Raw genomic sequence first — 461,373 nt, 5'->3', positions numbered from 1 at the left:
ATCTTACTAGTTATAATCCCTTGCTGATAGGCTTCTAAGGTTGCTTTATATGAATCCCCTAAACTTTTTTCCTCTGATTTCACTACCAGCGCTTCAACAGCTGTTTTACTAGCTGCAACAGCAGTGGTTGCTTGTTTTTTAGCTGTGAATAACTTAGTTTTAGCTACTGCAGCACAACCTATTACAGCTATAACAATTACAGCATATATAACTATTTTTTTTACATTTTTCATGTTTCACACTCCTAATCTGTAAACATATAGTTTATTTTGTTAATTTATATATTATAAATTTAATTTTTCTTTGTACCAATTCCACCCATAATAAAACTTATCAGCTTTTCATTTTCCTCTCTTCTTTGTTCTACTGAATAATAATTTTCATGACAAGTCCGATGACAATGTAATGCCACCATTCCTCCTATAACATTTGTAGCAAAATCAATGTCTATGCCTGTATCCATTACCTCCCCCTCTTCGATACCTTGCTTTAGAATATTGTATGTAATATTTTTTCCATTTCTTTTTATATCTTTTATAAAATTTTCAAGATCACGTTTTGCTTCAGGATTTAATTCTGAAATCTCATTTGTTATATAATAACTTATCCTTCCAGCCCTTTCTATAATAGCATGCTCAGTTAATTCTATAAGCTTTCCTAGCTTTTTAAGAAATGATTCTTCTTGTGATATCTTCTGATTTGCATTTATAGTGAAATTTCTATGGTCGTACTTTAAAGCTTGTACAAATAAATCATCTTTACTTCTAAAGTATTCATATATTGTACCCTTACCTATCTGTGCCTTGTCTGCAATATCCTGCATATTAGTTCCCGAAAAACCTTTTTTAAAAAATATGTCTATTGCAGCGGCAAGAATTTCATTTTCCTTATTTTTCAATCTTGCCAAAAAAATCACCTCACTTATAAAAATACTGTATTACAATAAATTACTGACTCATTATATTCACACTTTATTTAAATGACCGACCAGACAGTCAATGATTCACATGCAAATAAATCATTGAAACATTTTATATGTACATGAAAATAATACCATACTTTTAATTTTTATACTTTGTTTGTAACCTAAAAAATATCTTAATTTTTATGATTTACAAAACATATCAGCCTAAAATTGTTTGGATTATTATTTATCTATAGCTATCATTTGCTACTTATGTTATTTTAATATGGAGTGTATCATAGAATTATTAACTGAATTTAAACTTTTCTATTTATTTCAAATTTAATTATTACAGTAAATATTTTATATATAATTAAATACTTGAATTGATATATAAATATGATACTTTTAAACATAGATAAAAAAAAGTATAATTAGTGCATACGAGGGAGGTATCCAAATGTTTCATATTTTGATTGTAGAAGACGACAAAGAGTTAAGAGAATTATTTTCAACTGTTTTACTTAAAAATGGCTATAAAACTACTAGTGCGAAAGATGGAATCGAAGCGCTTAATGTTTTGGATAAGGAATATATTGATTTAATTATTTCTGATATCATGATGCCAAATATGGATGGTTTTGAACTAATAAAATCTATTCGTGATGCTCAATTTAATCTACCTATATTAATGATTACAGCTAAGGAAAGCTTTCAGGATAAGCAACGTGGTTTTCTTCTTGGAATTGATGACTACATGGTTAAACCAATTGATGTTAACGAAATGGTGTTAAGAGTAGGTGCATTACTTAGAAGAGCTCAGATTATTAGTGAAAGAAAGCAAATCGTTGGTGATACCATGCTTGAATATGATTCCTTATCAGTATATCAAAATGGTGAGGCAACAGTCCTTCCACAAAAGGAATTTTATATTCTATATAAGCTTATTTCATATCCTAATCGCATATTCACAAGACAAGAACTTATGGATGAATTTTGGGGACTTGATTCTGAAACTGATATAAGAACAGTAGATGTACATATTAACCGTTTGCGTGATCGCTTTAAAAATAACATAGATTTTGATATCTTGACTGTAAGAGGACTCGGATATAAGGTGGTAAAAAATTATGAATGATAAACCAAATTTAAAATTAGGCTTAGTCTTTTCATTTATTATTTTTTCAATAATGTTTGTATCATCAGTGCTTACTGCAATTTTAGCCATAATCTTTCATCCAAATTTCTCTTCGGAAGCTAATAAGTTTCTTTGGCCAATTATCGATCTATCTATAATTAGTATAATAGTTGGGACAACCATATCAGCTATAATAGGCAAAAAAATATTAGCTCCACTAGTAAAATTTAGCGAAGCAATTATGGAAGTCGGAAAAGGTAATTTTAATATCAAATTAGATGAAGATAAGTATTACTACGTTGAAGAGCTAAAAAAAATGTCTCAGAACTTTAATATTATGGTAGACGAGCTAAACAACATAGAAACCTTTCGAAGTGACTTTATTGCTAATGTATCGCATGAATTCAAGACTCCCCTTGCATCTATTGAAGGTTACACAACTTTGCTACAGGATAACAATCTAAGTAAAGAAGAAAAGTCTAAATATACAGATAAAATATTAAATAATACAAAAAGGCTAACAAGCTTAGTTGGCAGCATATTACAGATTTCAAGATTAGAGAATCAAGATATAATAGCAGAAAGAAGTAAATTCAAATTAGATGAGCAGCTAAGACAAACTCTATTGCTTTTAGAATCCAAATGGTCCAACAAAAATATTGACTTAGATATAGATTTAGACTCAATTACTTTTCATGGAAATGAAGAACTGTTGATGCAAGTATGGATAAACATACTTAGTAATGCAATAAAATTCACACCTGAATATGGTACTATTAGATGCACTTTAAAGAAAGATAAAAACTGGATTACAACAAACATTTCAGATAATGGTATAGGTATGAACGAAGATACACAAAAGCATATCTTTGATAAGTTTTATCAAGGCGATAAATCACATTCTTCTGAAGGCAATGGTTTGGGATTAGCACTAGTAAAAAGAATTGTTGACTTATGTGGTGGAGAAATAGAGGTATATAGTGAATGTAAAAAGGGATCTACTTTTATAATCAAGTTACCATGTTAATTTTTAATTTCTATAAACATAAAAAGGCTATCTTAATGAATAGATAGCCTTAAATTATATCTGCTTAGTTTTTAAAAAAATCCAATTTAGTTTTATACAGTTAGTCTAATTTTGCTTGACGATTTTTATTTTTCAACTTTCATCCGTATCATAAAAAGTATTACATGCAATTAATACTATGCAAACCAAAATAACTACCGCCAACATACTTATCCCCTTCTAACTAAATATATAATCTTTTGTATTATTATATATTAATTATGTATATCTTGTGCTTGTAATCGTTTGTTGTTATAAATTAAATTTATAAACCCTGTTGTAGTGTAATTATTTCATAATCACTCATTTATTTGTCAAGCAATATACTCTTAATAACTGCAATGGATTCCCTAGCATATGTTGAAGGTACAAAATACCAAGGCATAGTGCTGGAATAATTATCAAAATTTTTATAACCATTCTTCTTTGCTAAAACACTGCTTCTAAAAGCATGAAAGTCTGTTGTCACTATTTTTACTTTAATGTCACTTATTGATTTGCTGCTAGATTCTTCAATCTTTTCTTTAGAATATTTTAGATTTTCATTAGTATCTCTTGATTTATCCTCTAATATTATCTTGTTTTTTTCTATCCCTTTAGCCTGTAAATATTCACTCATGGCCTGTGCCTCTGATGTACTTTCATCTGTACCTTGTCCTCCGGATAAAACGATATACTGAGCTAAATTTTCTTTCATACATTTTATAGCAATATCAAGTCTTTCCCGAAGTATTAAATTAGGAACTCCTCCATTATCAAGTCCTGCGCCAAGTACAATAATATAATCGTCACTATTTCGATTATACTTTGGATAATTTATTATTAAAGCTTCTATTATTATAAAACAAATAAATATGATGCAAGATGATATTTTTATGTATCTAAATATCTTATAAAAAAACATATTCTTTTTCATTATCTTTTTAGAAAAGTAATATACTAAAATTATAATTCCTAAAACTATAATTGGAAAACCAAACGCAATCCATAATTCCGATAACATATATCTAATTTTCATTAAACTCATCTCCTCCAGGTTAATCATCTATACATAATTTAATTAATCTTAAACTTCTTATAAATATTATATCTGTAACTGAGAAAGATGAAATACGCTTATATAAATCTTATAAAATATATAATAATATTGTAATATTGTTGTCATATATATAAATAATTTCATATTCAGAAATTATCTTCCTAAGCAAATTTATAATTACTTTATGATGAAAAATCCTCATATACTTTTTATTAGTAGTTTATAGAGGTAATAAGTTCATGAAAAAATAGCCTTAGATTCTACTAAAGCTATTCATTGATGAATTTTATAAATTTTTCCTTTTTCATAAAAATTGACGCATATATACTTGAAACTGCAAAAAATATATTAATTATTGGTACAATGCTAATGACAAGTATGGTTATCAGTAGACCTCTTTTTTCCTTGTTAGCAAAAATATTAATATTATTCTTGTTTATAATAAGCCTAAATAATAGCAATATTAAGGATAAACAACTTAACTTTATTGATATAGTATATAAATATAACATATTATTCAACTCCTTTGAGTATATGTTTAATCGCCTTCTTTTACATTTTATACCATATTGTAAAGTAATTCCATATAAATTTTCTGCCATTTATCTCATTTTATTTTTATTATTTTTCAGAATCTCATCTATGCTTCCTATTTCTTTTATTCTCTTTTATTTTCCATAGATTTCATTTGAATATAGATTCATATACAATAAAAAAGCTAGTAGAATAAATAGTAATTAACTATATTCTACTAGCTTTCATTTAGGATGGATGGTAATTGAAGAACTGAGTTAAAACATTAAGTATCTATTTCTAGAGACTTTGTTCGTAACTCTCTATCATTCTCTTAACCATTTCTCCGCCAACACTACCATTTTGTCTTGAAGAAAGGTTCCCTTTATCAATGTTTTCATAGTCATTTAACCCAATTTCTGAAGCTACCTCAGTTTTTAATCTGTTTAAACCTACTTTTGCCTCTGGAACTAAAGTTTTATTTCTTGAAGCCATCTTAATCTACCTCCCTTAATCTATGATTTTGTTTGGCATTAATATATTAACCACTCTTACAAATTTTAATCTATGCAAATACTTGTAAAAAAATTATTAAAATTCTCCTTTGTATTAATTTTCCAGAATATCCCTTCAGTTAAATTCAATAATTTATTAAGTATATTTTACTATAAATTTATAAAACTAATACTGATATGGAGGTGTTAAATTATGAGCAGAAGGCCTTTAGTTCCAGAAGCAAGAGCAAAACTAGATAAGTTAAAAATAGAATTTGAGAATGAGCTTGGCATAGAACTTAATGATAATTATAAAGGAAATAAGTCATCAAGGTTAAATGGTCGTGTAGGTGGACCAATTGGAGGATTGATGACAAAAAAAATGATAGAGGAATATGAGAAAAATTTAATTGACAAGTAATCTCCTCTTCAAAACCATAAATGACTAGTTACTAAAATTGTGTAACTAGTCAAAATAGCATATCTATTTTCTTTTTTATTTAAGCTTGTATTAATACTTATATATACATTACTCAATTCTTCTATTTGAGTTTATATTTTAATGTAATATTCTATATATACTAAACATAACAATTATAAAAATATTAACCTTACATATTAGTGTAGAAAATTATTCAGTAACTATTACATCGAACGAAGTCTTGATTCCATTAACATTTATTGTAATAGTAGTTTTTCCTGCTTTGTATGCAATAACTGTTGGATGAATCTCTTTGAAAAATCCATCCTCCAAACTTAAATTTATTCCTGAAACGGCAATATTATCATCTTCACTATTAGACATTACTATTAAATTAGGAAATGATGAACTTTTGTCATCTACACTACTTACTTTTATCATTCCTAAATCTATAGCTTGATTAGTTCTACAATATAAAGTGTTTTCCTTAATAGTTGCCTTTGGTTTAGTATTGTCTAATTTATAACCTGTTCCATCTTCAATTCTTACTCCATCCTTTTCTGGTTCATCCGAATTGACATCAGTTATAGTAAGCATATTGCTATCATCTAATTTAACCTCATAGTTTTCTGTAGTTGATTTAGTAGTCAGTGCATATTCTGTACATAAATTATAATTTTTATCACTAAGACATTCTATAACTCTGCCATCCTCTCCCAAGCTATATTTTCTGCCACTTTCTGACGTATATTCGCCTTTTTGCAACACACCATTTTCATCAAAAATATATATATTACCATCTATATTCCATACACCTTTTAGATAATAGCTATCTTGAATTTTAAAATACTCATTTCCATTTTCCTCAAACAAGCTAAAATCTGTGATTGTAGTCATTTTTTCCTCTGAAGGAGGCCTGCTAATGTTCATATTAACATTTCTATTAGGAAGAGCATTATTTATCCATTTCCCACTATTATCAAGCTTATACTCCTTTCCTTTAATTGATGTTTTTCCAGATGCCATAGCACCATTATCCTGTAAATAATACCACCAAACCTTATCTAAAATCCATCCGGTCTTCATATAACCATCATTACCAAAATAGTACCACGACCCATTTATTTGTTTCCAACCAGTACTATAAGATTTTCCTTCCTCATACCACCAACCAGTATTATTATGCTTCCATTCTGCTGAAACTTCTTTTGGTATTGCAGAAACTACCGCTGCTACAATAAGTAAGCTGTAAATTATTTTTTTAGTCATCTAATTCCCCCTCATTCCCAAATCTTATAGTGTATATAGCTTCTCCATTTGTTTTATATAAAACATTCCATATTTTGTTTATTATCTATAAATATACTTTACCTTCATCGGAAATTATTTTTTATATAGCCAATTTTATGCAATTAATAGTTCATATGAAAATTATACCACAACTTAAATATCTTAATCCTATATTTCCAACTTACATTAGTTAAAAGCATATAAATTTGAATTTCGATACAATAATTTAAGTAATAATTAAATAATTATTTCATTTATCGATTAAAAGCATATGCATCCTAATATAATAAAACTAAGAGGGTCCTAATAATATTAAGGAGGAAAATATATTATGGATACTTCTAAATTTTCAATTGCTGAGAATATAGAACTAGATATAAATACCTTAAAAAATACTGTAAATTTCGATGAATTTGTAAAAACACTCCAGAAAAATTTAATCCCCACGGACGAATTTGAGGGATTTAAAATTCGCCCTGGATTTTATCTAGAAAATGGTGCAGTAGTTATACCGGGAGGTGTTAACTTCACTATCCACTCTCAGAACGCAACATCATGTAAACTACTCTTATTTAAGCCTGCTATGTGCGAACCTTATGCTGTCATTCCTTTTCCTGAATACTATCGAATAGGTAATGTATACTCTATGATAGTACTTGGATTAGATATTGAAGAATTCGAATATGCATATAGTGTGGACGGCCCATATATACCTGAAAGAGGATTAGTTTTTGATAGTAGTAAATATTTACTTGATCCCTACTCAAAAGCGATTGCTGGACAAAGCGTATGGGGAACAAAAACAATATGTGGAAATCAATATAAATCAAGAGTTGTCTCTAATGATTTTGATTGGGGAAACAGTAAAAGACCTTTAATTCCTATGAAAGATTTGATTATTTACGAGTTGCATGTAAGGGGCTTTACTAAGCATCCATCGTCAGAAGTTAATTATCCTGGAACATTTGCTGGATTAGCCGAAAAGATTCCTTATTTAAAAGAACTTGGAATCAATGCTGTAGAACTTATGCCAATTTTTGAATTTGATGAAATGCTTGATGCACGATATGTTAGAGGTAATTTGCTTTGTGATTATTGGGGTTATAATCCTGTATGTTTCTTTGCTCCAAACACCAGTTACGCTGCTGGAATTGAACGTAATAAAGAAGGGGATGAACTGAAGTCTTCGATAAAGAAATTTCATGAAGATGGAATAGAGGTTATTTTAGATGTTGTTTTTAACCATACTGCTGAAGGCAATGAGTATGGCCCATATATATCTTTTAAGGGGTTTGATAATAATGTTTATTACATGCTTACACCAGATGGGAAATATTATAATTTCAGCGGATGTGGAAATACTTTAAATTGCAATCACCCAATAGTCCATAGAATGATTTTAGATTGCCTTCGCTACTGGGTTACAGAATATCGTGTTGACGGATTCAGATTTGATTTAGCTTCAATCCTTGGCCGAAACGAAGATGGATCACCAATGAATAATCCGCCACTATTGCAAAGCCTGGCATTTGATCCTATTCTTGCAAATACAAAATTGATAGCTGAAGCATGGGATGCAGGGGGATTATATCAAGTCGGCAGTTTTCCCTCTTGGAAAAGATGGTGTGAATGGAATGGAAAATATAGAGATGATATTCGCAGGTTTCTAAAGGGCGATTCAGGATTAGCTGATACTGTTGCTGAAAGAATTACCGGATCTTATGATCTCTATAATCCGGATATAAGAGGAAAAAATGCTTCAGTAAACTTTATTACTTGCCATGATGGATTCACTTTATATGACTTATATTCTTATAATGATAAACACAATGAAGAAAATGGTTGGAATAATACAGATGGTGAAAACAACAATAATAGTTGGAATTGTGGTACTGAAGGAGAAACTGACGATGAAAATATAATAAAATTGCGAAGAAAGCTAATAAAAAATGCTTGTGCTGTTCTTCTTTCAAGTCAGGGAGCCCCAATGCTTTTATCTGGAGATGAATTTGGAAATACACAGTTTGGAAATAATAATCCATATTGTCAGGATAATGAAATTTCATGGTTAAACTGGAGTCTCCTATATAAGAATCATGATTTATTTACTTTCTTTAAAAATATGATAAATTTTCGAAAACGGCATCCTGCTATTAAGGACAGGATTGAAGAATCACGATGTGGCTTACCTCCTGTTAGTAAGCACGGTATAGAACCTTGGTATTTAGATCCGTCAGATAGTACTAGAACAGTTGGGATAATGTTTGCAGGATGGAATAAAAAAGAAAAAGAAGATGACATTGTGTACCTTTGCATCAATGCGCATTGGGAAACGCAATATGTGAGATTACCTGAGCTCCCTATATACTTAGAATGGCGAATTGCTGTAAATACAGCCATGCCTTCTGGAGAAGACATTAGCGATTCAATTGATCAGATGCTCCAAGTTGGAGAGACACTTGAGATAGAACCTAGATCTGTTATGATTCTTGTTGGTATAAGCAAAATATAAATTTATAAGATAATAAGAGCTTGATTTACTTTAAGCTCTTATTTTATTAATATTATTGTTTATTATTAAACCTTCTTCTATAATTTAATTAGTTATAGAAGATATTATCTTAATAGCAACAAAGGAGATGTAACAATGAAAAAATACGGTCTATCAACTGATGAAATATCTGACAACTTGCGATATTTAGAGTTGCTTTCTAAACAATATCCAACAATCAATGAAGCTTCTACTGAAATAATAAATCTTCAGGCAATTTTAAATTTACCAAAAGGAACCGAACATTTTCTAACTGATATCCACGGAGAGTATGAGCCTTTTATTCATGTATTAAAAAACGCATCAGGAGTAATAAAAAGAAAAATTGAAGATCTTTTTGGAAATAGTTTGATGCAAAGTGAGAAAAAAAGTTTAGCAACCCTTATATATTATCCTGAGCAAAAACTAGAGATAGTATTAAAGCAAGAAGAAAACATAGATGATTGGTACAAAATAAATTTATATAGATTAATCGAAATATGCAGATATGTTTCTTCTAAATATACACGTTCAAAAGTAAGAAAGGCTCTCCCAAAAGATTTTACTTACATAATAGAAGAGCTCTTACATGAACAGCCTAAAGGAATAGATAAATATGAATATTATGAACAAATTATTAGAACTATTATAGACACAGATAGATCAAAGGAGTTTATAGTTGCTCTTTCTAAATTGATACAAAGACTTGTTATAGACAGACTTCATATTTTAGGGGATATATTCGATAGAGGCCCTGGTGCCGATATTATTATGGATACTTTAGTTGAATATCATTCTGTTGACATCCAATGGGGAAATCATGATATCTTATGGATGGGTGCTGCCTGTGGTTCAGACGTATGTATTGCTAACGTTATAAAAAATTCTCTAAAGTATGCTAACTTGGATACTTTAGAAAATGGATACGGAATTAACCTTCTCCCTCTAGCAACTTTTTCTATGGATTTTTATAAGGATTATCCCTGTAATATCTTCTTACCTAAGATGGATTGTGATAAAAAATACAGCATTAATGAAATTAATTTAATAGCTCAAATGCACAAAGCCATAGCTATAATATTATTTAAACTTGAAGGTCAGGTGATTTTAAGGCATCCTGAATTTAATATGAATCATCGGCTTTTATTAAATAAAATTAATTATGACGAAGGAACTATTAGCTTAAACGGTAAAACGTATAAACTGAAAGATTCATTTTTTCCTACTATAGATCCTAAAAATCCATATGAACTTACTCATGATGAGAAAGAATTAATTGATAAGTTAAAAACCTCTTTTATTAATAGCGATAAATATAATAAGCATGTTCGATTCCTATATTCAAATGGCAGTTTATATTTAAAATTTAATTCCAATTTACTATATCATGGATTTATACCATTAAATGAAGATGGAAGCTTTAAAAAAGTCAAAATAGCTGATAAAGAATATAAAGGTAAAGAACTTTTAAACAAATTGGATATGCTAGCAAGAGAAGCCTATTTTTCAAAAGACAAGGATGATTCTGATAATAAAGAAGATATAATGTGGTATTTGTGGTGTGGTGCCTCTTCGCCATTATTTGGTAAGGATAGAATGACAATATTTGAACAATATTTTATTGAAGAAAAAGAAACTCATTATGAGAAGAAAGATCCCTATTTTAGCTTAAGAGATAATGAGGATATCTGCAAAAAAATACTAAAGGAATTTGGGCTTAGCTCACCTGAATCTCATATAATAAATGGCCACATGCCCGTTGAAGAAAAAAAGGGAGAAAGCCCTATAAAAGCAAACGGAACTCTACTAGTTATAGATGGAGGTTTTTCAAAAGCATATCAACCCAAAACCGGACTAGCTGGATATACGTTAATATATAACTCTTTTGGGCTTCAGTTAGTATCTCATCAGCCATTCGAATCCACCGAAGCAGCCATAAAAGAAGAGACTGACATCTTATCTACAACTCTCTTACTAGAGCAAGTTGTAAATAGGAAAAGAGTTGAAGATACTGATGTAGGTGTAAATCTCAAGCAGCAAATAGATGACTTAAAGATGCTTCTTAATGCTTATAGAAAAGGACTAATAAAGCAGCAAAATAAAATTTAATTAAGTCAAATGAGAATAAATTGCGTAAATAATTTATTCTCATTTTTTATAAGATCACACTATTTCAATAACAGTTCCTGAGTCTTTCATTCTTTTTTCTATATTCTCAGGCGGCTCTTTTGTAGTTATTAATAAATCTATTCTATCAAAGGAAATGGCTTTAAACGTGCTGGAATTAAAAAACTTTTCACCATCAGCTATAACACATACAAAAGTACTTCTTTCTGCTACCTTTCTCTTTATATAGGAATCCTCAAAATCAACTACATAAATCCCATCTTCACTAATTGCTGCAGCACCTAAAAATGCTATATCAAAATGTATATCTTCGATTTGATTTATTGTACCACTGCCATATAAAAAACGATTTTTACGTTGCAGTTTTCCACCCAATAAATGAACGTCACAATTTTTTTCAGCAAGTATTTCCATATTGTCTAAAGAATGCGTATATATAGAAATATCATCTGCAACACACTGACATAATGCTTCAACAGTGGTAGACACATCAAAAAAACATACTTGATTAGTTGATATATATTTAGCTGCATATCTACCCAATTTTATTTTTTCTTCTGAATTTATAGCTAGGCGACTCTTATAATCCTTAATTTCAGTTCTTATAGATGGCACTGCAATTCCTCCATGAGTCCGAATAGCAACTCCTTCGTCTACTAATCTAACAATGTCTCTTCTAGCAGTATCCCTTGATATATTAAATGTGTCCATTATTTCTTTATTGGATAACACAGTTTTTTCTCTAAGTATATTTAATATTTCATATAATCTTTCTTCTTGATACATAAAATGTCCTTTCACTTCTAACTATCTTTTAATTACATACTATAATAAATTATATTTTAAAATAGTCATTTGTCAATTTTTCCATGAATGTCAGTATTCATTAACTTTAATGTATTTATATATCCTGCTTTTCCTTGAATTGACAGCTTTCTTATGCTAAACTCACAATATATAAATTACTGTAATATAAATTCTCTTAATACTTATTTTACAGAAATATTCTATCTTATATAAAGGGGTGCAATAAATGAATAAAAGAATATTATATGTAACAGATTTAGATGGTACCTTATTAAATTCTAATGGAGAAGTTTCACAAACATCATTAAAAATTTTAAAGAACCAAATAGAAAAAGGTACATTGTTTAGTATTGCAACTGCACGAAACCTTCAGGCTGCAAAAAGATTGATAAGTGAAATCCCCATTAACATTCCTATCATATTAAATAACGGTATAGGATTTTATGATTTAAATAAAGAGCAATATCTAAAAATTAATGAATTTCCAACATCTCAGTTAAATCATCTAATAAAAATATTTGATAAATATAAAAGCTACGGATTTATGTACGCATTGAAAGATGGAGATATCCACTTCATATACAACAATCTTGATGACCCATATGATCTTGAGTATTTTACAGAAAGGCATTTATTATACAAAGGTCGTTGTCATCAATATGATGATTTTGCACAAGTTCCAAATGATGGGTATACAATTTTATATTTTGTTTTGTATGGTTCTTTTGATCGTATAAAAAATGTTGAAAATTGCATTTTAGATAACCCTATATTAAAATGTGTTCCTAACAAAAATGTATATAAAGATAATTACTTTTTAGATATATTTAGTTCTAAAGCATCTAAGGCTATTGCTATAAAAGAATTAAAGGAACTGATTGGCGCAGATGAAGTAATTGCTTTTGGGGATAATTTTAATGACATTGAAATGTTACAATCTGCAGATCGTTCGTATGTTCCTGAAAATGGAGTTCCTGAAGCAAAAGCAGCTGCAACAAGTGTCATCTCAAGCTTCGATGATGATGGAGTTGCAAAGTTTATAGAAAAAGATACCTTAATTAGTTAAAAATTAATTAAAAACTTTCAACAAATTTATAAATTCAACAAACAGAAAAAGCAGGTATATTAAGAAATTTTCCAATATACCTGCTTTTATATATTGACTTTATGTCAATGACTAATCTACTAAAAATAAACTAATTCTTCCTCAAGCTTATCTATTTTTTTATAATCTTTAACAACTATATATGGAATCTCCCTTTGTTCTTGCTGTATATATTTTTTATGAATTATACCTTCTAGCTCGATCCATTCCTTATCTTTAAAATTAAATGCCTTACTTGTTTGACACAGAATACCTAAAAATGATATATCATCTTCACAGCAAGTCATTGCATTTCTACCAAATGCAAAAACACCTTTAGGATACTTCGGATTGCTATAAGCAAGACCTTTCACTCTTATATTTTTACCTTCGTACTTTTCTGGATATTCTGTTGCATCTAAGTACCAAACTCCATAATCGTAGTCTTTAAATTCTATTACTTTATTATGTATATCAAATGGTAATTCTAAGGGACTATCATCAATCTCACCATTTTCTAATTCAAACATCATATTTGCTCTTGAATTAATAGCTTTTACACTATTTCTAAATTTCAATTTATTTGTTTTATCGTTGCAACGGTTAAATATAATCAAATCTGAATTCCTAAATTGTTCTATTAATAAAGACTTCATATTACTCATATAACTTTCAAATGTTGATGCATCAATAGTTGTTATAATTTGAGCAATCTCCCCTCTATCAGGAAACTTCAGATTATCAAAAATGTCAAATTGCCACATTCCATTGTATTCTAAAACAACCTTGGTTGGTTTATATTTCTGATTGAATTCTTTTAAAGCTAACTCTGTAAATTCTTCTATATTGCTGATGCTAACAATATTTGCATTGTGTTTTTTCAAAAATTCAACTTCATATTCTTCTACACCATTCTCGCAAACAATTAAAAGAATTTTTTCCCCATCATAAAACTCTGGATCATTAAATATTTCTTTTATAAAAGTAGTCTTACCACTCTCTAAAAAACCAGTAATAAGAAAAACTGGTACATCCGTCATAAATCAATTCCTTCTTTCACTTATTTTTCTAATTAAATGTAACATAATTCTATCTATAAATTACATTTATAATTTAAGTTTTTTAATATTTCAAAACTCAAATTGTTTTTTCTTATGAATTTCTATTGCTAATTCTAAATTTCTTTCCTCATAATTATAAATACTTTATCTTAAAATTTCATTTAATGTATATTTTATTTATATTAGTATAACCTACTACATATTAAATTCTATGAAAAGAGGTAATGTCCATGAATAGGAAATTACTACAGGACTATCAAAAAAGAATCTTATGGATAATTAAAGCCTTAGGTGAGAAAAATTCTCTAAATATCCCTGAAATCCAAATTGATGAAAGTCCTTCTTCAGATATAAGTCAAAAAAATGTCATAATATCACTAAATAAACTCAAATGAATTTAAATTATTTGAATTCATTAAAGAGAGGAGTTTTATTATAGATAACACACTCATAAACTATACTTAGATTATGAAATATCACCTATACAGAAATGAGTAATATGCTTTTGTAACCACAAGGGTCATAATATGGAATGTTTCATTGGTAATTTTGATGGCTGTGATTCTTTGGCTATAAGTTGTTCCAAATGTGCTAGTTCAAAAAGTGAGAATCGAAAAGCGATGCTGCAAATTTTATATTTGGTTAGCAGAACTTTCTCTATGAACATTTTATATTTCGTTCTTCGAACTTTCTCTGTGAGCGCTTGTTCTTTGATGCTAGCACTTTGGGTGCAACTTTATAGCCTTAGAATCACACATCAGAATTACCTGGAAACTGGAACAAAAGTATGTTATTCATTTCGGGGAGTTATATGCATAAGTTCAGGTCTTAGTTGGGTTATCTATATTATCAGTAATGTTCACTCCTCTTCCTTAATCACAATTTTTATATAACTCCAAAATATTTAGCTTGTATCTATACATCAAATAATTCTTCTATTTCATTTTTATTTAAATTTGTACCTATAACGCATAGCCTTCCAGTATAATCTGCTATTCCTTCACGCACTTCATACTCGCCTGGAACTAAATCAAAGTTTATCCATCCTCCATCTGAGCAAGGGATTATCCCTTTAGCACGCAATATAATTCCATAATCAGAAGATTCCGATAAAGTTTTTAATATATTATTTATTTCTGCTTTAGAAAACTTTTTTGGTGTTTCCATTCCCCAGCTCGTAAATACTTCATCTGCATGATGATGATCATGTGAATGATGATCGTGTCCACATCCACACTCATGATCATGAGTATGATGAGCATGGTTATGATCATTACAATTACAATCTATATGATGTTCATGATTATCACATTCACATTCTTCCTTAGTATGGTTCTTATGATTATTGCAACAGCACTCTTCGCTGTGTTGATGATTTTCAGACTTATTATTCTTTACTTCTACTAAAAGCTCTTTTTCAAGGGACTCTTCCCTTTCCATTGCAGATAGAATTTGCTTTCCATTAATCTCATCCCAGTTTGTTGTTATTATTGTTGCAAAACTGTTGTGTTCTCTTATTTGGGATACACATACTTCTAATTTTTCTTCTGAAATCTTTTGAGTTCGGCTTAAGACAATAGTATTTGCATTTTCAATTTGATTATTAAAGAATTCTCCAAAGTTATCCATATACATTTTGCATTTTACAGCATCAACAACTGCCGTAAAACTATTAAGTTTAATATCTACTTCGCTTTTTATATTTTCTATTGCCTTAATTACATCTGATAATTTACCAACTCCCGATGGTTCTATTATTATACGTTCTGGCGAATATTTATCTAATGCTTCTTTAAGTGCAACTCCAAAATCTCCAACTAAAGAACAACAAATACATCCCGAATTCATTTCTGTTATTTCAATTCCTGAATTATTTAAAAATCCTCCATCAATTCCTATCTCGCCAAATTCATTTTCAATTATCATGAGCTTTTCACCCTGAAATGCTTCTTCTATTAATTTTTTAATCAAAGTAGTCTTTCCTGCCCCAAGAAACCCTGAAATAATATCTATTTTAGTCATATAAAAAATCCTTTCTATGTAAATATTAATTATATATTTAAAAGTTATTCCTTCTGGAAATATTTAAAGTCGTTTCCAGAAATATTTCATTTTTATCCTACCCTTAAAATCTAATACTGTCAATAATGATAAATCGATGATTTCTATATTATTGACATTTTTAATGAATTACTTACTTATAAAATGATAATATTATAAGTAAATTGAAAAAAGGAGTGTTTTCATGGGTGATTTTTTAAAGCCAAATGTCTTTTTTAGTAAATGTTTAGGTTTCGAAGCCTGTCGTTACAATGGCCAAATGATAACTGATGCATTCGTTGAAAAATTGAAACCTTTTGTTAATATTATAAATGTTTGTCCAGAAACTTCTATAGGACTTAAAGTTCCAAGACCAACAATTAGAGTTGTCTCTGAAAATAATGAATTAAAATTATATGAGCCAAAAGAAGGAAAAGAATTCACAAAAGAAATGGTTGAGTTTTCAGAGTCATATTTGAAAGATTTAAATAATATAGACGGTTTTCTCTTAAAAAGCGGTTCACCTTCCTGTGGACATAAAAATGTAAAAATTTATACTGGCACAGCTAAGGTTACAGGAAGCACAAGAGGTGCTGGAATATTTGGAAATAAGATTAAAGAGAAATTTCCTTATGCACCAATAGAAGATGAAGGCAGATTACATAATTATAGAATTCGAGATAATTTTCTTACAAGAATTTTTATTAATGCAGATTTTAGAAAAGTCAAGGAATTTAATTCACTTAATGAATTAATACATTTTCAACGCAGAAATAAATTACTACTCATGGCAAATAGCCAAAAGTATACTAAAATCTTAGGTAGAATCGCAGCAAATGGTGAAAATAATGATATAAAAAGTATTATATCTGAATATGAGAAGAATTTGAATCTGGCATTTGAAAAACTTCCTAAGTATACAAATAATATAAATGTTCTAATGCATGCCATGGGATATTTTTCAAAATACATAACTAATGAAGAAACACAATTATTAATGGATTCCTTAGAAAAATACAAAATGAAAAAACTTACAATAATGTCTCCTATGCTCTTAGTTAAATCGTATATATTAAGATTTAATATTGAGTACCTTTTAGAACAAACTTATTTTAATCCTTACCCAGAAGATTTGATTATATTAGAAGATTCAGAAAAGATAGAAATATAATTCGATTTTTGATTAAATTTTAACGGCGATATCTTTACCGCCGTTAAGAAATATTAGCTTTATTTATTCTCTTAAAGTTACTTATAATTAATATCATGATAATAATGCTACTATTATAGTATCTTATCTAAATATTCTTCATAACCTTCTTCTTTCATCTTTTCTTTTGGGATAAACTTAAGTGCTGCTGAGTTTATACAGTATCTTAATCCTCCCATATCTTCAGGTCCATCAGTAAATACATGCCCTAGATGTGCATCACCAGTACTGCTTCGGACCTCCGTTCTTACCATGCCATGGCTTTTATCTATTTTTTCTTTTATTACCTTTCTATCTATTGGCTTGGAAAATGCAGGCCAGCCACACCCAGAGTTGAATTTATCGGTTGATACAAACAATGGCTCACCTGAAGTTATATCTACATAAATCCCTTTTTCAAACAGATTATCATATTTATTAGAAAATGGAGCTTCTGTACCATTTTCTTGTGTAATTCTATATTGTTCATCTGTCAGACTCCTCTTTAATTCTTCATTGGATTTTTTTACATACTTTTGACTCATTTGTTTCCTCCCTGTTCTCTTTTGAAATTATTTATTTCTGTATACTTATTAATATTATGTGACAAATGAATAACACTAATTCATTTATAGTAATCTTACACCTATATGTGACCCTTATATTTTAACACCTTAAATCCAAGCATACTTAATTTTCTATCTTTCCAGTAACTCTTCAAGTTGATTAGCAGGAAGAGGTTTGCTAAAATAATACCCTTGAATATAATCACATTCCATTCTTTTAAGTATCGAAAGCTGATCTTCAGTCTCAACTCCTTCAGCTATAACTTTTAATTCCATACTATGTGCCATTTGAATAATATTTTTGATAATCGCTTCTTCTTTCTTATTTGAGGAAATATTGTCTATAAATGATTTATCGATCTTTAATGTAGTTATAGGAATTCTTCTAAGATAGCTTAATGATGAATATCCCGTGCCAAAGTCATCAAGCGCAATTCTAATTCCCATGTCCATTAATTTCTTTAATATTTCAATACTAGAATCAAAGGATTTCATAAGAACAGTTTCAGTAATCTCAAGTTCAATCATATTCGGATTAACAGATGAACTTTCAATAATTTCTTTAACATTATCTAAGAAATTTATCTCTTGTAAATCAACTGATGAGATGTTAACGCTTATGCTATTAAATTTATAGCCTGCTTCAAACCACTTAGCACTTTGTTTGCAAGATTCCTTAAGCACCCATAAAGTTAATTGTGTGATATATCCAGATTCCTCTGCTATTGGAATAAACTCTGCAGGAGATATAAAACCAAGTTCCCTACTATTTAATCTAAGTAATGCTTCAAAACCAAATATTTTATTTGCCTGTAAATCATACTGAGGTTGATAGTTAATGATAAGTTCATTATTATCAACTACTGTTCTTAATATTCTTTCTATGTTAGTCTTTCGTTCAAGGCTTAGATACATTTCTGGATCGAAAAGGGAAAATCTATTTTTACCTAATTCCTTTGCCCTGTACATAGCAGCATCTGCATTTCTTAAAATTGTACTACTATCCCTTCCATCTTTAGGATACAAAGCTATTCCAACACTGGCGGTTATATACATATGCTTGTTATCAATTTTGAATACTTTATCGAACAAACCTAATAGCTTGTTTGCATAAGTTTGTATTTCATCTTCTTTTGAATCAGGATGAAGCAATATAAATTCATCTCCACCAAGTCTAGATATTGTATCTTTTTCTTCAATTAAATTTTCAAACTGTTTTGCTAAACTTATTAGCAATTTATCTCCATACTCGTGTCCCATAGTATCATTTATATTCTTAAAATTATCTAGATCTATAAAAAATACAATTCCTTGTTTATTTGCGTAATTAGATAATTTTAATTGTTCATTTAGCCTATTCATAAACAATGTTCTATTAGGAAGTTTTGTTAAAGAATCATAAAACGCCATGAATTTTATTCTATCCTCCGAAATCTTTCTTTCAGAAATATCTCTAATAGAACCAGTTATTTTTATAGCTTTTCCTTCAGAATCTCTTAACGCTTTACCACAAGAGAGAATCCAAACGTACGAACTGCTCTTAGTTCTTATTCTAAATTCAGAGCTATAAACATCTGTAAGCTGATTAATATGATCTTTGAAATCTTTTTTCACTTTATCAAGATCATCTAAATGAACATTCTCATACACAAAGTTTCTCAAATTATTTATCTCATCCAACTTGTATCCAGTAATATCAATTAATTTATCAGAAGCAAAGAATGTATCTGTAACTAAATTCCATTCCCAAATCGAGTCATTTGCACATTCTAGTGCAAGTTTGTATTTTTCTTCACTCACTCTAAGTGCTTCCTCATTTTGTTGTAGTTCCTTATATTGTACTCTTAATTCTTCTTCTGTCGCTAGCAATTCCTCATAAACTGATGATAATTCCTCATAGCTTGAACATAACTTACCAATCATCAAGTTGAAAGATCTTCCTAACTTTCCAAACTCGTCATTTGAATTAATACTAGCTTTTACTGATAAATCTCCATTTCCAGCCGCTTGCATTAAAGGAACTAATTCTGTAATAGGTTTTGTTACCTTCTTAGTAACAATGAGAGTAACGAAAATAGCAAGAAATAAAACACCCACTGTTATCATAATTATTAAATATCCCATCTTACTAGCTTTGCTTTCCAATTCACTTTTTGGTATAACTGAAGCCATCTTCCAACCAGTATCCTTACATGTATAAATATTAACTAAAACAGGATTTCCATTTATATAAGTTTCAAAACTTCCATTATCCAAATCTATAAATTTATCATAGTTATCAAATGAAAATTTTGAAGCTTCATTTGTTTGAGAATATGTATAACCTAACTGATTTAAATGTAATATATTTTTAAATTTTAAATCTATATCTGGGTGAGCTAACATCGTTCCATCTTTTAAATAAAGAAAAACATAACCTGTATCTCCAATCTTAATATTTCTTATTATTTCAGATAACTTTTCCAAACTTAAATCTATGCCCATAGCTCCGACAATGCTTCCATCTTCATTTTTTACTGTTGTTGACGCACTTATAATTACATTTTTGGAATTATCAACTGCCGAAACGTAGGGATCTGAAATTACCACTTCATCGGGATTTGATAATGCTAAAGAATACCATGGTCTTGTCCTTGGATCAAATGTATTAGTACTTAATCCATCAGGCCATTGAATATAACCTCCCCATTTAGTACCAATGTACACATAAGTTGTTTCTGGATGAGATGTTCCATAAGCCTCGAGCACATTATATATAGTACCCTCTATCCCAGGTATTTGTTTTGAGTATTTTTTATTTATTAAAATATCAGGAATATTAAATAGAGCTGAAATAGATTGGTCTGCTTTTTTTGCATCTGAATAAGTTGCAAGAAACTTAGCATTGTACTTTATTTGCCCTAACATGTTAGAAAAGTTGTTATCAACCTGCACCATTTGGGCTTTAGCGCTTGAAAATAGATGCTCTTTAAGGGATTTATACATATAATTATAAGTTATTAGTGCAATCGGAATAGATATAGACAATATAATTCCTACAAAATAAAAGAATAATTTTAATCTAAAAGTAAGCTTCATAGCAATGCTCCTTGATTATTTAATTTGTATATTTTTTAATTTAGGACCTTTTCACTAATATAAAAATCAATGGTAGATAATGATATTAATATATATTTTACCATTTATACTGAATCATTTCAATTCTTTAGCTGCCTATCTTCACCCTGATAAATTATAGGTTACTTAATTGAAATATATATGCTGCAAAAAACTTCTATGTTTTCTCTTAATGAGCATTTATCTCACTAAAATTTTAAATTCAAGTTTATTATTACAATATATGTAATTTTTCTGGGTTAAATACTTTAAAATGCATTATAAAAAGCTGCAGGCCAAATATATGCCTACAGCTTTTTATAAATTTATTTAACATATTTTATACAGAAATTTCACTTAAACTACTCTCAGCTTTTATGTTTTTATTATACTTAGATGGCTTAATTGGTAGTCCCTTAGCCCGTGCTCTTTTTTCAAACCACATAGTTACAATAGGAGTTAATATTGATGTCACTAATACACTTGTAGCTATAATTGCTGTAGCTGAAGCTGCAACTGGTTCAAATTGTGCATTTGCTTGCGCTATAGCATAAGGAACCGCAACAGCAGCACCAGCAGTTGATGATGCTGCCCAACCTGCAACACCATCAGATCCAGTTAAATATCTATCAATAAGAGATAATAGTCCACCTGAAAGTGCTACCACTGCAACACCCATTATAATTCCCATAAATCCTGATTGAATAATCATTCCAAAATCCAAACTAAATCCTAAAGTAAATGCAAAAAATGGAATCAAAGCTGGAACAACTGGAGCAAACATTTTACGAAAATCATGATCTAAAGTTCCGAGAGCAATACCCAATGCAAATGGAATTAATGTAGAAACTAATGTTTGCCAAGGAAATGAGGCAATTCCTGCAATGCCCATAGCTACCATTGTCATGAAAGGTCCAGATTCTATACTTATAAACGGAAATCCAGCGGCATCTTCTTTTCTACCAAGAGTCGTCATTAATGCTAGATAAAGTCCACCATTTGTCTCATTAAATGCAGCAATAACTGCTAAAACCGAAAGTCCAGATAAAATTCCTGTTTGTATTCCATTAGCTGGAAGTATGTGTGACATTAGGACTCCTAATAATGAAGCAAATAAAACTTTTCCTATCAATAATGAAATGCCTTTCTTTGCAATATAACCTGATGTACGTAGATCAATAGTTGTTCCTATGCAGAAAAAAAATATAAATAGAATTACAGATGTTCCAGTTAAAAAATTCCCCGTAAATCCTCCAAAAAACTTATTAACATCTGGTGAAAGCGTTTTTAGTAATGTTCCAAGAAATAAAGGCACTATCATTAAACCTCCAGGAACTTTCTCAATATTTTGTTTAATTTTCATAATAACAACTCCTTAAATACTATAGTTTAACTCTCATAACTGTTTACATTTGTATTGATATACTCATAACACAACATTGTTCATACTAATATTTTTTGCAAAAAACTACCAAAGTAAATTCCCATTAGATTTAACTTATCATAACGTTTTCAATGGCTATATAAGTAATTACTTATAAATTTCTATATTTTCATTCCTCCTTTAACTTACTGTATTTTAAACTTATTTCTACATTAAAAATGCCAACCTATCATTTGTATTTAAATTTTTATATTATCGTATGTACGATAGTTTTAAGGTAATCATACATGTACTATGGTATTTTTCTTAAAACTATCCTTCTATAATAAAGTTTCTGCATTAAGCTCTTACCATATTAATCAGAACTATGTCTTATCATTTTGAAACTATATGATTATCAATATAAGTTAGAAATTAGTATGCAGAAACTTATTCTTTTGATTATTTTAAGTCTTGTATTCTTATGGTATCCATATCATCGAATGTTATATTTTCCCCACACATTCCCCATATAAATGAATAATTCTGAGTTCCAATGCCTGAATGAATTGACCAGCTTGGTGAAATTACTGCCTGCTCATTCTTCATTACTATATGCCTTGTTTCTTGTCCTTCACCCATAAAATGAATTACTGCTTGATCTTCAGGTACATCAAGATATAAATATACTTCCATACGTCTTTCATGAGTATGACATGGCATTGTATTCCATCCACTTCCTGGCTCAAGTATTGTTAATCCCATTACTAATTGACAGCTTTCACATACTGCAGGATGAATATATTGGTTTATTGTTCTTTTATTCATGTTTATTTCATCGCCACATTTTATCTTATTAGCTTTTTCTAAATCTATTTTTACTGTTGGATATGATTTAAGCGCTGGTGCAGAATTTATATAAAACTTAGCTGGATTTTTTCCATCAGATGATTTAAATTCTATATTTTTAGTGCCTTGTCCAACATATAATCCATCTCTATAATTTAGATTATATTCTACTCCATCTGCTATAACTGTTCCTTCCCCACCTACATTAATAACTCCAAGTTCTCTTCTTTCTAAAAAGTAATCTGTTCCTAATTCTTTAGATGCTCCAAGCTTTAATGTTTCTTTTATAGGTGTAACTCCACCAAATATGATTCTATCATTATGGCTATAAACTAAATTTACTTCTCCATTTACAAATACTTTTTCAACTAAATAATGTCTTCTTAAAGTTTCTGTATCATAGTGCTTAGAGTCTTCTGGATGATTTGAGTATCTAATTTCCATTTGCATAATAATCTCTCCTTACAATTTCTAGGCACACGTGTTCCTCATTGAGTAAAAAAATATTCAAAGTTTATATATACACTTTATCAAGAAGGTTTTACTAAAATTCCTAGCCTTAATATTATATAATCTTTTAGGCACACGTGTTCCTCATTTCTTAATACAAGTATATACGCTTATGTAAATATTTGCAATAGTTTTTTGTTCTCATTTTGAATTAAATTTAAAAGCTATAGCGAAGAAAACTTTTGCTTCACTATAGCTTTATATAATTTATTCTAATTTAAATCTTTAATTGAATTACCTAGTTCCAATTCTGATTCTATATATATTTTCTTAGTTGTTATATCTTGTTCATTATTTAGCAATCTTAAAAGTAGATCAGTAGCAATTCTTGCTATTTCTCCTATAGGCCTTTTAATTGTGGTAATACTTGGAGTAATAAATCTGCCAATTTCATTCCCATCAAATCCTAGTATTGAAATATCTTCTGGGACCTTTAATCCATGCTCTGTAATAGCTTTAATTGCCCCGGTTGCCATTTCATCATTAAAAGCAAATATGGCTGAAAACTGTTCATTCATTTCTATTAATTCATTAGCTTTTTCATATCCACTTTTTACAGTAAAGTTTCCATTTAACACTAGATTTTTGTTTAATTTAATATTATAGTTATTAAAAGCTTTTAAGTATCCATCTCGCCTCATTTTAGTTGAATCGAAATTCATTGCTCCTTCTATTATTGCAATATCCTTATGACCATTTTTTATCAATTCCTCTACTCCTTTATACACCCCAACACTCTCATCTGTATATACATTTATAACATCATGATCTACCTTTCTATTTATGACTACAGTAGGTATCTCTTTCTCTAATATTTCTTTAATAAAATCATCATCATCTATTTTTTGACTTACTACTAGTATTCCATCATAATTCTTAGGATTTATAGTATTTTCTTCATACATATCTATTCCTTTAACAATGACATTATACTTTTTGTCTATATTCTTGTACACATTATTTATAACAGTTTGAAATACAAATGGTGAGGTTCCATTACTTATAGTTGAAAAAAATACACCAATATTATAAGCTTTATCTATCTTTAAACTCCTCGCACTCATATTAGGAATATAGTTTAGCTCCTTAACTGCATTGAGTACCGCCTCTTTGGTCTTTTCATTTACAGATTTAGATCCAGTCAGTACCCTTGAAACAGTTGAATGTGATATTCCTAGTGCTTTTGCTATATCTTTAATCGTAGTAGCCATATTAATCCTCCAAAATCTTAATAAATAAAGCGCTTTTATCTCTAAGCAAAGAATTACTTTTTAGTACGCAAATCTAGCTAGATGTTATAAATAATTTCTTTTACTCTCAATAATTACACACGTGTTCACAATCTTGTTTATTATTTTATAGCAGTAATTAGTAAATTACAAGCTTTGTGAATATTTTTAATATAAGGATACGTTATATTGTTTAAAACTTATATGATTAACTTCTTGATTTAAAAATTAACTTAATATACAATATTAACCATAATATATTTTAGAATTTTTGGCAAAAATGTATAATAAATTTATAGATTAAAGAAGGAAATAATATGTTTAAAAAATGGGATATAATTATAATAGTTATTCTACTATGTATATCACTTATTCCTGAACTTGTTTTTGGGGTAATAATGGGCAAACATTACAATGGAACATATGCTGAGATAACTATAGATGGTAAATTTTATAAGAAAATCAACTTATCTGAGCATAGAGGTGAGGACCAAATAGATATTAAAACTTCATACGGTGATAATATAATAGACGTCAAAGATAAATCTATTAAAGTAATAGATGCAGATTGCAAGGATAAAATATGCGTTAGATCTGGCTTTATATCAGAGCCAGGCCAGATTATAGTTTGCCTTCCACATAAACTTATGATTGAAATAAAAAGCAGTGATATAATGGCAAACAGTTTGAGGTGTTTAAATGAATAAAACTTTTCGTATAGTATTTATAGGTATTCTAGTATCACAAGCTTTGGCTTTGTATACAATTGAAAGTATGATTCCTGTTCCATTTATTGCACCTGGTGCAAAACTTGGTTTAACTAATTTAATTACTGTTATAGCTTTATACATATTGAATAATAAAAAAGATGTTTTTTTAATCATAATATTAAGGCTTCTTCTTTCAACTATGTTTGGTGGAAATCTTTCTACACTTATGTATGGTGCAGTTGGAGCCTTGCTTAGTTATTATGCAATGATTTTCGTAAAAAATATTGGGAAAGATAAAGTTAGTATAATAGGTGTAAGTGCTGCTGGAGCATTTTTCCACAACGTAGGACAATTAATTGTAGCTGCAACTATAGTTCAAAATATTGCAGTTACACTTTATTTACCAATTTTATCTATAGCCGGAATTGGTACAGGTATTTTTATTGGTATAACTTCTAATTTTATAGTCAAACATATGTCCAAGCTTCCTTTCTTTAATGATTTAAATATTAGTCAATGAATTTTATCACTTTCATTAATAATAAAAATTTCCTCATACGTTTACTACAATGCCCCACTAATTACAAAATGTATAGCCAGCAGAAATATGCATTTTTTTATTTCTACTGGCTATACATTTAATAAATATTTTATATTAAATCTTAATTTAATATAAAATACTGTAAATTTTAAATTGTCACTTTTACTGTGTCTGAATTTTTATTAGCAATTAATTCATTCGCAACTTTTATTGCTCCTGTTGGACATTTTGCCAAACATGTTGCTTCACTACATTTTTCAGCACATATTTTCTGATCCACCACTGCGAGATTATTTTGAACTTGAATAGCTCCATAGCTACAATTCTTTGCACAAAGTCCACAGCCTATACAAGCAGCACTACATAACTTTCTAGCAATAGCTCCCTTATCTTTTGAATTACAATCAACTTTTACTCTAGCATTCATTGATATCATTTGAATGACATTTTTAGGACATGATTCTTCACACTTACCACAACCAGTACATTTTTTTCTATTCACAACTGGAAGTCCATTTTCTCCCATTGTCATGGCTCCAAAAGGACAACTGCTTACGCAAGTCCCAAATCCAATGCATCCATGCTTACATCCTTTTGGTCCTCCTTGTATTAGGCTTGCTGCCTTACAATCATGAACTCCTTTGTATTTATAACTTAATGCTGCTTTTTCACTTGTTCCTTTGCATCTAACATGCGCTATTCTTGGTTCCACTTCTTCTGCTTTTTTACCTGTAATTTCTGCTACAAGTTTTGCTACAGCATCCTTTCCTGGAACGCATAAATTAGGAGGAACATCATCTTTCATAACTACTGCTTCTGCATATGCTGCACATCCTGCATAGCCGCATGCACCACATTGTCCTTTAGGAAGAATATCTTCTACTTCATGAATTAGTGGATTCACCTCCATAGCAAATTTTCTATTTGCAAATGCTAAGATAAAACCAAAAACTGCACCTATTCCTCCAAGGACCACTAAAACCATTATAACAGTAAACATAATCTTTACTCATCTCCTTTATATCATTCCTGAAAATCCCAAGAATGCCAATGCCAACATACCTGCTAATATAAAAGCAACTCCTGTTCCTTCTAGTGGTTTTGGCACATCTGCATAAACCAGCTTTTCTCTTAAACTTGCCATAAGTACTAAGGCCAGTGCAAATCCCATTCCTGATCCAATTGAGAACACTACACTTTTTACAAACGAGTAGTTTGATTCAACACTTAATAATGGAACTGATAATACAATACAGTTTGTTGCTATTAAAAGAAGATATATTCCCCACATGCTGTATAATGTAGGTGCTTGTTTCTTTATAATTAATTCTAATAATTGCACAAAACTTGCTATAAGTATTACGAAAACAATAGTTGTTAAGAATGTCAAATGATATGGCAAAAGTACAAAATTATATACAACCCATGCTAACATTGAACTTAGAGTTATAACAGAGGTAACCGCCATTCCCATACCTATTGATGCATCTAAACTTTTAGAAACTCCAAAAAATATACAAAGCCCAACAAATTTTGTTAAAACAAAATTATTTACAAGTAACGCACCTATAAACAATGTAAAATACTCTCTCATTATGCTTCACTTCCTTCTATTTTTTTAGCTTCTTTATGTGCATTGTGGAGCTTTATTGCTCCTATCATGTAACCTATTAGTATAAATGCACCAGCTGGTAGTATCATAATTAAAGGCGCGTTGTACCATGAGCCTAGTATTTTAAACCCAAGAATTGATCCACTTCCTAAAAGCTCTCTTATTACAGATATTGAAAGCATAGCTAATGTAAAACCACATCCCATTCCAAATCCATCTAAGAATGATGGAAACACTTTATTTTTTGATGCGAATACCTCTGCTCTTGCAAGTATTATAGCAAAAACAACTACTAAGTCTAAATAAATACCAAGAGCACTATATAATTCAGGTGATATTGCCTGCAATGCAAGTTCTACAACAGTAACTATAGTAGCTATAAATGTAATATAAACCGGTACTCTAACCTTTGGGTTTACAAATTTTCTTGTAAGCGATACAACTACATTATTGCTTGTAATAACAAAGGTTACACATAAGCCCATAGTTAACCCATTGATCACTGATGATGTAACAGCTAATGCAGGACAAAGACTTAAGCATAACATAAATATTGGATTTTCATCGTACAAACCCTTACTAAAAATTTTCCACTTTTCCTTCATATTATTTACCTCCTGCAAACTCTGTTACTTCATGCACAGCATTTTTGACAGCTAATGTTACAGCTCTAGATGAAATAGTTGCGCCTGTCATAGCTTGAATATCATCTTTATCAGAAGCATCTTTTGTAACTGTTAAATTTGCTTCTTTTTTTCCTTTAAATTGACTTCTAAAAGGTTCTTTTGAAGCATTATCTCCTAGACCTGGAGTTTCATTATGTGCTAGTATCTTATAATCTATTACTTCTCCAGCTGGTGTAATAGCTACAAGCATTTTAATTTCTCCACCATATCCTCTGCTTTCTCCTGGAACTACATATGCAATTACTTTACCGCCTTTTTCGGCTGTAAACCAATCAGCCTTATCTGGGACAGCCTTGAAGCTATCGGCATCACTAACTAATGCTCTCATAGATTCTTGTTTTGATATTTCTCTCTTTTCAGATGCAATTGGTGCCGTAACATAATATACTAGTCCTATTATTAAACCAGATGCCAAGCAAGTTATTATTAAATTTATTGCTATCTGAAAAATAGAATACTCCTTATTAATAGCATGTTCATTGGACATTTTACTACCCCCTTGCTCCAAATTGTTTTGGCTTTACAAAACGATCTATTAGTGGTGTTACAGCATTCATAAGTAAAAGCGAATAGCAAACGCCTTCTGGATAACCACCTATTAATCTAATTAATGACGTTATTACTCCAGCTCCTACAGCAAAAATTATTTGCCCTTTTAAAGTTATAGGTGCTGTAACCATATCTGTTGCCATAAAAAATGCACCTATAATTAATCCTCCAGCCATCATATGGAAAATAGGATCACCACTAAATAAACCTGAAGGTCCAAAAATCCAAGTTATTATTCCTACTGTTCCTATCATGCATACAGGAACTTGCCACTTTATATATCCCTTATATATAAGATAAATACCTCCAATTATAAGAAGTATTGTTGAAGTTTCTCCTGCACTTCCATTTCTTGTTCCAATAAACATAGCTTTATACAATTCTGTATTGCCACCAAAAGTTTCAATCAATTTAGAATATCCTTGTTGTTTTAATATGTTCAATGGTGTAGCAGAGCTAACAACATCTACTGAAGTTGTCATCTTTGTCCATGTTGTCATTGCAACTGGCCAAGATACCATTAATGCTGCTCTTCCAATATGAGCCGGATTAAAAATATTATATCCAAGCCCACCCATAGAATGTTTGGCTATTACAATGGCTACAAACGAACCCGCTATTATCATATAAACAGGTAACGTTGGAGACACACACATAGCTAGCAATAAGCCAGTTAAAAATGCACTTCCATCAAATGCTGTGATCTTCTTTTTGCGGAATTTTTGAACCAAATATTCAAAAGCAACTGCTGAAGCTGCACCAACAACTAAGTTTATTAATGCAGGAATACCAAAATAATATATAGAAAAAATAGCAGCTGGTGCTAATGCTATGTTTACATTCCACATTATCTTTGAGATTGATTCATCACAACGAATATGTGGAGATGCTGATACAGTAAAACTATTTTCCTGTGTGTCAGCTTCTTTTGCTTTAATTCCTTGCATTTTACTTTCTTGTACTCCAATTTCGGAACTCATTTTACCCCTTCTTCCTTTACTTTTTTTGTGCCATTGCTAAATTTTGTGATTTTGAATATTTTATATACTGAACTATGTTACGTTTTGCAGGACATGTATAAACACAACTTCCGCATTCAATACAATTTAGCAAATTATATTCCTCTTTGGCCTCTTTAAATTTATGACGTTCACCTAATATGCTTAGCATACTTGGGATTAGACCCATAGGACACGCCTCAACACATCTTCCACATCTTATACAAGGGGACTCCTCACCAGAATTTATTGCATCTTTACTTAATGCTAGAATTCCAGATACACCTTTAATTACAGGAACATCTAATGAAAATTGAGCCATTCCCATCATAGGCCCTCCCATAATTAACTTTTCTGGAGTTTTGCTAAATCCACCACAATAACTTATGGCTTCTTTAAAACTTGTTCCTATTCTTAGTAATAGATTTTTAGGTTCCTTAATTGCATCTCCTGAAACAGTAGTTACTCTTTGAATTATTGGAATTCCATTTACTACTGCATCATAAATAGCTATAACTGTACCAACATTTTGTACCACAACTCCAACATCCATAGGCAATCCACCCGATGGAACTTCTCGACTTGTAAGTACTTTTATAAGCATCTTTTCTGCACCCTGAGGATACTTTGTAGGAAGAGCTACAATGTCAACTGACGTACCCTTAAAGGCTTCTTTCATAACTTTTACTGCTTCTGGTTTATTATCTTCTATTCCTATAATTCCTTTGCTAACCCCTAGTGTTTTCATAACTATCTTAACTCCAGTTACTATACGGTCAGCATATTCAATCATCATTCTATAGTCTGCTGTCAGATATGGTTCACATTCAGCAGCATTTACGATAAATGTATCAACTTCCTTGTTTGGAGAAAGTTTAACGTGTGTAGGGAATGTAGCACCACCCATTCCAACTATTCCAGCATTTTTTATAATGTCAAGAACTTCTTTCTTCTCAAGCTTTTCCCAATCACGTTCTAATGGTATTCCATCGGCCCATTCGTCTAATCCATCACTTTTAATAACAACTGATAAGCATTTTACTAACGATGTATGTGGCATTTCTGCAATACTTGTAACTTTTCCTGATATTGATGCATGTATTGGACTATGCATAAATGCTTCACTAGTTGCTATGACCTGTCCTTTTTTTACTATATCTCCAACTTTAACTATAGGTGTACATGGTGCTCCAATATGTTGGCTCATAGGAATAGTTACTGTTTCAGGTAATGGTGGTAACTCAATGGCTTTATAAGAAGTATACTTTTTACTGTCCTTCGGATGAATTCCTCCGAGAAAACTTTTTAACATTAATAATCGCCTCACAAACCTCTTAAGAATAAATTATTTACAATTAAATTTACATAACTACAATAATTCGTAAGATAATATTTAGAATACAAGTAAATAATATTTACAATATAAGTAATATATACTTGAATAAATAATAGTTCATCAATTTTTTATTTAAATATCGAGAAATAAATCTATCATAAAATGCGAATAATTACTGGCTTGGACTTTTCATTTGCAGCACTTGCCTTATCGAAATGTTTTACAATAACAATAGATAAAGCAAATATAACTACCCCACCAATCACTTGGAACATAAATTTATTAACTCCTATATATTGACCTATAAAACCTCCTAACATCACACCAATAAATAAAGCAATTAACGGCAGAATAAATACAATAAAAGCTGCTCTCAGAACATTGGTTTCTTTTATTTCAAGAATCACTCTTTGCCCTGGCTTTGCTCCTATTTTATTATTCGCTTCTAAGATTAGGCTTTCGCTTCCCGGGCAAGCACCACAGTTTTTGCAATCACTATGTCTGCCAACTTTAATTCTTGCGGAATTTCCAACCACCTCAATTACTAGGCCTTGTTCTGTTTTCATCGTTATCAAACTCCTTAAAATTGCTTATAACTTATTACACGAATACGTTTCTATTAACTTTCATCCAGTTAAAAAATATAGCATAAATAGATCACCTCACAAATATACGTTTTCATAACATTCAATATAATACATAAAATGTAATACCTTATTAATTAATGAATTATTTGGTATTTGTTTTATTATAAACCTTTATATTTTTAATTTAAAGAATAGTTTTTAAATTAACATTTTTAAGCCGTTAATTCTTTAACATTCAAATTGCTGATTAATGTTTAAATAAGTTATTACTTAAACATTAATTAGCAATTGACTATCTTTACTGTGTAAGAAATACTCATTTAACTTCAATGTCTTTATTAAATTTTAGGCATATGATTGATATTTTTTTAACATAGTTTAACATTTAATAGATCTTTTACTAAATAATAAAACTCGCTCTTTAATTTGAAATATGTATTCTGAGTTTCTCTATTAGTTAATTGAGTTGACATATAGATGATAAATAAAATCTTTAATGTTTAAATTTTGTGGATTATTTTTAGCTTTTGGATAAACTATTAAAGTATAATAGTTTTAATAAATAAATTTGAACTTTACTTAGAAGTAGAAAGGAGAATTATTTTGGTTGAGATTAAGGAAGGTAATCATAAATTTTACATCGGGGATAACGAAGATAATATAAAAGCTGTAGTAACATATATAGATAGTGGAGAAAATAATATTATACTTGATCATACTTTTGTATCACCAGAACTTAGAGGGAAAAATATCGGTCAGCAACTTGTTAAAATGGTCGTGGATTTTGCTAGACAACATAACAAAAAGATAATACCACAATGTTGGTTTGCAGAAGAGGAGTTTGTTTCGCATAAAGAATATGAAGATGTTTGGTTCAAATAAAATTTTAACTTTTCATGAGTATCTTTGCTTATTTAGAAATAGATAAAAATTAATTAGAGAGAGTTGCTATAGAAAACTCTCTCTAATTTGGTGCATAATTTTTGTATAATTAAGTTGTATGTTTCTTAACATTCTAAGTTTTTTTCCAAATCTTCACCGCCGAGTTTTTTTACTCTTATATAATATGCAATCATCAAAATCAATTCAGCTCCAAGCCAAGCAGCCACTTCTGCAAAATAGATCCCTGTTTCTCCTATTAATAATGGCAAAAAGAGTGCTACTGAAATGCGCATGCAGAGTTCAACGATTCCAGAAATCATTGGTATAATAGTGTCGCCCATCCCTTGCAATGCATTTCTATAAATATGAAGCATATATAATATAAATAACATACTACTCATGACCTTCAAATATTTATGTGCCACATCTGTTACTGACTCAACTTCTGCTGGACTTCCAGATATAAACATCATTACAAAATAACGTCCAAAGAAAAATATAATTAGAGAAAGAGCAATGGACGTTCCAACAGTCATTTTTAAAGCTGAATTCATTCCTTTACGTATACGGTCATATTTTTTTGCTCCTAAATTTTGACCTGTGAATGTGGACATTGCATAGCCTAATGCAACTGCTACTAATTCCAGTATTCCATAAAGTTTATTTGTCGCTGTAAATCCTGCTACAAATATAAATCCAAAACCGTTTATAACGTATTGAACAACAAGACCACCAAATCCTATAATTCCATTTTGAAATGATATTGGAGTACCTAAAAAAATTAATTTTCTTATCATAAACATATCGATTTTAAATTCTTCAGCAGTAATTTTTAGTATTGATAACTTCCGCACACTATTTACACAATATAAAACCGAAAATATTTGTGCTATTACAGTTGCTATAGCAGGTCCCTTAATTCCCCACTTGAATACAACTACAAACAAAATATCTAATAATACATTAATTGCTGATGCTATAACCATAGCAATAAGTGGCGTACGACTGTTTCCTAAAGCTCTTAATATGGCTGAACACGTATTATATGCTAAAATTGCAGGTATTCCACAAAAAGCAACTAGTAGAAAAGAAAGTGAATCGTTAATAATATTTTCTGGAGTATTTAGCATTATCAATATAGGTCTAACAGCAAGTAATGATATTGTTGTCATAAGAATTCCTAGAATAATTGCAAGTATTATGGCCATTGTAACAGTTTTACGTAATTTTTTTATGTTATTTTCCCCAAAATATTGTGAAATCAGTATAGAAAAGCCCTGTGTAAAACCAATTATCATATCTATTACCATCCAATTAAGCCACGCGCCTGAACCTACAGCCGCTAAGGCTTCAACACCTATAAACTTACCTATAACTATAGTGTCCACGATTGTATATAGTTGCTGAAATATATTACCAAATATTAATGGTAATGCAAAAATAAAAATAAGCTTTGAAGGTTTTCCTTCTGTCATATCTTTTATCTTACAACCCATTTTGCCATTTCCCCCTTACGTCAATTAATTACATTAATTATTCCATTTATCTATTATCTCATATTCTAATATGAAAAAAAGATATTACATCATTCTTTGTGATTTTTACCAAATTTAATCATAACTTTTAATACGATAAAAAACAAAAAACCTTATCCATAAGAAAAATAATACATTATCATTTTTCTTATGAAAAAGGTCTTCTACTTCTCATTAACTTTGGTTAATTTATGCACCAATTGTTGCTAACATTATCGCTTTTATAGAATGCATTCTATTTTCTGCTTCGTCAAATACCACAGATTGTTTTCCTTCGAATACTTCATCAGTAACTTCCAATGCAGTCATGCCAAATTTTTCTCCTACATCTTTTCCTACCTTAGTTTTTAGATCATGGTAAGCTGGTAAACAATGCATAAATATTGCGTTTTCATTTGCATTATTCATAACATCTTTGTTTACTTGATATGGGCTCAACAATTTTAGTCTGCTCTCCCAAACTTCATCTGGTTCACCCATTGATACCCATACATCAGTATAGATCACATCTGCATTTTTAGTTCCTTTATTAACATCTTCTGTTAAAGTTATCGTACCTCCAACTTCCTGAGCTATTTCCTTGCATTTTTCCACTAACTTTTCTGATGGAAATAACTCTTTAGGTGCACAAGCAGTGAAATTTAAGCCCATCTTTGCACAAGCTACCATGAGAGAGTTTCCCATATTATTTCTTGCATCACCCATATATACAAAATTAACGCCTTTTAATCTTCCAAGTTTTTCTTCTATTGTTAGAAGGTCTGCAATCATTTGAGTTGGATGAAATTCATCAGTTAATCCATTCCATACTGGAACTCCTGCATACTTAGCCAATTCTTCAACTATTTCCTGACTAAAACCTCTATACTCTATTCCATCATACATTCTCCCAAGAACTCTTGCTGTATCTGCAATACTTTCTTTTTTCCCCATTTGAGATCCTGCTGAATCTAGGTATGTAACCCCCATCCCTAAATCTCTTCCAGCCACTTCAAATGAACATCTTGTTCTTGTAGATGTCTTCTCAAATAATAGTACTATGTTCTTACCTTTCAACTTATCATGTAAAATTCCAGTTCTTTTTAACATTTTTAATTCCTTAGACAAATCTAATAAATATCTAATCTCTTCTGGTTTAAAATCCAATAACTTCAAAAAACTTCTTCCCCTTAAATTTACTGCCATGCTCATTCTCCTTCTATTTATAATATTTTTATAAATAAAAAATCTATTTTATTTAGTATATATACTGTAAATAAGTTTATACATAATATAGATGTCCAACTTTAAAACTAGACTTATGTGATAACTTACCGAAATCATAAATATTTTGATTCCGAAAAGCTATGAAAATATCGCTGAAGGTTCTAAGCAGCAGGTTGTATCCACTTTAGCATGCTCCAACTTTCAGTTTGACAAGCTAAAATGGAACAACCTACAGCTAAGAACCTTTAACAGCTCATTTTCAAATGTTTTCTTCACAAATATATTTATGATTTCTTGTGAAGATATGAGCTTAAAGTTTTAGCAACTTTGTAAATATGTTCATCTAATAAGTCTAATTCTTAAATTGTTTATCTATTTATAAACAATATATAACTTAAATTTACGTAATAATTTTTTATTTAATCCATATATTTTTTATTATATGAATAATTATACAATAAATAGTATTATTATTCAATATTTTAATACTATTTATTTATACTCCATATTTAAATAACACTTTTTCATTTAGGATTCTAACAAGTCAAGTCGTGAACGAAAAGGAGCATCGTTCATGATTAAAATATAACCATTTTGCGATACTCCCTTCTTTAATTATTATTTTTTATAACCGTATACGATATTTGTTAAATATTATAACATATTAATATTAATTCAACTTTATTTAGAAGGTGTAAGAGCTTCTATTATAGTTGTTTCTTGATCAGTTGTTATTGTTCCTGCTGTTACTAATCCATCTAATTTAGTGTTTATCATCTCTTTATATTTTTCAATTCCTTTAGATTTATCTTTTTCTCCTAATTGCTTTTCTTGTGGTTTTAACGCATTCTCTATTGCTGTTTCTTTGTCTGAAGTTAATGTTCCAGCTGTTACCAAATTATCTAAAACTGTTTTGAAATTTCCTTTTGCATCTTTAAATGCTGTTTCTATTGCTGTCTGATCATCTGCTGTTATCACTCCAGATGTTACCAGATCTGATAGTTTAGTATTAAAGAAATCTTTATGTCCTGCATTTTTAGCTTCTGGCTTTAATGCATTTTCTATTGCTGTTTCTTTGTCTGAAGTTAGTGTGCCATTTGTTACTAGATTATTTAAAACTGTTTTAAAGTTTCCTTTAGTATTTTCAAGCGCTGTTTCTATCGCCGCCTGTTCATCTGCTGTTATTGTTCCAGCTGTCACTAAATCTGATAGCTTAGTCTTAAAGAAATCTTTATGTCCTCCATTTCTAGCTTCTGGCTTTAATGCATTTTCTATTGCTGTCTCTTTGTCTGAAGTTAGTGTGCCATTTGTTACTAGATTATCTAAAACTGTTTTAAAGTTTCCCTTAGTATTTTCAAGTGCTGTTTCTATCGCTGTCTGTTCATCTGCTGTTATTGTTCCAGCTGTCACTAAATCTGATAATTTAGTTTTAAAGAAATCCTTATATACTCCATTTTTAAATCCACCTTGTGGCATTAGTGCTTCTTTTATAGCAGTTTCTTGATCTGAAGTTATAGATCCTGCTGCTACTAAAGAATCTAATTTTGTTTGGAAACCATTCTCTCTACCTTGATGTTGAACTGCTGACTTATTGTTTGAAACATTTAAAGAATCTGCTGCAAATACTCCTGTACTTGCAGATATTACCATACTCGCTAAAATAACGCCTGTCATAACTTTACTCTTAATACTTTTATTTTTCATTTAAATTACATCCTTTCAAATATGTTATTCTATAGTCCAATTATTTTTGTATTAACTTATGTTTTCTTAAATTATATAAGATAATTTTTACAGTTTTGTCACAGAATTTAGTCAAAAATGTTACAAGAATAAAAAAATTCCATAATTACTTATCTTATTATGTAAAATCAAATAATTAGTAACTTTATATTTTTTGATCATAATATGATTGATTACACAACTTTATAAGAGTATAATTTTTTAGAATGTAAATTTACAATTTGTTATAATTATGTATTTTAAGGGAGCTACAGGTGTATGACTAAGAATTTATTAAATAAGTACTTATTTAAATTAGATGCAAATATAGGTAAACAACCTAATAAAAAGACTGTTTTAATTATATTAATTTTAATTGTTGTATCTTTAGCTAGTTTGTTTTTTATTTCTACTAATGAAAATTTATATGGAAATCCAATAGCTAAAATAACATCAATAACCGAAAATGAATCCAAAGAAGAAAATTCTACTGGAAAAATAGAACCTATGAAAAATCAAAAAATTGAAGCTATTATTATGAATGGTACGTTTAAAGGAAATTCCATTGAACTTAATAATACAACATCATTTTCTCAAGTTAACGACTTAGATTTAAAAGTAAATGATGAAATTTTTATATCTCTGCAAAGTAACGATAATAATGAAATAACTTCTGCAAAAATTCTAGATCTAAAGAGGGACAAATATGTTATTTATATGATAAACATTTTTATAGCTCTGATATTGCTCGTTGGAGGAATAAAAGGTTTTAAATCTTTAGTAAGTGTTGTTGTTAATATTTTAATTGTATTTTCAATAATTGGTCTATTTTCCAAAGGTTATGACTTAGCTATACTTTCTATAATAGGAAGTATACTTTTTATAATTGCTTCTTTATTTATAGTATCAGGAAAAAATAAAAAAACAGCTTCAGCCATAATTTGAACTTTAGTAGGTACTTTAACCTCCATGCTAATAGCTGGTATTGTGATTAAGTTAAATAATTGGAGTGGAATTCACTTTGAAGAAATGGAGTTTCTAACTCATCCTCCAGAAAAGATATTTTTCATTGAACTTATTATAGGTACACTAGGTGGAATAATGGATATTGCAATTTCTATATCTTCTGCCATAGATGAGCTTTATGATAAAAATCCCAATATTGATAGTAAGTCCATAATTAAATCTGCTCGAGAAATTGGACAAGATATTATGGGAACAATGTCAAATACACTAGTTTTTGCTTATCTAAGTGGTAGTATGCCAATAATATTACTTCTGCTTAGAAACGGGTTACCTATAACTTATATTATAAATATAAATCTTTCTCTAGAATTTATGAGAGCGCTTATTGGAAGTATAGGAATAGTTTTAAGTATTCCGATAACAATTTTTACATCTATTGCTATTCTAAAAAAACATAAGATTGGAGAAGTTTAAGATCATGAATATAATACTAATATTATTAATTATTTTATTTATCCTTATGACAATTGTTGGAGGCACAAGAGGAATTAAATCATTTTTTACTTTAATCTTAAATTTCTTTACTTTTTTCTTTATGCTTATTCTAATTGGTGCAAAAATTGATCCTATTAAAGTTACTTTTGTTTGTGCAATTTTCATTAGCTTTTTTAGCTTATTTTTTATTAACGGATTTAATAAAAAAACATTATCTTCTTTATTATCTGTTATAATAGTTATTTTCCTAGTTATGTTTATAACATATAATATGAGTATGAATGCCCAAATACAGGGTTTTAGCAATGAACAGGCTGAAACTGTTGCCTTCCTATCTCTATATGTTCAATTGAACTTTTCAAAGATTGTAATATGTGAAATTCTAATTGGATTATTGGGAGCAATTATAGATGTATCTATATCAATATCATCATCAATGAATGAAATTTATAAGAATGATCCTATGTCAAGTAAGAATAGCTTATTTAAATCTGGAATGAATATTGGCAAAGATATCTTAGGAACTATGACTAATACCCTTCTCTTTGCATACATAAGCGGATTTATGACATTAATAATATATTTTAATGAACTTAATTACCCTATCTCTACTATTATAAATGAAAAAGTTTTTTGCTCTGAAGTATTTCAAGTTTTAAGCTGTGGCATAGGTATTATTCTTATCATTCCTATCACTGCATTAATATCTTCAAGACTTTTAGTTTTAAACATGCACTCAACGAAAAATATGACCGTATAAATATTATTTTAAAAAATAAAAAACTATTTTGTTGTCTATCTATCCTTTTAAATAGTTAAACAACAAAATAGTTTTTTATCTCTATATCCTTCAATTGTAGTTAAATTAACTTAATCTAAATTCCTTATATAATTTCCAAGTTCCTTCTTCCCATTTATAAATAGTTATATTATCGAAGCTACACTTAAACTCGCAATTATATCGATGAATGTAATCCCAAACTTTATCATAAATAAATTTTAAATTCTTTGATGCCAAGGTCACATGGAAAGTTTTATTTTTGCCATCTTTTTTATCAAATTTAATATATGGTATCTCATTCATTTTATCGATTAGTCTATCATGAACTTCTTTTGCCTCCTTAGACATATTTACCTTCATAAAAATTACCCTATCATTAAAATGATCATATCCATCAATTGTAAATGGCTCTGCTTTTTCCACTTTAATAAATTCATCGAGAGCATTATTTAAATCTGCAATTCCATCATCATATTCAAAAGGTGCCTTAATTGTAAAATGTGCAGGAAGTTTAGATGATTTTGCTTTAAAATTTCTAAAAAGTTCTTTTCTTAAATTATTATTAAAATCTCCTGCTTCACCGTGTACTACAGAAACTATTACATATCTCATATCTATTTCTCCTTACATAATCAAACTTACTGTAATTAAGTTTATAGCTTATAATCAAATTCTCATTCACAATTCTATTTTTTCATTACAATAAAATATTATGTAAATATTTATCGTTATTATTATCCTATCAAATTTATGTGCCGAAGGCATTTCCATGCATATCTCAATAACTATAAATTCTTTATCTTAAAAACTATTTTATCATAAACTTTTTTCATGTGTTGTTCATTAGAAAATAAATTTATTTCATCAATAGGTATCCATTTAACAGCACTATTTTCATCTGGCTTAACAATAAGCTTCTCAGTTTCATCAGCTTCAATAATATATGCTAGAGAAGCATGTAAATGCGGAGAAACAAATATTCCTTTTTTTACATGTCCAAAGACAGGTAAAATATCTATTGAGGCTATTTCATTATTAACAGGTATTAAATTTTTTACCCCCGTCTCCTCTCCTGCTTCTTTAATAGCAACAGACAATAAATCTTTCTCTCCATCAGCATGGCCACCAGTCCATGCCCATGAATTATATATATTATGATGAACCATTAAAACCTTGCTTCTAGCTTTATTAATCACAAATGCTGAACTTGTCATATGTATAATTTCATTATCTCTAGTTAAAATATCATCAAATATGCTAGAATACTTTAATATAATTTCCTTATCCTTCATTTCCTGCTCATTACAAGGATTATAATCCTTTACTGCATCAATCCACTCCATAATTTATCTCACTCTCACTAATTTTATATATTCTATAAACTACTATACCATATATTTGAAGTGTTTCAAGTTAATACTTAGTAGGTTTCAAAACTGGGTATTATTTCATATTTGACATACTATTGACACAATAATGATATATATTATATTTGAGATAGTAATTTAATTATTATTATTTCTCCCCATAATTAATAATTATATAAATGCTAACAAAGGTGTAAATAATGACTTATTCCCCTAAATAGGTCATTATTTATATTTTGTGCTCTAATGAATAAATTTTTTTTAAATATTAATAATATTATTAACATCAATAATCTATATTAATATAAATTCAAGAGGTGAAAAAAATGCTTAAAGCATTGAGTTATATAGGAAATAAGCTTAATAATTTAAATATCGTTTGGGGTGTAGGAGGATCAGTCTTACTAAGTAACTTTGGACTTTTAGATAGCCTAAATGATATATATATTTTTATTGATATAAACGATATTGAAAAAATTGATGAAATGCTTAAAGGTATAAACAATGAAAAACCAAACAAAGAAAGCAAATTATATTCACCAAAATATTTTTATAGATCTATTATAGAAGGCTCTGAGATTAACATAATAGCTGGATTAAAGATTAATCATAGAGATGGTACGTTCAAATATATTTTTCATTCTGATTCAATCTCAGAATCAACGAAAATTAATGGGATAGATATTCCTTTAATGTCCTTGGAAGATTGGTATGTACTCTATCAATTAGATCCTAACAGAAAAAAAGAAGCAGCGCTAATAGAAAAATTTCTATTAACAAATGACATAAAAAATCCAAATTTGCTAGAAAGATCATTAAGAGGTGATTTACCTATGGAATTAATCAACAAAATTGAAAGAATGTTAGTTTAATCATAAGTAAAATCTATATTGTAAATTAATATACTAAACAAACTTATCTTTATGCTCAAAAAGGATATGAATAATATCACATCCTTTATGCTTTTAATATTTAATCTAATCAAAAAAAAGTCTATTTCTTACTATTGATTCACCTCTAGTGGTGCCTCCAGTTCCTGCGCCACCGCCTGTTGTTCCTCCGGTTCCCATGCCACCGCCTGTTGTTCCTCCAGTTCCCATGCCACCGCCTGTTGTTCCTCCAGTTCCGATGCCGCCGCCTGTTGTTCCTCCAGTTCCCATGCCGCCGCCTGTTGTTCCTCCAGTTCCCATGCCGCCGCCTGTTGTTCCTCCAGTTCCCATGCCGCCGCCTGTTGTTCCTCCAGTTCCCATGCCGCCGCCTGTTGTTCCTCCAGTTCCCATGCCACCGCCTGTTGTTCCTCCGGTTCCCATGCCACCGCCTGTTGTTCCTCCAGTTCCCATGCCACCGCCTGTTGTTCCTCCAGTTCCCATGCCACCGCCTGTTGTTCCTCCAGTTCCTGTGCCACCGCTTGTTGTTCCTCCGGTACTTGGTCCTCCTAATAAAGTAGTTGCTCCTGTATTCTGCCACTGTTGAACTTGTGTAATTGCTTCCTGAGGAGTTCTTCCTAAGCCAACAAGCACTCCTAGTAAAATAGCTTTTTGATATGAGCGTCGTGCTCCAGCACCTTGCAATCCAGTTCCCTGATTATTGTCACTCAAAGAATAACTCACTATTGGCTCAACATATCTAATCCAATCATCTGGTCTAAAATTCGATGTATTTTGCTTAACTTGCCTCTTCATATTTTCATTGATATCAAAATTCATGTTACTCATGTTATTATCATCTACTAATATGCCAACTTTAGGTGCATTATTAAGAATTTGCATCATTCCATGACAAGAATTAAATTGGTCTGTTAAATCTTGACCTGCATTAAGACCATAGTGTGTCCCTCCGCTCCAATTTGATTCATTGCTTACATCATAAACGACACCTTCTATAGCTACATACGCAGGTTTTCCTCCTCTTCCATCATATTGTGATAAATCATCTAATGTAAGTTCTTTAGGCTGCCTATACGAATTGCTTCCTGTAAGTTCATTAATAGTTTTTAAATCAAAATAAATAGACATAAATACCTCTCAAATATTTTTACCTATAAAATATATGCTGTTTCCTTGAAATAAATTCCTAAAAAGTACTTAGATTGTAAATAATAAAAATGTTCCATTTATTTATCTCTTTTTCGTTCATAAACCAAACGATTATATTATCTACTTTGATTACTATTTCGTAAATTTTCTTAATATATCCATAAAAAAATCAAAATATTTTTGCTAAATTCTAAACTTTACTAGATTTTTCAGCAATTATATAGTAATATGGATATACTAAATTTGAATTTTTTACAAATGATATATACTTATTTTTAAAATAATATAGCATTATATTATTTATAGTATACAACATATTTAATTCATTTTTAGATATATATAATTTTATACAAGGGGGCTTTACAATGAGTTTTGTAAATGTAAGAAAAATACCATCTCCAGAGGAAATAAAAGAAATTACTCCTCTAGCTGACAATCTAAAAAGGATTAAAGCAGAAAGAGATGAAGAAATTAAGAAAATATTTTCAGGCAATAGTGATAAGTTTGTAGTCATAATAGGACCTTGCTCGGCAGATGATGAAAATTCTGTTTGCGACTATGTTAGCAGACTTGCAAAAGTAAATGAAAAAGTTAAGGATAAGCTTTTTATTGTTCCTAGAATTTATACAAATAAGCCTAGAACTACTGGCGAAGGATATAAAGGAATGTTTCATCAACCAGATCCTGAAAAATCACCTAATATTCTTGAAGGATTGATTTCAATCAGAAAAATGTTTATTCGTGCTATAGAAGAATCTGGTTTAACTCCTGCAGATGAAATGCTTTATCCTTCGAATTATATGTACTGCGATGATTTACTTACTTACGTGGCTATTGGAGCAAGAAGTGTTGAAAATCAACAGCATAGACTTACAGCTAGTGGGATTGATGTCCCTGTTGGTATGAAAAATCCAACAAGTGGAGACTTATCAGTAATGTTTAACTCAATCCAAGCAGCTCATGCAAAACATAACTTTTTATATAGGCATAATGAAGTAAATACTACTGGTAATCCTTATGCGCATGCAATTATGCGTGGTTCAGTTAATAAGCATGGTAATAATATTCCTAATTATCACTACGAAGATTTAATGAGAGTTTCTGAACTATATGGAGAATGTAACTTTCCATATCCAGCAGTAATTGTCGATGCAAATCATGCTAACTCTATGAAGAAATTTGCTGAGCAACCCCGCATAGTTAAAGAAATACTCTACAGCAGAGGATATAACAATGATTTAAAAAAATTAGTTAAAGGTGTTATGATAGAAAGTTACATAGAAGAAGGATGTCAAAAAATTGATGAACACATTTATGGAAAATCAATTACTGATCCTTGCTTAGGTTGGGATGCTACTGAGCAATTGCTTTACTATATTGCAGAACAAGTTTAATAAAATATATTAATTAAATAACCAAGTCAGTATGAAAAATTTATCGTATTGACTTGGTATCCTTTAGCACTACTTACACAATTTATTAAAAAGTATCGGATTTAAATTTGTATTTTTATATATAGAATCTAAAATTATTGCTCTATGACACATCCCTCAAACACTTATATTTATGTGTCTCTATCTTTACACTCTAATATCCTCTCTTTGTATATCTATTATTTCTGCATCTGTATTATTTTCTATAAAGGTTATAATGTTCTCCATAGTAGAATCAGCTTGAGCTGAATTCGAACACATTCCTGCAATACCTATAACTATTGTTTTATGAACATCCTGTTCATAAGCCTCAGATACAGATATATTAAACTTATTTTTTAATTTTTGTATTATACTTTTTACAATCATTCTTTTCTCTTTTAATGAGTGAACCCACGATGCTCTTAGTGTTACTTTCATAAATAAAATATTCATATAATTAATCGCATCCCTTTTCTTTAACTATAAATATAATTTAGTTTCAATTCTTCTATCGTATTCTGACCAATTTCCTGGCTCTGTTTTATCTTTTATTTGAGAAATTTTATTCATTGTCGCATCTATTGAATCTGCATAATTTATTATAAAAGATTCTTCCATTCTCATTTCTCTAGGCGAACCATATTCAAGTTTTCCATGATGTTGAATTACGCAGCCTTTTATTCTCATGATAAAATCCTCACTATAATATGAAGGATTTTTCATAATTGCCTTATCTATCATTTCTACACCAATAACAATATGCCCTTCCATTTCACCCCTAAGTGTATATTTAAATGGACCGTCATAAGATAACTCATAAATCTTCCCTATATCATGTAATTTTGCAGCAAGTATGGCAATTTCTGTTCTTCTACAACCATATCTTTCGCAAAGCATTAAAGTTAAATGCATAACATTTAATGTATGTTCTGCAAGTCCTCCTATGTAATTATGATGCATCGATACTCCGCCTATACCTCTTTTAAATTTATCTAGAAACTCTTCGTCTTTAAAGAAATAATCGTTCAAAGCTTTGGCCTCTTTTGAAATTATATATTTACTTGTATAAAGCTCTATTTCCTGCATAATATCCCCAACAGGCCTATTTACTGTTGGAAGATAATCTGAAATGTTGTAGTTTGTAATAATTTCATATGTTTTTACATCTAGAATCCCATCTTTAATTCCTTCAATTTCTACTACTCTTCCTTCAGCAATATCATCCTTTTTGTTTGGAAGATTTGCCTTTATTTCGCCACTTTTATCAGCCAATATACATACTATTTTTGCAGGATCCCTAAATAATATTCTCATGACCATTAATGATATCTTTATGTTTTCACCACTTTTCACGTTGCTTAAAAAATTCTCTTTTGTATTCATTATTACCTCCAAAATTTATTAGCTTATTTTATATCTTGCTTTTAAGTTAAACATAGTATATGCAAAACAGTAACTTTATAATATGAAAAATTATATCTGTATCAGTTTCTATTATCTTGTCCCCTCATTTTTAATTTAGCTTGCTCTTAATATTGCATACTATCTACATTTTATAATATCAAATAAACTGTAAAAATGGGTAATTTTATAGAATTTTAGAAAAAAAAGGGGTATAATATTAATGCATTTGTTTAATCAACTTTTGATGCTAAAACAAATTTCTGATAAATTATAAATTTAATATATATTTAGCAAAGCCTATATACATAGCTAATTATTTAAACATATGGAATAGTCACTTTTACTTACAAAATCACTATTGAATAATAAACGGTCTATTAGTAAAAATCAGCTATTAGGTAAATTAATCTTTTAGCTAAAATGGGAGGATAACATGAAAACTAATTTGGGTATAGTAATTTGTGAAAATTTTATTGAAGAGATTGAATTTGCAGTAAAGACTTATAATATAAAAAATGTTATGATTATACCATTTGCATCTACATGTTCAAAAGCAACAAACAAAAAAAATCAATGTTTAATAGAAGCTATTAATTTATGTGAAGAAAGATGTAATAAAACTTTTATTATTATTGAGGATAATTGTTGCTGCTCTAACTTGGAAGATCTTATTAATAACAAAGAAAAATGCACACTCTATAAAATGGAACACTGCCTTAACTTATTTATTAATAAAGATGTAGTTAATAATCTTTTAAATACAAATTCATATGTTATAACATCAGGCTGGCTTAAAAACATGGATAAAGATAATACTTCAGTTATATTAGATAGGAAACCCAATAAGCTTCTCCTATTAGACACAGGAATTTATGAGGACAGTATAAAAGAAATTCAAATGCTAGCTAACAACTTAAACTTACCTTACGATTCTTTTTTTGTCGGTTTAGATTTTTTCCATATGTTTATTGAAAAGATTATACTTGATTGGAAGCTCGAATTAAAAAATAAGAAAAAAATTAGCAATATAAAATTTCTCAGAGAAGAGAAATATAAAAAACTAAAAGATACTTATAAATTAATTGAAAAGAAAAAGGGGCAACTCTTATACATATTAGACAGTATTTATGAGGGAGTCTTTATTTTAGACACAAATTATAAAATACTTTTTGTGAATAAAGGCGTGGAAAAATTACTAAACATTAACAATTTTAAAAGTGTTCTAGGTAGAGACTTATTTGAAATTGGCATCGTTCATAAGGATTATCGAGATATTATACTTAATAGATTTGAAAAAGTGCTTAAGCATAATATATCAGTACCTATAATCGAAGAAAAAATGGTTCAATTCGATGGAAATATTATTCCAGTAAATATATACTCTGGAGCTATTGAATATGAAGGCAATCCATGTATACTAAGTGTTATTCGAGATATTTCTGAACACAAAAAATCTGAAAATCTTAAATTAAAAATCCAAGAGCAAAGCAGATTATTAGATAAAGCAGCAGAATATGATAAACTTAAAACAGAATTTTTTGCAAATTTGTCTCATGAATTTAGAACTCCACTTAACGTAATGCTTAGCACTCTTCAGCTTCTAAATTTAATCGGAGCAAACAAAACTAATACAGATAGCAAAGACAAAATAAGCAAATACTATAATATTATGAAGCAAAACTGCTATAGGTTGTTGAGGCTGGTAAATAATTTAATAGATATTACTAAAATTGATGCTGAGTACTTTAAACTCAACTTAAAAAATGAAAATATCATATCCACTATAGAAGATATAACTTTATCTGTAACTGATTATGCTAAAAACAAAGGTTTAGATATTATTTTTGATACAAACGTTGAAGAAAAGACAATGGCTTGTGATGCAGATAAAATCGAAAGAATAATGCTTAATCTTCTTTCAAATGCCATAAAGTTTACTTCCTCTGGAGGAAGTATATTTGTAAATATATTAGATAAAGATTCAAGCATTATGGTCTCAGTAAAAGATACTGGTGTTGGTATCCCTAAAGATAAACAATTATCTATTTTCAAGAGATTTGTTCAAGTAGATAAATCTCTTTCGCGAAAAAGAGAAGGCAGTGGCATCGGGCTTTCTCTCGTAAAATCTCTTATTGAACTTCACAATGGTACAATTAAAATCAATAGTGAATATGGCAAAGGCAGTGAGTTCATAATAGAGCTTCCCGTTAAAGTTTTGCCAGAAAGCGAAAATATTACTTCAGATGAGGATTTAGCAAAAGAAAGTAATATTCAAAGAATAAAAATAGAATTTTCTGACATATATGATTAAACATTTTTAACATCAGTACATAAGGCATATATTAAAATTTGAAATGCCTTATGCACTGTAATTTTTAATATGACTCTAATCTAAAACTCTCCCTACATACTTCATATTAGACCTGCTTAATCTGCTTATTTTAACTACATCTCCAGTACGAGGTGCTTGAATATACATATCATCCCCTATATACATCCCTACGTGTGTAGATTCTGAGGGTTTATTAAATACCAAATCTCCTGGTTTAATTTCAGATATACTAATTGCTTTTGCAAAACGCTGCTGATCTTGTGATATTCTAGGTATATATATCCCTTGCGACTTAAATACATATTGAATCAAACCCGAGCAATCAAAGCCTGCTGGTGACTCTCCTCCCCATAAATAAGGAACTTTCAAATATTTTTCAGCTTCTTCTATTAGAGACCTTTTCTGACCAGTAATATCAGATGATAATGTAACCGGAACAGTTATGCCTGTATTGGTGCTCAATAATATATTATTTTCTTTAATATATTTTAATAATTTATCTTTTTGATCCTCTAATTCTACAACTTGATTTCTAATATCGTTTTCATTTTTTTGCAAATCAGCTTTTCCTTTTTCTATCTCTTCATTTACTTCTACGATTCTTTTTTCTGACTCTTTTGCTTGTAAAATCATATTTTTATCATTTTCACATATTTTATATATTAATGATGCCTTATTCATTGCTTCTAAAACATTGCCCGAAGAAATTAAAGCATCTAAGTATTGAAGTGTTGTTGATTCAACACCTCCACTTAACTGTATACCTTTTAATCTATCAGCTAATTTCTTATCTTTCTCTTCTACATCCTCCTTAGCTATCTTTAATTGTTCTTCATTATCCTTTATTTGCTTTTCCTTTTGAAAAACTTCCTCTTTAATCTTATTTAGCTTGTCTATATTATTATCAATTTTGCTATCACATTCTTGAATGTTCTGTATAGCTTGTTCGAGTGATAGTTCAGGTTCTGCAAAAGCTGGCAATTCATTACTCATCATTGTCATAAAAAATAGTAAGGTTACTATTAATGCAAATTTACACCTAATTTTCATCTTATCCTCCCCTGGCATCTACTAAATATAAATCTCAACATTCTAAAAACAAAATCCTAATATATGAGTCTTCTCTACTAAAATAACAACATAATTTATCTGATGTCTAGTCACATTTGTCACTCACTTTTTTAAGCGTCTGATAACAGTGGCTGGACCATAGATAAGTTAGACTAAGATTTAACTGAGGATAAGACCCCACTTGAATCAAGTTTCACTTGATATTATGTAGTTATATAAACAATTATTTTACTTAATTCTCTTTCACATTATATATATTAACTATTCATAACTTTTATTACTGATATTGTTACTAAAATATATTAATTTTTTGATCCATTTTAGAAGAAATTTGTATTAAATTTATTAATTATTAACATTTGACAAACCTTTATTAATATAAAGATAATATTAAATTTATTTTTATAAATATCTTCAGAAAATTGCCTGCTATTTTACCAAATGGGAATTTATATGAGGATGCAGTTTTAATATAAATGATTTATATTATTAGTATAGAAGTAATTAAAAATTAAATATCATTAAAAGAATACAAATTATTTTTTTAAACTGGAGGGATTATTATGAATGGTAAAGCTATTAATAAATCTAATTTGAAATTGGTAACCTATACAACTAATAAAAATATTTCCCTTAATAAAGTTTCAAAAGGTATATCTAAAATTCTAACTTATGCATTTAAACTATGTAAATCTGTTTTAAATTCACTTTTCAGTAATTCAGAATATATTTATAATAAAAATTCAGCATATTCTAGAGGTAGTGAGTATAATTATGATATAACAGATGCTACTGAGCTTAGATTAATAGCATCAAGAAGAACATTTTTATAATTAACATTATTGTAGTATGTACACTGCTTTATTATATAAATTTACTTTCACTACTATAACTATCAAAAAAGCTACTTAAGTACTTAAATGAAATTGTTATTTCACTTAAAAACCTAAGTAGCTCTTTTCTCATAAAATAAATATAAATAATTACTTATTTAATAAGCTATGTATTATTCTTGTTGCATCCATGTATTTAGCAATTGATCTTCCATAATTTAATCTATTGATAATTCTAGCACAAAGCTCTGACATATCAACGCTCTTAAACCAAGCTGAGTCTTTTAACTCTTCTGGTATGTATGTTAAATTAGTAGAATATATTCTTGTCAATAAACCTTCCTCATGAGCCTTATTAAACTTTTCAAATCCTTCTGTAAAGAAAGCAAAAGTTGCTGCAACATATATATTCTTAACATTTCTTTTCTTTAATTCTTTAGCTATATCAAGAACAGATTCTCCTGATGCTATCATATCATCAACTATTAAAACATCTTTATCTTCAACAGCTCTTCCCATATATTCATGCTGAACAATAGGGTTTTTTCCATTAACAATTGTAGAATGATCTCTTCTCTTGTAGAATAAGCCAACATCTACTCCTAAAGCACTTGAGTAATATATAGCCCTATCCATCGCTCCAGTATCAGGACTTATTACAAGTAGCTTTTCTTTATCTAATTCTAGTGATTCCTCATTTGATAGGATTCCTTTTACAATATCATATGTTGGATACACATTTTCAAAAGATAGTAAAGGAATAGCATTTTGAATATTAGGGTCATGTACATCAAAAGTGATAATTTCATCAACACCTAATCTTTCAAGTTCTTGAAGTGCTAAAGCACAATCCAAAGACTCTCTGCCTTTACGCCTATGTTGTCTTGATTCATATAAAAGAGGCATAATTACAGTTATTCTCGCTGCCTTACCTCTAATTGCTGCAACAGTTCTCTTTATATCTTGAAAATGTTCATCAGGACCTTTGTGATTTTCAATCCCGAACATCTTATATGTACAGCTATAGTTTCCAACATCGCATAAAATATAAATATCCTTTCCTCTGATAGATTCAGAAATTTTAACTTTTCCTTCACCATTAGAAAATCGTATTTCATCAAGTGGCACTAAGAATGACTCAGTACAATTTCTGTTTTTTTGGATATACTTGTCTATAGCATTACCTAACTCTGAACAACTTTCTAATGCTATAATTCCAAGTTCATGATTTAATTCACTCATTTGCGTTCCCCTTTTTTAATTATTTTGTAAATCGGCTTATTATTATAAAAAAACTCAAACAATTAAAGTATACCTCAAAATTGGATATATATAAATATATTATTACAATTTTCAAGAAAATTTTATGATAATTTTAAAGTTAACCTTTTCAATTCCTTATAAAATTCCATTTTAATATAATCATTGAGATAAATTTTCAAATTCGTAGATTACTTTAACAATGTTATTGATATTTGTAAACAACATTTCATAAATGTGCTATACTATTTCAATGATATAATATTGATTAATATTCAATGAAAATAAATAGTTTGATAATATCAGAATCATTTACTAATGCATGAGCAATTACAACTCTTTGTTTTTCTCTTCTTGACAGCTAATTAAGCAAGTATATAATAATTTGTTATTAATTTTGAAACTTACTTGCACTGCTAATTTTATAATTCTTATTTTGAAATATGTTTTACGAGATAATAGGTAATAACAAATTTAAGTAAGCTTATAGATAACCCAACTTTAAGTTAGATTTATACTATGAAATATATCCCAACTAGAAATAAGAATTATGCTTTTGTGAAATGTTTCATTAGGAATTTGATGGCTTTGATTCTTAGATTAAAAGTTGTTCCAAGTATGCTAGTTCAAAGCTTGCCTTTGAGGCTAGCATCTTGGGTGCAACTTGTGAGCTTAGAATCATCCATCATAATTTCCTTAGAAACTGGAACAACAGCATAATTCTCATTTCGGCGAGATATATGCATAAGTCTAGGTCTTAGTTGGTTTATCTATATAATACTTAATTTATTATTACCTATTACATTATTAATTATTGATATTATTAAAGTCTTAATAATATATCATTTATTTCTTCACTTACTTTTAATCTTTCATCATAAACCCATTGAACGTCTAGTTTTAAATTAAATATTTTAGAAAATGAGTAATACATATTTATCTTCTGATAATAAATTTCTAAATCATCCAAACCACCATTAAAGTTTTGGGGTTTAAATAACTCTTTCTGTTTATTCACAAATAGTTCATCTACATAATTTAAAAATGCATCCATAAGTTCATCTCTAGACACATCAAATGGAACTTTCAATAAATCCCATTGAATTTCCTCATTAAGCTTGTATTTCCTTAGTCTATCCAAGATCAAAATATATTCACTTACATCCATCTTAGTATAATAATCTAATTTTTCTGTTCTTGTGCTCCAAAGAGCTAATTTTTCATTTAAAGGCAGACTTCTAATCTTAAGTATTGCTTCTGATGGCCCTATAACAGCTTGTTTTATAACCTCGTCTTCTGTTTCTAATTTAGATTTAATTATATCTGCATTGCCGCCAACACTGGCAATATAACCAACATCATAAATACCAAGTCTACCAGCACGCCCTCCTACTTGTTTTATTTCCTGCGAAGTTAACTCTCTTACTTCTTCTCCATCAAATTTCCTTATACTCATAAATATAATTCTTCTGATAGGCAAATTAACTCCCATCCCTATCGCATCAGTAGTCACAAGAATTTTTGTTTCTTTATTAATGAACTGTTCGTATTGCATTTTCCTAACTTCAGGTGGTAAATCACCGTAAATTATACTTGCCTTAATGTTTCTACTTGAATATTCCTCTGCTATTTCTAATACTCTTTTTTTAGAAAAGACTACAATAGCATCACCTTCCTGAACATCATTATAACTAAAATTCTTATATTCAACTTCTAATGGTATAGCTCTTGTATATTCTCTTATTTCATATTCATCTTTACAATCACTTATAATTGTTTCTAATATATATTTAGCATTTGCAGCTCCACATATATGTATTTCATCACATTGGAGCCCTAGTAGAGCTTTGCTCCATGCCATTCCACGAAAAGGATCACTTATCATCTGAATCTCATCAATTACAGCTATATCATAATGTTCTTTTAAATTAACTTTTTCTATTGTACATGATGTGTGAGTAGATCCCACATTTATTATTTCCTCTTCACCAGTTAAAAGATCACAAATTACTCCTTCTCTATTTAACTTTTCAAAATTTTCTAAGGCTAGAATTCTAAGTGGCGATAAATAAACACCTTTTTTTGCACTTTTAAGACGTTCTAAAGCATTATACGTTTTACCTGTATTTGTATCTCCTAAATGTATGTAGAACTTTCTTTTCATGCTTCGTGCTTGACGATACTCATCTTTAGGATTACTTGGGAAATTTTCTTCAAATTCTTTTGCAACTAATTTAGGAATATGTTGTTTGGTTAATATTGTCATTAATCCTTGATTTAAAAAACTATTATAATTTCCACGCACTACTTCATAAAAATCAAAACTTGTATTATTACTTTTATTATAGTAGTCAAGCATTTTCTTTGAAACAGTTTCTAATAGCTCTTCATATCTCTCATAAACCTCATTAAAATCTCTTAAACTCTGATTTTCTAATTCCTTAAGATGTCTAAGTTTCTTTCTTATTGAGCTCTCATGCTCTAATAATGCTCCTGGCTTTGAATGCTCAACTATTTCTTCTATTTGATTTATCTGACCCTTATACTTTTTAAATTCTCTTTGTGCTGCATTATTTTTCATTTATCCCACTCCATATACTAATATAATATTTAACTGCAAAAATATTTTCTATTAATAATATAACTATGATTAAATATATTTATTCCTTTATAAGATTATATGAAAATTATACCATAACTCATATCGCTGAGAAAAATTACTTTAATATTATTATGTAATATTTCATAAGCTAGACTCATATACTTAGTTATCAGTAAATTTATTTAATACTTTTATTTTAATTAATAAGTATAAGGCGGTGCGTTCATGGAATTAATGTATGTAAAATATATAAATGGCGAAAGACATTCTATAATAAAGAACGGAGATGATATTATAATGAGCAATTCAAAAATAATAAAATTCGATTCAGCTAAAAAACAAAAAACAAATGAACATACTCCTTGTTTAAAAAAGAAAAATAATCAAGTTCATAATAATTCTAATGATAAAATTAATGAAGAAATTACCGATTTTTTCTTTAATGCTATTCACAAGAACTACCTATCTAATAGAAATAAATAGAATAGCTCGAACAAACTGTATTAGTAATTTTTATAAGATTATAAGAATAATAACTTAAATCTATTATTTATAGTAATTTCTGTATATTCTACAAACCCTGCTGTTTCCTATAAATTATTAACTTTTTAAGTTTTTTTATTGTTAAAAATTTAAATTCTTATATTTATCTCATATTTCGCTGAATGCTATGCATTTCAGTGAAATATCTTTTCTTTATTTAAAGTTTGGAATAATATATATCTATATGTGAATTATTCCATAGTAAATTTCTAAACTATCCCTAATGGAATCATTATTAAATTTTTTGAAATATATACTTGTTAAATAGCATGTCCAACAAAAATACTTTCATCCAAACCTAAATAATTCAATATCTGCCGTTGATTATCTTTTAGTGGTTTTTGAAACTTTCTTATACAATTGTTATTAACTTTAATTACTTGTATAGGCACATACTCAAAGATACCCATTATAGCTTTTAAACTCGGCTTGGACATTTTTATTTTTCCAGGTCCAAGTATAATCGTATTATCTTTCTTCATCTCACGTCTGACTACATGTTCCATTACTGATAAAATCATTAAACCAATAAGTATCATGTATGTTAAGGCTTCAACTCTTTTGGGAGTTTTTACAAAAAGGTCATCTATAAACTCTGGTGCTTTTAGCTGCTGAAACTTTTTCTCTACGCTGCTTTGAGTTTTGTATTCTTTCAGCATTTCTTCACATGAAATATCAGAATCATTACTTGCTAAGATGAAAGTACACTCTCTTTCAATTGCTGCTTCAATTTTTGAATCTTCACGGTTAATTTCTAAATTAATAGTATATTCATATTCCTTTTGTGAATCCTTATTATCAGCTTTTTTACGCTTACGTTTTTCATTCATTTCAATATTCAAATTAACAGAATGGTATTTTAATTTTTTCCCTTTAGTCTTTAAAAACTCTTCTATTTCTTTTTGTGAATCTGCTTCGCACGCGAAGCTACGCTTGGAAAATACTTTGATTTTTTTCTCTAATTCGGCATATTCTTTTTCTGCATGCCTAGAAATAGTTTTCCTTTTGGTTTCTTCAAGAGTGAAGGAATAACAGACTGCCAGTTTAACTGGAATCCCCTTATATTCTGATTTATAATCTAATACTTGATATTTAACTTTTTTACCTTGGGCATTTTCAAAAATAACATCTTTTGTTAACTGTCTTTCACTAAAAAATTTACCAATATAGATTTTAGACATATTTGTTGTTTCAGGAGCTCTTGTTATAAATTTTATATCTCTACCATTTGCTTTATTAATATTTTCTTCTGTAAAAAATGCACTATCTGCAACATAGTAGAATGAATCTTTACTAGTTTTGGATTTTTTTAAAATTTCATCAACATCATCTATAGCGTCATTATTATAAGTTTTATCATCTGTATTACCCGAAAGAACTTTTGCGTCTACAACTATACCGTTAGCTGTTCCAATTCCAATTTTTATTTGTTTCTTATCATTTCTTTTATCTTTACTATATCCATAATCAATTGATATTTCATCTATTTTACCTTCTTCTGTTTCATACTGGCCCCACATTACCTTTGAGGTAGTATCGTAATTAATATTCTTTATACTCAATCCATACGTAGCGAAAGCAGTCATACTTATTTCAGAAAAAATTTTTCTTGGACCAGCTTCATGAAAATTATCAAGAAAACAGCCAAATCTATCATCTGTAAGATTATGAGGCTTCGCATCGCTGTTAAATGTCCCTTCAATATCAATATGTTCAAAATACTCATCCATAAGATATAATGGTCGTCTTGAATGACAAAGATTTGCTAACATCATTTGAGCCATTATCCCATAAGCTATATCAGGCTTTCTCCCATTTTGTTTAGTCAAATATTGATCAAAGATGTTGATAACTCCTAGTTTCTTACACATACCTGCTACAAGCGTCGCTTTTCCATGGCTATATGCTTCCATTTCAATATTTTCCAATAACAACTCTTTATCCATTCCAATCCCCCCATTAAATATTATTTGCATACCGTAATCATAATAATTTTTAGTCAAATAATATAGTGAATAGTTGAGGTTAAATAGGAAAAATTAGTTAGGCGGAATATGAGATTTATTTATTCTTAAATTCTTAAATTCTTTAATTTTTAACTTTTTAAAAAGTTTCATTTAAATACATCTTCCATTAAAAAAGTATTTATTGGTAAGAACTTATATATTTTCTGCATTTTATAAAATAATATAATAATACCTCAGGCTCTTAATGTAATTAAAAACCTGAGGTATCATATTTAATTTAATAATTCATTTTTTATGATCTCATATTTTTGCTTATAATATAATCTAAAATAATTTTTTCAAATTAATATCCCATTTATTAATTTGCATATCTCTTTAGAATTTCTATTATAATTTCAGTACAGATGTCCATACTCTCAACTGCAATATGTTCGAATTCGCCATGGAAAGCATGGCCTCCTGTTCCAAGGTTAGGGCATGGAAGTCCCATATAACTTAAAGTAGCACCATCAGTACCGCCCCTAATAGGCTCTATTATTGGGGTAACACCTAAACCTTTCATAGCATCTGTAGCGTTATCTATTAAATGCATACAAGGTTTTATAAGTTCAACCATATTTTTATATTGATCCTTTAATGTAACCCTAACTGTTCCTTCACCATATTTTTCATTCAATAATTTTTCTATTAATTGCATTGTTGATTTTCTATTTTCAAACTTTTCCTTATTATGATCTCTCAAGATATACTTTAGCGATGCATGTTCAGTATTTCCATTAAAACTATCTAAATAATAAAAACCTTCATATCCTTCTGTATGCTCAGGTCTTTCACATGATGGCAGCATAGAATTAAATTCAATAGCTACATTTGTTGCATTAATCATTGTATTCTTCGCAGACCCTGGATGAACTGATACCCCATGAATATTAACTTCAGCTGCTGCAGCATTGAAATTTTCATATGAAATTTCACCTTCCTCGCCTCCATCAATTGTGTATGCAAAATCTGCCCCGAAATTTTTTACATCAAATAAATGCGCTCCAAGTCCAACTTCTTCATCTGGAGTAAATCCCACACATATTTTCCCATGAGGAATATTTTCATTTATTATAGTTTCACATGCAGTAAGTATTTCTGCAATACCTGCTTTATCATCAGCTCCAAGCAACGATGTTCCATCTGTAGTAATTATAGTCTTACCTTTTAAGTTTTTTAAATGTGGAAATTTTTTAGGTGACAAAATGCTATTATTTCCTTTTAAAACAATATCGCCGCCATCGTAATTTTCTATGATTTGTGGTTTTACATTTTTTCCATTAGCCGCTGGTGCTGTATCCATATGAGCTATAAGCCCTATACTTGCTTTATTTTCATATCCTTTTGTTGCAGGGATAACTCCATATACATAACAATGTTCATCAACTTTACAATCTTGAAGTCCAATTTCCTTCATTTCTTCAACTAATATATTAGCTAGATCAAATTGTCTTTTAGTTGTTGGATGTGTTTCTGAAGATTCATCTGAGGTAGTATATACCTTAACGTATTTTAATAAACGTTCATAAGCTTTCATATTTTTGTCTCCTTCTTATTTTATATAGCTTTCCAATAAAGAATTTCATATATTGGAAATTAATTATATATCTATTTTACTTTTTAGAATGACATAAATCAATAATTGATTTAAGAAAGTATTATACTCCCTTTATCCTAATAAAGTATTTTATTTTATATCTCGTGTATATTAAACACAAAAAAATGAATTCTATTGTAAAAAAGTTACTTAAAAAATAATTTTTTTATAGCTTTTTAATAACTAATAGATAAATTAAATACTCTATAAAATATTAAAAGTTGTTCAACTTTGCTTGTATTATGCAAAATTGAACAACTCAATTTATAAGACCTTTATTAAACACTCTTTAAAATGCTAATAAGAATAATTTAATTTTTACTTTGTAATGAAAATATAGATATCACAATCATAAACTATACTTAAACTATGAAATATCTTCCAACTAGAAATGAGTAATATACTTTTGTGGAATGTTTCATTGGTAATTTTGATGGATGTGATTCTTTGGCTATAAGTTGTTCCAAATGTGCTAGTTCAAAAAGTGAGAATCGAAATTTTATATTTCGTTCTTCGAACTTTCTCTGTGAGCGCTTGTTCTTTGAGGCTAGCACTTTGAGTACAACTTTATAGCCTTAGAATCACCCATCATAATTACCTAGAAACTGGAATAAAAGTATATTATTCATTTCGGTGAGATATACGCATAAGTATAGATTATAGTTGGGTTATCTATACTTTATTTAACAAATTCTATTATGCCTTTTGATAGTTTCGCTATTCTTGCCAAAGAGTATACATCATATCCTTTATCCTTAAGCATTTGAGCACCTTTTTGGAATGACTTTTCTATTACTATTCCTATTCCAGCAACTTTTGCTCCAGCTTCCTCTATCAAACGTGCAGCTCCAAGTGCCGCTTCGCCATTTGCTAAAAAATCATCTATAACTAATATATTATCTTCATCATTTATATATTTTTTAGATAATGTCAACTCATAATCTAAGCTTTTAGTAAATGAATGTACAGTTGTTTGATAAACATCACCATTCAGTATTTTTGAGTTTTGCTTTTTTAGAGTAACCATAGGCAAATTCATTTGCATTGCAGTCATCACAGCAGGTGCTATACCAGAACTTTCAATTGTAAACACCTTTGTTATTTTATGATTCTCAAAGTAATTTTTAAAGTATGTACCCATTTCGTACATTAATTCCGGATCCACTTGATGATTTAAAAACGAATCAACTTTCAGTACATTTTCTGATAATGCTTGTCCTTCTTCTAAAATTCTTTTATGTAAGCTTTCCATTCTATTCTACTCCACTCTTTTCTTGTTTTAATAATAAATTTAATATTAGCGCTGCAATGGTTCCAGTCGAAATACCTGATGAGAAAATCATTTTAAGACCTTCTGGTAATTGACTTATAAAATCAGGACGGAATGTAATCCCAACACCAAGTCCAATTGCTGTTGCTATTATTAATAAATTACGATTATTCAATTCAACTCTGCTCAAGGTCTTAATTCCAGATGCCGCAACTGTACCAAACATTACAATACCTACTCCACCCAAAACTGGTTGAGGCATTATATTTATTAGTGCTGCAAACTTTGGTAAAAACCCTAATATTACTAATATTATCCCAGCCATCATAGCGACATATTTACTTGCCACTTTTGTTAACGGAATTAAACCTACATTTTGGCTAAAACATGTATTAGGGAAAGTTCCAAGAATACCTGCAAGCATGCTTCCAAGTCCATCAGATAATACTCCTGCTCCAATTCTCTTATCGCCCATTTCAACCTTTGAAACTTCTCCGATAGCTTTTAAACATCCTACTGTTCCAATTGTTGTAACAAAATAAGCAGGAATGAATGGAAGTACTAATTTAGGATCAAAGTTAACTCCATGCTCAAATATCTTTGGAAATGATACAAAACTTGCTGAACTTACTGATGAAAAATCAACCATTCCAAGAGGAATACAAACAATGTATCCAATTGCCATTCCAATTAATATTGAGGCGCTACTTACTAATCCCTTTCCATATCTGTTTAACAATAAAGTTATAATCATTACAATCATAGCAATTGAAATATTAGTTAAGTTTCCATAATTAGGCGAACCACTACCACCAGCAGCCCAATCCATAGATACAGGTAATAGAGTTAGTCCTATCAATGTTATCACTGTTCCTGTAACAAGCGGTGGAAATAATTTCATCATAGGTCGTATTACAAAGCTTAAACCTATTCCAACTAATGACCCAAGTATTGTTCCACCTAATATGCCTGGAAGTCCGTAAATACTACCAATTGCAATTGATGGAGCTACAAATGTAAAATCTGTCCCCATTATACATGCAACTCTTGCACCAACAGGACCAATACCCCTAGATTGAATAAAAGTTGCTATCCCGGCTGACAATATAGTTGCACTCATAAGTGCTGTTGACGTAACTATATCAAATCCCAATGCACTTGAAATAACTAATGGAACTACTATAATTCCTCCAAACGCAGCAAATATATGCTGAAATCCTAGCAAAATTTGTGTAGATAAATTAGGCTTGTCTTCAACTCCATATAGAAGTTCGCTAATTTCTTCATTTTTACAGTCCAAATCTTCGATTAAAATCTCTTTGTTACTTAATTCCATTTTCTTTCAATCTCCCTATGTAAAATTTAATCATACATAGACACGCAAATTCTTTATACATATATTCAGAAAAGTTTTCAAAAAAATACAACACCCCATCTTAAAGTTGAGGTGTTGTATTTATATGCGAATATAATAATACTTAGCACTAAAACACTACCTCGTAGTCTGCTAATTTACGGATAGCAGGTAGAGACTTTCCAACCATAATATCGGAAATATACGAGTCTTTTGTATGAACTGTTGACTTATTATATCACATATATATTTTTTAGACAAATACTTACTTATTATTTTTATAATTCTTTAATTTTCTCCAAAAATTCTTTTAAAACAAGCATTTTTTTAACTTACCATGCTCTGTATCTTTTTACATTTTTAGAGTCATTAGTTTTACAGTGCCGTTTTACCAAATTCAATTGCCCTTTTCTCACTATTAAAATATACATTAATATTTTTCAAATCTTCATCCAATGTAACCTTTGTCCTACCAAAGCAAAATACTGTGTTTGCATATGCTTTAGCAGCAGTTATTCTTCCATACTGTGGTACCATTAGCGTTGTAGGTATATATGCTCTGCTTCCTACTACTCCTAAACTTATATTTTGCCCGGCAGATAAGACACCGCCTCTGGCCACCGAATCAGATCTTGTAAAAATTATATCCTTCATTGCAGTTAACTTTGAAGTATATTCACCTTTACCGCCTATGATAATATTTCCTGTAGATTTTATCTCGCACTCTTGGCAATAACCTATCCTAATATCTAGCGGGACTATTATATTCTTATCATAATAATCTATTTCATTGTCTAATATATTAAGTAATGTTTTTAGATCAAAGATTGATTTTATTTCCAATATATTAAGTCCTAATATCTTTCCTTTTATAAAATCTACAAGTTTACTGCGTTTTGTTTTATTTTTTATATTTAAAGAAATTATATTTAATGCTACTTTTTGAAAACTCCCAAAATTCTTTTCAGTCAATGTCTTTACAAAGTCTTTTCTTTCAAAATTTTGTAGATTCAATCCGTTAATATACTCTATCATACTAACTAAAATATTTTTAAATTCAGTAAGCACATCCGAGTATTCTTTTTTTCTTATATCTACTTGTCCTGATAATATCTTTGAATTAATTGTGTTCCCTAAGATTGTTATTTCTCCACCTGTCACAACATTCGCCATATTAACATTTTGGCTTACATCTAATGATCCTCCAGCACTAACAAACATATTATCCTGTACACTATCATAAACCTCTACATCTCCATAAAATTTAATATTGCAAGTTTCCATATTTACTGATTCTACGGTGTAAATAGGATTTACGCTAACGCTTCTATTAGCAATATGTGCTTTTCCATCAATAAGCGCTATAATATCATTATTCTCAATCTTACATCCTTTTGATGCATCAATTGGTAAGCTTCGAATATATTCGCGCTCTATAACTTTACCAAAAATATTCATTCCATTTTTTCCTAGAACCTCAGGGATTATTTCTGCGATTTTATCTCCAGCATTAACATTGGAAATTCTAAATAAATTTTTAAAGTCTACTTTCTCATTAGAATCTGGTTCCGGAAAAACCATTTGAGTTGGTGTAAAAAACAACTTCACCTCGCTTGGTGTATCCTTAACTGGCTCCAATCCTTCTGCGACTAAAACTTCACTAGAACACCCTTTTAAGATCAACTCTAAAGATTCTTCTTTGATTCCAAAAACTATTCCTTTTTCTTTTAGTTTTTTATATAACTCTTGAACAGTAAAGTATTCAGGTTCTTCTGCCGACAGAACTTCAGTAGATACAGCTAAATTTATGTAAAATTCTCTGTCTTTTATTTTATATTCAGTCTTAGGTGTATACTCTACTGTCATATAAGCTTTCATTTTATCTTCAGATATAGTTATATTTACTTCTCTCTTTGCAGGAGTTGCCTCACAATTATAAGTAATCTTATCTTTCGAACTTACTTCATATGGTTTAAACCTTTCACATTCTACATCATTAATAAATAAATTTACATTTTCTTTAGCTTTTATAGTTATAATTTCCCCATTTATCCCATCAGCTATTATTATTTTCCCGTTAACAACTTTAGCGCCTACTTCTTTTTCCATTCGTATCTATCCCCCAAAATATGACTTGGTTTTATTTTGTGTTAAATTCTTTATTGATTTCCAGAATATCCATAACTAAGTCTTTACTTATCTCAGGTGGAGTAAATTCTGGTTTGCTAAAATAATATCCTTGGAGATAGTCAACTCCAAACTCTATAAGTTTCGTTAATTCTTCTCTTGTTTCAACCCCTTCAGCTACAACTTTAATTTTTCTTTGTTTAGCATAAGATATGAGGTTTTTTGAAATCTGCTGCCTATTTAAATCTTTATCAATTCCTCTTACAATTTCCATATCTATTTTAACATAATCCGGTGTAATTGCTAACAATACTGCTTCATTATTATATCCTGAACCAAAATCATCAATAGCAAGTTTGGCGTTCCACTTTTCAATTACTTTTCTTTTTATAGAAATGTTATCTCCATTAGAGCGTTCATTTTCAAGTAGTTCTATTACTAATCTATCAAGATGTTCTCCATACAATTCTTCAAACCGCTTTGTATCTTCATATGATAAGACATAGTTCGGCAAAGAATTTATAAAAAGTTTAGCATCCTTGAATTCCTCTTTATTCCTTACAAAACTCTCAAGAGCTTTAAAAAATGTAATTTTTTCTATTTCGTATAATCGTGAATCGGCTGTTGCAAGCTTTATTATATGAAGAGGATTTCTAAGGGACTCTAACTGTGACCGCATAAGAGCTTCATACGCAAATACTTTTCCTGTTCTTGCATCTATTATTGGCTGAAATGCATACTTAATAAGTTTTTCATCAAGTAATTTATTTAAATCTTCTTGACTGCTAAACAGGAAAGAATCCTCAGTATATTCTTCTTTGTTAAACTCACTTATATTTCCTTTTACTGTTTTCTTAATTTTATACATTGCGAAATCTGAATACTTAGCTAAATCATTAAAAGTTACAGCATCATACGGATACCATGCTATACCTGTTGATATTCTTATTTTCAGCTCTCTGTTATTAGGTAGCTTAAGTACTGAATTCTCTATACCAGAGTGAATACTTTTTACAATTTTCCTAATTTCGTACTTATCTTCATATCCGTATAAAAATGTATAGAATTCATCTCCTGATCTTCTTCCAACAATTCCTCCATATTTCTCAAATTCCTTTAATATTTCGGATGCTTTTCTTATGTATTCATCTCCATAATCATGTCCATAAGTATCATTTACATATTTTAAGTTATCTAAATCCCACATTATAAATGCTCCAACTTTAAGATCATCGCTTTCTAATATTTCTTTTACTGTATTGTGAAATGCTCTTCTATTTAACATATTAGTAAGTATATCATAGTCTCTCTCATACTCTATTTTTTGCTTTTCTAAAATTTCTTGTGTAATATCACTTACTACTCCTAATGTTCTAGACTCTTCCTCTAAAATTTTTAATTTAATCCACTTAGTTTCTTTATTCGCTCCTTTAATCCTATAAGTTTCTTCTTGAAAACTTTCTTTCTCCTCTGTTATCTTCTTTATAATTTTACTGAAATATCTTTTATCTACATATGAATCAAATCGCTTTGATTTTTCAATTCCTATTACATCGAAAAATGTGTCGGTACATAGCACCACTTCATGTCCTATTTTATATTCAAAAGCCCCTATTGGCATATTAAATAATTTTATAATTTGAGACATTTTCGAAGCGGAGTCTGCTACGTTAGAACTTAAAGTCATTATTGCTGATGACAACTCATCGATTTCTGAGATACTTATTTTCCCAAGTTCTATTGGTTTACTAGGATTACTTTCTCTAACATCCTGAGCTAAATTTCTTATTGGCTTCGTAACCCTTTGACCTACAATAACAATTACTATTATTCCACCCAGAGTCGAAATAATTAATGATACCACTAGAAGCCTTTCAAATCTCTCTGAATAATATAGAAGATTATCCTTTTCTATTATTCCAATAATTGCCCAAGTATCTTTTTCAAATGGTGTATTTGTATTGTATAAATTAATATATTTTGTTGATGCATAGGCTATATTTTTTGAATCTGGTTCTTTTATCTTATATATTGAATCATATATTTCTTTTTTATTAAACTGAATGTTTTTTTCTTCTCCAAGTATTTTTCCTGCTAATGGTCCTGTCGTTGTAATCTTTTCAAAGTTCATATTCTTGTTATCGTCAACGCCTACTAGATAAACACCTTTACCATTAGAATCTATTTCATCATATGAAAGTAATGAATTTAGGTAATTCAATGAAATAGCAATTCCAAGAACTCCATATGGTTTGCCATTTTCGTCTAACAATGGAACAGAATAAGTAACAATCTGTATATCTTTATCATTTAATGAAAATGGTTTACTCCAATATCCTAAATCCTTATAAGATAATCCTTTATTATCTGCAGCTGCATTAATAGGCTTTGAGAAAAAGTCTTCTGGAGATGAATTCTTATTTTGACTAAATATAAACCTATTATTCCACCATGTATCTAAAGGAATCCCCAAATTTTGTGCAATAGAAGCAGGACCTCTTTCCATCAATAAATCTGAATTATCACTTGGATTTGAATTAGGGTCTAAATCTCTAAAATATAATCCTACTTTTTCTTCAGAATCATTATCAAGTATTAAAAATGCTCCTGTTACATAATTCTTTCTAAGCATAAATATCAAATTACTCGAAACATCTTCTAACAACTCCTTAGTGAATTGTGTGTTGTTGTCCAAATCCTTTACCGTAATACCCTTACTATGAAGCTTGTGCAAAATATTAGCATTAATCAAGCTTTCAGATTCACTAACATTACTCCAATGTTGAATCATCTCGTTTTGAACGTAACTACCTCTTGATTGAATTTTCTGGTTTAACAAATTAAATGAATTATTTTTAAGAATCCCAACAATTCCACTTAATAAAACCACACTTACAAAAAGCACTACCTGTGCTAATACAACAATTACCATTGGAATAAGTAACTTTCTAATTATAGAGTTCTTATTTTTTATTAAGAACATTATTTCACCCCGCTCGCAGTGACTTTGAACCATTTTAATTTTATTGATTACAAATAAAATTAAGTAACTGCATTAATGCTTTTCCTTAAATCTTCAAGCCAATTATTAAAATTATCATCTGTATTAAAACTCTTTATAGCTTGTCCTCTAGAAATTCCCTTTTTCAATAAAGCTTTTACCTTTTCTCTATCTATTTTTGCTTTTTCCAGCATAGATTTTTCTAAAATATCTCTTGCTTCATCTGCGCCATTAAAAGCTTTACTTGTATAAAACTTATATGTTCTTTCCTGATCTATAGCTTGTAAAACAGCTTCTTGTGAATTTTTTGGGGCATCCAAAACATCGTTATTATTAATTTTCCCCTCAATAAATTCACTATGATTTGCTTCTTTCTTAACAGGTAAATATCCAGCTGCTATTGAAAACTTAGCATTTCTATCAGAATCTGTAAACCACTTTAAAAATTCTGTAACTGCATATTCATGTCTAGAGTCAGATTTAATCATGACCATACCTGCACCTTGTTGTGGCATATACGCAACTTTTGAATCTTTAAACTTAGGAAGCGGTAAAATCATCGATTCAATTTTATAGTTTTGATCGTCATTTGTTATAACTGAATCTGGAAAGTATCCTGCTCCAGACGTAGATCCTACTAATGCGATTATATTTCCTACCTTTGCATCATCAGAACGAAATCTGCCATATGCTCCGTAATATCCATTTATATATGGCACATAAAAATTATCCCATAGCTTTCTCATAACCTTTTCATTAATATTAACCTCTAGCTTGCCATTAGTAACCTTAAATATCTCCTCACCTAATTCTTTACTTCCAATTATCATGTAATTTGCCATAGCATCTCTGCCGAAAAAAGTTTTCCCGTCATCTTTAGCTTCTGTTTTTCTATCAGTCCAATCATAGTATTTTTTAGCTAAATTTGCTATTCCTTCCCAAGTATTAAACTCACTTATATCTGCATTTGTCTCCTCAGAAAACGTTTCCCAATCTGTTTTGTTTACCATTAAAATTTCTGTAGATTTAGCTAATGGAAATATAGTTAGCTTGTCTTCACTATCCAATTTTCCTTCATTCATGTAACTGTCTATATATTTATTTATTTCATTCTCTGACATATATTTGCCAAAGTCTGATAAAAGTCCTAACTTCTCTATCTCATAAGCTGTATCCGGATATGCCATAAAAGCATCTGGCATTTTTTCTGCTCCAACTTTTTTCTTTGTGATATCAATAACCTTATCCGTAAGTTCACTTACGCTTCCTTGATTAAATGCTTCAACAATTATTCCTTTGTCTTTACCTACGCTTTTATTAAATTCCTCTACCATTTTATCAAACTCTATTTTTTGTATTCCATTATAATAATGCCATACTTCTACTGCAACAGGATTGTCCTTATCCAGACCATAATTGTCTCTTGTATCAATTTTACATCCGGTAAAAGCAATAGAATTTATTAATAACATAACTATTGTTATAGATAATCTCCTAAAGTTTTTTAACATTTTCTCCTCCCATTATAATATATTCATTATGTACTATATAATTATAGGTTAAAATTCATATAAATTCCATAAAATAATAGAAAAAACCATGTATATAAAAGAATCACTTATACTCACACATGGTTTTTCATATAAACTATAATTTTATTTTCCCTCCAATTATTATGCATTTTGAACTTTTGTTATGACCAATTTCACTAGTTTTTACAATTGGAATATTAGAATTCCCTACTATTTCTTTAGTAATTTCCAAAATATTTGGAAATTGTTTTTCTCTTTCCATTTCACTAAATTCACCAAGAATTATTCCTTTAACTTGCTCAAATACTCCCAGTTGTTTATATTGTGTCAAATACGTGAACATTTTTGGAACGTCACCACCTAAACTTTCTAAGAAAATAATTTTATCTTTAAAACTCGGCATATATTTTGTACCTGCCAGTTTTAATAAACATCTGAGATTTCCGCCTACCACAATTCCTTCCATAGAACTTCCTTGCACCCATTCATAATTAAATGTTAAAAGTTTACTTCCATTATCCATAAATGTATTTTTAAATTCTTCCACTTGAACTTCTCTTCTAGCATCAATTAAATTCCTTATTTGATATAAATAAGTCTGCATATTCGTTTGAGAATATATGGCATTAATAACTACGGACAAATCACTATATCCAAAAAATGGTTTAACATTATTTTTTATCGTTTCAAAATTTAAATAATCTAAAATACCATTAGCCAAGTCACCACCAGATACATCAAAAATCCCCTTAATATCATTATCTATAAAAAAATTCATTAATATTTCAGCTTTTTCTTTATTACTTCCATTAAATACAGAATAATTTTTATATAAATTATCGCTAAATACAGGTATAAGTCCTAATTCTTCTAATGTTTCTCTTAACTCGTTCATCTTTAATTCATTACTTTTATCTAAGCCATTTGAACAAGCAACAATTCCTACTTTATCACCCTTACTAAATAACTTCATAAATATTATCTCCCTCTAAATTTATATAGTATTAACGGCAGTAAATGTACTGCCGTCAATATTTTAGTATATAATTTTAATAAAATTTGTACGCTATTTTTCTAGTATATTTAGACTTTTCTTATACAAGCGTACACTCTGGTATCTGCTAAAGTGCTGCTTTAAAAATATTTAATATATCATTTTCATCTAATGGCTTAAAAGCGTACTTAAAATATGGATTCATAGCCTTTTTTGCCATTAGTTCTAACTTATCTTCTTCAATACCAACTTCTCTTAAAGTGCTTGGTATACCCAATTCCTTAAAGAATTCAGATGTCTTTTCTATTGCTTTATTTGCTATTTCAAACTTATCTAAGTTTTTATCTATTCCCCAAACATTTATTCCATATTGAGCAAACTTAAAGACAGTAGTATCGTCTAAAGAATATTTCATCCAATGAGGTGTTAATATAGCCAAACCAACCCCATGTGTTATATCATAAAAAGCACTTAATTCATGTTCCATTGGATGTACCACCCAAGGTGAATTTGTTCCATATGAAATCAAGCCATTAATAGCCCAGCTTGAAGCCCACATCAAGTTTGCTCTTGCATCGTAATCCTTTGGATTCTCTATTGCAATCTTACCATATTTTATACAAGCTCTGAGCAATCCTTCGGCTGTACTATCTTGGATATCCACACCCTTTGTATGGTTAAAATAAGTTTCAAATATATGACTCATAATATCAGCAGTTCCAGCCGCAGTTTGATTTTTAGGAACTGAATAAGTGTACTCAGGATCTAAAATTGAAGCTTTTGGTTTCATATTTTCATGACCTGTACCTAATTTTTGATTAGTTGTCATATCAGAAATCACAGCATGTGGATCCATCTCAGAACCAGTCGCTGATAGTGTTAATATTGTTACTATAGGCAATACTTCATTAATTTTTTGTGGAGTAGTTACTAAATCCCAAGGATCTCCTTCATATTTTACTCCTGCTGCAATAACTTTCGCACAATCTATTGTACTTCCGCCTCCTACAGCAAGAACTACTTCAACATTATTTTCCTTACAAATTTTAATTCCTTTTCTTACTGTTTCAATTCTTGGATTTGGCTCTATTCCTGAAAGCTCAACATATGATATTGAATTATCATTTAATATTTTAATCATTTCATCGTATAACCCAATTTTCTTAATACTTCCTCCACCATATGCTATAAGTATTTTATTACCATATTCTTTAATTATGGCAGCAAGATTTTTAATTTGACCTTTTCCAAAATAAACTTTAGTAGGTATTGAATAATTAAAATTTTCCATAAACACTCTCTCCTTATAATATATAATTTAATCTATAATTATTAAAAACAGTAATCCATGAATCTTGTTTCTAACTCCTCAATCTATATTATTTTTTTAATTTCATAATATAAGAATATAAGGTAATAAATCCATGAATATGAACCTTTCCTATAAATTTTACACCTTAGAGTTAACTTTATGTCAAGCATATATTTATTATGTTTTCTAAAATGAAAAGTTAATTTCTTGTTTGAAAGGGTAAATTCATCATTAAACAATTTACTATTGAACTTAACGATACTTATTATGTTTAAAATTTTAAATATCATTATCTTTTATCATCTTATAAATAATAATTTTATCATCTTTCATTTTTCCATTTAAGATAAATTATTATACCTTGCTTGTTAAATATGAAGATCAATCCCTTTCTATTCAAAATAAAAAAGACAAAACTCATAGCTTGATTGATTAAATCAAACATAAGTTTTGCCTAAAAATTACTTATAACAATCTATTTTTCAATAGACTATTGCATAACACCGTTCCAATCAAGATAATAGCCGCCTACATACGTATTATATGCCATAGATCCATCTGAATTTAAATAATACCAGTTGTTCCCATCGTTTATCCATCCAGTCTGCATTACTCCATTAGAATCCATGTAATACCATTGTCCTCTTACCATTTTCCAACCACTTACCGGAACACCTTGTTCAATCAATATCCATTTTCCATCTGAAGTCTTTCCCCAAAAATCTCCTCTGTTTCCTGTGCTCGGTGAACTGCTTACGATAGCATTTCCTACACTTGTGTCTACAGCAGTTGTTGTACTCGAAGTATTATCTTTGCTTTTTGTATCGCTAGTATCATCATCCTTTGTATCTGGTGTCTGCGTACTTGAAAATGAGTTTTTATAGGAATCAACTTTATAGTTACTTTTGTCTATGTCTTTTGCATCCCATCCCGGAGTTAAATTGTTTAATTCATCTTTAGTATAATCACTCTTATCTGAACTTGCTGCATAAGTACAAGATCCTTGAGCCAGGAATGCTAATAAGGCTAAAGATAAAATTCTTAATTTGTTATTCTTCATTTTGCTCATCTCCTAGAATATTTAATGTAATTTAATATTTATGTCTCAATTATATTCTTATAATTAATTATCGATTATAGCTATTAACACTTTAGCCTTTTTTATCTCTATTTAACACTACTTAAGCTAATTTCCATTTTCAAGAATCCTAATAATTAAATTCTACCGAATTTTATTTGCCTATATCACTTCTGCTCAACATATGACATATTTCTTTAAATCATATACTTATCTAACTTTTCTGATTAAACTTTTTACAAATCTCTATCATATCCTTCTGTGCATTAACTATTTTACCTTCACTTTTAATTTTTGTATAAGAACCGTCTTCTAGCAATATCCTACTTTTAACATTATCTTTTATATATAATTCGAGCATTTCTTTAAGTTCCTTTTTTATAAGATGATCTTCTATTACTGTCATTGTTTCAACTCTTTTGTCTAAATTCCTATACATCCAATCAGCGCTTGATATATATATGTCTTCTTTTCCATTATTATAAAAGTAATATATTCTGCTGTGTTCCAAATATCTTCCTACAATGCTTCTCACTGTTATATTTTCACTTAAGCCTTTAACTCCAGGTCTTAATGAGCAAATTCCTCTAACTATAAGTTCTACTTTAACTCCAGCTTGTGATGCCTTATATAAAGCTATCATAAGTTTTCTATCAACTAACGAATTCATTTTTGCAATTATTTTTGCTTTCTTTCCATTTTTAGCATGCTCAGTTTCTCTTTCAACTAGATGCTCCAACTTTTTTCGTAATCCGTACGGTGCAATAGTTATTTTGCTCATATTTTCAGGTTTAAAATATCCTGAAAGCATATTAAATATAACTGATGCATCTTCGCCATATTCAGACTTTGATGTTATTATCCCAATATCTGTATAGAATTTAGCCGTTACATCATTATAATTTCCAGTTCCTAAATGAACATATCTTTTAATACCCTTTTTTTCTTTTCGAACAATCAATAATATTTTACTATGAGTTTTTAACCCAATCACTCCATATATAACATGACATCCTGCTTTTTCAAGCTGCCTTGCCCAATGAATGTTATTTTCTTCGTCAAACCTAGCTTTAAGTTCAACTAATACTGTTACCTGCTTTCCATTTTCCGCCGCTTTTGAAAGTGCAGCTATTATAGGCGAATTTCCACTTACTCTGTATAGGGTTTGCTTTATAGCTAGTACTTTTTCGTCCTGAGCAGCAGTTTCTACTAATTTTACTACTAATGAAAAACTTTCATATGGGTGGTGTAGAAAAATATCCTTCTTGCTTATTTCTTGAAATATATCGTCTTCTTGTAATTCCTTGACTTGCAGACTCTTTATTTGTTCAAACTTAAGTTCACTATATCCCTTAATACTATATAATTTATTTATAAATGTTAAATCTATTGGCCCTTTTATAGAGAATATTTGATCCTCCGAAATTTCAAATTCTTGTTCTAATTTATTTATAATCCTACTATCATTTGTCTCTTCGATTTCTAATCTTACGGCAAGCCCCCACCTTCTCTGTTTAAGAGATTCTTCTATTGTTTCAAGCAAATCTTCTGCGCCTTCTTCATTTAAACTCAAATCTGCATTTTTAGTTATTCTATAGCACGCTGTTGTTAATACTTTAAATCCAAACAATTCCTTTATATGTTTTTTTATGACATCTTCCAATAATACAAAGTTTTCACCTACACTCCCTGGTATAGGAACTAGTCTTCCTAAAACTGATGGTACTTGAATTGTAGCAAATAGTTCTTGTTCACTCTTGCTTTCTTTTAATATAACCCCTATATTTAGTGTTTTATTTAACAACAAAGGAAATGGTCTGCCTGAATCAATTACCATAGGTGTTAAAACTGGATATAATATATTTTTATAATAGTCATTTATAAATTCTAATTATTCTTCATTTAACATATCATACGTGAAAATTCTTATATTTTTAGAACCTAAGTGGTCATATAAATGCTCATATGTATGATATTGGTCCTTAACCATCTCCCTAACTCTATAAAGTATTTTGCTAATTTGTTCACTTGGTGTTAATCCAGAAACTTCTCTTTCCTCAAATCCTGCTTGAATTTGACTATATAATGATCCAATTCTAACCATAAAAAATTCGTCGAGATTGGAACTCGATATGGATAAAAATTTTAATCGTTCCAATAAGGGGTTTGTATTATCCTTAGCTTCATCTAAAACTCGTTGGTTAAATTCCAGCCAGCTAAGTTCACGATTAAAAAAATTTTCGTAATTATCATATGTATAATTTTCATCCATAATTATTCTCCTCATCCTATAAACTAATCATTTTCAACTTAATTTAATTATTTGTAAATATAGTATTTTAAATACACATTGAATAATGTAATATATTAAAATGTATACTAATATAATCTAATATTTTTGTTAACTTTAAGTTAAAATGTTATTATATGCAAGTTAACTTTTTATCACATTATTTATATAGAGGAGGAGTGCACAATGAAAAATATCGCAGTTATTGATATAGGTTCCAATTCAATGAGAGTTCTAGTATATGAGATATATGAGAATAATTCATTTAAAATAATTGATGAAGAAAAAAGAATGACAAGACTTGGTCAGTTTATTGATGAAAATGACAATTTGTCAAATGAAGGAATAGGCAAATTATTAATTACTTTAGAATTCTTCAAGATTTTATGCGAGAAAAATGATGTAGTCGAAATAATTGTAGTCGCTACTGAGGCAATCAGACGTGCAAAAAATAGAGATCATATTTTATCTTTGGTAAAGGAGAAGACTAACTTAGACATTAGAGTTCTTAGTGGAATTGAAGAATCAGCTTATGGATATATAACAATCAAAGCTACCATGGATATAAAAGATGCCTTACTTATTGATATTGGTGGTTCAAGCATGGAAATCACTTTAATGAAAGATAAAAAAATACTTAATGGGGTAAGCTTACCTCTTGGATCCATACCACTAACTAAGCTATTTCCTTTTGATGTGCCAGCAGATAAAAATACTATTTCAGCATTTAAGAAATTTATATTCAATGAATTTGATAAGTTACCTTGGCTAAAGCTCGCTCAAAATTTGCCTTTAATTGGAATTGGTGGAACAGCTCGTTCGATTGGTAAAATTCATAAGAAATTTATTAAATATCCACTTGACCTGCTCCATAATTATACTATGCTCTTTGATGAAGTTAAAATAATTCATGAATATGTTCTCAATCTTAATATGAACCAAAAGGCAAAATTAAAGGGATTACCTAGAGAAAGATCTGACATATTTACCGCACCTTTCTCGGCACTTGTAATGCTTATGAACTATTGCAATTGTCCTGCTTTAAAAATTAGTCAATATGGAATCCGTGAAGGTGTTTTATACGAAAAACTATTGAATAAAGATCTTGATAATATTGATATTTTAGATTACTCATTAAACAATATCTTAACAAATAATGACTTAAATATTTCACATGCTGAGAAAATACGTGATTTATCTCTTGTATTTTTTAAATACCTTGAAAAACCAAATTATGAATTTTTAGAATTAGAATATAAACTTCTTGGTGCAGCAGCTAAATTGCATGATTTAGGGGTAAGTATTTCTATAAAACATGCTTATAAACATAGCTTATATATCATAATTAACTCCTTAATTTCAGGACTTACACATAAACAAATATTAATGCTTGGTTACGCCATAGCACTAAGCGGTAAATTTGATTACAAATTATCAGATGAATATAAAAATATCCTTAAAAAAGAGGAAATTCTAATATGCAAAAAAATTTCAATAATATTATGTCTTGCTCATAAAATTGATAAGTATTTTTATAATAGCTTATCCGAAGTCACAATTATTAATCAGAAAGATACTTTTAAATTAACACTTCCTAAGAGTAGTGTTAAATACATGCAAGATAGTTTACCTGTAGAAATGGATGAAAGCTTTAAGAAATGTTTCAATAAAAAGTTATCCATTATCCCATTATAAGTTTTGCTTAAATATTTATGTGATATATTTGCTTTAAAATATGATATAATTCATATAATAGTAAATTAAGATAAAGTAAAATAAGGAGATAATACCGTTATATGAAAATTGAATTTGATAAAAAATTATTCAAGTATTCCATATATATAGTTATTACAGCCGTTATACTATATATAGCATTTTTAATTATTTTAAATATGGGATTATTATTTAGATCTGCATTTGACTTTCTAGGATATTTAACTAATTTAATTAAGCCACTGCTTTTCGGTATCATAATAGCATATCTTTTATATCCTATAACTAGAGGCCTTGAAACTTTTCTAAAGCAGAACAAATTATATAAATTAGAGAAGGCATCTACTCGAAGAATTATAGCAATTATGATTACATATATCTTAATTATTGGTATATTTTCAGGATTAATCTTAGGAATCTATTTTATGATAGGCGGTCAGATATCAAATAATACTACTATTATAAATATTACTCAACATATTTCCCTATACTTAAAGAGCAATTCCTTTTCAACCGAATCAATAAAAGGAACTTTAGATAAGCTGGATAATTCTTTTATAGATAATATAAAACCTTATATTATTAGCGGAATTATATATTTACAAAGATATGTTGAAAGCAACTTAGGAAATATGACCTCATATATAATGTCAATTGGAAGTGGTGTTGCAACATTTTTTATTGCACTTGTAATCAGTATATACCTTCTAAAGGATTCTGAATATTTTATAGGACTATGGAATAAGCTTTATTATTTAGTATTTGGTAAAAGTATTTTAGGCAATAAAATTATTTACGTTTTTAGAGTTGTTCATGAAGTCTTTGCTAAGTACCTGCGCGGTCAATTGCTGGAAGCTTTTTTCGTTGGGGTATTATCAGCGATAGCACTTTCAATTGTTGGAATAGATTACGCTTTTGTAATTGGTATAATCGCAGGAATAAGCAATATGATTCCATATGTAGGCCCAATTATTGGTACTATTCTTGCTGCCATTATGGGACTTTTAAGTGGTACTCCTATAAAAATACTTTACTCCATAGTTGCTATGCTAGTTGTACAACAAATTGATAATAATCTTCTAGCCCCTAAAATTGTTGGAAATAGCGTAGGTTTGCATGCGGTATTTACAATGATGGCTATACTAATCGGGGGAAATGTAGGCGGGTTATTAGGCATGCTCCTTGCAGTACCAGTTGCTGCTTCATGTAAAGTTCTATTTAATAATTGGTACGAAAATTACATAGAAAAGCAAAAGCAGTCATAATTCTTTATGAATTAATTTATTAAAAGAGGCAGTTCAATTGACTGCCTCTTTTAATATAGTATATATTCTTTCACTTAATTCTTTTTAATACACTTTTAGCTACTTTACTATTTTATAAAACTTCTTCTTACCTAACTTTATTATATCTCCATTTTTAATTGTTGTATTATTAAAATCAGTTACTTTTTGCATATTTATATACACTCCACCCTGACTTACAAGTCTTTTAAATTCGTTATACGATTTTACTAAGTTACTTTTAACAAGAACTTTTCCAACATCGTCTAATAAGCTACATTCAGGAGATATATTTATCTCAGGCACTTCATCAGGCATACTTTTATTTTTAAATACATTTTCAAAATATTCAAGTGCGAATTTACTTTCTTCTTCTGTGTGATATAATTTTGTTATAATTTTTGCAAGTTCAAATTTTACATCTCTTGGATTTTTGCCATTATCCAACTCTTCCTTAATTTCTCTAATTTTATCTGGATGCTCATCCGTAGCAAGTTCGTAATATTTTATAATTAGATTATCAGGAACCTCCATTACTTTCTTAAACATTATTTCTGCTGGTTCTTGTATTCCTATATAATTTCCTAAGCTCTTACTCATTTTTTCCTTCCCATCCAGACCTTCTAATATAGGCATAAATATCGCTATTTGCTGCTCCATTCCAGCATTTTTTTGCAATGTCCTCCCCATAAGAATATTAAATGTCTGATCAGTTCCTCCTAATTCTATATCAGCCTCTAATGCTATAGAATCATAACCTTGCATTAGAGGATAAAAAAATTCATGGATTCCAATAGCCGTGTTAGAATTATATCTCTTTTTAAAATCTTCTCTTTCTAGCATTCTTGCAACTGTTGTAGTCGCAGCCAGTTTTAAAACTTCTTCAAATGATAGTTTAGATAACCATTCACTATTAAATTTAATTTCTGTTTTATCTCTATCTAAAATTTTGAAAATTTGCTTTTGATACGTTAATGCATTTTCTACTACTTCTTCTTTGGTCAGTGGCTTCCTAGTTTTAGATTTTCCGGTTGGATCCCCTATTTTACCCGTAAAATCCCCAATTATTATAACTGCTCGATGCCCTAAATCTTGCATTTGCTTAATCTTTCTTAATACAACCGCATGACCTAAATGGATGTCTGGCGCAGTTGGATCTAACCCTAACTTAATTATTAAAGGTTTATCTTCTTTTGCCGATTTAATAATTTTTTTCTCCAAATCATCAATGCTAATTATGTCTGTAGCTCCTTTCCTTATAATTTTAATTTGTTCTTCAGCATTCTTTTTCATCTTCTTAACTCCTAAATATTTCTTATTTTTAATATAAGTAAGCGTTACAAGATTCAATATTTACAACAAAAAAACTCTTGTCCTTTAAAATATAAAGGACAAGAGTCTAGCTCTCGTGTTACCACCTTAATTCATTAATCGCTCACACGATTAACCTCTTCAAGTACGCCAAAATTTTGGTTATACTTTAGCACTATAACGGGTGCAGGGTTCCGTCATCACCTACTCAAAAGAAATTTTTTTTCAGCTTGAAGCTCTAAGATGTATTCAAAACCAGCTTCCATGCACCTCTCATCAACCGGTAACTTTCTGTATGGCATCACTAATTTCTACTTATTCTTTTCATTGCTTTTATTGAAAATCTAGAATAAAGAAATATAATAAATTACTTTCTTTATTATGCGATATATTAAATTGTTTAAATTGTACAAAAAACTTAAGCTTTTGTCAATATAAACTTTATTGTTTATTTGCTACAGCTATGATATCCATGCTCCATTTGAATCAACTCTATATTTTCCATCAATAACAGAATTAAGAGCCATAGCCCCACTTCCAGGATAGCAATAATACCATTTTCCATTAGAGTATATCCATCCGGTTTTCATTATGCCATCATTGCCTAAGTAATACCAATTATTATCTATTACATTCCATCCAGTTGCATAACGTCCTGTATTTTCTAAAAAATACCACGCAGAATTAACTAAATTCCACTTACCATCTTTATTTGACTTAAGCTCAGATAATAATCCAGTATAACTGCTTGCCTTATTATTCTCATAATTATAATCCTCAGAGCATTCTGGATAATCACTTTCTTTCCATGTAAATCCATCATTTTTTAGAACCTTATCTTGTCTTAGAAAATATTTATTATTTCCTAATGCATCATTATTTGTGACATCTAAATGATACCACTTATTATTTAATTTAACTAAGTTCCATCCATGAGGAACGCCATCTAAATTTCCAATAATAATTTTATTCTCTACACCTGCTAATTTAAGCATTTTATAAGCAGTCATGGCATAACCTTGACATGTAGTTTTTCCAGTTGTCAATGCAGAATAGGCATTATTAGATACAAGACTATCATCATATTCAAATCTATTTATTAAATATTCATTTATTGCCTTGACCTTATCAAAATCGCTCATTCCATTGGTAGTTATAGAATTAACTATTTTAGTTAGCTCTTGATTAATATATAACTCTTGATCTTTAGTTGTTCTATAAGTAACCTTTAATGTTGCTTTATCTCCAACTCTTTCATAGACCATTTTCTCTAGTGATCTCATTAAGTAATCATCGTCTTTTGCAATATTTTGTACTACTTCTAATACATCAGATTTATAATAATCAATTTGAAACTCTGTGTCCCAGTTTTCTAAATGGTTATATACATATGAGTTTAAATCATTATCTGCTGCAAAAACAGGTTGTCCCATTATTGCTGATATTATTATTAATCCAAGTAATAGATTTCTAATAATGTTTCTCATCAATAAATCCCTTCTTTCTTCATATGAATCCCATTGGAATAAATTTTTGTTAAAATTATGTTATAAAGCAGCACAATTCAGTACTTTCCTCCTTCCCAGATTATTATTTACCTCCAAAAACATATATATCTATTATATCAGAATATTATTAATGATGCTAAATTCAAATATATATTCATAAAAATAACTACCTAAAATATTAAAATTTCTAGGTAGTTAAGACTATTTTATAATTCAAAAGTGCTGTTATCAATCCATTTATATTGTGGTCTTATGACTTTTATATCTTTTACTAATTTATACAGTGCCTCATCTTTCTGCTTACATTCTAGCATTATATCAAAATCCCTATCTAAAACCTTAGCTTTTTCTAAGAATTCAACAAGATCCTCTGCATTTATATAATCAGCATGTTTTCTATCTTTATCGTGGTCTTTAGGCGTTGAAAAATGTATTTTAGGCGGAAAAAATTCATTATCCCATGTATTAAAAATCTCCTCGAGTAAGTCCTCTATATTTTCACCATTATTATTGCAATTGTGATGATGAACATCTAATACCATCGGAAGATTTAAAGTTCTGCATATATCTAAAACTTCCTTTGCAGTATATATTTTATCATCATTTTCAAGAATTAATTTAGATCCTATTTCTTCTGGGATTAGAGAAAAATTATCAATGAATCTGCTTATCCCTGACTCTTTTCCACCAGTTGCTCCTCCCACATGCAAAACCATTTTTCCATGTAAATACCCAAGATCTTCAAACCATTCTACTTGGCGCATTAAATTGCTGATAGAGTTTTTAACAATCTCATTACTTGCACTATTTAAAACATTAAATTGATCTGGATGTGTATCGACTCTCATATTATTTTCCCTAATTATTCTACCAATAAATTCAAAATCCTTTTTAAAAATCTCTCTATGTCCCCAATACCCAACATCAGGATGGGTAACTAGAGGAATTAAAGCAGATGTTATTCTATAAAAGTGTATTTGATTCTCCACATTATACTTAAGTATTTTCTCTAGATCATTTAAGTTAGATAGTGTTATACTCTTTAGTTTATCTAATTTATTCATTTCAGAAATAATTTTATTATAATTTGTAAATGTAACTGTGCTAGAACTAGAAATCTTTTTACCCAACCTCATTGAAATTGCTACATAGCCAAACCTTATTCTCATAATTCTTCTCCTATGTACTTAATATTTCTTGAACATAATAAAAGAACTCCAAAGTGGAGTCCAATTATATGTAAAGAGATTAATGAGTATTAGAGGTTATGTTAAAAGTTACATTAATATTTAATGCTTTAAACTTTTAAACACTCTATTACTTATTATAATCTCATCCGTTATTATTGTAAACATTTTCTTTTAAATTATAACTATTTTTTTAATATCTTTGCAAATTTCTTATAACTATACAAAAGAAGTTATCTAAAAATAATAAAAATTAATGTTAATCATCCATTATTATTTTCCTATTCTTAGATAACTTCTTTTAACTATTTTAATCAGAAATTCTATGCTTAAGCCAGTTATTTCCCCTAAGCCTAAAGCAGTACATAAGTCCACGTACAATCCAATCAATATACATAGCTATCCAAATTCCTAAAACTCCAATTCCTAGAACAATACCTAAAATATAGCCTGCAAATATTCTAAATATCCACATACCTATAAATGCAGTTAACATAGTATATCTGGTATCACCAGCTCCTTTAAGGCCGGATGAAAGTATGAAAGATATCCCCCAAGCAATTAATGCTATACTGTTACTTCTAGTTAATGTTGATGATATATTTATTACCTCCGGAACATTTGTATAAAGAGATGCTAACCATTTTGATATAGGTATAAAAATCAATCCCAAAGATACTAAGCAAATAGTACCAAACTTAGTCAAGTATATTAATGTACTTTTTGCACCTTTAATATCATTTCTCCCTACATACTGTCCCACAAAAGTTGTTGCTGCTAAACAAAGCGAATTTCCTGGAACATTTATCATTATAGCAATAGATGATGAAATTGCATTGGCAGCAATAGATGCTGTTCCCATTGTTACTATAAACATCTGAACTATTAATTTTCCTGCATTAAATATCACTTGTTCCATACCTGCTGGAATTCCTATATTAAATATATTTTTCTGTATTTCCATATCAAATTTAAATGGAAATATATTTTTTAATTTTATAATTTTACTTCCTCTAAATAAAACTAACATTATAATTAAAGTACCAATAAGTCTAGCAATTGCAATTGCTACTGCTGCACCAGCTATTCCAAATGATGGTATGTTCAGTGTATTAATTCCAAATATCAATGTATATCCTAAAGCAATATTTATAAGATTCATAAATATTGTTATTTGCATAGGAGTTTTTGTATCTCCACATCCTCTGAGTATACCATTAGCAATTTGTTCTATTGCTATAAATGGATACGTAAGCAAAGTAAACTCCAAATATAGTTTTGCATCGATTTTAACTAATTCTTCTGCTGAACCATAAAGTACATTAATTAATTTAATCCTGAAAATCCACAAAAGCAATGTTATAATTAATGATACTAAAATACCTGATACAATAGCTTGTTTAGCTGTTTCATTTGCTTTCTTAGGTTTATTTCTTCCTATCTGCTGCGCAACCACTACCGTTGCACCAACTGATAAAGCTGCAAAAAATGATATGAACATATTGTTTATAGAATCAACCATTCCTATTGCTGATACAGCTTGTTCACCAATATGTCCTGCCATCATTGTATTACATGTACCTAATAACATAACAAATGTTTGCTCTATCATTATAGGTATTGCTAACTTTAAAACATCTTTTCTTATTAACACACAATATCCTTCTTCCTTCTAGTAAAACACCCAAGTTACTAGTTTTTTCTGTTAACGTTAAACAAAAATTAAAGCTATATATTTATAGCTATTACCCTTGTCCATTTTCAATTCACATTATATATCTTCATATTCGTCTTTATATCACTCCTCGCTACTCCAACAATTTAATGCTCATATATTCAATAATAAATTCCATCTTCCATAATGTATTCTAATACACGCTATCCCAAAATCAATAATTTATAATACATTTTTTATAAAAACACACAAATAGAATGACATATCGTTAATATTTCATAAACATATATCATTCTTTCTTTGATATAAAATTTTTATAACTATTTATAATCTTATCACTTATTACTAAAAATCACCACCTTACTCTACATACTTTATCACTAAAATAAGGTATTTAGATTATTCTTCTTTTGACTAACACTTGTTTTTATTAATATTCTGTGCAATATGAATTAATTCATAAAGTTTCTTACATTTCTTTCGAGCCTTTTTAATATATATTCTTTAATTAAATTTCTACATTTAAATTGCGTATGAGTATTTCACTTACTAAAACTTTAAATATAAATTTATTACAGCAATATATACGCATTAATTATTATGTTATTTTATTAAATCTATTTATATAATCTTTTATCACTTTTAGCACATAAGTTTCTCTAAAAATCCAGTTTGGAATTGTTTCTACTCCTGATGATATTATTTTTTCATTATTATTAATAGCATCTTCTATTTGTATCCACTCTGGCCTAAATTTTAATTTAGCCTCATATGGATCCAATTTTTGAGCTTTCCTTACATTTGATACTTCTGCTAAGTAATAGTAAGAGATCATCTTAAAAACTCTATTATTAACATATTTATCTTTGCTTCTTTCTGTTATAATTCCAAGTTGATCACCAATTTTACTGCAAACATATCCAGTTTCTTCTTCCACTTCTCTTTTCAGAGCATCTATATGCCCCTCATCCTTTTTCATTCCTCCTCCTGGAAACTTATAATCCTTATTCTTGGAATGTACCATTAGAATCTTTTTATCCTTTATTATTATTCCTCTTACTGCTTCCCTAAAATTGATTTTTTCAATTGAATCACTTACTTTATCTATTTCAAAAAGTTTGTTGAACATAATATTCATTTTCTCACATCCTTATTCTTCAAAATTCCCTATACCATAAATAATTTATCTATTAATCTTTGATTTCGCCTAGATATTGTTAAAATAATAATTAATTTAATTAGCCACTAATGATGTTTTTTATATTTTTTACTATTTTACAGAAAAATATCCTTAAACAAATTATACTTTAATTATCTATCATTGTAAAAATTTATTAAAATAAATTTAACCTTGATACTAAAATATTTCTATTGGTTGATAAGAATTAATAATTATTAAAATTTTAGACCCACAAAGTTTTTGTAAACCTTGTGGGTCATATTTGAATTTTATGAAATGTATCTACTTTATTATATTAAATAGAAATTATTCGTTTGTACTATTTGTGAAGATATTTATAATGGTGTGTGGACATTATAAAATATCGTTTAATCATAATACTTAGTGGTGTGTGGTCACTAAATATTAAACTTTTGGTGGTTAATTACTCACATTCATGGTAGTGTGCGTTACCAAGAATATTTTATTTTGTATTCAAAATTTTGATAAAACTTTTTTAATTATATTAATCAATTTTAATAATCTAAATCATCTATTTGCTAAATACAATTTTTATAATCAAATGTATAAAGCGTTTTTATAAAAGGAGTTTTTTATACTTAAAGCGAGGTCACGCGATAAACTTCCCTCAAGCATATTATTTATTGTATATTCTTTAACTGTGTCATATGTGTTAAAAATCATCTTTGCTTTCTTACTATCGTTATATACCTTCCAGTACCCACATAGTAAACATTTTTTAGTAGTACATTCCATAAAATCTTTAACATCTTCAAATGGTATTCCTAGGAATAATCCAAGCTCATGAGGGCAGTGATATTTATTATATCTAAATTTTAATGTATCAATATATCTATCTATTTTTATTTGAGAAGGATACCCTATGTTTACTAAAAAATCTATATGTGATTTTTTATTTAATTCTTTTTCTAATATATTTTCATCATAAATCATTATTATCATACAATCATTATTTTCTCTTAACTCTATGAACTTTAGATTTATATTCTTTATAAATTTTTTTCCGAAGTCATTCCAACCAATATACATCTTTTCATTACTTTTTTTCAAATTTATAGTTACAGCTGGTTTAACCCCTGCGATTACTAATGATGAATTATATACCAAGAAATTTTCTATATATTCCTTCTCGTCCATCAAATCTAATCTTTTGTAAAAATCTAGATATCTCATATCATATCACCACCAAATTTAATTATATATTAGCAATCTTCTTACCAAAGTCTATACAATCTTGTTCAGCTTCATCTGGTTCATTTTGAACTATTAATGGTGTTTCTACTACAATACAACCATATCCGTTCATTCTTTCCTCAAAGTCTCTCATCCATTTTCCATCGCCCCAACCATAAGAACCGAAAAGTGCAACTTTCTTACCCGATACCTTAGTTGAAATTTCCTCTATAAATGGCTCAAACTCTGACTCTTCTAATACTTCATCTCCCATTGCTGAACAACCTAGAATAAGTATATCCTCATTTAATAATTCGTCTATATTTACATCTGAGACATTTATAGTATTAACATCTTTCCCACTTTCTATGATTCCTTTTGCAATTAATTCTGCCATTTTTTCTGTGTTTCCAGTTCCTGACCAATATACTATTTTCATTACTTGTACCACTCCCTATTTAATTAAATAATTTTGAAAATCATTCTCAATTAGATAATATTATATCTATCCACTTTTGTCAAGTTTTATTAATAAATTTTATATTTTTTTCCTTAACTAATATTTTTTATATTACTTATAGTCAATCTTTATTGTATAAAAACATATATAAAGATGCACTGAAGATAATAATATATCCTATAAAACTCATGTAATCAGGAAGAATTCCAAATAAACATAAACTTATTATTGCTGAAAAAATTATATTTGTATAATCAAATATTGATATTTCCTTTGCTGGTGCGTACTTATATGCTAAAGTTATTCCAAATTGTCCAAGACTTGCAAAGATACCAGCTAAAAGCAAATAGATAAGTTGCATTATATTCATATTTTCATAGTATATTATCATTAATGGAAAAGTAATTACACTAGAAATAAAAGAAAAATAGAATACAATAGTTTCTGGATGTTCTTTTCCACTTAAAGCTCTAACACATGTATAAGCTGCTGCTGCAGTGACACCACCTAAAATTCCAGCTATTGCAGGCATTATTTCTAAGTTTAATGAAGGCTTTATTATGAATAAAGTTCCTATAAATGCTATAATTATTGCTATAATTTGTTTTATATTCACTTTCTCTTTTAAAAATATTCCCGAAAAAATAATTACGAAGAAAGGGCTCAATTTATTTAACATATTAGCATCTGATAGAACTAGTTTATCTATAGAGTAGAAATTAAATAAAATGCCTAAAGTTCCAAATATCGACCTGAGCAACAATGTCTTCTGATTATTTTTTTGACCAAAAAAGTTTCCTCTATGTTTTGATATTAGTGCGAATGCCACCATGAGTGATACTATATTTCTAAAAAAAGTTTTTTGAAACGATGGCAAATCACCAGAAATCTTAACAAATGCTGACATCATTGCAAATCCAAATGCAGATGCAGTTATAAATATTATTCCTTTCTTTCTGTTACTTAAATTTGTTAATTTCATTTTTCCTCCTATTATTATCTATTTATTAATATAAAAGCGCATAAGCTACTATAAATAAGTGCCCATACGCTTATATTTTATTCAATCAATTCTAAAACCGGTCTATACCCTACAGTTTCATATTTTAAGTCTTTAACTGACTGCTTAGAATATGTTGTTGAATAATATCCTCTTATTATACAGAATTTTTCACTTCTTAAGCCTTCGCTTTGAGTAAAAGATGAGAAATTATACAAATGCCATAAAGCATTATTATTTCCATTAATCTTCTCATCATCAAATTTCTTTATATTATTATCTACATCATAATCTTCACTTGGTGGAAGTCCATCAATTTTGTTGGAATTTACTATATACTTATCCCATTCATTATTCTTATAATTTTTCTTTTCACTATATCCAGTTAAGAGCCTTAAGATGTATTTTTCCCCTTCTACTATTACTACTTTACCAAAAACTAAATTTTGATCATTTAGTTCATTCCATGAAATATTTTTCAAAATATTTCTATCACAAATCAATAATTTCTTACCTGCATCATTTATCTCTATCCAAGATAATTTATAATCATCATCTTTATCAGTATCTTTAATTTCTATTTTTTGACCTGCAAATGAAGCAATGTCTTTGAACTGCACGAAATCTCCTGGCACCTTCTGCTTTTCATCATTTAAATATAAAGTACCAAAACTTCTAATTACACCTGTAGAATATGTCTTAATATCGATGATCTTTTTTATTTTTTTATTTCTAAACCTCTTCCCCATTGCTATGGCACCACTTAATGCTGCCATGGATCCAACAATGACTCCTGTTCCAATTAATTTATTTTTTTTACTTTTATCCATAAATTCCACCCCTTTTACCATTGATTTTATATTTACATAAATTTAATTATATGACTTTTTTTATATTTTATTCTTTTAAAACTTATATGAATTATTATATCTTATTATGATAGATCCTTAAATACAAAAATTTCTTATATTTTTGTATTATCAAAATCATGATTATTTGGCAAAGTAGTTTTTATTAAGCATATTATTGCTTAATGGAAATTCTGTTTTCTCCAATCTCGTACTTTGTTAACTTATTTCCATTTATAGAAATAATCCCTTTAGAATAAGATTGCAGAAGATCTCCTTCATACTTAATTGTCTTCTTACTAATAAGCTCTAAAACACTTCCTGCAGATTTATCATTGATATAAACTTTTCCTGAATAATCCACAATTATATCTTCTTTACTTACTGGCTTAGGCAAAATCAACATATTCCATTTTATTTTCCCTTCGTTTAATGCTGAATAATATATTTTAGTAATATTTCCGCTAACTTCTTCACCAAAATATACATTATCATTAATATCATTTCCTAATATTTTTATAACTTTTGCATTTGGTATTTCTATATTGTTTGGGCTATTTAATATGGTTGCACCATTTCCCATTTCCATTACCGCATTTGTACTTGTAGTAGGTACTATTATATTCCCAATTTCTTTATTTGATCTGACTTTCTCTAATTGATTCATTACATTAGCATAATATAAATCACTTTTTCCATTGGCTTTATTAATTTTTATGTAAAGACTATGTGTTGCAGTAGAAAATACTACATTGTCTACTTTATCGCTTGCATTCTTTGTATCTATTTTCAGCTCATTTAAATTAAAGTCTGCAAGTTGTCGTGTTTCACCTTTCTTCGCATCAAAAGATACTGGCTCAAAATAAGCTCCTCCTTTTTTTTGCACTTTTTGTATAACGATTATATTGTTCTCATTTGTTAACCATTTATAGAACACTACATCTCCGCCGTCTTCACATTGGAATTCTTTTTCACTATTATCATTACTATCTAATACCTTAAGTTTACTATTTTCTATATAGGCAACAAATCTGCCATCTGAGGATACTGATGCTTTAGAAACTCCATCCTTAATGTTAATTTCATTTTGCTTATTATCTTTTGGCATTTCCTTTTCTTCAACTTTTTCAGCTTGTATTTTTACATCTGAAGCTAAATATATATTTTCCACATATAAAAATATACCTTGTTGAATTACTATTGCTACAAGTGTCCATACTACTATTCTTATCAGGTTTTTCATTAACTATCCTCTCCTACAAAGATACTTCAAAATTACTTCTACTTTTGTGTTATATGTACTATTTATTATAATAATTTTTCACAAACTTTATTTTACTCAACGTAAAAAGCTGTGGCAACAGATCTTTCACCATCCCAAGCATTTGGAGAATTTATAACTTCTCCCTTATAGTACATTGTAGAAGAATAACCACCATCAAGAGCACCCGCATTAATCGCACCTCTATCTAACATTATTTCTTGAACATCATACAAACTTGCTCCAGGTGCTGTGATTTTTCGCCCATCAATAACCAAAAATATAACTGTACCATCCTCTTTTTGACCCACTGCAGTTCTAGGATTAAGCCCATCAGATGTCTTATCTTTAACCTGAGGCTTACCATTTATAATAATATTAGGCCTTCTAAAGCACATTGCTTCCTGCACTCCTAGTTTTTGAAGCTCATTAAGAGTATGATCTCCCACAATAAGCTGACCACCTTTAGTAAAAGCTATAACATTTTCAACATTATTTCTATTTACATTGTTTTTAGGATATACAACTTTTCCACCTGATATAACAAATCCCCCTGGCTCTGCCCCAGTTCCCGCATAAAGGGTTCCATCAGAAGATTTATCTACAAATGACCCACCATTAATCGCTGCAATAGCATTATTCTCTTCTGCCATTTCACTAGTTTTCTGTCCCATTTTTCCTAGATATTTTGTCATTGCAACTTTAACTCCTAATGGATTTTTTATTTCAAGTATATATCCATTATATCTGTCTGTATGTATATCATATCTAGTTATCTCATTTCCACTAGTATATTTCACCTTTACCTTATTTAAATCTGTTTCTGTATTTTGAGTACTATCATCCTTCAATTCTTCTGTATTTTTGTTAACTCCTAGGATCTTATTTATTTCTTCCTGGGACATAAAATCTGTTAATAGATACGCATGTCTTGTTCCAAGTAATGTTGAAACAAATACTTTTCTTGTATTTTCATACGGTCCAAAAAATAACACTAGAGGCGTACTTATACATAGAAAAACAATTATGTATACTATCCCTAAAAAGAATACAAGCGGTTTAAATTTTTTATTTTTAATTTTCTCTTTTTCTTGATGATTACTTTGCGTATCCATCGATTACCTCCTAATAAATTGCACATTATTTTAATAGCCTATAAAACTGTACAATAACCATTGTATAAACTAAAAGTAACATAAAACAATAATTGTAATAAAAACAATTACATGTAAATTCCTTCAAAAGCTTTAATGCATAATGTACGTTAATTATAAATTATGTACATTATGCATTATAAATACATGATTATGCTAACTAAAACATTAAATTTAACACAATTTAATTAAATATTGTCTTCAAGTGTTAAACCTGCCTCATTATGAAATTGCTGCTCCACAATACTTTCATTTTGTTTTTTATGATATTTAAGTTCATCACCTAAATTTTTAAAGGCAACTGATAACATTAGCTTAATTCTATTTAACTGGTTTACGTTTGAGGCACCAGGATCATAATCTATTGCCACTATATTTGATTTTGGATATCTTTCTTTTAGTGCTTTTATCATACCTTTTCCAGTAACATGATTAGGCAAACATGCAAAAGGTTGAAGACACACTATATTACTTGTGCCAGACTCAATAAGCTCTATCATTTCTGCTGTTAAGAACCAACCTTCTCCAGTCTGATTTCCAAGAGAAAGTATAGGTGATGCCATGTCAGCTAATTCTTTTATGTGTTTTGGCTTAGAAAATCTAGTACTTTTTTCTAATTGTTTTTTCATAGTTTTTCTATATGTTTCAATATAAGAGATAGCCATATTACATAAATTTTTTGAAAGTTTACTTCCTGCCAAATATTTTGCTTTAAAGTCTGCGTCAAATGCTGAGTAGAAAAAGAAATCTAGAAGATCTGGAACGACTGCTTCTGCCCCTTCATTTTCTAAAATACCCACAATATCATTGTTTGCTGTTGGATGGAACTTAACTAATATTTCTCCAACAACACCAACTTTAGGTTTTTTTACATTTAGTAGTGGTAATTCATCAAACTCTTGAATGATTTCTTTTATGTTGTTATTAAACTCTCTCTTGCTTCCGTTTACTAAATTTAATTTTACCTTTTCATTCCATTTCTTATAAATATCATTGGCAGATCCTTTAACTTTTTCGTAAGGCCTTGTCTTATACAACACTCTCATGAATAAGTCTCCGTATACTAATGCCATAATAGCTTTATGAAGCAATTTTGGAGTAATCTTAAAACCTGGTTGTTTTTCAAGTCCTACTGCATTTAATGATATAACAGGTACTTGTTCAAATCCAGCATGCTTTAAAGCCATCTTTAAGAATCCAATATAATTTGTTGCTCTACAGCCACCGCCAGTTTGAGATATTATAACTGAAGTATTATTCAAATCATATTTTCCAGATTTTAAGGCCTCAATTATTTGACCAATTACTATAATTGATGGATAACAAGCATCATTATTAACATATTTTAATCCTTCATCAACAGCTTTCATGTCCATTGATGGTAAAACTTCTAAGTTATAGCCTGATGCATTCACAGCTGTCTCAATTAAATCAAAATGAATAGGTGACATTTGAGGACATAAAATTGTATGTTTCTTTCTCATCTCAGGTGTAAATACTGGATTTTTGTATACTATTTGTTCTTCAACTGGTTTATAATTTTTTCGTTCTCTTTCGCCCATTGCAGCTTTTAATGATCTAATTCTAATTTTAGCAGCCCCTAAATTATTTCCTTCATCTATTTTTAAAACTGTATATATCTTTCCTTTTGAGGATATAATTTCAGAAACTTGATCTGTAGTAACTGCATCTAATCCACAACCAAAAGAATTTAACTGAATCATATCTACACAAGGCTCATCAGCAACAAAAGCAGCTGCTCTGTATAATCTTGAGTGATACATCCACTGATCTACAACTCTAAGCTTATCTTTTAATACTCCTAAATGAGACACGCTATCTTCTGTTAATACAGCCATATCAAAAGAATTTATCATATCAGGAATTCCATGATTTATTTCAGGATCTACATGGTAAGGTCTTCCACTTAATACTATTCCTTTTTTATTATTCTGTCTTAGATATGAAATAACTTCCTCACCTTTTTTTTGAATATCCTTTTTGAAATTCTCTCTTTCTTTACTTGCTTCTTCCACAGCTGTTTTAGCCTCTTGTATACTTACATTAAATGCCTTGAATTCATCTACAATTCTTTTTGCAAGCTCCTTTTCATTATCTAAAGATAAAAATGGTTCCATGAAATTAATGTTATTTTCCTTTAATTCATCCATATTATTTTTTATCGCTTCTGGATAAGAAGTTACCATAGGACAATTGTAATGATTTTGAGCATCCATGAACTCTTTTTTCTCATATGATATACAAGGATAAAATATATTTTTAATTCCTCTATTTATCAAATTCATTATATGACCATGAGCCAATTTTGCTGGATAACAAGCTGATTCTGATGGAATTGTTTCAATTCCAAGTTCATATATCTTCTTACTTGAAGGTGCTGATAATTTAACGCTAAAGCCTAAGTTAGTTAAAAGTGTAAACCAAAATGGATAATTCTCATACATGTTAAGAACTCTTGGAATTCCTATAACTCCACGTTTAGCTTCTTCTTCTTTTAAAGGCTTATAACCAAATGTTCTCTTGTACTTATAATCGAATAAATTTGGTAGTTTGCTTTCCTTAGACTTCTCTATTCCAAGCCCTCTTTCGCACCTATTTCCTGAAATGAACTCCTCATCTGTAGAGAATTTATTTACAGTAAGCAAACAATTATTTCCACACTTTCCGCATCTTCTAAATGATGCTGTCATTTCAAATTTATTTATTCCATCTCTAGGTAATAAAGTTGACTTTTCTCCTTCAATATATCTTTCCTTTGCAATAAGAGCACACCCAAAGGCTCCCATTAGCCCTGAGATATCTGGTCTTACTGCTTCTCTTCCTGATATAAGTTCAAAACTCCTAAGTACAGCTTCATTGTAAAATGTTCCACCTTGTACTATAACTTTTTCACCTATGTCTTTTTCATCTCTTAACTTTATTACTTTAAACAAAGCATTCTTTATAACTGAATATGAAAGGCCAGCTGATATATCCGAAATCTCAGCTCCCTCTTTTTGAGACTGTTTAACTCTCGAGTTCATAAATACTGTGCACCTAGAACCTAAGTCCACTGGAGCTTTAGATTTTAAAGCTTCCTTTGCGAAATCCTCTACCTTCATATCAAGAGACTTAGCAAAACTCTCAATAAAAGATCCGCATCCTGATGAACAAGCTTCATTTAAAAGTATTCCATCAATTGCATCATTTTTTATCTTTATGCACTTCATATCCTGCCCGCCTATGTCCAAGATAAAATCTACACCTGGCAAGAAATGATCTGCAGCCTTATAATGTGCAATTGTTTCAATTTCTCCTATATCTATATGAAGCGCTGCTTTAATAAGAGCTTCTCCATAACCAGTAACAGAAGAGTTTACAATCTCTATTGTTTCTGGAAGTTTTTCATATAAATCTTTCATGATTTCTACAACTTTGTTTAGTGGGTTTCCTTCATTGCTTCCATAGTAAGAATACAAAAGTTCAGAATTTTCACCTATAAGTGCTACTTTAGTAGTTGTTGAACCAGCGTCTATTCCTAAAAATGCTTGTCCTTTATATTCCCTTAACTCTCCCCTTTTTACAACATTTTTATCATGTCTCTCTTTAAACTTATCGTAATCTTCTTTATCTTTAAATAACGGTTCAAGTCTTGGCTCAGTATCATCCTTTATATTAGAAATATCAGAAATTTTATCTACTATATTTTTTAAAGATGTTGATTTTTCCTTTGTTGACAATAGAGCTGCTCCCATCGCAACAAAAAGTTGAGAATTTTCTGGCGCAATAATTTGTTCATCCTTTAAATTCAATGTTTCAATAAATCTGTTCCTTAATTCTGAAAGGAAAAATAAAGGACCTCCTAAAAATGCCACATTGCCTCTTATCGGCTTACCACACGCGAGCCCTCCTATAGTTTGGTTAACTACAGCTTGAAATATTGATGCAGCTATATCACTTTTTTTAGCGCCTTCATTTATCAATGGCTGAACATCTGTTTTCGCAAAGACACCACATCTTGATGCTATAGGATATATTACTTTATATTCTTTAGCATACTCGTTTAACCCCATTGCATCAGTATTCAATAATATGGCCATTTGATCAATGAAAGCTCCAGTACCGCCGGCACAACTTCCATTCATTCTTTGCTCTATTCCACCTCTAAAATATGTAATTTTTGCATCTTCCCCGCCTAATTCTATTACAACGTCAGTCTCAGGAATAATTGTTTCAACTGTTTTTGAACATGCAATTACTTCCTGTACAAAACCAAGATTAAGCCATTTTGATACTGACAATCCTCCTGAACCTGTTATATTAATTTTGCAGTTAATATTCCCTAATTCTTCATAGCATTCCTTTATTAAATCAATTATTGTACTTCTTATATCTGAAAAATGCCTTTTATATTTACTATATATTAAAATGTTCTCATTATTAAGAACCACTAATTTTACTGTTGTCGATCCTATATCTAAACCAATTTTATAATTTATCATATTTATTTCACCTACTCTGTTTTTTCAATGTACATATTGGTTATATAATTTTAAAGCTTAGGTACATGAAAGAAAATAATTCCTCATGTATACTGGTCTGTTATTTTTTTAATTATGCCTTAATAAATACTTCCATATGTATACTAATATAAAGTATTGTCTATAATTATAAAGAATTTAAGTTAATATTTACAATTTTGCTATTGGAGGTCACAAATGAATTATTTTACTGAAGGAAACAAATTTTACAATATGAAGGATTACGAAAAAGCCATGGATTTTTATAAAAAGTCTGCATCAGAAAATTTAAACACGGCTTGTTCATACTATAATTGTGGAGTTTGTTTAATTAAACTCAAAAAATTTGATGATGCAATAATTATGCTTAACAAAGCAATTTCTCTTAAGCATGAAAGTAAATACTTTTTTAATCTTGGATATTGCTATGTCATGAAAGAAAACTTTAATACAGCTTTACGTTTCTTTAATTTAGCATGGTCAATAGATCCTAATGACAAAGATTGTGAAAAGGCCATAGACCTTATTATTTCAAAATTTAAAAAAGCAAACTAATTTACCATTCACCAGCAATTTCTTCTACATTATGCTTATTAAATAAATTGGAATCAAAATAATTTCCTCCATCATAGAAGGTTGTATCTACATTGATCCATTTATTTTCATCCTCTAAATAAACTTGGTTCCATGCATGGCCAACATATTGTTCTCCATCATAGGCTTGGCCTCCTAAAAGCCTAACTTTAAGATTAGCAGCTCTAGACATCGCTACATAAAGACATGCCTTATCAAAACAAATACCTGTTCTACTACTGAACGCTGGTATTGCACCGCTTTCTGGCATTTTTTCAGTGTCGCCTCCACTTAAAACTTCTTGAGCCTTTTCATTATCGTACTTTATATTACTTCCAATCCAACTATATAATATTTTTGCTCGTTCCCTATCAGTTTTAGCACCCTGAGTTAATTTTAGCGCTTTATTATCAATTTCTTCATTTGATTTAATACCGTCTTCTATAGTAACTCCATTATAAATAATAATTTCTTTTGATGATGCATTTTTAATTGACTGTATGTTCTTAAATAATTTACTATTTACAATCTTGCTATTTTCACTTGGTGAATATTCTTGTTTAAGAACATTTTCTGTAAATGAGTGAACTGACGTGGAATTAAATATTATACTAGGAAAGACTAATAGTGCAATTATGATACTTACTTGAATGCATCCTGAGATGATTCCATTAACTACTAACATAGCTTTATTTTCATTCATAATTTTTCCTCCACAAATAATATTTTCACCCTATTATAATGTATATTCTAATTATATCAAAAATGAGAACATAAGCATATTAAAAATACATCTAAAATATGCGCCTTAAATTTCAACGAGCGAAATATAAAAACACTATTAAAAATCATCCACGTCTACAGCCATAACTTTTTTGATTACTTGACTAGTAATCTCTGTATTATATCCCTTTGAAATTAAATACCTATATAATTTTCCTGAAATCTTATAAGTATCGGTCTCTTTATTCTTTATTAAATTATATTTTTTTTGTGCTATATCAAATGCAACATCTTTTTCATTTTCTTTATCTAGATTTAATAATTCCTCATCAATGATTTCTTTGCAAATTCCTTTGCGAAGCAATGTATATTTTATTTTCTGACTTCCCATTGATCGTAATTTATCTCTTATAAAAATTTTTGTATAATTGCCATCATTTATAAAATTATATTCTTTAAGAAATTCAATAGCTTTGTCAATAGATAATTCGTCATACTCTTTAAGCCTTAGCTTATCTCTAACCTCTTTTTCGGTTTTATATGTTTTTTCTATTATCCTCAAAGCAGATTCCTTACACCTCATAAAGTTTTCACTTTCTGCTAGTGCCCTCAATTTCTCAGGATTTATTTCACTATTTACTTTAAGACTTTCTTTATAAACTAGTTCTGCTGAAATAGAAAATGCATACTCACCATCTAAAAATAAGTTAACTCTTTCTTTGTTTCTCTTTTGAATTTCTATTTTCGTTATTTTTGCCATAGTTAAAACTTTCACCTTTTTTATTATTTAATTTACTAGTTAGACTTTAATATGTGTATGGTCGGTTCTTTTAAAACTTTTTTTCCAACTTCATTAATCTTTAATATATCCAACATATTTAATCTGTCCATATCTTTAACAAATTCAAATATATCCTCGCCCTCTAATGCTTGATGAAGCATGTAATTACATAACTCAGACGAATCCTCTAAAGTTGATATTACAGCCGTCTTATGGACTTTTTTCATTATATTTAAATCTCTATCTCCTATTTGAATCTTTCCTTCAACTACGTTTTTTATTGTTTCATCAATAGCCGCTTTAGCTTCATCAATGTTTTCCTCACTAACTGCTGTGTATACATAGAGGGTTTTTATATTATTGGTTATTTCTAAGTGAGTATAAATATCGTAAGCTAATCCCCTATTCTCTCTAATTTCTCTAAAAAGAAGTGAATTCGAACTTTCCCCAAGTCTGTGATTCAGAATTCTTAGCGGAAGTTCATTTGATTTTTCTAAATCATTGAAGGTATATAAATAGACTATAGTGCTTTGCTCTATATCTTTCTTATAACTTATTCCTGTTGTTTCTTTATTTTTTTCTATTATGATATTTATAGGTTCAGGCTTTTGTCCTTCCCATTGACTGAAATAATTTTTCACTAAGTTTATAGCTTCATCATGCTCTAAGGGCGATACCATAGTTATAAGAGAATTTTGAGGTGCATAATACCTTTTATAAAAAGATATCAATTTCTTTCTGGTGAATCCAGAAACATTCTCTTCAAGTCCAGTAACCTCATATTTTAGAGCACTTTTATTAAATGCAAGTTTATTTACATTTTTAAAACTGAAATCCTCTATATCATCTTTGCTCATCCTTATTTCTGATAAAATTACACCTCGTTCTTTTTCTATTTCATTTTTATCAAATGTTGGATTTACAATCATATCAGCCAAAAGCTCTGTTGCTTTCTTAAATTCTTCCATCAAGCAGCTGATCGTATAAACAGTAACATCATAATCTGTATAAGCATTATATTCTCCGCCTAAAGCCTCTAATTCATCATTTAGCTCTTCACCAGTTCTATTGATGGTTCCTTTAAACAAAGTATGTTCAATAAAGTGACTTATACCTTTTTCTTTCATATTCTCATATAGAGCACCGACCTTAACTCCTATATTAATAGATGCAATTTGAGTATCCTTCTTAATAGTTATTACTTCCAAGCCATTTTCAAGTGTATGTCTCTTCACATCAAAATTTAATTTTATCATTCACTATTCTCCTAATTACATATCAAATATCCTGATACTTTGCGATCTTTTCATTTAAAATAACACTAGTAATGCTAATCACGTTTTAAAGTATAAATATGCCATTCATAATCATATCACAAAACAAAAGTAAATTTCTATAATCAAAAATAATCTATACACCTATATAATAACACAAATATATGTTCCAATTCAAAATTAGTATTATTATCCATGCGATATGTCTGACGTATATTCTTAAAAATCTTTTTTATTTCTTCCAAATTCATGATAATCATTATAAATTTATTATTTATAGATAATTATTATCCAATATAATATATGAGAGCATTTAAGTTATTATACTATAATGAATTTAATATATACCTTGTAATTGAGCTTGCAGATTTTAGTCTTGCTTAGATCTTGTTTTATTGCAATCTTAAATGTAGATTTACTATTATAACATACATATTGATCTTTATATGCTAAACTTAATATAATATGTATATTGCAATTCACAATTACACCCAAAATTCTTGTAGTATTTTTAGAATTATGATAAAGGATTATTTTTGCAATATTATATTGCGCTTAGAACACAAAAAATTGTACAATGTGATATATAATTGTAATAGAATTGCCTTATTTGTAAGGTATTATGTTATTATAAGCATTGTATGAATTTACACGTTCACATATAAGGAGATGAAAAGTTATGAGAAAGTCTATTTTAATTGTTGAAGATGAACTAAGAATTAGGTTTTTACTTAGAGATTATTTAATAAAAGAAGATTTTAATGTTTTTGAAGCCTCAAATGGCGAAGAAGGATTATTTGTATTTAGTACACAAAAAATTGATTTAGTACTTTTAGATATTATGATGCCTGTTATGGATGGATTAACTATGTTGGAAAAATTGAGAGAAGTCTCCACCGTTCCTGTAGTTTTACTCACTGCAAAAGGTGAAGAAGAGGATAAACTTCAAGGTTATGATTACGGAGCTGATGATTATATCACAAAACCATTTAGCCCTAAAGTTTTAATTGCTAAAGTTAAGGCTCTTCTAAAAAGGACTAGGGAGGATCTAGATTCTAGCTTTCAAGATTTTAACGGTTTAACTATAAACAAACTTTCACATGAAGTAAAAATTGATGGCAAAGAAATAATATTATCGCCAAAAGAGTACGAACTTTTGATGTACTTAGTTACTAATGAAGGAATTGCTTTAAGTAGAGATAATATATTGGATAATGTTTGGGGGATTGACTACTATGGAGATATACGTACAGTTGACACTAACGTTAAAAGACTTCGTGAAAAGCTGTTAGATAAATCTAATTATATAATTACAGTTCGTGGCAGCGGCTATAAATTTGAGGTTAAATAAATGAGGCGTAGTTTATCTAAAAGGCTATTTAGCATAACATTAGGCCTTGTTCTTGCATTAATGTTCATAACTTACTTTGCACAAGCCTTTTTCTTTGAAAGTTTTTATTCTTACAAAAAAACAATTTCATTAGTTAAAGAAGTTAATAAGTTTCATGATTTATATTCACTTCATATAGACAATGATGCTGACTTGTATAAGGCCTTGCAAAAATTTGAGAATGATAATAATGCTAAAATTATCATTACATCAACAAATGGAGATATAAAATATTTTTCTAACAACATTTATAGTGATAAGGAGAGTTTTGACACCCTAACTTCTTTTGGTAAAGAATTAATAAATAATAGCGATTTGATTAACGACGTTATTACTCATTCTCAAACCAAGTATACAACTTTTACTAATGAGAGCAGCGGCTTAAGTAAGATTGGTGTAATTAGTCCTATGTCTATAACCACAAAAAATGATAGTCTTATTTTTTGCGTTGCTTCCATTCAGCCAATAAAGGAAGCCTCTGAAGTTATGAGTGAATTTTTTGTATATTTGTTTTTTGGATTGATTGTTATATCAGTAATACTTTCTTCAATTTACTCTAACCTTATATCTAAACCTCTTGTAAACTTAACCAATACAGCAAACAAAATATCTCATATGGATTTCTCTGCAAGAGTTTATGAAACTGACAGAGATGATGAAATAGGAAGCCTTGCCAAATCGCTAAATTTTTTATCTAAAAATCTACAAGCTGCTTTAGTAGATTTACAGCAAAAAAACAAGAAATTAGAAGATGATATTGAAAAAGAAAGACAATTAGAAGATATGAGAAAAGATTTTATATCTAACGTTAGTCATGAACTAAAAACCCCAATAGGAATTATAGAAGGATATGCAGAAGGCATTAAAGATGGTATCGTATCTGGCGAAGACGCTAATTTATATTTAGAAACCATAATTGATGAGTCGAAAAAAATGACTGTATTAGTCACTAATATGCTAGAACTTTCGAAACTTGAATCCGGGATTATAAAACCAAATTTTGAATCTTTTAATATTAATAGATTAATTACTAAAATATTAAAGAAGCATAAGCCAGACTTTGAAGAAAATAAGTTTAATGTAAACTTTAATTCATCAATACCTTATAGCTATGTTTACGCAGATCCATTTCAAATGGAGCAGGTTTTAACTAATCTTATAACAAATGCAATTAAATATACTCCTCCTGGCAATGACATAAACGTAAATATTGAAGAAGGTCTAGACAAGTTTAAAATATCTGTTCAAAATATGGGAGTAGTTATTCCTGAAGCTGAAATAAGCAAACTTTTTGATAAATTCTATAGAATAGATAAATCCAGAGAAAGAACTCAAAAGAATAGTACTGGCATTGGCTTATCAATAGTTAAAAATATACTACGTCTTCATAACAGTGAGTTTAATTTACAAAACATCAATAATGGTGTAGAATTTTATTTTTACTTAGAGAAAATAGTATCACCTGAAGGTGAAGAAGAGTAAGCGGATATACCTTAAATATATCCACCATCTGCTCTTATTATTTGCCCTGTTATATACGATGAATCTTCACTAGATAAAAATACAGCAATTTTACCAATCTCACTTGGAAGCCCAAATCTTCCTAGAGGAATTTCTTCCTCTAGGGATTTTTTTTCATCTCCTTCTAAAAATGAGTTCATTTTTGTATCTATTACTCCTGGAGCTATACAATTTACTCTTACATTAGACGGCGCTACTTCTTTTGCAAGTGCTTTTGTAAATGAATTCAATCCGCCTTTGGTAGCTGAATACAACACTTCACAAGAGGCTCCAACTTCTCCCCACATAGAAGAAATATTTATGACAGTTCCACTTTTTCTAGAAATCATATTATTTAGGACATGCTTTGTTAAATAAATTGCTCCTAAAAGATTTGTATTCAATATCCTGCTTATTTCTTCTTCTGTTGAATCCATAAATAAACCTATATGACTTATGCCTGCATTGTTTACTAGAATATCAATCTTCCCCATTACTTTTAAAACTTCTTCAACTATCATTTGGCATTTATCGAAAGCTGATATATCTCCTTTTACTATAACTCCATAGCCGTTTATACTCTTTATCTCTTCCAAAGTTTCCTTTGCACCTTCGTCATCAGTAGAGTAATTTATTATAACGCTTGCCCCTTCCTTTGCAAGCTCTACTGCTATAGCTCTTCCTATGCCTCTTGATGCACCTGTGATTAGTGCAACTTTACCCCTTAATTTATTCATAACAAACCTTAGTCAGATATTATATAACTGAATATCTGACAAATTCACCACCTTTTAAATTTTCATTGTATTCTACTATATAAGTTATTAACAAAATAATTTATTTTCTATAAAATTATTTAGTTTGTATTGACTGATAATTTAAGATAAAATTTTATAAATTAAAATTTTTTTATAACACATGCATTTCAAGAATTTGGTCTTAATTTTCAATTGCAGCATATATATGAATTTTTATTATTTAAAGTTTTCTTCAAAAACTCTTAGGACATTTTTATAAAATATTTTTTCTATCTCTGATTCCTTAAAATGATTTTGTTTAAGTGCCAAATATAATTTATTAAATTCTGAAGCGTTTTCTATTTCCACCTCATTGTGTATTCCATCAAAATCGCTTCCAAGGGCAAGTACATCAATTCCTCCAATGTTCCTAATATGTTTTATATGACAAATCATTTCTTCTATTGAAGATACACTTTCATTTCCTAAAAAATCAGAACAAAAGTTTATCCCCATTACTCCACCCTTTTCAGCTAATAATTTTATCATATTATCATCTAAATTTCTAGGATGCTCTGTGATCGCACGTGCATTAGAATGTGAAGCTATAAATGGTTTTTTGCAAATTCTAATCAAATCATAAAATCCAGCATCTGATAAATGAGATACATCAGGAATTATGCCTAAGGCTTCACATTCTTCAATAACTTCGACTCCTTTTCTAGTTAATCCTTTATTTCTATAAGTATAACCTGCGTTAGGATACCCTAATGAGTTTTGGTAATTCCAAGTAATTGTTATGATTCTAATTCCCATATCATATACAGTTCTTAGCTTTTGTATATCTCCTTTAATGACTTCTCCTTCTTCTATAGATAAAAAAGCCCCAATCTTACCTGATTTTTCAACATTTTTTAGCTCAGCTGTATTTCTTACAATTTCTATCTCTCCTGTATTTTTACTTATTTCTTGAGTAAAGCTATTATATAATTTTATAAATTCATCATATGGATCTTCAATTGATTCTTTCTCTATGAAAAATGCAAAAACCTGCCCTAAATTTTCGCCTCTTTTTAAATTTTCAATATTAACTTTACACTTCTTATGATTAAGATTTAACTTTTCATAAAAAATTCTACTTGCAGTATCACAATGTAAATCAATAAACTTCATATATAATCTCCTTTTAAATGTTCTTCTATGCTAAAACTGCTTTGCATAATAAAAGTATTTTTCTAAATTTTCAGGACCTCCAATTATAGTTTTATTAATGTATAAAACATCTTTACTATCAACTTCTATAGCCCACTTAATTAATGATATTTTACCATCTGTCAATTCAATACAAGTTACTGCTGATGGAAACACACAGCAGCCATCATTGAAATAAATTCCCTCATCAGCCTCAGGGAATATATCATTGTGAGTATGCCCGCAAATTATAACTTTTTTTTCCTTACGAGCTAAATGTCCAAGTATATGATCTATTTTGGTTCCTTTGTCATAATTACTTGCTGGACTGGTTGGCGGTTTAAATCCTGCAACCCCCTCCATAAATCTCCATACATGCCTTACTAGAAACCTGCTAGTTTTCCACATCTCACAATTAATAAAATCTACTTGATGCCCATGAAATGCAATTATATCCTCTTTTGATGGCATATATCTAAGTATGACGCCTTCATAAAAAGTTATATTAGAATATAAGTTTATCATCTCACGTCCAAATCCATTTCCGGCATTTGCAAAAAGTCTTTCTTGCCGTTTTATGAATTCTGGGTTAGCTTTTACTATATCATGATTTCCGTATACCAAGCACAACCTATTATCATCATAAAAGTCATTAAGCATTGAAAAAACATCTTTATAATTATAGGCGATATCTAAACAATCTTTATTTTTCCATAATTCATCTCCATCACCTAATTCTATTAAAGTATATCCATTTTCATAATAAAATCCAAGAGCAGCTTTATAAATGTTTCTGTTTTGTCTTAAAGAATCAGCATATCCACCGTCACCTCTATGAACATCACTTATAAATACTATTTTAGATTTTTCATCAAATTCAATTAATTTACCAGTTTTATATATTCTCTTAAAAAAATCATTGCTTTCTGTACATTGTTCTTTCATATAAAAAGCCCTATAACATTATATTGATTTCATTTATTATATGAATAAGAACTTTTATTTGATGACTAAAATATTTCTTAATATCCAAATTTAAAACTGCATTTATGTGGTAACTTACCGAAATCATAAATATTTTGATTCCGAAAAGCTATGAAAATATCGCTGAAGGTTCTAAGCAGCAAGTTGTATCCACTTTAGCATGCTCCCACTTTTCTACTGAAGCTCGACTCATTACATTCGCTGAGGAAGTTCGAGAACCCAAAATAAAATTTTGGACTCTCACTTCACAAGCTAAAATGGAACAACTGTTAGCGGAAACTCGACTCACGTTCGTTCACTGAGTAAGCGATTCTCACCAAATCAAAGATTTGGGTTCTCTGCTTAAGAACCTTTAACAGCTCATTTTCAAATGTTTTCTACACAAATATATTTATGATTTCTAATGAAGATATGAACTTAAAATCTTAGCCCCCTATAAGCCAGCACTTTGGGTGCAACTTTATAGCCTTAGAATTACCAATCCGAATTACCCAGAAACTGGAACAAAAGTATATTATTCATTTCACTGAGGTATACGCATAAGTATAGATTATAGTTGGCTTATCTATAAATAAAAGGTAAAGATAGCATTTTTATAAACTATCTTTACCTTAAGTATAACTTTTTCAATTCGTATGAGATCTATGAAACATTTTATGCCAAACTACATGTAGTTGTATTTTTTATAATATTTGAATTAATACTCTGCAAATATTCTCTTTATTTCAGAATAGTCTTTAGTCTTAGTAAGAGCTAGTGTAAGCAATATCCTAGATTTTGGAGGTGATAATGTATAACTAGGAATGCAATTTGAGTATTTATCTATAGTTGAATCTGTTAATATTATTCCGTTTCCTATTCTTGAAGATCTAACAACTGGAATCCCCTTTGTTTCAAGGTTCCTGATTTCTTCCAACCAATTTGAGCTGAAAGTACCACTTCCCGCACCCGCTATTACAATTCCTTCAGAGTTTTGAGCAAAATAGTTAATAATCGAAGGATCAGCGTCAATATGGAAATATGCGATAGAAACCTTAGGCAGCTCAGTTAAGCCTGTAACATCGAATTGTGAATAAATTGTATGTGGTTTTATTGACTTATTAAAAAAGAATGGTATATTGTCTCTCATGTAACCAAGACATCCAAATTCAATTGAGTTAAAAGCATTTGTTTTAAAAGTGTTGATTTTTTGAACATTTCTTCCACTATAAATTCCATCTGAAAAAACAACCATCGCTCCATGCCCTCTTGATAAATCGCTAGCAGCTAATGCTACTGACTGATATAAATTTAAAGGTCCATCTGCACTTGTTGCTGTTGACGGTCTCATTGCTCCTGTCAATACGACTGGTTTATCTGTTTTAACTGTTAAATCTAAAAAGTATGCTGTCTCTTCTAATGTATCAGTACCATGTGTTATTACAAAACCATCCACATCGTCTTGCTTTGAAAGTTCATTTATTCTATTAGCAAGAGTTAACCAATGATTCATAGTTATATCATTACTATCAACATTAGCAATCTGCTCACCATATATATTAGCTATTTTATCAAGGTTTCTGACACTACTAACTAGTACTTCTATATCTATGTTACCTGCTGTATAATTAGTAGTCTTCCCCTCTTCTCCCGTACCAGCTATAGTTCCTCCAGTAGCTAGAATTATTATATTTTTTAATTCAGAATTTTTCGGATTAATTTGTATCATTTTTATCCTCCCCAATTTCTATGTGCCATATTTTCTAAAACAATAAATCGAAAATATATGTATTTCTTTATATATTTTAACGAGTTAGTGTATAGATTTATTATTCTACTTATAATACCTAATAAATATAAATTATAGCATATTAATAAATAAATCAAGTAAAAAACCATGAAAAATATATAAAAAGAACATTGTTTCTCAATATCATTAAATATTGAAATTGAAACAATGCTCTTTATTTCTCATATAATAAATTTTAATTGTTAATTACTTTATCTAAGAACTCTTTACATCTATCGCTAGTAGGTGCAGTGAATATTTCTTCTGGAGGACCTTCTTCAACTATATATCCTTGATCCATAAATATAACTCTATCAGATACATCTCTAGCAAAATTCATTTCATGAGTTACTACAACCATTGTCATTCCTTCTTGAGCTAAATCTTTCATAACCTTAAGCACTTCACCAACCATTTCAGGATCTAGTGCGGAAGTTGGTTCATCAAATAACATTATCTTAGGATTCATTTCAAGAGCTCTGGCAATTGCAACCCTTTGTTTTTGTCCACCAGATAAAGTATCAGGATAAACATCCTTTTTATCTTTTAATCCAACTTTGTCCAATAATGAAAGAGCTTTTTCAGTTGCTTCAGCTTTGTTCATCTTCTTCAATTCTAAAGGTGCTAATAACATATTTTGAAGAACTGTTAGGTGTGGGAATAAATTAAAAGATTGAAACACCATTCCGATTTCTTCTCTTAATTTATTTATGTCCTTATTATTTACAAGCTCTTGGCCTAGTATTGTAATACTACCTGCTTGAATTTCTTCTAAACCATTAAGACATCTTAAGAAAGTACTCTTTCCTGATCCTGAAGGGCCTATAATGCAAAGAACTTCACCTTCTGTAACATTTACTGATATATCTTTAAGAACTTCTAATTGTCCATAACGTTTTTTAAGATTCTTAGCGCTTATTACCATAGCTGATTTTCCTTTCTATATAACTTGATATTAAAGTCAATACTGTTATTACTATAAAATACATACAAGCTACAATTGCATACATCTGAAGTGCCTTAAAGTTTCTTGCAATAATAATTTGTCCTGATGATGTAAGTTCTCTTATACTAATAACTGTTAATATTGATGTATCCTTCAATGTAACAATAAATTGATTTAATATAGATGGAATCATAATCTTAACAGCCTGAGGCAAAATAACCTTTCTCATAGCCTTTGAGTAATTAAGTCCCAAACTTCTTGCAGCTTCCATTTGACCATTATCTACAGCTTGTATTCCTCCTCTAAATATTTCAGCCATATAAGCTGTTGCATTTACAGTAAGAGTTATTACACCTGCAACTATAGGGTCAAATCTTATACCAAACGCTTGTCCAACACCAAAATATAAGAATAAAGCTTGAACCATAAGTGGTGTTCCACGGACAATGTAGATATATATTGTAGATATACCTTTTAAAATTTTTGAAGTACTTATGCTAAATATTCCTAAAATTATCCCGAATATAACTGCTAATATTAATGATATTACTGCAACTTCTATTGTTACTGAAAGCCCGCTTAATAAACTAGGTAGACTATCTTTTAGTAATTGAAAAATCTCCATTTTTAATTCTCCTTACTATTTTCCTATATATTGACCAACAATTTGGTCATACTTTCCATTATCTTTTAATTTCTTCAATCCTTCATTAAATTTCTTTAATAGATCTTGATTTTCACCTTTTTTAACTGCAAATCCATAATTTACAGCATCTAATTTATCTCCAACAATTTTTAATTTTGCTCCACTGTCTACTTTAATCTTGTATGCAATAACTGGGTAGTCTTCCATCAAGAAATCAGTATTTCCATTCTCAACAGCTTGGAACATTGAAGGAGAATCCTCAAAATAATTTAACTTTAATCCGTACTTAGCTTCATTATCTTCAGCAAACTTTGCTCCTGCTGTTCCCTTTTTTATTGAAGCACTTTTTCCATTTAAATCATTAACTCCATTAATTGAAGTGTTATCCTTATTTGTAACTATTGATAATCCTGATACAAAATATCCATCTGAAAAATCTAATGTTTGTTTTCTTTCATCAGTTATAGTAATAGCTGCTATTGCTCCATCCAATTGATTAGCTGTAAGCCCTGGAATTATTCCGTTAAAATCCATTGGTTTTAATTCATATTCAAAATTTTCTTCTTTTGAGATTGCATCTAAAAGTTCTACATCTATTCCTTTATATTTTCCATTATCTTCGAAAGAGAATGGTGCAAATTTTGCATCACATGCAATCACATATTTTTTATTTCCTTCACCTGATCCTGTATCACTCTTTGATGCACCGCATCCAGTCATTAGCCCTATAGACATTACTGATGCTAATAAAATACTTAATAATGATCTTTTGTTCATTTTTCCTTGCCCCTTTGCAATATTTATTTAATTTTAATTAAAAAATCTAATTTATTGCACTCTGGAAAAACTATTCCACACAATAAATCCCAAATGATTTTTCACTTCATTATGAAACTTATTATATAGTTTAATTCAAAAACTGTCAATGCATTAAGTATATGTATAAATATAACAAGACATATAATAAAATAGTTATACCTAATATATATGCGCGTTTATAGGCAATATTTACTGTTTCAAAGCAAAGATTTTATAAAAGCTATGTATTCCTAATTATGAATCAAGTGATGCATTCTCCTTCATTTTTCATATTTAATACTTATTTTATGAATTAAGTTTTTATTTCAGTTTCAAATTCAATTTTAATAGGAAAAAGCTATAAATTAGAAACATCGTTTCCTAAGTTCATAGCTTTTTATTTTAAAATAAACTCATAGCTTATTTTAATCATTAGTAGTTCATATTCTATCTACTATTTATTTAGCAATATATTGATCAACGATCTTGTCATATTGCCCATTTTCTTTTAATTTTTTCAAACCTTCATTGAATTTCTTTAATAAGTCTGCATTTTCACCTTTTTTAACTGCAAATCCATAGTCAACATTTGTTAGCTTATCTCCTGCAATTTTTAACTTTGAATCAGGATCAACCTTAATTTTATATGCAATAACAGGATAATCTTCTAATAAGAAATCGCAATTCTTATTTTCAACAGCTTGGAACATTGATGGAGAATCATCAAAATAGTTTAGCTTCAATCCATATTTTGATTCATTATCTTCAGCAAATTTTGCTCCTGCTGTACCTTTTTTAAGTGATGCATTTTTACCTTTTATATCATCTGCACCTTTTATATCAGTGTTATCTTTATTAACAACTAATGATAGCCCTGAAACAAAATATCCATCTGAGAAATCTAAAGATTGTTTTCTTTCATCTGTAATACTCATCCCTGCAATAGCACCATCTAATTGATTAGATGTAAGTCCAGGAATAATTCCATTAAAGTCCATTGGCTTTAAATCATATTCAAATTTCTCTTCCTTTGCAATTGCATCTAAAAGCTCTACATCTATCCCTTTATATTTTCCATTTTCCTCAAAAGAGAATGGTGCATATTTAGCATCACATGCAATTACATATTTCTTGTTTCCATCACCACTTTTTGCTGAATCATTTTTTGATGACCCACAACCTGCCATTATACCTACTGTCATAACTGATGCTAGTACAATTCCTACTAACGATTTTTTGTTCATTTTTTTTCCCCCTTAATTAATTTAAAAAATCTTTATTAATAATTCTTATTTTTATAATAAGTTAAAATTTTTACACATTCTTTTAAATATAGAAGTTCTTATCATACCTTTACATTCAAAAAGCAAAACTCTTCTTCTAACTGAAAGCTTACCCTAAATTTTACTTCTTATACTATAATACTTTCATTAGTATTTACTCTTGATTCCAGATGCATAAGATGCTCCGTTATAAGTTTTTCTGCCATTTTACTATCTCTCTGAATCAGCGCTCTTGCTATATTTATATGTTCTTCTTTTTCATTCACAAACTCTAAATGTTTGCTGTCTGTCATTAGTATCCGTGATAAATTTTCCATAACTCCTTCACACATTTCAATTAGAAGAGAATTGTGAGTTGCCTTTATAATGGACATATGAAACATATCGTTTAACTCATTAAACCGTGTAATCTCATTTTCCTGCGAGACTTCTGGAAATTTCTCAGCTAATTGCATTATATTTTGCAATTCCGAATCACTAGCCAGTTTAACTGCTAAACTTACAGCTACTTTTTCAAAAATAAATCTCATTTGAAAAGATTCTCTTATATTTTTCTGTGTTATAGGTTTTACTAAATAACCTTTTCTAGGTAAAGATTTAAGATATCCTTGAATTTCTAAGGCTCCTAGCGCATCTCTTACAGGTGTTTTACTCACATTGTACTTATCTGCCAGTTCTGATAATGTAAGAAAATCGCCATCCTTTATTCTTTGGTTCAAAATATCTAACTTAATTTGCTTATATATTTCTTTAGCATACGACTTTTCAGCTTGACACAGATTTATCTCTCCTTTCACTGAAATTCATTGAAATCCCACTGATATATCAGCAATAATAAATAAAAAAAAGCAACAAAACACCTATATAAAATAAATGCTCCATTGCTTTATCTATGTCTAATTATATCTTTAACACTACCATTTGTCAATATTTTATTGATATTTTTTTATATCTAACACAAAACTTATTCATATATTAAGAATTTAACAATTAATAACAAACAAATCTAAAGTCCCCTTTATGTGCGTTCTAAAAAAATACATAAAATAAAAGCTGAAAGCTATAAATATTATACTTTCAGCCTATATCTTTATATAAACAGAATTAATTATATACTAAACATTTTCTCTCTATAGATAACCCAACTATAATCTATACAGGTTTCCATAATAATATTCAAACTTGTGAAAATTCAATATCACTGTTATTTAAGAAATTGAAAAACTAAATATGTATTATCAATACGGAACCCTATAAGCAGACCAATTATAAGTTAAATCTACACTATGAAATATATCCCAACTAGAAAGTAGAAACATTTTTATGCAACAGGCATTGAAAATGAGCTGTTAAAAGTTCTTAATTGTAGTTTGTTCCATTAACGCTTGTCACAATGAAATTGGGAGCAAGCATTAGTGGTGCAACCTGCAATTTAGCACTTTCAGCGAAATTTTCATAGTCCTGTGAAATAACAATGTTTCTTCTTTCGGTGGATTATTGCATAAATTTTAAACTATGCAAATGGATTTTCAGTTTTGTAAAGCATACCTTTTGGTTGATTGAATCCAACTTCTTTAACACCTAAATATCTAAATAAGTTGTAAACAGCTTTTCCAAAGTGTCCAAATGCAACTGCTCCATGATGAGGATATCTGCCTTCTACTAATACGTGACGATAGAATCTTCCCATTTCAGGAATTGCAAATACTCCTATAGCTCCAAATGAACGAGTTGCAACTGGTAATACTTCACCTTCTGCTACATAAGCTGTAAGTTCTGCATCTGCATTACTTTGTAATCTGAAGAATGTAATATCTCCTGGTACTATGTCTCCTTCAAGTGTTCCTCTAGTTATATTTGGTTCTTGATTTGGTTCAAGGGCTCTTGCCATAATCATTTGGTTTTTCATTGTTCCACATGTTAATTTACAAGCTGCTGTATTACCACAGTGGAATGCCATAAATGTATCATTTAATGAATAGTTAAATTTACCTTTAATTTCTGATTCGTACATATCAGCTGGAACTGTATTGTTTATATCAAGTAATGTTACAACATCTTGGCTTATGCAAGTTCCGATGTATTCACTTAATGCACCATAAATATCAACTTCGCATGATACTGGGATTCCCATAGCTGTTAAACGGCTATTTACATAACATGGTACAAATCCAAATTGTGTTTGGAATGAAGGCCAGCATTTATTTGCAAATACGATGTATTCTCTTGAACCTTTATGTTCTTCCATCCAGTCTAATAATGTAATTTCATATTGAGCAAGCTTTGGTAAGATACCAGGCATTTTATTTCCTTCACCTAATTCTTTTTCCATGCTAGCTATAACATCTGGAATTCTTGGATCATCTTTATGAGCATTAAATGCAGCAAATAAATCTAGTTCTGAATTTTCTTCTATTTCAACACCTAAATTGTATAATTGCTTAATTGGTGCATTACAAGCTAAGAAATCTTGAGGTCTTGGACCAAAAGAAATTATCTTTAAGTTCTTTAATCCTAATAATGCAGTAGCAACTGGTACAAATTCAGAAATCATTCCTGCAACTTCTGGTGCTGTTCCTACTGGATATTCTGGAATGTATGCCTTAATGTTTCTTAAAGCTAAATTGTAGCTAGCATTTAACATTCCACAATATGCATCTCCACGTCCGCCTATTAAATTATCTCCGCTTTCTTCTGAAGCAGCTGCAAACATAACTGGTCCATCAAATTCTTTAGCTAGTAAAGTTTCTGAAGTTTCAGGACCAAAGTTTCCTAAATATACAACTAATGCGTTTACTCCAGCTTCTTTAACTTCAGCTAAAGCTTTTCTCATATCTTTTTCATTTTCAACAGTTGTTTGACATTCAAAAATTTCTCCATTAAAAGCTTCTACTACTGCTTTTCTTCTATTTGCTGATAATTCCATTGGGAAACAATCTCTGCTTACTGCAACAATTCCTAATTTTACTTGTGGTATATTATTCATTGTCTAATTCCTCCATTTTACTCTGATCTTTTCATTTCATTTAATTATTTAATTTATAATGTCTTTCTTATTTCTTATAGTTTATTCTTATAGCTTATTCTTATAGTTTATTTAATAATTTTTATGCTTATTAAGTCTTCTTATAGTTTATTTAAATTTATTATTATCAAGTAAATATCAGCTATATTTCTTTGCTGATTTATATAATAAGCAAACATATTTAAATCATAGAGTCCATATGTCTGCTTAGATTCAAAACAAAATTATGGATTTTAATTTCTATTTATAATCTATTTTATTGAGATATTTTCTCCAACTAACCCTATAAATGCTCCTTGTTCACCTAAATCTGTATCCTTGTGACCAATTAGCCATTTATTTCTAGCAAATAATAATGCATCTTCTCCACTTTTTTCAACCTTGTTTTCTAAAGGTAAATTTGTATCCCTTGGTAGAACTACAACGCATCTAAAACCTTCTTCATTTACATTACAAGGTGCATAATGAAGAGTAGTTGCATATACTTCAATTGCAGTTCCAGCTGGAACTTTGAAAGCTTCAATTTTAGATGTATCATATGAGTAATCGTCTTCAATATCTTGTTGACTTCCTATAAGTAATATAAGATCAGTTGCTGCGATATTAATCTCAGATGAACGATGATATTCTACTGCATTTAACATATAGTTGTTACCATTACAGTATCCTATTTGTATTGGTAATTCTCCATATTCTCTATCTTGTAACTCTTTAGCTATAGCTAATTCTTCAAGTTCCTTAATTGATGGTTCATATATTACATCTTCTGGTAGTGGTGTACTTTTCATTTTTTCGATTATTTCTGTACAATCATAGTTTTTTAGTACTTGTCCATACTTTTTAAACTCTTTATCATTAACATTTTTAATAATCATATTAATCTCCCTTTCTTAAATATACATTTATTAAAAATCTATAAATATATTTCTAACCAATAATTTATTATTGTAGTTACATAATTTCACACTAATCTTTTCACACATCTTTATACATATCTTTTAATAATTTTAACTTTTATAATAATGAATAAATTGGCTTTAATATATTTATAGATTAATTAATTTACACACTTTTAATCCAAATCTTTTTATATCTGTTTCGCTATATTTATTAATATTTTAAGGTTAAATCTATTTTTCCAAAGTTTTACTATAATCGCTAAATTTTCTCTACTATAATCGTAGATTTAATTACTGTAACTTCTATTTCTTTGCTACACTAATAGCCTTTTCAACAACATTTTCAACAGTGAATCCAAATTTCTCGAATAGGATTTCAGCTTTACCTGATGCTCCAAAAGTATCTAAAGATATAACATCTCCATCAAGACCTACATATTTGTGCCATCCAAAGCTTGTTAATGCTTCTACTGCAACTCTAGCACGAACTTTATTTGGCATAACTGATTCTTTATAAGCTTCATCTTGAGCATCAAATAATTCAAATGATGGCATACTTATAACTCTTGCATCTATTCCTTTAGATTCTAACTCAGCTGCTGCTTTATAGATTAATTCTACTTCTGAACCTGATGCCATTAAAAGTACATCTGGAGTTTCTTTCTTAGAATCTTTTAGTATATATCCACCCTTTAATGCTCTCTTAGGACATCCATCATATAGTGGTAACTTTTGTCTTGTTAACACTAACGATGTTGGAGTAGTTCCATTAGTCACAGCATAGTACCAAGCTGCTGCAGTTTCTTTTGAGTCTGCAGGTCTAAATACTGTCATGTTTGGCATACTTCTAAGAGCTGCTAATTGTTCTATTGGTTCATGAGTTGGACCATCTTCCCCTACTCCAATACTATCATGTGTTAATACATAAGCTACTGGAAGATTCATAAGAGCTGATAATCTCATAGCACCCTTCATGTAATCACTGAATACAAAGAATGTTGCACAGAATACTTTAAGTCCTCCATGAGCATACATTCCGTTAGCGATAGCTGCCATAGCATGTTCTCTAACTCCAAAGTGAAGGTTTGATCCAATTCTATCTTCTGCTGAGAAATCTCCTCTATCGTTCATATGAGTTTTGTTAGATGGAGCTAAATCTGCTGATCCTCCAATAAAGTTTGGAATTAGTTTAGCCAATCTATTTATCATTATTCCTGAAGATTCTCTTGTAGCCATTTCTTTATCAAAGCTCCAAAGTTCTTCGTTGTTTAATAAAGCTTCTTTATCAAGTTCTCCACTCATCCATTTAGTATATTCTGCTGCAAGTTCTGGATAAGCTTTTGCATATGCTTTGAATAACTCATTCCAAGCTTCTTCAGTCTTTTCACCTTTTGCTATGTGTTCATTCATATTTGTGTACACTTCGTCTGGTACGTAGAATGCAGGCTCAGTCTTCCATCCTAAGTTTTCCTTCATAGCAGTTACATTGTCTGCTCCTAAAGGTTCACCATGTGCTGAAGCTTTTCCTTGTTTTGCTGGACATCCAAAACCAATTTGGTTTTTAACTATTATAATAGATGGCTTTGCTGTTTCTGCTTTAGCTGCTTCTATTGCTTTTTCTATAGTATCTATATCATTTCCATCTGCTACTTTTAGTACTTGCCATCCATAAGCTTCGTATCTCTTAGCTACATCTTCTCTAAATGCTATGTCTGTATTTCCTTCAATTGAAATATTATTTGAATCATATAATACAACTAATTTTCCAAGACCTAAAGTTCCAGCAAGAGATGACGCTTCTCCTGAGATACCTTCCATAAGGCATCCATCTCCAACTATAGCATATGTATAGTGATCAACTACGCTATAATCTGGTTTATTGAATTTTTCTGCAAGATGTGCTTCTGCTATAGCAAAACCTACTGCATTACAAATCCCTTGTCCAAGTGGTCCTGTTGTTATTTCAACACCTTTTGTATGGCCATACTCTGGATGTCCTGGTGTTAAACTTCCGAATTGTCTAAAGTTTTTAATATCTTCAACTGTAAGTCCATATCCAAATAAATGTAGCAATGAATATTCAAGCATTGAACCATGTCCTGCTGATAATACAAATCTATCTCTGTTATCCCATTCAGGGTTCTTTCCATTATGATTCATCTTTGTCCATAATGTATAAGCCATTGTAGCCGATCCAAGCGGTAAACCTGGATGTCCTGATTTTGATTTTTCAATAGCATCTGCTGATAATACTCTTATTGCATTAATAGATAATTTATCTAATTCTCTACTCATCTTTATCCTCATTTCCTAGACATATTTTTTATAATTTCTTAGTTGTGCTAATTAAGTCCCATGCTGCGCTTCGCATTCATTTCAAACCTGAAATAATCTTAGCTATCCTTAATTCACTTTTCAAAAGGCACCTATTTTACTACACCTTTTTAAATTGTTTTATGTTTTCATTTATAAATTCTTATATTGTTAAATTCTTAAATTCCTATATTCTTTTATTCTTAACTTCTTATATTCTTGTATTCTTATATTCTTAAGAATATATATTTTTATCTCTGTCATTTGGAACATGAATGAATCATAAATGATAGTCATACTTTTGCGAAAGCATTGTATCAAAATATTTATCCATAAACATTTATGCTTTCCTAATTTCAGAATCTATCCATCATAGCTCCAAATTACTCTTGTATTTTTAAAATGTATCCCATAGATATTAATCTTTATATTATTACTATACTTTGAAAAATATCTATGCTAGAAGTAAGGAACATGTTTTGTGAAGTGTTTCATTAGAAATTTTGACGGTTGTGCTTCTTGATTATAAGTTGTTCCAAAATGCTTGTTCAAAAAGTGAGAGTCCAAATTTTATATTTGGGTTCTCGAACTTTCTCTGTGAGCACTTGTTTTTGAGACTAGCATTTTGGGTACAACTTATAATCTTAGAAGCACCCGTTAAAATTTCTTAGAAACCGGAACAAAAGCTTGTTCCTTACTTCGGCAATTTATTTTCCAAATGCTGCTGCCCAATCTGCTTTGAATCTTTCTAATCCTTGATCTGTTAATGGGTGTTTTAACATTTGCATTACTAAGCTATAAGGTACTGTTGATATATCTGCACCTGCTTTTGCTGCTTCTATTACATGAATTGGATTTCTTACGCTTGCTGCAATTATTTCTGTTTCTATTCCATGAACTGCAAATATTTCTGCCATATCTCTAACTAAATCCATACCTATCATTGAGATGTCATCTACTCTTCCAAGGAATGGGCTTACATATGTTGCTCCTGCATTTGCTGCAAGTAAAGCTTGTGTTGCTGAGAATATTAATGTTACATTTGTTTTAATTCCTTCACTAGCTAATACTTTAGTTGCCTTTAATCCTTCAGCTGTCATTGGAATCTTTACTATCATATTCTTATGAATTGCTGCAATTTCTCTTCCTTCTTTTATCATTCCTTCAGCATCTTCACTTACAACTTCTCCACTTATTGGTCCATCAACTATTTCTGTTATTTCTTTAATAACTTCATTAAAGTCTCTTCCTTCTTTTGCTATTAATGATGGATTTGTTGTTACACCACATATTACTCCCATTTCATTTGCTTCTTTAATGTGTTCCACATTTGCTGTGTCTAAGAAAAATCTCATTTTATTAACATCTCCTCTTTGTTTAATTGAAAATCATTTAATATATAAGGTTATCTCAAATAAGAAATCTTAATTTCTTATTTAAGACTTACCTTTATGTAAATATTTATTTAGTAACACATAAGAAATTTGCTCTTAATTCGGAGTTCCAATCAAAAATCAAAAACATAAATCTAATATGAAATAAATAGATATTTAGTTTTATATAAAAGGCTTGTCTTAATCTGGAGTTCCAATCAAAGATTAAGACTCCCCTTAATATAGCTATGCTCACATAACTTTAAAAATATATTTTTAAAATTTATTTAATAAGTTTTTTAAATAATAGAGTAGCCTTCACCACTCCATTATTTAATTTCTAAGAATTCTTCTATAGGCATCATAGCAGCTCCTAGTAGATAAGATTCTTTAAAGCTTGCAATACTTATACTGCAATTATTTTCATTTGTAAATAAATTATCTTTATAAACATCTTTTTTTAGCATATCTATCTTATCATTAAGTAAGTTATTTATATCTCCACCTATTACTATGCTGCTAGGATCAAATATCATAACCAAATTCGATAAGCCTAAAGATAATGTTTTTAAATAATCATTTAATACATCATGAGCATCTTTATCATTTTGATTATATCTTTCTTCAAATTCATCAATGTCACTAATATTTGAACTATTAGCTTCGTTATAATCATCAATCAGAGAATTCATAGACGCATATGCTTCTAAGCAGCCTCTAGCTCCACACTTACACTTTTTCCCATCAATTGCTATCTTAGTATGACCTAATTCACCTGATGAGTTATTGTCACCTCTGTAAATTTTTCCATTTATTATTATACCGAGGCCTAACCCCTCTGTTATTGATACGTATAATAGATTTCTTAGTATATCTCTTTTATTTAAAAACTCGTAGTAAGCAGATAAATTTGCTTCATTATCTACATATACTGGAATGTCTAAGTATTCGAACTTTTCCTTTAAATTGAAATCTTTAGCTCCTAACAAATATGAATACTTTATTATGCCTTCTTTAAAATCTACAGTTCCAGGTAATGAAATCCCTATTCCTAATAAATTTGCTGAACATAAATTATATTTCTTCATTAACAAATCTATATTTTCATTAAGTAAATTTACTATGTTCTCTATTCCATCATTATTATGTCTAACTCGCATACTTTCAATAACGTTTTTCTTTATATTTACTAATGATATCTTTATATGATTCGGTGTTAGTGCCACTCCAATTGAATATCTACAGTTTTCATTCAACTTAATAGCAATTGCTTTTCTTCCTCCTGTAGATTCCAAAGACCTTACATCTTCTACAATACCTTCGCTTTTCAATTCTGTAATATTTGTAGAAACTGTTGTTATACTTATATCTAATAATCTAGATATATCTAATTTGGTGATCTCATTTTTCTTTAATAATAATGCTATTATCTTTTTTCTGTTAGTTTCTTTTATTTTACTGTGATTTACTTCTATCAAACTTTAAAATACTCCTCTCGACTATTATCAGTAATAGTAGCTTTTTCTTAAATAATATCACTATTATTATTTTTGTTAAAGTATTTAAAAAACTATATAATTTTTTTGCTAAAATTCGATACTACTACACACCCTTAATTAATTCTATAATTAATTAACTAAGATGATGGATTTCTATCTTTAATATAATTTAAATATCTTTTATTCTTGGATAAGCTGAATTATATGTTTCATATACTTTTGAGTATACTTCTCTTAATTCTTCATTTGGAGAAACTTTCTTGTTTCCTTTTACTATTCTATCACAAGCATCTTCTACAGAATCATAGATTCCTGCTCCAACCCCTGCTAATATTGCAACCCCAAGTGCACCACCTTCAGATGCTTTAACTGTAGTTAATGAATATTGGAAAATATCAGCTAATATTTGTCTCCATACAGCACTTTCTGCTCCACCGCCACTTACTCTTATCTCATCAATGTTTACATTCATGTCTTCGATTAAATCAAGGCAGTTTTTCAAACTAAAGCTAACACCTTCTAATATACTACGTACAAAATCATCATGGTTATTTATTAGTGATACTCCTAAAAATGCACCTTTTACATTAGGGTCTATATGAGGTGTTCTTTCTCCCATAAGATATGGTAAGTAAACAATACCATTAGAACCAGGTTTTGATTTTGCTGCTTTTTCAGTTAATAAATCATAGATATCTCTTCCTAATTTTTCGCTTTCTTCAACTTCTTTAGCGCAGAATGTTCTTTTAAACCAGTTCAATGATAAACCAGCTCCTTGAGTAACACCCATTATATGCCACTTACCTGGTACTGCATGACACAAAGTATGAACTCTTCCTTCTTTATCAAATCTAGGTGTATCAGTTGCTGCAAATACTACTCCTGAAGTACCTATTGTTGTTGATATTATTCCTTCTCTTACTATTCCATTTCCTATTGCTCCTGCTGCTTGGTCTCCAGCACCACCAACAACTGGTGTATCTACTGCTAAGTTTGTTAATTTTGCAACTTCCTCTGTAACCTTTCCACTAACAACTACTGATTCATAAACATCTGCTAATATGTTTTTATCTATATTTAACTCATTAAGTAATTCTTCGCTCCAATTTCTAGTATTTATATCTAACATTTGCATACCACTAGCATCTGAAACTTCTGTTGCAAAAACATTAGTCAATTTAAGTCTAATATAATCTTTTGGAAGAAGTATTTTGTAAATTTTATTATAGTTTTCTGGTTCATTATTTCTAACCCACAATAATTTTGAAAGAGTAAATCCAGTTAATGCAGGATTACCAGTGATCTTAATTAGTCTTTCTTTTCCGATTACTTCTGTCATGTAATCACATTCTTTTTCTGTTCTTTGATCACACCAGATTATAGAATTTCTAATTACATTAAGATCTTTATCTACCATAACAAGCCCATGCATTTGGCCACTTAATCCAATACCTTTAATATCAGAAGCTTGTACACCACTTTTTTCAATAACATCTTTTATTCCTTTTACACATGCCTGCCACCAATCTTCTGGATCTTGTTCTGCCCATCCTACTTGTGGTTGGAATAAATCATATCCATAAGTTGCAGTTTTTATTGTAGTTCCATTTTCATCAAAAAGAGCTGTCTTTGTTCCTGATGTTCCAATATCCAATCCTAATAAATATCTCATTAATAAACCTCCTAAGTTATATATCTTTTCTAAATTAACATAATTACAAACTTTTTACTCGATTTTTTAAATAACTTTTTAAATGTATTTTAATAAGTTTATTATACTTCCCTTTTTCTTTGCGGTCAATAGTTTTTTGAATACATTTTCATTTTTTATTTTACTAGTTATTTTTTGTATTTAGGAAGTTGCACTTATTAGAAAATATCTACCCAAATAGAGTCCTAAATAAAAAGAAACTTCTTGCAACAATAATACTAAAAAATATTACAAGAAGTCCTTTTAACTATAAATTTACAAGTTAGAAGTTATTTCAAATGTATCTACTTAGAGCTTGCCTTTGGGTACAACTTCTAATCTTAGAATCATCCATAAAATCCCACACAAGTCGGAATAAAAGCATGCTTCTTATTTTGGTGAGATGAATAAATCTAGATTACATATTATTTATTTATGATCCTCAAATATATATTGATTAACTATAGATTCTAACAACTCTTGTCTTCCAGATTTATTTATTATAGGGTTGTTGTTTAACGCATATGCTTCTAATTCTTTAAAACCAACTTTTCCTTCAACAATTTCTTTACCGATTCCCTGTGTAAAGCTTGAATATTTTTCTTTTATAAAGTCTTCTAAATCACCATTTTCTAAAAGTTTATAAGCTACTCTCAATCCTTTAGCAAATGTATCCATTCCAGCTATATAAGCCAGGAATAAATCTTCTTTTTCAAATGATGCTCTTCTAACTTTAGAATCAAAGTTAACACCACCTGGTGCAAGTCCTCCATTTTTAAGGATTTCATACATAGCTAATGTAGCATCATATATATTTGTTGGGAACTGATCTGTATCCCATCCAAGTAACGGATCTCCTTGGTTAGCATCTATGCTTCCTAAGAAATTATTGATTCTTGCAAAATGAAGTTCATGTTGGAATGTGTGTTGTGCCAAAGTAGCATGATTTGCTTCGATGTTAACTTTAAAATACTTATCTAGGTTATAATTTTTAAGGAATCCTAAAACTGTTGCTGTATCAAAATCATATTGGTGCTTTGTTGGTTCCTTTGGCTTTGGCTCTATTAAAAATTGTCCTGTAAATCCTATTTCTTTTGCATAATCAACAGCCATTTGAAGTAATCTAGCAAAGTTGTCTAATTCTAAGCCCATATCTGTGTTTAATAGAGTTTCATATCCTTCACGTCCACCCCAAAAAACATAGTTTTCTCCATTTAATTCTTTTGTTATTTCAATTGCTTTTTTAATTTGTGCTGCTGCATAAGCAAATACATCCGCATTGCAGCTAGTACCTGCACCATGAACATACCTTGGATTAGTAAAACAGTTTGCTGTTCCCCATAAAAGTTTCTTATTATACTTTTTCATTAAACTTTTACACAACTCAACTATCTCATCTAAATTTTTATTAGTTTCTTGTAATGTTTTTCCTTCTGGTGCTATATCTCTATCATGGAAGCAAAAATATTCTATGTTTAGCTTATCCATTAATTCAAATGCTGCTTCCATTCTTGCTTTAGCCAAATCCATTTCATTTGTTTCGCTATCCCATGGACGAATCATAGTCCCTACACCAAATGGATCTGCTCCAGTAGCTGTTAATGTGTGCCAATAAGATAAAGCAAATCTTAGATGTTCTTTCATTGCTTTATCCCCAATAATTTCGTCTGGATTATAATATTTAAATGAATATGGATTTTTAGAATTTGCCCCCTCGTAATTTATTTTTGAAACATTTTCAAAGTATTCTCTCATATGATACCCTCCTCATTTTTTCTATATTGAATATAAATTATTCCTAGTAAATAGCGTAATAATTTACTAAGCCATTTATCTATCTATTTATAAAAGGCAACGTTAGTAATAACTAGCCCTTATATATAAATCAAAGTTGTTTGATTTTAATGAATATTCTGAATTTTATTTTGTATAATAAACTTTAATCAAAATAATTATTTAAGCAAGTCAAAGCACTTATTCTTTTGATATTTACTACTTAAAATATATTTTGAAATAACTTTTTAAATGTTGTTTTATAAGCTTATATTACTTTCTTTTTTTTATATAGTCAATAGTTTTCTGAGTACATTTTTATGTAATTTTTTAATAAAATAATTCATGATAATTATGTATGTTTCATACCTTTTTATGTTAAACAAAATATAGAATTAATATACCATATATACAGATAACAGCAGACAATATTAATTATAGCCTGCTGTTATTCAAATGATTTGTCGTCACTAATTTATATAAAGTTTTAATTAAGAGTATATAATCATTTTCAAAGAATTATTTCTTGTTTTTAGATGATATATCCATCCATACTGCTATTAGTAATATTAAACCTTTAACGATGTATTGCCAGAATGTTGGGGTATTCATCATACTCATACCGTTATCTATACTAGCCATTACAAGTGCACCAACTAATGCTCCAGCAACTGTACCACTACCACCTGCTAAACTTGCTCCTCCAATAACGCATGATGCAATTGCATCCATTTCTGCGTTTTGACCTGCTGAAACTGATCCTGCATTTAATCTTGTTGTAAGTAATATTCCGGCAACTGCACAAAGTAATCCAAGTACTGAATATATAACAATAATATGTTTCTTTACGTTTATACCTGATAATCTTGCTGCATCTCTATTTCCACCAATTCCATATATTCTTCTACCAAATATAGTCTTTGTTCCTACAAATGCTAGGATTAAAGCTAAAAGTAGCATTATGAAAACTGGTATAGGAAATCCTTGATAGTCATTAAGAATTAGTACTAGCACTAATGATATAACACCAATTCCTACTATTGTAAGTACATCTAAAGCCATTGGTCTAACTTCAATATTATATTTAATCTTATTTTTTCTATTTCCTAATATTAAATATGCTGAACCTACAATTGCTATCACTACTAATATATAACCTACAACTGTTGGTAAATATGCTTGTCCTATAGCTTTGAAATCTGCTGTTAATGGTGCAACAGTATTACCACCTGTAATTCCTATTAATACACCTCTAAAAACAAGCATACTTGCTAAAGTAACTATAAATGATGGAACATTTCTAAATGCTATCCAATATCCATTCCAAGCTCCCATAATAACTCCAAGTATTAATGTTATTACTACTGTTGGGATAGCTGAAAAACCAAACCAAACATTTAATATCGCTGCAATTCCTCCAAGTAAACCTAAAGTTGATCCTGCCGAAAGATCTATCTCACCTAAAATGATTACAAAAACCATACCTATTGCAAGTACACCAGTAATTGACATTTGTCTAAATAAATTTGATAAATTTCTTGTTGTTAAAAAATTTCCATCTGTTAAAAACGTGAACAAAACCCATATTGCTGCTGTTGCTATTAATATTGCTGCCATCTTAGATTTAAATATAACGCCTAAACCTAATTTCTTTTCTTTTTCTGAACTTGTACTTTTACTTAATTGCATCTTATATTCCTCCTACAGAAGTTTTAGTTTCTTCGCTATAACTCTCACTAACTTCTTCATTTTTCTTTCCTACAGAATAATTCATAATCATTTCCTGAGTTAACCCATTATTCTCAAGACTTGCCTTTATTTCCCCTTCATTCATTACTAGAACCCTATCACTAATTCCAAGTACTTCTGGAAGTTCTGATGAAACCATTATTATAGATATTCCTTGTTTAGCTAGCTTAAATATTAACTTATAAATTTCATACTTAGCTCCAACATCAATTCCTCTAGTAGGTTCATCTAATATTAATATTTTAGGTTCAGCAAGAAGATTTTTTGCTAGTATTACTTTTTGTTGATTTCCACCACTTAGATTTTTTATTGCTAATTCAGTTGATGCAGTCTTTATTTTTATTTCATCAATAAATTTTAAAACATCCATCATTTCCTTATCTTTATCTATTACGTTTAATGGCCTTTTATATTTCACTAAATTACTCATTGTCATATTTTTAGCTACACTCATACCCGCAATTATTCCATCTTTTTTTCTATCCTCTGGAACCATAGCTATTCCTTTGCTTAAAGCATCATTTGGATTTTTTATGTCAATTTTTTTACCCTCAAAATATATTTCACCGCTCTTTTGACCTTGGAAACTTCCATATATGCTTGCAACCATTTCTGTTCTACCTGAACCTACTAAGCCTGAAATTCCAAGTATCTCCCCACGTCTTAAGGTAAAACTCGCATTTTTTACTCTTTTTATGTTCTTATTAAATGGATCTAAAACGTTAAAATTCTTTATCTCAAAAAATTCTTCGCCTATTTTATGTTCTTCTCTAGGAAATAGATTTTTCATTTCTCTTCCAACCATCATTTGTACTAGCTTATCTTGATCTATCTCACTAATAGGAACTTGTCCTATTGTTGAGCCATCTCTAATTACAGTAACATTGTCACATATTCTTGTAACCTCATTAAGTTTGTGAGAAATATAAATACATGTTACTCCATCTCTTCTTAAATCATCTAATATTCCCATTAACACTTCTACTTCACCTTCGCTTAAAGAGGCAGAAGGTTCGTCAAGAATCAATAGTTTTGCATTTTTAGATAGAGCTTTTGCAATTTCAACTAATTGCTGATGTCCAATTCCAAGATCCCCCGCTCTAGTAAGCGGATTAACATTCAGCTTAACCCTATTTAATAATTCATTTGTCTTATTTAACTGTTCACTAAAATTTACTAGTCCACGTGCGCCAATTTCATTTCCTAAAAAAATATTTTCTGCTATAGATAATTGTTTTATAAGTGCTAATTCCTGATGAATAATTGCAATACCAACGCTTTCAGAATCTTTTATACTTGTCTGATTTAATTCTTTTCCTTCAAAAATTATTTTTCCAGAGTAAGACCCAGCAGGATGCTCTCCGCTCAAAACTTTCATCAGTGTGGATTTTCCCGCTCCATTTTCACCACAAAGAGCATGGATTTCTCCTTTTTTAACTTTTAAAGTTACTCCATCTAATGCCTTTACTCCAAAGAATTCTTTGACTATATCTCTCATTTCTAAAATATACTCACTCATGAAATGCTTATCTCCTTTCTATATTGGAGCCTGAAATAATATCTTCAGACTCCAATATTCTTATTTATTTGCTTGGTCTTTTATCTTCTGGTACATTTTTATATACATCATCAAACTTTTGGAAACCATCTTTAATTACAGTATCTTTCATGTTATCTGCTGTAACTGCTATTGGAGTAAGTAATACTGAAGGGACATCTTTTTTACCATTGTTAGTTACAGTACCACCTGTTTCAACATCTTCACCTTTAGCCATCTTTACAGCCATTTCAGCTGCTTTAGCAGCAATATCTTTTATTGGTTTGTATATTGTCATTGTTTGAGTTCCTTCAACAACTCTTTGGCAACCAGCTAAATCTGCATCTTGTCCAGATATTGTGATTTTTCCTGCTAAGCTTTGTGCTTGTAATGCTTGGATAGCACCACCTGCTGTACTATCATTTGATGCAACTACAGCATCAATTTTGTTATTATTTGCTGTTAAAGCATTTTCCATTATCTTTAATGCTTCTTCTGCTGACCAATCTTTTACCCATTGATCACCTACTAGTTTTATATCTCCCTTATCTACATAAGGTTTTATTATGTTCATTTGTCCTTGTCTAAATAATTTTGCATTATTGTCTGTTGGAGATCCTCCCATCATGAAATAATTTCCTTTTGGAGTTTTATCCACGATAGCTTTAGCTTGTAATTCTCCAACCTTTACATTATCAAAAGATACATAGTAATCTAAGTCACTATTTGTAATCAATCTATCGTAAGCCAATACTTTTATTTTATTTTGGTGAGCTTCTTCCACAATTGGTGCTATTGATTCACCGTTATGTGGTATTACAACTAAGACATCTACCCCTTGAGATATAAGATTCTCTGCTTGTGACATTTGTGTTGGATCATCCCCATTTGCAGATTGGAAAACAACATCTGCTCCAAGTTTCTTAGCTTCTTCTTCAAAGATTTCCTTATCGTGCTGCCATCTTTCAAGTCTTAGGTCGTCCATACTTACACCAATTTTTATTTTCTTATTTCCATTGCTAGATGTTTGTGCATCTTTTTTTGCTCCACATCCTGTCAATGCTGAAAATATTAGTACCCCACTTAGTGCCAAACCCAATAATTTAATCATTTTTTTAGATTTCATCTTTTTCTCCCCTTTTTTTTAATATAGATCTCTTTTACAGTCTTAATTATATACGCTGTAGTAAACGTTTCAAATAGACTAGTTTGCTAATTTATAATCTTATATTGCTATCTTTTTACAGCAAATTTTTACTAGTAAATAATTCAAAACATAAAGAAAATCCAGACTAATCTCTAAATATAAGAAATAGTCTGGATTTTTTTATTACTGTGATATGTTATTGGTAATATATTGCTTTTTATAAATTAAAAAATTCCTGAATAATAAGTAACATATCTTTCACTAATTAATTTCAAAAAATCTTTTCTTCCATATTTCCTTTAAAATTTGCAGGACTAACTCCTTCATATTTCTTAAATACTTTGCTGAAATAATTAGGATCATTATATCCTACTTTGTAACAAACCTCTTTCACATTCATTTCTCCAGTTGAAAGTAATTCCTTTGCAACATCTATTCTGCATTTATTTACATATTCCGAAAAATTAATGCCTGTCACTTCTTTAAATGTCCTGCTAAAATAATAGACACTTAATCCAAAATTATTTGCTACCTTCTCTAACTCTAACTCTGTTTCAATATTTTCTCTAATAAATTGTTTTACACTTTCAAATAGTTTCATCTTTATTTTGTTTGAATTTTTATTTTTACCTAACTTTGTATCTCCTGATATTCCACCTGAAAAACTATCATTCATCAATTTTCCTTCTATGTCATCAATATAAATAATATTTACATTGTCTGAGTTGTATACTAAACATTTCATAGCTTGTCTATAAGATTCCACTATTTGCTCTACTGAATCAAATATTTCTCCAAGACCTGCTCTTATTGAAATATTAAATCTCTTTTTTATTTCTCTTCTCAAATTAAATGCAAGATCAATTTCTAAACTTTTAAAATCTTCAGTTTCTTCATTATCTATTTGTATAAAATACGTTAATTCTTCATAAAATACATAATTTCCTATGCATTTATATCTTCTATTAATATATTCCTTAACATATTCTCCTATCTTAATCCTAATTTGATCTCTTTCTACTCTGCTAATATCTTTATACGCATACTTATCTTTTATTGAAATAACCATTGCATAGCTATTCAAAAAACTCATATCTAAACATTGCAGATACATTCCATAATCAACGCCTTTAAGTTTATCATTGATTATTAGATCACTTAATTGATTTTCAAGCACAGGCAATAAAGTATATATTTTCTCTTTATCTTCAATTTCACTTTTTCTTTTCTCTTGTTCTTTTTTCACCCATTTAATTCCCACAGCAATTTTTTCTAAAATCTCCTCCTTGGTAAATGGCTTTAGAAGATATTCTTTCACATTTATTTTTACGGCTTCCAATGCAAAATCAAAATAATCATATGCTGTCAAAATTATGCTATATAAATTTGGTAAAGTTGCTGTCATTTCTTTCAATGCCTGTATTCCATCAATTCCTGGCATTTTTATATCAATAATAACTATATCTGGTCTGATGCTTTCAGATAGTTCAATTGCTTCTCTCCCATTTTTGGCTTCGTATATTTCTAACTCTCCTAAAAAATTCTCTTTTATTATATGTTTAACTGTCTCCCTATCATACTTTTCATCATCAGCAATTAATATTTTCATCATTATTCTCATCCCCCATTATAGGTATTTTCAAATAAACTTTAGTCCCTTTGCCTTCTTCACTTTCTACTTTAAACATATTATTCTTGTTATATAAATATCTAAGCCTCTTTTCCACTATATTTATTCCAAGGCCTGTTGTATGCCCTGTATGTTTTGCATCGTAATTATAATTATTAATCTTATCCAAAACTTCTTTAGAAATTCCAACACCATTATCTTCAATTAAAACATTACACTCACCATTTTCCTCATCAATATATATATTTATATATCCACCATCTTCTTTCCCTTCAATCCCATGTATAAATGCATTTTCTACTAATGGTTGTATTGTCATTCCGGGAACTTTAACTTTTTTCATATCCATATTTGTACTCAGATTAAATTTTACCCTATCATCAAACCTGCATTCCTGAATATAAATATAATCCTTTACAATATTTATTTCATCTTCCAATAGTGCATTTGTACTCATACTTCTTAAAGAATATCTTAAAATATTAGATACTGATTTAATTAATTTACTTGTAGTTATCGCATTTTCCATTATTGCTGTCGCATTTATGCAATTTAGGGTATTAAATAAGAAATGTGGGTTTATTTGAGACTGTAATACCTTTAAATCAAATTCTTTTAAAGCATTTTCATATTTTAGATTTTTCATCTCCTCCTCTTTTAACTTTTTTTCTAATACGATCTTCCCATTAAGCGAGCTAATAAGATTTTTTATATCTGTAATCATAGTATTAAATGTTTTTGTTAGAATATCTAACTCATAAATGTCAGTTTTGTTACCTTCATAATATTCAAATTGACCTTTTGATACTTTGTTTGATATTTCAACCATACCCTTTAATCCCTCAGATATATGTCTTATAAATGTTAATGCATAAACTACACATAAAGCTAAAATTAATATAAGATATGTAGCTAGTCCTATATATATTACGCTGCTATTTCTATTTAGTTCTTTATATGCTATGCTATTAGCCTCTAGGAAATTTTGCATTAAAGTCGATGCATATGCATCACAATATGATGCAATATTCTTGGCCGCTACAAAATCATCATAGTAAAAAATGTATCCCTCCTTATTTTCATAAGCAGATATTGTATTTTTAGAACTTTCTATATAAGAATCTAAAGTATTATCTAGATCTCTTAAAATATATTGATTTACATCATCAGAATTTTTCTTAAGCCTGCCAATTTTTTGTTTTGCAAGAATCACCTCATTATTATAGCTTTCTTTCTTACTTGGAGTTCCATTCAATATATATTGATTAAAATTATCTAAAGAGCTGTCAACATGCTGCTTAATTTCATTAGTAATGAGCATATTGTTAAGCATATTAACATACCCGTCCTCAATTTTTTTGCTCATCGCCAGTGATATAATATTGCATATACATATAGGAATAATTAAGCATATAACAAACATTATAAATTTACTATTTAAGCTTTTAGTTTTCAACTTTATCATCTCCTCGCTTATAGCTATCTACATTGCTCTTATTAATTACATTTACATCGATTAGTGATTTTGAAAACTTATTTGATTTTCCTTCAATTTTGTCCATAATAATATTAACTGCCCTATAACCCATTTCATTACTTTTCTGCACTATTGTTGCTGAAACTAATCCATTTCTAATATTGCTTAAAGTATCATCCAAATCATCAAAACATATAATTTTTACCCTATCTTTATAATTTAAATCTTTTACTGCTCTTGCAGCTCCTATCCCGTCAAGAGCCGAGGTACAAAATAAAGCATTTACGTTATCATTTCTATTTAATATTTTTCTTGTTATAATTTCTGCCTCAAGAAGCATTGCATCCGATGAATCTGTATCTACAATTTTCAAGTTCGAATTCGATTTTATATATTCTGTAAAGCCTTCTACCCTTTCTTTCTGATTCTTTACGTTTTTTCCTCCCATTACTATTGCTACATTTCCAGCCGTTCCTATTTGCTTGACCATTTCCTTCCCGGCAACTTGTCCAGCCAAAACATTATCTGTGCCAACATATGCTATTCTATTGCTATCTTCTTCATCTGAATCTATTGTGACTACTGGAATACCCTTTTCCATTGCGCTATTGATTTTCTTTTTATATTGTCCTTCTTCTTGAACATATGTTATTATGCCACTCACCTTAGCTGATGTAGCCATATCAAAAAGTTTTAGCCCATCTTCAGTGCTTGCAGTTGTAGGTCCTAAAAATTCAACCACTGCACCTCTTTCTTTAGCCGCTCTTTCCGCGCCAGCCTTTATATCAAGCCAATATGGATTAGTCTTTATATGTGAAATCAACACTATTTTAGGTTTTATCGGTTCTTTTTCTACTTTCTTGTCTCTTAATAAATTAATAAAATATAAATTACTCCCTAAAAAAAGAGCAATAAGTATAATGACCAAAACGCTCTTTAAGAATTTCATTACTAAGATCTCCTTTTTAATAAAATTAATGAAATAAATAATATTATAAAACCACTTTTAAAATGTCCTTTAATAATGTTATTCTATATTTGTTCTTTTTCTAAGTCAATATATTTTTGTATAGCTTTTCATAAGAGATAAAATAACAATATCATAAATAAACGTTTATTAAAATTATAAAATGGTTTCTTTAGTAAATTTTCAAATCTTTTATTGCTCACTTTTCACATTTGTAATTTTATGTAGAAAATATAAGATTCTTTAACTAAAGAGAATAAAATAGCTGTGAATGCTTAATTAGCTGAACTTTTACCACTCTATAATTCTCAGATCTATAAACATTTTTGAAGGCTAAACATTTATATTTTTCTAGCTAGAAAAATAATAGGGTTAGAAGTAACAAAGAAAGCCACTTTTAACCCTAGCATCATTTATAGATACAATTAATATTCTATTTATAATATAAGTACTATGCAAAATTAAATGTTAGATAATTTCATCCATTCCATAGTACTTATTACATTACTAAATTTTAAACTTTGAGCAATTAAAGTAGCTTTATGAAGATCTTTACTACTTATAGAACCCACTTCATTATTTACATCTATAGTTCCTGTAGCATCTGACAAGAAATCAACGTGGTAGCCTCTATGGAAAGCTTCCCTTGCTGTCGTGTCACAGCACATTTGAGTCATATATCCTGAAATAACTATCTCAGTTATATTTTCTTTTTTTAATATTTCTTCTAAATTTGTCTCATAAAAACTGCTTGGCTTAGTTTTCTCAACATATAATTGCTTGCATATTGCTCATTTCAATCCTCCCATATATTATTTAATACAAATTAGATTAACAGACATTAGTTATTTTTTATCTATCATTTTCTTATAAATACTAATCTTTTTATCCAAGTGTATTATATTTTCTTCAATTTTTCTTTTTTCAATATTTAACCTGTCCATTTGTTCTTCAAGTAATTCTAATCTTTCCTTAATTGTATCATCGCCATCATATCTCAATTTAGAATAGTATTGTATCTGCTTAATTGGCATATTTATTTCCTTTAATCGAATTATAAATTTTAGCCACTCAATATCTTTTTCAGAATATACCCTTTTATTAGCTTCATCTCTTTCAGGATAAATCAGACCAAGCTTTTCATAATATCTTAAAGTATCAATGCTCAAACCAATTTTTTCAGAAAACTCTCCTATATAATAATTCAAAATAATCACCTACCTCTTGACATGGAGTTAACTCCAGCATATACGATAATATTATCAAAAAATAGGAGGTATTACAATTATGGAAAATAGATATGAAAAAGGACTAAATAAACTCAATGAGGTTGATGGAAATGCTGGAACAGCTGTAATAGAATCACTTAAGGATATAGCTCCAGACCTCGGAAAATACATCATTGAATTTGCTTTTGGAGATATTTATACAAGGCCAACATTTGATTTAAAACAAAGGGAGCTTGTTACTTTATCTGCTCTTACTACACTAGGAGGATGTGAAAATCAATTAAAGGTTCATATTAATGGAGCACTAAACGTTGGGATATCTAAAGAGGAAATAATAGAAGTATTCTTACAATGTATTCCATATATCGGCTTTCCAAAGGTATTAAATGCTGTAGCGGTTGCAAAGGAGATTTTCAATAATTAATTTTATAATTGATTAAGAGCTTAGAATTTTTGTAATTTTAAGGCATATTAAAGAAAATAGCAAGTCCAAAATGCTATGATTATTTCTCATCAGGCAAGGAAGCAAATTAGTCTCATAGCAGGTCTCTATTAGGGTAATTTACTGACGCAGCATGGTAAAAAATAGGCTTGGCAGATGGACTTCTTATTTTTTGATTATGCCTAAATTCTAAAAAAATAAGTTTTATATTATTCTTTATATTGTTTTTAATATTAAATTTATCTACAGTAATAATCATCATATATAATAAATTTTTTGTTAATTGGCTTATAGCCCATCTCCATTAATGCATTTATACGTTCAGTTGCTATTGGAACTGCTTTCGTTAAGATATGCTTAACATCAAAAGCCTCATAAAAGAATTCTTTTGTGATATCTAATATATTTTTTATTATATTCTGGATTTCATACTCACTTTTCAGATCTATTCTTAAAATGCCATAGTGATTAAATTCATCTTCTGCTAACCTGTGAAACATTTCTATAGTCCCAATTTTTTCATTATTATCATTTAAAATTACTGTCCATCTTACAAATTGTTTATTTTCATACGACCATTTCCAAAAATCAATTGCTTGTCTCATTTTTTCAATTGTTTTGTAATTAAAATTATCTCCATGACAATTGTCAGAATTGAATAATGGCACTGCTTTTTCATCCGAATAGCATTTGAGCAACTCTTCTAAATCGTCCTCGCTTGTTTTTCTTAATGTAATTAATTTATTTTTATATTTAGGACACTCTTTGTAGACATCGTTATTCATAAATTAAATTCTCCTTATATTTTTAATTTCTCCTAAAACTAAGCAATGAATCCTGTTCATAAACATATTAGCAACAATATTACCATGGCTATTTTTGTTGAATTATCTTGTTTCAAAATTCATATGTATCTGTCCTTCTTAAGAATAAATTATATAAATACTCGTTATTTCAAGGTTTTATAGCAATACAAAAATTCTAGTTTTTATATTTTTTTGATCCTAAACATTGTTAAATACATATAAGTTAATTTATCTAAGCTTATTAATATAAATAATCTCTTGCTCCGTAGAGCTGAATAATTTAAAATTACAATTATTTAATACTTTAATAGAACCAAAATTCGTTTTCAAAGCTCTGGCTGTTATACCTTTACCCATTTGAAATTTACCCGCCCATCTTATTAATGTTTCTAAGGCCTCTGTCATAAATCTATTTCTTCTATAATTAGATGAGATGCTATACCCAACTTCTAAATAACCATTTGCATCAGGTACCCCTTTAAATCCAATAAATCCTATTCCTTTTTGATTTTCCTTATTAATAATTAGCCAGTATGTGTACCACTCATGGATATTTTCATCAATGTTTTTCATTTTAATTAATTTTTTTGATATTGCTAATTTAACAGAATCTAATAGTGATTCTAATTCAATTTGAGTTTCAATATTATCAAGTTCATTGTTATTTATACATTGTAATTCCTCAAAAGATAAAGGCTTCAAAAATAATCTTTCAGATTCTAAAAATTCCTTATTCACCCTAACACTCCCATCTTTTATTATTTAAACTCTTTTTCATGCATTTTGAAAAAGTCATAATATGTACGTACATTTTCCAATTCTGTCCATCGTTTTACATCAACAGGATTTTCATCTAGATCATATATTTTCGCGCCTTTCATAGCAAGTATAAATGGTGAGTGCGTTGATATAATAAACTGGCATCTTAAAAACCGTGCAGAGTCCTCAATAAAATTCATTAATTCCATTTGACGTTTTGGCGAAAGACTATTTTCAGGTTCATCCAATATATACAGTCCATTCTCATCAATTTTTTCAGTAAAATATATAAATGCACTTTCTCCATTTGAATATTCTCTGAAATTATCCATTAATCTATTTCTAACAAATTTTGATTGTGTTTTACTCCTAGCAGTATTTACTTTTTTTAATTGTTCATAATCTGCCATCGACTTCATTTGGAAGCGAGAATATTTAGACTCCAAATATTCTTCAAAAAGCTTTTCTCTCTTTATGTCAATTCCTTCATTTATACTACGAATATTTAGGATATAATCAAATACATCATCACTAGTAATAATCCTGCTATTTTCAGGAATATCTGTTTCAACATATATATCACACATATTGACATAGTCAGGAAAAAAATTAGATTTATTATAGATAGAATCACGGCTTACTCCTATTTTTTCTGCTATAATATTTAACGCTGTTGATTTTCCAGAACCATTTCCTCCATATAGAATAGTAACTGGTTCAAAATCAATTCTTCTAAGACCATGTTGTGACAATACCTTAAACGGATAAAACGAGTCATAACAGGTTCTTTTTACCCCCATGAAAAAGTTAAATTCCATATCCTCATTAGGGAATGTAAAATAATTTAAATAAACCATCTTTTTTCTCCTTCTCAGATAAATTGAAATTTATATTATATCCATTGTATAAAAGCAGTTTTATCATTTTGATTATATCCTGCTTTTTCATAGAAATTTAGCGTACTTTCTTTTTTGGATCCAGTTAATAACATTAATTTATAACATTTCTCTTTAAGTGCTATTTCTTTTGCGTAGTTCAAGCAAGCTGTTGCTAATCCTTTATTTCTATAATGTTTATCAGTCACTACATTTTCAATAAATGCATATGGTCGTTGATTGTGTGTCAAATTTGGTATTATGACACAAACACACGAAGACACTATCTTTCCTTCTTCCTCTGCAATAATAAGATGATGTTCTTTATCTTCCAAAATTCTATTCCATACTTCCATTATTTCTGGTGTTTTCTCTGGCATAGATTCATCATGAAGTTGCATATATAATTGCATTAATCCATTAAAATCTTCATTTATTATTTCCCTTATCATATCATCATCCCCCTCCGTACATTCTAAAATGAAATAGTCTTTATGTGGATTAATCCACCTTTACATTTTGGCTCTTGATATTATTTATAATCTTGGCGCCGCTATTTGTCCCAATGATAATACGATCACACATATTAATAAATAATCCTGTTTCTAACACTCCAGTTATTCTATTAACTTTATTATAAACATCACTAATGTTCATTGGCTTTCCTATATGCAAATCAACTATATAGTTACCATTATCAGTTACAAAAATCTCTTCTTCCTTCATTCTTATTTTGGGATTTAATGAATAATCCTGTAATTCTTTAATTACATGTTTGTATCCATATGGTAATATTTCAACTGGTAAAGGAAATTCTCCAATACCATCAACTAATTTACTTTCATCCATAATCCATATAACTTCATTGGCCAAACTAGCCACAATTTTTTCTCTAAATAAGGCTCCTCCTCCACCTTTAATGGCATTAAATTCATTATCTATTTCGTCTACGCCATCAATTGCTAAATCAATCCTGTCAACTTCATCAATTGATAATAAAGGAATCTTAAGTTCTCTTGCTAAACTCTCAGTACTTTTTGATGTTGCTACAGCTTTTATCTTGATTCCATTTTTGATCAATTCTCCAACTTTTTTAATCATATAATAAGCTGTTGAACCAGTTCCCAACCCTAATATCATTCCATCTTTTATATATTCTGTTGATTTTTCTCCTGCAACTCTTTTTTGATCCATACTTACCTCCAAAAATTTTATAATTCTATTCCTACTTTAAATTCTCTACCTGTATAAATTTGTTTTTTCTTTAATATTATTTATATAATATTTTTTCCAATACACATTTTTCAATATTCACGACTCATAAATATTGCTTTAAAATAGCTTAGATTCTTTTGACTTATATATTCCACATACATTCTTATCATTTAAATTATGGTCTCAGAGAATTTCATTTACAAACAATTATTAATTCCACCTATCATACAAATTATAATTTCGTTTCACTTTATGTAAATTATATCATTTCCTTACAATTATTTTCATTAAATATAAATAAATTTATCACTATCTAATAATACTTGTTTCTTTCATTATATTTATATTTAATTTTTCTCCTTACTCCCAACCATCATATTAATGCTGTACAATAATATAATTTTTAATTATCATCTTAAAACCCTATCATTCTCCATAATCCATTAATGTATTTGTCTGTAGCTTCCTACTTGATCCAATCTTACTTATCCTCTAACTCTATTTTTAGGTATGAAAAAAGAGCCAAGATTTACTCTCAGCTCTAGACTTCTTTCGTTAATTACTGTTTATACATATTCCCAAGCAATATAGCTATTCCTGCAAGGTTTAGAGTAAAAAAACTAATTTTTATGGGAATTGTTATGAGTTTAATAGAAATGCTTCATTTTTTATGGTTAGTTACAAATTCTCTAAAAAATCTTGCAGCATCTCAGCTGTGATTCCCCATATATTATAAGTTTCATATTTATAAAATAAAGATCTATAATTAGCTTCTCTAAATTTATAGTTTTCCCTATTAACAATTAAATCATATGGAAATTCTTTATCTCTCTCAATATTTATTTTATTATTATATACACGAGGCTTATTATCTAAAAGATAGGATAACGGTACATAAAACACATGATCAACCTCATCTTCACTTATCTTTATTTCATCAAGATCTTTAATAATTCCTACATACGGATGGATTATTATTCCATCATATCTTACTATAGTATCTAATTCATTTACTATATTAATACTTTTTACGCCAAGTTCTTCGGATATTTCTCTAAGTGCAGCTTCCTTAGGAGATTCATTTCCATCTATTTTCCCACCTGGAAAGCATATATCTCCTGGCTGGCTCCTTAATTTTTTAGACCTAACTTCAAATAATACATGTACTTCATTATTAATCTCAACTAGTGGAATAATTATAGCTGACCTTCTCATTCTTTTCCAGCCATTAATATATGGTTTCTCATCTTTCAACTTATTCATAATATATTCTAAATTCATATCCTATAATCTCCTCCTATCTAGTTATGTTATAAAAATATTATATCAAAATCATTATCTTAGCGATATGAAAATTATATTCTTCTAATAATTATTATAAACAAATTGTATATAATTAATTAAGCACATAAAATAAATAATAAGTCCAAAACTATCATGGAATGTTATTATCTACAGTATATCTACTTTTTTATATGGTATATATTTTTCATCAAATAATGAAGTAAGATTCCATTTAAAAATTTCATTTCAAAATATTTTTCAACTAATTTTCTATAATATAGAGTTATTTTAACGCTTGCCTCACTAGAAATTTAAATATGAATATACCGTTTCAATTCGTATAATAGTATTCCTCATAACATTATAAAAAAGCTGCTAAAAACAAAATTTGAATTTCATTCTTAACAGCTTGTAATCCTTGCTTTACTAAAAGTATATTAAAAAGCTAACTTTTCATATAACTCTTTGATTGTACTAAAGCTATATGTTGGTCTAAATTCTGTATCTTTCAAATCTTCCTTTGTTGCTTCTCCAGTGAATACTACAGCTGTATCAACACCACCATTAATACCGCAGGCAATGTCTGTATACAATCTATCTCCAATAACTAAAGTTTGCTCCTTTGTAAATCCAGTTTGTTCTAGACACATTTCCACTATCGTTTTATTAGGCTTTCCAATGTATAAAGGTTGTCTTTTAACTGCATTTTCAATCATTTCACATATTGATCCACAGTCTGGTACAAAACCAAAGCTAGTCGGACAAACAAGATCTGGATTAGTAGCTATATAATCAATATCTCTTGTTGATAGTAATTCACATATATCCTCTATCTTTTTATAATTTAATTCATTGTCAAAGCCTACTACTGCACAAACAATATCTTCATCTTTATCTTCTGTAATATTAAGCTCAAATCTTTTTAGTTCTTTAATAAATGATTTTGTTCCAAGAACAAATATTTTTTTATCTTTATATACTTCTTTTAGATATATTGCGGTTGCATAAGATGATGTTACAAAACTTGTTTTATCAACTTTAATTCCAAAGTCATCAAACCTCATAATATAATCTTCTATACTTTTTGTTGAATTATTTGTTATAAATATATATTTACCGCCTATACTTAAAACATAATCCATAAATTCTAATGTACCATCGATTAATGTTGTATCTAAAGCTATTGTACCATCAATATCTAATAAAAATAATTTTTTATCTTTTAGCATATTATCATTCTCCGTAAAATAAATTCGTTAATTCATTTGCATATTCTTCTAACATATTTTCAGTTTTTGCATATTGCAAAATCGTATATCTAGGTCTGATTTCAAGAGCATGAATTACACTCCTATGAAATAATTCTTTCTCAATTCCTAAAGTCTTTGGATTAGACTTAGCTCCAATAGAATTTAATAAATTTATTATTATTTCTGGCACAGGAGTCTCTATCCCAAACCTTTCTTCAATATTAAATTTTTTATACAACCATGCTGATATTACTGTGCCAACTCCAACTGAATTGCCATGCAAAGGATGTTCTAATTTTCTTGAAAGTTTATCAATTTCCCAATAATGAGAAAGATGGTGTTCTGCTCCTGATGCTGGTCTTGAATTTCCAGAAAGAGTCATTGCTATTCCTGATAGTATAAGTGCTTCTGATATATATTCTATTGCTTTAACCTCTCTCTTAACAGCTCCTTCTATATTTTCAAAACATTTATACATGGCATTCCTTACTAGCTTTTCTGTTGTATCACAAAAATATTCGTCATGAATCGTATTAGATAATCTCCAATCAGAAAGTGCTGTATATTTTCCTAGTATATCACCAAATCCAGCGCATATCATCTCAAATGGAGCATCTTTCATAATATTTGAATCAGCTATAATAGCATATGGATTAGTCCCTGGATATGTTACCTTTGCTCCATCAATAATTAGAGGTGATACTGTTGATGCATATCCATCCATTGATGGAGCTGTCCCCATTATAACATAAGGAATATGAGTTTTTGCACTTATTATTCTACATATATCATTAATACTTCCAGATCCCACAGCAACTATAAGCTCTGTTTCATTATTTACTTCAACCAATACTCGTCCAATTGCTTTTTCATCTGGAATTAAATCTCCATCACTAACTAATATAATATTATTTATCTTATAACCTGATTCAGTAAGTTCATTTTCTACACACTTGCCAAGTGCTTTATAAGTATTATTATCACTGACTAATAAGATTTCTTTTGGTAAAATTTCTTTTGCGACATCTAGAATTCTATTATATGCATTTTCTCCAACATAGATATGTTTTATGTCTATTCTATGTTTTTTGCCGCAGCTACAGTCAAATTCCATATCCGCCATTTCTTCTATTGTTTTAGTCAAAATTTCATTCAAAATTAAGTACCTCCTACGTTTATGCTTTTTGCTTTAGGTTCATTTAAAATTATATACTATATTCATCTGCATAAACAGCGTACAAGTTACTTAATTTTAAGCTTTATTGAACTAAATACATCTTCTTACCCACACTATCATTTCTCCTGGTGTTCTGTTAGCCCATAAATAATACGGAATCCATTTTAACTTCTTTTCATTAAATTCAATTTTATAGTCATATACATATAACTTATCTTTATCACAATCTTGCTCTTTAACTACTAATCCATCACTTTCAAGTACTATTGCGCCACCTAAGAAATGTTTGTCATATTCATAAGTAAATTTAGGATTACTGTTTAAATAAACTCTGTGCAGATCAGGTCCATTGTCTTCTTCCTCTAGGCAATAAACAACTGGTCCCCTCATTACAGCAACTTTTCCCATGTCTTCCCTTACATTTATATTTGCTCTAACTATTTCTACAGGCATCTTAAATAAAATGTTAATTTTATCAGCATCTTTCCATTTTCTATTTATATACGCATACCCATCGATTATACTGAAATTTATCTTTTCTTCATTAACTTTTATTTCATAATTTCTACACCATTCAGGAATTCTTAATGCAAATTCAAAGTCAGCTTCTTCCTTCATGTTTAAATTAATGTCTATAATCTCATCCCATGGGTAGTTTGTTTTAATATCAAATGCTACACTCTTTCCAGCGAAATTAGCTGATATTTCTCCTCCCATGTATAAATGCATAAATATTGTATTATCTCTTAATGTATATGCATAACTTCCTATAGAGGTCAAAAGTCTTGCTAGATTAGGCGGACAGCATGCACATCCAAACCATTTTTGGCGCTCAACTTTTACATGTGCTCTCAAATGATCTTTTTCAGAAGCCTCTGGAACTACCTCTAATGGATTTACATAGAAAAACTTAGTTCCATCAATTGACATTCCACTTATAATTCCGTTGTATAGGGCCTTCTCCATTATATCTGCATATTGTGATTTAGGTTCAATTTCAAGCATTCTTCTTGCAAAAAAAACTAATCCAATAGATGCACAAGTTTCAGCATAAATAGTATCATTAGGTAAATCATAATTATAAGTAAATGCTTCTCCATATTGCGATGATCCAATTCCACCTGTTATATACATTTGCTTTTTAGTCATATTACTCCATAAGCGCTTGCAAGCTTCTAGCAGCTCATCATCATTTGTTTCTCTTGCTACATCAGCCATTCCTGAATATAAATATACAGCTCTTACAGCATGCCCCTCTGCAACTTCCTGCTCTTTTACTGGTTTACCTGCTTGATAATATTGATATTTAAAGTAACTATCTTCCCACCAGAACTTATTATTATACTTTTTCCCCTCTTCTTCAAAATATAATGGTGATTTGCCTCTTTCATCTATAAAATATTTAGCTAAATTTAGATATTTTTTATCTTTTTTTATTTTATAGAGTTTAATTAAGGCCAATTCAATTACTTCATGACCTGGATATCCGTGCAATTTGCCATCTTCTGGCCCAAATATAGTATCCACATAGTCTACATATTTTACGATTGCATTTAATAATTTATCTTTTCCTGTTGCCTCATAATAAGCTACTGCCCCTTCAATTAAATGACCTAAACAATACAATTCATGATTATCACGTAAGTTTGTCCATCTTTTATCTAATCCGTTTATAATATAATAAGTATCTAGGTATCCATCTGGCTGCTGTGCCGCACAGACAATATCAATTGCTCCATCTGCAATTTTTTCAAGACCTTCATCCTTATTCCACATAAGAGAATATCCAACTGCTTCTATCCATTTTGCAAAATCACTATCTTGAAACACAAAACCTTTAAATTCACCTTCCATCATCCCAGCTGCAATCTTAAAATTTTGCATACAATAACTTGGCTCCGCTCCTTCTATTCTATCATTCAATGCTTCCCATTGATAAGGAATCACATGAGTTCTTGCTAACTCCATCATCTTCTTCCAAAAATTATCTTTTACAATTATATGATTTATTTGCAAAGGTTTACTAAAAGTATTTGAGTTCATTATTAATTCCTCCTAAATTTATTTTTATGGTGGTTAATTTATTATAATTATCAAAAACTATTTTATTCATTCCTCTAAAATACAAATGCCATTATTTAAGCATATGACTAGCTTTTATACATATAACTATAGTATATTTATTATATAGAAACAACTTTCATTTTAGTATAATAGGTGGTGAAATCCTATATGTTTTATTTTGTCTCTGATAACAAATATCCCCTTACTCATTGTTCTAGTGGAAAATTGATAAATAATGAAAATTTTATACATTCTAAAAGAAACCTCGATACTTTTGTTATTCTAATTGGTTGTGAGGGAACACTATACATTGCACAAGATGATAAAAGATATGAACTTACTCCAAATAAGTTTATTATATTATTTCCATTCCATACCCACTACGGTTATAAAAAATCTGAAGGAAATCTTTCTTACTATTGGTGTCATTTTAGAATTACTTCTGCTGAATATAAACTTTTAAACGCTGAACAAATTAATGATTATATATTCAATCTTGATAATGAATTAAAAAAAGCCTCTTCAGATGTTTATATTTTACCTGAATATGGTTCAATTTCTTCTGCTGCAAGAACAAGCCTTATTTTTCGTCAACTACTTGATCTATCAAACAAAAAAAGTTATTCAGAATATTTAACAAATTATGCATTAAGCCTGTTGGCAATGGAAATCTCTCAGGATTTTATGGATAATGTAATTCATAAAAACGAAAAATTATCTAATGCTAATTGCAAAATAAATGAAATTGCAAATTGGATAAATATAAATTATAATTCAAATTTAACTGCGCATAAGATCGCCGAAACATTTAACTACAATCAGGATTATCTTTCTTCGGCATTTAAAAAATATACTGGAACATCTCTTTTAAAATATATTAACAAAACAAGAATTTCTGCTTCTAAACAACTTCTATTAAATTCATCTTTCTCAATAAAAGAAATTGCTCTTCAGGTTGGATTTAATGATGATAAGCATTTTATGAAACTTTTTAAAAAATTTGAAGATGTCACACCAACTGAATATAAAAATGCATATTTTAGAAAAAACTTAAACAAAAAATAATTTCTTGTATTGTGACTTTATTTTAAAAATATTTAAAATGATTATTCACATCCAATTCATAAAAGGGTATAATAATCTTAACATAGTATATTATTATTTGATAATTTTATAACGAACTATAACTTAAGCACAATTTTTCTAAAATTAATATTTCAACATTAATTTCAATTCAACGAATATTAACAACACAGAGGAGATTATTATGATTCACATTACAAATCTAAAGGAAAGTTTGCCACTTTTCAAAGCTTTAAGTTCGGATGTAAGAATTAATATATTAGAGATTTTATCACAGTACAAGCAATTAAATATGAATGAGTTATCAGAGAAACTTGATTTAACTAATGGTGCAGTTACTATGCATATAAAAAAATTAGAAGAGTGCGGATTAATAAAAACAACTAATTTAACTGGAAAGCATGGATTACAAAAGATATGTTCTCTTCACGAGGATAAATTTGTAATTGATATTGGTAAACAAGATGTAGAAAATTCATATCATATAGATTTAAATATAGGTCACTATTCTAATTATGATATTGCTCCTACATGCGGCATTGCAACTAAGGATAGTATTATAGGAGAAGTAGACAATCCAAATTACTTTGCTGATCCTGAAAGAATTAATGCAGATATTCTTTGGTTCACTAAAGGAAGTATAGAATATAGAATTCCTAACTATTTAAAACCAAGTGAAGTATTCTCTGAATTGCAAATATCTATGGAAATAAGTTCAGAAGCCCCTGGAGTATGCAGTATATGGCCATCTGATATACATTTCTATTTAAATAATGTCAATGTTGGTAGATGGACCAGTCCTGGAGATTTTGGTGATAGTAAAGGTATTTTGACTCCATCTTGGTGGAATCCTCATTGGAATCAATACGGATTATTAAAACTTTTAACCATAAATTCTTTCGGAACTTTTATTGATGGAATAAAGATTTCAGATGTCACTCTAGAAGATTTAGAATTAAATTATAAAAGTGATATTCTTTTAAAGTTAGCTGTTCCAGAAGAAACAAAACATGTTGGCGGATTAACTATTTTCGGAAAAAACTTTGGCAATTACAATCAAGGCATAAGTGTAAGACTTGTTTATAATACATTAACTCAAGAATCTTGATGTTGATCATTATATCTAATTATATATATTAAAGTATATTGATTGAATTATATCTGTTTTTATAATAAATAAGAAGTGATATTTATAAGGCATAAATATCACTTCTTATTTTATTTATTCTTTCCTAAACGAATTACATTCCAAGACGCTTTTCCTAAAGATGAAGTTATAATTCCATCAACCAGATTGCTTCTATCTACAGATTTTGGAGTAACAGCTTCACCTGTTGGAGAATTCACTATTTTCATATTATCATGCTCTAACACAATATGTTCAATGATTTTAAGTCCTTCAAAACTTCTTACATCACAAGTTAATTCAATATCTTCCTCTAAATTACGATTAACTGCAAATATTGTAACTTCTTCTTTTTCTTCATTATATACAGCTATCGACTCAACGTCTTTTACGTCAGTAAAATCTATAGTATCATGTTTTGGTGAAGAAACTACTGGTTGAAGTGCAATTCCTCTACCGTATTTAGATGCATGCAAATATGGATAGTATATAGTCTGCTTCCAAGCTGGTCCATTTTCTTCTGTCATAATTGGTGCGATAACATTAACCAATTGCGCTAAGCATGCCATTTTAACTCTATCAGAATGTTTCATTAAAACAATTAACATTAATCCAACTAAAAGTGCATCTTCAAAATTATACATATCTTCTAAAAGTGCAGGTGCCTTTTGCCATGGATGATTCTTCATTATATCATCATCTTCATTATTAGAATGGAACCATACATTCCACTCATCGAAGCTTAAGTACATAGTTTTTTTACTACGTTTTTTTGCTTTTATATAATCACAAGTTGAAGTAACTGTTTTAATAAAGTGCTCCATATCATCACTTTGTGCTAAGAAGTTTGCAGTATCATTTAATCTATTACCATAATATTGATGAAGCGATACAAAATCTACGACATCGTAAGTATGATCAAGAGTTGATGCTTCCCATTCAGGGAAAGTAGGCATTGCTGTATTTGAACTTCCGCATGAAACTAATTCAATATCTGGATCTATTAATTTCATAGCTTTACCTGTTTCTAGAGCTAATCTTCCATACTCTTCGGAAGTTTTATGCCCTATCTGCCATGGTCCATCCATTTCATTTCCTAAACACCATGTTTTTATTTTATGTGGTTCCTTAACACCATGCTTTATTCTTAAATCACTATATTTCGTACCACCTTTATGATTACAATATTCTAAAAGATTGCAGGCATCTGCAATTCCTCTTGTTCCAAGATTTATTGCCATCATTATTTCAGATCCTACAGCATTAGTCCACTTTGAGAATTCGTTTAATCCAATTTCATTAGTTTCTAAACTTCTCCAAGCTAATTCTAGTCTCTTTGGCCTTTCTGCTATTGGTCCAACACTATCTTCCCAAACGAAATTTGATACAAAATTACCGCCTGGGTATCTTATAATAGGAACATCTAATTCTTTTACTAATTCCATTACATCGGTGCGGAAGCCATTTTCATCAGCTGACATATGGCCTGGCTGATAAATCCCTCCATATACTGCCCTTCCTAAATGTTCAATGAAAGAACCATAAATTCTTTTATCTATTTCGGATATTTTAAAGTCTTTGTCTACTACCATTTTTGCTTTTTTTGCCATTATAATTCATCTCCTTAAGTATTTAGTTTGGACTTTCTAGTCCTTAGTGAAAATCAAATCATATTAACCCTTTACAGCTCCAGCTGTCATACCTTCAACAAAATATTTTTGGAAGCATGCAAATAAAATAAATACTGGTATTACTGAAATGAAAGAACCTACAAATAATAAATTATAGTTGTTTCCATAAGGAGTTAATAATGTATTTAATCCTATTGGTAGAGTAAATTTTGCACCATCTTTCAACACTAACATTGGCCATAATAAGTTATTCCAACTAAACATTGCATTTAATATTGCCATTGCCGCGAAAGATGGCTTCATAATCGGTAGAATTAATCTGAAGAAAATACCATATTCCGATGCCCCATCTATCCTACCTGCCTCAACAAGGTCTCTTGGTATTCCTGAGAGGTATTGCCTAAAGAAAAATATAGTTGATGCACTTGCTATAGTCGGCAAAATAATTCCAATGTAGGTATTTGTTAAATGCATATCACTTATTTGGTTATATAAAGGTAACATTAAAATTTCAAAAGGTACCATCATAACGAATAAAACACATATAAATAGAAAATTCTTTCCCTTAAAATCGTACATTGCGAAACCATATGCAACAAATGCGCTGATAAATAATTGGCAGACTACTTGTACTATAGTTAAGAATAAACTATTAAAAAACCATGTAAATAAGCTATTTTTTTCTGTGAATAGAATTATATAATTTTTAAACGACATTTTAGCAGTATCTATTGATACATCCATACCATTTGCTATTACTAATGCACCATCCTTGAACGTAGAAACAAACAATGTATAAAAGGGAATTAGTAGTATTACAGCTATGACTGCAAAAAGCATAAAAATTAATATTCTTTTTGGCAAATTTTTTACATGACTCACTGCATTTTTTTGTGTATTTTTTTTATTATTCAAACTAATATTACTTTGCATACTAATCTCCTTTCTTAAATGTTCCATTTAGTTTTAATTGTACTAAATTAATAGCCATTCCTATAATAAACAATACTAATCCTACAGCAGATGCATAGCCCATTGCATTTTTTTCAATACCTTGTCTGTATAAATATCCTACAATTGTAAGACCTATATTATTAGGCGAGTTATTACCATTAAACACCATATAACTTTCTATAAACATTGCAAGACCTGCGTAAATAGATATTGTAAGCACATAAATTGTTGTCGGTTTAAGTTGAGGTATTGTTACATATCTAAACTTTTGCCATGTATTTGCTCCATCAATATCAGCTGATTCATATAATTCCGCAGGAATGTTTTTAAGTCCTGATAAGAAATATAACATATTAACACCAGTCCATCTCCAACATGCCAATACTAGCAATACTATAAATCCTGTAGTTCCATTTTTTAGCCATTTAAATGGATCCATTCCAAATAACGCAACAACCTGATTCATTAACGAAGTAGCTTGTTCTCCAAAGGCAAATCTAAATATTATACCTGCCACAGCAACAGATGTTAAAGCCGGTAAATATAATGCAGATTTAAAGAATTCTTTTCCAACCATTAGTTTGCTGTCTATTATACATGCAAGTATCATTGGAATTGGAATAAGCAATATCAATGTCCATATCATATATTTGAAGCTGTTCCATAACGCAACTAAGAAAACCTTATCCCCTAATAGTTTTGTATAATTTTCAAACCCAACAAATTTTCTTGATCCTGGTAATACATTCTCAAAGCTCATTATTACCGTATTTACCATTGGAGATATGAAAAAAAGTAAAAATACAAGAATAAATGGTAATATGAATACATATGGTGCTGCTTTTTTATTATATATAAATCTCTTTACCATTTCTTAACTTCCTCCTCCCACGCTTAAATAATACAGAGAAGCCATCTTTGTAACTCAATATGCTTATAAAAAGCTTCTCTGTGTGGATGTTTTTTAATTATTTCAATTCATTTTCTACTTGTTGCTGTGCTTCATCTAATGCTTGTTTTATATCTTTCTTATCTTCAAATATGCTATTTAATGTAACTGTATTTAAAACGTTGTTTATACTTGGAATAGCATCATTTGATTTAATTAATTGTATTTCATCTTTGATTTCATTTAATGTATCAAAAGGATTAGTTTTAAAGTATTTTACAAACTTATTTTCTGGATTATGAGTAATATCTTTTTTAGTCCATAAATCCGTATTGCATGGATCGAAGCCTAAATCTTCCCATATTGCTTGTTCACCTTCATCTGAAAGTTTTGCATATGCTAAGAATTCTTTAAGATTTTCTTTATTCTTAGCTGTTTTAGTTACAGCTGTACCTGTACCACCTAAACCTACAGAACGTGGTTGACCTTTTTCAAATACTGGAGCTGGAGCAATTGCCCATTTACCTGCTTGATCAGGCATGTATTGTAAGAATCTTGACATATACCAGAAAGCTTTTATTACAACTGCATAATCTCCATTATTTATTGCACCTTCAGCATCTGTTGTATCAGGTTGTCCACCTGGAATAGTAGCTATTGCATGAGCATCTTGTAAATCTCTTAAAGTAGTAAGCGCTTTAACCATTTGAGGGCTGTTTAATTGTGGCTTACCTTCAGCATCAGTAAAATCTGATTTTTGTTCTGCTAACATAAGACTTTCTTGCCATTGAGCACTTGTATCTGCTGTCCCAAAGTTTTTACCAGTTGCAGCATAATATTTAGCACCTGCTGCTTTAAAATCATCCCAGGTTACTATCGATTTATAATCAATCCCTGCCTTTTCTAATAATTCAGTATTGTAGTATGCAACACATGCTCCAACGTGTGTTGGTAGTCCGTAATTATGTCCATCTTTACTGTAAAGATCTATACGAGATTTAACCAACTTATCTTTATAAGGTGAGATAACATCATCAAGATTCTCTAATTGTGGGTCTCCTTTAAGAAAATTAGGGAATTTGCCAACTTCTATATCACATGCATCAGGAGCTCCTTGTCCGGACAAGAGTGCAGATTGCAATTTATTATGCATATCATCATAAGGAAGAACTGTAAAATTAATATTTAACTTCTTATCAGGATTTTTCTGATTCCATTTTTCTAACATCTTTTCATAAAACGTTTTATGCATCTCAATAAATGTCCACATTTCTAACTGATCTCCTGAAGCAGATGATGCTGAATCCTTTCCTCCACTTGAGCTAGTACTTGAACTACTTCCACCACATCCGATTAACATTGTTGCAGCAATAGATGTTATAGCAGCAATAGCCGCAAGTTTTTTTAATATTTTTACACTTTTCATATTTTTACCTCCCATTATTTTATTGGTACTGTCAAAGTTTTTTATCTAACTAAGGCAGCAACCCTTTAATTTTTCTTATTTTTTATATAAATAACTTGCCACCCCCAAAAAGTTAAGATATTTTATACTTGCAAAACAAAAACACTGAACTAAAAAAGGAGGCAAGCTATTACCATGATTAATAAGTTTCTTCTTGAAACTGTAATTTATCTTATTGAAATTATAAAGTATCTCATGACTTTGCTGGTTGGCAAAAACTTGCTTAAAAGCATTTCGGACGAACCTGTTAAGAAAGAATACCGAAAGCTTCAAGTAGATGATCAACCAATCTTTGATGTTCCCGAAAAACTTAACTATAAGCTTCTAATAGCTGAATATGAGTTTAAGCACGGCAAAGAATTTGCTCCTGTGAAACCTCGCAAAAACAAAGCGTTAGCTCCTAAGGATGTTATCTGTCCTAAGTGTGGTGCTCCACATACCTATCTTTACGATAATAACGGAGGCCGAGGACAATATCTTTGCAAAGTCTGTGATACCACATTCAATCCTAAAAATTACTATCAGAAATCCATAGTGTTAAGATGTCCTCACTGCAGTAAAACACTTGAAAGAATCAAGGCGCGTAAGGATTTCTACGTTTATAAGTGTAAGAATGATAATTGCTCTTTTTACCAAAATAATCTTAAATCAATGACAAAATCTGAAAAACAAGATTTTAAGAAGAATCCTGGTAAGTTCAAAGTTAGATACATATTTAGAGATTTCACTTTTGACTTTAAGCCACTTTCTAAAGAAAGTCCGGTAAAATCAAAGGTTTCTCTTCCAAACATTATGATTTCTTCTTACACCTTAGGACTCATTCTAACTTACTACGTTAACTACGGTTTATCTTCCAGAAAGACAGCTGCATTGCTTAAAGATATTCATGATATTAAAATATCTCATCAAGCAATTTTAAACTATGTTAATGCCGTTTCAATTGTAGTTAAGCCATTTATAGATAACTACGATTATAAACTTTCTGACTCTTTCTGCGGCGATGAAACCTACATAAAAGTTAACGGTAAGTGGAACTATATTTTCTTCTTTTTTGATGCTGTTAAAAAGATTATTCTATCTTACAGAGTATCACCACATAGAGATACCGAAACGGCTGTAAAAGCCATCGATGATGTTCTAAGTAAGTTAAAAGAAATACCTGAAGATCTTAATCTTATAACTGATGGTAACCCTATATATCTTCTTGCACAGCACTTCTTTGCAAGCCATAGTATAAAATTCGATGTTACTCAAGTTATAGGCTTAACCAATAAAGATGAAGTTTCAAAAGAATATAGGCCATTGAAGCAAATTATTGAACGTCTTAACCGAACCTTTAAAGGCAATTATAGAGCTACTACTGGCTTCGGAAGTCCTAACGGGTCGGTTGCATTTGTAACTATGTTTGTGGCATACTTTAACTTTCTAAGACCACATTCTGCCCTTGAAGGCAAAACTCCTGTAATCCTTGAAGAGTTAGAGTCAATGTCCAACATGCCTACTAGATGGTGCAAATTTATTGAACTATCTCAAGACTTTGTTCTAAATAACTGTACAATAACTGCCTAATGATCTAAAGCAGTTGGTGAAACGCACCCTTGACACGCCCACAAAGATAAATGGTAAAATATCTCAATAGGCGGGTCTATTAGTCATGTTCAAAATTATCATTCACCCGTCCTTAACTGCCTAAGACCATTTATCTTTAGGTGTGTCAAGGGCAACTAGCAAACATAATTTAACATTAAATGGTAGTTGGATTGATTTTTCATATATTTTTTACACTACCATTTTATTTGAAGTTAATATATTTAGTGAACACCATTTCATTTTTGTTAATTAAAAATATGTCCTTAAAAACAGTGATCAAAATAACTTTTATAAGCAAAGCCTGTACAAATACGCGCTTTATTTTAATCAATTTTAAAATATATCAATAAACTTGTATTTATTTTAAATTATTTTATGTATATATTTTTTTAGTTTATTTAGACTTTTTGTTAATTCATAGATATTTTGCCACTGGTAATCCTTTTCATACGCATTATTTTTAAGTTGCAACTTATTATCATAAATTTATTATATACTTATATGTATTAAAGTCAATACTTTCAAGTTATAATTCTTTAAATTATTTTAGATTTATTTAAAACATATTTTGACCTTTTTATACAAAACTTTAGATGGTTTATATTATAATGAACCTCCTAATGGTATGTAACTGTTTTTATAATGTTGGACTTTAAATTTTCAAATGATATACTATCTTTAAACTTATCTAAAATAAATACATCAATAATATGAGATAAATTTTATTTGAGGAGATTGATTAATATAAAACTATTAACTATCTTTCATTTCCAGCTTTACAGCTCGGATAGGCATAAAAAGATTTATTGTACAATGAGTAAAAAAACAAAGCATAACCAACTACTCAAATATAGCTGTTATGCTTTGTTTTTTATTTATTATAAATTAATTGTCAACTCAACCGGACAATGATCTGATCCTGTTACTTCCATATGAATTTTTGCATCTTCTAATTTATCCTTAAGACTTTCTGAAACCAAGAAATAATCTATTCTCCATCCAGCATTATTAGCTCTAGCATTAAATCTATATGACCACCATGAATACATTCCTTCTTTATCAGGATAGAAATATCTATATGTATCTATAAATCCTGCTTCTAACAGTTCAGTTATCTTAGATCTTTCCTCATCTGTAAATCCTGCATTTTTTCTATTAGATGTAGGATTTTTTAGATCTATTTCTTTATGTGCAACATTTAAATCTCCACAAATTATTACAGGTTTGTTTTTCTCAAGTTCTTTTAAATATTTTCTAAACACATCTTCCCATACCATTCTATAATCAAGTCTTTCTAATCCTTGCTTAGAATTAGGAGTATAAACATTTACTAAGTAAAAATTACCATACTCTAAAGTAAGCACCCTTCCCTCGTTATCATGTTCTTCTATTCCAATGCCTCTTTTTACGGTCAAAGGCTCCTCTTTTGTAAATACAGCAGTACCTGAATAGCCTTTCTTTTCAGCATAATTCCAGTAACTTGCATACCCATCTAGTTCTAAATCTATTTGACCTTCTTGAAGTTTACTTTCTTGTATGCAAAATATATCAGCATCTATTTCCTTAAAATATTCTAAAAAGCCTTTTTTTACGCAGGCTCTTAACCCATTTACATTCCATGAGATTAATTTTTTCAATTTCATCTCCTCCTTAAAATCTTAAATAATAATTATTATTATATAATATTTTAGAAATATTATCTATATATATCACAATTATCTTTCTACTTTCTATTAGATTTAATTGGACACTTTGGCATGTAGAGTTTTAAATGCAGACTTATTATTAGAGCATACATATTATATTAGTAAATAATTTATTAACATAACAAAAAAACCACATGCTTTTTATGCCTAGTGGTTTAATCTATTTATCAAAATATTACTTTTTCGATTATACTAATTAATGATAAACAACAATAAAGTTATTATGACTATGCTTATAGGTATACATAAAGAATTTACTACCCCCGCTAAGCCTTCATCACATTTACATCTAGCCGTAAAGACTGGTGCAAGAACAGGAACTGGACCAAATACCAAAATAACTAGTACATGCTTAATTTCTATTGAGAATGGTACACAAAAATAAATAATAACTGCAAATATTGCTGCAAACAAGTAACGTATACTTATAATAGAAGCAACTTTAACTAACTGCTCTTTGTGGAATTTGCATTCAAAAACCATTCCAATCATAAGCATGGACAAAAAAGCATTTCCTGCACTTAAATTTGAAGTTATTGTATATATCACCTGCGGCAACTTAATACCTGTAATTGTCACTATAAACATAAGCATATAAGTATCAAAAGGTACAGATGAGAACATTTTTCTAAGAAACGCTCTAATGCTTTGGTCATTTCCTTCACCAACAACACCTGATGCAAGTGCATATGTACCTCCTGTACACATAATCGAATTACCTATATCGAAGAGACTTGTTATCCCAACAGCATATGCTCCCATAAAACTCTGTACATATGGGAGGGTAAAACATCCTATATTATATCCAGCTAAATTTAACATATTAAAGGCTTTTTCTTTATTATCCTTATTTCTAGCTAAAACAAAACCAACGAAAGACATTATAATGTTTCCCAAAAATCCAAGCAAAATAATAAAAAGCATTGATGTATCCATTTTAAAATTTGCAAATCCAGTAATAAGTGCACATGGTAAAGTAATATTCATTATAATTTTAGTTATAATTTTATAGTCTTTAGGCCCAAAAACCCCTATCCTTTTGAAACTGTATCCTATCGCAATAATCAGTATAAAGCTAAATGCTTTTATTAAAATATCCCCCATTTTTACCCCTTTCTCTTAATTATATCGAAATAATAAAAATCCACATCTAGCACTCTAATACGTTAACTACCAAATCAGGACCAAAATGTAGAAATTCAACTTCAGCATGTATGCAAAGACATACTGAAAAATCAATAGCTTATTCTTAACTTCAATATATACTATCGATTAATTTAGTAAATTGCTACAACTCATGAACTAAATTTAAGATCTAACAAAAACATTTCATTCTTTTATTGCAGCAAATTTACAATACTATTTAATATTTTATCTTTTCTTGGCGGTTCTTTTTTTGCCATTTGACAAGTTTTTCTCTTTTGTTTTCTTACCTTTTTCTCTTCTATCAGAAATTCTATTATCCTTCAATCTGTCTGAAGTCTTTTTCCTATTAATTCCTTGGCTTTCATTACCTCTAGAAACGTTGGAATTATAACCTTTCACACTTTTATTCTTGTCTTTTATAAGACATTTCGGACCATTTCCTATCAAATCAGTTCTACCAGCTTGAGTTAATGCTTCATATACTAGTGTATAATACTTTGGATTCTTATATTGAAGCAGAGCCCTTTGCATAGCTTTTTCATGCTTAGTCTTTGGTACATAAACTTCTTTCATTGTCATTGGGTCTAATCCGGTATAATACATTGTTGTAGCCAATGTACCTGGTGTTGGATAAAAATCTTGTACCTGCTCTGGTTGATAGTTAATATCTCTTAGATACTCAGCAAGCTCAATTGCACATTCTAAAGTGCTTCCCGGATGAGATGACATTAAATATGGAATTATATATTGTTTTTTTCCAAGTTTCTTTGTTATTTTTTCAAACTTATTTACAAATTTATCATAAGTTTCACCAGCCGGTTTACCCATATATTTTAGTACATCTTTTGAAATATGTTCAGGTGCAACTTTTAATTTTCCACTTACATGATGTTCTACTAATTCTTTAAAAAACGTATCATCTTTATCAGCCATAATATAATCATACCTAAGACCTGAGCGCACGAATGCCTTTTTGACCTTTGGCACTTTCCTTATAGATCTTAACAAATCAAGGTATTCAGTATGATCTACATCCATATTTCTACAAACATCTGGAGATAAACACTCTTTATTTTTACATGCTCCAAAAGCTAACTGCTTAGAACAAGCTGGTTTTCTAAAGTTTGCAGTCGGTCCTCCTACATCATGAATATATCCCTTAAAATCCGGAAGTTTTGTAATATCTTCAACTTCTTGTAATATTGATTCTTTACTTCTACTTTGAACAACTCTTCCTTGATGAAAAGTTATAGCACAAAATTTACAATCTCCAAAACAGCCCCTTGAGCTTACTGTACTAAATTTAACTTCTTCAATTGCAGCTATTCCGCCTTTCCCCTCATAAACAGGATGGTAATCTCTCATATACGGAAGTCCATATACTTCATCTAATTCCTCTCTATTCAAAGGGGCTTCTGGAATATTTTGTACCACATATTTACTTCCATGCTTTTGTACGATAATATTACCTCGAACAGAATCCTGTTCTTCATATTCTACTTTGCTTGCTTCCGCATATTTATATTTATTTGTAGATACTTCCTTATACGAAGGAATTTCAATATAATCCTGCACATCTTCTAAACTTTCTGTAGCATAGCAAGTGCCTCTAATATAAGTTATATCCTTTGCTCGAACTTTATTCTTTAAACTTTCTGCAACGGCCACTATTTGTTTTTCACCCATACCATAAATTAACAAGTCAGCTGTACTATCAATTAATATTGATTTTCTTACTTTATCACTCCAATAATCGTAATGAGCAAATCTTCTAAGACTTGCTTCTATTCCTCCTATTACAATATCTATATCTTTATAAGCTTCTCTTATCTTATTGCAATAAACAATTGTTGCTCTATCAGGCCTAAGTCCCATTTGTCCACCTGGAGAATAAAAATCTTTTTCTCTTAATCTTTTACTTACAGTATAATGATTGACCATAGGATCCATGTTTCCACCATTAACTAGGAAAGCATATTTAGGCTTCCCAAATCTCTGAAAATCATAAATATTATCCCAATCTGGTTGTGGTATTATCCCAACTTTATATCCATTTGCTTCAAGTACTCTCGAAATAATTGCAGTACCAAAACTATGATGATCAATGTATGCATCAGCTGTAACAATTATGAAATCTAATTGCTCCCAACCTCTTTCTCTCATATCTTTTTTGCTTATGGGCAAAAACTTTCTTTCAGTTGTCATATCTTCACCTACTTATTCTTCTTATGGTTTAATTTTAAAAAATCATACACACCTTATTTTCTCTTTGCCTATTATAACATAAAGACACCAAATTCTAAATCCGTATTATGTTATTTATTAATTTCATGTCTTTTTAAACATTATTTCCAATTATTCTTGTATTAAAATGCTTTATTTAAACTATTCTCCCCCAGTATGTACACCTATAAGATCTTATTTACATAAATTTGTATAATGAAAATATGGCAGGTTAATATCCTTATAGATAATTTTATTTTTAAGTTTAATATGTAACAATTTTTAATTATGTTTAATATATTATTAATATAACAAATGATATAGATTAACAAAGGAGAAATGAACTATGAGCAGATGCTGTTATAACAGATGTTGCAATAATTGCTGTGGATACAATTACGGAAACTTTTATGGATACGGCAATTATGGCGGATATGGTGGTGGATATGGTTTTAATAATGCATGGGCATTATGGCCACTATTATTCTTATTATAAAACAACTAACTAATTTTATCCTGTAAGGCTATTTTTACACCTCGATATTACAAAAGAAAAGATTTCTATAATTGCTTATTTTAGAAATAATATAGAATATGAAATAAGACCTAAAGATATATTAATATCTTTTAGGTCTTATTTGTATGTTTATTAATTTTTAAATGAATGTATAGGTGCAGGAATTCTTCCACCTCTTTGAGCAAATAATTCTGATGATTTACCATTTACCTTCATTACAGGTGCTCTACCCAATAATCCACCGAACTCCACCATATCACCGATTTCACAACCTGGTGCTGGTATAATTCTAACTGCTGTAGTCTTATTATTTATTACTCCAATTGCAGCTTCATCAGCTATCATTCCTGCAATCGTAGATGCTGGAGTATCTCCAGGAATTGCAATCATATCAAGACCAACTGAGCATACACATGTCATTCCTTCTAATTTTTCTAAATTTAATGATCCGCTTATAACTGCATCAATCATACCTGCATCTTCAGATACTGGAATGAAAGCTCCACTTAGGCCTCCAACATGGCTACATGCCATAACTCCACCTTTTTTAACTGCATCGTTAAGCATAGCAAGTGCCGCAATTGTACCATGAGTTCCAACTTGTTCTAGTCCTATTTCTTCTAAAATTTCTGCAACCGAGTCACCAATGGCTGGTGTTGGAGCTAAAGATAAGTCAACTATACCAAAAGGTACATCTAATCTTCTAGATGCTTCGTTAGCAACTAATTCTCCCATCCTTGTAACTTTAAATGCAGTTTGCTTAATTGTTTCAGCAACAACATCAAAAGATGCTCCTCTTACTTTCTCAAGTGCTCTCTTAACAACTCCTGGTCCGCTTACACCAACATTTATGATTCTCTCAGCTTCTCCAACTCCGTGGAAAGCTCCTGCCATAAAAGGATTATCTTCTACTGCATTTGCAAATACAACTAACTTAGCGCAACCAAAGCCTTTTTGATCTTTTGTAAGTTCTGCAGTTCTCTTTATAACATCTGCCATATCTCTTACAGCGTTCATGTTTATTCCTGATTTTGTACATCCTACATTAACTGACGCACAAACTTTTTTTGTTACTGCTAAAGCTTCTGGGATTGAACTTATTAAAATCTTATCACCTTTTGTACAACCTTTTTGAACTAATGCTGAAAATCCACCTAAGAAATCTATTCCAAGAGTCTCTGCTGCTCTATCTAAAGTTCTTGCAAATTCAACATAGCTAGTTTCATTAGTAGCTCCAGCAATTATTGACATAGGAGTTATTGAAACTCTTTTATTTACTATTGGAATACCAAATTCTGTTTCTATTTGCCTTCCAACCTCTACTAAATGCTCTGCAGATTTTGTAATTTTATCATATATCTTAATTCTAGCTTTATCTCCATCTGGATCTATGCAATCAAGCAAGGATATTCCCATTGTTATAGTTCTAACATCAAGTTTTTCTTCCTCAATCATTTTTATCGTTTCAAGTATATTATTAGTATTCATAAGCCCCTCCTATTATAGTGAATGCATTGACTTAAATATTTCTTCTCTTTGAATCTTTACTTCTACCCCAAGTCTTTCACCCTCTGCTGTAAGTCCTGCACGAACTTCTTCAAAAGTCGCATTCATATCTTTGCAGTCTAATACCATTATCATGGTAAAAAAACCTTGCATTATAGTTTGATTAACATCTAATATATTGATACTATATTCTAACATTTTCTGACTAACCCCTGCTATAATACCAACTTTGTCCTGCCCAATTACTGTTAATATTGCTTTCATGCTTATCTACTCCATTCATAAGTTATTTTTAAGATCCTTATTAAAAATATTATCCAATTCTAATTGAATTGGATAATATCTAATAAGCATCTTTATTGCTCTCTTTATTCTATAATTTATATTATATTTTGTCAATTTTAAGAGAACGTTTTGTAAATATTTTTTCTTTTCGTTCGGATTTTTGTTATTCTTATTCAAAAGAAAATCTCACATTACTTTTTCAAGTTTTTTAATACCTTTAGAATGTCTTTAGGCTTATATGTATAATCTACACATATTCTGTTTAATTCTGCAGAATTATCATCTCTGTCAGCATATCCTCTTTCAGTGGTAAATCCCATTGAATAACCAACTTCACTAAAAGCTTTCTTAGTATCATCATTATATTTTCCTTCTGGATAAGCAATCGAAATTATAGGCTTATTAATTAAACTTTCTAACTTTTCCTTAGAATTTTTTAGTTCTTTTAATTGATCTTCATATGACATAGTCGGAAGATCAATATGAGAAATCGTGTGAGACTCTATATCAATTATTCCACTACTACTCAACTCTTTAACTTGGTCAGTAGTTAGATATCCATCTCTATCTAAATAACTTTGTATAACAAAAATTGTTGCATTCATATTAAACTCTTTTAAGATTGGAAATACATTAGTATAATTATCTCTATATCCATCATCAAATGTTAGAACAACACTTTTTTCTGGAATAGCCTTGCCCTTAAAAAGGTAATCATTAAGTTGAGCCATTGTTAATGTCGTATATCCATTATCTTTAATAGCTTGAAGTTGTGTTCTAAATTTATCCTTTGAAATAATAATAGGGCTTTTTACTGAAGGATCATCATTTATAGAATGAAAACAAATTACCGGCACGCCTCTATTATCATTTATTAACGGAACTTCCCCAAACTCTTTTTTCTCATCCTCTGATGGGTTTTCGATAACATCTTTTTTATCACTATTTTGACTAGCAGCCATATTAGCAAAAGAATTTATTCCTTTATTAATCCCAATAAAAGCAATTATCCCAATCACAACTAAAAGTGATACTATTTTAACTAATTTTATAAAATTACTTCTCCTGCTATTATTAAATCTTTTTCTATTCTTTTTTTCTTTCATAATATATCTCCTTATAATATAAAGCATAAATTTATCTTAAACTTTATTTTTTATAGTTACAAATTTAATTTTATTCATATATAATTTCTTTCATATTTAGCCTATATGTATCACAAAGTTCACCCGCTTTTACTTGTAACCTTCACTATTTTCAATATACTTCACAAAAATTACAATTTATAAATAAAAATTCATATAAATTATAGCACACAAGGCAACATTTATAAAATATGTATATATTAAATCCTAAAATATATTATTTTCAAATAACTTAAACCTATAAATAATAGATATTTCAATTATATTTCAATAATAAATTTACGCTTAATATTCCAGTACTCAAAAATTACTCACTTTAAAGATAAAGTACAAATTTCAATTACAGCACATGTTCCTATTTATTTTTATTCTTTTTAAAACACAAAAGTTATTCAATCAACCTTTTTTAAATCATCCGCAATTTTATCAGATTATAAATTACTAAAGCATAAAAAAATTAAGGTGAAATAGTAAATAAATCATAAAATTTACTATCTCACCTTAATTTTTATTTAGGCATATAAATGAAAATAACAAGTACAAAGTACCAGTCTTATTCTTCTTAGACACGTAAGTATATTGATCTAATAGCAAAATTACTATGACAACCTACTTACGCAGAATGCTGTAAAACATACTTAGCAGATGGACTTATTATTTTTCCGATCACGCCTTATCATTATTTTTAGCACTTATTTTCGTAGTACTTAAATGTTCAGCTGATATTCTCTCTGTGTTCTTAGATTTTTTATAATCATTTGAAAAATATATTATTAGACTCTCATCATTACTTTCTGCATTAACTTGATATGCTACATTTTGTACGTAACCATGGATGAAATCATCTTTGCTAAAAAACAAATTGATCTCTGTACCTACTTTGGTAATGACATTTATTATATCCTTCAAATCTTTAGATTCTTTTGTAAAAACAATATCATCACTTTCTACAAGACAAAACTCAACCTTCATAGCTTCCACCCCTTTCTGTTACTAAAATTATATAAATTAAGAATTATTATTTCAATATCTAAAATCTAGGGATTAGACTTATGAATAGCAATTAGCTTATGAAAGTAATATTATACTTACTTATCCGTTCTATAATTTAATATTTATGTATGTATATGTTGCAATTAAATTTCTACATTCTAGTTTTTAATCTAACACGTAATTTACCAGCGTTTTAAATATAAATTTATTATTGCAGCATATACATATCTTACAATTTTGTTTACTAAAAATATCTTAATTTGAAATATGAGCTATCTACACATACCTAAAATTATTTTAAACTAATGCTCTAGACATGCTAACTAATGCTTTAGTTGAATATTTTCTATTAAATTCACTTACTCTAATATTAAAGCCACTATACGGCATACTTTTCTGTTCTAAGACATCATCTCTTAACATTTTAGATAATCTAATATCAAGTTCAACTTGTCTAGTATCTTCTAAAACCCCTGTTCCCGAATTAATAATATATATATTAAGAGAGAAGCCCTCAGTTTCTGTAACTTCTTCTAATTCAACAGAATTTTTACACATATGTATAGAATACGGAACTTCTATCCATTGGTGATTACCGAATCTGAATAGCATGATAATAACATTATCTTCTTTGAAATATCCGTATTTCAGATCACCTTTTATAATAGCTTGTCTAGATTTTTCTGTAAATTTCGTAGTATAAATTAACAAATTGCACCCATTTTTATTTATATCGAAACTTATTCCTTCTGGATACCTTGTAATACCATCCTTAAATGGTTTCCCTACCTCAAATAATTCCACAAATTTCGCCCTCCTTTTTAATACACATTTAATTATACTTTATTTTATTAAAAAAATCAAAAAAAAGAAGTTAACTTAACTATGTGGTTAACAAAACTATGTTGCTTCTCATATATTAATAGGAAAGTTGAATTCCGTTGCCTTAACATATAATCTAATAAGAAGGTGAACTAATGAAAAAATTATTGTTTATAACTTGGAATATAACTTCTGGCTATGGAACAGAAAAATCTTTAGCAGATGTTTTAAATCTATTAGATAAGTATAAATATGATATAAGCATCTTGCCATTATTTAAAACCTCCAATGTTCATGTCTATAATAGTAATATTAAAATATTAGATGCGCTTATTGATTCAACAAAGGAGGGCTATAACGAAAAAGATTCCCTTGATTACTATTATAAATTACTTGTGTCTCCCTTACTTTTCAATAAACTAATTAATGAAAAATATGATTGTGTTATTGCTTGTAATCATAGTGCTCCATCTTACTTTGCCTCATATTTAAATTGTGCAACAAAAATAATTTGGATTAGAGGTGATATGCGTGAGCTTGACTATAATTGGCTAGATAAAAATTCGAATGAATATAGACAAATTAAACAAGAACACGAAATGCAGGCTTCAGTTTTAAAGCAATTTGATTCTATAGTAGTAATTTCAGATGTAGTAGAAAAATCTTTGTCCGAGCTTTTTGGTATAACCGAAAATGTTGTTAAAATTTCGAACTCTGTTAATAGAGAGAAAATCCACATCTTAAGTAACGAAAAAATTAGCATACCGGATAAAATGCTCTTTACATCTGTTGGTAGACTTGATTTCAACAAAAATCAAATTTTGCTATTAAAAGCTGCAAAAGAACTTAAGCTATATCGTGATGATTTTATGATTTATCTTTTAGGAGATGGGGATTACAAATTAATTCTTCAAAAATATATAGAAGACAATGAACTTACGGAAAATGTTAAACTAATAGGATATGTAGAAAACCCATATCCGTATATAAAAAACTCAACAGCAACAATCTTAACTTCTCTTAGCGAAGGTTTTTCTCTTGCTCTAGTTGAAAGCGTAATACTAAATACTCCTATTATTTCAACAGATGTTGGTGTAGCAAGGGAGCTGGTAGAAAAATACAAATGCGGCAATATCATTCACTTTGATGAAAAAGAATTATTTGGAATTTTACTTTGGTATTTGAACAATCCTTATAGATATAACAGAGTTTTCGATATTAACAATGATTATGATCTTATGACAGAAGTTAAAAAAACCGAATTAATAATCGATAACACTATTCAAAGGACAAGCAATGCAAAATATGTAAAACTTCCATACCCTGAAATCACAATAGATTATTCTGAAATTAATAAGTTAAAAATACCAAGCGATTATATATATGTGCTAAGAGTCATTCAGAATGGTGTACCTTATGAATATCTAATAAACAGAAAAAGTGGAAATGATAAACTTATTGTTTTTAACAATGGTGCTGTAGTCGGTGGAAATGTTAATGTCCCAATCTTCCAAAGGCATAGTTGGTCACAGATGTTGAAAACCTCCTCTATTTTCTGCATGGATCCTACACTTTATGTAAATGGATATTTACAAGTTGCTTGGGGCGTCGGAAAAAATGAAAATTATTATCTTGAAAATAGTAGTTTAATATTAAAACAAATCATTGCTAAAATGAATATTAAGCTCGAGAATACAGTTATCTACGGCACATCAGCAGGTGGTTACCTTTCAGTAATTATGGGGATATATCTTAGAGGATCATCAGTAGTTGTCGACAACTCACAATTTGACATCTCCAATTGGATTGTTAAGGAAGCATTCGAAACTGTTGTAACACTTTGCTTTGATGATGATGAACCTTTTGAAAAATATAACGATCGATTTAACGTAGTAGATGCTTTTGAAAAAAACAATTATGTTCCTAAGATATATATCCTCGCTAATTTATGCTCTCATGCAGACAATTCAACCCAGATAGTACCATTATTGAAACGTATGGAACGCATGAATAATATTGATAACTTTAATAATATTGAAATAATTTTACGCTATGAGCCAGAAAAAGGACATGATGGATTAAATCTTCCAGATATTACGAAATTCATATATAAAATTCTAGGAGAAGCTTGATATTCAAAGAGAACATTAAATAAGCAAAGAAAATTGTGTATAGAGCCATTTTCTTCGCTTATTCTTCATTAGAAAATTAACCTATATCGTTTTCTTTTAAGTAATACTTTCCTTGTCTCCAAACAAGTATGCCACTATTCACCATTTGATTTAAAGCTCCAACTAAGAAAATATTTATTTTAGTTAAGGTTCCATTTTTAAAATATACCTCTGGCTGAAATTTTTCATTAGTGTGTATTTCTTCAAATGTCAACCCATCATTTTTATTTTTAAACATTGTTAATATCTCTTTTTTACCGTCTAACATAAGTCTCCCTCCTTTATATATAATTAATTATATATAATCAAACGAAATATATAACCAATTATATGAAAAAGAGGAAATTATTTTTATACTTCATACGTAACATATAATAAAATTCTAAATATATATTAATGTATATGTAAATTTAAAAATTCAATTAAATCACCTTTAAGTTCGTCACTCTTGCCAAAGTTGGAACATCATCTTCTTCTCCGTCTATTACAACAACAGCACTATGTTCTCCCATCAACTTAATCACAGTACCTTTCTTACCTTTATTATCGTTTTCTAAAAATTCAACTCTATCATTTATTTTCATTAATAGTCCCTCCATATTTTTTATAATATTTTTTATAATATTAATTATATCATATTTTATGGTTCATATTGTTTAATTTATAAAGAATGTGATATACCCGAATTTAGTTTATACATTTCTCCTTAATTGATCCTAGGTTTATTAGAATATTAGACATACGTTCATTGTAGCAATATATGTTATTAACTGTTTTTAACATATAAACTAATATACATTTTTATATTAAAAAGGCACTCATACTTCTATGAATGCCTTTTTTGTATAGTTATTTTTTATAACCCTTGTTCGTAGCTTTCTATCATTCTTTTTACCATTTCTCCACCAACGCTACCATTTTGCCTTGAAGATAGGTTCCCTTTATCGATGTTTTCATAGTTTTGTAATCCGATTTCTGATGCAACCTCAGTTTTTAATCTGTTTAAACCTTGCTTTGCTTCAGGTACTAATGTTCTATTGCTTCCACTATTATTTGATGCCATTTGAATCTACCTCCTTTTATTTTAATTTTGTTTGGCAGTAATATATTAACCAATAACACAAAATATAATCTATAAAAATATTAACAAAAATAGTATTGATAGCTTGTATTAGTTAATATTACTTTACGTCCCTAAGTACTTAGTGGATTTACTTACATGTTATTCATTGATATATTCGCCTAAAGCAGCAATATTCTTGTATTAACGCTTTATTTACTATTATTTAATGTTTTTATTATAAACTCATTTAATATCTCATCAAATTTCTGTTCAATTTTTTTATTCCTGTCTACATGTGCCTTATAACCTCTAACTACTTTAAATACTACACCTATAACTATGAATAACAAAAAGAAATTAATTAGCAGTAAAATTAATAAATTATAGTCGAATTTCATATTGCCCTCCATAACGCATCCATATATTAGTCCTATAATATTATCAGACAATATAGATGTATATGAGTAATATTTAATTATATTCCTATCTAGCATATATTTTTTGCTAATTTATTTAACAAAAGCATTTATATTCTTGCTAGTACTCTTTGCTAATTCCAAATAAAAACATACATTTAAATTGGAGTTCTATATTCCATCTTTAATTGAATACTTAACTTTTTTAAAGAACAAAGTGGCTGTGCCACGCTCTCCATTAATCACATTTTTACAAGCTATATCACTATTAAAGGTTGATATAACTGGCTCAAAAAACAAAATTTTTATACTTTCATACACAATAAAAAAGGCACCACAATAAAAAGTAGCACCTTTCATAGAATTATCAATTATTCCTAAGCTTCTTTAACATTATAAAGATTGTATTTCTCGCTGTCCCTTCTATAATAATCGCAAGAAACCTTTGCAGTGCAATAAGCTGATGTACAAATTACGATTTCTTTTATAGCTTCTCTAGTAGCCTCCATTGCCTTTCTTTTATAAAAGCAGTTCGATTCACTTTTGCACCACGAACAACTTTCATCATTATACTCTTTTACTAAACCTTTAAATTCATCTTTAACCATTTAAACCTCTCCCTTATTTAGATTATTAATTTTATAAAGACATATTAAATTTCCTTATTATAGCTCTATAACTTGTCCTTCCGTTTCTACCTAAACACAACTTCTAGTGGTTAAATTTAAGTATATTATTCATTTCGGCGAGACATACGCATAAGTCTAGATTATAGCTGATTTATCTATATATGTATCCACATTAATATATTTATGAAAATTTCTTATACTTATGTCTATATATTTTGTTTTCCTCCATGCCAACCAAATGTAATAAACAAACTAATACTAGAGACGCTAAAGGATAGTAAGTAATATTAATATCACTTACTATCCCCCGTCAGTATTACTGAGCCCGTAAAAATTCCTCATAAGTTTCTATATTATCTTTTCTATTTGTATCCTTTAACCATTTATCATACCTCAAAATGGATTTTTCTACTGTTTCCAATCTTAATTTGCCTTTATTTTTTCTTGTAAATTCTGCATAATATATGTTTATTTTAATTATATTCCCCATTCATTCTCATCCCCTCTAATATTCTATAGAATACAATTAAGTTGGTAAAATTTGTGTAGCAAATTCTGAAGAAAAAATTTAAATTAAGTGTTAATTTTATAAGTATTTCACTTCTTATACTGTAAATGTTATCACAACATTCAAACTTTAAAAATGCTTTTTACTCTAAACGCACAAATCTGACTATAAAACAACAATATTTTTGCATTAATTCTTTTTGTTGTAAAAAAATCGCATTATTTATTCACATAACAAAAAGCACCTATAAGTTTAGGTGCTTAAAACTTTGATATTTATGTTAGTATGTTTAATACTATGCTTTTTATATAGCATATATGTAACCCTCTTATTTTGAGGGTTTGTGCAAATTTCTGTTTTATTCCCATTCAATAGTTAATATCTCGAGTTCTCCTTCTTTAAGCGAAACTTTATATCCATCAGTAATTAGCCATGTAGCCAAATCTGTAACCATGTTTTTTCGGAGCTCATCTCTTTTACTTATGGCAAAAACGGCTGAAACTTTATTAACCCCCGATTTTTTACCTTGCTCAATATTTCTCAATATTATGTTCTTATTTTCGTTTAATTTTTCTTCATATTCACTCACAATATTTCCTCCCTCCAACTCGACATATATATAATTCCCAAATTATTTTCTTATAGAAACTTTCCTTGACATATATTTATACCATTACAATTCTATGATATAGACCTCCAGATTATTCTATATTTTATGTTGTAATAATAAAAACTGTTCTAAATATAAACCATGTTTATATTCAGAACAGTCTTCTTTCTTAAATCTATTTATCACCAATTTCTGATGTCACATCTATTCCTCTATGCTCAACAGCTGTAGAAAACACTATTTGAGTTTCCGTATTTCCAAACTTTTGTAATTCTCCAATAAAGGCATCTAATTCTAAAGTTGTGTGATAAGCAACCTTTATTAACATTGAATACTTGCCTGTTACGCAATTGCACTCAAGTACATTTGGGCAATTTGATATGAAAGGATAAAACTCTGGTTTCTGCTTAGGCGTCATTTCTAAATTAATAAATGCCTTAATATTATATCCTAACTTTAGTGGATCAACGTGTGCAGAATATCCTGTTATAACACCTGCTTGTTCCAATTTTTCAATACGTGCTGATACTGCGGGAGTTGATAAAAACACTTCCTCTGCTAAATGCTTTAGTGGATAACGAGCATTTTCTTGTAGAAGTTCAATAATCTTAAAATCAATCTTGTCCATATACTATACCTCTGTCTCCTTATGAATTAATTATAATAGCAAAATTAAAGAATAAAAAAACATATCAAATAATCCTAATAGTTTCTGATTATTGATACGCCCCTTTGCGCTCTATTATTAAATTTTCAGCAATCTATTCTTATTGCATACTTATTCAAATTGCCTATCTGTTATATTTATATTTTAAGGTGATTATTAGAAATTTACAAGTACTTTTTGAGGTTTTGATTTAAAAAATTAACTTTGTATTTTAGTATAAACTATTACGCTACTTATATATTTCAAACTTTTCCTTATTTATTCACAATTTTTATACTATTTTATTGTCTTTATGAATTTTTTCTTATTATTAAGCAAAACATCATCTAAAATTTTAGCAACATTACGAATTTATAGATATAATTCAATACTTATGTTCGCATTTTGTTTAAAATTTCAGACTTAATAAAATTAAGCATTTTTATATCTACTATAATTTTATTTAAGTGCATTATGCTAATTTTTAGCTTTTATTCACAATTTTGTTTCTAATATTTACATTGATTTTAAAGCGTGATAATCTTCAGTCATAGAGATTAATAAAAAAATAACGGTAGATATATCTTGATTATAAATTTATCTTTTGTTGTTAGAAATTATTTTAAGTAATCTATTATTTTAAATTTTTGAAATGATTTAAGTTATGAAAGCGAGGAATTTTTAAATGAAAACACGTATGGAATCAGACTCAATAGGAACTATGGAGGTACCAGCCAGTGCATATTACGGCATTCAATCATTAAGAGCAAAAAACAACTTTCCTATTACTGAAAGGAAATTAAATAAGGAATTTATAATTAGTCTTGCTGAAGTAAAAAAAGCTGCTGCTATTACAAATAGAGATGCAAATTTCTTAACTTCAACGATTGCCAATGCTATAATAAATGCTTGCGATGAGATTATTTGTGGAAAATTACATGAAGAATTTATAGTAGATTCAATTCAAGGAGGTGCAGGAACTTCTGCTAACATGAATGCTAATGAAGTTATAGCTAATCGTGCAATTGAACTCCTTGGAGAAATTAAAGGCAGTTATAATGTTGTACACCCAAATGATCACGTAAATATGGCCCAATCTACTAATGATGTATTTCCTACAGCCGGAAAACTTACAGTTCTAAAAATGCTTCCAAAAACTATTGCAGAGCTTCAACGTTTATATAATACTCTTAAATTAAAATCCCTAGAATTTAATAATATAATTAAAATGGGACGTACTCAACTTCAAGATGCAGTTCCAATTAGACTAGGACAATCATTCAATGCTTTTGCATCGATGATAAAACGTGATATAGAACGCTTAAAAGAGGCTGAAAAAGATATGCTTGTTCTAAATATAGGGGGCACAGCTATTGGTACAGCAATAAATGTAAGCCCTGAATATTTTCATAATATAACTCCTAATTTAAGAAAAATTTGCGGTCTTAATTTAACTCAATCAAATGATTTAATTGATGCAACTCAAAATCTTGACTGTTTTGTAAGTGTATCAGGACTTCTAAAAACATGTGCAGTCAATTTGTCTAAAATGGCAAATGATTTAAGACTTCTATCTAGCGGTCCAAAAACAGGTTTTGCTGAAATCAATCTGCCTTCAATGCAAAATGGTTCTTCTATTATGCCTGGTAAAGTTAATCCTGTTATTTTAGAAGTAGTCTCACAAGTTGCATTTAACATTATAGGTAATGATTTAACAATAACTATGGCGGCAGAAGCTGGTCAATTAGAGCTTAATGCTTTTGAACCTGTTCTATTCTACAAATTATTTGAGTCAATAGAAACGCTTCAAAATGCTACTGCAACTTTAGTTGATAATTGTATTATAGGTATTACTGCTAATGAAGTAAGATGCAAAGAACTCTTAGACAATAGTGTTGGTATTGTAACAGCACTTTGCCCATACATTGGATACCAAAATTCTGCTGACATTGCAAAAGAGTCATTAAAATCAGGAATTTCTGTAAAGGAACTTGTTCTAGCTAAAGGTATATTAACTTCTGAGGAATTAGAACAAATTCTAGATCCAAATTTAATGACACAATTGAATTCTTCACTAACACTAGAATCAAAGGAAAAAATAAATCAAGCAATATAATTTTTAACTCTTGGTATAATTTTAAAAAATTTGGATTATACTATTATATGAACATGATCTTATGAATCGTGGTATTAACCAAAAAGAGATAGCACATCTTATATGCGCCATCTCTTTTTATATTATTATACATAAACATGACTGATTAAATCTTACTTAAACAATATTCATTGAATATATAAGTAATTGGATACTTTTTAAGTCCATCAAAAGCATCTCTACTTCTAAAATCAGAGGATTCCAAATAAAAAGATTCGCTAGAAGCACTTTCATCATCTTCCTCTTCGAAATTTCTAAAACAATAAAAATCATTTTCTTTATTTGTTTCAATAGAATATACACCCAGCATACACGAAAAATCAGATTCCATAGTATATTCATTAGGCAGTTTTTTCTTCATTTTATATAATAATTCTTGCAAATTATATCCTTCAACAGTATAAGATTTTCCATCTAGATCAAGTGAAAGCATATTATTATAAGAATTTCTATGCCTCTTAATGCATAATATAGATTCTCTCACACATTCCTCACAATCATATGTCATTATTAATGGAATTCTTACATCCATAACATATTCTATTAATTCATCATCCTTTAAATAGAAAAGTTGTTTATGCTCATTAGGTCTCTTAGTATAAAAATCGAAATCAAAATGATCATCATAAAAGACGCAATCTCTTATATTAAATTGAAGTCCCCCTTTTAGAAAGTATAGTTCTGCCTGCTCACAGCCAAAATTATCAGTATATATAGCAGAATATTTTACCTTGACCATATAATATTTAATATCCCTCCCCAATTTATTTTTCTCATATCCCATTATAATTTAAAATAAAAAATTTAAATTATAATAAAAAACCACCTTTCTATATTACCACATTTAACCACAAACAGCAAAGATTATTATCTATGTACCTTTAATTATAAATAAAATTTTTATTTTGAGGCTCGTAGAAAGATAGTTCATGTTTTTGAGCTAATTCCTTTATTAAATCGCTTACATAATCAACCTTGCTAAATACACAAGACATAATAATGTGTCCTTCTGATTTATCAAAAGTTACACTCCATGGGCATAAATCTAAATCCCCAATTTCCTCTTCACTTATATCATCGATTTCAGGATGCCTAGCTGTTAATTCTTCATAAAAATCTTGTATTTTTTGTGTAGGACCGATTAACGAAGTATCTCCTTCGCATAGTCGTTTATATAGAATTTCTGCATCCTCTTTACTTTTTACACTATTGCAGTGCCATACCGCACAATCCCAACTCACATTCTTCCCCCTTTGTAATAAGCTCCAATATCATTTTCACTAATTTGCTTTCATAATAATCTTCCACATAATTATTATAATGTATATCTTTAATTTTCAAAATAATAATTTACTAACAATAAAAAATTATTTTCAAAGTTATTAAATATGGTTTGTTGAATAACTAGTTTTTATATAACCTTTATAATATCCAAGATGATGATTGTCTAAAATTTCATATTTCTTCGTTATTGCAGTTACTCCCACCAATGCTTTATTTCCGCGATACTAACATCCCATACCTTAGCATTTCCAGTAACTATAATTTTAACGTCTTTTATTTCCGAATCAAAAAACGTCTTTAACTTCATCATACGGCTATCTTTGTCTTGATCAGTGAACTGAGTAAACTCTTCCCCATTAATCATAATCGTAACGGAACCCTTATATTCTTCTCCGTCTGGAATACCATAATTGGCATAGAGCCATAGATTTTTCTTGCCTAAATTAAATAAATACTCCTTATCTATTCCATCACTACTTCCAAACAGATTAAATTTAGGCTGTACTGCCTCATCTTCAACCGTAAAAGTTGAAAAACTATTAGTTATTGGCATGGTTGTATTAGCTTCATTTAATGCTTGGACAGGTCCTATTCTTTCATTAACATGTACACCATAATCGATTGTTTCAGAAACCACCATAACCCCGACGATTAGCATAAGAATAGATACTGCAGAAGCAACTAGTTTTTTAAACGTAATCTCAGAAGAAAATCCTACTCTATACCCTACAAATCCCATGATTGCACCTAATGTATTAGATATAATATCCATGATGTCAAATGTGCCCATAAAAGTTAAGGACTGCAACACTTCCAAAAAAGAAATCACTAATATGAACAATGTTAAAAACTTTCTAAAACGTATACGATACAACAATGGAATTACTATTCCAAAAGGTATAAAAGCAGCAATATTTCCAAAATCGTATAACCATGACATCGTTAGTTTCGGAAATCTTAGCGGAACCCCTTCTGGCACAAACATAAATGTATACTGATCATTATTGATTCTATGGTCTAGCCTACTAAATCCCAAGAACATGAAATACAATATTAAAATTGTATATAATAGAGTTCCCATAAGAATAAATCTACGTAATTTAGCATTCATAACCTCAGAATTCCCCATCAAAACTTCATTCCCCTTTGGAATTCTTTCTTGTTCGTTTTTCATTCTTAACATCTCCTTTCATCTTCAAAAATCACATCGGAATCAATAGTAACTTGGTTTAGCTCAAAATAGAACTTAATGCTCTTTTATTAAATGCTGCAATAACTAAATTACCTATTAAAAGCCCAATAACCATCGCTGCAAAAACATCTGATGGATAATGTACATACAAGTATAACCTTGAAAAGCCTATTAATGTACTTAGAGTTAATGCAAGTATCCCAGCTCTCTTATTCATATAATTAATTATAGTTGCTGGTGCAAATGAACACATAGTATGGCCTGACGGAAAAGAAAAATCTGTTGGCAGCTTCATATGAATCATATTTAATATTGGTTCAGCATTAAAAGGACGAGTTCTGGCTACCAAAGGTTTTAAACCTAAATTTCCTACAATAAAACATAATATCAAAGAGCATATGATCATAATACCATACTTCCTATATTTTTTTCCTACTATAAGTATTAAAGCAATAAACGTCCATATAGTAAGTTTGCTTCCAAGTATAGTTATTAGTGGCATAACCTTATCTAAAATGGGAGTCCTCATATGGATTTGTATAAATTCTAAAATATTATTATCTATGTTCTGAATCACTTCCATAAATTCCAATTCCTTTTCTCATTTATTTTTTTATAGTTTTTGCATTGCAATAGCGAGTTTACGTTTAAAATATTAATAAAAAAGAGACCAATTAATCTTAAAATGTAAAAACTTAAGTGCAATATATAGTTTATATTGATAATTGCTGTAAATTTTTCTAATACTACTGTATCATTAATTTAGCAGGATTTATATAGTTTCTTATATATACCAATGTTATTTACTCTTATTGATAGGAATTATCTTTATCCCTTATCTAGAAAATTTTACAAAAGTGATATATAATTATTTTATATGTAATTATACAATTATAAGAAAGAAGGTAACATTTAATGTATGAATTTAAAGAAGAATTTAAGACTGGAATTGATTTTATTGACGAACAGCACAAAGTTCTCTTCGAAATAGCAGACAAAGCTTACAATTTACTAAAAAATGATTTTACAACTGATAAATATGATGACATATTAGAGTTAGTAGATGAGCTACGTGATTATACCTCATTCCATTTTAAAGCAGAAGAAGAATATATGAAGAAAATTAACTATAAAAGAATGTTCACTCAAAAGATAGAACATGACGCTTTTATAAAAAGAATTAATGAAGTAGATTTTAGGAGTATTGATGAAAATCAGAATGAATCGATTTCTACTCTATTACAACTTTTAAATGATTGGTTAATTGAACATATCTTTGAAAACGATAAGTTGATAGGTCAATAAAGCTACAATTTAGCATTTTCTAGGACAAGCTTTTTTCTTTTTAGATATAAAATTATTATAAAAAATACTATCTCTCAATGTTTTTTACCAATACATTTTGAAATAGTATTTTTTCTTTTTTCAAGTTTTTACAGATTGGTAATTTCACTGTATATCTATAAGATAATTTATTTCAAATATCTATCCTTCCTCCCACGCCCCATCTGGTCCTAAATAATAGGTTCCAATATATATGTCCTTAACCATTACTCCAGAGGAATTTAAATAATATAAATTTCCATTATATCTAAGCCATCCTGTCACCATTTCTCCAGAACTATTTAGATAATACCAATTCCCTCTATTTTGAATCCATCCAGTCAGCATTTTTCCTGTAACTGTGTCTAGATAATACCACTTGCCTTCACTTTTAAGCCATCCGGTTTTTGCCATACCGTTTTCATCTAAATAATACCAATTATCTTTGTATTTATACCAACCAGTATTTTGTTCGGGACCACTATAATATCGCCAGCTATTGTTTACATATACCCATTCTCCATTTGCCTTTACATCATAAATTAATTGAAGTGCAAATACAATACTTAATAAAGTTCCTAACATTAATATATATTTAAAACTAATAGTTTTTATCATTTTCTTATCCTCTCCAAATCAAAAATCTATATTTACTATTATTTTTATTAACATAATTTATAAAATAGACTTAAAATTCCTAGAGAATAAAAAAATTCAATTACACTGCTGCATATATGGTTCAATTAAGTTTCTGCATTCTACTTCCAATAAATCATCTGGTTCATTAGAATCTAAAATCTAAGTCTATTATTACAATATAGACTTATAAAATTGTTTATATATTTACATAATTGGTATATTATAATATTATGTAAAAACAATGTTAAGGAGGCTTTATTATGTCAAATTTATTTAAACACTCCCTCGAAATTAAACCTAGACAATCGATGGTTGATATAACTTCTTATATAAGAGAAGATATTAAAAACAGTAATATTAGAAATGGAATCATAGTAGTTTATTGCCCTCATACTACCGCTGGAATAACTATAAATGAAAATGCAGATCCAGATGTAGTTAGCGATTTAATATATGGTTTTGAAAAAATTTACCCAACCACAGATCCGAATTATAAGCATTTTGAAGGGAATTCACATTCTCACCTAAAATCTTCAACAGTAGGTGCTTCACAAACTCTTATTTTAAATAATGGCAATCTAATTTTAGGACGATGGCAAAACGTATATTTCTGTGAGTTTGATGGTCCTAGAGATAGAATGTTTTATGTAAAAATAATAGAAGGCTAATCCTGGTTAAATTTTATATTTACATAAAAACTAAAGAGGAATGTAAACCTAAATACATTCCTCTTTAGCAACAAATCTAAAAAGATATTTTCTTTTATCTAGCATCATGTCCTGTATTCTCTATACAGCTTTTGATTTCTTCTACTGTTGCAGGAGCATTATATACTACTTCAACGCTTCCACGTGCAAGATCTACACAAACCTTATCTACACCTTGGATTTTTTCCAGTGCATTCTTAACTTGTGTTTTCATATTTTCATTTGCTAATCCATCAACATTATAATGTATTCTTTCCATATATACTATTCTCCTTTTTCTACAAAGTAACAAGTATAGTATGTTCAAAATCACACTATTATATCAATATTTTTTAAAGAAAATGAATTCTCATTTGTTCACTGGATACTCACAGAGTAAGCAACCATCATTAAATCATAGATGCTCACAGAGAAAGTTCTTCACCTATAAATTAAACAGCTATTCTGCAATTAAGAACTCTTCACTTATAGCCAAATACAAGATCGGGAGCATCACTTTTGAGCTGTCTGCTTAACCGATTCACATCAAATAATAGATTCGAGTTCACTACTTATAAAATCAAATCACCCAATGTTCTTTTTGGAACATGATGTACTTGGTTGTCATCTCTCCAATACTTCACATCTCCAGATTCATTTATATTTTCTATAACTACTTCTTCTTTAGGATAACCAAGAGCTACTACCAAAGCAATTTCAAATTTTTCATCTAAATTTAGTTCTTCTCTTAAATTCTTTCTATCTATATTTCCTATAATGCATCCGCCCAAATTATTTTCAACAGCTCCAAGTAACATACTTTGTACTGCTATGCCATCATCTTGTGATGCACCTTGGCCAAGACTTGTATCTTTTAGCACTACTATATAAGCACTTGGTTTTTCACCTTCTTTAGGACCATCCCAATCCTTATAGTAACCTGCCCAAAATATGCATTTACTTATTTTTTCATTTTGTTCTTTTTCATTTGATAAAATGTATTTTAACACTTGTTTATTAGCTCCTGATGGTGATAGTCTCGCTAAATCTACCAATTCTCTTAAAGTATTCATTTCAATACTCTTATCCTGATAAAACCTCCTATATGATCTATTTTTCAATACAAGCTCTTTTATCATTTTAACAACCCACCTATCTTAGTTTTTCTACCTCTCTTTGTATATCTTGCATTCTCATATCTGTAGATGCTATAAGCTCTGCACATTCCTTTAGGTCTTGTGTAATATGCAGTGGTCCATCTCCAGATGTCTTATAATATAATTTATGCTCAAGACTAGCCCAAAAGTCCATAGCTATCGTTCTAATTTGAACTTCAACTCTGACTGGCTCTACATGATCCGAAAAAAATATTGGAACCTCTATAACTAAATGAAGACTTCTATAGCCATTTGGCTTAGGACTGTTTATATAATCTTTTTCTTCAATTAGTGTTATATCATCCTGTCTTATTAGCATATTGGCAATATCATATATATCACCTACAAAAGAACAGATAACTCTAATTCCCGCAATATCATTTAAATTCTTTTTAGCAGATTCAATACTCATCTCGAACCCTTTACGTTTAAGTTTATCCATAATACTGCTTGGAGTCTTCACTCTGGATTTCATGTATTCAATCGGATTCCTCTTCCTCTTTATCTTAAGTTCATCATCTAAAATATCTAATTTAGTCTTAACTTCCTTTATTGCTGATCTATAAACAAGTAACGTTTCATTCATCTCTTCTATTCTTTCTTCAACTAATTCTGGTGATATAATGTTTTCTCTACTGTCCCAAAATATTTGATCATTTTCTTTTGATTGACCCATAAGCCTATTGTCCCCCTTAGTCTAAAAAAAGACTCTTCTTAACAAAATATATGTAATATATATTGCAATTCACAATGCACATTTCACAATTCACAATTACAGCTAAAATTCTTGTAATATTTTTTAGAATTATAATGAAGGACTGTTTTTACAATATATATATTCTATTTTTTTCTTGCTTTATTTCCTCATACTAACATAATTTTAATTGAATATTAGAAAAACTTCAAGCTACTATTATTTTATTAAATAAACTGTAGTCTTTTTTCTTCCAAATTCCTTGACTTGCTCATGGGTTGGAAGCCACACATCTATTATATAGGTGCCATCACTTTTAACTTTAACTGCGCCACCTCTATCTTCTGCATCAAAAATACCGTCATCTTTGTAATCTTTTAAATCCGGAATATATATTTTACTTCCTAACGGAATATTTTTAGGTACAGCTATAGTTCCAACTCTAGTATGGGTCTGCATTGCGGTTTCTGAGCCCCAGGCTTCTGAACATATAGCGCAATTGCAGTAGGCTGTTAATTCTGCTTTTATCGGCACTTTGGGTGCGGCAGTTAATACTTTTTCTATATTCTCATTTTTATTAGTAGTATTATCATTTGCATCAGAGGTATCCTTATCTTTTCTAGCTATTAAGCTGCTGTAATTTATTTCACCAAATGTTACTTTATAATAAGCTGCAAGCCCACCTAATACAATTGCTAAACATATGTATGTTACGCATACACATTTCTCTAATTTCGACAATAAATTTATTCTCCTTTATATAGATAATATATTTTTTTATTTTATTTTTAATTTATTTACAATATATACTATTATATAACACTTTTTCTTCAATTTAAAGTTAATTGGGTCATTATGTATTTATATCCAACACGATCAACATAAAGTATAACTTCAACTTCTTAATTTAGTAAAAATCACATAGCAACAAAATCCCATCCGACTGTGTAGCTTGAGATTTCACTGCAATATAAATTTCTAGAGAAGAAAAAAAGTGGCTGCGCCACGCTCATTCTTAATAATATTTTTACAAGCCAACATCCTCTTAACCATTGATATAACCAGCTTTCAAAATTCAAAATTCTTATATTTCCCTAGACAATAAAAAAACTTGGATTCATAATCTTAGAATTCCAAGTTTTTTTTACTAATGCTTTATTTAAATTTTTATATATTCAATTTAAAGATCTGACTTATTAGATAAATATACCTACATTTTTGCTAAAGCTTTAGAATCATCATCGCTAGAAATAATAAATATATTCGTAGCTTTTAGGATTAAAATATTTATAATCTCTGTAAATTATAACATAATTCCAAGCCATATATTCTCTATTTATATACTAAATATACAACTCTTCTATTATTACTTGAATTGATTACGATATAATCTATTTTACTAATATATCTGCCATTAACGGATAATGGTCAGAGGGATACTTCCCATTAACATTATATTTAATTATTTCAGCATTAACTACATCTATTTCCTCCGATACAAATATATAATCTATATGAAGCCCTTTTCCTGACCTTTTGAAATTTCCTATTGTAGATTCATTATATAACCCCATATTTACGTCTTGTACTGGTAATAATTTTTTACTTGATATTTTCCCCTCTTTAAGACTTTTAATCAACTTACTATTAGGTCTATCATTAAAATCCCCCATTAATATAACTGGAAGTTTTTCATCTTCTATGAATTCTAAAATCTTTTTTAAACCATACATTCTTGCCTTTGGAAGCAGATTATCTAAATGAGTATTACAAACCCTAACTCTTCTTCCATTATCCATTTGTAAAATAGCTGTTGTACAAATTCTTGGAAGATATGAGTACCATACGCGGCTTCCTATCTTATCTGGAGTTTCAGATAGCCAGAAAGTTTTATAATCTTCAATTAAATAATTTCTAGAGATTAATAAACTATTTCTTTCTGAAGAAACTTTTTTCCCTCTTGGAGCTCCAATAATATTATATCCTTCAATATTTTCTTTAATATCATTAAGCATATTATCTTTAATTTCCTGAACCCCTATTATATCGCATTTATACTCATTTATTACGTTATAAGCCAAGCTCCTTCTATTATTCCATCTATCATTAAAATCTATAGGAACATCGCGTCTTAAATTAAAGGTCATTACTCTCATTTAAATCCTCCTTCTAATTTGCTTTTTATCTTTCAAATTAGCCTATAAATATAATTATATTATACTCACTTAAGGAAGAAATCATATATTTTTATTTCCAAATTTCTTCTGAAATTTCTCTTACTAGCTTTATCTTATTCCATTGTTCTTCTTCTGTTAGAATATTTCCCTCCTCAGTAGAGGCAAAACCACATTGTGGACTTAAGCAAACTTGGTTAATATCTACGTATTTTGTTGCTTCTCTAATTCTTTCTTTAACTTCTTCTTTATTTTCTAATATTCCTGTCTTGGAACTTATTAACCCTAAAACTACTTGTTGATTTTTAATAAATCTTAATGGTGCAAAATCTCCTGCACGATCTGTATCATACTCTAGATAAAACCCATCTACATTTACAGTTCCAAAAAGAATTTCTGCCACTGGTTCATATCCACCAGACCCTGCCCATGTTGAATTATAATTTCCACGGCAAACATGCATTGTAATAACCAAATCTTCAGGATGGTCTTCAATTGCTAAGTTGTTTACCTTTGCGTATAGTTTAGCAATGTCATTTGTATCTACGCCTTCTTGTTGTCTAGCTTCCCAATATTTTTTATCACAAAGCATACCCCAAGTACAATCGTCAAGTTGAAGATTTCTGCAACCTTCGTTATAAAATGCTTTAATAGCTTTTTTGTAAGCATTTGCAATATCTAAAATTAACTCATCTATGTTTTTATAAATAGATTCTGTAATCTCCTTATTTTCACCACGTTGAAGTTCTGCAAGAAATTGTGCTGGTGCTGGAATCGTCTGTCTAGCCACTATATCATCTCCAGAGATACTTCTTAAAAATTTATAATGTTCAAGCATCGGATGATTACTAAAATCTATTTTTCCTGTTAATGTGGCTGTTTCTGCTCTAGTTTCTAACCCATTAAATTTATAGCCTGCTTCTAGTACACGTTTTTCTACTCCATCTAATCCCCACATAAAATCAAGATGCCACCATGAGCGCCTAAATTCTCCATCTGTTACTGCTTTAAGTCCAAGTTCCTTTTGTTTTTTCACTAATTTTATTATTTCTTCATCTTCTATTCTTCTTAATTCACTACTTAAAATTTCTTGATTTTGAAATTTAGCACGCGCCTCTTTAATTACCTCTGGTCGTAAAAAACTTCCTACAATATCAGCCCTAAATGGTGCAACACTTCTTTGTTTTGCATTTTTAAATTCTATACTCATTTTTTTAATCCCCCTTAATTGCCTTGCTTTATTCTTGAAATCAGTATAGCATGTTTAACCCCAAGTAAGGTAACTTCAAAAAACTATTACTGGCTATAATTTTTTCCTATAACAAACAAATTCACTTCCAAATTTCATTAGCTGTTTCAATAACAAGTTTAATTTTCTCCCATTGTTCTTCTTCGGTAATTATATTTCCTTCTTCTGTTGATGCAAAACCGCACTGTGGACTTAGACAAAGTTTATTAATATCTACATATTGAGAAGCTTCTGCAATACGATTTTTTAATTGCTCTTTACTTTCAAGACCTCCATGCTTTGTTGTTACAAGTCCCAATACAACAAACTGATCATTTATAAATCTTAGTGGCTTAAAATCTCCGCATCTTTCACTATCATATTCAAGAAAAAATCCATCCACCTTAGCATTAGAAAATAATTCTTCTGCAATAGGTTCATATCCACCTGATGCAAATCCTATTGAATGTAGATTTCCACGACAAACATGCAAAGTTATGATCATATCTTCTGGCTTTTCTTTGACGCTCTCATTTATCAATCTTACATAATTCTTCGAAAGAGCTTCTGGGTCAATTCCCTGACTCCTAAAATAACTTCTATGTCTTTCGCTACATAGGGTTCCCCATGCAGTATCATCAAACTGCAAATAACGACAGCCTGCATCGTAAAACTCCTTTATTGCAGATTTGTAAACACTAATAATGTCTTCCATCAGCTCTTCATCACTGCCATATACATTATTTTTATTGTGACTTTGAACAAAATGAAAGAGAGATGGTGATGGAATAGTAAATTTAGCAATATTTTGATCTTTAACAATGCTATTTAAATACTTAAAATGCTCTAACATTGGATGCTTATTAAATCTTATCTTGTCAACAATTTGAAAGCTTTCAGCTTTTGTTCTAGATCCTTGAACACTACCTCCTTGATTTAATGTTATTTTCTTTGTACCTTCTATTCCAACAAAAAAATCAAGATGCCACCATGATCTCCTAAACTCTCCATCAGTAACAGCTATTAACCCTATTTCTTTTTCCTTTTCTATGAGCTTTCTTATTTCTATGTCTTCAATATTTCTTAGCTCTTGAGCATTTATTTCTCCACTATTATATTGTTTCCGTGCAATCTTAATTTCATCAGTTCTAAGAAAACTTCCAACTATATCATATCGAAAAGGTGGACTATTTCTCTTTGTACCTATAATCTCATTACTCATATTTTCCTCCATTTAAACTGCTATAACAGATAATAATTTAAGTCGAAATAACTTGTTGAAATAATTTCGTTTAAAATCTCAATGTAGCGCGTTGTTATTTTATTAAGCTTAATATCCTTATGGGCTATCCATCCAACTGTGAAAATTTCATCACATTCTATTGGTATTGCTTTAAGTTTGCTTTCATCAAAATCAGAGTCTATAAATCCTGTTCCAATCGTATAACTATCTGTACTGGTTAATAAAGTTGAAAGTGTTGCTCTATCAATAACTTTAATGCTTTTAGGTACATTAGCCATATTCATCATTTCTTCTGAAAAATTAAATGAATTATTAATTCCCTGTTCAAATGTTACATAAGTAAATTCTAACATCTCATTAGTAGTAATACTTTCTTTAGTAGAAAGAGGATGATTATTACTGATGATTATATGTGGATTTGCATTAAAAAGTGGAGTAAATTTCAAATTACTATCACTAAAAATTCTATTCATAACTTTAGAGTTTACTTCATTAATATATAAAATTCCAACATCACTACGAAGAGTCTTTACATCATCTATTATTTCATATGTCTTTGTTTCTCTTAAATTAAACTCATACTGATTTGTTTCAATTTCTTTTAAGAGTCTTGTAAATGCATTTACAACAAAAGCATAATGCTGAGTTGACACAGAGAAATGCATAATCTTTTCTTTTCTTCCATGATAGCGGTCCTCAATAAATTCAGCTTGTTCACTTATTTGGCGGGCATACCCTAAGAATTCAATCCCATCTGAAGAAATACTAATTCCTCTATTTGTCCTCTCAAATATTACAATTCCTAGTTCACTTTCAAGTTCTCTTATTGAATTAGATAGACTTGGCTGGGATATAAATAATTTTTTAGCTGCCTCGTTTATTGACCCGCACCTTGCAATTTCAAGAGCATATTTTAATTGTTGCAAAGTCAATGTTTTCCCCCCTTTCAGCTAAAATCCTTTATTTGATATTATAATCTAGATTTTATCATTTATAAATAAAATAATGTTTTGGTACTCTTTCAGTAATTCTTTGGAATTGCTCATCCATATATGAATTCATACTCTGGCAAGCATCTTCCCAACTGATTGATTCATCTCCTTGTTTTCCTATTATGACTGCTTCATCAAATTCTTTTACTTTTTCCTTTATATCTGTAACATCAACAAGTATACCATCCATAAAGTAATTTACTACTGGGACCCTTTTTCCTGCAATTAAAACTTCTTTCCAACCTCTAGATATGCCATCTCCGTAACCTATTCCAACAACTGCAACAACACTATCTCTTTTAGCTATAAAGTTATCACCATATCCTCCAGATGCATTTGCTTTAACCTTATCCAATTTTATGATTTTACTTTTTACAGACATAATAGGACTTACTCCTTCAGGCAGCATTTTTTCATCTGGCTTATGCTCAAGCCCATATAATATCAGTCCACATCTTACCATATCATAATGTGATTCTGGATACATAAGTATTCCTGCTGATCCAGCTGCATGTGCAATTGGAGGTCTTAAATTCACTTCTTCAAGTTTCTTCAAAACCTTATTAAATTTCATCATTTGATCATACGTGAACTGCTCATTATATTCTGGATCTTTGAAATGAGTATATATACCTTTTATATTTATATGAGGATATTTTTCATTGATAATATGAATAAACCTTACGACTTCATCTGTTTCAATTCCATACCTATTCAAGCCTGTATTAACTTTTATATGCACGTCAACCATCTTATCTTTAGATACGGCCTCTTTATCTAACGCAGAAACAATCTTCTCATTATCTACCATTACGCTAATATTATGCTCTACAACCCATTGGCATTGAGATGGCATTAAAGGTGCCAATATTACCACTGGAATTTTAATTTTTCCTTTTCTTAAAGCAATAGCTTCAGTCAGCCTCACAACTCCAATTGCATCACATTTACATTTTTCCAGTTCCTGAGCTATAGGAACTAATCCATGTCCATATGCATCCCCTTTTACAACAGCCATAAATTTCACTCCTGGATTTAAGGTGCTTCTTAAAATATCTACGTTTTTTCTTAGCTGAGTCAAATTAATATCTATCCTGTTAAATTCTTGCAAACATGTTTCAGATGATTTTCCCTCTGCAATAACCACAAACTCTTTTTCAATAGTTTTCATATAAAATCCTCTCGATTATTTAAATTTTAAATAATATCTCAGATAAATCTATGGGCAAGGTGCCCCTTGAAAGCGCGAATTATATAACAGGCTATTTATCTTGATCTGAAGTGAACAAAAATGATAAAAGACAAATCTATTTGCCTGCTAAATTATTTGCGTATTTTCTTAAAAAGATAAATACGCAAAAAAATCCACACATATGAAAAGAGCGCTATGCACAATACGTAACTTATATAAATAGAGTGCTAAGCACAAACGGCACTTAACCATAGTTTACTGCGATTTTTTATTATAGATAATATTATAATCTAACACTTAAATATTATTCTTATAGCATTTAAACTATTGATTTAATAAAATATTGGAAAATCTACTTTACAGAGTATGTGTTTCTGCCACTTACAAGATTTATTTACTGATTTGACTGGATTATATTTTTCTGTACAAAAAAAGACCGCTTAGTTTTAAGCAGCCTTTCTATTAAATATGTTATTTATTTAATTGTTCTAATAATTCTTCTAAATTTATTCCATGAACTTTAACTGCATCTTCAATTGTTTCAGCTTGTGCAGATGGGCATCCAACACATCCCATTCCAAAGCTCATTAAAATTTGTGGTGCATTTTCCTTTATACGAATTACTTCTCCTATTGTTAAATCCTTAGTTATCATGTTGACATTCTCCTCTCATATATCTTAATGAATTATCTTTTAAGTTTTTATTGTTTATCTTTAATCTTATTATAATGTTTATTCCATATTACTTCCGTAACTGATGTTACAATAAAATTAATTTTTATATTTCTTTACTGAGTATTGAAGGTATCAACATAATTATCCTTATATCACTGATTTATAATTTTTTAAAGAAGAATATTCAATAGTTCTTCTGTATCCTTAACTATATATTCTGCTCTGGCTTGGGTTAGTTCAATAACATCTCCAAAACCATAAAGAACCCCCACTGATTTTATATTATTTTCTTTTGCGCCGATAATATCATGTTCTCTATCTCCTACCATGATAACCTTTGATAAGTCTGTAATATTAGCCTCTTGTAAAGCATATTTTATTACATCACCTTTATTTACTCTTGTTTCTTCAAAATCTGCTCCAGCTGCAAAATCAAAATACTTATCAATTTTAAAGTATTGTAAAATTTGTCTTGCATACACTTCTGGTTTTGATGTAGCAAGTACAATTTTTTTATTATTTTTCTTAAGTACCTCTAGAAGCTCTGGTATTCCATCATATAACTTATTTTCATAGATACCTTTTTCAGCAAAATATTCTCTGTATTTTACCAACCCAAGCTGTGCTTTTTCTTCATCGAAGTTATAATATTCTTTAAATGAATCCTTTAAAGGTGGTCCAATAAATTTGTTTAATTCTTTAAGATCATCAACTAAAATTCCAAAAGACTTTAACGCATATTGAACTGATTTAGTTATTCCTTCGCCAGAATCAGTAAGTGTTCCATCTAAATCAAATAATATATATTCAAAATTGTTATTCAAGTAAAAATTCCTCCTTGTTTATCACTCTTAAATCACTCCAATAAATTATAACATATTTAGAAAATTATACGACACCTGAATAATTTAATTAATAAAAATTATATATTAATATTTTTGTTTTAATTGGTAATACTATTTTTAAGGTTGTTTAATACCTAAAAAATACAATAATAGTTTATGGAGGAATTTTAAATGAAAAGATTTGTTTGTACTATTTGTGGTTATATCCATGAAGGTGACACACCACCAGACTTTTGTCCTATCTGTAAAGCAGGTGCTGACAAATTCAAGGAAATGACTGACTCATTAAATTTTGCTGATGAACATAGAATCGGTGTTGCTGGCGGTCTTAATGATGAATTATTAGAAGGTTTAAGAGCTAATTTCATAGGTGAATGTACTGAAGTCGGAATGTACTTAGCAATGTCCCGTCAAGCTGACCGTGAAGGTTATCCTGAAGTAGGTGAAGCATATAAAAGAATTGCTTATGAAGAAGCAGAACATGCTGCTAAATTCGCAGAACTTTTAGGGGAAGTTGTTGTTCCTGATACTAAATCTAATTTAAGTGCTAGAGTTGAAGCTGAATATGGTGCTTGCGAAGGTAAAAAGAAACTTGCAACCTTAGCTAAGGAGCATAATTTAGATGCTATACATGATACTGTTCATGAAATGTGTAAAGATGAAGCAAGACATGGTAAAGCATTTAAAGGCTTACTTGATAGATACTTTAGCAAATAATATTATAACTAGATTAAGATTTAACTTAAAGGAGTGTGTTTTTTGTGGAAAAAATTAATTGTGAAGTAACTAATTGTTCACATAACAATAGTGGAGTTTGCTATTCAAATAGAGTTGATATTGGTGGAATGTCTGCAAGTAGTGAAAGAGGAACTTGCTGCGGTTCATTTTTACAAGAATCTCATTATAGCGATTTAACTAATAATACTAATGCTCAAGGAAGATGCGATGCTCTAACTTGCAACGTTGAAACATGTAATCATAACTATAACAAACTTTGTAGCTTAGATTCTATACAAGTAGCAGGTAATGGAGCCCAATTATATACCGAAACTAAATGTGCTAGTTACGATTCTAGAGAATAATTAGAATATATGATTAAGTGTTCTGTATTCTAATATTCCTTACAATAAATATTCTGAAGAATATTTAAATATCTATTCTTCAGAATATGACTCTAAAATTATCTAATTAATATTTTATCTGTCAATTAAGATTATTTATAATCCATGAAACTTTGACTGCACCACCTTCATCTAAATGGTCCATGTCTACAAAATCTTTATCATCAAATACGCAAAACTCGTCAAGATCAATAAATCTTATTTCTCCACTAATTAAACTTAAAGCTGATGCATAAGATTCCTTATACTCTTTCAAAAGATATTTTTTATAAAATTTAGTTCCCGGAAATACAAGCAAGTAGACTTTAACATTTCTCTCATTGCAAAATGATACAAATGAATTCATAATATTGATATTTTCTTTATACGAATCTATATACTTAATAGCCTTATTGTGTGAATCAGCTCTCTCATATGCTGATTTTTCCTTTAAACTATCATCAAGTTCAAACCATTTAGCATCCTTTTTTTCTCCAAAGACTATTCTCGATTTAAATCTATCTCTTGTCCCAGCAAAATACCTTCCGCCAGATTCTTCAAAAAAATTATTTGAAAAGAAATCCAATATTTGTTCCACGTCAAAAATTTCATATTTAAATGAAATCCATGAATTATTACCAGGTAACTCCTTACAATTATGCTTATCCTTAAAAATTGGGTAGTATACGTCTGTCAAACGCATCAATTCACCACCTTGGCTAAGTGATAAATCATTATAAAATGAATAATAGCCAGTTCCAATAAATATCTTTTTAATACTATTGTTTTGACTAATTGCATATTTTCCAATTACAGATGCGTAATAAATGTCTTGTGATGCTAATGACAAGTTAACACACGGAAAATTTAATACACTCTCTTCAATTCCAAATAAGGCATATGATGAACCTACTGCAATCGCTTCATTATCAGGTTTTAGCGCTTTTTTCAAGGAATATTTTAAATGATAGAAATCATAATTCTTCATATATCTATCTAAGGAATAATCATAAAAATAATTATATAATTCTTCCCAAACAAGAGCATTTGTTAATTTGTTCATCACTTCATTAAAGTTACTATCTTTATTAGATATTACTAATAAATAATCATCCTTTAACTCCGAAATTGAATTAATCCCAATTATATTAATATTACTCTTTACAAATTTTCTTAGTAAATCTATTTGACTAAAACTTTTTATTATATAGCAAAGATTCACAATTATCATTCCCTTAATTGTTTTATTAATAAATTTACTACATAATATGAATATGTCACTCATTTATTGCAACATATTTTATAAACATTTCTCAAATAATTTTCTCTTCAGAATTATTACAAATACAGATTAACTAAGAAATCATTTCCTGCCTTTGTCTTGAAATACTTTTCTTTAATAATTTCAATTTGAGGAGTTTTTATTTCATCTTCATAAATATTAACTAAAAAATCGGCTTCTATTAATATTTGATAGTCAATACCATCAATTTTGCTATATGTATGATGATGCCCAATCAAATAGCATACTCTTTCAATAAATTCTTCACTAAAATTAAATTTTGAAAGCATTTCCTTTGCAACTGGAGGCCCTTCAAGCTCTTGATAATTTCCAGCAGAAGAATTATATTTTTCTTCACTAATTTTTATTCCTATATCATGCATTACTGCAGCTACTTCTAAAATTTCCTGAGTATTCTTATCTATATTTTCAATTTCCCCTATAGATTTAGCAAAAGAAAATACCTTTAAAAAGTGATTAACCCTTCTTGGATCTTTAGCATAGTATTTTATCATTTCATTTATTATAGTGCTAATCTTTTCATTCATAATTACATTTTAGTCTGCAGCATACTTTAATAGTATACCCAGAGCTAATTCACCTTCCTTCTTAATAATATATCTTATTTAATTATTATACTAATTCATAAGATATATTAATATAGCTTTTATATTAATTCCTAGACTTTTCCTTTATTCTATGGGCTTATAGCAGTAATAGCACATAGAATTGTTATAGGTATGTGGCCTGATTTTACTCAATTTCTTATTAGACTTATCTTCTAAAACCACCAGCCTCTTCGTTAAATATTAATATAACTAACTTTAACTTCATATTTTCTCTACCTATATAAGCTGCGCAGATAAAAGAGTATAAACTCACGTATTAACACTGAAAACTCCTATAAATTTCTGTAGAACAAAAGTGGCTGCGCCACACTCTTTCTTTATAACATTTTTTACAGACCAATATCCTTATAACCATTGGTATCACTGGCTTTCAAAATCAAAAAATTCTATACTTTCCTACGAAAATTAAATTCACAGCACTTTCTCTAAATTTGACAATAGGAAACTAAACTAGCCTATTTTAGGCTAGTCCAAGCCTTATATTAAATTATTTGTTTCTTTTACTTATTGATTTTTTCTATATTATAGCCTTTTGACTTTAGAATTTTTATCATACTTTCTTCTCTTTTTTCTCTAAGTTTATCTAAATAAATAGTACCATATTCTATATAGTTTTTTCTTTCCTTTAACAATTGATAGCATATTCTTAACATTAAACTTGCTAATGCTATTGTGGCTTTTTTCTTTCCCATTCTTTTCACCCATCGCTTATAGCATATTGATAATCTAGTATCCTTACTCATGCTTGCTGCCCAAGCACATTCACACATTACACTTTTTAATGCTTTATCTCCATTCATTGTTTTACTTCTTTTTTTTTACCTGCGCTTTCACAATTTCCAGGACTTAGGCCTGCCCATGATGTTAGATGCTTATCTGTTGGGAAATAACTCATATCAGTTCCAATCTCTGCTATTATTACTGATGCTGCATTCTTGTTTATACCTGGTATAGTATCTATTATCTCTACTTCTTCAAAATATGGCTCTATATATTCACCTATTTCTTTTTCTATATGGACTACTTGTTCTTCTAAAAACCTAATGTGATCATAGCTGTATTTTATCATTGTCAAATGATGGTTTCTTATTTTTCCGTTTACAGCCTCTTTTATTTCTCCTAGTTTCTTTCTTATACTTGCTTTACCTCTACCATTTGATATCTCAATTAAGTCTGTCATTCTAATTTCTTCTTGATTAATGATTTTATTTAATATTTTTCGTCCTGTATCTCCAAATATATCTGAAATATAACTTGAAATCTTTATATTACAATCCTCTAGAATTTTATGAATCCTATTCTTCTCTCTATTAAGTTCGTATAGTATTTTCTTCCTATATCTTGTTATATCTCTAAGATCTCTTATATGTGCATCTGGTACAAAACTCTTATTAATTAATCCACTTCTCAATAATTGAGCTATCCATTCTGCGTCTTTCACGTCGGTCTTTCTTCCTGGAAGATTCTTTATATGTCTAGCATTTGCAAGTATAATTTCAAAATCACCTGATTCTAATACATTCCAGACAGGCTTCCAGTATACGCCTGTGCTTTCCATTGCTACTTGCGTACAGCCTCTTTCTTCAATCCAATCTAAAAGTTTTAACAAATCTGTAGTCGTAGTATTAAATGTCTCTATTTCCTTTTCCGGTTTTTTCTTTAAATCACCCTTTAAAACACATACTACTACTGTTCTTTCGTGCACATCTATACCTGCACACCTTTCAATTATTGCTTCCATTCCTACCTTCTCCATAATAAATTCAGTGAGTTCAACAGTAATTACTTATCAAAAAAAAATTTCCTACACGTGCTCTAGACACAATACTTTGTGCTCAAAATTACCGTAGCCAGTTTCCTAAAAGGAGTTCTTGCTACCAGAAAGTACAACGGCTTACTTCCTCACCTTTCTATATTATTGACAAGGTTATCCATTTGTTAACAGAAACCACTTAATTTTCATTATACTTTGTGAAGGCTTTGCCTTCATGGGCGGTTCCTAGACAACAAAAAAGTAACAACCACCCATTTGCTGAGCAGTTGCTACTGTAATTTCTATATATTATATAATTTTAAAGTTCCTGATTTTCTATTGATAAACAATTTAAGAATTAGACTTATCAGATGAACATATTTAAAAAGTTGCTAAAACTTTATGTTCATATCCTAACTAGAAATCATAAATATTTTTGTGGAGAAAACATTTGAAAATGAGCTGTTAAAGGTTCTTAGCTGTAGGTTGTTCCATTTTAGCTTGTCAAACTGAAAGTTGGAGCATGCTAAAGTGGATACAACCTGCTGCTTAGAACCTTCAGCGACATTTTCATAGCTTTTCGGAATCAAAATATTTATGATTTAGGTAAGTTATCACATAAGTCTAGTTTTAAATTTAGATACCTATATATGATATACAATTGATTCAAATGGTCTTAAATTCAACTCTTTATTTAATACACTACTATCTTTATAATTTGATATTAATATTTTACTCTTAGCACTTTTATTTGCATATTCATCTGGAATCTCTACTTTTGCACTTTCCTAGACAACAAAAAAGTAACAACCACCCATTTGCTGAGCAGTTGCTACTGTAATTTCTATATATTATATAATTTTAAAGTTCCTGATTTTCTATTGATAAACAATTTAAGAATTAGACTTATCAGATGAACATATTTAAAAAGTTGCTAAAACTTTATGTTCATATCCTAACTAGAAATCATAAATATTTTTGTGGAGAAAACATTTGAAAATGAGCTGTTAAAGGTTCTTAGCTGTAGGTTGTTCCATTTTAGCTTGTCAAACTGAAAGTTGGAGCATGCTAAAGTGGATACAACCTGCTGCTTAGAACCTTCAGCGACATTTTCATAGCTTTTCGGAATCAAAATATTTATGATTTAGGTAAGTTATCACATAAGTCTAGTTTTAAATTTAGATACCTATATATGATATACAATTGATTCAAATGGTCTTAAATTCAACTCTTTATTTAATACACTACTATCTTTATAATTTGATATTAATATTTTACTCTTAGCACTTTTATTTGCATATTCATCTGGAATCTCTACTTTTGCACTTTCTCCATAAAAATTATTTATGACAAGTACTGTAGCGTCGCCTAAGTTTCTTACATATGAAAGCACTTTATTATTTTCTTCAAGAATAAACTTTATACTTCCATTTGAAATCACTTCATAATCTTTTCTCAACCTTATTAGCTTTTGATAATGATAGAAAATCGAATCTTCATCCTTTAATGCTTGTTCAACATTTATTCTTTTATATTCACTGCTAACAGGTATCCATGGTTCACCTTTAGTAAATCCAGCATTTTCACTATCATCCCATTGTACTGGAGTTCTAGAATTATCACGAGATTTTGCTTTTAAAATCTGTAATATCTCTTCTTCAGATTTTCCCTGCTCTTTTAAAATATTATAATAATTTATAGATTCTACATCTCTATACTTCTCTATCTTATCGAAATAAGGGTTTGTCATTCCAATCTCTTCACCTTGATACACATATGGAGTCCCCCTCATCATGTGTATTGTAGTTGCCAGCATTTTGGCACTTTCTTTTAAATATTCTTTATCATTTCCAAACCGAGAAACTATTCTAGGCTGATCATGATTACACCAAAACAGAGCATTCCACCCATTTTGAATTTCTTCTTGCCAAGTTTTAAATAACGCCTTCAACTTCATAAAGTCAAAATCCATAACAGTCCATTTATCGCCTTTATAGTAATCAACTTTTAAATGATGGAAATTAAATACCATTGATAATTCTTTTTCTTCTGGATTAGAATATCTTATACAATTCTCAAGAGAAGTTGATGACATTTCTCCTACAGTTACAATATTTTCATATTTTCCATAGGTATTTTCATTAAGCTCGTGGAGATAGTCATGAATTTTAGGACCATCTGTATAGAATCTTCTTCCATCACCTTCTGAATCACTTTCAAACTTTTCTGGTTTTGAAATTAAATTTATAACATCAAATCTTAATCCTTTGACACCTTTTTTAAGCCAAAAGTTAACAACACCATAAATCTCATTTCTAACTTCTTCATTATCCCAATTCAAATCTGCCTGAGTTCTATCATAAAGATGTAGGTAATACTCATCAAACTTTTCTACATATTCCCATGCATTCCCACCAAATTTAGATTCCCAATTTGTAGGTGGTTTATCTTTTTCTGATTCTTTAAATATATAGAAATCTTTATATTCTCTATCTCCGCTTATAGCTTTTTTGAACCATTCATGTTCTGTTGATGTATGATTAAGTACCATATCAAGCATTACATATATATCTCTTTTTTCTGCTTCTTGTACTAATTTTTCAAAATCTTCTAATGTACCAAAGCTTGGGTCAATATTATAGTAATCAGAGATATCATATCCGTTATCTACTTGAGGAGAAGGATAAAAAGGAGTAAGCCATATATAATCTATACCTAAATTTTTTAAATAATCTAATTTTTCTATTACTCCGTTTAAATCTCCAATTCCATCACCGTTTGTATCATAAAATGATTTAGGATATATTTGATAAATAGTACTTTTCTTAAAATCCTTCATAATTTCTTCCTTCCTATCCTAGCTTATTGCTTTCTTTTTTCCTACAATTACTGTAAGAACAAATGGTACTACTACTGCTACAAGCATTGCTAATGCAAATATCATCATGAATGCTGGTTTTATTGATAATATACCTGGAAGTCCTCCAACACCGATTGAGTTTGCCATTACGCCACTTCCAACTGAAATTATTGCTGCTATTGCTGATCCTGCCATTCCACAGAAGAATGGGAATCCATGCTTTAAGTTAACACCAAACATTGCCGGTTCAGTAACTCCAAGGTAAGCTGAAATACAAGCTGGTACATTAACTTCTTGAGCTTCTTGATTCTTTCTTTGTAAATATATCATAGCTAAAACTGCTGAACCTTGTGCGATATTAGATAATGCTATCATTGGCCAAAGTGATGTTCCTCCAAATTGTGCCATTAATTGAAGATCTATTGCATTTGTCATATGGTGAAGTCCTGTAATAACAAGTGGTGCATAAAGGAATCCAAAGATTGCTGCAAAAATCATACCAAATGAAGATGTAAGTCCACCATATACTACTTTTGAAATAGCTGCACCAATTGCCCAGCCTATAGGTCCTATAACAATATGAGCTATCAAAACAGCTGGTACTAAAGCAAAGAATGGTACAACTATCATTGATATTGATGCCGGACTTATCTTTCTTGCACCTCTTTCAAGAAATACTAATGCAAAACCTGCAAGTATAGCTGGTATAACTTGTGCTTGATATCCAATCATGTTTACATGTGCAAATCCAAAATCCCAGAATGGAATTTTATCAGCTGGTGTACCTGCAACTGCATATGCATTTAAAAGTTGTGGTGAAACTAATGTAATACCTAAAACTATACCAAGAATTTGGGTTGTCCCCATTTTCTTTGTAATTGACCATGTAATACCTACTGGTAAGAAGTGGAATATAGCTTCTCCAATTAACCATAAGAAACTGTTTGTCCCAGCCCAGAATTGAGATACTTCAACTAAAGATTTTGTTCCGCCTTCTAATAATTTCATATCTCCAATAATATTTCTAAACCCTAAAATCAAACCTCCAACGATGATAGCTGGAATAAGTGGTGAAAATATTTCTGCTATATTTGCCATAAGCTTTTGTATAAAAGTCATATTGTTTTTAGCAACATCTTTTACTGCATCTTTACTTACTCCATCTATTCCTGAAACTGCTATAAAGTCATTATAAAATGTTGATACTTCATTCCCAATTATAACTTGGAACTGTCCTGCTTGTGTAAATGTTCCTTTTACACTTTTTAATTTTTCAATTTCATTTACGCCAGCTTTACTTGGATCGTTTAATACAAATCTCATTCTAGTAACACAATGTGTAACTGCTGAGATGTTTTCTTTTCCACCAACTAGCTTTAATAGTTCTTTTGCATCATTTTGAAATTTCCCCATTATTAAAACCTCCAATTTGATTTTTATTACTTTAAAGAATAAGTTCATGAATATTAATACAATTTTGTTTTGTATTAGTCCAATTGAACAATTAATTAATAAATTTTATATTAAACCTAACATTTAAATGTTTACAATATCATCATAATCTATTTTAAACATATAGTCAATAATATTTTTAACATTTGTTTAAACAAATTTCTTGAAAATGTTTAGTATTCAGCATTTAAGCCATCTTATAGCATTGAACAAATTTAAAATATGTTTAAACATATTTTAAATTTGTTCAAATAACCTATTCAAATTTAAGATTTTCTATCATTTTAATAACTCTTAAATCAAGTTTAAATTTACAGATCTGCTAAAGTTTCAAATTCATATCTTCACTAGAAATCCTAAATATATTTTCATAGCTTTTCATAACCAAAATATTTATAATTTCGGTAAGTTACCATATAAATTCAGTTTTAAAATTGGTCATCTATATAGATAAACAATATATAACCTAGACTTATGCAATAATCCACCGAAAGTAAAAGCATTGTTATTTCACAGGACTATGAAAATTTTGCTGAAAGTGCTAAATTGCAGGTTGCACCACTAATGCTTGCTCCCAATTTCATTGTGACAAGCATCAATGGAACAACCTACAATTAAGACCTTTTAACAGCTCATTTTCAATGCCTGTTGCATAAAAATGTTTCTACTTTCTAGTATGATATTTATTGCAAAGTATAAATCGAATTCTTAAGTTGTTTATCTATATAGTGCAAATTTTTTAGGTGTTGGAGTGACTTACATTATCATACATTAATAAATTACACCAAGTAATTTATCACCTTATTATTTTAATTATTTAGTTAACTTATTAAAAAAAATAAAGTATAATATATTCATTGAAAACTATAAAAGTACAAATATTTTATATATGCTACAATAATAAATTTACATTTAAGATTTTAGTTAGATAAACGCTCAATTAAGTATAAAATGTAGAAATCCAATTGCAGCATATATACCCCAAGATAACTTAAGGGAGTGTTAACTTTGCCTAATGTAAAATTCAAAGATATATATCACATATTAAAAAGTAATATAGATAATGGTAAGTATGATAATTCTATGATGCTTCCTACGGAAATGGAACTAGTTGATAAATTTAAATGTAGTAGAAATACTGTTAGAAGAGCAATTAATGAATTGAGTAAAGATGGATATGTTAAAAGCGTTAAAGGTAAGGGCGTAATAATATTAGAAAGCAGAGAATCAATAGAACTTCCTATTGGTAATCTACTTGGCTTACAAGAATTACATACAAAAAAGAAATTCACTACTAGTGTTGTTCATTTTTCAAAAATAACTATAGATGAATCCTTATCAAGAATAACTGCTTTAAAATTAGATACTGAAGTATATCACCTTCATAGAATAAGATTTTATGATAATGAACCAATTATCCTTGATGTAAATTATTTTAGTGCTGATGTAGCAAAAGATTTGACTATAGAAATTGCTCAAAATTCCGTATATGAATATATTGAAAAAGATTTAAACACAAAAATTCTTGCTTCAAAAAAGATTATTGTTGTTGAACATGCAACAGAATTAGATAAAAGATTTTTAGATTTAGGTACATATGATTGTGTTGCTGTCGTAAAAACATATGCTTATACTGATTCGGGTAAACTTTTTGAATATACAGAATCTCGTCATAGACCTGATAAATTTGTATTTGTTGAATCATCATCTTTAAGAAAAAATATTTAATCATAGTATAATGACATTTTTTATTCTTTTATATTAATCTATTTAACCCTAGTAAAATAGATTAATATAAAAGTTATCTGCTGATTTAATTACATTATAATTTCCTAAATACAAAAAAACTTACTAATTAAATTTTTAGTAAGTTTTTTTGTATATGATATTTATTTAATGAAAATGAATTTATATTATTCTATAAAATTGCAAAGGTATGTATATTGCTTGTTTAATTCTTTTTGATACCATTCTGTTTTTATTAAACTTATATATGCATCAACTATCTTTTTCACTTGGCTTTCTTTTGTAATCTGCATGAATAATGCAAGAATAAAAAAAACTATAATTCCTATTGTAATTGCATTTTTTACATTATTAGTAAAATTGAATATAATTAATAGTACTGCACCAATAGCTCCTGTAGCTATTGAATAATATGTTACGTAATCTATTCTATCTTTAGTTTTTACTATTTTCGCCTTTAATGTATCAACGATATGTACATCCTTAAATAACAAATCCAACTTATCTCTATATAAATCCATGAATTTAGACAACATATAGTTATATCTTTCAACATTACTACTTTCTGAGATTCTCATGCACATAATTAATGGATAAGGGTACTCAGCCACACTTTTATATACATATTCATTTCTTCTTTCAAGACTAGGAATCTTTACACTTAATTCCCTATTTTCATCAAGAGTCAATTCATAATTGTCATTTACTAAACTTGTATAATTGTCTTTAATAATTTCTAATGATTTAGCCATTAATTTATTATTCTCATTCATTTTATTTAGCATGTCCAAAATCGTCATATTCTCTTCTCCCCTACTTTTTAAAATAAATGCTTCATCAGCTATATTATAGCATACTTTTCCAATGCATGAACATGAAGGATTGATTTTAAAACTTATTCCAATATGTTTTTGAGTACCCCTATAGCTAATGTCATACCTTCATGCTTTATTTTGCTTATAATAACCTCTGCACCTGCAAGATCAACAGAAGGCTCACAAACCCCAGTTATTCCAAGTGTTTTAAATACGAATTCACTTTTATCATATTTATCTTGAACTGTTTTTATTTCATCTTTGCTAAAAGTTTTGAATGGACAATTAATTCTTTCTGCTAATTCTATAATACCTTCTTCATTAGCTTTAATATCTACCGAAACAATACATGACACTGCTCTTATATCCAAATTATATTTTATTAAATTTGCATTTACAAAGTCATATAATTTTTCATAAGTTGTGCCTTTCCTACAACCGATACCTAAAACTATATCTTTTTTTATAAGTCTAAGTATCTTAGAATAATCAGTTTTTTCAAGTTCTTCATTATTACTACTTTTTAAACAATGAGTTATCCAAATACAATCCTCCCTTAGGTACTGTATTTTTTCGTATCCATTACTGATTTTAATTATATTATAATCATCTTTAATTCCAATTATTTTTTTATTAATTAGAAGAGCCGCCATATATTTAGCTTTTTTTAAATCTTCAATAATTAAATTATTTTCTTTAGCTAAAATATCTGGGGCAATCAGCCCTAAATTATCACTTGCAGTGGTTATAATAGGCATAGAATTTAATATTTCTGATACCTTATAAGTAAGCTCATTGCCTCCACCTAAATGTCCACTTAATATATTTATTGCATATTTACATGATAGATCAACTACTACAATTCCTGGATCCTTATCCTTGCCTTCAAGAAATGGAGCTATTGCTCTTACTGCAATTCCTGTTGAAGATATAAATATAATACCTTCTGAATTATTCATAGCTTCTTTCGTAATAGTCTTTAAACTGAAATCTTCACCATATGCAAAAGTGTTCATTTCTGACTTACAATTATTAATCTGATCTTGTGATGAATTATTTTCTTTTATATATAATCTTCCATTAAAGCTTTCTTTAAGCTTCAATGCTATCTCTTTTCCCCTAGGCGATGGACAAATTATACTTATATTTTTACTAAGTGAATTTATCGCCTCATTTTGGGACTTTTTAGATAGTTCTTCATTATTTAGATTCATTACTTGTATCCTCAGCGTCTCTGAACATATGCGAAAAGCTCTTATCATATAACAAGCTTTTTTCAAAATCGCTATCAATAAAATCTCCAACTAATATTTGTGCACATTTAGTAATATTATTTTCCTTAACTTTTTCTGCTATATCATCAAGAGTTCCCATAATTACTCTTTGATCAGGCCATGTAGCTCTTTCAACTACAGCTATTGAAACATTCTTTTTATACCCTTTTCTAAGTTTCTCAACAACTTTGTCTATCATTGAAATAGATAAAAATATAGCCATTGATGCTCCAATAGATGCCAATGTTTCAAGATCCTCATTTGCTGGAACAGGAGTTCTTCCCTCAATCCTAGTTAAAATTACAGTTTGTGATACTCCTGGTAAAGTAAATTCTCTATTTATAGCTGCAGCCGCACCTGTAAATGAACTTACACCTGGAACAACTTCATAAGGTATACTAACCCTGTCAAGTTCAACCATTTGCTCTCTTATAGCTCCGTAAATTGATGGATCACCTGTATGTAGCCTTACAACTAATTTCCCCATTTGTTCTTCCATTGTCATTATTTCCATTACATCTTCTAAAGTCATATTAGCAGAATTGTAGATTTGAACGTCTGGTCTGCAATATTCTAAATGTTCTTTTGAAACTAAAGAACCAGCATATATTACTACATCTGCTCTTTCTAATAAATCACGACCTCTAACTGTTATTAAATCAGCTGCTCCAGGACCTGCCCCTATAAAATAAATCATGCTTAAAACACTCCTTTTTTAATATTAAATTAACTAATATTTTATTATATTTATTCCCTGTTTGCTATTATTAAAGACATATAATCTCTAAGTTTTAGTATTTCTTCTCTTTCAGTTAAAACAGTCTCTCCCTCTCTGCCTACTCTACTTGCATAAACATAATCAAAGCCTTTTTCTTCTAATGTATTTATAACTTCTTCTTCATGCTTGTATACTTTCATTATTACAACAAACTTTTCATCTGTTATTTCCTTCACTTTAGTAGCTGGCATAACCACTAGCTTCTCGTCACCTACAACTAAAGTCCTATTAACTAAGCTCCCAGCCGCACAAAAAGACGTTATTCCAGGAATTGTTTGAACATCAAATCCACAATCTCTAACATGCTTTAACATATGACTATATGTACTGTAAATATACGGATCTCCAATAGTTAAAAATGCAACATCCTTTCCTTCTTTAAGCCTTGCTTCTATAAATTCATAAGCCTCCAATGCTTTTATTACTCTATCTTTCTTCCCCATTGGAAAATGCTTTACAATAACTTCGGTACCTGGTTTTATATATTCTCTAGCTGTTTCAAGCGCAATGCTTTCCCCACCTTCAGTAGCAGATGGTGCGACTACAACTTGACACCTTTCTATTGTTCTTACTGCCTTTACAGTTAAAAGTTCAGTATCCCCAGGTCCTACACCTATTCCGTATAATGTTGCCATTTTATAATTCCTCTCTTCCTAAGTAACTACATATGTATATATTATTATTTTAATTCTAGTTACTGATATCATATTATCTTTATTTATACACTTTTATTTATAACAACTATGTATTATTTTATCTTAAAAATCTTTATTAAATTATACTTAATTCCTTATACATTGAATTATATATATTGGATTATTAGCTATCATCATTAAAGTATCTTCACGGTTTTTACTTATATTAACTAATGAAATTTCAATTTTATAATCTAGTTTCTTCATTACCTCAATTGCTCTGTATGCATTGTCTAAGGTAATAAAATTCATAACTATCGTGCCTTTTTTTACTACGATTGCATTTACCTTAAGTAATATTTCCTCTAAATGCCCGCTGCTGCCTCCAATGAATATGGAATCAAATTTTAAACCTTGAAAAATCAAAGTATCCAGTACTCTACTTGCTTCTTTATTTAAAATCTTTACATTATCACATTCAAATTTTTCCACATTAGTTTCTGTAATTTCATATGCTTCATAATTTTTTTCTATTGCAAGCACCTTACCGTTTTTTGCAATTTTAGCAGCTTGAACTGTAATACTCCCTGTACCACTTCCAACATCTAGTACTAAAGAATTATCTGTTAAATTCATTTTCGCAATTGAAAGTATTCTTATGTCTTCCTTTGTCATTGGGCAGTTTCCTCTAATAAACTCGTCATCTTTTATAAAAACCATGAAAATTTCCTCCTCTATTTCAGGTATTAATCAAACGTCAACGTCACACAAAAATCATTATAAGTTCTATCGACTTGTTCTATCTACTATAAACACACTCAGTGAATCATATTTTTTATTCATAAATTCCTCTGGAGTCCCATTAGTTATAATCTCATCTTCATAGGATAAATTTTCTCCTATTGCAACTTTACATCTAACTTTTTCTTTATGCAAAATTTCACATAACATAGCAGGATTATTCTCTTTATCTGTAAGCCAAATGCTTAAGTCGTGATTATTAACTACAGTCAAAAAGTCTTCTTTCCTTCCATGTAAACTTCCTAGGTATGCATTATTCCATGACATATTTAATTTACATGTCAGATATTGAAAAGAACTTATTCCTGGTATTACTTGAAATTCTAAAGTTGCTTTACTTTTTATATAATTTGTTATCCCATAAAAAGTTGGATCACCAGATGCAACAATCGAAATAATCATACTTCTATTTTTCTCATCACATATATATTCGTTAATATCACTTAGCTTATTTATATATAATTTTTTATTATCTACAAACTCTAAGGAATCCAACGCTCTTTTAAAGCCTATTATTATATTAGATTTTTTTAATATTTCCAAGGCCTTAGGCATAATATAATCCCTGTGTCCAGGACCAAGCCCTACAATATAAATCATTTTTGTGTCCCCCTATGAAAGCTTAATTAACTTTTTAATATTAATCCCTAAAATATTTACATAATCCATAATCTAATGAACTATCCTAAAATTTATATTGAACCTTATTATTAATTATCCTTAATGGACTTCCATAATAAAATCGGATTTGATGCGCCATAATACATTACAGCGTCAACTTCTAACTCTCCATAAACATGCTCTTTGATTTTTTGAACTATTTTATTTCCAATGTTCTCATAGAGTTTGTCATATCCATCTCCAAGCATTTTAACTGCACCTTCACATGTCTTTTCCTCAAGCACTCTTTTCACAAGTGACATATCATATCCAAGAAGTGCAAGTTCTAATGCAATAACTTCAAGCCTCACTCCATTGACCTTACTGTGGGTATTAAAGCATCCATAAGCTATTTTACTCATCTTTCCTATATGTCCAACTATTATAATAGACTTAACTTTACATGAAACACAAGTCTCTAATGCAAATCCTATAAAATTTGAACATGTTACCACTTCTTCCTCTTTAAACCCAAGTTCCTTACAATAATTATCGCCTAAATTTCCAAAAGTTAAAACTAATCTTTCATTATTTATTGCTTTTTGGGTAATTTCTATCTTTATGGAAGCTTTAAGCGCATCTTCTGACATAGGATATACAATTCCTGTTGTCCCAAGAATAGAAATCCCACCTTCAATCCCAAGCCTAGGATTAAAAGTCTTTTTTGCTACTTTTTCTCCTTGAGGCACTGAAATTATCACTTCAACTCTTTCTCCAGGAGGTAACACTTTTAATACTTCTTCTTTTATCATCTTTCTAGGAACAGGGTTAATAGCCGCTTGTCCTTTAGGAATAAAAAGCCCATCCTTAGTGACAATTCCAACTCCTGTTCCTCCTTTAAGCACTACGCTTTCTAACTCATCTTCTTTTTCTGCCCTGCTATCTTCAACTAAAGCACTATCAAACTTTTGCAAGTCTTCATTTGGAACTGTTTTATTATCTGTTCGTTTAATCTTTTTAACCATTGCCTTTATTTCTATTCCATGAGTGTTATCAGGATCATCTCCACCATCTTTTAAAATAGTACACTCAACATAATCATCAAATTTTTCTATTAATTCTATAGGCATTGTTACATCAATTCCTTTAGGAGTTGCAATCTCTATTTCATTAAGATTTTTCTCTTTATTAAATAAGATAATTGTTGCTGCTTTTGCTGCCCCAGCACTACAAGAACCTGTTGTATATCCACATCTTAACCTTTTTCCATCTACATCAACGTACATTTCAAACATAAAAATCACCTCCTGACATCATTAACTTTTTAACTATCTTTAATCTAATAAATTTAATTATCTTGAAACCACCATGTACATAAGGGCATTAACTATTGCTGCTGCAACAGTGCTTCCACCTTTTCTTCCTTTAATTCTTATGTAAGGTATATTAAGCTCATCCATATTTTCCTTACTTTCTGCAGCTCCAACAAACCCTACTGGCGCCGCTATTATAAGCTTTGGTTTTGCCTTTCCTTCTTTTATTAACTCTTTAAGCCTAAAAAGTGCTGTTGGTGCATTACCAAAAACGAATATATCTACATTGTCCATGCAAGCTTTTTCAACCGCTGCCATGCTTCTAGTAATATTTTTTTCCTTTGCTTCTTTATGAACTATTTCTTCATTCACATAGCAGATAACTTCACTATTAGTTTTAGCTAAGGCCATTTTATTAATTCCGTTTAAGGCCATATTAGTATCCGTGTAGATCTTTGCACCTTGTTTAAAAATATCTTTTGCAGTTTCAATTGCTGTTTCACTTATTTCTACCAAATCTTTATATTCAAAGTCTGCAGTAGTGTGAATAGTTCTTTTAACTATAAGCAGTTCTTCTTCACTAAATGAATGCGCCCCCATCTCGTTACCAATAATCTCAAAACTTTTTTCTTCAATTCCCATAGGATTTTTTAAATATTCCATATATTTTTAGCGAGGGGTTTAACAAACACCTCACCAAACTCACCTCTTTCCAAGTTTAATAAATCCATTAATAATTTACTTTTCCATTTCATAAGCTATTTTATCGTCTATAATCTGGTCCTTTGTAAAATTATAGTTGCCTTCTTTTTTCCCATTTACTTCTCTTCCTGATAAATCAATACTATAGTTATTGGTATCATCAATAACATCAAGGCCGCATACTGCTATATCTCTATTTTTTAAACTTTCTCTAATTCTCAATACTTTGTCTACAAAAGCTTCTAAAGAAACTTTATCACTTTCCCATCTTATATCTATTTTTAGAGGATATGAATCTCCTGGTATAAAACTTGTGTACTTATCATAACTCTTACTATTTGCATTAGCTCCAGCATCTTCTAATACTGAAATTTGTTTTATCTTTATGCTAGGTTCATTTTCTTCAATTAAGCTTGTGACCATATTTTTAGCCTCAAGATTAACCTTGCTTTCAAAATAATTATCTTCACCACTCTCTTTATTAAGCATTGTCACTCTAAATGTTACTGGGGTATCTTCTTCAGCACTAACATTACATAAATACTTCCCAGATTTTGAATTATAGTAAGCTCTATTAATTTTATACTTTAAATCTGGGTACTTTTTGCTTAAATACGTCTGTGTAAACACTTCTGTTTCCTTGATCTTCCAAGGCAGGCCATTTATATTCATATAAATACAACCGCCAAAAGCTAAAACAATAATAATTATAATGCTTATACTGAGAAGTATACTACGTTTTCTCATTACGCTCCCCCCAACAAATCTACCATATTTTCTTATTGATATTACACCTTCTATAAAAAGTTAACCAACGCTTTTAATAATTTTTCATTTCCAAGAAAGTTTATATGGGCATATCCTCCTAATGTATTATTTTTAAAGTATCCACATTTCCACTTTAATACTTCCCCATTATATAAAGTTTTTTCTACTTCATATACATTGTCCTCATATAAATCTACCTTTGACTTATGAAACTCATGGGCATTAATTTCAAATTCATTATCTTCTATGCTCCTATTATCAAAGCATTTGTTGTCTATCTTAACCTTACAGTAACCAAAATTCTGAAGCTTATTAGTCATTGTGCTATCTCCATGGAAAAAACCAACCATTTCTGATCCATCTATTGATTCTGTAAGATACATAAGTCCACCGCATTCTGCATAACATCTCAAGCCTTCATCTAAGGCTTCTTTAATACTTTTTCTCATAGAATAATTGTTTTCCAATTCCTTTTTGAATACTTCTGGATATCCTCCACCTATATATAAGAAATCTAAGTTTTGTGGCAATTCTTTATCATTGATTGGACTAAAATAAACTACCTCACCCAAGTTTTCTAAAGCTTCCAAATTATCTTTATAATAGAAACTAAACGCCTTATCTAAAGCCACTCCTATTTTAAAATTTCTATTTTTAGATTCTTCTTTTAAACTTTCAAAACTTTTTTGTTTATCATCTTCTTTAAATGAATCATTAAGATCACCATCTGTACTTATTTTATACTCTTGAGTTGCATTTATAATTCCATCTATATCTACATACTTTTCCATTAAATTTGCACATAAATCTAATTTTTCTTCAAGATTAAGAATTTCCATACTCTGAACAAGCCCTAAATGCCTGCTGCTTAATGCTATTTCTGGCGTTTTAGGAATATATCCAAAAACTTTTATATTACAATTTTTTTCTATTGCATACTTTAATAAATTATAATATTTTTCACTTACAGAATTTAATACGACCCCAACAATATTAGCATCCTTATAATTTTTAAAACCGCTAATTTCAGCGCATATACTTGCACTTTGCCCCTTAGGAGACAGCACTAGCACTATTGGCATATTTCCTAAAAGTTTTGAGACATGATAAGTGGAACCTTTTTCACTTGCTCCAATTCCGTCATATAATCCCATAACACCTTCTATTATACCAATATTTCCAGAACCTTTTTGAAAACTTTTTTTCACACCTTCTTCGCCCATTAAGAAAGTATCAAGATTTCTTGAAGCTATCCCTGTGACTGCTTTATGAAATGCTGTATCTATATAATCCGGTCCTACCTTATAACCTTGTACATGAAAATTTCTACTTTTAAGTACTTTCATAAGCCCAAGAGTAAAAGTAGTTTTTCCTCCTCCGCTGCAATTGGAAGATATAATTATAGACCTCATATTATTTTCCTTTCTGTACTAAAAAGACTTTTAAACTCTACCTAACTACCTGCAAAGAATTTTGCAACTGTAAGACTAGATTATCTAAGTTTTTTAGTCCTTCCAGCATTTATATATTTATTCTCAATTGAGTCATAAATTCTATTTATATAAAGTCCATCAAATTTATCAACCTCTCCAAGTCCGTGCATATGTAACTTCACTTCAATTCCCTCTTTTTGAAGCCTAGTCTTTAACGAATGCTCTTCATCTGATGCCATATCATTCTTTACGTGATCACCTGCCACAAGTAATAAAGGAACAAGTTTTGTCTTATTTATTCCCTTTTTCTTTAGCTTCTTTACTACATTTTCAACTGTTGGATATCCTTCTACTGTTGCCACAAAAACATTCTCATAATCTTCATCTACCAAAACAGTTTGCAGCATTCCATAGACTGCATTAGATGGATGTTCTGTACCGTGGCCAAATAATATTACACTTTCTTCACCTTCGAAAACATCTTTAATACTTTCAATAAATAAAGAATAATCTTCTGGTAATCCATTCATTCCTTGATAAAAAAATATTGGTCTTCCAAGCTTAAGATCTTTAAAATCATTTTTCCTTTGCTCCACAACACCTTTGATGTAATCAAATTCTTCTCCTGGAATTATATGAAGCGGCTGCACTATAACTTCTTCAAATCCTCTAGATTTCAAATCTTCTAGGGCTTCTTCTGGTGTTAATATATCCAAATTATCCTTTGCCTTTAATTTCTTTATTATAAAATGAGCTGTAAAAGCTCTAAAAACTTCATAATCTTTGAATTCCTCTTTGATTTTATTTTCAATTTTTTCAATTGAATTCTTAAGCGCATCTAAATGGCTTGTTCCGAAACTAACTACTAAAATAGCTTTTCTCATGTATTTTCCTCCTAAAATTGTCTTAAAAAGACCTTAATTTAATAAATTTATAAATATTTCATAAGATTTATAATTTGGAATATATAAAAATCCTCTTTATCATTAGATAAGGAGGAAATACATAACAAATTAAGAATGTAGAATTTACTCTACTACATCCCGCTATTTGCAAGTTTTCTTCCCTCCGAAGAATAGCATTTTTATAAACTCCTAGGCAGGTCTCCTGACTTTGGCCTCATCCTAATTCTCTTCCTTCCCAAGAAAATTTCTCAGTGGATTTTTCAGTATACTATTTAAAAGCAGCTACTTTTTAATTAATGAGCACTTTTATATATACTTTAGAGATTAGTCTTCCATCACAGTAGCGGGGGCTGTAGTGGATTTTAACCACTTTCCCTTTTAATCATATACACTTAACCTTATATGAACCTAAAAATCATTTCTTATTGTATTTTAAATTATATAGGACTATTGTATTTTATTCAACTAAAATGAGGTCTATTATTGACAGTATTTACTTGTCAGCAATAAACCTCAAAATAATTTTAATATAATAAGGTAACCATAAAATTGTAGTCGTTAAATCTTTACTGGTAAATTAAAATCCTCATTCTTTCTTACAACTTTGTTTTATTAGTTGATTAGTATAGACTGTAGCTCCCGTTACCAGTATGCCTTGAATTACTGATTCTACGCTAGGGCCCATGATTCCAACAGCTCCTAATATTCCTAGAAATAATAATATCAGGGGAATATATTTATCGTTAATTTTTTCTGTATTTTTTATTACCATGCCAACAATATATAGAGCAGGAATCAAAATCAGAGCATTTTGTGTTATATACTGTGCAAAATCCATATACTTGTCCCTCCTTTAACTAAAAGATTTCTCTAACTTAAAATAATTTTAAATATGATATAATATTCTGCTTTATTATGTTATATGCGTTATGTTAAGTTTTGTTTCTGTATTAATAAAATTCATATCAAATTTTCACTTCTCTAGTTGCCATAAAAATAGAATTAATATCTGTTTTCTGCAAGTACCCCACTAATAATTATATTTAAATAAAAGTTCAGTATTCCACTTAATGAAATACTAACCACATTTAACATTTTCAAAGAAATAATTTACAACCATCAATATTACTGTATAATTTAAATATAACTTGTTAACCTAATATAAATAAAAAAAGCTAGAAGGGATTGATATAATAATGTCAGCATATATGATTACATATTTTTTAAGCGATACTCATGGCCATCATCACGAACACGGTGATGATTGTGGATGTGGAGAAGATCATTCTCATGAACATGGTGATGGCTGTGGATGCAGAGAAGATCATTCTCATGAACATGTACACAGTGGCACTAATATACCAGGAAAAATAAAATCTTTAGGTTCATGGGCTCAATTTATGCCTGAAGGATTCTTTGTAAAAACAGATACATTATCTGCACAAGAAATATTTGATGAAGTAAGCGCTGTTGCTAATGGAGGGGATATTATCTTTGTAACAAAGATTGATGCTGAAACTTCAGCATGCGCAAATCCCGCTGTATTAGAGTGGCTTTCAAAATAATAGTTTCAAGTAATATAACTTAAGCTTGTAGTATAAATTAAAAAAGAGGATTATCAAATTTTATTTTGACAATCCTCTTTTTGCCTTTAAAATTATTAGTTAACATAACTTTCAATTGATTTTCTGCATTCTAGCATTAATTAAGCATTTGGTTTACTTAAGCTTTAAATATAAATTTATTATAAAATATAGTAATTTATCATAAAAAATAATACCCATCAAAATTAAACTGTTCACAAACAATAAAATCTCAATGGATATCCCACAAAATATTAAAAAGGAGTCGTAATTCCGTATGATCAAAAAATCATACAAGAGGAGCGATGAGTATATTTTACAATATACACCTCTATTTAAATTACTAACTATATAATAGTTTAACAGATTTTCACCGAAAAACAAGTATGTTTTTTAAATATTTAGAAAATTATGATTTGTATAAAATGTAACAAATCATTTTTACATTTTAAGCACTCTTCTCTAACTCTTTCCTTTTTTACGGATATATTCAAAAAAGTTGTTGACATAATAAATAAATGGGTGTAGAATAATATTTGTTGTGAGGCCCATTGGTCAAGCGGTTAAGACGCCACCCTCTCACGGTGAAATCAGGAGTTCGATTCTCCTATGGGTCACCAAGTTAGAAAACATCAGCATTTAGAGTTCTAAATTGTTGGTGTTTTTTCTATTTTCCCGACTTTTTCCCGACTAAGTTTTTTATTATGTTTTACTATTATTTTTTTAAATTACCTGCAAATATTTTATAAATTAAATATATAATTTAATTTTTCAACTGCATCACTTTTTTGCTTTGGAATAACATGAGTATAAGTATTTGCAGTCATATCTATAGAACTATGTCCCAAAAGTTCTGAAACAGTTTTTAAAGCTACTTCGTTTTCAAATAACTTTGTTGCAAAAGTATGTCTTAATGCATGAAACTTTTTATGTGGTAATTTACATTTCTTTAATAAATGTTCCCATGCATGAGATAGATTTGTTACATCTATTAAGCTTCCAGAAGAGGTTGTAAAGACATGATCAGATACCTCATATGATTCTCCACATTTTAATCTATCTCTTCTTTGTTTTATCCTTATATCTTTAAATATTGACGTTAGATTATCAGGAAAAGATACTTCTCTTATTGACCCTCGAGTTTTTGGTACTTGAATTATTTGCTTTCTTTCCTTTGAACCATCACCTGCTATTATATACACTTTAGCTAAAGATTTATTAACCTTTACGATTTTATTCTTCAAATCAATGTCTTCCCAAGTTAATGCCAGAAGCTCCCCACGTCTTAATCCTGTTCCAAGTGATAATAGTATTAACTCCCTATACCTATTATCTTTTAAGTTGGATACTAAAATCTCTATTTCTTCATCACTAAAATGCTGAACTTCTTTTCTTGGCTTTTTTTCTCCAGGAATAACTATCTTTTTACCAAGACAAGGATTCTTGCTTAAATACCCTTCATCTACTGCATAATTAAAAAATTGTTTCAAGAGTTTATTTAAGTTTTCAATAAGATTTCTGCTTTTTCCAAGGTCTGATAAAACGTTATAATATCTTTGAACTTGGAGTGCTTTTAATTCTGATAATTTAATTGAATACAAAGGGCTGTCTTTTACATAATTCCTGTATAATCCCTCATACTTTTCAAACGTAGTAGGCTTTATTCTATCCGAAACCCTAATAGTCTCAAATAGCCAAGTATGTATTAACTCTCCTAGAAGAACTCTCTTCGTATCTATATTTAATCCATTTTTTATACCTTCCAGATACTCTCTCTTTTTCTCCTCAGCATCAGATTTGCTTTTACCATAAAACTCTTTAAGTATTCTTTTTCCCTTGCTATCTGTTCCTAAAACAGCACTTACTCTAAAATAATTAGTACCATTTTTCTTATAGTTAGTTTTTACTGCCATATTAATCACATCCCTTTTAAATATTCTCAAAAATATACTATTGCTCAAAATAAATTCTACATATTCACTGGATATAAATTTTTGAACTCAGCACAGAGAATAATCTTGTAATATGAAATATTAAAATGTTTATTAATACGGTTGTCTTTTATAGTACATTATTAATTATTTAATTTATCCTACAGATATATTTTCTCATATATTTGAGTAATATATTCTAAAACTCATGATAAAAACTACCAAAAGCACCATCAACACTTCAATTTTTATTAAATTTAAATCATTACACTTTTATAATTCAAAACAAATATAAATTAAATAAATAATTTATTCATACTACAACAATAGATCCACTATATAAACTTCTTATATCCCCTGCATGCTTATCCAATCATCAGTAATTTTATATTTGTAAAACATTTACAAATTAAATATATTATACTTATATTTTACTCAATATGCAACATATTTTACTTACTAAGTAATAAATAATTAATAAATATTGAAGTTATTATTATGCAAAACCAAACATCAGATGCCTTCATTAATTGGCACACTTATTTTATATATTAGGTATCTTTACATCTTTTCTGCCATATAAATAACATTAAAAATAAGTAAATCTCAACATATCTACATATTCTTTTCCAACCAACTGCACCATTTATTTTTCTGAATTGCTGTATTATTAGATTAAGATGCTTTATAGTACAACTCTTTTATTGTTTTGCATCAACACATCATTTTTACTACATCCCTTAATAATTAGTTCCCCAAAATTAATTCTATGAATTTATTTGCCAACACAAAAAAACTGATAATAATATTAAATTACCTAATATCTTTATCAGTATAGTTGTTGAATTTTACTGCTTGTGATAGCCGAGTTCTGTATTAGAAACAGCTTGTACTAAATCATATTTTTATTGTACTTTCACACACTAATGTTTAGCCATTTTAGAGCATTATTATATTTTATCATAATTTACTGTATTTTATTGTGTTTTTTCCCTTAAGGGAAAGTTGAGGGAATTATCACTTACACAAGGTATATTACTATATTTATTTATGTGCAAATTAAATTTATATTATTAAAGTACATAATTCTAAATATTACAACACACGCCTCATATTGAATCACAGTCTCAACGTGAGAAGTGTGTTGAATAGTTTTATTAAATTATAACTTAACATATTCTACTATATCTATTTGTCATTGAAAACAAATCAAACCTTAGATTAAAAATATCATATCTTTACATATTGTATTTTAAAATAATAAAGCATATCTTGGTGATGGTCGGAAGATGGGTAGAAATTTTAGTTCTTCCGACCATTTCTTAAGTTAGATAATATCAATTCTTTATATTATAACTATTATATAAAGAATACTTTAACCAAAACGCTTGTGCCTTAGAATAGTGTTTGATTTGTATGCATCAACTTTATTTTTTGATACTAGCTATAATTCGCCCTTCAACTTACTCCATTTATATGTATATTTGTATTTTTTTTGTGTATAATATATAGATAGCAAGTATCATCAGCGTGGCCATATGACATGCATTTCATTATTTCAATAGTTAGGTCATAATCTATGAAATAAAAATGACCAGTTGGGGCAGGACCAACATGATACTTGTTGTTATTTTAAATTAATTTTTTTATATTGCTCAATTAAAAATTCTTTTTGTTCATCAGCTGAAAAATACTTGTTAAGTAATTTTTGTCTTTTTCCTTGATCAATTTTTATATTATTTACCAATTCCTTTTTGATAATTGTTCTAATCATCCATCTCACATCTTTGTTTTTACTATTATCAAATACCTTTTCTGCTTTTCTAATAACTTCGTCTATGTCATTGCTATTTACTTTAACTAAAAGACTAAATAATTTATAATTTGAATTAGATAAATTATATTTTTCAAGAAATGGAATGCTTTTTTTACTAGTTGAAAGATATGCAAACCTATCATATATACTTAAAACTAAAATAAGTGCAATATTTTTTAGGATAATGTTTATATCTTCTTCTGTTAATTCCTCATCATTTTCATTTGTTGAATTATTTAAATTTGCAAACTCCCTTAATTCTGCTATTAGTTCATCATATTTATCGTCTATTGGTTTTAACATATTATATATTATTTTGTTAGGATATTCATATATACTCTGTACTAGTTTCTCTTTATTACTATTTGTTAAAATTATAGACAATGCTGGCAATGCTTTGCAGATCATTTCTGTATACTTTACTGCACGTATGATTTTATATTGTGGTTCATCTATTTTACTTTCATCATAATCATATATATTTACACATTCTAATATTTGATTTCCTTTTATATTTTCTTCATGTTTTTCTTCTCTTTTATCACTTTTTTCTTTATCTCCAGTTTTAGGAGGAGCTACTTTCCCTAAATCCGGTACTTTAGATAAAAATTCAATATTTCCATCATCTATATCCATTTCATTCCAGACACTCATTAAATCTTCTGCATATTTATGAATGAACATAATAATCTGTGGATTACTAGTTATATAAGATAAAAATAATATCACATTATCATTTATACCAAAACAAATATTCTTTAAAATACTTTTAATATCTTCCATTGTTCCAAATACATTAAATCTTCTATTTAAAGAACGTGCAATAAAAAATGCGAGTTGATTTTTGTTACAGAATCTAATTGCAAAACGTCCATTAGGTTGTTTTACTATTTTTGCCTTACAAGCAACATCAATTAACTCAGTTGGTTTTACCTCTCCTCCAAATTCTTTTTGAAATCTTTTTATAATAGTTTCTACTTCATCTAAACCTATTAATTCTTTTTTATTAAAATGCATATAATATGCAATTTCTTCAAGAAGTATAATCATTTCATCAATTTTTTCATTAGTTGTATTTTCTATTAAAGATGTAGTAATATTGGCTATAAATACTTGATTTAAAAACTGTTCTCCTTTCTGATCTTGATAATTTATATTTTGTAAAATAAATTGTGTATACTGAATTATAAAATCAGGATTTAAATCGAATAATTCTATATTATTTTTTATACTTTTATTAATAATACTATCAATATTGATTGTATTTTCAGTACTATTTTGTTGCGTTGCTTCACAGACTTTTTTAATTAATTCAGATCTCTTATTTAAATAAAAATTATCTATTTTTAATATGTAAAACTTTTCTTTATTATTAATCTCATTACGAACAGCATTTAAAACATCAACTTCTACTTGTTTTGACGTTGATATTATTATATATTCAAATTCTGTTCTAAACAAATCAATTAATTGTTTTTTTCTCCCATCACTTTTTATTAAATCAAAATCATCTATAATAGCAACTTTTTCAGTTTTACTTATTTGCTGATATTTAACATATTCAACATTTTTATCACTATATTGATCTTCAAAAACTCTTTTAACAATCTTATCAATTCTATTTCCATCCATATCAATAACCGAAAAGAATAATGGTATTTTTTTATTAATTAATGATATGTAAATATTCTTTAATACAGTAGTTTTTCCATAAATATCTCCACCTACAATATTAATGCTCTTTTTGTCATATAGTATTTTAAAGAAGTCATCCTCATTATTTATTTCCTTTGTAGTTACATATTCACTTTCATGCTCAACAATCATTTTAGGAAACACAAAATATTTTGTAAAATCATTTTCTCTTATTATCTTTCTTTTCTCATCTTGTTTAAAATTTTCTAAAAACTTCTCATTTGGAACTAGCTTCTTATTCTTCATATCAAGTTTTTCTTCTTCGTACAATTTATTACAATCAAACAAAGTATTTTTCTCATCCCACCAAAATTCATAAATATCAACAGCATTTAAGCACGTATCAAGAATCATCGCATTAAATTGGCATGCATCAGTAATATCATTATTATTAAATATTCCACCTGCACAAATAAATGTCTCACTTTTATTTCCAGAATTTATCCTATCTGTTTTCAAATCATGATCATGTCCAACAAATATAATTGATGAGTTATTGTGTAGTACATTCTCTAATTGCGTTTTACTTTCCCATTGAAACCATTCTGTACTATGATGCATAACTGTTATTGCTATATCTACATTTTCTTCCTTAAAAAGAGAGCTTAATTTTTCTTTCGGAAAATAGTGTAATTGCTTATCATCAGGTTTTAGTGTCGAAAATAAAGCAGTATTTATTAAATTAAATTGTATTTTATAATTTCCAAACCTTTGTACTGATTTATCTAATATCTTATCACTCAAAAAACATCTATTAGTTTTTGAATAATCAAAAAAATTTTCAAACATCTTTATTTCTAATTCTATATTTTCCTGAATTTTATTATCCTTATAGTATTTTTGAATATCTATTCCTGTCCTTGTAATTCCTTCAAAATCAGCATCATGATTTCCAGGTACTAATAACAACTTTATAAATTTATCTTTTAAATAAGACTCTTTTATTCTATGTAAAATACTTCCTAACAACCTCTTTATATTCTTATATTCATTCACCTTGCTCCTATTTGTTAAATCTCCTGAACAAATAATAACGCATTCATCAAAATTCTTAATCATCTCAAGCGCACTAATTATTCCATCAATCTTTTTAGGCTCTATATTAGCTTTATCTGTTATGTGAATATCGCTTAAATGTAAAAATAATATTTTCATATTTTACCTTCTGTCCCTTCTACTTTTCATTCCTATTTTAATGTTACTAATAAATTTACGCTTAATAATATATTAAGTCTATAATTCTAAACAAATCATATTTAGCAGCTATCTAAAATATTATACGTATATTTACCCAACAATCTTAGTAGCATTATCCTTAACCCCATTAACAATTTCAGCAATCTCTCTCTGTTTTTCAACATCAAATAATTTAACAAATTTATCTGGTTTATCAAAAGGTGCTCTTATTAGAGCTGCTACATTTTCTAGATATCCATTTTCAGCTATATAATCAATAATACTTTTTACAAATACTATCTGATTTTGATTAAGAGCTTGTTCATTAATAAACTTAGAAAATGCTTTAGTTGCAGCTTCATAGTCTAATTTTGCAACTTTTCTAACTAGTAAACCAAATGGAGTATTTCCAAATTGTTTTTCATAATCTTCCTTAGTACCAAGTTCACCTGTAAGTATATTCTCTAAAGACTTATAATCTGTAGAAGTCAACGGAATATTATTATGCAATTTATGAATAGCAATATTATTTTTATTTTCTTCTATATAGCGATTTACTTTAAGCTTATAATCTTCAAATTCATAAGCTGCATCCATTTCCTTGCATTCTGTTCTGCTTGTCTCAAAATCAGTTAAATTTGTATAGACTGGCTTTCTTCCGTCTCCATAATCTACAAATTTCATCAAGTCTCTTAGTTCAACTCTAATTTTTTCAAAATTAAGAATGTCGCTGCCATTCCAAAATTCATCATCTATTACTCTTTGCAATAATGGTATTTTAGCTTTAACTTGTGGAATTGTTGTTCTTGTGGTTAAGAGATTCGTAGCTTTCTTTATAACATCCTTCTTTATTCTATTAAAGACTTTTGTTCCTTCTATTTGAGAAACCATTAAGCCATACATTAAATTATCAAAATTAATTGCCTTATCATCAGTCTCATCTGTAACAACTAAATTAGAAATATTATCTATTAAGCTTTTCCTATCACTATCAGATAGAGAAGTAAAAGATTCTCTATTCTTATACTTTTCTACATATCTCAGTCTTAATTTTACATCTACTCTTTCTATACTAAGATTATTTATCTGACTTACAACATCATCTATTAAAGTAGTTCTTAAGTTTTGATAATCATCATCACAAAAAGCACTATCTTGCAGATTAAAGATTAATTTTACTTTCTTAGAAAATATACTTGCTACTGGTGATTGGCTTACACTAGGCTCTATACCATTTTTATTTTGTCTAAAAAATTCAAAATTTCCTAAGTAATCAAATATATAAAATTCTGTTTTATGCTCTCCTTGCCCAAACAAATCCTGTCTTAAACGAGTTCCTCTACCAAGCATTTGCCAAAACTTAGTTTTAGAATAAATTTTTTTAAAGTATATAATATTAACAATTTCAGGGACATCAATGCCTGTATCTAACATATCTACAGATACTGCAATATGAGGTTCTTTTTTGTGATCTTTAAATCTATCAATTATATCTTGAGCATAGTCATCATCACATATAACTCTTTGACAAAATCCTGCTGGTAACTTTGGATATAATTTGTCAAATCTCTCTACTATATAATCTGCGTGTTTTTTATTTTGAGCAAATATTATTGTTTTACCAATACGATTACCATTTGCTTCTTTTATTCCATTGGTCATTAAATCATTAATAACCATATCTACAGTACTTTGATTAAAAATAAATTTATTTATTTCAGGTGCTGGTATTTTATCAGGAATTTCTCCATCCTCATCAGTAAAATCCTCTTCATACCTATCTTTATCATCTTCTGATAGTTCATCATAATTAATGCCTTCTCCTAAAAATTTAGTTCCAACCTCAATATTATGATAAGGAACAAGTACTTTATCTTTGTTAACTGCTGTATCATAATCATAAGCATATGTCGGAACTCCTGGAGCTACTTCAAAGAAATCATAAGTATTAGAATGTACTTCTGTTTTAGGAGTAGCTGTTAATCCAACAATATAAGCATCAAAATACTCAAATATTGCTCTATATTTTTTAAATATGCTTCTGTGAGCTTCATCGATTATGATCAAATCAAAATGAGCAGGGGTAAATAATCTATTCCCATCTTCATTTTTCACAGTATCTATTGAATTTAACATAGTTGGATAAGTTGAAAATACAATTCTTGCATTTTTATCATCTTTGTTTGTTACTAAATTGCAAAGAGACATGTGTGGAAGATAATTTTTAAAATCATTTTTAGCTTGTCTTACTAAAGCTTTTCTATCAGCTAAAAATAATATATTAGTAACGTATCCTCCTCTTGACAATACATCAGTAAGACTGGAAGCAGTTCTTGTTTTTCCTGTACCGGTTGCCATTACTAATAGTGATTTTTGATGCCCCTCATCTATATTATTACAAACTGCACGTATAGCTTCTTTCTGATAATACCGATCTGTAGTCTTATCATCTATTTCAATCTTATCTAAGTTTTTTCTTAAATTTCTTCTATTGTATAATTTTTGCAAATCGTCCTTTGAAAATATTCCACTAACCTGTCTTTGAGGTGAAACACTATCATCCCAAATATAGGTTTCAAAACCATTAGTATTAAATATAATTGGCCTATGTCCTGTCATTTCCTCAATACAATTTGCATAAAGCCAGGCTTGATGTTTTCCTTTATTTGCATCTTTTGTTGTCCGCTTAGCTTCAATTATTGCAAGTGGTGTACCATCTTTTCCATATAAGACATAATCGACAAATCCATTTCCAGATCCCAGCTCTGAAGGCATACCCTTAACAGGAACTTCTCTCTCAACACAATCCCTATACGCGCCTTGTTTGAATTTCCAGCCTAATAATCTTAAATCTACATCAATGTATTTTTTTCGTGTTTCATATTCTGAAATATCTTCAGGTGTAAAATTACGTTCTTCCTTATGTATATCTTTATTCTTAGTTAATTGTCCGCTAATTTTAGAAATCTGTTCAAGAAGTTTATTAATCTTAGAATCTTTCTCTTCTAATATCTTCTCCATTTCATTTGTATCTTTTAATCTCAAATCGCCTACTGATTCACTTAATAAAGTTTCACTAAATTTTCTTTCTTCATAATCAGATCCATAACAATAATCTATCCACTGAACAAATTCAAATAAAAAAGATAAAGATAAAATTGCATCTCCTTTTGTAACAGCCTTATTTGTATGAATTCCAAGGTTACCTATATTAATTATGTAAGGAATTTTACTCCAAGTTTCTCTATTAACTGCAAATCGAAAAGTTGGTTCATGCACTAGAGATTGTAAATTATTTTTATAAGGCATCTTCATAGTATTATCAGCTGAATACACCCATCTTACAGCCAATTCTAATGCCTTTCTGCTACCTGCGACAGACATAGCAGGAGAATAATTCAGAACTTTTTCTGCTTCAATACATGCTGATGCAAAAAGCTTATATTCTTCAATTGATTCAAGGAATCCAAAATTAGTTGACATAAACATCCCCCTCATTTAGGCACATGAAATAAAATAGCAAAGGAATGTGCCTATTAACTAGTCAAAATACTTACTCATTAAACTGTTAAATAAATTCTCACTTTCACTTATCGCTTGTTTTTCTAGGTTCTTTTGTTCTTCTATCTTTGTTACTATTTGTGCAAATTTGTTTTGAAGTTCTATTGGTGGTAAAACAAAGATTATATCTCTAATAGCATCTTTAGTTATTGTTTTTGTTACAGCCCCTCTTACTTTATCATTTATATTTTTAGTACTATATTCTGTTGTTAAATAGTAATATGCGTAAATTTCATTTACATTATCAAATCTTAATAAAAATTGATTCATTGCCAATGATACTGGCCTATTAAGATATGGCATCAAATAAACCTTTCCTGCACTACCAATTTTATTGATTATAATTTCACCACCAAATACCTTTGATTTTTCAAGATGCTCATATGCATGCTTGGAAATGTATTTAACGTCATCTGAAAAATTTTCTTTTTCTAAATCTGTAGTGCGTATCATCAATGCATAATCTGGTGTATCTAATAATTTAACATTATCTCGTAAAGTTTTATAACTCCCATTTGAATGATAATCAGTCAAAACTGATAATGTATCTCCAAGCTTTAAAACCTTCCAATGCTTTTCATTTATATAAGGATCACCAAACATATCATAGAACGTTGTTTTAATTAAATTATCTAATTCTTCTAAGCGCTTCTTATGTAAATCAATTATTTCCGATACTTTATCCAATGTTTCCGTAATATGTTTTTGTATTTCTATAGTTGGCAATGGAATTAATATTTTTTTTAGCTTTACTATAGTTAATGCTTTATATGCACTACCATTTGTCATACTATCTTTTTGATATTTTATATTATATTTTAGAAAATAAGATAAATAATTTGAATCAATTCTTTCGTTTTTCTTTATCCAAATTAAATTTCCATCCTTAAAATAAAACTTATCTTCATTAGGTATTACCCATGTTTCCCCAATAGTTCCAACTGCAGTTATCAATATATCTTCTTTAACTGGAACTCCGAATTTTTTATTTATTTCTTTATATCTATCTTCTGAAATAAATAATTCAGTTGATATTTTATGACCTTTTGACAGTTCTACTACTTCTTTTGTTCTATAAAATGGAATTCCTTGTTCTATATATTCTTTTTCAAAAATACGTTTGCTTGATGTAATCTCACATATCCTACCTAACTCAACCATTTCCCACTTACTCATTATCCATCAACTCCCTTAACTCTTCCATCTTAGAGCTAATGTCCAAAGCAAGTTCGTCTAACCTAGTCATTATTTCTTCTGGAGCATCATACTCCACTTTTTCATACTCAATTTCCTTATAGCGATTGATAGATAGATCATAATCATTTTCTTCAATTTCAGCTTTATTCACTAAGAAACTTTGATCTATTTTCTTTCTATCCAATTCTTTTTCAAGGTTATGAAATCTTTCTATAATGTCACTTATATCTCCACCATCACCAAGGTTATTTCTCTTATCATCTAATGAGAATCCATCTGATTTCATATCATAGAACCATACCTTATCTGTTCCTCCTGCATTTGTTTTAGTAAATACTAATATTGCTGTTGAAACTCCTGCATAAGGCTTAAACACTCCACTTGGCATAGAAATAATTGCTTGTAACTGCTGGTTATCTACTATTTCTTTTCTTAACGCTTTATGAGCTTTTGTTGCACCAAACATTACCCCATCAGGAACTATGCAAGCACATCTTCCTCCAACTTTAAGCATACGAATAAACAATGCTAAAAATAATAATTCTGTTTTTTTAGTGTTACATGCTGATTTTAAATTATCATGAATTCCTTCTTCATCAACAGTTCCAGTAAAAGGTGGATTAGCTAAAATAATACTATATTCATCTTCTATATTATTACTCTTGGATACACTATCTGCATAATTAATATTAGGATTAGATATAGAATGCAGCATTAAGTTCATTGCTGATAAACGTAACATAGTTCTGTCTGTATCGAAGCCTGAAAACAGTTCTCCATTAAATTTTTCCCACTGCTCTGTAGTCATTTTAGTTTCATATTTCTCACGAATAAATTCTGCTGATGATATTAAAAATCCAGCTGTACCACAAGCAGGATCACATATTTTATCATCAGGTGTTGGTTCAAGTAGTCTAACCATAAGATCTCTAATATGCTTTGGTGTTCTAAACTGTCCATTTTGACCTGCTGTTGCAAGTTTTCCAAGCATGTATTCATATAAATCACCCTGCATATCAAGATTTTGTATGTCATGCTCATATAATTCATCTAATCCAGTTATAATCTTTTGAAGAACTTGAGGTGTTGGTATTAGAAACATAGCATCTTCCATATATCTTGAAAATGCTGACTCTTCATTATTATTCATTGCTTTTATGTACGGAAATACCTTTGAGCTTACAATATCATAAATTTCTCTAGAATCCTTATCCTTAAATTTACTCCATCGCATGGATTGACCTTCATCAGTTTGAGGAAAAATCTTAGTAATCCCTTCTTCTCCTAATAATTCTAAACTCTCATTTTCCATTTCTTTTTCATCAAGAGAACGAATGAACATAAGGTATGTTAATTGTTCAATTACTGTAAGAGGCTGTGTAATACCTCCAGCATAAATATCAAGCCATATTTTATCTATTTTATTTTTAATTTCTCCAGTTATCATTTTATCCTCCGTTACAATTTTGATTTTATATTAAGTATATTACTATATTTCATTGTATATCGACTTAATATAATATTACTATACATGTAATATTTTAGCAATTACCAAAAGCATTTTACATATGAAAGTGGCTATGAATCTTATTAAATTCCACTAATATTCATAGCTACTTTTATATCAGTATTTCATCAATCAAATATTAACTTATTATATCTCTGAATTTCAGCTAACTAATTCATTTTTATAAATTAACCCAAGCTCCACTCCCGCCAACTCTATAATTATCAGGCGTAACACAATCACAATACATCTTCCCTTGTTCATCAAAAGCATAACATCCACTATCTATACACTTCCACAAAGGCTTATCCTTACTCCCCCTAAGCATTTTGCAATCAGAATCTAAGTAGTACCAGGACTTATTATTAGTATCATAATACCAGGTATCTTGCAATGCATATCCTTTACCATCAAATATATACCACTCACCATCAATTTCTTTCCAACCATTATATGAGGTATAGTAATATTTATTTTCTATATCCGTGCAATACCACCAGCCAACATCATTACTATTCCAACCAAATTTCCATTCTCCATTGCTAGAACCATCGTCTCTAACTAATCCCTTAACAATAGCTCTTGCAATTACTTCCGGATTATATTTATTTGCATCATCACTATCAGCAAATAAACATTCAACTAAAATTGCAGGCATAATAGTTTCGTTAAGAACAATTAAGTTTCTTGTTTTTACTCCTCTATTAGGTAAGTTCAGAGTACTTGATAATTCATTGCATACTTTAGCAGCATATTGATTAGCTACTTCTGATTTTCCAAATGCTAATACTTCAGGGCCACTACCTCCTCCTGCATTAATATGAATCTCAACATAAAGTTTTATATCTTTTGTCTTTGCTATTTCATTAGCTTGATTTGCTCTTTCATAACAATCTTCACAGTTATAGCTATTGCTCTTATCAATCCTAAGTAAGTTAACACCGTGGCCTTTCTCCTGTAAATACTGTGCAACTAAAGCTCCAATTTCTCTTGTACAATTGCTCTCATCTAACTTATCAATAACTCCACATCCAACATTACCACTAGCGGTATGACCTGCAGCTATTATAAAATTGCTCATTTTACATCTCTCCCTATAATTCTTAATTTTTTAATTACTCATATACGTTATATGAATTTTAACCATATATACTATATGTAGAGGTAAATTTAACATTAGACACAATATATGTAAAATATTTAATTCATAACTCTTAGTTGCAGAAGGAGGCTTATATGGATTTTAATTATATTGAAGTTTTAGTTATCAAGTGTAAAAATAATGATGAAGAAGCAAAAGAAAAATTAGCTGAAGAATTCAGGACTTTAATTTATAATATTTCTAAAAGAACTTTCATTGATGGATATAACGCACATGATATTATGCAGGAATGTTACCAATCACTTTTTAAGTCTGTTTACATGTACAATTTAGAAAAGCATAGATTCGTTGCCTATGCTACTAATGCCATTAAAAATAATATGAGTGATTTAATCAAAAGAATTAAAACTAGAAGATCTACTGAAGGTAGTGATGCATTAAGTTTACATGATAATTTTGAAAGTAATCTTCCTTCAGAAGAAATCTCCACTGAAGTATCATTATGTGAAATGTGTGATTATGAAGATTTAAAATTAGCCCTTAAGAATTTAAATGAAGATGAGCTTGAACTCATAGATTATGTATTCTATAAAAATTATACTGTAAAAGAATATGCTTATTTTAAAAATATGTGCTACTCTACTGCTATCCTAAAAAAGAACACTATTCTAAAGAAAATATTAAACAATATATCGCATTATTATGAAAGCATCAAAGCGTAAAAACTCCAAGGCTAACCTAGGAGTTTTTATTTTATATAACTATATTAATCTATATCCACTTATTCAAAATTAAAATTATTAATAACATCTGTAGTCTTATCAATATAGTTTTGAGCTACTTGATCAATGCTATCACAAATATATTTAAGAGAACATCCTTCACATTTATTAAGTATTCCTTCAGTAATTAAAGAACATTGGAGTTCATCATTAAAAGTAGAATTCCTAATTGCTAAAGCAATCTGCTTTTTATCAAAAATCTCTCCTTCTTCTGAATTAAGTTTAATTTCATCTCTAATCATTTTTACAACACACTCCAATAATTTATTTACAGCTTTAAAATTTATGAGCTGCTATTATGGATATATGTTTTATACTGTAACATAACATTAAAATCATGATTAAATTTGTATATCTAATCTCCTAACCCGCATTTTACAAGCAAATTCTTATATTCTTAAGTTCTAATATTCTTAAATTCCATCATTCTTAAGTTCTTTTATTCTTAAATTCTAAAAAATATATATTCCTAAATTCTTTAGAATTTTAGAATCTCTAATAAATAACCATATATCCTTTACGAGGATACATAAAAATAAGGCTAAGGAGGGTATATAATTTATGGCTAGAAGAAAAACATCAAACGTTCCTAAAAATGATTTTGAATATGATGAAGGTGAAGTATATGGATTTACTAGCGAAACTCCTATAACTGGTGACTGCATATCTTCCTTCTCTTTTGATGATTCTGATACTAACATTATTCAAACTAGCTCTGATAGTAAATCTAATAATAATTCTATTCAAGAAGATCCTAAAAACAATGCTCAAACTAATACAGCTTCAACTAGTAACAGCAATTTTAAAAATAATATAACTAACTCCATAGAAATAAAAAATACTTTAAGCTCTACTAAAGAACTGTTTGATAATAGAAGAACTCCACTACCTAATGGTGCTGCTCCTGCCATTGATGGTGAAACTCCAAATATTAAAAGGAGCTATACCCTTAGAAATTCTACCATAAGAAAGATAAATGAATTAAAGAGCATCCATCCAGATATTAATGTATGTGTCAGTACCATAGTTGATGTTGCTATAAATTATTATTATAATCACATTGCAAACGAAGGCGGCACTCAATAATTTAGTTTATCTTATCTATTTTAATTTTAGATAATTATTTATTAGCTAAATATGAACTAATATATTTTATTTCATATATCTCTTATAGGAGGTGGTGAGTTTATGGAAGTAAATCAATTAATGGATCTTATTGTTAATAATGGCTTTCCCGTGGCAGTGTCTGCATATTTGCTAATACGCTTAGAGAAGCAAATTGTTAGCTTAGCAAGTTCAATTAATAAGTTAAATACCATAATATCAGCTAAACTTGGTGTTGCTATTGATACAGAGAGTCCTACTGATGATTCTCATAAAGTGGCATGAGTAAAAAGGCGATAAACATTGATTATTAGTAAAGTGGTCCCATTGTCAAGGACATTTATAAAAAAAGGCATTAGATTTTAAATCTAAATCATGTATTTTATCCGTAAGGAGGAGATGCAGAAAAGATGAGCCAACATTGAATCCTTTGGATTTGATGTTGGTTCATCTTAATAGCTAACTGTATCTTGTATTATTATGATAAATAGAAAATTTATAGAAAACTTAAATACTTTCAAGGAATCTATGTTAAGTGATGATATTCCCTCTTATGTTATTCGTTATTGCGAACAGCTTAATGAAGTGAAGTGGATATGGTTTTATGTACAAATGATGGAAGCTGTGATAATTACAGAAGAACTTGACTATCTGTTTTATGTGCTGAAATGGATTTTAAAAACCGATTTCCATGACCTCGCATATGAAATGTATTTCTATGACATGATCAATCCAGAGTGTAGTTCTGAATCACTGATTAAGGATGAATACCGGGCTATGTATAGCCAACGTTACCATACCCAGTTCATGGAAGACCTGTCTGTTCATCGTTGAGCGGATGCTTTCCAGTTATTATATATTCTGCATATTGATTTGGTGCCAGCTTCGCTAGTTTCCACTGATAACGTTCATTATTATAATAGTCCATATAATTATCAATTTCATTGCAAAGTTCATCGTAAGTACTGCATCTGTCTAGATGTATTTCATCTTTCATATGCCCAAAGAAAGATTCCTGCGGTGCGTTATCCCAGCAATTTCCCCTTCGTGACATAGACTGCCTCAGCTCTTTGTCTTTCAGCAACTGACGGAAAGAAATGCTGGTATAATGACAGCCTTGATCTGAATGAAGAATAGCATCCATTTGAAGGCTGTCTCCATGTTTATCAATTAAGTTATTAATAGTTTCTAACACAAAATCAACTTCAAGAGACTCGCTTACTACATATGACAGAACCTGTTTTGTATACGCATCTTTAATGACAGAAAGATAAGCTTTACAGCCATGGTTATAAAATAAATATGTGATATCTGTAAGAAGTATTTTCCCTGCACCATGTTCTACAAATTCACGTTTTACAAGGTTATCAGATATGGCATCTGTCTTAAGAGCTTTCGCCATTCTACGGTACGGATTGGCCTTCCTAATTGGACAAAAGAGATTGTATTTCTTCATTAGACGGCTAATCTTTTTCTGATTCATTCGCACGCCCATATGTAGCAGCCGCATATATATTCCACGTCTACCCTTATCATATCCACGATACTTATAGGCTTCTAATATTAGTGTAAAATCAGCTCTATCCTGTTCTTCCTTATTACATCGTTGCCCAAATGAATGAAGCCAGTTATAGTATCCGCTTCGCGACACGCGAGCCATTTTACATAGCCAACTTATATTTAATTCATTATTATCACGCTGAGTCATTTCTTGGATGAGTTTGAATTTTTCTTCTGGCGTTGATTCTGTTTGTTCTTCCATTCGGCTTGTTTGTCTAGAAATTCGATTTTTTTTAAAAATTCATTTTCTTGTTTTAAATATTTAATTTGATGTTCGAGTCTGGCAATTCGTTCAGCATCAGTTAAATCCTTTGCAACTGGACGACCTAAGTTACATTTTCTTATATCTTCAAAGCCATCTGAGCGAAATTCACATCTCTTCACCATTGCAACAAGAGCATCCTTACGTTTTTTACCTAAGAACTTATGATTAATTCCACATTCAGTCAATATTTGAGATGGTATTTTTCCGGCACGGTATTCTTTTGCAAACAGTTCTTTAAATTCAGTTGTATAAGTTATTGATTTATTACTAACTTTTTCGATATATGGATTATTTCGCAATTCTTCTTGTTGTTCTTCTGTAAAATGATTGACGCCCATAAACATCCCTCCAATTATACTGAAATTAATTGTAACAAAAAAAGACCCTGTAAAATAGAGTCAGTAAGAAATTTAGCTTTATAAGCCTTTTTTCTAACTGTCCATTCTATAGGATCCATTTTATAGTGTTTATCGCCTTTAAATTTATTTGTATTGGAACACCGAAACTAAGTAGTTTAATTTGAATTTAAATTATAAAATGATACACAAATTAAGAAAATTACGAATCAATCTTGACCACTTAATCTTCTACCCATCCTATCATATCTGGTTCAAGTGTAATATAGTGAGCCATCCAACAGTCTGAGTTTTCAGTACCAATTTCATGATTATTAATGCAAACAGTATTTATGCCATCTAAGCCATCAAGTCCACAACATCCGTTTAATCGAGATGCATCGGAGTGATGCTTTGAATTAATTAAATCATTTAAATTAATAATTATCCTACCTTTAGACCTGCTATCATATCTTCCATCTCCAACTATATAAAAACCAGAAGGAATATAATCTTCACCATCATTCTCATTTAGAAAATTCAAATTCTGTAGCTCTACCAAATGATTTGTTATTTCTATATTACATAATTTACATACCAGTTTCATATTTATACTCCTAAAAAATATTGTTCTTAATTCATCATACTTTACTATCAAGAAATAAAAAAAACACCTTAAATTCATTTCTTGCTTTCTTCAAGTGTATCTAAAATAATATCCAATTTTTCATTCATTTGTTTATTCTTTTTTATAAAGCTTTTAAATGCGTTTACCCCTTTATATATTACTATTATTATTAAAATTATTACCCCAAAATTGATCCAATTCATAATTAGAGTCATATAATTAATTTGCATAAGCTTTCTCCTAACCACATAAATTGTATACTTTTAATATAATTTTTTATAAGCCTAGAGTCTTTAACTATTTAATATCACTTTATATAATTATTATTATATTACAAGTATATTTATTTACAACTTTTCATATTATTGTATCAATATTATTATGTTACAAATTAAAATAATATAAGGAGTTAAGATGGACAGAATAAATCTATTACAGTTATTAGACAATTTTAAATTTAGCTATAGCTTCATTCAGTCCATTTTTTGTAATCTAATAACGTCGCTTCACTCCTAAGGAAGAGAAGTTCAAGCTATTTATAGATTACGCTATTTCTAGTACTTATATGTTATGTTAGTATATCCTGAACAGTTATAAAAATCTTATATATCTTGAACTTCTCATTATTTATTGTAGCCTGCGGCAGCAATGAATAAATATATTAGGAGCACTGTGTGCTCCTTGTGGCTACCGCCACTCCAAGTATTATTCTTATATATCTACATACATAAACTTTATTAGATATTATTTGTAACTGTATATTCATATAACTAAATTTTCTTATTACTGATGTAATATATGTAGTTAGTATTCCTATATACGCATTTTCTAAAGGACAAGGTCTTTTATCTCATAATCATTTTGGTGCCTTAACCACCACCCAAAAATGGACAGGTCATACAGCTACAGGCTTCTAACATTGTAAAAGTCTCCTCCTTACTCGGAGCCTTTTACAAAGTAATAATCTGTACGCATTAGACTAGTCCATTGTTTGGGTTCCCGGTGGGGCACTTCGGGATTGAGATTTTCATGAATAAATTAAAATGTATAATCATGTATATATATTCATTCTTTAAAGCATGTATAAGAATACTAATCCATCCCTCTGACTGGAACTTTTGTTTATAGTTCTTTTTTTAGTTCATTATAATTTATTTTTTCTGGTATATGAAAATGTGAAGATAATGTTTAGTTGGTCAGACAAGCTGACAAGAATTTTTTGGGGCTTAGACATGCCATCACAATAGCATGAGAAAGTAAGTAATGTGACGGCATGCCTATCTTGTACAGGCTTAAGTTTATTACTATAATGTTTGACTATATATTTTTTACGCTCTAAAAATCCAATCACTAAAAATAATAAGTTGTATTACTGGGAAATTATTTTTAATGATACGATTTTCAGATCTATTATCTACTTTTAATTATGTAGAGGTATTGGAAAAAGCCAGTCCAAGACCGCCCCCATTAATAAACTCTAGATTATATCTTTTATATAGCTTTTTTCATATAACATGGTACATTTATTTAAAATGTAGCTCAAGACACGCTTTGCTTTCGGTCTTGACCGACCTTTTAAATAAATAAGTAAAGTTAATATGAAAAATCTATGTGATATTATGGTGCTCCGTTGGACATGCTGTTTTTAATATATTTCTAATATTTATGAATAAGGCTTGCACTATTTTCTTTAATCATAGGTTTCTGGTGCTAAAGTGCTTGTCCTTATTATTGTTATATTTGTAGGGGATTTCTCCCCCTATGTACTTAGTATGGCAATTCCCCAAATGACAGGCTTTCTAATATATTTTCGTGTTCTGGTTCTGAACTTATTTGATTATTATATTCTTCCCTGACTTTTTCTAAAATATCATTTCTTTCAGTTTCGTAATCTACAAAACTGCTCTCCTCAATTCTGCCTCTAAATGACTTCCAAAATTCATAATCATCATTTGTAACACTAAATATTCCTTTTCTTCCTATGTTCTTGTTATAGCTTAATTTCAATCCATAAAGACTTAAAGGAGCACCATTATACTCAATAATTATTGATCCATCTTTTAGCCTGTAAGCTGTTTCAGAAAATCTGAACTTTTCATGTTCACTTAAATATCTGTACTCTGCGATTAGCGTTTTTGATTCATATTTTCTCTTTTCCACTTTTATGACCACCTTTTCTTTTTAGTTCCTCTCCTCCCATATTTTATTATGCCCACTTATAGAAATTTTAGACATTATTTATGTACAAAAAAAGCACCTTTTAGGTACTTTAATTATTTATATTTTATTCTCCAACGCATAGTTTCATATATCCTCTTATCGCCTTACTAACATCTTTTCCATTCCTGTGACAATATGCTTCAAAGTCTTCATATAACTTAATTTCACATTCCACATGAAGTTGCTTTGTTGGTAGTTTTACTTTTTTTATTTTATTTCTATTTTCCATTATTATTCCACTCCTTATCTTTAAAATATTCTAGCCAACAATTAAATTTCTTATACTTAAATAGCTAAAAAAATATACAAATAAGTACAAGTATCTACGAATATTCGTTCCCCTTTTAGGCAATAATTATAGTATAAGGTTAAGAGAGGATTTGAGAAAGATATGAGAAATTTCACATTTACAAAATGGCTTACTACTAAAGAAGCTTTTAATTCTTACGGACACTATAAAGATTGGCTTTCTATCTTATCAAAAGAAGAATCTAAAAGAACTGATTTATATTATCACGAAAAATATCAATACTTTATAAATTACCTACAGACTGAATGGGATTAGAGAAATACTCCTCTCTACCCCTCATTAAAAATATATATGAGAAGGATTGGATCTAATGACATTTACAAAATGGCTTATAAAAGAAAAAGGCTTTGAATCAAAAGCCCAATTTGATTCATTGGTAAATACACTACCATATGATGGCAGAAGAAAATTAATCATATACTATAAAATAGAATATGAACATTACCTTGATACAAGACCAATACAGCTTGAACTTGAAATAAAATAATCCTGGAGAGGTCCTCTCCAGGATTATTTTATTTCTTTTAATATTCCACAAACTACAGAATTAACTGCTAAAATTATAGGACAAGCTTATGTTGTTTTTTTAGCAAATACTTAAGCTCCATAGAAAATAAATATTGTACAGGGGTGAGCGCAGCGAATTTCCCCTTTACAATATTTATTTTCTATTGGTATAATTGCTCTCCCAAAAAACATTATTTTAGATAAGTTCCATTACTATAATCTTAAAATCCAACTTTTCTTTATTCAACGCTATATCCATTTATTGAAATTATTTTTATTAATGGAGTTTGTTTAAAATTTCCTTTTTGGTACTTCCATATACCATAAATTATCTAGCTCTATAGAGAACAAAGTGGCTGCGCATGCTCATTCCTAATCATATTTTTATAAGCCAACAGCCTCTTAACTATTGATATAATTGGTTTTAAAGACACAAAATCCCTAGATATTAAAAAAACACCCGAAGGTGCTCTTACTCATATATCTCAAAAATATTATCTACTAATTCTGTTCCTGTCCCTGTCAAATAAATAATCTCAATAATAACAAACACTAAATCTAAATAATTACCATCTGAATACCCTTCTTCGCAATGAGCAACTTTGTTCCGCATTTTCTCATAGTCATATAGCTTATTATACAAATAACCATATTTCTCAAAATCTACAACACATTCGTGTATTACATCTTTAAATTTCTCATCTATAATTCGCCTATTCATATTTTGATATCTTTCAATTTTATCACAGTATTTATCAAATACTTCAGCATTTCCTATTCTTGGCAGTAAGTTATAATACGCAGTTTCTAGATTTGCATATAGCATTTCTATATATTGGTCTAGTGCAGCAAAAGCAGAAAAAAAAGCCAATCTTTCATTTCCAATGTTGTACATAACATAACTTGTAAGCAAATATTCTACCCACATGGGATAATCATTGTCTATTGGTAATCCATATGCATTGCACTCTAATGTTCGTTCTGAAAACTCAATAATAGTCCAACCATCTATATTGGGTACATAATCAAAGTCACATTTAAAAAAGATTCCAGGTGCAAAATGATCTATTGTAATAATATCGCCTATCATATTACATTCTCTTGCAATATTTACAGGCTCATCAATAGAATCGGGTTGTATTACTATTTCAAAATCTTCAACTGAAGAAAGCAATTTCAAATTTTCAACTTCAAGATAATCACTAAAAGAAGCACTGTATGCTTCTTTAGGCAACTTTACTCCAGCAAATGAAATTTCAAGTTTTAACTTGGTTTGCTCTATTCCAAAGATTTTATACAAAAAGCAATGCTCTTCACAATCATAGATCTCTCTGATTAATGAAGATAAATTTTTTTTCCTCAAATTGTGATTCCATACATATTCTTTTACTTTTGAACCTCCTGACTTATTCTTTTCCATCCTCTTTCTTACCTTATAAACATTAGTCTTAAGAAATGGAACCTTATTTGCATTTCTGTATCCCAAATCCGCTCTAGCTTCATCTTGTAATTGTTCTAATGTACAAATACCTTTCAATATAATCTTCCCCCAACTCTTCCAATAATAAAACATGTTATAACTGTACAATTACTCTAATTTTTTCTTCAATATTTATTTTTTTATTGTATAACTTAATATTTTCAATTGCAACTTTGCAGTTAGCATATTGCTTTACTTACATATATAAAAATTATACATTGATTTAACTTTATTATAATAAAAAAAGAATGATCTATTATTGTGAATAGACCATTCTGAATACTGGTTAATATTTATTTAATAGTGGATAAATAATGTTTAACTACTTTGTTTTTATATATTACAAGAGATTTGTGACAGTACTATGGCAAAATTGAACTTTCTTGACCTGGCATTATACTTATAATCTTTCCAGCAGATCATAACTCAATGTCCTAAACACCTGACAATAATTTTGAAATCCATCTTGTCCAATAATATAAATATTAGGCATATAATCCATTCTTGCTTTTGAATATATAATACGCTCCAAGCCATTATCTATAGCTGTATGATTACTTAGAGCCACATCTACTTTTTTACTAATTGCTTCACTAATAAAATAATCTAAGGACTTAAGATATTGTTTTACTTCATTTTTTGTCCATGGTGGAGTTGTAGCCCCCCATAATGCTGCCATGTGGATTTTACCATCATCTTTTACAGGGAATATATAGCTTAATCCTCCTGGAGTATGACCAGGAGTACCATAAACATATATTGTTTTATCACCCAATATTATGGTATCACCATCTTGAACATAAACATCAATTTTATAATCTTTCCACGTTTCTGGTCTATCAGGCTTAGTCGGATGTTCCTCCCAAAAAATATCATCTATTTTAGAAAGATATGTGTAAGCATGGTATTTCTCAACAAACCATTTTCCACAGCCTGTATGATCAACATGTCCATGAGTTAAAACCAGCTTTTTTATAGTATCAGGATCCCAACCTACATCTTTAATAGCAGATACTATTGCATCAAAAGCTTCCTTTGCTGGCCAAATAGCATCTATTACTATTAGCCCATCACTTGTCTTTAATACAAAGCAATTCGTTTCTTTTTGTGCAACAATTAGTAAATCGTCAAAAATCATAGCATGGGTAAAAAATGACATGTCCTCCATTGCTTTGATTGTTTCTTTCGTAATAATTGGCTTATTTAATCTATTCATTTAATATGCACTCCTCTGTACAAAATTAATTTTTTGGTTGTACAGAGGATAAACGATTCTTTGGGTGCATACGTAAAAATATTTTCATGATTCACCTTCCTTATAAATCAAAATTTATCTTTTTTAAATTATAACTATTATGTAAATATCAGATTTTCTTTAAGATAATGTACTATATTAAATATATTATTCATTATTGTTTTTATTAAACCAATAGTTTTTCATCTCTATTAGGAATTCTTTTGTTATTTGATATCCTGAACTTTCGCTAATTATAGAATCTGTGCCACAATACGGACAAATACCTGTACCACCAATATCCTCAACCCAATCTACAATTTCTTTTGGACTAAAAATTTTTAAACAATAAAAACAACCACATTTTTTATCTCTTAACAATTGATTTCTGTGATTAGATGAATATTTATGTGCTTTTATATACTCCATCATATTTCACCTCTTATTTTCACTACCAGCGACTTGAAAATTATAATATTATTACACTAGTTTCTAAAAGCTATTCCTTGAACACTTGCACGATCCTCAGTTAATAAATTTCTAATAATTCATTTTCAGTTACAAAGAAATTTAATTGTGAATAAATATTTGCATTATTGGCTGAAAATTCAAATTCAATCATGGTTTCATCTGACCAAATTCGCTTAATATTAATACATCCCATTTAAAATACTCCCTTTATCTACTATAAACAAAAATCTGTCTTGTTTTATCAAAAACTACTATCAGAACATATTATAACACATTTTGTAAATAACATATTATTTAGTTTTCAAAGAACAATTTCTTATTTTAATTTACTCTGTCTAATCTATTCTACTCTCATTATAACTACTATTAAAAAAACTTTTATTCCACATGGCGCCGTCAATGTAATTGCTTTTCTGCCTGTCCTTATTAGTAATGAGTGTTATTGAAGCGCAAGAAACCGAATCACTAAAAATAATTTCCTTATAAATATCTATTCTATTATTTTTAGTGATTGGATTTCTTAAGCGGAAAGAGCGCCATTACTAAAAAGGACTAGCAGGTAAGCAAGTACATTGTGGACCTGCCAACTTCCAATAAACTTTATCTCTATCCTGTGATTGCAAGTCCAAGGCGCCCTTTTCTTTATGCGCATGCATCACTTCTCCATAAATCATGTAATACACCAAATAGGATCTATCCTTAATCTCTAGAATACTCTATATTTCATATGCTTTCTACTGTTCATGAGATTTGAGGCGCAGCCTTTAATCCAATCACTACATCTAAATTAACCACTGAAGAAAGTGTCAATGTAATTCCACTTGAGCAAAGCTCCTTGGGATTACATATTGACTCTTTCTGGTTTAGAATCTTAGAAGTGAATTTAAATAATCGTCATAGGAAAATAAAAACATTAACTTTCTTTTCCAATTCTCACATTTCACAAAAACATTAATCTGCATGTGCAGCATTATCTCCATTAACACAATAAACCAAAAACCATGGTAACACCTTCTACTTCATCTGCAGCAATAAACCATAATACAGAAAAGAAGGCATGTACATTTAGCTAAATAACGTTTCCCGAAGTGTGCAAGCCCCTTATGGGCTTGTATCATTTACGGGACAACGACTTATTTAGCGAAGTGTACTTGCCTTCTTTTCTCCTAATGTCATCAGCTTAAGAAATTCATATAAAAATTAAATATTACATTCCCTTAAACTTGAGATTACTATATCATTATATTTCCCCTCTAATATAATACACAAAAGACTTCGCGTAATCTACACAAAGTCTTTTGTATCTATACTTATGAACATATATAATGGTCTATGTCTTTAATGTTGACAATTAAATTTAAACTCATCACTAAAACTACCTACTCATCTTACTAATTTATTCTATTAATTCTACATTAGCTTGTGTATTATTACATTTACATATATATTAAAAATATATTCATTTTAATGATACATAATGTTTTAACGTTAAGCCTTTGTTTCATTCAAATTAGGTTTTTGAGTATTCTGAGTACTTTTATCATTTTGTGTATTTTGTGCACTTTGCTCATTTTGTACCTTCTCAACTCTCGCAGCTATACTTAATCTCTGTAGTTGAATTAATGCCAGAATATCACCTATACTAGTGAAAAAGAGTGCCAATACGCCTAACTGGTCACCTTCAGTATATTGTTTTGCAATTCCTATAGATAGAACCGCTGTTAAGGCAGTGAGTTCTTCTGGCGATAAATCGAAAATATCCATAAATATTGCCTAAATAATTGCTTATAATTTATTTATATACAATACTTATTATAAAAGTGCCAGGCGAACTTAACTATTTTAATTCTTTTAAACTTTAAATATTAATAACCCACCATATTTTTATGAAATTCTGCCATATTTTCTCTGCCTACAGATTTCATCATATTAGCCATAGATCCATATCTATTATTTTGCATTATATCAATTATCTTGCTATAATCATCATCACTTAGTTAGCCATTAAATTTTTCATGGTATTAAAATCTCTATTTTTCATAGCATTTGCTTCATCAGTAAAACCATTCTCTTTCATTAATTCAATCATTTTATTCATATCATCATCTGATTGAACTCCATCCCCCATCAGGCTCATCATATTTCCTCTATAATCTGATAATGATTTAACCCCACTATCTTGTCCATTAAATTTATTAGAATCTATATTATTGCCACCTTCTGCATATGCAAGTGACATGCCACTTACAGTTACTATGATTGCTAATACTAGAATCATAACTTTCTTTTTCATTGTATATCACTCCCTCAATTGTCTTCTCTTTATGTGTTTATTCTACATCTTAATTGTGGATCAATTATGAAGATGATATAGTTATAATAAAATTTTTTAATTATATTTAATTCCTCCAATTTAAAAAATCATTTCCCATAAACCCTAGTATCAATATAAACCAACACAAAACTTAAACCATTAATAGATCTTGTTTTAAATTTTCTTATTTGTATTAGCAACACCTTAAATCCAGTAATTGGTGTAATTGTATTATTCATTAGTAGTACTGCAATCTATGTTTGCTTAGGTAACTCAGCTAATGCACATGCTTCAATTCTCTTATTATTGCAATTTTTAACATTAGGACATTTTCTAGATTGCTCTGCTGTTTTGCTTAATGTTTGCATTGCATTACCTCATCTCTTTGTCTAGATTATTACGAAACAGTATCTTAAATAAAAAAATATCGCAAATCTATTCTCAGTTTTACGAATAGTGCGATATTCTAATTTATTATTTATTTTGCTAATTAATAATTAAACGACATCACTCTGTAAGTTCCAATGGATTAACAAAAACTGCACCTTTACCAAGTAATATAATTGTGTCATTAGGACCTATAGGTATTGTGTTATGCTTTTCTGAATTAGGTTTTAGTCGTATAGATTGAAGTATATTTTGTTCTTCATCCGTAATAATAATGGACATATTATCCTTTGATGAAACGTTTTGAACTGAATAAACACTGTTTTTCGAAGGGTTAAAATCAGATATTTTATAAATACCTTGGTTAAATGTATTACTGATTGTAACTGGAAATGCAGGTTTTATTCCGAATACAGTAAGCGTTAAACATAAAAAGACCAATAATAAAACAGTAAATCTTTTCATCGCATATCCACCTTTCGGTACTATTATGTCCAATAAATTTAATAATATTTATGCTTATAACCTATACAAGTATATACTTGTTATACCGAACTTTGTAAACATCGCACATTCAATTTTCAAAGAACTTTCGCATAAAGTTAACATATATTTTAAGAGAATAGTATAAGATATCAAAATCGTTTCTATGAACTTTTTAATTACATACATTTTTATTACCTCTCATAATTTTATAATTACATTAAATAATGCTTTTTAATAAACTAATAATATATTATTAATATACAACTATTTATTTAACACCCATACTCATATTATTTAATCAAATGTCATAATTATTAATTATATGTTATAGTAAGTGGGTGTAAATAATGACAGGTTTTGAAAACTTAACTCCTGAAGATTCTCTAATTTTAACAAATGCAATTGTTATTTCTCTTGCAAAAGGTAAAAATGCTGAAGAGCTAAACGTCCTTGGAAACTTCATTGTGGGCATAGGCTGTTTATTAGTAATAACAATAATGGTAACCAAAATAACAGCAATAATAACAACATGAATAATAATGCTGTTGATGATGATATAATAATTGGATAAAGATTTAATCTACCAAAGTAATCCCAAGTTTTTCATAAAACTCTTTATTAATATCATGACATTCTTTAAGGTTATTTTCTTTCCTAAACTTTATTACATACAGTTTCATTCCTTCGCCATATATTCCATCTAAATTTTTAGGATAATAGCCTTTTTCTTTCATTTTTCTTTGCACTTCTAAAACATCCGCCCCTCTATCGCCAGGCTTTAAATTTACAAATCCTTTTTCAAAAGGGCCATATGGGCCTGCGTATATGCATACTATCATTCCACGCTTTACATACTCATATAATTCCTCTATATCCTTATTTCGCATTCTAATACATCCATGGGAGGCTTCGCTCCCAATAGAGTATGGTTTATTTGTGCCATGAATTCCATAAATTCCCCAAGGTACATTTAATCCAATCCACCTTGTGCCAAAACCTCCACTCCATTTAGCCATACGTACCACTTTCCATGTACCTACCGGAGAAGGTGTTTCTTGTTTACCACTAGCTATTGTATATTTTTTTAATATTATATTTTTCTCAGTATCTATTAAATAAAGCCTTTCTTCACTAATATCAACTAATATAGATATATTACTATTAGAATGAATTTTTGATTCCGCATTAACTGCATACCTCAATGAATTTAATATAAAAACAAATATAATTAATAAAATAGTGTTCCTAATAAATCTTCTTCTTTTCATTTGTTACACTCCGTTTCATCTACCCTATTTGTAATATCTTCACGTTACGATATCTTTTTAGACTTTTTGTATACGATTTATTTCTTTATTGGAAAATATAGCTCTTTTGTTTCTTCAGTTATTGTTCTAAATTCATAACCTCTTGATTTATAGTATTTTATTATTTGAGGAAGAGCTTTACACGTATTTTGGTGATTGTTTGTGCAATGCAAAAGCAATATAATCTTATTCTTATTTTCACTTCCATTTATAGCTTTTTCATATAATTCACATGATGATGTTTTAGGTTTTAATCCATCACTATTTTCCAAATTCTAATCATACACTTTAAAATTCTTATCATGTAATTTTTTAAGAAAATTATTACTTAAACGTTTATGACCGCCGCCTGGAAACCTAATTATATTAGGTGTTATTCCAGCAACCTTGTTTATTGCATTCCTGCAATCGATCATTTCTTTAATAAAGTTATCTTCATCACTGTAAATTATGTTATAGTCATGTGTATAACTATGTAGGCCTAAACTATTTCCTTCATTATAAATTCTCTTTACCACCGCTTCCCTGCCTTTAATCTGATTTCCAATCAAAAAAAATGTTGCCTTTACTTTATTCTCTTTTAATATATCTAAAACATTAGTTGTCACAGTAAAACTTGGTCCATCATCAAATGTTAAATAAATAATTTTTTTCTTATTTGTTGCAACAGTCTTATCTTCTTCGACTATTTCGCGTGATTCAGATGTAGCTTTCTCATCAGATTTCTCAGTAACATTTTGGCTGGATTTTTCAGATGATGCTTCATTATTGTTTTCTTTAGATTCTGCCTAGCTCTTTTCTTCTTTATTTCCATCAGAATTTTTACTTGGTTCATTACTAGATTTTTCACCTAATTCTTTCTCATCTGATTCATCAGGTTTTGCCTCTGATTGTTCATTATTTATTTGATTTTCAGGAGAAGGTACAGTTTTACCGAACTTACAACCAATAAGCAATACACCAAAAGCAAAGATTAAAATATATTTTAATTTACGTCTCATAATAGTTCCTCCAATCCAGCTTGCTTTTTTCATTGATGAATTAGTTTATATTTCTTATTGTTTGTTTTTTTGTCTTCTTTATTTGTGGTAATTTAAAACACTTCGTAGTACCTATTTAATTGCAAATCACGTGTATCATTAAGATAATTATTAAATTAATATTTAAACCTGAATTATTCATAGATATAGTTAATAACATAAGAAAGTTAGTTTTTCATGCTATTAGCTATTTCTTTTCTTAATTTTTAATTATTTTTCTAAATATACGTACAGCTTCGCTACGGACTTTAGGTTTTAACCATATCTTACATATTAAATTGTAATCTGAATCAATTTAATAACGGCAGTGAATTGATATTTTTTAAAATATGCCAAAACTCATTTTGATAAGCACATGAACTACAGAGTTTGAATTTTAAGTATCTACTACTCTTTACAAGTTTACCAGCTACTTTAATTATTTTCATTCGTATTGTTTCTATTCTTAGAGATTTCATTGAATTTGTAAAACATAATCTTCTCATCCAATTGTTTAAATTGTATGCTAAAACCATCTCTTGAAGCTTATTAGCATTTGCGATAAAAGATGAACTACTCATTTTATCGAAAGCGAAGCCGTTTTTGCCTTCTTTAATAAAATTCTCCATTGTTCCTCTATTACAATAAAATTTTATTACAGCTTCTAGATGGCTGGTCATGTTAGTCACAACAAAAGTATAATCTATACACATTTGACCTTCTTTCTTTTCTAATTTCACAACAACTCTACGTTCTTTAGTCCATTTCTTTGCTTTATATACAAATTCACCATATATAGTATAATGGTCATAGATATTTCTTTTGCATAATATCTCCATTCTTGTAGTAAATTCTTCAGAATACTTATACAATGTTGCATTTGCTTTTAATCTTATTGCATATTTAGCATCATGTTCTTCTGCAATTTCATAAAGTCCAGGTATAGCAAAACCGCTATCGCCACGAATGTATAGGTCTGTACAAATATATTTATTTGAATACCTTTTTAATAATGGACCAATAAAAGCCACTGTTTTTCTTGATGTATAAACATTTCCAGAACGCAACTCTGCCTTTAATAAATCACCTGTTAGTCCATCAAAAACTAATAGTGGATGATATCCATTTGCTGAATAATGTGAATTGTATGCTGAACCATATTGATTACCATAAGTTTCAAAATTAGTAGAATCAATATCCAAAATTATTTGATTTGGCATATCAATTGAGTATACTTTATCCAAAACCAACTCATTTATTTTATTAAATTGTCTTAAGTTTTCTTTATCGAGATTGTTATTAAAACGTGAAATTGTAGGCTGTGAAGCTAGTGCATTTTTATCTAAAATTGTAGTAAGCGCTGGATCATATCTTAATTCATCTGAATTATCGTCGGTTGTATAGCCAGCTATTCTTTGATAAACTTTTTGTAGTAATATCTCTTCGTTTGTATGTTCTCTATGATTAATTCCATCATTAACATAAAAAACATCTTTTACAGTTCTTGAAAAACCTATTCTTTCATCAAATTCACTATATAAAATAAGACCAGAATCTGATGTTAAATTTCCACCATCAAAATTAATTTTTACATTTCTCTTGAAATTCAAAGATTTTTCTAATAAACTACCCATATAGACTCTCCTTTGTTAATTGTTTTTTTTCGCAAATTAACCATAACAAATTTGAGTCTATTTTTCTATATTTTTTCACTTAATAAGTGAAGTTTTGAATTTGTTAAGAACAGCTTAACGAGCCATGCAAAGCATGTTTCATATAATTTTATGAATAATTCAGGTTAAATATTCTTTTAAATAATATCAAGTTGTCAATTATATCCTATAATCATAATTAATGTTTTGACAAAATTTCACCTCACAATGTGGTATTTCTTATATAATATTGAATATTATATAATTATATTGTATTATTATTCCGTTTTATTGTATAATATATCCGTAGCATTATATTATGTAAATATGAGAGGAGTTTTTATTATGGTAGAAAAAATGTTTTGTTATCAATGTGAACAAACTGCTGGGGGTAAGGGATGTACTAAAATAGGTGTGTGTGGTAAAACACCTGAAATTGCAGCAATGCAAGATTTATTGATTTATCAATTAAAAGGAATCAGTGTTTACGCAAAAGAACTTTTAAACAAAAATGAAAAGGTTGACACATCAGTAGCCTCTTTTGTTGAAGATTCTTTATTTATGACATTAACTAATGTTAATTTTGACCCTAAGGCTCACCTTATTCAACTTAAAAAGTCTCAAGAAATTAAAGAGTCTTTAAGAGCAAAGGTTAAATCTGAAAATATCACCTCTCCTGAAGCGTTGTACAACCTAAGTGATTCTAAAGAATCTATACTTGAAGATGCTGAAAAAGCTGGAATAATGTACGATGAGAACTTAGATCCAGATATTCGTTCTCTTAGAGAAACTATAAAATATGGTTTAAAAGGAATCGCTGCTTATTCTCATCAAGCTAGATTTATAAAATATACTAGCGATGAAGTAAATGACTTCTATTTTAAGGCTTTAGCAGCTTTAGTTGATGATAGTTTAACTCTTGAAGATTTGATTAAACTTGCAATGGAAACAGGTACTATGAGTGTTAAGATTATGGAAGTTTTAGATACTGCTAATAATACTACTTATAGCTCTCCATCACCTACAAAAGTTAATGTAAATATTAAAAAAGGTCCATTCATAGTAGTTTCTGGACATGATTTAAGAGATCTAGAAATGTTACTTGAGCAAACTGAGGGTAAAGGAATAAATATTTATACTCATGGCGAAATGTTACCTTCACATGGATATCCTGAATTAAACAAATATCCTCATTTAGTGGGTAATTTCGGAAGTGCATGGCAAAATCAACAAAAAGAATTTGATAATATACCTGGTTGTATTTTAATGACAACAAACTGCTTAATGAGACCAAAAGATTCTTATATAGATAGAATATTCTCAACAAGTGTTGTTGGATTTGATGGTATTAAACATATTGAAAAAGATGAAAATGGATATAAGGATTTCTCTGAAATAATAAATAAAGCACTTGAACTTGGTGGTTTCACAGAAGACGAAGAAGTCAAAGAAATCTTAGTAGGCTTTGGTCATAAGGCAACCTTAAGTCATGCTGAAACAATTATTAATGCAGTTAAAGACGGAAACGTTAAGCACTTCTTCTTAATTGGTGGATGTGATGGTGCAAAGCCTGGAAGAAATTATTATACAGAGTTTGCTGAAAAAATTCCAAAGGACTGTATTATTCTTACTTTAGCGTGTGGAAAATATCGTTTCAACAAATTACAATTTGGTGAAGTTGCAGGACTTCCAAGATTGCTTGATGTTGGACAATGTAATGATGCATACTCAGCAGTTAGAATAGCTTTAGCTTTAGCTGATGCATTTAACTGTACAGTTAATGATTTACCTTTATCAATAGTATTGTCTTGGTATGAACAAAAAGCTGTATGTGATTTACTAGCATTACTTTCATTAGGCGTAAAAGGAATGTATATCGGGCCAAGCTTACCTGCTTTCTTAACTCCTAATGTATTAAATTTCTTAGTTGATAATTTCGATCTTAAACCAATCAGTACTCCTGATGAGGATTTAAAACAAATATTAGGCTAAACTTTTAAAGTTGGACAAGTATTTGAACTATTGCAAAATGCATAAAGCCACTGTATAAAATTGAAAACCATGCAATAAGGGAGATAAATCTCCTTATTGCATGGTTTTTGTTATTCCTATTTTGCTATTAATTTTCCAAAATCTCTGCATTTGTCTTCATCTTCACCTTCAGGAGATTCCTGCACGGTTAAACCTTCGTTTATTAATATAGCACCATATGACTCCATTCTCTTTTCCCATTCTGTCATCCATTCACCATTGCCCCATCCCCATGAACCAAAAAGAGCAACTTTCTTTCCTTGCAAACTTCCTTCTAATGATTTAACAAAAGGTTCCATTTCACTTTCATCTAATTCTTCTGATCCATAAGCTGAGCATCCTAAAATAAGTATTTCTTCATTATTAACATCATCAAGTGTTGCATTTGATACTTCAACTAATTCGGCTTTCTTCCCCTCTGATTCTATTCCTTCTAGAATTAAGTTTGCCATTTTTTCTGTATTTCCTGTTTGACTAAAATATATTATTTTCATATTAATACCTCCCAAATTATGCTATCTACTTCTTAAATTGTTTTTTTATTTAACTTCTGACATTATTATAACTTTATTTGTTTTTAAAAAATGTGATTGAAATCAAATCTCAATAGAATATTTCATTTTTCTGCCACTCTTAATTATGTATTGATAGATTTATTATAGTAGCCTTAGGTCTAGACATAGATTCAATTGAATATTTTATCCCCTGAGTTCCTATACCAGAAGCTTTCACACCAAGGAATGGGAAATTATCAGGACCTCTTTCTGTTTTATTATTTACTTGAACTGTTCCTACTTCTAACTTATCAGCCACATAAAAAGCATTATCTATGTTCTTTGTAAATACAGCACTTTGAAGCCCATATTCTGATTCATTAGCTATTTCTATAGCTTCATCTTTATCTTTAACCCTAATAATTGGAAGTACAGGGCCAAATGGTTCTTCCCATGCAATTCTCATGTCTAAAGTAACATTATCAAAAAGTGTTGGATAAATTAAATTTCCATCTCTGTTTCCTCCTACAATTAAGTCAGCTCCTTTACCCTTTGCATCTTCTATTAATTCAATAACAAAATCTGCAGCTTTAGAACTAATAAGAGGTACAACATCTACATCTTTCTCTAAAGGATTCCCTACAGTAAGCTTTTCCATCTTTTCTTTGATTTTTTCTAATAATTCATCTGCTACTTCATCTACTACTAAAATTCTCTTTACCGCTGTGCATCTTTGACCTGAATATGAATATCCACCTGCAACTATATTACTTGCAGTTAGTTCAAGATCAGCATCTTCTAAAACTATAGCTGCATCCTTGCCACCTAATTCCATTAAAAGAGGTACCATACTAGTCATCTTAGAAATTCTAGTTCCTACTTCTGTACTACCTGTAAAGTTGATGAAATTTATCCCTTTATGAGTAGTAATATAATCTCCAATTTCACTTCCTTTACCTGTAACTGTATTTAGTACTCCGGCTGGAACCCCTGCTTTTTCGAATATTCTTGCTAGATATAATCCACATAAGCTCCCTTGAGTTGCTGGTTTTAATACAATGGAATTTCCCGCCATTAAACCAGGTGCTATTTTAGAAGCTGATAAATTTATTGGATAATTAAAAGGAGATATTGCAAGTACAACTCCTAATGGTTCCCTTTTTACAACTGACATCTTATTATTCTTAAAACCTGGGAAGCTATCTCCTGGAATACTTTCACCAGATAAATTCTTAGCTGTATCTGCTGTAAACCTTATAAAATCTGCTGTTCTGGATACTTCTGATCTGCAGCTTTTTCTATCTTTTGCAATTTCCATCATCATAAGTTCTGATAATTCATCTATATTTTCCAGTAAAATGTCTGATGCTTTATATAATATTTCTGCTCTTGCATTTATAGTTGTGTTATTCCACTTTCTTTGAGCTTCTTTAGCTGTTACTACTGCAGTATCTACCTCTTCCTTTGTCATAGCCGGTACTCTACCTAACAATGAATTATCAAGTGGTGATTTTATCTCTACAAAGTTTTCACTTCTGCTGCTAACCCATTCCCCATTTATTAAATTTTTAAAAGTATTGTTTTTATTTTTTATATGATTAAACATAATCAATTTCCTCCTCATTTGTTTATACTTTGTTACTCTTTTGTTATATCTACTCCTGCTTCAAACATTTCAAAGTTTATATTTTCCTTTTCAATGGCCATTGATATTAAATTATGATAAACAGTTTTCATAAATGGCACTGGTCCACAAAAATAGAAGTCTCCATCCTTTGGCAAGTTATCTATCATCCATTTCTCTGATATCCTGCCTTGTACATCAAAATCTTTTCCTAATTTTTCATTTTCTTTAGGACGTGTATAAAATACATTACTTTTGAAATTATTATTATGTAATTTTACTGTTTCTTCTTTAAAACTATGATGAGTTGAATTAGGTATGCTATAAATGAAGTGAATTTTTCTATCACTGTTTACTGCATCATAAGCCATTGTAAGCATCGGTGTTATTCCAATTCCCCCTCCTATTAAAACTAGTGGCTTTTCACTATCCTTTAATATGAAATTTCCAAGAGGTGCAGTTATTTGAAGATTATCTCCTGCCTTTATTTCATCACATAGTTTTTTGCTTAAGTAACCATTCTCTTCTCTCTTTACACTTATTCTATAAAATTCTTCATTAGAATTCATGGACAATGTATATTGTCTAGGTTTAGTAAAAGTATTATCTTCATTTTTTATTCTGACAGTTATAAATTGCCCTGCTATAAATTCAGGAAGCTTACTTCCATCTAATGATTTTAAATAGAATGATGTAACTACCTCATCTTCTTTAACTGTTTTATATACAAGGAAGTCTTTAAATCCCTTCCATTTGTTATTTGAATTTATCTTATTAGAATCTATCATTGAAATCCTCCTCATTTTTCTTCAGTTCTTTATTTTAATGCTTGTTTTTCTTAAGCTTGTTTCATTTAGCTCATGAGCCTATTATATCTTTGCAAAAATAAAAACAATATGATTTCAATCAAGTTTTAAAAAAATTCAAATTCTAAAATTAAAATGAAATAAACACTGACTCAATTTATACTGCATTACTAAATTTATAATTATATATAACAAAAAAACTATCTCTAAAATTGAGATAGTTTCTATTTAAATTATTATTATTTACATTTATACACTTTGTTTTAAGCAAGTTTTTAAATCTTCGTCAGGCTCACTTATTGTTTGTAAGTTAAATGTATCAACTAAATATTGCAATACATTAGGACTTATAAACGCTGGAAGTGATGGCCCAAGGAACATTCCTTTTATACCTAATGAAAGTAATGCTAAAAGATCAGCAACCGCTTTTTGTTCATACCACGAAAGAACTATTGATAATGGTAATCCATTTACACTGGTATCAAATGCATCTGCAAGTGCTGTTGCAATTCTAACTGCTGAATAAGCATCATTGCATTGGCCAACATCTAATAATCTTGGAAGTCCAGCAACTTCTCCAAAATCTAATTTATTAAATCTATATTTCCCGCATGCTAAGGTTAGGATAACACAATCTTCTGGAACCTTCTTTGCAAATTCAGTATAGTAATTTCTTCCTGGCCTAGCGCCATCACACCCTCCAATTAAGAAGAAATGTCTAATGCTTCCGTCCTTAACTGCATTAACAATTGTTTCTGCATGACTTAATGTAGCGTGGTGACCAAACCCAACAAGAATTTCTTTTGGTTCTTCTGTTTTTGTAAACCCACCAAGTTCTAATGCTTTTTCTATTATTGGTGTAAAGTCTTTATGACCATCTTTGTCGGCAGGAATATATTTAACTCCATCCCATCCAACTACACTTGTTGTAAAAATTCTATCTTTATATGTTTCCCTAGGTCTCATCAAGCAATTTGTAGTCATTAAAATACAGCCTGGTATACCATCAAATTCTTTTTGTTGATCTTGCCAAGCACCCCCATAATTTCCTACAAGGTGTTCATATTTTTTAAGTTCAGGATAACCATGACTAGGTATCATTTCACCATGAGTATATATGTTAATTCCTTTGCCTTCAGTTTGTTCTAATAACATATCTAAGTCTCTTAAATCATGCCCTGAAACAATGATAAATGGTCCCTTTTTAATATTTACATTAACTTTATGAGGACTTGGATTCTTATAAGTCCCTGTATTAGCTTCATCTAATTTACTCATAACAGCAACACTCATATCACCGGTTCTCATAGTCATTCTAATTAACTCTTCAACGCTTAAATTATCATTTGTTGTACATTCTAATCCTCTAAAATAGAAATTATCAACTTGATCATCATAATAACCTAAACACCTTGCTTGATGCCCATATGCACTTATTCCCTTTAAGCCATAAACTATTGTTTGTCTAAGTGATCTTACATCAGCATCTAAATCTTGGTCAAACATAATTCCAGCTCTTTTTGCATCTTTAAGCATTTCTTCCTTAGTTTCACTTAAGTTATAAGTTGCTTGTTCTGGATATTCTTTATCAGAACTCACTTTATCTCTTAAACTCTCTTTTATTTTTTGAGATTCCTTAAGCATTTCTACATGAACTTCTGCATCAAAATTAACATTTGTAAGTGTAGTGAATAACGAATTTTCTACAAAACTAACTATACTTTTATCTATTTCCTCGCCTTTTTCTATAAGATCCATGACATAACAACTTATACCTTTGCATTGGTATAAAAGTAAATCTTGAAGATTAGCTATTTCAGGTGTTTTTCCGCACACACCCATTTTGGTGCATCCTTTTCCCCCTGCTGTTTGCTCACACTGATAGCAAAACATAGGATTTTCATCCATAGAAATCACTCCTTAAAATTAATCTATATTATTATTTGTATAAATTAAATTATTATTCCTTATTGGTCAAACGTTGAAAATCATTATTAAACTCATTATAATTTTTAATGATGATTTAGTTAGTCGCATAATTTAATTATACATTCAATGTGAGCTCTTCGAAATTCACATTATTTTATTGTTGAAATAAAGAGCCGCTATAAAACAAACTCTGTTAGTTTTATAGCGATCCCTTGCAAGCTCATTGCTTCTCTACTATTTTAGTTCAAAACTAATTTATGCCCTATAATCATATTATTCTACTTTTTCAAAATCCGATTTTGGTACTCCACATAAAGGGCATACCCAATCATCAGGAATATCTTCAAATTTTGTTCCAGGATTAACACCATTATCAGAATCCCCTACCGCTGGATCATAAATATAACCACATACTGTACAAACATAACTATCCATAATAAACCTCCTATCTTTTTATGACTTTGTGTGCGTATATATCATTTGCACTTTAGTTTACTTTAATTCACCGTATGCAAACTTTGTATGATAATCTGATAAAATATAACTTTTTAAGTAAAACAAAAAAATAACAAAGGATATAGTTATTTTTTCCTTATGGGATTTAGCTAATCTTATAAGGTACTTTTTTAGTAAAATACGCCTTACTGTTACGCAAAAAGATGCCTTAGATTAATATCTGAAACATCTTCTTTAAAATATTTATTTCTTTGTAATTGCAACTCGCCATACCTCAGGACCTTCTTCGAGGTATTCCCATTCAAATTGTTCTGGAAGTTCCATTATAAATTGATAATGTAGTGGACGTGGATCATGATCATTTATAAGCTCCATTTTTTCACCAGATCCTAAACTTTCAAAAGTTTTAAAAATAACAGGATGCTTATCTCTTGGTTCATATTTTCTAGCATCCACAGTTGCAGCAAAATTTGACATATTTAATTCCTCCTAAATTCTGTTATTTATTTATAAAATTTATTTTACTTAATTTCTGACTTCATTATAACCTCATTTCTTTTAATAAAATATGATTGAAATCAAATATCAATAAAAATTTATTTTTATATATAATCCTTTAATTTCTTTTCATCTAAAATTATAATGTTCTTAGTTCCTACTATCTTTATTATTTTTTCATCTTCAAATTTTTTAAGTTTTCTACTTATAGTTTCCGGAGTTACTCCAATATAATTCGCCATATCTCCTCTTGAGATTGGTAATTTAATAGATATACTATCTTCAATGTTTTCTCCATAACTGGTCATTAAATCTGTTATTAAATAAGCCATTCTAGAATCCACATCCTTGGTTGCTAGATTCTGTACAAGATCTTCAACCTTTGACAATCTTTCTCTCACAGTTTCTAATAATTTTATTCCAATCTCAGGCTTTCTCATCATTGCATCCTTCAGCTCATCCTTAGTAAGTGTGCATACCTTAGCATCTACTATTGCTTTAGCGTTAAATCTATACGTAGAAGGCTTTATTAGATCTAATTCTCCAAAAAAGTCTCCTTCTGAAAGTATATGTAATATCTGTTCTTTACCATCTTTAGTATACCTATATAATTTTATTTTTCCTTCATTCACGAAATAAAGTGTATTTGCTATATTACCTTCACTAAAAATTATATCGCCTTTAATATATTCTTTATGATTTATCATATTTACAATATCTAATAATTCTTCATCATTTAAGTTTTCAAACATTGGAACCTTGCTTGCACAAAGATTTCCTCTACAATTATTACAACAGTTACCGCAATTATTATTCATTCCATCATCCTCCTTGTTTTAATTTACTAAGCGTTGATACTAAAGCCTAAAAATAAATCCTAGCTACAATTTCGCAGCTAGGATTCTATATTGTAGATTATAAATAGGGTGCATTTTTATTGTGCTCATTCGCTGATCATTTTTAATGAGAACTACTTATTTTAAGCTTCCATAAACATCTTCATATCGTCTTCTACATTAGTGATTCCACCAATACCAAAGTTATCTACTAATACTTTAGCAACATTTGGTGAAAGGAATGCTGGAAGTGTTGGTCCTAAGTGAATGTTTTTAACTCCTAAGTGTAATAATGATAATAATACTATTACAGCTTTTTGTTCATACCAAGCTATGTTGTATGATATAGGTAATTCATTTACACTCTTTAATCCAAATACTTCTTGAAGTTTAAGTGCTATAACAACTAATGAATATGAATCATTACATTGTCCTGCATCTAATACTCTTGGAATTCCTCCAATATCACCTAAGTTTAATTTGTTATATTTATATTTAGCGCAACCTGCTGTTAATATAACTGTATCCATTGGTAACTTTTGTGCGAATTCTGCATAGTAATCTCTTGATTTAGCTCTACCATCGCATCCTGCCATTACAAAGAATCTCTTTATAGCACCAGATTTAACTGCATCTACAACCTTATCTGCTAAAGCTAAAACTTGGTTATGAGCAAAACCTCCAACTATTTGTCCTTTTTCTATTTCAGTAGGTGCTTTACATTTTTTAGCCATTGCTATAACTTTTGAGAAGTCCTTTGTTCCATCAGCTTTAGGTTCAATATGAGGACATCCTGGCATTCCTGTAGCACCTGTTGTAAATAATCTTTTCTTATAAGAATCCTTTGGTATAACTATACAGTTTGTAGTCATAAGGATTGGTCCATTGAATTTTTCAAATTCTTCTTTTTGTTTCCACCATGCATTACCATAGTTTCCTGCAAAATGACTATATTTTTTAAATTTTGGATAGTATTGCCCAGCAAGCATTTCTCCGTGAGTATAAACATCTACTCCAGTACCTTCTGTTTGCTCAAGTAACATTTCTAAGTCTCTTAAGTCATGTCCTGAAATTAATATTCCTGGATTAGTTCTAACTCCAATATCTACTGTTGTTATTTCTGGATGTCCGTAGCTTTCAGTATTAGCTTTATCAAGTAATGCCATACCATCTACACCAAATTTACCTGCTTCTAATGCAAGTCCAACATAATCATCAACTGTTAATGTATCATCTATTGTAGCAGCTAATGCTTTTGCCATAAATGCATGAACTTCTTCATTATTATATTTTAAGTTCATAGCATGCTTCATGTAAGCAGATAATCCTTTTAATCCATAAGTGATAAGTTCTCTTAAACTTCTTATATCTTCATTTTCAGTTGCAAGAACTCCAACCTTTTCTGCTTTTTCATCAAATTCTATTGTATTGTCAGCTGTCCAAGTAGCTGCTTCTGGCATAATCATTTCTGTAGTTTGCATTCCGAATATTTTCTTGAAGAAACCACCAGTTACTTTTACTTCTCCAACTTTACCACCAGAGCTAATTACTTTAGCTTTTAATTCTTCTCTTAATTTTAAAGTTTCTTTAACTCTATCTAAAATAGAATCTCTATCAAAATTAGCGTTTGTAATTGTTGTAAATAAGTTTTCTGTTATATATTTATCAACTTTACTATCCTTAACTCCAACTTTTCTTCCTTCATTACTTACTATAGCTAGTCCTTTAGTTACATATATTAATAAGTCTTGAGCCTTTGCTACATACTCATCCTTACCGCATACCCCTACTTTAGTACAGCCCTTACATCCAGCTGTTTCTTGACATTGATAACAAAACATTGACATATTATGTCCTCCTATTTTACCTTTTATTTTTGTATAAAATTAAATAATTCCTTTTTATTATTTCTTAACTTCGGCAATTTAAAGTTTACTATATTCTTTTCATCATTTCTGTAACACACGTTACTATTCTAAAATTAATAAATTTCTTTTTATTTCTATACGTGAAAAAATAAAAAAGATACTTGATTTCTAGTATTCTGAATCAAATATCTTTTTCATCAAAGTTAAAGCTTAGTTTCGCAATAACACATAAATTTCAATCGTTCTATTTCAAAATTTGATTTAGCTAATATTTCTGGCCAAACCTTAACGATTATATATATCTTATTTTTTTGTCATTAGCGTAAAAATTGTTCTTCATCTACATGCAATTTTAATTGTTTCTTAGATGGAAGATATGATTGCTCCCACTTTTTTCGCATTAGTCAGCATACTCATTTCGAGTATTGCTTCCATAGATCTTGATTCATATTTATATCTCTTGATTTTAAGTTTGGATTCTATAATCTCGTTTAATGTCACTTCCGGATTTCTCCCCCTTGCTTCTATAACTGAGCCATTAGCTTCTCCTATCATCTTTAGCGTAACTACTAATTAAGATTCTAGGAAGTTATTATTTTAACTTCTGTTTTAAATTTGTCATCTGACCTATACATTCTTCTACAATTAAACATTATGAGAATAACTTATTATACTATATAATCCATACTTTTCATCTAGGAATAATTATCTACATCTAGAGAAAAATAAATATAGCAACATTTGTTTATGTTGCTACACTATAAATCACCTAAATATTTTCTTTATTGACCATATTATTAATTTTTATTTTCTCTAATTATTGATTAAGAACTATAAATTTTTTAGCATATTTTATTATCCCTATTATGTAACCAACTACTGCTACTGAAATAAATAAACATCCCCATAATAGAAATAGAACCATATTATATAAATAATTTATTATATCAACCATAAAGATCCTCCTAAATTCTTTCTATCTTAATAATTGCCTAATTTATACAAGCTTAATCAACTGAAATCATTTATTTAGGATTATTTATCTTACTTACATTCTTATAATAAAAAGCTGTTTGTTTTCCATCCCATTTCACATTCACGGTTTCTCCATTATTATATACCCTAACAACCTTCCCAACGGTCTTTATGCCTTGATATTCAATATTAACCTCATCGTCAATCTTAAATTCTATATCATTCGTTTCAAGATCTATTTTATTCTTTTTATCATCCACCTCATTAATTTCAAGATTAAATTCCGTATTAATTAGTTCATTTGAATGATAACTTGGCTTTTGATTATATTCTAATATCCATCCTTTTGGATTTATCACTATAGTTTTTTCTCCAGGTATTATTAAATTAGCATCACCTTTTCTTTTGATATATTGTTTAGGCTTAAGAGCCTCTAACTTTTGTTTTTGTGTTTCATTTATTTTCTTATCACTATTCGCAATAAGTATTTCTTCTCCAGGCATGATTCCCACATCTTTAGGTAGACTAAACTCATTTATGCCACTTGCATTAAAATACAAAGTTTTATCGTCTAATTCAACTAACACTGCGCCACTCAGTGTCTTAACTATTCTGCTACAACTTTGTGAATATAATCTAGTGATTGCATAAAACTTATCCACTTCTTTAGTTTCTTCTTTAATAATAATTTTCTTGGGTTTTATAACTTCTATAGCAGGTAAATCAAATATACTAATTTGTCCTTCGATGAAACATTCACTTTTCATATTCATCCTTTCAATATCTTTAATCTGTTTTAGTTCTTTTGTTCATAAAAAACAAATAAATTTTATCTATTTATGTAATGTTAAGCATTTATCCATATATCATTTATGAAAACAAAATGAAGGAGGTTAAAACTATGGCTGTAACTAAAACTATCGACTCAGTTTCTCTTAGTATCGAGGTTCAAAAAGCTTTAGATAAAGCTGGGGACCCAATTTATACCAAGAAAACTTTCTCAGGTATAAAAACAGATGCTACACCTGAGAATGTCTATGCTGTCGCAGATGCAATTAAAGGTGTTATGGAAGCTAATACTAGAGATTATTTTATTAATGAATCTTCTAGCTTAGCAAATGCTTAGGATCTTATTCTAAAAAAAATATTGTAGGAAACTCGACTCACATTCGTTCGCTGAGTAAGTGATTCACACCGAATCATAGATTCGAGTTCTCTACTTAAGATTGGGGGGAAATTAAATGGAATATTCTTTATCTATGACTTTTTTAACTGTAGCTGGTGAAAAAAGTACTTTAAGTGTTTCTGGTGTTAAACCTACTCTTACAAAAGATGAGGTTAACGCACTTATGGATACTGTAATTGCTAAGAATGTTTTCAAAACTAATTCTGGTGATTTAGTTAAGAAATCTGGTGCTCAAGTTACTCAACGACAAGTTACTAAATTTGATGTAGCTTAGTTTTGAGTAACATTATAGAAGCTTGTCTTTATATGATAAGCTTCTATTTTTTGTACTTTCTTCATTAAGTAACTTGACTCATGGCTCATTAATCTTTTTCCTTATAAATTCTATTCCTTTTTGAAATACCATTGTTTTTATATTGATTTTAGTCTCTCCATTTGGTACTGTATATTTTTGCTCTAATACTCGAAAATACCTCATGTCTACAAACTGCTGATAAGGAATATTATTTTTATCCAAGACTTTCTTTTCTCTTAATAATGAAAATAGTCTATTTCTTCCCATTCTTTTAATGCCAAGAACCTTTGCAACATGGCCCATTTCAATAGAATCTTTAGAGCCTGCAACATCATCATAAAATTCCCCTTTAGGTTCTAGTAATTTTACTTTATTTTCGGCTTCCAACCTTGCTTTTCTCTCTTCTTTTAACTTAGTAGCTGCAGCAATAAGTAAATCTGGATTATCTAATAATTCATCTGTAGCATACATCCCTGTTTTCCTTATGCAAGGTAACACCTCATCAAAAATCCAGGCTTCAAATTTCTCTGCACCTGGTAATTCAGATTTAGCGACTAAGCGATATATATCTCCTTCAGGAATTACACTCATTTCTACATTTTGGATAGCATCAGTTCCATCTTTTCTTTTCCCCGTTACTACCCCTACTCCGTGTTTCACGGACCCTCTACAGTGTCTTGAAATTGCATCATTAGGCTTTTTATATCCTAAAGCTTTTGCTATATCAATCCCAACAGCATAATCTTTATTATTAATTTTTACCCATCTTATTTCTCCAAATCTTTCATTCTTGAAAATTAGTAAACCTCCCATTTTGATTATCCCCTTTTTTAAAATTTTATCCTTTTAATCCTTAATCAATAATTCAAAATATTCATTTCTTCATGTGACTCATTTAATAACCTTTAGATTTGGTTTATTAGTTTCTTTTTTATAATTCTCACTAAACTCATTAATAAAATAATCAAAGTTACATTTAACATACAACAAACCTTTTCTTTCATTCCAGCTTAAAGCATATATCTTATTTATTCTGATTTTTGTATCTTGATTATATATTGTCCATCCATCTCTCCACATACCAACTGGTGGAATATCACTATATAGATTAAAAGGTATACTTTGATCTATATTTCTTATACATCCTTTTTCATCCATGCTAAAATAAAGACAGCCATCTTCATTTCTATTTGTGCTTTTTCCCTGACATTCTCCACCATGTTTATAATTCCTCTTGCAGTATGCGCATTCCAGGCGGTTAGGTAAATCTTTCGGCCTGTTCATTCTAATTCTGTCCTAAAATCTTTCTGCAGCCACTACAAACAAGCACATTATTAAATTCACTTATATCTTTATCACTTCCACAAAAGATGCATCCTTTACTGTATTTCCTCAAAACTATATCATTATTAACCTTAGTTATTTCGATTGAATCCCCTTCATTAATTCCTAATACCTTTCTTATTTCCTTTGGTATTACAACTCTCCCTAAATTATCAAGATTTCTTACTATCCCTGATGCTTTCATTTAAATAACTTCCCTTCATAACTTAATTTTGATTAATTCTCAAAAAAATTCATTTTAATGCGAATTTTCACTCTGTAATTGTTTATTGTGAATTGTGCTGTGTGCATTGTAAATTTACTTAAGCCTATAATTATTCCTAATATCCTTCTCAATTTCTACTACATAATCTTTTGACATTTCATATATTCTTGAAGCTACCCCTTCATCAAATGCTAATAATCTATCAATAGAAAATTCGCTGCTGACTATTATAGGCAGAAAATTAAGGTACCTATAATTAATGATTTCAAACATAATATTCACGTCGGTTTCATTGACCTTTCCTTTAAAGAGGTCATCAATCAAAAGGACCTCGCATAATTGATACTTTGAAATTGTCCTAGTATAATATTCTTCATCAATCATGTTTTGTTTTATCTTTGTGATCACATCACGATAAGGCATGTACACTACTTTAATTCTTTGTTTTAAAAAGTTTAATGCAACAGCAATGCTGCAGTGCGTTTTACCGCTGCCAACCTGTCCGCATAATAAAATGCTATTGCGCCTATTGTTTCTAATTTCATCAAACTCAGTACAATAAGCTGCAGCAGTATCCTTAATTTTGCTTGACGCTTCATTCCAAATTTCAAAACTAGAGAAAGTAAGTTTACTTTGCTCAACATTGATTCCTGAATACTTCCATTCACTTTTTAGCTTTTCTATTTTCCTGCATTCACAAGCTACAGCAAGAGGTTGCATATGCTCCTGCTTAATAAGTATCCATCCGGTGTCGCAGCATTTGTCACACCTATATGAGGTTTGCTTCAATCCTCTTTCTTTCAGCTTCTGTAAGCTTTCGTGGTTCCTTTGGCTTGAATCCTGCAAATTCATTTTTATCTGCTGTGTTACTCTTTCCATTGCTTCTAACCCCATTTTTCTTTACCTCCATATGATCTTCTGGATACCCATCTCTCCTCCAGTTTTTTAATACCCCAATTGCATACTTTATGTCAGGACAATTCTTTTCAAACCCAACATCCATGGCCATCTTAACCATTTTTTCTCCATGGATATCAATAGCTGATCTAAGAGCAACATAGTCGCATCCTCCTGGCTTCCCTGTTATTTTTTCATGATAATGCATAAGCTCTAAAACTTTAAGATTTATGTCCTCCTCTTCCCCTGATTCACTTTTAGTATTATTGTGTTTCTTAAATAGATTCGGCTGACTAACGTCCTCATCACAAGCTGAGCCTTTATTCTTTATATCAAAACCAGTATTCTTTTTACCCTCTATGTTTTTATCTTTATCTATCTCTTTTTTCTCTTTCTTATTCTTCTTCTTATTCTCCATCTCTTTCTTATTCTGCTGCGTTACTGTAACGTTACATTTATTTTGAGTAACGTTACTATTATTTTTAGTAACAATACAATTATTATCATCAGTTTCTAAAATGTTATTACTGATATCTTCATTATTATCAATAATTTCTACAGTACTATTATTACCTGCTTCGCTAGTAGTAATATTAGTTTTATCATTAATATACGTATTTCCACAAGCCTCTTCATTAGTTTCCAAATTTTCTAATATATCATTTTTACCTAGAGCTTTGTTTTCTTCTATAGTAGAATTCTTAGAGTAATCTTTCTTTCGTTCTAATTCATTAGTTTTTTCTAATTCTACACTTTCATCCATATCTTGATTTTCTTCTAAATCTATAAATTCTTCTAAGACTTTATCTTCCTGAGTTTCTTCCTTATTATTTTTAGCTGCATTCTTCTCTTCTTTCTTCTTTTCTCTATGATTTTCAACTCTTTTTCTGTTTTGTTCACGAACCCTTTCCATTCCCTCTATGTTCTGATGCTTATCCCAGTTCACAATTCTAATTACTTTATCAGAAGCTATTTCAATCATGCCAAAGTTAGATAATACTTTTAATGCAATCTTAATATCCTCTAAAGGCCTAGAAAATAATACAGCCAACATTTTGGCAGTGAGAGGTTTCCCTTCTGATAAGAAAACCTTTCCATTAGCATTAAGTTTTCCACCAAGTAAAAGTATTCTTATCCAAACATAATGAATTGTATCCCTGTTAGGCATTGCATCTATTAACTTCATCTTTTCATCATCATGCATATTAGTAGCTAATTTAATCCATTTGATATCTGCCATTATTTTCACGCTCCCATAAATAAAATTGCCTAAACCTTTCAAGACCATTCCATGATGGGTTTAACTCAATTAACTTACAAACATCTATATAACATTTAAAAATCCTAAAATTCATTTGTAAGTCCTCACTTTCTTTTTATACATTTTTATTAAAAGTTGAATCCCCATACATTCTAAATCAAGGTGTATGAAAATAATTTTACATTTATGTTTTTAATTTAAGATTACTATTTTCTTAATTCTTGGTGAACCATAGAAATATTTTCAAGCCATTGATGAAATAGTTTTTTATCTACCATCACCTTCTTTCCTATTTTAAAGAATGGAAAATCTGAATTCTGCTTTGAAATCTCTTCTTGTAACGTATTGAGACCAATACCTGATATATAAGAACACTCTTTAAGGGTATAAGTAAGTTTATCTCCAGCATTCTCTTTTTCACTATTTTTTCTTAATTCAACTAAAATTTCTTTTAATAATTCCTCCATAGCTTGTCCTCCCGTAACAATAACTATTAGCGTAACATAATACTTTTAAATTGGAATAATTAATTTTAGATTTCTAAACAATATATATAAAGTTATTACAATTTACTTTTTAAGTAATTTATTCATAAAAAAATATCTCTATTGGATTCTTTATATCTAATAGTTTTATCATCTTATCGATTTCATTAGAACCAAATATGCCTTTATTAAGTTTATTACCTAAAGTTTTTGGAGACATTCCTAATTCCCTTGCCAGCTTTTCCTGAGTATATCCCTTTGCTCTCATCTTTCCTTTTAACTCATTAATTAATATCATAAATGCTCCCCTTTCGTTACTTGTTAAGTAATATTTTATATATTATGGCTATTATTGTCAATACCTCTCACGTAATTTTTTCTATATAATGGAAAATAATTGTTGCATATCCAGAAACAGATGTTATAATAAATTAAAAATGATAATTTAATTTATTTACTATACTGAACAAATTAAATGGTAAATGAATATTATTATATATTTTATTTATTAACAATAGCAGATAAAATATATACATAATCAATATAATCTATTAAAATCTAAGATTAGTTAATTACAATTAATGTCAAAGTACACTATCATTTATTTAGTTTACTGTTTTTAATCTGTAAATTATATAGGCAGATATTATACTTTATCAGAATAATTTTAATTAATTTACTGCAATTCAATAAATTAAATTAATAAATATTGGATAATTTACTTACTTTTAATATGCTATAAGGAGGAAACATAAAATGGGTTTGAAAGAAAATATCAAAAATAGACGATTAGAATTGAATCTCACATTAGAAGATGTTTCTAAAAGATTATCTATTAGTAAGCCAACACTTCAAAGATATGAAAGTGGCGTAATCTCTAATATACCTTCTGACAAAATCGAAAAACTTGCAGCAATATTAGAAACAACTCCATCTATTTTAATGGGATGGGATGAAAACAAAATAAAAACACATTTACAACTATCAGAAGAATTAGAATGTTTATTAAAAAAATATAATTCTTTAGATCATCTAGGTAAACATACGGTAAACACAGTATTAGAAATGGAATTTAATCGTTGTTCACAACTTAATAATCAGGATAAAAGCTTTTAATTTCTTGTCTATAATGGGAAGTTATTTAATAAAAACAAATTAAAATTAAATACCGAAATTAAATTACAGCACTTCTAATTAATTGTACAAATAGCTCTATCACTGGTATATAAGCTTTTAATTATTAATTTTCATGTATAATTAATAATGCTGTATAATTCACTCTAGAATAATACAGCACTTTCATTTCTTGCTTCAATCTATATTTTAATTTCAAGTTATTTTTAATTACATACTCCTGCTAATACCAATATATTAGACTTTTTCTATTTCCATACTTTTATTTTCATTACTTCAACTTACTGATCATTTTTATATTTTGTAAATTCTAGCATAGCTTCTCTTATATATCTTATTACCGTTGTTTTCCCAACTTCATCAAAATATTTGAACTTATTATCTTTATGGGATTCTACAATTTGAAATTTAACGAATTTATCTGGGTATGATTTTTAGACTTCCTGCTATTTTACTTGAATAAACTTTCTTTTATTTGTTCTACGCTACTCATAGATTATAGGTAAAATTCAAATTTGTTTTATAATTTATTCTTTCTAATTATTTATAATTTATTTACAACTTATCTTCTCTAATATCCAATATAATTAGAACTATAGCTAATCCTATTTCTTGTCTATCCTATTCATTTTATACAGGATTCCTAGTTATATTTTATCTTACTGCATATTAATTAGGCTTGTATAACTTTAAACCTGATTAGTTCTTTATAATTTATTTTATTAACTATCAAATTAGGTATCAGCATTACTCCTTGGAGCATTGGCCATATTCTTCTATTGCATCCTCTATAGGCAATGTATTATCTATGTCATACTTTTCTATGAAAACTTAGTATCTTTATCTTAATATTTATATAAACGTATATCTATTATGAGTATATTAATTTATTATGAAAGCGGCATATTTAATTAATCTTATAATCAATAACGAGTATTTTGCCAAGTAGCATTATACTTGCTTATTCACTTAGAGAAATAAATTAATAGTGTATCTTTTTTAATTGATAAATAAATTACAAGAATATCAATTAAGTTTAGAATTATTATAGATACAAATCAATCTAATGAGGCCTATCATAAAGAAAGACAATAAACATTTGATTTTTAAGTGTTTATCGTCTTTCTTTACTCATACTATTTTTATTAATTTATTTTATCTTTCTTCTAATAAAATCTTTAGCAAAAAACAAATCTATTGCAATATATTTTATCTATATCATATTGCTAAGTAAGTGAAGAGTCCATTTCTAATACGAAATTCCTCTTCAATACTAATTTTGTTTTTTCCATTAAGATTTTATTCTTAAATGAAATATAAAACGAATATCTATATCTTTATTTGCTTTTTTACCTCCACCAATATTTTTTGTAATGAAACTCATAATTATCTGAATGATTTTTTTCATTGCTAATCCTCCTTTTTTCTTAATATTTATGCTATTCCTTTATAGAAAATAACCTCATCATTAATAATATCTAAGCATAACCATTAGTTTTAAGGTAACAATGCTGCTTCTGGTTCATCTAAAGTAAATCAGATCAGAATACGTTTTTCCACTTGTTGTACTTTTCACCATTTGTCCGAGCCTTACCCAGTTAAAATAAAAAGATATTAATTACTTTAAGCTGAATACAATATATGAGACCCTAAAAACCTTAGTTAAGAAGTTCTATATCTCGTACATTATCTATTGCTTAAAGTATATTAATATCTTCCTTTTTATAATTCTATTTATTTTGTTTTATTAGTTTCAATAGCTATTCTTATTATTTTAATTTCTCTTATAGATAGCCCAATCAATTCACTAATCAATTCGTCACTCATACCTTGATTTATGGCTATCTTAGAAACCTCTATTGATTTTTTTTTAATTCACCTTGCTCAAATCCTTGTTTATAACCATCTTCAATTAACATAGTACTTAATTCAGTCATATACTTTCCTCAATAATACTAATTAGTTTCAATTGTTTTTCTTATTATCTGTATTTGCTCAATAGATAGTTCTGTTAATTCACTGATTAATTCGTCACTCATTCCCTTTTTAATAGCTCTTTTAGCAATTTCTATTGAATTTTCTTGCTTTCCTTCTAATTTTCCTTCTAATTTTCCTTCTTTTATCAAGCTTCTACCTAATTCAGTCATTTTTATCTCCTCCCTTACTTTTTCTAAATCTTTACCTTCTAAAAATTTACTTGCAAAAGCATATAGGATTGACTCCACGTCATATCTGTAATCTTTATCTATGTCTTTAACCACTCTAATTGCATTTATTATCTTATCACTTTTACTAAGCTTACCACCCATTATTGGTGTAAATGTTAATGATATAATATCCTGCTTGCTTAGTTCTTCTTTATCATTTATTTTATTTATTATATCATTAAAAATTGCATCTCCGTCCTTATTAGCCATCGATATTGCATTGACTTTATAAGAATTTATTCCACTATAGTATTCACTTATAGGATCTTTTATATCTCCTGAATAAACAACGTATGTTACAACATCTTTACCAGTTTGAAAATTAAGGAGAGATTCATAGGTTCTAAACCTTCTTAAGTCTTCAATTCCCTTGTTAGTAGTTTGAAATTCAAAATGAATGTAACTATCATCTTCCATTAGGAAAGTATAATCCATTAGCATATTCTTTATCTCAAGAACAACAATTTCAGTAGATCCAGTATCTTTTACTTTTTTATCTATACCAAAAAATTTCAAACCTTCTTCTGCAAATATATCCATTGCTCTTTTCATTATCATATCTTCATAATTTATTTGCTTCACTAATGCACCCCCTCATGTAAAAATATTTTTTATAGTAATCTATTCCTCTAATAAAATTTTACTTATATAATTTAAATTTATTAAGTTAATTTTAACATATATAAGCAAATTTCTAAATATCATAACAGCACTATGCTATATTTTTATTCAATCTTCTATCGATATTATAATCGACATATGCCTTATACAAAAGTCTATCCTTTATTATATAAACGTCAAAGCACTCATATCTCTAACATTAAACAATTCTAAATATATTTTTATATTTTGTTTCTTTATACTGCCTAATTGATAATACTTATTTAGCTATATCTATTATATAGATTTAATTATTGCCACTTTAATAAATTGTTATCATTATTTATTTCAATAATTCCTAACTCTATATATTGGCATGTTAAAAATCAAATGAGGAGCTCAATACACTATATTAACTCCTCATTATAATCCATTGATAAGTATATAAATATAATTATCTACTTTTACTTTTTATTTCATAATTTATTTATTAATTTAAGAGATGAGGATTTCCTCCTTTCTAGAGATATCAAAATAAATTACTCATGATTATTTAGCAAAAAACATATAATTGCTAATGTTAATATGTTAAAAATCATATTTGTTCATATTCCTTTCATCTCTATTCTATTTTAAAATAGAATAGAGTTTTCAAGTTATTATGTAGGATGCCTTCAATAATCAACGATTTACGCCATAAAACTTTCCCGATTATTCCCGACTTTTTCCCGACTGAGTTCTAAATCAATATGATATGTTATAATTATCCATATTGCTACAACCTAGTATTTAAGCTATTCTACAGATATTTATAATTAAATATAATGATATGTAATTGGTAATTTCTAGACTCAGGAGTTCGATTCTCCTATGGGTCACCAAGTTAGAAAACATCAAGGTTTTAAGTATTTAAAATCTTGATGTTTTTATTGTTTTACACCATTTTTACACCATAGTTTTTTATTAATAAATTCATATTTTTAATTTTTATTTTTAAGTCCTGTTGCGCAATTTTATTCTAGCTAAAATTAAAAAACACCTATATTTCTATAGATGTTTTACTTCTAATTATATGAATAATTGGAAGTTGTATTTTATTTATTATCTGGTTCATTGTAACAGATATAACGAATACTTTTTTACCTAGGATTTTTTATACTTTCCTCCAAAATAACCAGTCAATGTTCCATACTGCAAAATATGTCCTTCCATTGCCATCTGTAACTCTGCTTTGCCGGAACTTTCGTTTAAGTTGAGAGTAATGTCTAAAACATATACTTTAAATATATATTGGTGTGTACCAAAAGGAGGGTTTGGTCCCCTATAATAATGTTTACCGCCATAGTCACTCTTACCTTGAACTGCATTTCCTAATGATTTTACAATCTCTTCTTTTGATATATCCTCTGGAATATCACTAAAACTAGCAGGTATATTCCAGATTGCCCAATGATTATACATGCCTAATGAATGGTCTAGATCATCCATTATAATAGCAATTGTTTTTGCCTTTTCATCAATTGCTTTCAGTTTCATAGGTGGAGAAATATCTTCACCCTTACCAGTATATTTTGGGGGAATCATACCTCCATCTTCAAATGCTCTACTAGTTACATCCAAATTAGATTGAGCCTTAACATAATCATAAGCATTCATTCTCTTATAGAAAACAAAAGCAACTATGAGTACTGCAACAGAGCAAAAACCTTTAATAAATAATTTCATCTTATCTTCTCCCACAATTAAATTAATCCTCTTTGGTGAAGACAATTATATGACGCACATTCTTTTCCTTCTTTATTTTTCGAAATAAAATTTTTAAAAATAGGTTTTAAGTATAATGCAATCACTAATCTCATAATTATATTTTGGAAACGATATCTATTATTTTGTTTTATATCTTTTGCTATTTTTCTTCCAAGTTCATTAGCCTTCCTTAAATCATCAGTGCTTTCACTAACTTTCTTTTCAACTCCATTAACCATAGTATGAACTCCTAAAATTCCTGAAACATAACTTCTCTCAAATATTCCAAATTTAAATATGCTGGTAAGTTTCTTTGCTACTTTTTTTGCTCCATTTCTGTTGTAGGATGTGGATATTCCAACACCATACTTTCCCCCAAGCATAGAGGCATATAGAGTATAAGTTCCCAAACGTTCAAAAAAGCATTTCATTAATGCATTATACTCTAAAGCATAGGTTGGAGAGCCCAATACAATTCCGTCTGCCTCATAAATAAGTTTTCTAATTTCTTCAAAGCCATCAGGAATAGGACATTCACCTTTGGCATTACATATTAAGCATCCTTTGCAAAACTCAAGCTTATAATTTTCAAGAAATACTTCCGTTACAGATGCTCCCTCCTCTTTGGCACCATTAAGTGCTTCTCTCACAAGTGAGGCAGTATTACCATTAATATTTGGACTACTTATCACTGCAACAATTTTAATATCTTTTTTCATATATTCTTCATCTCCCATTAAAATATCAATTTCATTTACAGATTTTAAATAATGTACTATACTTTAAATATACACTTTGTATATTCAAGTTACATATTGTAACCCCAATATACACTTTGTGTATTGCAATTGTCAATAGGAGGAAAAAAATTTATGAGCACAATTTCTAGAAAAGAAAAAGAAAAACTAGCAAGAGAAAAAGATATCATAAATGCTGCTGAAAAAGTCTTTACTGTAATGGGATATAATGATGCCTCAATGGAAGCGATAGCTAAGGAAGCTCAATTTACCAGAAAGACTCTTTATCAATATTTTACAGATAAAGAAGATTTATTGTTTACAGTTATAATTAGAGGATTTGAGAGACTTTTATGTACCCTTAAAAACGCAGTTGTAAATGGGAATAATGGATATGATAAGCTTAAGCACTTAATAAATGCTTATTGTCAATTTTATAAGGAAGCTCCTAATACATTGAATTTAATGAATTATATTGGATACATTAAGCCTACAGCGGAAAATACTGCTAAACGTATTGAGTTTAATAAAGTTAGCGAGCAATTGGCTCATGAAATTGCAAAAATAATTGATGAAGGAAAAGCAGATGGAAGTATACGGTCAGATTTTGACACAATGAGATTAACTCATTCTGCCGAATTTTTAATAACAGGATTCTTTCATATGTTTTCTATATCAGGCAAAACATTTACAGAGCATTTTTTACTTAATGAAGATGATTTTATAAACTTTAGCATGAATTTATTATGCGATATATTTCATGAAAAAAAATAGTAATTGTAATTTATCCCCCCCACTTTTTACAGTGAGAGTTTTACTTGTTTTTAGAGCTTCTTATTAATAAACTATTCTACGTTACTTATGATACGGTTCACCATCTATTAACCTAAGCTTTATTTAATTCTTAAATGTTTTTCACCAAATCGCATCAACTTCCCATTATAGACATTATGTGAACCTCAAATCCATAATTTATTTTTCACTAAAAAAAATAATAAGTATAGATTACCTAATTTAGAAAAAGATAATCTATCCTTATTATACTACAAAAATTTATAATTTTACCTATATTTATCCAATACGTTTCTATTAATATCTATAAATTAACAAATTACATATGATAGCAAGTAATTCATTTCATTAAGCCTTAGCTTTCTAAGTAAGAGAATGACATATCGTCGTTACATCCTAATCAATAAAAGACAATCCTTTTTCTACTAGCAGCCTTCCTATTTCAAAAATAGCAGCAAACTCGACATTAGTAACTTTAGCTATAACTTTATTGCCTTCAGTCCTAATAAAATTTTCTCCATCACAGTATACATATTTATATACCTCACTGATATCATAATAATATTTTGGTTCCAATTCGCCACCTTGTACTATCCCCATAGTAATAGAGTGATTTCCTCCATTAACCCAAGCTATTCCCATTGGAAGCCATACTTCAACAAAGTGATTACTGAAATCTTGTTTCCATTTATTTTTCTTTCTACCTTCGCCTATATCAATAAGATTTCTTATCAATCTTCTCTTATGCCATGGCCATGGTAGTATTAAATCAGTGCTTAGATTTATTTTCTTTTTGCATTTTACCTCTTTTTTTAAATCATACATCTTAAGATATTTGCCCTGGTTATTATATATACATGCCCTTTCCTCAAAACCTACACTACTCCAGCTTAAATTAGGGACACTATTATCCTCATCTCCATCTATATATAATAAATATTTCATATAGTCCGTTTGTAATCCTCTACCCAAAATCCTTATTACATCAAATACTGGATGTTGTTTTGCATCTTTACTGACGTTAGACTCTAATATTTCTTTTGCAAAATTAATGATATTATCAAAGTTATCTTTTGCAGATAATTTTGGTACGTCTTTAGATCCTCTTTCTATCTCTTTAACTGTCTTACTTTTAAAAATGAAATTTTTAAATCTCATTATTAGCTCCTTTTTAATAAATCCATTACTATAATACTTTGATACTACATATAATTATTACAATAAACTAACCTTTTTTTATCTCTTAATAAGCTAACATTCTACCAAAACTAAATTAAAAAGAGCTGACAAACATAAAAATCACTATGTCTATCAGCCTCTAAATCTAAATAACTAATTTATACACACTCCATTTTCATCAACTTTATATCCATCAGTAGTAACGCAATTACAATACATCCTTCCCTCTTGATCAAAAGCATAACATTTCCCATTAATCCACTTCCACAAAGGCTTTTCTTTACTTCCCATAACCATCTTGCAATTTTCATCTAAGTAATACCAGATATTATTGTTTTTATCATGATACCAGCAATTCTGCAAAGCATAGCCCCTATCATCAAATATATACCACTCCCCCTCAATCTCTTGCCAGCCATTTTGAGATGTATAATAGTATTTATTTTCTATATCTGTGCAATACCACCATCCCACATCATTTTTGTTCCATCCTGCCTTCCACTCACCATCACTAGGATTATTAGCGCTAACTAACCCATTAATAATAGCTCTTGCAATAACTTCAGGGTCATATTTATCTGCATCATCACTATCAGCAAATAGACATTCTATTAAAATTGCAGGCATAATAGTTTCATTAAGAACAATTAAGTTTCTTGTTTTTACTCCCCTATTAGGTAAATTCAGAGCACTTGATAATTCATTGCATACTTTAGCAGCATATTGATTAGCTGCTTCTGATTTTCCAAATACTAATACTTCAGGGCCACTACCTCCTCCTGCATTAATATGAATCTCAACATAAAGTTTTATATCTTTTGTCTTTGCTATTTCATTAGCTTGATTTGCTCTTTCATAACAATCTTCACAGTTATAGCTATTGCTCTTATCAATCCTAAGTAAGTTAACACCGTGGCCTTTCTCCTGTAAATACTGTGCAACTAAAGCTCCAATCTCTCTAGTGCACTTACTCTCATCAAGCCTATCAACAACTCCACATCCAATATTACCACTTGCAGTATGACCTACAGCTATTATAAAATTGTTCATTTTACATCTCTCCCTATAATTCTCAATTTTTTTAATTACTCATATACGTTATATGAATTTTAACCATATATACTATATGTAGAGGTAAATTTAACACTAGACACAATATATGTAAATTATTTAATTCATAACTCTTAGTTGCAGAAGGAGGCTTATATGGATTTTAATTATATTGAAGTTTTAGTTACCAAGTGCAAGAATAATGATGAAGAAGCAAAAGAAAAATTAGCTGAAGAATTTAGGACTTTAATTTATAATATTTCTAAAAGAACTTTCATTGATGGATATAACGCACATGATATTATGCAGGAATGTTACCAATCACTTTTTAAATCTGTTTACATGTACAATTTAGAAAAGCATAGATTCGTTGCCTATGCTACTAATGCCATAAAAAATAATATGAGTGATTTAATCAAAAGAATTAAAACTAGAAGATCCACAGAAGGTAGTGATGCATTAAGTTTACATGATAATTTTGAAAGTAATCTTCCTTCAGAAGAAATCTCCACTGAAGTATCATTATGTGAAATGTGTGATTATGAAGATTTAAAATTAGCCCTTAAGAATTTAAATGAAGATGAACTTGAACTTATAGATTTTGTATTCTATAAAAATTACACTGTAAAAGAATATGCTTATTTTAAAAATATGTGCTACTCTACTGCTATCCTAAAAAAGAACACTATTCTAAAGAAAATATTAAACAATATATCTCATTATTATGAAGGCATCAAAGCGTAAAACTCCAAGGCTAACCTAGGAGTTTTTATTTTATATAACTATATTAATCTATATCCACTTATTCAAAATTAAAATTATTAATAACATCTGTAGTCTTATCAATATAATTTTGAGCTACTTGATCAATGCTATCACAAATATACTTAAGAGAACATCCTTCACATTTATTAAGTATTCCTTCAGTAATTAAAGAGCATTGAAGTTCATCATTAAAAGTAGAATTTCTAATAGCAAGAGCAATCTGCTTTTTATCAAAAATCTCTGCTTCTTCTGAATTAAGTTTAATTTCATCTCTAATCATTTTTACAACACACTCCAATAATTTATTTACAGCTTTAAAATTTAGCAGCTGCTATTACGGATATATGTTTTATACTGTAACATAACATTAAAATCATGATTAAATTTGTATGTCTAATCTCCTAATCCCCATTTTATAAGCAAATTCTTAAATTCTAAAGAATATATATTCTTAAAATCTTACATTCTAAAATTCCTTAATTCTAAAAAATTTATATTCTCAAATTCTTTAGAACTTTAGAATCTCTAATAAATAACCATATATCTTTTACGAGGATACATAAAAATACTGCTAAGGAGGGTATATAATTTATGGCTAGAAGAAAAACATCAAAGATTCCTAAAAATGATTTTGAATACGATGAAGGTGAAGTATATGGATTTACTAGCGAAACTCCTATAGCTGGTGACTGCATATCTTCCTTCTCTTTTGATGATTCTGATACTAATATTATTCAAACTAGTTCTGATAGTAAATCTAATAATAATTCTATTCAAGAAGATCCTAAAAACAATACTCAAACTAATACAGCTTCAACTAGTAACAGCAATTTTAAAAATAATATAACTAACTCCATAGAAATAAAAAATACTTTAAACTCTACAAAATACTTATTTGATAATAGAAGAACTCCGCTACCTAATGGTGCCACTCCTGCCATTGATGGTGAGACTCCAAATATTAAAAGAAGCTACACCCTTAGAAGTTCTACTATAAGAAAAATAAATGAATTAAAGAGCATACATCCAGATATCAATGTATGTGTCAGTACCATAGTTGATATTGCTATAGAACATTATCATAACCATATTGTAAATGAAGGTGGCACTCAATAATTTAATCTATCTATTTTATTTTCAGATAATTATTTGTTCCTTAATATGAAATAATATATTTTATTTCATATATCCCTTATGGAGGTGATGAGTTTATGGAAGTAAATCAATTAATGGATCTTATTGTTAATAATGGCTTTCCCGTGGCAGTGTCTGCATATTTGCTAATTCGCTTAGAGAAACAAATTGTTAGTTTATCAAGTTCAATTAATAAGTTAAATACCATAATATCAGCTAAACTTGGAGTGGCTATCGATACAGAGAGTTCTACTGATGATTCTCATAAAGTGGCATGAGTAAAAAGGCGATAAACATTGATTATTAGTGTTTATCGCCTTTAAATTTATTTGTATTAGAACACCGAAACTAAGTAGTTTAATTTGAATTTAAATTATAAAATGATACACAAATTAAGAATATTATGTATTACTTGCTCATTTCTTTCTTATATATTTTTATATATTCTCCTGAATATTCAACACCATCTTCAATATATTCCCATCCAGTCTTTTCATAATAGTCACAAATATCGGTATAAAGAAATAGTTCTGTAAAACCTACTTCTCTGCAATACTCAACCAAAAAATTCTGTAATTCTTGCCCAATCCTTTTTCCTCTGAAATTTTTTTTAACAAACAATGCTGACAACCAAGGAAAAAGGTCTTGTCTACTCATTAAATCACTTCTCCACAAGCCGATAGTTCCAACTAATTCATTATCTTCAAGTGCAATAAATGTTAATGGAAGTCTATTTTTTATTAAACTGTTTTTTATTATACTTTCAAAAAAATTATAATTATTTTCGTTTCCAAATTCCTTCCAAATCCAATTTATCACAGTATCAATGTATTCTTTATGGTCTGCTAAATGTTCTATAATTAGCATATTAAATCATCCTCTCTCTTGGTATTAATTTACTATGGAGAAATATAAAAAAAACACCTTAAATTCATTTCTTGCTTTCTTCAAGTGTATCTAAAATAATATCCAATTTTTCATTCATTTGTTTATTCTTTTTTATAAAGCTTTTAAATGCGTTTACCCCTTTATATATTCCTATTATTATTAAAATTATTACCCCAAAATTGATCCAATTCATAATTAGAGTCATATAATTAATTTGCATAAGCTTTCTCCTAACTACATAAATTGTATACTTTTAATATAATCTTTTATAAGCATAGAGTTTTTAACTATTTAATATCACTTTATATATTTATTATTATATTACATCTGTATTTATTTACAAGTTTTTCATATTCTTGTATCAATATTATTATGTAACAAATTAAAATAATACAAGGAGTTAAGATGGACATAATAAAGCTATTACAGTTATTAGACAATTTTAAATTTAGCTATAGCTTCATTCAGTCCATCTTTTGTAATCCAATAACGTCGCTTCGCTCCTAAGGAAGAGAAGTTCAAGCTAGTTTATAGATTCTACTGTTTTTAGTACCTATATGTTATGGTGGTATAGTCTAAACATTTATAAAATCTGTATATCTTGAACTTCCCATTAATTTTTGTAGCCTGCGGCAGCAAGGAATAAATATATTGGAGCACTACATGCTCCTTGTGGCTGCGCCACTTTATTAGTTTAATTTCTACGTGCTTAATTTAAATTATCTTTATATACTAATAAATAGTTCGTACTTAATTATATTTTATCTATATTCTTGTGTTATAGCTATTATGGGTATACCTATATACGCATTTTTTAAAGGACAAGTTTATTTTCTTAATAGTTCCTTGGGTGCCACATCCACCACCCAAAAATGGACAGGTCATGCAGCTACAGGCTTCTAACATTGTAAAAGTCTCCTCCTCACTCTGAGCCTTTTACAAAGTAAGAATCTGTAAGCATTAGACTAGTCCTTTATTTGGGTTCCCGGTGGGGCGCTTCGGGATGGACATTTGAATGACTATATCCAAATGTATGAATATGTAATTAAATTGTTTCATTAAAAATTAGTATAAGAATACTTATCCATCCCTCTGACTGGAACTTTTGTTTGTGTTTCTTTTTTAAGTTAATTATAATTTATTTTTTCTGGTATATGATATGGTAAAAATAAGTTTTATTTGGCAGACAAGCTGACAAGAATTTTTGGGGGCTTAGACATGCCATCACAATTATATAAGAAAGTATTAGTAATGTGACGGCATGCCTATATTGTACAGGCTTATATTTATTACTATAATGTTTGATTATATGGTTTTTCCGCTCTAAAAATCCAATCACTAAAAATAATAAATTGTATTACATAGCAATTATTTTTAATGATACGATTTTCAGAGCTATTATCTACTTTTAATTATTTAGAGGTATTAAAAAAGCCAGTCCAAGACCGCCCCCATTTAAAACTCTAGACCATACCTCTTATATATTTTTTTCATATAACATGATACATTTATTTAAAATGTATCTCAAGACACGCTTCACTTTTGGTCTTGACCTGCCTTTTAAATAAATAGATAAAATAAATATGAAAAATCTATGTGATATTATACTGCTTAGGTGGACATGATGTTTTTAATTTATTGGTTGGACCCTTAAGAATATGGCTTATATTATTAGCTTTCACTTGGGTTCCTTGTGCTAAGTGCTTGTCCCTCTTATTGCTTTAATTTATTAGGGATTTCTCCCCTTATGTATTTAGTATGGCAGCTCCTCGCATGATAAACTTTCTAATATATTTTAATGTTCTGCATTTACTTGTTTATTATATTCTTCCCTGGCTTTTTCTATATCTTCATTTCTTTCAGCTTCATAGTCTACAAAACTATTATCATCGATTCTGGCCCTAAATGACTTCCAGAATTCATAATCATCACTAGTAACACTGAATATTCCTTTTCTTCCTATATTCTTGTTATAACTTAATTTCAATCCATAAAGACTTAAGGGTGCGCCTTCATACTCAATAATTTTTGAGCCATCTTTTAATTCATATGCATTTTCTGAAAACCTACATTCTTTAAGTTTGCTTAAGTCACGATATTCTGCTATTAATGTCTTTGTCTCATATTTTCTTTTATCCACTTTTAAAACCACCTTATATTATTCTCTACCACACCATACCTCCTATTTTTATTATTCCTACTTTAAAACTTTTTAGACATTATTTATGTACAAAAAAAGCACCTTTTAGGTACTTTAATTATTTATATTTTATTCTCCAACGCATAGTTTCATATATCCTCTTATCGCCTTACTAACATCTTTTCCATTCCTGTGACAATATGCTTCAAAGTCTTCATATAACTTAATTTCACATTCCACATGAAGTTGCTTTGTTGGTAGTTTTACTTTTTTTATTTTATTTCTATTTTCCATTATTATTCCACTCCTTCTCTGTAAAATAGTCTAGCCAACAATTAAATACCTTATACTTAAATGGCTAAAAATATATACAAATAAGTACAAGCGTCTGCGAATATTTGTTCGCATAATTGGCAATAATTATAATATAAGGTTAAGAGAGGATTTGAAAAAATATGAGAAATTTCACATTTACAAAATGGCTTACTACTAAAGAAGCTTTTAATTCTTACGGACACTATAAAGATTGGCTTTCTATCTTATCAAAAGAAGAATCTAAAAGAACTGATTTATATTATCACGAAAAATATCAATACTTTATAAATTACCTACAGACTGAATGGGATTAGATAAATACGCATCTCTACCCCTCATTAAAAATCTCTATATGAAAGGATTAGATCTAATGACATTTACAACATGGCTTATAAAAGAAAAAGGCTTTGTATCAAAAGCTCAATTTGATTCACTTTTAAATACACTACCATATGAGGGCAGAAGAAAATTAATCACATACTATAAAATAGAATATGAACATTACCTTGATACAAGACCAATGCAGCTAGAACTTGAAATAAAATAAACCTGAAGAGATCTTCTCCAGGTTTATTTTATTTCTATTTAATGTAGCACAAATTACAGAATGAATTACCGAAATTATTGGACAATCCTCTGTTGTTTTTGGAGCAAATACTTAAGCTCCATATAAAATAAATATTGTACAGGGTGAGTGAACTGCTCCCTGTCAAGTATACAAGGGAAATAATAAAAATTATGCTACTAAGGTATAATTTTGATATTCTAGTAGAGCCATACCTTTTAGCTTATTTTGTAGCCTTCTTGTCTTATAAAATTCTATATATTCATCAATAGCTTTTTTAAGATCATCAAATGTATTAAATTTTTTTGGATAGTATATTTCAGATTTTAGAATGCCCCAAAAGCCTTCCCTTGAACGATTATCTATATCTTATCAGGATGTTGCTCTGATAATTTTTTACCCAGCTCATTTAAAACTTCATAAGCAGGCTCTAAATATTTACAAATATCCGTCAAAGAATATTCCACATGAGGAGGAATTTTATTAAATTCCTTTCTTTTCACAAGACCATGTTCTTCCAAAGACTGCAAGGAACGGGTTAGCATAATATTAGTTATTCCAGGTAGATTTCGCTTAAGTTCATTATATCTAATGCTTTTTGTACGGTATATAACGAACAAAATAGGCAGTCTCCACTTTCCTCCAATGATTTCAAGAGCGTCAATAATGTGACATTCGTCTTTGTAATAAATTATCTTGTTTCCTTGTTGATCTGTCATTAGTAATACCTCCGATTTTAAGGCACAAAATTGTGCGTACTTGTTATTATGTTACCTATGAAACTATAATATCACTATACATCAAAAGCAAACTATATGTAAATTATATATTACTCAAAAATTAAGAAAATAGGAGGAAATTTGATGATTACTACAATTCAAAATGAGAAAGATATTTCGGCAAACACTATGAAGGCAATTCGGTTTCATGAGTTCGGTGGTCCTGATGTGCTACGTTACGAAGAGGTGCCGCGTCCTGAACTGAAGCCAGGCGAGGTGCTCGTTCGCGTTCACGCAATCGGCATCAATCCACCCGACTGGTACGTGCGTGAAGGGATGAAGATCCTTCCTCCCGAGATGAGGCCGACTATACCCTTACCTTACATTCCTGGGACAGATATATCCGGAGTTGTCGAGGCTGTAGCTGCGGATGTGAAGGACTTTTCCATAGGCGACGACGTTTTCGGCATGGTTCGTTTTCCCAAACATGGGAGTAATGCTTATGCAGAGTATGTTGCTGCTCCTGCATCGGACCTAGCATTAAAGCCTGCCGGCATCGATCACGTGCATGCAGCAGCGGCGCCGATGTCAGGGCTCACTGCGTGGCAGTACTTGATTGACCTTGGGCATAATGAACCAAACCCGCTTCAACCGACGCCGCATCGCCCAGTGCCGCTTAGCGGCAAGACTGTGCTTATAAATGGTGCTGGAGGCGGAGTGGGACATTTCGCCGTACAGCTGGCCAAATGGAAGGGGGCTCATGTCATCGCCGTGGCATCAGGTGCGCATGAGACGTTCCTTCGCGAACTTGGTGCAGACGAATTCATCGACTACACCAAGAACCTTCCTGAGGATGTCGTACATGACGCTGATCTCGTTATCGACACCATTGGTGGTCAAACAACCGGTCGTTTCTTGCGCACACTCAAGCAGGGCGGCGCTTTGTTTCCGATTTTCTTTGGTTCCGCTGACGCCGAGGAGGTTGCAAAGCTTAGTGTAACAGTTTCAATGCTCCAAGTTCGCTCGAACGGTTCACAGCTCGCGGAATTGGGACTATTACTTGATTCAGGGGCAGTGCGCGTTGCAATAGACAGCACGTTCCCGCTTGCTGATGCTCGCAAGGCGCACGAGCGAGCTGCCCGCGGGCACATCCAAGGCAAGATCGTGCTTACAGTTGTGTAAGCACTAAAGTGAGAATGTAGCTTACGTCAACAGATTGAAGTTTAGCGGGCACATTCAAGGAAAGCAACTGCTATGCAGCCCAAACAACCTAAATAAATAAGTCACAGGACGAGTCATCATTTTAATAAGTGGTGGCTCTTCTTCTGGTCACTTTGTTACATGTTTATAAGTGGTTCTATTTTAAAAAATTAGGTTTATGTTGCAACATAATAAACTTAAAGATAAAACGAAGATATGTCAAAAGATAAAGTACTAATTAACAACTCTTTCATTTTAATTATAGCTATATTATAAATATTATTAAATTTCCAAAGAGCGTTGCTATATAATAAATTCAATAGTATACTATTATAATTAAGTACCCCAAAGTACTATAACATTCAAAAAGTAACTAATAGTTTTTTAGCATTTTAATACATAGACGCTAAAGTGCAAATCACCAAATATTTACTCTTTATCTTAAAATATAAAAAGGAAAGTATGTGCAATTTATGAAAAAAGAATTACCCTCTTGTTCCGTTGAAACAACATTATTACTTATAGGCGGGAAGTGGAAAGTGTTAATATTAAGAGACCTTATTAATGGAACTAAAAGATTTGGAGAGTTGAAGAAATCAATAAATTCTATAAGTCAAAAGGTGCTTACACAGCAGCTAAGAGAAATGGAAGAAGATGGGCTTGTAGAAAGGACTGTATATGCTGAAGTACCGCCGAGAGTCGAATATTCACTTACTGAAGATGGAATGAGCCTAAAGCCTGTACTAAATTCTATGTTGGCATGGGGAAAGCAATATAAAGAGAGGATAAATGCTAATCTATAATTCAATATACAATAAAAATAGTACCATAGCTTTCAAAAGCTTAGTACTATTTTAGCTAGTAATCCTATTTTTCCATGTTAAATGTGCCTTGTATATGACTTCCAAAGACCATTACTTGGTTACTATCTGGTAAGCTAACAACTTCAGGTACATTGTGTGTGTCAAAATCAACATAAACAAGATTTTCAGTATCGGAAGCATTACTAATTACATGTGCACCTTCTTTACCTGTTGGGAAAGTTATAATATCGCCCGCCTTAACTGATTTTATCCCGTCAGGTGTTCTAACTGAGCCAACACCACTAATTATATAGAATACCTCTTCATTTTTTTCGTGATAATGGTAACCGAATGCTTGGTTTCCAGGTGGTACTTCAATAAATGATACTGTACATTGGCTAGCATCAGCCCCAGCGACTACCGGTTTAATGTAGAATTCATTATCATTTTGTTTTCTTTGAATTGCTTCAATGGCATTTAAATTTTTAATAGTAAGTTCTTTCATAGAGAAAGCCTCCTCGATGTAATTAATTGGATATTATCTATCTATGTTTTTATAATACGGTTATATAAACAATCTGTAAAGTAAGCACTTCAAAGTGGCATAGGCACCTAAAAGTAACTATTATATCTATAATCTGAAAAATACTTCCATACAAAATAAATGATTGTACCTGAAGTTTGTTCTGAATTTTTATATAACAGGCTAGTATATTAGCCTTTATTTTTATATATTTATCATATAGATAACATAACTGTAACTTTGACTTATGCGTATAACTCATCGAAATAAATAATATAATTGTGTTCTATATAATTTCAACTATTTTCAGGATGATGCTCTTCTCCACAAAATGCCATTAATTCTAAGATAGGTATCAAAGTCTTCCCCTTTTAAAATCTTTATAAAAACAAAAAGATCATAAAAATTTATGACCTTTAATATTTTAGCTTGGGCATTTACTGGACAACGACTTATCTTAGTAAAGTGTACTTGCCTTTTTTACATTTATTTCATATTCACTCACTACATTGCTATAACTTTACTATGTTCTATTTACTTTTAAGATACTCAATATACTTATCTCCCCAATTCTTCTTTGTAATTCTCCATAACGCAATGTTTCATCATTCAAATGATGCATGATTAATTTTGACCATTTCTCTGAAAACACTTTTTGAACTGTAAAATATGGACATTTCCCAAAAAAATCATTAGTATCTTCCATCATATCTCTCCATAGTATCCTAATTGATACTTACACTCTATAAAAATCGTACTTGTTATTTATACTATACATGTTATCATTATTGCATAATGAATTTTAACATACAGATATAGGAGGAGTAATCATTATGAAAAAAGCATTGGAATTTTTAAAAGAGAGTGGTACTTTTTACTTAGCTACTACTGAGGGTGATCAACCAAGAGTAAGACCATTTGGCGCTGTTTTTGAATATGAAGAAAAATTATATATTGTTACTAACAACAAAAAAGATTGTTTTAAGCAAATGTTACAAAACCCAAAGGTTGAAATCTCTACTATGAACAAAAAAGGTCAATGGATTCGTGTTGCTGGAGAAGTTGCAAATGATGATAGACGCGAAGTAAAAGAATTTGCACTAGAAGCATATCCATCTTTAAAACGCATGTATAGTCTTGATGACGGGATTTTTGCTGTTTTATACTTCACTAAAGGAACAGCTTCTATTTATTCTTTCAACGGTGAAACTGAAACATTTTCACTATAATGTATAATTAGAAGATTCAACTATCAGATACATAAAAAAGGGAGTGTCGCAAAATGATTGAATTTTAATCATTTTGCGACACTCCCTTAATACTAAATTATATTAATAATGAGAAATTATATTTTATTTACGATATATTTCTTCGTGTCAATAGCAAATGATAATACATTTTTTGATTCATATATCGCTTTCTTTCATTTAAGTGACTTAAATGACATACTATAACCATATATTTGATTCCTTATTTGCCCACTATATGCACGGATAAACAACTATTATATTACGGTATTGATGTAGTATTAAACCGGCTAGCAGTTATTTTTTTAGGCTTATCTTGTTGTGCATCCTACTTGTTCTTTAGCTTCTACTTCTGATATATTTCTCCCAAAGAAAAAAGATAAAATTAATGCAACAAATGCAAATCCACAAACTACCAATGTTGCAGTTGAAAATCCTGTTGCTATTGCAACTTCATTAGTTGCATGGTAAACTTCTAATGCATTAATTTGAGCTGCTGACATTATTCCAATAAAAAGTGATGACCCTATAGCAGCAGAAACTTGTTGGAGCGTATTTACTATTGCTACTCCATGAGGATAATATTCTTTTGGCAATTGATTCAACCCATGAGTTTGAGAAGGAGACATAAATAGTCCAACTCCTATGCTCATGCATATATAGATTATTATTAAATGCACTAAAGATGTATCGCAATTAAATAAAGATATTAGAAATACAAATATAGTTACTATTCCTGTTCCTAATGGTATTAAAAACTTCACACCAAATTTATCGTAAATTTTCCCTCCTATAGGTGCTGCTAAGCCAGCACAAATTACAGCTGGTAATAATGCTAACCCTGCTACAGAACTTGTTTTTCCAAGCGATCCTTCCATATACATTGGTAACATTATACTCATAGTAAAAGTCGACATCATTGCTATCATTACTAAAATTGTTCCCATTACAAACTTTGGATATTTAAACGGAGATAAATTTAGCATTGGTTCTTTTAAAGTATTTTGTCGTTTTATAAATATTATCAAACAAATAATCCCAATTATAAAGTTTATTAAAGTTATCTTAATATTCCCTTCACTTATACTGCTTATAGCATATATTATTGTACCTACTCCAATTGTCGATAAAACAATGGATAAATAATCCATCTTAGGCTTAGTTAATTCTCCTACATTTACTACGAATAGTGAACCTAGAATAATAATTATAGATACAATTGGTATTAACATTATAAATAACGCATGCCAACTAAAATATTGTAATACAATTCCTGATACTGTTGGACCAAATGCAGGGCCAAGTAAAATTGCTGGCACACAAATTGCCATTGATATTCCTAGTTTTTCTTTTGGTGCTACTAATAATATGGTATTCATCATAATTGGTATTATCATTCCTGTACCTGCTGATTGTATCATTCTTGAAATTAATAACATGGCAAAAGAATTTGAAAGTGCCGCACATATTGTTCCAATAAGCAATAATCCTATTGCACTCAAAAATAATTTTCTTGTTTTAAATGATTGAATAAGAAAAGCAGTGATAGGTACCATTACTGCTGCTACTGTCATATAAGCTGTAATAAGCCATTGAACAGTTCCAGCAGATACATTCATGTCTTTCATAATTGCAGATAATGCAACATTAAGTATAGTTTCATTAAAAGTTGCCACAAAGGCACTTGCTACTAATATAGCAATAATACTTATAAAATTTGTTCCTTGATTATTTTCAACCTTATTTTTTTTATTCATAGTTTCCCTCCATAAATTAGACCGAATAAATAATGGATTACATAAAAATTCAATAATATTAATTGTAGTAAAATTCAACTCAGTCTTATTGATTTAATATTAGCTTAATTTGTTCTCCAATTTTCCTTAGTATTCCCGTATTCCCCCTTCTTCTCACTCAAACTAATCAAAATAGCGTATTCTGCCATAGATTAAATAGTCATAGCCGTTGATTTTGATTTATTTATCTCAATTTTCCAATCCATTGTAATCACTCCTTTTACATTACTTATTTTTTCAAATGCAATACTTGCTTCGTAATTGTAGCAATGTTTCATTAGCTTTCGTAAGCAAAATTTGTTCTAAATATTAAAAAACTTTTTTTATTAATATATGTTCTCGATTACATTAAAGTTTTGGCTCAATTACACTTAATGAATTATTGGTGATACAACGATTTGTTTAAAAACTGTATTTAAATGGAACCATTACATATTCGTTTCAACTTCCCATTATAGACATAATTGAAGTTTCACTTATCTTTCAAATTCCTATCAATACTTAAATCATTTAGGTTAATGAAATTCTATAACTCTTACATTTGCAATATCTGTCATAACTATTATTAATATGCTTATAACTCAACTCTATTATAGAAGCAAATAATGATAGCCTACCTAATTTAGCATAAGTTATATATTATTATGAATCTAAGTTTCCTTATAAAAATTTTTTTCTTAATATTACTTTCTTATATAAGTTATATATAACCTAGCCATATATACTATATATAGAGGTAAATTTAGCAACAAACACAATATATGTAAAATAATTACTTTAGTTCATAACTCTTATTATTGAAGATGGAGGTTTATATGGATTTTGATTATGTTGAAACTTTAGTTACGAGATGTAAGAATAATGATGAAGAAGCAAAAGAAAAATTAGCTTATGAATTTAGGCCTTTTATTTATAATATTTCTAAGAGGACTTTCATTGATAGGTATAATTTCCATGATATTATACAGGAATGTTACCATTCACTTTTCAAGTCTGTTTCCAAGTATAATTTAGAAAAGCATAGATTCGTTGCCTATGCTACTAATGCTATTAAAAATAATATGAATGATCTAATAAAACGAACTATAACCAGAAGATCTACTGAAGGTAGTTATGCATTAAGCTTGCATGATGATGTAGAAAATGATTTTCCAGAACTTGAAATCTCAACTGAAACTTCATTATGTGAGATGTGCGACTATGAGGATTTAAAATTAGCCCTTAAGAATTTAAATAAAGATGAAGTTGAACTTATAGATTTTGTATTCTATAAAAATTACACTGTAAAGGAATATGCTTATTTTAAAAATATGTGCTACTCTACTGCTATTCAAAAAAAGAAAAACATTTTAATGAAAATCCTTAATAATATTTCATTATATTATTAATCAAGATAACAGCTCTAAGGTTAATCCTTAGAGCTGTTATCTTTATGATAATACTAATATTTCATTTACCTATTCAAAACTAAAATTATTTACAACCTCTGTAGTTTTCTCCACATAATCTTCAATAACTTGATCTATTCTATCGCAAATGCATTTTAGGCTGCAGCCCTGGCATTTATCTAATATCTCATCCTCAAGCAAAGAACATTTTAAATCATCATTAAAAGTAGAATTTCTAATTGCTAAAGCTATTTGCTTTTTATCAAATCACTCTCCTTCTTCTGAGTTGAGTTTAATTTCATCTCTAATCATTTTTACAACACACTCCAATAATTCATTTACAGCTTAAGAAAACTTATCCGATAGCTAACTCTTATTTCATATAATGAGAACTAAAAACTACACTCTCTTGGATGATTAAACCTAATCAGCTGCTATTATTGATATATGTTTTATGCTGTAACATAACATTAAAATAATGATTGAATTTGTATGTCTAATCCCCTAACCCGCATTTTACAAGCAAATTCTTAAGTAGAACTTTCGCTATGAGTATTTTATATTTGGCTATAAGTGAAAAGTTCTTAATTACAGCATAGCTGCTTAATTTATAGGTGCAGAACTTTCTCTGTGAGTATCCAGAGAACACATGTGGGTCGTATTTCCTTTTATATTCTTAAGTTATAAAGAATAAATATTCTTATATTGTGAAATTCTTAAATTCCTAAGAATTTATATTCTAAAATTCTTGCAATATTTTTAGAATTATCATGAAGAATTATTTATACGATGTATATATTTTAGTTTTATGTACTATTTGTTTTCTAACGTGAAATAATACGTTTTATATCATATATCCCTTATAGGAGGTGATGGATTTATGGAAGTAAATGAGTTAATTAACATTATTGTTAATAATGGCTTTCCAGTAGCGGTATCTGCCTATTTGCTAATTCGTTTAGAGAAACAAATTGTTAGCTTATCTAGTTCAATTAATAAATTAAATACCATAATATCAGCTAAGCTTGGAGTCGCTATTGATACAGAGAGTTCTGTTAAAAATTAATTACCATTCCAATGATAATATTAATTGTACAACGCCAGAAGAGAACGTTCTGGTGTTGACCATTTTTAAATTCAATCTCTGTTTTATATCACTGAACAACGGTTTTCCTTCTCCTAAAATAACAGGGTGAATAGATAATCTAAATTCATCAACAAGCCCTAAATTTATAAAGGTTGTAATTAGACTTGCTCCTCCATATAGCCAGATGTCTTTACCAGGCTTATTCTTCAATTTATTTACTTCTTCAAGAATATTTTCATTTATAAATATTGCTTGATTATTAGTAGCTATTTGTGTTCTGGAAAACACGTATTTCTCTTTACTATGAATTAATTTCCAAACTTCTTTTTCATCATCTGAATCTTCATCTTGTGGAATATATTGTCCCCATAAATCGTAACTCTTTCTACCATATAAAATAGTGTCAATTTCATTTAAGAAATTAGTGAACCCCATATCAGCGTCCATAATGCACCAATCAACTTCTCCGTTTTTCCCTTCAATAAAGCCATCTAAAGTAGTTGCTAAATCTAAAATTATTCTTCTCTGTTTTACGTTATTTGACATAACTCTTCCTCCTTCTTATATTCTTCCTTGAAAACTTTGATTATAACACAACAATTTACTATCAAGAAACATTTTTTAAAACTCCATAAATTCATATTGAATAATATAGTATTCGAAAATAAACTATTATGATTTCATAAATTAATTATACATAATGTTTTTTTAAATCTTGGTATATAGAAAATTTCTTACGAAGTTCAATAAGATTTTTGCCAAAACTTTCTTCTAATAATTCTCTATGCTTCTCCATGATTTCCATAATGTACAGATCATGAATCATGACTTCTGTTATAGGCATAACCAATCCTTGATGCATTGTCCATGCCGCCCTGCTATCTTTACCGAGTGATACAATACCCGCTACAACTTCTGAATTATCAGCACTAGCTACAATCCAACGCCCTCCGTATTCATCAGTAATTTCTGTACTCATATCATGTAAGTAAACATTTGCAAATTCAGCTATTATTTCTCCATACGAAATAATAGTTACTACTACTCCTTTGTCCGCTGCCTTTTTTAATTCAGATTCTAATTCCTCGAATTCCTCTTTCCAAAGTTCAAGCAAAATTCTATGTTTTGCTGAGAGGATGCATTCTTTTACTTTATCAAGTATTTCGTCATGACCAGTTATATTCCAGATATTCTCACGATTCTTTGAAGATTGATTATATTGTTCTAACGATGTTTCTGCAAGTTTAAAATTTTCTTCAGCTTTTATACGACGATTTTTAATGAGTTCTTTTGCTGGAATTGGAACATACTGTTGTGTATTTCCATGACTAATTAAAATATCTCCACGCATAGCAAGGCTATCTAAAACCTCATATATTTTTGAACGTGGCACACCTGAATTTTTCGCTACTGCATAGCCTGTTAATGGTGATTCTTCTAATAATGTAATGTATGCTTTTGCTTCATATTCTGTAAAATTTAAATTTTTTAATACTTCTAAAATGTTATCTTCCATAAATCCTCCAATAATATTAGTCGCTACTTTAGTAACTAATATTATAACTAAATCTATTGACACAATCAACTAAAACTGATATTGTAATCACAAGTAGTTACAATAGTAGTCACTAAATTAAAAGGGGGATATATATTTCTATGTTAAAGGCCAAATCATTACTAGATAATCAAAAAACAAATATACAAAATGGAACTTTATCTTACTATTACTTGGCTAGTACTGGGGCTGTTGTATTATGGAGTGCATCTTTTATTGCAACAAAATTAGCTTATGAAACTTTTGCTCCTATTCAACTCGCTGCAGTTAGAACTCTTTTTGCTGTGATTCTCTTTTGGTTCATGAGGAAAATCACATCAAATAATGAACAAATACAAAAGGAAGATCGTATGCGTATTGCATTAAGTGGATTTTTGGGGATTACACTTTATTTTGCAATAGAAAACATTGGGGTTAGTATGACATCTTCTTCAAATTCTGCTTTGATAGTAGCTTCTTTTCCTGCTGTTACAACATTACTAGAATTTTTTATTTATCATTCAAAGCCAAATATAAAAAAGGTACTTGGAATTATACTCGCTATCATTGGTGTTGCAGTTCTAACTCAAATTAATGTAGATGGCAATTCTAAATCTATGTTAGGAAATATAATCCTAATAGGAGCTGGAATTGTATGGGCATTCTACAACTTTATTACGAGAGATTTGACAAATAAATATTCTGCAATGACGTTAACATATTATCAAATGCTAGCAGGCTTCATCTTCTTTTTGCCATTTGTCATCATCGAGGGTAAAACATGGAGAATGCCTACCATGACTTCAGCAAGCGCATTGATCTATCTAAGTGTAGGCTGCTCTATTGTTGCATTTCTATTATATAATTTAGGACTCAGAAAACTCTCTGCTAGTATTTCAGTGTCTCTTATGAATCTAGTTCCTGTTTTAGGTTTGATATTTTCAATATTAATCTTACATGAACGTGTATCTACCGTACAAATATTAGGAGGAGTTATTGTCATCATAGGTGTTATATTAAGTTCTATTCAGAAAGGATAACATTAAAATGTATAATGAAGTTAATATTTATTTAGTATGTCTATTTAAATTCTTTAACAAACAAAGTCTATAAAATATACCTAAATCTAGCCATAGTCTATAAATGCACCAAAAACAGATTTGGTGCATTCACTATTATTTAAAGCTCTTGTTCGTAGCTTTCTATCATTCTTTTCACCATTTCTCCACCAATTCTACCATTGTCTCTTGAAGAAAGGTTCCCTTTATCAATGTTTTCATAATCACTTAATCCAATTTCTGAAGCTGCTTCAGTTTTTAATCTTTGTAATCCTTGTTTTGCTTCTGGTACTAAAACTGTATTTCTTCCACTACTATTTGATGCCATATTATTATTCCTCCTTTTGCCTATATTTCTTTACAACAATATATTAACCATAATTTCAAGCTATAGCCTTCAAAAATAATAACAAAAATAGAATTTATTTATTACGCTACCTATGCAAAGTTGATTTTTCTTGAAAAATTATAAACTAAAACATTCACTTTTCATATTCATCCTTTCAATACCTATAATCTGTTTTAGTTCTTTTCTTAAATAAGAAAACAAATTATTTTCATCTATTTATGTAATGACTAAAATTTATACATATATCCTTTATGAAAACAAAATGAAGGAGGTTAAAACTATGGCTGTAACTAAAACTATTGACTCTGTTTCTCTCAGCATTGAAGTTCAAAAAGCTCTAGACAAAGCAGGCGATCCAATTTATACCAAGAAAACTTTCTCAGGTATAAAAACAGATGCGACACCTGAAAATGTTTATGCTGTTGCAGATGCAATTAAAGGTGTTATGGAAGCTAATACTAGAGATTACTTTATTAATGAATCTTCTAGCTTAGCAAATGCTTAAGCAGAGAGCCAAAAGCTCGTCTTTTGTGCGAATCGCTTACTCCTACGACGATAGGAGTAGGAGTTTCCTTTCCTTAACTCTTATCTAAACAGAAAGGTGGTAAATTAAATGGAATATTCTTTATCTATGACTTTTTTAACTGTAGCCGGCGAAAAAAGTACTTTAAGTGTTTCTGGTGTTAAACCTACTCTTACAAAAGATGAGGTTAACGCACTTATGGACACTGTAATTTCTAAAAATGTTTTCAAGACTAATTCTGGTGATTTAGTTAAGAAGTCTGGTGCTCAAGTTACTCAAAGACAAGTTACGAAATTTGATGTAGCTTAGACTTAGTCTTTGAATATAAAATGGAGGTTTGTCCTAATTACAAGGATAAACCTCCATTTTTTCTTTACTTCTAATTTTTATATGAAAGATTAAGTAAATTCATAAAAACCTACTTAACTAAAATATCCTGGATATTGTCTTTCTTATACCCTTGTTGATGTTTTTTTGTATAAAATACCACTATATCCTTTTATGAATAATATAATTGTGATAATGCTAGATAAAAGGTCTGTTATAGGTTGAGCGAACCATAGTCCGTCTTGACCAATTACCTTTGGTAAGAAAAATATAGTTAGTGCTAATATCACTGATTGCCTTGATATACTTAATATTACGGCAGTTTTAGGTTTACCTGTTAGCATCATGAAGCCAGAGCCAAAGGTAGGAATGGAAATAAGAAAGATAAGCACTGTATATTTTTTTAAGCCATTTATAGAAATATTCACAAGTTCAGGGTTCTGCGTAAAAAGACTAACAGCGAATTTTGGAAATAGCTGCATAATTATAGCACTAACTGCCAAGAATCCAGTACTAAACAAAACAGCAAGGGCAAGAGTCTTCAGGGTTCTGCCATAGTTCTTTTTTGCATAATTATAACCGATAATGGGCTGGAAGCCTTGAGCTATTCCATAAACTGGCATCAAAAATAACATTGTAATTGAGTTTAGTACAGTCATTGCGCCAATTGCTAGTTCTCCACCATATAAATTTAAGGAATAATTGCTTACAATTTGTGCAACACTTACGGATAATTGATTAGAAAATGGAACTAGCCCAATTAAGAAAATAGCTTTTACAATTGAAATATGTAATTTGAAATTGATCTTTTTAAGTATCAAAGTATTTTTTAATTTCATGAAATAATAAAGTCCAAGAATTACGGTAGTAAATTGAGCAATGACAGTAGCAATAGCTGCACCTTTTATTCCCATGTGAAATACATATATAAATAAGGCATCAAGTAATATATTAAGAATGCACCCTGTAATTGTAATAGCAGCTGAAAATATAGGATTTCCATCAGAACGAACGATAAATGGCAGACAAAATCCCAGCATATTAAATACGGTACCAGCCATGATGATTGTAATAAAATCTTTAGTATAAGATAAGACTTCACCGTTTATACCGAGCCATCCTAATATTGAATTTTGAAATATCATATAGAGACTGGTGACCAAAAGCCCTAAAACAATGCTTAGAGATAGTGCATTTCCTGCAAAATTTTCGGCTTCTTCTTTATTGCCTTCTCCGAGTTTTATCGAGATATTAGAGCTGGCCCCCATTGATATGAGAGCAGATAACGCTACTACTATTGTAGTAATTGGCATTGTAAGGCCAATTCCAGTTAAGGCTAGAGTTCCAACTTCAGATATATTTCCTATAAACATCCGATCAATTACTATATAAAGTGAATTAATCAATAAACTGAGTACTGTTGGAACTGAATATTGTATAAGTAATTTTCCAATAGGTTTTTGTTCAAGTTCTTGTATTTTGTCCATTATGTAATTTCTCCTTTAGATATATTAAAGATATATAATATCTGCAATTCAAATATAAAAACCCATATATTAATGGGTAAATATTTATTCTTTGTTGGTTTTGCAGTTTGATTTATTTTGAGTCAGATCATATAGTTTTTTATCTTCTAGATAATTTTCTAGTACATTTTCAGCTTCTGACATTACTTTTTCAATCAAACATTTGCTATTTTCATTTAAATTGCAAACAAATAATGAGCCAGTTCCTTCAGTAGCCTTAATAACATCCATAAAAGAAATAGACTTCATGTCTTTACGCAAAACGTAACCTCCATTTGCACCTGGAGTTGACTCAATTAAATCAGCCTTTACCAGCTGAGTTAAAATTTTCGAAAGATATGTAGTAGATAAATTAAAGTGTTCCGCTAGAGCACTTACGCTTAGTTTCTCACTTTTCGCATTTTCCATCATATATACAATTGTATGTAGAGCATAATTTGTTGCTTTTGTATATTTCAAATTAAAACCTCCTAAAAGATATTGCAGAGTTTATTTATCTATAATAATAAATATAATATATTATTTTGTCAATAAGTATTTTATCCACATATTTAAAACCTACAAAATTTAATAAATTTAAAATATTGACAAAATTAATTTGTGTCTTTATAATAGCAGACAAATAGACTCTACAATATACTTAATCCTAAAGTAACTACAAAATGAGGGGTTCTAAGAAATAATAAAAAAACTGTAAGAAGCTTAAAGAATTACTACTTAAATTTCTGTTAATTGAATTTAAAACATTTTTAGGTATATTAAAGATATCAAATCTCTTTAATATATACTATAACAAGTTATATCTAAAAATTAGAAAAAGCTAATTAGGAAACTTACAAACTCTTATTTATGAAGGTTACTTTTTGAAAGAAGGTGATATAAATCTGCATAATTATGTATAAAGTGAAGTTAGTTTACTTTACTTAGATAAGTTTCAAACTTTACTTGAAGCATTTATGTAATAATAATTTTATGAGAATATTATAATATTTTGAATAAAAATTAGAGTTAAAAAAGGAGTTTTTAATAATGAAAGTTGTAGCTTTTAATGGTAGCCCAAATAAAAATGGAAACACTTATCATGCATTAAAATTAATTGCAGAGGAATTAGAAAAACAAGATATAGAAGTTAAAATAATACATATAGGTAGTCAAGCTATAAAGGGATGCATGTCATGTTGGGGGTGTTATAAAAATCAAAATGAAAAATGTGTTTTAAAGGGAGATTCTGTAAATGAATGGATCGGAAAAATGAAAGAGGCAGATGGGATAATACTAGGTTCTCCTGTACATTATTCAGGAATAAGCGGGGCAATGAAATCTTTCTTGGATAGAGCTTTTGTTGTAAATGAAAATAATGGCAGCATATTAAGACATAAGGTTGGTGCAGCTGTTGTAGCGGTTCGACGTTCTGGAGGTACAGCTGCACTTGATCAGTTAAACAAGTACATTAATTATTCTGAGATGTTAATGCCATCATCAAGATACTGGAACGTTATTCATGGCACAACTCCAGGAGAAGTTATACAGGATGAAGAAGGGGTTCAAATAATGAAGACCTTAGCTAAAAATATGGCTTGGCTGCTTAAACTTGTAGAGTATGGAAAAGATAATATAGAAGCACCAGAAAAAGAAGATAAAATACTTACAAATTTTATCCGTCAATAATCTATAGCACTGATAAAGGAAAATGGAGGAATATAATATGAAAATAGTAGATAATAATGAATTCGGAAATGAAATAAAAAGTGGAGTTACGGTTGTAGATTTTTTTGCAACCTGGTGCGGACCTTGTAAAATGATAGCACCGATTCTTGAAGAGTTATCAGAGGAAATGAAAGAAAAAGTCAATTTTATAAAAGTAGATGTGGATAAAAGTGGAGATTTAGCAGATGAATATCACATTTCAAGTATACCTACTGTAGCTATCTTTAAGAATAATGAAAATGTGAACCAATTTGTTGGCTTTTTACCAAAGGAAGAGATTAAAAGACTGATTGAAAATACTTTATAAAACTATAATCTTCAAACGATATATGCAAAATAAGCTTTTTAAGCTATAGATAAAAAAACTATAACATTTATAAAAGTAAAATTTTCAAGCTATTTATCTTATTTCTAATAAGTTAAGTTAGATTGCATATCAATAACGTTCTTGAGAAAGAGCGTTTTTTGATTATCATTTATAAATGACCTTCATACATAACTGAAAGTTCTCCATAAACCTTACCCAAATTTTTATAAGGTATAGTCCATCTTTTTGTGGCTTCAAATGTTGTTAAATATAAAGCTTTTAACAAAGTTGTATCGGTTGGAAAAACACTTCTTTGTCTATTTAGCCTACGATAAGTACCATTCAAACTTTCTATTGCATTTGTTGTATAAATTATTTTCTTACCTCAGCAGAAAATTTGAATATAGTACTTATTACATTGCAATTAACAGACAAGCTTTTCATTTAATTTAGATAATGCTCTTGACGCCTTTCAGTTATTTCAACCATACGCTCATGGGCAACAAATTCTGATCGTACATGATATATTGTTTTTAAGTCATTTTAAAGCATATATCTTATTTATTCTGATTTCAGTATCTTGACTATATATTGTCCATCCATCTTTCCACATATCAACTGGTTTAATCCTGCCTTAAAGCCTTTCTGCATCCATCGCAAACAACTGCTCCATTAAATTCAACAACATCTTTATCACTTCCACAAAAAATGCATCCTTTAATATATTTTTTAACAACCACCCCATTATCAACCTTAATTATTTCCATGGAATCTCCCTCGTAAATTTCTAGTACCTTTCTTATTTCTTTTGGTATTACAATCCTTCCAAGTGGGTCGAGCTTTCTTACTATTCCTGATGCTTTCATCTTTACATTCTCCTCATATAAATTATTTCTTGCATTGAATTACTCTTGTCTTTTCTTCTAATATCTCTATTTTTCTTTTCTAAAATCACATTTTCATAACTTAGCTTGGGCACAATCAAGGAAACTTCTACTCACATTCGTTCATAGGAGTAAGTGCGAGCAGCCAAATATGAAAGCTCGCAGAGAAAGTTTGAGTAACCAAATATAAAATTTGGACTCTCACTTTTTGGGCTCTTACTTAAGTCTATAGTTATTCCTAATATCCTTCTCAATTTCTACAACATAATCTTTTGACATTTCATATATTCTTGAAGCAACCCCTTCATCAAATGTCAGTAATCTATCAATAGAGAATTCACTGCTCACTATAATAGGCAGAAAATTAAGATACCTGTAATTAATAATTTCAAACATAATATTTGTATCTGTTTCATTGATTTTTCCCTTAAAGAGATCATCAACAAGTAATACCTCACATAATTGATACTTTGAAATGGTGCTAGTATAATATTCTTCATCAATCATATTTTGTTTTATCTTTGTGATTACATCACGATAAGGCATGTACACCACTTTAATTCTTTGTTTTAAAAAATTTAATGCAACAGCAATGCTGCAATGCGTTTTACCGCTGCCAACCTGTCCACATAATAAGATGCTATTTCGCCTATTATCTTTTATTTCATCAAAATCAGTACAATATGCTGCTGCAGTGTCCTTCATCCTTTGTGATGCATTATTCCAAACTTCAAAGCTAGAAAAAGTAAGTTTACTTTGTTCAACATTAATTCCTGAATACTTCCACTCATTCTTTAGTTTTTCTATTTTCCTGCATTCACAGGCTACAGCAAGAGGCTGCATATGTTCCTGGGGGATAAGTATCCATCCAGTATCACAGCATTTATCACATTTATATGAGTTTTTCTTCAATCCTCTTTCGTTCAGCTTCTGTAAGTTTTCGCGGTTCCTTTGGTTTGAATCCTGCAAATTCATTTTTATCTGCTGTGTTACTCTTTCCATTGATTCTAACCCCATTTTTCTTTACCTCCATATGATCTTCTGGATACCCATCTCTCCTCCAGTTTTTTAATACCCCAATTGCATACTTTATGTCAGGACAATTCTTTTCAAACCCAACATCCATGGCCATCTTAACCATTTTTTCTCCATGAATATCAATAGCTGATCTAAGAGCAACATAGTCACATCCTCCTGGCTTTCCTGTTATTTTTTCATGATAATGCATAAGCTCTAAAGCTTTAAGATTTATGTCCTCCTCTTCCCCAGATTCACTTTTAGTATTATTATGTTTCTTAAATAAATTCGACTGGCTAACTTCCTCATCACAAGCTGAGCATTTATTATTTATATAAAAAACATTATTCTTTTTACTCTTTATGTTTTTATCTTTATCTATCTCTTTTTTCTCTTTCTTATTCTTCTCCTTATTCTCTATCTCTTTCTCTTTCTTATTCTGCTGCGTTACTGTAACGTTACTTCTATTTCGTGTAACGTTACTATTATTTTTATTGACAATACAATTATTATCATCAGTTTCTAAAATGTTTTTACTGATATCTTCATTATTATCAATAATTTCTAAACTACTATTATTACCTGCTTCGCTAGTAGTAATATTAGTTTTATCATTAATATATGTATTTCCAGAAGCTTCTTCATTAGTTTCCAAATTTTCTAATATATCATTTTTACCTAGAGCTTTGTTTTTTTCTATATTAGAATTCTCAGCGTAATCTTTCTTTCGTTCTAATTCATTAGTTTTTTCTAATTCTGCACTTTCATCCAGATCTTGATTTTCTTCTAAATACATAGATTCTTCTAAGACTTGATCTTCCTGAGCTTCTTCCTTATTACTTTTAGCTAAATTCTTCTCTTCTTTCTTCTTTTCTCTATGATTTTCAACTCTTTTTCTGTTTTGTTCACGGACCCTTTCCATTCCCTCTATGTTCTGATGCTTATCCCAGTTCACAATTCTAATTACTTTATCAGAAGCTATTTCAATCATGTCAAAGTTAGATAATACTTTTAATGCAATCTTAATATCCTCTAAAGGCCTAGAAAATAATACAGACAACATTTTGGCAGTAAGAGGTTTTCCTTCTGATAAGAAAACCTTTCCATTGGCGTTAAGTTTTCCACCAAGTAAAAGTATTCTTATCCAAACGTAATGAATTGTATCCCTGTTAGGCATTGCATCTATTAACTTCATTTTTTCATCATCATGCATATTAGTAGCTAATTTAATCCATTTAATATCTGCCATTATTCCCACGCTCCCATAAATAAAATTGTCTAAACCTTTCGAGACCATTCCATGATGGGTTTAACTCAATTAACTTACAAACATCTATATAACATTTAAAAATCCTAAAATTCATTTGTAAGTCCTCGCTTTCTTTTTATACATTTATATCAAAAGTTGTATCCCTGATACATTCTAGCTCAAGGTGTATGAAAATAAATTTACATTTATTTTTTAATTTAAGATTACTATTTTCTTAATTCAACTAAAATTTCTTTTAATAATTCTTCCACAGCTTGTCCTTCTGCAACAATAAATATGGCGTAACATAATACTTTAAATTGCAATATATACGTTGCAATTCACAATGCACATTTCACAATTTCAGCTAAAATTTTTGCAATGATTCTAAAATTGTGATAAAGAATTATTTTTGCAATATATACAATGAATTTTAGATTTCTAATACTATATATAAAGTCAATACATTTTACTCTTTAAGTAATTTATTTATTAAAAAAAATCTCTATTGGATTATTTATATCTAATAGTTTTATCATCTTATCGATTTCATTTGAACCAAATATTCCTTTATTAAGTTTATTACCTAAGGTTTTTGGAGACATTCCTAATTCCCTTGCCAGCTTTTCCTGAGTATATCCTTTTGCTTTTATCTTTCCTTTTAACTCATTAACTAATATCATAAATGCTCCCCTTTCGTTACTCGTTAAGTAATATTTTATATATTATGCCTATTATTGTCAATACTTCTTACGTAACTTTTTCTATATAATGGAAAATAGTTGTTGCATATCCGGAAACAGATGTTATAATAAATTATATTAATAGTCTACAAATTAGAATGATTTTTTTAATTTGCCTAACTGCAGTAAACAAAATAAATAAAAAGTTATTAAGTTTTATTAGAACGCTTCGATTTTATTATAGATTATCAATAAATTATATTAATTGATAATCTATAATTTACTTACTTTTAATATAGAACTAAGAGGTGATATAAAATGGGTTTGAAAGAAAATATCAAAAATAGACGATTAGAATTGAATCTCACATTAGAAGATGTTTCTAAAAGATTATCTATTAGTAAGCCAACACTTCAAAGATATGAAAGCGGTGTAATCTCTAATATACCTTCTGACAAAATCGAAAAACTTGCAGTAATATTAGAAACAACTCCATCTATTTTAATGGGATGGGATGAAAACAAAATAAAAACACGTTTACAACTATCAGAAGAATTAGAATATTTATTAAAAAAATATAATTCTTTAGATAACCTAGGTAAACATACGGTAAATACAGTATTAGAAATGGAATTTAATCGTTGCTCACAACTTAATAATCAGGATAAAAGCTTTTAATTTCTTGTCTATAATGGGAAGTTATTTAATAAAAATAAATTAAAATAAGATACCGAAATTAAATTACAGCACTTCTAATTAATTGTACAAATAGCTCTATCGCTGATATATAACCTTTTAATTATTAATTTTCATATATAATTAATAATGCTGTATAATTCACTCTAGAATAATACAGCACTTTCATTTCTTGCTTTAAGCTATATTTTAATTTCAAGTTATTTTTAATTACACCCTCCTCAAATGCAAAAATATTGGACCTTTTCTATTCTCACACTTTTATTTTCATTGTTGCAACTAATTGGCCATTTTTATATTTTGTAAATTCTATCATAACTTCTCTTCTATATTTTATGACCGTTGTTATACTAACTTCATCGAAATATTTGAACTTATCATCGTCATGGGATTCTACAATTTGAAATTTAACGAATTTATCTTGGTATGATTTTTAAACTTCCTAATATCTCACTTGATTCTATTTAAGAAAAGTTGAACAAAATCGCAGGCGACTTTGAAGCTGGAGATTTTTTTACGCATCTGCCTTTTCGAACGTATGTGAGAAAAATCTGCACATCAGAAATGGCAGCTATGCACCTATAAAAAGAGTAGCTATGCTAAAATAATGAACTATTCTGCATATAAGAATATTTTATGCAGGCGAATATATTTTCTTTTTTATTCTCTTTACAAATCCTAACTTTCTGAATTAGTCTTTTCCATAATTTATCCACAAATTTAACTTGAATATAAATTCCTAGAGAATTAAGAAAGCATCTGATTTACAGATGCTTTAAGATATTTGATTTAATTAAGATTATAAATTTGAAGACTGAAGCCTACGTACTCTATCTTCTATCGTTGGATGAGTGCTAAATAGGTTCATTAATCTTTGCGCACTTAGAGGATTGACTATAAACATATGGCTTACTGCAGGATTTACGTCCATAGGAACCACTCTTGAGGCCTGATCTAACTTAAGTAATGCATTAGAGAGTCCTCTGCTGTGTCCTGCAATCCTCGCTCCTGTATTGTCAGCAAGATATTCTCTAGATCTTGATACTGCCATCTGTACTAACATAGCTGCAATAGGTCCTAAAATAATTAATGGTAAAGCTGCTAAGAATCCTGAGCCTTCTTCTTCATCACTGTTACCCATGCCGAACATTAACGCCCACTGCGCCCAATTAGCCATTGTTGTGATTACTCCTGCCATTACAGCTGCAATAGTACTTATAAGCACGTCCCTATTCTTAATATGTGCCAATTCATGAGCAATAACACCTTCTAATTCTTCATAATTTAGTATATTCACTAATCCTTGTGTAACAGCAACAGCTGAATGCTTAGGATTTCTTCCTGTTGCAAACGCATTAGGCTGTGTAGAAGGTGTAATATAAAGCCTTGGCATTGGTATTCCTGCATTTGCTGTCAATCTTTCCACCATATTATAAATTTCAATATTATCATTTCGTGTTAATAGCTTAGCTCCAGTCATAGATAGTGCAATTTTATCACTAAACCAATAACTTCCTCCATTCATAACTAATGCAAGCACCAAAGCCATCAGCATTCCTGATTGACCTCCAATACCTCTTCCTATTAATACTACTAATATCGTCAGGACACTCATCAAAAGTAAAGTTTTAATTTGATTTCCTAAACCGCTCATTTTCTTTTCCTCCTTTTACTTAATTAATAAAATGTTTTGATAATTTTTTCTGAATTTAGAAATTTATGTAACAAAAAAGACTCTATAGTTAGAACACTTTCTAACTATAGAGTCTCACTAAGCATTGTTTTGCTTTCAAAGCCGGGATCTCTCCGTAATGACGACTTTGAATCCTGTTATAATTAACAGGCAGTTACTCCCCCTATAAATGAGATTATCACTGTCTTTTTATTATTGTTATTAACAATAATACTATTAAATAAAAAACTTGTCAATATTATAAAAATCTTAACATGATAAACTTTTATTGATTTATTCTTACATAATTGTTATATTATTTTAAACAAGTTTTTTAATTGCTTTTTAAAGTTATTATAATTCATGCAAAAAACAAAACTTATATTAATATTGTTTTTACATAAAATTTCGAATATATTAAAAAAATATATTCGATTTAAATACAAATTTATCTGAAAGGAGCTACAAAAATGTCTACTAGAAAACATTTATTTAAGTTTTTATTAATTACATTTATAGCCGCTATATTTAATTTAGCTATATGGTATTACATGGGTTCTGAAAGAGCTTTAGAATTTCTCGGAGGATATATTATTGAATTGAGTCTTAGTGTCGATAATCTTTTTCTCTTTTTATTAATTTTCTCAAGCTTTGGAATTACTGCTAAACATCAAAAAAGAATTTTAACTTATGGAATTTTTGGTGCGATTATTCTAAGATTTATATTTGTTTTATTAGGAATTGCAATTATTAATGCATTTAAATGGATTATATATATATTTGGTATACTTCTTATTATAAGTGGTATAAAAATGATGATTAACAAAGAAGATGATGTATCATTTGAAAACAGTAAATTAATTAAACTTCTAAAAAAAATGATACCTGTAACTAAAGAGCTTCATGACGAAAAGTTTTTTGTGAAAATAAACAATGTTCTTCATGCAACACCATTATTTGCAATATTGTTTTTAATTGAAGGATCAGATTTACTATTTGCTATTGATTCAATTCCTGCAATATTTGCAATAACAACTAATGTTTTCATTGTATACACATCAAATATTTTTGCAATATTAGGTCTTAGAAATTTATATTTTCTTTTAGAAAAACTACATAGTACCTTCGAATATGTTAAATATGGAGTAGCCTTAATACTTATATTTACTGGTATAAAACTCGGAATATCATTTAAGTATCATATATCTATAGGGATTTCTATTTCTGTTATTATACTAATTCTTGTAATAAGTGTAATTGCCTCTATAATAATCAGCAGAAAAGGTAAAAAATGAATTATTAAATAATATCATATAAAACAAAAAATAAGACACATGAAAAAAATAACAAGACCCAAATGCCATGATTATTTTTCATTAGGCAAAGAAGTAGATTGCCTTCATAGCGGCTCTATTAGGACAAACGAATGACGTAGCATAATTGGAAATAGGCTTAGCATATGGACTTGTTTTTTTATTAGGTGGTTCTCTACTAATGAATATAGTTCAAAATTCCAATAGTAAAATAAATATGGCACTATTAAATTTACATATAATTAATAATGCTGTATAATTCACTCTAGAATAATACAGCACTTTCATTTCTTGCTTTAATTTATTTACATTTTCTAATAGTTCAAATATATTAACATAAGAAGTACCACTATAAACTCTTGCAACTCTTTTGGCCATTAGCTCTGCTTGTTCTCTAATTTGCTGCGCAATAAAATCCCTTGGTCAAAATCTTTATAAATCCTGCATTTGCTTAAATCAATCTCCTTAATAATTATATTTTATCCATGATATGATATCAGGTTAACTCCCCAAAATTATTCCTTGCAGTCATAATCATATCCTCTACTTCATCATTGCTAGATAGTGTATGCCATATTTCATAGTTTTCCAAAATAAAATCAATAAACTTATATCTATTTAACTAATCAAAAGATTCCTTATAAGTTAACTTTTCTCGTAATTTAATATACCACTTTATTTCTAGTGCTTTATTAAATTTGCACCTAATTCAAATACTTTTTGACAATCTAAAGGAAATTGAATTTTTCTATGTGCTGCTTTTTCTTCTTCGGAGAAGGATTCAACTTTATATTTTGAGTAATCATCAAATTGATAAGTATTATTTGAATACATAACTAATGGTTTTGTGAATATATGTCCAATATTAGATTCCATGCGCTCAAAAGTTTTTAAATAACCAATTTGCTTCATCACCTCTTCTTTAACATTCATTGTATAAATAAATGCTGTTGGCATCCTCTTTGGCGCTAGTGAAGTACCATTATTGTCATACACAAGATAAGGAAATAATAGTCTTTCTAAAAATGATAGGAATTTACCTGTTACATTACTAAAATATACTGGAGAACTAAAAATAAGCCCATCAGCTTGAGATACTTTTTCTAAAACTTCTTGAAGATCGTCTTTTACTGCACATTTTCCATAACTGTTACTTCCAAGTCTTTTACAAGCAAAGCAACTTATACATCCAGTATAATTTAAATCATATAAATTAATTATTTCAGTTTCAATTTCTTTATCTTTTGCAGCTTCTTTTACTCCCTCTAAAGCTTTTTGAAGCAATGTAGCTGTATTTTTATTTTTTCTTGGACTTCCGTTAATACCATAAATTTTCATAGTAACACTCCTCTTTCTGTATATTCTCCTATAATGTTTTTGTTATAATTAATATAGCATAGGAGAAAAGATATACAAGAATGCAGTTTTTTCTGTGCCAGTATAAAAAGTATACTATTGAATTTGAAGGAGTTGTGATTATGAGTGATTATATGAATTATAATAAAGAATTCCCTGCTGATAATGTATATGAAAGAAAATGTCCTGTTATATATGCACTCGATATTTTAGGCCAGAAATGGAAATTACCTATCTTATGGTGTCTATCCAACAAAGATTTTACTAGATATAGTGAATTAAAACGAAAAGTTAAAGGTATTACTAATATGATGCTTACAAAGTCTTTAAAAGAATTAGAAGAACATAAGCTAATTGTTAGAACTCAATATGAAACCATTCCTCCTAAGGTTGAATATTCTTTACAGAAAGAGGTAAAGCCTTACTTCCCACATTTAAGGAATTATACATATGGGGTGAAGAGCAACTTAAACTTGATACGTCAAAATCAAATTATGAATAATATAAAATAATGTATAATATATAAATTTACGTAAAAATAAATCTATATATTATCCTTATTATTATAAATTTATATTTCATATCTTTTAAATGCTTCTCATTTACTTTAATACATAATGCAAGAATTTTGAAAACTAGCATGAAACTATTTATGGCTAGTTATAACATCTTTAATGATTATTATTAAGTATTTAAAGCATAGAATATTAATAAAATTATTCCACAAACTATAACGCTAGTAATAATCCTAGTGAGTAGATTCCCTTTCGTTAATCAACTTAAATTACCTATTTGTGAACGATTTACCGAATGTACGAAGTTAGCCATTGAATTTTTTATATTCGTCAATTTTGCGTTTATCTTTTTATCCACGAACTTCCTCCCTAGTATTAATTAATCATTGACAATAATTTACCATTACGAATCGATTATAACATATTTTGTAAACATCCCATTGTTCAATTTTCATTTAACCAATGAACTACCGAACTATCTTACTTTTCTGCAAGAATTATCGTGGTATTTTCAATTCTTTAATTCACCTTTACAGTCTTCTAATATTATTTAAAAAAACTTTTGATAGTTTCACATACAAAATCAATTTCTGCTTCTGTTATTTGAGGATATATTGGAAGTGCAAGTATTCTCTCGCATATACTTTCAGCAACCGGAAAATCCCCTTTTTTATAACCTAAATAACTGAAACACCTTTGAAGATGTAATGGTATAGGATAATAAATACTAAATTGAATCTGATTTTTCTTTAAGTATTCTCCAAGTTCATCTCTCTTTTCTGTTAATATATTAAATACATAATACACGGGATTTTGCTCGCCTTTCAAAGTGGCAAATTTTAATTCCTGACAATCTTTTAACCTATCAAAATACCAATTGGCAACAATTTCTCTCTTTTTAATGCTTTCTTTTATGTATTTCATTTTCACTTGAAGAATAGCTGCCTGTATAGTATCTAATCTTGAATTGTATCCAATATGCTCATAGTGATATTTTTTTGATGCTCCGTGAACTCTATACATTCTAGCTAATCTAGCTAATTCATCATTATTTGTTACTATCATTCCTCCATCCCCAAAACCACCAAGAGTCTTGGTTGGAAAGAATGAGAAAATCCCAAAATCTCCAATAGTGCCTGAATGTTTATATTCAGACCCAGTTCCTTTCCATCTCATTCCAAATCCCTCAGCAGCATCTTCAAGTACTCTCAAATTATGTTTACCTGCTATGTCCATTATTTTATCCATATCAGCCATTTGTGAAAAAAGATGAATCGGAACTATACCAACAGTATTTTTAGTAACTTTTTCTTCTATTTTATTTGCATCAATATTAAAAGTCTCCTCATCAATATCTACAAAAACTGGTTTTCCACCTCTTCTTGTTATACATGAAGTAGATGCAAGAAAAGTAAATGGAGATGTGATGACTTCTTTTCCGCTTTCAAACCCTAAAATATCCGAAGTTAAAATTAGCGCATCAGTTCCAGATGCAACAGCAATTGCATGTTTAGCTCCAGTAAACTCCTCAATAGATTTTTCAAAATCAGTTACCTCTTTTCCAAGGGTTGAAATCCCTTCTTGCATAACGCTAATAACAGCATTATCAAACTCTTGTTTATGTTCTTCATATTCTCTTTTAGATGTATAAAAATCAACTTTCAATTTATGTTCCTCCTTTTGTTTTTCTATATTTTTTATAAATTGCTACTACAAATCTACATATTGAGCAAATTATATGAATGGTTATTCTTTCTTTATAAACCTATTTTAATTCCTACCCTTAGGTATGAGTCAATAATAATATATTTTGTAAGTACCTTATTGCTTAATTCCCAAAGAACACTTTCTACATAATTACTAGTAATTCTAAATTCTTAGTATCATAATAGTATTACGTAATAAAAAAAATCGTAAATTCAATCTCTTCTTGAATAATACGATTTTATAATTTCTTATTTAATTAAGAGTTATACAAAAATTGTGAACTAAATCATTAATATCCTAACCGTTTTCCTACAATAATTACTTTATCCTATCTTTAATAAACTGCCCTCTAATTGATAGATAAGATTATTTATATACGAACATAATCAATTGCTATGCAACTTCTCATATTATATAGTCCTATATCCTATATATATTGCTGAATTAAACTTACATAATCCATATTAATAGTATCTAAAAAGAGTACTTTTTTAGATATTTCACTAAATATAAAGTACTCTTTTTCAAAAGCTATGTTATATTATTACTATATAGTTTGCTTAGCAGATATAACTGTTATCTCTAATACTCTACTTAAGAAAGAAAATTTTTCTTTCATCATATCAAAATCTGAACCCTCTTCAAGGAATTTTGCAGTTCCTTCTATTAAGAATCCTGCTCCCATATACATATGTCCCATTACTTCTTTACTTCCTAAAGTAACCTTAACTTTGTTATTTTGTTCTATATTTTTTTGAGTTCTTCTCATTCCAGCCGCTGGTATTAATAATCTTCCATCTTCAGTAGCGACAACATATGAATTCCAAGTATTAACTACATGTGCCTCATTGTTACTACAAGATACTATAGCTACTACACCTTCATGTGATATAACTTCAAGCAATTTTTCATTTAACATTTAAATTCCTCCTCTGTAATTTTACAAATTTTATTATTTTAATATTTTTAAAAAGTCTTAATTTATGCACATTGACTTTTCTATAAAACAATTATACAATCGATGTGTAATCATCAAAAGTGCCAATTCTTTTTATTTTATTGGATACAGTTCATAAGGAGAGTGTTTTAAAAAAATGATTGTTCTAGATAATGATTCAAGAGTTCCACTGTATTTGCAAATTTACGAGCAGTTAAAAGAAGAGATAATTTCAGGACAAATTCTGGAAGGTAGTAAGCTATATTCAACACGAACGCTTGCAACAACATTAAATGTCAGCAGAAATACAGTAGAAAGTGCTTATATGCAACTTTCTTCTGAAGGATATGTTACAAGTAAAGCAGGCAGTGGGTTCATAGTTGAAAAACTAGATAGTATGTTAATCACTAAGTTAAAGGGAGCGAACTCTGACAATATTAAGAATCATAAAACAACGTTACCTGAGATGAATTCTGATAATAACTATAAGTATAATTTCAAATATGGAAAGCTACGTGCTTCTGATTTTCCTTTGCGCTTATGGAGGAGGATATCAAATAAATGCTTAGCATCTATAGATGGTGAGGTTATGACATCTTATACTAGCAGTAAAGGTGAAAAAGAATTACGAATAGAAATGATGGATTATTTAAATAAATCAAGAGGGGTCTCATGTACTCCAGAACAAATTATCATTACTTCAGGCTTTGAGCAGTGTTTAAGTTTACTATGCCAGATATTCAGAAACAATTTTTCTAAAGTAGCTTTAGAAGATCCTGGCTACATTGGCGCAAGAAAGATTTTTAACAATAACGGATATGATGTTGTTCCAATTAGCTTAGACAAGGATGGAATAAATATTGCTGAATTAGAAAATAATTCCGCAAAGATAGTATATGTAACTCCTTCACATCAATTTCCTACTGGATCAGTGATGCCAATTCAAAAAAGATTGCAATTATTAGATTGGGCAAGAAGAGAGAATGGATTTATAATTGAAGATGATTATGATAGTGAACTTCGTTATAATTCAAGGCCAATTCCTTCAATACAAGGTATTGATTCAAAAGGCTGTGTTATATATATTGGAACTTTTTCAAAATCTTTGTCCCCAAGCTTGAGATTGAATTATATGGTATTACCCCAATCATTACTAGAAATATATGATAAATTTTTTAGTAGCTACCAAACCTCAGTTCCAATAGTTGAGCAAAAAATCATTCAACAGTTTATGCATTTAGGACATTGGGATAGTCATCTGCGCAAGATATCTCTCCTAAACAAAAGAAGACATGATATGTTAATCCACTCTATTCATAAATTTATGGGAGATAATGTTATTATTCATGGTAAAAATGCAGGTTTGCATATCTTGCTAGAATTAGATAATGGATTATCTGAAGAAGAGATAATAGAAAAAGCTAAAGAATACGGCGTTATAGTTTCTCCTGTATCTACATATTGGTTACGCAAGGATAAATATTCTAATAATATGGTTTTACTTGGTTTTGGTGGAATGACTGACAGTGATATTGCTGAAGGTATTAATCTACTTAGTAAAGCATGGTTTAGTAAGTAAATCCTATTAGGAAATTAAAATAGGCATTATAAGGGCTGTCGCATTAGCGATAGCTCATTTTTTAGCCTACATAAATCATTAACTAAATTACATATTGAGCTAATTAATAAAAGGTCCAAGTATTATTTTTTAATCAACATTTGAACCTTTTAAATCTAATCTAATTGTCTTTATGTTATGAATCCAGCTCTTTTTTTTATTAAGAAATAACAAAGGAATCTTAATTATAAGTCCCATGTTATTCTTACCAATTAGCTTATTTACACGCTTTATATATAGGAAGTAAAATATTGTCAATAATATCCTCGGCATTCGTTTCTGTGATCCTTCCATGTAAAACAAGCTCATTTATAATTAGTATAGCTGGTAAATTTAAAGCCTTTTCAGAAATATTATCTACTGAAAGTGAAATCTCTTTGCGATGATTAGCTCGCGTTATAATAGTTTCAGTTGATTCACGAAGACCATTTCCGTTGTTTATAACATTAAATAAATCGTAAGGCGTCATATTAGAAAGCATATCTAAAATTACATCTCGTAGATCATCGGGCCTGATAATTTCAAATAGATTTAAAACATTAAATAAGGCCTTTAAATCTTCTCTTAGCGAACCATGATCACTGACTTCTAATTCTATTGATGGTGCATGTCGGCTTAATGCGGCAAAAATAAGATAACATTTTTGTGGCCATCGACGATAAATAGCATTTTTGTTGGTTTTTGCAGCACGAGCTACCTCATCCATAGTCAATTTGCTATATCCTATTTGATTAAGCAATAACCAAGCCTGATCTAAAATCGCATTTTCAAGTATAACGCCACGGCGTCTACTAACATTTTCATTCATGATACAACCTCCTATTTTTGGTCTACATAATTCCACCATAATATAGTACCATAAACACCAATAAATAAAATAGCCAAAATCGTTAATTTACTGATCCAATTAATAAGCTGAGGATTATTTAAATATATTCCTGAAATTGTCCACGGGATATAACGGCCTAAGGGCTGTGATCCAAAAATGGCAGCTATAATTATAGATACAAAGGAAGTACTAACGGGAGCCAATATTCCTCGCGTGATGCTAGCGATAAGTGGGAATAGAAAACTAAGACTACAATTATAGAGTGTTACTATACCTAACCTTTTTAGAAGAGTTCCAGTCAATAACACATCAAAATTTGTAAAATCCAAGCACAAACCCATGGCAAATGTCCCACCAATTGCTAATACCGTTATGCCTAAAAAACTTAATCCTAAAGCAAAGAACTTTGCACATACTAAACTTGTACGAGAAATTGGCAATGATAAAAGATCTTTAAAAGTTTGATCCTGATACTCTCTACCAAATACCCAGCTGCTTAAAATACCAAATCCCATTAATCCAATAACAGTAGAATACATAAAAAAAGTATTTTTCAAAAATTCTTCCCACGTTTTATCCTGCATATGGATAAGTAACAAAAAACTATAAAAAGCTAAAATATAAATTGGTATATGCCCCCGTATTATTTTGTAAAACTCAATTTTAGTCATTGACCATATCTGTTTCATAATGATTTGCCCTCCTTAATTGTTCTAAGAAAGAATTCTTCTAAGCTTTCATTTACAGGTTGAAAAATCATTGGATTCAATTTTTGATTTTCTAACTGCTGTAATAAAGCAGAATATTGGTTAATAGATATATCCGAAACAAGTATTTCCTGTTCACTTACTGATGTGCATTGCAAGTTTTTTGTAGCAAGATAATGTTCAAGATTCTCGACGGAGCCATCTGTTTTTATGTAAAGCTTTGATTCTCTGCAGGTTTCAAATTCCGAAAAATTTAATTCTCGTAGCAGACATCCATGTGCTAATATACCAATTCGGCTTACCAGCTTTTCCATCTCATCTAATAGATGGCTTGAAATAAAAATAGTTGTCCCCTCTTTAGCCATTTCTAATAGAGAATTACGAACAACTACAAGCCCCTCCGGATCCAATCCATTTGTTGGTTCGTCTAACAAAAGAATTTTTGGCCTATGAATAAGCGCCTTAGCTAATCCAATTTTTTGATTGTTTCCTAGAGAAAGATCTTTTACCTTAACCTGTAGGTAATTATCTAGCAATAGATGCTGTGAAATGTCATCTATTCGTTTCTTAATTTCTGAATCTGGTATTAGTCTTTGCTTTGCATATAATATAAGATTTTCTTCTACTGTAAGATTGGGATAAGCATGTGGTGTTTCAATTAAGTAACCCACCTGATTCCAAAATTCAGAAGGTAGCTTTGAAATTGATTTTCCAGAGTAATAAATTTCACCAGATGTAGGATTAACCATTTTAAGCAACATCCTCATTGTAGTTGTTTTTCCTGCACCGTTTAATCCTAGAAAGCCATATATTTCACCTTCATTAGCTGTCAGATTAATATCATAAACACTATTTTTTGATCCGTAACTCTTTGTTAACTTCTTCGTTTGTATTATTGACAAAACGTAAACACCTCCAAGTTATACTTCATTTAAGGTACTAACGTACCTTAAATGAAGTATAACATTGTAGATTATAAAACGCAATACTCAATATTCATATTTTTTTATTTATTCTTATCATTATTACTAAATTCCTAATCTCTATATTAATGGAGCTTATTTTAAATATCTTTTTATCATTTGCTGCAACAGTTTTTATGATTAGAATAGATGACAACCAAGAGGTTATGGAGTCGCGTCGTTAATTACATGATCATCAAAAAAAAGCCGTGCAATATTGCACTAAGCTTTAATTTGATCAACTAATGATTTTAACAAGTTACTTGTCTTCTCTTTACCTTCCTCTTTAATCATTTTTTCAGAAATAATAAAAGATCCACCAACCGCTAAAATATTATCATTACTAACATAATCTATAAAGTTATCTGCATTAATTCCTCCTGTCGGCAAGAATTTCACATCATAGAATGGTCCACTTAATGCTTTAATTGCTTTTAAACCACCATAAATATCTGCTGGGAAATACTTTACAACATGAAGTCCATAACTAACGACTTTTTGAATATCAGTTGGAGTTGCTGTTCCAGGAAAAACTGGAACTTTGTTTTCAATACAATATTCGATTATCTCTGGAATCACTGCTGGAGAAACTATAAAACTTGCTCCATTTTCAATTGCCTTCTTAGCTTCTTCTAATGTACGCACAGTTCCTGCTCCAACAATTAACTTACCCGATTGTGAAAGTTTATTAATTGCTTCTAAAGCCAGATTGCTTCTAAATGTTACTTCTATAAAAGGTACATCATTTCTTAAAAGAATCTCTTCCAAATCATCTAAATACTTTAAATCAGTCGCAGTATAAAGTGGTAATAACTTTATTTCTCCTAATTTTTTATATACATCTACACTCATTATTATTGCTCCAATCCATTTTCTTTTCGAGATTTTGTGATAGCTTCATGCAATCCTTTTAAATAAGTAAAACCTAAAGCACGATCATATAAACCATATCCTGGCATTGCTATTTCATCCCAAATTGAACGACCATGATCTGGACGGATGACACCATCAAAATTAACATCTATAAGCGCCTTCATAAGTGCATACATATCCAATGATCCATCAATACTCAAATGAGCAGATTCTCTAAATTTTTGTTTTCCCAAAAATTCAACATTTCTTAAATGTACAAATTGAATTCTATTTCCTAATTCATGTATGACTTTGACTAAATCTGTTTCTGGATTTGCACCTAAAGATCCTGTGCAAAGTGTTACACCATTATAAGGAGAATCAATAATATTTATTATTCTTTTATAATCCTCTAAATTTTTAGTTACCCTTGGAAGATTAAAGATTTCCCATGGTGGATCATCCGGATGAATCCCCATTTTCACATCAACTTCTTCACAGACAGGAATAACTTTTTTTAGAAAGTATGCAAGATTGTCAAATAAATCTTCTTCTTTAATATTTTCATACATTTTCATCAAATCATTAAACTTTTTCAGACGTTCTTCTTCCCATCCAGGTAATTTAAACCCGTTAGATTGACTATTTATAAGCTTAAACATCTCACTCGCATCCATATGTTCTACAACAGACTGATCAAACAACAATGAATAACTACCATCTGGGTTTTCATATTTCAAATTTGTCTTGGCCCATCCGAAAATTGGTTTAAAACTATAACATACTAAATGAATATCACATGCTGCTAAATTTCTAATTGTTTGAATATAATTATCAATATAATGATCACAGTCTTTTGTTCTTGCTTTAATCGCATCATGAACTGCAACACTTTCAATACCAAGTAACTCCAATCCCTCTTTTTCAATTGAAGCCTTAAATTCTTTAATTTCATCAATTTCCCAAACATCTCCAGGTAACTTATTTAATAAGGTCCCTACAACACCATCTGTTCCTGGAACTTGCCTGAAATGTTTTAAAGGAATAGAGTCTTTCGCTCCATACCATCTAAATCCCCACTTCATTTTATCCCTCCATCAAAAATCATCATCTTCATCAGCTGCATTAGCATCTACATCAATAGGACAATGCCATGAACTAATACATTCTTTTGCTTTCTCTGCAGCTGATTTTGCAACTATTTCAATTTGTGTCCCTAAAATTTGATGATTGATTATTTCTAATAACATAGGTAAGTTAACTCCACCAATAATATAAACTTTATCTTTTAATTCCCTCTCTAATTGGTTTGTAACAAGAACTGATTGGTTATATGGACTTGCGCTCACTAAATCAACTAATACCGCAACACCATCACCTTGATTTACTCCTAAAATAGCGTTATTTATCTTCTTACCAAGTTTCTCAATATCATCTCCTGCATTTAAATTTACAGTTGCGATATTTTCTGTATTCCCCATAATAACTTCAGCTGCGTCTTTTATACCGTTGCTTAAGGTACCATGTGTGGCGATTACAATTCCTAACATGATTTAATCTCCTTTTATATTTTGATTTAAGGCATAATCAAAAATAATCATGACTTTTTGGACTCTTTATTTTCTTTCATATGCCTAACAATTCTATTACTTGAGTAAAATGGCTATAATTTAAATTTTTCTTATTTAACTTTGACTTATCTAAGTAAAACTCTTTATCTTGATTCATATCTGCACAAAATAAATAATTGATTTGACCTCTAGGTGATACATATCGAATTTCTTTAGATTCAGCAAGCTCTTCTTTAAATTGTTTACCCATTACATTTAAAGTGGCATCTGCTCCAATAGAATCTAAGCAATAAACCTTTGCATTCTTTTTTACAGAACTCATTAAGACATCTAATCCTCGTCTTCCATAACAACCTTCATCGATAAATGCATAAGCCACTTTTTTCTGATTTTGATTCTCTGTTAACATCTGTAGCAAGCAAAGTACTGAAGATGTATTTCTAATTAAATTCTTTCGATTCCACTCACCTTTTGATAACTTTGATAAAATAATAAAATATCCACCGTATATTAGTGCAAGACATGCTGTTTGCACAGAAAATAAAACAAATGGTGCCAAAACCAATTTCATGTATAAAAGTGTTCCTAGAATACCTAGGAAAATCCAAATTAGAGACATACAAAGAACGGCTTTTTTAGTTTGTTTTTCTTGTTTTTTTCTATTGAACAATACATAATCTCCTAAATAGGCTGGAGGTGTATCATAATAAGTACAAACGATTTGATCTGCCTTTTCAATATCTCCAACATATACATTTCGTGCACTGGCTTTTTTTTGATTACTATATTCGATTACGGAAATATCTTTTCGCACTTGTGATATATCTGTTACAAGCGCCTTCAAAAATCTAGTTTTCTCTTTATTGCTATTCCGTGAGCGATACATAAACGAATACCTAGCTAATCTATCGTTAAAAATATCCTCCATGATAAACCTCCAATTTTTATTATAAGGAAAATAATAATCTTTCATTTAAAAACAATTATTTAAATTTACTAACAACATCTTTCAATTCTGTTTTAGGAGCAGAAGGAGTAGCTTGGAAATAGATATTCTCTACTCCATATTTATCTTTCATTTCTACTAATCTATCTACATCCTCTTTGTTTATATAAACAGATTTTGTAACTAGTAAATCTTTACTTGCATCTTTTTGTGCAATACCTCCAATATTCAATTCTTTCATTGGCACTCCATGTTTAACCAAGTCATACATAACTTTTACAGTTTTTGCTATCAAGATACAATTATAATCTTTAAACTGATATTCATCCCAATAGAATTTAGCTTTCTCTGGCGTAATTACTATTGTTTTTTGTCCAGTACGGCTACCTGCATTTTTATATAAATCTCTCATGAATGGGTCTTTTGCTACAACTTCATCTACTACAAAAATTGAATTTACCCCGCTCTTTTGTGAAAGAGTCACCATAACTTGCCCATGAATTAAACGTTCATCTACTCTTGCTAAATTTATAACACCCATTTTTCAACTCTCCTTTTTACTCTATAGAATTCTAACGCCAGCTAAAACAATTAAAATTAATGTTAACCATAATAATGCTGGTGTAACTTTTAAACCTTTTTTATTGTAGAAGAAATAAACTCCCATAACTACTGCTAATGGTAAAATCCCCGGAGCAACAGAATCTAAAATATTTTGGATAATGAATGCTTTTCCAGAAATCGTAAATTGTAAATTTGCACTAACTTTTACATAGTTACCTGCTAAGATTCCCATCATAAATAGACCTAAAACAGATAAAGTATCGATTGCAGTTTTAACACCTGTACTTCCCATCAATCCTGTTGCGTTACGTCCCATATCAAATGCTTGACGAGCAAAGAATAGACCCAATAAAACTTGGTAAAGAGCAAAGCAAACGAATGGGAACAATGCTCCTAATGCACTACCTTGTTGAGCCCAAGGAACTGCGATGGCAATAAAGATATATTGCACAGTCCCTGAGTCAATTGCATCACCAATTCCAGCAAGTGCACCCATTAAACCAGCTTTTGTGTTATACATCAAATCGTCTTGCATTGTTATTTCTGATTGTTCATATTCTTCTTTTGCACGTTGTGATTCCATGGAAGCCATTAAGCCAGTAATAACTCCACCACCCCAGCTTAACTGAGTATTGAAAAATAATAGTTGTCTTTTATAAGCAGCTTTTAACGATTCATCATCTTTGTATAATTTTCTTAAAATTGGCATCATTCCATACAACAAAGAAGATGCAAGATATCTTTCAAATGAATGTGGAATTTCATTCGCAAAATGCCATCTTAAATATGCTTTAGTAACATCCTTTTTTGTGATCTCTTCTGGAGCTTTAGCAGCTCTTTTTACATTTTCACTCATTTTATCTACTCCTTAAAACCCATCATCATAATCATCTTCATCTAATGTCTCTGTACCCTTAGCAACATTTGTACTAGGAACATTCTTTCCTTTTTGAGACATACTGAAAATTAAAGCAATCAATAGACCAAACACAGCATAAGTTACCATTGTAATATTTAATGATTTTAATGAAACACTCATGAAATACGCCAAGAAAAAGAATGCTAAGTAATCCTTACGTCCAATTACATAAACTGTTGTGGCAATACCAATAGCAGCTAATCCACCACCAACAACTTCAAGTATATGAATGATATAACTTCCTTTCAAAGCATTGATTACATCTGCAATAATTGGTGCCCCAAAATATAAAGCTACAAATACCAATGGTACAAATAGAGCAAATGATGCAATTGTAGGTAAAAGAATTATCGAACGCTTAATAGCGCCATCATTTAAATCTTCTACAGCTTTATCTGTATATTTACCTAAGAATGTATTGATAAAAAAACGGAATTGATATAAATAACTTCCTAACAAACCAACTGGAACTGCGACAGCAATAGCGGCTTCAGGCTGTAAATTTCCTAGTAAAGCAACCGGTACTGCGATAGCTGCTGCAATAGATGGTTCTTGTGGCATGGATCCTCCTGGAGAGAAAACCCCCATATAAATCAACTGCAGCGCTGCTGTAACAATCATTGCTTGGCCAACATTTCCCATAACAATACCAACAATCAAACCAGTCATTAAAGGTGAAAATCGAAGCGTTAATGAAGCTCCTCCTCCAAACCATCTTGACATAACCGCGCCAACCCACAAAGCGATTAAAAAACTCTGTAATACACTTAAAGTTTCCATTACTCTTCTTCTACCTCTTTTCTACATATTTTTCTAAATCAAAGATTGTTTTTTTCAAAATATCTGGCGTAATTACAACAGGAATTAAATGAACCTTTTCTTTTGAATCAATAAAACCAACTATATCATCAAGAACTTTTTCATCTTCTGGATACAATCCCATATAATGCAGAGATACAGGCAGCTTCAAATCTGAATAGAAAGGCATTAAAGAATCAATCGTCGACCACTTGCCTTCTAGAGCCAACTGGTATAAAACCCCATAAGCTACTTTTTCGCCATGAAGATATGAATGGCTTTCCGGAATATATTTAGCTATTGCGTCATGCATTGCATGTGCTGCGGCATTACGAGCATATTTATCTCCCAATCCTCCACATAAACCTGCAACTGCTATCACAATTTCAGACAAATGTACAAATTCTTCCGAAACTACTTTATTCTCCATATCTTTCATTGCTTTAGCCGATTCTCTTACAATTGATTCATTACATAACTTTGCAGTATAACTTGCTAGCCTCAAAAAGGGCTCGTTCTGTAAATGTTTTTGAGCCAAAATAGAATCTGATTCATACCATTTTGCAATTGTATCTGCCAACCCTGCAATGAAGTAACGTACTGGAGAATCAATCACTAAATATGGATCTGTTATCAAGAAACTAGCCTGCCTCATATAATGCTCAGATTTTCCTTCTGATTCTCCACTTTCTTTATACATAACAGATAAAGGTGTCCATGGTGCACAATTACTAACCAAAGTTGGAACGACACCATATTTAACATTACAAATATGACCAGCATATCCAACGAGATCTACAAGTTTTCCGCCACCAACTCCAATAATAAAATCGATATCATTTTCTTCAACGATTTGTGCTATTAAATCTGCACCATAATAACTACATTCACCTGTATATTGATGATAAAAAACATTTTGATCTATCGTTTCTAAAAACTTCATCTTTGGCTTTGCTTTTTCCCAAGAAATTGTTCCATGTACAATCAAGATATTCTTTGATTTATGTTCTTTTAATAATTGCGGAATAAAATCAATTGCACCTTCATGATACCTATAGAACTCAGGACCAACTTTAACCTTTAAATCTGTCAACATTTTTATCCCCCCTATTTTTTAATGAATTTACTTGTTGACTGAATTGCCCTTTCTGGTAAAATACCTTGAACTATTTGTTCCACATCTGTTACGCATTTATTACCCATTTGCTCTAGACATTCTATAGTATAAGCTGATGTATGAGGAGTTATTAAAACGTTATCAAAAGCTAGATAAGGATGGCTCTTTCTTCCTGGCTCTTCTTCTAAAACATCTGTCGCAAAACCAGCAATTTTTCCAGATTTCAATCCCTCAATAACCGCATTTTCATCCAATAATGCTCCTCGCGCACTATTCGATATGTAAACACCGTCTTTCATTTTTTCTATTTCGTTTTTAGATATCATATGATAACTTTCTTTAGTTAAATTTGCACAAAAACAAATAATATCAGAAGAAGTCAGTAGTTCATCTAATTCAACTTTCCTTGCCCCATAAGTCTGTAAATACAAATCTGACTTGTATGGGTCATAGGCCAAAACATTACATCTAAAACCATTTCTAACAATCTCTACTACACAACTTCCTGTGTTTCCAACTCCAATAACACCTACTGTTTTATTAAAAAGTGCATGTCCAACAAATTCAGCTCGATCTTCCCAACGATCCGCTTTAACTCGATTACTGGACTCCATTGTTTTTCTCAATACAGCCAGCAAATTTGTAATGTTGTTTTCTGCGACTGCGTCCCGTTCTACTAAAGCCGGAACTATTGTAACAATAGTATCATGTTCTTTTGCCGCATCGATATCAATATTGTTGTATCCAATTCCATGACGTGTAATCAGCAAAAGCTCATCTTTGGAATCAAAAAACTCTTTAGTAAAAAAGGGGGTTACACTTGCAACGATAATATTGTATCCACTTAATAAGTTTGCAAGTTCTTTTCCATGCATTTCATTATCAACTTGAAAATAATCAACAGATCCTATTTCCTTCAACCGATCAATGTGCTCAGGGAATATCTTTCCAAAACTACTTGAATTAACAATAGCTATCTTATATTCTCTCATATCTACTTATCCTTCTTTACAATAGAATGTCCACCAAATCCGTTTCGTAAAGCCGAAACTACCTTTGCAGAAAAACTATCATCTTCTTGAGACAAATTACGCATAAATAAACTCAAAGCAATTGTTGGTACTGCAATCCCCATATCCAAAGCAGTCTCAATAGTCCATTTTGCTTCTCCAGATGCAGCAACAACTCCTCTGTAGTCTTCTAAATTTAGACTATTTTTAAATTGTGATTCAGCAATTTCCATAAGCCAACCTCGAATAACAGATCCGTTATTCCAAACCCTTGCAACAGCAGCTAAATCATAATCAAATTCACTTTCTTTAACAATTTGGAAACCTTCACCGATTGCTTGCATCATTCCGTATTCGATTCCATTATGGATCATTTTCAAAAAGTGACCACTTCCAGATTGGCCAGTATATAAGTAACCCTTTTCAACTGATATATCTTTGAAAATTGGCTCTATATCCTTAAATACTTCAGGATCTCCACCAATCATAGTGCATGCACCACCGAGTGCTCCAGAAGTTCCACCTGATGTTCCACAATCAAAATAAGATATTTCTTTCTCCTTAAAATTCTTTGCACGTCGTATTGAATCCTTAAAATTTGAATTTCCACCTTCAATGACAATGTCATTTGGAGAAAGTAAATTCAGCAATTGATTCAATACAGATTCCGTAATTTCTCCAGCAGGTAACATAGACCAGATAACTCTTTTTTCAGTAAATGAAGTAACGATTTTCTCTAAATTATCAAATGTTTTTATCCCTGCCTTTTCAGCATTTTCTTTTGCTTTATCAGATAAATCAAATCCCATAACATCATAATTATGATTCTTTAAATTACATGCTATGTTTAAACCCATCTTACCAAGACCTATAATTGCTATTTTCATACAATCCCTCCATTTCATGTCTTTATTGTATCAAAAAAATTTTTTTTGTAAATATTTTTATAAAAAAAATTTTTTTTGATAACATTGCACTTTTCTCATACTTCTATCTCTATCCGCCTCTTGCAATTTCAGAAATACTATGATATTTATATAAAGTAGCAGACATATTAAGTCGTTATAGTTAAAAGATTACTAATGATTTAGTTGTTAGTGCTTTAAAAATGCTTATTATAGTTAGTCTTCTCATAAAAATAAGGAACTGAGTTTGACTTGTCGTATTCAAGATATTGACACAAAATTACTATTTGATATACTTATAACAATGCTATTTTTTAATAATTCAACCACTTTTCATACATATTAAACTCAATTGTTCATTCGACCATATGAACAAAAAATCTATATCATTTTCTTTTATAAATTTGATTTTTATATATAATACTATTTGAAATATACATTACGCTCAAAATTTTTTAGTGTTTTTAAAGTTACAATATATAATTTATAAAAAGGAGGACCAACATGGAGGTATCTGTTAGACTTAAAATTAAATCGTTATACAATGGATTAAGTACTAAAGAACAAAATATTGCAGACTATATACTTGAAAATCCCATTTCTGTGGCTCACAATTCTATCAGCTATTTATCTGATGAACTCAATGTTGCAGACTCTACTTTATTTCAATTCGCAAAAAAACTAGGCTATTCTGGCTTTAAAGAGTTTAAGATGGCTATCTTAATTGAAGAAAATAATTTTTCAACTACATCAATTCATGAAAAAATTGAAATTGATGATAATGAATTAACTATGGCACAAAAAGTCTTTGATTCAAACATTAAAACACTAACTAATACTAAGAAGATATTAGGGTTAGACGATTTGAAAAAAGCGGCTGAGATTATATCAAATTCAAATCTACTATATTTTTTTGGTGTCGGTGGATCAGGAATACTTGCAGAAGATGCATATCATAAATTTTTACGTTCCCCAGCTCATGTCCGTCATAGTACTGATTATCATATACAACTTATGGAAGCATCTTTATTAACACCACAGGATTGTGCAATTTGTATCTCACATACAGGAAAATCAAAAGAAACTATCAGGATTGCTGAATTAGTAAAAGAAGCCGGTGCAAAAGTAATTGTTATCACTAGCCATGCATCTTCTCCTCTAGCTAAGATAGGTGATGTAGTTTTTATTTCTATATCTGAAGAAATCGAATTTCATTCAGAAGCCTTATCTTCTCGTATATCTCAATTAAGCATCTTAGATTCACTCTATGTAATTTTGATGTTTATGAATAAAGAGAAATCAAAAGAAGCTTTATCTAAAGTTAGGCGCACTATATGGGACGTAAAGCATTAAAACCTATGACAACAAGATTTTATTGAACCTGGATTAATTTTATCCTTTAAAGCGGATTATTTTATTAATGGAATAATCCGTTTTCTTTTTGTGTATCCAGCATGGGCAACAACTTTGGCGGTAAAAGTCCGCTGTGGGTTTGGTAGTGAGAATCACAAGTCAAAAACCAGTCCTATGGACAGTTATTACCCAATTAATTAGAAATAAGTAATTGAAAAAACACTAGAAAAAATGTAACCGCTAAGACATACTTTCCTCATATTTAATTTTCATATTTAAGATAATTATTACAATCTTAATTTGTATTAAAATTTAAAGTTTTGTTATCCGATATTCAACATGTTATAAAGTAGAAAAAGTTGAAGTCGGGATTAATTATCCCGACTTATTAAACAGCATTATTTTATTATATAACAGAATGAACTCTTTCCATTTCATTAAGGTGTAGCGCTACTAAAATTTTCAGCGGAATTTACATCTCCGCTTCCTTTGTACTCTGGATACGCAGGATATTCCAAAAGCGGACGTGTGCGGCCTTTAGTCTTTTCAGACTGATCTGTTACAATCAAATTCTCAGGAGCTTTATTATTTACTACCCATTGATCCAATGCGCCCAATGTATCGGATCCCATATTCCAGGTTTCTGAATTATAATGGCCATTTCCTGGAACCATATAGAATTTTACAAACTCGCCAAGAGAGTCCTTACCGAATTTGTTAATTAGCTGATTATAGTAGTCAATTGTGCCTTGAAAGGTAACAATTTGATCTCCTGCTCCATGAATAAGAATCAATTTTCCTCCATTATTCTTAAAAGCTGAGATATCTGGATTTGTAGCATCAAGTAATTCTGAAGCTTGTACAGCTTTGTCACGCCATTTATCTGCATCAAAATTTTCAGGATTAAAATTATCATCTCGAACTATCATATTTTTAATAACAGCATCCCCACTTTCTGCCATTAAGCCATCTCTGGCAGTTGGTGCTGTACCAAATTGGTTTAGATACATATCGGCTAAAGGTGCTCCCTTAAAAACAGGATATCCTGGCATAGTGGTTAATCCATTGGCAAGAGGATAATTAAATTTCATAGGTGAAGCAAATGTTTCTAATGTTTTTATCTGCGCATCTGATAATATGTTTTTCAAAGCCTTTAAAACTTCATCCTTCTTTTTTTCAGCACCATAAATGTTGCTTATTATTCCATCTTTAACGCCATCTAGTCCATCATCTATTCCAAGGATGGTTTGATTAACAAGCTTATACTGTTCAGGGCTAATCCAACCTGCTCCATTATTAGCTTGTACGACATCTGCATTTCTGCTATCCGTAATTGCCTTAGGTACCCAGTTTAATACAGGGAAATAGCAAATAACGCCGTTATATTCTGTTGGGAAACGTTGCACAACCTTCAACGCTTCTCGTCCACCATTAGACCCGCCAACAAAATATACCTGAGACGGCTTGGATTTATAAAAGGCCTGTACTATTTCTAGTACTGTATCCTTTGTTTTCTTTAACTGGTCAGAGGCAAAATTATTTAAGGCTTCATCATTAAGCGCCCATTTACTATCCCAATATGAAGAATTTACATGACCACTATCACTACCAAATGTCACATACCCTTGAGCCAAAGGTGTTGGATCTGAAACCATTTGCCCGTAATATCCACTATCAGCAGTAACCAGAGCGCCGTCAAATCCGCCGCCACCATATTGTAGTATTTTACTGTTCCATTTTACAGGAAGGTTAACCTGAAAGTTAATGTCTGGCGCATTTTTATCTACTGGATGGATTGCACCTAATACCTTGCAGTATTCTCCATTCAGATTACCCTTTTCATCAGATTTCACTATAGTTGCTGAACTTATCGTAGCACCTGATGTAGGCAGCCCTATTTTTGATGCAGGAATTTCTGCTGGTATCGTAAAATTGCTTGATTCATCATAAACTTTAAAATCTTTTGGATTAGTAGATGATGATGTAGCAATAACTATAGAATCTTTTGGATTAGTGGAAGCTACTGCACTACTTCCATTAAACATGAACACACAACTAGTTGCAAAAGCACTTACGGTGGTCCAACTTTTCTTTGAAATTTTCATTTTTTCGTCACTCCTTATTTTTGACTGACACTGTCAGAGCTTTATCTGATGTCTACCACTGTAACCTCCCTCCTGTATTAATATAAGATTGATAAAATCATAAATTAGCAAAATTCCACTTGCATATAATGCAAACTTTAACATATATTTCTACCTATGAATATATTATACTTACTCAGACTGATGTTCAATAAGTTTTCATAATAATTTTTTTGACTATAGTTCCCTTTTTAAATAATTCATTAATTTGCTATTCCGCAATATAATCTTGAAACAAATATCTAATCACAAATATGTCTAAGGCTACATCCTTTGCATTTATTAAGTATCTCATCATCTTAGTAAAGAACATCTAAGTTCTTCATTGAAAGTAGAATTTATAATGTCAAGAGCAATCTGCTTTTTATTAAAATATTGTAAAATTCATAAATTCTAAAATTCTTAAAAATATATATTCTTAAATTCTTTAGAATTTTAGAATTTTTAATATCCAACTCATCTCGAATTTCGCCAATTATTTCTTCTAAAATATTTTCAATAGTTACAAGTCCAAATGTTCCTTCATATTCATCGATAGCTATAGCCATATGCTTTTTAGACATCTGTAATTCTTTAGTGAAATACTTACACTATAGTATAAATTTCAATATTATCGTGTTTTAATAATGGCTAAGCTCCAGTCGTAGAAAGGGCAATTTTATTAATTTATGAAGCAAAAAACTCTATAGCTAGAATACTTTCTAACCATAGAGTCTCATTAATCATTTTTTACTTTCACATATTTAGAAGTCACCTTTTTAACTTATTACTCTTTTTATTTTACTATATTTACCGTTCCTTCTTTTCTTGTTGGAGCTTTTGGTTCTTTCCCTCCATTAAAGCCTAGGGTTGCTGTACCAAATGTCGCATAGTTTTCTGGAATTCCTAGCTCAGTAAGCACATTTCTGACATTAGGATCATCTCCAACCATAGCTAAAGTATGTACCCAACATGATCCAATGTTAAGTGAATGAGCGGCTAACATTATGTTTTGTATTGCTGCAGCACAATCAGATTGTCCTACTGGTAAGTTTTTATCACAAGATGTTATCACTATAGTAGGTGCATTATAAAATGGGTTAAAGTTTGGATTATTGGCCATCTTATTTAGCTGTTCTATAGGAGAATTTTGTAATGCTTCTTTAGCTGCTGAAATTAGCTTATTTATCTTCTCTCTATTTTGTACAGCTGTAAAATGCCAATCCTGACTATTCATTCCGCTTGGAGCGAACTTAGCAGCTTCTAATATTTTACTTAAGTCTTCATCCGAAATTTGCTCTTCTTTATACACCCTTATACTTCTTCTTGTTATGATATTTTGTATTACTTCGTTCATTATTTTTCTCCTTCCATTTAAGCCCCAATATAACTTTATTTATATTATTATATTGATTAGATTAATTATAAATTTGTCTAGAACTTTCATTCTAGTATATAGTATTATCATTTTTGCAATAAATATATAAATGCGATGCCAATAAATTTATATGCTTAATATTCCTTTTCACATAAATTTCACATAAAAGAATTATAATTCCCTTATAGCCGGTTATTTCTATATTAATCTATGTTTTAACATAAAAATAAATTTTTATATGACGTAAGGAGAGATAATTATGAAAAAGAAAAAAATACTAGGAATTGCAATAGCAGCTATGATTTCAATATCAAGCCTTGTTCCAGCATTCGCTGATGATGCTTCTACACAAAATGTAACAAATAGTGTTACTACAGGGCAAGTATCTCAAACTAATAAGGCAGATAAACTCGCAAAACTTACTCAAAAAGCTTCTAAACTTGGAATAGATATCACTGGATTAACTAATGATCAAGCAAAATCAAAAATAAGAGCTGCTGTAGCTCAAAAACTTGGGATTGATATAACAGGTCTGTCAGATAAAGATGCTTCAGCTAAAATTAAAGCAGCTTTTGAAGAAAAGACTCTTGAAAGACTTAATAAAAAAGCAACTGAATTAGGTATAGATATAACAAATCTTTCACCTGATAACGCTAAAGCTAAGATTTTATCTGCAGAGGCAGGAAAGCTTGGAATTGATATAACAGGTCTATCAAATAAAGATGCTTCAGCTAAAATTAAAACAGCTCTTGAAGCTAAAAGCCTTGCAAATTTAACTAAGAAGGCAACAAAACTTGGAGTTGATATAACAGGTTTATCTAATAAAGATGCTAGGATAAAATTAAATCAAGCAGAAGCTTCTAAGCTTGGAATAGATGTTACAGGTCTATCAAATGAAGATGTAATAGCTAAAATTCAAAGTGCAAGAGCTGAGAAATTAGGAATCGATATAACAGGATTATCATTTAAAGATGCTCAAGCTAAAATTAAAGCAGCATCTGAAGCTAAAAAAGAAGCTCATCAAAAGAAAAATACATCAACAACTACAACAACTGATACTTCCGTACAATAATTTCATTAAAGAAGAGATAGTTTCACAAATTTGAAGATATCTCTTCTTTACTATGTGATAATATGAGAATTTTAAGACCACATTTACTATACTTTAAAGAATCTTATATATAGGATTTTAAAAATCCACCTCACTGAAGACTACATCCTAAATTATAAAATAATTTAAGTATTATAATTTTATAAAAAATGAACTATATTATTTATAACTTATATACAAAGATTTATTAAACTTTGCTATTTCTGTAAGCAACATGCCTAGTGACCATCATGGTGTTTTCTTCCCCTGGAAAATATACTGGATTAATTTTAGTTTCATTATACAAATTGATTGCATCTACCACATCTATTGCTAATTCCTTAAAACTAATGAGACCATACATTCTCGGTGGAAGAATATAGATAGGTTTATCAATCTCTGAAGTTTTCACAAATTTCTTAACTTGCATTATTAGATGAGGACAGCATACAATTATATCAAATTCACTCATTCTCTTATTTACTAATAAAAATGGCGAAAATTCAATTGAATAATCATTTTGCATATTATTCTCTAATATTTCCTTTTCAACTTTACTGGCTAGGGTACTTGATGAAAAGCCCCCTCCACAGCATAAAAGTATTCTTATCATTTCTAATCCTCCACTGTATATTATTAATCTTAAGCGCTAAAGATTTATATATAAACAACTATAATCCATACTTATGAGTATAGCTCACCGAAATGAATAATATACTTTTGTTCCAGTTTCTGGTCAGAATATATTTCATAGTCTAAGTATAGTTTATCATTATATTATCTATATAAATATCAACTTATTCAAATAAGTATATTTATTTGAATATACTAAACTTTATCAGTTTTTTTTAATTTGACAATTCCATCTTTAATCGCTATTTGATTAGTTTCCTCTAAATATCTTAAAGTAGGCTCTATACGCTCTTTTACTCTTCCAAGTTTTGAGCCGAGCAGAGTCTTTTGATAAGTTTTGAAACATATTCTATCCAATTCATATAAATTCATACCATCTGGTCTTATCTTAAGATTCATTATGACTTTTTCTATAGTATTCATAATATTCCCTCCTTATATATATCTAATTATACAGAAATATGTAAATTCCTTCCATAAATTTTAATTATATAAAGATGAATCATAATTTTCATAGTCTAGCGAAATAAAAATGTTTCAACTTTCTGCTTATTACCATATAAGTCTAATGCATATTTTGTTCATATATATAAAATGAATTATATTATTTAAGACTTCTATATTAATGATGTGAACTTCTTTAAATTCCTTTATCAAGCAGCTCATTGTATTGATTTATTATGTCGTCTAACCTCTGACTAGCAGTAATAACTTCTATTCCTAATAAACTTTTTTCATTGTTTATAATTTCATATAAGGATTGTCTCATTTTACAAATCATTTTCTCTATTTCTATTATTTTTCCAAATTATACTTCCCCCTAACTTTTTTATAAGTATAACTCTAAAAAAATACATTTGCTGTATCAATTGTTACATTATGTAACAAACTTCACTTGTTATATATCGCAATAAATTATATAATCACTAAAAATAAAGTATTATATATTAATATTTATACAAAAAAATTGCATGCGACTATTGAGACACAGATTCTACTGAAATGTAAATTTCCAAAGAATTAAAACAAAGCCAAATAACCATTCTACTAGAATGAATATTTGGCCATGCATATATTCTAAAAATTTTAATTCCTTATATTTTTTCAAAGCGACTGGATAAAACAATTCTATATAAGAATGAATTATAGATAAACCAATTATAAGTTAGATTTATGTCATGAAAGATATCCAAACTAGAAATAAGAATTATGCTTTTGTGAAATGTTTCATTAGGAATTTGATGGTTTTGATTCTTAGATTAAAAGTTGTTCCAAGTATGCTAGTTCAAAGCTCGTCTTTGAGACTAGCATCTTGGGTGCAACTTGTGATCTTAGAATCATCCATCATAATTTCCTTAGAAACTGGAACAACAGCATAATTCTCATTTCGGCGAGATATATTCCTAATTTTAGGTCTTAGTTGGTTTATCTATATATTATTCAGAACTTATATATTTCTAGAATTTAAATTTATTTGCCATTTCAATCATGTTATCAGCCATTTCTGATGTGTCTTTTGCCTGATTGGTAACATTATCTACTGATGCGCTGGTTTCGCTAATACTTGCAAATATCTCTTCTACACTAGAAGCTGATTGCTGTGATTTTGATGAAATATTTACTATAGCATTATTAACTTTAGATACATTATTCGCAATTTTAATTGCTGACTCTGCAATCTCTTTTGACATTTCATTTACAACTTCAGCATCTTTTTCATATTGATTTCCTATAGACTTCAACATTTCATAATCTGGTCTAACCTGACTATCAATAAATCCCAATATATCTTTAGTGTTATTAGTAAAGTTTTCAATAACATTTCCAACTGTACTTATATTTTTCTTTATATCGATAACTGTTTCTGATGACTTCTCAGCTAATTTTCTAACTTCCTCTGCAACTACAGCAAATCCGCGACCTGCATCCCCAGCATTAGCAGCCTCTATAGATGCATTAAGTGCTAGAAGATTAGTTTGTTCAGCTATTTGTCCAATAGCTTCTGCCATTTTTTCTATTTCTTTAACAATCTTTATATCCTCAATTGCTTTTTTAATCTTAATTTCTTTTTCATTATATAGGCTTATTGCATTATTAGATGACTCTTCCACTTTTTCTTTTACATTTACTGCTCTTTTCATAATTTCATCTGAATCTAATTCTCTCTTTTCAGCATTTCTGCTAAGTTCATCTGTCAGTTTTTCTATTTCCATTGTATATGAACTAACATCTTGAGTTGCCGCACTTAAATTCATGCTTGCATCAGCAATTTCATGGGTTACAGTTTTAATATTATTCATAGTTGCAGACATTTCTTCCATTGTTGAAGTTAGATCTTCATTTGAAATTCTGACATTTTTCATACGATTAGTAAGTTCTATAATAAGATTTTTCACGTCTAATACAGCAATATTCAATGCTTTTGACATATTACCTATTTCATCATATGCATTTATATTTATTTTCTCAGTAAGATCTCCTTCCGCTAAACCATTAGCAAAATTAACTATACTGTTTATTCTCTTTCTTAACCAAATTGCTAACCCACCACTTAATATGGCTAATATCAATGCTGAAATAACAATAAATATTGCAAGAAATTTAAACGAATTTTTAAAAACTGCGTTACTTGATTCCGATGTTTCTTTGGCCGCATCAATATTTTCATTTATTACAACATTTATATCATTTGCTATCTCTTCTCTTAAAGTAAAATACTCCGAATTATATAATTCAATAGCTTCCTCATAATTATTGTCAGTAACATCCTTTATTATCTTTGTTCTTATATCCCTATACCTAGTTAATGCATCTTTAACTTTTTTATAATCAGCTTCTTCTTTTTCACTAGAATAAGGTATTTTTTCAATTTCTTCAAAAGTTTTATTATTTAAATCAGATAAATCTGCTAAATCTTTTTGTGCCTCATCTATATCATTTTTAAAATTACTATTAATAATATGTTCCATATCAGATAGTCCTAAGTTAGTATTACTTTTTACTACATATAACTTCTGAAGTCTCATTAAATTATTATTATAAATTTTATCTGTATTTATATTTAGTTTGTTCATGCTAAATAGACCAGCTATGCCGACTAAAACTAAGAATACAGTACATATCACACTACTTCCTATTAATTTTTGGGATATTTTCATTTTCTTAAACATTGTATTTATCCTTCCCTTCGTCCTTTAAGATATAAAAGTTATCATGTTTAATCCCAATACCTAATTCCATAACCATTCTATAAACTACTAAGCTTAATCACTTATTTTTACATAAGTATCAAAACTAATAAGTAATTTACTTCTACTCTAAATTATACCACAAAATCCACTTAATTCACATGAATCCGATAATTATTCTCATATTCTTTAATTTTATTTACTTTTAAAATAGGTATTATAACAGTTCCGCAAGAACAAATGGGTTTATTCTCCATTCAATGTTTGTTTTCAATCTTGTTGAATAGATTCCTGTGTAACTTTTCCACACTCTTAATCTCATTACAATTTTCCAAAAATAAAAAACAATCTCCTCATTTTTTAATAGGAGATTGTTTTTAATTTAGTATAATTCTCTAAATCAATATTTTCTTCTAATTTATTATATCAACAATATCAAACATTGCTGTCATTTCTATAAATACTTGTTTTTTGCAACAAAACTCTTTTTTTGAAATATGACAATTAGCAATTGCTTTGCTCGAGTTATCAGATTTATATTTCTCCAGCTTTTCTTGAAGTTCTTCAAGACATAGATCGTGAATTGCTTTAATGATATCTTCTTCCCATATACAAGCTGGATAACTATTTATCACTTTTATTTTCATTAATTTCACCTCGTATTAATAATGGGGTGTAAAATCCAATAAATATTAACTACTGAATAATATTTATTATATAATAATCAGATGAAATTAATATTGTGAATGAAACATCTTTGTATTGTAAATTACTACTCTTTAGCATATTATACTTTAAATAAAGTTAAAAATCCCCTGTAAATTTATCATCAATTTACAGGGGATTTACTGTTAGTAGGTATAGTAAAATATAGGAGTGTTATGTAATTGCATATTAAGGGGTATTTGGGAATCAATTTTTACACACTCAATATATTATTCGTTAATAAATATACTTTTCTGACATAAAAATATAAATTTTTCTAATAAAAAGTATATTTTCGAAAATTATTTTAAACCATAGATAAAGTATATAAGGCAAATTATTTAAAAAAGCAAAATATATTACCTATAACCTGTATATTTAAATTTTATAGGCTCATGTTTTGTAATATACATTATATAATTCAATTTTCCATTTTATTAGCTAATCATGACTCATAGAGTAAATACTAGTATTGTTATAAATCATAAATTTTGTTATTCCTTTATAACTGAAAGCAGCGCTTAGTAAATCTCAAGATATTATTATTTTGTCATTACTTTTTTTATTTTTATGTATAATATCTTTAAATTTCGCAAATAATTATTAATGAAAATATTACTTTTCAACTACACCAAAAGAGATAGCATTTATTAATCTAACTGCTATCTCTTTTTATATTAAAAATCAACCCATAGAAATCCCATCATTTTTTGATTTAATTACTTATACCTATTAGCACTTTTAGAATATTTACCCTAATATTTAATACTATTCCAATGAAAAATAATATAATATTATTTTTTTTTGCCATTTGCACCTTTTTTATATTTTTATTGTTGAATTAAAACAGTTTATGTCGTATAATGTTAATGTAAATATACAATTTACTTATATTGAAATTTTTCCTAGAGTTTTGATATAGTATTTTCTTTTTTTACCAATTAGAGTAAGAAACTAGACACGTTCTAGTTTCTTATTTTTTTAACTCACAACATCATCTGCCCATTTTATAGCATCTATATAGGCTTCTGCAAGCTTATTATCACTGACACCTATTTCCTTAGTATAAAACTCAACGTTTTCCCATTGACCTTTTTCATAGTTAATAGCTAATTTCAATATCTTATTCAAGAAATTATCTTTTTCAATTAGTCCTTCCTTTATTTCATCATTTATATATAATTCTTTTAAGATCACTTCAATTGAACAATTTAAAATTGCATCCATAACTGAAAATAATCCTACCATATAAGCTGAATAAACATTATTTCTATACTCACTCATATTACATATTAGTTCACATAACTTCGCTCTCTGCAATGAGACTTTTATAAGTTCATCTGTGTTATTTTCCTTTAGATCATTTAGCAGAACTACATATAACCATTTTATAATCTCTTTTCTTCCCAACAGTGCAATAGCATATTTTATAGATCTTACTTCATTCTTAAGGCAGTATGCAGACGAATTTATTAATTTGATTATTTTATATGACAATCCTAAGTCCTTTATTATTAGTTCTTCTAATTTATTAAAATCAAAATCTTCTTTATTAATTAACTTTAGAATTTTTATTGCTGTATCTTTGTTAGTCGGAATGTTTTTTCTGGAAAGCACTATTGGTTTACTAAAATAATATCCTTGAAAGTATGAGTACCCTAGTTTCAAAGCCTCATCATATTCTTCTTTGTTCTCTACTTTTTCGGCCAAAAACTTTATTTTATTATTTATTTTTTTTAGTTCAAATACTTTCTTTCTTCCATCCCCTGTCGTGATTTTAAAATCTATCTTTATAATATCAGCTATTTCTATTAATTTAATATATTTAATATGGAATACAAAATCGTCTAATGCTAATATAAATCCTCTTTTCTTAAGTCTTTTACACGCATCCACAATTTCATCATTTGGTTCTATATTTTCTAAAATTTCTATAACAACATATTCTTTAGGAAGTATAGTTGCTATTTCTTTCTTTATCAATTCTTCAGTAAAGTTTATAAATGCCTTCTTGTTATCAGTAATATCTTTGAAGTCAAATGTATAAAATGTATTAGCTATAACCTTTAAAGTTGCTTCATCGCCATTAGCATTGTTATAGAAATTGTTTTGTCCATTTCTAAATAGAAGTTCATATGCAACAACTTCATTTTTCCTGTTAAATATAGGCTGTCTAGCTACAAAAATATCCATAACAGTCTCATTCCCTTCATTAATACTTATATACCTCTTAATTTAACCCTTACTGTAGTATAATTTGGGTTCATAAAAATTAAAATCTTCTCTCAATGAGCTTACTTACGTAATACTTAAACTTAAGATATATAAGTTCTTATTTATATATAAATCAAGTAAATTTTTTCATATAAAAAACCAATTAAAACTAACTAATAAAATAATTAATTAATCTTAATTGGTCGGTTGCACAACTAGCTCCAAACTCTTAAAGTGCCCACTTAGAAAGAATTCTTCATAGCTTCCAATTGTAATATAATACATCAATATGTACTTATTTCATATATATGAAATATTATCATTAATTTATAATAAAATCAACAAATAATATCATTAGGAATACTAAATTAGAGATTTTTAAGGAAATTTTAAGATTATTTTCTCTTTTTATTGAGACATTATTTTTATTTAAAAAAATAATTTTTGTTAAATATCGTCTAAAATTATAAACAAAAAAAAGATTAGTTACATCTATATTTCCCTGTAACTAATCTTCTTAATATATAATATGTTAAATGCTATCTACTTAAATATTCATCTATTGCAGCAGCAGCTTTCTTTCCTGCTCCCATTGCTAAAATAACAGTTGCAGCACCAGTAACTGCATCTCCACCAGCATAAACACCTTCTTTAGTTGTTAATCCATCTTCATTGGCAACTAAACAAGCTCTACCATTGATTTCTAAACCTTTAGTAGTTGATGAAATTAATGGATTTGGTGAAGTTCCAAGTGACATTATTACTGTATCAACGTCTAATACAAACTCTGAATTTTCCTTAACTACAGGCTTTCTTCTTCCTGAAGCATCTGGTTCTCCAAGTTCCATTTTAACGCACTTCATTCCTTTAACCCATCCATTTTCATCTGTTAAGATTTCTGTTGGATTAGTTAAAACATCAAATATTACTCCTTCTTCTTTAGCGTGATGCACTTCTTCTGCTCTTGCTGGAAGCTCTGACTCACCTCTTCTATATACTATATGAGCTTCTGCACCAAGTCTTAAAGCAGTTCTTGCTGCATCCATAGCAACATTTCCTCCGCCAACTATAGCAACTTTTTTACCTGCTTTAACTGGAGTATCATATTCTTCTTTAAATGCTTTCATTAAGTTTACTCTTGTTAAAAACTCATTAGCTGAAAATACACCATTTGCATTTTCTCCTGGTATTCCCATAAACTTTGGAAGACCTGCTCCTGATCCAATGAATACAGCTTCAAATTTTTCATCTTCAATTAATTGATCTATAGTTATTGTTCTTCCTACAATTACATTAGTTTCAATTGTTACTCCAAGCTTCTTTATATTTTCAATTTCTGCTTTAACAACATCATCCTTTGGTAATCTAAATTCAGGTATTCCATAAACTAAAACTCCACCTGCTTCATGTAGTGCTTCAAATATAGTTACATCATAACCTTTTTTAGCTAGGTCTCCTGCACAAGTAAGACCAGCAGGGCCACTTCCAATTACCGCAACTTTCTTCCCTTTAGAAGGTTCTGTTTGTGATAAATCTACTTTATTTTTTCTTGACCAGTCTGCGGTAAACATTTCTAATTTACCTATAGCTACAGCTTCACCTTTAATTCCAAGTACACAGTTACCTTCACATTGATTTTCTTGTGGACATACTCTTCCACAAACCGCTGGAAGTGCACTGTATTTTGCTATTTCTTTAGCAGCATCTTCAAAGTCTCCAGTTTTAGCTTTTGATATAAATCCTGGAATGTTGATTGATACTGGACATCCCTCAACACATTTAGGATTTTTACAATTTAAACATCTATTGGCTTCTTTTATAGCATCATCTTCATTATATCCTAAACAAACTTCCTTAAAGTTTTTTGCTCTTACTTCTGGAGCCTGTTCAGTAACAGGTGTTCTTTTCATTCTATCGTTCATCTCTATTACTTATCCTCCTTGCATCCACAACCACCATGGTTATGAGTGTTTCCTTCTTCAAGTTTTAATAATTCTCTTCCTTCTTCTGTTTTATACATAGCTTGTCTTCTCATTGATTCATCGTAATCTACTAAATGGCCATCAAACTCAGGTCCATCAACACATGCAAATTTAACCTTTCCACCGACAGTAACTCTACAAGCACCGCACATTCCAGTACCATCAACCATTATAGGGTTTAAACTTACTACAGTTGGAATATTTAATTCTTTAGTTAACATTGAAGTAAATTTCATCATTATCATTGGTCCAATGATAACAGCTTGATCATATTTCTTCCCCTGATTATTAACTAATTCCTTAAGCATATCTGAACCAGTTCCTTTAAAACCGTACGAACCATCATCTGTTGTTACGTAAAGATTTCCAGCAACCGCCTTTAATTCTTCTTCATATATTAATAAATCTTTATTTCTGCTTCCTAAAATAACATCTACAGCTATCCCATGTTCGTGCATCCACTTAACTTGAGGATAAACTGGAGCTGCCCCTACTCCTCCTGCAATAAAGATAATATTTTTCTTTTTCAATTCTTCTAGATCTTCATGAATAAATTCACTTGGTACACCTAATGGTCCTACAAAATCTGAAACATAATCTCCAACATTAAATGCTGCTAACTGCTTAGTTCCTTTTCCTATAGCTGCAAAAACTATAGCTACTGTACCTTTTTCCGCATTATAATCTGCAATTGTTAAAGGTATTCTTTCTCCTTTTTCATCATTTTTTATAATTATAAATTGACCTGGTTTTGCTGATTTAGCAACTCTAGGCGCTTCTATATCCATTAAGAATATGTTATTGGTAAGTTCTCTTTTGTTAACAATTTTGTACACTCTTAGTACCCCCTACGCTTATAAATTCTATTGATAATTTCAAATTAAACTTGCTTAGATAGAGTTTGATCCCTATCTGAATCTTAGCTGAAATTTATTTATGATCATACAACTGTTACATATCACTTAAAGAAGCGATAGGATTACAGCTTCTAAACATAAGATATATCCGATAATTGGAATTTTCATCCTTGTTTCCATATCAACAACAAAGACTCCCTGAGGTGGAGAGTCATTGTTGTTTTATCAATGTTGTAACGATTCTTTTAGTAATTATTCAATTATTTACTTCAATAACTTTTTAAAAGTTACATGATTTTTAATGTGAAACAACTTACTTTATCTCTATAAGATTATGAAATAAAAAAATTGCCTTTATTTATTTTATAAATTAACTTTAGTTCCATAGTATGTGCATTCAAATAATTTTTCCATTGTAGCATCATCTATTTCTCTAGGATTTGATCCTGTACATGCATCTAATACTGCATTATGAGCTATAAATGAAAGATTAGCTTTAAAATCTTCTTCAGTAACTCCATACTCTTTCATTGAGTGAGGAATTTCTAACTTATCATTTAATCCATTAATTAATTCGATTAATGAATCAGTTAACTCGGCATCATTATTTCCCTTTAATTTTAAAGCTCTCGCAATATCTCCATATCTATTTTCGCATTTTGTTCTATTATACTCAATTACATATGGTAAAAATATAGCATTTGCACATCCATGAGGAATATGGAATACAGCACCAACCTTATGAGCCATTGAGTGAACTATTCCAAGTAATGCATTAGAAAATGCCATTCCAGCTAAACATTGAGCTTCATGCATTAGATTTCTAGCTTCTTTATCTCCTTCAAATGATTTTAATAAATTTTCTTGAACCATTTCTATAGCTTTAATTGCTAATGGATCTGAGAAATTTGATTGAAGTGATGCAGTGTATGCTTCTATAGCGTGAGTTAATGCATCCATTCCAGTATGAGCTGTTAAAGTTTTTGGCATAGTTTGAGCAAGTGCTGAATCAACTATTGCTATATCTGGAGTTATGTTAAAATCAGCTAAAGGATATTTAATTTTTTCTGAATAATTTGTGATAACTGAGAATGCTGTAACTTCTGTAGCTGTACCGCTTGTTGATGGAATAGCTACAAACTTAGCTTTTTGTCTAAGGTCTGGTAATCCAAATGGAACAACTGCTTGTTCAAACGTAAAATCTGGGTATTCGTAGAATATCCACATAGCCTTTGCAGCATCAATTGGTGATCCTCCACCGATTGCAACTATCCAATCAGGCTCAAAGTTTCTCATAGCTTCTGCGCCTTTCATTACTGTTTCCACTGATGGATCTGGTTCAACACCTTCAAATAATTCTACTTCCATTCCTGCTTCTTTTAAATAATCTTCAACTTGTTTAAGAAAACCAAATCTTTTCATTGATCCGCCACCAACTACTACGAAAGCTTTCTTACCCTTTAAAGTTTTAAGTGCCTCAAGTGCTCCTTCTCCATGATAAATGTCTCTTGGTAAAGTAAAACGTGCCATAAATATTTCCTCCTAAAATTTGCTCATTTATTATTTTGCATAGTTGTAAAATAATAAGTTAATATGTCTATTTTTGACCACATAAATTATTAAAGCAATATTCATGCCAACTTGTGATTATTTTATCAATATATTTTATATTTATGATAATAAAATGTCAAAATATAAGAGTACTTTTCTAACAAAAAACTCGTAATTCCTGAGAAATATTATATTTAAAGGGTTTAAATTAAGTTATTAAATATATAAAAAATAAATTATACATAGATTAATTGTTAAGCATATACTCATTTATATAAATAATTTTTAACAAAGATATGTCCTAAAATAATACAGTATAAATTTAATACAGCGTAATATTTTAGGACATGCTTTATAATTTATTTACGTTTTTTTAATTTTAGATATAGAGTGTTTCTACTTATACCTAAAGTTTTAGCCGCTTTTGTCATATTATGATTATTTATTCTTACAGCTTCATGGATTGCTTTCATTTCAAGTTCTTCTAAGTTTAAAGTATTCACCATATACTCAGTCTTTTCAGTATTAACATTCTTTAAAAAGCCATTTGTCTGATCGTCTTCCCATATCTCTTTACTTAAAAAATCATCTTTTAATATTTTCCTATCATATGTTTTGTCTATCTCAACACTTTGATTGTCTTCAAATTCCCATAAATTAAAAGATGATCGTCCATCTAAATTTACTATATTCTCAATATAATTTTCAAGCTCTCTTATATTTCCAGGCCAATCATAGTCTAATAACTTATTATATAAACTTTTATCAAGCTCTGGTATTGATTTATTCAACTGAAAAGATTTAATCCTTAAGAAGAAGTCAATAAGCATTTTCACATCGCCTTTTCTCTCTCTTAAAGGCGGTAAAGTGATTGGAATTACACATAATCTATAGTATAAATCTTCTCTAAAATTCCCTTTTTGAACTTCTCTTTTTAAATTTTTATTAGTTGCTGCTATAACTCTTACATCTATAGGAATCTCTTTGCTTCCACCAAGTCTTGTAACTCTTCCATTTTGAAGCACTCTTAACAGCTTAACCTGTGCATCAAGCGGCATTTCCCCAATTTCGTCCAAAAACAAAGTACCTCCGCTTGCAATCTCAAACTTACCTGGATTTCCGCCTCTTTTTCCTCCTGTAAAAGTCCCATCCTCATACCCAAACAATTCACTTTCTATTATATTAGCTGGTATAGCTCCACAATTTATTGCAACAAATTTATTTCTTCTTCGCAAACTATAATTATGCATAGCCTGTGCTAATATTTCTTTACCGGTTCCACTTTCCCCTTGAATTAGAACAGTTGAAGGACTATTTGCAATAACCTTACAGTTAGTTATCACATTAACAATGGCTGCACTATCTCCAATTATATCATTAAAAGTAAAAAATGCCCCTGTTGCATTTTTGTTGTCTTTTCCTTCTTTTTCATAACTTATTGTTACAACCATACCTATAATATTATCTTTATGTTTAAGACCTTTAAAAAGCAACCTTATTTTATGTCTGCTTGTATGTTTTAATTTTAATTCCTTTATAATATCACCATTATGGTTTTCAAGTTCCTCTATTACATTTCCCAAATCAGGCAAAATATAATGTATATCTTGACTTATTATCAAATCCTTATCTATATTAAATATCTCTACTCCAAGTTTATTTATATTTATTACTTTATACTCTTTATTTACTATCATGATGCCTTTATCAACATTATCTATGACACTCTCCATATAGTTATAGGTTTGATTCAATATGTCGCGTATCCCCTTCTTGTCCAATTCATTTTCGATTGCCTTTACACCAAAAACAACTAATCCTAAAGTATGTGGATGCTTCATATCTCTTCTACCTGTTAAGTTCAATGTTCCAATAATTTCTCCCTTTGTATTATGAATAGGTGCAGCAGAGCATGTTAAATTGTGGAACCTTTTTATGTAATGCTCAGTTGCAGTTATCTGAATACACCTGTCTTCTTTAATTGCTGTTCCCATTGCATTAGTACCTATATTTTGCTCGTCCATATAAGCCCCAACTTCAAGATTATTCCCTCCAAGCTTACTATTATTTTCTTCTGCTCCTTTAATATATAGAATGCACCCATTTTTATCTGTTAACACTATAATAAATTCATTATCCATAACTGCTGAAAATACCATATCTATGTATATTTTAGATACTTCTATTAATTCTTTATTAATAGTTAATATATTTTCTAATTCTTCACCAGTAAGAATCTTATTTGAGTGATCTGAATTTTTTTCAACTCCATAACTTTCACTTCTCTTATGTGAGTTTTCAATTAATAGTTCTTTATTCTCCATAACGTACCTCCATTCTTTAGTAAAATTCTTTATCTTCACATAAATTTACCCAATCTTTTAATATCTCACTACAATTTCTTAGATACATTTTTTCATTTTCATCACTTATTTACTAAAACTCTATAATTATTTACTGATATTTTAATAATTTATTTTTTTATTCTATATTAATACCTTTCTCTCCCTTTACCAAAATACACTTTTAAAATCTACTTATATTTTAACATAAAATAGAGTTTTCTTTACATTAACTCACAATAAACTCCAAAAATCTTAAATTTTTCAGATTTAACTGCTCTGTTATAGATATCCAACTCTAAAACTAAATTTATGTGGTAACGTACCGAAATCATAAATATTTTGTTCCGAAAAGCTATGAAACTATCGCTGAAGGTTCTAAGCAACAGGTTGAATGCAACTTTATAGCCTTAGAATCACCCATCAGAATTACCTAGAAACTGGAACAAAAGTATATTATTCATTTCGGCGAGTTATATGTATAAGTTCGGGTCTTAGTTAGCTTATCTATATTTCTACATAAAAATAAAAAAAGGTAAATTAAGCATTATCACTCAATCTACCTTTAAAGATAATTATACTTGTAAAAACTTTTCATAAGTCTCTATTTTATCCTCTCTGTTGTTTTTCTTTAGCCATTTATTATATTCTAAAATGACTTCTTCTACTGTTTTTAAATCTAGCTTAACATTCTTTTTTTTGTTCATTTCAGCGTACATATTAATTTTAATTATATTCCCCATGTTGTTCTCACCTCTTTTAAATATATGATAATATTAAATTCTTGTGATTTTTATACAAAAATAATTAAAACTTTATGACTTTTTGTAAACATTATCACGCAATATAAAAATTTTTTTATATTATCTATAATACATTATTGACAACATTTACACTTTCTAATATATATATTACCATTAAATTTTGTCAGTTTTTTGTCAGTTGAAAATGTTTTCTTAAAATTTTACTAAAAAATAAAAGTATATAACAAGAGAACCCTCTCCAGGGTTCTCTTACATAGATGTTTAGTTTAATATTTTGCTTAATGCATAATTAATAGAATCTTTTAAACCATCAAATGACATTTCGTCCATTGTTATCGAAGGTTCATCTTTTACCACATATTCTTCACCTTTGCAACTTATTAATATTGCTTTTTCAACACTACTGCTTAATTCACGATTTTTATGTTTTGATATTTTCAATTCATTACCATTTCCATCTATACTATATCTTATAAAAATATTTGCTTTTCTACCTGGAAATATTATAGAATTTTCATCAGGGACAAATTCAACATACTTGTCTGCATTTCTACTACTAAATAACTCATTAATTAAAGTTATTATGCTATTTATCTCTTTATCTACATTTTCTTTACTAATTTTTTTCGGGCATAAGCTATGTACATAGTTTTCAATCCATGACTTCTGATTAAATTCCATATCCTCACCTCTTTCCATAATAATAATTATACAAAAAAGGAGAAATTCCTCTAAAAATATTTAATCTTACTTAACTGTCTCTATAAATATTTTATTGAAAACTCTCATTTCCTCTAATTTTGTTATTATTTTTTCATCTATTTTTAGTAAGTTCTTATCTATAAGATCTACTTTCTCTGAGTCATTTATATTTTCTCTGCAAAAATCCAATATTTTTTTATATGATTCCATTTGCATTTTAATCAAAGCTTCATACTGTTGGTTAGTTAAATCAACAAATTCTATTTCTTTACTAGTCATATTAGCCGCCTTTCTAAAAATTTAGTCTGATTTCACATTATATTTATTAGTACTATCTTATTATCTTTAAATATAGGAACTATTTTCCTCAGTAAACCATTATCTTGTATGTACTTGATTGCCTCATCAAATTCATCAATATTCATTCCTATCTGCTCATATCCCAAAGATCTAGGAATATCAACCTCTTCGATATTTTCACATGGCATATTTTTTATTATTTCTAATATTATATCTACATTTTGATTCATCAACTCATCCCCTTAATATAGATAATTATATAAAAGTTTATATTTCCCTTCTATAATTTTATATTAATTCAAATATTAGTAATAATCATCCATTACATTTTTCTTAAAGTATTTCCATTTTTAAAGCTTTTTCAAACTCTTCACACTTCATTTTTATATACGAATTTTTATCATAACACACTCTACTATCCTCTGGGTGCATACATAATTACAATAACACCTACTAGAGCTATACATCCACCAATTAAATCAAACTTATCAGGTACTATATTATCAATTTTCCATCCCCATAAAATTGACATTACAATAAATATTCCTCCATATGCTGCATATACCTTACCAAAATTAGCATTTGAAGGCTGTAACGTAGGAATTATTCCATATAAAATTAATATGACCGCCCCTATAACTCCATATAAATAGCTTCTTCCATCGCGTAACCATATCCATATAAGATATCCACCTCCAATTTCAAATATTCCAGCCAATATAAAATATAATATTGATTTTATAATCTCCATTTTCTTTCCTCCGAGTGTAAGCATTTATATAATCATTAAAAAGACATCCTTAAATTTATATCTACTACTAGGCTAAATTATAGCATATATTGTAAATATGATCTAATTGTTGTAAAATCACTTTCTAATTGATTAGGTGACCTATAGTGCATTAACATATCTCTTAACTAAATACGCAAAAAAATACAGCCAAGTTATGGCTGTATCTTATATAAAATTTAGGGGAGATTAAGAGTGGGGTTTGGATATCTTTTGTATACATTTATATTAACACAATATTAAAAAATAATCTATATTTTTTAATATTGATTATCAGGTTTTTTTCGACAAACGCTTTTAATGTATTTATAGTGCTAAAAGAAGAATTTATCTAAGTTTTATAATTATTTTGCCTCTTACTTTATAAATAAGAAAAGAGATAACCATCTCTATAGTCATCTCTTTTCGAAATATCTTTAGTTTATTTAAATCTTTAGTTTTTTCAAATCATTTGTTATGTATATAATATACCATAGTATGACATATTAGTCTATATTTTTTCATCAAATCTTTTTACAAAAAGACAAATTTATTATTTTATTGCTCCATTCGCTTAGGTATATTATTTCTAAATTCTACCGGAGTTATTCCATATGCTTTCTTAAACAATCTAATAAAATGCTCTACATTTTCATAACCAACTTGCTCTGCAATATTTTCTACTGTCATTCCACTGCCTTTAAGTAGGCTCTTAGCTTTATCCATTCTAATTTGTTTTACTATATCCACAAAAGTACTATTTGTGCTTTCTTTAATATATTTCGATAAGTAAGGCTTAGATAAGTAAAAAGTTTCTGAAAGCTTTTCTAATGTGACCGTCTTATAGTTTGATTGAATATAATTCAATACCTCTGTCATTCTACTATCTGATCTTTTCATATTCTTAATCTCTTCTAGTTGATTAACTGCTACTGCTAAAGCGGCAATTGATGAATTAATAATATCATTTTCTATTCCTACACCCCAATAAAGCTTGTTATGGCATTTAATTCCCACATAAGTAACAGCTTTCGATGATGACCCTCTTGTTAATGAATGTTCTTCATACACATCTAATTCATAATCAATATCAAAATACTGTTTAATTGCATTGCTAACTGCATCTAATCTTCCGTTTCCATGCGCTGTTATACATTGTATTTTCCCACCATGACAAATTGTAGTATCGGCTGCCATCTCCTCTCCTTGTATAAAATGACATTCTGGAATTTGAAATACATGGGAGTTACGAATAAACTTCTCTTCTAAAATTTTATAAATTCCTTCTGGTGTTAATTCTCTATGAGCCTTATCTGATACATCCTTTACTGTATACCCAAATGCTTCCTGCATCTGTTTTGGAAGTGATATTCCGAAATTCTTTTGTAATATATAAGCCACTCCACCTTTACCTGATTGACTGTTAATGCGGATAACATCTGAATCATATTGACGCCCAACATCCATTGGATCAATAGGTAAATACGGAACTTCCCAATACGTACACTCTTTATTTTCACGCCACTTTATTCCCTTCGAAATAGCATCCTGATGAGAACCTGAAAAGGCAGTAAATACTAATTCACCAGCATATGGTTGACGCATACTTACTTGCATATTGGTTAATCTCTCATAATTTTCAACTATTTCAGGCATATTTCTAAAATTCAAATTAGGATCTACACCATGAGAATAAAGATTCATAGCAACTGTAACAATATCTAAATTCCCGGTCCTCTCACCATTACCAAATAGAGTTCCTTCTATTCTATCTGCGCCTGCAAGTATACCAAACTCTGCATCACTCACTCCACTTCCTCTATCATTATGTGGATGTAAGCATAAAGTTACAGCATCCCTATACTTTAAGTTTTTGTGAATATATTCAACTTGGCAGGCAAATACATGAGGCATTGCATTTTCAACTGTTGTAGGAATATTAATGATTGCCTTCTCTTCTTTTGTCGGCTTCCAAACATCTAATACTGCATTACATACTTCTACCGCATAATCTACTTCTGTTCCCGGAAAACTTTCTGGGCTATATTGAAATGAATAGTTACCTTTTTCTTCTTCTGCTATTTCTTTTAGAAGTTTTGCCCCATTTACAGCAAGCTGCTTAATTTCATCCTTAGATTTGCCAAAGACCTGCTCTCTTTGTGCAACTGAAGTTGAGTTATATAAATGAATTACTGCATGCGGAGCCCCTTTAACCGCCTGAAAAGTCTTTCTAATGATATGTTCTCTAGCCTGAGTTAATACCTGAATTGAGACATCATTAGGAATCATATTTTTCTCAATTAATGTTCTTATAAATTGATATTCAGTTTCAGAAGCCGCTGGAAATCCTACTTCAATTTCTTTAAAGCCTATTTTTACTAACATATTAAAAAATTCTAACTTTTCTTCTAAACTCATAGGTTCAATTAATGATTGATTTCCATCACGTAAATCAACACTGCACCATCTAGGCGCTTTATCTATATAATCTTTTTTCACCCAATCATATGTCACTTTTGGTGGCATAAAATACATTCTTTTATATTTTTGAAAATTTTCCATCCCTATCACTCCCCAATATAGCAATTTTACAAATGCGCTTACATACATCTATTAAAAGATCAATTATATCTATTTTGGCATTAATCAATACTTTTTATTATGCGCTTTATGAAAATTTTGCCTTTTGCTTTATGATATATAGAATATCACATTTTAAATAGTAATTTTAGTGATAAATTTAATCATTTTTATTGATGTATTTTAACATGATATATATTAGCTTGCATAATTATAGAGCATATAATAAATTGCGCTTCAATCTCTACAAGTTATTTATCCTTGATAATTTCCGCAAAAAGAAAGAGATATTTATTTAAATTCAAATATCTCTTTCTTATTATCACTTAATCATTAACTTATATTTTTTATTAATTAGTTGCATACTAATCCGCTGTTTCTCACACCAGGTTCTTATCTTACCTTCATTTATTTACGTATACAAAACCCATCTCAGTTAGGACTCATTATATTAATACTAATCTAGCCTTTCAAAAGTGACTCTTCCCATAAACTCTCATCTCTAAAACCAACAAGTACAAAGTCATCTCCAACTACAATAGGGCGCTTAACCAACATTCCGTTTGTTGATAAAAGCTTTACTTGTTCTTCTTCTGAAAGTTCTTTAAGCTTTTGACTTAAATTCATCTCTTTATATAAAGTTCCACTTGTGTTAAAAAACTTTTTAATTGGCAAGCCACTTTTCTTTATCCATTCTTGAAGTTCTTCTATTTTAGGATTGTTATCAACTATATGTCTATCCTCATATTCAACTTGATGTTCATCGAGCCACTTTTTTGCTCGTTTGCAAGTTGTACATTTTGGATACTCTACGAATAAATAAGACATTCTTATTCCTCCCTTTCAATTTAAAACATTAAATAAGCTTTTTCATCATTATATACCACTTTGCCGCAGCTTCCAACATAAGTATCAAAAAAATAAGTGTAAGTGTTTACCTATTTGCTTATAGTAATCACTTACACTTATACAATATTAATTATTGTTCAAGTACCGGAATTAAGAAAGACGCAACATATAAATTGCTGTCAGTTCGTAATGAGTGCAAGACTCCCGCCGGAACAACAAAAGGCTTTCCAACTCTTAATTCTATTTCACTATCGTCAAGCACTCCAAAGCCTTCACCTTTGATACAATAAAAAACTTCATCATACTCTAAATGATTATATAGTTCGACTTCTTGACCTTCTGAAATATGATATATATTTTTCACAATAGAATCCTTAATACTTTCTAAATCCATAGTAATTTCTCCTTAATATTCATATAAATTTTTATGCCAAGCTTTCTAGTCTTTTTATATGTTTTCTTTTTAAGCAGATTTTTATATCTGTAATATTATCACATGGATTACATATTCTATTTATTATTTCATAGGTATACTAGCAATTAATATGGAATAATTATCTATATTTACAGTATCTTGTGTTAACATCATTTTTTTGCATGAATTGTCTGTTTTTATATGTCTATCAATTACCTCTAGTATTTCCTCTCTTATAGTATCTAAAACATCACTAGATATATCAGTTTTATCATGTACCAATATAAGTTTTAGCCTCTCCCTCTCTAGACCATTTGATGAAGAAGTTGAAGAAAATAAATTCATCATAATTACCCCCTGTGTTATTTAATTTAAAAAATATTGTTTATAAAAAGAATTATTACAACTTTATTCTACAAAATATATTGTTGCAAATTTGTGGCAAGATATTATTATTTTTAGAAATCAAATAAAACAAAAGGTTAAAAATGTAAATTATGTATATTTTCAACCTTTCTTGGAGTATTTATTTTTATTTTATAATATAAATTATTATTTGAATTATGTATAATAGTCTAATATTCCCTAATATTTGTAAATGCTTATAGTACCAATCGTAAAAATTATTAGCTAGTGATCTGAAATGTATTTGTATAATTCTTTTACAGCTGCTGATGGCTCCATCTGCAAATCATTTTCCATCATTTCATAGTACTCATTATAATATTTTTCTGCTTTTTTTATTCCACCGATCTTATAATGAAGCATCAACGCATTTTCTCTCATTTCCTCATCGTAAGGCTCATATTTAATAATAAGCTCAACAAGTTTTAAAATCTTAATTGGCTCAGCATTAATATCCTTATAATATTTTACAAGTTTACGTGCTCCATTCAAAAAATATCTATGATAATTTTCTCTTTCAAAATAGCACCAATCACTATTGAAATCTTCAAGAAGCATATATTTATAATCAAGAATAATACCTTCATAGCCTTCTAAGTTAGAAGCATTTATTTCAGTTATATTAAATACTAAGTTTTCTAATTCAAATGCGTCTATTCTTATATCTGGTTCTGCTACTTGTAACTTATATCCATTTCCAGTAGATATGATTGAAATTTTTATAGAATTTTCTCTAAAAGTTTTATTTAATCGGCTAATTGTACTTCTAAGATTAATATCTGCTTTTTCTTTATCCTTATCTGGCCATACTTCGTTCATTAATCTCCATTTAGATATCTCCTTATTATCTTTACCTAGAAGCATGAACGCAAAGATTTCAGCACTTTTAGCTGTCATCCACCTAATAGGTTTCTTTTCTTCTCCTATATATATAGATACCCCTCCAAATAAAGAAATTTTTATCTTTTTATTTGGACAGACATTAGAATTTAAAAATCTTCTCTTTTTCACACGTTCAATTGAACTATATAGTTCTTCAACTATGATTGGCTTTAACAAATAATCTATAGCATTAACTCGAAATGCATTGAGTGCATATTGATTATAAGCTGTAATAAATACAATTTCACATTCATATCCACTTGAATTAACCATTTCTGCAAACTGTAATCCATTAATTTCCGGCATTTCTATATCTAAAAACAACACATCAGGTTTAAATCTCTTTATATTATCAAGAGCTTCATGAGGATTTGTATATCCTTCAACTTCAGCACTTGTATCTCTAATTAATTCACAAATATGATCATTAGTTAAAGTTTCATCATCTACCACCATTGCCTTAATCATAACTTCAATCCCTTGCTCTTAAATATTTAATTTCACAGGTATATTTATTGTAGAAGTAGTTCCTTGCCCTACCTTACTTTCGATAATTATACCATGTCCATACTCATTTATAAGTCTTTTGTTAACATTTTTCAATCCACTATTTATTGATATACTATAATCCAATAATCCCTTCAACTTTTCAGAATCTATCCCTACTCCATCATCCTGTATTACAATTTTAATATAATTATTACTTTTCTTAATAGATATCTTTACTATACCGCCAGAAATGCGTTTCACTAATCCATGGCGTATTGAATTCTCTACTAGAGGTTGTATAACTAATGCTGGAATAGTATTTTGCAAACACTCTTCATCAATATCAAATTCAAATTCAAGCCTTTCCCCAAACCTAGCCTTCTCTAACTTCACATAAGATCTGACAAAAGATATTTCTTCCTTTAAGCTTATAAACGAATTGTAAGGGTCTATATCAAAGGTGAAACGTAAATATTTGCTTAATTCTCCAAGAAGCTCTCCTGCCTTTTTCCCATCTCTATAGCACAGTGAAACAATAACACTTAAAGCATTATACAAAAAATGAGGTTTTATTTGAGATTGTAAAAATACAGTTTCCATTTTCAAAGCTTCTTTTACTGCAATTCTCATTTTTTGGAGAGTTGTTACTCTAGCTTTTAATTCCATAAAATTAAAAGGTTTGATTAAAAAATCGTTAGCACCTGCTTCAAAACCTAATGCTATATCATCTGGTGTACTTCTGACTGTTAAAAGTAATATTGGAAGTTCAAATAGCTTGTACTCTTCTCTTATCCTTTTACACACATCGTAGCCAGATAATCCTGGCATCATTACGTCAAGTAATACAATTGATATATCTTTATGTTTTTTAACTAATTCTAAGGCATCTGCCCCGTTATACGCAACTAAAGTTTCATAATTACTGTCATAAAATATTTCTTGTAAAACTTTGATATTGCATACATCATCATCAACAAGTAAAATCTTTAGCTTTTCTCCATTGCTTTTATTTTCGGTTGTTTCACACAATATATTAGTACTAAGTTTTTCATCGCTCCTTGAGGTAATGATGTTATTTTTAATATTCTGTTCTTCTTGTCTAATGACATCACTATTTTCGTTTGTTTTAGGCATCTTTACAACAAATATTGAGCCTTTATCTGGTTCTGACCACTTCAGATACAGTTCCCCACCAATTCTAGATGCAAGCAACTTAGAAATAGAAAGTCCAAGTCCAGATGGAAATATTCCATTAAAAACATTTTTATCTATATCAATGTTTCTTTCAAATATTTCATCATGATACTTTTCGTCAATGCCTATACCTGTATCTTCAATCGTTATATTAATATAATTCTTTTCTACTACATCAGCTTTAATTTGAATAAATCCATTTTCAGTGTATTTCAAAGAGTTAACTATAAGATTAAATAAAATTTGCTTAAACCTATTTTCATCTGTATAAACATAATATTCTCCAATTGGCACACTATTAATTAACTGTATTTCTTCATTCTTTCTCATATAAGCCAAAATATCAAATACTGCCTGTACAATACCATTAATATCAAATACTTTTTTATTAACCTTGAAATCTTCATTCTGCATACTTTGAAAGTCAATTATATCATTTACAAGGCTTGATAATCTTGTCGTTGTGGATATTATGTATGCTAAATTTTCATCTACCTTTGCTGTGTTTCTATCATTTTTATTTAAAATAGTCTGGGCAATATTTATTATTCCATGCAAAGGAGTTTTAAACTCATGAGAAGTGCTGATTAAAAATTCATTTCTTAACTTATCTAATGATATTAAATCGCTATTTATTGTCTGAATTTTATTATATGCATTTATATGTTGTTTCAAAATAATAACCAAAACCGCAAGTAAGAAAATAAAGTATGTAATAAAGGGAATTACGTTGCTCTTAATTATTGAAGAATAGTATAATACAAAAATGCAATATTGAGTTAAAGCCGCAATAACTCCACAAAGCAAAAGTATTGTTCCTTTTTTCCCTATTTCTCCATATCTTTTATGATAAATTGCTTTCATAATTGATAGAGCCACAAGAACAGAAATTAATATATTTATTATATCAACTATATTTTCAAATAATCCCACAAGTTCCATTGGTATTAGTAAAACTGCAAAAATACTAGCAAAAATTATATACTTTGCTATTTTTATATTTTTTCTAGTAATAAAATCATTGCCACATTTTCGTATAAGTAAGAGAACTAGATATATACTCAAGCTTATTAATGCTAGCTTTATTTTCAAAATTCCAAAATACGGCATAAAGGAAAAAATTTTATTAAATATCTTTTCATTTACCGTGGATGAAACAAAAGCATAAATTATACATATGCTTCCAATATATAAAAATTTCTTTTGTCTAATATTTTTTAAATAAATTCCAATGTAGTACACCCCAAAGATACCTAAAATTAATATATTTGCTATATCTAATACGATAAATATGATATAGTAATCTAATATTTCTTCATAATCTCCGAAGAAAACACTTTGGATTATACCTCCACTAAAATAATCTAAATTTGCTACCTGAATAATAACATCTAAAGTATCTCCTTCTGGCTTAAAGCATGTAACAGTCCGTTGAATATCTGAAAAATATCCTTCTTCAAAACTTGGCTCTGGGTTACCTCTTTGTCCAATTTCTTTTCCGTTCACAAATATTTTGTTTGCTGACCGTATATGAGTAGTCTTTATACCATACATTAAGACACTTTTATTTATCTTAATTTTTACTCTATAAGTTCCAATTCCTTTATCAGATATCACATCATTTGGAATTTGGTTTCTCCACGGGCCAGGAGTGTTAATGTAAAACTTATGTAATGCCACTTCATTATTAATATCTGAAGGAGATAAAAGTTCATTAGGATAGAACTCCCAATATCCATCTAATTTTACATTTCCGTCCTTATTAAAATCCCAATCCGAAAGATCTATAAACCCATTTTTAACTAGAGGAGCTTTATTATAGAAACTTTTACTCACAAAATAACCTGTGGAAAATATTAATATAATTATCAATCCAAATAGTAGACATATATATTTCTTTCTCAATTTTACTTAACCCCTCATCTATACCCTCAAAATTTTTATTTTAAAATATCTATTTTTTAATATGCATATACAAAACCTTTGCTCATCGGAAACACAATTTCTATAATTCTCTCTAAATATTAACCGTTATATTTATCTAAATAATTTATAAATATAATAATGCGCATAAATAAAAACATATGATAAAGACATAGTAAAAAATCAGATAACCACCATCTCATTATATGTTTTCTATAAATAAGCGAATTTTAATATATTAATCTAACTATTATAATTAAGATCACTTCTTTGTAATTATATTAATATAATAAAAACATAATCTCATATTCAAAGCTTTAAACAAAATAACTCAATCAAGACTAGGGATGAATTAGTTCCTGTTGATCGGTTACATAACCAACTTCAGATACTTAAAACAATTATATAAAAAGGAACTGCTTAGAGTTCCCATATCAACATTTTTTATATAATATACGTTACAAAAATAATTCTTCATCATAATTCTAAAAATATTGTAAGAATTTTAGTTGTAATTGTAAGATGTGCATTGTGAATTGCAACATATATATTTATAATTTTAATACAATTAAATATATTTTATCATTAGAATGCTAGAAAATCAATGTTTGATTCACTTGAAATATTAGTAAAGCAGCCCCAAATTAAGTTCTAACTTGGAGCTGCTTATAGCTTTATATGTTTTTAGTCCCGAATATACTGTATATGTAACAATGAATAATACGAACAGATAAAGTGACCATTTAAGACCAATTCTTACTTTTATTTCTCTTATTAAGCTTCCTATTCTCCTTGTTAAACTCCCCATATTCAAGGTTACTCTTAAACTTGTTTTTTCTATAGGAATAACTTCCATCCTCAAATTCATCATTTTCCTTAATTGTTCTTGTGTACGCTTCAATTATATCTTTGTATTTTTCTTCTAAATCCATCTCATCTCATCCCCCTGAATATCAAAAGTATTATCATGCTTTTAAGTTAAAACACACTCTCCATTATCACGATGCTTACAAGTATGTATTATTTCTTTTATATTGCTTTCATCATCTAATACATAACAACATCTTATAGGAAATATCTTTCCACAAGTTAAAATATAATTTTCTTTCACTTTTACTTTTCTATCTGTGAATTCACAATAGATTTCATAGTTCTTTAATGTTGACATAAGTTCATCATCCTTATAAACATTTTATTGATCCAATTAGAAACACGATCAAATTACAGAATAAACACTTATTAAAGACATTTTTCCTTAATTTCTTTACACTCAAATAGATCTAATTCATTCAACTTTAAATCAGTTAGCTCAACAACTTCTCGTGCAATCTTATTCATCTTAATTAAAAATTCTTCTTTTTCTTCTTCTTTAACGATAAATCCATCAAATCTTATATCAAATTCTTCTGCAAATTTTGAATTTAAATTCACAAGCCAACTACTCATAAATTCCACCTGCCCTCTGTTTAGAATAAATACACTTCCTGATTTATAGATCTTTTTAATATTTATCATTAAAATCAGTCATAAAACTTCACTACTGGTGGATTAGTTTAGAATCAAGCATCGTTTACATTTCTTTTCCCCATATATATTGAGATATGAGTTCGTATAAAAAGCATATACTTTCTTCTATATAACTGTTCAACTTTTTGACAAATAATTAATTATTATTACATAGTAAAACACTCACCACTCTTCCATCATTCTTTTATTACCATTTTTATTTTAATTAGACTAAAACATTAGTAAAAATACTATAAATAAATTTTATCACAGCTTATTCATATTTTTTGTCTTATTTTGTATTTCAAAAAAAATATTTTTTCGAAATATATATTGAAATTAAATTTTATACGTTTTAACATTAATTAATTCACTAGGATAACCTAAGGTTCCAAATATCAACTTATTTATCGAAGTACATTAATCCGTAATAATTTATCTAATCTAATGACAATAAATTAATGGGTTTCTCAAATAACTTTCTTAACTATTCTGATATAATATTAATCTTAGCTTTAAGCAAATAAGACTCAAATTTTTCATCTGAAGTTATAAAACTATTGATAATCTTTCCTATTTCATATTGTTGCTTTGTAATATTCATTTTTTTATCCGGGAAAGGAATAAAACATGTACATGCATCTACAAAAACTCCATATACCACCTTAATTATTTGCTCCCTATATTTAAGAATAAACCTTTTATTATATGCATGTTTATTAGGAAAAATACTTGTCCACTCTTCATAACATGTATCATCACTATTTTCAAGCCACTTTATATCATTTTTTATAATTATATCGATATTATTTCTATACAAATATACTCCTATATCATCCTCATAACACCAATCACTCATATCACTTGAGCATATTTGTTCAAAATATTCCTCATATTTCATTTTTCTCACTCCATTAAACATAGTTGTCTTTACTATATAGCAGTTAGAAAATAAGCCGATAGAACTCATATTAAAATTAGACGTTACCAACTCTTTTCTGTAATCTATCTTACATCAAAAAAATCTTTTCTATCTCTATACTCATCATCAACATCACTTAACTTCTTCTTTAGTTCTTAACTATTTATTATATTTAATATATCTAATAATTCTTCATCGCTCCCACCCAAATTACTTATCAAACAACGTTATTAAGTGTCTTGATACTTTAATTCCTTTTAAACTTTTTTCACACTCAGCCCTAATAAATCTCCTTAACTTATGAAACAGTAAGTTTATTACAAAATCTACAATTAATCATGAGAACTTGCTCTTATTTGGGTAATCAGTTATTTAATGAAACACTAATTCGTAATATATATAACCAAAATATTAATTATAAGCATAATTACAAACAAACATATAAATGTAGATAGTTTAAAATCTTTCATGAAATCTTTCATAATCTCTACCTTTCTCTGTTAATATAAAGATTAAACATCACCACTTCATGTGCTAAATATTTTTATCTTTACTTTATAGCTTCACTCGCATTATATTAAAAGCTTCTTAACAATTAATTGCGAATTAACTCCCGTCTTTAAATGTAATTCAGTTACCTTTGAATACGAAATGTCATTATCATACTCTATGTATGCATTATCTAAGACACAATGTCCTACAAATTTATTGTTAAGAAGCGTATAAAAATCAATAATATACGGCTTTACATTATCGTAGCTTATTTTATCTATAGAATTATAAAGAATGATTATTTCCTCATTATCCAATCTAATATTTATAAATTCTTCACTCCCATAATTCAATTGTTTTTTTATAAAACTTACTTCTTTTGATAAATCAAACTTAATTTTTCCAACTTGTATACCATGTTTTTCTCTTGTATTCTTAGATCTAATTTCTATATCATTAATTAAATGAACCATATACTTTTCACCCTCCATAACCTCTATTGTCTTATACCCAATTTTAAATCTACCACAGTAAACCACTATGAATTTTATTTTGCTGATTCCTTTAAGATTACATAAACAATCTGTTTAAACATCCATAAGAAACTTGCCTATATCTTTATCCAATTCTATTACATGTTTTCGCCACCAATGGGACATTTTTTGTTGTTCGCTTATTACAAATAACGTAGATACGCCTGTAGTTTCGAACACTTTTCTCAATTCTTTTAAATTATTTTTGAAAATTTCATGTTCCTTATGCTGAATCTCATAATTAGGATAATTATTTTTCTTTTGAATTTCCTCCTCATCGTTGAAATGTCTAATTACATACTCTTCAAGAAAATTCAAAGTTGTAATCATCTCCTCTTTTCCTTTTGCACTTTTCATAGAACATACAAGTAAATTAATTCTATTAAACAATTCTTTGTGTTGTCTATCTATCTTATCAACACCAACCGACCACATTTTATCCCATATTAAATCCATCCCTTTTCACCTCTCATACATATTTTCCTACGTTAAAATTTCGAATTACTTTTACCACTCATAATCTCCCTATTTAAATCTCAGCCTGATTAATCCCATAGTCAACCACCTTCCTAGAAATTCATTTCTTTTATGTAATTAAATTTTTCTACAAAATACACTCAAAAACCTTCTTTTTGTGTCAGAATATTTTTTCTTTTTTTCGTCATTTAATCACTTTTTTCTGTGTTTTTTCTTTTTCTATCCTTGTTTTTATAATATTATTTGTATCTATTTGTCGTTATTAAAATTAAATTGTAATACGATTTTTTCTATAATCATTTATCCTTTTACATATAAATTCATTTTTTATAAAATTGCATTAATAGATAACCCAAAATCAATATTCCAATTTTAATGTTTAATCAATATTCATCACAGTAATAATAAAAGCTAGGCATATTTCATACCTAGCTATACTTTTTATTTAATTTCCAAAAAACATAATAATTTTCATCAATCACACTATATTTTCACCGCAAGCAATATATTATTCATATATAAATACCATTTCTCATATGCTACCCTCAATATATTAATACCCATCTAATGTTGAATAGAATTATCCCCTCTAAATTTTTAATATAAAATTATCAAATCAAACTAACAAATACAATTTAACATCATGCTTATGATTATATTTACGCATATTACGCCTATTCATCATATCAAATATGATTTTCTCATCTGTAATGTTTACTTGATTAATATCTTTTACTATACTCTCATTTATTCCATCAATTTCCTCATAAATCGAAGGACAAATTCTACAATTTAAATTTTTTCTTAACTCTTTTTTGTCTTGTTTTAAAATTCCCCACATAATTTTACACCCTCTTATAAATATTCTTTTTTCAACCAAAATAAATCTAATATTTTAAAACTAACGGATTATCATTTTCATTAAATAAAGCTTCATGCATTGAAGCAAACATGACATTCTTTTGATATTGATCAGCAAAAAAATTTATAACTTCAATATCTTCATCTGATAATTTACTTCTAATGACCATCACTTCATTATAGTTAGTTTTCTCTAGTAATTGAACAATATCTCTTGCGTATGTACTTTTCATCTTTATGCCTCCCATAACCCCTCTTTTTTTCTCAATCGTAAATTTCTTAAAATTTGTATAAGCGCCTTCTTTTTTTAACCATTCCCCTTTCTTTCTTAGTACATTTTTACTTAAATCGCTATCTTACTACATGTTTTATTTTTTCATCTTTTTAGTATTACATATCCATTTCTGTGGATATATTATCTTTCCCAAAATCACCAACCCACTTTTAACATTTCCTAATTGAGAAATTAACAATTCTCCTCTAATATATAACCATATGTAATAATAAATATAAGAACATAGTATAAAAAGTTAATCTCCCTCATATATTGACATTTATCCTTATATTGGATTAGAATTATCTAAATATATAAATTAAATTTAATAAATAATTTTAATAAAAAATTCAAGGTATAAAAACATATTAAATTTATAATTTAATATTAATTAGTTCAAAGCTTAATTCTACTAAAAATCTTTTTATGTAAACTAGTATTTTTTGCTTATGTAGTACTGATTAATAAGGTGATTCAATTTAATGCTAATGCAAATTATCTCATCATTTCTACAAATATCTCCTTCACCAACTAGTTTGTTTAGATACTCTCTAACAGATTCTATTTTAACTTCCAATTCTTCCATAATACCCTCCTAATAGCATTTTATTGATTTTATACCCTAACTTAATAGTACTATTTTTATAATTCTCTGGCAACATTTTTTGCAAATAGTTCATAAATTAATTCAAATAGCTACTTTTGTTATATTGCTTAAGAATGTACAGTTATATAAAAAGAGAGATAAATTAAATAATATTGATTTCACAGATATTAAAAAATTATGAAAAACTAAAAGAAAACCTAACGGAATAACTAAAGATTATTTTTAAATAAGCTGATAAATCAGCTTATTAAGACCAACTTAAATTGGGACAACATCATTTAGATTTTCTGCTTCAATTAGAATTTCCCAAGTTAAATATTCCTTTATTCTTTTAATTTCTTTAAAAAGCATATATTTTTAGTTAATGCGCTTAATAGTATTTTTGTGAGAAACTTATATCTTTTAATTTTCATAAACGAACTCAAATAGCTTTTTTTGTTATTTGCCTTTAAAATATAAAGTTATATAAAAAAAGGAATGATAAACTTGAATAATATTAATTATATAGATATTGGAAAACGTATAAAAGCTGAAAGAGAACGCAACGGCTTAACTAGAGAAAAGTTTTCAGAATTGGTTAGTATATCTCCAACTTATTTAAGCCAGATTGAATTGGGGCAACGTCACCCGTCGCTTCCGACTACAATTAAGATTGCTTCAACTCTACATATTTCTTTGGACTTTTTAGTTTACGGCGAAAGAGCCCTTAATGTTAATAAAGATGACTTGATAGATATAATAAATCATGCTCATGAGAAAGATTTATATGTACTAAAAGAGATTCTTACCGCTATCCTTCCATCCGTAAAATATTAATCAAACGTGTATTTTTATACTTCTATGCGCAAAAAGTAGACAGTTAGAATTAACTGCCTACTTTTTTGTACTATGTTAAACACTCTCAAAATATAAATTTTAAATCCCCACTTGATAATTTTCTTTTTTAGAATGATATTGATATTTATTTAACAATTCACGTCCTAATTCTAAATGAGCATTTTTATGTATATATAGAGAAGCATCATGTACGCAAAGAATACTTGAATTAAACTTTTCATTATATCGATTCCAATAATCTTCCTGCTGTAAAAAATATTTTTGCAAAGAAGATTGAATTATCCATCTATTTTTCTCATATCCATTATTTTCACTCATTTTTATTTCTTCACTAAAACTAATTGAATTACTCTTATTACGAATAATTTTCTTCATGTCTTCTATACATATAAATTGCACCTTTTCAATAGAAATTCCATTAATTATAAGTAAATTTTTTAATTTCTTGTAGAGATTTTTCTGAATAGAAATATGAACTTTTTCACTATTTCTTATACCTTCTTCTATATAATTATACAAATTAATAAACAAATTGTAGTCCCCATAATAATACACATCTCGTTGCTTGTTATCTACAACAGTATTTCTTCTGCCAACTTTATAAAACTTAAAAGCATTACAATCTATGCACTCAGCTATCAAATCACCAACATATTGATTCAAAGCAATTATCTCATCATCCAAAAAATTGCCTTTCTTTTTAATAATCATAGTATCTAATCTCTGTCTCCATTTTTCTACACGGCTTCTTAAATAACATTCATTACACATTTCTCTCATTCCCCCACCCTATAATAACTTAAATATTTTTATACCTTTTGAAATTTTTAACATTTATTTTTCTTAATTGATAGAATATTGTCTAATTTCAGCTATATACTTCTTTTTCCACATTAGACCTCTTAATACTTTTTTTATATACAATACCTTTATTTAATACTACTATTATTATAGAGCACTTGCAATATTTTTTTCACAAATAGTTCATTTTTTAATTCAATTAGCTTTTTAGGGATTAGTTTCAAAATTTACGAGTTGTTATTAAACCTAAATTAACATGTTAATTGCGAAGAATAAATCCCGTTACAAAAAAACAACTATATGTAATTAATCAAAATTACATATAGCTAAATTATTTAAAAAATCAATTTTATCTAAAATATTATTCATAAGCGACATTCATACTGATTAAGCATCTATTAATAGAAACATCAGCTAAACTAAAACAAAATTATTAATAGTTCTTTTCAATTCTTCTATCACCTTTTTTATTTATTTCTCATTCATTTTCCATTACAAGTTTTTTTAGCGTTTTTTCCATACTATAGACTGCTTTCATTAATAAATCTTTATCACCATTTTTTGCAGCATTTTCTGCTTGTAAAGCAAATTCAGCTATATCATTAACTCTTACAGTACCTGCTGACCCTTTTAGTTTATGTAGAAGTTTATATGATTCATTTAAATCATTTCGATCTACACATTCTTTAATTTGGCTCAGAATTTTCTTTGATTGCCCACAAAATTCTTCAAGCAGTTCTGTGCAAAAACGCTCATCAAATCCTGATTCCTCTATAAGACTTTTTACTATTTCATTAAAATAATCACCTTGATTCATCTCAAAACCATCGTCATTTAAATTACTCAAAATGTTCATATCATCATTATGAATATTTTTCACATGCTTTTCTAACATTTCCATAACTTGATCAACAGTAAAAGGTTTGCTTAAGTAATCAATCATTCCTGCTTCCAAGCACTTACTTTCATCATCTTTCATAGAGTAAGCAGTCATAGCTATTATAGGAATATTTTTATAACTTCCTAACAAACGAATTTTTCTTGTTGCTTCATAGCCATCCATAACTGGCATCTGACAATCCATAAAAATTATATCGTATTCCTTGTTCTCACATGCTTTTAACGCTCTTGCCCCATCAATAGAAATATCACAAGTCAATCCATTTAATTTTAAACTATTAACAAAAAATTTTATGTTTATATCGTTGTCTTCTACTAAAAGTATTTTTATCTTTTTATTATATTTAGCTTCATCAATATTTTGCTTTGTTATAAAAACATCATCATTATATATTTTATAGTCATCTCCTTTAATCACCATCGCAACACAATCAAGTAAATCAGCTCTTTTATAAGGTTTTGAAATATATCCTGAAAATTTATTTTCCTTCGCTATCCTTGCTTCAGAATTTGCTGTAACTGAAGTCAATAGTATCAAAGGAATGTCATTTATTAATCCTCTTTCCTTCATTATTTCAACAAGTTCAAAACCAGTTATCTCCTTCATTTGGTAATCAATCAAAATAACGTCGTATGCTTTCTGATTATTTATAAGCATATTTAATGCCGACTTTAAACTTTCCGCCTCATCAATCATACACCCAACCTCTTCAAGATAAACTTTTGCTATATAACGATTCATCTCATAATCATCAATAACTAATATTCGTTTACCTTTAAATATAGAATAATCAGGAAGAATTTGAATTACCGATTGTTCTGATTTATCTAGTACTAAATTAAAACAAAAGGTCGTCCCTTTATTTTTTACACTTTTTACACTTATAGTACCACCCATCATCTCAACTAATTTTTTACATATCGCAAGACCTAACCCAGTCCCTCCATATTTTCTAGTTGATGAAGAATCAGCCTGGCTAAATGGTTTAAAAAGCTTACTTATCTCTTTCTCATCCATACCTATTCCTGTATCTCTTATTTCAAAATAAAGCTGTACTTCAGTGTTCATTTCTTTTATAACTGAAACTTCTATAAATACTTCTCCATTGTGTGTAAATTTGACTGCATTGCTAACTAAATTGCTTATAATTTGTCTAATTTTAGTAGGATCTCCTATTAAACAACTTGGTATGGCTGAATTTATAAGCATATTAAGTTCAAGCCCCTTCTCTCTTGCTTTTGCATCATAAAGAAATATAGTGCTTTCAATTACAGAACGAATATCAAAAGCGACTTTCTCTATTTCCATTCTCCCTGCTTCAATTTTAGAAATATCAAGTATATCATTTATAACTACAAGCAATGTTTCAGAAGAAGTTTGAATTGTTCCAACATAATCTTGCTGAGTACTATCTAGGTCAGTTTTTTCTAAGATACTTAAAAATCCAACAATTCCATTAAGAGGAGTTCTTATTTCATGACTCATATTAGCTAAGAATTGACTTTTGGCCATATTAGCTTGTTCAGCTGCTTCTTTTGCAATAATCAGTTCATTTGTCCTTTCTTTAACTTTTTCTTCAAGATTGTTTATAAACGAACATAGTTCTTCTGCCATGCTATTAAAAGCCTTAGACAAACTTCCTATTTCATCATTTCTAAAAACCTTGGCCCTCTCTGATAAATTACCCTTAGAAAATTTATCAGATATCTCTATCAAATGATTTATTGGTTTTAATATGATTTTAGTACTCTTCATATGAATAATAGCAGCTATAATAAGAGCAATCAGAGTAAGTTCTATAGCTATATTAATATTGTTCCTTATTTCTTTTGTAAAAACAGCCTCTGGAATAGACGTTATTATAAGCCAATCTAAACCATCTTTATTATACTCAAATATTTTAGTATGGTAATTCTCATTATTAACTTCCGAAATAAAGTTTGTACTAGAGGTATTAATATAGTTTTCATATGCATCATTAATTGATTTATCCGTAATATTCTTAACCAAAGTTCTATTAATATTTCCATCAGAAAGTATTTCAAAATTAGTTTTGTTTAACGAATTCGCAACTAGAAATCCAGAACTCTTTTCAACTATATATATTGAAGCCGAATTCTCATTAGCGATTTTTTCCAAAGATTCATTAAGAGTAGAAAGAACTATATGTGTTCCCATTACCCCTTGAATACTCCCATCTTTATTATAAATAGGATATGCCGCTGACAAAGCCAAATCATCTTTTGTAAAATGTTTATAAACGGAAGAAAATACCGGTTTTCCATTTTCTTTAGCGCTTATATACCAATCTCTTGTTCTAGGATCGAAATCACCATAGTCATTAACCAAATCCCCTTGTTTTAAATTTTCATCTACATTATAATATAAAGAATGACCTTTTGTTTCAGGTGTACTTCTATATATTTCTATCTCGTCATTTCCATCTTTTCTAGCACCATAGTATTCACCATCTTCTGTGCCAAAGCTAAAACTATAAATCTCATCACTACTATATTTAACTATTCCTGCAAAAAAAGTATCTCTCTGATCTTTGTTATGCATGTCTATAACTTTGTTTTCAATCAAAGTGTGGTTAACCTCATTGTTATATAGAGGTATGCTAAATATCGATTGTATTTCGCTAAAAACATCCTGATTGGAATCGTCTTCAACCTTCATAATAGTATTATTCACCGAACTTTTCCAATTATTAAATATAATACAGGTTATAATACCAACAGTTGCAGCCATAAGTGTAATAAACAATACACTAATTAAAAGCCTTAATGAACCCTTTCTTCCTATCACTGTATTTCTAATTCTATTAATTATAAATATCACCGCCCCAATATCTTACATAAATATGCAGAAATTTAATGGAAATAAATGAAAACTTATATAAATTATTCTTTGAATCTTATTATATCATCGCGCTAATATTTATACAATATTTTTAATATTTCATTGTTTTTCATTGTAAAAGTTTATTTTATTAATTTATTGCCATTTTTCAAATGAATACCATTAAAAAGTTATGTATTTTTTTGACGAAATAGGTAATATTGAATTTAAGCAAGGTTGGATTTTTGGTTTAATTTATTCTTATAATTCCCACAGGATAACGATTAATAAATCATAACTATATGAATAAGTATAATTTAATACTCTACATCAAATTTGTACACCTTTTCTATCTCAGCGCATATATTATTTAACCAATATGTTATTAATGCCAATTAAATTTTGATATTTAATTCTAAGTATCAATAAGTTTTTATAAAAGAATAAAACGAGATATGTATATTTTCTAATTTCAACACATCCCGTTTTAATTTTAATGATTTATATTTAATTTAAGCATCGATTATTATTTATTTTACTAATTGTCTACTAAAAACTAAAGTATCTATTTCTCAAATCTTTTATAACCTCTATATTAGTGCTACAAGTTGCCCCCTCATCTCTAATGTCCTTAGAATTCTCGTCATATTCTCCCGAGAAAGATAATAAATTAAAACTTGTCTCCATATAATATTGCTCATCACAGATTAAAAGCTTATTATGGGAATTCACCTTTTTTATTTTAAAATTCCCTCCATAATATTTAAATCTATCCTTTAGTCTTTCAGCTATCATATCGCTATTTCTATTCTTACTTCTATTATTACTATCCTTTTTAATGTGATAAATAGAGCTATTTTCTTCTATACCATATATAATTTTGATAGCTCCGCCTCTTGAAAGTAAATTCTCCATCATATTTATTAAATTATTATTAACCACATAGTTATTCATCCATGGGCTAGCAATATTTAGTTCATACTTGGCATCAGAAAAAGCTTTAATAAATTTATCTCTTATTTCTTTATTTTGTAAGTGATACTCTTCATATTTGTTTGTGATCTCATTCAATGTTCCATATATTTCCTTGTCTAAAGGTTCTATATTTTTTATTACATATTTATTTTCTTCATAACTTATATATAAATCACATATATTCTTAATCCTAAATTTACTTAACTTATATGTTTTTTCTATTGAGATTTCTTCCTTATTTAACTGGCCTATAGTTTCTTCTATCTGAATAATACTTTCTTTCCCAAAAAACATTAATGCATTTATTGCTTTACTATCAATATTCACATTCTCATATTTAAAGAACCTTCGAGATAGACTCTCTTTTTTACAGCTGATTACAGAGTTTAAATCATTGGATTTTATTAGACAATAATCCATTTCTTTTAATTGATCATCATACTCAAGAAATTCATTTTCATACTTTTCCAATTCTTCTTTCTTAGCTTTAAGCTCTTCAAACTGTTTTTTTGCAGATTCTAATGTTAGCTTCTCTGCTTTTTTAGATTTTTTAAATTTATATTTAATTAAATTTTTAAATTTAATAGTGTTTTTTGTAAATATATCTAATAATGATATTCTATTATCCTTTTTATTTTCAGAATATAATAAATCCTCCTTCATTCAAACACCTCATTTCCTTACTATTATGGATTACATTCTTTATTTATCCTAATTTTACATACTTAAATTATGTACGTCAATCTATATTTTAAAGAAAAATATTTTTAAGTTTTTTTTCAATTTTAGGAGGATTTTAACCAATTATGTCAAATTAATAACATTGAGAACATTTACTTAGTATATGTTTTAATAATCTAATGGTATGATTAAAGGGAGGAATAATTATGAAGAAATTATTTAAATGTAGTGTGTGCGGATTTATATGTGAAGGAGTAGAAGCTCCAGAGAAGTGTCCAAAATGTGGAGTTCCTAGAGAAAAATTTGTCGAATTAACTAGTGAAGAAGCTGATAAAATCTATCACTCTGATAGAACTAATGACATTCATTTAGAGATCATTAACTTAGCTGACAAAATTTTCAAACTTTCTAGAGAAGGAATAGACTTAAATTTAGATCCTACTTGTGTAACAGCTTTTGAAAAAGCTAAAAATAGCGCTTGGACTATTAAGCAAATATCAAAAGCAGAATTAGCAGCGCATATGAGCAAAGGAAAATGGTAAAATATTAAAACTAAAATTTTCTGTTAATTAAACTATTGTTTAAAAAGCTGAAAATCCTCAGATTTGAAGGATTTTCAGCTTTATTAAATATCTATCTAGAATTCCAACAGCTTTGTGATTATTTATTTTCTACAAATTGAATCTTCAATCCATTAGGATCTAAAACATAAAAAAACTTAGTATTAGGATTTGGCTGAAATGGTCCACTATGAATTTCTATTCCTTTTTCCTTAATAAAGTTTATTTTCTCGTCCATGCAGTCAACTTCAAATCCAAGAGAAATATGCTCCCCATAACTTACTTCTTTTACTTCCTCATCACATATTAGTTCTATTTTAGTTTCTCCATCTCCTAAAAATGCAATTTCCCTTCCAGGTCCTGCATTAAATCTTTTATTAGTCTTAAGACCAACAATCTCATGATAAAACTTCAATGATTCTTCTAAATTTTTAACTTTTAAAGTACTCCAACAAAATTTCATAACTTATTCCTCCTAATATATATCACTTATGTATGAATGTTATATTTTGCATTTATTTTAACATTTATCAACTTATCTATAAATAGCTTTTTTATTACTTATGTATTAAAGTATGTTTCCCATATATTTAATCACTAGAAATATATTACCCATTAATTTAGCAAATTTGTAAATCCAAGTTCAGTAAATATGTTTTTCATTCCCTCTTCATCTATTTGAAGTTTCAATTGATCTATTGTTATATTATTAAGTTCTTCTATATCACACTTTATAGTGGCCAATTGTTTGCAAAGCAAAGCTGCTTTTTTCCCGACTATTTTTTCATTTGATTCCTCAACTAACTTTGCTAACGGGGAACGTAATATGCCAAGATCTTTGAACATTTTTTTTATTTCTTTTTCAGGTGAATTTTCTATAAAATCATATATACCTTCCACTGTTTCAAATTCTTGAAGTAATGGTATAACAGACTTTTCTCCAACTCCATTTATTCCCGGAATATTGTCAGAAGCATCGCCTTCTATAGCTTTTCTATCAATAATTTGGATAGGATCCACACCATAAAAATGATTTACATACTGTGTAGTAAATTCAAAAACTCCGCTAGGTATATTAAGTTCTTTAATATTTATTCCAAGACTTTCGTACATATCGGTACACTTTGAAGTTATAAGCCATACCCTTACATTATCATCAACAAGTTGAAGACAATCTTGATCTTTAGTCCAAATGCTAACTCTCATAGATCTTCCAAATTTCTTTGCCAAGGTACCTATTATATCATCTGCTTCATACTCTTTAAACACAAACTCTGGAACATTCATTTCTTTTAAAACTTTTTGAGCTAATGCAAACTGGCTTCCTAGCTCACTTCTCATATCCTTTCTAGTACCTTTATACTCTGAATATATTTTTTTTCTAAAGGTAAATTCTTTAGTTAAATCCCAAGCCACAGCAATATGAGTGGGATTTTGATTTTTAATCATTTTAAGTATTGATGCCATCATTGTAAAGACACCATTAGTGAACTCGCCTTTAGGTGACTGACGTAATTTTTCAATATATTTATCCTTCTCTTCATCCGTTTTAGCAAATCTATATTCTCTTGGAAGATTACCAAAAAAACAGCAAGATAAAAGAGATGAACCGTCTATTAATAATAAATTGTCATGCATAAATAAAAACTCCTAGCTTTTCTTAAGTTTATTCTGATTAATACCTTTTTATATTAAAACGACTAACCATAATTATTATACCACTATTAATTTGCATAAAAAATACAGCCAAACTAATGACTGCATTTTTTAGTTCCATATTATTGCTATAAAGGCTTATACATAATTACATATCTATATTACCATATTTTAATACTATATTAAACATCATTGCATATATTTGTTAAACATTACAAACACATCAATTAATTTATCTATAAATTATTAATTTACAATTTTTCTTTACTGTTATTTATTAGATTCCTTATTATATAATTGCTTACTTTCTCTTAAAATTCATATATTGCTAGCTGAAATATTGCATTTTTGTTATTTCTTCTAAAAACCACAATTAATATTTTGATTGTTTTCCTTTTACTCTCAATAAGTTATCTCAAATGTACATATCTATAAATACCTTTTGTCTTTTGTAAATATTTTACATTTGTGTTATAATTTATTAGAGCCTATTATGTCTCATTAAAAAGCACCAACAAAGGGGAGTGGACAAATGCTAAGAGTAAAGAGGCTAGTGTGCTTATTAAGCATTATTTTAATACTTGATACATATGATGTAAGCACAATAACACCATTTAACGCTTTAGCAACAGATGTTGTAGAAGATAATAATATAGAAATAACACATAATGAAAAAACAGAATTTAAGGAAAATTCTATAGATGAAATAAATAATGAAAAAATTGAGCAAAGAGAATTGATTAAAAAGAAGGAAGCTGAAGAAAAAGAACAAGAAAAGAGTGTTACACCTGAATGGAGAGATTTTATATTAACTTTTTATACATCTCTTGATTCAGAAAATAGTAGTGCTGGTCCAGTAACTTGTCAAAATAAGCCATTAACTCCAGGAGGTGTTGCAAATAACGTAATACCTCTAAATACCCAAATATATTTGGATGGTTATGGACAAGTTACTGTTAATGATAAAGGTTCAGATAAGTATTTTGGAGTAGATAATAGATTAGATGTATTTGTACAACGAGAACCTGGTGAAAACGATCATGACTACCTTCGAAGGGTGAATAGCTACGGAGTACAAAGAGTTCGAGGTTATATAGTTAAATAAATTACATTGGCAACTACAACCTTTAAATCCTAGTAATGTATAAATAAGCCAACTATAATCTATACTTATGCGCATACCTCACCGAAATCATAAATATTTTGATTCCGAAAAGCTATGAAAATATCGCTGAAGGTTCTAAGCAGCAGGTTGTATCCAATTTAGCATGCTCCAACTTTCAGTTTGACAAGCTAAATTGGAACAACCTACAGCTAAGAACCTTTAACAGCTCATTTTCAAATGTTTTCTACACAAATATATTTATGATTTCTAGTTAATACATTAGCTTAAAGTTCTAGCAATTTTGTAAATATGTTCATGTAATAAGTTGAATTCTTAAATTGGCTATCTATACAGATAAGCCAATTATAAGTTAGATTTACACCATGAAATATATCCCAACTACAAATGGGTAATATATTTTTGTAACCACAAGGGTCATAATATGGAATGTTTCATTGGTAATTTTGATGGATGTGATTCTTAATTGAAATTCCAAATCTACGATTTGGTCAATGGAAATTACTCAGTGAACGAAGTGAGTCGAGTTTCCTTTGAACTATTCCAAGTGTGCTAGTTCAAAAAGTGAGAATAGAAAAGTGATGCTCCAAATTTTTCATTTGGTAAACAGAACTTTCTCTATGAGCATTTTATATTTCGTTCTTCGAACTTTCTCTGTGAGCGCTTGTTCTTTGAGGCTAGCACTTTGGGTGCAACTTTATAGCTTTAAAATCACCCATCAAAATTACCCAGAAACTGGAACAAAAGTATATTATTCATTTCGGCGATTTATATGCATAAGTTCAGGTCTTAGTTGGTTTATCTATACCAATACAATTCATAAATATAAAGTTTTATTTTTAACTTTTTTCATAATAATCAGACTCAAAAAAATTATCTTTATCTAGCACACCAATCAGCATTTAAGAAATCATATTTTTCTGTTTAATTTTTTCTTTCTTAATCTTATATAAGTGACTATTACTCCACCAAAACAAATAATAGCCGAACAAACATATACATACCTCATTCCATACATAAAGACATCATCTCTGCCCTCTATATATCCAAGTACTTTCTCTCCCATTTTCATACTCATAAATGAGTATAAAAGCATTGTTGCCATAGCAACACCAGATGATTGTCCCAAATTTCTTACAAAAGCGTTTATACTTCCTGCGATACCCAATTTATCACTAGGTGCTGAAGACATAACTAACGAATTATTAGGAGGTAAAAACAATCCATTTCCAATCGCAATAAATACTATATATACAATTAATTGGTATATATTTGAGTTTTCATTTAAAGTCGCCATTAAACCCATTCCAATTCCTATTAGTATCAAGCCTAAAAATGTTAGAAATTCTGACCCTATTTTATCTGATAAATAACCACTAAAAGGAGAAATAACCGTTATTAATACAGGAGAGATCATCATTATCATTCCCGCAAAGCTTGGAGTCATTTTTAAAACATTTTCGAGGTAAAAAGGCTGTACAATATTATTACTGTTAATTGATGCATAACATATGAATGTGCATAATATTCCAACCGTAAAAAGTGAATTTCTAAATAATGATAAATCTAGAAGTGGATATTTTAATTTTCCTTCTATTCGTATGAATATTATAAATAGAATGATAGCTGCAATAAAACTAATTCTAATCACGTTATTATCGTAGCCAACAGTTTGTCCATTTATAAGAGAATAAAATAATAATACGACACTTATACCAAAAATTATTGCACCAATAAAATCAATGTCTTCTTTCTTTTCATTTGACTTACGAGGCAATACTTTAAAACCAATTGCTGTTCCAATTATTCCTACTGGAATATTTATTAGAAATATATAATGCCAACTTAAGTAAGAAATTATAATACCTCCTAATGGCGGACCAATCATTGTGCCAAGAGCTAGAAATGTTCCCGATATTCCAAGAGCTCTCCCCCTTTCATTTGCTGGAAATACTTGCGTTATTATCCCTTGGTTATTTGCCATAGCTGCCGATGCTCCTATCGCCTGAACTATTCTAAAAAATAATAGGTACGTAAAATTTTTTGATAACGCACAAAATAAAGAACCTATGGTAAATACCAATAAACCTAAATTAAATACTATAGATTTTCCTTTTATGTCACCGAGCCTTCCAAACAGTAATATTGTACTAACTATTGTTATAAGATAGCAGATTACGATTAACTGAATAGAAGACATCGTTACTGAAAATATATTCACCATAACAGGAAGTGCTACATTAACTATTGTACTATCAAGGGTCCCCATAAATGGAAGTAAAACCACAACAGCCAATATTATCCATCTATTCTTATATACATTTTTATTGTATATTTCCATTATTAAAATCATCCCTTTTCATTAATTCTGTTATAAATATACTTTATTATAATTCTGAGAGTTTCTAATATACTCAATGAAATACAAAAACTTTACTAAGTATATTCTTTAGAATATGTTATATTTATATATTATACAGAAGCTATAAAATAGACATTATTTATAGGAATAATCCAGCTTAATAAAATTACATTAATTTACTCTCTTACTGTTACTCTTTAGTTTTTTTATATTAAGTTTTTTAACTGCCAGCTCCGCCCTCTCTCTTACTTTCTCATTTCCCTCATTAATATACATCCCAAATACTATCCTCAACCTAAATTTCAGCTTTACCATGTATATACATATATTTTAAAATAATGTATTTTATCAATAATAGATTTAGGTTACTATTACTTGTTTTCAACTATATCTATAAATCTATTACTTTTATATTAAATGACTTTTTATCATTAAACAAACTATTTCTATAAATGATAAGGCGTAAAATAATATATGGTTACAACTAAGTCATGAATATGAATTAAATCATTACTTAGGTACTTTATTTGGAAGAGTTATTAATAAAATTTTGTATTTGCGCTAACGTTTTTAAGAATTCTTCAAATTTCTCAGCGCCTATCTCCTTCTCTATTGGCGATTGTACTTCATTCCATACAGGAATTGCCTCATCGAGCTTCTTAATTCCGACATCACTTATTGAAATGCACTTTCTTCTTGAATCATTATCATCTGTTCGCACATCTACATATCCCTTTTTTCTTAAAATTTCAATATTGCGAGTTACTGTTGTCTGATCCATTAGCAAAGCCTCTGCCAACTCACTTACAGCAACATTTTCACGAGATGCTATGTCTGCTAATAATGAAAACTGTGGCGCTGTTAATCCAACCGCTTGAAAAACTTGATCAAAATACTGAGTAGTGACCCTTGTTGTCATACGCAAATTTCTACAAACACAACTTCCAATTTTCTTTAAATCATCTAAATTAGACATAAATAAATTACCTCCGTCAAAACCTCTGAATATACATATAGTAATCTATAGCAATTCTTATTGTCAATATACTCACAAGCAGATTTCAAAAAACCAGCTTTATTGAAGAATATATTATTTTTATCTCATCATATCATTAATTTTTAAGTTTAAGATATTATTTCCTATTAAAAACACAGATTGTTTTGCCAAATCCTGAACACTTACCGCATGATATACATTTTGATGGCTCAGTATTCCCCTCGCTCCAACGTTTAATAAGATTACTTTCACATACTAATGGTCTGGACAATGCAAAATAATCAATGGAGCTTTCATTAAGAATTTTTGTTAGAGCTGAAATGTCACGTATTCCGCCTACAGAAATAACTGGAATATTAACTTCTTCCTTTATCCTTTCAGCATAAAATGTATAGTAAGGAGCTTGTCCTTTCACTATTTTTCTTGAATAGCTCTCATTTGGGCGTGAAGATAAACTCCCCCCACTAATTTCAACAGCATCTACGCCAAGCTCTTCAAGTTTTTTGCATACATATTTACATTCTTCGAAAGTCATACCTTGATCCATAAAATCTTCGCAATTTATTTTAATTAAAACAGGATAATTTTTTCCGACTTTATCACGTATTTTTTTATACGTTTCTATAAGCATTCTAGATCTATTCTCAATATTACCACCATACTCATCTGTTCTTCTGTTATAATAAGGCGTTAAGAACTTACTAAGTAAATATCCATGAGCTGCATGTATCTGAATACCATCATAACCTGCTTTTTTTGCTCTAAGTGCTGCATTGGCAAAATCTATCTGAATTGAAACAATTTCTTCTAAAGTCATTTCTTTAGGGGTATTTTTATATCCCAAATCTGTTATATTACTTGGGCCTAAAATCACCTTTTCTTCATTTCTTATGGTTTGTGTTCCTGCTGCTCCAAGTTGCAATATTATATTAGCATTGTACTTATGAGTTACCTCAATAATTTTTTTATGATTATCAATAAATGAATCATTATAAATTCCCATTTGGCCTGGAATAAATTCCTCTAAATCAGTCACAGCCGTTATTCCAGTGATTATAGTTCCTACACCTCCTTTAGCTAAATCTTCGTAAACTTTAAATAGTTCATCATTTATATTTCCTTTTTCCTCTGCCATTCCTTCATATGTTGCAGATCTTATAAATCTGTTCTTTAATTTAAGTGGACCAACTTGCGTTTGATCGAATAGTGATTTCATAATTAATCAACTCCATTCTAAATATATGCATATACATATATTTTGTTAAAATTTTTTATTTATTTTAGGTTGTTGAGTAAACAAAATTTGTAAAAAATAAATAAGCCATTCCTTTGTGATATAATAATTTCGCTAAAAACCAAATTACATCACACAAGGAATGACTTAAATATGATTATATCACGAAAGATTAAAACTGAAAATGATAATTATAAGATTTTTGAAGCTGTTAAAATTGCATTTACTAAATTAAATTCTAATAGCAAAAATGCTAAAGGCCGACCACGTAAGTACTCAGATGAGCAAATAGTTGCCTGCATGTTATACGGTGTTAAACATAGTATATTCAGTCTGAGAGAACTTGAATACGAAATAAAAAAAGATTATGTGTTTCAATCTATAATTGATCTTAATGAAATACCTGATTATTCTACCTTTTCGTTAAGAGCTAAGACTTTAGAGAAACATATATATTATGGTATTTATGCTATGTTTGTTGAACTTATTAACCCAGAAACTAGACTATGTGCAATTGATGCTACTGCCCTAAGAAGTTCAAAATACGATAGCGAAGCTAAATCCGGCAAAGGTACACGTCTTGGATATTATAAAGGTTACAAGTTACACTGCATTGCAACAGTTACTGATACTATGATTCCTCTAGTTTTTAGTTTAACAACAGCTAATGTTTACGATAATCAAGTTCAGGATTTACTATATGAAGCTAAAAATTATAATCCATTTTTAATACTTGCTGATGCAGCATATGACTCAGTTGAATGGTTTGAAATTGCTGCAAAACTAGAATTTAATTTATTAGCTGATATAAATATGCGTAAAGCTAAAAGCATTGAGGCGTTCATTGATAAACGATATGAAAATGCTTTATTTTTTGAATCTCCTATCGGAGCGAACCTATATAAAAATAGATTGAAAATAGAGCAATTATTCTCAGTTTTAAAAGGTTTATATAACTTAGAAAATCCAAGGCTCTATGGGCAAGCCCGATACGAACGTCATATAAAATGGGTTTTATTAGCCTATTTAATAGATGAATTTAATAAAAAACAGCAGGGAATAAAATCCAGAAAATATCCTTGGAATCTTTGATTCCTAAGAATATTTTCTCGAATAACTATTTGTAAAAATTAGTTATTCAACAACCTATATTTAATAAAAATAAATTTATTAAAACAGATATTATATGTATATGCATATAATATCATGATCGTTAATTAATTGTCAATTATCTAAAAATTACTATAACTTATTTTAATGTATATATCCAGATAATAAATTTCCATTCAAAACTCTATTAGGTAAATATTCAATTAAGACTTGAATATAGTAACTTAATTTCAATATATAATAAATTTAATTAGAATAACATCTAAAAATGCCTATCATAATTAAGCACAATAATATTTAGTAATATTTAACATATCTTATAGATACATAGTTTGATTTAACAATGAAACATCATATTAATTATCATATTATATATTTTTTCCCTTAAAACTAAAAATAGTAGTAGAAATTCTCCTACTACTGCTTAACATATCATGAATGCTAATTTGTATTTTTTACCAATTAATGTTATAATTATTATGCCATCTCAAATCGATATATTATGGAGGCGTAGCATATGAAACGTGCACATGCAAAAAGGCGTTTCGATAAGGATTTAATGAAAAATATATTTCTTTTTCTTAGTGAGCTACTCAATCTAATCTCTATAATTTTAAAACTCTTCAAATAGTGATAGAACAAATATATAGTTGAAACATTATTTATATTTTTAGGACTAGTATAATTATATTGCTTTAAAAACGTAAGTACCAATTACGCGAGATGGTAAGTTATTATAATTGAACGTCCTTTTTTATTCTTTAAATAATAATTATAATTCGAATAAATTCATGAATAATTTATATAAGAAATCATCCAAGTGAGTTTAAAAATAACTCACAGAATTTTTATTTTATCTATCACAACACAAACATAATTATATCACAATTGGAATTTAATGTAAATACATTCTTACAAATCTCCTAATTTTTAATACCTCTTTATTTTTACGAATTAACATTGTAAGCTACACAAAACTTTATATCTATTTCATTTTTCTACATTTATTTTTGTTATTTTGTAATGCGCTTGTGTCAATGTGTAAAATACTATCAAATTATTTCATAAGATTTAGTATAAACAAGATTAATGATTATGCCAATCATCAAATCTATAATTATGGAATATTTCTGCATAAGAAAAACAATTTGTTATTTATTACTTGGATCTAAATTTTTATATTTATCAGGATTTTCAAGCCTTAATTTACTATCAATTTTCAGAAAATACCGATGTTTATCAAAATCTTCATACTTAAGTTGCCCATATACTTTATCTTGCTTTACATCTATAATCCAATAATTTTTAGAATTATTCTTTGTTTGTTCGGCTAGTATAAAATTTTCATCCCATGCTATGCCACTAACCCTACTGTCTACAATTACAGTCATATTTCTATTTTCCTTTTTATCTAATTCGGTACAATCTGAACTTGGACGATAAATTATATATTTGCTAGATAATTTATAACTATAATCAGCTGATCCCGGGCCTAAATAACCACACCCCCAAAAAATGACTGGTATAAAAATAATAATGAAAATAATTAAAGAACATCTTTTCAATAGATTCACTCCAATTCATTATTTATTATTTCCTTGCTTAGAGTTAATTGTAATTCAGTTAATATTATGTAATACTATAGTAAATTTATAGGCATAAAAAATATCAAAATGGAGAATTGATAAAATAATTGACATTTTTTATTTTAGTGCATATAATTATTCCATGGAAATAATTGAATATTTTTACAAACCATTGATTAAGAGTAGTAGACCTAGTTAAATGATTTAAAGAGAGTTGTAGAGGGTGAGATTACAGCAATACAGACTATGTCGAATGGACTTATAAGGGTGGGAGGAACAGCTTATATTCATGTTAAGCTTAGTAATGCCCAACGGATTTTCCATTCGTTATTATAGGAAAGTGTATTATTATGTACATTTAATGAGTGGGCTTATTTTAGCCAATTTAGGTGGTACCGCAGAAGTTATCGACTTTTGTCCTAGTAGAAATACTGGACAAAGGTCTTTTTTTGTTATGTATATTGATTAATTTTTGTGATTAGAATTATAAATTTATTACGTAAAAACTTAATATGTTTTGGTTATTTCGTTAATTTCTATAATTCTAAATACATAAAAAAATCTAATATGCTTATATTTCAACCTATTTAGCTAAAATACAAAATTATATTTAAGAATTTTTACTTTATAACTGAAAGGGGCTATTAATTATGAAAAAAATACCACATCGAATTTATCTTACCGAGGATCAAATGCCAAAACAATGGTACAATCTTCGTGCAGATATGAAGGAACTTCCCGATCCAATGCTAAACCCACAAAATTTTCAACCTGTAAAAGTTGAAGATTTATATCCTGTATTCTGCACAGAACTTGCAAAACAAGAACTAGATAATTCAACTCGCTACATCGATATTCCTGAAGAATTACAAGAATTTTATAAGATGTTCCGTCCATCACCATTAATTAGAGCATACAATTTAGAGAAGGCTCTAGGAACTCCTGCTAAAATATATTATAAATTTGAAGGAAACAACACTTCTGGAAGCCATAAGCTTAATTCAGCAATTGCTCAAGCATATTATGCAAAAAAACAAGGATTGACAAGCCTCACCACAGAAACTGGTGCTGGTCAATGGGGTACTGCTCTAGCAGAGGCTTGTTCTTATTATAATCTTCCACTTACAGTTTACATGGTTAAATGTTCTTATGAACAAAAACCTTTCCGTAAATCAATAATTAGAACTTTTGATGGAAATATTATTCCAAGCCCAAGTAATACAACTAACGCTGGAAGATCAATTTTAGAAATAGATCCTAATAGTACAGGGAGTCTTGGATGTGCAATCTCTGAAGCTGTAGAAAAAGCTGTTACTACCGATGGCTGTAAATATGTGTTAGGGTCTGTGCTAAATCAAGTACTACTTCATCAGTCAATAATAGGTTTAGAATCAAAAATTGCTATGGAGATGATCGATGAATATCCAGACATCGTAATTGGCTGCGCTGGAGGTGGTTCTAACCTTGGTGGGCTAATTGCTCCATTTATGCAAGATAAGTTAACTGAAAAAGCTAATCCTAGAATTATTGCTGTGGAGCCTGCTTCTTGTCCTTCATTAACAAGAGGACGCTATGCATATGACTTCTGTGATACTGGTAAGATTACTCCTCTTGCAAGGATGTATACACTTGGAAGCAGCTTTATTCCATCAGCCAATCACGCCGGAGGTCTTAGGTATCACGGTATGTCTCCTATTCTTTCAAAACTTTATCATGATGAATACATGGAAGCTGTATCTGTAGAACAAACTAAAGTATTTGAGGCTGCTGTTTTCTTTGCAAAACATGAAACTATTCTTCCTGCCCCTGAATCCTCTCATGCTATCAGAGGTGCAATCGATGAAGCTTTAAAATGTAAAGAAACAGGAGAAGCTAAAACAATCCTCTTTGGATTAACAGGTACAGGATATTTTGACATGACTGCTTATGAATCCTATTTAAATGGTTCAATGCAAGATTACATTCCAACCGATAAGGACTTAGAAAAAGGATTCTCAGGTCTTCCTAAAATCCCTGGAATCCAGTAATAAAGCAAATATTATTCCTTCTCTCACTGAAAGTTAGAGAAGGAACCCTTTTAATCATCTTTAACCTTCTAAAAATTTTTGTTTTCTCTCATCTTTTCTATCTATAATAATCTCCTCAATTTTGATGCTATTTACTCTTAATCTTTGAATAATATCCTTTATAAATGCGTCACTTCCAACTACATAATAAATAGCATTCTCTGATTTCATTAATTTGCTGAGCATTTCATAGAATGATGTTCTAGAATTTATCCAATAATTCTTATAATTTTCATCTGCTAATTTATCTAGTTGATTTTTAAATACAAATTTATCTGATGAGTCTATATTTATATTTAGCAGGTATGGGATATTAGTTTTATCATTAATAAATGATAAAATTAGAGGTCTCATAGTAGCTATTCCAACTCCCATTGATATTAAGATTATAGGTCTATTTATACGTCTTAACCCCATTCTTGAACCTATCTTAAAAAATGCAACTTCATCACCAGTTTTTAATTCAGCTAACTTATTCTTAAATTCAGATTTGCTTCCTGGTACTCTGGTTGTTATTGCAATTTTATTTTCCTCCGGCAAAGTTATGATAGACATGTGTCTTACCCATTCTTTCCTAGGCTGATCACCAATATCAAACCCAATATGCCCAATATGAGTATGCGATCCAGGTTCCCATGTTAAATTTTCTGGTTTTTCAAAAAAATATGTTTTTGTATTATCTGTTTCATCGATTATATCAATAATTTTTAGTGTATATTTTTCCATAATCCCTCTCCTTTAATAACAATTCTCAATTTAATAGTATCAACTAAAATTTTTCAAGTCAATATTTATAAATTTCAATTATACATGAAATACATTTTTTACATTTTAGAATAGATAATTATTTATAGTACTTTCTCATAAATGATTACTCATTTCTGGTTGTGTTATCTATAATAACTTTTAGCTTTCATTTATAATATGCTTTATTGTAGTTATTAATGATGATGTCACTAATGTCTCATCACGAAAAATGATATATATTACAAGAATAATCTTTCATCATAACTCTAAAAAAATTTCAAGAATTTTATCCGCAATTGTGAATTGTGAAATGTGCATTGTGAATTGAAATATATATACTTTGTAAAAAATTAAGAAGATAAATTTCTATTTATATTATAGAAACTATCTTCTTAAGCTGTATAGATATTATTAAAATATTCTTTTTTGAATAACTATGGCTAAGCATTTTAAAGATTTGATTTATTAGATAAACATATTTAAGTTCATATCTCTAATAGAAATATTTATAATTTCTGTAGCTTATAACATAAATCTAAACCATATATTGTTTATCTATATTTTATTACTTCAAGGCATTTTTCCTAGATTCATGGGTTTTAATGCTTCTTCAATTTCTTCAATATTTTTACCTATACTACTTTCAACTGCCGCTGTTACTGCTCCTTCAACTATTGGGCAATCTACTATCTTTATTTTTCCCTTCATCTTTTCATCTAGAAATTCTATTGCCATTTCTGCATTCATAAAAGCACTACCTAAGTCAAAGATAATAATTACTCCATCTTCAGAGTAAACATCTTCTATTGCAGCTGATATTTTCTCCATATCAGTGCCAACTCTTCCATCTGACGTTCCTCCAGCCACACCTATATCTACATTAGGTGCCATTTGACTTGCTAATTCCTTTACTCCATCTGCTATATTTTTACTATGTGATATTATTACTATTCCTACCATATATATTCTCCTTCAACGACTATTTTGACGTAAATCAAAATAAGAACTACTAATTTAAAGCTTCATATATTGTTTCTAATATTATTGCAGAAGATGTAGCCCCAGCATCTTGGTGACCTAAACTTCTTTCTCCAAGATAACTTGCCCTTCCTTTTTTAGCTATAATTTCTTTTGTATGCTCTACACCTTTATATGCAGCTTCTTTTGCTGCTTTTAAAATTTCCTTGACTTCGAGCCCGCTATCTATGCCTTCTTTTATTGACTTTAATGCTGGCTCTATAGCATCTATCATAGTTTTATCATCAGCTTGACCTTTACCTCTCATTTTTATACCTTCAAGAGCCTCATCTAGCATCTTTGCGAAATCATTAATATCAATTTCCGATTTTCCATTAACACTTACAGCTGCCTTCATAAAAGCTGTTCCATATAATGGTCCTGAAGCTCCGCCAACATTAGATACTAATGCCATTCCTGACTTCTTTAGTATACCTCCAATATCATTTCCATCATCATCTTTTATCTTTTCTATTACAGCCTTAAACCCTTTGTTCATATTAAGTCCATGGTCTCCATCTCCAATTGCAGCGTCTAGCTCCGATAAATATGCTTTATTTTCATCTATCTTTTCACTTATTTTCTCTAATATTTCAATTACTTTCTTTCCTTGAATACTCATCTTTATTCCTCCTATATAGGCTAATTTAGATGATGCTTATATATTAAATAAAGCTTCATCTAAATTATAATTCTTTGGTAGTAGAATCCGTCACACTCTTAGATACGCTCTACTAAATTCATCTAATCTCAAAAACTCTACCTAAAAAACTTTGCTTTATATTACTTTAAATGCTGGTGTGTTAGCTGGTGCATCTAATAATTCTTTTAATTCACTATCAAGTTTTAGCACTGTTATTGAAAATCCAGCCATTTCGAGAGATGTCATAAATTCGCCTACAAATGTTTTATGAATTTTAACCCCTTTTTCCTCCAATATTTCATTTACCTTTTTATTTACTATATATAACTCCATAAGTGGTGTTGATGATAATCCATTTACCATGACTGCTACTTCTTCTCCACTACTCAATTTGATATCTTCTAGAATTTTGCTCATTAAATGTTCTGTAATTTCATCAGCTGTTTTTATTTCCTCTCTATGAGTTCCTGGTTCCCCATGAATTCCCATACCAATTTCCATTTCATTTTCTCCTAATGTGAAATTTGGTTTACCAGCAGCTGGCACAATACAAGATGAAATAGCCATTCCCATACTTCTAACATTTGATATTACTTTCTCTGCAACTCTTGTAACTTCTTCAAGACTAGCTCCTGTTTCAGCTTTAGCACCTGCTATTTTGTGTATAAATACTGTTCCTGCGATTCCTCTTCTTCCTGCTGTATAAGTGCTATTTTCAACTGCAACATCATCATTTACTACAACAGTTTTTACATTAATGCCTTCCATTTCAGCCATATCTTTTGCCATTTCAAAATTCATAACATCCCCAGTATAATTCTTAATTACAAGTAAAACCCCTTTACCTGAATCTACAGCTTTTATTGCTTCATATACTTGATCTGGTGTAGGTGATGTAAACACTGCTCCTGCTACTGCTGCATCAAGCATTCCTTTTCCTACATATCCTCCATGAGCTGGCTCATGTCCACTTCCTCCGCCACTTACTAAAGCAACCTTTCCATCTATTGGTGAATCTACTCTTACTAAAACATCTGCATTTTCTAATTTTTTTATATATTCTGGATGTGCAGCTACCATTCCTTTCAACATATCCTCAAGTACTAAATTTGCATCATTAATTATTTTTTTCATAAAATTATTCCTCCCATATTTAAATATTATTTATGATTAAAATTATTTATATCTAATTTATATATATGTTGCAGATCACAATGCACATTTCACAATTCACAATTACGGTTAAAATTCTTTTAATATTTTTAGAATTATGATGAAGAATTATTTTTGCAATATATATGTAAGTTCTAAATAATATAATTCATTGATTATAAAATTATCTAACTTCCATTATCTGATTAATAGTCTAAGATAAACTTTCATGAATTAAACTTTTTAGAATATATGTAGATAATCTTGATTTGTTTTTATTTATATTTGTACTTTTATATAGAGCAATACTCATGCCAAAATTTCAATTACTAATTAAATATACTTAAAAGTGTGTATTTTCAAGCCTTCTAGCCTAAAGTGCAAGTAAACATTTACAGGAAATTGTAATATAAATAGTATACCTCTTGGTAAAAAATATCAAGTTGTTCTTTTTTATCATGATACTTTTTACCAACTTGCTATTTTTTATTCCCAAGTTACCTTTTTCTCTATTCCATATTGTCTTGCCTTTGCAGCTACTGTTTTATGAGTAAGTCCTAGCGCCTTCCCTGCAGCATTATAACTTCCATATTTCTTAAGTGCTTTTTCTATTATAATTTTTTCATATTCCTTTAGTGGTAATATTTCATCTGCTTCAATAAGCATGTCTATTTCATTATTATTTTTAATTTTGATTGCATTGTTAACTGTATTTATATCCTTTCTCATATAAGACGGAAGATCACTTAATTCTATTACTTCTGTTTCATTTAAAGCCATTATTCTCTCTACCAGATTTTCTAACTCCCTTATATTCCCTGGCCATTTGTATTCTAATAGAGATTCCATTGCATCATTTGTTACTATAGTTATTCTTTTATTTATCCTTTTACCTATTTTATCTATAAAATGCTCTAATAAAGGCGCTATATCTTGCTTTCTTTCTCTTAAAGGTGGTAAAAATATTGGAATTACATTTAGCCTATAATATAAATCTTCTCTAAATTCCATTGACTTTACCATTTCTTCTAAATTTCTGTGAGTCGCAGCAATTATTCTAACATTTATTTTTATAGTTTCTTCTCCACCGATTCTTTGAAATTCTTTTTCTTGAATTACTCTTAAAACTTTAGCCTGCATACTCTTATCCATTTCTCCTATTTCATCTAAAAGTATAGTACCATTTTGAGCCAATTCAAATTTACCTAATTTTCTTTTTATAGCTCCTGTAAAAGCTCCTTTTTCATATCCAAAAAGTTCGCTTTCTAATAAGTTTTGTGGTATTGCTGCACAATTTACTCTAATAAAAGGCCCTTTGGAATTCTTACTTGAAAAATGTATTCCTTCTGCAATTAATTCTTTTCCTGTACCACTTTCTCCTCTAATTAATACTGTAGTATCTGTTTTCGCTGCTTTTAATGTTGTAGCAAGTGCATCTAATATCTTCCCACTATGACCTATATACTTCGAAAAAGCAGAATCAGGTTTCTTAGTTCTCATAAGCTCTTCTTCTAAATAATCAGCTTTTGCGGAGACCTGAGTTAATTTCTCAGAAAGCTTTTGAACTTCTGTTACATTTTTAACTATAGACACAACACCTGTTATTTCTCCGTCAATTATTATAGGGTTTACATTTGAAACTATTATTACACCATTTTCCTTATAACTTATAGCCCCTATGATACTTTCTCCTGTTTTAAGTACTTTAATTCTTGCACCATCTGGGGATACATCCCTAATATTTTTATTTAATATATCCTCTTCTTTTTCGTTCAAAATTCTAAGATATGCCTTATTTACGTATGTTATATATCCATCTGAATTTATAACACATATACCATCTTGTACTGTTTCTAATATAAGTTGTAACCTCTCTTTCAGATCTTTCACAGTTTTTAGTTCATCTTTAACTTTTTCTAATTTTGAAATATCATTAAATACTGCTAATGCACCTTTAGGTTTTTTGTCTATTATTATTGGAGTTCTATTTATAAGTAATATTCTATTATTTATTATTTCTTTTACCATTAACTCTGATTTGCCAGTTCTATTTATTTCATGGAGATTTGTGAATTCTATTATTTCATATACTTTTTTACCAATAGCATCACCAGAAGATATCCCTAATAATCTTTCTGCTTCCTCATTGAATATTGAAATTATATCTTTCTCATCTGTAGCAATAATTCCATTAGGTATATTACTAAATACATGCTCCAACGTTATAGTATTATTATTTATTATGTTATCAACTTGATTAATAGTACTTTTATCTTCTAAATCAAAATCACTTTGTAGAAAATCGCATAATTCATCTAGCGGTTCTTTGGGATCTTCTCCATGAACTTCTACTATAATCTTCTCATTCTGCTTTACCTTCAATAAAACCAGGGGCATAAGACTTGTGGCTAAAATTTTCTTTTTATCTTTATAAATTATAAAAAACTTTAAATCATATCTCTTCTCAAGTTCGCTTACCTTATGAACAACCATAGCCAAGACTCTCGCATGCAATCCTTTACTATGTCTTATAACTACTTCTTTGCTAAGTATCAAAATTCTTCACTCCTAATCTTAGTTCTTTAACATATATTATCTTAAAATACAATTTTAAATTTTCAATAATCACTAATTTACACTCTTTAGAACACTCGCATAAATTTCATTTTATCAATTTACATATTATACTAATGTAGGTATAAATGAAAGCTAAATTTTATCAATCCAATTTCTTATTTCAATGGCTATTTATACAATACACTTTAAACTATACTATAACTTAAAATTAACAATATAAGTAATAAAAATCATATTTATATTTTTAAATTTCGATTAGCTTAACGAACCTTAACTTTCTCAATTAGTGTTTTTTCATAACTTATACTCTCAAGTGGCACAATGTCCACATGTTTAATCTGAACATAAAGTCCTAGAAAACAAAAAGTCCCCATCTTATTTTATAAATAAGATGGGGATAATAATTAATTATTCTATTATTTTAAATTCATAGCCTTGCTGTTTTAAATATTCTATTATTCTTGGTAAAGCCTTCGCTGTTTCTTCTTTTCCATAAGTATCATGCATTAAAATCAGTGCCTTTTCTCTACTACCAATACTTTTTATAGCTTCCTGGGTTAGTTCATCTGCATTCTTTTTATGAGTACCTTCTGCATCTCCTGATAATGCATTCCAATCAATTTGATGCCAATCCTTCTCATGTAGAGCTTTGTCCACTTTTTCTGCTCCTTGAGGATCCTTTTTGCTCCATGTTTCTTGTCCTCCTGGAAACCTTATTGATCGTGTTGAAAAATCTTCTCCCAAAACGTTTTTTAAGGCTTTATCTGTTTTATCAAAATCAGACATACAATTCTCCAAGCTTATTTTGCCCTTTGGAAATAAGTAACCATAGTCATGTGAATATGAATGTATGCCTATTGCATTACCTTCTGCTACTTCCCTCTTTACTAAGTTTTTGCTTGCATCATCTTTATCGACATACTTTCCTACGAAAATTAAATTCACAGCACTTTCTCTAAATTTGACAATAGGAAACTAAACTAGCCTATTTTAGGCTAGTCCAAGCCTTATATTAAATTATTTGTTTCTTTTACTTATTGATTTTTTCTATATTATAGCCTTTTGACTTTAGAATTTTTATCATACTTTCTTCTCTTTTTTCTCTAAGTTTATCTAAATAAATAGTACCATATTCTATATAGTTTTTTCTTTCCTTTAACAATTGATAGCATATTCTTAACATTAAACTTGCTAATGCTATTGTGGCTTTTTTCTTTCCCATTCTTTTCACCCATCGCTTATAGCATATTGATAATCTAGTATCCTTACTCATGCTTGCTGCCCAAGCACATTCACACATTACACTTTTTAATGCTTTATCTCCATTCATTGTTTTACTTCTTTTTTTTTACCTGCGCTTTCACAATTTCCAGGACTTAGGCCTGCCCATGATGTTAGATGCTTATCTGTTGGGAAATAACTCATATCAGTTCCAATCTCTGCTATTATTACTGATGCTGCATTCTTGTTTATACCTGGTATAGTATCTATTATCTCTACTTCTTCAAAATATGGCTCTATATATTCACCTATTTCTTTTTCTATATGGACTACTTGTTCTTCTAAAAACCTAATGTGATCATAGCTGTATTTTATCATTGTCAAATGATGGTTTCTTATTTTTCCGTTTACAGCCTCTTTTATTTCTCCTAGTTTCTTTCTTATACTTGCTTTACCTCTACCATTTGATATCTCAATTAAGTCTGTCATTCTAATTTCTTCTTGATTAATGATTTTATTTAATATTTTTCGTCCTGTATCTCCAAATATATCTGAAATATAACTTGAAATCTTTATATTACAATCCTCTAGAATTTTATGAATCCTATTCTTCTCTCTATTAAGTTCGTATAGTATTTTCTTCCTATATCTTGTTATATCTCTAAGATCTCTTATATGTGCATCTGGTACAAAACTCTTATTAATTAATCCACTTCTCAATAATTGAGCTATCCATTCTGCGTCTTTCACGTCGGTCTTTCTTCCTGGAAGATTCTTTATATGTCTAGCATTTGCAAGTATAATTTCAAAATCACCTGATTCTAATACATTCCAGACAGGCTTCCAGTATACGCCTGTGCTTTCCATTGCTACTTGCGTACAGCCTCTTTCTTCAATCCAATCTAAAAGTTTTAACAAATCTGTAGTCGTAGTATTAAATGTCTCTATTTCCTTTTCCGGTTTTTTCTTTAAATCACCCTTTAAAACACATACTACTACTGTTCTTTCGTGCACATCTATACCTGCACACCTTTCAATTATTGCTTCCATTCCTACCTTCTCCATAATAAATTCAGTGAGTTCAACAGTAATTACTTATCAAAAAAAAATTTCCTACACGTGCTCTAGACACAATACTTTGTGCTCAAAATTACCGTAGCCAGTTTCCTAAAAGGAGTTCTTGCTACCAGAAAGTACAACGGCTTACTTCCTCACCTTTCTATATTATTGACAAGGTTATCCATTTGTTAACAGAAACCACTTAATTTTCATTATACTTTGTGAAGGCTTTGCCTTCATGGGCGGTTCCTATAAGGAAAAATGTTGCATGTACATCTTCAGATTTAAGGATATCTAAAATTTGAGGGGTTACTGTTGTGGATGGGCCATCATCGAAAGTTAAGTAAGCAACTTTTTTACCATCAGCACCATCAGGCTTTTGGTTCTTCTCTTGCTGCTCAATATACTTTTCTAAATATGCAACATCTTCTACACTGCCATTACTTTCCTTATTAACTGAATCGCTATTTTCCTTATCATCATTACTACTTTCTCCCGTGCTGCTAGCAGCTTGTACCGTTTTACTGCCTGTTGAAAATTTCTGTGCTGCTACTATGCTTCCTATAATTACAAGTAATGCAACTGCAATAACTAATATAGTAATTCTCGCTCCCTTAATATTTTTAGTACTATTACTATTATTACGTTTCATTTTTCTACCTCTTATGCATTTAAAAATTTATGATCCTCTATAACTTTAAGAGACTCATGATAAAAAAGCTATATTATTAAATATGATATTACTTATACAATTTATACTAACATATAAATTTTTTTAAATATACAAACATCTTTTTACAGCTGATGCTTAAACTGACTATTATAAAGTTCTGTATAAATTCCACCTTTATTTACAAGTTCCTCATGATTCCCTCTTTCAACAATTTTACCATTCTTCATAACAAGGATTATATCTGCATCTCGGATAGTAGAAAGTCTATGAGCTATAACAAAGCTTGTACGCCCTTTCATCATTGAAAGAAATGCATTTTGTATTTTTAGCTCAGTTCTTGTATCTACATTACTTGTTGCTTCATCTAATATAAGAATTGGCGGATCAATTAGCATTACTCTGGCTATAGTCAAAAGCTGCTTTTGACCTTCAGAAAGATTTCCCCCAGATTCAGTTATAATCGTATCGTAACCATCAGGAAGTCTTTTTATAAAACTATGAATAAAGGCAGCTTTAGCTGCATTTTCAACTTCTTCTAACGTAGCATTTGGTTTACCATAAGCAATATTTTGCCTTATAGTTCCTTCAAATAGCCATGTATCTTGAAGCACCATACCAAATTGGCTTCTGAGATTATTTCTTGTAAGATCATCTATGCTCTTGCCATCTATAGTAATCCTACCTTTGTCTAAATCATAGAACCTCATAAGCAAGTTAACTATAGTGGTCTTGCCAGCACCAGTTGGTCCGACAATAGCTATTGTACTTCCTTTTTTTATATTAACGCTGAAATTTTCTATAAGTGGAACTTTCTTATTATAAGAAAATGATACATTATCAAACTCAACAGTTCCATCACAACTCTCTATATTTTCAACTTCTTTAGAATCTGCTTTTTCTGGCTCTTCATCTATAATAGAAAATATTCTTTCACAAGATGCAATAGCTGCTTGAATCTGAGTGGCTACACTAGTAATGTTGTTTATTGGTTGTGAAAACTGAGTTGAATAGGTTAAGAAACTTGAAATCACACCAACACTTAACCCGCTTAAAACCGAAAGTATCCCTCCAACAAGGCCAACTAAAATATATGTAATATTATTTACAAATCTTGTAGCTGGATTTGTAAGTGATGAATAAAACTGCGCAAGCTGCCCACACTTGTAAAGCCTTGAATTAATTCCTGAAAAGTTCTCCTGAGCTCTTTCTTCATATCCAAAAAGTCTTACTACTTTTTGGCTTCCCACGATTTCTTCTATATAACCATTTAATTCACCTAAAGTCTTTTGCTGCTCTTTAAACATTTTATTTGACCTCTTTGTAATGAAAGAAGCAATAAGGAAACAAAAAGGTGTCATTAAAACTATAACTAAAGTTAATTTAAAACTTAAACTTACCATTAAAACAAGTGAACTTATTATAGTTATGATTCCTGGATAAAATTGTGTTATCCCTTGAAATAATCCATCTGAAACATTATCCATATCATTTGTAAGTCTGCTTATAATATCTCCATGAGGATTTTTGTCAAAGTATTTTAAAGGCAGAGAGCTTATCTTATTTAGGGCTTCATTTCTAAGATCTTTTACTGTATTATATGCTACAATATTAGCTACTATAGTAAACAGCCACGTAAATAGTGAACTTACTATATATATTACTCCAAGTATTATAATTGTCTTAATTAATCCATCAAAATCAACTTCACCTTTAGCAACTATGTTATCAATGGACCTTCCTACTATTAACGGCATAAATGCTATAAGAATATTACTTATTAGCGCAAAGATCAGAGATGCAAACATATATCCTTTATATTTTGAAACATAACCAATTAATCTAGAAAATGTACTTTTTTTCATTTACATAGCCTCCTTTGTAATTTGAGAGCTACATATTTCTCTATAAACTTCGGACTCTTTAAGCAATTGTTCATGGTTTCCAACTCCCGCAAGTTTTCCGTCATCTAATACAATTATTAAATCAGCATCCTTTACAGTGCTTATTCTTTGAGTTACCATAATTACAGTTGTATCACTGGAATTTTCTTTAAGAGCTTTTCTAAGTGCAGCATCTGTAGCATAATCAAGAGCACTTAAACTGTCATCCATTATTAATATTTCAGGTTTCTTTACTAATGCTCTTGCTATAGTAAGTCTTTGTTTTTGACCACCAGAGAAATTAACTCCGCCTTGGGATATATATGTGTCATATTTTTCAGGCATTTTTTCTATAAAATCTGCTGCCATTCCAATTTCAGCTGCCTTCTTAACTTCACTCATGCTTGCATTTTGAGCGCCCCATCTTATATTTTCTGATACAGTGCCAGAAAATAAAACGGCTTTTTGAGGAACTAGCCCTATATTGTTATCAATTTCTTTTTTATAATAATCTTTAACATTAATTCCGTTTAGCAAAACATTTCCTTTGCTTGTATCATATAATCTAGGTATTAAATTAACTAAAGTAGTTTTTCCTGAACCTGTACCACCTATTATCCCAACCATTTGTCCTCTTTTTATTTCAAAAGAAATATTACTTATTGCATCTTCCTTAGATCCTTTATAAGAAAAAGATACATTATCAAATTTAATTATTGGAATATCTTTATTAATATTTTTACTAAACTCAGAATTTCCACTGTACTTAATACTTGGTTCTGCTCTAAGTACCTCATTTACACGAGCTGCACTAGCTGCTGCTTTAGTAAAAGTAACTATAAGGCTAGCAAGTACTATGAGCGCCGATAATACCATGTTTATATAATTTATATAAGCTATAACCTGTCCTGTTGTCATTCCACCTACATTTACTCTTATTCCGCCAAACCAAATTACAGCCATAAGTGCAAAATTCATTATTACACTTGTAACTGGATTCATAAGTGCAGATATTTTTCCTACCTTAATTGCAGTGCTTGCAAGTTCCTCATTCGATTCTCTAAATCTTATCTTTTCACCTTCTACTCTTGAAAATGCTCTTATAACTCTTACTCCTGATAAATTTTCTCTTAAAACAAGTGACAACTTATCAAGTTTTCTTTGAACCACCTTATATAGAGGAAGAGATTTATTCATAATAAGATATATTGCAAAAGCAAAGAATGGAATTGATAAATACATTATAAGCGACAATTTCACGTCAAGATACATAGCCATTATGATTCCGCCGATGCAAAGAAACGGCACCCTTATAACAAGTCTTATAAGCATTGCAAGGCCAAGTTGAAGCTGATTCACATCATTTGTAACACGATTAATAAGAGATGGCGTCCCAAAATCATCAATCTCATTATATGAAAAAGTTCCTATCTTTTTGAACATCTCATTTCTAAGAGCCGTCCCAAACCCTTGTGAAGCAATAGATGCAAAATACTGACATGTAAAAGATGATAACACACCTAAAATTGCCATAGAAAGCATTATTAATCCTATTTCAAATATATAGTTTATGTTTTTTGTTCCTATTCCTTTATCTGTTATAAATACCATTATTGTTGGTATTGATATTTCAAAGACAGCCTCAAGCAACTTAAATATAGGACCTAATGTAACTTGCCTTTTATACGGTTTTACGAATTTTAATAAATAGTTCAAGATTTATCCCCCTATCTGTAATGTCTTATTGAACATTCTCAAAATTTCCTTTATCATTATAACAAAAACATATCTATATAAAAAATACATAATATGTATCGATGCCATATATTTTTTGTATATCAGAAGGTGGATAAAAAATGGATATTAAACAATTAAAATATTTCTATGCAATTGCAGAAGAAGGGCAAATAACAAATGCTGCCAAGAGACTTCATATGGCCCAGCCCCCTTTAAGCTATCAGTTGAAAAACTTAGAAGATGAACTCGGCGTTAAACTAGTTGAGCGAGGAAGTCGAAATATAAAACTTACTGATGCTGGAGTTATACTTTATAAGCGCGCTAAGCAGATATTATCTTTAACAAAATCTACTGAAAATGAATTAAAAGATTTTAAGCAAGGAAATCATGGTACCTTATCCATAGGCACTGTATCCTCATCTGGAGCGTCACTTTTAGATAGCAGATTAAATATATTCCACGAAAAATATCCTTTCATAAATTTTGAAATTCACGAGGGGAATACCTATGAATTATTAGAGTTATTGGATAAAGGCATAATTGAAATTGCTATTGTAAGAACTCCATTTAACAATTCAGGAATAAACTCAATTTTTTTGCCAAAAGAGCCTATGGTTGCAGCTATGAGAAAAGACTTAAACTGGACTGATAGTGAAATCATAAACATTACTGAATTAAATAACAAACCATTGATATTCTATAGGAGGTTTGAAAGTCTCATATTTAAAGTGTGCCAAGACTTTAATTTTCAGCCAACTGTATTTTGCAAAAATGATGATGCACGGACTTCCCTGCTTTGGGCAAATTCTGGACTTGGAATCGCCATAGTACCAAAATCTGCAATAAAACTAATAGGTTCTTCAAATATAATTTATAAAGAAATTGATAGCGACATATTAACAACTCAGATAGCTATAATATGGTCGAAAACAGGGTATCTTTCATCAGCTGGAAATAATTTTTTAGATTTATTTCAAAATACGTAAAGCTTAGTCTCAAGCTTAATCACTAAAAAGTTTAAAACATATGTATTTTGTGATTTGCTGTAATAGTTAACTATTACAGCAAAAGTCCTCACATTATTTTTTTAATGCTGATTTTCAAAAAGAAAATAGTTCAATTCATCCTAAAAGAATTTTTACATAATAGTATTGACAAATTATAATTTAGATTTATAATTATCTTAAGTGATAATCATTATCATTATTAAATAATAATATTTAATAAAATATAAATATAGTTTAAATATAAAAATGAATTTTAGGAGGTAATATATTATGTCATTAATAGGAACAGAAGTAAAACAATTTAAAGCATCAGCTTACAAAAACGGTGAATTTATAGATATCACTGAAGAAAATTTCAAAGGTAAATGGAGTGTGGTTTGTTTTTATCCAGCAGATTTCACATTCGTATGCCCTACTGAATTAGAAGATTTACAAGATAATTATGAAACTTTAAAGGGGCTTGGCGCTGAAGTATATTCAGTTTCAACAGATACCCACTACACACATAAAGCATGGCACGATAGTTCAGAAGCCATCAAAAAAATAACTTATACTATGATTGGTGATCCTTCACATACATTATCTCGTAACTTTGATGTATTGATTGAGTCTGATGGTCTTGCAGATCGTGGTACTTTTATCATAGATCCAGATGGTGTTATTCAAGCAATTGAAATTAATGCCGGCAATATCGGGCGTGATGCAGCTGTAATAGTAAATAAAATTAAAGCTGCTCAATATGTTAGAAATAATCCTGGCGAAGTTTGCCCAGCAAAATGGAAAGAAGGCGCATCAACACTTAAACCAAGCCTTGATCTTGTAGGAAAGATCTAAGAGGTACGCCTATGATACTAGATAAAGATATAAAACAACAATTAGCTCAATATCTTGAGCTTATGGAAGGCACTGTACTTATAAAAGTCAGTGCTGATTCCGATGATATATCCAATACTATGATTTCTCTCGTAGATGAACTAGTTTCTATGTCTCCAAAAATAAAAGCTGAAAAATCAAAGTTATTAAGAACTCCCAGCTTTAGCATAAATCGTACTGATGAAGAAACTGGTGTAGCTTTTGCTGGAATACCTTTAGGACATGAATTTAATTCATTGGTATTAGCTCTTCTACAAGTTAGCGGAAGAGCCCCAAAAATTGATCAGAAGACAATTGATTCAATTAGGAACATTAAAGGAGAATACCATTTTGAAACCTATATTAGTTTAAGCTGTCATAACTGCCCAGAAGTTGTTCAATCTCTAAATTTAATTAGCATCCTTAATCCAAATGTCACTCATACAATGATTGATGGTGCCGTTTTTAAAGAAGAGATAGAAAGTAAAAATATACTTGCAGTACCATCAATTTATTTAAATGGAGAATTCTTTGCAAGTGGCCGCATGACTATCGAAGAAATTCTTGCAAAAATCGGAGAAGCCCCAGTTTCAGAAGATTTTGCAGATAAAGATCCATACGATGTGCTTGTTGTTGGCGGCGGCCCAGCAGGTGCAAGTGCTGCTATTTATGCCGCACGTAAAGGCATTCGTACAGGAATTATCGTTGAACGTTTTGGTGGTCAAGTATTAGATACCATAGGTATTGAAAACTTTATAAGTATTAAATATACAGAAGGCCCTAAGCTTGCAGCAAGTCTTGAAGAGCATGTCAAAGACTATAACGTTGATATAGTAAACTTACAACGTGCTAAGACTATAGAAAAAAAAAACCTTATTGAGATTGAACTAGAAAATGGTGCACGTTTAAAGAGCAAAACTGTAATAATTTCGACAGGTGCCCGCTGGAGGAATGTCGGTGTTCCTGGAGAAGAAGAATTTAAGAATAAAGGTGTGACATATTGTCCTCATTGTGATGGACCTTTATTTAAAGGGAAACATGTTGCAGTCATCGGTGGAGGTAATTCAGGCATCGAAGCTGCCATTGACCTTGCTGGAGTTGCTAGTCACGTAACCGTTTTTGAATTTATGACAGAACTTAAAGCAGATTCAGTTTTGCAAGATCGTCTTTACAGTTTGAATAATATAACCGTCTTAAAAAATGTTCAGACTAAAGAAATTACTGGTACTGATAAGGTAAATGGAATTACCTATATTGAACGTGACACAGGAGAAATTAAGCATGTTGAATTAGATGGTGTATTTGTCCAAATTGGACTTGTACCAAACACTGATTGGCTAGGAGAAACTATCCAGCGCAATAAATCAGGTGAAATTATAATTGATAACCATGGTGCTACTAATGTACCAGGAGTATTTGCAGCTGGAGATTGCACTAATACCCCATACAAGCAAATAATTATTTCCATGGGATCTGGCGCAACAGCAGCCTTAGGTGCATTTGACTATCTAATAAGAAACTAATAAAAGAATCCCTTTGCTATAAAAACTATTACCGCAAAGGGATTCTTTATTTTTTCTTATATTCTAAATTGTTATTCTAAGCTAAGAATTAAAGTTATTTTAAATTTTAATTCTTTCCAACTATTCCATCTGTCTTTCCTCTACCTTTATCTTTGTTGTTAGGAAAACCAATTTCTGCACCAACATCCGACTTTACCATATTTGAGTCGGTTCTTTTTCTAGATAGTGAATTTTTATGTACTCCGCTATTATTTAATGACATTTGAATCTACCTCCTTAATTATAATTTTGTTTTGCAATAATATGTTAACCACAATTATAAATTATACTCGGTAGCAATGTTATCATAAAAAAGATTCTAGACTCATATCATTAAATTTAGCTACTCTATAGTATATAAGCACTTAATTATACACTTCTCTTTGCTCCATGTTCCATCAATATATTTTCAATAGATTTATTTTTACACAGATATAGTGGTGTGTGTCCTAAATTATTCTTTGAATTTATATCTAGTCCAAGAGAAACTATTTCGTTTAAGTATTCTTGAAACTTATCAGTATCACGACAAGTTAAATAGTCATCATGCAAAATAGTATTGCTATACTTATCTCTATGTTTAATATCTGCACCATATTTAATAAGAAGATTTAAAAGCTCTACCGAATAATTAAAGTTACAATAAAAGATAGGAGTTTTTCCGGATATATTTTCAGCATTTACTTTAGATCCTTTCTCTAACAGTAATCTAATGACGTCCATCTTAGGACTTACTCTCGCACAGATTCTATGTAATGGTAGTTCTTTCAAATAACTTTGATTACTATTTATATCAGCACCATTGTTTACCAGAAATTGTATTATTTCAAAGTAATTTTTCTCACAATTATCTATAGCAAAATGAAGCAGGCTAGTATCATTATATTTTTCATTAATATTTCCGCCATTTGTTATAAAATTTTTAAGTCCCTCCAAATCCCCTTCTTTTATTATTTTCAAAATAGATTTTGGTCTTGAACCAAACAAAATTTCATGAATGTTCATGATAATTACCTCCAATAAATTACTATATATCTTTTAGTCATTTTCAATTCGAATAATTTCCTCATAAGTAAATACTTTCTTTTTAATTCATCTATACATTTTAACATCTGTTTAATCAATTTTTCAATGCTAATATTCTTTAAATTATCTATATATATGTTTCAATTCACAATGCACAATTCACAATTACGGATAAAATTCTTGCAATATTTTTAGAATCATGATGAAGAATTATTTTTGCTATATATATCAAGGTCATAAAAATATCCTTCATAAGTTTTAGGCAATAATCTTTACAGCGCCAAACCTAGCTCTAGTTGCATTAAAACTTATATTTAATTTAATTTAATATATAAAGCTAATAAACTAAGTTTTTTGGTTTCTAACTATTTTAAATAACATACATATTATTTATACAAATTTATATTTTCTAGCAATTTAATATCTCTTTATATATTATTTGCCTAGATTAATATGTTCATTTTATCTGAATAAAATAGCATGTATATTTATACAATATTTTGACATTATTTGTAGTATGATTTTTTTTGAAAATTTATTTTATGTAGATTATAATTTATTTTATGTGTATAAATTAGTAAAAAGAGGTACTATCATGAATAGATTTGAATTATTTAAGTTAAGATATAATATACGTTTAAGAAAATGTCTTCTAAATAAGATGCTTTGTATTCTTTCTCCTAGAAATAAAATAGTTATCCGTATTTCTCAAAATCTGGACAAGCACATTGTTAAATATCAAAAAAAGGCCTAAGAATGAGGATCTTAGCCCTTTTTTGATGATTACTCATCCCTCTCATAATCATTAATTTTATACCCAACCTTATTGTACTATCTTTCAACAATATCTTCACTTATTTTCATGTTGCTTTTTTATATGTATTTTTATCTTTTTCTACAATATTCCTGTGTAAATTTATTTTTTCATGTCGTTTTAAAACTTAACATAGAATATATAGTATTTTCATGTCATTGATTGTAATACGATTTATTTTGATAAAAAACTCCATACATTTTATACTTTAGTTGTAGGAATTTAGTTCAATACTCTCTAATTTTAGAGCGGCTTATTCCCTTGATAAGTCGTTCTTTTTTATAATTATTTTTTGAATAAATTCAGAAAACTAACGCAACAAAAATCTATCAAGACAACTTTATTCCTATATAAATATTTTTAATTATTATTAAAATTTATTTTTTAGTTCTTCTTTTCTTATAGTAAACGATCTATTTTTTGTATATCAGTGCTAAAATTTAAATTTTTATTTTGTTTATATTAAGTTAATAAATTTGACACAAACATGTAACATTAATAATATACAATTAAACTTGTAAAGTAGTTAAAGCATTATTATTTATCCCCTTAAATAATAATAAAAGAATGACTTATTCCCTAACTAAGTCATTCTTTTTTTGTATTGTACAATATTATTTAAGCACTTAGAAATACTCAATATCAGCAATACATAAAATGTTATTATCTTTAATAACGACATTTTTACTATATAATTGCCAATTCTGATAATCCTATATAAACAGTATAGTTTACCAAATCTCAAATTATATTTTATAATCTCATATTATTGACACAGTTAAAATTTATACTAGATTCCTTCATTAGTTAAAATATTTTTATCTTGTAACTGTACTTTGTAAAGCTCCATAATCATCAAATTGGTAACTCTTGCCTGCATCCAAAATAGATGTATTAACCATTTTTCCTCTTAAATTTTCAACATCAGTATCAGAGTCACCATCAAAATCGGAAAAATAAAACCAATTTCCATTAATGCTTTTCCATCCTAAACAGCGTTTTCCGTTCTCCATGTAATACCAGTTAAAACCTTTTGCACTGCCCAATTGCTTCCATCCAGTAAAATTCTGTCCATTTTCTGTATAGTACAAATAGTTATTTTTATTTATCATTTTACCAATAACTTTATCATTCTCTATATAATAGTAATTATTAGATACATCCTTATTTTCTCCATTTTCAATTTTCCATTTATAAGAATTTGAATCTTCATATTTTTCGCTAGGATTGCTTGCTGCGACTCCATTTGAATATATTCTATAACCATTTATTTGCGTATCTTTAGCCATATATCCATTTTGATAGAAATAATACCAATTTCCATCAACTTTTCTCCAACCAGTAGCCCATAGATTTCCTTCACTATACCACCATCCAATATTATCTTGCTTCCATGACGCTTTAGCCCCTACTGGGTTTAATAGCATTATTGATGTGGCGATCATTGATAAAGCTATGGCTTTTTTCCAACAGTTTTTTATCACGTTATCATCCCCTTAAACCTTTATATCATAATTATATATGATTTACATATTTTGTCAAACTAATAATATGCATTGCTGTATTCATTTGCCAACTTAATATGATTTTTAATTGTGCAATATAGTTAAAATATAATCTAAATAGATTAATTATATTTTTAAGCATAAGTAAAAAACTTCAGCTTTAGATGATCTATTAATACTGAAGTTTTTATATATAATTTATAATCTAATCGCTTAGCAAAAGTAAAATTTATCAAATCAATTTAATATATATACTGCAATTCACAATGCACATTTCACAATTACAGCTAAAATTCTTGTAATATTTTTAGACTATAATGAAGATTTATCTTTGCAATATATGCCACCTAACATTTACCTACATTTTTATCCGTTATCGAAGACAAACTTCATATCTAACTATATTATCACTAATTTTTTTGAACATCTCTTTAAACGCACTATAGAAATCATCAATTGTTATATTAGTTTCAATTTCTAGAGCTTTGCATAAATTATTTGTGTTAAATTTTTTTCTTGATATATCCATTAAGAAAGCTTTTTCAAAATAGTTTATAGCGCTTTCTTGAAGCCTTCCTTTAATAGACTTTATTAATTTTTCTTTATCTTCATTAGATATTTCTCCATTAACATTTACTAAAATTTTATTTTCATTAGGGTTAAATCCTACTGTTTGATAGCCATAATCAACCATCATTTTTAATATTCGTTTACTATCATTATAATCGCCACTTCTCATACTAAAGTCAATTGGTTTATTATCTTTCCTTGTAGTTAAACATTTAGTAACTTTATATTCTTTATAATTATCTTTGCGATTTCTTATTATTGTATGAATCTCACTGTAAGTATAATTTTTACGCTTCCTATCGCTTTTTTCATTTTCATCAGCAATGATTCTCTTCCACTGCTCAACTAGATATCCATTATATCTTTCATAAAGCATTCCCATAAGAGCTTGTACAATCATTCTTTCCTGGTTTAATGAAATACTAATTAATCCTTCCTTATTTGATGCTTTAATCTTTATAGTTTTACCTAATCGTTCGCTTTCTTTTCTAATCATTCTTAATAACTGCAAAAAGTCATTCCGTGTGTTTAGTTTATCTAATGTTCTTTTATTAATATCGTTAAATTCTTCTGTTACAATAACTTTATCTCCTGCGACTCCTAATTTTTTAGCTGCGGAATATTTTAATGCATCGATTAAATCTTCTTTAGAATTAGAGCCTAATAGGTCGTTTTCAAATAAATAGTTTCTATATGATTTAAACTCATTTAAGACATAAAATACCCTTTTACTTAAAGTGACAGTATTTATGTTTTCTTTTAATGCCAAAAGCTGTTCTAGATTATTGCTACATTTAGATACAATCAGAAATAACTCTTTATAATCCTCACTAATACGATTTTCTATTGTCTTTGCTATATTTTCACCTTTAGGGCAATCAATAAATACTATTCCTAGGTATTTAGCTTTGCTAGCAGGCACCTTAATATATAACCTTTCAACCATAAGATCACAAGAAGTATTTGTTCCGTAAATGACATTACACAAATTTCGGAAATTTCTATTTAAAAACTTATTAATATAATCTTGAGCTTCATTTGCATATTCATGCCCCTCTTCATTATGCTCATAGTATTTTGAAATCATTTTCAACCATTTGCTATAATGTTTATGAAACTCATCTTTGAAATCTCCAAAATAACTCTTCCATATATGCTCATCTTTCTCTTCAAAATTATCAAAGTCATCAGAAGAATTTATTCTCATTAATTCAGTAAGTAATTCATTAAAATTGATATCTTTAAATACATTTTGTATACTATTCACTTCATAAAATTTGATTAAGGAAATATTATTAATTTGACTGTTTAAAGAATCGTAAAAGACTTCCTTAAAACGTTCTTCACTAAAATTATCGTTTTCTATACCATTATTATTATTAAGAATCAGATAAGCCTCATATAGTGATTTTATAATCTCATCTTTCAGTTTTTCAACTAGGCTAAGCTCATTTTTTAAGCATAAATGAACATTAATAAAATTGCTTTTTGTAGATGAACAAAGCATTTCTGTCGGAAAACTAATATAGTTATCATTTTTTAAAAAATCTGTTTCTTCGAAAATTCCATCTTTAATAATCACTTTTTGTAATTGAGATTTTCCTAAATTATCAAGATCTATCACGTTTACCCTTGTCTTAGTTTCATTTTCAAATTTGTTTATGATATTCCCCATAATTTCCTCCCTTTATTAAAATATAATGGAGCTTAAGCATTTAACATATAAGTTAATATATAATATTATTTTTTGTAAATATTTATTCCACTAAAACAAAGCAAAATTAACAATTATTTAATTCATAAATCAGCTAAAATAAAAAGGAGAGCTTCTGCATATAAAATGCATGCTCTCCTTTTCAATCCATTTCTTAAATTTCGCTAAGTTTCTTATCTACTAATTCCTTAGCTACCTTAGGATTTGCTTTTCCTTTTGACAATTTCATTACTTGACCCATTAAGAATCCAGCACTTTGTGTCTTTCCTGCTTTAAAGTCTTCTACTGATTGAGGATTATTCGCAATTACTTCATCAACTATTTTTTCAAGTTCATCAGATGAACTGATTTGCATAAGTCCTTTTTCTTCAATCATCTTCATTGGATCTTTGTTTTCATCAAAGATTTCATCAAGAACTTCTCTTCCTACATTATTGCTTATTTTACCTTCTTCGACTACCTTAAGAAGTTTCGCAAAGTTTTCAGCTTCTAAAGTCATGTCTTCAGATTCTATTTTTTTATCATTTAATATTCTTAAAATATCACCCAATATCCAGTTTGAAGCTATTTTAGGTGTAGCACCTAAAGATACAACATTTTCAAAGAAAGTAGCAAGTCCTTTATCACCTATTAAAATATCAACTTCTTTTTCTGTAAGTTCATATGCAGTTAAAAATCTTTCTTTCTTTTCATCTGGCATTTCAGGTAACGATTTAGTTATTGTTTCAATTTGTTCATCATAGATTATAATTGGTGGTAAATCTGGTTCTACCACATATCTATAGTCATCTGCTTCTTCTTTAGATCTCATAGGGATTGTTTTACCTTTTGCAGCATCCCATCTTCTAGTTTCTTGAACTACCTTATGGCCTTCTCCATAAGTGTAAAGTTCTCTTTGTCTTCTTTCTTCTTTTTCTAAAGCTTTTTGAAGTTCTCTAAATGAGTTGATATTTTTAAGCTCTACCTTAGTTCCATATTCCTTTTGCCCAACTGGTCTTAATGAAATATTAGCATCGCATCTTAATGACCCTTGTTCCATACGGCAATCAGAAATTTCACCATACTCTAAGATTGATTTAAGCTTTTTCATGAACGCTACAGCTTCACTAACACTTCTCATATCTGGTTCTGTAACTATTTCTGCTAGAGGAACACCAACTCTGTTATAGTCTACTAAAGAAATTGGTTCTCCTTCTACGTGAACTAGCTTTCCAGCATCTTCTTCTATGTGAATTCTATTTAATCTAACTTTTACTTGCTTTCCTTCATGTTCAAATTCTACAAGTCCACCTGAACAGATTGGTAAATCAAATTGTGAAGTTTGATAATTTTTAGGAAGATCGGGATAAAAATAATTTTTTCTATCCATTTTGTTATATTTATTTATTGTACATCCTAGTGCAGTTCCTGCTTTTATTGCTAAATTTACAACTTCTTCATTAAGCACTGGAAGTGTTCCAGGAACCCCTGTGCATATTGGACATGTGTTTGCATTAGGTTCTGCTCCAAATTTAGTTGAACAAGAGCAGAAGATTTTTGTCTTCGATTTTAATTCTGCATGTATTTCAAGTCCTATTACTGTTTCAAAATTCATCGTAATTCCCCTCCTATAATTCAATAGCTAAAGCTTGTTCTAAGCTATATGCAGCTTTGAATATTTTTTCTTCGCATAACATATCACCCATTAATTGAATTCCAATTGGTAAGCCTTCTTTGCTCTTTCCTGCTGGAATTGATATTGCTGGATTTCCAGCTAAATTAACATTAATAGTGTAAATATCAGCTAAGTACATTGCTAATGGATCAGCCTTTTTTTCACCAATTTTAAAAGGCAATACAGGTGAAACTGGTCCTACTATTAAATCATATTTTTCAAAAGTCTTTTTAAGATCATATCTTAATTTTCTTCTAAAAGCATCTGCTTTTTTATAATAAGCATCATAATATCCAGAAGCAAGTGCATATGTTCCAAGCATTATTCTTCTCTTTACTTCCGCTCCAAAACCTTCAGTTCTACTGTTTTCAACTAATTCATCTAGATTTGTGTAATTTGGAGTTTTATAACCATATCTTATTCCATCATATCTATCTAAATTAGTACTTGCTTCAGCAGATGACATTATATAATAAGCTGCTAATCCTTCCTTAATTATAGGAAGAGAAAATGTTTCAACTTCTGCTCCTAATTCTTTTAATTTATCTAAACTATTTTTTACTGATTCCTTAATTTCTTCATCTAAGCCTTCACCAAAGAATTCTTCTGGGACACCGATTTTCATTCCCTTAATTCCATCTTGAAGACCAGCAGTATAATCTATTTCTTTTAAATCTCTTATACTTGTAGAATCATATTCATCAGTTCCAGAAATTATATTTAAAATATAGGCACTGTCTTCTACTGAATTAGAAAATGGTCCAATTTGATCTAATGATGAACCAAAAGCAATAAGTCCAAATCTAGAAACTAATCCATATGTAGGCTTTAATCCTACAACACCACAAAATGCTGCTGGCTGTCTTATAGATCCACCTGTATCAGATCCTAACGATACTGGTGCGAATTTTGCTGCAACTGCTGCTGCTGATCCACCTGATGATCCTCCCGGAACTCTAGTTATATCCCTTGGATTTAAAGTCTTTTTAAATGCTGAGTTCTCATTTGAAGACCCCATTGCAAATTCATCCATGTTTGTTTTACCAATAATTATTGCATCTTCAGCTAATAATTTTTTTATTACAGTTGCATCATATGGAGGAATAAAATCTTCAAGCATTTTTGATGCACAAGTAGTATTAACTCCTTCTGTACAAATGTTATCTTTTATTGCTACTGGGATACCTGCAAGTCTTCCTAGAGATTCACCAGCTTTTATTTTAGCATCTATTTCTTTAGCTTTAGCCAATGCTTCATCACAAGTAAGAGTTAAAAATGCATTTATAGTCCCTTCGTTTTTTGTAATTTCTTCGATATATGATTGAACTAGTGCTTCACTAGTTAATTCTCCACTTTTAATTTTTTCTACCATTTCTTTAATATTCATTTGCATTATCTAGTCACCACCCTATTCAATAATCTTTGGTACTTTAATATAAGTCTCTTGCATGTCTTTAACATTTCTAAATAAATCTTTACATTCAAATTGCTTAACTTCATCTTTTCTCACTACTGGCTTTAATTCTGCTTTGTTATCTATATCTTCTTTAATATCTAAATCTAATTCATTTAAATATTGAAAATGCTCTAAAATATTTTCAAATTCTTTTGCAAATTCAGCAGCTTCTTCATCAGAAAATCTTAATTTAGAAAGCTTTGCTATATATTTTACTTCATCAATACTTACTTTCATTAATTTCACCTCATCAAATTTTTATCATTGTAATGCTGTTTTTAAAGCACTATGTTAAAATTCATTAACTTTGCATAAACTAATTAGCTTTATTCAATAGAAACTTTTCTAGGTTTCTATTGAATAATTCATTTTAAAGGAAACTCGACTCGCATTCGCTCACTGAGTACTCACAGAGTAAGCGATTATCATCAAATCATAGATGCTCACAGAGAAAGTTCGAGTAACCAAATACAAGATTTGGATTCTCACTTTTGTGTTCTCTAATTACGGTGTTAATCTCTTCATGTCTCTTGGGAATAATGATGCTTCTCTTATATTTCCAAGGTTTAATATTTGCATTGTAATTCTTTCAAGACCTATTGCAAATCCTCCATGAGGTGGCATTCCATACTTAAATGTATCTAAATAGAAAGCAAAATCTTCAAGCTTTAATCCTAATCTTAACATTTTAGCTTTTAGCATTTCATAATCATGTATTCTTTGGCCACCAGTTGTAATTTCAACACCTTTAAAGATTAAGTCAAAACTCTTTGTCATTTCTCTATTTTCTTCACATTCCATAGCATACATTGGTCTCTTAGCTGTTGGATACTCTGTTAGGAATACATAGTCACTATTATATTTTTCTTTAACATATTTATGGAATAGTGCCTCACCCTCATTATCAATATTTCCAACTGGAGATTTTTTATTAAATTCTGTTAATAAAATTTCTTGAGCTTTAGCAAGTGGAATTCTTGGTATATTAATTTCTTCTGGAAGAACCACATCAAATAATTTCAATTCTTCAGCACATTTTTCATTTAAATGCTTATATAAATATCTTATAAAGTTTTCTTCCATTTCCATAAGATCAGTTTCGTCTTTTATAAAGCCCATTTCAACGTCTAAACTAACATACTCATTTAAATGTCTCCAAGTGTTGTGAAGTTCTGCTCTATATGCATAACCAACTTCAAATACTCTTTCAAAACCTGCTCCAACCATCATTTGCTTCCAGAATTGAGGACTTTGTGCAAGGAAAGCTCTTCTGTTAAAGTAATTAACAGTAAACATTTCAGATCCACCTTCTGTTCCGGAATGAGTTATCTTTGGAGTATGGATTTCTTCAAAATCATTACTCTTGAAGAACATTCTAAATGCTTCTTCAATTTCATTTTGAACTTTAAAAATTGCTTTCTTCTTAGGAATTCTAAGACTTATTGTTCTATAATCCAATTGAGTTTCAAGTGCAGCTTTTTCTTTATAGCTTTGAATTTCAAATGGTAATTTATCATAATATACAGTTCCTGCTATTTTAATATCTGATACTTCAATTTCCATACCTTTTGGAGCCTTTTCATTTTCACGAACTATTCCAGTTACTTCTACTGCATTTTCAAGTCTTAAACCTTTAATTTGTTCCTTAGTACATACTAATTGAATTATCCCAGATTTATCTCTAAGTAAGATAAATGAAACATGTGAAAGATCACGAATTTTATGAACCCATCCCTTAAGTAATACTGTTTCTTCCCCGTTAACTGCTAAATCTTTAATAAATATTCTTTTCATGATTATTGCTCCTTTTCCCATATATTGATTATTTTTACATAAGATTTTTATAGATATTTTGTAAAAATAAATATTTTTATTTTAATTAAAATTTATAACAAAAAAATCGTAGGCGACTATGGAGCCGGAGATTTTTTTCACGCATCTGCCTTTTCGAACGCATGTGAGAAAAATTTGGCAGGCGAATAAGATTTTTTTTTTATTCTTTTTTAAATACAAATACTATTCAATCAACCTTTTTTAAGTTATCTACAGATTTTACTGAAATATAAATTCCTAAAGAATAAAAAAATCTCGTCCCTATGCATAATGCATAGGGACGAGATTGACTCGCGGTACCACCCTAGTTAGTTTATAAAAAACTCACCTCAATGAAGTACAAAACATAATTATTTTATACTCTCCACTTTTAACGGTATGGACCCGATTAAGCCTACTCTTTTAATCTAAAATTTCGGTTAATAGCTCCGAAGTGTTCTTCGATTCAAGACTCATGCGGATATCTCACCATCATCCACTCTCTAAAAATCATCTATTTGAATTTACTTTTCTTCATCATTGCATATATAAATTTTAATTTCTCAAAAATTAATTTCTTTATTAATTACAAGCACATTTGCTTTATGGAATTCATTATATTGCAAAATAATTTATAAATCAATACTTTTTTTAAAAGTTTGTTAATAAAATTTCAAATTAAACTTTTTTATGAATAATTTTCTTACAATACATATTGATATAAATTACTCCTTCACAATGCTTAGAGTTTATTATTTTAATTCTTTCATTAGAACAAATCTTCTTAATCCACCATATTTTAATTTATCTTCCATAACATTATACCCAAGTTTTTTAAATGTATTCAAACTATATTTATTATCTGGAAAAACTGTTGCACAAATACAATTCATTCCTGCTTTTTTGCTTATTTCTTCAAGAGATTCACATATTATCTTTTGAAGTTTATTTCCTCTATAATCATCCAAAACCATGGTCGATTCAATCTGTCCCACCTTAAGAAGTTCTTCCCCTTGAATTTTTATATCATGTCCATAATTATGTTCATCGTATCCATATTCAATATATGCTCCTATAGCAATTAGCTCATCTTCATCTAATGAAACACAACCCAAAACTAGACCTTTTTCATTTATAGCCGTTTCAAATTCTTTTTTATCTGAGCATACAAAAAATTCTTTGTTTTCTAATCTTGTATATACATCCTCTTGTAATTTCATAATTTTATCGATATAGCTTATATCCAATAATTTCAACTGAGCTTGTACAACACTTTTATCTTTTTTATTTAATACTACTTGTTTCATTCTACTTTAGTAAGAATACAACTATATTTCTTACTAGTCCCCCCCTTAATGATTAATATCTGATTTGTATTATACTATAATAATTTGATTATATAAAACTATATTATATTGCAATTCACAATGCGCATTTCACAGTTCACAATTAGGGCTAAGATTCTCGCAATGCTTTCAGGATTATAATGGAAAATTATTTTTGCAATATATATATTATAATATGATTATTTCAATAAACTTGTTGTGATAGCTGAATTAACTAGTATTAATTACATAATTAATACTGATTAATTATGTAATTATTAAACTTTTTACTTTCGTCATGAGGTAAATTTCATTAATCATTATAGATACATTCACCACATTTTGTTCTTTAAATTTTAAATAAAGCCTTAAAGTGCATTTAATTACCCCTTAAGGCAAATTTTATTTAGTAATGAACTCTAATAAGCCAAAACTTAATTTTTTTATCACTCCATCCTAAATCCCATGGAACATTATTTCTATCCGTATTATGACATGTTACTAAAGAATATCCTTTAGAATCGACTCCTGTAACTGTCGATACATGGGTTATATCACCTTTCTTTTCATATGCAATGAAATCTCCGGGAAGTAATTTATAAGAAGCCTTATATACCTTTTCATAACTTCCTCTAGCAATTACCGATGCTCTTCCGCTATTAATCATATAATGAGTAAACTTACCGGCATTTACCCAAGGACCTGTTGCACTTCCTTTGTCATAGTTCCATGTAGAATTTTCCTTGAATTTCCCTCCTTCGCGTAGTATTTGTGACGCAAAATTTGCACAATCTCCACCCTCTGGATTAAAATCTCTATATTTATTATTATACTTAAAACCATACTCCTCAATTGTTGCTGCTCCACAGTATCTTTCTGCATATTCCTTTGCGCCTTTTCTTTTTTCATTGATATTTGAAATATCTCTAGGTGGCTGTGACGATATATATTGCTTAATCTCATCTGCTTTAATATTTTCTAAACTTAATGAATCAGCAAATGGATCTGTATACCACTCCTTTGTTATTATCCAATTTTTATCCCTCTTACTTAATTGAAAAGAATGATACGTCCCCATTCTTGAACTATTTATAGCTTCAGGCTGATCCGGATATATGTACTTATACTCCGTATTACAAATTAAACTAAAAGAACATTTATTGTCTCCAATTTTAGATTTTTTAATTACTACCTTGGGAATGATATCAACAAATTGTATTCCCTGCTTTTCTGCCCAATTATTAATATATTTAACCTTTTTTTCTTCATATTCATATGCCCATTGACCATATCTAGTATCAGTAGCATATAAAGATTTAATTGAATCCAAATCTTTACTAAGTATAGCTTTATTTTTTATTGCAAATATATTTTCTACGATACTTTTCACTTCATTATCGGTACTAGCATCAGCAAATACAATGCTACTTTTATCACTAGTAATCAATGATAGAAATACAATGAATACTAAGATGATTATAAATTTTGACCGGTTTTTTTTGATTTTAGAGAGTCGCATCTATAATACCCCTTTCTAAATTAAGTCATTCTATTACAATTTATTGTTAATTATTTCAATATACTTATTAGTTTCTTCGTTTAGAGGAACACCTTTGAACCATTCATCATTGTTATTCCAATTAGCAAAATATCTAGCTTTTAATATTATTTCTGGTCTATATTCAAAATGCAATATATCAAAATGCCCCCATTTTCCTCCCCACACGAAATTATTCTTTTCAAATGCTTCCACTAGTTCTTTAGGGTAATCAGAGAGTCTTTCCTTTCCAGCCTTTTCTGAACTCCACTTCCAATAATCCCTCTTATCACTTTTAAGATCAATTGCGATTCCATATGAATGTGGGCTTAGCCTTCCAGTTCCAGATATAACTCTATAATTAAATGTTCCACTGGCAGGGTAAAGTATACTGCCTATATCTGATCTTGATTTTGCTAAAGGCATTAATTCTTTTAAAGCTGCTTCTAAAGACGCATTAGCATTATTTTGCTTATTGAATTGATAATTAGTATATCCATACTTTAAACTAGCTAAGTTTTTTTCAATTGCTCCCTTAGAATTTCCATAGACTTCGCTTAATAACTCATAATGCCTAGCTCTACCAGGATCAAAATTTTTATCCATAATCTCTGTATTTTTTTCTAATGGGTAATCTTGCCCTAACATATCTTGTAAATCAGGATTTGTTAATTTTACTTCATGATTTTTTTCCTTTTTATCATCATAAATAATTTTCTTACCCGATTTCATAATTATGTAAACTTCATCATCACTCTTCTTTTCCACATCTACTATATATTGAGGATATGATAACATAAGAATCAAAATATCCTGCTTCATCTCTGTTTTGTAATCCCTATCTTCTGATGCCTTTGAATCTATAGGAATACTAAAAATAATAAAAAAACATATTATAAAATTACTAATTTTTCTTATCAATTATATTTCACCACCTTTTTTAATCCTATGAATATATACTGTCCCAAGAATAAACATACTATGTACAATAATTTCTTATAAAAACTTACTAAACAAATTTTAAAAATTCATAAAAAAATCATATTTTTTAATTAATATCAAAAAATATGATTTTTTTATGAAAAGCTATCATTTTTTAATATATTGCTAATTCAACAACTGTTTTTGGGGATTCTATTATTAAATTTTTTATATAGAATATTTAATTTTTAATATAAATACCACTATTATAGGTTATAATTTAACATTTTTGTAACCAAAAATTTGCAAGTTGTCGAATTTGTTGCTAAAATTGTTATGTTAATAAAATATCAAAGAAAGAGGTTTATTATGGAACTTAAAAAAGACAGTGATATAATGATGAAAGAAGTTTCATCAAACGAATCAAGCAAAATGAAACATCCTCCAGGTCTGTATATGCTATTTTTTACAGAAATGTGGGAAAGATTTAGTTACTATGGTATGAGAGCATTGCTTGTAATGTATTTAACTACAGAATTTATAAGAGGTGGACTTGGTGTAGATAAGGTATCTGCAATGACTATATATGCAAATTTCACATCTCTTGTATACCTTACTCCACTAGCAGGCGGATATATCTCAGATAGATACTTAGGACAAAGAAAAGCCATCACTATTGGAGGAATAATAATAGCTATTGGACAGTTAACATTATTCTCAAACCAAAGTATGACTGCGCTATACATAGGTTTATTTTTACTTATAATCGGTAATGGTTTCTTTAAACCAAATATTTCAACAATGGTTGGTCATTTATATGCTGATGGAGATAAAAGAAAAGATTCAGCCTTCACTATTTTCTACATGGGAATAAATGCCGGATCATTTTTAGCACCGCTTATATGTGGTACTTTAGCAGAAAAAACAATGGCTACTACACAAGCAGGAGAAATTATACACTACGGATTTAGATATGGTTTCTTAGTTGCAGGACTTGGAATGATTTTAGGACAAGTAATCTTTAATGGATTAGCAAACAAATTCCTTGGAGAAATTGGTAAAGCACCTGTAGGTGTAGTTAAATCTAATTCCAATAATAAAGCAAAAGCTAAACCATTAACTAAACAAGAAAAACACAGAACTGCAGTTATTTTAATATTAACAGCTTTTGCTATAATATTCTGGACAGGCTTTGAACAAGCTGGAAGTTCACTTACTATATACACACAAGATTTTATAGATAGGTCAGTTGGTGGATGGGAAGTACCAGTATCTTGGTTCCAATCATTAAATCCATTGTTTATATTAATACTTGGAATCCCTGTATCAAAGCTATGGTACAAATTAGCTTGCAGCAAGAGTGGTGACTTAAGTATTCCTCAAAAAATGGCAACAGGTTCAATACTATTAGGACTTGGTTTCTTACTTATGGTTGGTGCTGTTATGCAAAGAGGAGGAAATATAGAAGATACTGCTATTAAAGCTAACATGATATGGCTTGTAGGAACTTATTTCTTCCATACTGTTGGTGAACTTTGCTTATCACCAGTTGGACTTTCAATGGTAAGTCAATTAGCGCCAGCTAAACTTGCATCTTTCCTAATGGGTGTATGGCTTCTAAGCAGCTTTGTTGCTAATCAAATAGCGGGAAGACTTGCTGGTTACACAGAAACTTTAGGACACTTACAAATATTTGCTGGAATAGCTGCTACTTCAATTATAATGGGAATATTATTCTTATTATTTAATAAAAAATTAGCAGCAATGATGGAATAGTATACTATGATATGAATATAAGCTTGTCTTTATATACAAAGACAAGCTTATATATTTTTGTTTAAAAAATTATACCTTATCATAAAAATCTAATAATTCATCTAAATATGGTTTTTGAATTTCATCTTTTTCTAGATATATTTCATGTCTAGAGTTTTCTATCTTTTCTATTTCGCAATTCTTTGCGCTACTTGCAAATTTATTTTGTCCTTCTGCTTTTACATAAGTATCATTATCAGCTTGAAATAATAATATTGGAATTTTTACTTTAGATGCATTTTCTGGTTTTATAATTTCCTTCGTTGTATCAAAGGCTTCTTTTGTCCAATTATAACTTGCACCACCTCTTTGAAGTTCTTTGTTATTAGCTACTATATCATGACTATATTTATAACGATTCAAAGAACTTGTCCCAATCTCATTTTCCTTATACTCTGGTGTATATGGTTTCTTACCTAAAACGTAATTTCCACCATTACCAATAGCAACTTCAAATTCTACTATAATATCAGCTAAGAATTTTGGTATATTTCCAGTGTTAACTTCAAGCATAGGAGCACTTAATACCGCAGCATCAAAATAATCTGGGTAATCCTCTATGAATTTTGTTCCAATAGTTCCCCCCATTGAATGAGCAAACAATAATGCCTTTTTACCTTGATTATTTGGCATAACAACTTCATCCATAAATTTTTTAAAATCAGTTACATATTGATCAAATTTTTCTACATTCACTTGGGTTTTATCAGCTATTCCAAGTGTGCCAGATCTGCCATGACCTCTATGTTCAATTCCGAAAACATTATACCCTTCTTTTAAAAAATAATATATTAATTCATGATACTTCTCTAAACTCTCAGTATATCCGTGAGATATTACTATATTAGCCTTTGCATTTTCTATATTGTATTTTTCATAGTACAATTTAACGTCCTTATCTCCATCTATATATCCAGATTCCAGTTTACTTTTTATATATGGTTCGACTTTACTTTTCATATCTTCATTGTAATTAGATTCAGATATATATATTTCATCTAATTTACTATTTATTTCAGCAGCATTAACTTTAATATTAAAAGTATTTATATTGACAAATAGCTGTACTATAAGTGAAATTAGTATTAAACAAATTTTAAATCTTTGAGTATTTCTATTACTATGCTTCCTCAATTGTTTTACCTCCCTTCTTATACATTAATTCATTTTATAAAAGAAAAAGCTGTATCAACAGCTAATTATCCTATAATTATTCTAATATAGAAATTACCCACTTATTACATGCTGTACACTTATGTACTGTTATAACAAATAAATCGAATCTCTTATTTAGATCCATAACTCCTAAAGCGTCTCTCTCCTCTTTAGTAATAAACTCATCATTTTCATCAATATATCCAATTATCTCAACTAGATAATTCTTCTTTGTTTTATCACAACACCCATTAGAACCTGCAATCTCTATAATCTCATAACTTAAATTTTCACTTAATTCATCAATAATATCAATTATATCTTCATAATCTTTTATATCATCAACAAAATCCTCTTCATAAAATTCTAAATCTTTAATTTGAAATAATTTATTCATATATTTTTCTCCTCTTTATAACTTCTAATTAAGTATTTTACAACAATTGCATACCTACATATTATAATATGCAGGCTTTTTTTTGGCAAACTTATTATATGTAGTATTATTGTGCAATGTTTATTTATAAAAAAGTAGATCCATCTTTATAATATATAAATAATGAATCTACTCTTATTTTTAGCTTTCTTCTATAAGCTTTTTTAATTTATTTTGAACTAACCATAATTTTTTTTGCTTTCTATTAAATGCTACCATTCTGTTTTTATTATTTTTGTTTTCATCAATTAATTTTATATATTCAGCATCTGCAATTTTTAAAGCATCTTCAATTACTAATAGCTCTTCCTTAGTAAACATGTTATCTCCTCCATTAACTAAAACTATTTATAATATTATAACATAAATATATAAAAGTCTATCCATATGGCTAATTTCACCATATATTCTAAGTTCAAAGTCCTATTTTAACTATAGATAACCCAACTAAAACCTGAACTTATGCATATAACTCGCCGAAATGAATAACATACTTTTGTTCCAGTTTCTAGTTGGGATATATTTCATAGTATAAATCTAACTTATAATTGGCTTATCTATAATATGCAAGATTTTATATCTCATATTATGCCTGTTTTTTATATTTGCCTCATTGCGAAAGAAGTATAAAATTCAACCTGAACTTTGTAAAAAATAAAAACAAAAGGCACCCCATCAAGGTTGCCTTAAGTGTTCCATATAGGAAGATCCCGTATTAACTAAAGACACCTTATTACACTAATTCTATGAATTTATATTGTTAGATAATATAATATTGTGTATCCTATTAATCCTAAAATAATAACTGGTATAAGAAAAATACAACAACGAAGTCTCTCATGCATATTTTTTTCTAAAATAATTATTAATAATAAGCCAAAAACTATTTCTACAATAGCCACAGTTATCATATGTCTATAATCATCTATATGTATAAACATGTTTAGACCATCTGTTAAAAAAACACCAGATAATAAAGCACTGCCTAATTCATGAAATTTTTCATCTTTATGATACCATAGATACCCTGCCAATCCAAAGATAATACCACCAACTATAGCGCACCCAAGCCAAATTAACGTGAAATAGCCAACAGAAAAATTATATTGATTTATCAATGAATGAAAATAATAGTATCCCATAACCTCTCCTATTAAACATAACGAACAAGATGTCACAGAAAACCTTTTTTTATTTGCAATAGAACTTATAAAAAAGGCAGGAACTAACCAAACTGTCCCAAGATTAGCCAGGGAATTCCAATTACCTTTTAATTGACCTTGTCCAAATATAGTCAATATGCCTATTATTGTACCAAGAAGTATGGATAATAAACAATGTAAATAGATATTAATTTTCATATTATGTTCCTTTCATATGAATTATTTTAATTCAGAAAATATTACAAGTGTGATTTAATTCTATATATAGAGCAAATACTTAATTGGCACAATTAGGGAGAATGATTATATATTATCACTCTATTATTGCACTATATATGTTGCAATTTGGTTTATAAATTTCTTTCTTAATTGAACACTTTGCTCACTTGAGTTTTAAATGTAAATTTATAATTGCAACATATATATAATTCACCATATAGATAGACATGATTTAAACAAGAAATTATTATCAACTTATTTTTTAAATATAATAATTACTTTAAATAAATCACCGTCAACTTCAATATTAAAAGTTCCACCTTGGACTTCCACAAAACTCTTTGCAATTGCAAGACCAAGACCAGATCCTTCTGTATTCCTTGATTTATCTCCTCTTTGGAATCTATCTACAATGTCAAATGGATCAAAGTTCAACTCTTCTGCAGACATATTTTTTATTGTAATCTCTACATTCTTCTCATGATCTATTATGTCTACATATACTCTTGATCCCTTCATAGCATATTTGACTACATTTATTATTAGATTTTCAAAAATTCTAAAGGTTTTTTGGCTATCAAGATTTAATATCACTTTACTTGCAGGGTAACTATTTTTTAATATTAACTTTGAATCCTTTATTTTATCATCTAGTTCAATTTGCGTTTGTCTCATTAATTCCACAATATCTACATTCACTAAGTTTAGCTTAATATCTCCACTAGTAGCCTTACTTACTTCAAACAAGTCTTCAATTAGGAATTTCAATCTTTGTGATTTTTTATCAATTGTATCAATATACGATTTTCTTTCTTCTTCAGTTAAATTATCTTTTTTTAATAAATCAGTATAAGTTATTATTGAAGTAAGGGGTGTTTTTAAATCATGAGAAACATTTGAAATAAGTTCCGTCTTCATTCTCTGACTTTTAACCTCTTCATTTACCGCTTTTTTCAAACCATCTTTTATTTTTTCAATTCTATCTTTTAGTGGATTGAATAATCCTAAATCATCCTCTATTTCTACTTCTAGATCACCACCAGCAATTCTATCTGCTTCATTTAAAAGTATACTAAACTTATTCCTTATATCTCCATATTGTTTTCTAATTGAATAAAATAATATTATATTATAAATTAACGCTATTACTATTCCCAAAAACCAGAAAATACAGCAGATTAACATTATTATCAAATTTACGCCAATAACTTTTATAATGAACTTATTAGACTTGTCATTTAAATCTATATGCCCTATATAATTAAATACATTACTGAATAGCTTTTTAATATACCTAAAAATCTTAATTATTAATAAGTTTTCTTTTAAGTATTTAATTACTCCAAAATTTATTATGCTTTTTAATAACATAACACCTGCAAATATAATATATATAGCTGCCATCCACATAATTATATTTACAGAAATCATTGTAATGCCTTCAAGATTTTTGTCCATTCTTGAGCCAATTAAATCTAGAGCAAATCTATTTCTTAAGGTTTCTACGACTGTACGCCCTAGTATAAATCCGAGGACAATTCCTCCTGCTCCAAAAATAAAGCAATTAATCTCAAAAGGAATTTTCGAGAAATATTTAACTCCAAATACTTCTTTCCCATTTTTATAAGGAATTAGTAAACTAAATATTAATACAATACTTACTATTCCAAAGAGGATAGTTACTACAGCTGCAATATTAATTTGATTTTCCGATTCATCTATCATTCTGCTTAAACCATCTGTATATTTAAGGTCTTTAGGAATCCCATAAATGAAAGTGACATTTTTAATTGGATTAAATTTAACATTCTCATCATTAATACGAGGATACCCCCAAATTTCTCTTATATTCAGACCTGAAAATGCATTTTTTACGATATTTGCATCAGCACCGTAAATATTACTTATTGACATTAATCCAGTGTTATCATATTTTACGGTCATGTACCACGAATATTTATTCTTTAAATTATTAACTTCACTATCAGATATTAATTCCTTTAAATCATTATTTGTATTTGTAATATTTGCATCATCACTATACACTAAATAATCAAGATTTTTATAGTTATTATTCAAATTATTTTTCCACTCACTGAGTTCATAGTTAAAATTTCTAATAGTATTTTCCTCAGTATCATTATGTGTATCATAGGATGATATATAAATTTTATCACCTGATAATTCTTCATGATTTGTCTGTCCTACAAGATCTTTATATAAAACATAATCATTTTTATAAATAGTTCTTAAGAACTCATCTTCTTCAAATGGAGATTTAGGCTCTGCTTTTGCCCATTCTCTCATGTTAGGATAAATATTAAATATGCCTACTGACATTATTAAAAATATAATAAATGTTACTAAATTTGTAACATATGATTTTTTACTGTTTTTCAATTTTGTATCCAACTCCCCATACCACCTTTAAATATTTTGGATTTTTTGTATCAATCTCTATTTTTTCTCTTATATTCCTGACGTGAACCATTACTGTATCAGTATTTATGGCTTCCTCATTCCACACTTTTTCATATATTTCTTCCGCTGAAAAAACTCTTCCTGGATTTTTCATTAACAATTGTAATATTTTAAATTCTATTGGTGTAACTTTTATTAATTCTCCATCAAGAATCACTTCTTTTGTATCAGTGTTTAACTCTAAACCACCAATTGAAAATACATTACTTTTTTGTTCAGCTCCACTTACAACACTTAAATATTTTGAATATCTTCTAAGCTGCGAATTGACTCTAGCTATCAACTCCATTGGATTAAATGGCTTAGTTACATAATCATCCGCTCCAATATTAAGACCTAGAATTTTATCCATCTCCTCTGATTTTGCAGTAAGCATTATTACAGGAAAATCATAATTCTCACGGAGTTTCATCACCATTGTTATTCCATCCATCTTTGGCATCATTATGTCAACTATTGCTAAATGCAAAGTTTGATTTTCTATTATCTCCAATCCTTCTATTCCATTGCTTGCTCTATAAACATTGTAGCCTTGGTTTTTCAAGTATATCTCTATTCCATCACATATTTCTTTTTCATCTTCAACTATTAAAACATTATAAAAATTCATTACTCTTTAACACCCTCACTTACTATAATTTACAAATAATATTTGATTCATATATATGTTGCAATGCACAATTCACATTTCACAATTCATAATTACAGCTAAAATTCTTGCAATATTTTTAGAATTGTCATGAAGAATTATCTTTGCAATATATATTTAATTAATCTTATAATACATATTAAAATTCCTATTCTTATTTAACTTGGAATAAAATTCACATAAAATTTATTATATATCATATGTGAAGCATTTCCAAACTCATAAATATACTTTCCTACTAGTCTTATTTTTATAAAATTCAAGATTGTAAATTATAGAATTAAAGATTCTCCCATAAACACCTCCTATTCTTAGATGATATATGCCGCAATAACAGATTTGCATTTAAGTTCCTAGTAATCCAAACATTAAATTAAAGTAAAATGTAGAAACTCAATTACAACATATTTATTTTTTATATACTGATTAGCTACAAGTAAAATATACAATTGAAAAATAAAGATAGTTTACAATTAAATCGAAAGAATTTCTAAAGAAATTTAGAAATCCTATGAAAAATAACTTTTCAACTAAAAATCCCAAGCAATTAGTTATATAGCACATATAATTAATTGCTTGGGATTATATGATATTCACTTATTTTTACGAAAATTTTTTTAATAATTGTTTATATTCAGTCGTTATATTCAAATATTTTGCCATTAAATCACTAGCCTGCTTTTTTGCCTCATCAATTATAAAATCATAATTATCTATAAGCAAATTAGTAATATGTAAATCAATTTTATTATCCTTAGCCATGTTATTTAAAATTTTTATTATTCTATCTTTACTAAACTCCTCCTTATAGCTTCTTACTCCTAACAATGCACTAGTAATATCACCTATTGCTACTATTCTCATTTCTTTAGTTAACTGATCTCCTTTTAGTCCAAAAGGATAACCCTCACCATCTAACTTCTCATGATGAAATGTTCCTAAATCTCTTATTTCATCTATATTTAAATCACTTAAAATCTTATATCCTATAATAGCATGGCTTTTCATAATTTCAAACTCTTCGTCTATAAGTTTACCTGGCTTTTCTAAGATTTCTACTGGAATAGCAATCTTTCCTATATCATGAAGCGCAGCTGCCATTTTAATTTTTGATAAAGTTTTCTCATCTAACCCACACAGCTTTGCAATTTGATAGCTTACAGCTTCTACTAATATAGTATGTTTGACTGTCGCCTCACTTCTAAAATCAATTGAATAAGCTAACATTTTACTATATGATACAACTTCATCTCTTGTAAGTATTCTAGTACAAAAAAAATCATACAGCTCCTCAACATAAGTTTTATCTATTAGCTTTTCAATAAAATTAAATTTTCTATCTGCTTCCAGCAATAATTCTATATACTCATTTGAATATTCTTCTGCATGATTTCTAATAAAATCTTTCGTTAATTCTTTTTTTGATAAATACATTCTATCAATATAATCGGCAAAACTTAATATCATTCCTTCTTTAGATAGAATATCCATGTGCTTGTCCTTAAAATACCTACAAGTAAAATGATGGCTTAGAACTATGTTATATAAATTAGGCAGAGGAGAAAAATATTTTATAAATAATGAACCATAGATAGCATGATCAAATGGAGTTTTTACGTCAATATCAACAAGCTTATCTCTTTCCGCAACCTTATATGCACCAATATCGTGAAAAATTGATATGACACAAATTTTAAGCATATCTTCATTATTATAATTTCCTTTTGCTTTTAATAAATTTAACATTATATATGCAACTCTCTCTCCATGATTCAAAAGCCTTTTGTCTACAGAATTAATAGCTCTATGAATGATATGAATCATTTGCTTTAATGTAACTTCCAAATTTTCCTTCATGTGTTTCCTCCAATTCATTCAGTAACAGTAAAATTATCACTATGACATGCGTAATAATCTGTTCATATTATAGCATTATTATTTACCAATAAAAAGGCTTACTTGATACATGTTTCCTGAATTAGAAAGAATTAATACACCATTGTGTTTTTTATAAAAAGAAGTTATCTTATTGGTTTATACACCTCTATAAGACAACCTCTTTTTAATATATATTTTGCAATTTATAATGCACATTTCACAATTCACTGTTACAGCTAAAATTCTTTCAATATTTTTAGAATTATGATTAAGAATTACTTTTACACTACATATAATTATTCAAAGCATTGAAAACATTATAAATTGTTAACTTTTTATATTTTTTTCTGTAAAGATATTTTCACTTTTAACTTTTTAAGTTCTTTCCTTCTTAAGAATTTAAATTCTTAGATTCTTATATTCTTAAATTCCTTTATTCCTAAATTCTTATATTCTTTCGTTTTTATAGATAAACAAATCCAAAAGTAAACTTATACATTGTGATAAATTATTATACATGTATAATTTTGTTTAATGTATATGTTGAACTTTTAATCAAAATATACTGCCATACTAGAAAGTAGAAACATTTTTATGCAACAGGCATTGAAAACGAGCTGTTAAAAGCTCTTAATTGTAGGTTGTTCAACTAACGCTTGTCACAATGAAATTGGGAGCAAGCATTAGTTGTGCAACCTGCAATTTAGCACTTTCAGCGAAATTTTCATAGTCCTGTGAAATAACAATGTTTCTACTTTCGGTGGATTATTGCATAAGCCTAGGTTATATATTGTTTATCTATATACCTTCCTGTTTTCTAAATTTTTTGAGTCCTTTTTTAGATCCTCTTTCAATATCTCTATTAAGTTTTCTTTCCTTATAACTTGAAAATAGCTGGCTCATATCATAATCTTTAGGATATAATTCTTCTGCGCTAATTTCGAGTTTAATTCTTTTATAGTTTACTTCTATAAATTCATTATTAAATAAAACAGTTATATTATTTAATCTATCAATTTCTTTATAGACAATTCCACTTGAACCTTTATCTAACAGTAATACTTTATCTCCAACTTTATAAATATACTCATGAGTTTCGGATTCTTCTATTTCTCTTTTAGAAATTTTACTTTCTTTTACTAAATCATAATTATAGTCTTTCGTTTGAATATATTTTCTACTTCTTTCAATTATATTATCACTAATACCCATTTTTCTTGATATATATAAGGCATTGCTGTCTCCACTTTTTCCTATATGAAGTTTATATAATGGCTCCAAAGTGTCTCTTTTAAATTCCATAGCTGCATTTTCGAAGTCTGGATGATTTTGCGAAAAATTTTTAATTTCCCCATAATGAGTACTTGCTACTGTAATACATCCCTTATGATAAAATTCTTCTAAAATTGCAATAGCAAGTGCAGCTCCTTCATTTGGTTCTGTGCCACTTCCAATTTCATCAAAAAGTAATAGTGAATTTCTGCTACTTTCTTTTAAAATCTCTGCTAAATTTTTTACATGAGAAGAAAATGTACTTAAAGCATTTTCTATACTTTGATTATCACCAATATCAACAAAAATATCATCAAATACTGCAATCTCAGTATTTTCATGTGCACTTATATGAAATCCACTTAATGCTGCTAAAGTAAGTAATCCAACGCTTTTTAATACAACTGTCTTTCCGCCTGCATTTGGACCAGTTATTATTAAGCTTCTATATTTATTTCCTATTTCAAAATCCAGTGGAACGCACTCTTTAATTAATGGATATCTTCCCTTTACTATTTTTATATAACCATAATCATTGAGTTTTGGCTCAATTCCGCTTATTTCCTTGCTATATTTTGCTTTTGCAAGTATCATGTCATACTCTGAAATAACTTCGATATTTATTTTTATTTCTTGATGCTTTTGAAAAATCATTTCACTTAAGGTAGATAATATTTTGTATTCTTCAACACTCTCTTCAGCCTTTAAAGCTATTAATTCAGTTGTATATTTTGAGACTGAAGCTGGTTCCATAAACACTGTAGTGCCTTTTGAAGAAGCTTCAACTATAGTACCTTGTATATGATTTTTATAAGCAGCTTTAATAGGAACCGTATATCTTCCATTCCTTATACTAACAAAAAATTCTTGCATATACTCTTTATTGCTTGGATTCTTAATAAATTTCTCTATCTTTTCTTTTATTTTTTCTTCACAGAGCTCAATGCTTCTACGAATTTTTTTAAGTTCTTTTGTAGCATTAGAATCAACAATGGTTCCTCTAATAGCCATATTTATTTCATCCTCAATATATTTTAAATCTGTAATATTTTCTCCATATGCACTTAAGGTTTCTGCATATCCTTCTTTATCTTTAACGAACGCTTTTACTTTTCTACATCCTCTAAGAAAATCTCCTACTGTAATCACTTCTGATGGCTCCAAAACCCCACCTTTTTCTATTTTTTCAATTAATGGAGATATATCAAAAACTCCTTCAAGAGGCATATGGTAAGATGCATCTATTAGCCTTCTCCCCTCGGAAGTTTCTTTAATCATTCTTCTTACTTGTTTTATATTATTACTTGGAACTAATTTATCAATTAACTTTTTCCCTAAATTACTTACGCAATATGATTTTATAATGTCTTTTAATTCTTTATAATTTAATTTTTCTAATGTGGCATTATTCATTTTTTCATTTCCTTTTCTTATATATTCAAGCCACGAACAAGGTTATAGATTTCAAAATTGAGCTACTCAGCAAACTAATATTTAATGCAATGTATACCATTCATAAAGCATATATGTTGCAATTCACAATTACAGCTAAAATTCTTCCAAGATCTTTAGAATTATGATATGGGATAATTTTGCAATACATATAATTTAAATTCTTAAATAAGTCAGACCCACCTGCTTAACAGTTGGTTTTCTGAATGCCAAAGCATAAAATAAAAAAGCTGTGGATACCTCCACAGCTAAAAAATTCAACATCAAATAAAGATAGAAATATACCTATCTTTTGAAAGCAAATTCGTGGCTCGTATCTTTTAATAGTTATAATTAATTCAACAACAAATAAAAGTATAAAATACTTCATTTTTGAATTAATATTAAATTACTATAATTAAGATACTAAACACTCACAAAAATACTTCCTTCCAATGAAATCTATATACTATATAATATGACATGGATTAAAGAATGTCAATTTTAATTTTTATTATTTAAAAATTTGATATTAACTACTAGTAATTTCATATTTTAATTTGCAAACTCTCTATAATTCCTTGCGAAACAGTTGGACTGCATCTTGTAAGTTTGAAATTACCTCATAGTATATTCTCTTTACTGTTGAGCATTATAGTGATTATCTTTTAACATTACATCATGAGAACTTCCTTCTACAATACTTGTTGCAGAAACTAATGTTATTTTTGCATTCTTTTGAAGTTCTGGAATAGTAAGAGCACCACAGTTACACATTGTAGAACGAACTTTGTTAAGTGTTATACTTACATTATCTTTTAAACTTCCAGCGTATGGAACATATGAATCAACACCTTCCTCAAAAGATAATTTCTTATCTCCACCAAGGTCATATCTTTGCCAATTTCTTGCCCTATTAGAGCCTTCGCCCCAATACTCTTTCATGTAGTTTCCATTTATATTTACTTTATTAGTTGGACTTTCATCAAATCTAGAGAAATATCTTCCTAACATAATAAAGTCTGCACCCATAGCCAATGCTAATGTAATATGGTAATCATGGACAATACCTCCATCAGAGCATACTGGAATATAAACTCCTGTCTTTTCAAAATATTCGTCTCTAGCTTTAACTACATCAATAAGAGACGTTGCCTGCCCTCTGCCTATACCCTTTTGTTCACGAGTTATGCAGATAGATCCACCGCCTATTCCAACTTTAACAAAGTCTGCTCCTGCTTCTGCTAAAAACATGAACCCGTCTCTATCAACAACATTTCCAGCTCCGACTTTTATATTTTCTCCAAAATTCTTATGTATATAATCAATTGTTATTCTTTGCCATTCTGAAAATCCCTCAGATGAATCAATACATAATACATCTGCTCCAGCCTCTATTAATGCTGGTACTCTTTCAGCATAATCTCTAGTATTAATACCTGCCCCAACTATGTATCTTTTTTGAGAATCAATAAGTTCATTTGAATTCTCCTTATTAGCTGAATAATCTTTACGGAATACCATGTATTTTAACTTTTGATCTTTATCAACTAATGGCAGCATATTTAATTTATTATCCCAAATAATGTTGTTTGCTTCTTTCAAACTTATATTAGCATCAGCATATATAAGTTCACTGAAAGGTGTCATAAATTCCGAAACCTTAGTACTTAAATCCATTCTAGTTATTCTATAATCTCTACTTGTTACAATTCCAAGAAGTTTTCCATTTGGAGTCCCATCTTCAGTAACTGCCATAGTAGAATGTCCTGTTCTCTCTTTTATTTCTACAACTTCTTCTAAAGTAGTATCAGGTTTGATGTTAGAATCACTAGTAACAAAGCCTGACTTATAGTTCTTAACTCTTGCAACCATAGCAGCTTCATTTTCAATTGACTGAGATCCATATACGAATGAAACTCCGCCTTCTTTTGCTAAAGCTACTGCCATCTTATCATCTGATACGGACTGCATTATCGCCGAAACTAAAGGTATATTAATGCTTAATGGTGATTCTTCACCTTTTTTAAACTTAACAAGAGGTGTTTTCAAACTTACATTTTGTGGTATGCAGTCTACTGAAGAGTAACCTGGTACTAATAAATATTCTCCAAAAGTATGGGATGGTTCATTAAAATAATATGCCATTTTATCTTACTCCTTTTACATTTTAGATATTTTGTATATAATAATATATTTATCCTATTATTGTCAATGTAAAACAAAATCCATTTACTTATTTTAAAATACCACAAAAATTTAATATAAATTTATATATGTTACAATTCTCAACTCGCAATTACTGTTAAAATCCTTGTAATATTTTTAGAATTATGATGAAGTATTATTTGGGCAATATCTAAACGTACGCTAAAGATAAATCATACCTATATATAACTCAATTATAAGTTAGATTTATACTATGAAATATATCCCAAATAGAAATGGGTAATATATTTTTGTGGAATGTTTCATTGGTAATTTTGATGGATGTGATTCTTTGGCTATAAGTTGTTCCAAATGTGCTAGTTCACAGCTTGTTCTTTGAGGCTAGCACTTTGAGTGCAACTTTATATCCTTAGAATCACCCATCAGAATTACCCAGAAACTGGAACAAAAATATATTATTCATTTCGGCGAGTTATATGTATAAGTTCAAGTCTTAGTTGGGTTATCTATATGTATTTTATCTAAATACTTTTATGGAATAGTTTAGAATTCCTGCCCCTCCGCCTAAATCTATAACAATATACCAGTGACCAGAACTCGGAACTGTAATGTTATAAGGCGAGCTATCAACTGGACCGCCATAGTATTTAAAACTATTATTATTTCTATACCTAGTAAAATTATCACCATCTAATAAATAAATATTTACCTTTCTATCAATAGTAATACTTAGTATATCTCCTTTTCTAAAGTTACCTTCTTCATATGAATATTTCATAATGCTTTCAAAACTCCTTTTAGTTATGTTAAGTATTGTGATATGGCATATTGCTATGCTTAAGAATTTTTATAACTCTTATTAAGAGCATATTATGAGCCCTAATTTTTAATAATAATCCTTTTAATAATCTCCCTTGTATATATGTATATATATTAAGAAGCACTACCTTATTAATAGCTCAATTTAAAATAGCATTTTTAATCAGATAATTGTAACATCTAAATATATAATAATAAACATTTTAAATGATTTTGTTTCTTATAATCTCCCATAAATTTTCTTGTTATTTGCACCATGCTAAATATTGAATAATAAATTATTTATCTAGTAAGAGATAAATATGTCTTTATCTCTTACCTCTTATCATGGTTCCTACTATAACATCCTACAATTTTTTAACTTACCACTAGATTATTGAATTCTAAACGCTAAATTTATTAAGGAATACTAAATATAATAGTTGCTGCAGCACCATTTGCTAATGCACTAAGATTTCCAGTACGTGTAATTTGAACTGCTAACAAATCGCATCTATTAACTGCAACTGGAGGACTTACTGATACTGCACAACAATTTGGAGCTGCTGCGCTACTAGGACCAGTTACAGTTGCGATAATTCCAGTATCTACCGTAGTATTTCCACAATCTGTACTTCTAATTATCCTAGCACTTACTGTATCTCCTACTGCTAATGGTTCTGTTCTAACACTTAAAACTATCCCTATAAGAGTTGCATTTTGCGGTACTACTAAGGTGTTTCTAATAAAACTTGGTGATGAAGTACCTAACCCTAAGAAATCATTGTTTCCAAGTGACTGGTCTGTACCTAAATAAATAGTACTTCCACCTGGTCCAGTTGCTCCTGTTGGTCCTATTGGACCTGTTACTCCTGTTGCACCTATTGCCCCAGTTACTCCTGTTGGTCCGATTGGACCTGTTACTCCTGTTGCACCTATTGCTCCAGTTGCTCCTGTTGGTCCTATTGGACCTGTTACTCCTGTTGCACCTATTGCCCCAGTTGCTCCTGTTGGTCCTATTGGACCTGTTACTCCTGTTGCACCTATTGCCCCAGTTACTCCTGTTGGTCCTATTGGACCTGTTACTCCTGTTGCACCTATTGCTCCAGTTGCTCCTGTTGGCCCGATTGGACCTGTTACTCCTGTTGCACCTATTGCTCCAGTTACTCCTGTTGGCCCGATTGGACCTGTTACTCCTGTTGCACCTATTGCCCCAGTTGCTCCTGTTGGTCCGATTGGACCTGTTACTCCTGTTGCACCTATTGCCCCAGTTGCTCCTGTTGGTCCGATTGGACCTGTTACTCCTGTTGCACCTATTGCCCCAGTTGCTCCTGTTGGCCCGATTGGACCTGTTACTCCTGTTGCACCTATTGCCCCAGTTACTCCTGTTGGTCCGATTGGACCTGTTACTCCTGTTGCTCCAATTGCCCCAGTTGCTCCTGTTGGCCCGATTGGACCTGTTACTCCTGTTGCTCCAATTGCTCCAGTTACTCCTGTTGGCCCGATTGGACCTGTTACTCCTGTTGCACCTATTGCTCCAGTTGCCCCTGTTGGTCCTATTGGACCAGGTAAACCTGGACCACATCTACAACAGCAGCAACAACATATTCTATCATCTCTACAACGGGATTCACAATTAAATTTATTTGGAGGATTTACATATTGTCCATGTTCATTGTAATACCCATTTTTGTTAATCATTTTTCTTCTCCTATCAAATGTTATCTGCACTATTATATGATTTAGAAATTATATTTGTTAATGTGGTGATGTAAATGTTTTTCCTTATTTAATATACCAAATTTACTTTATAAACTGCCTAACAAGCTTAACTAGATTTTATGTATGAATTAAACACTTAAATTTATTTTTTTAATATTTTTGATTAAATAAAATGTTTTAGCTCTTTCTTTATTTTACATCATAAGAATATAGCTAGATAATCATGAGTTTTTTATTATTACGTGATTCCGTTTTATTATTTTTATAGTCCATAGTGATTATCCTTCGTGTACGTTTTGGTTTGGTCATTAAATCATAACACGGGATGGTCACTATGGATTTTTTATTAGTTTAGTTTCATTTTAAAATTAGCCAAGAATAATTTTGCTAACTTTCACGCGCAAAAAATCATAATTAGAAAGTTTCTCTATTTAAGCAATTGATTAAATTAATCATTGCACTTGCTTGATCTTGAGTGACTGTACCAGAAGCAGTAGTATTTCCGATTAAAAGATTTGCTGCACTCAATACATCATTTACTGTTGAGTTAGAAGGTAATCCAACTGGTATTAGTAAATTACCACAACCAAGAGTACTTACCAATTGGCCACTATAGCATTGGATATTATTAATATTATAAGCCAAAGCTAATGTTTGAGCCATGAGAACTCCAAGTGTATTTGGTTTTAAACTATCACTCAAATTGTTTTGACATGGACTTCCTGGAAGACTACAGTAATTTCCTGCTAATATAATATCAGACAAAGCAATTGTATTGATGAAAAGTGATCGAGGACCACTACCAATTGTTACAGGATTGTTAATTAGTCCATCACCATTTGGATCAAGGATTGCATGACCATTATTATTTCCCCAGAAACCTCTAGTTCTACCTAGTGTCACAATTGGGCAAGTTGCACTTGCACTTGCTGTATAAGTGTTTGAAAGTCCATATATTTCTGGAAGTGTTACTACAACAAAAACTTCATTTGTTATGCTACCACCACATTGCCCTACAGGAACAGTAACAGGAACAGTAAATGTGAAAGTTGATCCTGGTGCTAGTCCATTACTTGTATATACTTTACCTTGATCTAAAGCTGATATATTTAATGGCACATCACCGGTGTTAGTGATATTAACTCTAAATGTTGCTGTTCCACCTGCTACAGCTGTTCCAGATACACAAAGTTTTTCTACTGTGAAGCTTGGATTTAATAATATTACCGAATGACTATCATAATCAGAAATTACATTTGGATATCCAGAAGGATTGTAAGTGGCAACTACAGTGTCTATGAGCGGATTAGGGTCGCTAGCTGTTACTAAATGGGTACTCTTGAAAGTAACAGATGCCCCTGGCGCTAAATTAGATGCTCCAGCATTTATTGCTGTTTGAGTAAGATCTACTGGAACATTATTAATAACATCTACAACACTATTTAGAATAAGATTAGGTGAATCAGCTGAACTTGTATTAGTAATTACATAGGTGTAAGTTATAGTATCACCTACTTTACTATAAGTTGGCCCACTCTTAACTATTGTGACAGAAGGTTGAAATAAATTAACAGCAACACTATCACTAACATTTAAAGATGCAACATAATTAGCTGTTACTGTATTTATAAGCGGATCTACTCCAAGATCAGCAACTACATAATTTATTGTAACTGTATCACATTCTCCAGGTGCAAGTGTTGGCCTAAAATTACTTGTAATATCTCCTCCTAGTAAAGGATCATTAACATTAACAAGCTGTAATGGTGTACTTCCTATATTGCATATTTTTATTGTATATGCAACAGTATCTCCTATTTTAGATAAACTTGGTGAAGCAGTCTTAGTAATCTCTATTTGTCCTGATTGAACTGACATAATATCAATTCCTCCTTATCATAAGTTTGTTGCCTTTAACATATTTTATGAATAATGAGGAATTTATGTTACATTATTTATGCATTGTATTCCTTTTTTGCATAAAGACTCGTAGACAAATTGTAGAAATAAATGTAAATACTAAAAAAATAAAGACCTCATTTTAAGAGATCTTTATTTTTCCAGAAATTATTCAAATGAAATGTATTCATTTAATATATATTAAAGTAATTTCTAATTATCGAAAAATATTCTAATGTAGGTGGTATATGATTAAAAGTTTCTATTTAGAGTATGAGAAGTATTTTCTTCCCCAATACAATGCTACATTTACTAGTCCTATCATTACTGGCACTTCAATTAGTGGTCCTATTACTGCTGCAAAAGCAACCTTTGATTCAATTCCAAATACTGCTACTGCAACTGCTATTGCAAGTTCAAAGTTATTACTTGCAGCTGTAAAAGATAAAGTAGTAGTCTTATGATAATCTATGCCTGACTTATAACTAATGTAAAATGATACAGAAAACATTACTATGAAATATATTACAAGTGGTATCGCTACTTTAATAACATCTAAAGGTAATTCTACAATATATTTTCCTTTAAACATGAACATAACTACAATTGTAAATAATAAGGCTATTAAAGCTAATGGACTAATTTTAGGAACAAACTTTTTTACATACCATTCTGTTCCATTCATAGGTTCTAGTATAAGTCTAGTAAACATTCCTAGTAAGAAAGGAATACCAAGATAAATCGCAACAGACGTTGCCACTTCTCCCATGGATATATGAACTTCATACCCTGTAAGGCCGAATATAGGTGGAAGTACAGTTATAAAAAAGTATGCAAATACAGAATAAAATACTACTTGAAATATTGAATTAAATGCTACTAATGCTGCAGCATACTCGCTATCTCCATCTGCTAAGCTATTCCAAAGAATTACCATTGCTATACATCTTGCAAGTCCTATCAAAATAATTCCCGTCATTAATGCTGAATCAGATCTTAAAAATACAACTGCTAAGATAAACATTAGAATCGGTCCAATAACCCAATTTTGTACTAAGGACAATCCAAGAACTTTTGGATTTTTAAATACTTTTCCAAGTTCTTTATAATTCACTTTAGCAAGTGGTGGATACATCATAACTATAAGACCTATTGCTATAGGTATTGATGTTGTTCCAACAGATAATTTTGCGAGACCTTCTGATAATGATGGTATTCCCCATCCAAGTAATATTCCTAGTGCCATTGCAACAAATATCCAAAGAGTCAAATATCTATCTAAGAATGATAATCTCGATGATTTATTACTCAATTTTAAAATCCTCCTGTTTTAATTTACTAGTCTAATTTGATTTCCTTATTTTCAATTCTTCTAGCTAGTTCTTTTACCTTTTCTTCTATTGTTTTAGCTGTTTTTATAAATTCTTCATCACTTTTTCCACTTGGATCATCTAATCCCCAGTCTTCTATATGCTTTCCAGGTAGAATTGGACATACAACGTTGCATCCCATTTTTATTACTATATCAACTTCTGGTATGTCTGATAAAAGCTTTGATTTTTGAGTTTCATTCATATCAATATTGTATAAATCCTTTATGATCCTTACTGCATCTTGGTTTATTTGAGGTTTAGTTTCTGTTCCTGCAGAATAACTTTCAAAAACATCACTTCCATAAAATTTTCCTAGGGCCTCCGCCATTTGTGATCTGCATGAATTGTGCACACATATAAATGCAACTTTTGTTTTCATCTTTTTTATCTCTCCTTAAAATAATTTTACTTAATTAAGTTAATTAAGTTATTTCCTCTTACGTCTTCTGCTTTCCACTCTATCACTGCAAAGTTTCCATTAGAAATTTCATCAACTTTGTTTATCCATTGAATTTCATTACTTGCTTTAACCTTTAATATTTCATTAGTAGTATTAGTTGCATAAAGACTTGAATTTATTACCCACCATTTGCTGTGAATCTCTGCTCTATCTAAATCCTTTTGAAGTCTCATGGCTTCATAAACAGGAGTTGTTTCAGCTAAAGCTACTATAACAACTTCGGTCTCTTTTTCGTTTCTTAATCTAGGCAACAACTTTATAACTGATTCTGGTATATCCCCTTCTGATCTAGAAATTTCTTTATTATAACTTTCTGTTGAGTCTAAAAGAAGCAAAGTATGACCAGTTGGAGCTGTGTCTATTACTACAACTTCATTTTCTGACCTTTCAACAATTTCAGCAAATGCTCTAAATACTGCTATTTCTTGAGTACAAGGCGATCTTAAATCTTCTTCAATATATTCAATATCCTCATCAGTCATATTGTTTTCTCTTGCCTTGCCTAATACTTCTTGTCTGTACTTTTCAAGTTCTTCTTTTTCATCAATATTACTTAAAGATATTCCATAGCCTTCATCTAATACAAATTTTAAGTGAGCGGCCGGATCAGTAGTTGTTAAGTGAACCTTCTTACCTTTTTTAGCAAGCCCTAGTGCTACAGCTGCTGCTATGGTTGTCTTGCCAACTCCACCTTTACCCATTGTAAAAATAACTTTTTTGCCGCTATTATATAGATCCTCAATGACATCTTTTAATTTTGGCATAGCCACTGGATTTAAAGATTCTTCACTTATTTTAATATAATCTTTTTTAAGGAAAGCCCTTACATTCTCAAGACCTGTTATATTATACGGTCTTAGAGGAATTTCAAAAGTCTCTATATTATTAAATTTAGCTGGCATATTACTCAAAGCTTTTTGCTGTTTTTCATAAATAACACTTGATAGTTCATCATCATGATTTTGAAGCACGCCATTTATAATTAATATTTGATTATTTACACCGATTTCTTGAAGTTCACTAGAAGCTCTTTCTGCCTCTTTTAACGGAGAGGTTTCAGGACGAGATACGAGTATAAGTGTTGTTTTCTCTCCATCAGCCAAAGTATCTACTGCACTTTTGTACATTTCTTTCTTTTCTTCAAGTCCTGCAAGCTGACCTAAACATGACGCTCCATGAGTGCTTTCATCAATAAAATTACTCCATGCAGAAGGCAATTGTAACATTCTTAAAGTATGACCTGTTGGTGCAGTATCGAAAATAATATGATCATATTCATTAAATACTTTTTCATCTGTTATCATTCCTGAAAATTCGTTAAATGCGGCAATTTCAACAGTACATGAACCTGATAATTGTTCCTCCATATTATCTATTACTGCTTGTGGTAACTTTCCTCTATATGGGGCTATTACACTTTCTCTATATTCAGCTGCTGCAGCTTCTGGTTCAAAATTTGCAACAGTTAAGTTTGGAACTTCCTTTATTTGAACGCCTTTATTATTTAGCTCTGTATTAAATACATCTTGAAGATTTGATGCTGGATCAGTGCTTACAAGCATAATCTTCTTTCCTTGATCCGCTAAATTCACAGCCACAGCACAAGCTGTTGAAGTCTTTCCTACTCCACCTTTTCCAGTAAAAAATAGATACTTAGTTAAGTTCAGCATTTCAATATCAAACAGTTTCAACATATTTTACTCTTCCCTTCTACTTAAGTGTACCAATTTGTTTTAGTGTACCTAAAATCTTATTAGCAGCATCCACCTTTACATCCACAACTTTTAGCAGGCTTTTTTATGCTAGCTTTCTTTATATTAAGCTTTAAAGTATCTCCAGGTATACCTAATAGAGTGCAAAACTCCTCATTTGTTGGATAGCTTCCTTCCTTAACAACTACTCCATCTACCATAGTTACAGGTAAAGCATTAACACCTTTAGTGTTTAAAATTTCATTTATCACTTTATTATCTACAAATATTTGAGGATTACTTGTTAAATTGTGTCTTTCCACTACTATACCTTTGTTTTTCAAAGTATTAAGTGCAGTTGCAACTCTTAATAATTCTTTATCTACAGATGGCCCGCAAACACCTGTTGAGCAACACATAGCTGGATCAAAAATAATCATTTTTTTCATTTTTATTAACTCCTTTACAATATGATTTTTTATATTTAAATTTCACTTATAGATACATCTAATTTTTTCTTCTTATTTGCAAGTACACTTAGATTTATCCTTACAAATACAGTCTTTTGTTTCTGTTACGAGGTTCATCATAAATAAAGTAAGTTTATTGCAATTATTAAGATTTAATCGGTAGTAATTCCAAAGACCTTCTTTTCTAACTTCTATAAGACTACAGTCACTTAATACCTTCATATGATGCGAAAGGGTTGGCTGAGTAAAATCAAAGTATTCTAGTATATCGCATGCACATCTTTCACCACAAGATAATATATCAATTATTTTTAACCTGCTTGGATCAGATAATGCTTTAAAAATTTTTGAATTTTCTTCATAGCTCATTCTCATTCACGCCTTTCCTATATAGACATCTATCTATATATAATATAGAATATCATCTATCTATTGTCAATACAAAGTATATATCTTAACTTTATTTTAACACTAAATATATAGCAATCTATATAGTCACTTTATTCAGTAATTAAATTATTGTTACAAAATCCTATACTTTTTTCACTAGATTAACGAAATATTAAAACTTTAAAAAATACATAATCCCGTAAGTCTCTATCAAATTACTTACGGGATTTATACTATATACGTTCTAAGCAGTGCTATTCATTTTTTATAAAATCTTTTGTTTCTTATTACATGATAGTTAATGTTGATTCTGTTAAATTTTTTAGATTATATATGTTGCAATTTGCAATTCACAATGCACAATTCACAATTCACAATTTGCAATTCACAATGCACAATTTGCAATGCACAATTTGCAATTCACAATTCACAATGCACAATTCGCAATTTGCAATTCACAGTGCACAATTCACATTTCATATTTCACAATTCATAATCACATTTCATAATCACGACTAAAATTCTTGTAATATTTTTAGACTTATTACAATATTTAGGACCAGGTAGGAACTGCTTTCTTAAGCTGTCCTCCACAACGCGATAACTCTCCCATAACCTTATCAATTCCATTCTCAGTTTTGAACCAATTTTCCTTAGTTATTCCGTCCACATCTATTGGACATACAAAGAATTTTGTCTTTGGATATGCATGGCTATAAAACATGAGACATCTCTTAGCATGAAACGATTTGCAACATATTATAGCCTTTTTTATATCTAAATTACAGTTATCAGTAACTTCCTTTGACTTAAAAGCATTTTCCTTTGTCCAAGTTGCACTATCTTCTTTTAATATTGCATCACCATTAACTCCATTAGATATTGCTATATCTCTCATAAACTCCCATTCAGTGTTATATGCTCCATTATATATTTCAGCCTTAGTTATTGGTCCTGGAAAGTATCCTTTTGACATGCTATATTTTCCCGACGGAAGTATATATGGTGCATATCCCTCTAACCAAAGTTTTGAAGCTTTTTCTGCTGGCTCCGACCATGCACTACCAGGTACAAAAATAATATCACACTTTTCTGGTTTATCATCAACAAAAATAAAAGATGTAATTTCTTTAATAAAATTAATACCTTCTAATGACATATCTCACTCCTCAATATAGTTTTTCTGCTGCTATCTAAAATTTATTCTTTATCAAAATCTCTTCCGACATCACTTGCTGTGTGAGAATCTGATCCATATACTTTTTTAACCCCGTATTCATCTATCAACTGTTTAAAAATATCTGATACATAGATTTCACCGCAATATGGCTTTCTAAGGCCAGCTGTATTTACATCTACTTCATAATTCCTTGATTTAATTTCTCTTACTATTTCTTCTAAAAGTTCTTTGTTTTTATATTCTAATGGGTATAATTTATTGAAAATCCTAATTAAATTAGGATGGCCTATACGATGAGGCTTATACTTACCTAAGTCAGATTTTATTGCCTTAAGCAAAGTCTCATAATACTTATCATAAACTTTTTCAGTGGTACCATAAAACTCTAAAGCTCTTTCAAAACCTTCTTTTCCATCAATAGCCACATATTCATCGCCCATTTTTATAAAATGTACAGAAAGTAGCCCATCTTCTAATTTTGAACCATAGGAATTAAGAAGTTTTTTAGTTTCCTCTTCATATCCATCAACAAAATCAACTTCTAGTCCTATATTTATTTTAATTTTGTCTTTATATTTTAATTTTATTTCTTCAACATCCTTGAAATACTTCTGTATTGCTTCTTCATTTGGAGCACATTCATCTTGAAATTCTTTGTCATCTATAAAATAACACGGAAATGGCATGTGTTCAGTAAATGTTATTTCCTCTAATCCCTCTATTAATGCTTTGTCAACATACATTTCAAAGCTGTCTTTGGTTCCATGAGGACAATATGGCGAGTGCATATGTCCATCTCTTACTATCTTTTTATTATTCATAATATTATTAAAAGAGAGGATTTAATACGCTCTCCTTTAATTCTCACTTCCCTTCTATTGTAAAATATGATTTATATATGTTGCAATTGAATTTCTACATTTTGTCTTAATAGAGCACTTAGCATACTAGAAGTTTAAATGTAAGTTTATTATTGCAACATATATATAGATATCAAACTTTAAAACTATATTTATGTGGTAACTTGCCGAAATCATAAATATTTTGATTCCGAAAAGCTATGAAAATATCGCTGAAGGTTCTTAGCAGCAGGTTGTATCCACTTTAGCATGCTCCAACTTTCAGTTTGACAAGCAAAAATGGAACAACCTACAGCTAAGACCCTTTAACAGCTCATTTTCAAATGTTTTCTCCACAAATATATTTATGATTTCTAATGAAAATATGAACTTAAAGTTTTAGCAACTTTGTTAATATAGATAACCCAACTAAGACCTGAACTTATGCATATAACTCGCCGAAATGAATAATATACTTTTGTTCCAGTTTCTAGGTAATTCTGATGGGTGATTCTAAGGCTATAAAGTTGCACCCAAAGTGCTAGCCTCAAAGAACAAGCTGTGAACTAGCACATTTGGAACAACTTATAGCCAAAGAATCACATCCATCAAAATTACCAATGAAACATTCCACAAAAATATATTACCCATTTCTAGTTGGGATATATTTCATAGTATAAATCTAACTTATAATTGGCTTATCTATATGTTCATCTATATATGAACAAAACTCATAGAAACTCTCTTTAATGAAAATTGCAGCTTTCCGTTAACTTAGAACCTAGGCAGTAATCTTATCACTCCTAATTATTTTTCATATTCATACATATTATAATTACATTCGCTCATCCCAAGTGACTCATATGTTGCTTTGGCATTTATATTTTCTTTTTCTACATACAATCTTATGCCAGCTATTCCATCATTATTATCACATATATTTTTAACATTATGATACAACTTCTTATAAATGCCTTTTTTTCTATACTCAGAATCTACATATACACTTTGTACCCAGAGAAACATACCATTTCTCCAATCACTCCATTCATATGTAAACATAATTTGTCCAACTACTCTGCCATTTATTTCATAAACATAGTATTGCCCTTTTGATGAATCTTCTATCATCGCCTTAACACCATTGCTTAGAATTTCTAAATTAAGTTCTTTATCCTCTGTTTCCTTTGCTAGATTGTAATTAAATTTTACTATAGTTTCTAAATCTTCAATTCTTGCTTTTCTTATGTTTCCTAAATTATTATCATTGTTAATATTACTCATTTCTTTCCTCCATATATCCAGACACATTCAAAAAAACACAAAATCAATATATGATATTGTATTTTTTCTTTACTTATATTTTAGCATTTAAATATTATGTTACATAGTATTTTTATTGTTTTGTCAAAAATTATAGTAAATCACATACAAAATTCTATCAAACATTTACTATACTTAAATGCATATAAAAACAAAGAAATTCCATATATGCTTGTAACCTCAATATCATAATATGGAGCAGTCATTAGAAAATAAGCTGATGAAAATAATTAATGTAGGGTTGTTCCAGGTTTACTTGTCCTAATAAAATTAGGAGCATGCACATATGGATACAACCCTACATTAACTGCCTTTCAGCAAAATTTTTATAGTTCTATGGAACAAACATATATAGAATTTCGGTTAATATAGATACACTCACTCATAATTTTATATATTTATTAAATATTAAGTGGATATCTTCACTAGAAATCAGAAACAACAATGTTTCTGATTTCGGTTAGTCACCACATTACTATAACTTTCACTGTGGTTATCTATTTACTACTTTTTATTCATAAAACTCAGGAGCAAGTTTTATTGTTTTAAAGAACTCCTCATCATGAGCAAAAAATACTTTTGCATCATATTTTTTCTCTAAAGCTCTTACTTTTTCAATTGATTTAAAGAAAGAAAGACTGTCATAAAGTAATCCTGATGCCTTAGCTGGTGGGCCATAAATTTCTGAACTATATACACAATCTTGTGGGAAGATTAATGTACCTTCATTTTCTAAATGAACTACTATTCCAAGTAATCCTGGTGTATGACCTGGTAAATTTACTATTTCTATACCCTTTGCAAATTCAAAATCCTCTTCAACTAAATGATATTGCTTTACTGAAACATCCATATCAGCTTTAATATAGCCTCCATGTGTTAACGGATTTTCATTTAACCTTACTTGAGTTTGAGCTTGCATAAAGTCTGCCTTTGGTACATATACATCTGCATGTCTAAACATATCTAAATTTCCTGCATGATCTAAATGCATATGAGAAATTATTACTTTCTTTATTTCTTCTGGCTTTGTACCACATAAAGCCAATTGATTTTCTAGTCTTTGTTCTTTTGTTTGATATAATGGATAAACTTCTTGAAGGTTTTTTGGCCAATAACCATTCATAGCCTCTGGATTGCTTCCTACATCATATAATATTTTTCCATCTGGATGATCTATTAAAATAGACATTACAGGTAGCTTAATCCATTTATTTTGTACATGCGGCTGGCTATATGTTCCCATAGTAGCTCCACCTACTACATTATTTTTATCAGTTTCTAAATATCCCGTGTCTAAAACATATACTTTCATAAGTTACTTCCTCCCATATTTTCATTTACTTTAATTTAAAATTTAACTTTAAATCTCTTTTCCCATTCTTCAATAAGTGTCTCTCTAAAATCAGGATGTGCAACATTTATTAATGCCCTAGCCCTTTCTTTTAAAGTTTTGCCTTTTAATTCAGCTATTCCAAACTCAGTTACTACATAATGAATATCATTTCTAGAAGTTGTAACAGTTGCACCCTCATCTAAAATTGGAACTATTCTTGAAAGTTTTCCTTTACTTGCAGTTGATGGCATTGCAATTATTGATTTACCACCTTTAGCCATTGCTGCTCCTCTTACAAAGTCAACTTGTCCACCTACACCACTGAACTGTTTAAGTCCAATTGTATCAGCCGCAACTTGTCCCATAAGATCTACCTGAATACATGAGTTTATAGATACCATCTTATAATTTTCTGCTATAACACATGGATTATTTACATAATCTACAGGATACATGGCAACACTAGGATTTCCATTAACATAATCATAAAGCCTCTTAGTGCCCATTAAAAATGTAACTACAGATTTTCCAGGATGTAAAGTTTTTGCTTTATTTGTTATTACACCTGCTTCTATTAATTCAACTACTCCATCAGATATCATTTCCGAATGAATTCCAAGATCCTTTTTTTCCTTTAAGAATAATAGTACCGCATCTGGAATTGCACCAATTCCTAATTGAAGTGTAGAACCATCTTCAATTAGCTTTGCACAGTTTTCACCAATAGCCTTTTCGACTTCTCCTATTTTAGGTGGCTTAAGCTCAATAATATCATTTGAAGTTTCAACTATATAATCTATATCAGAAACATGTATAAATGAATCTCCGAGTGTTCTTGGCATCTTGTCGTTTAATTCCGCAATAACAATTTTAGCGGCCTCTGCAGCAGGTTTTGTGTAGTCATTTGAAACTCCAAAGCTACAATAACCATGTTCATCAGGAACACTTAATTGAACGAGTGCTACATCTACTGGCAAAGTACCTTCCCTAAACATTTTTGGTACTTCCGAGAAAAAGCATGGCGTAAAATCTGCTCTTCCGTCAACAATAGCTTCCCTTGTTGTTCCACCTGCAAATATAGAATTGTGGTGAAAATTAACAGCCATTTCAGGCTTACAATATTCACTTTTACCCATTGATACCATATGAACAATTTCTACGTTTTCATATAAATCTTTGTTTCTAACCATAGCATCTATAATTTCTTTTGGCTCTCCGCAAGCATGTCCAGTTACTACTCTATCATTCGATTTAATTTTTCTTACAGCTTCGTCAGCTGTAACTACCTTACTCTTGTATAAATCTTTCCAGCTAATCTTAGACACCTCCTAAATATAGCCGAATTACAATTTCTTCAAGTCATATACTAATTTATCATAATCCCCTATATTTTTAATAAAAATTTTACTATATTTTAATATATATTTTTCATGGCTTACACAGCAATTTGAACATCCACAGACTAAAATTAAATAGTCATATTCCTTATTTTCCTTTGCAATCTCGAAATTATGAGTTTTATCAAGATCGTTAATTAAATTTGTAATAAACGTTTTTCTATCATAACTGGCATTACAGCCACCACAGTATCTAATACCTATCTCCAAAATTTCACCTAGCCTTTATTTGCTAAGTAGCTCTCTAGCAAAATTAAGCATTTCTCTGCTAATTGGATCAACAAGTTGTACATCTTTTATTTCCGGTATCTCTTTTAATACGCAGGAAATTACTTCTTCCATAGTAAACCTTGCAGAAGGACAGCCACTGCATGCGCCTAAAAGTTTTACGTAAGCTACGCCATCTCTAACTTCTACAAGCTCAATATCTCCATTATACTCGGCAAGTAATGGTTTTATTTTAGTATTGATAGCATTATTAATTTTATCTACCATGATTTCGCTCATATTATTCTTCAATTCTAGCTATTTTCTTAGCTATTTTCTTTTTAGCTGCTAAATTTCCTTGTCTAGCTATCATAATTCTTTGAGCTTGTGGTGATCCAGCTCCATGCATTGATTCTGTTCTATATCCGACAGCTGCAGTCCCTAAACAAATATTTTCTATTAATCTTAATATTCTCATTCTATTTTCTGTTGAAACTGAGTTTACACCTCTCAAATATTTATCTATATATGGTCCTATCTTTTCATCTTTAAAATCTGCTTCTGATGGCATAGTAACCATGATTCCTCCAGCAATATCTTCTGCAAGTCTACATATTTCATAAGGGAATCTTGTAACATTTTGCTTACATACATTTGCTAGCAGATTATCAATATAATAATTTCCAGCTTCTGTTTTAGAACCCATTGCTGAACATGCAATACCACAAGAGAATAAAGTTTCATTTAAGTGAGTCATTTCTATTAATTTATCTTTAACATGAGATGCTTTGTGAGCTCCGTTATAATCAGCAGCTACTGCAGCAGCTCCAATTAGAACATCTCCAACTCCAACTTTGCATCCACCATAACTTTGTCTATGATATCCTGCAAATCTTTCAACGATCATTCCAGCAAAATCAGTTTCTCCATTTAAGAAAATTCTTTCATTTGGTACAAATACATTATCAAATATTGTTAATGTTTCTTGTCCACCAAACTCAGCGTTTCCAAGATCTATATCAGCACCTGGCTCCAATTTTCTTGTATCACAAGATTGCCTTCCGTATATATGAATTATTCCTTCAGCATCTGTAGGCACTGCAAAAGATATTGCCCAATCCTTATCATTTGGAGTTAAAGCTATTGTAGGCATTACTACTACCTCATGAGAATTTAACATTCCGGTTTGGTGACATTTTGCTCCTCTAACAACTACCCCATCTTCTCTTCTTTCAACAACCCTTAAGTATAAATCTCCATCAGCTTGTTTACTTGGCGATAATCCTCTGTCCCCCTTAGGATCAGTCATTGCACCATCAACGGTTAAGTCGTTTTCTTGAACATATTTTAAAAACTTATTAAAGTTTTCATGATAATTTGTTCCACAAACTTTATCTATTTCGTATGTTGAACTGTATAGTGCATTAAAAGCATCCATACCAACGCACCTTTGGAAACATGATGCGGTTTTTTGACCAAGTAATCTTTGCATCTTCACTTTTTTAATAAGATCATCTGTGCTTTGATGTAAATGAGCAAATCTATTTACTTTTTCCCCTGTTAAATTAGAAGTAGCTGTCATTAAATCTTCATACTCTGGCATTTGTGCCAATTCATAAGTCATAGCAACTGAATTAAGAGATGGTCTTATGATTGGATTATCAACAACATTGTCAACTGGTTTTCCAAACATGTACACTTTTAGGTTTAACTTTCTAAGGCTTTCAATATATTGTTCCTTTGTTTTTAATGGCATATTATCGCTTCCTTCACTAATTTTTATTTTCTAATAATATTACAAAGCAATAAGCGTGCCAAAATAAAAATTTACCGCACTAACTTGAATTTACCATAATAATCTTATAATTTTTTTAATATCACCTCTAATTTTTGGAACACCATAAATATTTGTTGCAAAAACGCAACTAAAATTTCAATTAAATTTTATAATAATCTCAGAATACGTTTACAGTTGCTATAATTTGAAAATATTTTATTACGTTGCACTTCTGCATCTTGTTGCATTTTTGCACCACTGACTATCCAATATTTAGCAAGTTTATAGTATGATACATGAATTTAAATAGATTATACATTTATTTACCATACTTAACAAAGAAATTGGATACATATTTGCAGAGCAGGCATTTTAAAATAAGCTGCCATAGCTAATGAATAAATATGTATCCAATTTCCATTTAAATACGTCACATTATTAAATTTCTTCTTTTATATATTTCTGCCTCTTCCTTACAAAGGTTGATGCATCTATTCCTAGTGATTTTGCTGCTGCTCTGACATTACCATACTTGTCATATGCCTTCTTAATTAATTTCTTTTCTATGGCATCTAAGGTTTCTTTTAAATTTATACCTTCTTCAAAAGTATTTAAAGTTACAATCATGCCGTTTGAGCCAATAATATTTTTAGGAAGATCTGACCTTTTTATCTTATCATCCTCACTCATTATTACAGCTCTCTCAACAATATTTTTTAGCTCCCTAACATTCCCAGGCCAATTATATTCATACATACAACTTAAAGCATCTGAAGCAAATACCTTATTGAAATTGTACTTTTTATTAAGCTGTGTGAGAAAAAAATTAATTAATGGCAAAATATCATGCTTTCTTTCTCTAAGGGGTGGAATATATAGCGGTATGACATTGAGCCTATAATACAAATCCTCTCTAAATTGTTTTTTCTTTATCATATCTTCCAAATCTCTATTTGTTGCAGCTAGTACTCTAACATCAATTTTTATAGGCTTTGTTCCTCCAATTCGTACTACTTCCATTTCTTGAAGCACTCTTAGAAGCTTAACCTGCATATCCATTGGAAGTTCTCCAACTTCATCGAGGAAAATAGTCCCTCCAGAAGCCATCTCAAACAAACCTATTTTACCTTCTTTATTTGCTCCAGTAAAAGCACCTTTTTCATATCCGAAAAATTCAGATTCTATTAAACTTGCAGGTACTGCACCACAATTAACTTTAATAAATTGTTTTTTACTTCGTTTGCTTACTTTGTGTATATGCTTTGCTATTTGATCCTTTCCTGCTCCGGTTTCTCCGAGCATAAGAATCGTAGTGTCCACTTTAGCAATTCTATTGGCAAGCTGGATAATTTCAATAGTTTTATGATCTTCTGCAACAATTTCTGAAGTATTTAATAATTGAGTTCTCATTTCTTCGATTTCAGAAACATATTTAAGAGTAATTTCTTTATTCTTTTGAAGTTGTTCTTTTAACTCATAAAGTTGTGTTACATCTCTTACGTTTGTAACCACCATAATTATTTTTCCATTCTTATCAAAGATTGGGTTACTGCTCACAAGAACCTTTACTCCTGTTTTGAATTCCTGTTGAATCGTAGTGGTTTTTCTATTCTTTAGCACTAAAAGAGTAGCTGACTGAGATATAACACCTTCTTTCTCCAGGTCTTTCATATTTCTTCCTAAAACCTCTGCTCTTTTAAGTCCTGTAATACTCTCATAGGCATTATTTATTTTTATAGTATTAGCTTCCCCATCTGTTATATAAATCCCATCATAAGAGCACTCAATAATAGAGTCTAACTCAGTTAATCCTAACTTTGTATTTTTCATATCTCTACATTTTTTTGAAATTTTTTCAACCAAATCATTAATAAAATCTGTATGAGTAATTATCCCTATAATCTTATTGTTTTTATCTATAACTGGAAGACGACCAACATTATATTTCAATACATCTTCTATATTCATTTCACTATTAATTGTTATTACTTTTTTAAGATTTAAAGTTTCTAGCTTTGTATTCATTTCCAATTTATTAAGAATAGCCTTCATTAAATCTGTTTTTGTTACAATGCTAATTAACTTCCCATCTCTATCTACAACGGGTGCTCCATCTATGCCATTTTCAATAAAAAGCTTTGCTGCCTCTTCAAATGTATTATTAGGTTTTAATACCAATACCTTTTTTGTCATCAATTCTTTTACTTTCACATTCTCCACACCCTATATCTTATTTATACAGAATTTATAATTCACCATTAACATAAGTACCGTTTATAAAACAAATCTAAAGATTTATCCATTAATAAAGTATTTCTCTTTTTTAATTTAGATTTAAAATTGTCCATTTAACTATTTCACTCATAAAGAGTATTCCATCCCAAGGTGAATCATACAAATTCATGAGACCCACTTTAACTAGCCTATCAACACCATGCAGGCTGACTTTATTTGCAAAATTTATAATCCTGCTATTGTTTTCAGAAGCTATTCCAATAGTTTGTATCCTTGGAGTTATTAGCTTGCAAACCTCAAATATATCTTCAACCTCTTTTAAAAATATAGTTGTATGCTGCACAGGTTCTTCTAACATTATTTCTTTGTCTATTAAAATTGTATAACTGAGGTCTTTACTGCATATTATATCTTTTTCTAAAGATAAAAGATATTCCCCTCTTTTATTAATTATATTTGCAGCTGCTCCTTGATTAATTTCAACCTTAGGATATCGTTTTAAAACCTTTTCTAAAGATTCTGAAAGCATTTGTGCTGCTTCATTAATACCTACAGTAGATTTTTCAATAAATAACACTTGAGGAGAAGAGCATGCTCTTTGATCAAAGCTTATTATATCCTTTGCAAAATTATCGAAGGCTTTAGTTATCTTAAGACTTTCCATCGCAGATTTTTCAAATACAGCAAAGGAATATTTAGGTCCAAATATAACATCCTTACATGTGGTTTTCTTAGGCAGAACTGACAATGTGTTAACGGCTTCTTCACCGCCGCATATTACTCTTACATCCGCTGCCTGTGACATTTCAGTATTTAATTTTAAATCATTACTTGAAAAATTTATAATTGAAATACTCTTTAATAAGGTACTTCCATAATATTTTTCTCCTCTAAAATTAATTACAATATCTTTTAAAGGTTTTAGAAGTTCAATTGCAGTATCTATACTGACAATAGGTATCCTGCATAAATTAACATTTCTACAAATAATGGCTTGAACTAAATAATATATTGGAAGAGTAGGAACATTGCCAGCCATGAAATGGCACACTACCCCTCTCGGTTGAGCTTTCATAAATTTATTATCTGCTATTTCTATAAAATCATCTAGGAATTCTTGTTTTTTTAGATCTTGGCGTAGAAGCTTCTTAATATTGTCTTTCTTTAGCCATAATACCAAAAATGGTACACCTTCATAGCTTAAAAACTTTCTATCGCTACATAATATTTTACTATATTCATTAATTATTTCAATCATAGCTTCTGATGGATACGAATAAATTGTTTCTCTATTTTTATTAAGCTCTTCTATAATTGCATCTAAACTTTGAAGCTTCTTAGGTTCCTCATAAAATTTATCTCCTAACATAAAGCAGCCTATCATTTCTTGTCCCTCTTTTCTGCAAAAGTATCTCCACATCCTCTTGTTTCAGATTTATCTACTCTATTTTTAAACTTAAAGTATTTACCCGTTCTTCCGCATTTACAATCATCTACGCCTATAAATTCACCAATATCCTCAGTTAATATAGCCTGCCCCGGATAACTCGAAGTAAGTCCACTCATAACCTCTATAAAGCCATATTGACCTTTTTCCACTTCTTTAAGCGTTGAAAAATCTCTTATGATAATTTCTCCAAAATCAGGTACATGTTTATATCCGAATTCACAGTCAAGAAAAACTACGCCTAACTGTTCAACCATTCCATAAAAATCAATTATGTTTTCAGGGTCAGTTCCAAATACTTCAGCCACAGATCTATTAAACTCTTTCTTTTCAACTTTTTGGGCATTTAATTTTTTCCAGCCTCCACTATGAAGTATTTTAATTTTCGGCATGTTTAATTTTATATTTTTTTCTTTTAGTACGTTAACAAACCTAGTCCAGATAATATAAGTAAATCCATATACTAATATATCTGTATCTTTGTACTTTTCTTCAAATTCTTTAAGTCGTTCTATATTAAGTATGATGTTATCATCTACCAAATCCATAGCATAAGTTAAACTCTTTCCAAAACTGCTTACTCCTCTTATTGCCGCGCCTCTTGCAGTTAGATAGTCACTTTTTTTGTTAACTTCTTTACTATCAATTATTAGCATTGGTCTTCTATACGATCCCAAAAAACTTGTTAGAGTTGATATTAATCCTTGAGATTGTCTTATAGATGTTTCCTTATCAATATATATCTTGCTCGGAATGTTTCCAGTTGTGGAACTTGAGTTTAATATTCTAACTACACTTTCTTCACTACAAGTCCTAAGCTCAAAATGCTTAAACATATTTACAGGAATAAAGGGAACCTCTTCAAGAGAATTTATATCATTTATATTAACTCCTAGTTTTTTATACATAATGTTTAAATTTTCATTTATTCTACTTTTATCTATCTGGGGCCTTAGAATGCTCAAAAGCTTTTTTTCTTTGTCCTTTTGCAGACACTTAAATTGCTCATTATTTATAATTTCATCTATCATTTCAAATCCCCCATCATTACTTTACCAGAAGAATTTTTTGGAAGACCCTCTAAAAATACCACATATTTAGGTATTTTATAGGACGGCAATTTATCTTTGCAATAGTCAATTATATACTTTTCATCAACTTTTAATACTTCATCATTTAATACTACAAATGCTTTTACTGCTTCTCCTAATATATCGTCTTGAATTCCAATTACTGCTGCTTCTATAACGCTTGGAATTTGAATTATAATATTTTCAATTTCTTTAGGACTTATTCTATTTCCACCACTTTTTATGATTTGTTTTTCCCTTGCCACAATATAAATATAACCATCTTCATCTACTGTAGCCAAGTCACCGGTATATAAATAACCATTTCTAATGACCTTTCTCGTTTCTTCTTCATCGTTAAAGTAACCCTTCATTATATTTTCACCCAAAGCCACCACTTCACCTATTTCATCCACTTTTACTTCATTTCCTTCTTTATCAATTACTTTAAGCAAAGTTCCAGGAATGCCTTTACCTATTGAACCCATTTTTTCATCAAGCATATTAGGTGGAAGATACGAAAGTCTTGCAGTTGCTTCAGTTTGTCCATACATTATAAATACATCTACTCCTACAAGAGCTTGTCTTACTTCTTTAATAAAACTATCAGGAAGTCTTCCTCCTGCCTGAGCGACGTATCTTAGGCTTTTCAAATTTCTATCTTTAATACTAGATTTTCTAAGTAAAATTTGATAATTACTTGGAACCCCTGCAAAGCCTGTACATTCATATTTTTCTATATCATCTAGAACTGTTTCTGGGAACATGAATTTATTGTTTATTACTAAGCTACCGCCAACTCTTAAATGTGTATGAAGCAACGATGTTCCAAAACAATAGTAAAATGGTAAGACAACTTCTATCCTATCCTCGCTGTTTAAGCTTAAATATTCTATTATGGAATTAGTGTTATGACAGAGATTATGATGCGTAAGCATTACTCCTTTTGGTCTTGCTGTAGAACCAGATGTAAATAATATTACAGCCACACTATTTTTAAAATCAATTTCTTCTTCTTCTCTATTATTACTAGTACATTCTTTATCTAATAGAAGATTATTTAATGTTTCTTCAGTAACTATCTTAATATCTTTATTAATCAAATTTCGCATATTATCTAAAAAACGTTTTTCAATAAAAATTGCTTTAGGATTGCAACTATTAATTATATACTCAATATCATTCTTACTTAGAGTAGGATTTAGGGGTACACAAGTGCACCCGCTTTTTATTATTCCAAAGTAACTTTCTATAAAAAAAGGTGAATTCTCACTTATTAATAGAATCTTATCTTCCTTTACTATATTAATTTTCTTTATATTATGAGATATCATCAGTACCTTACAGTACAAATCACTATAGCTGATATTTTTCTTATCAATTATTGCAGTTTTGTTAAGCTCTGAGGAGAATTCAAAAACATAGTCAGTAAAGGTCATATTTCAACCCCATATTTTCTCAATGTATTTTTGATATCTCCTATAGTATATAACCTTGAAATATCTTGAACTGCCATAGATATTTCAAATTCTTCCTCAAGGGCTACTACCAGTTCAATATGGCTAAGTGAATCCCATGCCTCAATTTCGTCTGGACCAAAACCATCTTCAATTTCATCTAAATTTTCAATACTCCAAACAGATTTTATTATTTTGTTGAAAGTTCCTAAATTACTCATTTCTAATTCCTCCAATATTTTTTATTCTTCAAGTATATTTAAAGCAAGAATTATGCCAATAATTCTTGATAACTACTTTTTGTTTTAGTATGAGTAATTTAATTTATTTTTTAATGTATATATAGGTATCAAATCAACTTATTAGATAAATGTATTTACAAAGTTACTAAAATTTTAAGTTTATATCTTCACTAGAAATAATTTATAAAAATCCATTTTCTTGTATAAAAATAAAGGATAGTAAACAATATTACTATCGTCTACTATCCTTAAAATATTATAATTTACATTACTTCACTATCTAAATTTGCTCCAGAGAATTGGCTGTTGTAAAGATCTGCATAGAAACCTTTCTTTGCAAGAAGTTCATTATGGTTGCCCATTTCTATAATACTTCCTTTATTCATAACAAGAATTAATTCTGCATCTCTAATTGTAGAAAGTCTATGTGCAATAACAAAACTTGTTCTGCCTTTCATAAGTTCTGTCATAGCCTTTTGTATATAAACTTCTGTTCTTGAGTCAACACTACTTGTAGCCTCATCAAGAATCATTATAGTAGGATTTGCTAGAATTGCTCTAGCTATTGTAAGAAGCTGCTTCTGGCCTTGAGATATATTAGAAGCTTCTTCGTTTAATATTGTATTATATCCATCTGGAAGAGTTTTAATAAAGTGATGAGCATGTGCTGCTTTTGCTGCCTGGATAACTTCTTCCTCAGTAGCACCTTCTCTGCCATAAGCTATGTTATCCATTATAGTTCCGTTAAATAACCATGTATCTTGAAGAACCATACCAAACATATTATGAAGTGCACCTCTTTTTATATCTCTGATATCTACACCATCGATCATTATCTTACCAGAATTTATTTCGTAGAAACGCATAAGTAAGTTAACGAGTGTAGTTTTACCTGCTCCAGTCGGTCCTACAATTGCAATTGTATGACCTTGTTTAACATCAAGGTTCATGTTCTCAATAAGTGGTTCTTCTGGTTTATAGCTAAAATCAACATTATCAAATTTAACTTCACCTTTAGGGAATTCTATAATCTTAGCATCAGCAGTATCTGAAATCTCCTCAACTTCATCTAAAAGTTCAAAAACCCTTTCTGCAGATGCAACTGTTGATTGAATTATATTAGCAATATTAGCAGTTTGAACTATTGGCTGTGTAAATTGGTTTGAGTATTGTATGAAAGCTTGAATATCACCAATACTAATTTTTCCGAGTGTTGCCAAATATCCACCTACAACACAAACTATTACATAACCTATATTACTAACAAATCTCATCATTGGCATTATTATACCTGATATAAATTGTGCTTTCCATCCAGCTTTATAAAGTCTATCATTAATATTTTCAAACTCTTTTATTGAATCTTTTTCATGTCCAAAAACCTTAACTATTTTATGTCCTGTATACATCTCCTCTACATGACCATTAAGTTCTCCTACTTCTTTTTGTTGAGCAGCAAAAAACTTTTGAGAATGCTTAGCAACAAGTGTTGTTATTACAATATAAAGTGGTAATGTTAATATTACTACTAATGTCATCATTGGACTTATAGTTAACATCATGATAATAACACCAACAATAGTTACTATAGATGTAATAAGCTGAGTCAAACTTTGTTGAAGTGTTGTTGAAATATTATCAACATCATTTGTTACACGGCTTAAAATTTCACCATGAGTTCTTGAATCAAAGAATTTAAGCGGTAAACGTGAAATTTTATCTTCAACTTCTTTTCTTAGGTTGTATACTGTTTTTTGAGCAACCCCTGCCATAATATATTGTTGAAGGAAGCCAAAAAGTGTACTGATTACATATAAGCCAAGTAGTAATAAAAGAATATCTCCTATATATTGAAAATCAATCCCAGGCACTGGTATATTACCTGGTTTTCCTGCTTTAAGTAATGCAGCATTTTGAGACATTACAGTAAATTTTCCTACTAATCCTTCAACTAATCTAGTTATAGCTTTACCTGAAATTTTAGGTCCTACTATATTAAATATAGTACTCGCTATAGCAAATATAAAAACTAAAATGAAATTCATTCTTTGTGGTTTCAAATAATTTAAAAGTCTTTTTAATGTCCCTTTAAAATCCTTAGCTTTTACTTTTGGGCCAGCAAAAGATCCCATTGGACCACCGCCAAAACCGCCACCTGATCTTTTATTTACTCTATTACGATTTTCACTCATGATAATTCCTCCTCTGAAAGTTGTGATGATACAATCTCAGAATATACCTTACAACTGTTTAATAGCTCTTTATGAGTTCCAATACCTGCAATTTGTCCTTCATCTAAAACTATAATTCTATCTGCATCCATGACAGTTGCAACTCTTTGCGCTACAAGAATTACAGTTGATTTTACTGTTTCCTTTTTTAATGCTGCACGAAGTCTTGCATCTGTTTTAAAATCAAGGGCTGAAAAACTATCATCAAAGATGTATATCTCTGGTTTTCTAACAAGAGCACGTGCTATTGATAAACGTTGCTTTTGTCCTCCTGATACGTTAGTTCCTCCTTGAGCAATTAAATGCTCATATCCATCATCCATTCCATTTATGAAATCTGTTGCTTGAGCTACTTCTGCCGCATGCTTAATTTCTTCCATACTAGCCTCGTCTTTACCGTATTTTATATTTTCAGCAATAGTTCCAGAGAAAAGAACAGTTTTTTGAGGTACAAAACCTATTTTAGCTCTTATACTTTCCTGACTCATTTCCCTTACATCAATACCATCAACAAGAACTGAACCATTAGTTACATCGTAAAAACGCGGTATCATATTAATTAATGTCGATTTTCCTGAACCAGTACCACCAATTATAGCTGTTACTTCTCCAGGTTTCGCACTAAATGATATATTACTAATAGCTTCTTGCTCTGCACCTGGATAGCTGAAGCTTACATCTTTAAATTCAACATAACCGCCTTCATTTTCATTTAATAATGGGTTTTTAGGATCTACAATTTCAGATTCCATATCTAGTACTTCATTAATTCTTACTGCTGAAGCTTGAGCTCTTGGAATCATTATAAATACCATACCAAGCATTAAGAAACCAAATAAAATCTGCATTCCATATTGCATAAAGGCTATTAAAGATCCAACTTCCATATTCCCTGAATCTATTCTTATACTTCCAAACCAAATTACTGCTACAGTAGTAGCATTCATGATAAACATCATTATTGGCATTAAAATTGCCATAATTTTATTTACTTTTATAGCATTATTCATTAAATCTTTATTTGCGTCGTCAAATCTAACCTTTTCAGTATTTATACGGTTGAAAGCACGAACTACTCTTATTCCTGTAAGACCTTCACGTAATACCAAGTTTAATTTATCTATTTTAACTTGCATCAATTTAAATAAAGGCATTGCAAATTTTAAAGTAAGCCCTATTATAACTGCAAGTAGTGGAATTACTACCGCAAAGATCCATGTTAGAGTTACATTCTCTCTTAAAGCCATAACAACTCCGCCTAAAGCTGTCAATGGTGCGAAAAGTGCAATTGAAAACATCATTATTGTAACTGATTGAACCTGTGTAACATCATTTGTAGTTCTTGTTATTAAAGTAGCTGTTCCAAATTTATCAAATTCATTTAAAGAAAAACTTTCAACTTTTGTGAATAATTTATTACGAATTATTTTAGCAAAGCCTATTGCAGTTCTTGAAGATAAAAATGATGATATAATTGAACAAATTGCACCTCCAAGAGATACAAGCAGCATTAATCCTCCTATTCTTAGAATATAATCAACTCCACTATATTCACCGTTATAACCAAGAAACGATATAGTTTGAACTACGTCTTTTTGAACAATTCCTTTATCAACTATATCAGCCATTAATGTAGGCAGATATAAGTTTGCAATTACTTGTGTAAAAACTAATAAAACAATTATTATTATATTAACTGTGTACTGTTTTAAAAATCTAAACAATTTAATCATTAGCGCACTCTCCTTAATTAGCGTTATTTTCACTTAAAAGTCTTTTGAATATTATTAGTCCCTCAGAAATCTTATTAAGCTCTTCTTGTGTTCCTTGATTTAGTATACTCTCAATATTATGTTCAATTTGTTTATTAAAATTCTTATGAATTTCAATGAATTTCGGAGATATACTTACATAGACAACTCTCTTATCATCTTCACTTCTTTCTCTTATAACAGCATCTTGTTCTTCAAGTTTATCAATAATACCTGATACTGTACTATTAGGCAAATGTAGCTGCTTGCTTAATTCAGTCACTTTCATTTTCTTATTTTTATATAAAAGTCCAATAACCATGCCCTGTGGAGCTGTCATTCCAGTCCGCTCAATTATTTTTTTCATATTTAATCTAAATAAATTCATTACTTCTTGAAATAATCTTGATACCTCTATACTTTCATTAATAATCTCCATATAATTTTCACCTCTTTTATATTTCGTATTCAAACATTTCGTGTACGAATATTTCACTTTCGAAATAAATTATATATCTCTAAATATATTTTGTCAATTAACAAATAAAACTAATTAAATCTAAGACTTTTATTCAATGAGAGCCTTAGATTTAATTAGTTTATTGAATATTTTTTTATTTTAAAATAAGCCTAATAATTTTATCATCACCTGTATTAATATTTCCTCTTCCATCTCTATTACTCGTTGTAATGTAAATTGATCCATCTTTAGCCTGAATAACCTCACGTAGACGTCCATATTCGTTTTTGAACCACGATTCTACATTATTAACTACGCTTCCATCTCTATTTAGTGAGATAACAAGCAGTTGCTGTCCACGTAAATTAGCAACTAGAAGTTTTCCCTGCAATGGTCCTTGGGTTGCAAAAGCAATACCAGAAGGCGCCCATGTATCTTGTCCGCTGTGTATTAATGGCTTTTTTATCTGAATTTCAGTAGATTCCTCATCTCCTTGAAAAAGAGGCCACCCATAATTGCTTCCTGGCTTAATTATGTTTATTTCATCATGAGCTGACTGTCCATGCTCTGACTCATACAAAACATTTTTTGAATTCCAAGCTAATCCTTGAGGATTTCGATGACCTAAGCTATAAAGTGCTGAATTAGAAATTGGATTATCTTCTGGAATACTGCCATCTAATTCTATTCGTAGTATTTTTCCTGCTAAACTTTTAGGATCTTGCGCCAATGCTGAATTTCCTGCATCTCCTGTTGTAATATATAATTTTTTATCTGGGCCTATCTTTATTCTGCCTCCATTATGAATTCGTCCCCCAGGTATTTTATCTATAAGAACTTTATCAATAACCGCCCTATTATTGCTCTCAATCACTCTCACAACACGATTATAAATTACATCTCCTTCTCCATATGTATGCATAACATACATATAATGATTTTTCGAATAATTTGAATCTAGAGCAATCCCCATCAAACCACCTTCCCCTTGACTGACAAAAGGTTCATTAAATTTTATTATTGGATTAGGATTAAGTTTGCCGTCTTCAATAACTCTAATTGCTCCAGACCGCTCCGTAAAATATATTTTTCCTTCATCACTTATATCTATTGCCCATGGTACGTATAAATTTTCAGCTATAACTTGAATTTCGTAATTAAGTTGTCTTGATGCCCCTACTATTACTTGTACATTCGATTTATTGTGACTCTTAAATACTGTGTTAAATAAAATGTTTTTAATTATTTTTTTCATAGTATTATCCTCCAAGTTTAAAATAATACATGTTACAATGTAAACTTTAAGGAAAAAGCAACAAATTCAAAACATATAATTTGTTGCTTTTCTCTCAACCTATATAATTACAATATTATTCTTTCAAGAGTCCAACTGTACCGGCTAAAATATAAATCATAATAAAAAATTTCATATAGTAAAATTAGCTTTTCCTCAGAACTACTCTAATATCACATAGTATTTATAAAACAATAAAAAAATCGCAGGAGACTGTGGTTAAGTTCCGTATTGTGCATATAAGAACATTTTATGCAGGCGAATAAGATTTCTTTTTTATTCTCTTTACGAACTGTAACTTTCTGAATCAGTATTTTTCATAACTTATACCCTCAAGGGGCACAATGTCCACAAATTTAACTTGAATATAAATTCCTAGAGAATAAAAAAAGATACCGAATTATAATCTATATGTTGCAATTCACAATGCACATTTCACAATTCACAATTACGTCTAAAATTCTTGTAATATTCTTAGAATTATGATTAATGATTATTTTTGCAATATATATATTCAGTATCTTTTTTAATATAATTTATCTGTTTTTATCTAAATATGGATAACATAATCATAAAATATACTTAGACTGTGCAATATCTTCCAACCAGAAATGAGTGATATACTTTTGTGGAATGTTTCATTGGTAATTTTGATGGATGTGATTCTTTTGCTATAAGTTGTTCCAAATGTGCTAGTTCAAAAAGTGAGAATCGAAATTTTATATTTCGTTCTTCGAACTTTCTCTGTGAGCGCTTGTTCTTTGAGGCTAGCACTTTGGGTGCAACTTTATAGCCTTAGAATCACCCATCATAATTGCCTAGAAACTGGAACAAAAGTATATTATTCATTTCGGTGATGTATACGCATAAGTATAGATTATAGTTAGTTTATCTATACTATTTCCTATATCAAAGATAAATTATTGAAACACATCTTTACTATCTACATCAGCTTGAAGTAAATTCTTATCTTTTAACCATTTAATATTGTTATTCCAATTTTCTTTATCTTGACTTAAGAATTTACCACTTTCATTTTCCATAAGAGGTAAAAGTATCTCTAAGCTCTTCTTTTCTGTCTCTTCATCTAATGGGAAACTTTCATTTTGAGCCTTTAATATTAAATCTAAAGCCTTATCAGGATTCTTTTGAGTATATTCAAATCCTTTTTTAGCAGCTCCTAAGAACGCTTGTATTGTATCATTATTATTCTTAATTGCGTCATCGCTTGCAACAAATGCTAATTCGTAGTTATTTGGCACGCCAAAATCTGATGGCGCAAAAGTTTCTAATTCAATACCTTTTTTCTCTAATAATATTTTTTCATGGTTTATATATCCACCTATAATTGCATCAACTTGTTTTGTTTCAATTCCAGGCATTAAGTCATATCCAACATCTACAAATTCAACCTTTGATGGATCTCCACCAGCTTGTGCTACCATTGCTTTAACAGTTTCTTTATCGATATCAAAAGATGCATATCCAACTTTTTTTCCTTCTAAATCTTTTAATGTTTTAACTCCTGAATCTTTACGAACCATTAGTTGATTTAATGAACTTCTAACTATTGCTCCAACAGATTTAATAGGAATATTTTCGCCTCTCGCTAAGATAATTTGTTTAGGATAGCTTATTGCTAAATCAGCTTTTCCTGCTGCTACTAATTTAATTCCATCATCTGTACCTGCAGGTGTAATTAAGTTAACCTTTAATCCTGCTTCTTTAAAGTATCCTTGCTCTTCTGCTGCATATAAGAATGAATGTACTGCATTTGGATACCAGTCTAAAAGAACATTAACCTCTTTAAGTTCTTTGGTAGCACTCTTGTCTTCCTTATTATTAGAAGCACTAGAGCACCCGCTAAATACTAAACTAACTAACATAATAAATAGTAAAAATATACTAAGCTTTCTTAATTTCATGATTGTCCTCCTTCAATCCTCTTCTGTATTTTAATAAAGTCTTTTCTAGCAAGAATCCTACAGAAAATAGAATTAATCCTAGAAATGATAAAACTAACACTCCCGCAAAAACAGAATCTGCCTGAAGCATTCCTGCTGCTCTCTTAATATATATACCTAATCCCTTTTCAGCACCTAGCCATTCTCCAATGGTAGCCCCTGAAATACTGTAGGTTGCAGCTATTTTAAAACTGCTTAAAAAATTTGGTAATACTGAATTCATATGGAGTTTAAAAAATATTTGAAATCTATTTCCTCCAAGGGCTTTTAAAACATCTTCTAAATCTCTATCTACACTATTTAATCCATCTAAGGTACTTATAACTATAGGGAAAAAACAAAATAGTATTACCACTGCTACCTTTGACCATATGGTATATCCAAACCACATAACCATAATTGGAGATAAAGCTATAGTCGGAATTGTTTGAGAAAAAATTATAATTGGATATAAAGTTTTCGAAACATTTCTCCAAAGATATATGGAAAGTGCACAAGATATACCTATAATTACGGACGCAATAAGCCCTAATAGTGCTTCACCTAGTGTGATAAGAGAATGTTTATATATTAAATCTTTTTGATCTACTAAAGCCTTTATGATTTCAGAAAATCTAGGCAAAATAAAATTTGGCACCTTAAAATATGGTATTATAAATTCCCATGCCAAAATTATAATTATCAAAAATATTAAAGGAAATATATAGTCTTTAATTTTTTTCATTCTATATCCCCCCCTTTATTTTCTTCTAAGGAGTCAAGAACATTTAAAATATCTCTTTTTAGCTCAATAAACTCACTAGAAAGTGTAGTCTCATAATTCCTTGGTCTTTCAATATTTACATCTATAGATTTTAGGTTTCTATATGGAAGCTCCGTACAAATAAGAATTCTATCTGATAAAAGTAAAGCTTCCTCTATATCATGAGTTATCATAAACACAGTATTACTTTGTCTTTGACAAAGATCTAAAAGCCATGACTGCATCTTTCTTCTTGTTAACGCATCTAGAGAAGAAAATGGCTCATCCAATAAAATTATGGAAGGATTATTTACTATTGCTCTTAAAAATGAAGCTCTCTGCCTCATACCACCTGATAATTCATGTGGATAATATTTTTCAGTTCCCTTAAGTCCAAAACCCTCAAAGTATGTGGCTGCCACTTTTCTAGCTTCTTTCTTACTATAACCATTTAATTCAAGTCCAACTGCTGTATTGTCAAGAATATTTCTCCAAGGCATTAAGGAATCTTTTTGAGGCATATACCCTATAATATTTTTATTGCCATCTTTTAATATATTTATATTGCCCTTTTGTGGCTTTAATAGTCCTAAAATTAATCGAAAAAGGGTACTTTTGCCTGTGCCACTAGGTGCAATAATTGTGACAAATTCATTTTTATTTATATCAAAAGATAAATCATCTACTATTAATTTCCCAGAATCCTTATATCCAAAGGATAAATTATTAATTTCCAATGCTTTCATCTAAATAACCCAACTTTCCTTTTTGTAGCACCCATCCCAAAACATATATTCATATTTTGAAGATATAATGAAAATCTCTTCTAGTTTTTGAAGTTGTCTTTCTGGAAGCCCTTCTGCTAGTTTATCCATAAGTTTTATGCACCAATCATTTTCTTTGTTATATTCTTCTGTTGCATATGTAAGTATCCATTCACTGTAAAGTGGATGCTCTAATGCCTTACTATTCTTTGCTAAGGTTTTTCCAATAAATGCATAACTCCACATGCATGGAAGCAGTGCTGCTACTAGTTCAGCTAAAGATCCTTCTGATGATACCTGTAGCATAAACTTTGTGTATGACAAATTACTTGCATTTGGCTTTGTGGCCTCCAGTTCTTCCTTAGTTATTCCAAACTTTTTAGCATATTCAGTATGTGCATCCATTTCAATATTTACTATAGCATTTGCACATTTAGCAAATGCTTGTATATCTTCTAATGAATCTGCTTTAACCATCCCTAATGCAAAAAGTTTTATATAATCTATTAGATAAACATAATCCTGTTTAACGTAAAAGCAAAACTTATCTTCCTTTAAGGTCCCCTCACTAAGTTCCTTAAGAAAAGGATGCTCCAAGCATGCTTCCCAAATAGGTTTACCTTTCAATAATAATCTTTGTGAAAATTGCATAAAAAAACTCCTTCCAAACAGTACTAAAATACCATTGAAAAGAGTTAATAATCTAATTAAATTGTAAATCTACTACTTTTAGATTTAGCTTTATATTATCTTATAACTTCCCTTCGCTGGCATTACCCAGTGCAGGTTCAAAGGGTCTGAAAACTCATCTCAGCCATTCTGGCTCCCCTAGTACTCGTCTAAATTTTATACTCAAAGCTTAAAAATGTCAATGAAAATTTACCATCTTGTTTAGCTATATATGTCCGAAAACTCAATATTAATATTTTCAACCTTAGATTGGTTTGCATAACCATTCTTGTTTTTCTTACCTTCATCTTCTGGAACTATCTTAACAGGAAGACATATAATAAACTCTGTACCTTCTCCATAAACACTTTTTACTTCTATTGTTCCTTCATGCATCTCAACTAAAGCTTTAACTATAGATAGCCCAATCCCGCTGCCTTCATGGCTTCTATTTAATAATCGTTCTACTTGCTTAAATCGTTGGAAAAGCTGCGATACTTTTTCCTCTGGAATTCCTCTTCCTGTATCTTTTACAGAGATAACGATATAATCATCAATATCATATAGATTAACACTTATTTTGTCTCCTGGTTCAGTGAATTTAGTAGCATTGGAAATTAGATTAAGCAAAATTCTTTCTAATTTTTCCTCATCAAAAGCCATAATTTTTTCTTCATTATCTGTATCAAATATTATTGTTCTAGACATATACCCTACATATTCAGCAGTTGATTGTGTTATATCCTCTACAACTTGTACTATATTGCCATTTTTCAATTCTAGTTTCATATAACCTGAATCAATCTTTGTTATATCTATAAGATTATTCACCAATCTTACCAACCTATAACAGTTTTGTTTTATACTATTTGTATAATTCTTCATTTTTTCAGTATTTAAATCCTCATCTCTATTTATAAGTACATTAAATAACTGAGCTGTTGAAAATATAATATTTAAAGGCGTTCTTAATTCATGTGACATATTAGCAATAAATTCCGTTTTTAATTTTTCATACTGCACAGTTTCTTCTAGTAATCTTTTATTTTCTGCCAGCATATTATTAAAACTATTTGCTAAAACTCCGATCTCATCTTTACTATCTATATTACATCGTATTGTTAAATCACCTTTACTCGCTATCTCCATACAAGATTTCAACTTGTTAATAGGCTTAACTAATGTATTAGCTAAAAATAATGCTATAATTCCGCCTAAAACAATAATTATTCCCCCAGTAGCTATTGTGGTCGTCAAAATTGATTTTGCTGAAGAGTTTAATTCCTCATAATCTGCTGTAGTAACTACATACCAATGCCAAGCTTCAAAATACTGATAATATCCTAATTTCTTAACTCCGTTATAAGTGTACTCAATCATTCCACTTTTTTCATTATGCATTTTTTGAACAAAATCGTAGTCACTTACATTCTTTCCACTATCAGATGGATGAAGAATTACATTTCCTTCAGAATCTAGTATGTACGCATATCCAGTCTTCCCTAATTTGATATTACTTAATGTCTTATCTAAATAATCATTACTAATTTTATTTCCTAACCCTATTGCCCCTATTACTTTTTTATCTTTATCTAATATTGGCTTCATTCTTGTTAAATATCCAATTCCTTCTATTCTAATATCGCCAATATATTCTTCATTATTTAGTGTCTTTTTATAAGCTTCAGTATCACTTGAAATATATGTACCTAATATCCTATTACCATTATTAAATACGGTAGTAGAAACCCTTATTAGTTTATCATCTTGTAATAAAAACATTGTTGCTATACTACCTGTTGATTGTTTTAGTTTATCAACTATAGTATTATCTAAGGATATTCTTTGATTTCCTGAATATAAAACTGGTAAGTTAAAATCTCCAACTTTTACGATTTCATTGTAATCAACTCTCATATCAGCTAAATTGTTTAATACGTTATTCGCAAAATTTAAATCTCCATAAGATTTCTCAGTAAGCAAATCATTTCTTACACTCAAAGTTGTAATAATTGATTCTGTTAAACGCTGACTTTTTTCGTTTACCTCTTTAAAAACTGCTTTGTTAGATTTATTCCCAATTAATAACCCCAATACACTTACAGCAAATACAATTAAGATCAAATAGCTAACGATAAGCTTATATTTTATTCTCATTTCAAAACACTTCTCCCTAGTTAATTATGTTTATAAACACTAAAATCAAATACAACCATAATATACATAGCCATTTGATTTATTGCATATCCGGATAATTATACCACAAGTGCAATGTTTTTTGAAATATTATTATCTCTCTAAAATATATTTATAAAAAATAAGAAGTATCATTTTGATACTTCTTAACATAAACATTCATTAACTTATGGCTCTAGCCTTTTCAATGCCTCTACATCAATGTCTTCACTATAATCGACTCCATCAATTTCAAAACCATTTAACTGCATAAATTCCTTTTTATATCCGTCATAATCCGATAATATTTTAAAGTTATCTGGAGTTATTTTTTCCCACAATTCATTAACTTCACTTTGTACATCTTCCCTAAGTTCCCAATCATCCATTCTTAATCTTCCACTATCATCAAATTCAATTGGGTTTTCTGCATATATTTTATCAGCAAACATTCTTTGCATCTGCATAATGCAATTTTCATGTAAATTCTTTTCTTTCATTACTTTATATAATACCGCTGCATACAATGAGAAAGAAGGTATATATGCACTTGCCTTAGTAACAATTGCTTTATTTACAGAAACAAAAGCCTTTCCATTAATCTTCTTTTTCCACTCTTCATCTATTTGAATTGCAGTATTCTCAAGGTGACGTTTAGCCTCTCCTATTGTACCTTCCCTATAAATTTTATATGTTCTTGATGCTCCTATATATGAATACGAAATTGTTATAGCATTATCAGAGAGACAATCATTTTCAAGGAGTAGTTTACACCACTCATTCCAATCTTCACCTCCCATTACTTTTTTCGTTGCTTCTATCTCTTTATCAGTTGCTGAATTAACTTTAGTCGTAACAAGTTCATCTTTCTCCATATCAATTGTCGGACCCTGAAATTCTCCAGATGTAGTTTTTAAAGTTGAATCGTATATATTTCCTGTCTTAGGATCTTTTCTTCTTGGCGATGCTAAACTATAAATGAGTAAATCAATTTTTCCAAACTCATCCTTTATATATTTTATTACATTTTCTTTAACTTCATCTGAAAATGCATCTCCAATAAAGTTTTTTGCAATTAGTCCTTCTTTTTCTGCAAACTCTTTAAAAAATATATTATTATACCAACCTGCTGTTCCAGTTCTTCTATCTGTAATTCCTGTTTCAAACGAAACTCCAATTGTATCAGCTTTCGCTCCACCAAATGCTAAAGAAATTCTTGTAGCAAGGCCAAAACCTGATGATGCTCCAATAATCAGCACTTTTTTAGGACCGTGAAATTGCTTTGCATTCTTGCAATATTCGATTTGGTTTAGTACTTCTTTTCTACATCCATATGGATGACTTGTTTTGGCTATTCCCTTAATTAATTCAGGTTTAAATATCATTCTATATCCTCCATTTATAAAATCTTCTTTGGCTAGTCTTTGTAAATCTTCGATAATATACTCTCCAGCGAATCACTTAAATATTTTTGATATTTCTTATTAGTTATATGAATCTCTATTTCATTCTTCTTTAGTATATCTACTAAGATTTTGTTTTTGGCATTTAAATCTGCCACTGCGAGAACAAGGTTTGCAATAATGTTTTGCATATCTGCATTTTTACCCCTGTATTTCTCAATTATTTCTTTAACACCCATATAATCACCCCCTGATACAATAAATTATAAAAATATCAGTGATTATATTCCAAATTTTATAAATATATATTTTCAATGCACATCTTATAATTCACAATTCACAATGTGCAATTCACATTTCACAATTTTCAATTCATAATGCACATTTCACAATTAGGGTTAAAATTCTTGCAATATTTTTAGAATTATAATGAAAAGCTATTTCTCCAATACATATTATTCCCTTTAATGTATCTTGGATAGCAATATGCTAATTTAATTATAACTATCTCACTCTTATTCTCTATAATAAACAGTAGTTAAGCATAAACTTCATTTATACAAAAATTTAGCCCATTAAAAACTTTCTCAATCTATGAGATAATTTAATCCTAAAAATCTATATGATAATTGAACTATTAAAATCCATGTATATCCGTTTTCTTTATATCAAGTTCCTGAAACATGCTTGATATGATTCCCTTATATTCCTGTAAATTATTTGTCTTTCTTATCTTTTTAGCATATTTATCACTATTAGTAAAGATATGTATCATATAAAACCATAATTCTTTCATTTTAAATAAGACATTTCTATCACCCGAAAGAACTTCTTCATATCCTATGCAGACTTTATCATGAAATGCCTTCATTAATTCTTTATCCATAAGACGATTGGTCTTAATTTCTTCAATCAAGCCCGGATTTGCAATAAGTCCTCTACCAATCATTACTGTTTCAAGCTTCGGATAAGCTTCTGATAATTTCTTATAATCTTCTACATTAAAAATATCACCATTATAACAAACGGGATTTTTACTTAATTGTAAAGAATCTTTAAACACTTCCATATTAGGCTTATTTTTATAAAAGTCTGTCTGAATTCTTGGATGAATTATAAGTTCCTCTAGAGGATATTTATTAAATATTTCAATTAACTCATAAAATTCATCTGGCGAATCCTTTCCAATTCTTGTCTTTATAGAAATTTTATTTGATGCATTCGAAAATATATCTTCTAAAAATTCATCAAGCAGCTTTCTTTGTGCAAGAAATCCTGATCCCTTATACTTTGCAACAACAGTTCCAGATGGACAGCCTAAATTTAAATTAACTTCATCATATCCAAATTTACTCAACTCATTTACAGTATCAGTGAAATACTCAGAATTGTTAGTAAGTATCTGAGGAATAACATTGATTCCTTGATTATGCTCAGGCAGCACATCGTTTAGCTCTCTAGAAGTAAAGCTCTTATTCTTAGTTGGCGATATGAATGGCATAAAGTACTTATCAATTTGTCCAAAAAAAGTTTCATATGCATTTCTATATATATATCCAGTAACACCTTCTAATGGTGCAAAATAATATTTCATATCATGAATCTCCTCATTATGTAAGTAATTTCACCTATATTGTATCCAACAAATACATTTTTGTATATAGATAAACACTATATAACTTAGGCTTATACAATAACCCACCGAAAGGAGAAACATTGTTGTTTCACAGGACTATGAAAATTTCGCTGAAAGCACTAAATTGCAGGTTGCACAACTAATGCTTGCTCCCAATTTCATTGTGACAAGCATTAGTTGAACAACCTACAATTAAGAGCTTTTAACAGCTCATTTTCAATGCCTGCTGCACAAAAATGTTTCTGCTTTCTTGTATGGTATTTATTGCAAAGTATAAATCAAAATTTTAAGTTATTTATAGATATAGGGTTCCACATTGATAACAATACATATCTACTGTTTCAATTTCCTGAATACCAGCGATATTGAAATTTTATAAGTTTGAATATCATTGTGGAGCCCTATATCCCAACTATAAGCTAGATTTACACTATGAAATATATCAAAACTAGAAATGAGTGATATACTTTTGTGGAATGTTTCATTGGTAATTTTGATGGATGTGATTCTTTGGCTATAAGTTGTTCCAAATGTGCTAGTTCAAAAAGTGAGAATCGAAATTTTATATTTCGTTCTTCGAACTTTCTCTGTGAGCGCTTGTTCTTTGAGGCTAGCACTTTGGGTACAACTTTATAGCCTTAGAATCGCCCATCAGAATTACCTAGAAACTGGAACAAAAGTATATTATTCATTTCGGTGAGCTATACGCATAAGTATAGATTATAGTTAGTTTATCTATATCCACAAAAATTATATAAAAAGCTATAAATATATTGATTCAATAAATGAGTATCCTAATTTTAAGCCATAGAATATAAGTATTAATCCACAAATTATGTTGATCCATTTAATTATTTTATTAAATTTACTGCTAAACTTCCCTACGAATCCTGCAAGTCCACTAAACCATATGGCTGATGCCATGCATACCCCCAATATAAAGTACTTTGACATTTCTGCTGGAAGCGAAGCATTGAATCCACCTAATAATAAGGATCCATCAATTATTGCCTGGGTATTAAGCCACGTAACAGCAAAGCAAGAAATAGCTATTTTAATTAATGAATTATTACCAAGCTTTTTATCTTCTAATATTTGTGACGATGATCGTATTAATCCAGCTCCTATGTAAATTATAACTATAAATCCAAATAGAAGTATTGCCAATTTTAATAAATAATATTTTTGAATAAGCGCCCCTATTCCAAAAAAGCATGAAATCGCTAGTGAAATATCAAATAAGATAGTTATAAGTGCAACTTTGTATGTTTCAGCCTTACTTTTTTGCATAGCAGTGTTTATTACATATAAGTTTTGTGTTCCTATTGGTGCCACATAAGCAAGTCCAAATAGAAGTCCTTGTAATAAGTATTTAATCATAATTTACCTCCTTTATTAGTTCTTTTCTTATTGTAACTAATAAAATATAAAAAGTCCCCAACCAATATATTAGTTTATTACCCAACCAAAAGCAGCCATTGAAAAAATCAATAGCTGCTTTTACTTATATCATTGAAATAGCTCTTTTTTACTAATTCTGATAATATCCTTAACCCCTTTTCTAACTCTTCCAATGATGCATATGAATATGAAATTCTTAAATTTTGACTATTAGAAAAATCATAAATATTTCCTGGATTAATCAATATTCCTTTCTCATAAGATAATTCAAATAGTTTATTTAATGATAGTGATTTTTTTAATTTTAACCAAATATAAAATCCACCATGTGGTTTGCTCCATGTTGCTATACCATTAAAATACCTCTTTAAAATATCTAGTGTCACATCTCTTCGAATTTTCAGCTGATTTCTTAGCTGCAGTAAATATTCATCATATAAGCCACTATTAATCAATTCAGCTAAGACTTCCTGAGATAAAGAACTTGTTCCATAATCCATCTGCATTTTAAGATCACTTAAATGTTCAATTACATTTTCTGGTCCAACTAGCCAACCAACTCTAAGACCTGCTGCTATAGATTTTGAAGCAGTGCCTAAATACATCACATTTCCATTCTTATCTTTTGATTTTAACGGTAGCGGTGGCTCTTTATCTAACCATAGTTCTCTATATGCGTCATCTTCAATAATAGGAATTCTTTCCTTTGAGCATATTTCTAAAATTTCATTTCTTCTCTCTTCTGTCATTACAATTCCAGTAGGATTTTGGAAAGTTGGTATAGTATATAATAAAGTTGAATTATTGTTTTTCTTATTTTTTATAATTTCATTTGGCTTGATGCCAAAGTTATCCATTGAAACACTATTTAAATTCATTCCATATGATTGAAATAAATTAAGCGAACTCAAATATGAAGGCTTTTCAACAAGTATTGTAGATCCACTCTTTAAAATTCCCATAGAAATTAGCTGCAGTGCTTGCAATGATCCGGATACAATTAATATTTTTGATGGGGAAACATTTATATTATGCTTTTTCAGGTACTTGCTTATTGTTTCTCTTAAATGCAGTGATCCTTTTGGTTCTTCATAACCTAAATCTTTTACATTCTCCGAAACTTTGTTTAAAATAACTTTCATCATATCATGAGGATATAAATCACGAGAAAGTTCTCCTGTTCCTAACCGTATCATTCCATCTTTAAATTCTAATTGATTTATTTTTTGAATTGTAGGCAGGTTTGGCTTTTGTATACCACTTTGAATATAATTTTGCCATTTTAATGGTGAAATAGATGTAATTAGAGACCAGGTATTATTAACTATGACAGTTCCTACACCACTTTTACCTTCAATTAGTCCTTCTGCTTTTAATTCATCTAAAGCCTCTACAACAGTACTTCTATTTACTTCAAATATTTTTGCCAGCTCTCTTTGTGTTGGCAGTTTACTACCTACGTCCCATTCCCCTGTTGATATCATCGTCTTAATATAATTAACTATTTGCTGATATAATGGAATAGATAACATTTTATTTGGTTTCCAATTAACATTTAACATATAACTCCTCTAACAACTTCACTATTTATTTAAATAAATTATTATATTCAAATCTTATTTCAATATTTTACAATATTATCTCTAGATACTCCATAACTTAAATAACAATTGTCAGGATTGATCTTTCTAAGTATATCCTCTATAAATTCATCAATACTCTTTAATAGAAGACTATTATCTTTATAATAATTTGCCTTATTATTACCTACCTGGTCTAGGCATGTTATTGCAATAGATTTACTTATATTGATTTTTTTATTTTTGCTCTTAAAGTGAATCTTATTATAATCATTTTCTATATTCTCTGATAGTAAATCTATATCTAGTGGTGCAAATCTCAAAACACCTTGAAATTCATTTTGTATGTTAGTTAAATCTGTAATATTTTTGTATGGCTTCTCTTTCATTTCATTTGGCAATGGTCCTGCCCCATGTCTTGTTAAATAGCTCCTTGTTACATAGATTACTTCTATGTCTAGTTCACATGACTTTGCTTTTTCTAACAAATCTATCACATTGCTTACACCTGTTTTGGAATGGGTCACATAAGGAAAATATTTATAGTCCTCTGATAGCATTAATCCTTGTGCTCCTTCGAATATAGGAGTTTGATAATTTTCTAAAACTCTTTCTATATTAGATAATTCTACTTTTGATTTAAAATTTTTATCAACATCATAAATAAAGTGTTCTATTATATTTGCATCAAACAGTATACTCATTAAATTATCATTGGATGACTTTAAATTTAACTGCTCAAGCCTTTTATCTATATATTCTTTTTTTATAATTTTAAGTTTATCTTTATAAACTCCACTGAAAATATCGCCGCAGGTTATTTTATATCTATCCATGCTATTTCTTACAATCGACTCATTATACCCTAGTCCGCAGCTTCCATGTTTATTATTTCCTCTATGTCTTTCTAATATCTGATTTAATAGCATATCTTGTGGGATAACTACAGGGCAATTTGTATCTATCATTGTATGGGGAATAATTCCTATTTTATTAAGTTCATCATATTCTTTTAGAAATAACAAAGGATTCACTGAAAAATAATTGCTTAAAAAAGTTGGAATACCTTGTAAGCTTCCTGCTCCAAAATGTCCAAATACATGTCTTTTACTATCTGGTGTAACTACAGTATGACCTGCTTGAGCAGATGAATTGAATCGAATCACAACTGGATTTTCATTAATAGAACACATGTAGTCTGTCATTAGTCCTTTTCCTTCATCACCAAAATTAGAACCTATTACCACTTTTATAGATTTCACGCCAAGCTCTCCTTTCATAATATTAAACATGGAGCTGTCGCATTAAAAAACTTTACCACAGTATGTTGTATTAGAATTTTTAAATTTAATACAGTATATTGTAGTTTTTATTCTTTCTGCGGCAGCTCCAATAACATTAAAATTTTACAAGCCCATCATCATCTTTTGCATTTGGAACTAATTCCTTTATAGCATTTCTTATTATTAAGCTTGTACTTCCATCCCAACTATCAGAAACATTATCCTTGTCTTCTCCAGTTAATACTTGTAGTGTTGATACTATAAGTTCAGGCAATTTTGTATAATCTGACAATCTCAAAACTCTTTGGCCTAAAATATCATTCCATGACTTTATTACTTCATCTGGCTGATAACGCATATGACTTCCTTCTTCAATAATAATATGAAATACTTCATATTGCTTAGATACAAGCCTTAATAAATCTTGTGCTGACATGCTATCAGTTTGTATTGTATCTCCAAAGACTTTTTTTATTTCATTTTTAAGAACAGTCTTAGGACACTCTTCATCTCCTATAGTAAATAGATATCCCTTTTTTCCTCTTTTTATAAAATTATCGCATTTTGTATGCATTCCAGCAAACCACCAAGGCAAAGTATAACTTTCAGAGTTATTTCCTCCCCCTCCATGTTCCACATAAATTTTAGTTAACTCTTTTGCAATTCTAATATCAGCTTCAAATTGAGTTACCTGCAAAGGGGCTGAATCATATTTAACATCGCCAATTCCCATAAACATGATATGTGGGTCAGAAACAGGCTTTCTGTTATATATTTCAGTAGCTAATTTTTCTAAGCCCTCCCTTGCAATGCTATCTGCAATTATGCCCATTGAACCAGTTACATCTAATCCAATAATAATTGGCGTTGAGTTTGGATTATCAATGCTGTCACAGCTTTCTCTAAAACTTACATTATACGGATTTAAACTTGGATCAAGTTTCCTTGCTGCAAAAACATCATCTACTGTTTTCTTTCCTTTTATAGTTGCACTTGCATAACTATCCCAAGCTTTTGAATCCCATCTTCCTGTTCCCATTTTAATACCTCCTAAATACTCATATATTGCAATTCACAATGCACAGTTCACAATTTACAATTCACAATGAACAATGCATAATTCACATTTCACAATTCATAATTACGGCTAAAATTCTTGTACTATTTTTTGAGTTATGATAAAGAATTATTTTTGCAACATATATATTACTTGTTAATTTTCCTAGCATACAATTTATTTATATCAATATCCATTTCTACGAATTTTCTTTCTCCATAACTTTGCTTAATAACACTTTCCCAAAGCTTATACTCTTCCATTGGATTGTTTACTGAGACTCCTCTGACCCAATCAATAAGTGGCTTAGGTATATCAGAATCTTCAATAAAACTTATTCCATTCTTATCACCAAGCAAGGTTCTTCCAATTAGCCTTATGGATTCTAAGTCTAATAAAAATGTACCTGTTTTGGATGACTTTATTTCTGGAGACATGATGCTATAAATTTCGCTAGATACTCCAAGCATCTTCCCATCTATAGGAACTGTATACCACCATCCGCCTAACAAAAATCCAATATGATTTGAAGGTGAAATATAATAATTATCAATATTTATTCCATTATGTGATAGATTATTATAATATAGAAAACAAGTTATATTATATAAACTGCTTAGAATCCACATTACATGTCTTGGTGGAACTTTGCTGCTATAATAATTTAATATATCTTTAAGAGAATAGGCATCTTCTGGCTTTTCTATAAGCAGTCCTATCTTCTTATCTATGGTTTCAAATTTCTTTAACACTTTCGGAAAATACTTTTGGAATTCAGATTTCATGTTGTTATTCTCGTATTTTAAATTCTTGATTCTATCCAATGAATTTTCTACAAAATCCTCATGCTTTTTATCAATTAAATATAAAATTGATCTATTACCAATAAAATATTTTCCTAATTCAAATGAATATTCTACATTATATTTCATTGAATATTTTTCGCCATCAGAACTTGTTATTTTAATTAATCCCTCTTCCATCCAGGTTCCATTCTCTAATAATTTAACAGTTTGAGAATATAATTCATTTATTTTACTTGTGACTTCTTTGTATTTCTCTGAATCCCTATGCAAATCTGGATGAAATATTTTAAGAAGATCAATGTGTTCCTTTTTAGCTATTTCTTTATCACCTGTAAATAATTCATAGGGGTATTTCATTTCAAGAATTTCTTCAATAGTGTACAAAATTCTCATTCCCTTCTTAAAAATACAGTAAATATCCTACTTTTCTAATCCCTCAAATGCTTTTATGCAGTTTTGATTTTTCGAGTTATCTAAAACAGCAAATATTATATTATCAAAGTAACTAATAAAATTTTCGTTAATTAGAAGTTCTCGCCAGTATTGTGCTATTAATTTAGGGTCATTCCTAAATACACCACAACCATATGCACTTAGCTCACCTCCGTTACTTTTAGTAATAGCAATAAAAACAACATATTTTATCTTTAACTAAAACTCTCCATGTAACTTATCTCTAATCTCTTTTAATGAATAATCTTTAATAAGCTTTCCATCTCTAAAAACTACTTCTAATAAATTATCCTTACATTCCTCTTGTTCATTAATAGTAAGCTCGTCCTTATAAAGAATGTCCTCTCCATCCCTGTATACATAGCACATTCCTTTTTGAGATTTTTTAAAGTTTCCTGTGTCAGTTTTAGGATCTTTAAATATAAATTTTTCTTCACCGTTTATTACTGCATGAGTTGCTTTCAGAGCAAATCCAAAAGTATCACGAGTATTATATTGATAGGTGTAAGAACCAATTCCAAATGTGCAATTGCTTACTGCAAATCCTTTTTGCTCAAGGCACTTACAGATTTCTTCACACCTTTCAACTGTGATACTATCACCATATATTGTTCCTATATGAGAATCTAAAACTTTATATCCTTTTGAATTAATTTCTCCACCAAATATATCCCACAAAAGTTCAACAGTTCCTTTATATGCTGGACTATCATTTGGTGCTTCATTATCACCACAGATTATTTTAACCGGATCTCCACTATCTCCTCTGATTACTACATTGCCATCTCTATTTAATATATCTTGTTTTAATGTTGGTAGGATATTAGTAATAAGGTTCCAATAATCGTAGGTATCTGAAACTATACTTATGACACCGCTTGGAAATACTTCATTAATTAATCTCTTGTAAGCCTTAAGTTCATCAGTTCCATAAGTGCACATTACGCTATGCTCAGTTGATGGAGTTCCAAGTCCAACTATTTCATTTTCAATATTACAGTTATAATAATTTTCTAGATAAAGTATTGATGATATTGTTGCGGTTAAGTCAAATGAAAGTAAATGCCCTGCACTGCTAACCTGTGCACTTTCAATTGAACTAAATCCTCTCATGCTAAAATCACCGCAAGCTTTTTTTACATCACCATTTTCAACAGTTAAATCAAAATACTTTTCAACAATTTCTCTATATCTATATGCTATTGTTGCACTTGTCATAGGCTGCCATATATTACAGCTCATGAATGTCTCCAAATAATTTACAAGCCAAGCAAATTCATCGTGAGTATTAGTGATTTCAATCATAGGTGTTTTTATATTTACTCTTGTTCCTTCTTGGACTGCTTTTATTTGTATAGGCAAATACCCTAAATCATGCAATTTTTCTATGTGAGCTGTATCTGCTGCAATACTTCCCATTGTTCTAGATATCACTCTCTTATATTCACTAATAATTTCATACTTAGGAATGGAGAAAAAATTTTCATCAAAATATTCTATTAAATATTTTTTTATAAAAGATTGAAGCCCAAACATAACCACTTTGTTCATGTTTTCTTTTCTAGACATTCTTGGAGTCCAATAACTTACAAGCTTTGTAAGTCCAGGTGCATAGCACATATGATGTATTGTCTTATAAAAATCAGTTAATAATAATGGATCTATCATTTATATCTCTCCTATCTTTTAACTTTAACACTTAGTGCTTCAATCACATCTAATGCTTTGTCATGAAGACTATCATCAAAGCTTGCGCATAAAGTTCCATCTACAATTAAGTTCGCGTTTATATACTGAGATTGAAAGGTAACTACATTACTTATTACACACATGTTTGTTACAACTCCAACTAACTCTATTTCATCTATATCCTCACCAACATCCTTTGATATCTTTAACATAACTTCTGGCGCTATTCCAAAAGCGTTTTTATTGTAATGAAAAGTATTTTCTACTCCTACAAACTCTTTTAACTTTCCATAAAGCTCATGACCTTCAGTATCTATATAACAATGAGGTACAGGCAGACTCTTTCCTTCCCTTGTTTCTAGATAATTTTCAAAATGAGTATCATAAGTGAATAAAACTTTATCACCATTTTCTAAATATTTTTTTACTTTATCATAAATACCTTGTTCTAATGCTTCCGCTTTCTTAAATCCTAAAGCTCCATCAACAAAATCTTTTTGATAATCTATAACCACTAATAATTTATTCATAATCGTCTCCCCAATCTCTATAATTTAATTTAAAAAATAATCTGATTATTTTTATATTGCAATTCACAATGCACAATTCACAATTACGGCTAAAATTCTTGAGATATTTTTATAACTATCCTGAAGAATTATTTTTGCAATATATATAATTGTTCAAATCACTGAAAACACTACAAATTGTTAACTTTTTATATTTTTTTCTTTAAAGATATTTTCACTTTTAAATTCTTAAGTTTTTTCATTGTTAAAAATGTAAATTCTTATATTCCCATATTCCTTTATTCTTAAGTTCTTAAATTCTTATATTCTTTCATTTTTAACTTTATTGATAAACAATTTAAGAATTAGGCTTATTAGATGAACATATTTACAAAGTTGCTAAAACTTTAAACTCATATCTTCACTAGAAATCATAAATATATTTGTGGAGAAAACATTTGAAAATGAGCTGTTAAAGGTTCTTTGCTGTAGGTTGTTCCATTTTAGCTTGTCAAACTGAAAGTTGGAGCATGCTAAAGTGGATACAACCTGCTGCTTAGAACCTTCAGCAATATTTTCATAGCTTTTCGGAATCAAAATATTTATGATTTCGGTAAGTTATTGCATAAATCTAGGTTATACAATAGAGGATATTTCCAACTTCTCATGCTCTTTAGATAAAATGCTATTAGTAGTAAATACCTTACTAATTAAATCAGTCTTTAAAATTTCTCCATCAAAAATTGTATCCTCACAATGTGTTACCACCAAATAAATCTCAGTTGCACCCATTTCTTTAAGCTTTTTAGCTGTTAAAATAAATGTTCCACCCTTAGAGCATAAATCATCTACAATAATAGCTTTAAAATTTTTACTTTCCACAGTTCCATTTATTTCAAGCTTATTTATAAATCCAGTTTTAAAATCTCTTTCTTTGTTTGCAGTTAATATTTTTTCATATTCAATTTGTTTCCCGTATCTCTTAGCTGCACCTGCATCTGGATAAACTAAGTAAACTGAATCTTTTTTATCATCTACTTTTTCTAATAAATCTTTTGCTAATATTGCAGACATGTTTATGACTTTGACCCTATCAAGTAATGCCACACACACATCTGAATGTGGTTCATAAATTGATACTTCTTCAAAATTTAAATGATTAATAAGTCTGCATAAATGCTTTAGGGTAAATACAGTGACCCCTTCTGTTCTATCCATTCTGCTATAAGGCATATACGGAATTATAAGGTTACATTTAATATTTAATTCATCCAAATGCTCCTTTAAAAATATCAAATGAGTTATATCATTATCACTTTCAAATTTGAGTTTAATGGTATTTACCCATTCTTTAATATTTAACTCTTGGCTGTTTATTAAACTTTCTCCATTAGGAAATTTTTTAACCTCTATTTCTTTATCATTTAAAAAAATCATTTAATTATCCCCTCTCATATAAATTCTCAATTCTCTATCATTAAATTTTATTAATAACTTACATTTGGTTTAAAAATTGTGCTCCCAGTTTTCATTAAACTTAAATACTTTAGCAGGTCTAAAAGGTTTCCCCTCTATTTTTTCATCAGTTTCTATAATCATATCTTCCATTTTTCTTCTAAAATTCAAGATTTCTCTTCCCATTATTGCTTCATATACATTTTGAAGTTCCTTAACTGTAAATAATCTAGGCAAAAGATTTAGTGCAATTGGCGTATATTCTATTTTATTTCTAATTCTGTCTACTGCATAATCTATTATTTTATAATGATCAAAAGCTAATTCATCATTACTTTCATTTAACGTCTTATAACTATTTTCCTTTTTCCTAAAAATAGTTCTTTCTATTTTTTCTATTATTTCATAATTAAATTTTATTTCTTCATCTTCACTTTCGAATTTTAGAATATATTTATTTATGGTATTCGTCTCATTTTTTTTAGAATCAATTAAATTCTTTTCTACCCAAAACCACTTTGATTCTTTCCTATCTTTATAATCACCGAATCTAATATCCTCTTTCGATATTAATGCTATATTTCCGATACTTATTACTCTTGTCCTTGGATCTCTATCAACTTCTCCAAAAGTATATAATTGCTCAGTATATACATTATCTATT

Annotated in this window: 417 protein-coding genes, 1 tRNA gene, 9 pseudogenes, 4 riboswitches and 3 other annotated features (2 of these 434 running past the window's edge); of the genes and pseudogenes, 79 read left to right on the top strand and 348 right to left on the bottom strand. The window is 29.3% G+C overall.

Going from position 1 to position 461,373, the window contains the following annotated elements; translation table 11 throughout:
* Together PZA12_RS12825 and PZA12_RS12820 are read right to left on the bottom strand one after the other, a co-directional pair.
* Nucleotides 1–233: the beginning of an efflux RND transporter periplasmic adaptor subunit gene (locus PZA12_RS12825; RefSeq protein WP_078115582.1), read on the bottom strand. Its footprint begins 1,063 nt before the window's first position; only the first 233 of its 1,296 coding nucleotides appear in the window; the start codon lies at nt 231–233; its stop codon lies off the left edge, out of view.
* Nucleotides 234–292: 59 nt separating this feature from the next.
* Nucleotides 293–916, bottom strand: coding sequence for a TetR/AcrR family transcriptional regulator (locus PZA12_RS12820; protein ID WP_338481386.1), 624 nt, complete (start codon nt 914–916; stop codon nt 293–295).
* A 448-nt stretch (nt 917–1,364) separates the two neighbouring features.
* Between PZA12_RS12820 and PZA12_RS12815 the strand changes: the two genes are divergently transcribed.
* Together PZA12_RS12815 and PZA12_RS12810 are read left to right on the top strand one after the other, a co-directional pair.
* Nucleotides 1,365–2,042 (top strand): response regulator transcription factor, encoded by a 678-nt coding sequence (locus tag PZA12_RS12815; RefSeq protein WP_077842923.1) that lies wholly within the window; start codon nt 1,365–1,367, stop codon nt 2,040–2,042.
* Nucleotides 2,035–3,069: a HAMP domain-containing sensor histidine kinase gene (locus PZA12_RS12810; RefSeq protein WP_078115584.1), complete on the top strand. Its 1,035-nt coding sequence runs from the start codon at nt 2,035–2,037 to the stop codon at nt 3,067–3,069. The genes PZA12_RS12815 and PZA12_RS12810 overlap by 8 nt, the downstream gene beginning before the upstream one ends.
* Nucleotides 3,070–3,415: 346 nt before the next feature.
* Here the strand turns inward: PZA12_RS12810 and PZA12_RS12805 are convergent, their stop codons facing one another.
* Both PZA12_RS12805 and PZA12_RS12800 read right to left on the bottom strand, forming a co-directional pair.
* Nucleotides 3,416–4,126 carry a YdcF family protein gene (locus PZA12_RS12805; RefSeq protein WP_103699253.1) on the bottom strand — a complete coding sequence of 237 codons (711 nt, stop codon included), beginning with the start codon at nt 4,124–4,126 and terminating at the stop codon, nt 3,416–3,418.
* An 834-nt stretch (nt 4,127–4,960) separates the two neighbouring features.
* Nucleotides 4,961–5,155, bottom strand: a complete 195-nt coding sequence (locus PZA12_RS12800) for an alpha/beta-type small acid-soluble spore protein (protein WP_077839924.1) — start codon at nt 5,153–5,155, stop codon at nt 4,961–4,963.
* 213 nt (nt 5,156–5,368) lie between these two features.
* Here PZA12_RS12800 and PZA12_RS12795 point away from each other — a divergent pair, with 213 nt between their 5' ends.
* Nucleotides 5,369–5,575, top strand: coding sequence for an alpha/beta-type small acid-soluble spore protein (locus PZA12_RS12795; protein ID WP_077842918.1), 207 nt, complete (start codon nt 5,369–5,371; stop codon nt 5,573–5,575).
* A gap of 210 nt (nt 5,576–5,785) precedes the next feature.
* Here the strand turns inward: PZA12_RS12795 and PZA12_RS12790 are convergent, their stop codons facing one another.
* Nucleotides 5,786–6,844, bottom strand: a complete 1,059-nt coding sequence (locus tag PZA12_RS12790; RefSeq protein ID WP_103699134.1) for a cell wall-binding protein — start codon at nt 6,842–6,844, stop codon at nt 5,786–5,788.
* A gap of 352 nt (nt 6,845–7,196) precedes the next feature.
* Here PZA12_RS12790 and glgX point away from each other — a divergent pair, with 352 nt between their 5' ends.
* Together glgX and PZA12_RS12780 are read left to right on the top strand one after the other, a co-directional pair.
* Nucleotides 7,197–9,377, top strand: a complete 2,181-nt coding sequence (gene glgX / locus PZA12_RS12785) for a glycogen debranching protein GlgX (protein WP_103699133.1) — start codon at nt 7,197–7,199, stop codon at nt 9,375–9,377.
* A 135-nt stretch (nt 9,378–9,512) separates the two neighbouring features.
* Nucleotides 9,513–11,504 (top strand): fructose-1,6-bisphosphatase, encoded by a 1,992-nt coding sequence (locus PZA12_RS12780; protein WP_103699132.1) that lies wholly within the window; start codon nt 9,513–9,515, stop codon nt 11,502–11,504.
* A 54-nt stretch (nt 11,505–11,558) separates the two neighbouring features.
* Here PZA12_RS12780 and PZA12_RS12775 read toward each other — a convergent pair whose 3' ends face one another.
* Nucleotides 11,559–12,308 carry a DeoR/GlpR family DNA-binding transcription regulator gene (locus PZA12_RS12775; protein ID WP_103699131.1) on the bottom strand — a complete coding sequence of 250 codons (750 nt, stop codon included), beginning with the start codon at nt 12,306–12,308 and terminating at the stop codon, nt 11,559–11,561.
* 247 nt (nt 12,309–12,555) lie between these two features.
* On the opposite strand from PZA12_RS12775, the gene PZA12_RS12770 reads away from it, so the two are divergent.
* The gene (locus PZA12_RS12770; protein WP_103699130.1) at nt 12,556–13,395 is read left to right on the top strand and encodes a Cof-type HAD-IIB family hydrolase; all 840 of its coding nucleotides are present in this window, start codon (nt 12,556–12,558) and stop codon (nt 13,393–13,395) included.
* 119 nt (nt 13,396–13,514) lie between these two features.
* On the opposite strand, the gene PZA12_RS12765 is transcribed toward PZA12_RS12770, so the two are convergent.
* Nucleotides 13,515–14,453, bottom strand: a complete 939-nt coding sequence (locus PZA12_RS12765) for a GTP-binding protein (RefSeq protein WP_103699129.1) — start codon at nt 14,451–14,453, stop codon at nt 13,515–13,517.
* A gap of 251 nt (nt 14,454–14,704) precedes the next feature.
* Between PZA12_RS12765 and PZA12_RS12760 the strand changes: the two genes are divergently transcribed.
* On the top strand, nt 14,705–14,869 hold the full coding sequence (locus PZA12_RS12760; RefSeq protein ID WP_181006038.1) for a hypothetical protein: 165 nt from the start codon (nt 14,705–14,707) through the stop codon (nt 14,867–14,869).
* Nucleotides 14,870–15,389: 520 nt separating this feature from the next.
* Here PZA12_RS12760 and PZA12_RS12755 read toward each other — a convergent pair.
* Entirely contained in the window at nt 15,390–16,496 is a 1,107-nt protein-coding gene (locus PZA12_RS12755; protein ID WP_103699128.1) for a CobW family GTP-binding protein, read from the bottom strand.
* Between the two features lie 223 nt (nt 16,497–16,719).
* On the opposite strand from PZA12_RS12755, the gene PZA12_RS12750 reads away from it, so the two are divergent.
* A complete protein-coding gene (locus PZA12_RS12750; RefSeq protein ID WP_103699127.1) occupies nt 16,720–17,685 on the top strand; it encodes a YbgA family protein in 966 nt (321 codons plus the stop codon).
* 113 nt (nt 17,686–17,798) lie between these two features.
* On the opposite strand, the gene msrB is transcribed toward PZA12_RS12750, so the two are convergent.
* The 5 genes from msrB to PZA12_RS12725 all read right to left on the bottom strand — a co-directional run bounded on the left by msrB (nt 17,799) and on the right by PZA12_RS12725 (nt 25,298).
* Nucleotides 17,799–18,248, bottom strand: coding sequence for a peptide-methionine (R)-S-oxide reductase MsrB (gene msrB / locus PZA12_RS12745; RefSeq protein WP_103699126.1), 450 nt, complete (start codon nt 18,246–18,248; stop codon nt 17,799–17,801).
* Nucleotides 18,249–18,401: 153 nt separating this feature from the next.
* Nucleotides 18,402–21,347 carry an EAL domain-containing protein gene (locus PZA12_RS12740; protein WP_103699125.1) on the bottom strand — a complete coding sequence of 982 codons (2,946 nt, stop codon included), beginning with the start codon at nt 21,345–21,347 and terminating at the stop codon, nt 18,402–18,404.
* A gap of 358 nt (nt 21,348–21,705) precedes the next feature.
* Complete coding sequence (locus PZA12_RS12735; protein ID WP_077842525.1) at nt 21,706–22,728, bottom strand: 2-keto-3-deoxygluconate permease; 1,023 nt, start codon at nt 22,726–22,728, stop codon at nt 21,706–21,708.
* Between the two features lie 462 nt (nt 22,729–23,190).
* Nucleotides 23,191–24,027 (bottom strand): 5-dehydro-4-deoxy-D-glucuronate isomerase, encoded by an 837-nt coding sequence (gene kduI, locus PZA12_RS12730; RefSeq protein ID WP_103699124.1) that lies wholly within the window; start codon nt 24,025–24,027, stop codon nt 23,191–23,193.
* Nucleotides 24,028–24,299: 272 nt separating this feature from the next.
* Entirely contained in the window at nt 24,300–25,298 is a 999-nt protein-coding gene (locus PZA12_RS12725) for a LacI family DNA-binding transcriptional regulator (RefSeq protein WP_078115597.1), read from the bottom strand.
* A 335-nt stretch (nt 25,299–25,633) separates the two neighbouring features.
* On the opposite strand from PZA12_RS12725, the gene PZA12_RS12720 reads away from it, so the two are divergent.
* Nucleotides 25,634–26,023: a NusG domain II-containing protein gene (locus tag PZA12_RS12720; RefSeq protein WP_012058670.1), complete on the top strand. Its 390-nt coding sequence runs from the start codon at nt 25,634–25,636 to the stop codon at nt 26,021–26,023.
* The gene (locus PZA12_RS12715) at nt 26,016–26,546 is read left to right on the top strand and encodes a Gx transporter family protein (RefSeq protein WP_077843642.1); all 531 of its coding nucleotides are present in this window, start codon (nt 26,016–26,018) and stop codon (nt 26,544–26,546) included. The genes PZA12_RS12720 and PZA12_RS12715 overlap by 8 nt, the downstream gene beginning before the upstream one ends.
* A gap of 169 nt (nt 26,547–26,715) precedes the next feature.
* Here the strand turns inward: PZA12_RS12715 and rnfB are convergent, their stop codons facing one another.
* From rnfB to PZA12_RS12680, 7 genes are all read right to left on the bottom strand, one after another.
* The gene (gene rnfB, locus PZA12_RS12710; RefSeq protein WP_077843641.1) at nt 26,716–27,567 is read right to left on the bottom strand and encodes an RnfABCDGE type electron transport complex subunit B; all 852 of its coding nucleotides are present in this window, start codon (nt 27,565–27,567) and stop codon (nt 26,716–26,718) included.
* 18 nt (nt 27,568–27,585) lie between these two features.
* Nucleotides 27,586–28,161: an electron transport complex protein RnfA gene (locus PZA12_RS12705; RefSeq protein WP_012058667.1), complete on the bottom strand. Its 576-nt coding sequence runs from the start codon at nt 28,159–28,161 to the stop codon at nt 27,586–27,588.
* Nucleotides 28,161–28,784 (bottom strand): electron transport complex subunit RsxE, encoded by a 624-nt coding sequence (gene rsxE / locus PZA12_RS12700; RefSeq protein WP_077840646.1) that lies wholly within the window; start codon nt 28,782–28,784, stop codon nt 28,161–28,163. The genes PZA12_RS12705 and rsxE overlap by 1 nt, the downstream gene beginning before the upstream one ends.
* A 1-nt stretch (nt 28,785) precedes the next feature.
* On the bottom strand, nt 28,786–29,352 hold the full coding sequence (locus tag PZA12_RS12695) for an RnfABCDGE type electron transport complex subunit G (protein ID WP_077843640.1): 567 nt from the start codon (nt 29,350–29,352) through the stop codon (nt 28,786–28,788).
* Between the two features lie 4 nt (nt 29,353–29,356).
* Nucleotides 29,357–30,394 (bottom strand): RnfABCDGE type electron transport complex subunit D, encoded by a 1,038-nt coding sequence (locus tag PZA12_RS12690; protein ID WP_103699123.1) that lies wholly within the window; start codon nt 30,392–30,394, stop codon nt 29,357–29,359.
* A gap of 16 nt (nt 30,395–30,410) precedes the next feature.
* Nucleotides 30,411–31,724 carry an electron transport complex subunit RsxC gene (gene rsxC, locus PZA12_RS12685; protein ID WP_103699122.1) on the bottom strand — a complete coding sequence of 438 codons (1,314 nt, stop codon included), beginning with the start codon at nt 31,722–31,724 and terminating at the stop codon, nt 30,411–30,413.
* A gap of 179 nt (nt 31,725–31,903) precedes the next feature.
* Complete coding sequence (locus tag PZA12_RS12680) at nt 31,904–32,314, bottom strand: SoxR reducing system RseC family protein (RefSeq protein ID WP_012058662.1); 411 nt, start codon at nt 32,312–32,314, stop codon at nt 31,904–31,906.
* Between the two features lie 624 nt (nt 32,315–32,938).
* Between PZA12_RS12680 and PZA12_RS12675 the strand changes: the two genes are divergently transcribed.
* Nucleotides 32,939–33,217, top strand: a complete 279-nt coding sequence (locus PZA12_RS12675) for a GNAT family N-acetyltransferase (RefSeq protein WP_103699380.1) — start codon at nt 32,939–32,941, stop codon at nt 33,215–33,217.
* Nucleotides 33,218–33,342: 125 nt separating this feature from the next.
* Here PZA12_RS12675 and PZA12_RS12670 read toward each other — a convergent pair whose 3' ends face one another.
* The 3 genes from PZA12_RS12670 to PZA12_RS12660 all read right to left on the bottom strand — a co-directional run bounded on the left by PZA12_RS12670 (nt 33,343) and on the right by PZA12_RS12660 (nt 37,662).
* Complete coding sequence (locus PZA12_RS12670; RefSeq protein WP_103699379.1) at nt 33,343–34,713, bottom strand: MATE family efflux transporter; 1,371 nt, start codon at nt 34,711–34,713, stop codon at nt 33,343–33,345.
* 228 nt (nt 34,714–34,941) lie between these two features.
* Nucleotides 34,942–35,937: an ornithine carbamoyltransferase gene (gene argF / locus PZA12_RS12665; protein ID WP_103699378.1), complete on the bottom strand. Its 996-nt coding sequence runs from the start codon at nt 35,935–35,937 to the stop codon at nt 34,942–34,944.
* 702 nt (nt 35,938–36,639) lie between these two features.
* Nucleotides 36,640–37,662: a hypothetical protein gene (locus PZA12_RS12660; protein ID WP_078115600.1), complete on the bottom strand. Its 1,023-nt coding sequence runs from the start codon at nt 37,660–37,662 to the stop codon at nt 36,640–36,642.
* 297 nt (nt 37,663–37,959) lie between these two features.
* On the opposite strand from PZA12_RS12660, the pseudogene PZA12_RS12655 reads away from it, so the two are divergent.
* Nucleotides 37,960–39,120: pseudogene (locus PZA12_RS12655) on the top strand (YibE/F family protein).
* A 4-nt stretch (nt 39,121–39,124) separates the two neighbouring features.
* Nucleotides 39,125–39,901, top strand: a complete 777-nt coding sequence (locus tag PZA12_RS12650) for a YibE/F family protein (protein ID WP_078115602.1) — start codon at nt 39,125–39,127, stop codon at nt 39,899–39,901.
* A 105-nt stretch (nt 39,902–40,006) separates the two neighbouring features.
* Here the strand turns inward: PZA12_RS12650 and PZA12_RS12645 are convergent, their stop codons facing one another.
* Together PZA12_RS12645 and PZA12_RS12640 are read right to left on the bottom strand one after the other, a co-directional pair.
* A complete protein-coding gene (locus PZA12_RS12645) occupies nt 40,007–40,534 on the bottom strand; it encodes a 2'-5' RNA ligase family protein (protein ID WP_078115603.1) in 528 nt (175 codons plus the stop codon).
* 173 nt (nt 40,535–40,707) lie between these two features.
* The gene (locus tag PZA12_RS12640) at nt 40,708–41,265 is read right to left on the bottom strand and encodes an NUDIX hydrolase (RefSeq protein ID WP_077843630.1); all 558 of its coding nucleotides are present in this window, start codon (nt 41,263–41,265) and stop codon (nt 40,708–40,710) included.
* 350 nt (nt 41,266–41,615) lie between these two features.
* Here PZA12_RS12640 and PZA12_RS12635 point away from each other — a divergent pair, with 350 nt between their 5' ends.
* Nucleotides 41,616–42,161, top strand: coding sequence for a hypothetical protein (locus tag PZA12_RS12635; protein ID WP_078115604.1), 546 nt, complete (start codon nt 41,616–41,618; stop codon nt 42,159–42,161).
* Between the two features lie 105 nt (nt 42,162–42,266).
* On the opposite strand, the gene PZA12_RS12630 is transcribed toward PZA12_RS12635, so the two are convergent.
* Complete coding sequence (locus PZA12_RS12630) at nt 42,267–43,304, bottom strand: cytochrome b5 domain-containing protein (protein ID WP_206492989.1); 1,038 nt, start codon at nt 43,302–43,304, stop codon at nt 42,267–42,269.
* A 386-nt stretch (nt 43,305–43,690) separates the two neighbouring features.
* Between PZA12_RS12630 and PZA12_RS12625 the strand changes: the two genes are divergently transcribed.
* A complete protein-coding gene (locus tag PZA12_RS12625) occupies nt 43,691–44,719 on the top strand; it encodes a 3-deoxy-7-phosphoheptulonate synthase (protein ID WP_077306747.1) in 1,029 nt (342 codons plus the stop codon).
* A gap of 186 nt (nt 44,720–44,905) precedes the next feature.
* Here PZA12_RS12625 and PZA12_RS12620 read toward each other — a convergent pair whose 3' ends face one another.
* Both PZA12_RS12620 and PZA12_RS12615 read right to left on the bottom strand, forming a co-directional pair.
* Nucleotides 44,906–45,193, bottom strand: a complete 288-nt coding sequence (locus PZA12_RS12620; RefSeq protein ID WP_077306745.1) for a DUF503 domain-containing protein — start codon at nt 45,191–45,193, stop codon at nt 44,906–44,908.
* Between the two features lie 27 nt (nt 45,194–45,220).
* A complete protein-coding gene (locus PZA12_RS12615; protein ID WP_078115606.1) occupies nt 45,221–46,123 on the bottom strand; it encodes a 3'-5' exoribonuclease YhaM family protein in 903 nt (300 codons plus the stop codon).
* Nucleotides 46,124–46,577: 454 nt separating this feature from the next.
* On the opposite strand from PZA12_RS12615, the gene PZA12_RS12610 reads away from it, so the two are divergent.
* Complete coding sequence (locus PZA12_RS12610) at nt 46,578–48,455, top strand: sensor histidine kinase (RefSeq protein ID WP_206491040.1); 1,878 nt, start codon at nt 46,578–46,580, stop codon at nt 48,453–48,455.
* A gap of 75 nt (nt 48,456–48,530) precedes the next feature.
* Here PZA12_RS12610 and PZA12_RS12605 read toward each other — a convergent pair whose 3' ends face one another.
* Nucleotides 48,531–49,526, bottom strand: a complete 996-nt coding sequence (locus tag PZA12_RS12605) for an NlpC/P60 family protein (RefSeq protein ID WP_103699395.1) — start codon at nt 49,524–49,526, stop codon at nt 48,531–48,533.
* A 584-nt stretch (nt 49,527–50,110) separates the two neighbouring features.
* Between PZA12_RS12605 and PZA12_RS12600 the strand changes: the two genes are divergently transcribed.
* A complete protein-coding gene (locus PZA12_RS12600) occupies nt 50,111–50,380 on the top strand; it encodes a hypothetical protein (RefSeq protein ID WP_078115609.1) in 270 nt (89 codons plus the stop codon).
* 150 nt (nt 50,381–50,530) lie between these two features.
* On the opposite strand, the gene PZA12_RS12595 is transcribed toward PZA12_RS12600, so the two are convergent.
* Both PZA12_RS12595 and PZA12_RS12590 read right to left on the bottom strand, forming a co-directional pair.
* A complete protein-coding gene (locus PZA12_RS12595; RefSeq protein ID WP_077843623.1) occupies nt 50,531–51,622 on the bottom strand; it encodes a ribose-phosphate pyrophosphokinase in 1,092 nt (363 codons plus the stop codon).
* Nucleotides 51,623–52,463: 841 nt separating this feature from the next.
* Nucleotides 52,464–54,221 (bottom strand): helicase-related protein, encoded by a 1,758-nt coding sequence (locus tag PZA12_RS12590; protein ID WP_103699383.1) that lies wholly within the window; start codon nt 54,219–54,221, stop codon nt 52,464–52,466.
* Between the two features lie 246 nt (nt 54,222–54,467).
* Between PZA12_RS12590 and PZA12_RS12585 the strand changes: the two genes are divergently transcribed.
* Nucleotides 54,468–54,725, top strand: coding sequence for a hypothetical protein (locus PZA12_RS12585; RefSeq protein ID WP_077840474.1), 258 nt, complete (start codon nt 54,468–54,470; stop codon nt 54,723–54,725).
* Nucleotides 54,726–55,045: 320 nt separating this feature from the next.
* Here the strand turns inward: PZA12_RS12585 and PZA12_RS12580 are convergent, their stop codons facing one another.
* The 11 genes and pseudogenes from PZA12_RS12580 to PZA12_RS12530 all read right to left on the bottom strand — a co-directional run bounded on the left by PZA12_RS12580 (nt 55,046) and on the right by PZA12_RS12530 (nt 73,328).
* Entirely contained in the window at nt 55,046–56,731 is a 1,686-nt protein-coding gene (locus PZA12_RS12580; RefSeq protein WP_181006061.1) for an IS1634 family transposase, read from the bottom strand.
* Nucleotides 56,732–57,110: 379 nt separating this feature from the next.
* Nucleotides 57,111–58,328, bottom strand: a complete 1,218-nt coding sequence (gene pepT, locus PZA12_RS12575) for a peptidase T (RefSeq protein ID WP_078115610.1) — start codon at nt 58,326–58,328, stop codon at nt 57,111–57,113.
* A 739-nt stretch (nt 58,329–59,067) separates the two neighbouring features.
* Complete coding sequence (locus PZA12_RS12570) at nt 59,068–59,640, bottom strand: xanthine phosphoribosyltransferase (RefSeq protein ID WP_012058641.1); 573 nt, start codon at nt 59,638–59,640, stop codon at nt 59,068–59,070.
* A 1-nt stretch (nt 59,641) separates the two neighbouring features.
* On the bottom strand, nt 59,642–60,994 hold the full coding sequence (locus PZA12_RS12565; RefSeq protein WP_077843619.1) for a nucleobase:cation symporter-2 family protein: 1,353 nt from the start codon (nt 60,992–60,994) through the stop codon (nt 59,642–59,644).
* 144 nt (nt 60,995–61,138) lie between these two features.
* Nucleotides 61,139–61,240, bottom strand: a riboswitch (purine riboswitch).
* Between the two features lie 147 nt (nt 61,241–61,387).
* A complete protein-coding gene (locus PZA12_RS12560; protein ID WP_078115611.1) occupies nt 61,388–63,121 on the bottom strand; it encodes a DUF342 domain-containing protein in 1,734 nt (577 codons plus the stop codon).
* A gap of 31 nt (nt 63,122–63,152) precedes the next feature.
* Nucleotides 63,153–66,122 carry a bifunctional diguanylate cyclase/phosphodiesterase gene (locus PZA12_RS12555; protein ID WP_078115612.1) on the bottom strand — a complete coding sequence of 990 codons (2,970 nt, stop codon included), beginning with the start codon at nt 66,120–66,122 and terminating at the stop codon, nt 63,153–63,155.
* Nucleotides 66,123–66,181: 59 nt separating this feature from the next.
* Nucleotides 66,182–67,651 (bottom strand): extracellular solute-binding protein, encoded by a 1,470-nt coding sequence (locus PZA12_RS12550; protein ID WP_078115613.1) that lies wholly within the window; start codon nt 67,649–67,651, stop codon nt 66,182–66,184.
* 136 nt (nt 67,652–67,787) lie between these two features.
* A complete protein-coding gene (locus tag PZA12_RS12545) occupies nt 67,788–68,645 on the bottom strand; it encodes a S66 family peptidase (protein WP_103698767.1) in 858 nt (285 codons plus the stop codon).
* 148 nt (nt 68,646–68,793) lie between these two features.
* Nucleotides 68,794–69,957 (bottom strand): iron-containing alcohol dehydrogenase, encoded by a 1,164-nt coding sequence (locus PZA12_RS12540; RefSeq protein ID WP_103698766.1) that lies wholly within the window; start codon nt 69,955–69,957, stop codon nt 68,794–68,796.
* A 511-nt stretch (nt 69,958–70,468) separates the two neighbouring features.
* The gene (locus PZA12_RS12535) at nt 70,469–71,038 is read right to left on the bottom strand and encodes a cell wall-binding protein (RefSeq protein WP_078115616.1); all 570 of its coding nucleotides are present in this window, start codon (nt 71,036–71,038) and stop codon (nt 70,469–70,471) included.
* Between the two features lie 232 nt (nt 71,039–71,270).
* A pseudogene (locus PZA12_RS12530) lies at nt 71,271–73,328 on the bottom strand (RNA degradosome polyphosphate kinase).
* Between the two features lie 204 nt (nt 73,329–73,532).
* Between PZA12_RS12530 and ppx the strand changes: the two are divergent.
* Together ppx and PZA12_RS12520 are read left to right on the top strand one after the other, a co-directional pair.
* On the top strand, nt 73,533–75,041 hold the full coding sequence (ppx, locus tag PZA12_RS12525; RefSeq protein ID WP_077853713.1) for an exopolyphosphatase: 1,509 nt from the start codon (nt 73,533–73,535) through the stop codon (nt 75,039–75,041).
* Between the two features lie 101 nt (nt 75,042–75,142).
* Nucleotides 75,143–76,324, top strand: a complete 1,182-nt coding sequence (locus PZA12_RS12520; protein WP_103698765.1) for an AI-2E family transporter — start codon at nt 75,143–75,145, stop codon at nt 76,322–76,324.
* A gap of 99 nt (nt 76,325–76,423) precedes the next feature.
* Here PZA12_RS12520 and tyrS read toward each other — a convergent pair whose 3' ends face one another.
* From tyrS to PZA12_RS12460, 12 genes are all read right to left on the bottom strand, one after another.
* Nucleotides 76,424–77,635: a tyrosine--tRNA ligase gene (tyrS, locus tag PZA12_RS12515; protein WP_077843744.1), complete on the bottom strand. Its 1,212-nt coding sequence runs from the start codon at nt 77,633–77,635 to the stop codon at nt 76,424–76,426.
* A gap of 91 nt (nt 77,636–77,726) precedes the next feature.
* Nucleotides 77,727–77,990: a binding site (T-box leader), on the bottom strand.
* Nucleotides 77,991–78,114: 124 nt separating this feature from the next.
* A complete protein-coding gene (locus PZA12_RS12510) occupies nt 78,115–79,140 on the bottom strand; it encodes a transglutaminase domain-containing protein (RefSeq protein ID WP_077843745.1) in 1,026 nt (341 codons plus the stop codon).
* Nucleotides 79,141–79,367: 227 nt separating this feature from the next.
* Nucleotides 79,368–80,330, bottom strand: coding sequence for a UV DNA damage repair endonuclease UvsE (gene uvsE, locus PZA12_RS12505; RefSeq protein WP_077843746.1), 963 nt, complete (start codon nt 80,328–80,330; stop codon nt 79,368–79,370).
* 328 nt (nt 80,331–80,658) lie between these two features.
* Nucleotides 80,659–82,002, bottom strand: coding sequence for an MATE family efflux transporter (locus PZA12_RS12500; protein WP_077843747.1), 1,344 nt, complete (start codon nt 82,000–82,002; stop codon nt 80,659–80,661).
* A gap of 619 nt (nt 82,003–82,621) precedes the next feature.
* Entirely contained in the window at nt 82,622–83,161 is a 540-nt protein-coding gene (locus tag PZA12_RS12495; protein WP_103698764.1) for an NUDIX domain-containing protein, read from the bottom strand.
* A 600-nt stretch (nt 83,162–83,761) separates the two neighbouring features.
* Nucleotides 83,762–84,397: a DUF3793 family protein gene (locus PZA12_RS12490; protein ID WP_077843748.1), complete on the bottom strand. Its 636-nt coding sequence runs from the start codon at nt 84,395–84,397 to the stop codon at nt 83,762–83,764.
* Between the two features lie 22 nt (nt 84,398–84,419).
* Nucleotides 84,420–84,836: a flavodoxin gene (locus PZA12_RS12485; protein ID WP_026886120.1), complete on the bottom strand. Its 417-nt coding sequence runs from the start codon at nt 84,834–84,836 to the stop codon at nt 84,420–84,422.
* 142 nt (nt 84,837–84,978) lie between these two features.
* Nucleotides 84,979–85,839: a DMT family transporter gene (locus tag PZA12_RS12480; RefSeq protein ID WP_077843749.1), complete on the bottom strand. Its 861-nt coding sequence runs from the start codon at nt 85,837–85,839 to the stop codon at nt 84,979–84,981.
* A gap of 77 nt (nt 85,840–85,916) precedes the next feature.
* Nucleotides 85,917–86,687, bottom strand: a complete 771-nt coding sequence (locus tag PZA12_RS12475) for a hypothetical protein (RefSeq protein ID WP_103698763.1) — start codon at nt 86,685–86,687, stop codon at nt 85,917–85,919.
* A 193-nt stretch (nt 86,688–86,880) separates the two neighbouring features.
* Nucleotides 86,881–87,948, bottom strand: a complete 1,068-nt coding sequence (locus PZA12_RS12470) for a hypothetical protein (protein WP_103698762.1) — start codon at nt 87,946–87,948, stop codon at nt 86,881–86,883.
* A gap of 92 nt (nt 87,949–88,040) precedes the next feature.
* Nucleotides 88,041–89,081: a phosphodiester glycosidase family protein gene (locus tag PZA12_RS12465; RefSeq protein WP_078115620.1), complete on the bottom strand. Its 1,041-nt coding sequence runs from the start codon at nt 89,079–89,081 to the stop codon at nt 88,041–88,043.
* Nucleotides 89,082–89,308: 227 nt separating this feature from the next.
* A complete protein-coding gene (locus PZA12_RS12460) occupies nt 89,309–93,622 on the bottom strand; it encodes a 2-hydroxyacyl-CoA dehydratase (RefSeq protein ID WP_103698761.1) in 4,314 nt (1,437 codons plus the stop codon).
* Between the two features lie 216 nt (nt 93,623–93,838).
* On the opposite strand from PZA12_RS12460, the gene PZA12_RS12455 reads away from it, so the two are divergent.
* Nucleotides 93,839–94,195, top strand: coding sequence for a tetratricopeptide repeat protein (locus tag PZA12_RS12455; RefSeq protein WP_077843753.1), 357 nt, complete (start codon nt 93,839–93,841; stop codon nt 94,193–94,195).
* A 1-nt stretch (nt 94,196) separates the two neighbouring features.
* On the opposite strand, the gene PZA12_RS12450 is transcribed toward PZA12_RS12455, so the two are convergent.
* The 3 genes from PZA12_RS12450 to PZA12_RS12440 all read right to left on the bottom strand — a co-directional run bounded on the left by PZA12_RS12450 (nt 94,197) and on the right by PZA12_RS12440 (nt 96,973).
* Nucleotides 94,197–94,916 carry a transglutaminase-like domain-containing protein gene (locus tag PZA12_RS12450; protein ID WP_103698760.1) on the bottom strand — a complete coding sequence of 240 codons (720 nt, stop codon included), beginning with the start codon at nt 94,914–94,916 and terminating at the stop codon, nt 94,197–94,199.
* A 138-nt stretch (nt 94,917–95,054) separates the two neighbouring features.
* On the bottom strand, nt 95,055–95,696 hold the full coding sequence (recX, locus tag PZA12_RS12445; RefSeq protein ID WP_103698759.1) for a recombination regulator RecX: 642 nt from the start codon (nt 95,694–95,696) through the stop codon (nt 95,055–95,057).
* 35 nt (nt 95,697–95,731) lie between these two features.
* Nucleotides 95,732–96,973, bottom strand: coding sequence for a M16 family metallopeptidase (locus PZA12_RS12440; protein WP_103698758.1), 1,242 nt, complete (start codon nt 96,971–96,973; stop codon nt 95,732–95,734).
* 697 nt (nt 96,974–97,670) lie between these two features.
* Here PZA12_RS12440 and PZA12_RS12435 point away from each other — a divergent pair.
* Together PZA12_RS12435 and PZA12_RS12430 are read left to right on the top strand one after the other, a co-directional pair.
* Entirely contained in the window at nt 97,671–98,342 is a 672-nt protein-coding gene (locus tag PZA12_RS12435) for a response regulator transcription factor (protein ID WP_012058614.1), read from the top strand.
* A complete protein-coding gene (locus tag PZA12_RS12430) occupies nt 98,343–99,863 on the top strand; it encodes a HAMP domain-containing sensor histidine kinase (protein WP_077843757.1) in 1,521 nt (506 codons plus the stop codon). It begins immediately after the preceding gene.
* 11 nt (nt 99,864–99,874) lie between these two features.
* On the opposite strand, the gene ymfI is transcribed toward PZA12_RS12430, so the two are convergent.
* The 24 genes from ymfI to PZA12_RS12310 all read right to left on the bottom strand — a co-directional run bounded on the left by ymfI (nt 99,875) and on the right by PZA12_RS12310 (nt 130,521).
* A complete protein-coding gene (ymfI, locus tag PZA12_RS12425) occupies nt 99,875–100,618 on the bottom strand; it encodes an elongation factor P 5-aminopentanone reductase (protein ID WP_077839474.1) in 744 nt (247 codons plus the stop codon).
* Between the two features lie 237 nt (nt 100,619–100,855).
* Nucleotides 100,856–101,791, bottom strand: a complete 936-nt coding sequence (locus tag PZA12_RS12420; protein WP_077843758.1) for a dipeptidase — start codon at nt 101,789–101,791, stop codon at nt 100,856–100,858.
* 30 nt (nt 101,792–101,821) lie between these two features.
* Nucleotides 101,822–102,754 carry a metallophosphoesterase gene (locus PZA12_RS12415; RefSeq protein WP_077843759.1) on the bottom strand — a complete coding sequence of 311 codons (933 nt, stop codon included), beginning with the start codon at nt 102,752–102,754 and terminating at the stop codon, nt 101,822–101,824.
* Nucleotides 102,755–103,490: 736 nt separating this feature from the next.
* The gene (locus tag PZA12_RS12410) at nt 103,491–104,501 is read right to left on the bottom strand and encodes an asparaginase (RefSeq protein WP_077840899.1); all 1,011 of its coding nucleotides are present in this window, start codon (nt 104,499–104,501) and stop codon (nt 103,491–103,493) included.
* Between the two features lie 256 nt (nt 104,502–104,757).
* Nucleotides 104,758–105,486: an amino acid ABC transporter ATP-binding protein gene (locus tag PZA12_RS12405; RefSeq protein ID WP_012058608.1), complete on the bottom strand. Its 729-nt coding sequence runs from the start codon at nt 105,484–105,486 to the stop codon at nt 104,758–104,760.
* A complete protein-coding gene (locus PZA12_RS12400; RefSeq protein WP_017213116.1) occupies nt 105,470–106,132 on the bottom strand; it encodes an amino acid ABC transporter permease in 663 nt (220 codons plus the stop codon). The genes PZA12_RS12405 and PZA12_RS12400 overlap by 17 nt, the downstream gene beginning before the upstream one ends.
* A gap of 15 nt (nt 106,133–106,147) precedes the next feature.
* The gene (locus PZA12_RS12395) at nt 106,148–106,930 is read right to left on the bottom strand and encodes a transporter substrate-binding domain-containing protein (RefSeq protein WP_103698757.1); all 783 of its coding nucleotides are present in this window, start codon (nt 106,928–106,930) and stop codon (nt 106,148–106,150) included.
* Between the two features lie 479 nt (nt 106,931–107,409).
* Nucleotides 107,410–108,195: a transporter substrate-binding domain-containing protein gene (locus PZA12_RS12390; RefSeq protein WP_103698756.1), complete on the bottom strand. Its 786-nt coding sequence runs from the start codon at nt 108,193–108,195 to the stop codon at nt 107,410–107,412.
* A gap of 167 nt (nt 108,196–108,362) precedes the next feature.
* Nucleotides 108,363–109,031 carry a GntR family transcriptional regulator gene (locus PZA12_RS12385; RefSeq protein ID WP_077843762.1) on the bottom strand — a complete coding sequence of 223 codons (669 nt, stop codon included), beginning with the start codon at nt 109,029–109,031 and terminating at the stop codon, nt 108,363–108,365.
* Between the two features lie 716 nt (nt 109,032–109,747).
* Nucleotides 109,748–111,220 (bottom strand): L-fucose/L-arabinose isomerase family protein, encoded by a 1,473-nt coding sequence (locus PZA12_RS12380; protein WP_026886141.1) that lies wholly within the window; start codon nt 111,218–111,220, stop codon nt 109,748–109,750.
* Nucleotides 111,221–111,510: 290 nt separating this feature from the next.
* Nucleotides 111,511–112,134, bottom strand: coding sequence for a DUF4867 family protein (locus PZA12_RS12375; protein WP_065418842.1), 624 nt, complete (start codon nt 112,132–112,134; stop codon nt 111,511–111,513).
* 327 nt (nt 112,135–112,461) lie between these two features.
* The gene (gene tkt / locus PZA12_RS12370) at nt 112,462–114,453 is read right to left on the bottom strand and encodes a transketolase (protein ID WP_338481385.1); all 1,992 of its coding nucleotides are present in this window, start codon (nt 114,451–114,453) and stop codon (nt 112,462–112,464) included.
* A 725-nt stretch (nt 114,454–115,178) separates the two neighbouring features.
* Nucleotides 115,179–115,826: a fructose-6-phosphate aldolase gene (fsa, locus tag PZA12_RS12365; RefSeq protein ID WP_206491015.1), complete on the bottom strand. Its 648-nt coding sequence runs from the start codon at nt 115,824–115,826 to the stop codon at nt 115,179–115,181.
* 347 nt (nt 115,827–116,173) lie between these two features.
* On the bottom strand, nt 116,174–117,322 hold the full coding sequence (locus PZA12_RS12360) for an ROK family transcriptional regulator (protein WP_103699079.1): 1,149 nt from the start codon (nt 117,320–117,322) through the stop codon (nt 116,174–116,176).
* Between the two features lie 190 nt (nt 117,323–117,512).
* Nucleotides 117,513–119,015, bottom strand: a complete 1,503-nt coding sequence (gene xylB, locus PZA12_RS12355; RefSeq protein WP_103699080.1) for a xylulokinase — start codon at nt 119,013–119,015, stop codon at nt 117,513–117,515.
* A gap of 447 nt (nt 119,016–119,462) precedes the next feature.
* Nucleotides 119,463–120,788, bottom strand: coding sequence for a xylose isomerase (xylA, locus tag PZA12_RS12350; protein WP_103699081.1), 1,326 nt, complete (start codon nt 120,786–120,788; stop codon nt 119,463–119,465).
* Nucleotides 120,789–121,325: 537 nt separating this feature from the next.
* Nucleotides 121,326–122,495: a sugar ABC transporter permease gene (locus PZA12_RS12345; RefSeq protein ID WP_077844719.1), complete on the bottom strand. Its 1,170-nt coding sequence runs from the start codon at nt 122,493–122,495 to the stop codon at nt 121,326–121,328.
* 1 nt (nt 122,496) lies between these two features.
* Nucleotides 122,497–124,074 carry a xylose ABC transporter ATP-binding protein gene (locus tag PZA12_RS12340; RefSeq protein WP_077844718.1) on the bottom strand — a complete coding sequence of 526 codons (1,578 nt, stop codon included), beginning with the start codon at nt 124,072–124,074 and terminating at the stop codon, nt 122,497–122,499.
* Between the two features lie 64 nt (nt 124,075–124,138).
* Nucleotides 124,139–125,218: a D-xylose ABC transporter substrate-binding protein gene (gene xylF, locus PZA12_RS12335; RefSeq protein ID WP_077869840.1), complete on the bottom strand. Its 1,080-nt coding sequence runs from the start codon at nt 125,216–125,218 to the stop codon at nt 124,139–124,141.
* A 292-nt stretch (nt 125,219–125,510) separates the two neighbouring features.
* Nucleotides 125,511–126,851, bottom strand: a complete 1,341-nt coding sequence (locus PZA12_RS12330; protein WP_078115634.1) for a response regulator transcription factor — start codon at nt 126,849–126,851, stop codon at nt 125,511–125,513.
* Complete coding sequence (locus PZA12_RS12325; RefSeq protein ID WP_078115635.1) at nt 126,829–128,325, bottom strand: sensor histidine kinase; 1,497 nt, start codon at nt 128,323–128,325, stop codon at nt 126,829–126,831. The genes PZA12_RS12330 and PZA12_RS12325 overlap by 23 nt, the downstream gene beginning before the upstream one ends.
* Nucleotides 128,315–129,295, bottom strand: coding sequence for a substrate-binding domain-containing protein (locus tag PZA12_RS12320; protein ID WP_103699082.1), 981 nt, complete (start codon nt 129,293–129,295; stop codon nt 128,315–128,317). Before PZA12_RS12320 ends, PZA12_RS12325 begins: the two co-directional genes overlap by 11 nt.
* A gap of 479 nt (nt 129,296–129,774) precedes the next feature.
* Nucleotides 129,775–130,101: an isochorismatase family protein gene (locus PZA12_RS12315; protein ID WP_278286304.1), complete on the bottom strand. Its 327-nt coding sequence runs from the start codon at nt 130,099–130,101 to the stop codon at nt 129,775–129,777.
* 57 nt (nt 130,102–130,158) lie between these two features.
* Nucleotides 130,159–130,521, bottom strand: a complete 363-nt coding sequence (locus PZA12_RS12310) for a MerR family transcriptional regulator (protein WP_078115637.1) — start codon at nt 130,519–130,521, stop codon at nt 130,159–130,161.
* A gap of 79 nt (nt 130,522–130,600) precedes the next feature.
* Here PZA12_RS12310 and PZA12_RS12305 point away from each other — a divergent pair, with 79 nt between their 5' ends.
* Entirely contained in the window at nt 130,601–130,966 is a 366-nt protein-coding gene (locus PZA12_RS12305; protein WP_078115638.1) for a carboxymuconolactone decarboxylase family protein, read from the top strand.
* A 257-nt stretch (nt 130,967–131,223) separates the two neighbouring features.
* Here PZA12_RS12305 and PZA12_RS12300 read toward each other — a convergent pair whose 3' ends face one another.
* From PZA12_RS12300 to PZA12_RS12260, 9 genes are all read right to left on the bottom strand, one after another.
* On the bottom strand, nt 131,224–131,769 hold the full coding sequence (locus PZA12_RS12300; RefSeq protein ID WP_078115639.1) for a GNAT family N-acetyltransferase: 546 nt from the start codon (nt 131,767–131,769) through the stop codon (nt 131,224–131,226).
* A gap of 249 nt (nt 131,770–132,018) precedes the next feature.
* Nucleotides 132,019–132,528 carry a GNAT family N-acetyltransferase gene (locus PZA12_RS12295; RefSeq protein ID WP_078115640.1) on the bottom strand — a complete coding sequence of 170 codons (510 nt, stop codon included), beginning with the start codon at nt 132,526–132,528 and terminating at the stop codon, nt 132,019–132,021.
* A 20-nt stretch (nt 132,529–132,548) separates the two neighbouring features.
* The gene (locus PZA12_RS12290; RefSeq protein WP_078115641.1) at nt 132,549–133,406 is read right to left on the bottom strand and encodes an AAA family ATPase; all 858 of its coding nucleotides are present in this window, start codon (nt 133,404–133,406) and stop codon (nt 132,549–132,551) included.
* Nucleotides 133,407–133,441: 35 nt separating this feature from the next.
* The gene (locus tag PZA12_RS12285) at nt 133,442–133,876 is read right to left on the bottom strand and encodes a GNAT family N-acetyltransferase (protein WP_078115642.1); all 435 of its coding nucleotides are present in this window, start codon (nt 133,874–133,876) and stop codon (nt 133,442–133,444) included.
* A 49-nt stretch (nt 133,877–133,925) separates the two neighbouring features.
* Entirely contained in the window at nt 133,926–134,618 is a 693-nt protein-coding gene (gene rpiA / locus PZA12_RS12280) for a ribose-5-phosphate isomerase RpiA (protein ID WP_078115643.1), read from the bottom strand.
* Nucleotides 134,619–135,317: 699 nt separating this feature from the next.
* Nucleotides 135,318–135,920, bottom strand: coding sequence for an NUDIX hydrolase (locus tag PZA12_RS12275; protein WP_077838937.1), 603 nt, complete (start codon nt 135,918–135,920; stop codon nt 135,318–135,320).
* A 440-nt stretch (nt 135,921–136,360) separates the two neighbouring features.
* Nucleotides 136,361–137,152 (bottom strand): HAD-IIA family hydrolase, encoded by a 792-nt coding sequence (locus PZA12_RS12270; protein ID WP_078115644.1) that lies wholly within the window; start codon nt 137,150–137,152, stop codon nt 136,361–136,363.
* A 4-nt stretch (nt 137,153–137,156) separates the two neighbouring features.
* Nucleotides 137,157–138,329 (bottom strand): sn-glycerol-1-phosphate dehydrogenase, encoded by a 1,173-nt coding sequence (locus PZA12_RS12265; protein WP_078115645.1) that lies wholly within the window; start codon nt 138,327–138,329, stop codon nt 137,157–137,159.
* 111 nt (nt 138,330–138,440) lie between these two features.
* Nucleotides 138,441–140,393: a glycoside hydrolase family 127 protein gene (locus PZA12_RS12260; RefSeq protein ID WP_103699083.1), complete on the bottom strand. Its 1,953-nt coding sequence runs from the start codon at nt 140,391–140,393 to the stop codon at nt 138,441–138,443.
* 189 nt (nt 140,394–140,582) lie between these two features.
* On the opposite strand from PZA12_RS12260, the gene PZA12_RS12255 reads away from it, so the two are divergent.
* Together PZA12_RS12255 and PZA12_RS12250 are read left to right on the top strand one after the other, a co-directional pair.
* Complete coding sequence (locus PZA12_RS12255) at nt 140,583–141,479, top strand: AraC family transcriptional regulator (RefSeq protein WP_078115647.1); 897 nt, start codon at nt 140,583–140,585, stop codon at nt 141,477–141,479.
* Between the two features lie 202 nt (nt 141,480–141,681).
* The gene (locus tag PZA12_RS12250) at nt 141,682–142,605 is read left to right on the top strand and encodes an ArsR/SmtB family transcription factor (RefSeq protein WP_077844704.1); all 924 of its coding nucleotides are present in this window, start codon (nt 141,682–141,684) and stop codon (nt 142,603–142,605) included.
* Nucleotides 142,606–142,715: 110 nt separating this feature from the next.
* Here PZA12_RS12250 and PZA12_RS12245 read toward each other — a convergent pair whose 3' ends face one another.
* The 4 genes from PZA12_RS12245 to PZA12_RS12230 form a co-directional block, all read right to left on the bottom strand.
* Entirely contained in the window at nt 142,716–144,233 is a 1,518-nt protein-coding gene (locus PZA12_RS12245; protein WP_078115648.1) for an alpha-N-arabinofuranosidase, read from the bottom strand.
* Nucleotides 144,234–144,296: 63 nt separating this feature from the next.
* On the bottom strand, nt 144,297–145,187 hold the full coding sequence (locus PZA12_RS12240; protein ID WP_012058575.1) for a carbohydrate ABC transporter permease: 891 nt from the start codon (nt 145,185–145,187) through the stop codon (nt 144,297–144,299).
* Nucleotide 145,188: 1 nt separating this feature from the next.
* Nucleotides 145,189–146,079 carry a carbohydrate ABC transporter permease gene (locus tag PZA12_RS12235; RefSeq protein ID WP_078115649.1) on the bottom strand — a complete coding sequence of 297 codons (891 nt, stop codon included), beginning with the start codon at nt 146,077–146,079 and terminating at the stop codon, nt 145,189–145,191.
* 97 nt (nt 146,080–146,176) lie between these two features.
* Nucleotides 146,177–147,523 (bottom strand): ABC transporter substrate-binding protein, encoded by a 1,347-nt coding sequence (locus PZA12_RS12230; protein WP_078115650.1) that lies wholly within the window; start codon nt 147,521–147,523, stop codon nt 146,177–146,179.
* Nucleotides 147,524–147,697: 174 nt separating this feature from the next.
* On the opposite strand from PZA12_RS12230, the gene PZA12_RS12225 reads away from it, so the two are divergent.
* Nucleotides 147,698–149,131: a DDE-type integrase/transposase/recombinase gene (locus PZA12_RS12225; RefSeq protein WP_168983577.1), complete on the top strand. Its 1,434-nt coding sequence runs from the start codon at nt 147,698–147,700 to the stop codon at nt 149,129–149,131.
* Nucleotides 149,132–150,030: 899 nt separating this feature from the next.
* On the opposite strand, the gene PZA12_RS12220 is transcribed toward PZA12_RS12225, so the two are convergent.
* From PZA12_RS12220 to PZA12_RS12210, 3 genes are all read right to left on the bottom strand, one after another.
* Nucleotides 150,031–150,795, bottom strand: coding sequence for an exodeoxyribonuclease III (locus tag PZA12_RS12220; RefSeq protein ID WP_078115651.1), 765 nt, complete (start codon nt 150,793–150,795; stop codon nt 150,031–150,033).
* Between the two features lie 255 nt (nt 150,796–151,050).
* Complete coding sequence (locus PZA12_RS12215; RefSeq protein ID WP_077845263.1) at nt 151,051–151,962, bottom strand: AEC family transporter; 912 nt, start codon at nt 151,960–151,962, stop codon at nt 151,051–151,053.
* A gap of 267 nt (nt 151,963–152,229) precedes the next feature.
* Nucleotides 152,230–154,209 carry a YgiQ family radical SAM protein gene (locus PZA12_RS12210; protein WP_103699001.1) on the bottom strand — a complete coding sequence of 660 codons (1,980 nt, stop codon included), beginning with the start codon at nt 154,207–154,209 and terminating at the stop codon, nt 152,230–152,232.
* 364 nt (nt 154,210–154,573) lie between these two features.
* On the opposite strand from PZA12_RS12210, the gene PZA12_RS12205 reads away from it, so the two are divergent.
* On the top strand, nt 154,574–154,723 hold the full coding sequence (locus PZA12_RS12205) for a hypothetical protein (protein WP_171983630.1): 150 nt from the start codon (nt 154,574–154,576) through the stop codon (nt 154,721–154,723).
* 153 nt (nt 154,724–154,876) lie between these two features.
* Here the strand turns inward: PZA12_RS12205 and PZA12_RS12200 are convergent, their stop codons facing one another.
* The 5 genes from PZA12_RS12200 to PZA12_RS12180 all read right to left on the bottom strand — a co-directional run bounded on the left by PZA12_RS12200 (nt 154,877) and on the right by PZA12_RS12180 (nt 159,477).
* Nucleotides 154,877–156,232, bottom strand: coding sequence for a PFL family protein (locus PZA12_RS12200; protein WP_078115653.1), 1,356 nt, complete (start codon nt 156,230–156,232; stop codon nt 154,877–154,879).
* 12 nt (nt 156,233–156,244) lie between these two features.
* Nucleotides 156,245–156,514, bottom strand: coding sequence for an ACT domain-containing protein (locus tag PZA12_RS12195; protein ID WP_012058567.1), 270 nt, complete (start codon nt 156,512–156,514; stop codon nt 156,245–156,247).
* Nucleotides 156,515–156,726: 212 nt separating this feature from the next.
* On the bottom strand, nt 156,727–157,641 hold the full coding sequence (locus PZA12_RS12190) for a polysaccharide deacetylase family protein (protein WP_078115655.1): 915 nt from the start codon (nt 157,639–157,641) through the stop codon (nt 156,727–156,729).
* A 705-nt stretch (nt 157,642–158,346) separates the two neighbouring features.
* Nucleotides 158,347–158,652 carry a hypothetical protein gene (locus tag PZA12_RS12185; protein WP_077840622.1) on the bottom strand — a complete coding sequence of 102 codons (306 nt, stop codon included), beginning with the start codon at nt 158,650–158,652 and terminating at the stop codon, nt 158,347–158,349.
* Between the two features lie 318 nt (nt 158,653–158,970).
* Nucleotides 158,971–159,477, bottom strand: a complete 507-nt coding sequence (locus PZA12_RS12180) for a hypothetical protein (protein ID WP_012058564.1) — start codon at nt 159,475–159,477, stop codon at nt 158,971–158,973.
* Between the two features lie 173 nt (nt 159,478–159,650).
* Here PZA12_RS12180 and PZA12_RS12175 point away from each other — a divergent pair, with 173 nt between their 5' ends.
* Nucleotides 159,651–161,627 (top strand): glycosyltransferase, encoded by a 1,977-nt coding sequence (locus tag PZA12_RS12175; RefSeq protein ID WP_078115656.1) that lies wholly within the window; start codon nt 159,651–159,653, stop codon nt 161,625–161,627.
* A 76-nt stretch (nt 161,628–161,703) separates the two neighbouring features.
* On the opposite strand, the gene PZA12_RS12170 is transcribed toward PZA12_RS12175, so the two are convergent.
* The 8 genes from PZA12_RS12170 to PZA12_RS12135 all read right to left on the bottom strand — a co-directional run bounded on the left by PZA12_RS12170 (nt 161,704) and on the right by PZA12_RS12135 (nt 165,520).
* Nucleotides 161,704–161,934: a hypothetical protein gene (locus PZA12_RS12170; RefSeq protein ID WP_077840619.1), complete on the bottom strand. Its 231-nt coding sequence runs from the start codon at nt 161,932–161,934 to the stop codon at nt 161,704–161,706.
* Nucleotides 161,935–162,088: 154 nt separating this feature from the next.
* Nucleotides 162,089–162,250: a hypothetical protein gene (locus PZA12_RS12165; RefSeq protein ID WP_168982226.1), complete on the bottom strand. Its 162-nt coding sequence runs from the start codon at nt 162,248–162,250 to the stop codon at nt 162,089–162,091.
* A gap of 272 nt (nt 162,251–162,522) precedes the next feature.
* The gene (locus PZA12_RS12160; protein WP_017209309.1) at nt 162,523–162,729 is read right to left on the bottom strand and encodes an alpha/beta-type small acid-soluble spore protein; all 207 of its coding nucleotides are present in this window, start codon (nt 162,727–162,729) and stop codon (nt 162,523–162,525) included.
* Nucleotides 162,730–162,938: 209 nt separating this feature from the next.
* Nucleotides 162,939–163,127, bottom strand: coding sequence for a hypothetical protein (locus PZA12_RS12155; protein WP_077840618.1), 189 nt, complete (start codon nt 163,125–163,127; stop codon nt 162,939–162,941).
* Nucleotides 163,128–163,522: 395 nt separating this feature from the next.
* The gene (locus tag PZA12_RS12150; RefSeq protein WP_078115658.1) at nt 163,523–163,753 is read right to left on the bottom strand and encodes a hypothetical protein; all 231 of its coding nucleotides are present in this window, start codon (nt 163,751–163,753) and stop codon (nt 163,523–163,525) included.
* 337 nt (nt 163,754–164,090) lie between these two features.
* Nucleotides 164,091–164,264: a hypothetical protein gene (locus PZA12_RS12145; protein ID WP_168982228.1), complete on the bottom strand. Its 174-nt coding sequence runs from the start codon at nt 164,262–164,264 to the stop codon at nt 164,091–164,093.
* A gap of 376 nt (nt 164,265–164,640) precedes the next feature.
* Nucleotides 164,641–164,871, bottom strand: coding sequence for a hypothetical protein (locus PZA12_RS12140; RefSeq protein WP_012058560.1), 231 nt, complete (start codon nt 164,869–164,871; stop codon nt 164,641–164,643).
* Nucleotides 164,872–165,067: 196 nt separating this feature from the next.
* Entirely contained in the window at nt 165,068–165,520 is a 453-nt protein-coding gene (locus PZA12_RS12135; protein WP_012058559.1) for an Lrp/AsnC family transcriptional regulator, read from the bottom strand.
* A gap of 703 nt (nt 165,521–166,223) precedes the next feature.
* Here PZA12_RS12135 and PZA12_RS12130 point away from each other — a divergent pair.
* Nucleotides 166,224–167,654 (top strand): aspartate ammonia-lyase, encoded by a 1,431-nt coding sequence (locus PZA12_RS12130; RefSeq protein ID WP_077840616.1) that lies wholly within the window; start codon nt 166,224–166,226, stop codon nt 167,652–167,654.
* Nucleotides 167,655–167,799: 145 nt separating this feature from the next.
* On the opposite strand, the gene PZA12_RS12125 is transcribed toward PZA12_RS12130, so the two are convergent.
* The 4 genes from PZA12_RS12125 to PZA12_RS12110 form a co-directional block, all read right to left on the bottom strand.
* Complete coding sequence (locus tag PZA12_RS12125) at nt 167,800–168,432, bottom strand: DUF6304 family protein (RefSeq protein ID WP_242964386.1); 633 nt, start codon at nt 168,430–168,432, stop codon at nt 167,800–167,802.
* Nucleotides 168,433–168,574: 142 nt separating this feature from the next.
* Entirely contained in the window at nt 168,575–168,934 is a 360-nt protein-coding gene (locus PZA12_RS12120) for a hypothetical protein (protein ID WP_078115660.1), read from the bottom strand.
* A gap of 236 nt (nt 168,935–169,170) precedes the next feature.
* Nucleotides 169,171–170,151: a VanZ family protein gene (locus PZA12_RS12115; RefSeq protein ID WP_078115661.1), complete on the bottom strand. Its 981-nt coding sequence runs from the start codon at nt 170,149–170,151 to the stop codon at nt 169,171–169,173.
* A gap of 55 nt (nt 170,152–170,206) precedes the next feature.
* On the bottom strand, nt 170,207–170,752 hold the full coding sequence (locus PZA12_RS12110; RefSeq protein WP_077844925.1) for a phosphatase PAP2 family protein: 546 nt from the start codon (nt 170,750–170,752) through the stop codon (nt 170,207–170,209).
* Between the two features lie 332 nt (nt 170,753–171,084).
* Between PZA12_RS12110 and PZA12_RS12105 the strand changes: the two genes are divergently transcribed.
* Complete coding sequence (locus tag PZA12_RS12105; RefSeq protein WP_077841074.1) at nt 171,085–171,474, top strand: bacteriohemerythrin; 390 nt, start codon at nt 171,085–171,087, stop codon at nt 171,472–171,474.
* 180 nt (nt 171,475–171,654) lie between these two features.
* Here the strand turns inward: PZA12_RS12105 and PZA12_RS12100 are convergent, their stop codons facing one another.
* Complete coding sequence (locus PZA12_RS12100; protein ID WP_078115662.1) at nt 171,655–172,110, bottom strand: N-acetylmuramoyl-L-alanine amidase family protein; 456 nt, start codon at nt 172,108–172,110, stop codon at nt 171,655–171,657.
* 281 nt (nt 172,111–172,391) lie between these two features.
* On the opposite strand from PZA12_RS12100, the gene PZA12_RS12095 reads away from it, so the two are divergent.
* Nucleotides 172,392–172,799 (top strand): secondary thiamine-phosphate synthase enzyme YjbQ, encoded by a 408-nt coding sequence (locus PZA12_RS12095; RefSeq protein ID WP_077830037.1) that lies wholly within the window; start codon nt 172,392–172,394, stop codon nt 172,797–172,799.
* Between the two features lie 94 nt (nt 172,800–172,893).
* Here PZA12_RS12095 and PZA12_RS12090 read toward each other — a convergent pair whose 3' ends face one another.
* The 11 genes from PZA12_RS12090 to PZA12_RS12040 all read right to left on the bottom strand — a co-directional run bounded on the left by PZA12_RS12090 (nt 172,894) and on the right by PZA12_RS12040 (nt 182,996).
* Nucleotides 172,894–173,097 (bottom strand): heavy-metal-associated domain-containing protein, encoded by a 204-nt coding sequence (locus PZA12_RS12090; protein WP_012058551.1) that lies wholly within the window; start codon nt 173,095–173,097, stop codon nt 172,894–172,896.
* Between the two features lie 292 nt (nt 173,098–173,389).
* The gene (locus tag PZA12_RS12085; RefSeq protein ID WP_078115663.1) at nt 173,390–173,956 is read right to left on the bottom strand and encodes a nitroreductase family protein; all 567 of its coding nucleotides are present in this window, start codon (nt 173,954–173,956) and stop codon (nt 173,390–173,392) included.
* 13 nt (nt 173,957–173,969) lie between these two features.
* Nucleotides 173,970–174,650, bottom strand: a complete 681-nt coding sequence (locus tag PZA12_RS12080; protein WP_078115664.1) for a GTP pyrophosphokinase — start codon at nt 174,648–174,650, stop codon at nt 173,970–173,972.
* A gap of 237 nt (nt 174,651–174,887) precedes the next feature.
* The gene (locus PZA12_RS12075; RefSeq protein WP_077844929.1) at nt 174,888–175,409 is read right to left on the bottom strand and encodes a 3D domain-containing protein; all 522 of its coding nucleotides are present in this window, start codon (nt 175,407–175,409) and stop codon (nt 174,888–174,890) included.
* A 650-nt stretch (nt 175,410–176,059) separates the two neighbouring features.
* Nucleotides 176,060–176,824, bottom strand: coding sequence for an endonuclease/exonuclease/phosphatase family protein (locus tag PZA12_RS12070; protein WP_078115665.1), 765 nt, complete (start codon nt 176,822–176,824; stop codon nt 176,060–176,062).
* A 91-nt stretch (nt 176,825–176,915) separates the two neighbouring features.
* A complete protein-coding gene (locus PZA12_RS12065; protein WP_078115666.1) occupies nt 176,916–178,052 on the bottom strand; it encodes a 5-methyltetrahydropteroyltriglutamate--homocysteine S-methyltransferase in 1,137 nt (378 codons plus the stop codon).
* A gap of 121 nt (nt 178,053–178,173) precedes the next feature.
* Entirely contained in the window at nt 178,174–179,292 is a 1,119-nt protein-coding gene (locus PZA12_RS12060; protein ID WP_078115667.1) for a 5-methyltetrahydropteroyltriglutamate--homocysteine S-methyltransferase, read from the bottom strand.
* Nucleotides 179,293–179,312: 20 nt separating this feature from the next.
* Nucleotides 179,313–180,245, bottom strand: coding sequence for a LysR family transcriptional regulator (locus PZA12_RS12055; protein ID WP_078115668.1), 933 nt, complete (start codon nt 180,243–180,245; stop codon nt 179,313–179,315).
* Nucleotides 180,246–180,300: 55 nt separating this feature from the next.
* Nucleotides 180,301–181,476 carry an alanine racemase gene (gene alr / locus PZA12_RS12050; RefSeq protein ID WP_078115669.1) on the bottom strand — a complete coding sequence of 392 codons (1,176 nt, stop codon included), beginning with the start codon at nt 181,474–181,476 and terminating at the stop codon, nt 180,301–180,303.
* Nucleotides 181,477–181,968: 492 nt separating this feature from the next.
* Nucleotides 181,969–182,151 (bottom strand): DUF1858 domain-containing protein, encoded by a 183-nt coding sequence (locus PZA12_RS12045; protein WP_077840636.1) that lies wholly within the window; start codon nt 182,149–182,151, stop codon nt 181,969–181,971.
* 191 nt (nt 182,152–182,342) lie between these two features.
* A complete protein-coding gene (locus PZA12_RS12040; protein WP_012058542.1) occupies nt 182,343–182,996 on the bottom strand; it encodes an HAD family hydrolase in 654 nt (217 codons plus the stop codon).
* Between the two features lie 192 nt (nt 182,997–183,188).
* Between PZA12_RS12040 and PZA12_RS12035 the strand changes: the two genes are divergently transcribed.
* A complete protein-coding gene (locus PZA12_RS12035) occupies nt 183,189–183,734 on the top strand; it encodes an NADH peroxidase (protein ID WP_012058541.1) in 546 nt (181 codons plus the stop codon).
* Between the two features lie 44 nt (nt 183,735–183,778).
* On the top strand, nt 183,779–184,099 hold the full coding sequence (locus PZA12_RS12030; RefSeq protein ID WP_077840638.1) for a DUF1540 domain-containing protein: 321 nt from the start codon (nt 183,779–183,781) through the stop codon (nt 184,097–184,099).
* A 121-nt stretch (nt 184,100–184,220) separates the two neighbouring features.
* On the opposite strand, the gene PZA12_RS12025 is transcribed toward PZA12_RS12030, so the two are convergent.
* From PZA12_RS12025 to treP, 7 genes and pseudogenes are all read right to left on the bottom strand, one after another.
* Nucleotides 184,221–185,339 carry a hypothetical protein gene (locus PZA12_RS12025; protein WP_077844935.1) on the bottom strand — a complete coding sequence of 373 codons (1,119 nt, stop codon included), beginning with the start codon at nt 185,337–185,339 and terminating at the stop codon, nt 184,221–184,223.
* A gap of 116 nt (nt 185,340–185,455) precedes the next feature.
* A complete protein-coding gene (locus PZA12_RS12020) occupies nt 185,456–185,947 on the bottom strand; it encodes an HD domain-containing protein (RefSeq protein ID WP_078115670.1) in 492 nt (163 codons plus the stop codon).
* Nucleotides 185,948–186,528: 581 nt separating this feature from the next.
* The gene (locus PZA12_RS12015; RefSeq protein WP_103699435.1) at nt 186,529–186,828 is read right to left on the bottom strand and encodes a hypothetical protein; all 300 of its coding nucleotides are present in this window, start codon (nt 186,826–186,828) and stop codon (nt 186,529–186,531) included.
* On the bottom strand, nt 186,825–187,769 hold the full coding sequence (locus tag PZA12_RS12010) for an IS110 family transposase (protein ID WP_245160066.1): 945 nt from the start codon (nt 187,767–187,769) through the stop codon (nt 186,825–186,827). The genes PZA12_RS12015 and PZA12_RS12010 overlap by 4 nt, the downstream gene beginning before the upstream one ends.
* A 656-nt stretch (nt 187,770–188,425) precedes the next feature.
* A pseudogene (locus PZA12_RS24955) lies at nt 188,426–188,554 on the bottom strand (hypothetical protein); the annotation flags it as partial.
* 413 nt (nt 188,555–188,967) lie between these two features.
* On the bottom strand, nt 188,968–190,620 hold the full coding sequence (treC, locus tag PZA12_RS12005; RefSeq protein WP_077844975.1) for an alpha,alpha-phosphotrehalase: 1,653 nt from the start codon (nt 190,618–190,620) through the stop codon (nt 188,968–188,970).
* Nucleotides 190,621–190,638: 18 nt separating this feature from the next.
* A complete protein-coding gene (gene treP / locus PZA12_RS12000; RefSeq protein ID WP_078115672.1) occupies nt 190,639–192,054 on the bottom strand; it encodes a PTS system trehalose-specific EIIBC component in 1,416 nt (471 codons plus the stop codon).
* 1,047 nt (nt 192,055–193,101) lie between these two features.
* On the opposite strand from treP, the gene PZA12_RS11995 reads away from it, so the two are divergent.
* Entirely contained in the window at nt 193,102–193,821 is a 720-nt protein-coding gene (locus PZA12_RS11995) for a UTRA domain-containing protein (protein ID WP_077839744.1), read from the top strand.
* Between the two features lie 185 nt (nt 193,822–194,006).
* Here PZA12_RS11995 and PZA12_RS11990 read toward each other — a convergent pair whose 3' ends face one another.
* The 12 genes from PZA12_RS11990 to PZA12_RS11935 form a co-directional block, all read right to left on the bottom strand.
* Complete coding sequence (locus PZA12_RS11990) at nt 194,007–194,639, bottom strand: hypothetical protein (protein WP_077844972.1); 633 nt, start codon at nt 194,637–194,639, stop codon at nt 194,007–194,009.
* 95 nt (nt 194,640–194,734) lie between these two features.
* A complete protein-coding gene (gene cbiG, locus PZA12_RS11985) occupies nt 194,735–195,868 on the bottom strand; it encodes a cobalt-precorrin 5A hydrolase (protein WP_103699109.1) in 1,134 nt (377 codons plus the stop codon).
* The gene (gene cobM / locus PZA12_RS11980) at nt 195,855–196,625 is read right to left on the bottom strand and encodes a precorrin-4 C(11)-methyltransferase (RefSeq protein ID WP_041897259.1); all 771 of its coding nucleotides are present in this window, start codon (nt 196,623–196,625) and stop codon (nt 195,855–195,857) included. The genes cbiG and cobM overlap by 14 nt, the downstream gene beginning before the upstream one ends.
* A 50-nt stretch (nt 196,626–196,675) precedes the next feature.
* The gene (locus tag PZA12_RS11975; protein ID WP_012058531.1) at nt 196,676–197,341 is read right to left on the bottom strand and encodes a cobalt-factor II C(20)-methyltransferase; all 666 of its coding nucleotides are present in this window, start codon (nt 197,339–197,341) and stop codon (nt 196,676–196,678) included.
* A gap of 147 nt (nt 197,342–197,488) precedes the next feature.
* Entirely contained in the window at nt 197,489–198,061 is a 573-nt protein-coding gene (cbiT, locus tag PZA12_RS11970; RefSeq protein WP_077839741.1) for a precorrin-6Y C5,15-methyltransferase (decarboxylating) subunit CbiT, read from the bottom strand.
* A gap of 66 nt (nt 198,062–198,127) precedes the next feature.
* The gene (gene cbiE / locus PZA12_RS11965) at nt 198,128–198,742 is read right to left on the bottom strand and encodes a precorrin-6y C5,15-methyltransferase (decarboxylating) subunit CbiE (protein WP_078115674.1); all 615 of its coding nucleotides are present in this window, start codon (nt 198,740–198,742) and stop codon (nt 198,128–198,130) included.
* Nucleotides 198,743–198,852: 110 nt separating this feature from the next.
* Complete coding sequence (cbiD, locus tag PZA12_RS11960) at nt 198,853–200,037, bottom strand: cobalt-precorrin-5B (C(1))-methyltransferase CbiD (protein WP_103699110.1); 1,185 nt, start codon at nt 200,035–200,037, stop codon at nt 198,853–198,855.
* Nucleotides 200,038–200,094: 57 nt separating this feature from the next.
* Entirely contained in the window at nt 200,095–200,718 is a 624-nt protein-coding gene (locus tag PZA12_RS11955; RefSeq protein ID WP_078115676.1) for a precorrin-8X methylmutase, read from the bottom strand.
* A 75-nt stretch (nt 200,719–200,793) separates the two neighbouring features.
* Complete coding sequence (locus tag PZA12_RS11950) at nt 200,794–201,504, bottom strand: hypothetical protein (RefSeq protein ID WP_103699111.1); 711 nt, start codon at nt 201,502–201,504, stop codon at nt 200,794–200,796.
* A 50-nt stretch (nt 201,505–201,554) separates the two neighbouring features.
* Nucleotides 201,555–202,937, bottom strand: coding sequence for a cobyrinate a,c-diamide synthase (locus PZA12_RS11945; protein ID WP_078115678.1), 1,383 nt, complete (start codon nt 202,935–202,937; stop codon nt 201,555–201,557).
* An 80-nt stretch (nt 202,938–203,017) separates the two neighbouring features.
* Nucleotides 203,018–203,842 (bottom strand): sirohydrochlorin cobaltochelatase, encoded by an 825-nt coding sequence (locus PZA12_RS11940; RefSeq protein WP_078115679.1) that lies wholly within the window; start codon nt 203,840–203,842, stop codon nt 203,018–203,020.
* A gap of 196 nt (nt 203,843–204,038) precedes the next feature.
* Nucleotides 204,039–204,290, bottom strand: a riboswitch (cobalamin riboswitch).
* 159 nt (nt 204,291–204,449) lie between these two features.
* Nucleotides 204,450–204,701 carry a phage holin family protein gene (locus PZA12_RS11935; protein ID WP_077844963.1) on the bottom strand — a complete coding sequence of 84 codons (252 nt, stop codon included), beginning with the start codon at nt 204,699–204,701 and terminating at the stop codon, nt 204,450–204,452.
* A 358-nt stretch (nt 204,702–205,059) separates the two neighbouring features.
* On the opposite strand from PZA12_RS11935, the gene PZA12_RS11930 reads away from it, so the two are divergent.
* Both PZA12_RS11930 and PZA12_RS11925 read left to right on the top strand, forming a co-directional pair.
* On the top strand, nt 205,060–205,428 hold the full coding sequence (locus PZA12_RS11930) for a hypothetical protein (protein WP_103699112.1): 369 nt from the start codon (nt 205,060–205,062) through the stop codon (nt 205,426–205,428).
* Nucleotides 205,429–205,991: 563 nt separating this feature from the next.
* Nucleotides 205,992–206,066 (top strand) — tRNA-Glu (locus tag PZA12_RS11925).
* 123 nt (nt 206,067–206,189) lie between these two features.
* On the opposite strand, the gene PZA12_RS11920 is transcribed toward PZA12_RS11925, so the two are convergent.
* From PZA12_RS11920 to PZA12_RS11895, 6 genes are all read right to left on the bottom strand, one after another.
* The gene (locus PZA12_RS11920; RefSeq protein WP_077856496.1) at nt 206,190–207,359 is read right to left on the bottom strand and encodes a tyrosine-type recombinase/integrase; all 1,170 of its coding nucleotides are present in this window, start codon (nt 207,357–207,359) and stop codon (nt 206,190–206,192) included.
* Between the two features lie 1,645 nt (nt 207,360–209,004).
* Nucleotides 209,005–212,043 (bottom strand): metallophosphoesterase, encoded by a 3,039-nt coding sequence (locus PZA12_RS11915; RefSeq protein ID WP_206491022.1) that lies wholly within the window; start codon nt 212,041–212,043, stop codon nt 209,005–209,007.
* A 132-nt stretch (nt 212,044–212,175) separates the two neighbouring features.
* Entirely contained in the window at nt 212,176–215,547 is a 3,372-nt protein-coding gene (locus PZA12_RS11910) for a DEAD/DEAH box helicase family protein (RefSeq protein WP_103699114.1), read from the bottom strand.
* 57 nt (nt 215,548–215,604) lie between these two features.
* Nucleotides 215,605–216,801 (bottom strand): restriction endonuclease subunit S, encoded by a 1,197-nt coding sequence (locus PZA12_RS11905; RefSeq protein WP_103699115.1) that lies wholly within the window; start codon nt 216,799–216,801, stop codon nt 215,605–215,607.
* Entirely contained in the window at nt 216,794–218,269 is a 1,476-nt protein-coding gene (locus PZA12_RS11900) for a type I restriction-modification system subunit M (protein ID WP_103699116.1), read from the bottom strand. Before PZA12_RS11900 ends, PZA12_RS11905 begins: the two co-directional genes overlap by 8 nt.
* Before the next feature lie 241 nt (nt 218,270–218,510).
* Nucleotides 218,511–219,410, bottom strand: coding sequence for an N-acetylmuramoyl-L-alanine amidase (locus tag PZA12_RS11895; protein WP_206501129.1), 900 nt, complete (start codon nt 219,408–219,410; stop codon nt 218,511–218,513).
* Nucleotides 219,411–219,565: 155 nt separating this feature from the next.
* Between PZA12_RS11895 and PZA12_RS11890 the strand changes: the two genes are divergently transcribed.
* A complete protein-coding gene (locus PZA12_RS11890; protein ID WP_105412455.1) occupies nt 219,566–220,153 on the top strand; it encodes a sigma-70 family RNA polymerase sigma factor in 588 nt (195 codons plus the stop codon).
* A 59-nt stretch (nt 220,154–220,212) separates the two neighbouring features.
* On the opposite strand, the gene PZA12_RS11885 is transcribed toward PZA12_RS11890, so the two are convergent.
* Nucleotides 220,213–220,455, bottom strand: coding sequence for a hypothetical protein (locus tag PZA12_RS11885; RefSeq protein WP_078115686.1), 243 nt, complete (start codon nt 220,453–220,455; stop codon nt 220,213–220,215).
* A gap of 319 nt (nt 220,456–220,774) precedes the next feature.
* On the opposite strand from PZA12_RS11885, the gene PZA12_RS11880 reads away from it, so the two are divergent.
* Together PZA12_RS11880 and PZA12_RS11875 are read left to right on the top strand one after the other, a co-directional pair.
* Nucleotides 220,775–221,299: a hypothetical protein gene (locus tag PZA12_RS11880; RefSeq protein WP_173715141.1), complete on the top strand. Its 525-nt coding sequence runs from the start codon at nt 220,775–220,777 to the stop codon at nt 221,297–221,299.
* 102 nt (nt 221,300–221,401) lie between these two features.
* Entirely contained in the window at nt 221,402–221,602 is a 201-nt protein-coding gene (locus PZA12_RS11875; protein WP_103699399.1) for a YvrJ family protein, read from the top strand.
* Nucleotides 221,603–222,122: 520 nt separating this feature from the next.
* Here the strand turns inward: PZA12_RS11875 and PZA12_RS11870 are convergent.
* The 6 genes from PZA12_RS11870 to PZA12_RS11845 all read right to left on the bottom strand — a co-directional run bounded on the left by PZA12_RS11870 (nt 222,123) and on the right by PZA12_RS11845 (nt 226,554).
* Nucleotides 222,123–223,025 (bottom strand): IS3 family transposase, encoded by a 903-nt coding sequence (locus PZA12_RS11870; protein WP_211969883.1) that lies wholly within the window; start codon nt 223,023–223,025, stop codon nt 222,123–222,125.
* A complete protein-coding gene (locus PZA12_RS11865) occupies nt 223,022–223,480 on the bottom strand; it encodes an HTH domain-containing protein (RefSeq protein ID WP_103699400.1) in 459 nt (152 codons plus the stop codon). The genes PZA12_RS11870 and PZA12_RS11865 overlap by 4 nt, the downstream gene beginning before the upstream one ends.
* Before the next feature lie 241 nt (nt 223,481–223,721).
* The gene (locus PZA12_RS11860; RefSeq protein WP_181006059.1) at nt 223,722–224,084 is read right to left on the bottom strand and encodes a hypothetical protein; all 363 of its coding nucleotides are present in this window, start codon (nt 224,082–224,084) and stop codon (nt 223,722–223,724) included.
* A gap of 74 nt (nt 224,085–224,158) precedes the next feature.
* Nucleotides 224,159–224,335 (bottom strand): hypothetical protein, encoded by a 177-nt coding sequence (locus PZA12_RS11855; RefSeq protein ID WP_206491066.1) that lies wholly within the window; start codon nt 224,333–224,335, stop codon nt 224,159–224,161.
* Nucleotides 224,336–225,872: 1,537 nt separating this feature from the next.
* Nucleotides 225,873–226,265, bottom strand: coding sequence for a hypothetical protein (locus tag PZA12_RS11850; RefSeq protein WP_103699413.1), 393 nt, complete (start codon nt 226,263–226,265; stop codon nt 225,873–225,875).
* Between the two features lie 124 nt (nt 226,266–226,389).
* Nucleotides 226,390–226,554, bottom strand: a complete 165-nt coding sequence (locus tag PZA12_RS11845; protein ID WP_171983632.1) for a hypothetical protein — start codon at nt 226,552–226,554, stop codon at nt 226,390–226,392.
* A 162-nt stretch (nt 226,555–226,716) separates the two neighbouring features.
* Between PZA12_RS11845 and PZA12_RS11840 the strand changes: the two genes are divergently transcribed.
* Nucleotides 226,717–226,890: a hypothetical protein gene (locus PZA12_RS11840; RefSeq protein ID WP_017212202.1), complete on the top strand. Its 174-nt coding sequence runs from the start codon at nt 226,717–226,719 to the stop codon at nt 226,888–226,890.
* A gap of 55 nt (nt 226,891–226,945) precedes the next feature.
* Entirely contained in the window at nt 226,946–227,122 is a 177-nt protein-coding gene (locus PZA12_RS11835) for a hypothetical protein (protein ID WP_023976704.1), read from the top strand.
* Between the two features lie 492 nt (nt 227,123–227,614).
* Here the strand turns inward: PZA12_RS11835 and PZA12_RS11830 are convergent, their stop codons facing one another.
* From PZA12_RS11830 to PZA12_RS11800, 7 genes are all read right to left on the bottom strand, one after another.
* Nucleotides 227,615–228,679 (bottom strand): hypothetical protein, encoded by a 1,065-nt coding sequence (locus PZA12_RS11830; RefSeq protein ID WP_009168802.1) that lies wholly within the window; start codon nt 228,677–228,679, stop codon nt 227,615–227,617.
* A 343-nt stretch (nt 228,680–229,022) separates the two neighbouring features.
* Nucleotides 229,023–229,838, bottom strand: coding sequence for an MBL fold metallo-hydrolase (locus PZA12_RS11825; protein ID WP_103699302.1), 816 nt, complete (start codon nt 229,836–229,838; stop codon nt 229,023–229,025).
* A 186-nt stretch (nt 229,839–230,024) separates the two neighbouring features.
* Nucleotides 230,025–230,288 (bottom strand): hypothetical protein, encoded by a 264-nt coding sequence (locus tag PZA12_RS11820; protein ID WP_009168800.1) that lies wholly within the window; start codon nt 230,286–230,288, stop codon nt 230,025–230,027.
* 97 nt (nt 230,289–230,385) lie between these two features.
* Complete coding sequence (locus tag PZA12_RS11815; RefSeq protein WP_023976706.1) at nt 230,386–230,520, bottom strand: hypothetical protein; 135 nt, start codon at nt 230,518–230,520, stop codon at nt 230,386–230,388.
* Between the two features lie 1,295 nt (nt 230,521–231,815).
* Complete coding sequence (locus PZA12_RS11810; protein WP_012058507.1) at nt 231,816–232,091, bottom strand: hypothetical protein; 276 nt, start codon at nt 232,089–232,091, stop codon at nt 231,816–231,818.
* A 229-nt stretch (nt 232,092–232,320) separates the two neighbouring features.
* Nucleotides 232,321–232,620 (bottom strand): hypothetical protein, encoded by a 300-nt coding sequence (locus PZA12_RS11805; RefSeq protein ID WP_012058506.1) that lies wholly within the window; start codon nt 232,618–232,620, stop codon nt 232,321–232,323.
* Nucleotides 232,621–233,148: 528 nt separating this feature from the next.
* Nucleotides 233,149–233,493, bottom strand: a complete 345-nt coding sequence (locus PZA12_RS11800; protein WP_012058505.1) for a hypothetical protein — start codon at nt 233,491–233,493, stop codon at nt 233,149–233,151.
* A 368-nt stretch (nt 233,494–233,861) separates the two neighbouring features.
* Here PZA12_RS11800 and PZA12_RS11795 point away from each other — a divergent pair, with 368 nt between their 5' ends.
* Nucleotides 233,862–234,047: a hypothetical protein gene (locus PZA12_RS11795; RefSeq protein WP_012058504.1), complete on the top strand. Its 186-nt coding sequence runs from the start codon at nt 233,862–233,864 to the stop codon at nt 234,045–234,047.
* A 42-nt stretch (nt 234,048–234,089) separates the two neighbouring features.
* On the opposite strand, the gene PZA12_RS11790 is transcribed toward PZA12_RS11795, so the two are convergent.
* From PZA12_RS11790 to PZA12_RS11775, 4 genes and pseudogenes are all read right to left on the bottom strand, one after another.
* Nucleotides 234,090–234,782 (bottom strand): L,D-transpeptidase family protein, encoded by a 693-nt coding sequence (locus PZA12_RS11790; protein ID WP_012058503.1) that lies wholly within the window; start codon nt 234,780–234,782, stop codon nt 234,090–234,092.
* 77 nt (nt 234,783–234,859) lie between these two features.
* Nucleotides 234,860–235,480: pseudogene (locus PZA12_RS11785) on the bottom strand (polysaccharide deacetylase family protein); the annotation flags it as partial.
* A 129-nt stretch (nt 235,481–235,609) separates the two neighbouring features.
* Nucleotides 235,610–235,822, bottom strand: coding sequence for a hypothetical protein (locus PZA12_RS11780; protein WP_012058502.1), 213 nt, complete (start codon nt 235,820–235,822; stop codon nt 235,610–235,612).
* 329 nt (nt 235,823–236,151) lie between these two features.
* Nucleotides 236,152–237,474: an IS1380 family transposase gene (locus PZA12_RS11775; RefSeq protein WP_103699301.1), complete on the bottom strand. Its 1,323-nt coding sequence runs from the start codon at nt 237,472–237,474 to the stop codon at nt 236,152–236,154.
* A gap of 363 nt (nt 237,475–237,837) precedes the next feature.
* Here PZA12_RS11775 and hcp (PZA12_RS11770) point away from each other — a divergent pair, with 363 nt between their 5' ends.
* A complete protein-coding gene (hcp, locus tag PZA12_RS11770) occupies nt 237,838–239,484 on the top strand; it encodes a hydroxylamine reductase (RefSeq protein WP_338481384.1) in 1,647 nt (548 codons plus the stop codon).
* Between the two features lie 116 nt (nt 239,485–239,600).
* On the opposite strand, the gene PZA12_RS11765 is transcribed toward hcp (PZA12_RS11770), so the two are convergent.
* The 11 genes from PZA12_RS11765 to PZA12_RS11715 all read right to left on the bottom strand — a co-directional run bounded on the left by PZA12_RS11765 (nt 239,601) and on the right by PZA12_RS11715 (nt 249,776).
* Entirely contained in the window at nt 239,601–240,017 is a 417-nt protein-coding gene (locus PZA12_RS11765; protein WP_012058500.1) for a flavodoxin, read from the bottom strand.
* 139 nt (nt 240,018–240,156) lie between these two features.
* Nucleotides 240,157–241,623, bottom strand: coding sequence for an NADP-dependent glyceraldehyde-3-phosphate dehydrogenase (locus tag PZA12_RS11760; RefSeq protein ID WP_012058499.1), 1,467 nt, complete (start codon nt 241,621–241,623; stop codon nt 240,157–240,159).
* Nucleotides 241,624–241,655: 32 nt separating this feature from the next.
* Nucleotides 241,656–242,429: an FAD-binding oxidoreductase gene (locus PZA12_RS11755; RefSeq protein WP_012058498.1), complete on the bottom strand. Its 774-nt coding sequence runs from the start codon at nt 242,427–242,429 to the stop codon at nt 241,656–241,658.
* Nucleotides 242,430–242,696: 267 nt separating this feature from the next.
* Entirely contained in the window at nt 242,697–244,355 is a 1,659-nt protein-coding gene (gene hcp, locus PZA12_RS11750) for a hydroxylamine reductase (RefSeq protein ID WP_012058497.1), read from the bottom strand.
* 294 nt (nt 244,356–244,649) lie between these two features.
* Nucleotides 244,650–244,811, bottom strand: coding sequence for a rubredoxin (gene rd, locus PZA12_RS11745; protein WP_012058496.1), 162 nt, complete (start codon nt 244,809–244,811; stop codon nt 244,650–244,652).
* A gap of 264 nt (nt 244,812–245,075) precedes the next feature.
* Nucleotides 245,076–245,309 (bottom strand): DUF2249 domain-containing protein, encoded by a 234-nt coding sequence (locus PZA12_RS11740; RefSeq protein ID WP_012058495.1) that lies wholly within the window; start codon nt 245,307–245,309, stop codon nt 245,076–245,078.
* A gap of 125 nt (nt 245,310–245,434) precedes the next feature.
* Nucleotides 245,435–246,148: a Crp/Fnr family transcriptional regulator gene (locus tag PZA12_RS11735; RefSeq protein WP_012058494.1), complete on the bottom strand. Its 714-nt coding sequence runs from the start codon at nt 246,146–246,148 to the stop codon at nt 245,435–245,437.
* Nucleotides 246,149–246,309: 161 nt separating this feature from the next.
* Entirely contained in the window at nt 246,310–248,013 is a 1,704-nt protein-coding gene (gene hcp / locus PZA12_RS11730; RefSeq protein ID WP_012058493.1) for a hydroxylamine reductase, read from the bottom strand.
* A gap of 384 nt (nt 248,014–248,397) precedes the next feature.
* Nucleotides 248,398–248,589, bottom strand: a complete 192-nt coding sequence (locus PZA12_RS24950) for a hypothetical protein (RefSeq protein WP_023975099.1) — start codon at nt 248,587–248,589, stop codon at nt 248,398–248,400.
* A 262-nt stretch (nt 248,590–248,851) separates the two neighbouring features.
* Nucleotides 248,852–248,989 (bottom strand): hypothetical protein, encoded by a 138-nt coding sequence (locus PZA12_RS11720; protein WP_023975100.1) that lies wholly within the window; start codon nt 248,987–248,989, stop codon nt 248,852–248,854.
* Between the two features lie 70 nt (nt 248,990–249,059).
* On the bottom strand, nt 249,060–249,776 hold the full coding sequence (locus PZA12_RS11715) for a hypothetical protein (RefSeq protein ID WP_012058492.1): 717 nt from the start codon (nt 249,774–249,776) through the stop codon (nt 249,060–249,062).
* A 134-nt stretch (nt 249,777–249,910) separates the two neighbouring features.
* Here PZA12_RS11715 and PZA12_RS11710 point away from each other — a divergent pair, with 134 nt between their 5' ends.
* A complete protein-coding gene (locus tag PZA12_RS11710; RefSeq protein WP_012058448.1) occupies nt 249,911–250,135 on the top strand; it encodes a DUF1659 domain-containing protein in 225 nt (74 codons plus the stop codon).
* 115 nt (nt 250,136–250,250) lie between these two features.
* Complete coding sequence (locus PZA12_RS11705) at nt 250,251–250,469, top strand: DUF2922 domain-containing protein (RefSeq protein WP_009168791.1); 219 nt, start codon at nt 250,251–250,253, stop codon at nt 250,467–250,469.
* Nucleotides 250,470–250,547: 78 nt separating this feature from the next.
* On the opposite strand, the gene PZA12_RS11700 is transcribed toward PZA12_RS11705, so the two are convergent.
* From PZA12_RS11700 to PZA12_RS11665, 8 genes are all read right to left on the bottom strand, one after another.
* Entirely contained in the window at nt 250,548–251,303 is a 756-nt protein-coding gene (locus PZA12_RS11700; RefSeq protein WP_012058491.1) for a phage antirepressor Ant, read from the bottom strand.
* Nucleotides 251,304–251,381: 78 nt separating this feature from the next.
* Nucleotides 251,382–251,774, bottom strand: a complete 393-nt coding sequence (locus PZA12_RS11695) for a hypothetical protein (RefSeq protein ID WP_012058490.1) — start codon at nt 251,772–251,774, stop codon at nt 251,382–251,384.
* A 1-nt stretch (nt 251,775) separates the two neighbouring features.
* Nucleotides 251,776–252,018, bottom strand: coding sequence for an AbrB/MazE/SpoVT family DNA-binding domain-containing protein (locus PZA12_RS11690; RefSeq protein ID WP_009168788.1), 243 nt, complete (start codon nt 252,016–252,018; stop codon nt 251,776–251,778).
* Between the two features lie 114 nt (nt 252,019–252,132).
* Nucleotides 252,133–252,759 (bottom strand): ATP-binding protein, encoded by a 627-nt coding sequence (locus PZA12_RS11685; protein ID WP_012058489.1) that lies wholly within the window; start codon nt 252,757–252,759, stop codon nt 252,133–252,135.
* A 49-nt stretch (nt 252,760–252,808) separates the two neighbouring features.
* Nucleotides 252,809–254,176, bottom strand: a complete 1,368-nt coding sequence (locus PZA12_RS11680) for a phage replisome organizer N-terminal domain-containing protein (protein ID WP_206491050.1) — start codon at nt 254,174–254,176, stop codon at nt 252,809–252,811.
* Nucleotides 254,154–254,291, bottom strand: a complete 138-nt coding sequence (locus tag PZA12_RS11675) for a hypothetical protein (protein ID WP_171781095.1) — start codon at nt 254,289–254,291, stop codon at nt 254,154–254,156. The genes PZA12_RS11680 and PZA12_RS11675 overlap by 23 nt, the downstream gene beginning before the upstream one ends.
* A gap of 112 nt (nt 254,292–254,403) precedes the next feature.
* A complete protein-coding gene (locus PZA12_RS11670) occupies nt 254,404–254,664 on the bottom strand; it encodes an excisionase (RefSeq protein WP_012058487.1) in 261 nt (86 codons plus the stop codon).
* A 118-nt stretch (nt 254,665–254,782) separates the two neighbouring features.
* Nucleotides 254,783–254,980, bottom strand: coding sequence for a DUF739 family protein (locus PZA12_RS11665; protein WP_012058486.1), 198 nt, complete (start codon nt 254,978–254,980; stop codon nt 254,783–254,785).
* Nucleotides 254,981–255,438: 458 nt separating this feature from the next.
* On the opposite strand from PZA12_RS11665, the gene PZA12_RS11660 reads away from it, so the two are divergent.
* On the top strand, nt 255,439–255,798 hold the full coding sequence (locus tag PZA12_RS11660) for a helix-turn-helix domain-containing protein (RefSeq protein WP_012058485.1): 360 nt from the start codon (nt 255,439–255,441) through the stop codon (nt 255,796–255,798).
* Nucleotides 255,799–257,771: 1,973 nt separating this feature from the next.
* On the opposite strand, the gene PZA12_RS11655 is transcribed toward PZA12_RS11660, so the two are convergent.
* From PZA12_RS11655 to PZA12_RS11645, 3 genes are all read right to left on the bottom strand, one after another.
* Nucleotides 257,772–258,605, bottom strand: a complete 834-nt coding sequence (locus tag PZA12_RS11655) for a hypothetical protein (RefSeq protein WP_012058484.1) — start codon at nt 258,603–258,605, stop codon at nt 257,772–257,774.
* Between the two features lie 1,161 nt (nt 258,606–259,766).
* The gene (locus tag PZA12_RS11650; RefSeq protein WP_078115769.1) at nt 259,767–260,348 is read right to left on the bottom strand and encodes a YbhB/YbcL family Raf kinase inhibitor-like protein; all 582 of its coding nucleotides are present in this window, start codon (nt 260,346–260,348) and stop codon (nt 259,767–259,769) included.
* 17 nt (nt 260,349–260,365) lie between these two features.
* Nucleotides 260,366–261,088, bottom strand: coding sequence for a flavodoxin family protein (locus tag PZA12_RS11645; RefSeq protein WP_078115681.1), 723 nt, complete (start codon nt 261,086–261,088; stop codon nt 260,366–260,368).
* Nucleotides 261,089–261,241: 153 nt separating this feature from the next.
* On the opposite strand from PZA12_RS11645, the gene PZA12_RS11640 reads away from it, so the two are divergent.
* A complete protein-coding gene (locus tag PZA12_RS11640; protein WP_078115682.1) occupies nt 261,242–261,880 on the top strand; it encodes a TetR/AcrR family transcriptional regulator in 639 nt (212 codons plus the stop codon).
* Nucleotides 261,881–262,294: 414 nt separating this feature from the next.
* Here the strand turns inward: PZA12_RS11640 and PZA12_RS11635 are convergent, their stop codons facing one another.
* A complete protein-coding gene (locus tag PZA12_RS11635) occupies nt 262,295–263,056 on the bottom strand; it encodes a DUF6710 family protein (protein WP_078115683.1) in 762 nt (253 codons plus the stop codon).
* A gap of 174 nt (nt 263,057–263,230) precedes the next feature.
* Entirely contained in the window at nt 263,231–264,127 is an 897-nt protein-coding gene (locus tag PZA12_RS11630; protein ID WP_161223029.1) for an N-acetylmuramoyl-L-alanine amidase, read from the bottom strand.
* Nucleotides 264,128–264,283: 156 nt separating this feature from the next.
* Here PZA12_RS11630 and PZA12_RS11625 point away from each other — a divergent pair, with 156 nt between their 5' ends.
* Nucleotides 264,284–264,871 (top strand): sigma-70 family RNA polymerase sigma factor, encoded by a 588-nt coding sequence (locus PZA12_RS11625; RefSeq protein WP_078115685.1) that lies wholly within the window; start codon nt 264,284–264,286, stop codon nt 264,869–264,871.
* A gap of 58 nt (nt 264,872–264,929) precedes the next feature.
* On the opposite strand, the gene PZA12_RS11620 is transcribed toward PZA12_RS11625, so the two are convergent.
* Complete coding sequence (locus PZA12_RS11620; protein ID WP_206491070.1) at nt 264,930–265,172, bottom strand: hypothetical protein; 243 nt, start codon at nt 265,170–265,172, stop codon at nt 264,930–264,932.
* 311 nt (nt 265,173–265,483) lie between these two features.
* Here PZA12_RS11620 and PZA12_RS11615 point away from each other — a divergent pair, with 311 nt between their 5' ends.
* Together PZA12_RS11615 and PZA12_RS11610 are read left to right on the top strand one after the other, a co-directional pair.
* On the top strand, nt 265,484–266,008 hold the full coding sequence (locus PZA12_RS11615) for a hypothetical protein (protein WP_078115687.1): 525 nt from the start codon (nt 265,484–265,486) through the stop codon (nt 266,006–266,008).
* 95 nt (nt 266,009–266,103) lie between these two features.
* A complete protein-coding gene (locus PZA12_RS11610; protein WP_078115688.1) occupies nt 266,104–266,304 on the top strand; it encodes a YvrJ family protein in 201 nt (66 codons plus the stop codon).
* Between the two features lie 130 nt (nt 266,305–266,434).
* Here the strand turns inward: PZA12_RS11610 and PZA12_RS11605 are convergent, their stop codons facing one another.
* The 4 genes from PZA12_RS11605 to PZA12_RS11590 all read right to left on the bottom strand — a co-directional run bounded on the left by PZA12_RS11605 (nt 266,435) and on the right by PZA12_RS11590 (nt 269,348).
* Nucleotides 266,435–266,893: a GNAT family N-acetyltransferase gene (locus tag PZA12_RS11605; protein ID WP_077841221.1), complete on the bottom strand. Its 459-nt coding sequence runs from the start codon at nt 266,891–266,893 to the stop codon at nt 266,435–266,437.
* 64 nt (nt 266,894–266,957) lie between these two features.
* Nucleotides 266,958–267,134 (bottom strand): hypothetical protein, encoded by a 177-nt coding sequence (locus PZA12_RS11600; RefSeq protein ID WP_171983631.1) that lies wholly within the window; start codon nt 267,132–267,134, stop codon nt 266,958–266,960.
* Nucleotides 267,135–268,709: 1,575 nt separating this feature from the next.
* Nucleotides 268,710–269,054 (bottom strand): hypothetical protein, encoded by a 345-nt coding sequence (locus PZA12_RS11595; protein WP_078115689.1) that lies wholly within the window; start codon nt 269,052–269,054, stop codon nt 268,710–268,712.
* A gap of 129 nt (nt 269,055–269,183) precedes the next feature.
* Nucleotides 269,184–269,348 carry a hypothetical protein gene (locus tag PZA12_RS11590; RefSeq protein ID WP_171983632.1) on the bottom strand — a complete coding sequence of 55 codons (165 nt, stop codon included), beginning with the start codon at nt 269,346–269,348 and terminating at the stop codon, nt 269,184–269,186.
* A 161-nt stretch (nt 269,349–269,509) separates the two neighbouring features.
* Between PZA12_RS11590 and PZA12_RS11585 the strand changes: the two genes are divergently transcribed.
* Both PZA12_RS11585 and PZA12_RS11580 read left to right on the top strand, forming a co-directional pair.
* A complete protein-coding gene (locus tag PZA12_RS11585) occupies nt 269,510–269,683 on the top strand; it encodes a hypothetical protein (protein WP_017212202.1) in 174 nt (57 codons plus the stop codon).
* A gap of 56 nt (nt 269,684–269,739) precedes the next feature.
* Nucleotides 269,740–269,916, top strand: a complete 177-nt coding sequence (locus PZA12_RS11580) for a hypothetical protein (protein ID WP_171983633.1) — start codon at nt 269,740–269,742, stop codon at nt 269,914–269,916.
* A gap of 189 nt (nt 269,917–270,105) precedes the next feature.
* Here the strand turns inward: PZA12_RS11580 and PZA12_RS24945 are convergent, their stop codons facing one another.
* Both PZA12_RS24945 and PZA12_RS11575 read right to left on the bottom strand, forming a co-directional pair.
* A complete protein-coding gene (locus PZA12_RS24945; protein ID WP_077839112.1) occupies nt 270,106–270,300 on the bottom strand; it encodes an IS3 family transposase in 195 nt (64 codons plus the stop codon).
* Entirely contained in the window at nt 270,297–270,653 is a 357-nt protein-coding gene (locus PZA12_RS11575) for a winged helix-turn-helix transcriptional regulator (protein ID WP_077839096.1), read from the bottom strand. Before PZA12_RS11575 ends, PZA12_RS24945 begins: the two co-directional genes overlap by 4 nt.
* A 144-nt stretch (nt 270,654–270,797) precedes the next feature.
* Here PZA12_RS11575 and PZA12_RS11570 point away from each other — a divergent pair, with 144 nt between their 5' ends.
* Nucleotides 270,798–271,835 (top strand): NADP-dependent oxidoreductase, encoded by a 1,038-nt coding sequence (locus PZA12_RS11570; RefSeq protein ID WP_078115691.1) that lies wholly within the window; start codon nt 270,798–270,800, stop codon nt 271,833–271,835.
* A 491-nt stretch (nt 271,836–272,326) separates the two neighbouring features.
* Nucleotides 272,327–272,656, top strand: coding sequence for a winged helix-turn-helix transcriptional regulator (locus PZA12_RS11565; protein ID WP_077306565.1), 330 nt, complete (start codon nt 272,327–272,329; stop codon nt 272,654–272,656).
* A gap of 64 nt (nt 272,657–272,720) precedes the next feature.
* On the opposite strand, the gene PZA12_RS11560 is transcribed toward PZA12_RS11565, so the two are convergent.
* A complete protein-coding gene (locus PZA12_RS11560) occupies nt 272,721–273,161 on the bottom strand; it encodes a cupin domain-containing protein (RefSeq protein WP_078115692.1) in 441 nt (146 codons plus the stop codon).
* Nucleotides 273,162–273,702: 541 nt separating this feature from the next.
* Nucleotides 273,703–273,885, bottom strand: coding sequence for a winged helix-turn-helix transcriptional regulator (locus PZA12_RS11555; RefSeq protein ID WP_078115693.1), 183 nt, complete (start codon nt 273,883–273,885; stop codon nt 273,703–273,705).
* Between the two features lie 127 nt (nt 273,886–274,012).
* On the opposite strand from PZA12_RS11555, the gene PZA12_RS11550 reads away from it, so the two are divergent.
* Complete coding sequence (locus PZA12_RS11550) at nt 274,013–274,408, top strand: pyridoxamine 5'-phosphate oxidase family protein (RefSeq protein ID WP_041897291.1); 396 nt, start codon at nt 274,013–274,015, stop codon at nt 274,406–274,408.
* Nucleotides 274,409–274,737: 329 nt separating this feature from the next.
* On the opposite strand, the gene PZA12_RS11545 is transcribed toward PZA12_RS11550, so the two are convergent.
* The gene (locus PZA12_RS11545) at nt 274,738–276,183 is read right to left on the bottom strand and encodes an MDR family MFS transporter (RefSeq protein ID WP_078115694.1); all 1,446 of its coding nucleotides are present in this window, start codon (nt 276,181–276,183) and stop codon (nt 274,738–274,740) included.
* Nucleotides 276,184–277,037: 854 nt separating this feature from the next.
* On the opposite strand from PZA12_RS11545, the gene PZA12_RS11540 reads away from it, so the two are divergent.
* Nucleotides 277,038–277,610, top strand: a complete 573-nt coding sequence (locus PZA12_RS11540) for a sigma-70 family RNA polymerase sigma factor (RefSeq protein ID WP_078115695.1) — start codon at nt 277,038–277,040, stop codon at nt 277,608–277,610.
* 69 nt (nt 277,611–277,679) lie between these two features.
* On the opposite strand, the gene PZA12_RS11535 is transcribed toward PZA12_RS11540, so the two are convergent.
* On the bottom strand, nt 277,680–277,862 hold the full coding sequence (locus tag PZA12_RS11535; protein ID WP_242964430.1) for a hypothetical protein: 183 nt from the start codon (nt 277,860–277,862) through the stop codon (nt 277,680–277,682).
* Between the two features lie 628 nt (nt 277,863–278,490).
* Between PZA12_RS11535 and PZA12_RS11530 the strand changes: the two genes are divergently transcribed.
* On the top strand, nt 278,491–278,676 hold the full coding sequence (locus PZA12_RS11530) for a YvrJ family protein (RefSeq protein ID WP_078115696.1): 186 nt from the start codon (nt 278,491–278,493) through the stop codon (nt 278,674–278,676).
* On the opposite strand, the gene PZA12_RS11525 is transcribed toward PZA12_RS11530, so the two are convergent.
* Complete coding sequence (locus PZA12_RS11525; RefSeq protein ID WP_078115697.1) at nt 278,677–279,243, bottom strand: dihydrofolate reductase family protein; 567 nt, start codon at nt 279,241–279,243, stop codon at nt 278,677–278,679.
* Nucleotides 279,244–279,388: 145 nt separating this feature from the next.
* The gene (locus PZA12_RS11520) at nt 279,389–280,213 is read right to left on the bottom strand and encodes a TrmB family transcriptional regulator (RefSeq protein WP_171983634.1); all 825 of its coding nucleotides are present in this window, start codon (nt 280,211–280,213) and stop codon (nt 279,389–279,391) included.
* Nucleotides 280,214–280,353: 140 nt separating this feature from the next.
* Between PZA12_RS11520 and PZA12_RS11515 the strand changes: the two genes are divergently transcribed.
* Nucleotides 280,354–281,271: a DMT family transporter gene (locus PZA12_RS11515; protein WP_078115698.1), complete on the top strand. Its 918-nt coding sequence runs from the start codon at nt 280,354–280,356 to the stop codon at nt 281,269–281,271.
* A gap of 139 nt (nt 281,272–281,410) precedes the next feature.
* Here PZA12_RS11515 and PZA12_RS11510 read toward each other — a convergent pair whose 3' ends face one another.
* Nucleotides 281,411–281,617 carry an alpha/beta-type small acid-soluble spore protein gene (locus PZA12_RS11510; RefSeq protein ID WP_077840877.1) on the bottom strand — a complete coding sequence of 69 codons (207 nt, stop codon included), beginning with the start codon at nt 281,615–281,617 and terminating at the stop codon, nt 281,411–281,413.
* Nucleotides 281,618–281,918: 301 nt separating this feature from the next.
* On the opposite strand from PZA12_RS11510, the gene PZA12_RS11505 reads away from it, so the two are divergent.
* Nucleotides 281,919–282,143, top strand: a complete 225-nt coding sequence (locus PZA12_RS11505; RefSeq protein WP_012058448.1) for a DUF1659 domain-containing protein — start codon at nt 281,919–281,921, stop codon at nt 282,141–282,143.
* Nucleotides 282,144–282,251: 108 nt separating this feature from the next.
* The gene (locus PZA12_RS11500; RefSeq protein WP_077841977.1) at nt 282,252–282,470 is read left to right on the top strand and encodes a DUF2922 domain-containing protein; all 219 of its coding nucleotides are present in this window, start codon (nt 282,252–282,254) and stop codon (nt 282,468–282,470) included.
* Between the two features lie 143 nt (nt 282,471–282,613).
* Here the strand turns inward: PZA12_RS11500 and PZA12_RS11495 are convergent, their stop codons facing one another.
* Together PZA12_RS11495 and PZA12_RS11490 are read right to left on the bottom strand one after the other, a co-directional pair.
* The gene (locus tag PZA12_RS11495; RefSeq protein ID WP_242964395.1) at nt 282,614–283,975 is read right to left on the bottom strand and encodes an MATE family efflux transporter; all 1,362 of its coding nucleotides are present in this window, start codon (nt 283,973–283,975) and stop codon (nt 282,614–282,616) included.
* Nucleotides 283,976–284,059: 84 nt separating this feature from the next.
* Entirely contained in the window at nt 284,060–284,473 is a 414-nt protein-coding gene (locus PZA12_RS11490; RefSeq protein WP_077840651.1) for an RrF2 family transcriptional regulator, read from the bottom strand.
* A gap of 570 nt (nt 284,474–285,043) precedes the next feature.
* Between PZA12_RS11490 and PZA12_RS11485 the strand changes: the two genes are divergently transcribed.
* Together PZA12_RS11485 and trxA are read left to right on the top strand one after the other, a co-directional pair.
* On the top strand, nt 285,044–285,682 hold the full coding sequence (locus PZA12_RS11485; RefSeq protein WP_078115699.1) for a flavodoxin family protein: 639 nt from the start codon (nt 285,044–285,046) through the stop codon (nt 285,680–285,682).
* Nucleotides 285,683–285,719: 37 nt separating this feature from the next.
* Nucleotides 285,720–286,028 carry a thioredoxin gene (trxA, locus tag PZA12_RS11480; RefSeq protein ID WP_078115700.1) on the top strand — a complete coding sequence of 103 codons (309 nt, stop codon included), beginning with the start codon at nt 285,720–285,722 and terminating at the stop codon, nt 286,026–286,028.
* Between the two features lie 169 nt (nt 286,029–286,197).
* On the opposite strand, the pseudogene PZA12_RS11475 reads toward trxA, so the two are convergent.
* The 5 genes and pseudogenes from PZA12_RS11475 to PZA12_RS11455 form a co-directional block, all read right to left on the bottom strand.
* Nucleotides 286,198–286,568, bottom strand: a pseudogene (locus PZA12_RS11475) (transposase); the annotation flags it as partial.
* Between the two features lie 83 nt (nt 286,569–286,651).
* Complete coding sequence (locus tag PZA12_RS11470; RefSeq protein ID WP_078115701.1) at nt 286,652–286,894, bottom strand: AbrB/MazE/SpoVT family DNA-binding domain-containing protein; 243 nt, start codon at nt 286,892–286,894, stop codon at nt 286,652–286,654.
* A 234-nt stretch (nt 286,895–287,128) separates the two neighbouring features.
* A complete protein-coding gene (locus PZA12_RS11465; protein ID WP_078115770.1) occupies nt 287,129–287,755 on the bottom strand; it encodes an ATP-binding protein in 627 nt (208 codons plus the stop codon).
* Nucleotides 287,756–287,804: 49 nt separating this feature from the next.
* On the bottom strand, nt 287,805–289,178 hold the full coding sequence (locus tag PZA12_RS11460) for a phage replisome organizer N-terminal domain-containing protein (protein WP_078115702.1): 1,374 nt from the start codon (nt 289,176–289,178) through the stop codon (nt 287,805–287,807).
* Between the two features lie 485 nt (nt 289,179–289,663).
* Nucleotides 289,664–289,861 (bottom strand): DUF739 family protein, encoded by a 198-nt coding sequence (locus PZA12_RS11455; protein WP_023975159.1) that lies wholly within the window; start codon nt 289,859–289,861, stop codon nt 289,664–289,666.
* Nucleotides 289,862–290,179: 318 nt separating this feature from the next.
* Here PZA12_RS11455 and PZA12_RS11450 point away from each other — a divergent pair, with 318 nt between their 5' ends.
* Complete coding sequence (locus PZA12_RS11450; RefSeq protein ID WP_041897339.1) at nt 290,180–290,539, top strand: helix-turn-helix domain-containing protein; 360 nt, start codon at nt 290,180–290,182, stop codon at nt 290,537–290,539.
* An 817-nt stretch (nt 290,540–291,356) separates the two neighbouring features.
* Here PZA12_RS11450 and PZA12_RS11445 read toward each other — a convergent pair.
* A complete protein-coding gene (locus tag PZA12_RS11445; protein ID WP_078115703.1) occupies nt 291,357–292,211 on the bottom strand; it encodes a zinc metalloprotease HtpX in 855 nt (284 codons plus the stop codon).
* Between the two features lie 470 nt (nt 292,212–292,681).
* On the opposite strand from PZA12_RS11445, the gene PZA12_RS11440 reads away from it, so the two are divergent.
* Complete coding sequence (locus PZA12_RS11440) at nt 292,682–293,524, top strand: TerC/Alx family metal homeostasis membrane protein (RefSeq protein WP_274596961.1); 843 nt, start codon at nt 292,682–292,684, stop codon at nt 293,522–293,524.
* A 514-nt stretch (nt 293,525–294,038) separates the two neighbouring features.
* Here the strand turns inward: PZA12_RS11440 and PZA12_RS24940 are convergent.
* Nucleotides 294,039–294,152, bottom strand: a pseudogene (locus PZA12_RS24940) (DUF3791 domain-containing protein); the annotation flags it as partial.
* A 71-nt stretch (nt 294,153–294,223) separates the two neighbouring features.
* Nucleotides 294,224–294,880: a flavodoxin family protein gene (locus tag PZA12_RS11435; protein WP_078115705.1), complete on the bottom strand. Its 657-nt coding sequence runs from the start codon at nt 294,878–294,880 to the stop codon at nt 294,224–294,226.
* Nucleotides 294,881–295,020: 140 nt separating this feature from the next.
* Between PZA12_RS11435 and PZA12_RS11430 the strand changes: the two are divergent.
* Nucleotides 295,021–295,400: pseudogene (locus PZA12_RS11430) on the top strand (winged helix-turn-helix transcriptional regulator).
* Nucleotides 295,401–295,959: 559 nt separating this feature from the next.
* On the opposite strand, the gene PZA12_RS11425 reads toward PZA12_RS11430, so the two are convergent.
* A complete protein-coding gene (locus PZA12_RS11425; RefSeq protein WP_078115707.1) occupies nt 295,960–297,078 on the bottom strand; it encodes a DegT/DnrJ/EryC1/StrS family aminotransferase in 1,119 nt (372 codons plus the stop codon).
* A 589-nt stretch (nt 297,079–297,667) separates the two neighbouring features.
* Nucleotides 297,668–298,039, bottom strand: coding sequence for a pyridoxamine 5'-phosphate oxidase family protein (locus tag PZA12_RS11420; RefSeq protein WP_077840122.1), 372 nt, complete (start codon nt 298,037–298,039; stop codon nt 297,668–297,670).
* Nucleotides 298,040–298,214: 175 nt separating this feature from the next.
* Between PZA12_RS11420 and PZA12_RS11415 the strand changes: the two genes are divergently transcribed.
* Nucleotides 298,215–299,636: a PLP-dependent aminotransferase family protein gene (locus tag PZA12_RS11415; protein ID WP_078115708.1), complete on the top strand. Its 1,422-nt coding sequence runs from the start codon at nt 298,215–298,217 to the stop codon at nt 299,634–299,636.
* Nucleotides 299,637–299,892: 256 nt separating this feature from the next.
* On the opposite strand, the gene PZA12_RS11410 is transcribed toward PZA12_RS11415, so the two are convergent.
* From PZA12_RS11410 to gnd, 13 genes are all read right to left on the bottom strand, one after another.
* Nucleotides 299,893–300,483: a TetR/AcrR family transcriptional regulator gene (locus PZA12_RS11410; protein ID WP_077844170.1), complete on the bottom strand. Its 591-nt coding sequence runs from the start codon at nt 300,481–300,483 to the stop codon at nt 299,893–299,895.
* Between the two features lie 11 nt (nt 300,484–300,494).
* Nucleotides 300,495–301,193 carry an ABC transporter permease gene (locus tag PZA12_RS11405; RefSeq protein WP_077844169.1) on the bottom strand — a complete coding sequence of 233 codons (699 nt, stop codon included), beginning with the start codon at nt 301,191–301,193 and terminating at the stop codon, nt 300,495–300,497.
* On the bottom strand, nt 301,190–302,113 hold the full coding sequence (locus PZA12_RS11400; RefSeq protein WP_077844168.1) for an ABC transporter ATP-binding protein: 924 nt from the start codon (nt 302,111–302,113) through the stop codon (nt 301,190–301,192). Before PZA12_RS11400 ends, PZA12_RS11405 begins: the two co-directional genes overlap by 4 nt.
* 282 nt (nt 302,114–302,395) lie before the next feature.
* Complete coding sequence (locus PZA12_RS11395; protein ID WP_077840118.1) at nt 302,396–303,025, bottom strand: bifunctional 4-hydroxy-2-oxoglutarate aldolase/2-dehydro-3-deoxy-phosphogluconate aldolase; 630 nt, start codon at nt 303,023–303,025, stop codon at nt 302,396–302,398.
* 2 nt (nt 303,026–303,027) lie between these two features.
* Nucleotides 303,028–304,110, bottom strand: coding sequence for a mannonate dehydratase (gene uxuA / locus PZA12_RS11390; protein ID WP_077840117.1), 1,083 nt, complete (start codon nt 304,108–304,110; stop codon nt 303,028–303,030).
* A 12-nt stretch (nt 304,111–304,122) separates the two neighbouring features.
* On the bottom strand, nt 304,123–304,575 hold the full coding sequence (locus PZA12_RS11385) for a PTS sugar transporter subunit IIA (protein ID WP_078115709.1): 453 nt from the start codon (nt 304,573–304,575) through the stop codon (nt 304,123–304,125).
* 76 nt (nt 304,576–304,651) lie between these two features.
* Nucleotides 304,652–305,524 carry a hypothetical protein gene (locus PZA12_RS11380; RefSeq protein WP_078115710.1) on the bottom strand — a complete coding sequence of 291 codons (873 nt, stop codon included), beginning with the start codon at nt 305,522–305,524 and terminating at the stop codon, nt 304,652–304,654.
* Nucleotides 305,525–305,579: 55 nt separating this feature from the next.
* Nucleotides 305,580–306,083, bottom strand: a complete 504-nt coding sequence (locus tag PZA12_RS11375; protein WP_012058423.1) for a PTS system mannose/fructose/N-acetylgalactosamine-transporter subunit IIB — start codon at nt 306,081–306,083, stop codon at nt 305,580–305,582.
* A 21-nt stretch (nt 306,084–306,104) separates the two neighbouring features.
* The gene (locus tag PZA12_RS11370; protein WP_078115712.1) at nt 306,105–306,962 is read right to left on the bottom strand and encodes a PTS system mannose/fructose/sorbose family transporter subunit IID; all 858 of its coding nucleotides are present in this window, start codon (nt 306,960–306,962) and stop codon (nt 306,105–306,107) included.
* A gap of 12 nt (nt 306,963–306,974) precedes the next feature.
* Nucleotides 306,975–307,805 (bottom strand): PTS mannose/fructose/sorbose/N-acetylgalactosamine transporter subunit IIC, encoded by an 831-nt coding sequence (locus PZA12_RS11365; RefSeq protein ID WP_077844163.1) that lies wholly within the window; start codon nt 307,803–307,805, stop codon nt 306,975–306,977.
* 10 nt (nt 307,806–307,815) lie between these two features.
* A complete protein-coding gene (locus PZA12_RS11360) occupies nt 307,816–308,919 on the bottom strand; it encodes an iron-containing alcohol dehydrogenase family protein (RefSeq protein ID WP_078115713.1) in 1,104 nt (367 codons plus the stop codon).
* A gap of 11 nt (nt 308,920–308,930) precedes the next feature.
* The gene (locus PZA12_RS11355) at nt 308,931–309,932 is read right to left on the bottom strand and encodes a D-isomer specific 2-hydroxyacid dehydrogenase family protein (protein WP_078115714.1); all 1,002 of its coding nucleotides are present in this window, start codon (nt 309,930–309,932) and stop codon (nt 308,931–308,933) included.
* Between the two features lie 2 nt (nt 309,933–309,934).
* Nucleotides 309,935–310,837 (bottom strand): phosphogluconate dehydrogenase (NAD(+)-dependent, decarboxylating), encoded by a 903-nt coding sequence (gene gnd, locus PZA12_RS11350; protein WP_078115715.1) that lies wholly within the window; start codon nt 310,835–310,837, stop codon nt 309,935–309,937.
* Nucleotides 310,838–311,359: 522 nt separating this feature from the next.
* Here gnd and PZA12_RS11345 point away from each other — a divergent pair.
* Complete coding sequence (locus tag PZA12_RS11345) at nt 311,360–312,208, top strand: MurR/RpiR family transcriptional regulator (RefSeq protein ID WP_078115716.1); 849 nt, start codon at nt 311,360–311,362, stop codon at nt 312,206–312,208.
* A gap of 437 nt (nt 312,209–312,645) precedes the next feature.
* Here PZA12_RS11345 and PZA12_RS11340 read toward each other — a convergent pair whose 3' ends face one another.
* The 3 genes from PZA12_RS11340 to PZA12_RS11330 all read right to left on the bottom strand — a co-directional run bounded on the left by PZA12_RS11340 (nt 312,646) and on the right by PZA12_RS11330 (nt 315,688).
* The gene (locus PZA12_RS11340; RefSeq protein WP_078115717.1) at nt 312,646–314,313 is read right to left on the bottom strand and encodes a tannase/feruloyl esterase family alpha/beta hydrolase; all 1,668 of its coding nucleotides are present in this window, start codon (nt 314,311–314,313) and stop codon (nt 312,646–312,648) included.
* Between the two features lie 377 nt (nt 314,314–314,690).
* Nucleotides 314,691–314,915 carry a hypothetical protein gene (locus tag PZA12_RS11335; protein WP_078115718.1) on the bottom strand — a complete coding sequence of 75 codons (225 nt, stop codon included), beginning with the start codon at nt 314,913–314,915 and terminating at the stop codon, nt 314,691–314,693.
* Between the two features lie 212 nt (nt 314,916–315,127).
* Nucleotides 315,128–315,688, bottom strand: a complete 561-nt coding sequence (locus PZA12_RS11330) for a nitroreductase family protein (protein ID WP_078115719.1) — start codon at nt 315,686–315,688, stop codon at nt 315,128–315,130.
* A 280-nt stretch (nt 315,689–315,968) separates the two neighbouring features.
* Here PZA12_RS11330 and PZA12_RS11325 point away from each other — a divergent pair, with 280 nt between their 5' ends.
* Entirely contained in the window at nt 315,969–316,781 is an 813-nt protein-coding gene (locus PZA12_RS11325) for a hypothetical protein (protein WP_078115720.1), read from the top strand.
* A 226-nt stretch (nt 316,782–317,007) separates the two neighbouring features.
* Here PZA12_RS11325 and PZA12_RS11320 read toward each other — a convergent pair whose 3' ends face one another.
* From PZA12_RS11320 to PZA12_RS11175, 30 genes are all read right to left on the bottom strand, one after another.
* Nucleotides 317,008–317,412 (bottom strand): PTS sugar transporter subunit IIB, encoded by a 405-nt coding sequence (locus PZA12_RS11320; protein WP_078115721.1) that lies wholly within the window; start codon nt 317,410–317,412, stop codon nt 317,008–317,010.
* Nucleotides 317,413–317,627: 215 nt separating this feature from the next.
* Nucleotides 317,628–317,855: a hypothetical protein gene (locus PZA12_RS11315; RefSeq protein ID WP_077840836.1), complete on the bottom strand. Its 228-nt coding sequence runs from the start codon at nt 317,853–317,855 to the stop codon at nt 317,628–317,630.
* Between the two features lie 217 nt (nt 317,856–318,072).
* Nucleotides 318,073–318,213, bottom strand: coding sequence for an aspartyl-phosphate phosphatase Spo0E family protein (locus PZA12_RS11310; RefSeq protein WP_078115722.1), 141 nt, complete (start codon nt 318,211–318,213; stop codon nt 318,073–318,075).
* A gap of 676 nt (nt 318,214–318,889) precedes the next feature.
* On the bottom strand, nt 318,890–320,602 hold the full coding sequence (locus PZA12_RS11305; RefSeq protein WP_103699186.1) for a methyl-accepting chemotaxis protein: 1,713 nt from the start codon (nt 320,600–320,602) through the stop codon (nt 318,890–318,892).
* 431 nt (nt 320,603–321,033) lie between these two features.
* Nucleotides 321,034–321,267 (bottom strand): hypothetical protein, encoded by a 234-nt coding sequence (locus tag PZA12_RS11300; RefSeq protein ID WP_041896343.1) that lies wholly within the window; start codon nt 321,265–321,267, stop codon nt 321,034–321,036.
* A 1,039-nt stretch (nt 321,268–322,306) separates the two neighbouring features.
* On the bottom strand, nt 322,307–323,518 hold the full coding sequence (locus tag PZA12_RS11295; protein WP_078115724.1) for an EAL and HDOD domain-containing protein: 1,212 nt from the start codon (nt 323,516–323,518) through the stop codon (nt 322,307–322,309).
* 213 nt (nt 323,519–323,731) lie between these two features.
* A riboswitch (cyclic di-GMP riboswitch) is annotated at nt 323,732–323,815 on the bottom strand.
* Between the two features lie 263 nt (nt 323,816–324,078).
* On the bottom strand, nt 324,079–325,467 hold the full coding sequence (gltA, locus tag PZA12_RS11290) for an NADPH-dependent glutamate synthase (protein WP_078115725.1): 1,389 nt from the start codon (nt 325,465–325,467) through the stop codon (nt 324,079–324,081).
* Nucleotides 325,467–326,357 carry a sulfide/dihydroorotate dehydrogenase-like FAD/NAD-binding protein gene (locus tag PZA12_RS11285; RefSeq protein WP_077869786.1) on the bottom strand — a complete coding sequence of 297 codons (891 nt, stop codon included), beginning with the start codon at nt 326,355–326,357 and terminating at the stop codon, nt 325,467–325,469. The genes gltA and PZA12_RS11285 overlap by 1 nt, the downstream gene beginning before the upstream one ends.
* Nucleotides 326,358–326,741: 384 nt before the next feature.
* Complete coding sequence (locus tag PZA12_RS11280) at nt 326,742–327,908, bottom strand: iron-containing alcohol dehydrogenase (protein WP_103699030.1); 1,167 nt, start codon at nt 327,906–327,908, stop codon at nt 326,742–326,744.
* Between the two features lie 380 nt (nt 327,909–328,288).
* On the bottom strand, nt 328,289–330,253 hold the full coding sequence (locus PZA12_RS11275; protein ID WP_078115726.1) for a sigma-54-dependent Fis family transcriptional regulator: 1,965 nt from the start codon (nt 330,251–330,253) through the stop codon (nt 328,289–328,291).
* Nucleotides 330,254–330,846: 593 nt separating this feature from the next.
* Nucleotides 330,847–331,014 carry a hypothetical protein gene (locus PZA12_RS11270; RefSeq protein WP_017212661.1) on the bottom strand — a complete coding sequence of 56 codons (168 nt, stop codon included), beginning with the start codon at nt 331,012–331,014 and terminating at the stop codon, nt 330,847–330,849.
* Between the two features lie 282 nt (nt 331,015–331,296).
* Nucleotides 331,297–331,716: a hypothetical protein gene (locus PZA12_RS11265; protein ID WP_078115727.1), complete on the bottom strand. Its 420-nt coding sequence runs from the start codon at nt 331,714–331,716 to the stop codon at nt 331,297–331,299.
* Between the two features lie 66 nt (nt 331,717–331,782).
* Nucleotides 331,783–332,016 carry a hypothetical protein gene (locus PZA12_RS11260; protein ID WP_103699029.1) on the bottom strand — a complete coding sequence of 78 codons (234 nt, stop codon included), beginning with the start codon at nt 332,014–332,016 and terminating at the stop codon, nt 331,783–331,785.
* Between the two features lie 32 nt (nt 332,017–332,048).
* A complete protein-coding gene (locus PZA12_RS11255) occupies nt 332,049–332,267 on the bottom strand; it encodes a hypothetical protein (RefSeq protein WP_077842244.1) in 219 nt (72 codons plus the stop codon).
* A 185-nt stretch (nt 332,268–332,452) separates the two neighbouring features.
* Nucleotides 332,453–332,788 carry a YnfA family protein gene (locus PZA12_RS11250; protein ID WP_078115729.1) on the bottom strand — a complete coding sequence of 112 codons (336 nt, stop codon included), beginning with the start codon at nt 332,786–332,788 and terminating at the stop codon, nt 332,453–332,455.
* Nucleotides 332,789–333,364: 576 nt separating this feature from the next.
* Nucleotides 333,365–335,368: a 2-isopropylmalate synthase gene (locus tag PZA12_RS11245; protein ID WP_078115730.1), complete on the bottom strand. Its 2,004-nt coding sequence runs from the start codon at nt 335,366–335,368 to the stop codon at nt 333,365–333,367.
* Between the two features lie 480 nt (nt 335,369–335,848).
* On the bottom strand, nt 335,849–336,214 hold the full coding sequence (locus PZA12_RS11240; RefSeq protein ID WP_077839676.1) for an arsenate reductase family protein: 366 nt from the start codon (nt 336,212–336,214) through the stop codon (nt 335,849–335,851).
* Nucleotides 336,215–336,365: 151 nt separating this feature from the next.
* The gene (locus PZA12_RS11235) at nt 336,366–336,629 is read right to left on the bottom strand and encodes a cupin domain-containing protein (protein WP_078115731.1); all 264 of its coding nucleotides are present in this window, start codon (nt 336,627–336,629) and stop codon (nt 336,366–336,368) included.
* Nucleotides 336,630–336,752: 123 nt separating this feature from the next.
* Nucleotides 336,753–336,998, bottom strand: coding sequence for a cell division topological specificity factor MinE (gene minE, locus PZA12_RS11230; protein ID WP_077839677.1), 246 nt, complete (start codon nt 336,996–336,998; stop codon nt 336,753–336,755).
* Nucleotides 336,999–337,280: 282 nt separating this feature from the next.
* Nucleotides 337,281–338,405 (bottom strand): response regulator, encoded by a 1,125-nt coding sequence (locus PZA12_RS11225; protein WP_078115732.1) that lies wholly within the window; start codon nt 338,403–338,405, stop codon nt 337,281–337,283.
* Nucleotides 338,406–338,423: 18 nt separating this feature from the next.
* The gene (locus PZA12_RS11220; RefSeq protein WP_078115733.1) at nt 338,424–341,525 is read right to left on the bottom strand and encodes a hybrid sensor histidine kinase/response regulator; all 3,102 of its coding nucleotides are present in this window, start codon (nt 341,523–341,525) and stop codon (nt 338,424–338,426) included.
* 761 nt (nt 341,526–342,286) lie between these two features.
* Nucleotides 342,287–342,475, bottom strand: coding sequence for a hypothetical protein (locus tag PZA12_RS11215; RefSeq protein WP_078115734.1), 189 nt, complete (start codon nt 342,473–342,475; stop codon nt 342,287–342,289).
* A 41-nt stretch (nt 342,476–342,516) separates the two neighbouring features.
* Nucleotides 342,517–342,711 carry a hypothetical protein gene (locus tag PZA12_RS11210; protein ID WP_077839681.1) on the bottom strand — a complete coding sequence of 65 codons (195 nt, stop codon included), beginning with the start codon at nt 342,709–342,711 and terminating at the stop codon, nt 342,517–342,519.
* Between the two features lie 71 nt (nt 342,712–342,782).
* Nucleotides 342,783–342,989, bottom strand: a complete 207-nt coding sequence (locus PZA12_RS11205) for a hypothetical protein (protein WP_078115735.1) — start codon at nt 342,987–342,989, stop codon at nt 342,783–342,785.
* A 547-nt stretch (nt 342,990–343,536) separates the two neighbouring features.
* Nucleotides 343,537–343,950: a hypothetical protein gene (locus PZA12_RS11200; protein WP_078115736.1), complete on the bottom strand. Its 414-nt coding sequence runs from the start codon at nt 343,948–343,950 to the stop codon at nt 343,537–343,539.
* Nucleotides 343,951–344,543: 593 nt separating this feature from the next.
* The gene (locus tag PZA12_RS11195) at nt 344,544–344,936 is read right to left on the bottom strand and encodes a hypothetical protein (protein ID WP_078115737.1); all 393 of its coding nucleotides are present in this window, start codon (nt 344,934–344,936) and stop codon (nt 344,544–344,546) included.
* A gap of 114 nt (nt 344,937–345,050) precedes the next feature.
* The gene (locus tag PZA12_RS11190; protein ID WP_077839685.1) at nt 345,051–345,452 is read right to left on the bottom strand and encodes a bacteriohemerythrin; all 402 of its coding nucleotides are present in this window, start codon (nt 345,450–345,452) and stop codon (nt 345,051–345,053) included.
* A 637-nt stretch (nt 345,453–346,089) separates the two neighbouring features.
* Nucleotides 346,090–346,314 (bottom strand): hypothetical protein, encoded by a 225-nt coding sequence (locus tag PZA12_RS11185; RefSeq protein ID WP_077839686.1) that lies wholly within the window; start codon nt 346,312–346,314, stop codon nt 346,090–346,092.
* Nucleotides 346,315–346,360: 46 nt separating this feature from the next.
* Entirely contained in the window at nt 346,361–346,567 is a 207-nt protein-coding gene (locus PZA12_RS11180; protein ID WP_012058389.1) for a hypothetical protein, read from the bottom strand.
* 474 nt (nt 346,568–347,041) lie between these two features.
* Nucleotides 347,042–347,194, bottom strand: coding sequence for an aspartyl-phosphate phosphatase Spo0E family protein (locus PZA12_RS11175; RefSeq protein ID WP_017212648.1), 153 nt, complete (start codon nt 347,192–347,194; stop codon nt 347,042–347,044).
* A gap of 498 nt (nt 347,195–347,692) precedes the next feature.
* Between PZA12_RS11175 and PZA12_RS11170 the strand changes: the two genes are divergently transcribed.
* Complete coding sequence (locus PZA12_RS11170; protein ID WP_012058388.1) at nt 347,693–348,031, top strand: helix-turn-helix domain-containing protein; 339 nt, start codon at nt 347,693–347,695, stop codon at nt 348,029–348,031.
* Nucleotides 348,032–348,130: 99 nt separating this feature from the next.
* Here the strand turns inward: PZA12_RS11170 and PZA12_RS11165 are convergent, their stop codons facing one another.
* From PZA12_RS11165 to PZA12_RS11155, 3 genes are all read right to left on the bottom strand, one after another.
* Complete coding sequence (locus PZA12_RS11165) at nt 348,131–348,832, bottom strand: hypothetical protein (RefSeq protein WP_077839687.1); 702 nt, start codon at nt 348,830–348,832, stop codon at nt 348,131–348,133.
* 499 nt (nt 348,833–349,331) lie between these two features.
* Nucleotides 349,332–352,448 (bottom strand): response regulator, encoded by a 3,117-nt coding sequence (locus PZA12_RS11160; RefSeq protein WP_338481383.1) that lies wholly within the window; start codon nt 352,446–352,448, stop codon nt 349,332–349,334.
* Nucleotides 352,449–353,144: 696 nt separating this feature from the next.
* Nucleotides 353,145–354,233, bottom strand: coding sequence for a hypothetical protein (locus tag PZA12_RS11155; protein ID WP_078115738.1), 1,089 nt, complete (start codon nt 354,231–354,233; stop codon nt 353,145–353,147).
* Between the two features lie 224 nt (nt 354,234–354,457).
* Here PZA12_RS11155 and PZA12_RS11150 point away from each other — a divergent pair, with 224 nt between their 5' ends.
* Complete coding sequence (locus tag PZA12_RS11150; protein WP_077839689.1) at nt 354,458–354,793, top strand: rubredoxin-like domain-containing protein; 336 nt, start codon at nt 354,458–354,460, stop codon at nt 354,791–354,793.
* 118 nt (nt 354,794–354,911) lie between these two features.
* On the opposite strand, the gene PZA12_RS11145 is transcribed toward PZA12_RS11150, so the two are convergent.
* Together PZA12_RS11145 and PZA12_RS11140 are read right to left on the bottom strand one after the other, a co-directional pair.
* On the bottom strand, nt 354,912–355,274 hold the full coding sequence (locus PZA12_RS11145; protein WP_078115739.1) for a VOC family protein: 363 nt from the start codon (nt 355,272–355,274) through the stop codon (nt 354,912–354,914).
* A 152-nt stretch (nt 355,275–355,426) separates the two neighbouring features.
* Complete coding sequence (locus PZA12_RS11140) at nt 355,427–356,449, bottom strand: 5'-3' exonuclease (protein WP_078115740.1); 1,023 nt, start codon at nt 356,447–356,449, stop codon at nt 355,427–355,429.
* Nucleotides 356,450–356,999: 550 nt separating this feature from the next.
* Between PZA12_RS11140 and PZA12_RS11135 the strand changes: the two genes are divergently transcribed.
* Nucleotides 357,000–357,572, top strand: a complete 573-nt coding sequence (locus PZA12_RS11135; protein ID WP_078115741.1) for a 3D domain-containing protein — start codon at nt 357,000–357,002, stop codon at nt 357,570–357,572.
* Between the two features lie 928 nt (nt 357,573–358,500).
* On the opposite strand, the gene PZA12_RS11130 is transcribed toward PZA12_RS11135, so the two are convergent.
* From PZA12_RS11130 to PZA12_RS11120, 3 genes are all read right to left on the bottom strand, one after another.
* Complete coding sequence (locus tag PZA12_RS11130; protein WP_078115742.1) at nt 358,501–359,931, bottom strand: MFS transporter; 1,431 nt, start codon at nt 359,929–359,931, stop codon at nt 358,501–358,503.
* 544 nt (nt 359,932–360,475) lie between these two features.
* Complete coding sequence (locus PZA12_RS11125) at nt 360,476–360,928, bottom strand: MarR family winged helix-turn-helix transcriptional regulator (RefSeq protein ID WP_012058379.1); 453 nt, start codon at nt 360,926–360,928, stop codon at nt 360,476–360,478.
* Between the two features lie 157 nt (nt 360,929–361,085).
* On the bottom strand, nt 361,086–362,165 hold the full coding sequence (locus PZA12_RS11120) for an NADH:flavin oxidoreductase (RefSeq protein ID WP_078115743.1): 1,080 nt from the start codon (nt 362,163–362,165) through the stop codon (nt 361,086–361,088).
* 171 nt (nt 362,166–362,336) lie between these two features.
* On the opposite strand from PZA12_RS11120, the gene PZA12_RS11115 reads away from it, so the two are divergent.
* Complete coding sequence (locus PZA12_RS11115) at nt 362,337–363,275, top strand: transposase (RefSeq protein WP_078117142.1); 939 nt, start codon at nt 362,337–362,339, stop codon at nt 363,273–363,275.
* A gap of 1,169 nt (nt 363,276–364,444) precedes the next feature.
* On the opposite strand, the gene PZA12_RS11110 is transcribed toward PZA12_RS11115, so the two are convergent.
* Entirely contained in the window at nt 364,445–364,858 is a 414-nt protein-coding gene (locus tag PZA12_RS11110; RefSeq protein ID WP_103699308.1) for a DUF3997 domain-containing protein, read from the bottom strand.
* 184 nt (nt 364,859–365,042) lie between these two features.
* Nucleotides 365,043–365,304 (top strand) — a binding site (T-box leader).
* A 225-nt stretch (nt 365,305–365,529) separates the two neighbouring features.
* Between PZA12_RS11110 and PZA12_RS11105 the strand changes: the two genes are divergently transcribed.
* Nucleotides 365,530–366,906: a TrpB-like pyridoxal phosphate-dependent enzyme gene (locus PZA12_RS11105; protein ID WP_103699309.1), complete on the top strand. Its 1,377-nt coding sequence runs from the start codon at nt 365,530–365,532 to the stop codon at nt 366,904–366,906.
* Between the two features lie 60 nt (nt 366,907–366,966).
* On the opposite strand, the gene PZA12_RS11100 is transcribed toward PZA12_RS11105, so the two are convergent.
* From PZA12_RS11100 to PZA12_RS11050, 11 genes and pseudogenes are all read right to left on the bottom strand, one after another.
* Complete coding sequence (locus tag PZA12_RS11100) at nt 366,967–367,671, bottom strand: hypothetical protein (protein WP_078115747.1); 705 nt, start codon at nt 367,669–367,671, stop codon at nt 366,967–366,969.
* A gap of 591 nt (nt 367,672–368,262) precedes the next feature.
* Entirely contained in the window at nt 368,263–368,652 is a 390-nt protein-coding gene (gene dhaM, locus PZA12_RS11095; protein WP_078115748.1) for a dihydroxyacetone kinase phosphoryl donor subunit DhaM, read from the bottom strand.
* A gap of 49 nt (nt 368,653–368,701) precedes the next feature.
* On the bottom strand, nt 368,702–369,331 hold the full coding sequence (gene dhaL, locus PZA12_RS11090; RefSeq protein WP_077842224.1) for a dihydroxyacetone kinase subunit DhaL: 630 nt from the start codon (nt 369,329–369,331) through the stop codon (nt 368,702–368,704).
* A gap of 156 nt (nt 369,332–369,487) precedes the next feature.
* Nucleotides 369,488–370,486 carry a dihydroxyacetone kinase subunit DhaK gene (dhaK, locus tag PZA12_RS11085; RefSeq protein ID WP_041897559.1) on the bottom strand — a complete coding sequence of 333 codons (999 nt, stop codon included), beginning with the start codon at nt 370,484–370,486 and terminating at the stop codon, nt 369,488–369,490.
* Nucleotides 370,487–370,990: 504 nt separating this feature from the next.
* Complete coding sequence (locus PZA12_RS11080; RefSeq protein ID WP_077840397.1) at nt 370,991–373,060, bottom strand: sigma 54-interacting transcriptional regulator; 2,070 nt, start codon at nt 373,058–373,060, stop codon at nt 370,991–370,993.
* A 429-nt stretch (nt 373,061–373,489) separates the two neighbouring features.
* Nucleotides 373,490–374,011 (bottom strand): annotated as a pseudogene (locus PZA12_RS11075) (polysaccharide deacetylase family protein); the annotation flags it as partial.
* Between the two features lie 100 nt (nt 374,012–374,111).
* Complete coding sequence (locus tag PZA12_RS11070) at nt 374,112–374,411, bottom strand: hypothetical protein (protein ID WP_103699435.1); 300 nt, start codon at nt 374,409–374,411, stop codon at nt 374,112–374,114.
* Nucleotides 374,408–375,352 (bottom strand): IS110 family transposase, encoded by a 945-nt coding sequence (locus PZA12_RS11065; RefSeq protein ID WP_245160066.1) that lies wholly within the window; start codon nt 375,350–375,352, stop codon nt 374,408–374,410. Before PZA12_RS11065 ends, PZA12_RS11070 begins: the two co-directional genes overlap by 4 nt.
* A gap of 256 nt (nt 375,353–375,608) precedes the next feature.
* Nucleotides 375,609–376,013: pseudogene (locus tag PZA12_RS11060) on the bottom strand (polysaccharide deacetylase family protein); the annotation flags it as partial.
* A 143-nt stretch (nt 376,014–376,156) separates the two neighbouring features.
* The gene (locus tag PZA12_RS11055) at nt 376,157–377,896 is read right to left on the bottom strand and encodes an ABC transporter ATP-binding protein (RefSeq protein ID WP_078115750.1); all 1,740 of its coding nucleotides are present in this window, start codon (nt 377,894–377,896) and stop codon (nt 376,157–376,159) included.
* Nucleotides 377,897–379,630 carry an ABC transporter ATP-binding protein gene (locus PZA12_RS11050; protein WP_078115751.1) on the bottom strand — a complete coding sequence of 578 codons (1,734 nt, stop codon included), beginning with the start codon at nt 379,628–379,630 and terminating at the stop codon, nt 377,897–377,899. It lies immediately after the preceding gene.
* A 140-nt stretch (nt 379,631–379,770) separates the two neighbouring features.
* On the opposite strand from PZA12_RS11050, the gene PZA12_RS11045 reads away from it, so the two are divergent.
* The 3 genes from PZA12_RS11045 to ahpF all read left to right on the top strand — a co-directional run bounded on the left by PZA12_RS11045 (nt 379,771) and on the right by ahpF (nt 383,033).
* Entirely contained in the window at nt 379,771–380,637 is an 867-nt protein-coding gene (locus tag PZA12_RS11045) for a LysR family transcriptional regulator (RefSeq protein ID WP_078115752.1), read from the top strand.
* A gap of 291 nt (nt 380,638–380,928) precedes the next feature.
* On the top strand, nt 380,929–381,492 hold the full coding sequence (gene ahpC, locus PZA12_RS11040) for an alkyl hydroperoxide reductase subunit C (protein WP_017212628.1): 564 nt from the start codon (nt 380,929–380,931) through the stop codon (nt 381,490–381,492).
* Between the two features lie 11 nt (nt 381,493–381,503).
* Nucleotides 381,504–383,033, top strand: a complete 1,530-nt coding sequence (gene ahpF / locus PZA12_RS11035) for an alkyl hydroperoxide reductase subunit F (protein WP_078115753.1) — start codon at nt 381,504–381,506, stop codon at nt 383,031–383,033.
* Between the two features lie 106 nt (nt 383,034–383,139).
* Here ahpF and PZA12_RS11030 read toward each other — a convergent pair whose 3' ends face one another.
* The gene (locus PZA12_RS11030; protein WP_167595034.1) at nt 383,140–383,295 is read right to left on the bottom strand and encodes a hypothetical protein; all 156 of its coding nucleotides are present in this window, start codon (nt 383,293–383,295) and stop codon (nt 383,140–383,142) included.
* A gap of 146 nt (nt 383,296–383,441) precedes the next feature.
* On the bottom strand, nt 383,442–384,077 hold the full coding sequence (locus tag PZA12_RS11025; RefSeq protein ID WP_078115754.1) for an ankyrin repeat domain-containing protein: 636 nt from the start codon (nt 384,075–384,077) through the stop codon (nt 383,442–383,444).
* A gap of 538 nt (nt 384,078–384,615) precedes the next feature.
* On the opposite strand from PZA12_RS11025, the gene PZA12_RS24935 reads away from it, so the two are divergent.
* A complete protein-coding gene (locus PZA12_RS24935) occupies nt 384,616–384,852 on the top strand; it encodes a Spo0E family sporulation regulatory protein-aspartic acid phosphatase (RefSeq protein ID WP_406585020.1) in 237 nt (78 codons plus the stop codon).
* Between the two features lie 878 nt (nt 384,853–385,730).
* Here the strand turns inward: PZA12_RS24935 and PZA12_RS11020 are convergent.
* From PZA12_RS11020 to PZA12_RS10980, 9 genes are all read right to left on the bottom strand, one after another.
* Nucleotides 385,731–386,396, bottom strand: a complete 666-nt coding sequence (locus tag PZA12_RS11020) for a cell wall-binding protein (RefSeq protein ID WP_078115755.1) — start codon at nt 386,394–386,396, stop codon at nt 385,731–385,733.
* A 394-nt stretch (nt 386,397–386,790) separates the two neighbouring features.
* Nucleotides 386,791–388,662 carry a hypothetical protein gene (locus tag PZA12_RS11015; RefSeq protein ID WP_078115756.1) on the bottom strand — a complete coding sequence of 624 codons (1,872 nt, stop codon included), beginning with the start codon at nt 388,660–388,662 and terminating at the stop codon, nt 386,791–386,793.
* Between the two features lie 193 nt (nt 388,663–388,855).
* Nucleotides 388,856–390,295, bottom strand: coding sequence for an Asp-tRNA(Asn)/Glu-tRNA(Gln) amidotransferase subunit GatB (gene gatB, locus PZA12_RS11010; protein WP_077842232.1), 1,440 nt, complete (start codon nt 390,293–390,295; stop codon nt 388,856–388,858).
* 13 nt (nt 390,296–390,308) lie between these two features.
* Nucleotides 390,309–391,748, bottom strand: a complete 1,440-nt coding sequence (gene gatA / locus PZA12_RS11005; protein WP_078115757.1) for an Asp-tRNA(Asn)/Glu-tRNA(Gln) amidotransferase subunit GatA — start codon at nt 391,746–391,748, stop codon at nt 390,309–390,311.
* Nucleotides 391,749–391,763: 15 nt separating this feature from the next.
* Nucleotides 391,764–392,048, bottom strand: coding sequence for an Asp-tRNA(Asn)/Glu-tRNA(Gln) amidotransferase subunit GatC (gene gatC, locus PZA12_RS11000; RefSeq protein ID WP_077840726.1), 285 nt, complete (start codon nt 392,046–392,048; stop codon nt 391,764–391,766).
* A 267-nt stretch (nt 392,049–392,315) separates the two neighbouring features.
* Entirely contained in the window at nt 392,316–393,605 is a 1,290-nt protein-coding gene (gene aspS / locus PZA12_RS10995; RefSeq protein WP_077840725.1) for an aspartate--tRNA(Asn) ligase, read from the bottom strand.
* 312 nt (nt 393,606–393,917) lie between these two features.
* Nucleotides 393,918–394,173: a binding site (T-box leader), on the bottom strand.
* Between the two features lie 202 nt (nt 394,174–394,375).
* Complete coding sequence (locus tag PZA12_RS10990) at nt 394,376–394,930, bottom strand: GNAT family N-acetyltransferase (RefSeq protein ID WP_077842234.1); 555 nt, start codon at nt 394,928–394,930, stop codon at nt 394,376–394,378.
* A gap of 424 nt (nt 394,931–395,354) precedes the next feature.
* Nucleotides 395,355–396,467 (bottom strand): amidase domain-containing protein, encoded by a 1,113-nt coding sequence (locus PZA12_RS10985; protein ID WP_103699117.1) that lies wholly within the window; start codon nt 396,465–396,467, stop codon nt 395,355–395,357.
* Between the two features lie 33 nt (nt 396,468–396,500).
* Nucleotides 396,501–397,403 carry a M15 family metallopeptidase gene (locus tag PZA12_RS10980; protein ID WP_181006037.1) on the bottom strand — a complete coding sequence of 301 codons (903 nt, stop codon included), beginning with the start codon at nt 397,401–397,403 and terminating at the stop codon, nt 396,501–396,503.
* Between the two features lie 372 nt (nt 397,404–397,775).
* Between PZA12_RS10980 and PZA12_RS10975 the strand changes: the two genes are divergently transcribed.
* Entirely contained in the window at nt 397,776–399,182 is a 1,407-nt protein-coding gene (locus PZA12_RS10975) for a peptide MFS transporter (RefSeq protein WP_078115759.1), read from the top strand.
* 69 nt (nt 399,183–399,251) lie between these two features.
* Here the strand turns inward: PZA12_RS10975 and PZA12_RS10970 are convergent, their stop codons facing one another.
* The 52 genes from PZA12_RS10970 to PZA12_RS10715 all read right to left on the bottom strand — a co-directional run.
* Nucleotides 399,252–400,355 (bottom strand): alpha/beta fold hydrolase, encoded by a 1,104-nt coding sequence (locus tag PZA12_RS10970; protein ID WP_181006036.1) that lies wholly within the window; start codon nt 400,353–400,355, stop codon nt 399,252–399,254.
* A 76-nt stretch (nt 400,356–400,431) separates the two neighbouring features.
* Nucleotides 400,432–400,773, bottom strand: coding sequence for a hypothetical protein (locus PZA12_RS10965; RefSeq protein WP_012058346.1), 342 nt, complete (start codon nt 400,771–400,773; stop codon nt 400,432–400,434).
* A gap of 180 nt (nt 400,774–400,953) precedes the next feature.
* Complete coding sequence (locus PZA12_RS10960; protein WP_012058345.1) at nt 400,954–401,133, bottom strand: hypothetical protein; 180 nt, start codon at nt 401,131–401,133, stop codon at nt 400,954–400,956.
* 431 nt (nt 401,134–401,564) lie between these two features.
* Complete coding sequence (locus PZA12_RS10955) at nt 401,565–402,173, bottom strand: DUF6518 family protein (RefSeq protein ID WP_078115760.1); 609 nt, start codon at nt 402,171–402,173, stop codon at nt 401,565–401,567.
* 276 nt (nt 402,174–402,449) lie between these two features.
* The gene (locus PZA12_RS10950; protein ID WP_242984882.1) at nt 402,450–404,606 is read right to left on the bottom strand and encodes a sensor histidine kinase; all 2,157 of its coding nucleotides are present in this window, start codon (nt 404,604–404,606) and stop codon (nt 402,450–402,452) included.
* On the bottom strand, nt 404,581–405,285 hold the full coding sequence (locus PZA12_RS10945) for a response regulator transcription factor (protein ID WP_077841107.1): 705 nt from the start codon (nt 405,283–405,285) through the stop codon (nt 404,581–404,583). The genes PZA12_RS10950 and PZA12_RS10945 overlap by 26 nt, the downstream gene beginning before the upstream one ends.
* 642 nt (nt 405,286–405,927) lie before the next feature.
* Nucleotides 405,928–407,181 carry an HD domain-containing phosphohydrolase gene (locus PZA12_RS10940; protein ID WP_103699119.1) on the bottom strand — a complete coding sequence of 418 codons (1,254 nt, stop codon included), beginning with the start codon at nt 407,179–407,181 and terminating at the stop codon, nt 405,928–405,930.
* Between the two features lie 819 nt (nt 407,182–408,000).
* Complete coding sequence (locus PZA12_RS10935) at nt 408,001–409,887, bottom strand: endonuclease MutS2 (RefSeq protein ID WP_078115763.1); 1,887 nt, start codon at nt 409,885–409,887, stop codon at nt 408,001–408,003.
* 657 nt (nt 409,888–410,544) lie between these two features.
* Entirely contained in the window at nt 410,545–412,053 is a 1,509-nt protein-coding gene (locus tag PZA12_RS10930) for an IMP dehydrogenase (RefSeq protein WP_077842241.1), read from the bottom strand.
* Between the two features lie 538 nt (nt 412,054–412,591).
* Nucleotides 412,592–412,852, bottom strand: coding sequence for a DUF1883 domain-containing protein (locus tag PZA12_RS10925; RefSeq protein WP_078117285.1), 261 nt, complete (start codon nt 412,850–412,852; stop codon nt 412,592–412,594).
* A 440-nt stretch (nt 412,853–413,292) separates the two neighbouring features.
* Nucleotides 413,293–414,573 carry a collagen-like protein gene (locus tag PZA12_RS24930; RefSeq protein ID WP_206490954.1) on the bottom strand — a complete coding sequence of 427 codons (1,281 nt, stop codon included), beginning with the start codon at nt 414,571–414,573 and terminating at the stop codon, nt 413,293–413,295.
* 435 nt (nt 414,574–415,008) lie between these two features.
* Entirely contained in the window at nt 415,009–416,472 is a 1,464-nt protein-coding gene (locus PZA12_RS10915; protein WP_078117286.1) for a DUF7507 domain-containing protein, read from the bottom strand.
* A 283-nt stretch (nt 416,473–416,755) separates the two neighbouring features.
* Complete coding sequence (gene arsB / locus PZA12_RS10910) at nt 416,756–417,805, bottom strand: ACR3 family arsenite efflux transporter (RefSeq protein ID WP_103698721.1); 1,050 nt, start codon at nt 417,803–417,805, stop codon at nt 416,756–416,758.
* 26 nt (nt 417,806–417,831) lie between these two features.
* On the bottom strand, nt 417,832–418,245 hold the full coding sequence (locus tag PZA12_RS10905) for an arsenate reductase ArsC (RefSeq protein WP_078117288.1): 414 nt from the start codon (nt 418,243–418,245) through the stop codon (nt 417,832–417,834).
* A gap of 26 nt (nt 418,246–418,271) precedes the next feature.
* Complete coding sequence (gene arsA / locus PZA12_RS10900) at nt 418,272–420,020, bottom strand: arsenical pump-driving ATPase (protein ID WP_103698720.1); 1,749 nt, start codon at nt 420,018–420,020, stop codon at nt 418,272–418,274.
* Between the two features lie 59 nt (nt 420,021–420,079).
* Nucleotides 420,080–420,466: an arsenite efflux transporter metallochaperone ArsD gene (gene arsD / locus PZA12_RS10895; RefSeq protein WP_103698719.1), complete on the bottom strand. Its 387-nt coding sequence runs from the start codon at nt 420,464–420,466 to the stop codon at nt 420,080–420,082.
* Between the two features lie 72 nt (nt 420,467–420,538).
* Nucleotides 420,539–420,856, bottom strand: coding sequence for an ArsR/SmtB family transcription factor (locus tag PZA12_RS10890; protein ID WP_207715152.1), 318 nt, complete (start codon nt 420,854–420,856; stop codon nt 420,539–420,541).
* 574 nt (nt 420,857–421,430) lie between these two features.
* On the bottom strand, nt 421,431–422,036 hold the full coding sequence (locus PZA12_RS10885; RefSeq protein ID WP_103698717.1) for a YdcF family protein: 606 nt from the start codon (nt 422,034–422,036) through the stop codon (nt 421,431–421,433).
* A 41-nt stretch (nt 422,037–422,077) separates the two neighbouring features.
* Nucleotides 422,078–422,878: a histidinol-phosphatase HisJ gene (gene hisJ, locus PZA12_RS10880; protein ID WP_103698716.1), complete on the bottom strand. Its 801-nt coding sequence runs from the start codon at nt 422,876–422,878 to the stop codon at nt 422,078–422,080.
* A gap of 825 nt (nt 422,879–423,703) precedes the next feature.
* Complete coding sequence (locus PZA12_RS10875; RefSeq protein WP_023976200.1) at nt 423,704–424,180, bottom strand: GNAT family N-acetyltransferase; 477 nt, start codon at nt 424,178–424,180, stop codon at nt 423,704–423,706.
* A gap of 550 nt (nt 424,181–424,730) precedes the next feature.
* Nucleotides 424,731–425,534, bottom strand: a complete 804-nt coding sequence (locus PZA12_RS10870; protein WP_103698715.1) for an N-acyl homoserine lactonase family protein — start codon at nt 425,532–425,534, stop codon at nt 424,731–424,733.
* Between the two features lie 35 nt (nt 425,535–425,569).
* Entirely contained in the window at nt 425,570–426,871 is a 1,302-nt protein-coding gene (locus tag PZA12_RS10865; protein ID WP_171781259.1) for an acetyl-CoA hydrolase/transferase family protein, read from the bottom strand.
* A 27-nt stretch (nt 426,872–426,898) separates the two neighbouring features.
* Nucleotides 426,899–427,162, bottom strand: coding sequence for a hypothetical protein (locus PZA12_RS10860; RefSeq protein ID WP_017212832.1), 264 nt, complete (start codon nt 427,160–427,162; stop codon nt 426,899–426,901).
* A 15-nt stretch (nt 427,163–427,177) separates the two neighbouring features.
* On the bottom strand, nt 427,178–427,459 hold the full coding sequence (locus PZA12_RS10855; RefSeq protein ID WP_103698713.1) for a NifU family protein: 282 nt from the start codon (nt 427,457–427,459) through the stop codon (nt 427,178–427,180).
* A gap of 1 nt (nt 427,460) precedes the next feature.
* A complete protein-coding gene (locus tag PZA12_RS10850; protein WP_103698712.1) occupies nt 427,461–428,915 on the bottom strand; it encodes a 4-hydroxyphenylacetate 3-hydroxylase family protein in 1,455 nt (484 codons plus the stop codon).
* 459 nt (nt 428,916–429,374) lie between these two features.
* Nucleotides 429,375–431,147 (bottom strand): sigma 54-interacting transcriptional regulator, encoded by a 1,773-nt coding sequence (locus tag PZA12_RS10845; protein WP_103698711.1) that lies wholly within the window; start codon nt 431,145–431,147, stop codon nt 429,375–429,377.
* A gap of 112 nt (nt 431,148–431,259) precedes the next feature.
* Nucleotides 431,260–432,555, bottom strand: a complete 1,296-nt coding sequence (locus PZA12_RS10840; protein WP_017212828.1) for an acyl-CoA reductase — start codon at nt 432,553–432,555, stop codon at nt 431,260–431,262.
* Nucleotides 432,552–433,649, bottom strand: a complete 1,098-nt coding sequence (locus PZA12_RS10835) for an acyl-protein synthetase (protein ID WP_077868971.1) — start codon at nt 433,647–433,649, stop codon at nt 432,552–432,554. The genes PZA12_RS10840 and PZA12_RS10835 overlap by 4 nt, the downstream gene beginning before the upstream one ends.
* Complete coding sequence (locus PZA12_RS10830) at nt 433,646–435,127, bottom strand: class I adenylate-forming enzyme family protein (RefSeq protein WP_077868970.1); 1,482 nt, start codon at nt 435,125–435,127, stop codon at nt 433,646–433,648. Before PZA12_RS10830 ends, PZA12_RS10835 begins: the two co-directional genes overlap by 4 nt.
* The gene (locus PZA12_RS10825; protein ID WP_012058321.1) at nt 435,124–435,366 is read right to left on the bottom strand and encodes an acyl carrier protein; all 243 of its coding nucleotides are present in this window, start codon (nt 435,364–435,366) and stop codon (nt 435,124–435,126) included. Before PZA12_RS10825 ends, PZA12_RS10830 begins: the two co-directional genes overlap by 4 nt.
* A gap of 284 nt (nt 435,367–435,650) precedes the next feature.
* Nucleotides 435,651–437,579, bottom strand: coding sequence for an ABC transporter ATP-binding protein (locus PZA12_RS10820; protein WP_023976210.1), 1,929 nt, complete (start codon nt 437,577–437,579; stop codon nt 435,651–435,653).
* Nucleotides 437,576–439,351, bottom strand: coding sequence for an ABC transporter ATP-binding protein (locus tag PZA12_RS10815; RefSeq protein WP_103698710.1), 1,776 nt, complete (start codon nt 439,349–439,351; stop codon nt 437,576–437,578). The genes PZA12_RS10820 and PZA12_RS10815 overlap by 4 nt, the downstream gene beginning before the upstream one ends.
* Nucleotides 439,352–439,364: 13 nt before the next feature.
* On the bottom strand, nt 439,365–439,808 hold the full coding sequence (locus PZA12_RS10810) for a MarR family winged helix-turn-helix transcriptional regulator (RefSeq protein WP_077831750.1): 444 nt from the start codon (nt 439,806–439,808) through the stop codon (nt 439,365–439,367).
* A gap of 175 nt (nt 439,809–439,983) precedes the next feature.
* Entirely contained in the window at nt 439,984–441,084 is a 1,101-nt protein-coding gene (locus PZA12_RS10805; RefSeq protein ID WP_103698709.1) for a PQQ-dependent sugar dehydrogenase, read from the bottom strand.
* Between the two features lie 959 nt (nt 441,085–442,043).
* Nucleotides 442,044–443,048, bottom strand: a complete 1,005-nt coding sequence (locus PZA12_RS10800; RefSeq protein WP_103698708.1) for an ABC transporter substrate-binding protein — start codon at nt 443,046–443,048, stop codon at nt 442,044–442,046.
* Nucleotides 443,029–443,811 (bottom strand): ABC transporter permease, encoded by a 783-nt coding sequence (locus tag PZA12_RS10795; RefSeq protein ID WP_103698707.1) that lies wholly within the window; start codon nt 443,809–443,811, stop codon nt 443,029–443,031. Before PZA12_RS10795 ends, PZA12_RS10800 begins: the two co-directional genes overlap by 20 nt.
* Nucleotides 443,808–444,575, bottom strand: coding sequence for an ABC transporter ATP-binding protein (locus PZA12_RS10790; protein WP_103698706.1), 768 nt, complete (start codon nt 444,573–444,575; stop codon nt 443,808–443,810). Before PZA12_RS10790 ends, PZA12_RS10795 begins: the two co-directional genes overlap by 4 nt.
* The gene (gene tenA / locus PZA12_RS10785; protein WP_077841749.1) at nt 444,576–445,244 is read right to left on the bottom strand and encodes a thiaminase II; all 669 of its coding nucleotides are present in this window, start codon (nt 445,242–445,244) and stop codon (nt 444,576–444,578) included. It lies immediately after the preceding gene.
* A 91-nt stretch (nt 445,245–445,335) separates the two neighbouring features.
* Nucleotides 445,336–445,433: riboswitch (TPP riboswitch) on the bottom strand.
* Nucleotides 445,434–445,484: 51 nt separating this feature from the next.
* The gene (locus tag PZA12_RS10780) at nt 445,485–447,419 is read right to left on the bottom strand and encodes a Cache 3/Cache 2 fusion domain-containing protein (RefSeq protein ID WP_041896266.1); all 1,935 of its coding nucleotides are present in this window, start codon (nt 447,417–447,419) and stop codon (nt 445,485–445,487) included.
* A 206-nt stretch (nt 447,420–447,625) separates the two neighbouring features.
* A complete protein-coding gene (gene fabV / locus PZA12_RS10775; RefSeq protein WP_103698705.1) occupies nt 447,626–448,822 on the bottom strand; it encodes an enoyl-ACP reductase FabV in 1,197 nt (398 codons plus the stop codon).
* Nucleotides 448,823–448,854: 32 nt separating this feature from the next.
* Nucleotides 448,855–449,079 (bottom strand): hypothetical protein, encoded by a 225-nt coding sequence (locus PZA12_RS10770; RefSeq protein ID WP_026889638.1) that lies wholly within the window; start codon nt 449,077–449,079, stop codon nt 448,855–448,857.
* A gap of 398 nt (nt 449,080–449,477) precedes the next feature.
* Complete coding sequence (locus tag PZA12_RS10765) at nt 449,478–450,434, bottom strand: tRNA dihydrouridine synthase (protein WP_103698704.1); 957 nt, start codon at nt 450,432–450,434, stop codon at nt 449,478–449,480.
* Between the two features lie 804 nt (nt 450,435–451,238).
* Nucleotides 451,239–451,856: a LysE/ArgO family amino acid transporter gene (locus PZA12_RS10760; protein WP_103698703.1), complete on the bottom strand. Its 618-nt coding sequence runs from the start codon at nt 451,854–451,856 to the stop codon at nt 451,239–451,241.
* A gap of 107 nt (nt 451,857–451,963) precedes the next feature.
* On the bottom strand, nt 451,964–453,439 hold the full coding sequence (locus PZA12_RS10755) for a PLP-dependent aminotransferase family protein (protein WP_103698702.1): 1,476 nt from the start codon (nt 453,437–453,439) through the stop codon (nt 451,964–451,966).
* Nucleotides 453,440–453,498: 59 nt separating this feature from the next.
* Nucleotides 453,499–454,719, bottom strand: a complete 1,221-nt coding sequence (locus tag PZA12_RS10750; RefSeq protein WP_338481382.1) for an adenylosuccinate synthetase — start codon at nt 454,717–454,719, stop codon at nt 453,499–453,501.
* Between the two features lie 136 nt (nt 454,720–454,855).
* Nucleotides 454,856–455,779, bottom strand: coding sequence for a hypothetical protein (locus tag PZA12_RS10745; RefSeq protein ID WP_103698700.1), 924 nt, complete (start codon nt 455,777–455,779; stop codon nt 454,856–454,858).
* A gap of 167 nt (nt 455,780–455,946) precedes the next feature.
* Nucleotides 455,947–456,996: a hypothetical protein gene (locus tag PZA12_RS10740; protein ID WP_242984856.1), complete on the bottom strand. Its 1,050-nt coding sequence runs from the start codon at nt 456,994–456,996 to the stop codon at nt 455,947–455,949.
* Between the two features lie 27 nt (nt 456,997–457,023).
* The gene (locus PZA12_RS10735; protein ID WP_278286290.1) at nt 457,024–457,224 is read right to left on the bottom strand and encodes a TIGR02452 family protein; all 201 of its coding nucleotides are present in this window, start codon (nt 457,222–457,224) and stop codon (nt 457,024–457,026) included.
* Between the two features lie 30 nt (nt 457,225–457,254).
* Complete coding sequence (locus PZA12_RS10730) at nt 457,255–458,724, bottom strand: nicotinate phosphoribosyltransferase (protein ID WP_103698698.1); 1,470 nt, start codon at nt 458,722–458,724, stop codon at nt 457,255–457,257.
* Between the two features lie 11 nt (nt 458,725–458,735).
* Nucleotides 458,736–459,275 carry a cysteine hydrolase family protein gene (locus PZA12_RS10725; RefSeq protein ID WP_103698697.1) on the bottom strand — a complete coding sequence of 180 codons (540 nt, stop codon included), beginning with the start codon at nt 459,273–459,275 and terminating at the stop codon, nt 458,736–458,738.
* Between the two features lie 615 nt (nt 459,276–459,890).
* Entirely contained in the window at nt 459,891–460,691 is an 801-nt protein-coding gene (locus PZA12_RS10720; RefSeq protein WP_103698696.1) for a ribose-phosphate pyrophosphokinase, read from the bottom strand.
* A gap of 69 nt (nt 460,692–460,760) precedes the next feature.
* A protein-coding gene (locus tag PZA12_RS10715) for an NUDIX hydrolase (RefSeq protein ID WP_103698695.1) crosses the window boundary here: on the bottom strand, nt 460,761–461,373 show its 3' portion. Its footprint extends 281 nt past the window's final position; 613 of the gene's 894 nt are visible here — the last part of the coding sequence; its start codon lies off the right edge, out of view; its stop codon occupies nt 460,761–460,763.

The sequence above is a fragment of the Clostridium beijerinckii genome (assembly GCF_036699995.1).
Taxonomy (GTDB): domain Bacteria; phylum Bacillota; class Clostridia; order Clostridiales; family Clostridiaceae; genus Clostridium; species Clostridium helianthi.
The sequence above is the reverse complement of the archived record's forward strand: the minus strand, read 5'-3'. Positions and strand labels throughout refer to the sequence as shown.

Excerpts from the sequence above, each read along its gene's own strand:
- hcp (WP_338481384.1), top strand. The coding sequence starts at position 237,838 with ATGGTAGAAAAAATGTTTTGTTATCAATGTGAACAAACTGCTGGGGGT.
- PZA12_RS12320 (WP_103699082.1), bottom strand. The coding sequence starts at position 129,295 with ATGAAATTCTTAAAGAGCGTTTTGGTCATTATACTTATTGCTCTTTTT.
- PZA12_RS10820 (WP_023976210.1), bottom strand. The coding sequence starts at position 437,579 with ATGAGTGAAAATCGTAATAGAGTAAATAAAAGATCAGGTGGCGGTTTT.
- PZA12_RS11955 (WP_078115676.1), bottom strand. The coding sequence starts at position 200,718 with ATGGAATATTTAAAAAATCCTATGGGAATTGAAGAAAAAAGTTTTGAG.
- PZA12_RS12045 (WP_077840636.1), bottom strand. The coding sequence starts at position 182,151 with ATGATAACTAAGGATTTAACAATAGGAGAAGTAATTCGTATAAAGGAA.
- PZA12_RS10915 (WP_078117286.1), bottom strand. The coding sequence starts at position 416,472 with ATGTCAGTTCAATCAGGACAAATAGAGATTACTAAGACTGCTTCACCA.
- PZA12_RS11855 (WP_206491066.1), bottom strand. The coding sequence starts at position 224,335 with ATGCAAATTAATTATATGACTCTAATTATGAATTGGATCAATTTTGGG.
- uvsE (WP_077843746.1), bottom strand. The coding sequence starts at position 80,330 with ATGAGAATAAGGTTTGGCTATGTAGCAATTTCAATGAGGTTGGGTAAA.
- PZA12_RS11950 (WP_103699111.1), bottom strand. The coding sequence starts at position 201,504 with ATGAGAAAACGTAGTATACTTCTCAGTATAAGCATTATAATTATTATT.
- PZA12_RS11740 (WP_012058495.1), bottom strand. The coding sequence starts at position 245,309 with ATGTCAAATTTTGCTGCAACTGTGGATGCTAGAAAATATGAACCAAGA.
- ahpF (WP_078115753.1), top strand. The coding sequence starts at position 381,504 with ATGATACTAGATAAAGATATAAAACAACAATTAGCTCAATATCTTGAG.
- PZA12_RS12795 (WP_077842918.1), top strand. The coding sequence starts at position 5,369 with ATGAGCAGAAGGCCTTTAGTTCCAGAAGCAAGAGCAAAACTAGATAAG.
- PZA12_RS10870 (WP_103698715.1), bottom strand. The coding sequence starts at position 425,534 with ATGAAAGTATATGTTTTAGACACGGGATATTTAGAAACTGATAAAAAT.
- PZA12_RS11685 (WP_012058489.1), bottom strand. The coding sequence starts at position 252,759 with ATGCAACCTCTTGCTGTAGCTTGTGAATGCAGGAAAATAGAAAAGCTA.
- PZA12_RS12210 (WP_103699001.1), bottom strand. The coding sequence starts at position 154,209 with ATGACAACTGAAAGAAAGTTTTTGCCCATAAGCAAAAAAGATATGAGA.
- PZA12_RS11065 (WP_245160066.1), bottom strand. The coding sequence starts at position 375,352 with ATGGAAGCAATAATTGAAAGGTGTGCAGGTATAGATGTGCACGAAAGA.
- gatA (WP_078115757.1), bottom strand. The coding sequence starts at position 391,748 with ATGCAAATGAATATTAAAGAAATGGTAGAAAAAATTAAAAGTGGAGAA.
- PZA12_RS11275 (WP_078115726.1), bottom strand. The coding sequence starts at position 330,253 with ATGGAGAATAAAGAACTATTAATTGAAAACTCACATAAGAGAAGTGAA.
- PZA12_RS12720 (WP_012058670.1), top strand. The coding sequence starts at position 25,634 with ATGTTTAAAAAATGGGATATAATTATAATAGTTATTCTACTATGTATA.
- PZA12_RS12560 (WP_078115611.1), bottom strand. The coding sequence starts at position 63,121 with ATGGAAAAAGAAGTAGGCGCTAAAGTTGTTAACGGGAAAATAATAATA.
- PZA12_RS12755 (WP_103699128.1), bottom strand. The coding sequence starts at position 16,496 with ATGACTAAAATAGATATTATTTCAGGGTTTCTTGGGGCAGGAAAGACT.
- PZA12_RS11355 (WP_078115714.1), bottom strand. The coding sequence starts at position 309,932 with ATGAGAGAATATAAGATAGCTATTGTTAATTCAAGTAGTTTTGGAAAG.
- PZA12_RS12245 (WP_078115648.1), bottom strand. The coding sequence starts at position 144,233 with ATGGCAAAAAAAGCAAAAATGGTAGTAGACAAAGACTTTAAAATATCC.
- PZA12_RS11940 (WP_078115679.1), bottom strand. The coding sequence starts at position 203,842 with ATGAGAAAAGCTATTTTAGTAGTTAGTTTCGGAACAAGCCATTTAGAT.
- PZA12_RS11210 (WP_077839681.1), bottom strand. The coding sequence starts at position 342,711 with ATGTCAACATTAAAGAACTATGAAATCTATTGTGAATTCACAGATAGA.
- PZA12_RS11510 (WP_077840877.1), bottom strand. The coding sequence starts at position 281,617 with ATGGCATCAAATAGTAGTGGAAGAAATACAGTTTTAGTACCAGAAGCA.
- PZA12_RS11880 (WP_173715141.1), top strand. The coding sequence starts at position 220,775 with ATGGCTAGAAGAAAAACATCAAACGTTCCTAAAAATGATTTTGAATAT.
- PZA12_RS11295 (WP_078115724.1), bottom strand. The coding sequence starts at position 323,518 with ATGGATATTTTTGTAGCTAGACAGCCTATATTTAACAGGAAAAATGAA.
- PZA12_RS11815 (WP_023976706.1), bottom strand. The coding sequence starts at position 230,520 with ATGGGATGTATTAATATTAAGCGAATTTGGTCAGATGAAACCATGATT.
- PZA12_RS12190 (WP_078115655.1), bottom strand. The coding sequence starts at position 157,641 with ATGAAAGAAAAAAAGAATAGAAAAAGATTTAATAATAGCAGGAGAAGT.
- PZA12_RS11420 (WP_077840122.1), bottom strand. The coding sequence starts at position 298,039 with ATGTTAAATGAAAAATTGCTTGAAGTTATATCACATGAAGGTGTAGTA.
- PZA12_RS12680 (WP_012058662.1), bottom strand. The coding sequence starts at position 32,314 with ATGAAAACAGAACAAGGCCTAGTAATTGAGGTGGTTGGAAATTCCGCA.
- PZA12_RS10955 (WP_078115760.1), bottom strand. The coding sequence starts at position 402,173 with ATGAAAATTAATATCTATTTACATTGTTTATTATCCATACTTCTTGGT.
- PZA12_RS11190 (WP_077839685.1), bottom strand. The coding sequence starts at position 345,452 with ATGGATTTAATATGGGATAAAATGTGGTCGGTTGGTGTTGATAAGATA.
- PZA12_RS11250 (WP_078115729.1), bottom strand. The coding sequence starts at position 332,788 with ATGGAGATTATAAAATCAATATTATATTTTATATTGGCTGGAATATTT.
- PZA12_RS12690 (WP_103699123.1), bottom strand. The coding sequence starts at position 30,394 with ATGAGTTCCGAAATTGGAGTACAAGAAAGTAAAATGCAAGGAATTAAA.
- PZA12_RS12810 (WP_078115584.1), top strand. The coding sequence starts at position 2,035 with ATGAATGATAAACCAAATTTAAAATTAGGCTTAGTCTTTTCATTTATT.
- PZA12_RS12065 (WP_078115666.1), bottom strand. The coding sequence starts at position 178,052 with ATGAGTATAGAATTTAAAAATGCAAAACAAAGAAGTGTTGCACCATTT.
- xylA (WP_103699081.1), bottom strand. The coding sequence starts at position 120,788 with ATGAGAGAATACTTTGAAAATGTTTCAAAAATAAATTACGAGGGGGCA.
- PZA12_RS12435 (WP_012058614.1), top strand. The coding sequence starts at position 97,671 with ATGAGAAAGTCTATTTTAATTGTTGAAGATGAACTAAGAATTAGGTTT.
- rd (WP_012058496.1), bottom strand. The coding sequence starts at position 244,811 with ATGGATAGTTATGTTTGTACAGTATGTGGTTATATTTATGATCCAGCG.
- PZA12_RS11385 (WP_078115709.1), bottom strand. The coding sequence starts at position 304,575 with ATGTTAGGAATTGTAATCGCCACACATGGTACCTTAAGCAACGGTATA.
- PZA12_RS11910 (WP_103699114.1), bottom strand. The coding sequence starts at position 215,547 with ATGTCAACTAATTTTGGATTCCTTGAATCAATTGAAGAATATAAGCTT.
- PZA12_RS12535 (WP_078115616.1), bottom strand. The coding sequence starts at position 71,038 with ATGAAGAATAACAAATTAAGAATTTTATCTTTAGCCTTATTAGCATTC.
- dhaM (WP_078115748.1), bottom strand. The coding sequence starts at position 368,652 with ATGGTAGGAATAGTAATAATATCACATAGTAAAAATATAGCAGATGGA.
- PZA12_RS11660 (WP_012058485.1), top strand. The coding sequence starts at position 255,439 with ATGGGTTTGAAAGAAAATATCAAAAATAGACGATTAGAATTGAATCTC.
- PZA12_RS12145 (WP_168982228.1), bottom strand. The coding sequence starts at position 164,264 with ATGGGGAATATAATTAAAATAAACATATATTATGCAGAATTTACAAGA.
- PZA12_RS11990 (WP_077844972.1), bottom strand. The coding sequence starts at position 194,639 with ATGACGATTTTGGACATGCTAAATAAAATGAATGAGAATAATAAATTA.
- PZA12_RS11520 (WP_171983634.1), bottom strand. The coding sequence starts at position 280,213 with ATGGAAGATAACATTTTAGAAGTATTAAAAAATTTAAATTTTACAGAA.
- PZA12_RS10780 (WP_041896266.1), bottom strand. The coding sequence starts at position 447,419 with ATGAGAATAAAATATAAGCTTATCGTTAGCTATTTGATCTTAATTGTA.
- rpiA (WP_078115643.1), bottom strand. The coding sequence starts at position 134,618 with ATGGATCAAAAAAGAGTTGCAGGAGAAAAATCAACAGAATATATAAAA.
- PZA12_RS11570 (WP_078115691.1), top strand. The coding sequence starts at position 270,798 with ATGATTACTACAATTCAAAATGAGAAAGATATTTCGGCAAACACTATG.
- PZA12_RS11710 (WP_012058448.1), top strand. The coding sequence starts at position 249,911 with ATGGCTGTAACTAAAACTATCGACTCAGTTTCTCTTAGTATCGAGGTT.
- PZA12_RS12095 (WP_077830037.1), top strand. The coding sequence starts at position 172,392 with ATGTCAAATTTATTTAAACACTCCCTCGAAATTAAACCTAGACAATCG.
- PZA12_RS12165 (WP_168982226.1), bottom strand. The coding sequence starts at position 162,250 with ATGAAAATAAATGATAGAGTTGAATTTTTAGAAAACGATAATAAAGGT.
- PZA12_RS12490 (WP_077843748.1), bottom strand. The coding sequence starts at position 84,397 with ATGAGATATCTAGATTTTTACAAAAGATTAGATTTGATGGACGAGAAG.
- PZA12_RS11575 (WP_077839096.1), bottom strand. The coding sequence starts at position 270,653 with ATGACAGATCAACAAGGAAACAAGATAATTTATTACAAAGACGAATGT.
- PZA12_RS12520 (WP_103698765.1), top strand. The coding sequence starts at position 75,143 with ATGAAAATTGAATTTGATAAAAAATTATTCAAGTATTCCATATATATA.
- PZA12_RS12480 (WP_077843749.1), bottom strand. The coding sequence starts at position 85,839 with ATGAAATTAACAAATTTAAGTAACAGAAAGAAAGGAATAATATTTATA.
- PZA12_RS12100 (WP_078115662.1), bottom strand. The coding sequence starts at position 172,110 with ATGATAAAAACTATTAGTTTTAAATATATATTAATGTTAGGAACTTTA.
- PZA12_RS11630 (WP_161223029.1), bottom strand. The coding sequence starts at position 264,127 with ATGAACAATTTTATAATAGCTGTAGGTCATACTGCAAGTGGTAATATT.
- PZA12_RS11310 (WP_078115722.1), bottom strand. The coding sequence starts at position 318,213 with ATGATTTGTAAAATGAGACAATCCTTATATGAAATTATAAACAATGAA.
- PZA12_RS11115 (WP_078117142.1), top strand. The coding sequence starts at position 362,337 with ATGATTATATCACGAAAGATTAAAACTGAAAATGATAATTATAAGATT.
- rsxE (WP_077840646.1), bottom strand. The coding sequence starts at position 28,784 with ATGAAGGAAAAGTGGAAAATTTTTAGTAAGGGTTTGTACGATGAAAAT.
- PZA12_RS11895 (WP_206501129.1), bottom strand. The coding sequence starts at position 219,410 with ATGAGCAATTTTATAATAGCTGCAGGTCATACCGCTAGTGGTAATGTT.
- PZA12_RS12570 (WP_012058641.1), bottom strand. The coding sequence starts at position 59,640 with ATGGAAAGCTTACATAAAAGAATTTTAGAAGAAGGACAAGCATTATCA.
- PZA12_RS11525 (WP_078115697.1), bottom strand. The coding sequence starts at position 279,243 with ATGTCAAATAACGTAAAACAGAGAAGAATAATTTTAGATTTAGCAACT.
- tkt (WP_338481385.1), bottom strand. The coding sequence starts at position 114,453 with ATGAGTAGAGAATTAGATAAATTATCTATTAATGCAATAAGAGTATTA.
- PZA12_RS11320 (WP_078115721.1), bottom strand. The coding sequence starts at position 317,412 with ATGATAAGAATACTTTTATGCTGTGGAGGGGGCTTTTCATCAAGTACC.
- arsA (WP_103698720.1), bottom strand. The coding sequence starts at position 420,020 with ATGTTGAAACTGTTTGATATTGAAATGCTGAACTTAACTAAGTATCTA.
- PZA12_RS12450 (WP_103698760.1), bottom strand. The coding sequence starts at position 94,916 with ATGAATGAAAATAAAGCTATGTTAGTAGTTAATGGAATCATCTCAGGA.
- dhaL (WP_077842224.1), bottom strand. The coding sequence starts at position 369,331 with ATGAGTATTCAAGGAAAGAAAGTAATTGAAATATTAGAGAAAATAAGT.
- PZA12_RS11195 (WP_078115737.1), bottom strand. The coding sequence starts at position 344,936 with ATGGTTCATTTAATTAATGATATAGAAATTAGATCTAAGAATACAAGA.
- PZA12_RS12340 (WP_077844718.1), bottom strand. The coding sequence starts at position 124,074 with ATGAGTGAGTATATTTTAGAAATGAGAGATATAGTCAAAGAATTCTTT.
- PZA12_RS11700 (WP_012058491.1), bottom strand. The coding sequence starts at position 251,303 with ATGGGAGGTTTACTAATTTTCAAGAATGAAAGATTTGGAGAAATAAGA.
- PZA12_RS11070 (WP_103699435.1), bottom strand. The coding sequence starts at position 374,411 with ATGAATGGAGATAAAGCATTAAAAAGTGTAATGTGTGAATGTGCTTGG.
- PZA12_RS12010 (WP_245160066.1), bottom strand. The coding sequence starts at position 187,769 with ATGGAAGCAATAATTGAAAGGTGTGCAGGTATAGATGTGCACGAAAGA.
- PZA12_RS11625 (WP_078115685.1), top strand. The coding sequence starts at position 264,284 with ATGGATTTTAATTATATTGAAGTTTTAGTTACCAAGTGCAAGAATAAT.
- PZA12_RS10810 (WP_077831750.1), bottom strand. The coding sequence starts at position 439,808 with ATGGAGATTATTAATGAAAGTATAGAGGTATCAAGATTATTTCAAGAA.
- PZA12_RS12620 (WP_077306745.1), bottom strand. The coding sequence starts at position 45,193 with ATGAATATTTTATTTATGAAAGTAACACTAAGAGCATCGTGGGTTCAC.
- PZA12_RS11375 (WP_012058423.1), bottom strand. The coding sequence starts at position 306,083 with ATGGGTGTTATAAATTTAGCAAGAGTAGATGAACGTTTAATTCATGGG.
- PZA12_RS11755 (WP_012058498.1), bottom strand. The coding sequence starts at position 242,429 with ATGATAGATTCTAATAAGATAAATTCAAATAACAAATGGAAGGGATTT.
- hcp (WP_012058497.1), bottom strand. The coding sequence starts at position 244,355 with ATGGATGAAAATCCTATGTTTTGCTATCAGTGTGAGCAAACAGCAGGG.
- PZA12_RS11715 (WP_012058492.1), bottom strand. The coding sequence starts at position 249,776 with ATGAAAAGTGAATGTTTCATCGAAGGACAAATTAGTATATTTGATTTA.
- PZA12_RS12080 (WP_078115664.1), bottom strand. The coding sequence starts at position 174,650 with ATGGGTCAATCAAAAGAAAATGATCAAATATTTTGGGACAGTAGAGAA.
- PZA12_RS12780 (WP_103699132.1), top strand. The coding sequence starts at position 9,513 with ATGAAAAAATACGGTCTATCAACTGATGAAATATCTGACAACTTGCGA.
- PZA12_RS12580 (WP_181006061.1), bottom strand. The coding sequence starts at position 56,731 with ATGGATAAAGAGTTGTTATTGGAAAATATTGAAATGGAAGCATATAGC.
- PZA12_RS11675 (WP_171781095.1), bottom strand. The coding sequence starts at position 254,291 with ATGAATTTTAGGATTTTTAAATGTTATATAGATGTTTGTAAGTTAATT.
- PZA12_RS11580 (WP_171983633.1), top strand. The coding sequence starts at position 269,740 with ATGACATTTACAACATGGCTTATAAAAGAAAAAGGCTTTGTATCAAAA.
- PZA12_RS12405 (WP_012058608.1), bottom strand. The coding sequence starts at position 105,486 with ATGGTAATAAGCGCTAAGAATCTTAAAAAACGTTATGGACAATTAGAA.
- PZA12_RS12695 (WP_077843640.1), bottom strand. The coding sequence starts at position 29,352 with ATGTCCAATGAACATGCTATTAATAAGGAGTATTCTATTTTTCAGATA.
- PZA12_RS12220 (WP_078115651.1), bottom strand. The coding sequence starts at position 150,795 with ATGAAATTGAAAAAATTAATCTCATGGAATGTAAATGGGTTAAGAGCC.
- PZA12_RS10830 (WP_077868970.1), bottom strand. The coding sequence starts at position 435,127 with ATGACCTTTACTGACTATGTTTTTGAATTCTCCTCAGAGCTTAACAAA.
- PZA12_RS11305 (WP_103699186.1), bottom strand. The coding sequence starts at position 320,602 with ATGTTTAAGAAAATGAAAATATCCCAAAAATTAATAGGAAGTAGTGTG.
- PZA12_RS12625 (WP_077306747.1), top strand. The coding sequence starts at position 43,691 with ATGAGTTTTGTAAATGTAAGAAAAATACCATCTCCAGAGGAAATAAAA.
- PZA12_RS11500 (WP_077841977.1), top strand. The coding sequence starts at position 282,252 with ATGGAATATTCTTTATCTATGACTTTTTTAACTGTAGCCGGCGAAAAA.
- PZA12_RS10935 (WP_078115763.1), bottom strand. The coding sequence starts at position 409,887 with ATGAATAATGCCACATTAGAAAAATTAAATTATAAAGAATTAAAAGAC.
- PZA12_RS12020 (WP_078115670.1), bottom strand. The coding sequence starts at position 185,947 with ATGAATGAAAAGATTAGCACTATAATAAATGAAATGATAAAATACTAT.
- PZA12_RS11920 (WP_077856496.1), bottom strand. The coding sequence starts at position 207,359 with ATGGCAGTAAAAACTAACTATAAGAAAAATGGTACTAATTATTTTAGA.
- PZA12_RS12545 (WP_103698767.1), bottom strand. The coding sequence starts at position 68,645 with ATGAAGTTATTTAGTAAGGGTGATAAAGTAGGAATTGTTGCTTGTTCA.
- treP (WP_078115672.1), bottom strand. The coding sequence starts at position 192,054 with ATGGGGAAATTTCAAAATGATGCAAAAGAACTATTAAAGCTAGTTGGT.
- PZA12_RS11640 (WP_078115682.1), top strand. The coding sequence starts at position 261,242 with ATGAGCACAATTTCTAGAAAAGAAAAAGAAAAACTAGCAAGAGAAAAA.
- PZA12_RS11820 (WP_009168800.1), bottom strand. The coding sequence starts at position 230,288 with ATGATGGAGTATATAAAAGCACATAAATATTCATCTAATCACAGAAAT.
- PZA12_RS12185 (WP_077840622.1), bottom strand. The coding sequence starts at position 158,652 with ATGAAGGTTGAGTTTTGTCTTGTAGAAAGTGATGATATTGTTTTTACA.
- fsa (WP_206491015.1), bottom strand. The coding sequence starts at position 115,826 with ATGAGATTTTTCTTAGACACAGCAAATGTGGAACACATTAAAGAAGCA.
- PZA12_RS10745 (WP_103698700.1), bottom strand. The coding sequence starts at position 455,779 with ATGGGAACAGGAAGATGGGATTCAAAAGCTTGGGATAGTTATGCAAGT.
- PZA12_RS10815 (WP_103698710.1), bottom strand. The coding sequence starts at position 439,351 with ATGATTAAATTGTTTAGATTTTTAAAACAGTACACAGTTAATATAATA.
- PZA12_RS11930 (WP_103699112.1), top strand. The coding sequence starts at position 205,060 with ATGTCAGCATATATGATTACATATTTTTTAAGCGATACTCATGGCCAT.
- PZA12_RS10800 (WP_103698708.1), bottom strand. The coding sequence starts at position 443,048 with ATGAAATTAAGAAAGCTTAGTATATTTTTACTATTTATTATGTTAGTT.
- ahpC (WP_017212628.1), top strand. The coding sequence starts at position 380,929 with ATGTCATTAATAGGAACAGAAGTAAAACAATTTAAAGCATCAGCTTAC.
- PZA12_RS12105 (WP_077841074.1), top strand. The coding sequence starts at position 171,085 with ATGTATGAATTTAAAGAAGAATTTAAGACTGGAATTGATTTTATTGAC.
- PZA12_RS12715 (WP_077843642.1), top strand. The coding sequence starts at position 26,016 with ATGAATAAAACTTTTCGTATAGTATTTATAGGTATTCTAGTATCACAA.
- PZA12_RS11705 (WP_009168791.1), top strand. The coding sequence starts at position 250,251 with ATGGAATATTCTTTATCTATGACTTTTTTAACTGTAGCTGGTGAAAAA.
- PZA12_RS12215 (WP_077845263.1), bottom strand. The coding sequence starts at position 151,962 with ATGGGGGATATTTTAATAAAAGCATTTAGCTTTATACTGATTATTGCG.
- PZA12_RS12300 (WP_078115639.1), bottom strand. The coding sequence starts at position 131,769 with ATGAATAACGATGTCTACAAAGAGTGTCCTAAATATAAAAATAAATTA.
- PZA12_RS12775 (WP_103699131.1), bottom strand. The coding sequence starts at position 12,308 with ATGTATCAAGAAGAAAGATTATATGAAATATTAAATATACTTAGAGAA.
- PZA12_RS11775 (WP_103699301.1), bottom strand. The coding sequence starts at position 237,474 with ATGGGTAGTTTATTAGAAAAATCTTTGAATTTCAAGAGAAATGTAAAA.
- PZA12_RS12600 (WP_078115609.1), top strand. The coding sequence starts at position 50,111 with ATGAATGGTAAAGCTATTAATAAATCTAATTTGAAATTGGTAACCTAT.
- PZA12_RS11890 (WP_105412455.1), top strand. The coding sequence starts at position 219,566 with ATGGATTTTAATTATATTGAAGTTTTAGTTATCAAGTGTAAAAATAAT.
- PZA12_RS12705 (WP_012058667.1), bottom strand. The coding sequence starts at position 28,161 with ATGAGAGAGTATTTTACATTGTTTATAGGTGCGTTACTTGTAAATAAT.
- PZA12_RS11765 (WP_012058500.1), bottom strand. The coding sequence starts at position 240,017 with ATGAAAATAATATATTTTAGTCAAACAGGAAATACAGAAAAAATGGCA.
- PZA12_RS10740 (WP_242984856.1), bottom strand. The coding sequence starts at position 456,996 with ATGAGAATTTTGTACACTATTGAAGAAATTCTTGAAATGAAATACCCC.
- PZA12_RS12305 (WP_078115638.1), top strand. The coding sequence starts at position 130,601 with ATGGAAAATAGATATGAAAAAGGACTAAATAAACTCAATGAGGTTGAT.
- PZA12_RS12085 (WP_078115663.1), bottom strand. The coding sequence starts at position 173,956 with ATGATAAAAGAGCTTGTATTGAAAAATAGATCATATAGGAGGTTTTAT.
- PZA12_RS10825 (WP_012058321.1), bottom strand. The coding sequence starts at position 435,366 with ATGAGTAATTTAGGAACTTTCAACAAAATAATAAAATCTGTTTGGAGT.
- PZA12_RS10720 (WP_103698696.1), bottom strand. The coding sequence starts at position 460,691 with ATGATTTTTTTAAATGATAAAGAAATAGAGGTTAAAAAATTTCCTAAT.
- PZA12_RS11615 (WP_078115687.1), top strand. The coding sequence starts at position 265,484 with ATGGCTAGAAGAAAAACATCAAAGATTCCTAAAAATGATTTTGAATAC.
- msrB (WP_103699126.1), bottom strand. The coding sequence starts at position 18,248 with ATGAGTCAAAAGTATGTAAAAAAATCCAATGAAGAATTAAAGAGGAGT.
- PZA12_RS11610 (WP_078115688.1), top strand. The coding sequence starts at position 266,104 with ATGGAAGTAAATCAATTAATGGATCTTATTGTTAATAATGGCTTTCCC.
- PZA12_RS11885 (WP_078115686.1), bottom strand. The coding sequence starts at position 220,455 with ATGATTAGAGATGAAATTAAACTTAATTCAGAAGAAGGAGAGATTTTT.
- PZA12_RS11800 (WP_012058505.1), bottom strand. The coding sequence starts at position 233,493 with ATGAAAAGATTTACTGTTTTATTATTGGTCTTTTTATGTTTAACGCTT.
- PZA12_RS11605 (WP_077841221.1), bottom strand. The coding sequence starts at position 266,893 with ATGCTAATTATAGAACATTTAGCAGACCATAAAGAATACATTGATACT.
- PZA12_RS12430 (WP_077843757.1), top strand. The coding sequence starts at position 98,343 with ATGAGGCGTAGTTTATCTAAAAGGCTATTTAGCATAACATTAGGCCTT.
- PZA12_RS11495 (WP_242964395.1), bottom strand. The coding sequence starts at position 283,975 with ATGGACAAAATACAAGAACTTGAACAAAAACCTATTGGAAAATTACTT.
- glgX (WP_103699133.1), top strand. The coding sequence starts at position 7,197 with ATGGATACTTCTAAATTTTCAATTGCTGAGAATATAGAACTAGATATA.
- PZA12_RS11380 (WP_078115710.1), bottom strand. The coding sequence starts at position 305,524 with ATGGAGGATATTTTTAACGATAGATTAGCTAGGTATTCGTTTATGTAT.
- PZA12_RS12645 (WP_078115603.1), bottom strand. The coding sequence starts at position 40,534 with ATGAGATATGTAATAGTTTCTGTAGTACACGGTGAAGCAGGAGATTTT.
- argF (WP_103699378.1), bottom strand. The coding sequence starts at position 35,937 with ATGGCAGTAAATTTAAGGGGAAGAAGTTTTTTGAAGTTATTGGATTTT.
- PZA12_RS10890 (WP_207715152.1), bottom strand. The coding sequence starts at position 420,856 with ATGAGCTATGAAGAAAATTCAAAAATTTTTAAAGCATTATCTGATCCA.
- PZA12_RS11345 (WP_078115716.1), top strand. The coding sequence starts at position 311,360 with ATGGAGGTATCTGTTAGACTTAAAATTAAATCGTTATACAATGGATTA.
- PZA12_RS11760 (WP_012058499.1), bottom strand. The coding sequence starts at position 241,623 with ATGTTTAATCATATAAAAAATAAAAACAATACTTTTAAAAATTTAATA.
- PZA12_RS10840 (WP_017212828.1), bottom strand. The coding sequence starts at position 432,555 with ATGATAGGCTGCTTTATGTTAGGAGATAAATTTTATGAGGAACCTAAG.
- PZA12_RS11870 (WP_211969883.1), bottom strand. The coding sequence starts at position 223,025 with ATGACTCAGCGTGATAATAATGAATTAAATATAAGTTGGCTATGTAAA.
- PZA12_RS11015 (WP_078115756.1), bottom strand. The coding sequence starts at position 388,662 with ATGGGGAATATCATAAACAAATTTGAAAATGAAACTAAGACAAGGGTA.
- xylF (WP_077869840.1), bottom strand. The coding sequence starts at position 125,218 with ATGAAATCTAAAAAAATGATTAAATTATTGGGTTTGGCACTAAGTGGG.
- PZA12_RS12285 (WP_078115642.1), bottom strand. The coding sequence starts at position 133,876 with ATGATAAGGGAAATAATAAATGAAGATTTTAATGGATTAATGCAATTA.
- PZA12_RS11560 (WP_078115692.1), bottom strand. The coding sequence starts at position 273,161 with ATGAAAGAACTTACTATTAAAAATTTAAATGCCATTGAAGCAATTCAA.
- PZA12_RS11445 (WP_078115703.1), bottom strand. The coding sequence starts at position 292,211 with ATGAGCGGTTTAGGAAATCAAATTAAAACTTTACTTTTGATGAGTGTC.
- PZA12_RS12400 (WP_017213116.1), bottom strand. The coding sequence starts at position 106,132 with ATGGAGATTTTTCAATTACTAAAAGATAGTCTACCTAGTTTATTAAGC.
- PZA12_RS11300 (WP_041896343.1), bottom strand. The coding sequence starts at position 321,267 with ATGAAAATAAAAGTGATAAATAGTTATCCAGCTTGTATATGGGAAGAA.
- PZA12_RS10765 (WP_103698704.1), bottom strand. The coding sequence starts at position 450,434 with ATGAAATATTATTTTGCACCATTAGAAGGTGTTACTGGATATATATAT.
- PZA12_RS12235 (WP_078115649.1), bottom strand. The coding sequence starts at position 146,079 with ATGGTAAAGAGATTTATATATAATAAAAAAGCAGCACCATATGTATTC.
- PZA12_RS11620 (WP_206491070.1), bottom strand. The coding sequence starts at position 265,172 with ATGATTAGAGATGAAATTAAACTTAATTCAGAAGAAGCAGAGATTTTT.
- PZA12_RS12470 (WP_103698762.1), bottom strand. The coding sequence starts at position 87,948 with ATGAAAAACCTGATAAGAATAGTAGTATGGACACTTGTAGCAATAGTA.
- PZA12_RS11405 (WP_077844169.1), bottom strand. The coding sequence starts at position 301,193 with ATGAAACAGATATGGTCAATGACTAAAATTGAGTTTTACAAAATAATA.
- PZA12_RS12230 (WP_078115650.1), bottom strand. The coding sequence starts at position 147,523 with ATGAAAAGTGTAAAAATATTAAAAAAACTTGCGGCTATTGCTGCTATA.
- PZA12_RS11975 (WP_012058531.1), bottom strand. The coding sequence starts at position 197,341 with ATGGCAACATTATACGGAATAGGTGTAGGACCTGGGGATACTGAACTT.
- PZA12_RS11335 (WP_078115718.1), bottom strand. The coding sequence starts at position 314,915 with ATGTCTAAAAAGCATATGGCTATAGCTATCGATGAATATGAAGGAACA.
- PZA12_RS11845 (WP_171983632.1), bottom strand. The coding sequence starts at position 226,554 with ATGGAAAATAGAAATAAAATAAAAAAAGTAAAACTACCAACAAAGCAA.
- PZA12_RS12035 (WP_012058541.1), top strand. The coding sequence starts at position 183,189 with ATGAAAAGATTTGTTTGTACTATTTGTGGTTATATCCATGAAGGTGAC.
- cobM (WP_041897259.1), bottom strand. The coding sequence starts at position 196,625 with ATGATTTATTTTATAGGGGCAGGTCCTGGAGCAGCTGATTTAATAACA.
- PZA12_RS24950 (WP_023975099.1), bottom strand. The coding sequence starts at position 248,589 with ATGATAGGAGAAGCTAATGGCTCAGTTATAGAAGCAAGGGGGAGAAAT.
- PZA12_RS12070 (WP_078115665.1), bottom strand. The coding sequence starts at position 176,824 with ATGAGAGTAATGACCTTTAATTTAAGACGCGATGTTCCTATAGATTTT.
- PZA12_RS12770 (WP_103699130.1), top strand. The coding sequence starts at position 12,556 with ATGAATAAAAGAATATTATATGTAACAGATTTAGATGGTACCTTATTA.
- rnfB (WP_077843641.1), bottom strand. The coding sequence starts at position 27,567 with ATGTTTACTGTTATAATGGTTTTAGTGGTCCTTGGAGGAATAGGTGCA.
- PZA12_RS11645 (WP_078115681.1), bottom strand. The coding sequence starts at position 261,088 with ATGAAAAAAGATATTAAAATTGTTGCAGTGATAAGTAGTCCAAATATT.
- PZA12_RS12260 (WP_103699083.1), bottom strand. The coding sequence starts at position 140,393 with ATGAACTCAAATACTTTTAGTAAACCTTTGCAAATAAATCATATAATT.
- PZA12_RS11125 (WP_012058379.1), bottom strand. The coding sequence starts at position 360,928 with ATGTCTAATTTAGATGATTTAAAGAAAATTGGAAGTTGTGTTTGTAGA.
- aspS (WP_077840725.1), bottom strand. The coding sequence starts at position 393,605 with ATGAAAAGAATATTTATTAAAGATTTAGCAGTTAACGGGGAAGAAACA.
- PZA12_RS11875 (WP_103699399.1), top strand. The coding sequence starts at position 221,402 with ATGGAAGTAAATCAATTAATGGATCTTATTGTTAATAATGGCTTTCCC.
- PZA12_RS12275 (WP_077838937.1), bottom strand. The coding sequence starts at position 135,920 with ATGAATTTAGAATATATTATGAATAAGTTGAAAGATGAGAAACCATAT.
- PZA12_RS11465 (WP_078115770.1), bottom strand. The coding sequence starts at position 287,755 with ATGCAGCCTCTTGCTGTAGCCTGTGAATGCAGGAAAATAGAAAAACTA.
- PZA12_RS10960 (WP_012058345.1), bottom strand. The coding sequence starts at position 401,133 with ATGTTTACTAAGGAAGAGCTATTAGTAATTGAAGATGCTTTAAAAATT.
- PZA12_RS10855 (WP_103698713.1), bottom strand. The coding sequence starts at position 427,459 with ATGAGCGAAATCATGGTAGATAAAATTAATAATGCTATCAATACTAAA.
- PZA12_RS12390 (WP_103698756.1), bottom strand. The coding sequence starts at position 108,195 with ATGAACAAAAAATCGTTAGTAGGAATTGTACTAGCATCAGTTATGACA.
- PZA12_RS11395 (WP_077840118.1), bottom strand. The coding sequence starts at position 303,025 with ATGAGTGTAGATGTATATAAAAAATTAGGAGAAATAAAGTTATTACCA.
- dhaK (WP_041897559.1), bottom strand. The coding sequence starts at position 370,486 with ATGAAAAAAATAATTAATGATGCAAATTTAGTACTTGAGGATATGTTG.
- cbiG (WP_103699109.1), bottom strand. The coding sequence starts at position 195,868 with ATGAATCTAAATAATGAAGAACTATCTAAAAAGTCCCAAAATGAGGCG.
- xylB (WP_103699080.1), bottom strand. The coding sequence starts at position 119,015 with ATGAGATATTTATTAGGATTGGATATTGGAACATCAGGAACAAAGACA.
- PZA12_RS11555 (WP_078115693.1), bottom strand. The coding sequence starts at position 273,885 with ATGGAAGATACTAATGATTTTTTTGGGAAATGTCCATATTTTACAGTT.
- PZA12_RS11140 (WP_078115740.1), bottom strand. The coding sequence starts at position 356,449 with ATGCATGACAATTTATTATTAATAGACGGTTCATCTCTTTTATCTTGC.
- pepT (WP_078115610.1), bottom strand. The coding sequence starts at position 58,328 with ATGAAAGCTTATGAACGTTTATTAAAATACGTTAAGGTATATACTACC.
- PZA12_RS11835 (WP_023976704.1), top strand. The coding sequence starts at position 226,946 with ATGACATTTACAAAATGGCTTATAAAAGAAAAAGGCTTTGAATCAAAA.
- PZA12_RS12410 (WP_077840899.1), bottom strand. The coding sequence starts at position 104,501 with ATGATACAAATTAATCCGAAAAATTCTGAATTAAAAAATATAATAATT.
- PZA12_RS12635 (WP_078115604.1), top strand. The coding sequence starts at position 41,616 with ATGCTTAAAGCATTGAGTTATATAGGAAATAAGCTTAATAATTTAAAT.
- PZA12_RS10730 (WP_103698698.1), bottom strand. The coding sequence starts at position 458,724 with ATGATAGATCCATTATTATTAACTGATTTTTATAAGACAATACATCAT.
- PZA12_RS12115 (WP_078115661.1), bottom strand. The coding sequence starts at position 170,151 with ATGAAAAACGAACAAGAAAGAATTCCAAAGGGGAATGAAGTTTTGATG.
- PZA12_RS10985 (WP_103699117.1), bottom strand. The coding sequence starts at position 396,467 with ATGCGACTCTCTAAAATCAAAAAAAACCGGTCAAAATTTATAATCATC.
- PZA12_RS12440 (WP_103698758.1), bottom strand. The coding sequence starts at position 96,973 with ATGATAAAATTAAATTTTGATGTGAAGAGACATACACTTGAAAATGGC.
- PZA12_RS11315 (WP_077840836.1), bottom strand. The coding sequence starts at position 317,855 with ATGAATACTATAGAAAAAGTCATAATGAATCTTAAGATAAGACCAGAT.
- PZA12_RS11120 (WP_078115743.1), bottom strand. The coding sequence starts at position 362,165 with ATGAAATCACTATTCGATCAAACGCAAGTTGGTCCACTTAAATTAAAG.
- PZA12_RS11670 (WP_012058487.1), bottom strand. The coding sequence starts at position 254,664 with ATGGAGGAATTATTAAAAGAAATTTTAGTTGAATTAAGAAAAAATAGT.
- PZA12_RS11180 (WP_012058389.1), bottom strand. The coding sequence starts at position 346,567 with ATGAAAAGTACATACGCAAGAGATATTGTTCAATTACTAGAGAAAACT.
- PZA12_RS10940 (WP_103699119.1), bottom strand. The coding sequence starts at position 407,181 with ATGAAGGAAAATTTGGAAGTTACATTAAAGCAAATGATTCATATCATT.
- PZA12_RS12170 (WP_077840619.1), bottom strand. The coding sequence starts at position 161,934 with ATGTTAGACGGTAAAAAAGAGATATTAACAATGTTTAAAAATAAAAAT.
- PZA12_RS11635 (WP_078115683.1), bottom strand. The coding sequence starts at position 263,056 with ATGAGATTTAAAAATTTCATTTTTAAAAGTAAGACAGTTAAAGAGATA.
- PZA12_RS10945 (WP_077841107.1), bottom strand. The coding sequence starts at position 405,285 with ATGAATTTTTATAATGTTTTAATAGTTGAAGATGAAAAAGAAATATGT.
- tyrS (WP_077843744.1), bottom strand. The coding sequence starts at position 77,635 with ATGAAAAAGAATGCTGAAGAACAAATTAAAATTATAAGGAAAGGAGCT.
- PZA12_RS12135 (WP_012058559.1), bottom strand. The coding sequence starts at position 165,520 with ATGGACAAGATTGATTTTAAGATTATTGAACTTCTACAAGAAAATGCT.
- PZA12_RS10875 (WP_023976200.1), bottom strand. The coding sequence starts at position 424,180 with ATGAGTAATATTAACAATGATAATAATTTAGGAAACATAAGAAAAGCA.
- PZA12_RS11255 (WP_077842244.1), bottom strand. The coding sequence starts at position 332,267 with ATGAATCAAAATGTAGATATAATATTAGAAATAATAAAAAATATGCCA.
- PZA12_RS12130 (WP_077840616.1), top strand. The coding sequence starts at position 166,224 with ATGAAAACACGTATGGAATCAGACTCAATAGGAACTATGGAGGTACCA.
- PZA12_RS12610 (WP_206491040.1), top strand. The coding sequence starts at position 46,578 with ATGAAAACTAATTTGGGTATAGTAATTTGTGAAAATTTTATTGAAGAG.
- PZA12_RS12540 (WP_103698766.1), bottom strand. The coding sequence starts at position 69,957 with ATGGAAAATTTTAATTATTCAATACCTACTAAAGTTTATTTTGGAAAA.
- PZA12_RS12805 (WP_103699253.1), bottom strand. The coding sequence starts at position 4,126 with ATGAAAATTAGATATATGTTATCGGAATTATGGATTGCGTTTGGTTTT.
- PZA12_RS10755 (WP_103698702.1), bottom strand. The coding sequence starts at position 453,439 with ATGTTAAATGTTAATTGGAAACCAAATAAAATGTTATCTATTCCATTA.
- PZA12_RS11130 (WP_078115742.1), bottom strand. The coding sequence starts at position 359,931 with ATGGAAATATACAATAAAAATGTATATAAGAATAGATGGATAATATTG.
- PZA12_RS12555 (WP_078115612.1), bottom strand. The coding sequence starts at position 66,122 with ATGTTCTTAATAAAAAATAAGAACTCTATAATTAGAAAGTTACTTATT.
- PZA12_RS11370 (WP_078115712.1), bottom strand. The coding sequence starts at position 306,962 with ATGAGTGAAAATGTAAAAAGAGCTGCTAAAGCTCCAGAAGAGATCACA.
- PZA12_RS11805 (WP_012058506.1), bottom strand. The coding sequence starts at position 232,620 with ATGAAAAAGAAAGTTATGATTCTAGTATTAGCAATCATAGTAACTGTA.
- PZA12_RS12475 (WP_103698763.1), bottom strand. The coding sequence starts at position 86,687 with ATGGATAAAAGTAAAAAAAATAAATTAATTGGAACAGGAGTCATTGTT.
- hisJ (WP_103698716.1), bottom strand. The coding sequence starts at position 422,878 with ATGAATAATAAAAAGATAGTAAGAGATGGACATATGCACTCGCCATAT.
- PZA12_RS11505 (WP_012058448.1), top strand. The coding sequence starts at position 281,919 with ATGGCTGTAACTAAAACTATTGACTCTGTTTCTCTCAGCATTGAAGTT.
- PZA12_RS12725 (WP_078115597.1), bottom strand. The coding sequence starts at position 25,298 with ATGGCTACTACGATTAAAGATATAGCAAAAGCACTAGGAATATCACAT.
- PZA12_RS11265 (WP_078115727.1), bottom strand. The coding sequence starts at position 331,716 with ATGGAATTTAATCAGAAGTCATGGATTGAAAACTATGTACATAGCTTA.
- PZA12_RS12175 (WP_078115656.1), top strand. The coding sequence starts at position 159,651 with ATGAAAAAATTATTGTTTATAACTTGGAATATAACTTCTGGCTATGGA.
- PZA12_RS11105 (WP_103699309.1), top strand. The coding sequence starts at position 365,530 with ATGAAAAAAATACCACATCGAATTTATCTTACCGAGGATCAAATGCCA.
- PZA12_RS11340 (WP_078115717.1), bottom strand. The coding sequence starts at position 314,313 with ATGAAAATTTCAAAGAAAAGTTGGACCACCGTAAGTGCTTTTGCAACT.
- PZA12_RS12495 (WP_103698764.1), bottom strand. The coding sequence starts at position 83,161 with ATGAATATTATGTTCAACAAACTTTTTGAAATAGATAAAGTAAGTGAT.
- PZA12_RS12815 (WP_077842923.1), top strand. The coding sequence starts at position 1,365 with ATGTTTCATATTTTGATTGTAGAAGACGACAAAGAGTTAAGAGAATTA.
- PZA12_RS11450 (WP_041897339.1), top strand. The coding sequence starts at position 290,180 with ATGGGTTTGAAAGAAAATATCAAAAATAGACGATTAGAATTGAATCTC.
- PZA12_RS10885 (WP_103698717.1), bottom strand. The coding sequence starts at position 422,036 with ATGTCATTAGAAGGTATTAATTTTATTAAAGAAATTACATCTTTTATT.
- PZA12_RS11720 (WP_023975100.1), bottom strand. The coding sequence starts at position 248,989 with ATGGTTGATATAATAAATTATTTATATAATATGGTTCTATTTCTATTA.
- PZA12_RS24930 (WP_206490954.1), bottom strand. The coding sequence starts at position 414,573 with ATGATTAACAAAAATGGGTATTACAATGAACATGGACAATATGTAAAT.
- PZA12_RS12240 (WP_012058575.1), bottom strand. The coding sequence starts at position 145,187 with ATGCAAAGTAATATTAGTTTGAATAATAAAAAAAATACACAAAAAAAT.
- PZA12_RS11860 (WP_181006059.1), bottom strand. The coding sequence starts at position 224,084 with ATGAAACTGGTATGTAAATTATGTAATATAGAAATAACAAATCATTTG.
- tenA (WP_077841749.1), bottom strand. The coding sequence starts at position 445,244 with ATGCAATTTTCACAAAGATTATTATTGAAAGGTAAACCTATTTGGGAA.
- PZA12_RS10725 (WP_103698697.1), bottom strand. The coding sequence starts at position 459,275 with ATGAATAAATTATTAGTGGTTATAGATTATCAAAAAGATTTTGTTGAT.
- PZA12_RS11945 (WP_078115678.1), bottom strand. The coding sequence starts at position 202,937 with ATGAGGTCTATAATTATATCTTCCAATTGCAGCGGAGGAGGAAAAACT.
- PZA12_RS11790 (WP_012058503.1), bottom strand. The coding sequence starts at position 234,782 with ATGAAAAGAAGAAGATTTATTAGGAACACTATTTTATTAATTATATTT.
- PZA12_RS10790 (WP_103698706.1), bottom strand. The coding sequence starts at position 444,575 with ATGAAAGCATTGGAAATTAATAATTTATCCTTTGGATATAAGGATTCT.
- PZA12_RS11780 (WP_012058502.1), bottom strand. The coding sequence starts at position 235,822 with ATGAGACGTAAATTAAAATATATTTTAATCTTTGCTTTTGGTGTATTG.
- PZA12_RS11365 (WP_077844163.1), bottom strand. The coding sequence starts at position 307,805 with ATGGAAACTTTAAGTGTATTACAGAGTTTTTTAATCGCTTTGTGGGTT.
- PZA12_RS10905 (WP_078117288.1), bottom strand. The coding sequence starts at position 418,245 with ATGAAAACAAAAGTTGCATTTATATGTGTGCACAATTCATGCAGATCA.
- PZA12_RS12605 (WP_103699395.1), bottom strand. The coding sequence starts at position 49,526 with ATGAAAATTAGGTGTAAATTTGCATTAATAGTAACCTTACTATTTTTT.
- PZA12_RS12660 (WP_078115600.1), bottom strand. The coding sequence starts at position 37,662 with ATGAAAAATAAAAGTATTAAGAGTAAAGTTATGACAGGCGTTATTTTA.
- PZA12_RS12790 (WP_103699134.1), bottom strand. The coding sequence starts at position 6,844 with ATGACTAAAAAAATAATTTACAGCTTACTTATTGTAGCAGCGGTAGTT.
- PZA12_RS12395 (WP_103698757.1), bottom strand. The coding sequence starts at position 106,930 with ATGAACAAAAGATCATTATTAAGTATTTTATTAGCATCAGTAATGTCT.
- PZA12_RS11280 (WP_103699030.1), bottom strand. The coding sequence starts at position 327,908 with ATGGCACGTTTTACTTTACCAAGAGACATTTATCATGGAGAAGGAGCA.
- PZA12_RS12205 (WP_171983630.1), top strand. The coding sequence starts at position 154,574 with ATGAGCAGATGCTGTTATAACAGATGTTGCAATAATTGCTGTGGATAC.
- PZA12_RS12565 (WP_077843619.1), bottom strand. The coding sequence starts at position 60,994 with ATGGAATTAAGTAACAAAGAGATTTTAATCGAAGATTTGGACTGTAAA.
- PZA12_RS11515 (WP_078115698.1), top strand. The coding sequence starts at position 280,354 with ATGTTAAAGGCCAAATCATTACTAGATAATCAAAAAACAAATATACAA.
- PZA12_RS10990 (WP_077842234.1), bottom strand. The coding sequence starts at position 394,930 with ATGAAACAAGTAGTATTAAATAAAAAAGATAAAAGTGTTGTACAAGCT.
- PZA12_RS11470 (WP_078115701.1), bottom strand. The coding sequence starts at position 286,894 with ATGAAAGCATCAGGAATAGTAAGAAAGCTCGACCCACTTGGAAGGATT.
- PZA12_RS12650 (WP_078115602.1), top strand. The coding sequence starts at position 39,125 with ATGAATATAATACTAATATTATTAATTATTTTATTTATCCTTATGACA.
- PZA12_RS12090 (WP_012058551.1), bottom strand. The coding sequence starts at position 173,097 with ATGGAAAGAATACATTATAATGTTGATGGATTAGCAAATGAAAATATG.
- PZA12_RS11045 (WP_078115752.1), top strand. The coding sequence starts at position 379,771 with ATGGATATTAAACAATTAAAATATTTCTATGCAATTGCAGAAGAAGGG.
- PZA12_RS12195 (WP_012058567.1), bottom strand. The coding sequence starts at position 156,514 with ATGAAAGCAATATTAACAGTAATTGGGCAGGACAAAGTTGGTATTATA.
- PZA12_RS11795 (WP_012058504.1), top strand. The coding sequence starts at position 233,862 with ATGACAGGTTTTGAAAACTTAACTCCTGAAGATTCTCTAATTTTAACA.
- PZA12_RS12125 (WP_242964386.1), bottom strand. The coding sequence starts at position 168,432 with ATGGTCAAGGTAAAATATTCTGCTATATATACTGATAATTTTGGCTGT.
- PZA12_RS11905 (WP_103699115.1), bottom strand. The coding sequence starts at position 216,801 with ATGAGTAAGTGGGAAATGGTTGAGTTAGGTAGGATATGTGAGATTACA.
- cbiD (WP_103699110.1), bottom strand. The coding sequence starts at position 200,037 with ATGTTTGAAATGTACGTTGATGTAGATGGAAAAAGGTTAAGATGTGGA.
- PZA12_RS12800 (WP_077839924.1), bottom strand. The coding sequence starts at position 5,155 with ATGGCTTCAAGAAATAAAACTTTAGTTCCAGAGGCAAAAGTAGGTTTA.
- PZA12_RS11175 (WP_017212648.1), bottom strand. The coding sequence starts at position 347,194 with ATGGAAGAATTGGAAGTTAAAATAGAATCTGTTAGAGAGTATCTAAAC.
- PZA12_RS12225 (WP_168983577.1), top strand. The coding sequence starts at position 147,698 with ATGATTAATAAGTTTCTTCTTGAAACTGTAATTTATCTTATTGAAATT.
- PZA12_RS10975 (WP_078115759.1), top strand. The coding sequence starts at position 397,776 with ATGGAACTTAAAAAAGACAGTGATATAATGATGAAAGAAGTTTCATCA.
- PZA12_RS12420 (WP_077843758.1), bottom strand. The coding sequence starts at position 101,791 with ATGAAGTTTATTGATTTACATTGTGATACTGCAAGTAGAATTTTTTAT.
- gnd (WP_078115715.1), bottom strand. The coding sequence starts at position 310,837 with ATGAAAATAGCAATTATAGGTCTTGGTAAGATGGGTTTAAACATAGCA.
- treC (WP_077844975.1), bottom strand. The coding sequence starts at position 190,620 with ATGAAGGATTTTAAGAAAAGTACTATTTATCAAATATATCCTAAATCA.
- PZA12_RS12015 (WP_103699435.1), bottom strand. The coding sequence starts at position 186,828 with ATGAATGGAGATAAAGCATTAAAAAGTGTAATGTGTGAATGTGCTTGG.
- alr (WP_078115669.1), bottom strand. The coding sequence starts at position 181,476 with ATGAAAACTATTGAAAAAGAGTTTGTGGTTATTGCAGAGGGAAAATCA.
- PZA12_RS11900 (WP_103699116.1), bottom strand. The coding sequence starts at position 218,269 with ATGATAACTGGAGAAATTAAAAATAAAATAGATAAAATATGGCTTGAT.
- PZA12_RS11460 (WP_078115702.1), bottom strand. The coding sequence starts at position 289,178 with ATGGCAGATATTAAATGGATTAAATTAGCTACTAATATGCATGATGAT.
- PZA12_RS12740 (WP_103699125.1), bottom strand. The coding sequence starts at position 21,347 with ATGAAGCTTACTTTTAGATTAAAATTATTCTTTTATTTTGTAGGAATT.
- PZA12_RS11215 (WP_078115734.1), bottom strand. The coding sequence starts at position 342,475 with ATGGATTTAGAAGAAAAATACAAAGATATAATTGAAGCGTACACAAGA.
- PZA12_RS11325 (WP_078115720.1), top strand. The coding sequence starts at position 315,969 with ATGAAAAAGAAAAAAATACTAGGAATTGCAATAGCAGCTATGATTTCA.
- PZA12_RS11550 (WP_041897291.1), top strand. The coding sequence starts at position 274,013 with ATGAAAAAAGCATTGGAATTTTTAAAAGAGAGTGGTACTTTTTACTTA.
- PZA12_RS11600 (WP_171983631.1), bottom strand. The coding sequence starts at position 267,134 with ATGCAAATTAATTATATGACTCTAATTATGAATTGGATCAATTTTGGG.
- PZA12_RS12160 (WP_017209309.1), bottom strand. The coding sequence starts at position 162,729 with ATGGCATCAAATAATAGTGGAAGCAATAGAACATTAGTACCTGAAGCA.
- PZA12_RS11680 (WP_206491050.1), bottom strand. The coding sequence starts at position 254,176 with ATGGCAGATATCAAATGGATTAAATTAGCTACTAATATGCATGATGAT.
- PZA12_RS12510 (WP_077843745.1), bottom strand. The coding sequence starts at position 79,140 with ATGAGAAACATTATTAGAAATCTATTACTTGGATTAATAATAATATCA.
- PZA12_RS11170 (WP_012058388.1), top strand. The coding sequence starts at position 347,693 with ATGATAAACTTGAATAATATTAATTATATAGATATTGGAAAACGTATA.
- PZA12_RS11455 (WP_023975159.1), bottom strand. The coding sequence starts at position 289,861 with ATGATATTAGTTAATGAGTTAAAAGGAAAGATAAAAGCAAAAGGATAT.
- PZA12_RS12615 (WP_078115606.1), bottom strand. The coding sequence starts at position 46,123 with ATGAATACAAAAGAGAATTTTTTAAGCAACGTGAAAAGTGGTGAAAAC.
- PZA12_RS11055 (WP_078115750.1), bottom strand. The coding sequence starts at position 377,896 with ATGAAAAAAAGTACATTTTCTAGATTAATTGGTTATGTTTCAAAATAT.
- PZA12_RS11665 (WP_012058486.1), bottom strand. The coding sequence starts at position 254,980 with ATGATATTAATTAATGAGTTAAAAGGAAAGATGAGAGCAAAGGGATAT.
- PZA12_RS12415 (WP_077843759.1), bottom strand. The coding sequence starts at position 102,754 with ATGAAAGAACAATGTACAGAAAGCAATGATTTTTTTAAGAGAATATAT.
- PZA12_RS10930 (WP_077842241.1), bottom strand. The coding sequence starts at position 412,053 with ATGGCATATTATTTTAATGAACCATCCCATACTTTTGGAGAATATTTA.
- PZA12_RS12595 (WP_077843623.1), bottom strand. The coding sequence starts at position 51,622 with ATGAGTGAATTAAATCATGAACTTGGAATTATAGCATTAGAAAGTTGT.
- PZA12_RS24935 (WP_406585020.1), top strand. The coding sequence starts at position 384,616 with ATGATTTTTTTTGAAAATTTATTTTATGTAGATTATAATTTATTTTAT.
- PZA12_RS12670 (WP_103699379.1), bottom strand. The coding sequence starts at position 34,713 with ATGGGTTGTAAGATAAAAGATATGACAGAAGGAAAACCTTCAAAGCTT.
- PZA12_RS11825 (WP_103699302.1), bottom strand. The coding sequence starts at position 229,838 with ATGAATAGATTAAATAAGCCAATTATTACGAAAGAAACAATCAAAGCA.
- PZA12_RS12200 (WP_078115653.1), bottom strand. The coding sequence starts at position 156,232 with ATGAATACTAATAATATACTTGAAACGATAAAAATGATTGAGGAAGAA.
- PZA12_RS11410 (WP_077844170.1), bottom strand. The coding sequence starts at position 300,483 with ATGAATGAAAATGTTAGTAGACGCCGTGGCGTTATACTTGAAAATGCG.
- PZA12_RS11590 (WP_171983632.1), bottom strand. The coding sequence starts at position 269,348 with ATGGAAAATAGAAATAAAATAAAAAAAGTAAAACTACCAACAAAGCAA.
- recX (WP_103698759.1), bottom strand. The coding sequence starts at position 95,696 with ATGGCAAAAATAACGAAAATAGAAATTCAAAAGAGAAACAAAGAAAGA.
- minE (WP_077839677.1), bottom strand. The coding sequence starts at position 336,998 with ATGATGAATTTATTTTCTTCAACTTCTTCATCAAATGGTCTAGAGAGG.
- PZA12_RS12250 (WP_077844704.1), top strand. The coding sequence starts at position 141,682 with ATGATTCACATTACAAATCTAAAGGAAAGTTTGCCACTTTTCAAAGCT.
- PZA12_RS11530 (WP_078115696.1), top strand. The coding sequence starts at position 278,491 with ATGGAAGTAAATGAGTTAATTAACATTATTGTTAATAATGGCTTTCCA.
- PZA12_RS11270 (WP_017212661.1), bottom strand. The coding sequence starts at position 331,014 with ATGGGGAATATAATTAAAATTAATATGTACGCTGAAATGAACAAAAAA.
- PZA12_RS12465 (WP_078115620.1), bottom strand. The coding sequence starts at position 89,081 with ATGGATACGCAAAGTAATCATCAAGAAAAAGAGAAAATTAAAAATAAA.
- PZA12_RS10795 (WP_103698707.1), bottom strand. The coding sequence starts at position 443,811 with ATGAAAAAAATTAAAGACTATATATTTCCTTTAATATTTTTGATAATT.
- PZA12_RS11485 (WP_078115699.1), top strand. The coding sequence starts at position 285,044 with ATGAAAGTTGTAGCTTTTAATGGTAGCCCAAATAAAAATGGAAACACT.
- PZA12_RS12270 (WP_078115644.1), bottom strand. The coding sequence starts at position 137,152 with ATGCTAAAAGATAAAAAATTATTTTTATTAGATATTGATGGTACAATA.
- PZA12_RS12255 (WP_078115647.1), top strand. The coding sequence starts at position 140,583 with ATGTTTTATTTTGTCTCTGATAACAAATATCCCCTTACTCATTGTTCT.
- PZA12_RS12380 (WP_026886141.1), bottom strand. The coding sequence starts at position 111,220 with ATGAATAATATACCACAAGTAAAATTAGGAATTGTTGCAGTAAGCAGA.
- PZA12_RS12290 (WP_078115641.1), bottom strand. The coding sequence starts at position 133,406 with ATGGTTTATTTAAATTATTTTACATTCCCTAATGAGGATATGGAATTT.
- PZA12_RS11690 (WP_009168788.1), bottom strand. The coding sequence starts at position 252,018 with ATGAAAGCATCAGGGATAGTAAGAAATCTTGATAATTTAGGGAGAGTT.
- uxuA (WP_077840117.1), bottom strand. The coding sequence starts at position 304,110 with ATGAAGTGGGGATTTAGATGGTATGGAGCGAAAGACTCTATTCCTTTA.
- PZA12_RS12155 (WP_077840618.1), bottom strand. The coding sequence starts at position 163,127 with ATGAAATTCGACTATAATTTATTAATTTTACTGCTAATTAATTTCTTT.
- PZA12_RS11415 (WP_078115708.1), top strand. The coding sequence starts at position 298,215 with ATGATTGTTCTAGATAATGATTCAAGAGTTCCACTGTATTTGCAAATT.
- PZA12_RS12630 (WP_206492989.1), bottom strand. The coding sequence starts at position 43,304 with ATGTCTATTTATTTTGATTTAAAAACTATTAATGAACTTACAGGAAGC.
- PZA12_RS12765 (WP_103699129.1), bottom strand. The coding sequence starts at position 14,453 with ATGACGGATGTACCAGTTTTTCTTATTACTGGTTTTTTAGAGAGTGGT.
- PZA12_RS12485 (WP_026886120.1), bottom strand. The coding sequence starts at position 84,836 with ATGAAAATAGTATATTGGTCAGGAACTGGAAACACAGAAAAAATGGCA.
- PZA12_RS11540 (WP_078115695.1), top strand. The coding sequence starts at position 277,038 with ATGGATTTTGATTATGTTGAAACTTTAGTTACGAGATGTAAGAATAAT.
- gatC (WP_077840726.1), bottom strand. The coding sequence starts at position 392,048 with ATGAAAGTAAGTATTGATGAAGTAAAATATATAGCAAAGCTTTCTAAA.
- PZA12_RS11135 (WP_078115741.1), top strand. The coding sequence starts at position 357,000 with ATGCTAAGAGTAAAGAGGCTAGTGTGCTTATTAAGCATTATTTTAATA.
- PZA12_RS10850 (WP_103698712.1), bottom strand. The coding sequence starts at position 428,915 with ATGCCATTAAAAACAAAGGAACAATATATTGAAAGCCTTAGAAAGTTA.
- PZA12_RS11840 (WP_017212202.1), top strand. The coding sequence starts at position 226,717 with ATGAGAAATTTCACATTTACAAAATGGCTTACTACTAAAGAAGCTTTT.
- PZA12_RS12375 (WP_065418842.1), bottom strand. The coding sequence starts at position 112,134 with ATGATTATTAAAAATGTTAATGATAAAGAGTTTAAAAAGTATGGACAA.
- PZA12_RS11330 (WP_078115719.1), bottom strand. The coding sequence starts at position 315,688 with ATGAACGAAGTAATACAAAATATCATAACAAGAAGAAGTATAAGGGTG.
- PZA12_RS10760 (WP_103698703.1), bottom strand. The coding sequence starts at position 451,856 with ATGATTAAATACTTATTACAAGGACTTCTATTTGGACTTGCTTATGTG.
- PZA12_RS12590 (WP_103699383.1), bottom strand. The coding sequence starts at position 54,221 with ATGAAAAATAATGCAGCACAAAGAGAATTTAAAAAGTATAAGGGTCAG.
- trxA (WP_078115700.1), top strand. The coding sequence starts at position 285,720 with ATGAAAATAGTAGATAATAATGAATTCGGAAATGAAATAAAAAGTGGA.
- PZA12_RS11200 (WP_078115736.1), bottom strand. The coding sequence starts at position 343,950 with ATGAAATATGAGGAATATTTTGAACAAATATGCTCAAGTGATATGAGT.
- PZA12_RS12060 (WP_078115667.1), bottom strand. The coding sequence starts at position 179,292 with ATGAGTAATGAGATTATAGGTACAAAGAGAAATAGTCCACCTTTTCGA.
- PZA12_RS12735 (WP_077842525.1), bottom strand. The coding sequence starts at position 22,728 with ATGAAAATTAAACAAAATATTGAGAAAGTTCCTGGAGGTTTAATGATA.
- PZA12_RS11585 (WP_017212202.1), top strand. The coding sequence starts at position 269,510 with ATGAGAAATTTCACATTTACAAAATGGCTTACTACTAAAGAAGCTTTT.
- PZA12_RS11025 (WP_078115754.1), bottom strand. The coding sequence starts at position 384,077 with ATGAACATTCATGAAATTTTGTTTGGTTCAAGACCAAAATCTATTTTG.
- PZA12_RS11735 (WP_012058494.1), bottom strand. The coding sequence starts at position 246,148 with ATGAATAATAATTGCGGTAACTGTTGTAATAATTGTAGAGGAAATCTT.
- PZA12_RS10925 (WP_078117285.1), bottom strand. The coding sequence starts at position 412,852 with ATGAAATATTCATATGAAGAAGGTAACTTTAGAAAAGGAGATATACTA.
- PZA12_RS12640 (WP_077843630.1), bottom strand. The coding sequence starts at position 41,265 with ATGGAGTGGATTGATGCAGTAAAGGATTATAATCCTTGTAATGAGCAG.
- PZA12_RS11185 (WP_077839686.1), bottom strand. The coding sequence starts at position 346,314 with ATGTGGGGAATTTTAAAACAAGACAAAAAAGAGTTAAGAAAAAATTTA.
- PZA12_RS11435 (WP_078115705.1), bottom strand. The coding sequence starts at position 294,880 with ATGAAAATTTATGGTATTAACGGAAGTCCAAGAAAAAATAAAAATACA.
- PZA12_RS11205 (WP_078115735.1), bottom strand. The coding sequence starts at position 342,989 with ATGAGTAGTTGGCTTGTGAATTTAAATTCAAAATTTGCAGAAGAATTT.
- PZA12_RS10805 (WP_103698709.1), bottom strand. The coding sequence starts at position 441,084 with ATGAAAAAAATAATTAAAAACATTTTATTTAACACAGTATTTAAGAGT.
- PZA12_RS11935 (WP_077844963.1), bottom strand. The coding sequence starts at position 204,701 with ATGGATTTTGCACAGTATATAACACAAAATGCTCTGATTTTGATTCCT.
- PZA12_RS11915 (WP_206491022.1), bottom strand. The coding sequence starts at position 212,043 with ATGAAAATATTATTTTTACATTTAAGCGATATTCACATAACAGATAAA.
- PZA12_RS11810 (WP_012058507.1), bottom strand. The coding sequence starts at position 232,091 with ATGGATATTTTCGATTTATCGCCAGAAGAACTCACTGCCTTAACAGCG.
- PZA12_RS11360 (WP_078115713.1), bottom strand. The coding sequence starts at position 308,919 with ATGTTGACAGATTTAAAGGTTAAAGTTGGTCCTGAGTTCTATAGGTAT.
- rsxC (WP_103699122.1), bottom strand. The coding sequence starts at position 31,724 with ATGTTAAAAAGTTTTCTCGGAGGAATTCATCCGAAGGACAGTAAAAAG.
- PZA12_RS11100 (WP_078115747.1), bottom strand. The coding sequence starts at position 367,671 with ATGGAAAAATATACACTAAAAATTATTGATATAATCGATGAAACAGAT.
- gatB (WP_077842232.1), bottom strand. The coding sequence starts at position 390,295 with ATGAATTTTGAAACAGTAATAGGACTTGAAATACATGCAGAATTAAAA.
- PZA12_RS12150 (WP_078115658.1), bottom strand. The coding sequence starts at position 163,753 with ATGGTTAAAGATGAATTTAAAGGTTTAGTAAAAGAGTATAATGATGAA.
- PZA12_RS11565 (WP_077306565.1), top strand. The coding sequence starts at position 272,327 with ATGAAAAAAGAATTACCCTCTTGTTCCGTTGAAACAACATTATTACTT.
- PZA12_RS12345 (WP_077844719.1), bottom strand. The coding sequence starts at position 122,495 with ATGCAATTAAGTAAAAGTACAAGTTCAGAAAAAGAAAAGAAATTAGGT.
- arsD (WP_103698719.1), bottom strand. The coding sequence starts at position 420,466 with ATGAAAAAAATGATTATTTTTGATCCAGCTATGTGTTGCTCAACAGGT.
- PZA12_RS11245 (WP_078115730.1), bottom strand. The coding sequence starts at position 335,368 with ATGGAAAATTTTCAAAAATATAAAAGAATGTATTTTATGCCACCAAAA.
- PZA12_RS12585 (WP_077840474.1), top strand. The coding sequence starts at position 54,468 with ATGGAATTAATGTATGTAAAATATATAAATGGCGAAAGACATTCTATA.
- kduI (WP_103699124.1), bottom strand. The coding sequence starts at position 24,027 with ATGCAAATGGAAATTAGATACTCAAATCATCCAGAAGACTCTAAGCAC.
- PZA12_RS11545 (WP_078115694.1), bottom strand. The coding sequence starts at position 276,183 with ATGAATAAAAAAAATAAGGTTGAAAATAATCAAGGAACAAATTTTATA.
- PZA12_RS11030 (WP_167595034.1), bottom strand. The coding sequence starts at position 383,295 with ATGTCATTAAATAATAGCGGAGTACATAAAAATTCACTATCTAGAAAA.
- PZA12_RS11235 (WP_078115731.1), bottom strand. The coding sequence starts at position 336,629 with ATGGATTTAGAAAGTATTAAGGATTCTATTGTGAAAAATATATATCAT.
- PZA12_RS11865 (WP_103699400.1), bottom strand. The coding sequence starts at position 223,480 with ATGGGCGTCAATCATTTTACAGAAGAACAACAAGAAGAATTGCGAAAT.
- cbiT (WP_077839741.1), bottom strand. The coding sequence starts at position 198,061 with ATGGTTTTTATAAAAGATGACGAGTTTATTAGAGGAAACTGCCCAATG.
- PZA12_RS10965 (WP_012058346.1), bottom strand. The coding sequence starts at position 400,773 with ATGAATAAATTATTTCAAATTAAAGATTTAGAATTTTATGAAGAGGAT.
- PZA12_RS12550 (WP_078115613.1), bottom strand. The coding sequence starts at position 67,651 with ATGTTAAAAAACTTTAGGAGATTATCTATAACAATAGTTATGTTATTA.
- hcp (WP_012058493.1), bottom strand. The coding sequence starts at position 248,013 with ATGTCAATGTTTTGTTATCAATGTCAAGAAACAGCTGGATGTAAGGGC.
- PZA12_RS12455 (WP_077843753.1), top strand. The coding sequence starts at position 93,839 with ATGAATTATTTTACTGAAGGAAACAAATTTTACAATATGAAGGATTAC.
- PZA12_RS11260 (WP_103699029.1), bottom strand. The coding sequence starts at position 332,016 with ATGACTAGTAAAGAAATAGAATTTGTTGATTTAACTAACCAACAGTAT.
- cbiE (WP_078115674.1), bottom strand. The coding sequence starts at position 198,742 with ATGATTTATATTGTAGGGCTTGGTCCTGGACACAGGGATTATATTATG.
- PZA12_RS12460 (WP_103698761.1), bottom strand. The coding sequence starts at position 93,622 with ATGATAAATTATAAAATTGGTTTAGATATAGGATCGACAACAGTAAAA.
- PZA12_RS12110 (WP_077844925.1), bottom strand. The coding sequence starts at position 170,752 with ATGGAAGTGATTCAGAACATAGATAATAATATTTTAGAATTTATACAA.
- PZA12_RS12760 (WP_181006038.1), top strand. The coding sequence starts at position 14,705 with ATGAATAGGAAATTACTACAGGACTATCAAAAAAGAATCTTATGGATA.
- PZA12_RS11155 (WP_078115738.1), bottom strand. The coding sequence starts at position 354,233 with ATGAAGGAGGATTTATTATATTCTGAAAATAAAAAGGATAATAGAATA.
- ymfI (WP_077839474.1), bottom strand. The coding sequence starts at position 100,618 with ATGAATAAATTAAGGGGTAAAGTTGCACTAATCACAGGTGCATCAAGA.
- PZA12_RS10770 (WP_026889638.1), bottom strand. The coding sequence starts at position 449,079 with ATGGGTGTTAAAGAAATAATTGAGAAATACAGGGGTAAAAATGCAGAT.
- PZA12_RS12750 (WP_103699127.1), top strand. The coding sequence starts at position 16,720 with ATGGGTGATTTTTTAAAGCCAAATGTCTTTTTTAGTAAATGTTTAGGT.
- fabV (WP_103698705.1), bottom strand. The coding sequence starts at position 448,822 with ATGATATTTAAACCTGAATTAATTAAGGGAATAGCCAAAACAAGTCAT.
- PZA12_RS11240 (WP_077839676.1), bottom strand. The coding sequence starts at position 336,214 with ATGTCTTATTTATTCGTAGAGTATCCAAAATGTACAACTTGCAAACGA.
- ppx (WP_077853713.1), top strand. The coding sequence starts at position 73,533 with ATGAAAAATATCGCAGTTATTGATATAGGTTCCAATTCAATGAGAGTT.
- PZA12_RS10835 (WP_077868971.1), bottom strand. The coding sequence starts at position 433,649 with ATGATAGATGAAATTATAAATAATGAGCAATTTAAGTGTCTGCAAAAG.
- PZA12_RS11150 (WP_077839689.1), top strand. The coding sequence starts at position 354,458 with ATGAAGAAATTATTTAAATGTAGTGTGTGCGGATTTATATGTGAAGGA.
- PZA12_RS12330 (WP_078115634.1), bottom strand. The coding sequence starts at position 126,851 with ATGATGAAAATATTAATTGCTGATGATGAAAAGTATGATAGGGAGACA.
- PZA12_RS11225 (WP_078115732.1), bottom strand. The coding sequence starts at position 338,405 with ATGATTAAGGCAATGGTGGTAGATGATGAAACTTTAACTAATGATCAT.
- PZA12_RS11165 (WP_077839687.1), bottom strand. The coding sequence starts at position 348,832 with ATGAGAGAAATGTGTAATGAATGTTATTTAAGAAGCCGTGTAGAAAAA.
- PZA12_RS11695 (WP_012058490.1), bottom strand. The coding sequence starts at position 251,774 with ATGAACAGGCCGAAAGATTTACCTAACCGCCTGGAATGCGCATACTGC.
- PZA12_RS11145 (WP_078115739.1), bottom strand. The coding sequence starts at position 355,274 with ATGAAATTTTGTTGGAGTACTTTAAAAGTTAAAAATTTAGAAGAATCA.
- PZA12_RS11650 (WP_078115769.1), bottom strand. The coding sequence starts at position 260,348 with ATGAAATTATTTATTAAAGGTTTTTGCTCTGTTGCAGTACTCATAGTT.